This window comes from Pseudomonas schmalbachii, assembly GCF_017589465.1.
Classification (GTDB): domain Bacteria; phylum Pseudomonadota; class Gammaproteobacteria; order Pseudomonadales; family Pseudomonadaceae; genus Pseudomonas; species Pseudomonas schmalbachii.
Map to the genome: position 1 here is coordinate 914,043 of NZ_JAELYA010000001.1, position 323,321 is coordinate 1,237,363.

The window sequence follows — 323,321 nt, forward strand, 5'->3', positions numbered from 1 at the left end:
TGATCGCCAGTTTCACCGCCTCGCGCTCGCTGCCGGCGACGCCGTGCTGGATCAGTTCCTTCACCGCGCCGTGGTCGCTCAGGGTCAGGCCCTTGTAGCCCCACTGCTGGCGCAGCAGATCCTGCAGCAGCCACTTGTTGGCGCTGGCCGGCACGCCGTTGATGCTGTTCAGCGACACCATCACCGAGCCGGCGCCGGCATCGGCGGCCGCGCGGTATGGCGGCAGGTAGTCCTGGAACATGCGCTGCGGGCTCATGTCGACGGTGTTGTAGTCGCGACCGCCCTCGCCCGCGCCATACAGGGCGAAATGCTTGACCCCAGCCATGATCGTGCCCGGCCTGTCCAGGCCTTCGCCCTGGTAGGCCCTGACCACCACGCCGGCGATCCGGCTGGTCAGCCAGGTGTCTTCGCCGAAGCCTTCGGAAACCCGGCCCCAGCGCGGGTCGCGGGCGATGTCGACGGTGGGCGAGAAGGTCAGGTTGAGGCCGTCGGCGCTGGCTTCGATGGCCGACACCCGCGCGCTTTGGGCGATCGCCTCCATGTCCCAGCTGGCGGCCAGGCCGAGGCCGATGGGGAATACCGTGCGGTGGCCGTGGACCACGTCGTAGGCGAAGAACAGCGGGATCTTCAGCCGGCTCTTCATGGCCTCGTCCTGCAGCACGCGGATGCCGGGGCGGGTCACGGTGTTGAACACGGCGCCGGTGATGCCGGCGCGGATCTCTTCCTGCAACACCGGCTTGGGATGGTCGGCGCCGACGCTGACCAGACGCAGCTGGCCGATCTTCTCTTCGAGGGTCATGCGCTGCATCAGGCCGTCGATGAAGGCATCCCTGGACTGCCCGGGCAGCGGGACGGGCGCTTCGGCGGCGGACAGGGAAGCGCTGGCCAGCGCGATGGCGAGGCCGAGCGCACAGGCGCGACTGAACTGGATCGTTTTCATATGGGCACTCAGCGGCCCGCGCGTGGCGCCGGCCTGCTGCAGGAAGTTTGGGATGGGTTCGGATTCATCGGCCCGGGCCATGCCGGACGACTCCCCCCGAAATACTCGGTCGCCCACGCCAGCCCGGCGCGCGGCATAAGGTCGTCGTGTGGCCCGCGGAAGTCAACAGCCCGTTGACGGTCAGCCGTCGCGGTCGCGGGCCAGGGCTTCCATTTCCTCGCGCATGGCTTCGGCGAGGGCACGTTCTTCGTCATAGTCGTCTTCCGGCTCCGGAATGGCGACGACCGGTGTCGCAGGCGCGGGCGCTGCGCTCGGCGCCTCCGCTGGCAGCGGTCCGGCAGCATCGCGCGGCTCGACGGGCGGCAGGTCGATCAGGTCGTCGAAGTCGGTCTTCAGACCCTGTTCCATCTCGTCCAGTTCGACGAGCAGGCTGCGGAAACTGGTTTCTTCCTTCGGCTCGGCCGCTTCCGGCGGTGCCTCGGGCTCCTCGCCCGCCTCGCGCAGCGCCAGGTCGGCCAGGGCCTGGATCGACGGCGGTATGTAGTCCTCGTCGAGCATTTCGCTGGAAACCGGCGGCGGCAGCGGGATCGGTTCCGGCTCGGGCTCCATCTCGCGGATTTCCGCCAGCGGCGGCAGCTCTTCCAGGCTCTTCAGGTTGAAGTAGTCGAGGAACGCCCGGGTGGTGGCGAACATCGCCGGCCGGCCGGGCACTTCGCGGTAGCCGACGATACGGATCCACTCGCGGTCCATCAGCGTCTTGACGATCTGGGTGTTCACCGCCACGCCGCGCACATCCTCGATCTCGCCACGGGTGATCGGCTGGCGATAGGCGATCAGCGCCAGGGTTTCCAGCAGCGCGCGGGAATAACGCTGCGGGCGCTCCTCCCAGAGCCGGCCGACCCACGGCGCCAGGCGCTCGCGAATCTGCAGGCGATAGCCGGAGGCCACTTCCTTCAGCTCGAAGGCCCGCCCGGCGCAGGACAGCGCCAGGATCGCGAGGGCGTCGCGCAGTTGCTTCGGCTCCGGCCGCTCCTCTTCCTCGAACAGCTCGCCAAGGCGCTCCAGCGACATGGGCTTGCCGGCGGCAAGCAGTATGCCTTCGAGCAGGGTCGCCAGTTCTTGGGGATCGGAGAGGTTCATCGGGGCGCTCGTGGAGTTATTTCGAATGGCGATGATAAGCCAGGAGCTCAGAGCAGGTCGTCAACTTCGTCGCCTTCGACGATTTCCGGCTCGTCCGGAAACTCCGGCTCATCGTCCAGGGCTTCCATCTCGCCCTCGCCGCCTTCGTCGACCCGGGCGCGGACATGGATCGGCGCGAAGGCGTCGTTCTGCACCAGTTCCAGCAGTTGTTCCTTGACCAGTTCGAGGATCGCCATGAAGGTCACCACCACGCCAAGGCGCCCTTCCTCGACCCGGAACAGCTGGATGAACGGCACGAAACCGGCGCCCTTGAGGCGTTCGAGGATTTCGCTCATGCGCTCGCGGGTGGAGAGCATTTCCCGCGTGACCTGGTGGCTTTCGAACAGATCGGCGCGGCGCAGCACCTCGCCCAGGCTGAGCATCAGCTCCTGCAGGCTGACTTCCGGCAGCAGCTTGCGCGCCCGCGCTTCCGGCGCCATGACCGTCGGCACGATGTAATCGCGGCCCTCGCGCGGCAGTTCGTCGATATCCCCGGCGGCCTTCTTGAAGCGCTCGTACTCCTGCAGGCGGCGGATCAGCTCGGCGCGCGGGTCATCTTCCTCGTCCTCGGCCGCCGACGAGCGCGGCAGCAACATGCGCGACTTGATCTCGGCGAGCATGGCTGCCATCACCAGGTATTCCGCGGCCAGCTCCAGGCGCGCGGTCTTCATCAGCTCGACGTAGCCCATGTACTGGCGGGTGATCTCCGCCACCGGGATGTCGAGGATGTCGATGTTCTGCTTGCGGATCAGGTAGAGCAGCAGGTCCAGCGGGCCTTCGAAGGCTTCCAGGAAGACTTCCAGGGCATCCGGCGGGATGTACAGGTCCTGCGGCATCTCGGTGAGCGCTTCGCCGTAGACCAGCGCGAGCTGCATCGGCTCGCGGTATTCCACGGCGTCGGAGGTGTTTTCCGGCTCGGTCATCGTGCTCATCGGCCACTCGTCTGGCGCAAGTTGGGTTGGGCGGCATTATCCCTGCTTTGCGCAGCCAGGTGTTGTTTATAGGAACGCCCGTAGGTTGGCGCTGAACGCAGTGAAGCCCAACATTTGTCGGACATGGCATCGTTGGGCTTCGCAGGCTCAGCGCCAACCTACGTGGAGCGTACCTCGGCATTGCTCACCGGTACGCCAGCCCCATCGCCTCGCGCACCTCGACCAGCGTCTCGCGGGCCGACTCGCGGGCGCGTTCCGCGCCTTCGGCGAGGATGCTGCGGACCAGTTCGGGGTTGTCCTCGTAGTCCAGCGCGCGTTCCTGGATCGGCTTGAGCTCCAGCCGGACCGCCTCGATCACCGGCCGCTTGCAGTCGACGCAGCCGATGCCGGCGCTGCGGCAGCCCTCTTCCACCCACTTGCGGCAGCCTTCGTCGGAATACAACTGGTGCCACTGCCAGACCGGGCAGCGCTGCGGTTCGCCGGGATCGTGGCGGCGTACGCGGGCCGGGTCGGTGGGCATGCGGGAAATCTTTTCCACCACTTCGGCGTCGCTGTCGCGCAGGGTGATGAGGTTGTCGTGCACGCGGGACATCTTCCGGCCGTCCAGCCCCGGCATCTGCACGGCATCGCCGAGCAGCGCCTGGGGTTCGGGCAACAGCACGCGGCCACCGCCTTCGAGATAGCCGAACAGCCGCTCGCGGTCGCCGAGGGTCATGCTCTGCTGCTCCTTGACCAGCGCCCGCGCGGTTTCCAGGGCTTCTTCGTCGCCCTGTTCCTGCCAGGTCTTGCGCAGGCTGGTGTACAGCCGCGCGCCCTTTTTGCCGAGCCGGGAGACGGCGACCAGCGCCTTCTCCTCGAAATCGTCCTCGCCGCCATACAGGTGGTTGAAGCGCCGGGCGATCTCGCGGGCGAACTCCACATGCACCTGCTGCTCCGCCTTCACCGCCACCTGCCCGGCGCGATAGATCAGGATGTCCGCCGCCTGCAGCAGCGGGTAACCGAGGAAGCCGAGGCTGGACAGGTCCTTGTGGCTGAGCCGCTCCTGCAGCTCCCTGTAGGTCGGCACCCGTTCCAGCCAGGGCAGCGGGCAGATCATCGACAGCAGCAGGTACAGCTCGGCGTGCTCGGGCACCTGGGACTGGATGAACAGGGTCGCCGCGCTCGGGCTCAGGCCGACCGACAGCCAGTCCACGGCCATCTCCCAGACGTGCTGGCGGATGCCGTCGGTCTCGGCGTATTCGGTGGTCAGCGCGTGCCAGTCGGCGATGGAGAAGAAGCACTCGTACTCGTGCTGCAGCCTGACCCAGTCGCGCAGCACGCCATGGTAGTGCCCAAGGTGCAGACGCCCGATGGGCCGCATGGCGGACAGCACGCGGCGCTCGGAATCGATGCTGGCCAAATGCTCAGCCTCGCGAAAGCCGGGAGGTTTCGCTCACGCGGCCTACTCGGCGGTCTCGAACGGCGTCGGATCGCCGCAACCGACCCGCACCACCACAGGCTCCTCGTCGGTCAGGCTGATCACCGTGGAAGCCTCGCCGCCGCCGAATCCGCCATCGATCACCAGATCCACCAGGTGTTCCAGCACGTGGCGCATCTCGTGGGGATCGTGCAGAGGCTCGCTGTCACCGGGCATGATCAGGCTCACGCTCATCAGCGGCTCGCCGAGCTCTTCGAGCAGGGCCAGGGCGATCGGGCAGCTCGGCACGCGCAGGCCGATGGTGCGGCGCTTGGGGTGCAGCAGCATGCGCGGCACCTCGCGGGTGGCGTTGAGGATGAAGGTGTACGGCCCCGGCGTGTGCGACTTGAGCAGGCGGAACAGGCGGGTATCGACCTTGGCGTACAGGCCCAGCTCGGACAGGTCGCGGCAGACCAGGGTGAAGTTGTGCTTGTCGTCCAGCTTGCGCATGCGGCGGATACGCTCCACCGCCGCCTTCTCGCCGATGCGGCAGCCCAGCGCATAGGAAGAGTCGGTGGGATAGGCTATCACCCCGCCCTGGCGGACGATCTCTACGGCCTGCTTGACCAGGCGCGGTTGCGGGTTCTCCGGATGAATCTGGAAGAACTGACTCATTGGCTCTCCTTAGCGATAACGGTTTCCGCGCTGGCGAAACGTGGCCAGAGCAGCGGCAAATCTTCCGGCAGCGGCCGGTACGAACCCAGCTCGGACCAGTCGCTCGGTCCGTGGAAGTCGCTGCCCGCGGTGACCATCAGGCCGAATTCGCGGGCAAGGATGCTCAGCACGCCGACCTGATCGGCCGATTGCGGCCCGTTGACCACTTCGATGGCGTGCCCGCCGGCCTGGATGAATTCGGCGATCAGCTTGCGCCGCTTGGTGCGGGTGAAGTCGTAGTGGTACGGGTGCGCCAGGCTGATCCAGGCACCGGCTTCGCGCAGCGTGCCGACGGCGTCGGCCAGGCTCGGCCAGTGCTGCTTGACGTCGCCCAGCTTGCCGGCGCCGAGCCACTTGCGGAAGGCATCGGCACGTTCGCCGACGTAGCCGGCGCGCACCAGGAATTCGGCGAAATGCGGGCGCGCCGGAGCATTCTCGCTGTCGCCCAGCTCACGCTGGACCGCCCGTGCGCCCTCGAAGGCACCGGGCATGCCCTTGGCTTCCAGGCGCCGGCCGATCTCCTCGGCCCGCGACCAGCGGCCGCGATGCAGGTCGTCCAGCGCACGGACCAGCGGTTCGGCAGCGGTATCGAAGGCGTAGCCGAGCACATGGATGGTCGCCCCGCCCCAGGTGCAGGACAGCTCCACGCCATTCACCAGCTCGACGCCCAGCCGGTCGGCGGCGGACCGGGCTTCGGCCAGCCCTTCGACGGTGTCATGGTCGGTCAGCGCGAGCAGGCGCACGCCGCGCTCGTGGGCGCGGGCGACGACGGCCGCGGGCGGCAACTGGCCATCGGAGGCGGTGCTATGGCAATGCAGATCGACACGCATGGGCAATCCCGGGCAAGGGGGCTTCTTTTCTGTATACGCTTCTGTATAGACGTTCCGGCGTCGCCACACACGGCGCGAACACCGATCCGGACGGCCTTTGCGGCCAACGGGCCGATCCCGGCGGGACCTGGAAGAGACAGATGACTGTTTCACAACTTCCGGAGGTTGGTATTATGCCGACTCTCCTGGGCTCTGGCTGCCGCAATGAAGCAATTCATCGATTTCATCCCCCTCATCCTGTTCTTCATCGTCTACAAGCTGGACCCGCGCAATATCGAATTCGCCGGACAATCCTTCAGCGTCGGCGGCATCTTCAGCGCCACTGCCGTGCTGATCGGCACCTCGGTGATCGTCTACGGCGCCCTGCTGCTCAAGCAGCGCAGGCTGGACAAGGGCCAGTGGCTGACCCTCGCCGCCTGCCTGGTGTTCGGCGGCATGACCTTGGCGTTCCACAGCGAAACCTTCCTCAAGTGGAAGGCGCCGGTGGTCAACTGGCTGTTCGCCCTCGGCTTCGCCGCCAGCCATTTCATCGGCGACCGCCCGCTGATCCAGCGCATCATGGGCCACGCCGTGCAGATGGATGAGTTGCTGTGGAACCGCCTGAACATCGCCTGGGTCCTGTTCTTCCTCATCTGCGGCTGCGTCCAGCTGTTCGTCGCCTTCACCTTCCAGAGCATCTGGGTGGACTTCAAGGTGTTCGGCAGCCTGGGCATGACCCTGATTTTCCTGATCGGCCAGGGCGTCTTCCTGGCCCGCCACATGCACGACGCCCCCACCGGCGAAAAGCCCAAGGACTGACATGCTCTACGCAATCATCGCCCGCGACATTCCCGCATCCCAGGAACGCCGCCTGGCCTCGCGCCCGGCCCACCTCGCCCGTCTCGAACAGCTGAAGGAAGAAGGCCGCCTGGTACTGGCCGGCCCGCACCCGGCGATCGACAGCAACGACCCGGGCGCCGCCGGCTTCACCGGCAGCCTGATCGTCGCCGAATTCGACTCCCTCGCCGCCGCCCAGGCCTGGGCCGACGCGGACCCTTACCGCGCCGCCGGTGTCTATAGCGAAGTCGTGGTCAAGCCGTTCAAGAAGGTCCTGCCTTAGGTTCTGTACGAAAAGTCGCCGAGCGAAGGTCAGGCGAGGCAAAAACCGGTGAGGAAGCGGAGTTTACGAGCTGTAAATGAGCATTCCGAACCGGTTTTTAACGAAGCATCACCGAGCGCAGGCACTTTTCGTACAGAACCTAAAGGAACGGATTGCCGGTGCACGGAAGCACCGCGCAATCGCACGGGAGCAAGGCTCCCCGCCTGGAGCAGCAGGGATGGCCACGGATTTCATCGCACAAGGAGTTCCGATGCATCGTCATTACCCGCCGTTCCTGTTCGCCGCCCTGTCCCTTGCCCCTGCCCTGCACGCCGAGGAAGCCAGCGTTGCAGCCGAGCAGCCGGCCACGCTTGAACAGCGCCTTGCGGAAAGCGAGCGGCATCGCAACGAACTGGCCGTGCAACTGCAGAGCGCCAGCAGCGACAGCGCCCAACTGGCCCGGCTGCGCCAGGAGAACCAGCGCCTGAAGCAGCAGTTGCACGATGTCCAGACCCGCCAGCCGGAACGCCTGCTGAATGAAGAGCAGACCTGGTACGTCACCGGCGCCGCCACCGCCCTGCTGGCCTTCATGCTTGGCGCCCTCAGCCGCGGTCGCCGTCGCCAGCGCCGCGAGTGGCTTAACTGAAAGAAATGAAGCATGAGTGAGTTGCTGCTGATCGACGACGATCGCGAACTATGCGAACTGTTGTGCACCTGGCTGATCCAGGAAGGTTTCAGCGTGCGCGCCAGCCACGATGGCGCCCAGGCGCGCACCGCCCTGGCCAGCCGCACGCCGGACGCCATCGTCCTCGACGTGATGCTGCCCGACGGCAGCGGCCTGGAACTGCTCAAGCAACTGCGCAGCGAACATCCCGACCTGCCGGTGCTGATGCTCTCGGCACGCGGCGAACCGCTGGACCGCATCCTCGGCCTGGAACTCGGCGCCGACGACTACCTGGCCAAGCCCTGCGATCCGCGTGAACTGACGGCACGCCTGCGCGCCGTGCTGCGCCGCAGTCACCCGGCACAACCCACGGCGCAGATGGAGCTGGGCGACCTGACGCTGAATCTCACTCGCGGCGTGGCCTCCACCGGCGAGCATGAAGTCAGTCTCACCCTTTCCGAATCCCGCATCCTCGAAGCGCTGCTGCGCCAGCCCGGCGAACCGCTGGACAAACAGGCGCTGGCCCAGCTCGCCCTCGGGCGCAAGCTGACCCTCTACGACCGCAGCCTGGACATGCACGTCAGCAACCTGCGCAAGAAGCTCGGCGCCCATCCGGACGGCCGCCCGCGCATCCTGGCGCTGCGCGGACGCGGCTACTTCTACGCGCCCTGACGGAAGCCGTCGGCCCCTCACACAATCTTTACCGAAGCTTTACCGGCGGCTGACCGCCCTTGACCTTGCGGACCCTAGACTGAGCTCAACCGGTAACGACCGGTCCCTCAAAGGAGACACACGATGCGCAAGACTCTGACCGCCCTGCTGATCGCAGCTACCCTGCCGACCGTCGCCCTGGCCGCCTCCCCGGCCTCCACCGATGCGATGCCGCCGAAGGGCGCGATGATGGAAGGCCACGGCCATGGCTACCGCTACGGCGGCGGGCACGGCATGATGCGGGACCTCGACCTGACCCGCGAACAGCGCCAGCAGATGGGCAAGCTGATGGGCGAAGGCATGAAATCCCGCCACGAGATCACCGAGCGCTACATGCAGAAGCTGCCTGAAGCCGACCGCAAGGCAATGGCAGACGAGCTGAAGGCCAGCCGCGAGAAGACCCAGAAGGACATCCGCGCCCTGCTCACCCCGGAACAGCAGAAGAAGTACGACGAACTGCAGAAGAAACGCGAACAGCGCAAGGCCGAATGGGCCGAATTCCAGGAATGGAAAGCGCAGAAGGACGCCAAGGGCAACTAACTGACGACAGCCAGAGAAAACGCGCCGGCTCCCCACCGGCGCGTTTTTCTGCGTTCGAAATGATCAGAGATGCGGCTGAACAGGAAAACCATGCGCTCCCTCTTCTGGCGAATCCTCGCCGCCTTCTGGCTCGCCCTGCTGCTGGTGGCTGGCCTGTCGATCCTGCTTGGCCGCGCGCTGAACCAGGACGCCTGGATCATCGCCCGCTACCCCGGCCTGATCGACCTCGCCGAGCAGTGGACCGCTCTCTACGAAACCCAGGGTGCGGATGCCGCCCAACACCTGCTGGAACAGCGCCGCAGGGATTTCAGTCTCTCGGTACAGGTATTCGACGAAAGTGGCGAGCGCCTGGTCCATGGCACCTATCCGCCACGACCGCCCCGCCCGCACCCGGCGTTCGACCGCGAGAAGCTGCCGCGCTTCCCCTGGCGCCAGTTGAGCCAGGAATACACCAGCGCCGACAGCGACCACACCTACCTGTTCGTCTACCGGATTCCCACCCGGGCGCTGGAAGAGTGGCAGCACGGCAGCCTGCTCTGGCCACTGAGCGCGCTGGGCATCGCGCTGGTGATCCTCACCGTGTTCAGCCTGTGGCTGACGCTATCCATCACCGGTCCGCTGAACCGCCTGCGCCGTGCCGTGCACGACCTCGGCCAGACCACCTACCAGCAGGACAGCCTGGCGCGCCTGGCAAACCGCGGCGACGAACTGGGCGTCCTCGCCCGCGACTTCAACCGCATGGGCGCGCGCCTGCAGCGCCTGATCAGCAGCCAGCGCCAGTTGCTGCGCGACGTCTCCCACGAACTGCGCTCGCCGCTGGCGCGCCTGCGCATCGCCCTGGCGCTTGCCGAGCGCGCCGGCCCGGAAGAGCGGGCCAGCATGTGGCCGCGCCTGGAGCAGGAGTGCGACCGCCTGGAAGCGCTGATCAGCGAAATCCTCGCCCTCGCCCGCCTCGACGCCGACCCCGGCCCAGCCAGCCGCATCGAACTGCTGCCGCTGCTCGAACGCCTGCGTGCGGACGCCCAGCTACTGGCGCCCGAGCAGCACATCCAGTTGCAGGTCACCGAAGGTCTGGGCGTGGAAGGCTGGCCGGACATGCTCGAACGCGCCCTCGACAATCTGCTGCGCAACGCCCTGCGCTTCAACCCTGCCGGCCAGCCGCTGGAAGTCGAAGCCAGCCTTGCCGGCGAGCAGGTGGAAATCCGCATCCGCGACCACGGCCCGGGAGCCAGCGAAGAGCATCTGGCGCAGCTGGGCGAACCGTTCTTCCGCGCCCCCAACCAGACCAGCCCCGGCCACGGCCTGGGCCTGGCCATCGCCAGCCGGGCCATCGAGCGGCATAACGGGCGGTTGTATCTGGCCAATCATCCGGATGGAGGGTTCGTGGCGAGTGTGGAGTTGCCGGTGCATCGGCACGCCTGAACCGCCTCGCCCTCCCTGAGGCGTCGGGTGGGCCATAACTCACGTAGGTTGGTGCTGAACGCAGTGAAGCCCAACGATGGCGATGTTGGGCTTCGCGTTGCTCAGCGCCAACCTACGATGGGCATTGCAGCCCGCCCCTACTCAGCCTTCCCAGACGCTGACGAACTCCGCCGGCTCCAGCGATACCGGCCGGCGCAGTTCCCCGATCGGTGTGCCCAGGTAGACGAAGCCGACGATGCGCTCGTTCGCCGCCAGACCCAGCCCCTGATGGACCACCGGGTCATAGGCCATCGCCCCGGTGCGCCACATGCCGCCCAGCCCCTCGGTATAGGCCGCCTGGACCAACCCATGGGCCGCACAGCCGGCCGCCAGCAGTTGCTCGACTTCCGGCACCTTCGGGTGATCCTGCAGGCGGGCGATTGCCACTACCAGCAGCGGTGCGCGCATCGGCATGGCGCGCGCCTTGTCCAGCGCATCCGGCGTGGCATCCGGATTGGCGGCGAGAGTAGCCTGGGCGAACAGCTCACCCAGCCGCGCCCGCGCCTCGCCGGCGATGGTGAGGAAGCGCCAGGGGCGCAGTTGTCCATGGTCCGGGGCGCGCAGGGCAACGCGGAACAACCGGTCCAACTGCTGCGCGGTGGGCGCCGGCTCGCTCAGACGGGCATGGGAAACACGGTTGAGCAGCGCGTCGAAAGCCTCCATGGGCTACCTCCTGACAGATACGAGGCGCACATTGTAGACGCAAACAGTTCGCATCTGCCCGCCTCCGCTGCCAGGCCGAGGGATTCGATGATGCGAGCAGCCCGTTTACTCTCCCCCGGCGCCAGGTAAAATGGCCGGTTCCTGACCGCTGAGCTTGCCTAAATGGCCCTGCCGACCCTACGCACCCTCGGATACATCATCGGCATTTTCCTGATCACCCTGGCCATCAGCATGCTCGTTCCGATAGGGACGCTGATCCATTTCGACCGCACCGGCGACCTGCACGCCTTCATCTGGTCGAGCATCATCACCTTCACCGCCGGCCTCGGCCTGGTCCTCCCGGGCCGCCCCGAGCATGCGCACCTGCGCCCGCGGGACATGTACATGCTGACGGTGTCGAGCTGGCTGCTGGTGTGCATCTTCGCCGCCCTGCCGTTCGTCTTCACCCAGCACATCAGCTACACCGACGCCTTCTTCGAGAGCATGTCGGGCATCACCGCCACCGGTTCCACCGTGCTCAGCGGGCTGGACAACATGTCGCCGGGCATCCTCATCTGGCGCTCGCTGCTGCACTGGCTGGGCGGCATCGGCTTCATCGGCATGGCGGTGGCGATCCTGCCGATGCTGCGCATCGGTGGCATGCGCCTGTTCCAGACCGAGTCGTCGGACCGCTCGGAAAAGGTCATGCCGCGCTCGCACATGGTTGCCAAGTACATCGTCGGGGTGTACGTCGGCATCACCCTGCTCGGCACCCTGGCCTTCCACTGGGCCGGGATGAGCCTGTTCGACGCGCTCAACCATGCAATGTCGGCGATCTCCACCGGCGGTTTTTCCACCTCCGACCAGTCCCTGGCCAAGTGGCACCAGCCCGCCGTGCACTGGACCGCGGTGGTGGTGATGATCCTCGGCAGCCTGCCCTTCGTGCTGTACGTCTCCACCCTGCGCGGCAACCGCCGGGCGCTGATCAGGGATCACCAGGTGCACGGTTTCATCGGCGTGCTGGTATTCACCTGGGTGGTGATGGGCACCTGGTACTCGGTGACCTCCGACATGGCCTGGCTGGACGCCTTCCGCATCGTCGCGGTGAACGTCACCTCGGTGGTCACCACCACCGGTTTCGCCCTCGGCGACTACAGCATGTGGGGCCACTTCTCGATCATGCTGTTCTTCTATCTGGGCTTCGTCGGCGGCTGTTCCGGCTCCACCGCCGGCGGGATCAAGATCTTCCGCTTCCAGGTCGCCTTCATCCTGCTGCGCGCCAACCTCTACCAGTTGATCCACCCGCGCGCGGTGATCAGCCAGAACTACAACGGTCACCCGCTGGACGAGGAAATCGTCCGCTCGATCCTGACCTTCTCGTTCTTCTTCGGCGCCACCGTAGGGCTGCTGGCGCTCGGCCTGTCGTTCCTCGGCCTGGACTGGATGACCTCGCTCACCGGAGCCGCCAGCACGGTGGCCGGCGTCGGCCCGGGCATGGGCCCGATCATCGGCCCGGCAGGCAACTTCGCGCCGCTGCCGGACGCCGCCAAGTGGCTGCTCTCCGGCGGCATGCTGCTCGGCCGGCTGGAGATCATCACCGTGCTGGTGCTGCTGACCCCGGCTTTCTGGCGGCACTGACACGGCCGTATTCACCCAGTGATTGGCGGATCATTCAGACGAATGTGGATGCGCTGCGGGCGAGACTAGAATGGCATTCTGAGATCGGCCGAAAAACAACAGGAGGTGCAGCATGAGCACCCAGACTACCGAGCGCTTCCACAGCTTCGCCGAGTTCTACCCATACTACCTGCAGGAACACAGCAACCCGGTATGCCGGCGCCTGCACTATCTCGGCAGCCTGCTGGTCATCACCCTGCTTGTCTACGCCATCGGCAGCCAGCAGTGGCTGTGGCTGCTGGCGCTGCCCGTGGTCGGCTATGGCTTTGCCTGGGTCGGCCACTTCGTCTTCGAGAAGAACCGCCCCGCCACCTTCAAGTACCCGCTGTGGTCGTTCATGGGCGACTGGGTGATGCTGAAGGATGCCTTCACCGGCCGCATCCGTTTCTGAGGCTTCGATCTGCTGCGCGTCGGCATAACTGCGTTGAGAACGGGCTCGGGGTGCTCATTTACTACGTCACCCTCGCCCGTTCTCGCCTTGTTCTGCTCTAGCTCGCGAGATCGTCAACAGATCTAGGCGCTGGCCCGCGGCCCGAACAGGATCACGCTGGCACCCACCACACAGAGCGCAACACCCAGCCAGTCGCTGAGCAGCGGCCGGCTGCGCTCGATGATCGCCAGCCAGAACAGCGAAGCAGCCACATAGATACCGCCGTAGGCGGCGTAGGCGCGCCCGGCATAGGCCGCTTCGACGCGGGTCAGCAGGAGCGCGAACACTGCCAGGCTGAGCATCCCCGGCACCAGCCACAGCGGGCTCCGGTCCATCCGCAGCCACATCCAGAAGGCATAGCAACCGCCGATCTCGCAGAACGCGGCGATGATGAACCACAGGTAATTCAGCATTCCCTTTCCTCGTCGGGCATCAGTTACGCAGGCCGCCTTCGCGCTCCCAGGCACAGCGCACGCGCAGGTCGCCTTCATGGGGCGCGTGGTAGCCACGCTCCGAATCCCAGCGGAAGGTGTGGCAGCCGTTCAGTTCGGTTTCCAGATGCACCACCGCGCTGGCCCAGTACAGCCGGCGCAGCAGGTTCTCGAACTGCTCCACCCACAGGCTCCACTCGTACTCGATGGCCTGGTAGCTGGCGCCGAAGTGGATCACCTGGGACTGGTACAACCCCGCGCCGGCCTGCTCGCAGCGGCTGAACATCTCGCGGCCGATGAACGGCCAGGCCTCGCCCTGCGGCAGGCTGTCCAGCACCTTGCGATTGACCGCCCGGCGCATGCGGCACTCCATCGAGTCGCCGGGCCAGTCGCGGATGCATCCGTAGACGATGGATTCGGGCTGCACGCCATCACTCCAGAAATCGGGAGGCTGCCTTCTAACACAGGCGATGCGGGCGGGGAAAGTGAGGCGGAGAGAAGATGAGCGGATTGCCGGCGCCGGACCACCGAAAAAGCAAAAGCCCCGCGAAAATGGCGGGGCTCTCACTGGGGTCCAACGTACATCGGCAGGCAGGCCGGTGACTTAACCTACCCTTTTGCACCGGACTGGGCAAGCATGATTTTCAGATGCACCGAAAGGGTGCGAAACGCCCGTCCGGCGCGGCCTCGCTCAGGCTTCGACGCCACGTTTGGAGCGCATTTTCTCCGCTACCCGGGCCATCTCGTCATAGATCGTCTGCGGGTTCTTCTGCTTGGCCTGCCAGGCCATGCGTGCCTGCTCGTGGGGCAGGATCATGAAGCTTCCGCGGGCGACTTCCTGGTAGATGTAGTCGGCGATATCGCTGGCGGTGATCGGCGAGCTTTCCAGCAGCTTGCCGATCTGCCCCTTCATGGCCGCGCTTGGGCCGTGGTAGGAGTCGAGCAGGTTGGTCTGGAAGAACGACGGGCAGACCACATGCACGCCCACGCCGAGCGCCGCGAGTTCGACCAGCAGGCTTTCCGACAGCGCCACCACACCGGCCTTGGCGACGTTGTAGTTGCTCATCGCCGGCCCCTGCATCAGCGCCGCCATCGAGGCGATATTGACGATCCTGCCCTTGCTGCGCTCCAGCAGCGGCAGGAAGGCCTTGCAGCCCTTGACCACGCCCATCAGGTTGATCGAAATCTGCGAGTCCCAGTCTTCCAGGGTCAGTTCATCGAAGAAGCCGCCGGAAGCCACGCCGGCGTTGTTGACGATGACATCGACGCCGCCGAAACGCTCCTCGCAGGCCTGCGCCAGGGCGGTCAGTTGACTATAGTCGCGCACGTCGCAGCGCAGGACAAAGCCGTCGCCGCCGGCGGCGCGCACCAGCCGGAGGGTTTCGTTGAGGCCAGCGTCACTGATGTCGGCCAGCGCCAGCTGCCAGCCTTCACGGGCCCAGCGCAGGGCGATTTCACGACCAAGGCCGGAACCGGCGCCGGTAATCATCATGCGGTTTTGCATAGGGAGGTTGCCTTCTTGCGTGTCCAGGGAATGGACCGAAGTGTAATCAAGGCAACCGTTGTCCAGCGGTCATATCAGAGTCCTGAATGGCACCGGCAAAGCGTTGGTGCTGATCTCAACCAACGAGCAGCGCCAGCGCCTTGCCCAGCACCAGGGCGACCCCGGCGGAGACCAGCAGAAAGGCCGCGCAGTTGACCCGCTCGCTCCTGAACTGGTCGACACAGCGCACCCGGTAACGCAGCAGGAACACGCCGAAAGCCAGCGGCAGCGACGGGATCAGGAAAACGAACTGCCAGTACAGCGTGGCATCGACGGCGCGCGTCAGGACGCCCCCGTCGCCCCAGTGCGGCCACAACAGAAGACCGAGACTGAGCTGTACCGCCAGCCCAGCCACCCCCAGCCCGATCATCAAAGAACCCAGCATTCTCTGCCTCCCCAGTCAGCAAATGCCCGGATATGTTAGTTCGTGCTGGGGAAAACGGCTGTGCAACGAATCACTTTTGCGAGGAGAACGAAGGAAAGTTCCTGATTGGTGGCTAGATTGCTCCCAACAGAACCAGCACCAGCAGGACTACCAGCACGACGCCGACACCACCCGTTGGGCCGTAGCCCCAGCTCCGCGAGTGGGGATAAACCGGCAGTACGCCAATCAGGATAAGGATCAGGATGATCAGGAGTATGGTTCCGAGGCTCATGGCATCTCTCCTTTCCCTGTACACGGCAATGAACAGGGGAATCTTCGTCGGGATGGGATGGCTGAGTCAGCCGCTCCTGTTTATTCCGACTGACTCGTACGGAGAAGATTCACGGAAATTTCCGGCGCTTTGGTAGGAGCCAGCTTGCTGGCGATCATCCGAGCCGGCCGGCAGTTCCCGTGTTGCGGATGAATCCGGATCGCCAGCAAGCTGGCTCCTACAGGTTCGTAGCAAACGCACCCGTTCGCACCAGTGGCTCAGGCGACGTGGCGCGGCAGCGATCCCTTGCGCAGGCGCAGGAACATCAGCGCCACCGCCTGCGCATCGCCCAGCGCGGTGTGCCGGCCATGCACCGGGATATCCAGCGTGCGCGCCAGGGTATCGAAGCGCAGGTCCAGGTGCAGATCGGGAAAGCGCCGGCTGACCTTGCGGTGATACAGCCCGGAAACCTCGATGCGCGGGTTGTCCAGCGGCTCGCCCAGTTGCTCGCGCAGGTGCCGCTTGAGCACGGCGACGTCGAAGGACAGGTAGTAGCCAAGCAGCGGCCGGTCGCCGATGAAGTCCAGCAGCCGGCGCAGCGCCTCGGCCAGCGGCAGTTGCCCCTGCAGATCGGCGCGGCGCAGCTTGTGGATGCGGATCGACTCGCCGTCCAGGCTCGGCGGCGGCTCGACCAGCAGCTCCAGGCGCTCGCCGAGGATCATCTTGCCGCGCCGGATCAGTACCGCGCCGATGCTCAGGATGTCCGCGTTGCGCGGGTCCAGGCTGGTGGTTTCGAGGTCGATGGAAACGATTTCCTCGGCATCCTCCGGGGCGTTCAGGCACCAGTACAGGCGGCGGCGCCAGCCTGACCACTGGTGGGCGGGGATCTTCACGCAAGCGTTCATCGCGTCTCCAGATGGAATTGCCGGGCCAGGCTCTGCTTGAATTTCTTCACCACGTGCAGGCCGAAGCGCAGCAGGTCGCGGTCATGACGGTTCAGGCGCGAGACGTCCAGGCCGTGCGCACGACCGTCGCGGGCGCCGTCGAGCTGCTGGACCAGGCGCAGGTGCAGGAACAGCTCGAAGGACTCGGCAAGATTGTCGGCCAGGGCTTCGTCCAGCACCCCGCGTTCCTTCAGCTCGGCCAATCGGGCCAGGGTGCCGCGCACCTCCAGTCCTTCGCGCAGGGCCAGGGCGCGGCTGCCGTGGACGATGGGGAAGATGCCGCCTCGCTTCACATCGAGGTGCGCATCCGAAGTCTTCAACTGGCCGAGGAAGGTCAGCGGCGTATCGAACTGCAGCGCCGCCGCGGCGATACCACCCAGCCAGCGCTCGCCATCCACGGCGAAATCGGTCAGGCCCTGGCGCAGCGGTTCGAACAGCTGGCGATTACCGGCCACCGGCCAGGCGTCGGCGAGGATCGACAGGCGCAGCAGTTGCTCCGGGGAGCCTTCCAGTTGCGTCTGGGTGAGTTCGCGCAGCCAGGCGGAGATCGGTTTACACCACTCGGCGCGGCTGGCCATCACACCGCCCGGGCATGGCGGATAGCCGAACTCCAGCAGCGCGGCAGTGAAGCGTTCCATCATTCGCAACCCCTGCTCCACCGGCACATCGTCAGCGAGGATCAGGGCGTTGTCCTGGTCGGTCTTCAGCAGTTGCTCGCCGCGCCCCTCGCTGCCCATCACCAGCAAGCAGCAGCGGCCACGCAGCGCGGGCGGCACCTGGATCTCGAACAACCGTTCGAGCAGTTGCTCGTTGAGGGTACTGACCAGTTGCATGATGAAACGCAGGCGGATGCCGTTGCCGGACAAGGTGGCGATCAGGCTGTGCAGGGCTTCCGCCGCGCTGCGCAGTTCGTCCTCGCTGTCGGCGCGGGCGATGCGCATGGCCAGCACATGGGAATGGGTGGAGAACAGGCTGAGCACCTGGGTCAGGTGCAACAGGCCGATCACCTCGCCATCCTCGCGCACGGCGACGCGCTCGATGCGCAGGCGGGTCATCAGAATCATCGCGTCGAAGAGGAAATCGCCCAGCTCGACGCAGGCCAGCGGACCGTGCGCCAGCGGGCCGACCGGCTCCTGCTCGGAGCGGCCGTCGCGGAAGTGCGCGGTCATCAGGTCGGTACGGGTGATGATGCCCATCTCGCCATCGACGCGTACCAGCAGGGCGTCGGCGCCACGGCTCAACTGCAGGCGCGCGGCATCGCCGAGGGGGAAACCGGCATCCACCTCAAGCGCCGGCAACAGGTGCTCGCGAGCGATACGGGTAAGGATGAATTCGGCCAGGTTCTGACCATCGCGCTGGGCGAGCTGGCGCTTGCTGGCGAGGTTGGCCTGGAAGTAGCGGGCAAATCCTGGATTGCCCGCGCAGAGCGAATGGAACACGGTGGCGGGCAGCTCGTAGACGATGCTTTCTTCCACCGCCTGGTAACGGTGCTTGCTGCTGCCGGAGAACAGCCCGCGGATATCGAACAGGTCTTCCGCGCCGTACTGGGCGAACAGCCGGCCGTCCTCGCCGCGTTCCTCGATGATGCCCTTGAGCAGGATGAACAGCCCCGGCACCGCCGAGCCTGCTTCGAGCAGCACTTCGCCGTCGGTGTAATAGCCGACGCTCAGCGCATCGCGCAGTTGCTCGCGCTCGTGGCCGCGCAGCTGATCGAACGGGGGACAGGCGAAATTGAAGTTCTCGGACATCGCTCAACCCGATCCACAAAGGCAGAAGCTGGAGGCAGGGTCTGCCTCCAGCTTCCGCGCACTGGCGTTACAGCCGATGGCTCAGTGGGCTACCGCGCCACTGGCACCCAGGCCGGTCTGCGAACGAATGAACTGCGGGAGGAAGCGCGCGCGCTCTTCGTCTGCAGCGGTCGACTTGTCGGTGATCGAGAAGAACCAGATGCCGACGAAGGCCACGGCCATGGAGAACAGCGCCGGGTACTCGTACGGGTAGATGGCTTTCTCGTGACCGAGGATCTGAACCCAGATGGTCGGGCCGAGGATCATCAGGCCAACCGCGGTGATCAGGCCCAGCCAGCCGCCGATCATGGCGCCACGGGTAGTCAGCTTCTTCCAGTACATCGAGAGCAGCAGTACCGGGAAGTTGCAGCTGGCGGCGATGGAGAAGGCCAGGCCGACCATGAAGGCGATGTTCTGCTTCTCGAACAGGATGCCGAGCGCGATGGCCACCACGCCGAGGGTCACGGTGGTGATCTTGGAAACGCGCAGTTCATCCTTCTCGTTGGCCTTGCCGCCCTTGATCACGCTGGCGTACAGGTCATGGGACACGGCCGAGGCGCCGGACAGGGTCAGGCCGGCAACCACCGCGAGGATGGTGGCGAAGGCCACGGCGGAGATGAAGCCGAGGAACAGGCTGCCGCCCACGGCATTGGCCAGGTGCACCGCCGCCATGTTGGTGCCGCCGAGCAGCGCGCCGGTGGCGTCCTTGAAGTCCGGGTTGGTGCTGACCAGCAGGATCGCGCCGAAGCCGATGATGAAGGTCAGGATGTAGAAGTAGCCGATGAAGCCGGTGGCGAAGAACACGCTCTTGCGCGCTTCCTTGGCGTCGCTGACGGTGAAGAAGCGCATCAGGATGTGCGGTAGGCCGGCGGTGCCGAACATCAGCGCGAAGCCGAGGGAGAAGGCCGAGATCGGGTCCTTCACCAGGCCGCCGGGGCTCATGATGCCCTCACCTTTCGGGTGAACCTTGATGGCTTCGGAGAACAGGGTGCTGACGTCGAAGTTGACGTGCTTGAGCACCATGACCGCCATGAAGGTGGCGCCGGAGAGCAGCAGCACGGCCTTGATGATCTGCACCCAGGTGGTCGCCAGCATGCCACCGAACAGCACGTAGAGCACCATCAGGCAGCCGACCAGGACCACGGCGACGTGATAGTTGAGGCCGAACAGCAACTCGATCAGCTTGCCGGCGCCGACCATCTGCGCGATCAGGTAGAAAGCCACCACCACCAGCGAACCGCAGGCGGACAGGATGCGGATCTGCTTCTGGCCGAGCCGGTAGGACGCAACGTCAGCGAAGGTGTACTTGCCGAGGTTGCGCAGGCGTTCAGCTATCAGGAAGAGGATGACCGGCCAGCCGACCAGGAAGCCGATGGAGTAGATCAGGCCGTCGTAGCCCGAGGTGTAGACCAGGGCGGAAATACCCAGGAAGGAAGCGGCGGACATGTAGTCGCCGGCGATCGCCAGGCCGTTCTGGAAGCCGGTGATGCTGCCGCCGGCGGTGTAGAAATCGGCCGCCGAGCGGTTGCGCTTGGAGGCCCAGTAGGTGATGCCCAGGGTGAAGAGGACGAAACCGACGAACATGACGATGGCGGAAACGTTCAGCGGCTGGCGCTGCACATCTCCGGTCAGGGCATCGGCCCACAGGGCGGGGGCGAAGGCGGCCAGCCCGAGAGCGGCGAACAGGCGAGCGATCATTGCTGGGCCTCCTTGAGGATTTGCTGGTTCAGACGGTCGAACTCGCCGTTGGCGCGGCGCACATAGATACCAGTCAGGACGAAGGCGGAGACGATCAGCCCGACACCCATGGGGATACCCCAGGTGACCGAGGATTCGGCGCTGATGCGGGCGCCCAGCAGTTGCGGTGCGAAGGCAATCAGGAGGATGAAGAGTACGTACAGGCCAAGCATTACGAGGGACAGCAGCCAGGCGAATCGCTCACGCTTGGCCACCAGTTCTTTGAAGCGCGGATTGGTATCAATCCGCTGGTAAATGCTGTCGTTCATTTTGTTTTTGTCCTCACAGCGGGGATGACGCGGATATCGTCGATGCCTACTGTAGGACTCTGGTGCAAGCGCTCCAGACGACTTTAGTCGTAGCACCTCGGATGAGGTCTCAGTGTCGACTCACCCGATCGGTAGAAAAGGCCCGGCCACAGCGGGGCCGGGATGCTTCCGTCAGTGGTGGTGATGGCCCTCCCCCAGTCCCATCACACGGCCTTGGTCGATTTCCGCGAAGCCCAGCACTTCGCTCTCGCCCTGCTCCCCTGCCCACTTGCCTGCGGCTTCCCGTGTGGCGAAAGCCGCGAACGTCGGCCCCATCGCCCCCGTCAACTTGCGGCTGGGTACGTAGAAAGCGTCATGCGCCGGAATCCAGGGCGCCGTCTCGGGCCTGTTCCAGTCGGCGCCAGTCATGTCCTGGACATACAACGCTGCCTGCGCCTGCCTGTTCTCGGGCTGCTGGACGAAGGCGAAGAAATCGCGCGTCGAACAGAAGAACAGGGAGCGGCGCTGCTGTCCCACCAGTGCGATCGCCTGGGCCTTCGGGCCGGGAAAACCCCGTACGCGCATGCCACAGACTGCGCACTCCGCGTCGGCATCCAGCACCGCCGGTGCCGCCCCCGCCTGCACCCCCACAGGCGCATTTCCGTCACAACCGACCAGTCCCGCCAGGACCAGAACCCCGGCTCCCGCCAGCCACTGCCGGCGCGAACATCGAATGCACATGACTCCTCTCCCCTGAATCACAAGTGCCGCCGGGCGAAAGCCCATTGCGCCAGCCCGAACGGCAGCAACACCCACAACACCTGAACACCCGCCAGCAGCCAGAAGGAAAAGCCCGCGCCGATGGCAAGCAACCCGCTTTCCTCGGCGCTTTCGGCGAACCCGAGAATGTTGACCAGGCGGAACACATCGGTCGGATTGGCGAGCAGCAGGTAGCGCAACCAGCCTTGTCCGACCCGCCCTTCCCCGCCTACCAGCAACGCCAGCAGCGCCAGATCGAACACCAGTACGAACAGGAACCAGATCACCAGGACCAGCCCGGCGGCCTTGGACTTTTCCTGTGCCAGCGCACTGGCCAGATAGGCGAAGCCGACGAAGCTCCAGCCCAGCAGCAGGGCCGACAGCATGAAACGCCCGAGAGCCTGCAGCAGCTCGCCAGGCGGGCTGGCGCCAAGGAAGCCGATCACCAGGCCGGCCACGCCAAAACCGCCAAGAATGGCGCTTGCGAGGATCGCCCCGTGACCGAGGAATTTTCCGGCCAGCAGTTGCGAGCGCGACAGCGGGTAGGTCAGCAACAGCGCCAGGGTGCCCTGCGCGTCCTCGCCGACGATGGCGTCATAAGCCAGCAGGAGAGCGATCAGCGGAATCAGGAACGCCGTCAGGCTGGAAAGACTGACCATGGTGGTCGCCAGACTGGTGAAACCGGCCTGGCCGGACGCCGCGGCGCCGAATGCCGCCAATCCCACCGCAAGTACGGAGAAGATCAACCCGATGGCGATCACCCAGCGATTGCGCAGGCCGTCGATGAACTCCTTGCCGGCGACACTCAGCAACGCGCTCACGATGCCTCCGCCTGCCGGTTGAAATGCACGTAGAGGTCCTCCAGCGAGGGGTTTTCCAGCCAGAGATCGTCAGGGTGCTGCGCCAGCACCTGACGCAGAGTGGCAAGCTTGCTCTCTTCGGTCAGCTCCAGCGCCCATGCGCGGTCGCTTTCACGCTGGCAGCGCACATCCGGCAACCATGCCGTATCCTCCGCCAGCTCGCCGTGCACCCGCAGCCTTGCCGGCAATCCGGCCTGACGCCGCAGCTCGTCCAGAGGACCGCAGGCCAGCACACGGCCACGAGAGAGGATCATGGCGCGATCGATATAGGGCTCGATCCCCGGCAGGACGTGAGAACACAGAAGGATCGCCGCACCGCGCCGCCGGTGCTCCTCCAGCATGCGGTACAGCTCCTGGGTAGCGATGGGATCGAGGCCGACGGTCGGCTCGTCCAGCAGCAGCAACTCCGGCTCGCCGAGCAGGGCCTGTGCCAGGCCAAGACGCTGGCGCATGCCCTTGGAATAGGTGCGCACCCGTTGCCCGGCGAAATCGGCCAGTCCCACCCGTTCCAGCAACTCCGCCACCTGTCGGCGCGGCGCGCGCTTCAGACGGGCGAAATACGCCAGCACTTCCCGGCCACAGAGCTGTTCGTAGAAGCTGACATTCTCCGGCAGATATCCCAGCCGCCCGCGCCCCTCCCGCCCCCGGGGACTGGTCGGTGCCTCGCCGAATACCCGTACCTCCCCGGAACTCGGCGGGTAGAGTCCGAGGATGAGTTTCATGGTGGTGCTCTTGCCAGCGCCGTTGTGGCCGAGCAACCCCAGCACCTCTCCGGGGCGGAGGACCAGGTCCAGGCCACTCAATGCGAGGAACGCTCCCCATTGCTTGCTGGCCGCGCGCATTGCCACCGGTGCTCCGCTCATGGCCACACCCGCCCCATCAACGGATGGCTGTCGCGCACGCCCGGCGGGCGCAGGACCGGGAACTGACGCTGCACCCAGCGCAGGGTCTCGATGGCCGGGCTGTTCATCAGCACCCGCGCTTCCGGGTAGCGCCACAGCAGCTTGTCCACGCCATCGTTGGGCTGGTATGGGCGGTCACCCAGACCATCGCCATCCATGTCCCACCCCAGATAGTCGCTCCAGTAATTGCCCCGCCCGCCGTAGGACCACTCCTGTTCACGATTGGAGACGTATTTCACCTGAGTCCGGTTGGCGATGAAGCGATTGCCGTACAGGCGGTTCTCCTCGGAGCCCGCCGTCAGGTGGATGCCCAGGTCGGAGCCTTCGACGAGGTTGTCGCGTATGTCGTTGTACAGCGAGTTGTAGATGAACAGGCCCTTGCCTTCCGATCCGTCGATCGCCGCCCCACCCTCCGCATTGCGTGCTCGGAGGATACGGTTGCCGACAATGCTCGAATGGGTGATGAAGTTCAGCAGCAGGCCGTAGTTCTCGTCGTCTTCCGACCAGTTGTCGTGCACCTCGAGGTTGCGCGACTGCATCAGCGCATAACCGGTGCGGGTGTGACGGGTACGGTTTCCGCGCACCTCGTTGTCGTTCGAATTCATGTAGTGGATGCCGTAACGCAGCTCGCTCAGCCGATTGCCGACCAGGCGGTTGCGACTGCTGGTATCGATGTAGATGCCGTCACGTACATGACGAATACTGTTGTTTTCGATCAAACACTCGTCACTGGCGAACAGATGGATACCATTGCCGCGGTCCTGGCTGCGCAGCCGCTGATTCCCTTCGATGCGATTGCCGCGCACCTGCACCTCGCGCCCCTTGTCCAGCCAGATACCGAAGGCAACGTCGCTCAGCCGGTTGTTCAGCAGACGCACCCGGGCTGACTGCTCGGCAACGAAGATACCGGCGTCCAGGGCACCGAGATCGGAGCCGGAGCGACGCAGCTCCAGCCCCTCCACCGTTACATCGGCGGCCCGCACGCTGAGTACGCTGCCATGGCCACCGCCGTCGATCACCGCGCCCTCTTCGCCTTGCAGCGTCAATGGCCGGTCGATTACCAGCGGCCCACGGTAGATACCCGGTGCAAGAACCAGCGTCGTTCCGGGTGAACTTCGCTCGACCCACGCCTGCAGGTCGCCCTGCTCAGGCGTGAGCCGAACCCCGGCCAGGGCGGGCACTGCTAGCAGCAGGCCCGCCAGGCAAGCGGTCAATCTCATGCCTCGACCAGCATGCGCCCGCTCATTTCCATGTGCAGCGCATGGCAGAACCATGAGCAGTAGTACCAGTGCACGCCGGGGTGTCCGGCGGTGAAGGTCACCGAGGCGGTCTGCTGCGGGCTGATCTCCATGCCCACGCCGTGGTTGGTCATGACGAAGCCGTGGGAAACGTCTTCCACCGTATCCAGGTTGGTGATCACCACGGTGACCTCGTCGCCGCTCTTCACCTTGAACTCCGTGATGCCGAAGCTGGGCGCAAGGGAGGTCATGTAGACCCGTACCTTGTTGCCCTTGCGGATGACCTTGCTGTCCTTTTCCAGGTCCACCCCATCCGCCTTGGCCATCGCCACGGTCGCAGCGAACATCGGATCATCGCGGGTATAGATGGCCTTGGGCCGAACCTTGGAGCGATGCACCATGATGCAGTCGTGGGGCTCCGGGATAGCCGGGCCGTCATGAACCAGCACCATCTTGTCGCCGGAAATGTCGATCAACTGATCGTTCTCCGGATGCAGCGGCCCCACGCGCAGGAAGCGGTCCTTGGAGAACTTGCTCAGCGCCATCAGCCACTTGCCGTCACAGTCGCGGCTCTCGGCCATGCTCGCCTTGAGGTGGCCGATCTGGTAGTGCACATCCAGTTTCTGGTGGATGTAGTTGACCTTTTCGCCGCCGTAGGCGCGGATCGCTTCCTCAACGCTCCACTTCACCACCTGGGAGTCGATGAACAACGAGGTATAGGCGAAACCACGGCCGTCGTAGGTGGTGTGCAACGGCCCCAGACCCAGTTCCGGCTCGGCGACCACGGTATCGCGCGGCTCGTTGATCTTGCCGGCAAACAGGTGGTCGATCTTCTCCAGAGAAATGATGGTGCAGGTCGGCGACAGCTTGCCGTTGGCGATGGCGTACTTGCCGTCGGGGGTGGTGTTGATGCCGTGCGGGTTCTTCGGCACTGGCACGTAGCGAACGAAATCGCTCCCCGCCGCCTGCCGGCCATCCAGAACCGGCACCTTGGAGTCGCCGATGGTCTTGAACTTGCCCGCCTTGATCGCGGCCTCGATGCGTGGCACATGGAAGAACACGACCCAGTCACGCTCGGCGCGCATCATGTCGCCCAGATGCACACCACGTTCGCTGTTGTAGCAGGTCGAGAAGGCGTAGGTCCCGGCGTAGTCGGTATCGACGTTGTCCAGGTTGCCGTCCACCCAGACCTGCCAGGCGACCTCCATGGTTTCGGCATCCAGCGCGCTGAACAGGGTCCAGTAGTTGGCCGGATTTTCCAGATCGCGGCCATCGTTGGGCTGCGGGACGATCATCTCGCCGTTGGCGAACACGTAACCGGTCTTCGGCACCTTCTGCAGGCGCAGGCCGTGGATCGAAGTGACGTTGGGAACGATGGTGATCTTGTCCGTGCGCATGATGTCGCAACGGATACGCGCCACCCGGCTGTTGGCCTTGTCGTTGACGAACAGCCAGCGCCCATCGTAGCTGCCATTGGTGTAGCTCATGTGCACATGGTGCGTGTCGCCGTTCTGCCAGCCGCGTTTGTGACTCTCGCCGAGGATGGCGATGGATTCGTTGGTCTGCCCCCACCCGGTGCCGCTGTCTCGGTTGAATACCGGGATCGCCGCCAACTGGCGCATCGACGGCACCCCCAGTATGCGCACTTCGCCGCTCTGTCCGCCGGACCAGAAGCCGTAGTACTCGTCCAGCTCACCCGGCGCCACGTCGGCCTTGCCCTGGCCGGCAGCCCGTACGTCGCTGCTGGCAGCCAGCAACCCGCCCCCCAGCAGTCCCGCCGCGCTGCCCACCGCACCAATTGCCGCACTGGCGCCAATGAACCCGCGCCGGCTCAGACCGCCTGCTGTTTCGCTATCCGGCTTATCGTTGTCACGTTTTCCCATGATTCCTCTCCTCAAACTTCCTTGACGTCGATTAATTCGGCCTGAGCCTCTGCTGAGCGGGAGTTTTTCCGCCGGCGCTGCCTGGCAACCAGGGGTGGGCAGCGCTGCTGGTCGTGATAGGTGACCTGGCAATCCAGGCAGTAATGGCACTCGTTGCCATCGATCCGGCCATCCGGATGAATCGCCTGGACCTCGCACTCGTTGGCACACAGGCGGCACGGCTGGCCGCACTCCTGGCGCCGCTTGAGCCAGTCGAACAGGCGCAACCGCCCCGGAATCACCAGCGCCGCGCCCAGCGGGCAGATGTAGCGGCAGTACCATTTGCGGCTGAACAGCGAGATCAGCAGCAGCAACGCGGCGTACAGGACGTAGCCCCAGTCGCGCAGGAAGGTCAGCAGGAGTACGGTCTTGAACGGCTCCACCTCGGCCAGTTGCTTCGCCTCGTCCAGGCTGTAGAGGGAGATGCCGAACAGGCCGAAAAGGATCAGGTACTTGAGCGTCCACAGCCGCTGGTTGACAGCGAATGGCAGGCGCCACTGTGGAACGCCCAGCTTCACCGCCAGATCGTTGAGAAGCTCTTGCAGCGCACCGAACGGGCAGAGCCAGCCGCAATACACGCCGCGCCCCCAGAGCAGCAGCGATACGGCAACGAAGCTCCAGAGGATGAACAGCACCGGCTCCATCAGGAAGGTTTCCCAGCGGAATCCCTGAATCAGGGAATTCACCAGGGTAAGGACGTTGACCACGGAAAGCTGGGCCAGCGCGTACCAGCCGAGGAACACCACCGTGTAGAACTGGAATGCACGGTGCAGCCACTTCAGGAAGCGCGGCCGCCGGGCCAGGACGTCCTGCAACAGCAGGATCATGACCAGCGTCAGCAATCCAGCCGCCAGGATTCCGATGCGCCAGGTGCGGTCCTGCCACATGCCCAGCCAGAGTGGTGCATCGTCATCTGCCGCAACCTCTTCCGTAGCGGCCTCCGGTGGATGTTCGAGATAGGCGTCGGGGCTGCGGTAGTCGGCGGAGAACAGGGAGAACAGCGAGTCCAGCGGGCCGGTCTGGCGGCGAACCAGCAGCTCCAGTTGCCAGGGCTGGCCGGGATCGAAGGCGTTTTCTGCGCGGACGATGAAGATCGCCATTTCGCGGAAGTGCGGGACATCCTTCAGTCCCAGGTCCGAAAGCTGCACGTAGTCGCGGTCGCGGAAGGAAATCGGCCGGTTGCCCTGCTGCACTTGCAGGCGATCGAAGATGCCACCCCGAACGTATCCGGAACCCTTGAAGGAGTACCCGTTGCCGAGTACCGCCACGGCATGTTCCCCCGGCTTGAGTTGCTCCATCAGCCAGCGGTACTGTTCCTCGCCAAGCAGATTGCGGCCAACCGTCGGAGGGTCCAGCAATGCGTAGTAGAGCTCGGCGAACAACTCGCCACGCTGCTCCGCACTGGCCTTGTCGACGGACTCGGCGGGAGTGCCCTTGAACGCGTCATCCACCTCGCCACGGCTGATCAGACGGGAGCGGATGGAACCGTCGCCGAGAAGCCCGCTCCAGTTACGCTGCTGGAATACGTCGCCCCTGATCCGAGCCGGCTGGTGCCTGACATTCCGGGGCTTCTCGATCAATCCTCGACTGACGGCAACACGCTGCGCCGAACGCATGACAGCGTCGTTGAGCACCACCACGGTGACGGTAGCTCCGGCGATCGCATCCACGTTGACGTACCCGGGGAGCTGGCCGGAACCGACGCGAATGCGGTCGCGCACCGACTTGTCCACGTACTGCGCGGAAAAGTCATCGAGTTTGCTCTCGGGAATGCCGACCAGCAGGATCGGCTCATGGTGTTCCAGCACCCTGACGCCACGGATATGGCCGTTCAGGTCGATGCCGACCAAGGCGTCTATGGGTTTTCCCGAATAGGCAGGGATCGGCTCTATCTGGCCGGTACGGAACAGGTAGCCCAGAGTCTTGCCATCCCCCTGCACGGGGGCCGAGGGTGGGCTCCCCTCAAAGGCTCCTATCGTCTGGGCGCCTGGGAAGAACGCCAGGCCACTTTTTTCCACGTCCGCAGTGGTCGCGGCTGAAACCAATGGCGCCAGGATCAGCGCAACGATGGCACCCAACAGGCGTTGCCATACAATCGACATGGCCCCTCTCGCCGGCAACGAAATAATGCCGACCATGCTAGTGAGGGGGTAATTCGGTTCCGCTTGATAGCAATCAAGAATCGCCGATAAAGGCGGAAACCGGCAGGCACTTCGCCTGCCGGTGGTCAGTGACTCAGTTCAGCCACTCCTTGACCCGCTCCGGGTTGGAGTCGACCCACTTCTTCGCTGCCACATCCGGCTTCTCGCCTTCCTGGATCGCCAGCATGACCTCGCCGACTTCCTGGCCGTTCTTCCAGCGGAACTGCTTGAGGAAATCCCACACCGGCTTGGCCTTGGCCTCCAGAGCCGGGTTGGCGATGCTGTCGACGTGCTCGACGTCGCCGTACACCTTCTTCGGATCCTCGAGGAATTTCAGCTTCCACTTGGCGAACATCCAGTGCGGAATCCAGCCGGTCACCGCGATGGCCTTCTTCTCGCTTTCCGCGCGGGTCAGCTCGGAGATCATGCCGCTGCCGGAGCTGGCCACCAGCTTGTAGTCGAGTCCGTAATCCTTGATCGCCTGGTCGGTCTTGAGCATCACCCCGGCGCCGGCGTCGATGCCGACGATGCGGCCGCCGAAATCGGCTTTCTGTGCCTGCAGGTCCTCGATGCTGTTGGCCTTCACGTATTCCGGCACGATCAGACCGATCTTCGCGTCCGGATAGTTGATGCCGAGATTGACCACCTTGTCCTTCATCTTCTCGTAGTAGGCGCCGTGGGTGGCCGGCAGCCAGGCGGAGAGCGTCGCATCCAGCTTGCCGCGTGCCACGCCCTGCCACATGATGCCCGCCGCCACCGGCATCAGCTTGACGTCATAGCCGAGCTTCTCGCGGATCACCTCCGCGGCGACATGGGTGGTGGCCACGCTGTCCGACCAGCCGTCGACGTAGCCGATGGTGATTTCCGGCTTGTCCGCCGCTCCCGCCAATCCCGCCGCAGCCGACATCGCCAGGCCAGCTCCCAGGCACAACAGTCGTCGCATCATTCGCATGCTTTTCTCCCCTCGATTCGATGAGCACCGGTGCGCTAACGCCGATGCGGATGGCGGTCTTGGCCGCCCCTACATCATCGTCTTCGAGTCCCCACGTACTGCTCCAAGAGCGACCCGCAGCGAAGCCATCCACGACAGTACCGATCCATTAGCGACCTGCATTGCCGATTGACGACCATTGCGGTGGCCTATCGGGCCCATCGAAAGCGGCGATTACCCCTGCATGCGGAGAAACATTAATGTCTTCTCAACGGAGAACGATTCTCGAACGGGAGAGCCACCATGCTGAAGACCGTCACCTTTACCCTGATGCACTTCGCCATCGCCTTCAGCGTCACCTATGCGCTGACCGGCAGCATCGCCGTGGGTGGTCTGGTGGCGGCCATCGAGCCCCTGTGCAATTCGGTCGGTTTCTACTTCCACGACAAGCTGTGGCGGCGCATAGAGAAGCGCCGTGACGATAGCGGCGAACACGGTGGCGGACACTGGATACACTTCCACGCCTGACGCCAATCCTGCAGGAGCCAGCTCGCTGGCGATCAGGCTCCTGTAGGATGGGTTGAGCGCAGCGATACCCATGCTGGTGTCGGCAATGATGGGTATCGCAAGCTCAACCCATCCTACGCTCCCTGCTGATAATGCTTTCAGGGATCGCCAGCAAGCTGGCTCCTACATCAAAGGCCGCGGCATTGCTAAGATGCGCCACCTCTCCGTCAGGCGCCTCCGCCATGTCGAATTCCCAGCGCTTTCCGGCCATTCCCTATTGCCTTGCCCTGCTCCTTGCCATGCTGACCCTGTGCGGCGTCTGGTACTGGCTGGGAAAACCGGTCGTCCTGCCTGACGCGGCGACCAGCACGCACAAGCTGCAGTGCGCCTCCTACAGCCCGTTCGCCAGGGACCAGTCGCCGTTCGACCAACCCTTCGTCCTCCGCCCGCAGCAGATGGACGCCGACCTGGCGCTGCTGGCGACCCGCTTCGAATGCGTGCGCACCTATTCGATGACCGGCCTCGACGACATCCCCGCCCTTGCCCGCAAGCACGGCCTGAAGCTGATGCTGGGCGCCTGGGTGAACGCCAATCCGCAGGACACCGCACGGGAAATCGATCTGCTGATCAAGGCGGCCAACGCCAACCCCGACGTGGTGCAGACGGTGATCGTCGGCAACGAGACGCTGCTGCGCAAGGAAGTCACCGCCCAGTACCTGGCCGGACTGATCGCCAGGGTCAAGCGCCAGGTCGAGCAGCCGGTGACCTATGCCGATGTCTGGGAGTTCTGGCTGAAGCACCCGGAGATCGCCCCGGCAGTCGACTTCCTCACCATCCACCTGCTGCCGTACTGGGAAGACAACCCCACCGGCATCGACGAGGCCATCGCCCATGTCGGCGAAATCCGCTCCATGTTCGGCCGCATGTTCGCGCCGAAGGATATCCTGATCGGCGAAACCGGCTGGCCCAGCGAGGGCCGCCAGCGGGAGACCGCCCTGCCCAGCCGGGTGAACGAGGTGCGCTTCATTCGCGGCTTCGTGCGCATGGCCGAGGCGAACGGCTGGCGCTACAACCTGATCGAAGCGTTCGACCAGCCGTGGAAACGCCAGAGCGAAGGCGCCGTCGGCGGCTACTGGGGGCTGTTCGATGCCGACCGGCAGGACAAGGGCGTGCTCGCCGGCGCGGTATCCAACCTGCCGTACTGGCCGCTGTGGCTTGGCCTGTCCGGCGTACTGTTCGCCGCTGGCCTGCTGCTCGGCGGACGGCCGGCGAACGAGCGTGCAGCCTTGCTGCAACCCTGCGCCGCCGCCCTCGGCGCCCTGTGCATAGGCCTGTGGGGCGAACAGGCGCTGGTCACCAGTCGCGATGTCCGGGAATACCTCTGGGCTGCCGGCCTGATCGGCCTCAACCTGATCGTCCTCGCCCACGCCAGCCTGGCGCTGGCGGAGCGCCGGGGCGTGCGCGAAAAGCTGTTCGCCTGGCTGGAGGCACGCAGCGGCTGGTGGCTTGCCGCAACCGGCTTCGCCGGCGCCGTGATGGCCCTGGAGCTGGTGTTCGACGCCCGCTACCGCAGCTTCCCGAGCGCCGCCCTGCTGTTCCCGGCGCTGGTCTACCTGTGCCGCCCGGCAGCCGGGCCACGGCGGGAAACCCTGCTGCTCACCGCCCTGATCGGCGCCGGCATAGTCCCGCAACTGGTGCAGGAAGGACTGGGCAACCTCCAGGCGCTCGGCTGGGCCGGCACCAACCTGCTGCTGACTGGCGCCCTCTGGCGCGGCCTGCATGGGCAGCGGGCGGCAACCACAAAATCAAGCGTCGAGAGCGGTCAGCCACATACGGCCTGAAGACCTGGTGTAGGAGCAGCAGTCTTCGTCGCGAGATGCCTTAGGCGTAGGGTGGACAACGCTCCGGCCCCACAACAAGGTGGAAATGCTTCGCGATTTCCACCCTACGCTTTTGCCATACCTGTAGGCGCAACTGTCTTGCCGCTTTTGTAGGAGCGAGCTCTGCTCGCGAACATCCGCCCCGCAAAAGCTTCGCGAGCAAGCGCGCTCCTATAAGAGAGCGCTGCGCTTCCGCACCAGCCGCAAGCCGGCGATCACCACCGCCAGTGCCGCAAGGCTGGCGCTGTACAGGGCCAGACCAGCCAGCCCGACGAACAGCGCCAGCACCGCTAGCCACCAGCCAGCGCGCCCCGGCGCGACGAAGGCCAGCAGCGCAGCGCCCAGGGCCACACCGGCGATGGCCTTGAAATGGATCAGCAGGCCCAGTCCCGAGCGCGCCTCGCACTCCCAGCGGCTCGCCTGTTCGGCGCAGATGGCCACCCACTGGCCGTCCTCCATCAGCAGCAGGCGCACGCCATAGACGGCCGCCAGCCACAACGGCACAGCGAACAGCAGCAGGATCACGGATGAACGAGCGGGCATGCAGCCTCTCCAGGGGACGGAACCGGCGCCCAGCATAGCCAGCGGCGACTTCGATGCAAGCCCGCTGGCGGCCGGTTAGACTCTGCTGAATGCCACCACCGGAAGGAACCGCCATGCGACGCATCAGCCACCGCCCCGCACGCCCCGAAGACGTTCCGCTGATCATCGCCCTGATCGGCGAACTGGCCGAATACGAACGGCTCGGCCACGATATGGCCGCCGACGCCGCGCGCATGCACGAACACCTGTTCGGTCCGCGCCCCTACGCGGAAGTGCTGATCGGCGAGGTGGATGGCGAAGCTGCCGGCTTCGCGCTGTTCTTCCATAACTACTCGACCTTCCTCAGCAAGCCCGGCATCTACCTCGAAGACCTCTTCGTCCGCCCCGCCGCGCGCGGCCTCGGGCTGGGCAAGGCGCTGCTCGCCGCCCTGGCGAAGCTTGCCGTCGAACGCGATTGCGGCCGCCTGGAGTGGTCCGTGCTGGACTGGAACGAACCGGCCATCGGTTTTTACCGCAGCCTGGGCGCGACGCCGATGGACGACTGGACCGTCTACCGCCTGACTGGCGAGGCACTGGCCAGCGTCGCCCGGCATGGTTGAATATCGCTGTAACGAATAACACGCTGCACTTGTCGGCGGCGAACGGGTCATATCCGCCGAGATTCACCCGGCCCGCCACTCTCTCCAAGGATTCCGCGCCATGTCATGTCTTTCCCGTGTGGCTGCCCTGCTCGGCAGCCTGGCACTCGGACTCGCCGGTCCCGCGCTGGCCCGCGACGTCGACCAGGCCAGCTACGGCTATCCGCTGGCCAACCCGTTCGAAGCGACCATCACCAGCACGCCGCCGGAGCTGCGCCCCGAGCTGCCGCTGGACCGCAACATCCGTCAGCAGGATTACTCCCTGAAGCTGCGCCCTGAGCGCGAATTCGAGCTGCCCGACAACTTCTGGCCGGTGAAGAAACTGCGCTACCGCCTGGCCCGGCAGAACCAGCCTGCGCCGCTCATCTTCATCATCGCCGGCACCGGCGCGCCCTACTCCAGCGGCACACCGGAGTACCTCAAACGCCTGTACTACGCCAACGGCTTCAACGTGGTGCAGCTGTCCTCGCCGAGCAGCTGGGACTTCATGGCCGCCGCCTCGCGCTATGCCACGCCGGGCTACACCCCCGACGATGCCGACGACCTCTACCGGGTCATGCAGGCCGTGCGCGCGCAGCACCCCGATCTGGAAGTCACCGACTTCTACCTCACCGGCTACAGCCTCGGCGCGCTGCAGGCGGCCTTCGTCAGCCATCTCGACGAAACCCGCCGCAGCTTCAACTTCAAGCGCGTGCTGCTGCTCAACCCGCCGGTGAACCTGTACACCTCGGTGAGCAACCTCGACCGCCTGGTGCAGACCCAGGTCAAGGGCATCACTGACAACCGCACCTTCTACAGCCTCATCCTCGGCAAGGTGACCCGCTACTTCCAGCAGAAGGGCCACATCGACATCAGCGAAGCGTTCCTCTACGACTTCCAGCAGTCCAAGCAGCACCTCAGCAACGAGGAAATGGCGATGCTGATCGGCGCGACCTTCCGCTTCTCCGCCGCGGATATGGCCTTCACCTCGGACCTGATCAACCGCCGCGGCCTGATCATCCCGCCGAATTACCCGATCACCGAAAGCACCAGCCTGGTACCGTTCTTCACCCGCGCCATGCAGTGCGATTTCGAGTGCTACCTCACTGACCAGGTGATACCCATGTGGCGCGCGCGCTTCAACGGCGGCAGCCTGCCGCAGTTGATCGACCAGGTCAGCCTCTACGGCATCCGCGACTACCTGCAGCAGAGCCCGAAGATCGCCGTGATGCACAACGCCGACGACATCATCCTCGGCCCCGGCGACATCGGCTTCCTGCGCCGTACCTTCGGCGAGCGTCTGACCCTGTATCCGCGCGGCGGCCACTGCGGCAACCTCAACTACCGCGTCAACGCGCAGGACATGCTGGCGTTCTTCAACGGCAAGACCGGCGGCGCCGGCCTGCAGGCAGCAGCATTCACAGGGAATTGATCGATGATTCGCCACCGCTACTGGATTTTCGCCCTCCTGCTCGGCAGCCCCCTCGCCCTGGCCGACCACAACCCCGCGGAGCCGGGCTTCGACAGCAAGCCGGATGAAGACGGCTTCACCCGGCCGCTCGACCACCTGAAGATCAACCCCGGGCTGGACCAGCGCGAGTTCGAACGCGCCACCCTCGCCGCGCTCAACGTCTACGACCCGTGGGAGAAGTGGAACCGCCGGGTCTACCACTTCAACTACCGCTTCGACGAGTGGGTGTTCCTGCCGATCGTGCACGGCTACGAGTACATCACCCCGCACTTCGTGCGCAGCGGCGTGAGCAACTTCTTCAGCAACATCGGCGAGGTGCCGAGCCTGCTCAACAGCCTGCTGCAGTTCAAGGGCAAGCGCGCGATGACCACCACCGGCCGCCTGCTGGTGAACACCACGGTCGGCGTGTTCGGCCTGTGGGACCCGGCCACGCGCATGGGCATGCCCAAGCAGACCGAGGACTTCGGCCAGACCCTCGGCTTCTACGGCGTATCCGACGGTCCGTACGTGATGCTGCCGCTCCTCGGCCCCTCCAACCTGCGCGACACCGGCGGCCTGGTGGTCGATTTCAGCGCCGAAAGCCAGGTCAACTTCCTCAACGTCGCCGAAGAAACCAGCCGCCACCCGGAAATCTTCGGCCTGCGCACCGTCGACAAGCGCTACGTGACCCAATTCCGCTACGGGCAGATGGACACGCCGTTCGAGTACGAGAAGCTGCGCTACTTCTACACCGAGGCGCGGCGGTTGCAGATCAACGAGTGAACCTCAGACCGTAGGTTGGGCTGAGCCTGCGAAGCCCAACGCCAAGCCCTGCTGATGTTGGGCTTCACTGCGTTCAGCGCCAACCTACGGTGGAGTCCTGCCCGCCCAGAGTTGTAGGGCGGGTGCAACCCGCCACATGGCGGATGCCTGCGAAGTCCAACGGTGCCACACCCGATGGATGTTGGGCTTCGCTGCGCTCAGCGCCAACCTACGACGGCATTTCTTCCTGCCCGTCCAGGCCCAGGAAGCGCTCCAGTTCGGCGCGTTTCTGCATGGCGTCGTGGTAACCGAGGCGGATCAGTTCGTTGCAGTAGCCCGGCTCGAACAGCAGATAGCTGAGCACCCCGGCGCCGCTCGCCCGCGTCGCACCCGGCCCGCGCAGGAACAGGCGCAAGGAGCGGGGCAGTTCATGGCGATACTGGGCGGCGATCTCGTCCAGCGGCCGGCTCGGCGACACCACCAGCACCTCCACCGGCGCCAGTCCCTGGACCTTGCGCCGCACGTCGTCCGGCATCAGCCTGCCGATCTGGTTCAGGCGCTCGATCTGCTCGATGTCGCCTTCCAGACTGTCGATGAAGGTGCTGTTCAGCAGGTGGATGCCGACCTGCGCCAGCGTGGGCGGCAGGCCGGTCTGCGGCTGAGCGACCGGCGCATTCGGGTCGCCGTTGACGGGATTGCCGCTGACCCCGATCACCAGCACCCGGTTGGCGCCCAGATGCAGCGCCGGACTGATCGGCGCCTGCTGACGCACCGCACCGTCGCCGAAATACTCGCGGAGCACCTTGATCGGCGCAAACAGCAGCGGGATCGCCGAACTTGCAAGAAGATGCTCCAGTTTCAGCCGCGTCGGCACGCCCAGCCGTCGATGCCGAAGCCAGGGTTCGATGGTCGCCCGCCCCTGGTAGAAGGTCACCGCCTGCCCCGACTCATAGCCGAACGCCGTCACCGCGACGGCGCGCAGATGACGCTGACGGACTGCGGCGGAAATCCCGGAGAAATCCATCTCACGCTCCAGCAGGTGGCGCAGCGGACCGCTGTCGAGCAGGGCCACCGGCTGGCGTTTGCCCAGGCCGAGCAGGCTGTGGCCGATGAAGCGCAGTGCCTGGCTGACCACCCCGGACCAGTCGGCGCGGTACACCTGGCCTGTGCGGAAACCCTGCCAGACCCGGGTCAGACTCTGGATCGCCTCGCAGAAACGCAAAGCGCCGCAGGCCAGCCCGACGGCATTGATGGCGCCGGCCGAGGTGCCGACGATCACCGGAAACGGGTTCTGCGCGCCATCCGGCAGCAGCTCGGCAATGGCCGCCAGCACACCGACCTGATAGGCGGCACGCGCCCCGCCGCCGGACAGGACCAAGCCGGTGACGGGTTCGCATTGGGCGGAGGGTATGTCGGTTTCAGTCACGACTGGCGTCCTGCAGAAGTCATGTCCCACGTAGGTTGGCGCTGAACGCAGTGAAGCCCAACATCAGCCAGCAGTTGGCACGTTGGGCTTCGCAAGCTCAGCCCAACCTACCTGCGCTTGGCGTACAGCTTGGGCTCGCCCGCCGGGCGGGTCTTGAAGCGCCGGTGCGCCCACAGGTACTGCTCCGGCTGGCGGGTTATCTCCTGCTCGACCCAGCGGTTGATACGCAGGCAGTCGGCCTCTTCGCTCTCGCCGGGGAAATCGGCCAGCGGCGGATGGATCGTCAGGCGGTAGCCGGAACCGTCGGCCAGGCGCGTCTGGGTGAACGGCAGCACGCGCGCCTTGCCGAGACGGGCGAACTTGGTGGTGGCGGTGACCGTCGCCGCCTGGACGCCGAACAGCGGCACGAACAGGCTCTGCTTGGCGCCGTAGTCCTGGTCCGGTGCGTACCAGATCGCCCGCCCGGCGCGCAGCACCTTGAGCATGGCGCGCACGTCCTCGCGCTCGATGGCGGTGGCGTCGAGGTTGTGCCGCTCGCGGCCGCGGCGCTGGATATAGTCGAAAACCGGATTCTTGTGCTCGCGGTACATGCCGTCGATGGTGTGCACCTGGCCGAGCAGCGCGGCGCCGATTTCCAGGGTGGTGAAGTGCATGGCCATGAGGATCACCCCCTGCCCTTCGCGCTGCGCCTGCTGCAGGTGCTCCAGCCCCTCGATGTGCGCCAGCCGCGCCAGCCGCGGCTTCGACCACCACCAGCTCATCGCCATCTCGAAGAAGGCGATGCCGCTGGAGGCGAAGTTTTCCTTGAGCAGGTGGGTGCGCTCGGCCGGCGACATCCGCGGGAAGCACAGCTCCAGATTGCGCGCGGCGATCTTCCGGCGGCTGCCGACGACGCGATACATCACGGCCCCCAGCGCACGCCCGAACCCGAGCAGGACGGGATACGGCAGTTGCACGATCAGCCAGAGCACGCCCAGCCCCAGCCACAGCGGCCAGAAGCGCGGGTGAAGGAAGGCGGAGCGAAAGCTGGGACGGTCCATGAACGATTCCGGCGGAGAACGAAACCCGGCATTCTACCTTGCCGTCCGCCGTTTGCGGCCGAGATTGTGCGCTGGCCTCGCGCCACGCTTGCGACTGCCCGGTCGCTCCGTTATAAGTCCAGCCTATTTAATAAGTCAGGCCGACCATGAGCCAAGCCGACCTTCTCGAGCAAGACCCCGTATTCCAGCTGAAGGGCAGCATGCTCGCTGTCACTGTGCTGGAGCTTGCGCACAACGATCTGGCACGCCTGGACCGCCAACTGGCGGACAAGGTTGCCCAGGCGCCGAACTTCTTCCGCGACACCCCGCTGGTGCTCGCCCTCGACAAGCTGCCCGACGAAGAAGGCCAGCTGGACCTGCAGGGCGTGCTCGACATCTGCCGCCGCCACGGCCTGCGCACCCTGGCCATCCGCGCCAACCGCGAGGAGGACCTGCGCCTGGCGACCATGCTGGATATTCCGGTGCTGCCGCCATCCGGCTCCCGCGAACGCCCGCTGGAAGCCCGCGACAGCGCGCCGGCCGAACCGGTGGTGCGACGCAAGCGTGTGGAGAAACTCGCCGATCCGGCGCCGGTCGTCGAAAAACAGGCCGAGCCGGCTCCCCCCGCCGCCCGTCCGACCAAGCTGATCACCTCGCCGGTGCGCGGCGGCGTGCAAATCTACGCGGCAGGCGGCGACCTGATCGTACTGGCGCCGGTCAGTCCGGGGGCGGAACTTCTCGCCGACGGCAATATCCATGTTTACGGCCCGATGCGCGGACGCGCTCTGGCCGGTGTGAAAGGCGATACCAGCGCACGGATCTTTTGCCAGCAACTGGGCGCAGAATTGGTGTCGATCGCCGGAAATTACAAGGTCGCGGAAGACTTGCGACGCAGTCCGCAATGGGGGCAGGCGGTGCACGTCAGCCTGTCGGGTGACGTGTTGAACATCACCCGCCTTTAACGGATACTGCCGCCACTTTCAGGGACCAGAACTTCTCGTTTTTCATTGGGGTGAATCACCTTGGCCAAGATCCTCGTAGTCACATCCGGTAAGGGTGGCGTCGGTAAAACCACCACAAGCGCAGCTATCGGCACCGGCCTGGCATTGCGCGGTTTCAAGACCGCCATCGTCGACTTCGACGTCGGTCTGCGGAACCTCGACCTGATCATGGGCTGTGAACGCCGTGTGGTTTACGACTTCGTCAACGTCATCAATGGCGAAGCCACCCTGACCCAGGCCCTGATCAAGGACAAGCGCCTCGAGAACCTCTACGTCCTGGCCGCCAGCCAGACCCGTGACAAGGACGCCCTCACCCAGGAAGGCGTCGGCAAGGTCATGGAAGAGCTGAAGCAGACTTTCGACTACGTCATCTGCGACTCCCCTGCCGGTATCGAGAAGGGCGCGCACCTGGCCATGTACTACGCCGACGAGGCGATCGTCGTGACCAACCCGGAAGTCTCCTCGGTCCGCGACTCCGACCGCATGCTCGGCCTGCTGGCCAGCAAGTCGGCCCGCGCCGAGAAAGGCGAAGACCCGATCAAGGAACACCTGCTGCTGACCCGCTACAACCCGGAGCGCGTCACCAAGGGTGAAATGCTGGGCGTGGAAGACGTCGAGGAAATCCTCGCGATCCGCCTGCTCGGCGTGATTCCGGAGTCCCAGGCCGTGCTGAAGGCTTCCAACCAGGGCGTCCCGGTCATCCTCGACGAGCAGAGCGATGCCGGCCAGGCATACAGCGACGCGGTCGAGCGTCTGCTGGGCAAAGAGATGCCACATCGGTTCCTCGATGTGCAGAAGAAAGGATTCCTGCAACGACTGTTTGGAGGACGTGAATGAGCCTTTTAGACTTCTTTCGCAGCCGCAAGCCGCAAAATACTGCTTCGATAGCGAAGGAAAGACTCCAGATCATTGTCGCCCACGAGCGCGGCAGCCGTTCACAACCGGATTACCTTCCGCAGTTGCAGAAAGACCTGCTGGAAGTCATCCGCAAGTATGTGCCGATCGACCAGGAGCAAATTCAGGTCGAACTGGCCAACCAGGGCAATTGTTCGATCCTGGAGCTCAACATCACCCTGCCGGAAACCTGATTCCGCGCAAGGCCCACTGCGGCGGCTTCGGCCGCCGTAGTCATTTCTACCGACCGACGAGACCCCATGCCGCTGTCGAACATCCAGATCGTGCACCAGGACGCCGCCCTGCTGGTGGTGAACAAGCCGACCCTGCTGCTCTCCGTTCCCGGACGCGCGGACGACAACAAGGACTGCCTGGTAACCCGCCTGCAGGAAAACGGCTATCCGGAAGCACGAATCGTCCACCGACTGGACTGGGAAACCTCCGGTTTGATGGTGCTGGCGCGCGACCCCGACAGTCATCGCGAACTGTCCCGCCAGTTCCATGACCGCGAAACCGAGAAGGCCTATACCGCCCTCTGCTGGGGCCAGCCCGAACTGGACAGCGGGCGCATCGAACTGCCGCTGCGCTACGACCCGCCGACCAAGCCGCGCCATGTCGTGGACTTCGAACATGGCCGCCATGCCCTGACCTTCTGGCGCGTGATCGAGCGCTGCGGCGACTGGTGCCGGGTCGAGCTGACGCCGATCACCGGCCGTTCCCACCAGTTGCGCGTACACATGCTCTCCATCGGCCACCCGCTGCTCGGCGACCGCCTGTACGCCAACCCCGAAGCCCTGGCCGCCCACGACCGCCTGTGCCTGCACGCCAGCATGCTCTGCCTGACCCACCCGCAGACGGGCGAACGCCTGCGTTTCGAAAGTCCCGCACCGTTCTAGCCGGGGCGCCGTAGGTTGGCGCTGAACGCAGTGAAGCCCAACATCCGTCGACCGTGGCACCGTTGGGCTTCGCAAGCTCAGCGCCAACCTACGCACGCATTTGCGATAAAATGCCCACATTCGCTGTCCGGAGTTACCCATGCGTGCAGAACTCAACCAGGGCCTGATCGACTTCCTCGCGGCCTCCCCCACCCCGTTCCATGCCACCCAGAGCCTCGCCCGCCGTCTCGAAGAGGCCGGCTTCCAGCGTCTCGACGAACGCGACGCCTGGCGCACCGAGGCCGGTGGCCGTTATTACGTGACCCGCAACGACTCTTCGCTGATCGCCTTCAAGCTGGGCAACACCCCGCTGCTGCAGGGCGGCCTGCGCCTGGTCGGCGCGCACACCGACAGCCCGTGCCTGCGCGTCAAGCCGAATCCCGAGCTGGCCCGCCAGGGCTACTGGCAACTGGGCGTGGAAGTCTACGGCGGCGCGCTGTTCGCGCCCTGGTTCGACCGCGACCTGTCGCTGGCCGGGCGCGTCACCTTCCGCCTCGCCGGCAAGGTGGAAAGCAAGCTGATCGACTTCAGGGCGCCTATCGCGGTGATTCCCAACCTGGCCATCCACCTCAACCGCGAGGCCAACCAGGGCTGGGCGATCAACCCGCAGACCGAGCTGCCGCCGATCCTTACCCAGCTCGCCATCGGCGAACACCGCGAGTTCCGCGACCTGCTCGCCGAACAACTGCAGAACGAGCACGGCATCGGCGCCGACGCGATCCTCGACTACGAACTGAGTTTCTACGACACCCAGCGCGCCGCCGTGATCGGCCTCCAGGAGGAGTTCGTCGCCGGCGCGCGCCTGGACAACCTGCTGTCCTGCTATGCCGGCCTGGAAGCGCTGCTGGCCAGCGGCGACGAGCAAAGCGGCGTGCTGGTCTGCACCGACCATGAAGAAGTCGGCTCCTCCTCCGCCTGCGGCGCCGATGGCCCGTTCCTCGAACAGGTGCTGCGCCGCCTGCTGCCGGAGGGCGATGCCTTCACCCGCACCATCCAGCGCTCGATCCTGGTTTCCGCCGACAACGCCCACGGCGTGCACCCGAACTACGCCGACAAGCACGACGCCAACCACGGCCCGCTGCTCAACGGCGGCCCGGTGATCAAGATCAACACCAACCAGCGCTACGCCACCAACAGCGAAACCGCCGGCTTCTTCCGCCACCTGTGCCTGGAAAACGAAGTGCCGGTGCAGAGCTTCGTGGTGCGCAGCGACATGGCCTGCGGTTCGACCATCGGCCCGATCACCGCCAGCCAGCTCGGCGTGCGCACCGTCGACATCGGCCTGCCGACCTTCGCCATGCACTCCATCCGCGAACTAGCTGGCAGCAAGGATCTGCGCTATCTGACCAAGGTGCTCAGCGCCTTCTTCGACAGCCCCGAGCTGCCGTAACCCTGTCCCTCGTAGTCATGGCTCCTGTTTGGGAGCCATGACTGTCGCGCATACCGCAGCATCGCCGTTGGCGGGTTGCACCCGCCCTACTCGCTCTTCCCCCGCTCCAAAGCTCCTCATCCCCTCATGGTCTACGCTTTTCCAGGCCGATACAGGGAGATTTCCCGACACAAGATCATCACGCACGCAACGTAGATTGACGGGCGTTTCCCGGGATTTCCCCCTATCAATCCTGATGAGCCAAGGAGCTTCTATGAAACGCTTGCTCGCCCCACTACTGGGATCAGCCATCGCCCTCGGCGCCGGCCTGGCCATGGCCGCCGACGTCGACCTGCAGGCGCTGGAACAGGCCGCCCGCAAGGAAGGCCAGGTGAACAGCGTGGGCATGCCCGACAGCTGGGCGAACTGGAAGGACACCTGGAAGGACCTTGAAAGCAAGTTCGGCCTCAAGCACATGGACACCGACATGAGCTCGGCCCAGGAGCTGGCCAAGTTCAAGGCGGAGGGCGAGAACGCCACCGCCGACATCGGCGACGTCGGTGCCGCCTTCGGCCCGATTGCTGTGCAGCAGGACGTCAGCCAGCCCTACAAGCCGAGCACCTGGGATCAGGTTCCGGACTGGGCCAAGGACAAGGACGGCCACTGGGCGCTGGCCTACACCGGCACCATCGCCTTCATCATCAACAAGGACCTGGTGAAGGAGCCGCCGAAAAGCTGGGCCGACCTGTTGAACGGCAAGTACAAGGTCACCATCGGCGACGTCAGCTCGGCCGCCCAGGCGGTGAACGGCGTGCTCGCCGCGGCCATCGCCAACGGCGGCGACGAGAAGAACATCCAGCCGGGCCTGGACTTCTTCGGCAAGATCGCCAAGCAGGGCCGGCTGTCGCTGACCAATCCGGTGATCAGCACGCTGGAAAAGGGTGAAGTGGAAGTCGGCGTGGTCTGGGACTTCAACGGCCTCAGCTACCGCGACCAGATCGATCCGAACCGCTTCCTGGTGCTGATCCCCTCGGATGGTTCGGTGGTCTCCGGCTACAGCACCATCATCAACAAGTACGCCAAGCACCCGAACGCGGCGAAGCTGGCGCGCGAGTACATCTTCAGCGACGCCGGGCAGATCAACCTGGCCAAGGGCAACGCCCGGCCGATCCGCGCCGAGCACCTGACCCTGCCGGACGACGTCAAGGCCAAGCTGCTGCCCAACGAACAGTACGCCAAGGCGCAGCCGATCAAGGACGCCAAGGCCTGGGAAGAAACCTCCAAGCGCCTGCCGCGGATGTGGCAGGACAGCGTGATCATCAACATGCAATGACGCGGAGGTCCGCCGCGCACCAGCGCGGCGGGCGACTCCAGAAGGCGATCGCAATGCGCCACGATGTCATCCTGGTTGTCCTCGACGGTCTCAACTACTGCGTCGCCCACGACTGCATGGGCCACCTGCAGGCCCTCTGCAATGCCGGACGCGGCCAGTTGTACCGGGTCGAGAGCGAGCTGCCGTCGCTGTCGCGGCCGCTCTACGAATGCATCCTCACCGGCGTGGCGCCGATCGACAGCGGCATCCTGCACAACAACGTGGTGCGCCTGTCCAAGGAGCGCAGCCTGTTCCACTACGCCCGCGCCGCCGGCCTGAGCACCGCGGCGGCGGCCTATCACTGGATCAGCGAGCTGTACAACCGCGCGCCCTTCAATCCGACCCGCGACCGCCATACCGACGACCCGTCGCTGCCGATCCAGTACGGCCACTTCTACTGGGTCGACCACTATCCGGATTCGCACCTGTTCGCCGACGGCGAAAGCCTGCGCCGCCGGCATGAGCCGAACCTGCTGCTGATCCACCCGATGAACATCGACGACGCCGGCCACAGGCACGCCCTGAACAGCCCGCAGTACCGCAACAGCGCGCGGCACGCCGACATGATCCTCTCCGAATACCTGCACCAGTGGCTGGAGGCCGGCTACCAGGTGATGGTGACCTCCGACCACGGCATGAACGACGACTGCAGCCACGGCGGAATCCTGCCGGAGGAGCGCGAAGTGCCGCTGTTCACCTTCGGCGCGGCGTTCAGCCTGGACGACCAGGCGCGCCCACGGCAGGTGGAAATCTGCGGCACGCTCTGCGAAATCCTCGGCGCCGCCCACGACAAACCGGTCTGCCGGGAGCTGCTGAAGGCATGAAGTCACGCACCGCGAAGCTGCTCGCCCTGCTCTGCCTGCTGCCGTTCGCGCTGTTCTTCTTCGCTTTCCAGCTCGCCCCGCTGTTCTGGGTCGCCGTGCACAGCGTGCAGACCGCCGATGCCTGGGGGCTGGGCAACTTCCGGGAAGTCCTGGCCTCGCCGTTCTACCGCCAGGCCATCCGCCACAGCCTGGAGATTTCCCTCTGGTCGAGCCTGATCGGCCTGTTCATCGCGATTCTCGGCAGCTATTCGCTGCGCCAGGTGGACAGCCGGCTGCGCGACTTCGTCATGGCCTTCGCCAACATGACCAGCAACTTCGCCGGAGTGCCGCTGGCCTTCGCCTTCATCATCATCCTCGGCTTCAACGGCGCCATCACCCTGCTGCTCAAGCAGGCGGGCCTGATCGAGGACTTCAACCTGTACTCCAAGACCGGCCTGATCATCCTCTACACCTACTTCCAGATTCCCCTCGGCGTACTCCTGCTCTACCCCGCGTTCGACGCCCTGCGCGAGGACTGGCGCGAGTCGGCGGCGCTGCTCGGCGCCGGTGCCTGGCAGTTCTGGCGGCACATCGGCATCCCGGTGCTGACCCCGGCGCTGCTCGGCACCTTCGTCATCCTCATGGCCAACGCGCTGGGCGCCTATGCCACGGTCTACGCGCTGACCACCGGCAACTTCAACGTGCTGACCATCCGCATCGCCGGGCTGGTCGCCGGCGACATCTTCCTCGACCCGAACATGGCCAGCGCGCTGGCGATGATCCTGGTCGGCCTGATGACGCTGATCACCATCGTTCACCAGTGGCTGCTGCGCCGGAGCTACCATGCCCAGAACTGAACGCCGTGGCGGCCTGTACCACCGGCTGGTGGTCTACGGACTGTTCCTCATCCTGCTGCTGCCGCTGGCCGCCACCCTGGTCTACTCGCTGGCCACGCAATGGTCGGCCAGCGTGCTGCCGGACGGCCTGACCCTGAAGTGGTACATGCAGCTGTGGAGCGACCCGCGCTTCCTGGCCGCCTTCGGCCAGTCGCTGCTGGTGTGCTTCGGCGCGCTGGTGCTCAGCGTGCTGCTGGTGCTGCCGCTGATGTTCGTCGTGCACTACTACTTCCCGCGCCTGGACGCGCTGATGAACGTGCTGATCCTGCTGCCCTTCGCCGTGCCGCCGGTGGTGTCCTCGGTCGGCCTGCTGCAGATTTATGCGTCCGGCCCGCTGCCGCTGGTGGGCACGCCGTGGATGCTGGTCGGCTGCTACTTCACCATCGCCCTGCCGTTCATGTACCGGGCGATCAGCAACAACCTGCAGGCGATCAACCTGCACGACCTGATGGACGCCGCCCACCTGCTCGGCGCCAGCACCTGGCAGGCGGCACTGCTGGTGGTGCTGCCGAACCTGCGCAAGGGCCTGATGGTGGCGCTGTTCCTGTCGTTCTCCTTCCTGATCGGCGAGTTCGTCTTCGCCAACCTGCTGGTCGGCACCCGCTACGAGACGCTGCAGGTGTTCCTCAACAACATGCGCAACGCCAGCGGCCACTACACCAGCGCGGTGGTCATCTCCTACTTCGCTTTCGTCCTGCTGTTCACCTGGGCGGCCAATCGCCTGAACCGGGACAAGGATTGAGCATGGCTTTCCTCAGCGTCGAACGACTGAACAAGAGTTTCGGCAGCACCACGGTGTTCAACGACATCGACTTCTCCGCCGAGCGCGGCGAGTTCGTCACCCTGCTCGGCCCCAGCGGCTGCGGCAAGTCCACCCTGCTGCGCTGCATCTCCGGGCTGACCACGGTGGACAGCGGGCGCATCCTCATCGACGGCCAGGACGTGGTGCCGGTGAGCCCGCAGAAGCGCGGCATCGCCATGGTGTTCCAGAGCTACGCGCTGTTCCCCAACATGACCGTGCAGCAGAACGTTGCCTTCGGCCTGCGCATGCAGAAGGTGCCCGCCGACGAGGCGCGCCAGCGGGTCGCCGAGACCCTGGAGCTGGTCGAGCTGACCGGCCTCACCGGGCGCTACCCGCACCAGCTCTCCGGCGGCCAGTGCCAGCGGGTGGCGCTGGCCCGCTCGCTGATCACCCGGCCGCGCCTGCTGCTGCTCGACGAGCCGCTGTCGGCGCTGGACGCGCGCATCCGCAAGCACCTGCGCGAGCAGATCCGCCGCATCCAGCGCGAGCTGCAGCTGACCACTGTGTTCGTCACCCACGACCAGGAAGAGGCGCTGACCCTGTCCGACCGCATCGTCCTGATGAACGCCGGGCGCATCGTCCAGAGCGGCGACGCGGAGACCCTCTACACGGCGCCGGAAAACCTGTTCGCCGCCGGCTTCATCGGCAACTACAACCTGCTCGACGCCACGCAAGCCAGCCGCCTGCTGGGGCGCACCGTCGAGCGGCAGGTGGCGATCCGCCCCGAGTCCCTGCGCCTGAACCCCGAGCCCGGCGACGCCATCGAAGCCCGCGTGCTGTCGCGCAGCCTGCTGGGCAACATTATCCGCTACCGGGTCGAGGCCGCCGGCGTGGAGCTGACGGTGGACGTCCTCAACCGCAGCGCCGAACGCCTGTACCCGGCCGGCAGCCGGCTGGGCCTGCAAATCGACCACGACAGCATCCGCGAACTGACTGGATGACCGGGGCTGAACGGACAGGGAAAAGACTCATCGCGGAGGGTGAAACTGTAGGAGCAACTGTCTTGCATCCTGCGTAACTACGTGGCTGGACCAGAACCCGCGTAGGTTGGTGCTGAACGCAGTGAAGCCCAACGATGGCTATGTTGGGCTTCGCGTTGCTCAGCACCAACCTACGGTGAGCATTGCAGCCCGCAGGCCCGCAAGTCGCAGGGAGGGAACGCCGGGGAAAAGAAAAAGCCCGGCGCTGAACCGGGCTCCATCTCCAAGCTGAAAGAACTCAGGCAATCTTCGCCAGCAGCTCCCGCGCCTCGGCTTTCTCCTCGGTGTCGCCGTCCTCGATCACCTGCTTGAGGATGCGGTAGGCCTCGTCGAGGTTTCCGCTGTCGATGCAGGCGCGGGCGCGGTCCAGGCTGGCAAGCAGTTCGTCATGGTGGGCGGAGACTTCCTCCAGATCGCGCACGAAGTCGCCATCCTCCAGCAGAACGTCCTGACCGCCGAACACCTTGGCCTGTTGCTCGGCGTCCAGGTCGAATTCTTCGACGACCTCCGGCAGCTCGAACAGGTTGCTGCTGAACTCGTCGGTCAGATCGTCATTCAGTTCGACCTGCTTCTTCTTGCTGCACAGCGGATTATCCAGCGGGTTTTCCAGGCTGTCCCAGTCGAGGTCCCAGGCAATCTCGTTCGGGCCATTCCGGGCTCCTGCCACGGACTCGCTGGCAACCGTGGGTGCCGGACCCTCCAGTTCGATTTCGTCCCAGTCGGCGTCGCCCAGCGGCTCGGCGGGCTTCTCCGCCTCCACGACCGCTTGCGCCATCGCCGGATAGTGCGCCCTGATCTGCTCGATCTCCTTCGGATCAACACCCAGGCCCAGCAGCACCTGCGCCTGCTCCTGGAAGCCGCGGACATCGCCCAGTTCGGCGAGAACCGTCATCAGCTTCAGGCGCATGTCCATGCGTGCCGGGTGCCGGGCAATGGATTCGTTCAGCATGTCGCGGGCGTGGCCGTAGCGCCCATAGGCGATGTAGATGTTCGCCCCTTCCAGGCCATCGGTGCTGGCGGTCGGCAACTTCAGCACGGCCGCTCCACTTGCCGCAGGGGCCGCTGCCTTGGCTCGCCGGGTGGGTTGCACCACTTCCAGGGCGTCATACAGGTCTTCTTCGTCGAATTCGGAGGCAGGAAGCTCGGCCTCGACAGGCGTGTCGTCCGGTTTTTCCGACTTCCGGCGGCGCGCCAGCAGCAAGCCGCCGAGCAGCGCGAACAGCCCGCCGACCATCATCCAGCGCCAGCTGGAATCTTCCGTCGCTGCACTGGCCGTGGCGGCCGGGGCGGCTGCAGGAGCCTGTTGCGCCGGAGCCGGAGCCGCAGCGGCAGGCGCCGCTTGTGCCTTGGCGTCGTTTTCCTGGCGGCGCTGCAGTTCCGCCTGCAATTGCTGGATCTGCCGGTCACGGTCCTCCAGCGACTTCAGCATGCTGCCCAGTTGCTGTTCCATGCTGTCCAGCCGAGAACTCAGGCGGGAGCGCTCGTCGGTGAGTTCGGCCAGTTCGGTATTGGCATTGCTGACAGCGGCTGCAGTGACGGGTGCCGCTGGTGCAGTGGGTACCGTCGGTGCAGCCGGCGCGGCGGCTTCGACGCGCGATGCCGGCTGGGTGGCGGCCACGGCGGGCTGCGCGGGCTTCACCGGCGCCTCGGCGCTGGCAGGGAGAGTCAGGGTCTGGCCGGCCTTCAGGCGATGCGGATCGCCATTGATGAAGGCCTGCGGATTGAGCTGGTGGATGCCGTCCATCAACTGCGCGTGCGCGGTACCTCTGGCGCCCAGGCGCGAGGCGATGCTCCACAGGGTGTCGTTCCTGACCGTGGTGTAGCGCCCTTCTCCGGCGGCAATCGGTTTGCGCGCCACGGCGGCCTGACGCGGCGCAGCCTGGCGACGCACGCTCGGCTGGGCGGCAGGAGCGGCAACGTAGCGCTCGGTCGCGCTCGACACGCCTCGCGGCGCATAACCAGGCGGATCGAGCAGCACGGTGTACTCGCGCATCAGGCGGCCGTTGGGACGTTCCACTTCGAGCAGGAAGCTCATGTAGGGCTCGCGCACCGGTTGCGTCGAGCGCACCTTGATGTAGCTGCGACCGCCGCGGATCACCGGAGTGAAGCGCAGATCCTGGAGGGACATGAAGCGTTCGACGCCGGCCTGCCGGAAGGCGGCTTCACTGGCCAGGCGGGCGATCAGTTCGTCGGCGCCGAGATTGCCGACCTGGAGCAGTTCGATATCGGCATCGAGGGGTTGGTTGAGGGCCGAGTGCACGGTGACTTCACCGAGCCCCAAGGCATACGCGTGGCCAGCGATGGCCATCGACAGTGCAGCAAGCGCCAGGGGAATTCTATTTGTTCTAGCCATGACCCCAACCTTTAAATTCCGGGACAACAAGCCTTCCCGGCTACCCGAAAGCCGAAGGCGGCGGGCAATGCCAGGTCCACATGCTTGACTTCAATCGAAATCCAGCCCTCACACGCCTTCAGTCGGACCTGTAACAAACAGGAACACTGCAATCACGGATAGGTGCAAATAGCGATTTGGTCAAGATAACTCGTCAAAATTCCAACGAGCAACGCCTCTGAGCCCTTTATTTTCAAGGGTCAGAGGTCTGTCGTCAGAAAAATGGCAGAGGTGCCAGAATACTGTGAATCGCTTCTCAGTTTTTCTCAAGATTGGCGAGGATTCGCGAGAGAATCCTTTGACATAACGCAACGTCCTCCTCGGAGACTCCGGAAAGTACGTCGTTGCGAACGCTGGCGGCGATGCTTTCGATGTCGGCGATCAGCACGTCCGCCTTGGGGGTGAGGGCGATGTGCTTGGCGCGGCGGTCTTCCGCGACCGCCAGGCGGCGGACCAGTCCCTGGGATTCGAGACCATCGAGCAGGCGCGCCAGGGTCGGCCCCTCGACGCCCACGGATTGGGCCAGTTCGCGTTGTGTCGGGACGTTGGCGTTGCGTGCAAGGTGAAGCAGTACCAGCCAGCGAGCCTGCGACAGCCCCAGGTGGCTGAGGCGACGGTCGAGTTCCGCACGCCAGGCGCGGGAAGCCTGGGCGAGCTGGGTACCGAAGTAGTGCTTATCGTTATCGGACATTGTGGAGCAACTTTCGGGCTAATTGATTTGACTAATTATTAGCCTGCTAATCAAGGCAGCACAATGCCGAAGTTGTGGCCGACTGTGTCGCCCCGCGGGGACGCAGGATGGGTAGGTTGGCGCTGAACGCAGCGAAGCCCAACATCGGTCCGGCATTGGCACGTTGGGCTTCGCAAGCTCAGCACCAACCTACGTGGAGCTGACTCAGGCTTCCAGTTCGGCCTGCAGGGCGGCGCGCACGCAATGCAGGACGCCGACGGGCACACGGCCGGCGAAACGTTCGCTGAGCGCGGCCACCGCCGGCAGTTCGCCGTCCTCTTCCAGGAAGGCGTCCTGCACCTCGCCGAGCAGGTCCTCCGGCAGATCCAGCGCCTGCTCCAGAGACAGTTGCTGGCGACCGATGGCTTCGGCCAGCAGGCTGTAGACGTTCTTCTCGCTGCAGTCGAGCTTGCGGGCGATCTGCGCCGGGGTCATGCCGGCACGAGCCAGGGTCACCAGTTCATGCTGCAGATCGACTACCGCAGCCGGCGCGGCGGGCGCCGCTTCGGATTCGGTGAGCACATCGAGGAAGGCCTGGCCGTAACGCTCCAGCTTGCGCGCGCCGACGCCGCTGACCTGCGCCATGTCGGACAGCGAGCGCGGCTGGCTGCGCAGCATTTCCAGCAGGGTGGCGTCGGGGAAGATGACGTAGGGCGGCACCGAGTGCTCCTGCGCCAGCTTGCGCCGCAGGGTGCGCAGGGCTTCCCACATTTCGCGCTCTTCCTGGCGCACCAGTTGGCTGGCCGCGCTGGCGCCGCCCGTGGCAGAGGAGGATTTGGCGCGCTGCGGCTTGAGATCGCGGCGCAACTCCAGTTGTACCTCGCCGCGCAGCAACGGACGGCAGGCCTCGGTCAGGCGCAGACCGCCGTAGCCGTCGAGATCGACATCGGCGAGACCACGCGCCACCAGTTGGCGGAACAGCGTGCGCCACTCGTCCTCGGCGCGCGATTTGCCCAGGCCGAACACCGCCAGGTGCTGGTGGCCGAGGCTGCGAATCTTTTCCGTCTCGCGGCCGAGCAGGAGGTCCACCAGATGGCCGACGCCATAGCGCTGGCCGCTGCGATAGATCGCCGACAGCGCCTGGCGTGCCGGTTCGGTGGCGTCCCAGGTCTCGACGCCGTCGACGCAGTTGTCGCAATGGCCGCAGGGATTGGGCAGTTCCTCGTCGAAATAGGCCAGCAGCGCCTGGCGGCGGCAGCGGGTTTCTTCGCAAAGGGCAAGCATCGCCTCCAGCTTGTGCCGCTCGATGCGCTTGTGGCGCTCGTCGCCCTCGGAGTTCTGCATCATCTGCCGCAGCAGCAGCACGTCCTGCAGGCCGTAGGCCATCCAGGCGTCCGCCGGCAGGCTGTCACGGCCGGCACGGCCAGTTTCCTGGTAGTAGGCTTCCAGGCTCTTCGGCAGGTCGAGGTGGGCGACGAAGCGCACGTTGGGCTTGTCGATGCCCATGCCGAAGGCGATGGTCGCCACCATGATCAGCCCTTCCTCGTTGAGGAAGCGCTTCTGGTTGAAGGCACGCAGCTCGTTGGACAGCCCGGCGTGGTAAGGCAGCGCCGGATAGCCCTGGTTGCTGAGGAATTCGGCGACTTCCTCGACCTTCTTGCGCGACAGGCAGTAGACGATGCCGGCATCGCCACGGCGTTCGGCGAGGAAACCGAGCAACTGCTTGCGCGGCTGCTCCTTGGGCACGATGCGGTAGAAGATGTTCGGCCGGTCGAAGCTGGAGAGGAACTGCTCGGCGTCCTGCAGGTGCAGGCGCTGGATCATTTCCTCGCGGGTGCGCATGTCCGCCGTGGCGGTCAGGGCGATGCGCGGCACATGCGGGAAAAGCTCGGCGAGCTGGCCCAGTTGCAGGTATTCCGGGCGGAAGTCGTGGCCCCACTGCGACACGCAGTGCGCCTCGTCGATGGCGAACAGGCCGATGTGCAGCTGTTGCAGGAAGCTCAGCATGCGCGGCTGCACCAGGCGCTCGGGGGCCAGGTAGAGCAGCTTGATCTCGCCCCGGCGCAGGCGATCGGCGATGTCCCGCTGGGTTTCCGCGCTCAGCGAGGAATTCAGCGCGGCGGCCGGAACGCCAAGTTCGTCGAGGGTGGCGATCTGGTCCTCCATCAGCGCGATCAGCGGCGACACCACCACCGTCAGCCCCTCGCGCAGCAGCGCCGGGACCTGGAAGCACAGCGACTTGCCGCCGCCGGTGGGCATCAGCACCAGGGCATCGCCGCCGCTGGCCACGCGCTCGATGATCCGCGCCTGATTGCCACGGAAGGCGTCGTAACCGAAAACGTCTTTGAGGATGCGCTGGGCCTGGTCGAGCATGGGGGACTCCGGATCGAAGCGGCGCATTATACGCAAGCGCGTCGCTCGTAACCGGTCAGCCGTCGCGGATGGCGCTGTAAATGTCCGGAATGTGTCTGGAATGGGGGTTAGCGGTTGGCAGAAGCCCCCTCACCCCAACCCTCTCCCTGAGGGAGAGGGAGCTGTTCGGCGTGGATGGGAAATCCGTTGTCTCAGGTTCTGCCGTGTTGCCCCCTCTCCCATTGGGAGAGGGCTGGGGTGAGGGAAACCCAGCCAACACCCCGGAAACCCTCTGCCACCGGCCTTCAGCTTTTGCCCACAGCCCCCGGCTCGACTACAATTCAGGCCCGCATCCCCGTCGAGGTAGTAACCGATGTCCTTCACCGAACAGCTGTCCCGCCTGCAAGCCTTTCTCGATGCCGATGACCTGCACGAGGAAGCCTTGGACTACGTGGCGGCACACGGTTACCTGACCGCCCTGGCGATCTGTCCGGAGGAAGTGCCGGAGCGCGAGTGGATCGATGCCCTGTTCGCCGAGCCGCCGCACTATCGCAGCGAAGAGGAAAAGGCGGAGATCGAAAGCACCCTGGTGGTGCTCAAGGGCCAGATCACCCGCATGCTCGCCAGCGACGAGGAACTGGAACTGCCCTGCGATCCCGAACTCGGCCAGGATCCGGACGACTCGGATATCCGCGGCTGGTGCATCGGTTTCATGGAAGGCGTGTTCCTCCGCGAGGCGATCTGGTTCGAGCAGGCCGAAGAGGAAGTCAGCGAGCTGCTGCTGCCGATCATGGTCGGTTCCGGCCTGTTCGACGAACAGCAGGAGTTCGAGGAAATCGTCCGCGACCGCCACCTGGTGGACGACATGGTCGCGCAGATTCCCGAGCTGCTGACCAACCTGTTCCTGCTCTGCCAGGCACCGGAAGAAAAGCCCGCACTGCTCAAGCCGCGCCATCACTAAGTGGAAGCACGTCGCAACACCCCGGCGTGGGTGCGTTATTGCCTGCTCTGCGTCGGCTGGCTGAGCGTGGTGCTCGGCGTGATCGGCATCTTCCTGCCGGTCCTGCCGACCACGCCCTTCCTGCTGCTTGCGGCGGCCTGCTTCATGCGCAGCTCCCAGCGCTTCTACGACTGGCTGGTCTACCACCCCAGGCTGGGCCCGTGGATTCGCGACTATCTCGACGGCGAGGGCATTCCGCTCAGGGGCAAGATCTACACCCTGGCGCTGATGTGGACCAGCATCGCCTTCTCCTGCTACCTGGTGCGCCGCCCCATCGCCTGGGCGTTCATGCTGACCAGCGCGACGCTGGTGTCGATCTACATCCTGCGCCTGAAGACCCGCGAACTGCACTGAAGCCCCGGAACCCTGGTCGTTGGGCGCCCCCGTAGGTTGGGCTGAGGTACGAAGCCCAACGATCTTGCCCCGGTACGTGCTGCTGTTGGGCTTCGCTGCGCTCAGCACCAACCTACATTCTGACCGCTCAACCCTGGCACCTATCGTTGGGCTTCGCTGCGCTCAGCCCAACCTACGTTGCCGTGCTGGCCGCGATGGAACAGCCGATCCAGCGCCAGGTAGACCACCGGGGTGCTGAACAGGGTCAGCGCCTGGCTCACCAGCAACCCGCCGAACACCGCGATCCCCAGCGGCTGGCGCAGTTCCGAGCCGGTGCCGAAGCCGATCATCAGCGGCACCGCGCCGAGCATCGCCGCCAGAGTGGTCATCATGATCGGGCGGAAGCGCGCCAGGGCCGCCTCATGGATCGCCTCGTACGGCGCCAGCCCGCGCTGGCGCTGGGCGGCCAGGGCGAAGTCGATCATCAGGATGCCGTTCTTCTTGACGATGCCGATCAGCAGCACCACCCCGATCAGCGCCATCACCGAGAACTCCTGCCCCCAGAGCCAGAGCATGAACACCGCGCCGATCCCCGCCGAAGGCAGCGTCGAGAGGATGGTCAGCGGGTGCACGAAGCTCTCGTAGAGCACGCCGAGGATGATGTACACCGCCACCAGCGCGGCGAGGATCAGCAGCGGCTGGGTCGCCAGCGAGCTCTGGAAGGCCCGGGCGGCGCCCTGGAACACGCCGATGATGGTCGACGGCATGCCGATCTCCTGCTGCACCTGCTCGATCAGCCGCACCGCATCACCGAGCGGCATGCCCTCCTCCAGGTTGAACGACAGGTTGACCGCCGGGAGCATGCCGTTGTGGTTGATCTGCAGCGGTCCCGAGCGCTCCGGCGTGACCTGTGCGATGGCCGCCAGCGGGACCATCTCGCCGGTCAGCGGCGAACGCAGGTGGAACCACTCCAGGCTCTCCGCGCGGCCACGCTGGCGGGCGTCCAGTTCGAGGATCACCTTGTACTGGTTGACCTCGGTCTGGTACTCGCCGACCTGGCGCTGGCCGAAGGCGTCGTAGAGCGTCTGGCTGACATCCTCGGCGTTCAGGCCGAAGCGCGCCGCCGCCACCCGATCGATCTCCAGCGCGGTGATGCTGGCGCCGACCTGCAGGTCGTTGGACACGTCGGCCAGCCCCGGTTCGGCCTTCAGCCGCTCGGTCAGGCGCTGCGCCCACAGCGCCAGCTGGCTGCTGTCGTTGCTGCGCAGGGCGAACTGGTAGAGCGTGCGCGCCGGGCCGATGTTGAGGTTGATGTCCTGCGCCGCACGCAGGTACAGGACGATCCCCGGCACCTTGGCCAGTTGCGGGCGCAGGCGATTGATGAAGCCGCCCACCGCGACGTCGCGGTCGCCGCGATCCTTGAGGACGATCCAGAAGCGCCCGTTGGCCAGGCTCTGGCTGCCGCCGGTGATGCCGATGGCGTGGTTGTAGGTGAGCACCGCCGGGTCGCGGGCGACGATCTCCGCCAGTTGCCGGTGCTTTTCCGCCATGTCGGCGTAGGAAATGTCTTCGGCGGCCTGGGTGGTGCCGAACACGAAGGCGGTGTCCTGCATCGGGAAGAAACCCTTGGGAATGCCTATATAGCCCGCCACCGCCAGCAGCACCGTGAAGCCGAAACCGACCAGCATCAGCCGCTGATGGCCGAGGGACCAGTCCAGCCCGCGCCGGTAGCCGGCCAGCAGCCAGCCGGACATGCCCCGGCCGTCGTGCTTCGGCAGGCTGCCCATGTAGCGCGAGGCGAGCATCGGCGCCAGAGTCAGCGCGGCGACCACGGAGATCAGGATCGCCACCGTCACGCTGAGGGCGAATTCGCGGAACAGCCGGCCGACGATGCCGCCCATGAACAGCAGCGGGATGAACGCGGCGATCAGCGAGAAGCTGATGGATATCACCGTGAAGCTGATCTCCGCCGCGCCCTGCAGGGCCGCATCGAGCTTCGACTGGCCCTGTTCCAGATGCCGGTGGATATTCTCCACCACCACGATGGCGTCGTCGACGATGAAGCCGACGGCGATGATCAGCGCCACCAGGGTCAGGTTGTTGAGGGTGAAGCCGAGCAGGTACATCGCCGCGAAGCTGGCACTCAGCGACACCGCCAGCACCGTGGCGACGATCAGGGTGGCGGAGAGCTGGCGGAGGAACAGCCCCATCACCATGATCACCAGCCCCATGGTCAGCAGCAGAGTCAGCTCCACCTCGTGCAGCGAGGCGCGGATGGTCCGCGTGCGGTCGTTGAGAACCTCCACCTCGACGCTCGCCGGCAGCATCTCGCGCAGGCGCGGCAGGGCCTCGCGGATGGCGTCGGTGGCCTCGACGATGTTCGCCCCCGGCTGGCGCAGCACTACCAGGGCCACCCCCGGCTTGCCGTTCGGCCAGGACTTCACGTAGTCGTCCTCCGGCGCGGCGACGATGCGCGCCACGTCCTTGAGGAACACCGGCGCGCCCTCGCGATAGGCAACCACCAGATTGTCGTACTCGCCGGGGCTGAACAGCTGGTCGTTGGCCGCCAGGGTGGAAACCCTTCCCTCGCCGAACAGCGCGCCCTTGGCCTGGTTGCGGCTGGCCGCCTGCAGCGACTGGCGCAGGTCGGCAAGGGTCAGGCGGTAAGCGGCGAGCTTCTCCGGCTGCGCCTGGATGCGGATCGCCGGGCGCTGCTGGCCGGCCATGAAGATCTGCCCCACCCCGGAAATCTGGCTGAGCTGGCGCGCCAGCAGCACTTCGGCGTAGTCGCTCAGCTCGATCAGCGGCATCAGGCTGGAACTGACGCTGAGGATCATGATCGGGCTGTCCGCCGGGTTGACCTTACGCCACACCGGCAGGTTCGGCATGTCGTCCGGCAGGCGCCCGGCAGCGGCATTGATCGCCGCCTGCACTTCCTGGGCGGCGACGTCGATGTTCTTCTCCAGTTCGAACTGCAGGGTCAGCACGGTGGAGCCGAGCGCGCTGCTGGAGGTCATCTCGCTGATCCCGGGGATCGCGCTGAACTGCACCTCCAGCGGCGTCGCCACCGCCGAGGCCATGGTTTCCGGGTTGGCGCCGGGCAACTGGGCGGTGACCTGGATGGTCGGGAAATCCACCTGCGGCAGCGGCGACACGCCCAGGCGGAGGAAAGCCAGCAGGCCGAGCAGCAGCGAGGCAATGGTCAGCAGCGCGGTGGCGATCGGGTGCCGCACGCACCAGCCGGAGACGCCGGCGCCGGTGTTCACGGCTGCGCCCTCCGCCGCGCCACCGCATCGCCCCCGCCGACCACCTCGACCCTCGCCCCCGGCGTCAGCCGCGAGTGGCCGTCGAGCACCACCTGGTCACCCGCCGCCAGTCCCTCGACCACGCTGACCCCATCGACATCCTGCGCCACCGTGACCGGCACCGCCTGCGCCTTGCCGTCTTCTACGCGGAACACGAAGTTGCCCTCCAGGCCGCGGCGCACCGCCTTGCTCGGCAGCACCAGGCGGTCGTCCAGCACCCCGGCCTGCACGCTGACGGCGACGAACTGCCCCGGCCATAACTGCGAGCCGGCGTTGTCGAAGATCGCCCGCACGCGGACGGTGCCGGTGGAGCTGGCCACCTGGTTGTCCAGGCTCTGCAGCCGCCCCTCCGCCAGCTTGCGCCCACCGTCGCGAGTATAGGCGATCACCGGCGTCGCCCCGCCGAGCAGCGTATGCAACTGCGACAGGCTTTCCTGCGGCAGCGAAAAGACCACCGAGATCGGCGAAATCTGCGTCACGGTGAACAGGCCGATGGCGTCGCTGACCCGCAGCAGGTTGCCCGGATCGACATTGCGGATGCCCACCCGGCCGCTGACCGGCGAGGTGATACGGGTGTAAGACAGGCGCACGCGCTCGGCGTCGATCAGCGCCTGGTTGGATTTCAGCGTGGCGCGCAGCTGGGCGGCCTGCGCTTCCTGCTGGTCGAGGACCTGTTTGGACACCGCACGGTCGGCGTACAGCAGCCGGTAGCGCTGCAGGTCCTGATCGACGATGCGCAACTGTGCCTCGCTGTTCAGCCGCGCGGCCTCGGCCTGCGCCAGCAGCGCCTTGATCGCCCGGTCGTCGATGGTCGCCAGCAACTGGCCGCGTTCGACCAGTTGCCCCTCCTCCACCAGCACCTGGGTCAACTGGCCGTCCACCTGGGTGCGCAGCACCACGTTGTGCAGCGAGGTCACCGTGCCGATGCCGGAGAGGTTCTGCGCCACGTCCTTGCGCTCGACCTGCGCCAGCACCACCGGCACTCCCGGCGGCGCGGCGGCGGCCCGTGGCGCCGAGGCCTGCCGCACCACGCCCCAGTAGAGCGCCGCGCCGCCGGCTGCCAACAGCAGCGCCAGCACCAGCCATCCCGCCTTGCCGATCCGTCCCGTCCGCATCCGCCCGATCCTCATCCTGTTTCCGACCGCCTTCAGTTTTACTGCCCCTCACCCCAACCCCCTCCCAGGGGGAGAGGGGGCGGTATGGAGTTGCGGGCAGACGCGGAGTTCCGCCGGATGCCGATCAGTCCCCTCTCCCTTCGCGAGAGGGTTGGGGTGAGGGGAAAAACAGCCCCGAGCCAAACGGCATTCCCGTAATCATCCCCCTTTATAGGCCCTCCGGCAGCGCCCGAGGAGCAGCGAAACATACAATCCTGTCAGTTTTCGTTTCAGCCGCCGGCTGGCGAGTCTCGCCACTGTCTCTTAGGCTTCATTCATCCCCTCCGGAGCCCGGCGATGCAGTCATTACAAGGAGCGTACCGACTCACCTCGCGCCGCCGGGCGAACCTGCTGCTGCCGGTGCTGCTCGCGGTACTCGGCGCCGCCCTGGCGAACTGGAAATTCGACGAGATCCTCAAGCGCGCCGAACGCACCTACGGCGACCTCGGCGAGGCGCGCCAGCGCATCGAGGACTGGGGGCGGCTGATCGACGCCAGCCGAGACCTCGACGAAGCCGGCAAGCTGCAGGCGGTGAACGCCTACTTCAACCGCACCCTGCTGTTCAGCGACGACAGGAACCTGTGGAGCCGCGACGACTACTGGGCGACGCCGCTGGAGTCCCTCTGGAAAGGCGCCGGCGACTGCGAGGACTACTCCATCGCCAAGTACGTGACGCTGCGCCAGCTCGGCGTCCCCGGCGACCAGTTGCGCATCACCTACGTCAAGGCGCTGCGGCAGAACCAGGCGCACATGGTGCTGGCCTGGTACGCCACGCCCACCGCCGACCCGCTGGTGCTCGACAACCTCGACCCGGACATCCGCCCGGCATCGCAGCGCAGCGACCTGCTGCCGGTCTACGCCTTCAACGCCGAGGGCCTCTGGCTGCCCGGCCCCGGCGGCGGTAAACGCAGCGGCGACAGCAAGCAGCTGTCGCGCTGGCAGGATCTGCTGGCCCATATGCGCGCCGAGGGCATGAACCTCGACGACACGCGCTAGGAGTGAACCATGTCCCTGCTCAAGCAACTCTTCCTCGCCATCTGCATGTTCCTCGTGGTGGCCTTCGCCGGCAGCTTCGCCAGCAGCGTGGAAAGCTCGCGCGAACAGCTGATCAGCCAGCTGCGCTCCCACGCCCAGGACGCCGCCACCGCCCTCGGCCTGTCGCTGACGCCGCATGTGGATGACCCGGCGATGATCGAACTGATGGTCAGCTCGATCTTCGACAGCGGCTACTTCTCCAGCATCCGCGTGGTGCGCATCGCCGACGGCAGCGTGATCGCCGAGCGCCAGCGCGGCGAGATGCCCGACAACGTCCCCGACTGGTTCGCCAACCTGGTCAGCCTCGATCCCGAGGGCGGCGACGCGCTGATCATGCGCGGCTGGGAGCAGGCCGCGCGGGTCGAGGTGATCAGCCATCCGCGCTTCGCCCTGGCGCGGCTGTGGGACGGCGCCATCGGCAGCCTGACCTGGCTGCTCGCCTGCGGACTGGTCAGCGCCCTGCTCGGCGGCTGGCTGCTGCGCGCCCAGCTGCGTCCGCTGGAACAGATGGTGCAGCAGGCCCAGGCGATCAGCCGCCGCGAATTCCTCACCCTGCCCCGCGAACCGCGCACGCCGGAACTGCGCCGCGTGGTGCAGGCGATGAACCAGATGGTCGAGAAGCTCAAGGCGCTGTTCGCCGAGCACGCCGCGCACAGCGAACGGCTGCGTGAGGAAGCCTATAACGACAGCCTCTCGGGCCTGGCCAACCGCCGGCTGTTCGACTCGCGCCTGGACGCCCAGCTGCTGGCCTCGGAACAGGGCGCCTCCGGCTACCTGATCCTGCTGCGCCTGAACGACCTGGCCGGACTCAACCAGCGGCTCGGCGGCCAGCGTGCCGATGCGCTGATCCGCGAAGTCGCCGACCTGCTGCGGCGCGCGCAGGAACAATCCGGTACTTCCGACTGGCTGGCGGCGCGCAGCCGCGGCGGCGAGTTCACCCTGCTCGCCCCCGGCCTGCAGGCCAGCGAGGCGGAACTGCTGGCCGACAACCTCAGCACGCAACTGGAAAACCTGCGCCTGACCGGCGCCAGCGACTGCTCCCCGGTAGCCCACCTGGGCCTGGCCGCGTTCCATCCCGGCGACGCGCCGGCAGCCCTGCTGGAACGTGCCGACCAGGCGCTGGCGCAGGCCCAGGGCACTCCCGAACGCCCCTGGCAGCGCCTGGACGACGCCAGCGCCCCGCCGGCGCGGGACTCCCACGACTGGCGCTCCTGGCTCGACGAGGCGCTGCAGAAGAATCGTCTGCAACTCTGGCTGCAACCGGTGCGGCGCTGCACGGAAGACGGCGAACTGCTGCAACGCAAGGCCCTCGCCCGCCTGCCCGGCCCGCAGGGCGAAGCCATCGGCGCCGGCCGCTTCCTGCCCTGGGTCGAGCGCTTCGGCTGGGGCGCGCGCTTCGACCTGGCGATGCTCCAGCACGGCATCGACTGGCTGACGCGGAACCCGGAACCACTGGCGCTGAGCCTGTCCGCCGGCAGCGTGCGCGATGCGCGCAACCTGCAAGGCATCCTCGACGTGCTCAAGGCCCACCCGCAGCAGGCCAGGCTGATCACCCTCGAAGTCGACGAACGCCACCTGCCGCCACCCGCCGAACTGGAGCGCATGGCCCGCCAGGTCCGAGAAACCGGAGCCGGCCTCGGCCTGCAGCACTTCGGCGGGCGCTTCAGCCTGATCGGCAACCTCACCCACCTCGGCCTGGCCTACCTGAAGATCGACGGCAGCTACATCCGCGCCATCGACCAGGACAACGACAAGCGCCTGTTCATCGAGGCGGTCAGCCGCGCCAGCAACAGCATCGACCTGCCGCTGATCGCGGAAATGGTCGAGAGCGAGGGCGAACTGCTGGTGCTGCGCGAGATGGGCATCCACGGCGCGATGGGCCGGCAGATCGGCCCGCCGGAGCCGTCAAGCGATATCCCGTAGGTTGGCGCTGAGCAACGCGAAGCCCAACGAGACGGAGCCATGCAAGACAGATGTTGGGCTTCGCTGCGCTCAGCGCCAACCTACGACGGCCGTTGCATCACTTATCCTTCTTGTACGCCCCCTCCAGCGCATCGTTGATGGTGCGCAGCACCTTCACCCGGGCGAAGCGCTTGTCGTTGGCTTCGATCAGCGTCCAGGGCGCGATCTCGGTGCTGGTGCGGTCGACCATGTCGGTCGCCGCGTCGATATAGAGATCCCATTTGTCGCGATTGCGCCAGTCTTCTTCGGTGATCTTGTAGCGCTTGAACGAGGTTTCCTCGCGCTCCTTGAAGCGTTCCATCTGGGTGTTCTTGTCGATCGCCAGCCAGAACTTGACCACGACGATACCGAACTCCACGAGCTGTTCCTCGAAATCGTTGATCTCGGCATAGGCGCGCAGCCAGTCGGCCTCCGAACAGAAGCCCTCGACGCGCTCGACCAGCACGCGGCCGTACCAGGAGCGGTCGAAGATGGTGAACTGCCGGCGCGCCGGGATGTGCCGCCAGAAGCGCCAGAGGTAGGGCTGGGCGCGCTCCTCCTCGGTGGGCGCGGCGATCGGCACGATGTGGTATTGCCGCGGGTCGATGGACTCGGTCACCCGGCGGATGGCGCCACCCTTGCCCGCCGCGTCGTTGCCTTCGAACACGGCGATCAGCGAGTGCCGGCGGAAGCGCTTGTCGCGCACCAGCATGGCCAGGCGCTCCTGCTCACGGGCCAGTTGCTGCTTGTAGGCATCCTTGCCCAGCGTCCTGCTCAGATCGAGGCTGGCGATCAGCCCGCGATTGTCCAGGCTGGCCACCAGCGGCGCGGCGTGTGCCAGGCGCTCGGGGCCCTTCTCCTGCATGTCGAGTGCCGCCTGCAGACCCTCCAGCAGGGTGCGGCCGACGGTCAGGCTGCGGTAGCGCGGGTCCACGCCCTCGACCACGTACCACGGCGCGTAGTCGCGGCTGGTGCGGCGCAACAGGCGCTCGCCATAGCGCACGAACTGGTCGTAGGTCTCGCTCTGCTTCCAGTCCAGCTCGCTGAGCCGCCAGCGGTGCTCCGGGTCTTTCTCCAGCGCCTTCAGGCGGGTCTTGAGCTGCTTCTTCGACAGGTGGAACCAGAACTTGAAGAGCAGCGCGCCCTCGTCGCAGAGCATCCGCTCGAAGCGCTCCGCCGCCGCGCCGCCGGCGTCCAGGGTGGCGTCGTCGATGTCGCCGTAGACCCGCGCGTGCAGCATCTGGCTGTACCAGTTGCCGAAGAAGATGCTGATCCTCCCCTTGGGCGGCAGTCTGCGCCAGAAGCGCCACTGCGCCGGGCGCGAGAGCTCCTCGTCGCTCGGTTTGAGGAAGCTCTCGACCTGGATCAGCCGCGGGTCCATCCATTCGTTGAGCAGCTTGACCGTCTCGCCCTTGCCCGCCCCTTCGATGCCGTTGATCAGGATGATCACCGGGAAGCGCGCCTGCTCCTTGAGCTCGAACTGGGCATCCAGCAACGCCTCGCGCAGTTCGATGACCGCCTTCTCGTAGGTTTCCTTGTCGATCGAATGGCCGATCTCGGCGGACTCGAACATGCTCGTTTCCTCGCTGCGAAATGCTTTCAAGGTAGAAGATGTGGCGCAGTCCTGCCGCTGCCGGATCGGCTAGAATGCGCGCTTCCTTTCTTCGCCCTGCCCTCCTATGCCTGATTTCCAGCCCGCCCAGATCGATTGGGACGAAAACGGCCAGCCCACCTCCCGCGCCTATGGCGACGTGTACTTCTCCCGCGCCAGCGGCCTCGACGAGACCCATCACGTCTTCCTCGACGGCAATCGCCTGCCCCGGCGCTTCGCCGAACTGCCGGCCGGCGGCCGCCTGTGCATCGGCGAGACCGGCTTCGGCACCGGCCTGAACTTCCTCTGCGCCTGGGCGCTGTTCGACCGACTCGCCCCGGCGGACGCCCGCCTGCACTTCGTCAGCGTGGAGAAATTCCCCCTCGCCCTGGCCGACCTGCAACGCGCCCTCGCGCTGTGGCCGGACCTGGCGCCCTGGGCCGACCCGTTGCTGGAGCAGTACGTCGGCATCCATCCGGGCTTCCAGCGCCTGGTGTTCGCCGGTGGCCGGGTGATCCTCACCCTGCTGCTGGGCGACGTGCTGGAAACCTTGCCGGAACTGGACGCACGCGTCGACGCCTGGTTCCTCGACGGTTTCTCCCCGGCGAAGAACCCGGAAATGTGGACCGCCGGGCTGTTCACCCAGATGGCACGGCTGTCCGCTCCGGGTGCCACGCTGGCCACCTTCACCAGCGCCGGCTTCGTCCGCCGCGGGCTGATCGAGGCGGGCTTCCGGATGGAGCGGGTGAAGGGCTTCGGCCAGAAGCGCGAGATGCTGGTCGGCGATTTCATCGGTGCCGCACAAGACTCCGCCAAGCCCTGGTACACCCGCCCGCCGCGCCCGACCGGCCCGCGCGAGGCGCTGGTGATCGGCGGTGGCCTGGCCGGGTGCGCCAGTGCCGCCAGCCTGGCGCTGCGCGGCTGGCAGGTGACGCTGATCGAGCGCCACGCAGGGCTCGCCGAGGAAGCCTCGGGCAATCCGCAGGGCGTGCTCTACCTCAAGCTGTCGGCCCACGGCACGACGCTGTCGCGGCTGGTGGTCAGCGGCTTCGGCTACACCCGCCGACTGCTGCAGCGCCTGCAACGCGGCAGCCAGTGGGATGCCTGCGGCGTGCTGCAACTGGCCTTCGACGAGGCCGAGGGCAAGCGCCAGGCGCAACTCGCGGCGGCCTTCCCCGGGACGCTGCTGCAATCCCTGCCGCGCGACGAGGCCGAACGCATCGCCGGCGTCGGCCTGCCGGCTGGCGGGCTGTTCTTCCCCGAGGCCGGCTGGGCGCATCCGCCGGCGCTCTGCCAGTGGCTGGCGGAACGGCCGAACATACGCATCCTGCGCCAACAGGAAGTCCACTTGCAGCGCGAGGAGAACGGCTGGAGCGCCTGGGCCGGCGACGAGCGGATCGCCAGCGCGCCGGTCGCGGTGCTCGCCACCGCCGCCGAAGTACGCAACTTCCCGGCCGCCGCCACCCTCCCGATGAAACGCATTCGCGGGCAGATCACCCGCCTGCCGGCGACGGCGGAAAGCGGCGCGCTGGCGACGGTGGTCTGCGCCGAGGGCTACGTCGCCCCGCCGCGCAATGGCGAACACACGCTGGGGGCGAGCTTCGATTTCCACAGCGACGACTTGCAGCCGACTACCGAGGAGCATCGCGGCAATCTCGACCTGCTGCGGGAAATCTCCCCGGACCTGCTCGACCGCCTGGATGGCGAACGACTCGACCCGGCCACCCTGGAAGGCCGCGCGGCGTTCCGCTGCACCACCCCGGACTACCTGCCGCTGGTCGGCCCGCTGGCCGAGCCGGAAGCCTTCGCCAGCGCCTATGCGGTGCTCGGCAAGGACGCCCGCCAGGTGCCGGATGCGCCCTGCCCGTGGCTCGATGGCCTGTACCTGAACAGCGCCCACGGCTCGCGCGGGCTGATCAGCGCGCCGCTGTCCGGCGAACTGCTGGCCGCCTGGCTGGACGACGAAGCCCTGCCGCTGCCACGCGCAGTGGCCGAGGCCTGCCACCCCAACCGCTTCTTCCTGCGCGATATCGTGCGCGGCAAGAAGAACTGATCGCACGACCGGACAACCGGAGCGCCCCGCATGGATGTGTTGTTGCTGGAATACACCGCCGTCGGCCTGATCCTCGGCCTGCTACTCGGACTCACCGGCGCCGGTGGCTCGATGGTCGCCCTGCCGCTGCTGCTCAGCCTGCACCTGCCGCTGCACGACGCCATCGGCGTCAGCCTCGGCGCGGTGGCGCTGTCCGCCCTGATCGGCGCCATCCCCCGCGCCCGCCAGGGTCAGGTGGCATGGCGTCCGGTGTTCTGGCTGACCCTCGCCGGCTGGCCCGGCAATGCCGCCGGCCAGTGGCTGGGGCGCTTCATTCCCGAGGCGGTGCTGATCGTCGGCTTCTGCCTGCTGGTGTTGTGGTCGGCGCGGCGCATGTGGGCCGGCTCGGGCATCGCCAGGGAAAGCGGCCGCCCCGCGGGCAACGCGCCGCTGCTGGGGCTGGGTCTGGCGGTCGGGCTGCTGTCCGGGCTGATGGGCGTGGGCGGCGGCTTCCTCATCGTGCCGGGGCTGTTGTGGCTCACTCCGCTGTCGATGCTGGCGGCGACGGCCACCTCGATGGCGGTGATCGCGCTGGTTTCCGGCGGCGGCTTCCTGCTCTACCTCAGCGGCGCACAACCGCCCATGTCGCTGCTCGCCTGCCTCGCCACCGGCGGCGCCATCGGCGTGCTGAGCGGCAACCAGCTGTCCACCCGCCTTGGCGGCGCGACGCTGCAGCGGCTATTCGCCTTGATGCTGGTGGCGGTGAGCCTGTCGCTGGCAGCGCAGAAGCTGTTTGCAGCGTAGGTTGGCGCTGCACGTCGCCGGGATTCGCTCCCGTAGGTTGGGCTGAGGTACGAAGCCCAACGGGGTGGTGCACAGGTTCAGCAGATGTTGGGCTTCGCTTCGCTCAGCACCAACCTACGTGGAAGAAGCCCAACAATGGTGCCCGGCCCGACAGGTGTTGGGCTTCGCTTCGCTCAGCGCCAACCTACGCGGAGGAAGCCCAGCAACGGTGCCTCAATCCTCTTCTTCCTCACCTGCTTCCGGTATCTCGAACAGCTCCGCCGCCCGCAACAATCCGGCGAGGATGGAGTGCTGCTCCCATTCCGGCAGTTCGGCGAAGCGTGCCATCGCGTGATCGGGGAGCAGCGACGGCGCGGCCTTGAGCGCTTCGTGGCCGGCGTCGGTCAGCAGCAGCCATTGCTTGCGGCGGTCCTGCTGGTCGCGCCGGCGCATCACCAGGCTGCGGGTTTCCAGACGGTCGAGCACGCCGGAAAGCGACGCCTGGGACAGGCTCACCCGCTTGGCCAGACGACTGGCGGTGATCTCCTTCTCCACCGCCAGCACCTGCAGGATCAGCAACTGCAGCGGCGTCAGTCCGCCATAGCGCCCCAGGCGCTTGGAGTGCACTTCCCCTGCCTGCTGCAGCCGGCGCAATGCCTGGAACATCGCCAAAGCGTAGGCATCTCTTATCGGGTTATTGCTTTCAGCCATAATCATTTACCCGCGAGAAAACCCTCAACCATTCAATCTAATACATAGAACTACTTTCATATCGAACTGTCTCCTCCCTGAGCGCCTTTGTCGCGCCACCCACTCATCCCCAACGGAGAACCGGTAAGGAAATGTGCGGAATAGCAGGAGAGTTTCGTTTCGACAGACAGGCCGCCGACCTCGCAGCGGTCGAACGCATCACCCACCATCTCGCCCCTCGCGGCCCGGACGCCTGGGGCTTCCATAGCGAAGGCCCGGTCGCCTTCGGTCATCGGCGCCTGAAGATCATGGACCTGGCCGAAGCGTCCGGACAGCCGATGATCGATCCCACGCTGGGGTTATCCCTGGTGTTCAACGGCGCCATCTACAACTACCCGGAACTGCGCGGAGAACTGGAAGCCCTCGGCTACCGCTTCTTCTCCGGCGGCGACACCGAAGTGCTGCTCAAGGGCTATCACGCCTGGGGCGCCGAACTGCTGCCGAAGCTCAACGGCATGTTCGCCTTCGCCATCTGGGAGCGTGACAGCCAGCGCCTGTTCCTCGCCCGCGACCGGCTCGGCATCAAGCCGCTGTACCTGTCGCAGACCGGCGAGCGCCTGCGTTTCGCCTCCAGCCTGCCGGCGCTGCTGCAGGGCGGCGATATCGACCCGACGCTGGACCCCATCGCCCTCAACCACTACCTGAACTTCCACGCCGTGGTCCCGGCGCCGCGCACACTGCTCGCCAACGTGCGCAAGCTGCCGCCGGCCACCTGGATGGCGGTCGATGCCGATGGCCACAGCGAGCAGCACACATGGTGGCAACTGGACTACGGCCCTCATCCCGACGAGATGAGCCTCACCCTGGAAGACTGGGAAGAACGCGTGCTGGATGGCCTGCGCGACGCCGTGACCATCCGTCAGCGCGCCGCCCGCGAAGTCGGCGTGCTGCTCTCCGGCGGGGTCGATTCCAGCCTGCTGGTCGGCCTGCTGCACGAGGCCGGCGTGGAGGACCTGCTGACCTTCTCCATCGGTTTCGCCGATGCCGGCGGCGAGCGTGGCGACGAGTTCCACTACTCCGACCTGATCGCCCGCCGCTACGGCACGCGCCACCAGCAGTTGCGCATCGCCGAGAAGGAAGTGCTGGAACAGCTGCCGGCGGCCTTCCGCGCCATGAACGAGCCGATGGTCAGCCACGACTGCATCGCCTTCTACCTGCTCTCCCGTGAGGTGTCGAAGCACTGCAAGGTGGTGCAGAGCGGCCAGGGCGCAGACGAGCTGTTCGCCGGCTACCACTGGTATCCGAAGCTGGCCGGCAGCAACGATCCGCTGCAGGACTACCGGGCGGCGTTCTTCGACCGTAGCCACGGCGAATACATGGAGACGGTACGCGAGAAGCTGCAGGTGGATGACGTCGCCAGCACCTTCGTCCGCGAGCACTTCGCCCAGCCCGGCGCCAGCGACCCGGTGGACAAGGCCCTGCGCCTGGACAGCACGGTGATGCTGGTCGACGACCCGGTGAAGCGGGTCGACAACATGACCATGGCCTGGGGCCTGGAGGCCCGCGTGCCGTTCCTCGACTATCGCCTGGCGGAGCTGTCGGCGCGCATCCCGTCGCGCTTCAAGCTCGGCGACGGCGGCAAGCAGGTGCTCAAGGGCGCCGCACGCCGGGTCATCCCTGCCGAGGTCATCGACCGGCCGAAAGGCTACTTCCCGGTCCCCGGCCTCAAGCACCTGCGGGGCGATACCCGCGCCTGGATCGGCGAGCTGCTGCTCGACCCCAGCCAGGACCGCGGCCTGTTCGAGCCGGCGATGCTCGACCGCCTGCTCAGCACGCCGGACGAAGACCTCACTCCGCTGCGCGGTTCGAAGCTCTGGCAGCTCGCCGCGCTGAATCTGTGGCTGACCGAACAGGGACTCTGAGAGTCAGCCCGGGAGCGGCTGCGCCCCAGGCCAGCCGCTGAAAAGCATTACGGAGCCTTGCAATGAAACCCCATTCCAGCCTGCCCCATAACCAACGCCTGCTGCGCGGCCAGCCGCCGACCTACGAACGCCTGCAGGCGCGCCTCGCCGGCGACCACGCCGAGCGCCACAGCGAACCGCTGATCCTGCATTGCGGCTGGGGCCGCCTGCTGATCGGCCATACCTTTCCCTCCGCCGAGGCGCTGACCCGCGAGCTGCTCAACGAACGCCCCGGCGAGCGCGACATCGCGCTCTACGTCGCCGCGCCGCAGCAGGTCCTCGCCCATGCGCCGCAGCAACTGTTCCTCGACCCGTCCGACACCCTGCGCCTGTGGTTCAGCGACTACCGCCCGGCGCGCCGGCCGTCCCGCGGGCTGCGCATCCGCCGGGTGCACAGCGACGACGACTGGGCGGCGATCAACCGCCTGTACCTGATACGCGGCATGCTGCCGGTCGACCCGGCGCAGGTCACCCCGCGCCAGGAGGGCGGCCCGGACTACTGGCTGGCGGCCGACGCGGAAAGCGGCGCGGTGATCGGCACGCTGATGGGCCTCGACCACGCCCGCGCCTTCCGCGACCCGGAGCGCGGCTCCAGCCTCTGGTGCCTGGCGGTGGACCCGCAATGCAGCCGGCCCGGCGTCGGCGAAGTGCTGGTGCGCCACCTGATCGAGCACTGCATCGGCCGCGGGCTGGCCTACCTGGACCTGTCCGTGCTGCACGACAACCGCCAGGCCAAGGCGCTCTACCGCAAGCTCGGTTTCCGCGAGCTGCCGACCTTCGCCATCAAGCGCCGCAACACCATCAACCAGGCGCTGTTCATCGGCCCCGGCCCGGAGGAAGGGCTCAATCCGTATGCGCGGATCATCGTCGACGAAGCGCACCGGCGCGGCATCGAAGTCCACGTGCAGGACGCCGCCGCCGGCATCTTCACCCTCAGCCACGGCGGCCGGCGCATCCGCTGCCGCGAATCGCTGAGCGACCTGACCAGCGCGGTAAGCATGAGCCTGTGCCAGGACAAGATCCTCACCCACCGCGCCCTCGCCCGCGCCGGCCTGCGCCAGCCGCAGCAGCGCCTGGCCGGCACGGCGGAGGAAAACGCCGCGTTCCTCGCCGAGCACGGCGCGCTGGTAGTCAAGCCGGTGAACGGCGAGCAGGGCCATGGCGTCGCCGTGGACCTGCGCAGCGCCGAGGAAGTCGAGGCGGCGATCGTCCGCGCGCGGCAGTTCGACAGCCATGTGCTGCTGGAGAGCTGCCACAGCGGCAGCGACCTGCGCATCGTGGTGATCGGCTACGAAGTGGTGGCCGCCGCCATCCGCCGCCCGGCCGAAGTGATCGGCGACGGCCGGCGCAACGTCCGCAAGCTGATCGAGACGCAGAGCCGCCGGCGCCAGGCCGCCACCGGCGGGGAAAGCCGCATCCCGCTGGACGAGGAAACCGAACGCACCCTGGCCGCCGCCGGCTACAGCTACGACGACGTGCTGCCCTCCGGTGAACGCCTGGCCGTGCGGCGCACCGCCAACCTGCACACCGGCGGCATCCTGCTCGACGTCACCGACAGCCTGCACCCGGACCTGCGCGACGCCGCCATCCAGGCCGCCCGCGCCCTGGAAATCCCGGTCACCGGCCTGGACTTCCTGGTGGCCGACGCCAGCCAGCCGGACTACGTGATCATCGAAGCCAACGAGCGCCCCGGCCTGGCCAACCACGAGCCGCAACCGACCGCCGAACGCTTCATCGACCTGCTCTTCCCGCTGAGCCAGCAACTGCCGCAGCACCCGCCGCTCGCGGATATGGAGGCCCCCGCATGAAACCCCTGCCGCAACCGGACCTCAACTACCTGCAACGGGTGCTGCTGGAGATGCTCGCCATCCCCAGCCCCACCGGCTTCACCGACACCATCGTGCGCTACGTCGCCGAGCGGCTGGACGAGATCGGCGTGCCCTTCGAACTGACCCGCCGCGGCACCATCCGCGCCACCCTGACCGGCAAGCACAACAGCCCGGACCGTGCGGTCTCCGCCCACCTCGACACCATCGGTGCCATCGTCCGCGCGATCAAGCCGAACGGCCGCCTGGTGCTGTCGCCGGTGGGCTGCTGGTCGAGCCGCTTCGCCGAAGGCAGCCGCGTCACGGTGTTCTGCGAGCACGGCGTCTTGCGCGGCAGCGTGCTGCCGCTGCTGGCTTCCGGGCACGCCTTCAACACCGAGGTGGACAGCCTGCCAATCAGCTGGGACCACGTCGAAGTGCGCCTCGACGCCTACACCGTCAGCCATGCCGACAGCGAGACGCTCGGTGTCGCCATCGGCGATTTCGTCGCCTTCGACCCGCTGCCGGAGTTCACCGAAAGCGGCCACATCAGCGCCCGCCACCTCGACGACAAGGCCGGCGCCGCCGCCCTGCTCGCCGCGCTCAAGGCGATCCGCGAAAGCGGCGAGGAACCGCCGATCGACTGCCACCCGCTGTTCACCATCACCGAGGAAATCGGCTCCGGCGCCGCCGCCGCGCTGCCCTGGGACGTCAGCGAATTCGTCGGCATCGACATCGCCCCGGTGGCCGACGGGCAGAACTCCAGCGAACACGCGGTGAGCGTGGCCATGCTGGATTCCGGCGGCCCCTACGACTTCCACCTGTCGCGCCATCTGCTGCGCCTCGGCGAACGCCACGAGATCGCCACCCGCCGCGACCTGTTCCGCTACTACCACAGCGACGCACAATCGGCGGTCACCGCCGGCCACGATATCCGCACCGCGCTGCTGGCCTTCGGCTGCGACGCCACCCACGGCTACGAACGCACCCACATCGACAGCCTCGCCGCCCTCGCCCGCCTGCTCACCGCCTACCTGCTCAGCCCGCCAGTGTTCGCCAGCGACGCCGAACCGCGCGAAACCTCGCTGGAGCGCTTCAGCAAGCAGCTGGAACATCCGGTGCAGATGGAAAGCGGCACCCATGTGCCGGCGGTGGAGGAGCTGATCGACAGCGGCGACGGTTCATCGAAGTAGAACGCACTCGCAGGTTGGCGCTGAGCTTGCGAAGCCCAACATCCGCTGGGTATCGCACCCTTGTCGTTGGGCTTGCATCGTCGCGAGGCACCCTTAGGCGTAGGGTGGACAACGCTCCGCTTGTCCACCGCCCCGGCCCCACGACAAGGTGGAAATGCTTCGCGATTTCCACCCTACGCTCTTGCCATACCTGTAGGAGCGGGGGAATCATCTGTACGAATGTGCCCTTTCGTCTGTCCGCTCGCTCCGGAAGTCAGGCGGCTCTACAATCGCCGCCTGCCCCGGAGCTTCGCCCATGCTGATCCCCTACGACCTGCTCGAACCCGAAACCCTGAACAACCTGCTGGAAGACTTCGTCACCCGCGAAGGCACCGACAACGGCGACGACACGCCCCTGGAAACCCGCGTGGAGCGGGCCCGGCATGCATTGAAGCGCGGCGAGGCGGTGATCGTGTTCGAGCCGGAGAGCCAGCAGTGCCAGCTGATGCTGAAGAGCGAGGTGCCGAGGGAGTGGTTGTAGGTGGGTGCATGGAGCGCCCTCACCCTAACCCTCTCCCGGAGGGAGAGGGGACTGTTCGGTGTGACATGAAACTCCGTGCTCACCGACGGTTCCATACTGCCCCCTCTCCCTCCGGGAGAGGGCTGGGGTGAGGGAAAACAGGCAACCCCCACCCTCCCTCACCGCCGAATCAACATCTCCCTCGCCATCCTCTCCTCTTCCGCCGCCAACTCCGCAAACAGCACCGGCTTACCCGCAATCAACGCCCCCAGCGGCACCCCATCGCGATACAGCACCCGATTGCCCACCACCGCCGGCACCTTCGTTCCCGGCAGCAGCGTGCCGGTCAGGTTCAGCGGGTCGACCGCCGACACCACCAGCCATGCGCCATCGCGCTCGCGCCTGCGCACCTCGCGCAGCAATCCGACCGCCTCGGGCAGGGCGAACTGTTCGCCGGTCAGGCCGGCGATGAAGCGGCCGCCGCGAATCTCGCCGCGCGCTTCCAGACGGTGATAGACCCGCAGCAGATCGCGCCACGGCGGCAGCCAGTCGGCTTCGCGGTCGAGCAGGCGCCAGCAGACCACGCCGTAGCGGCGCAGCAGGGTCATGGCGACGTGTTCCAGCACATCCGCCGGCAGCTTCTGCGCCGCCGATTCGGGACGCACCCGACGCAATAACGCCCAGCGCCCGGCGTCGGCCATGCCGAACAGCTGCGTGCGGGCGCGGCGGTCGTGGCGGCTGCGTTTGGCCGCCGGCATCAGCAGCGCGCGCAGGCCGGCGAAGCTGTCGCAGTTCACCCGGCCGACCGCCACCAGTTCACCGAGCACGGTTTCCAGCTCGGTGCGCAGCAGGTGCGTTTCCCCGGCCAGTTCGTCGAAGAACAGCGCGCCCTGCTCCTTGAGGGTTTCCAGCACCTTGCCGGCCTTGGCCGACAGTTCCGGCTCCGCCGCATCGGCGCACAGCGCACTCCACTGCGCCAGCTCGCGTCGTGGCAGCAGCACGATGGGCGTGCTGCGCAAGGGGCCGCCGCGACCGCGACTGGCCATCGAGCGCGACGGCAGACGCGCCCACACCAGCCGGCCGGCGCGGCACAGGTCGTCCAGCCAGTTGATCCCGTAGTCCGCCACGCGCAGGGGCAGGATGTCGCTCTCCCAGGCGCCGGCGGCGGCCTGGAAACCTTCCAGCTGGCTGAGCACGCCGGCCAGCGCTTCCGCCCCGCGCACCCGCGAATCCTGCGAGGCGCGCTGCCAGTCGAAGAGGAAGCGCATGAAATCGGCGCGCTCCACCGGTTCGATCTCACGGCGCAGGCGCTTCACCGTGTAGCGGTGGATGCGTGCCAGCAGGTGGCGCTCGCACCATTCCTCTTCCCCCGCGCCCGGAGTAAAGCGGCCGCGCAGCACGTAGCCTTCGCGCTCCAGGCTGGCCAGGGCGAAGGCGATATCCGGCTCGCTGACGGCGAGATCGCCCGCCAGCAATGCCTGGGTGCGCGGGCCGAAGCCGGTCAGGCGCGCGCGGACGATTTCCACCAGCGCGTCTTCCGCCGTCCAGCTTTCGCGCAGCTCTGCTGGCAGCAACAATGCGGGGTTCGGCTGCGCCTGCGGATGGATGGCAAGCAACTGGTTCAGGCGCTCGGCAGCCACCCAGAGAACGCCCGAAGGATGCTCCAGGCGCGTGGCGCGGCCGGTCTTGAGCAGTTTCGCCAGCAGGTCCGGCCAGCCGGGATTGGCCTGCGCTTCGGCGGCGGTTAGGCAGCCGAGGCCGCTCAGTGCCTCGTGCATCTCGTCCGCATTGCGCGCTTCCGGCCAGGCTTCGGCGCGCACCGCGGCGATGGCATCGGCATCCAGCGCGCCGAGGTCGTCGGCGGATTCCGGATCGCTCCAGCGGCGGCTCTGCACGGCCTGGGTGCGGCGCTCCTCCAGCGGCGCGTCGTCAAGGAAGGCGTAGGGATTGGCGGTCAGCACTTCCGCCGCCAGCGCGGAGGGCGCCGGCAGGTCGCGGGCGACCAGGCGCACCTTGCCGGCCTCCATGCGCCGCAGCAGGGCCAGCCAGCCTTCGCTGTCCATCGCCTCGTGCAGGCAGTCGTCGAGGGTCTGCGCGACCAGCGGGTGATCGGGAATCTGCCGCTCGCCGACGATGTTCTCCAGGCACGCCACCTGATCCGGGAAGACCCGCGCCAGCAGGTCCTCGCTACGCATGCGCTGCAGTTGCGGCGCCACCTTGCGCCCGCCGCTGTAGCGCGGCAGGGCCAGCGACGTGGTGGCGTTCCAGCGCCAGCGCACGCCGAACAGCGGCGCGTCGAGCAGCGCCTGGACCAGCACATGCTCGGCGCTGCCGGAGTGCAGGTAGCGCCACACCTCGTCGAGCGGGAAGCTGTGGCTGGTGGAGAGCGAGAGGATGATGGCGTTCTCGGTGGCCGCCGCCTGCAGCTCGAAATTGAAGTTGCGGCAGAAGCGCTTGCGCAGCGCCAGTCCCCAGGCGCGGTTGATCCGGCTGCCGAACGGCGCGTGGATGACCAGTTGCATGCCGCCGGATTCGTCGAAGAAACGCTCCAGCGCCAGGCAGTGCTGCGACGGCAGCACGCCGAGGGCGGCACGCGCGCGGGCCAGGTATTCGGCGATCTGCAGGGCCGCTTCGTCGCCGAGGCCGAGTTCGCCGGTCAGCCAGTCCAGCGCCGGGCGCAGCGGCTGATCGCTGCCGGCGCCCTGCTCCAGCAACTGGTCGAGCTTTTCCCGCAGACGCGACACGCTGGCGGACAGCTCGTCGCTGCGCCCCGGCGCCTCGCCCAGCCAGAACGGGATGTTCGGCGGCTGGCCCTGGGCATCCTCGACCCGCACCCGGCCCGGCTCGATGCGCAGGATGCGGTAGGAGATATTGCCGAGCTGGAACACGTCGCCGGCCAGGCTTTCCACGGCGAAGTCCTCGTTCACCGTGCCGACCATCAACCCCTGCGGCTCCAGCAGCACGGAATAGTCGCCGGCATCGGGAATGGTCCCGCCGGAGGTCACGGCGGTCAGCCGGGCGCCACGCCGGCCGCGCACCTCGCCGTTCACCACGTCGCGATGCAGGTAGGCGCCGCGCTGGCCGGTGCGGCTGGTGTAGCCCTCGGCGAGCATGCGCAGCAGGTTGTCGAACGTGACGCGGGAAAGGTCGGCATACGGCTGCGCGCGGGTCAGCAGGTGGAACAGTTCGTCTTCCTTCCATTCGCGACAGGCCACTTCGGCGACGATCTGCTGGGCCAGCACATCCAGCGGCGCATGGGGGATCGTCAGGGCGTCCAGCTCGCCCCGGCGCACGCTGTCGAGCAGCGCCGTACATTCGATCAGGTCGTCCCGCGAGGTCGGGAACAGCCGCCCTTTCGGCGTGCCGCCGACGCTGTGGCCGGAGCGTCCGACCCGCTGCAGGAAGGCGGCGATGGAGCGCGGCGAGCCGATCTGGCAGACCAGCTCGACGTCGCCGATATCGATGCCCAGTTCCAGCGAAGCGGTGGCCACCAGCACCCGCAGGCGGCCGGCCTTGAGGCGCTGCTCGGCGTCCAGGCGCAGCTCCTTGGACAGGCTGCCGTGGTGCGCCGCCACCTGTTCGCTGCCGAGGCGCTCGGCCAGATGGCGGGTGATGCGTTCGGCCAGCCGCCGCGTATTGACGAACACCAGCGTGGTGCGGTGCTCGCCGGCCAGCGCGGCGAGGCGGTCGTAGACGGCGTCCCAGACTTCGTGGGACATCACCGCCTCCAGCGGCGCGGGCGGCACTTCGATGGCCAGGTCGCGGGCGCGGCTGTAGCCGATATCGACGATGCGGCAGGCCTCCAGGCGGGGATGGCGGGTGCCGACCAGGAAGTGCGCCACCGCCTCGATGGGCTTTTGCGTGGCGGACAGGCCGATGCGCACCAGCGGCGCCGCGCACAGTGCCTGCAGGCGCTCCAGCGACAGGGTCAGGTGGCTGCCGCGCTTGCTGCCGGCCAGCGCGTGGATCTCGTCGACGATCACGCTGCGCGCGCCGGCCAGCATCGCCCGCCCGGACTCCGAGCCGAGCAGCACGTAGAGCGATTCCGGCGTGGTGACGAGGATGTGCGGCGGCCTGCGGCGCATCGACTCGCGCTCGCCCTGGGTGGTGTCGCCGGTGCGCACCGCGGTGCGGATATCCACCCGCGGCAGGCCCGATTTTTCGAGCTCATCGCGGATGCCGGCGAGCGGTTCTTCGAGGTTGATGCGGATGTCGTTGGACAGCGCCTTCAGCGGCGAGACGTAGACCACCGCGGTGCGGTCCGGCAGCTCGCCGCCATGGTCCAGCCCCTCGCGCACCAGTTCGTCGATGGCGGCGAGGAAGGCGGTGAGCGTCTTGCCCGAACCGGTGGGCGCGGCGACCAGCGTCGAGCGGCCATCACGGATCGACGGCCAGGCCAGCTCCTGGGCGCGGGTCGGCGCGGCGAAGTGGCGGCGGAACCAGGTGGCGACTGCGGGGTGGAAGTCCTGCAATACGCTGGCGGCGGGGGATGCGATGGGATCGTTCATGACATCCACTATGGTGGCGGCCCGGTTGGGTCACAAGGCAGGTCGTCGAATCCGTGGTTGGCTCGGCTCGTAGGGCGGGTGCAACCCGCCATTTTGGCCGTTGGCATATTGGCGGGTTGCACCCGCCCTACGATCGCTGACATTGCGGCTTCCCTCACCCCAGCCCTCTCCCTCCGGGAGAGGGCTGGGGTGAGGGCACACCCAACGCAGGTGTATCCCGCCCTACGATTCGTCCTGACCGATCCCGTGGTGCCGCAATTTGTTGGCGATGGTCGTATGCGACACGCCGAGCCGCTTGCCCAACTGCCGGCTGCTTGGGTGTTCGCGGTAGAGGCGTTCCAGCACGGCCTTTTCGAAGCGGCCGACGATGGCGTCGAGGCCGCCTTCCAGGGAGAAGTCGCCCAGTGGGTGCGGCGCGCCGTAGTCCGGCAGGCGGATGTGTTCCGGCTTGATAGTGCCACCCTCGCACAGGGAAACCGCCTGGAACAGCACGTTCTCCAGCTGCCGCACGTTGCCCGGCCAGTGGTAGCGGCCGAGGCGGTCCAGGGCCTGTGGCGCCAGTTTCGGCAGCGGGCAGCCGATCAGCCGGCTGGCCTGGTCGAGGAAGTGTTCGACCAGCGGTTCCAGGCCATCCAGGCATTCGCGCAGCGGCGGGATGTGCAGCGACAGCACGTTCAGCCGGTGGTAGAGGTCCTGGCGGAATTCGCCCTTGGCGCAGAGTTCGGAGAGATCCTGCTGGGTCGCGCAGATCACCCGCACGTCGAGGTAGACCTCCTCGTCGCTGCCGACCCGGCGGAAGCAGCCGTCCTGCAGGAAGCGCAGCAGCTTGGCCTGCAGGCGCGGGCTCATCTCGCCGACGCCATCGAGGAACAGCGTGCCGCCGGCGGTGAGTTCCAGCAGGCCGAGCTTGCCTTCCGGGCGCGCGCCTTCGAAGGCGCCGGGGCCGTAGCCGAACAGTTCGGTCTCGGCCATGGATTCCGGCAGGCCGGCGCAGTTCAGCGCCATGAACGGCGACTGCCCGCGCGGGCTGGCCATGTGGCAGGCGCGGGCGAGCAGCTCCTTGCCGGTGCCGGTTTCGCCCTCGATCAGCAGCGGCGCATCCAGCGGCGCCATGCGGCGCGCCTCGCGGACCACCGCGGCCATCACCCGCGAGCTCTGGAAGATGCTGTCGAAGCCGCGCAGTTCCAGGCGCCGCACGTTATAGATGCGCTCGCCGACCCGATCCGCGCGGTGCAGGGTGAGCACGGCGCCGGCCAGCGCCTCGTTCTCGTCGTTCTCCGACTGCAGCGGCGCAATGTCGGCGAGGAACACGTCGCCCTTCACCTTCACCCGCAGGCCGTTGAGCCGCGCCTTGTTGGCCCGGACCAGTTCCGGCAGGTCGAGGTCTTCCACGTAGCGCGACAGCGGAATGCCCGGCACCTCGTCGACACGCACGCCGAGCAGTTGGGCGGCGGCGCGGTTGGCGGCGACGATCTGCCCGGCCATGTCGATGGACAGCACCGGGAAGTCCAGCGCGGCGAGCAATGCGTTGAGTTCGAGATGGCGGCGTTCGCTGGGCATCAGGCCGACGCGCTTGACGCCGAACACGCCGGGGATCGCTTCCAGCTTGGGCCGCAGCGACTGGAACTGCAGGTTGATCAGGTTCGGGCAGAGCAGGTAGATGGCGTTGCCCTGCTCGCCGCCGACCTCGCCGCGATTGACGTTGATGCCGTATTCGACCAGCAGGTTGAGGATGTCGCGAAGGATGCCGACGCGGTTCTGGCAGTGCACCTTGATGCGCATGGAAGCAGCCCGGATTTGTCGTTCTAGAGGGCTTCCGGGGCCAGTTTTTCGCACGCAGCCCGGAAATTTCCGTCAAGAATATGTGACATCTCGACGCATCATCAAGCTCATCGACTGAGGACTTTCGCCATTTCGTAAAATTTTCTTTACGAAATGACCGCTCCGGACCGCCTGTCGGCACTCTCGCCCCTGCTGCACGGGGGCATCGGCCGCGCTATTCATAGGTCATCACAACAACAAAGCCTCGCAGCCGGAGGACCCATGAAAGCAACGCAGTACGTGGCCCGCAAACCAGACGAGCACGGTTTCATCGACTACCCGGAAGCCGAGCACCAGGTCTGGAACACCCTGATCACCCGACAGATGAAAGTGATCGAGGGCCGCGCCTGTCAGGAATACTTCGACGGCATCGAGCAGCTCGCCCTGCCCCACGACCGCATCCCGCAGCTGGACGAGATCAACAAGGTGCTGCAGGCCACCACCGGCTGGAGCGTCGCCCGGGTGCCGGCGCTGATCCCCTTCCAGACCTTCTTCGAGCTGCTGGCCAGCCAGCAATTCCCGGTCGCCACCTTCATCCGCACCCCGGAAGAACTGGACTACCTGCAGGAACCGGACATCTTCCACGAGATCTTCGGCCACTGCCCGCTGCTGACCAACCCATGGTTCGCCGAGTTCACCCACACCTACGGCAAGCTCGGCCTCAAGGCGACCAGGGAAGAACGCGTCTACCTCGCCCGCCTGTACTGGATGACCATCGAATTCGGCCTGGTGGAAACCTCCCAGGGCAAGCGCATCTACGGCGGCGGCATCCTTTCCTCGCCGAAGGAAACCGTCTACTGCCTCTCCGGCGAGCCCGAGCACCAGCCGTTCGATCCGCTGGAAGCCATGCGCACGCCGTACCGCATCGACATCCTGCAGCCGCTGTACTTCGTCCTGCCGGACCTCAAGCGCCTGTTCGACCTGGCCCACGAGGACATCATGGCGCTGGTGCACCAGGGCATGCAGCTTGGCCTGCACGCACCGAAATTCCCGCCGAAACAGGCTGCCTGAACACACAACCGTAGGTTGGCGCTGAGCTTGCGAAGCCCAACGAATCCGACTGTTGGGCTTCACTGCGTTCAGCACCAACCTACGCTATGTCTACGCATTCGATAAGGAGAACCCCATGACCGCCCTCACCCAAGCCCATTGCGAAGCCTGCCGCGCCGATGCACCGAAGGTTTCCGACGAAGAACTGGCCGTGCTGATCAAGCAGATCCCGGACTGGAACATCGAGGTCCGCGACGGCCACATGGAGCTGGAAAAGGTCTTCCTGTTCAAGAACTTCAAGCACGCCCTGGCGTTCACCAACGCGGTCGGCGAGATTGCCGAGGCGGAAGGCCACCACCCGGGCCTGCTGACCGAGTGGGGCAAGGTCACCGTGACCTGGTGGAGCCACTCGATCAAGGGCCTGCACCGCAACGACTTCATCATGGCCGCCCGCACCGACGAGGTGGCGAAGACCGCCGAGGGCCGCAAATGAACCATTTCGCCCAGGTCGCCCGGATACCCGGCGACCCCATCCTCGGCCTGCTCGACGCCTTCCGCGCCGACCCGAACCCGACCAAGCTGGACCTCGGCGTCGGCGTCTACAAGGACGCCCAGGGCCTGACGCCGATCCCGCGCGCGGTGAAGCTCGCCGAACGCCATCTGGTCGAGCACGAGATCACCAAGAGCTACGTCGGCGGCCACGGCGATGCGCTGTTCGCCGCACGCCTGTGCGAACTGGTGCTGGGCAGCGACTCGCGGCTGCTCGCCAGCCAGCGCGCCGACGCCACCCAGACACCCGGCGGCACCGGCGCCCTGCGCCTGGCGGCGGACTTCATCGCCCGCTGCCTGCCGGGCCGTGGAGTGTGGCTGAGCGACCCGACCTGGCCGATCCACGAAACCATCTTCGCCACCGCCGGGCTGAAGGTTTCCCACTACCCCTACGTCGGCGCCGACAACCATCTGGACGTCGACGGCATGCTCGCCGCCCTGGAGCAGGTGCCCCGTGGCGACGTGGTGCTGCTGCACGCCTGCTGCCACAACCCGACCGGCTTCGACCTCGCCTACAACGACTGGCAGCGGGTGCTGGACGTGGTCAAGCGGCGCGCCCTGCTGCCGCTGATCGACTTCGCCTACCAGGGCTTCGGCGACGGACTGGAAGAGGACGCGCGCGCCGTGCGCCTGTTCGCCGAAAGCCTGCCGGAACTGCTGATCACCAGTTCCTGCTCGAAGAACTTCGGCCTCTACCGCGACCGCGTCGGTGCGCTGATCGTCTGCGCGGCGAATGCCGGCGAGCTCACCGACGTGCGCAGCCAACTGGCCTACCTGGCGCGCAACCTGTGGTCCACCCCGCCCGCCCACGGCGCCGAGGTGGTCGCCACCATCCTTGGCGACCGCGAGCTGAAGGGCATCTGGCTGGAGGAACTGGACACCATGCGCTCCCGCATCGCCAGCCTGCGCCAGGGCCTGGTGGAAGCTCTGCGCCCGCATGGACTGGCCGAGCGCTTCGCGCACATCGCCATCCAGCGCGGCATGTTCTCCTACACCGGGCTGACACCGGACCAGGTGCGCCGCCTGCGCGAGGAGCACAGCGTGTACATGGTCGGCAGCGGCCGCGCCAACGTCGCCGGAATCGACGCCAGCCGGCTGGACATCCTTGCAGCAGCCATCGCCAAGGTATGCGCCTGAGCTGAACGAAACCGGCCTGCGGGCCGGTTTCCCGCTCTTCCCCGGCGTGCCATTGCGGACGCCTGCGGACTGGCGGGTTGCACCCGCCCTACCTGCTAGAAATCCACCTTCCCCCGCCCCGCCTTGATCGCCCCACGCTTGCTCTTGCCGTCCAGGCGGCGGGTTTTCGAGCCGAGCGTTGGCTTGGTCGGCCGGCGCGCCTTCTGCACCTTGCCCACGCTGCGGATCAGCTCGGCCAGGCGGTTCAGCGCGTCCTCGCGGTTCTGCTCCTGGGTGCGGTACTGCTGCGCCTTGATGACGATCACCCCATCGCTGGTGATGCGCTGGTCGCGCAGCGCCAGCAGGCGTTCCTTGTAGAACTCCGGCAAGGACGAGGCACGGATGTCGAAGCGCAGGTGCACCGCGCTGGACACCTTGTTGACGTTCTGCCCGCCCGCGCCCTGCGCACGAATGGCGGTCAGCTCGATTTCGTCATCGGCGATCTGCACGGTGTTGGAGATGGTCAGCATGGGTGGCCGGTCCAGGAAGAGGTTCCTCAGCATACCCCAGTAGGGCGGGTGCAACCCGCCAGCACGGACATGGCGGGTTGCGCCCGCCCTACGAGTCAAAACCCTGTAACCATCGGCCTCATTGCCTGAATCTGACTTTGCAGTCAAAATTGTATACGTAAATGTGTACAATTTTTTCTTGCACGGTATCCAATAAATCGCTAGAACATGCACCAAGTGACGCGCCCAGCTAACGCCCAGGGCGACGCGGCCCCATAACAACAAAAACACGAGGTGAACGATGTTCCGTCCGGTTTCCTTTGCCCTGTCCGCGAACGCCATTTCCCGCAGCGAGCCAATACACCGCCGCCCAGGCAAGACCCTGGCGCTATGCGCCGCCCTGCTCGGCGCCCAGTCCGGCACGGCCTTTGCGGAGGACGGCAAGTTCTTCGAGTGGACCAGCAACAGCCTCGGCTTCCGCTACGGCGAGCACTTCACCAACCCGAACAATCCGCATGACATCAGCAAGCGCATCTACAGCTTCACCCACGCCGACGGCTACCGGTACGGCAGCAATTTCTTCAACCTCGACGTGTTCCTCTCCGACAGCAACGACCCGCGCAAGGGCACCGACCACGGCGGCAGCGAGGTCTATGCGGTGTATCGCAACCAGCTGTTCGCCTCGCGGGTGTTCGACGTGCCGCAGGGCAAGGGGCTGGTCAAGGACCATGCGCTGACCTTCGGCTTCGACGCCAGCCGCAACAACAACCTCGCCTCGGCGAAGAAGCGCGCGCTGGTGATCGGCCCGACCCTGAAATTCAACGGGGCCGCCGTGCTCGACTTCAGCGTTCTCTACTACCGCGAGAAGAACCACTCGGGCATCCCGGGCGCGCGCCACCCGGACCACACCTTCGACGGCACCTACATGTTCAACCTGACCTGGCTGAAGCCGTTCCAGGTCGGCGACCACGCGGCGAAGTTCCAGGGCTTCGTCAACCACATCGGGGAGAAAGGCGAGGACTACTTCGACAAGGACACCGCGCCGGAAACGCTGATGCGCACGTCGCTGATGTTCGCCACCTTCCCGGGGGCGAAGACCAGGCCCAACCTGTGGCTCGGCGTGGGTTACGAGTACTGGCACAACAAGTTCGGCGTGGACGGCGGCCGCGGCAGCCGCACCTCGACGCCGACGGTGAATGTGGAGTTCACCTTTTAAGGGATTGGCCAGAGGTGGCGGGTTGCACCCGCCCTACCCGGTTAGTGCTCGTAGGTTGGGCTGAGGTACGAAGCCCAACATTGCGGTGGCCGGATGTTGGGCTTCGCTCCGCTCAGCGCCAACCTACGAAAAGGCTCACTTCTCCTTGCAAACCACCCCGTTCACCGGCTCGCCGCCCATCCATTCCTTGTACAGGGTCGCTTCCGGGCCCTTGCTCCACCAGATGTACTGGCCGGCCGCATAGCGGGCGCCGGAGCCGGAGATGACGTTGGCGAACACCAGCGTCGAGCTGTCGCTGACCGGCACCACGGCCAGGCGGTTGTCGCCCTTGTTCAGGTACTGCACGGCAATGCTGCGGCCGTCGTCGCACTTGTATTCGACGCTGCGCGAATCGAGCTCGGCATCGCCGGGCAGGACCAGTGCGTCCGCCGCTGCGGACTTGGGGTCATCTCCACCGCAGGCAACCAGAAGCACGGGAACGACTGCCAGCAACCAGATCGGCTTCTTCATTTATATCCCTCCAATGAAATCGGCCCGGTCACTCTAGGAGCGGCCGGGCCGACGGGTCAAACGCGATGCCGGATCATTCCGCCAGCGCCACCGCCGGGCGCGTGGCCGGTGCGCGCTTCAGGCGGTAGCAGGCGAACATCACCAGCAGCCACACCGGAATGGCGTAAACCGAAACCTGGATGCCGGGAGTCAGCAGCATCACGCCGAGGATGAACAGCACGAAGCCCAGGCACAGGTAGTTGCCCATCGGATACCACAGTGCGCGGAAGCCGGTGCGCGCGCCGCGACGGTCCATCTGCGCGCGGAATTTCAGGTGCGCCAGGCTGATCATCGCCCAGTTGATCACCAGCGCCGCCACCACCAGCGACATCAGCAGTTCCAGCGCGCGGCCCGGCATCAGGTAGTTCACCAGCACGGCAAGGAAGGTCACCGCCGCCGACACCATCAGCGAACGCACCGGTACGCCGCGCGCATCGACCTTCGCCAGCGACTTCGGCGCATCGCCCTGTTCGGCCAGGCCGACCAGCATGCGGCCGTTGCAGTAGGTGCCGCTGTTGTAGACCGACAGCGCGGCGGTCAGCACCACGAAGTTGAGGACGTGGGCGGCGGTGTCGCTGCCGATCATCGAGAAGATCTGCACGAACGGGCTGCCGCTGTAGGAGTCGCCGGAGGCGTTGAGGGTCTGCAGCAGGCTGTCCCACGGGCTCAGCGAGAGCAACACGACCAGCGCGCCGATATAGAAGATCAGGATGCGGTAGAGCACCTGGTTGATCGCCTTGGGGATCACGGTCTTCGGCTGGTCGGCCTCGGCGGCGGTGAAGCCGAGCATTTCCAGGCCGCCGAAGGAGAACATGATGATCGCCATGGCCATCACCAGGCCGCTGATGCCGTTGGGGAAGAAGCCGCCGTGGCTCCACAGGTTGCTCACGCTGGCCTGCTCGCCGCCGTTGCCGCTGACCAGCAGCCAGCTGCCGAGGGCGATCATGCCGACGATGGCCACCACCTTGATGATGGCGAACCAGAACTCCGTCTCGCCGAAGGCCTTCACGTTGAACAGGTTGATCGCGTTGACCACCACGAAGAACGCCGCCGCCGTGGCCCAGGTCGGCACGTCCGGCCACCAGTAGTGGATGTACTTGCCGACTGCAGTCAGTTCCGACATGCCCACCAGGATGTACAGCACCCAGCAGTTCCAGCCGGAGAGGAAGCCGGCGAAGCCGCCCCAGTACTTGTGCGCGAAGTGGCTGAAGGAACCGGCCACCGGCTCCTCGACGATCATCTCGCCGAGCTGGCGCATGATCAGGAAGGCGATGAAGCCGGCGATGGCGTAGCCGAGGATCATCGACGGGCCGGCCGACTTGATCACCCCGGCGGAGCCGAGGAACAGGCCGGTGCCGATGGCGCCGCCGAGGGCGATCAGCTGGATGTGGCGATTCTTCAGGCCGCGCTGGAGCTGGCCTGCGTGCTGGGTATCACGCGTCATTACGTCACCTTTTGTTTTTATCGTGACGGGGTCGGACCCTCCGGGCTTGTGGCCTGGAGGCATGGCAAGGCGTTGTCAGGCGGGGTTACTGCGCGTCGGGCTGCACCTCCGGGGCGGCCTGCTGGAAGGCTTCGAGGGACTGGCAGCGCGCCTCGATGGCGAGGATGCGCGGCAGGCCCGAGAGGTCGCAGTCGAAGCGGCGGGCGTTGTAGAGCTGGGGAATCAGGCAGGCTTCGAAATAGCCGGGACGTTCGCCGAGGGACAGCGGGCTCTTCAGCGCCGCCAGGCCGGCCTCGACGTTGCGCAGGCCGATTTCCACCCAGTGGCGAATCCAGGCGCTCTTCACCTCGTCCTCCACCGCGAGCGTGCCGCTCAGGTACTGCAGCACGCGCAGGTTGTTCAGCGGGTGGATATCGCAGGCGATATGCATTGCCAGGGAACGCACCTGGGCACGCTGCAGCGGGTCGCGCGGCAGCAGGCCCGGTTGCGGATGGGTTTCTTCGAGGTATTCGAGGATCGCCAGCGACTGGGCGATGCGCGCATGCCCATCCACCAGCAGCGGCACCAGCTCCTGCGAGTTCAGCGCACGGTATTCCTCGCTGTGCTGCTGGCCGCCATCCTTGACCAGATGCACCGGAACCTGGCGATACGCCAGGCCCTTGAGGTTCAGCGCGATGCGTACGCGGTAGGCGGCGCTGGAGCGCCAGTAGGAGTACAGCGTCAGCGGTTCAGTGCTCATGTTTTTCCACCATCTGCTCGATGGCGCCGAAGATCGATTGCCCGGCGGCATCGAACATCTCGATACGAACCCGGTCGCCGAACTTGAGGAACGGCGTCTGCGCCGCGCCATGCTCGACGATCTCCAGCATGCGCTTTTCCGCCAGGCAGGAGGAGCCGGCGCTGCGGTCGTAGTTGGACACGGTGCCCGAACCGATGATCGTGCCGGAGCCCAGCGGACGGGTCTTGGCGGCGTGAGCGACCAGGGTCGGGAAGTTGAAGGTCATGTCGGCGCCGGCATCCGGCTGGCCAAACAGCTCGCCGTTGATGTGCGAGACCAGCGGGCGATGGACCTTGCCGTCCTTCCACGCCGTGCCGAGTTCGTCTGGCGTCACCGCCACCGGCGAGAAGCTGGACGACGGCTTGCTCTGGTAGAAGCCGAAACCCTTGGCCAGCTCGCCGGGGATCAGGTTGCGCAGCGACACATCGTTGACCAGCAGAATCAGTTGGATATGCCCCGCCGCTTCGGCCGGAGTCGCGCCCATCGGCACGTCGTCGGTGATCACCGCCAGCTCGGCCTCGAGATCGATGCCCCAGTCCTCGTCGGCCAGGCGGATCGGGCTGCGGGGAGGCACGAAGGCATCGGCGCCGCCCTGGTACATCAGCGGGTCGTGCCAGAAGCTCTCCGGCATCTCCGCGCCACGGGCCTTGCGCACCAGCTCGACGTGATTGACGTAGGCGCTGCCGTCGGCCCAGTGATAGGCGCGCGGCAGCGGGCTGTGGCAGGCGGACTGGTCGAAGGCGAAGGCGGCGGTTTCGAGGTTGTCGTTGAGACGGTGGTAGACCGCCTCCAGTTGCGGGCGGCAGTACGCCCAGTCGTCCAGAGCGGCCTGCAGGGTGGACGCGATGGACGGGACCGTGACCGCGCGGCTCAGGTCACGGGAGACCACCACCAGCACGCCGTCGCGGCCTTGGTTCAGGGAAGCGAGTTTCATCGATCAGCCTTGGAAGAATGTGTCGGAGGATTTTCCCTCACCCCAACCCTCTCCCGGAGGGAGAGGGGGAAGAGCGGCCCTCTTCCCTCGTGGGGAAGGGAACACGCGGCTTACTTGTCGTCGATCACGCCGCGGCGGATCTGGTCTTCCTCGATGGATTCGAACAGCGCCTTGAAGTTGCCCTCGCCGAAGCCCTGGTTGCCCTTGCGCTGGATGATCTCGAAGAAGATCGGGCCGATCACCGTGTTGGTGAAGATCTGCAGCAGGATGCCGTCGTCGCCCGGGGCGCCGTCGATCAGGATGTTCAGCTCGCGCAGTTGGTCGAGCGGTTCGCCGTGGCCCGGCACGCGGGTGTCGACCTTCTCGTAGTAGGTGTCCGGGGTGTGCATGAAGTCCACGCCGTTGGCGCGCAGCTGGCGCACGGTGGCGTAGATGTCGTCGGTGCACAGGGCGATGTGCTGGATGCCTTCGCCGTGGTACTCGCGGATGAATTCCTCGATCTGCGACTTGTCGTCCGCCGACTCGTTGATCGGGATGCGGATCTTGCCGCACGGCGCGGTCATGGCACGGGAGAACAGGCCGGTGAGCTTGCCTTCGATGTCGAAGTAGCGGATCTCGCGGAAGTTGGCGATGCGCTCGTAGAAGCCGGACCACACGTCCATCTGCCCGCGTTTGACGTTGTGGGTCAGGTGGTCGATGGCCATCAGGCCGACGGCGTTGTCGTTGGCGCTGCGGCCTTCGATGAATTCGAAGTCGACGTCATAGATGCTGTGCGAACCGTAGCGGTCGACGAGGTACAGCAGCGAACCGCCGATGCCTTCGACGCAGGGGATGTTCAGCTCGCCGAAGTTGGCATGGCTGCCGACCAGCTTGGCGCCCTGGGACTCGACGTAGGCGGCGGCCTGGGCGGCGTTCTTCACCCGGAAGGCCATGGCGCAGGCGCTCGGGCCGTGCTTTTTGGCGAACTCGTGGACGTGGCCGGTCGGGCTGCCGTTGAGCACGATGTTGATGTCGTTCTGCTGGAACAGCCAGACTTCCTTGGAGCGGTGCTTGGCGGTTTCGGTGAAGCCCATGGCGGTGAACAACTGGCGCAGTTGCTCGATGCCGGTGGCGTCCGGCGCGGTGAATTCGACGAACTCGAAACCGTCGGTACCGATGGGATTGTGTTGCTCGATCTTGGCCACGGCGTTCATCCGGCCTCCTCGTTGTTGTTGTGGGCTGGCAGCGCAAGGCGCCAGGCAGGATTGGATGCCTTCATCTCAACCGCCGCGGGCCTTTCGTACAAGCCACGCCGGGACGCTCTGGCTCAGGACTTGCGGCCCGCTCCGGCAAGATTTCGTTACAGCACCGGAATGGCCGGAAATCCCCACACTTCCGGCCTTACGCGCGTAACGAATTCCTTACACAGCGGTGCGACAAGCTGCCACGGCAGATGGAGTACACCAAACCTGTAGGAGCCAGCTTGCTGGCGATCCCCAACTCACACCCGGCTGCAACGTTGCCGGCGAACATGGTTGATCGCCAGCAAGCTGGCTCCTACAGTTCCCCACCCGACATCAGCTTCCGTGACCACTGTATGGCCCGCGCCACACCACCCGACCTGAACGCCAGCGACGCGCCCCTGCGCGGGCTGGCCCGCAGCTATCCGCGCGGGTTGTACATCGAGCCGCACGAGCATGAGTGGGGACAGGTGCTTTACGCGATGTCCGGGGTGATGTGGCTGGAAACTCCGCAGGAAGCCCTGCTGGTGCCGCCGCACCGCGCGGTGTGGCTGCCGCCGGGGGTGCTGCACGGCATCCGCGTGGTGTCCGAGCTGCAGATGCGCAACATCTACCTGCGCCCGTCTCTGGCACAGTCGCTGGAAGAGCGGGTGCAGGTGTTCGAGGTCGGCGCGCTGCTGCGCGAGCTGATCCTCAGGCTGGTGGAGCAGGAACAGAACCCCGAGGCGGAGTATTACCGCGCGCTTTCCGATCTCGCCGTACTCGAACTGCGCCGCGCCCGCCGCAGCCTGCCACGCGTGCCGCTGCCGGATGCCTCCGACCGCCGCCTGCTCAATCTCTGCCACGCGGTGATGGCGGCGCCGTCGCAGGATATCCCCTTCGAACAGCACGCCGCCGACGCCGGCGCCAGCGTGCGCACCCTCGCCCGCCTGTTCCAGCGCAGCCTCGGCATGGGCTTCGCCGCCTGGCGCCGCCAGGTGCAACTGGCGACAGCAGTGGCGGCGCTGACCGAAGGCACGCCGGTGAGCGTGATCGCCCATTCGCTGGGGTATCAGGCGGGGAGCTTCAGCGAGATGTTTCGGCGGGAGCTGGGAGTTTCGCCGTCGGCGTACCTGACAGCAGAGACCCTGTAGGAGTCTGTAACCCTGTCCGAAATTCCGAAGCAACGCCGTAGGTTGGGCTGAGGTACGAAGCCCAACGATCCAGCCCGGTGGCTGCCGATGTTGGGCTTCGCTGCGCTCAGCGCCAACCTACAAACGCCGGCAGCCTCTGCGAAACTCCGAAGCAACGCCGTAGGTTGGGCTGAGGTACGAAGCCCAACGATCCAGCCCGGTGGTTGCCGGTGTTGAGCTTCGCTGCGCTCAGCGCCAACCTACAAACGCCGGCAGCCTCTGCGAAACTCCGAAGCAGCGTCGTAGGTTGGGCTGAGGTACGAAGCCCAACGATCCGGCCTCGTGGTTGCCGATGTTGGGCTTCGCTGCGCTCAGCGCCAACCTACGATTCTCCGGCAGCCTGTCCGAAATTCCGAAGCCGATGACCGGCAGCCGCTAACCAACATCGCCAGAATGCCTCCACTCCCCCGGCCCCACCTCGGAGGCGCCATGAACTACCTGATCTCGCTGGCAATCGGCCTCGCCGTCGGCGCGCTCTACAACCTGCTGGACTTCCGCTCCCCCGCCCCGCCCACGGTGGCGCTGGTCGGGCTGCTCGGCATGAGCATCGGCGAGCAACTGCTGCCGGTCGGCCGCGATTTCGTGCTGCGCTGGCTACAGTGAACTGCACGGCCATCACATCCCCTCACTACGGAAACTACCCATGCAAGCCCTGCAATTCGCCCATACCGGCGACCTCTCCGCCCTGAAACTGGTCGACCTGCCCGACCCCGTCCCCGCCGCCGGCGAAGTGCTGGTGGAGGTCCGCGCCGCCGGGCTCAACCCGAGCGACGTGAAGAACGTCCTCGGCCGCTTCCCCTACACCACCCTGCCCCGCGTCCCTGGCCGCGATTTCGCCGGCGTGGTGCTGGAGGGACCGGAACACCTGCTCGGCCAGTCCGTATGGGGCACCGGCAAGGGGCCGGGCTTCCTTCGCGACGGCAGCCATGCCCAGCGCCTGTGCCTGCCGGCCGAGGGCGTGGCGTTGATGCCGAAGGTGCTGAGCTTCGCCCAGGCCGCCAGTTGCGGCGTGCCCTACACCACCGCCTGGGACGCCCTGGAGCGCACCCAGGTGGACAGCGGCACCCGCCTGCTGGTGATCGGCGCCGGTGCCGTCGGCTCGGCGGCCATCGCCCTGGCCAAGGCGCGCGGTGCGCAGGTGCTGGCGGGCGTCCGGCGTGCCGGCCAGGCGCAGGAACTGAAGGCCCAGGGCATCTCCGCGATAACCCTGGATGCGCCGGAAGACCTGCCGATGCAGGTCGACCATGTGTTCGCCGGCGGCGCCGATGTGATCTTCGACACCACCGGCTTCTGGCTGCCGGCGGCGGTAGCGGCGCTGGCCACCTTCGGCCGCATCGCGATCATCGCCGCGCCGGTCGACGGCCATGTGCAACTGCCGGCCCTGGCGCTGTACCGTCGCGGCGGTTCGGTGGTCGGGGTCAATTCGCTGCTCTACGACACCGTCGCCTGCGCCCGTATGCTCAGCCAGTTCGGCAAGCTGTTCGACGAGGGCCTGCTGCCGCTGCCCATCGACGTCCACGAATCGCCACTGAGCGAGGGCCTGGAGCGCTACCGGGAAGTCAACGAAGGGCGCAGCGACAAGATCGTGCTGATCCCCTGAAGATCACGGCGGCCACAGGCACGGACTCGCCTCTGCCCTGGCCTGCCGTCCATCGGAAAGGCCCGGGCGGCGCACTTGCGAGGATAGAGGCCATGTGCCATATATCGCTCCGCAACGCATCGGCAAACCTGGGCAGTAAAAGGGGGCTCACGTGCGAGAGAGGGATCTCGAAGCCGAGTACGATCGCCTGGTCGGACTCTGCTATGAATGCGTACTCGACGAAGACGCCTGGCTGCCGCTGTTGAAGAGCCTGGCCGGCGCCACGGGTCGCCAGCTTGGCGCCCTGCTGTTCTGGGACCAGAACGATGAAGGCCCCCACGCGACAGAGATCAATCTCTGCGAGCCCTCGGTCATCGAGGCCTACAACCGCGAATTCTGCAATCTCGATCCGAGCCGCGGCTTCATGCTCAATCGCCCGGTGGGCGACTGGTACCACGATTTCCAGCACTACGGGCAGAAGAACATCCTGCGCGATCCGTACTATCAGGACTTCCACATCCCCAACAGGATGCACAACGTGTCCTGCATGAAACTCCACGAACAGCTCAACTCGGGCATCTACCTGTCGCTGCTGACCAGTACCGACGCGCCCGAACCCACTCCGGAGCAGCAGGCCATCCTCAAGCGCCTCGGCCCGCACCTGCTGCAGGCCGCGCGGATGTTCGAACGGATCAGCGACATGCGCGTGGAGCTGGGCAAGCGCAACCTGCTGCTCGACCGCCACCCCACGCCGCTCTGGCTGCTCGACAGCGACAGCCGGGTGCTCTACTGCAACCTGGCCGCGCAGCAGCGCATGAGCCAGCGCGGCGCGCCCTTCTACGAAAACTTCCAGCGCCTGTACAGCCGCCAGCAGGGCGCCCGTCTGCAGGCGCTGATCCGCCAGGCCTGCGAGCACAAGGGCAAGCCCCAGGCCGGCTGGCTGCGCCTGGACGGCGAACCGCCGCGCGAACTGCTGGTCACACCGGTTCCGGCCGAGGCTTCGTTCAACCTGCAGTTCCAGAAACCGCTGGCGCTGCTCGCCCTGCTCGAACAGGCGCAGCCGGGGCCGCTGCTGGCCGAACTGTTCGGCCTGACCCCCGCCGAGCGGCGCCTCGGTGAACTGCTGAGCCTGGGCCTGACCCCGGAACAATGTGCGGATCGCCTGGGCGTATCGATCAACACCGTACGCAGCCAGTTGCGCAGCCTGTTCCGCAAGACCGGGACCGAGCGCCAGGTGGAACTGGTCGGCCTGATCGGGCGGCTGCGCCAGTAGGCAGCGGCAACGAGTTTCACTCGCTCTGCCAGAAAGGCGGCGCCAAAGTGGCTGGGCCAGAACTCGCGTAGGTTGGCGCTGAACGCAGTGAAGCCCAACGATGGCGATGTTGGGCTTCGCGTTGCTCAGCGCCAACCTACGGTGGGCATTGCAGCCCGTAGGGCCATGCCCGCGATTCGCGCATGGGGCGCTCCTCAGCCGAAGCACGCCAGCCGTAGGCGGGGAACGCCAGCGAAGAACCAAGAAAAAAGCTGCCGCCCCGAAGGTCGGCAGCCAGTCTGGTACTCGCGGAAAATCAGTTCTGGGTGATGGTGGCAGTGCCGTTGGTGCCTGTCTGGAACACCCAGGCGGTGTTGTGGGTGTTGGTCTGGGTGATGAAGGCATCGTTGCCGGCACCGCCCTGCAGGACGGTCGCGGTGTGGTTGCTGCCGTTCTGGGAGATGTCCGCCAGGTTGCCGCTGGAATAGGCGTACTGCTCGACCCGGACCGTATTGTCATCACCGGTTTGATCGATATCAGCGGTGTTACCGTAACCTTCGCTGTAGCCGGTAATCAGGTTACTGTTGCCCACCTGGTCGACCAGCAGGGTGTTGCCGTCGTCGTCCTGTTCGAAATACAGCTCGTTGGTGTTGCCACCGCTCTGGTTGACGGTCGCGTTGTGGTTGCTGCCGGTCTGGGTCAGGGACGAGACGTTCCAGCTGCCATTGCCCTGGTCGACGGAGGCCACGTTGGAGTTTCCGGTCTGGGTCAGGGTGGAGCCGTTGCCGTCGCCGTCATGTTGCGTCACGGAGGCGCCGTTGCCGTTGCCGACCTGGCTCAGAATGGACGCATTGCCGTTGCCATGCTTCTGGGTAACGGTGGCATCGTTGCTGTCGCCGTCCTGGTCCAGGACAGACCAGTTGCCATCGCCGAAGCCCTGATCGACCAGAGCATCGTTGCCGGCACCGGTGCCATTCTGGGTCACCGTCGAGAAGTTGCCGTTGGCGTTGATCAGCTGGTAGGTCGTGGAGCTGTTGTTGTCTCCGGTCTGGGTCTGCACGGAGTAGTTGAGGTCACCGCCTGCACCTTGATAGGCCTTGGCATAGTTGTTGTAGCCATCCTGGGTCTGCAGGGCCTGGTTGCCTTCGCCCGCCTGCTGCCAGATCTCCGCATCATGACTGCCGCCGCTCTGAATCTGGGTGGCGTAGTTGCCAACGGCAGAGTAGGCATTTTCGATGAAGGCATTGTTTTCGGAGCCGCCTTGTACCTGGAGGGCATGGTTGCTCGTCGCCTCGTCATGCTGGTCAACAGTGGCGATGTTGTCGTTGCCGGTCTGCGCCTGGGAAGCCTCGTTGTAGTAAGCCCCCCACTTCTGATCGATGGTGGCGGTATTGTGATTGCCGCCCTGTGCCTGGCTGGCCACGTTGCCGGTGGATACGTCCAGTTGATTGACGTTGGCTTCGTTGTTGTCACCCGCCTGCACCTGGGTGGCCGTGTTGCCGTTGGAGATACCGGTTTGCGCCACGGTCGCATCGTTGCCATCGCCACTCAGTTGGATCTGGGTCGCGGTGTTGCCCGCCGCCATGACCTGAACGCTGGCAAGGGTCAGGATGGCTGCGGCTAGCGGTTTGAACTTGAACATGGTCGATCTCCTTGTGCTTCTCATGTTGTGTGCGGCCGACGTCATTGCACCTGACGAACCAGGATTCTCTGGCCATTGCCGTACTGGGTGATGCCACTGCTGAGGCCGTAGCCGGCCTGTTCTATGCGGGCGCTGTTGCCGGCGCCGTACTGCGTGATCCGCGCGTCGTTGTAGGCGCCGATCTGCGAGATGTAGGCCTCGTTGGCCGAGCCGTACTGGCTGATGCTTGCCGTCAGCTCGCTGCCCTGCTGGAGGATGTAGGCCTCCTGGTCGCTGCCGGCCTGGACGATCGCCCCCAGGTTGCCCTGGCCGCTCTGGTGCAGGGTGGCGTGGTTGGCGACGCCCTGCTGCAGCACATAGGCGCGGTTGTTGGCGGCGGGCTGCTGGTTGCGCAGCGCGACCAGGTCGATATCGGGGCCGAGGTCGAAGTTGTCCGCCAGGTCCGCCGTCGATGACGCTGCGGCTCCCCAGCCACTCAACAGTGCCAGCACGATGCCTGCGCAAATGCCTTGCAGGAGCCTCATGGCGAAATCCCGTCCGCGATACAGATGGCCCCAGTTTCGGTGGGGAGGAATCCCCCCCGGTATCGGTAGATGGATGGAAAATCAGGCGATGGGGGGATTAATCCCGGTGAGCGAAAAGTGCGGCCGGCAGCTTGCCGCCTTGTGCGGCGACGCGGGCGGCCGGGTGGATGGACGAAGGGAATATGACGCTGACCGTCGCCAGCGGCAGTCGATGATCAGCCGATGCCGGGGAAAGGTCGATCCGGAATGGACAGCGGTTTCATGGCCGCTCGCACACCAGCGGCACCCACAGGATTACCACTCCATCCCCCGCTGACCACGCAGGAGAAACATCGCTTCGACGCGGTTCGATGCCCCCAGCTTGCCCAGCAGGTTGTGGATGTGGCTCTTGACCGTATGCGGGCTCAGACAGAGGTGGCTGGCGATTTCGGCGTTGGACAGCCCCTTGCCTGCCAGGCTGAGAATCTCCTGCTCGCGACCGGTCAGTTCCACCGTGCTTTCCGGAGACTGCCGCAGGCGGCGGAACTGGCACAGCAATTGCTCCATCACCGTGCGCGGCAGCCATACGCCACCGCCAAGCAGGGTCCGCAGACCGGAAAGCACCTGCTCGCGGCTGGCATGGCTGTAGAAGATGCCGTTGATCCCAGGATGCCGTTCCACCAGCCGCTTGGCTTCCGTCGCGGAGACATTGACCAATGCCCCAGGCGCCTGCACCAGCAAACCTTCGAGCAGAGTCGAGAGCTGCGGCTCCGCGACGCTGCCGACATCCAGCAGCCATAGCGCGGTATCGGCCGGCAGCGCCTCGTCGAGCGACAGCAGGGTCACCTGCCATTCATCGCTGTTGCCGAGAAAGTGCCGGAACAGTTGCCCCAGCAGTTCGTTGGCGGTGAGTAGCGTTATTTCCTTGGGCTGGCGAGCCCTGCCACTGCGAAACAGGTCCATTTCCATGGAAACATCCCTAGAGAGCGTATGTCCTGGCAATTTCCGCGATGGGTAGCAGGGCCCAAAAGCGATAGCCAATTGGCATAAAACCCTAGTCTCGGGAAACGACCCCTCCATCATTCATCTGGATGAAGCGACGGACCGCTCGTCGGCGCTCCGCGCGCATCCATCCCCTCGCTCCGGAGCCAGAAATGCGGCGGCGCCATAGCGTCGCTTTACGCTCATCCACCGTCCCGACTGCCACTCATACAGCGAAACGCCGCCGTGACTACGCTCTGTCATTCATATGAATGATGGCCGGACGCCGCCAAAGAATTAGCCTGTCCTCAGAATCGTCTGATCAGCGAAAACAGCGCTTTTCCCGGGAGCAGTCAGGAGCAGCAGTATGGAAGAATGGACGCAGCAGCAGGCGGGTTCGCTCGAAGAAGTCATTGGCAGGCTGGAACGGAATATCCATCAGCTCGGTACAGGCCCCGAGCCGCTGGCGGAAGACAGGAGCCAGGCCGAAGTCTCCCGCGTGCTGCCCTTCCCCACCCGAGGTTCCCGGGCGGGCAACGCCGTGCTGATCGACTATCTCTACGGAATCAACAGCACCTTGTCGGCACAGAGCCCGGTGCGGCCGACCGAGGAACTGTTCCGTTACGCCAGCACTGCCCCGGCGGCGCGCGCCCTGCGTTCGCGCCGGCAACTGCTGTCACGGGAAATCGACAACTGCTGCAGCCGCCGCGCCGGACAGGCACGCATCCTCAGCGTAGGCAGCGGCCATCTGCGCGAAGCGGACCTCGCGCAAGGACTGCGCCACGGCCGGTTCAGGGAGTTCGTCGCCTTCGACAGCCATCCGCCGCACCTGCAGGTGGTCGAGCAGTCCTATGGCAGCCTGGGCGTGCGCACCTGTCTCGGCAGCTTCGAACAGCTCCCGGGCAGCTATCCCGGGCTGCGCGACTTCGACCTGATCTACTGCGCCGGCCTTTACGAACAGCTCGACGACGCCAACGCCGCACGCCTCACCCGCGACCTGCTGCAGCGCCTGAAGCCCGGCGGCCGGCTGCTGCTGAGCAACTTCCGGCCCGGCGTGCCGAACATCGCCTATCTCGAAGGACTGCTCGACTGGCGGCCACAGTACCGCAGCGCCGATGCGCTGCAGGACCTGCTGGCGGGCATCCCCGACAACGACATCGGCTACACCCGGGTCTTCCACGACCTGAGCAACTGCGTGGCGTTCCTCGAAGTGACTCGCCACGGCTGATTGCCGATGCTGGGCTTCGTTGACGCTGAGCTTGCGAAGCCCGACATCGACAACCGCCGGACCAGCGTTGGGCTTCGTACCTCAGCCCAACCTACATACGAAGCCCAACGGCCACCACGTGGGCATCAATGCTGCAGATGCCCGTAGAGCTTGGCGTACAGGCCGCCGTCGGCGATCAGTTGCTGGTGGTCGCCATCCTCGGCGATACGGCCGCCGTCGAATACCAGCACGCGGTCGGCCTGCTTAACCGCGGACAGGCGGTGGGCGATGATCAGCGTGGTGCGCCCTTCCAGGTAGTGCGCCAGCGCCTGGTGCAGGGCGAATTCGGTGGCGGCGTCGAGGGCCGAGGTGGCCTCGTCGAGGATCACCACCTTGGGTTCGGCGAGGACCATGCGGGCGATCGCCAGGCGCTGCCGCTGGCCGCCGGAGAGGCGTACGCCGGCACGGCCGACCACGCTGTCCAGCCCCTGCGGCAGGCCACGGATGGTGTCCGCCATCTGGGCGATCTGCAGCGCCCGCCAGCAGGCTTCGTCGCTGCGCTCGCGGCCCATGGTGAGGTTGGCGCGCACCGTGTCGTTGAACAGCGCCGGATGCTGCAGCACCACGGCGACATGCTCGCGCAGGGTTTCCAGGCCGATCTCCGCCTGGCTCGCGCCGCCGAAGGCGATGCTGCCGGCCTGCGGCGTATAGAGGCCGAGCAGGAGCTGTACCAGGGTGCTCTTGCCGCCACCGCTGGCGCCGACGATGGCGACCTTCTCGCCCGGCGCGATATTCAGGTTGAGGCCGTCCAGCACTGGCTCCTCGCCGTAGGCGAAGGACAGGCCGCGCACCTCGATGCCGACCGTTTCGCGGCCGTCGAACGGATCGACGCCGCCGCGATACTGCGGCTCGTCCTTGCGCGCCAGCAGTTCGTTGATGCGGGTGAGCGCGCCGCCGGCGGCATAGAAGGCGTATTGCAGGCTGAGCAGTTGCTCGACTGGGCCGATCATGAACCACAGGTAGCTGAACACCGCCAGCATCTGGCCGATGGACAGGTCGGAAAGCAGCACGGTGAGCATCGCCGCGGCACGGAACACGTCGATGCCGAACTGGAACAGCAGGCCGCTGGCGCGTCCGGCGGCATCGCTCTTCCACTGCGAGGCGACGGCGTAGTCGCGCACTTCCTTCGCCCGCAGGCCGAGGCGGCCGAGGAAGAAGCCCTGGCGGTTGCTCGCGCGGACTTCCTGGATTGCTTCCAGGGTCTCGGTGAGTGCCTGGGTGAAGCGCGAGGTGCTGTCGTTTTCCTGCTTCTTCAGGTGCTTGACGCGCTTGCCGAGCTGCACCGTGGCGTAGATCACCAGCGGGTTGAACAACAGGATCAGCAGCGCCAGCTGCCAGTGCATCCAGATCAGGATGGCGGCGGTGCCGGTCAGGGTCAGTATCGCCACCAGCAGCTTGCTCAGGGTCTCGCCGACGAAGCGGTCGATGGTGTCCAGGTCGGTCACCAGGTGCGCGCTGACCGAGCCGCCGCCGAGGGTTTCGTATTCGCCGAGGGAGATGCGCTTGAGCCGTTCGATCAGGCGCAGGCGGATGCGGTAGACCACGTCCTTGGACAGGCCGGCGAACAGCTTGGCCTGCAGCACGTTGAACACCAGCGAGGCGCCGCGCAGGACCAGGGTCGCCGCCAGAATCAGGCCGATGTAGCCGAGCGGCCGCTGCCAGCCGTCCGGGAGGAAGTTGTTCATGAACTTCAGGGCGGCGTCGCCCTGGCCCAGCAGCACTTCGTCCACCAGCAACGGCAGCAGCAACGGGATCGGCACGCTGCAGACGGTGGCCAGTACGGCCACCAGGTTGGCGGTGATCAGGGCCTTGCGGTGACTAAGGGCAAGGCGACGGATTTCTTCCCAACTCAGGCGATCTTTGATTTCAGACATGTAGTCCGCGCTCCAGCCAGCGGGCAAGCAAAGGGGAAAGTTCTTCCAGCGGCTGGTAGCCGTTGGTCAACAGGGCCAGTTGGCCATTGCGTTCGGCCAGCAGGGTGGGGAAGCCGGCGATGCCGAGATCGCGTGCCCAGGAAAAGTCTCCCAGGGTCGCCAGATGGATTTCCTGGCTGTCGAAGGCCTCGGCGAACTCGATGCGTGGCAGACCGACGCTTTCCGCCAGTTCCGCCAGCAGCGTCGCCTGGGTGGTATCGCGCCCCTCGACGTAGAACGCCTGCTGGATCGCCTTGACCAGCGCCCAGGCGCTCGGCTCGTCGAGCTTGCGCGCCGCCACCACCGCGCGGCAGGCCGGCTCGGTGTCGTAGACGAAGCCTTCGGGCAAGGCGCCTTCGAAGCGGAACGGCTGGCCGGTGCTCTGCTGCACGGCCTGCCAGTGTTCGAGGATGTAGCGGCGGGTGCTCGGGTCCAGCGCCGCGCCCTGGCCGGTACGCAGTCCGCCGAGCACCAGCGAGAGGGCCACGCCCAGCTCCGCCGCCTGCTCTGCCAACACCTGCGCGACCGGGGCGAAACCCCAGCACCAGGAGCACATCGGGTCCATCACATAGAGCAGGCGGGCGTTGGCCAAGTATCAGTTCTCCACTGCGGCTTGCCGCGGATCGCGGCCAATGGGATGCGGTTGGTTGCGCGCTTTCGCCAGTTCGATCTGCTTCTGCCGCTCGCGGGCGCTGGCGCGGGTCTTCTCGCTCAGCGAATCCCAGCAGTGCGGGCAGCTGATACCCGGCGAATAACGCTCGGATTGCCGATCTTCGGCGGAGATCGGGTTACGGCAGGCATGGCACTGGTCGTAGTCGCCCTCGGAGAGGTCGTGGCGCACGGTCACCCGGTTGTCGAAGACGAAGCAGTCGCCGCGCCACAGGGTTTGTGCCTCGGGCACTTCCTCCAGGTATTTGAGGATGCCGCCCTTGAGGTGATAGACCTCTTCGAAGCCCTCGCCGAGCATGTAGCTGGAGGCCTTCTCGCAGCGGATGCCGCCAGTGCAGAACATGGCGACCTTCTTGTGCTTCGCCGGGTCGAAGTTGGCGCGGATGTACTCGGGGAACTCGCGGAACGACGCGGTCTTCGGGTCGATCGCGCCCTCGAAGGTGCCGATCGCCACTTCATAGTCGTTGCGGGTATCGATCAGCAGCACTTCCGGGTCGGAAATCAGCGTGTTCCAGTCCTTCGGCTCGACGTAGGTGCCGACCTGGCGGTTGGGGTCCACGCCCGGCACGCCGAGGGTGACGATTTCCTTCTTCAGCTTGACCTTGGTGCGATAGAACGGCTGTTCGTCGCAGTAGGACTCCTTGTGGTCGATGTCGACCAGGCGCGAGTCGCTCTTCAGCCAGGCGAGCAGGCCGTCGATGCCTTCGCGGGTACCGGAGACGGTGCCGTTGATGCCCTCTTCGGCGAGCAGCAGGGTGCCCTTGACGCCGTTGTCGAGCAGGGTTTGCAGCAGGGGTTCGCGCAGCGCGACGTAGTCCGGCAGGGAGACGAACTTGTACAGCGCCGCGACGACGATGTTCTGGGTCATGCGGGGTATTTCCTTCCAGTGGTCGCCCGCGTAAAGGGCGGACCGGTAATGAAAACGCCGGCGAAGGCCGGCGCGGTCAGGATTGTACCAAAGCTGGAAGGGAACGCAGGGTGGAAAAGCGCAAAGCCTTTTCCAGCCGGTTGGTGGAACTGGTGGATGAGAAAAGACGTCATCCACCCTACCCCTCAGTGGTCGTGCTTGCTGCCACCGCGACAGGTCGGAGAATCCGGCGCCGCTCCCTGCGCCATCCATTCGTCCGGGGTGTAGGTATGCAGGGCCAGGGCATGGAACTGCCCCATCAGCTCGCCGAGGCTGGCGTAGACCTTCTGGTGCCGCTTGACGGCGTTCAGCCCGGTGAATGCCGGGCTGACCACTACGGCCTTGAAATGCGTTTCCAGCCCGCGGCTGTGCATGTGGCTTTCGTCGAACACCTCGAGGTGTTGCGGCTCAAGTGCGGCCAGGGCGGTCTGGATACGTTCACGCATACTCATGTCGACTCTCTCGGAACCCCTCGGTCAGGGCTTGTTGGCGGGTGCTGCGGGGGCCTTCACGCCCAGTTCCTTGTCCATGTCGGCCAGCAGCTTGTTCACCGGATCGACGGCGTTTTGCAGCTTGGACTGGGTCATCTGGGCGGACTGCGCGGTCAGGCGCGGCATCTTGTCGAGGACTTTCTTGCCCAGCGGCGATGCATAGAAGGCGTTCAGTTCTTTCAGTTCGGATTCGGTGAAGTTGTCGGTATAGAGCTTGATCAGGTCCGGCTTGATCTTGTTCCAGCCCACGGCGCGGTCCAGTTCGGCGTTGGCCTTGGCCTGGTAGCGGTCGAGCACGGCTTTCTTGCTCTCCGGAGCCTTGGCCTGGGCGAAGCGCTGGGCAAACATCTGCTGCACCTGGGAGTAGACAGGCACCGTGAGCCTGTCGGCATGGACCTGCTTGAGGAACTTCTCGGCCTCGGCGGCGGAATCCGCCAGGGCCAGGGAACTGAAACCGACGAGCGCTACTGCGGTGCAGAGTTTGCGGATGTTTGTCATGAGCGTTCCTTGAATGTGAAGGGGTGTCCGTAAGGCAGATCATTCTGAGCACAAGTTCCCCTTCCCCTCAAGGCTAGGCAAGCACTCTCCCCTTCGGCGGAAAAATCGCCAGCAGGCTTGTCCTCATATTGGCGACACGGCATTCTGCGACGCACTGTCACATGGATGTGTCCGATGACCACCCTCGCCAGGCCGACCACCACGGCCGACCCTCCCGCATTGTGCGACCCGCGCGGCCGGCTCGACCCCGCAGCCGTGGGCTGGAGCGTGCGCCCGCATGTTTCCTGCCACCTGTCGGGCAATTATGGCCGGCGCAAGCGCTGGAACCACTGGTGCATCGTCACCCCCGACTGGATGCTGTCGCTGACCATCTCCGACGTGGACTACGTCGGCTACGGCGCCATCTATTTCCTCGACCTGGAAACCGGCAAGTCGGTGCACCGCTCGCAGATCCGCCCGTTCGGCTGGGGCTGCGACCTCCCCGACCAGCCCAACCAGAGCCACGCCTTCCAGCATGACCGCCTGACCCTGCGCTTCGACGAGCAGCCCGGCCGCCTGCGCATCACCGCCGACGCCCCCGACCTCGGCGGCATGCCGATGCTCATGGCGCTGGATGTGCTGCGCCCGTCGCACCTGGAGTCGGTCAACCTGGTGGTGCCGATGGGCGGGCGCAACTTCCACGCCTGCAGCCGGCAGATGGGCCTGCCGGTCACCGGCAGCATCCGCCTCGGCAACGACACCTACCATTGCGTGCCGGGCCAGAGCTTCGCCGCGCTGGACTTCGGCCGCGGCGTCTGGCCCTGGAAGACCTGGTGGCAACGCGCCGCCTTCGCCGCCCCGGGAGGCATCGCCGGCAACTTCGGTGCCGGCTGGACCGAACACAGCGAGCTGACGGAAAACGCCCTGTGGTTCGGCGGCGAACTGCTGCGCCTGCAGTCGGAGGTGGAAATCCGCCAGCCCGAGCACGACGAACTGGCACCCTGGACGCTGGGCAGCGCCTGCGGCAGCGTCGACCTCACCTTCACCCCGCGCAAGCAGCACCGCGCCTTCCCCAACCTGCATCTGGCCTACGTCGACACCCGCCAGTGGTTCGGCCATTTCGACGGTTTCCTGCGCAATGCGGCGGGCGCCCGCGTGCCGGTCTGCCGGGCGCTGGGCTGGATCGGCGAGACCCACGCTCGCTGGTAGACACGCCCGCCCGACGACACATGGAACCCGGAGCTCCGCGCACGGCCTAAACTGGCCGTGACCCTTTCGGAGAACTGACCATGAGCCGCACAGAAACCGACAGCCTCGGCCCCATCGAGGTCCCCGACGATGCCTACTGGGGCGCCCAGACCCAGCGTTCGCTGGAAAACTTCGCCATCGGCGGCCAGCGCATGCCGCTGGCCGTCGTCCACGCCCTGGCGCTGATCAAGAAGGCCGCCGCACGGGTCAACGACCGGCTCGGCGAGTTGCCGCCGGAGGTCGCGCGGCTGATCGAGCAGGCCGCCAACGAGGTGCTGGCCGGCAAGCTCGACGACCAGTTCCCCCTGGTGGTCTGGCAGACCGGCAGCGGCACGCAGAGCAACATGAACGTCAACGAGGTGATCGCCGGGCGCGCCAACGAACTGGCCGGCAACCCGCGCGGCGGCAAGGCGCCGGTGCACCCCAACGATCACGTCAACCGCGCGCAGAGCTCCAACGACTGCTTCCCCACCGCCATGCACATCGCTGCGGTCAAGGCCGTGCAGGAACAACTGTTGCCGGCCATCGCCGAACTGCGCGACGGCCTCGCCGAACAGGCGGCACGCCACGCCAGGCTGGTGAAGACCGGCCGCACCCACATGATGGACGCCACGCCGGTCACCTTCGGCCAGGAGCTGTCGGCCTTCGTCGCCCAGCTCGACTACGCCGAGCACGCCATTCGCGCGGCGCTGCCGGCGGTCTGCGAACTGGCCCAGGGCGGCACCGCGGTCGGCACCGGGCTGAACGCGCCGAAGGGCTTCGCCGACGCCATCGCCGCCGAACTCGCCGCGCTTTCCGGCCTGCCGCTGGTTTCCGCGCCGAACAAGTTCGCCGCCCTCTCCGGCCACGAGCCGCTGGTGGTCCTCGGCGGCGCGCTGAAGACCCTCGCCGTGGCGCTGATGAAGATCGCCAACGACCTGCGCCTGCTCGGCTCCGGCCCGCGCGCCGGCTTCGCCGAGGTGAAGCTGCCGGCCAACGAGCCGGGCAGCTCGATCATGCCCGGCAAGGTCAACCCGACCCAGTGCGAGGCGCTGTCGATGCTCGCCTGCCAGGTATTCGGCAACGACGCCGCGATCACCTTCGCAGCCAGCCAGGGCCACCTGCAGCTCAACGTGTTCAAGCCGGTGATCATTCATAACGTTCTGGAATCGGTACGCCTGCTCGCCGACGGCTGCCGCAACTTCAACAGCCACTGCGTCGCCGGCATGCAGCCGGATGCCCGGCAGATGGGCGAACACCTGGAGCGCGGGCTGATGCTGGTGACCGCCCTCAACCCGCACATCGGCTACGACAAGGCCGCGGAAATCGCCAAGAAGGCCTATGCGGAAGGCACCACCCTGCGCGCCGCGGCGCTGAAGCTGGGCTATCTCACGGAGGCGCAGTTCGACGAATGGGTGCGCCCGGAAACCATGCTGGAGGCCGGCCAACATGGTTGAGACCGTCAAGCACGGCGCGACGCCCCTGGAAGGCGACGGCAAGCGCATCCTGCTGATCCTCGGCACGCCGAAACCCTTCGGCTTCTGCCACGCCCTCGCCGAAGCCTATGTGCAGGGCGCGCGCAGCAAGGGACATGTGGTGCATCAGCTGAAACTCGGCGAACTGCAGTTCGACCCGGTGCTGCGCAGCGGCTACGAGCAGAACCAGGTGCTGGAACCGGACCTGCTGGAGGCGCAGCGGCAGCTCCACTGGGCCGAACACCTGGCGCTGGTCTACCCGGTCTGGTGGGGCGGCCTGCCGGCGCTGCTGCAGGGCTTCTTCGACCGCGTCCTCATGCCCGGCTTCGCCTTCCGCTATCGCCACCCCGAAGACCGCGACTGGGAAAAACTGCTCGGCGGCCGCACCGCCGACCTGCTGGTCAGCCACGACCAGCCGCGCTGGCGCTATCGCCTGCGCCAGGGCGCTCCGGCCTTCCGCCAGATGCAGCACGGCATCCTCGACGCCTGCGGTATCCAGACCCAGCGGCTGGAGGAATTCACCCCGGTGCGCAACTCCACCGAGGAGCAGCGCCAGGGCTGGTTGCGGCGGGCGGAGCAACTCGGCAACCAGGTGTAGGACGCACTCATCCCACCCGGCGCAATGCCGGGTGGGGGAAGGTATATCCACTTTCCCCTGCAACACTCAGCGTCAGCCTACAGCCAGGGCCATGACCTGCGACATAGCATCCCGGGCCGCGAAATCCGGCCCATCCGGGCCGGAAAATCGATCGCTCAGGAGGAGTCATGATTCGCAAACTTGCGGCCGAACTAATCGGCACGTTCTGGCTGGTGCTCGGAGGCTGCGGCAGCGCAGTGCTGGCGGCAGCCTTTCCCGAGGTCGGGATCGGCCTGCTCGGTGTTTCCCTGGCCTTTGGTCTCACGGTAGTGACCATGGCCTATGCCATTGGCCATATCTCCGGCTGCCACCTCAACCCGGCAGTCAGCGTCGGTCTCTGGGTGGGCGGACGCTTCCAGGCCTCGCACCTGCTGCCGTACATCGTGGCGCAGGTACTCGGCGGGCTGCTGGCCGGCGCGGTCCTGTACCTGATCGCCACCGGCAAGGCCGGCTTCGATCCGCTCGCCGGCTTCGCCGCCAACGGTTACGCGGAACACTCTCCCGGTGGCTACAGCCTGCAGGCTGCACTGGTGACGGAGGTGGTTCTCACCGCGCTGTTCCTGTTCATCATCATGGGCGCCACCGACAGCCGCGCACCGAGCGGACTCGCGCCACTCGCCATCGGCCTGACGCTGGCGCTGATCCACCTGATCAGCATCCCGGTGACCAACACCTCGGTAAACCCGGCACGCAGCCTGGGCGTGGCGGTGTTCGCCGCTCCCTGGGCGCTGCAGCAGCTGTGGCTGTTCTGGGTCGCGCCGCTGGCTGGCGCCGTTGTCGGCGCCCTGCTCTACCGTGCAGTAGCCCGCTAAGTACGACCGCGATAAAGGTGCCCTGGCGAGGGTACCTTTATCGGTTACCGCCTCAGAAGTACTGGGTCACGCTGATCTTGGCGTTACGGCCCTGGCTGTAGACGCTGTCGCCGGACAATGCCGGGTGGTAGTCGCGGTTGAACAGGTTGTCCACCGTGAGGTTCAGCTCGGTGTTCTCCAGCCCCAGGCGGCGCGGCTTCCAGTAGGCGAACAGGCGCTGGGTGTCGTAGCTGGCGTTGGCCGTCTGGTCCCAGTAGATGTCGCCGGCGATGGTGCCCATGCCGCTGGAGTAGTTGTCGCTGGGCAGGCGGTCGGTCTTGCGCACGAACTCGCCCTGCCAGCCGAGCAGGGCATCCCAGTCGGGGAATTTCACGCCCAGGGTCGCCACCCACTTGGCCGGCGGCACGTCGCGGGCCCAGACGTTGGGGCCCCAGGGGTTGCTGTAGGCGCCATCGTGCTTGCCGCTCACCCAGGAATAGGACAGCCCGCCGAACAGCCGCTCGCTGTCGTAGAAGCTCTCGATCTCGAAACCCTTGTAGGTCGCCCCGGGCAGGTTGCGGTAGTTGCTCAGCGGCAGCATGTCGCCGCAGCTGCCGCCGATGCTGCCGTCGTCGATGGACTGCTGCTCGCAGCCAACGCTGCGGGTGCGGAAGATCTCGTCCTTGATCTTGTTCTGGAACAGCGTGGTGCGCACCTGCAGGTTGTCCCCGGCGACGAACAGGTCCGGCAGGTTGACGATGTTGCCCAGGCGCAGGGCGTGGATGCGCTCGGCGTCGAGGTCGCGGCTGGTGGCGCTGATGGTGCTGCTGTTCTGCACCTCGTACTGCTCGTCGATCACCGGCGCGCGCCAGGTGCGCGAGTAGTCGGCGAAGAAGGCCACGTGCTCGCTGGCGGTCCAGAACAGCGACAGGCGCGGCGACCAGCCACTGTAGGTCTGCGAGCTGTAGTCGTGGCCCTGCGCAGGGTTGTCGTAGAGGGGTGCGTCGTTGGCCTTGCCGTCGTTGCGCACCTGGTCGAAGCGCAACGACGGGGTGACGGTGAGACTGCCCCAGGTCAACGCGTCCTGCAGGTAGGCGCTGCGGGTCAACTGCTTGCCGCTGGGCATGAAGGCCGGCTGGAAGTGCCCGTAGTTGTAGCGCGCGGTGTCGTAGGTCGAGCCGGGAATGTACATCTCGGTGTCGCGGGTGTGCTTGTGCAGTTGTGCGCCGACGGTGAAGGCGTGCTGCAGCGGGCCGGTGTCGAACAGGCTGGTGTTGCGCAGTTCGAGCACCTTGTCGCGGTACTCGGTGTCCATCTTCTGTCCGCCCGTGGCGACCTGGAAGAACGCGTCAGGATTACGCTCATCGGTCTGCTCGACGTGGGACTCGGAGTACTGCAGCAGCAGGTCCACCAGCGGATTGTCGATGGGGTGGTACTGGTACTTGCCGGACCAGGTGGTGTCGGTGGTGTCGCGGTGCGCCAGCAGGCGCTTGAGCGCCGCCTCGTAGCCGTAGCGGTCGATGCTCGACTGGGTCGGCGGCGTCGGGTAGCTGGCCGAGGAGAACGGCGTCCAGCGGGTGCTTTCCGAACGGCTGTAGGAGAAGCCCAGGTCGTTGTCCAGGTTCGGGTGCAGGTTCAGCTTGAACAGCCCGGCGTCCAGGTCCTGGGCGCTGTTGGGCAGCCGCTGCAGGTTGATCGGGTAGCGCCCTTCCGGATCGGGGATGTGCCCGGCCAGCTTGATGTCGCGGCCGTCACGGGCGGTCAGATAGGCCAGGGCGTCGACCTTGCGATCCTCGCTGCGGCCGTAGACGGCGCCGCTGTAGACCTTCTGCTGGTCGTTGGAGTGGTAGCCGTACTTGAGCATGGCGCCGACGTCCTTGACGTCGCGCAACAAGTCGCCAGCGTCCTTGGTCTCCATGTGCACGGTGCCGCCGAAGCCGCCGTTGCCGTTGAACACCGAGTGCGGGCCCTTTTCCACTTCGATGCGCTTGATCAGCTCCGGCTCGATGAACACGGTGCCCTGCTGGTAGCGCTCGAAGCCGCTCTTGGGCGCTCCGTCGAGGGTGAAGGGCACGTCCTCGGCATCGCCCAGGCCCCAGATGTTCACCGTCTGCCCGCCGGGCTTGGGCGAGCCGCCCATGCTGACCCCGGGCAGGGTATCGAGCAGGCTGGGAATGTTGTCCGCCTGGATGCGTTCGATGTCCTTGCGAGTCAGGGTGGAGCGACCAACGCTGGCGGCATCCACCGACTGGCCGGTGCCGACGATGGTTTGCGCATCCAGCTCCAGGGCGTTGTCGCTGAACGCGTCGACCTTGCCGCGAGAGCGCACGACGAAGCCCTCGCCAGCCTCCACCAGCACCAGGGAGGAACCCTGCAGCAGCCGCTCCAGCGCGTCACGGGCGCTATAGCGGCCGGTCAGCGCCGGCGCCTCGAAGCCTTCGATCTGCGCGGCGTCGTACAGCACCTGCACGCCGGCCTGTTGCGACAGGCTGGCGATCGAGGCGCTCAGCGGCTGCGCCGGCAGGTCGAATTGCCAGTCCGCGCCACGGCTGTATTCGGCCAGCATCAGGCTGCCGAGCAACACCGCGCAGCTCAGCGGACGGGCGAACGGGATGGAAAGACGAGACAACATACATGGCCCTCCCCAGGGTCAAAAGGCGCCGCGTGTTTCGCAGCGAATGACGGGGAAGACCCTCATTCGGGAAAAACCCACACCTGCAAATGAAAATATTTCTCAAAAAAACTGGCAAGACCGGCTGCAAGGGCCTTGAACTCAGCGCGACAGGATCACCGCTTCGCCATCGGCGCGCCGTTGCACCCGGACGTCCAGCAGCAACGGCAGGGCGATCAGGAAGTCGTCGATCCGGGCGAGACGCACGTTGCCGGAAATCGGCTTCTGCGCCAGGGCCGGATCGCCCAGGCGGATCGGTGCCGCGCGGTACTGCGACAGTTCCTCCAGCAGCGCGCCGAGGGGCCGGTCGCGGAACGCCAGCATGCCGTCACGCCAGGCACCGACGGAGCCGGGCGCAATCCGGTCCAGCTCGGCCAGCCCGGCGCCGGGTGCCAGCCGGGCGCGCTCGCCGGCCTGCAGCGTCTGCTCCCGTGCGTCGCCGGCATGGGGTTGCAGCGCCACCCGGCCGTGACGCACCGCCACGCTCAGCGCGGCATTGTCGCGGCGCACCTCGAACCCGGTGCCGAGCACCCGCACCCGGCTGTCGCCAATGCTGACGCGGAATGGCCGGGCGCTGTCGTGAGCCACCTCGAAGTAGGCCGTGCCACGCAGCAGGCGGACATCGCGGAAGCCATCCCGGAAATCCATCCGCAGCGACGAGGAGCCCGCCAGGAACACCCGCGTCCCGTCGGCCAGCAGCACTTCGCGCTGCTCGCCCGGCCCGCTGTCCTGGCTCCACTGCGGGTCGGCCAGGCGGTTTCCGCCGAAGTCGCTGGCCGACAGCAGCAAGGCGAGGAACAGGCAGGCCGCCGCCAAGCCACGCCAGGGCAAGGGCGGACGACGGGTGATGCGCGCGGGTGGACGAATCAGGTCGAAATCGGCCCACAACTGCTCGATCTCGCGATAGGCCCGTTCATGCGCCGGATCTTCCGCCAGCCAGCGGTCCAGGGCCTGGCGCTCGCGGGCATCGAAGGTGCCCGAGCGCTGGCGGCTGAACCACTTCGCGGCCAACTCGTCGATCACCTGCTGGCAATTCTGCTGCGGACTCATCGCTCGCCCTCCCCCTGCACATGGCGCTTGCAGTGCAGCAGCGCGCTGGCGACGTGTTTTTCCACCATGCTCAGGGAAATCCCCATGCGCCGGGCAACCTCGGCCTGGGACAGGCCCTCGAACTTGTGCAGGATGAACGCTTCGCGGCGGCGCGGCGGCAAGCTCTGCAGGGCCTGGGAGAGCTGTCGCAGGTAGCGTTGCCGCTCGAACTGGGCCACGGGTTCGCTCCCCTCCGCCGCCGGAGGAAGGTCGGCCTGATCGTCCTGCTCGTGTTCGTCGACCATGCATTCGGCGCTCTGGTTCTGCCGCCGCCAGTGGTCGCGCAGCAGGTTGCGCGCGACCTGGAACAGGAACGCGCGCGGCTGCTCCACCTCGTGCCGCGACGAGGACTTCAGCCACTGGGCGAAGGCGTCCTGGGCCAGGTCGGCGGCATCGGCCGAGCCGCCCAGCTTGCGCCGCAGAAAGCGCAGCAGTTCGCCATGAAGGGAGCGATAGGCCTGGGACACGGTGTGGGAGAATCGCTCATCCATCAGTACTTGCTCCCGGCCACGCAACCCCACCCCTTCCAGACATCGGATCGCACGCAGGATCGACACCGCGCGCAATCGGCAAACTTCGAATCGCACAAATGATAATACATATCATTTGCACAATGAAGCCGGAAGCAGGATTCCGATAGCAGAAGGCCGCCTCGCGGCGGCCTCCTTGTTCAGGCGTTGCTCAGCCGTGCCCGTCGTGCGCGGTAGCTCTTCACCAGCGACGGCGCCAGCGCGATCAGCGCCGAGCCGCCGACCACCAGCAGCGCGCCGAAATAGGCCAGCCCGTTCAGGCTCTCCGGATGCACGTGATCCGGCCACAGCGACGCCGCCAGCGCCACCGAGACGAAGGTCACCAGCGGGGTGATCGCCAGCGTCGCGCTGACCCGCGAGGCCTCCCAATGAGCCAGCGCTTCGGCGAAGGCGCCGTAGGCGATCAGGGTGTTCAGGCAGCAGGCCAGCAGCAGCCAGAATTGCAGCGGGCTGAGCAGGAAGACTTCCCACGGGTGCGCCCAGGGTGTCAGCAGCAGCGCGCAGCCGAGGTAGATCACCATCATCACCTGCACCGACGACCACTGGGTCAGCAACTGCTTCTGCGCCAGGCCGTAGAAGGTCCAGACGAAGGCCGCCAGGACCACGACCAGCACGCCGACGGTGTAGTCGCCGAGCGAGCCGAACAGCTCCGCCAGGCGCTGGTTGAAGAACAGTCCGAAGCCGCAGAGCAGCACGCCGAGGCCGAGCGCCTGGCCGATGCTGAAGCTTTCCTTGAACACGTAGAGGCTGCCGAGCAGCAACAGGATCGGCGCGATCTGGATCACCAGTTGGGTGGTGCCGGGCGAGAGCATCTTCAGGCCGATCAGGTAGAGCACGTAATTGCCGGTCAGGCCACCCACCGCCAGCAGCACGAGAAAGCCGCCCTTGCGTCCCAGCGGCCGGAAGCGCGGCAGCTGGCGGGTGAAGGCCAGGTAGACCAGCAGCATGCCGCCGGAGACGACCAGGCGAAACCAGGTCACGGTGACCGGGTCCATGACCTGGAGGACTTCCTTCAGCTTGATCGGCAGGACGCCCCAGAGCACAGCGGTGACCAGGGCGAGAAACAGGCCGAATTGCCAACGGCCGGAAGAAACGTGCATGGGAGCCTCGACGCGTGAGTGGGCATCCATGCTAAGCCAAGGCCCGCTGTGCCGACAGGAACAGTTCGGGAACACAACTGTGCTGGTCCGGTCATTAAGGTAGGTTGGGCTGAGGCACGAAGCCCAACGAAATTGGTGCCGGCCCCACCAGATGTTGGGCTTCGCTGCGCTCAGCGCCAACCTACGCGGCTCGCAAGGCCGGCACAGATTCTGTCGCCATGTGTACCTGTCCAGCGGCGCGCTTTGCCTCCTAGACTGCAGCGATCACACTCTGGAGTGTCACCCATGCCACTTTCGCTCGCCGCCCTGGAACAAGCCGCCGCCATCGTCCATGCCAGCCTGCCGCCCACGCCGCAGTTCAACTGGCCGTTGCTCAGCGAGGCGCTGGGCTGCGAGGTATGGGTCAAGCACGAGAACCATTCGCCGGTGGGCGCCTTCAAGCTGCGTGGCGGGCTGGTCTACTTCCAGCGTCTGAGCGAACAGCCGGAAAAGCCGTCCGGAGTGATCAGCGCCACCCGTGGCAACCACGGCCAGTCGATCGCCTGCGCCGCCGCCCGCCACGGGATGAACGCGACCATCGTCGTGCCGCACGGCAACAGCCGCGAGAAGAACGCCGCGATGCGCAGCCTCGGCGCCAACCTGATCGAACATGGCGACGACTTCCAGGCGGCCCGCGAACACGCCGCCGAACTGGCCGAGCGCGACGGTCTGCATCTGGTGCCGTCCTTCCATCCCTGGCTGGTGACCGGAGTCGCCAGCTACAGCCTGGAATTCTTCCGCGCCGTGGCCGGGCTGGACGTGGCCTATGTGCCGATCGGCATGGGCTCGGGCATCTGCGGGATGATCGCCGTGCGCGATGCGCTGGGATTGAAGACGCGCATCGTCGGCGTGGTGTCGAAACATGCACCGGCCTATGCGCTGTCGTTCGCCGCCGGCAAACCGGTCAGCCATCCGACCACCACCCGCCTCGCCGACGGCATGGCCTGCAGCACGCCGGACCCGCAAGCGCTGCAAATCATCCTCGACGGCGCCGATCACATCGTGCAGGTCGATGACGAGGAAATCGGCGCGGCCATGCGCCTGTACTTCAGCGCTACCCACAATGTCGCCGAGGGCGCAGGAGCCGCGGCGCTGGCGGCGGCGATGCAGGAGCGCGAGCAGTTGGCGGGGTTGAAGGTGGGGCTGGTGCTCAGTGGCGGGAATGTGGATCGGGAGGTGTTTGCGGCAGAGCTGCGGCAAGCGTAGGGCGGGTGCAACCCGCCATTCCGCTGGAATAATTGGCGGGTTTCACCCGCCCTACGGAGGAATCCCCGCATTAGCGGGGACTGCCCGTCCTCACAGCTTGGCGATGGACACTTCCGTCGACTTCACGAAAGCGATCACCTCGCTGCCGATGGCCAGCTCCAGCTCCTTCACGGAGCGGGTAGTGATCACCGAGGTGACCACGCCGGCTGCGGTCTGCACGTCGATTTCCGAGAGCACCGGGCCCTCGATGATTTCCTTCACGGTGCCTTTGAACTGGTTACGGACGTTGATGGCTTTGATGGTCATGGCGTTTCTCCTTGGGGGGATTCTCAGGTCTGGTTACAGCGCCCAACGCAACTGCGTGGGCAGAGGTGGAACGGGTTCCGGGGCCGCCGGCGTTGCCGGCAGGGCCAATACGCGGTCGAGAACTTCGGCTTCCAGTGCGGCCAGCCGCGCCGAGCCGCGTGAACGTGGGCGGACCAGTTCGACCGGCAGGTCGAGGCCGACTTCGCCCTCTTCGATCAGGATCACCCGGTCGGCGATGGCTACCGCCTCGGCGACGTCGTGGGTGACCAACAGTACGGTGAAGCCATGCTGCTGCCACAGGCGTTCGATCAGTTGCTGCATCTCGATGCGAGTCAGCGCATCCAGCGCGCCGAGCGGCTCGTCGAGCAACAGCAGGCGCGGACGGTGAATCAGCGCCCGGGCCAGGGCGACGCGCTGCTTCTGGCCGCCGGACAATGCCGCCGGCCACTCATGAGCGCGGTCCGCCAGCCCGACTTCCTCCAGCGCCTGCAGGGCCTGGCCGCGCCAGTCGCCGGAAAGGCCGAGACCGACGTTGTCGATCACCCGCTTCCACGGCAGCAGGCGCGCGTCCTGGAACATCAGGCGGGTTTCCTCGCGGGCCTCCGCCAGCGGCGCGGCGCCGGCCAGCAGCGCTCCGGCGCTGGGCTGGTCGAGGCCGGCCAGCAGGCGCAGCAGGGTGCTCTTGCCGCAGCCGCTGCGGCCGACGATGGCGACGAACTGCCCGGCGGGAATGTGCAGGTCGATACCCTTGAGCACCTCGCGCTCGCCGAAGCGCTTCACCACGCCATCCAGCACCAGCGGGATGCCCTGGCGCAGCGCCTGTGGGGTGGCCAGTGCGTTGTTCACGGCATTCATGCGGCACCTCCCTTGTGCACCTGGTAGGCCGGGTGCCAGCGCAGCCAGACTCGCTCCAGCCCCCGCGCGGCGAGGTCGGCGAGCTTGCCGAGCACCGCATAGAGCAGGATCGCCAGCACCACCACGTCAGTCTGCAGGAACTCCCGGGCGTTCATCGCCAGGTAGCCGATGCCGGCGTTGGCGGAAATGGTTTCGGCGACGATCAGGGTCAGCCACATGAAGCCGAGGGCGAAGCGCACGCCGACCAGGATCGACGGCAGTGCACCCGGCAGGATCACCTGGCGGAACAGGCCGAAGCCGGACAGGCCATAGCTGCGCGCCATTTCCAGCAGTCCCGGGTCGATGTTGCGGATGCCGTGGTAGGTGTTCAGGTAGATCGGGAACAGCGTGCCGAGGGCGACCAGGAAGATCTTCGCCGTCTCGTCGATGCCGAACCACAGGATCACCAGCGGGATCAGCGCCAGGTGCGGGACGTTGCGGATCATCTGCACGGAGCTGTCGAGGAAGCGCTCGCCCCACTTCGACAGGCCGGTGACCAGCCCCAGCACCAGGCCGATGCCGCCACCGATGGCGAAGCCGATGGCCGCGCGCCAGGCGCTGATCGCCAGGTGCTGCCAGAGTTCGCCGCTGCTCACCAGCTGGTAGCCGGCTTCGACCACCGCGCTCGGCGCCGGCAGGATGCGGCTGGACAGCCAGCCCGCCTCCACCGCCAGTTGCCAGATGGCGACCAGCGCCACCGGCAAGGCCCAGGGCGCCAAGCGCCGGGCAATTGAACTTGCATGTTTTCTTGCCATTCTCGGCTCCATCGTAGGAGTCACTGTTCTTGAATCGGTGCGAGGTTCTCCCCCTCACCCTAGCCCTCTCCCTTGAGGGAGAGGGGACTGTCCGGAGTTGCCGGCTGGCACGGCATACAATTCCACGCCGTTGCGCCCCCTCTCCCTTTGAGCGGGGCGCGCAGCCAGGGCTGGGGTGAGGGAACCCCCCAGCTCCTACAGTTCCTTCAGCTCGCCGCTGCCGTCCTCGGCAGGATGTCGTTGGCCACCATCTCGCCGAACGGGCTGACGTAGCCGCGGCTTTCCGGTTGTGCCGGACGGGCGATGTCCAGGTGCGGGAATAGCAGCTCGGCGACCCGGTAGGACTCTTCCAGGTGCGGGTAGCCGGAGAAGATGAAGGTGTCGATGCCGAGTTCGGCGTATTCCTTCACCCGTGCGGCCACGGTCGGGCCGTCGCCGACCAGCGCGGTGCCGGCGCCGCCACGTACCAGACCGACGCCGGCCCAGAGGTTGGGGCTGACTTCCAGCTTGTCGCGCTTGCCGCCGTGCAGTGCGGCCATGCGCTGCTGACCGACCGAGTCGAAGCGCGCCAGCGAGGCCTGGGCGCGGGCGATGGTGTCGTCGTCCAGATGACTGATCAGGCGTTCGGCGGCCTGCCAGGCTTCCTCGTTGGTCTCGCGCACGATCACGTGCAGGCGGATGCCGAAGCGCACGCTGCGGCCCTGGCGTGCGGCTTTCTCGCGGACCTGGGCGATCTTCTCGGCCACCGCCGCCGGCGGCTCGCCCCAGGTCAGGTACAGCTCGACCTGCTCGGCGGCCAGGTCCTGCGCGGCATCCGACGAGCCGCCGAAATACAGCGGCGGACGCGGCTGCTGGATCGGCGGATAGAGCAGCTTGGCGCCCTTCACCTGGATGTGCTTGCCGTCGTAGTCGACCGTCTTGCCTTCCAGCACGCCGCGCCAGATGCGGGTGAATTCGACGGAGGCTTCGTAGCGTTCTTCATGGCTCAGGTGCAGGCCGTCGCCGGCCAGTTCGTCCGGGTCGCCGCCGGTAACTAGGTTGAACAGTGCCCGCCCGTTGGAAAGACGGTCGAGGGTCGCGGCCTGACGCGCGGCCACGGTCGGCGAGATGATCCCCGGACGCAGCGCGACGAGGAATTTCAGGCGCTGGGTGACCGGGATCAGCGAGGCGGCGACCAGCCAGGAGTCCTCGCAGGAACGCCCGGTGGGGATCAGTACGCCGCCGAAACCGAGACGGTCGGCGGCCTGGGCGACCTGCTGCAGATAGCCGTGGTCGACGGCGCGGGCGCCTTCGGCGGTGCCAAGGTAATGGCCGTCGCCGTGGGTGGGAAGGAACCAGAAGAGGTTGAGGCTCATCGCTTTAACTCCAGATAAGCGCGCCGGCATGGCGTAGCCGCGCGATGATGGTTTTGGAAATCGTCCTGTCGTAGGAGCGGGCCATGCCCTCGATCCGCCGAGATGCTTCGCGGGCATGGCCCGCTCCTACAGGAAAGTCATTGGGCCTGGGCGAGCTTGGCGTTGGCCGGCGGCGTCCAGATCACGTCCTTGATGCTCAGCGGCTTGGGAATCAGCTTCAGCTGGGTGAAGGTATCGGCGATCTTCTGCTGCGCCTGCACCACCTCGGGGGTGATGAACTGCGCGCCGTAGCCCTGGCGTTTCACCGCGGTGAGGGTGATGTCCGCCGGCAGGCCGAGCAGCGGCGCCACCTGGTCGGTGACCTGCTGCGGATTACCCTGCGACCACTCGCCGACCTGGCGCACTTCCTCCACCAGGCTGGCGATCACCTGCGGGTGTTTCTGCGCATAGGTACGGGTGGCGAGGTAGAACTGGTGGTTGTCGACCAGCCCGCTGCCATCGGCCAGCGTCTTGGCCGACAACTGCTTCTCGGCGGCGGCCTGGTACGGGTCCCAGATCACCCAGGCGTCGACGCTGCCGCGCTCGAAGGCGGCGCGGGCGTCGGCCGGCGGCAGGTAGACCGGGGTGATGTCGCTGTATTTCAGGCCGGCGTTCTCCAGCGCGCGCACCAGCAGGTAGTGCACGTTGGAGCCCTTGTTGAGGGCGACCTTCTTGCCCTTGAGCTGGGCGACCGAGGAAATCGACGAGTCCTTCTGCACCAGGATCGCCTCGCTGGTCGGCGCCGGCGGTTCGTAGGCGACATAGAGCAGGTCGGCGCCGGCGGCCTGGGCGAAGACCGGCGGCGTCTCGCCGGTGACGCCGAAGTCGATGCTGCCGACGTTCAGCCCTTCGAGCAGCTGCGGGCCGCCGGGGAACTCGGTCCATTGCACGGTGACGCCCTGCTCCGCCAGACGCTTCTCCAGCGTGCCGCGAGCCTTGAGCAGCACCAGGGTGCCGTATTTCTGATAGCCGATACGCAGGGTCTCGGCCTGTGCCTGGGTGATGGCGCCGAAAGTGATGGCCGCGGCGAACAGGGCGGCCAGACTCCGACGCAAAGTGATAGTGCGCATGGCGCTCTCCTTTGCTCTGAATGTCTTGGTTGTCGACCTGCTCGCCCGTTGTCGGGCCAGTAAGGTGGGGATGTCAGGTGTTGCGAGTCGCGTAGGACGGGTGCAACCCGCCGTATCTTCAATGGCGGGTTGCACCCGCCCTACAGGGTTTCAAACGCTCCAGCGGGCCGTGGCCAGCAGGTTGCGGTCATGCGGCCGATGCCGCCGCGCCAGTGCACCGTGGAAATGCTCCAGCGAGTCCAGCAGGCGGCGTTCGAGGGCCTCATCCAGGCGCTCCGGGGAGTCGCCGCTGGCGTAGGCGATCTGCTGGTCCTCGGCGAACACGCCGTGCAGCACTTCCTGCGCCTTCAGCGCGCCCAGTACCGGCTTGAGGGCGTAGTCCACCGCCAGCATGTGCGCATTGCTGCCACCGGTGGCCAGCGGCAGAACGACCTTGTGGTTGAGGGCGCGTTCCGGCAGCAGGTCGAGCAGCACTTTCAGCGCACCGGCGATGGAGGCCTTGTACACCGGCGTGGCGATCACCAGCCCGTCGGCACGCGACACCTGCTCCACCAGATCGAGGATTCGCGGGCTGTCGAAGCGTGCGTAGAGCAGGTCCTCGGCGGGAAAGTCGCGCAACTGGTAGCTCGCCACCTCCACACCACGGCCGTTCAGCCAGCGCCTGGCACGGTCCAGCAAGACCCCCGAACGGGAGCGCACGCTGGGGCTACCGGCGATGGAGACAACGAACATGATTTCTATCCTTCTCGTGGACACCGATCCAGGGTGAAAAAAATGGCCGGCGAACCGGCCTCAAAACCCCTGCTCGTGGTTAAGACATTGCCTGCCCGCGGTGCGCGGGCTGCGGCTGGATCAACGGTTCGGTTGCGGCGTCAGGCGCAGGTAGGGCTTGACCGCGCGATAGCCCCTGGGGAAGCGCTGGCGGATTTCTTCCTCGTCCTGCAGCGAGGGCACGATCACCACCTCGTCGCCGTCCTTCCAGTTGCCCGGCGTCGCGACCTTGTGGTTGTCGGTGAGCTGCAGCGAGTCGATCACCCGCAGGATTTCGTTGAAGTTGCGCCCGGTGCTGGCCGGGTAGGTGATGATCAGGCGCACCTTCTTGTTCGGGTCGATGATGAACAGCGAACGCACCGTCAGGGTGTCGTTGGCGTTCGGGTGGATCAGGTCGTACAGCTCCGAGACCTTGCGGTCGGCATCGGCGATGATCGGGAAGTTGACCTGGGTATCCTGGGTCTCGTTGATGTCGTCGATCCACTTCACGTGGGAGGCGACCGGGTCCACAGAGAGTGCGAGGACCTTCACGCCGCGCTGGGCGAATTCGCCCTTGAGCTTGGCGGTCAGGCCGAGCTCGGTGGTGCAGACCGGGGTGAAATCCGCCGGGTGGGAGAACAGCACACCCCAGCTGTCGCCGAGCCAGTCATGGAAGCGCAGACGGCCGGTGCTGGATTCCTGTTCGAAGTCGGGGGCGATATCGCCGAGTCTCAGGCTCATGAAGGGTCACTCCTTGTTCGTGGTGGGTTCACTATGCACAAGGTTTCAGCGCATTAAAAAGAATAGATTTTGATTTTCTTATAACCAAAATCAAAACGCGCTTTCCTCGCAACAAACGCGCATTCAGCATAGGAGGAGTTTTTCCCTGCGTAGCGCCGGAAATTCGCCTGCAAATGGTGAGAAATTTCCACCGTTCGTCGAATCGCCCCCGCCGTGCAAAAGGCACGACTTAGACTCATTGCATGCGTACCCGCTTGTGGGGAGATGTACTCATGTTTGGGAAAAGGTCGTCCGATCCCGAATCACGGCAACACTATCGAAGCGATCGGATCTGCTCGGTCAACGGCCAGTATTTCTTCTCGACGCGCGAGGGCACCCTGGAAGGCCCCTACTTCACTCGCTTCGACGCCGAGCGTGAGGTGGAGCTGTACATCAACCGCATGCAGCAGGCGGCCGGCATATACGCTCGCAGCGGGCAGTAGCGGCGTAAAATGAAAAGCAAAAAGCCCCGGCTCGTGCCGGGGCTTTTCTTTGGTTCGACGTAGATTAGCGCTGAGCTTGCGAAGCCCAACATCTGGTGGGCATGAAGCGTTGGGCTTCGCTGCGCTCAGCGCCAACCTACGTCCAGGACGCGGATCAGGCCTGGCTGCGGGTAGTGCCAGTGCACGTCCAGATCCCACAGGCGGACGCCGTAGCGGCGTTCCGGGGCGGGGTTCTGGTAGGCCGGGCGCGGGTCCTGGGCGAGGCATTGCTCGATCAGCTCGACCACCGGTTCGCCCAGGCGCCGGCCATGCTCGCGGGTCTGGGCCAGCGCGGCGTCCGTCCACTGCACGGGAATCGGCGCGGGCGGCGCCTCGGCGATGGCATTGCTGGCGCCTTCGACTGCGTCGGCATAGGGCACGTACGGCTTGATATCCAGCACCGGCGTGCCGTCCAGCAGGTCGATGCCGGACAGCCAGAGACGTCCCGGTTCGACCTTTTCCAGCTTCACCACCGACTGGCCTATTCCGTTCGGCCGGTGCGTGGCGCGGGTGGCGAACACGCCCAGCGAGCGGTTGCCGCCCAGCCGTGGCGGCCGCACCTTCAGCCGTGGCTTGTCCTCCAGCGCCTGGTGGAAGAGGAAGATCAGCCAGACATGGCTGACCTGCTCCAGCCCCTCGACAGCTTCCGGCTGGTCGAACGGCGGCAGCAGTTCCAGCACGCCACGGGCGGCCGGGGCCAGTTGCGGCTGGCGCGGGATGGCGAACTTCTCCTTGAAGCAGGAGCGGACGAAACCGATGGGACTGACGGAGTAGGACATGCTGGCAGGCGCTGAAGGCGGGGTGGCCATGGTAGCCGATCAGCGTGCCGGACGCCGCCCGCGAAGCAGTAGCCAGCCGTAGAGTGCGCCGTTGAGCAGGACGACGATCAGGCCGAACAGCAGTTGCATGCCGTCGGTGAGGTTGCCGGGGTAGATCAACGGAACGAGATAGTGCTCGATGAAGCCGCCGGCATAGCCTTCATCGCCGGCCAGGCGGCGCAGGCGGTTTTCCAGCGGTGTCAGCGGACAGATGCCGTGGGAGAACTCGATGTACGCGCCCCATGCCACCGCCGGCAGATGCAGCCAGGCGAGGCGCGGCCAGCGCAGGAGCAGCAGGGCGCCGAGCACGACGAAGAGGATGAAGCCGAGGTGGAGCAGCAGCACCGCATCGGCGGCCAGGCGGAAGATCATCGAGCTTTCCCTGAGATTCTCAGCCACGCAGGCGCTGGGTGAGGCCCTTGAGGAAGTTGCGCAGCAACTGGTCGCCGCAGGGGCGGTAGTTGCTGTGGCCGGGCTTGCGGAACAGCGCGCCGAGTTCGGCTTTCGAGACCGGGAATCCGACCTCGTCGAGGATAGCGAGGATATCGTCGTCGCGCAGTTCAAAGGCGACGCGGAGTTTCTTCAGCACGATATTGTTGGTCAGCGGCAGCTCCACCGGCAGCAGCGGACGGCTTTCGTCGCGGCCACGGCGATACACGATCAGGCCGTCCAGGAAGTGGGCCAGAACCCGGTCGCTGCACGGCCGATAGCCCGGGTCTTCTTCCCGCTCAAGGAAGGCGATGACGTCGTCCCGTTCGATTTCCAGCCCGGCCATGCGGGTGATGTCGGCGACGCCGGTGTCGCTGATGTCGAGCATGTAGCGCACGCTGCGCAGTACGTCGTTGTTGATCATTTCCACAGGTCCGTAGCGGGGCAGAAAGTGAAAGCCCCGCAGTGCGGGGCTTTCGGGAGACTCAGACCAGTTCGGCCCAGAGGTCGTACTCGTCGGCGCCGGTGATGCGCACGCGGACCTTGTCGCCCGGCTTCACGTCGAAGGTATCGACGTAGACGGCGCCGTCGATCTCCGGCGCATCGGCCCAGGAGCGGCCTACCGCGCCCTCGTCGTCCACTTCGTCGATCAGCACTTCGATTTCCTTGCCGATCTTCATCTCCAGGCGCGCGGCGGAGATGGCCTGCTGGTGCGCCATGAAGCGCTCCCAACGGTCCTGCTTGACGTCGTCCGGCACCAGTTCCAGGTCCATGTCGTTGGCCGGGGCGCCGTCCACCGGCGAGTACTGGAAGCAGCCGACGCGGTCGAGCTGGGCTTCGGTCAGCCAGTCGAGCAGGTACTGGAAGTCTTCCTCGGTCTCGCCGGGGAAGCCGACGATGAAGGTCGAGCGGATGGTCAGCTCCGGGCAGATCTCGCGCCACTTCTTGATGCGGGCGAGGGTCTTGTCCTCGAAGGCCGGGCGCTTCATGTTCTTCAGCACTTTCGGGCTGGCGTGCTGGAACGGGATGTCGAGGTACGGCAGCAGCTTGCCCTCGGCCATCAGCGGGATCACGTCATCGACGTTCGGGTACGGGTAGACGTAGTGCAGGCGTACCCACACGCCCATGCTCGACAGCGCCTGGCACAGCTCCAGCATGCGGGTCTTCACCGGCTGGCCGTCCCAGAAATCCATCTTGTAGCGCAGATCGACGCCGTAGGCGCTGGTGTCCTGGGAGATCACCAGCAGTTCCTTGACGCCGGCCTTGACCAGGCGCTGGGCTTCGCTGAGCACGTCGCCGACCGGGCGGCTGACCAGCTTGCCGCGCATCGACGGGATGATGCAGAAGCTGCAGGTGTGGTTGCAGCCTTCGGAAATCTTCAGGTAGGCGTAGTGGCGCGGGGTCAGCTTGATGCCCTGCGGCGGCACCAGGTCGATCAGCGGGTTGTGCTCGGCCTTTGGCGGGATCACCTCGTGCACCGCGTTGACCACCTGCTCGTACTGCTGCGGGCCGGTGACGGCCAGCACGCTGGGGTGCACGTCGCGGATGCTGTTCTCGGCGACGCCCATGCAGCCGGTGACGATGACCTTGCCGTTCTCGGCGATGGCCTCGCCGATGGCGTCCAGCGATTCGGCCTTGGCGCTGTCGATGAAGCCGCAGGTGTTGACCACCACTACGTCGGCATCCTCATAGGTGGGCACGATCTCGTAACCCTCCATGCGCAACTGGGTGAGGATACGTTCGGAGTCCACCGTTGCCTTCGGGCATCCGAGTGAAACAAATCCGACTTTGGGGGTGGCGGTGGACATGGGGGGCTAACCTCGAAGGGCGCGCTGGCGGCGCCTCTGATCAAAAAGTGCGCAATTCTACCGGCAGGCCGCGTGCTTGACCAGTCTCCAGGGGACAAACGTGCATACCGGTAATTGCTAAAAACTCCCTCTATAGTGATTCAGAACGCCGCAGAGCCGCTCTTGCATCGCCGAGTGCGGCGGAGCAGGATGCGCCGAATTTTTTCCCCGGGGGAACAGCGATAAATGTCCGAGGCAGCCGAAAGCTCTGCTGAAAGTCAGGATGGACACCACCGGTCATCCGCGGTCGGGATGATCGTGGCGGCGGTAGGGGTGGTCTACGGCGATATCGGCACCAGCCCGCTGTACACGCTGAAGGAAGTCTTCAACGGCGGCTATGGCGTGAGCATCACGCACGACGGGGTCTTCGGCGTGCTGTCGCTGATCTTCTGGTCGCTGATCTGGGTGGTTTCGCTGAAGTACGTGCTGTTCGTCCTGCGTGCCGACAACGAGGGCGAGGGCGGGGTGATGGCACTGACCACCCTGGCGCTGCGGGCGGCGCTGCCATACCGGAAGCTGCGCTCGGTGCTGGTGGTGTTCGGCCTGATCGGCGCCGCGCTGTTCTATGGCGACAGCATGATCACCCCGGCGATTTCCGTGCTCTCGGCGGTCGAGGGGCTGGAAATCGCCTTCGACGGCATCGAGCACTGGGTGGTGCCGCTGGCGCTGATCGTGCTGGTCGGCCTGTTCCTCATCCAGAAGCACGGCACCGCGCGCATCGGCAAGCTGTTCGGACCGGTCATGGTGATCTGGTTCCTCGTCCTCGGTGCGCTCGGCCTGTACGGCATCTGGCAGCATCCGGAAGTGCTGAAGGCGGCCAACCCGGCCTGGGCGGTGAACTTCTTCATCGCCCATCCGGGCATCGGCGTGGCCATTCTCGGCGCGGTGGTGCTGGCGCTGACCGGCGCCGAGGCGCTGTACGCCGACATGGGGCACTTCGGCCGCAAGCCGATCGCCCGCGCCTGGTTCCTGCTGATCCTGCCGGCGCTGGTGCTGAACTACTTCGGCCAGGGCGCGATGATCCTGTTCAACCCGGAAGCGGCGCGCAACCCGTTCTACCTGCTGGCACCTAGCTGGGCGCTGGTGCCGCTGGTGGGACTGGCAACCGCCGCCACGGTGATCGCCTCGCAGGCGGTGATTTCCGGCGCCTTCTCCCTGACCCAGCAGGCCATCCAGCTGGGCTATGTGCCGCGCATGTTCATCCAGCACACCTCCAGCCATGAGCAGGGGCAGATCTACATCGCCGGGGTGAACTGGGCGCTGATGGTCGCCGTGGTGCTGCTGGTGATCGGCTTCGAGTCCTCCGGCGCGCTGGCTTCGGCCTATGGCGTGGCGGTGACCGGCACCATGCTCTGCACCACGGTGCTGATGAGCGTGGTGATGCTCCTGCTGTGGCGCTGGTCGCCGCTGGTGGCGGTGCCGCTGATGCTCAGCTTCCTGCTGGTGGATTCGCTGTTCTTCGCCGCCAACCTGCCGAAGGTGCTGCAGGGCGGCGCCTTCCCGGTGCTGGCGGGCGCTGCGCTGTTCGTCCTGATGACCACCTGGAAGCGCGGCCGGCAACTGCTGATGGACCGCCTCGACGAGAGCGCGCTGCCGCTGCAGCTGTTCATCGCCAGCCTGCGCGCCGATCCGCCGCAGCGGGTCAGGGGCACGGCGGTGTTCCTTTCCGCGCGGGACGACGTGGTACCGCACGCGCTGTTGCACAACCTGCTGCACAACCAGGTGCTGCACGAGCAGGTGGTGCTGCTCACGGTGGTCAGCGAGGACACGCCACGGGTGCCGCCGGAGCGGCGTTTCGAGGTGAGTTCCTATGGCGACGGATTCTTCCGCGTGCTGCTGCACTTCGGCTTCGTGGAGGAGCCGGACGTGCCGGGAGCCCTGAAGCTGTGCCACCTGAGCGACCTGGATTTCAGCCAGATGCGCACGACGTACTTCCTCAGCCGGGAGACGGTCATTCCGTCCAAACGGATCGGCATGGCGCGCTGGCGCGAGGGGCTGTTCGCGTTCCTGCTGAAGAACGCCAACGGCAACCTGCGCTACTTCAACCTGCCGCTGAACCGGGTGATCGAGCTGGGTACGCAGGTCGAGATCTGATCGGATGGGTAGTAGGGCGGGTGCAACCCGCCGGCCCGGAGCTGTCATGGCGGGTTTCACCCGCCCTACGGAAAGAACCGAAAGCAAAAAAGCCGTTCACCTGTTGGGGTGAACGGCTTTTTCAATAGCCGGCGCAGCGTCGGGTTACTTCTCGACGAAGGCACGCTCGATCAGGTAGTCGCCCGGCTCGCCCATGCGCGGGGAGATCTGCAGGCCGAAGCTGTCGAGCACGGCGCTGGTCTCGTCCAGCATGCTCGGGCTGCCGCAGATCATGGCGCGGTCGTCCTGCGGGTTCATCGGCGGCAGGCCGATGTCGGCGAACAGCTTGCCGCTGCGCATCAGGTCGGTCTGGCGGCCCATGTTGCGGAACTCTTCGCGGGTGACCAGCGGGTAGTAGATCAGCTTCTCGCGGACCATGTCGCCGAAGAACTCGTGCTCCGGCAGGACCTTGGTGATGAAGTCCGCGTAGGCCAGCTCGCTGACCCAGCGCACACCATGGACCAGGATGACCTTCTCGAAGCGCTCGTAGACTTCCGGGTCCTGGATCACGCTGAGGAACGGCGCCATGCCGGTGCCGGTGCTCAGGAGGTAGAGGTTCTTGCCCGGTTTCAGGTCGTCGAGGACCAGGGTGCCGGTGGGCTTGCGGCTGACCATCAGCTCGTCGCCTTCCTTCAGGTGCTGCAGGCGCGAGGTCAGCGGGCCGTCCGGCACCTTGATGCTGAAGAACTCCAGGTGCTCTTCGTAGTTCGGGCTGGCGATACTGTACGCGCGCATCAGCGGACGACCGTTGACTTCCAGGCCGATCATCACGAACTGACCGGTCTTGAAGCGCAGCCCCGGGTTACGGGTGGTCTTGAAGCTGAAGAGAGTGTCGTTCCAGTGATGCACGCTGAGAACGCGCTCGGTGTACAGGTTGCTCATCAAGGTCTCCTAGGAAAACGCGGCGCACCCCAGCAAACCCGGACGTGGCGCAATTGCGCGACATTTTATAGGCGGCGACAATATCCGCAAAATAAATTATCTGGATATTGCTAATCCAAAAGGTAGATAAGGGGTGCTCACCGTCGAGCGCGCAAGGTTATCGACCTGCCCTTTTTCCACCCAGCGACCCAATGTCGCACCCCGCCGCACCGGAGCCCACCCCATGAAATTCACCCTGCGCCAACTGGAAGTCTTCGTCGCGGTGGCCCAGCAGGAAAGCGTCTCCCGCGCGGCCGAAGCGCTGTCGATGTCGCAGTCGGCCACCAGTACCTCGCTGGGTGAACTGGAAAGGCAGTTCGACTGCAAGCTGTTCGACCGCGCCGGCAAGCGCCTGACCCTCAACGCCCTCGGCCGCCAACTGCTGCCCCAGGCGGTCGCGCTGATCGACCGCAGCGGCGAAATCGAGAACCTGCTCAACGGCAAGAGCACCTTCGGCTCGCTGGACCTCGGCGCCACCCTGACCATCGGCAACTACCTGGCCACCCTGCTGATCGGCACCTTCATGCAGCGCCAGCCGGACTGCCGGGTGCGCCTGCACGTGCACAACACCGCCCATGTGGTGCAGCAGGTCGCCCATTACGAACTCGACCTGGGCCTGATCGAAGGCGACTGCCAGCACCCGGATATAGAAGTGCAGTCGTGGATGGAGGACGAACTGGTGGTGTTCTGCGCGCCGCAGCACCCACTGGCGAAGGCCGGCGCGGCGGATATCGCCCGGCTCAGCGAGGAAGCCTGGATTCTCCGCGAACAGGGCTCGGGAACGCGGCTGACCTTCGACCAGGCCATGCGCCATCACTGCGAGCCGCTGAAGATTCGCCTGGAACTGGAACACACCGAGGCGATCAAGCGCGCCGTCGAGTCGGGCCTCGGCATCGGCTGCATCTCGCGCCTGGCCCTGCGCGACGCCTTCCGCCGCGGCAGCCTGGTGCCGGTGGAAACCCCGGATCTGGACCTGCGCCGGCAGTTCTATTTCATCTGGCACCGGCAGAAGTACCAGACCTCGACCATGCGCGAATTCCTCGACCTGTGCCGCAGCGAGACCGCCGGCATCAGCTGCAGCGACGAGATCGTGCTGCCGATGATTCCCTGATGCCAAGGTTGGCGCTGAGCACGTAGGTTGGCGCTGAGCTTGCGAAGCCCAACGTGCCAATGCCAGGCCGATGTTGGGCTTCGCTGCGCTCAGCGCCAACCTACGTCAGAGGAGGATCACCGCCCACACGGCGCCGATGAGGGTCAGGGCGACGAACTGCGCGGCGCTGCCCATGTCCTTGGCGTTCTTCGACAGCGGGTGGCGTTCGAGGGAGATGCGGTCGACCACCGCCTCGATGGCCGAGTTGAACAGCTCGACGATCAGCGCCAGCAGGCACACGGCGATCATCAGCGCGCGTTCGCCGCGGGTGACGTCGAAGAAGAAGGCAACCGGGATCAGCACGACATTCAGCAGCAGCAGCTGACGGAACGCCGCCTCGCCGCGGAAGGCAGCGGCGAAGCCGGCCAGGGAGTAGCCGGTGGCATTGATGACACGCTTCAGGCCGGTCCGGCCCTTGAATGGAGAGGTCGTCACTATGGGTACTCTGCAGAAGGGACGCCGCACTCTAAACCAGCCGGCAAGGAAATGGAGCCAGCCGCGGCGTCAGGATGTAACCGGATGCTGAACGGACTCAGGCGCTCGGCACCGACTCCATCTGCTGCAACAGCAGTGCGGCCTGGGTTCGCGTACGCACTCCAAGTTTGCGGAAGATCGCCGTGACGTGGGCCTTCACGGTGGCCTCGGAGACGCTCAGCTCATAGGCGATCTGCTTGTTCAGCAAACCTTCGCAGACCATGGTCAGCACGCGGAACTGCTGCGGCGTCAGGCTCGCCAGGCCGGCGCTGGCGGCACGCGCCTCGTCGCTCAGTTCGGTCACCGCATCGGCCTGCGGCGGCCACCAGACGTCGCCGTCGAGCACGGCGCGCACGGCCTGCTGCAGGGTGGTCATGTCGCTGGACTTGGGGATGAAACCGCTGGCGCCGAACTCCCGCGAACGCTGCACCACCGCCGCATCTTCCTGGGCGGAGATCATCACCACCGGGATCTGCGGATACTGCCCGCGCAGCAGCACCAGACCGGAGAAACCGTAGGCGCCAGGCATGTTCAGGTCGAGCAGGACCAGATCCCAGTCAGCCTTCTCGTTCAGGCGGGCTTCCAGCTCGGCAATGCTCGCAGCCTCCACCAGACGCGCGCCGGGTCCGAGCCCAAGGATCAGGGCCTGGTGCAGGGCACTGCGGAACAGCGGGTGATCGTCAGCGATGAGGATCTCGTAGGATGCCATGGCATGTCCTTGGTGGCCGCGCTGTTGCCGGGTTCTGGATGACAGCCCGGGCTGCGCGTGGAAGTAGGATCACTGGTGGCGCATTGTACGCAAAGACCGCCGCGAATGTCCGCCCGCAATGCGTCGCACCGCTGCACGAGCGTGTCGCCTGCATACTCTCCTCCCGCCTTTCCAAAACCTGACCATTCCGGCAAAGTTGCCGTTTTGCCTTGCGAGATAGTCATGAAAGCCCACGCCCTGCGCGCCGATATTCTGATGCTGGTCACCGCGATGATCTGGGGGGTCTCCTTCGTCGCGCAGCGCCTGGGGATGGACTCCATCGGCCCCTTCCTCTATACCGGCCTGCGTTTCGCCCTCGGCGCGCTGGTACTGCTGCCGCTGCTGGCCTGGTCGGCCAAGCGCGGCGCACAACCCTTCAACCGTGGCCTGCTGCTGGCCGGCCTGGCCATCGGCGCCGCGCTGACCCTGGGCATCAACCTGCAACAGGTCGGCCTGCTGTTCACCAGCGTCACCAACTCCGGCTTCATCACCGGCCTGTACGTGATCATCGTTCCGCTGCTCGGCCTGCTGCTGGGCCACCGCACCGGCATGGGCACCTGGCTCGGCGCCGCGATGGCAGTGGTCGGCATGGCCATGCTGAGCATCGGCCCGGACTTCAAGGTGGCCTCCGGCGACTGGCTGCAGCTGACCGGTGCACTGGTCTGGGGCTGCCACGTGCTGCTGGTGGGCTTGTTCGCCAGCCGCTACGACCCGATCCGCCTGGCCTTCCTGCAATTCGTCACCTGCTCGGTGGTGAGCATGATCCTGGCGGTGATCTTCGAGGAGATTCACTGGGACGCCATCGTCCAGGCCGGCCCCGCGCTGCTCTATGGCGGTCTGCTCGGCGTCGGCACCGGCTTCACCCTGCAGGTGGTGGCGCAGAAACATGCCATCGCCTCCCACGCAGCGATCATCCTGTCGCTGGAGGCGGTATTCGCCGCCATCGCCGGCGCGCTGTTCCTCGACGAAAGCCTGCACATGCGCGGCTATCTGGGCTGCGCGCTGATGCTCGCCGGCATGCTGGTGGCTCAGCTGTGGCGGCAGAAGGCAGCCGTACCGGCCGCGTCGCCGTCACTCGCCGAGGAACGGCCGTAAGCTCTGGTGTGCGGGGCTCTGCTCGTCCAGCGGCTGCTGGCGCTTGGAGCCCAGGTAGCGCTCGCTGAACACATCCAGATAGGCATCCAGCGCATCCCCGGCGCGCTGGTCGCCGGCCAGCCCGAGGCACAGCGCGGCGACTTCCGCCGTGCACAGGTGATCGTCACGCTTGGAGCGGCGCAGGCGATAGCGCGACAGCTGCTCCGGCGTCAGGCTGAGCACCGGGAAACGCTCCAGATAAGGACTCTTGCGGAACATCTTGCGCGCCTCGGTCCAGGTCGCATCGAGCAGGATGAACAGCGGCCGCTTGCCCGACTGCGGCTCGACCGTCTGCACCACCCGCTCCGGCGCCACGAACTCGCCGGGGAACACCACATAGGGCTGCCACTGCGGGTCGTCGAGCAGCGCCAGCAGCGCCGGGTCCACCTCGATGCGCGACCAGCCGAAGGCCCAGGTATCGGCCACCGTCTCGGCGATCAGCCAGCCGGTATTGCTCGGCTTCAGCGGCTCGGTATCGAACATCACCAGGCACATTGCCGAACTGGCCTGCACCCGCGGGCGCCAGGCGCACATGCAGTAGTTCGGCCGCAGGCGGCAACCCGGGCAGCGCGGCGAGCGCGAGCCGCGCGCGAAGAAGGGCTTCAGGCAGCGCGCCAGGCGTTCGGCGCGAAGACGGGCAACGGCGTGGCTCATCGCTGAACCACCATCGGGAAGAACTGGGCTTGCAACATCTGAAGCTCGGACCGGGAAATGCGAAACGGCCGATTGTACCAGACCACGCCCGACAGCCCCGGGCAACGGCTGCTCGGCAAGCAACGGCGTTTCAGGCGACAATGCTCCCCCGGCAGCCGGTGAACCTGCTGCCCGACCGCTGGTCGAACCCGCACCATTTTCAGGAGATCCCCCATGCTGCGCCTCACCGCCCTCGCCCTCTGCCTCGTCCTGCCTGCCGCCCACGCCGCATCGCTGAAGGATTACGAACTGGGCGAGATGCTGAACAAGGTCGCCCGCGAGAGCAGCCAGGGCACGCCCCGCGCCATCAACGAGGACATCCTCGACCAGGGCTACACCGTCGACGGCAACCAGCTGATCAACCACCTCAGCGTCCGCGCCAGCCACGCCGAACGCATGCGCGCCAACCCCGACAGCACGCGCAGCCAGCTGGGCGACAGCGTCTGCAGCAACACCGGCTACCGCCAGTTGCTGGCGCGCGGCGCGATCCTCACCTACAGCTTCACCGAGTACAAGACCAACCGCCCGGTCGCCACCGAGCGCTTCGATGCCGGCAGCTGCAAGATCAAGCTGCAGAAGAACTGAGCCGCGCCGTGCTGGAAAAAGAACACCTGCTGAAGATCGCCCGCACGCCGATGCCGTTCGGCAAGTACAAGGGCCGGATGCTGGTCGACCTGCCGGAAGAGTACCTGCTGTGGTTCTACAAGAAGGGCTTCCCGGCGGGCGAGCTGGGGAGACTGCTGCAGCTCACCCTGGAACTGAAGATCGACGGCCTGGACGGGCTGATCAAGCCGTTGAAGCGCTAGGCCCGGTAGCGCCCGCCTGGCCCATGGCCGTAGGGCGGGTGCAACCCGCCAGCCATGCGCGAAACATGGCGGGTTGCACCCGCCCTACGTCAGGACATTCACTGCGCCGGTCGCAGCGACTCGATATAGCCCTGCAGCGGATAGCCGAGGCGCGGCTCCAGCGCGGCGGCGCGCTGCTTCAGGCCGGGCAGGTCGAGTTCCTGGTCGAGGCTCGCCGGTACGAACATGATCACGTTGCCCTCCGGCACCGGGCACTCCCAGTAGTGGTGGTGGTAGCGCCCGCGCAGCAGGGCCGCGCCGAGTGGTTTGCCGTCGTCGGCGGTCCACTGGTTGATCACCAGCCAGCCGCCCGGCCGCAGGCGTTCGCGGCAGGCGCCGAGGAAGCCCCAGGCCAGGTGTGCCGGGGCCGGGCCGGTGTCGGTGTAGAGATCGAGGAAGATCAGGTCGGCCGGCTCGCAGTTCTCCAGTTCCTCCACCGCATCGCCGATCCGCAGGTTCAGCCGAGGGTCGTCGGCCAGCCCGAGGTATTCGCGGGCCAGGCGCGGAATCGCCGGGCGCACCTCGATGGCCTCCACCTCCTGCAGCGGCAGGTACTTCAGGCACGCCTGGGTCACGCTGCCGGCGCCGAAGCCGAGGAACAGCGCCCGCTTCGGCCGCGCATGACAGAGCGCGCCGAGCAGCATGGCGCGCGAGTAGTCGTACTCCAGCCAGGCCGGATCGGCGATGCGCACGCAGCTCTGCTCCACCTCGTCGCCGAATTCCAGATAGCGATAGCCGCCCTGCTCGACGATGCGGATCACACCGAACGCGTCGAACTCCTCGACCACCAGATGATCCTGACTCATGGACGCACTCCCCTGCCCGGGAAGCCGATTGCGGGTGACTGGCTGAACGGCATTGCTGACACGCGATGTTCCTTGAACGGCAGGATCGGAAAAGGCGCAAGCATACCAGCCGCAACCCGTACCACCGCATTTCTGCCGATCGGCCGCGGCTAGCTGATACCATGGAGCATCGCCCGCAATTCGCCGCACGAGTCACCGATGAGCCTGCCCTGGAGTCCCGATAGCTGGAGAAGCAAGCCGATCCAGCAACAACCCCGTTACCCGGATGCCGCCCGCCTGGCCGAGGTCGAGCAGACCCTCGCCGGCGTCCCGCCGCTGGTCTTCGCCGGCGAGGCCCGCGAGCTGCGCCGGCAGTTCGCCGAAGTCACCGCCGGGCGCGCCTTCCTGCTGCAGGGCGGCGACTGTGCGGAAAGCTTCGCCGAGTTCTCCGCGGCGAAGATCCGCGACACCTTCAAGGTGCTGCTGCAGATGGCCGTGGTGATGACCTTCGCCGCCGGCTGCCCGGTGGTGAAGGTCGGGCGCATGGCCGGGCAGTTCGCCAAGCCGCGCTCGGCCGGTGAGGAAACCGTCGGCGACCTCACCCTGCCCGCCTACCGTGGCGACATCGTCAACGCCATCGGCTTCGACGAGAAGAGCCGCGTGCCTGACCCGCAGCGCCTGCTGCAGGCCTATCACCAGTCCACCGCCACGCTGAACCTGCTGCGTGCCTTCGCCCAGGGTGGTTTCGCCGACCTGCACGAGGTGCACAAGTGGAACCTCGACTTCATCGCCAACTCGGCGCTGGCGGAAAAGTACAGCCAGCTCGCCGACCGCATCGACGAAACCCTGGCGTTCATGCGCGCCTGCGGCCTGGACAGCGCCCCGCAACTGCGCGAAGTCAGCTTCTTCACCGCCCACGAGGCGCTGCTTCTGAACTACGAGGAAGCCTTCATCCGCCGCGACAGCCTGACCGGCGACTGGTACGACTGCTCGGCGCACATGCTGTGGATCGGCGACCGCACCCGCCAGCTCGACGGCGCCCATGTCGAGATGCTGCGCGGCATCGGCAACCCCATCGGGGTCAAGGTCGGCCCGAGCATGGACAGCGAGGAGCTGATCCGCCTGATCGACATCCTCAACCCGGACAACGACCCCGGCCGTCTCAACCTGATCGTGCGCATGGGCGCGGACAAGGTCGGCGAAGGCCTGCCGCGGCTGATCCGCACCGTGCAGGGCGAAGGCCGCCAGGTGCTGTGGAGTTCCGACCCGATGCACGCCAACACCATCAAGGCGTCGAGCGGCTACAAGACCCGCGATTTCGCACGCATCCTCGCCGAGGTGCGGCAGTTCTTCGACGTGCACCAGGCCGAGGGGACCTATGCCGGCGGCATCCATATCGAGATGACCGGGCAGAACGTCACCGAATGCATCGGCGGCGCCCGGCCGGTCACCGAGGACGCGCTCAGCGACCGCTACCACACCCACTGCGACCCACGGCTGAACGCCGACCAGTCGCTGGAACTGGCCTTCCTGATCGCCGAGACGCTGAAGCAGGTGCGGCGCTGAGCGCTGCACCCGCTGCAATTACACGCTGAAAAATTCCGGCCGGCGGTCCGTGCTGGCTAAGCTGCTAGAGAGTCATCCGAAGGGAATCTGCGAATGTTTCTCGCCCGCTGGCTGCCCGGCCTGAGCCGTTTGTTGCGCTACCGATTCGCCTGGCTGGGCCCGGATATCCAGGCCGGGCTGTCGGTCGCCGCCATCCAGATTCCCACCGCCATCGCCTACGCCCAGATCGTCGGTTTTCCGGCCCAGGTCGGCCTGTACGCCTGCATCCTGCCGATGCTGGTCTACGCCATGGTCGGCAGCTCGCGGCAACTGATGGTCGGCCCGGACGCCGCCACCGCGGCGATGGTCGCGGCGGCGATCACCCCGCTGGCGGCCGGCGATCCGCAGCGCCTGCTGCAACTGTCGATGATCGTCGCGGTGCTGGTCGGCCTGCTGTCCATCGCCGCCGGCTGCGCCCGCCTCGGCTTCGTCGCCAGCTTCCTCTCGCGGCCGACGCTGGTCGGCTACCTGAACGGCATCGGCATCAGCCTGATCGCCGGCCAACTGGGCAAACTGCTCGGCTACCACGCGGAAACCAGCGGCTTCGTCGCCGGCATCCTGGCCCTGCTGCGCAACCTGCCGAACGTCCATCTGCCGACCCTGGCGCTGGCGGTCACGACCCTGGCGCTGATCGCGCTGGTGCCGCGACGCTTCCCGCGCATCCCCGGCGCCCTGCTCGGCGTGTTGCTCGCCACCCTGGTGGCGGCAGTGTTCAGCCTCGACCGCTTCGGCATCCCCCTGCTCGGCGCCGTGCCCCAGGGCCTGCCCGAACTCACCTGGCCGCGCAGCAACTACGACGAGCTGATCAGCCTGCTGCGCGATGCCACCGGCATCACCATCGTCAGTTTCTGCAGCGCCATGCTCACCGCGCGCAGCTTCGCCGCACGGCACGGCTACGGCGTGGATGCCAACCACGAGTTCATCGCCCTCGGCCTGGCCAATATCGGCGCCGGGATTTCCCAGGGCTTCGCCATCAGCGGCGCCGACTCGCGCACCGCGGTCAACGACATGGTCGGCGGCAAGACCCAGTTGGTCAGCATCGTCGTCGCCCTGGTGATCGGCCTCACGCTGATCCTGTTCAGCGGCCCGCTGGGCTGGGTGCCAATCCCGGCGCTGGGCGCGGTGCTGATGATGGCCGGCTGGGGCCTGATCGACGTGGAGGCGCTCAAGGGCTTCTGGAAACTCAGCCGCTTCGAGTTCGGCCTGTGCATCCTGACCACCGTCGGCGTACTCAGCGTCGGCGTGCTGCCGGGCATCTTCGTCGCCATCGCCATCGCCCTGCTGCGCCTGCTGTACTTCACCTACCGGCCGAGCGACGCGGTGCTCGGCTGGGTGGACGGCGTCGACGGCCAGGTGGAGCTGAGCCGCTATCCCCACGCACAATCCATTCCCGGGCTGGTGCTCTACCGTTTCGATGCGCCGCTGCTGTTCTTCAACGCCGAATACTTCAAGCAGCGCATCCTCGAAGTGGTGGAACATGCCGGGCAGCCGAACGCCATCCTGCTCAATGCCGAAGGCATCATCTCCATGGATATCAGCGGCCTGACCACCCTCCACGAGGTCCAGCAGACCCTCGCCGCGCAGGGCGTGCACCTGTCCCTGGCGCGAGTCACCGGACAGACCCTCGACCTGCTGCAGCGCTCGAAGATGCTCGGCGAGCCCAAGCCGCCGCTGGTGTTCAGCTCGGTGCGCTCGGGCATCAGCGCCTTCCAGCACTGGAAGCGCCGCCAGGAGGCGGAAGCCGTGCAGGCCGCCGAAACGTCGGCGCAGTAGGCAGGGCGGGTGCAACCCGCCAATCCGGAGGCGCCATGGCGGGTTTCACCCGCCCTACGGCATGAGGGAAGAACCTTATTTCGGGCGGGTCATGCTGAAGCGGTCGCGGGTGTAGCTGTACTGGCTGCCGCCGAGGCGGCCGACCAGATCCAGGCGTGCCGGGTCCACATGGGTCTGGTCGAGCAGCACGCCGTCATCGATATGCGCCAGCAGCACGCGGGCGAAGATCAGGTAGCAATTGGGCGCATCCGCCGGATATGGCTTGATTTCCGCCAGCTCGCATTCGAAAGCCACCGGCGCGCCGGCCACACGCGGCGGCGCCACGCGCTCGCTGGCGACGGTGTCGATGCCGGCGTGCTCGATCTCGCTGACGCCATGCGGCAGCCAGACGGCAGTGGCGTTCATCCGCTCGGCCTGGGCGGCGCTGACCAGGTGGATCACCAGTTCGCCGGTTTCCTGCACGTTGCGCAGGGTGTCCTTGAGGCTGCCGTCGTCGCGCACGCTGGTATTGACCATCAGCGTCGGCGGCTCGTCGCTGATCACCTGGAAGAAGCTGAAGGGAGCGAGATTGCTGCGACCATCCGCCGACAGGGTGGAAACCCAGGCAATGGGGCGCGGCGTGACGGTGGAAGCCAGCCAGCGGTAGGCATCAGCCGGGGCGAGAGTGGTGAAGTCGATTTGCATGGGAGTCCTGCGGCAAGAAAGGCCGGAACCGCTGGCAGCGGCTCCGGCGCGGAATTATGCCAGCTTCACGCCCCCAGGATCAGCGGCCGGCGCGGGACTCCTTGATGTAGAAGCGCGCCTTGGTGGCCTGGTCCAGGCAGCCGGAGTACGACTCGACCTGCTGCTCGGTCTTGGCGGTGGTGATCAGGGTCAGCGCCTTGGAGTAACTGACGGTCCCGGCGAAACCCTCGGCCTTGGCCAGGTCCAGTTCCTTCCACGCCGCGTTCAGTTCGTTGGCGCAGCTATCACGGTTCACTGTCTTGCCGGAACAGCCAGCCACCAGCAGTGCGGCCACGAGCAGGGTCAGGATACGTGTCATATCGAACTCCTAGCGTTATCAGAGACTCTCCAGCTTAGACCGCCACCTGCGGCCGCGCATTCCATCGGCGGCCTACACTGAACACAGTCCGATTCGAGGTGGAGTTCGATCATGCGCTATCACGGCAGCTGCCATTGCGGGCAGATCGCCTTCGAGGTCGAAGGCGAAATAGGCGAGGTCATCCAGTGCAATTGCTCGATCTGCAGCCGACGCGGCTCGCTGCTGTGGTTCGTCCCGCGCGACAGGCTGCACTTGAGCACGGCGGAAGACGCGATGAGCACCTACACCTTCAACACCCACCGCATCCAGCACAAGTTCTGCCCCACCTGCGGCTGCGCACCGCTGGCCTTCGGCAACATGCCGGACGGCAGCGCGATGGCGGCGATCAATGTGCGCTGTCTGCCGGAGGTCGATCCGGCAGGGCTGAAAATCAGGGATTACGACGGGAAGAATGCATACCCCTTGTAGGAGCGCGCCATGCGCGCGATTCGCGGGCATGGCCCGCTCCTACGGTCAGACGCGGGGCGTATTCCTGTAGGAGCGAGCTCTGCTCGCGAAGCTTTTGCGGGGCGGATGTTCGCGAGCAGAGCTCGCTCCTACAAAAGCATCATCGGCGGCAAGACAGTTGCTCCTACGGGTGACGCTACGTAGGGTGGAAAACGGCGAAGCCTTTTCCACCATCAAGCACGGTGCGAGGGGGCGGTGGACAGGCTTCGCGTTGTCCACCCTACAAAAAGCACCCTCGGCAGCAGGACAGTTGATCCTACAGAAAGCGGATCAGCGTTGGGCGCGATTGCGCAGGTACTCCACCACTTCCGCCTGCGTGCCGCGGAACTCGATGCGTGCGGCCTTGTTCTCCAGCTGGAAGGCATACATCGGGTCGTAATACTCGCCGAGCAGCCCCTCGATCCAGCCGCGATGCAGGTCCACCGCGCCGCTGCGCTCCTGCTCTTCCAGCGCCGCGTCCATGATCTCCGCCATGCGCTGGTAGCGCTCGCCGCCGAGGCGCTTGACGATGCCCGACAGGCTCTTGCGCAGGTAGGCAGCGAAGGCGGCAAAGCCGCCCTCCTCGCCCACCACATCGAGGAACTCGGCGCACAGATTGACCACATAGTCGTTGAGGATGCGCTCGACGCGGTGTTCGAAGCTGTCCTCCAGCCACACCAGCGGGTAGGTCTGCATGCCCTGGTACAGCTCCAGCGGCAGCGAGCAGCTGCCGACGATGCGCCCCTCGTCCTCCAGCACGAACTGCTCGATGCCGGTGTGGCGCTTCTTCAGGATGTCGATGGCCAGGCAATTCTCGAAGTCGATCTGCGCCGGCTGCGGCGTGGCGCGGCGGCCGAAGGCGGAGCCGCGGTGGTTGGCGTGGCCTTCGAGGTCCAGCGCATTGTCCAGTTGGGCGATCACCTCGGTCTTGCCGGTGCCGGTCATCCCGCCGACCAGCACGAAGCCGCATTCCTCGGTGGCCGCGCGGGTTGTGTCGAAGAGGAAGGCGCGCATCGCCTTGTAGCCGCCGATCACCCGTGGATAGTCGATGCCCGCCTCGCTCTTCAGCCACTGCTGGACGATCTGCGAGCGCAGGCCGCCGCGGAAGCAGTACAGGTAACCCTCGGGATGCTCGCGGGCGAAGGCTGCCCAGCCCTCGATGCGCTCTTCCTTGAGCTTGCCGCTGACCAGTTCGTGGCCGAGGGCGATGGCCGCCTGCTGGCCGTGGTTCTTGTAGCTGGTGCCGACCTTCTGCCGCTCGATGTCGTTCATCAGCGGCCGGTTCACCGTGTGCGGGAAAGCGCCCTTGGCGTACTCCACCGGGGCGCGCACATCCATCATCGGCACGTCGCCGAGGAACAGTTCGCGGTAGTGCCGGGTGTTTTCGCGCATCACACCACCTCTACCGCGTGGCTCTGTCGGGCCACCAGTTCGCCGATCGGCGCCAATTGCAGGCCGAGTTCGGCGGCCGCGGCGAGGAATTCCGCCTCGCCTTCCGGCGTCACCGCCACCAGCAGGCCACCGCTGGTCTGCGGGTCGCAAAGCAGGAGTTTCTGCAGCTCGGGCAGCGGCGCGATCCGGTTGCCATAGCTGTCGAAGTTGCGCCCGGTGCCGCCGGGCACGCAGCCCTGCTCCAGGTAGAATTCGACGCTGGCCAGGCGCGGCACTGCATCGAACCGTACGCGGGCGGTCAGGCTGCTGCCGTCGGCCATTTCCACCAGATGGCCGAGCAGGCCGAAGCCGGTGACGTCGGTCATCGCCGTCACCCCGGCGAGCTTGCCGAAGCGGCTGCCGGGCTTGTTCAGGGTGCACATCCAGTCGCGAGCGACGCCGATGTCCTCGGCGCGCAATTTGGCCTTTTTCTCGGCGGTGGTGAGGATGCCGATGCCCAGCGGCTTGCTCAGGTAGAGCCGGCAACCCACGGTGGCAGTATCGTTGCGCTTCATGAAACGCTTCTCCACCAGGCCGGTGACGGCGAGGCCGAAGATCGGCTCCGGCGCGTCGATGGAATGTCCGCCGGCCAGCGGGATACCCGCCTCGTCGCAGACCTGGCGGCCGCCGGCGATCACCTCGCGGGCGATTTCCGGCGCCAGCACGTTGACCGGCCAGCCGAGGATGGCGATGGCCATCAGCGGGTCGCCGCCCATGGCGTAGATGTCGCTGATCGCGTTGGTGGCGGCGATGCGGCCGAAGTCGAAGGGATCGTCGACGATCGGCATGAAGAAGTCGGTGGTGGAAACCACCCCGCGCTCGCCGTCGATAGCATAGACGGCGGCATCGTCGCGCGAGGCGTTGCCGACCCACAGGCGCGGATCGAGATTCTGCGCCCCGCTGCCGGCGAGGATCACCTCCAGCACCTTGGGGGAAATCTTGCAGCCGCAGCCAGCACCGTGGCTGTACTGGGTCAGGCGGATCGGTTCGCTCATCGCGCACTCCAGGCAGAAGTCAGACGTCGATTCTAGCAAAGCCGACCTTGGCTCCGCTGTTGCCCCGGCGTATCGTCGAATCTACTGGTCAGGGGGATTTCCATATGGCGAAACAGGTGGCGCTGGTACTCGGTTCCGGCGGTGCGCGCGGCTATGCGCACATCGGTGTGATCGAGGAAATCGAACGGCGCGGCTACAAGATCGCCTGTATCGCCGGCTGCTCCATGGGTTCGGTGATCGGCGGCCTCTACGCAGCCGGCAAACTGGACCTGTACCGCGAGTGGGTGGAGAGCCTGGACTACCTCGACGTGCTGCGCCTGCTGGACGTCAGCTTCCGTCTCGGGGCCATTCGCGGCGAACGAGTTTTCGGCAAGATCTACGAGATTCTCGGCGACATCAACATCGAAGACCTGCCGATCCCTTACACCGCCGTCGCTACCGATCTCACCAACCAGCAGGAAATCTGGTTCCAGGAAGGCAGCCTGCAGAAGGCCATGCGCGCCTCGGCGGCGATTCCCAGCCTGTTCACTCCGGTGGTGCAGGGCAATCGCATGCTGGTCGATGGCGGCCTGCTCAACCCGCTGCCGATCGTACCCGTGGTATCCAGCCACACCGACCTGATCATCGCGGTCAACCTCAACGCCACCAACCAGTCGAAATACCAGCTACCGGTAATCGAACGCCCCGCCGCACTCAAGGCCCGCTTCGACAGCGTGATCGGCACGCTGAGCAGCAAGCTCAGCTTCCTGCGCCGCCAATCCGAGGAAAACACACCGCCGGAACTGCTGCCCGATGCCCTGATCGACCCCATCTCGATCCTCTCCGAGGACGAGATGCAGCAACCGCCCGCCGCGCCGCAAGGCAAGGGTTCGCCAAAATCCGCCAGCGGCAGCAAGGTGATCGAGAGCAGCAGCCCGGCCTCGCTGCTGGAGCTGGTCAACCAGAGCTTCGAGGTGATGCAGATGTCCCTGGCGCAATACAAGATCGCCGGCTACCCGCCGGACGTCCTGATCAACGTGCCCAAGCGCGTGTGCCGCTTCTTCGAGTTCTACAAGGCGCCGGAGCTGATCCAGCTCGGCCGGCAGATCGCCAGCGATACGCTGGATCGGTACGAGAGCGAAAGCGACTAGAAACCGTAGGGCGGGTGCAACCCGCCACCGACGGACTTGGCGGGTTGCACCCGCCCTACTGGATATCGCTATCCGGCGGCGCGATTTTCACCTCGCCGCACGGCTCCACCGCATGTACGCCCTGCACGCAGCGCAGGCGGTCCAGGCAGGCCGGTTCGGCGCGACCGGTGATGGTGCCGATGTTCTCCAGGGTCGCCTCCAGCTTTAGGCCGGCGGCGACCAGTTGCGCGGCAATCCTGTGCATCTCGGGCAGGTCGCCTTCCTCGACCGTGACAATGACTTCGACATCCACAGTGCGTCGATTCGGCATTTTCGTTCCTCCCCCTGCGACAGGTATCAAGGTGCCTGGACCAGCCCCCGCCCCACATCCACCACCGGCAGCGGCAGGGTCCGCGCGTTGGCGATCAGCCGTTGCCACAGCGCCGCGCCGCGGGCGCCGGTGGCTTCGGCCCAGAGGGCGGCGATGCCCGCGACATGCGGCGTGGCCATGCTGGTTCCGGAGATGATGCGCGTGCGCGCCGGCATTGGCCACGACGAATATACATCGACCCCGGGCGCGGCGATGTCCACCGCGGTGCCGGGCGCCAGCACGCTGTCCTGGGCGGAGAAGTCGGCGATGTGCAGGTCGTGGTCGATCGCGCCCACCGCCATGAAGCTGCGGCTGTTCGCCGGACGCCCGACGAAGCCCGGATTGCCGGCGGAGCGCCGGGCATTGTTGCCCGCCGCGGCGATCAGCAGGGTGCCGGCGTTGAGCGCGCGCTGGCCGACGGTCTCGTAGGCGACGGAAGTGGTCGGCTGGTCCGAGCCCAGCGACATCGAGACGACCTGGCAATGGTTGGCGATGGCCCAGTCGATGGCCGCAAGTATCCCGGTATCGGCACCGCTGCCGTCGTCGGCCAGCACCTTGCCGACATGCAGCTCGGCGCCATGGGCGACACCGTAGCGGCGCCCGTCATCGGCCGTGGCCCGCGGGCCGCAGGCGGTGCCCGCGCAATGAGTACCGTGGCCATGGCCGTCCTGCACGGTCGCCGCGCCCGGGACGAAGGATTTCGCCACCACGGTCCGGTCGATGAAATCCGGATGCTGCAGATCGAGACCGGTATCCAGCACCGCCACCTTGATGCCGGCACCGCTGTAGCGGGAAGCCAGCACACCGGTGGCCTGCAGTCCCCAGGTATCGGTGGCGGTGTCGTCGAACAGCGCAGCGATGGCGCTGCCCTGGCGGCGCAGGGCCAGGTCGTAGAGGGCGTTGGCCGCGTCGCGGAAGCCGCGCAGGTATTCCAGGCTGGGCCCCTCCGGCTCGTCCAGGGCGTACATCATGCCTTCCGGCTCGACGGCGAGGATCGACGAGGTCTTCTCCATGTCGCGCAGCAGGTGGCTGGCCTGCGAACCGTCCAGTTGCACCACCGCCACGCCCAGGTGCTCGAACAGCACGCCGCCATCCCAGCCGGCCTGCGCCACGTCGACCCCGGCGAAACCGAAATCGCGGCTGCTCATCAATTGAGCCTTGCCCACGCCGGTGGTCTTCTTCAGGAACGACAGCGCCTGCGCCTTGCCTCCCTCGCAGAAGGTCACGATGAAGCGTCCGGCGTGCTGTTCCATGCTGAATTCCGTGAGGTTGCTCGGCATTGTCGATTGCTCTCCTGAATGACTGATCCCTTCTTCATAGCCACTGGAGTGCGACGAGGCAAACCAGGGCCCAGGGATTCAGACCCGCTCTGGCGCAATGAATTCCGCCCGCTTCAGGCATCCCGCAGGCGATAGCCCACGCCCGCCTCGGTGACGATGAAGCGCGGCGCCGCCGGATCGTCGGCGAGCTTCTGCCGCAGGTGGCCGACCACCACGCGCAGGTAGTGGGTGTCCTCGACATGGCTGGGGCCCCAGATGTCCCGCAGCAGTTGCTGCTGGGTCACGACCCGACCGAGATGGCGGGCGAGCGTGGCCAGCACCGCGTACTCCTTGCGGGTCAGCGCCACTTCGGCGCCGTCGAGCAGCACGCGGCGGTAGGAGAAGTCCACGCACAGCGGCCCGACGCCGACCGTCGCGTCCTGTGCCTCACCTCGCGCGGACTGGCGCAGCAGCACGCGCACGCGGGCGAGGAATTCCTGGATGCCGAACGGCTTGGTCACGTAGTCGTTGGCACCGTTGTCCAGCGCCAGCACCTTTTCGCTCTCGCCGGCGCGCACCGAGAGCACCAGCACCGGCACCTGCGACCACTCGCGGATTTCCCGCAGCACGTCCTGGCCGTCCTTGTCCGGCAGGCCGAGGTCGAGCACCACCAGGTCGGGCTTGCCGAGCGCCGCCTGGGCCAGTCCCTCTTCGCCGCTGGCGGCCTCGATGACCTTGTAGCCGCCGGCGCTGAGGCTGATGCGGAGGAACTTGCGAATCTGCGGTTCGTCGTCGATGACCAGGATGGTGGCGGCGTTGCTCATCGGTAGCCTTGCTGCGCTGGCGGAGGCGCCCAGCTTGGGCTTTTCAGTTGCCGGCATCAAGCTGGTCGAGGTCCGGCTGGGATTGCAGCGGCAGGTGCAGGACCAGCGTCGCGCCGCGCCCGTCGATGCCCTCTTCCACCGTGATCCGCCCACCGTGCGCGCCGACCATGCCCTGGCAGATCGCCAGGCCGAGCCCGGTGCCCTGCCCGCCCCGGTCGCCACGGGCGCTGGTGTAGAACATGTCGAAGATCTTCTCCCGCTCGTGCGCGGGAATCCCCGGCCCCTCGTCGCCGACGCTGAACCGCAGCTCCTCGCCGACCTGTTCGGCGGCGACACGCAGGCGGCCGTGGGGCGGCGAGAAGCGCGCGGCGTTCTCCAGCACGTTGACCAGCGCCTGTTCGATCAGCGCGGCGTGTACGTAGAGCAGCGGCAGGTCCGGCGGCACATGGGTTTCCACCCGGTACGGCGCGACCACCGTGCGCAGGCGGTTGAGCGCGCTGCCGACGATGTCCCCCGGCGCCACCCAGTCGCGTGACAGCTTGAGGCCGCCGTGGCCGAGGCGGGTCATGTCGAGCAGATTCTGGATGTAGCGGTCGAGGCGCTCGGATTCGTCGCGGGTGCTTTCCAGCAGCTCGCGGCGATCCTCCGCCGGGATCGCCTCGCCGAGAGCCAGCAGGCAGTCGATCGACCCGCGCATGGCAGTAAGCGGCGTACGCAGGTCGTGGCTGACCGAGGCGAGCAAGGCGCTGCGCAGCTGTTCGGTTTCGCCATGCAGGCGGGCGGCTTCCAGGTCCTCCGCCAGTTGCGCGCGGGCCAGCGCCTGGGCCAGCGGCTGGCCAAGCGCGGCGAGCAGGCGGCGGCGCTGGCCGTCCAGCGCCCGGGCATCCAGCGGACGCACGCCGAGCAGCGCCAGCGGTCCCTCCTCCGCCGACAGCGGCAGCCACCACCAGGCGCCGCCCGGCAGGGTGCCGGTGCCCAGTCCCGCCGGCTGGTCGTGCTGCCAGGCCCAGTCGGCGGCGGCGCGCTCCTGCTCGTCGAGCTTGCGCTGCACGCCGGCCTCGACCTTCCATTCGCCGTGCGGACGGCCGAGCAGGCAGATTTCCATGTCCGCCCGGTCGCCCAAGTGCTGCGCGGCGGCCACCATCACCGCCTGGCGGTCGGTGGCGGCGGTGAGCTTGCGCGACAGGTCGAGGAGCTGGCCGGTTTCCTCCTGGGTGTCGCGCAGGGCCTGCAGTTGCCGGCGCTGGCGGGCGGCCAGGTTGCCGGTGAGGCCGGCCATGAGGAGGAAGAACAGCAGGGTCAGCACGTCCTCTTCGCGCTGGATGGTCAGGGAGAAATGCGGCGGGATGAACAGGAAGTCGTAGGCGATGAACGACAGCACCGCACAGACCAGCGCCGGCCCCTTGCTGCTGCGTACCGCCACCAGCAGCACGGCGGCGAGGAACACCAGGGAAATGTTCGGCAGCTCCAGCAGGTGCGCCACCCCCCAGGCCAGCGCGCTGGCGCTCGCCGCCGCCACCAGCGCCAGCAGGTAGTCGAGATGCGCCGGCTGCTGGCGCACGCGCGGGGGTGGCGAATCCTTCCCGGCCTCGCTGTCCAGCACGCTGATCTCCAGCCCGTCGCCGAGACGCAGCAGGCGCGCCGCCAGACCGCCGCCGAACAGCCGGCGATACCAGCGCTGCCGGGAGCGTCCCACCAGCAGCAGGCTGGCGCGGCGTTCGCGGGCGTGCTCGATCAGCGTGCGCGCCACCTCGCCGCCGCGCAGTTGCACCACTTCCCCGCCGAGGCGTTCGGCCAGTTGCTGGGCGTTCTGCAGGCCGAGACGGGTCTGCTCGTCACGCGACGCGCCGGTCTCGACGCTGACCAGGCTCCACGGCAGATGCCGGCGCTCCGCCACGCGGCTGGCATGGCGCACCAGCCGTTCGCTGTTGCCGCCGCCGTCCACGCCGACCAGCAGGCGTCCGCGCAACGCCGGCGCTTCGCCGCCCTGCTGGCGGTAGCGGCGCGCCAGATCGGCGTCCACCCGCGCGGCGGCGGTCTGCATCGCCAGTTCGCGCAGCGCGGTGAGGTTGGTCTGGCTGAAGAAGGCGTCGATGGCCGCGCGCGCCTGCTCCGGCACGTAGACCTTGCCCTCGCGCAGGCGCTCCAGCAGCTCGCGCGGCGGCAGATCGACCAGCTGCAGCTCGTCGGCCTCCTGCAGCACCCAGTCCGGCACCGTCTCGCGCACCTGCACGCTGGTGATGTCGCGCACCTGGTCGTTGAGGCTTTCCAGGTGCTGCACGTTGACCGTGGTGTAGACGTCGATGCCGGCGGCAAGCAGCTCCTGGATGTCCTGCCAGCGCTTGGCGTGGCGGCTGCCCGGCGCGTTGCTGTGCGCCAGTTCGTCGACCAGCGCCAGTTGCGGCGGATCGCCGAGCAGGCCGTCGAGGTCCATTTCCGCGAGGCGGATGCCCCGGTATTCGGAACGCAGCAGCGGCTGCTGCGGCAGGCCGGCGAGCAGCGCCTCGGTTTCGGCGCGGCCGTGGGTCTCGACGATGCCGACGCGCAGGTCCACACCCTGGCGCAACTGGCTCTGGGCGGCGAGCAGCATGGCGTAGGTCTTGCCCACCCCGGGGGCGGCGCCGAGGAACACCTTGAGACGGCCACGGCCGTTGCGCGGCAGCTCGGCGAGCAATGCATCGGCGCGCTTCGGGTCGGTCATGCGCAACTCCTTTTCGCAATCGACGGCATTCTAGTGCAGAGCGGCCAGAGCCATGTTCAGCGCCAGCACATTGACCACCGCCGGCCCCACCAGCGGCCGCTCGGTGTGCGCCTCGACCAGACGCTCCAAGGTGGCGGCCGGCAGCTTGCGCGCGGCGGCGATACGCGGCACCTGGTACAGCGCGGCGGCGGGCGGCAGTTGCGGGTCGAGGCCGCTGGCGGAGGTGGTCACCAACGCCTGCGGAACTGGCTGGCCGTTCACCGCTTCAGCGGCGGAGTCCTTGCCGATCCGTGCGACCAGGGTCGGATTGCCCGGCGCGAGGTTGCTGGCGGCGCTGGCAACCGTGGCGAAATCGCTGGCCGAGGGACGCGAGTGGAACCATTCGGCGCCTTCGAACTTCTGCGCGATCAACGCGGAACCACGGACCTTGCCCTGCTCGTCGCGGACCAGGCTGCCGTTGGCCTGCTCATGGAAAGCCACCTGGGCGATGGCGGTGACCGCCAGCGGATAGGCGACGCCGGTGATAAGAGTGAGCATCGCCAGGGCGCCGAGGGCGGGGCGGATGTGTTTGAGCATGGTGTTTCTCCTTCGGTAATCGAGGTGGGTTTCCCCTCACCCCTGCCCTCTCCCGGGGGGAGAGGGGGTTGTTCGGTGCAGCCTGATACGTCGTACCAACCGGCCACTTCGTACAGTCCCCTCTCCCTCCGGGAGAGGGTTAGGGTGAGGGGGCCAGTCCGTGGGATGGGTTGAGCGCAGCGATACCCATGCCGTCCCAGGAATCACGCCAACCCCACCGCCGTCAGCAGCATGTCGATGACCTTGATCCCCACGAACGGCGCCACCAGCCCGCCCACGCCGTAGATCAGCAGGTTCCTCCGCAGCAGATGCATCGCATCCGTCGCCTGCACCCGCACTCCGCGCAGGGCGAGCGGAATCAGCGCGACGATGATCAGCGCGTTGAACACGATGGCCGAGAGGATCGCGCTCTGCGGACTTTCCAGACGCATCAGGTTGAGCACATCGAGCTGCGGGTAGATGCCGACGAACAGCGCCGGCAGGATGGCGAAGTACTTGGCCACGTCGTTGGCCACCGAGAAGGTGGTCAGCGCGCCGCGGGTCACCAGCAGTTCCTTGCCGACCTGCACCACGTCGAGCAGCTTGGTCGGGTCGCTGTCCAGGTCCACCAGGTTGGCCGCCTCGCGCGCCGCCTGGGTGCCGTCGTTCATCGCCAGGCCGACGTCGGCCTGGGCCAGCGCCGGGGCATCGTTGGCGCCGTCGCCGCACATCGCCACCATGCGGCCGTCGCCCTGTTCCTGGCGGATGCGCGCCAGCTTCTTCTCCGGAGTGGCCTCGGCGATCACGTCGTCCACCCCGGCCTCGGCGGCGATGGCCGCGGCGGTCAGCGGGTTGTCGCCGGTCACCATCACGGTGCGGATACCCAGTTTGCGCAGTTCGGCGAAGCGCTCGCGAATGCCCGGCTTGACCACGTCCTTCAGGTGGATGGCGCCCAGCAGCCTGCCGTCGGCGACCACCAGCAGCGGCGTGCCGCCACTCTGGGCGATGCGCTCGACTTCGCGCGCCAGGGCTTCCGGCATGTCGTTACGCTCACGGCCGATGAAGGCCAGCGCCGCATCCACCGCGCCCTTGCGGTAGACCCGGCCATCGACGTCGACGCCGGACAGACGGGTTTCCGCGGTGAAGGCGATGGGAGTCAGGTGCTCGCGCGGCGGTTCCTCGACGGCATGCTGGCCGCGCAGGTATTCGACGATGGACTTGCCTTCCGGCGTGTCGTCGGCCAGCGAGGCCAGCAGCGCGCCCTCGGCCAGTTCGCGGCTGCCGACGCCCGGCGCGGCATGCAGCGCGCTGCAGCGGCGGTTGCCGAAGGTGATGGTGCCGGTCTTGTCCAGCAGCAGCACCTGCACGTCGCCCGCCGCCTCCACCGCGCGGCCGGACTTGGCGATCACGTTCAGCCGCACCAGCCGGTCCATGCCGGCGATGCCGATGGCCGAGAGCAGCCCGCCGATGGTGGTCGGGATCAGCGTCACCAGCAGCGCCACCAGGAACACCAGCGGCAGGTCGCCGCCGGCGAACAGGGCGAACGGCTTCAGGGTCACCACCACCAGCAGGAAGATCAGGGTGAGGCCGATCAGCAGGATGTCCAGCGCCACCTCGTTCGGCGTCTTCTGCCGCTTGGCGCCTTCCACCAGGGCGATCATGCGGTCGAGGGTCGACTCGCCGGGGTTGGCGGTGATCTTCACGATCAGCCAGTCGGACACCAGCCGGGTATTGCCGGTGACCGCCGAACGGTCGCCGCCGGACTCGCGGATCACCGGCGCGGATTCGCCGGTGATGGCCGCCTCGTTGACCGCCGCGACGCCTTCGATCACCTCGCCGTCGCCGGGGATCAGCTCGCCGGCCGTCACCCGCACCACGTCGCCCTTGCGCAGGGCGCTGGCGGCGACCTTCTCGTAGCTGCCGTCGGCCGTGCGGCGCAGCGCCTGCAAGCCCTGGGTGCCGGCCTTGAGGCTGTCGGCGCGGGCCTTGCCACGGCCTTCGGCGATGGCTTCGGCGAAGTTGGCGAACAGCACGGTGAACCACAGCCAGACGGCGATCTGCGCGGCGACCAGGGTCGGCACCGCATCGCCGCCGGCGAAGCACAGCACCGTGGTGAGGATGGCGGTCAGCTCGACCACCAGCATCACCGGCGCGCGCTGCAACTGGCGCGGGTCGAGCTTGACGAAGGCCTGCAGCAACGCCGGTTTCCACAGCGCGGCGAAGGTGGTGGCGGGACGTTTTCCGCTGGCATGGGCGCCTTGCAGCGCCGGGCTCTGGGCATTCATGGGCGGGCTCCTCAGAAGCCGAGGGTCAGGTGGTCGGCGATCGGGCCGAGCACCAGGGTGGGCAGGAAGTTCAGGCCGCCGACCAGCAGGATGGTCGCGGTGAGCAGGCTGACGAACAGCAGGCCGTGGGTCGGGAAGCTGTTCGGCCCCGGCGGCGTGGCCTTCTTCGCCGCCAGGCTGCCGGCGATGGCCAGCACCGGGACGATGTAGCCGAAGCGGCCGATCAGCATGGCCAGGGCGATCATCAGGTTGTGGAACGGCGTGTTGGCGCCGAAGCCGGCGAAGGCCGAGCCGTTGTTCGCCGCGCCCGAGGTGTAGGCGTAGAGCAACTGGCTGAAGCCGTGGGCGCCCGGGTTGCTCACCGAGGCCGCCGGCCCCGGCAGGCTGGCGGCGATGGCGCCGAGCACCAGCACGCCGACCGGCATCACCAGCAGGGTGGCGACCAGCAGGCGGACTTCCTTCGCTTCGAGTTTCTTGCCGAGGTATTCCGGGGTGCGCCCGACCATCAGCCCGGCGAGGAACACGGCGATCAGGACGAACAGCAGCATGCCGTAGAGCCCCGCGCCGACGCCGCCGAACACCACCTCGCCGAGCATCATGTTGCTCAGCGCGACCATGCCGGAGAGCGGGTTGAGGCTGTCGTGCATGGCGTTCACCGAGCCGTTCGAGGCGGCCGTGGTGGTCACCGCCCAGAGCACGCTGGCGGTAGTGCCGAAGCGACTGTCCTTGCCCTCCAGCGGCGCGCCCTGCTCCACCGGCAGCGCGGCCAGCGCCGGGTTCGGCTGGTGTTCGGCCCACAGCGCCGCGCCCAGGCCGATGAGGAACAGCGCCAGCATGCAGCCGAGGATCGCGCGGCTCTGGCGCAGGTCCTTCACGTAATGGCCGAAGGTGAACACCAGCGCCGCCGGGATCAGGATGATCGACGCCAGCTCGAACAGGTTGCTCCAGGCCGTGGGGTTCTCGAACGGGTGCGCCGAGTTCACGCCGAAGAAGCCGCCGCCGTTGGTTCCGAGCTGCTTGATGGCGATCTGGCTGGCCGCCGGGCCGAGCGGGATGCTCTGTTCGGCGCCCTGCAGGGTGGTGGCGTGGGCGTAGTCGAGGAAGGTCTGCGGCACGCCCTGCCAGACCAGCAGCAACGCCAGCAACAGGCACAGCGGCAGCAGGCCGTAGAGGGTCGCGCGGGTCAGGTCGACCCAGAAGTTGCCGAGGTTGTGCGTCGACTTGCGCGCAATGCCGCGCGCCAGCGCCACCAGCACGGCCAGGCCAACGGCGGCGCTGACGAAGTTCTGCACGGTCAGCCCGGCCATCTGGCTCAGGTAACTCAGCGACGCCTCGCCGCTGTAGGCCTGCCAGTTGGTGTTGGTGACGAAGCTGACGGCGGTGTTCAGTGCCAGCGTCCACTCCAGCCCCGGCAGGTGCTGCGGATTGAGCGGCAGCGAGCCCTGCAGCAAGAGAATGGCGAACAGCGCCGCCAGCCCGGCCAGGTTGAACGCCAGCAGGGCCAGGGTGTAGGTCTTCCAGTCCTGTTCGCGCTCCGGGTCGATGCCGCAGGCCCGGTAGACCAGGCGCTCGGCCGGCAGCAGCAGCGGGCTGAGGAACGTCCTCTGTCCCTCCATGACCTTGTAGAAGAAACGCCCGAGGAATGGCGCCGGCAGCAGCACCAGCGCGAGGAAGGCCAGGATCAGCAGGATGTCGTGGCTGTTCATGGCGGCCCCTAGTTGCGGTCGGCGCGCAGCAGCGCCACCAGCAGGTAGATGAATAGTCCCGTGGCGAGCAGCAGGGACACCCCGTCGAGAACGCTCATGGCTCTTCTCCTTGCGCAGGCGTGATTTCGATGGGGCCAGTGTCCGGCGCAGAGGCGTAAAGGAGCGATTGGCCGGCGGTGGGGGCGGCATAAAGAAAGCGTAAAGAGTGGTGGTGCCAAACTCGTAGGGCGGGTGCAACCCGCCACGATTGCGAACCGTTCTGGCGGGTTGCACCCGCCCTACGTATTGGCGATCAACTGTGCTCGCCGGCTGCTAAGAGGGGGGCAATGCACTCCGGATCGCCAGCAAGCTGGCTCCTAAAAAAGCGAGCGGTTGCGCCCTCTTTCCAACTGCCCTACCCTTGCCGAACAAATTCATCCGATGATTGGATGTCTGATCATGTCCACCATTCCCCTGAAACGCTCCCTGGTCGATATCGCCCTGGAGCAGATCCGCCAGCGCATCGACACCGGCATCTGGCCCCTCGGCCAGCGCCTGCCGCCCGAACCGGAACTCGCCGAGGTGCTCGGCATGAGCCGCAATACCGTGCGCGAGGCGGTGCGCGTGCTGACCTTCTCCGGCGTGCTGGAAGTGCGCCAGGGTGACGGCACCTACGTACGCGCCTGCGCCGATCCGCTGGGCACCATGCTGGCGCTGGCGCGCAGCCCGGTGGAGCACACCCTGGAAGCGCGCGCGATGATCGAGGTGGAAGCCGCCCGGCTGGCCGCCCTGCGGCGCACCGACGACGACCTGCTGGCGCTGCGCGAGGCCCTCGCCGCCTCCAGCGTGCGCCATGGCAAGGATGACCTGCAGGACTACATCGACCACGACCTGGTGTTCCACCAGCGGGTGGTCGACAGCGCGCACAACCCGGTGCTGAGCGAGCTGTACCGCTACTTCTCGCGGGCCGTGCGTGCCGGACTGGAGCACACCATTGGCGACCCGCAGCGCGAACAGCCGGATTTCGACCTGCACCGGCAGATGCTCGATGCCATCGAGCGCGGCGATGCCGATGCGGCGGCCGCGGCGAATCGTGCCCTGCTGATCTGATCCCTTCCTTTTCTGCCTTGCGAAACCCTGCCCATGTCCAGTTTTCCCCACGAGAATCCCGGCGAAGAACTGCTGATCGACGCCGAAATCGATGACGCACCGCAGCCGGCGCACATCCCGAGCAGCCCCTGGCTGCTGCTGACCGGGCTGATCCTGGTCGCCCTCAACCTGCGCCCGGCGCTGTCCAGCCTGGCGCCGATGCTCAAGATGGTGCGCGAAAGCACCGGGCTGTCCGGCGCCGCGGCGGGCCTGCTGACCACCCTGCCGGTGCTCTGCCTCGGCCTGTTCGCACCGCTGGCGCCGGTCCTGGCGCGGCGTCTGGGCGCCGAGCGCACGGTGCTGCTGATCCTCCTGGCGCTGGCCGGCGGCATCGTCCTGCGCAGCCTGTTCCCGGTGTTCGGCCTGTTCGCCGGGAGCATCCTGGCGGGCGCCAGCATCGGCATCATCGGCGTGCTGCTGCCGGGGATCGTCAAGCGCGACTTTCCCGCCCACGCCGGGGTAATGACCGGGGTCTACACCATGGCCCTGTGCCTCGGTGCGGCGCTGGCCGCCGGTGCGACGGTGCCGCTGGGCAAGCTGATGGACGACAGCTGGCAACTGGCGCTGGCCTTCTGGGCGGTGCCGGCGATCCTCGCCGCGCTGGTCTGGCTGCCGCAAGCGCGCACCGGCCACCACGCGCACCGCCAGGTCCACCGGGTCAGCGGCCTGTGGCGCGATCCGCTGGCCTGGCAGGTGACGCTGTACATGGGCCTGCAGTCATCGCTGGCCTACATCGTCTTCGGCTGGCTGCCGTCGATCCTCATCGACCGCGGCCTGACGCCCACGGAAGCCGGGCTGGTGCTGTCCGGCTCGGTGATGGTGCAGCTGGGCAGCGCGCTGGCCGCGCCCTGGCTGGCGACCCGTGGCCGCGACCAGAGGCCGGCGGTGGTGATCGTCATGCTCCTGACCCTCGCCGGCCTGCTCGGCATGCTCTACGCGCCGCTGTCCGGCATCTGGGGCTGGGCAGTGGTGCTCGGCCTCGGCCAGGGCGCCACCTTCAGCATCGCCCTGGCGCTGATCGTGCTGCGCGCGCGGGACGCCCACGTCGCCGCCAGCCTGTCGGGCATGGCGCAGGGCGTGGGCTATACGCTGGCGGCGCTGGGTCCGTTCCTGGTCGGCGTGGTGCACGACCTGACCGACGGCTGGAACGCCGTCGGCGTGATCTTCGTGGTGGTCACCCTGGGCGCCATCGCCGCGGGCCTCGGCGCCGGGCGCAACAGGCTGGTGCGGGCGCACAGCGAGCAGATCTAACCTGCTCAGAACCTGTCCATGATCTGCTGCGCGTCGGCATAACTGCGTTGAAAACGGGCTCGGGATGCTCATTTACTGCGTGTAAACTCCGCTCCCTCGCCCGTTTTCGCCTTGTTCTGCTCTAGCTCGCGAGATCGTGAACAGGTTCTCAGGCCACCGGCGGGGACGGCCGTTTCGGGCTGGCGATCCAGTCGGTGACCAGGTTGTAGACCACCGCCAGCAGCACCGGGCCGAGGAACAGGCCGATGAAGCCGAAGCTGATCAGGCCGCCGAGCACGCCGAGCAGCACCACCACCAGCGGCAGGTTGCCGCCGCGGCTGATCAGGTAGGGCTTGAGGATGTTGTCCACGCCGCTGATGACGAAGAAGCCCCAGAACGCCAGGAACACCCCGTAGCCGTAGTCGCCCTCGACGAACAGCCAGATGGTCGCCGGCCCCCAGATCAGCGGCGGCACCATCAGCAGGCTGCAGACGAAGGTCAGCACGCCGAGGATGATCGCGCCGGGGATGCCGGCGATCATGAAGCCGATGCAGGCCAGCACGGCCTGGGCGGCGGCGGTACCGATGACGCCGTTGACCACCCGTTGCACGGTGCCGGCGATCAGCTCCAGGTAGTGTCCGGCGCGGTCGCCGATCAGCCGTTCGAGCATGCTGTAGGCGAACTTCTCCAGGCGCGGCCCGTCGCGGTAGAAGAAGAAGATCAGCACCAGGCTCAGCACCAGTTCGAAGATGCCGGCGCCGAGCTTGGCCGAGCGCGCCAGCACCCAGTTGCCGACCTGGCCCATGTAGGGTTTCAGGGTGGCGAAGACGGCCGTGCCCTGCTGGTCGATGGAGTACCACCAGCCGATCAGCCGGCCGCCGATCATCGGCGTGCGCGCCATCCACTCCGGCGGTGGCGGCAGGCCGGAGACCTGCAGGTTCTTCACCAGTTCGACGCCCTCGCGCAGGTGGTCCGCCAGGCCGAAGCCCAGCCAGATCATCGGCAGCGCCACCAGCACGATCCAGCAGCCGGTCAGGATGCCGGCCGCCAGCGCCTCCCGCCCCCCCAGGAGCCGCGTCAGCCCGCGCATCAGCGGCCAGCTGGCGAACGCCAGCACCGCCGCCCAGAACAGCGCGGACCAGAACGGCGCCAGCACCCACAGGCTGGCCCCCAGCAGGATCAGCAGAAGAATGCGCAACAGCAGGCGATCGTTTTCGAACATCAGGGCCGGACTCCAGTCAGCAACGGCGGCGAATCGAGGTTTGACCTCAGTTTAGGCGGGAGGGTCCAGCGCCGTGGCTCGGAGGTGCGTCAGCGCAGCCAGGTCAGGTGCAACCCCTGGCCCTCGCCGCTGCCCAGCTCCAGGCGGGCAGCGCGCACGCCCTGTCCGCTCAGCGCCGAGCGCCAGTCCTCGGCATGGCTGCCGGCCAGTTCGACGCGCACCCCGGTATCCAGGCGCAGCGTGCGTACCAGCAGATCCAGCCAGGCGCCGCCGGGTTCCTCCGGCACGTGGCTGAGGGTCAGCTCGCCATTGGCCTTGAGCAGGCGCAACAGGGTCGCCGCGCTGGGCAACAGCTCGCCCAGCGGCGCGGCACCATCCAGCTGTTCGGCATGCAGGTAGGCGCGGCGGTTGCCGCGGGTGATGGTGTAGACCGCCAGCACGCTGTTCTCCTGCGGCGCGGCGAGGCGCACCAGCAGATAGGCCTGCTGGTCGTCGGGACCATACAGCTTGGAATTGCCGAACACTGCGTTGGCCAGCAGGCTGCTCGCCCCGCAGTCGCGCGCCTCGCACCAGAATAGCGGCGTGGCGTCGGCCTTGAGCAGGTCGGTACGCGCCTTCGCGAAGGCCTCCGCGCTGCTGTGCTCGTCCGGCAGGCGATAGGTCACCGCGCTGAGCTGGCCGACGGCGCGGACCTCGCCTTCCATGCGCAGGCGCCCGCTGATGCGGCTGATCGGTCCTTGCGGGTAGACCCGCTCCTCGGCGGGCGCCTCGCGGAAGTCGACGATCTCGGCGCGCGGGAAGCGCGGCAACGCCGGGAGGTCGTGGCTGTCGGGAATGTCTGCGGCGAACGCTGTGCCGCTCAGGATCAGGCTGAGAAAAAGGGCTGCTCGCATCCGCACGCTCAACGGGTCAGCATGGAACGGGCGGTGTTCACGGCTTTCTCATCGTCCTGCTCCTCGCGGCGCGGCACCAGCAGGCCGCGCTGCACCGCCGGACGCGCGTCGATGGCGGCGAGCCAGCGCTGCAGGTTGTCCAGGCCGTCGACGGAGACGCCGGACCACTCGTGGATGCGTACCCAGGGGAAGGTGGCAATGTCGGCGATGCTGTAGTCGCCGGCCAGGTACTCGACCTGGCCGAGGCGGGTGTCGAGCACTTCGTAGAGGCGGCGGGTTTCATGCTGGTAGCGGTCGATGGCGCCCTGCAGCCTTTCCGGGAAGTAGCGGAAGAACACGTTGGCCTGGCCCTGCATCGGCCCTACCCCGCCCATCTGGAACATCAACCACTGGATCACCGTAGAGCGGCCCTTGACGTCCTGCGGCAGCAGCCTGCCGGTCTTCTCCGCCAGATAGATAAGGATGGCGCCCGACTCGAACACCGCGAAGTCGTCGTTGTCGCGATCGACGATGGCCGGGATGCGGCCGTTCGGGTTGATCCGGAGGAAGGCCGGGCTTTTCTGTTCCTTGAGATCGAACGACAGCGCGTGCACCTCGTAGGGCAGGCCGAGCTCTTCGAGGGCGATGGACGCCTTGTGCCCGTTCGGTGTGGCGGCGGTGTAAAGGTCGATCATGCTCACTCTCCCTGATGCGATCCAAGCAGACTCGTGGCAAGCCCCGGTTTAGTCAAGCTGGCGGCGGATACCGGGTGTTTCCCGATATGGGTGCCTGTAGGAGCAACTGTCTTGCAGCCGAGGGTGCTTTTTTTGTAGGAGCGAGGGGGACGCCCAGTCCGATGCTCGCGAACATCGGCCCCGCAAAAGCTTCGCGAGCAGAGCTCGCTCCTACAGGAATACGCCCCGCTACGGATGTCTCGCGCTAGCGCTCCAGCAGGAATGGCCGGAACAGCGCCGCGACCGCCTCGGCGCCGGACTCGTCGTCCAGGTGCAGGTGGTGGCCGCCGGGCAGTTCGGTGATCTGGAAGGGCCGGCCATCGAGGAGATCATGCATGCCGGTGCTGCGCCCGAGCGCGCCGTCGCGGGCCAACACCAGGTTGACCGGACATTGCAGGGCGTCGACGAAGCTGCGCGCATGTTCCGGGGTGAAGCGCAGCGGCGACGGCAGGGTCAGGCGCGCGTCGGTGCGCCAGGTGTAGCCGCCCGGCACCGGCATCAGTCCGCGCGCCGCCAGCAGTTCGGCCGCCTCGCGGCTGACCGCGCCGCTCTTCATGCGCGCTTCCACGGCGCGCTCGACAGTCTCGTACATCGGCTTGCGCTTGCGCCCCAGCACCAGCTTCGCGCGGAGCGCATCGCCAAGATTCTGCGCACCCTTGGCCGGTTCGGCGGTGAACGGCACCAGTCCATCGATCAGCGCCAGGCGCTCCACCCGCTCCGGCATCGCCGCGGCGAGCAGGGTCGAGACGATGGCGCCCATCGAGTGGCCGAGCAGGGTGAAACGCTCCCAGCCCAGTTGCTCCGCGACCAGCAGCACGTCCATCACGTAGTCGCAGAGGGAATAGTCCATGCCAACCGCCCGGTGCGCCGACAGGCCGTGCCCGGCGAAATCCAGCGCGACGATACGCAGGCCCTCCAGCTTCGGTGTCAGTCGGGCGAAGGTCATGGCGTTGTCCAGCCAGCCGTGCAGGGCGATCACCGGACGACCGTCCTCCGGGCCGGACAGGTGGGCTGCCAGCTCGATGTGCGGCAGGTTCAGGCGGATTTCCTCGACATGCACGCTCATGCGCTTTCCCGCTCCCGATACGCGTACTGCCAACGACCCAGCACGTCCTTCAGCAGTTCGGCAGTGTCCCGCGGGCGCTCCAGCGGGAACATGTGGCCGCCCGGCAGGTACAGGCACTCGCCATGCCGTGCCGGCGCCGCCCAGCGGACCTGCCGCGGCAGCACCCGGCTCTGCTCGCCGAGCACCAGGCTCAGCGGCACCGCCAGTTGGCTCGGGCGCCCCGGGCTGGTGTGCGGGACGTTGCGGTAGATGCTGATCTCGGTGGCCGGATCGAAGCGCAGGCGCAGTCCCTGGCTGTCGGGAGCCGGCGCCAGGCCATGTTGCAGGTAGGCTTCCAGGCAATCCGGGTCGAAATGGCGGAACAGCGTCTTGCCGGCGAAGTAGCTGCGCGCCTCGTCCAGATCGGCGAATTCCTCGCGACGCCCAAGGGTACGCCCGGCCGGAGTGAGGCGGTCGATCAGGCCGAGATGCTTGGCGGCACGGATCATCAGCAGCCCCGGACGGCTGAACACCGGCGAATCGAGCATCACCACCCCGCGATACAGGTCGGGCCGGCGCAGCGCCGCACGGTAGTGGAGGATTCCGCCCAGGGAGTGGCCGACACCCCACACCGGCTCATCGAGCGTCGCCAGATGGTGCAGAAGCTCGTCCACCAGGTTCTCCCAGTTGGCGTTCACCGGGAATCGCGGATCGTGCCCGTGCATCTCCAGATGACGCACCCGGTAGTCCGGCTGCAGCACCTCGAACAGCTTGCCGTAGGTGGCCGAGGGAAAACCGTTGGCGTGAGCGAAGAATATTGTTTGTGTCATGCCTTCGAACTCAATGGGATTGCTTGGATCATGCTTCGCTGCCGTCAGCCCGGCGGAACCACGGCCATCAGGCGCGAGATGCAGCCTGGCTTACCGTCATCGCCATGCAGGCGGATGTCCCGGACGCAGGTGGCGCGACCAGCATGCACCGGCCGCGTCACCGCCGTCTCACCCGTCCTTCCGACAGGTGAAACTGCGCGCCAACCAAGCACTTGCTTGGTGGAATATTTCACGCACGCTGATCCTAGACAAGGATGTTTCAGAGAAATGTTGTAAGCCACTTCATACGCGCAGGCATTACGTCGTACGCCCCAATGGGGGATTTCCGCGGGCGAAAGAATCACCGCGATGCACGCACTTCACAGCCGCCCCGCGCAACACGCACTACCCTGCCAAGACCGTCCCAGAGGAAGCCCGTCCATGCTGGTGGTATTTCCGAGCGAACTCGATCAGTTCCTGTTCCTGGCCAATCTGCTGTTCGCCACCCTGTTCGGCGGCCTGATCGGCCTCAACCGTCAGTTGTACAACCGCCCGGCCGGGCTGCGTACCCATGCGCTGATTTCCCTCAGCGCGGCGATGGCCATCAGCATGATCCAGCAACTCCACCCCATCGGCGCCGACGCCGCCAGCCGCGTGGTGCAGGGAGCCCTGACCGGCATCGGTTTCATCGGCGCCGGGGTGATCGTGCATCACGAGCGCAAATACCGCGTCGAAGGCCTGACCACCGCCGCCACCATCTGGCTCTCCGCCATGATCGGCCTGGCTTGCGGCAGCGGGCAGGTGCTCGCCGGGGGGATAGGCATGCTGCTGGCGTTGCTGATTCTCACTGTCGGGAGATATCTGGAGAGAAAGATCGAGCGCAGCCGCAAGTTGCCGCCACCATCGAATCTGATGGATGACTAAAAAATGGTTCATCGCGGATTATCGGGGAAGGCGGCGCCAAGTGGCTGGGCCAGAACTCACGTAGGTTGGTGCTGAACGCAGTGAAGCCCAACGATGGCGATGTTGGGCTTCGCGTTGCTCAGCGCCAACCTACGGTGGGCACTGCCGACCGTAGGAGCAACTGTCTTGCCGACTGCGCCGAGGTGCTCTTCGTAGGATGGGTTGAGCCTGCGAAACCCATGCGGCCGTGGTGATGGGTATCGCTTCGCTCAACCCATCCTACGACGGCGTTTTTCCCGCACCTCGTAGGAGCGGGCCATGCCCGCGATTCGCGCCCCTGATCTCAGTGATGCCGCGGATGGTAGACCGACACCAGCCGCATCAACCCCGCCACCGGAAATTCGCCTTCCAGCTCCGCCAGCGACGCGGTGTTCATGGGCAGCGCTTCGCTGCGGCTGCCATGTACCAGCAGCCCGGCCAGCGAACCGATCAGCGGCTGGTGGCTGACCAGCAGCAGGTTGCGCTCGCCGCGGCCGTCGAGGAAGCGCAGCACGTCGCGCGGGTCGTCGTCCGGGGTCAGCCAGGGCGCGGTGTGGACGGCGCCGTCCAACCCCAGCGCCTCGCGCACCAGCTCGGCGGTTTCCTGGGCGCGTACGTAGGGGCTGGCGAGAATGCCGTCGATAGGATGGCCGGACAGGTGTCCGGCGCTGATCAGGACTTCCTTGCGGCCGTGGGCGGTGAGCCGCCGGTCGGCGTCGCGGCGCGCCTGCGGCTCGGCTTCGCCGTGGCGCAGCAGCCAGATCTTCATAGCTTCGGCTCTTCGTCACGCACCGGATGTTCGGCCGGCGGCACGTTGTGCGGGGCCTCGCCTTCCGGCTCGCGCGGGGTCGGCCAGTCAGCGAACGGCCAGGGCTTCTCGTCGGTCTGGAAGCTGCCGAAACGGCCGATCTGCGCGAGGAACTGGCTGAGGCTGTCGCCGAAGCCCATCAGGCTGCCGCTGGGCGCGCCATAGATGATGCGGTAGATCAGTTGCAGCAGGACGACGACACCGAGGATCAGCTCGGCCACCTGCCAGACCAGCACGAACAAGAACATCCAGAGGATACGGATGGCGAGCGATTCCTTTCCCTGACGATCGGCGGACATGCTGTGTTCTCCTTAGAAACCCGTGGTTGGAATGAAGTCGACGTCGGTCTTCGGCTCGCCGCTCATCAGCGCCTGGATGACCTGCTCCAGCGTACGCCCGCCGAAGAGAATGGCGTACAGGCCGGCTACCAGCGGCATGTAGACCTGCAGTTCGTCGGCCTTGGCCTTGAGCACCCGCAGGGTGTTCACGCCTTCCGCCGTCTCGCCCATGCGCGCCACCGCATCCTCCAGGCTCAGGCCTTCGCCGAGGGCGTAGCCGACCTGGTAGTTGCGGCTCTTCGGCGACGAGCAGGTGACGATCAGGTCGCCGACCCCGGCCAGGCCGAGGAAAGTCATCGGGTTGGCGCCGAGTTTCACCGCGAAGCGGGTCATCTCCGCCAGGGCGCGGGTGATCAGCATGCTCTTGGTGTTCTCGCCCATGCCCAGCGCGGCGGCCATGCCGGCGATGATCGCGTAGACGTTCTTCAGAGCGCCGCCCAGCTCGACGCCGAAACGGTCGGCACTGGCATAGACGCGGAAGGTGCGGCCGTGCAGCGCGGACTGGACGCGCTCGCAGAGCTGCTCGTCCTCGCTGGCGACCACGGTGGCGGTGAGTTCGTGCTCGGCGATTTCGCGGGCCAGGTTGGGGCCGGAGATCACCCCGATGCGCGCCTCCGGTGCGATTTCTTCGAGCACCTGGCTCATCAGCTTGAAGCCCTGCGCCTCGATGCCCTTGGTCAGGCTGACCAGCAGTTTGCCGGCCAATGCATCCGCCAGCGGCGCCAGGACGTTGCGCAGCGCGCTGGACGGCAGCGCGACGAAGATCATCTGGCACGCGGCCAGGGTGGCAGGAAGATCGGTGACCGGTTCCACGCCGTCATGGATGCGCACGTCCTTCAGGTAACGCGGGTTCGCGCGCTGGCTGCGAATGGACTCCGCCTGCTCCTCGTCGCGCATCCACAGGCGGACGCTCTGCCCGTTCTCCGCCAGCAAGTTGGCGAAGGCGGTGCCGAAACTTCCACCTCCCAGCACGGCAATCGGTTGCTGCTCAGTCATGACTCTTCCATAAAGGGCCGCGCGGTGCGGCGATTGCGGCATTATAAGGCCCCTCCACGAGGCGCACAGCCTGCTTCGCCAGACTGGCAAACCGTGGCACGTCGTTTAACATCCGCACAAACAGAAATCGAGAACAGGGCCGTTCCGTGCACATGGCAGACCGTTCGCCTCTTTCGCGCCACTTCGCTCCCCTGCCGTTCGTCGCGGGAGCCGCGCCATGAGCGCCGCCAAGGGCTGGAGCATCCAGGCCCGCATGCTGGCCATCAGCCTGGGGCCGGCGCTGCTGCTGACCCTGCTGCTCACCGGCTATTTCACCTATGCGCGGCTGCAAGACCTGCGCCATGAACTGCAGCACACCGGCCAGCTGATCGCCAACCAGTTGGCGCCAGCGGTGGAGTTCGGCGTCTTCACCAACAATCCCGCGCTGCTGAAGAACCTGCTGCAGGCCACGCTCGGCACGCCCAACGTGCGTTTCGTCGAAGTGCGCGACCGCAAGGACGACATCCTCGTCTACGTCGAGCACGACGCCAGCTCGCTGGAGAGCAGCCCGGGAGTGGCGGTCTTCCAGTCCGCCATCCAACGCCAGAGCATTCCCGCGCTCGCCGCCCCGCTGCCGGGCGAAACGGTGCATGCGCTGGACGATCTCTCCGGCGACGACTATCTGGGCCGGGTCGTGGTGGGCATGGCCGACGACGCGTTCAGCCAGTGCCAGCAGGAAATCCTCCTCAAGGGCGGCCTGCTGGCGCTGTTCGCCCTCGCCCTCACGCTGCTCCTGGTGCGCCGCCTGGCCCGCCGCCTCGCCGCGCCGATCGGCACCATGGGCCGCGCCGTGCAGGCGATCCAGAAAGGCGACTACCGCACGACCCTGCCCGTGCTCGACGACGGCGAACTCGGCGACCTCGCCCGCCACATCAACAACCTGGCGCGCGGCCTGCAACAGGCCAGCGCCGAGCAGGAACGCAGCATCGCGCAACTGATCGCCGCGCGCGAAGAGGCGGAACAGGCCAACAACGCGAAATCCGAATTCCTCGCCATGATGAGCCATGAGCTGCGCACGCCGATGAACGGTGTGCTCGGCATGCTGCAGCTGCTGGACACCACCGAGCTGAGCCAGGAACAGGCCGAATACAGCGCGCTGGCCACCGAATCGACGGAGCACCTGCTCAAGGTCATCAACGACATTCTCGACTTCTCCCGCATCGAGCGTGGCGCGCTGGAGCTGGAGCGCCTGCCGTTCAATCCGCTGGAGCTGGTCCAGGGCTCGGTCCAGGTGTTCCAGCACAGCGGCCAGCAACGCGGCCTGGAGCTGGTGGTGGATGCCCAGGACGGCCTGGGGAATCTCGAAGTCCAGGGCGACCCCACGCGAATCCGGCAAATCCTGGTGAACCTGCTGGGAAATGCGATGAAATTCACCGAAGAGGGAAGCATCCGCCTGGAAGCCCGCTGGCAGCCTCTGGATGACGAGGTGCTCTGGTTCACCTGCGCGGTGCACGACAGCGGGATCGGCATTCCCCCGGACCGCCTGGAGCAGATGTTCGAAGCCTTCCGCCAGGCCGACTCGTCCGTCTCGCGGCGCTTCGGCGGCACCGGGCTCGGCCTGGCCATCGCCCGCACCATGGCCGAGCGCATGGGCGGCACGCTGCACGCCACCAGCCAGCAGGGCGTCGGCTCGACCTTCACCCTGGAAATCCCCCTGCCGTTCCGCATCCGCCAGCAGCCGGCGGACAAGGTCGAGCCGGAATCCGACAAACGTGCCGCTGGTCAGTCCATCCTGCTGGTCGAGGACAACCCGGTGAATCAAACGGTCATAGAAGCCATGTTGCGCAGCCTGGGTTATCGGGTCAGTCTGGTAGGAGATGGCGTGCAGGCCGTACGCAGCGTGGAAAGCGCCGATTTCAGCGCAATCCTCATGGACTGCCGGCTGCCGGTGCTCGACGGCTACGCCGCGACCCGGCAGATCCGCGCCGGAGCGCGCGGCCGGCAGATTCCGATCATCGCCCTGACGGCCAACGCGCTGGAGGGCGACCGCGAGGCCTGCCTCGCCGCCGGGATGAACGATTACCTGGCGAAACCGTTCAAACGCGCCGATCTGCAGCGGATTCTGCAACACTGGGTGACGGCAGGAAGTTGAACACTGGGCGCGCTTCGAACACACTTCCGCCCCTGAAGCGGACGTTCAGCTCGCGCGCCGGCCCTGAAGACGACGTGCACCGGTAAAAAAACGGCGCCTGATCGCCCCGGCGCTGTGACTTGAGCCGATAGGCATTAGTCTATGAACTTGGCTGCCGCTGGATGCCGCAACAACAAACCCAGGCGCGCGGAGCCGCAGGCCGATGCGCAATCGCCCTGCCGATAAAGATTTTTGAGGAGCTCGCATGACCAAACAACACGCCTTCACCCGAGAAGACCTGCTGCGCTGCAGCCGCGGCGAGCTCTTCGGACCGGGTAATGCGCAACTGCCCGCCCCCAACATGCTGATGATCGACCGCATCACTCACATCAGCGAAACGGGCGGCAAGTATGGCAAGGGCGAACTGGTCGCCGAGCTGGATATCAATCCGGACCTGTGGTTCTTCGGCTGCCACTTCGAAGGCGACCCGGTAATGCCCGGCTGCCTCGGCCTCGACGCCATGTGGCAACTGGTCGGTTTCTTCCTCGGCTGGCAGGGCAACCCCGGCCGTGGCCGTGCGCTGGGCTCGGGCGAAGTGAAGTTCTTCGGCCAGGTCCTGCCGACCGCCAAGAAGGTCACCTACAACATCCACATCAAACGCACCATCACCCGCTCGCTGATCCTCGCCATCGCCGATGGCACCGTCAGCGTCGATGGCCGCGAAATCTACAGCGCCGAAGGTCTCCGCGTCGGCCTGTTCACTTCCACTGACAGCTTCTAAGGGTTATCCGCATGCGTCGCGTCGTGATTACCGGTCTGGGCATCGTTTCCTGCCTGGGCAATGACAAAGACACCGTCTCCGCCAACCTTCGCGCTGGCCGTGCCGGAATCCGTCACAATCCCTCGTACGCCGAGATGGGTCTGCGCAGCCAGGTTTCCGGTTCCGTCAATCTGAACCTGGAAGAGCTGATCGACCGCAAGGTGTACCGCTTCATGGGCGACGCCGCGGCCTACGCCTACCTGGCGATGGAGCAGGCGATCAAGGACTCCGGCCTGACCCAGGAGCAGATCTCCAACCCGCGCACCGGCCTGATCGCCGGTTCCGGTGGCGCCTCCACCATCAACCAGATGGAAGCCATCGACATCCTGCGCGAGAAGGGCGTCAAGCGCATCGGCCCATACCGCGTGCCGCGCACCATGAGCAGCACCGTATCGGCGTGCCTGGCCACTCCGTTCCAGATCAAGGGCATCAACTACTCCATCGCCTCCGCCTGCGCCACCAGCGCGCACTGCATCGGCAACGCCATGGAGCAGATCCAGCTGGGCAAGCAGGACGTCGTGTTCGCCGGCGGCGGTGAAGAGGAGCACTGGAGCCAGAGCTGCCTGTTCGACGCCATGGGCGCCCTCTCCACCCAGTACAACGAGACCCCGGAAAAGGCCTCGCGTGCGTACGACGCCAAGCGTGACGGCTTCGTCATCGCCGGCGGCGGCGGCATGGTGGTGGTGGAAGAGCTGGAGCACGCCCTCAAGCGCGGCGCCAAGATCTACGCCGAAATCGTCGGTTACGGCGCCACCTCGGACGGCTACGACATGGTCGCCCCAAGCGGCGAAGGCGCGATCCGCTGCATGCAGCAGGCGATGTCCACCGTCAGCGATCCGATCGACTACCTGAACACCCACGGCACCTCCACTCCGGTCGGCGACGTTGCCGAAGCCGGCGCGGTCCGTAGCCTGTTCGGCGACAAGGCACCGAAGATCAGCTCGACCAAGAGCCTGTCCGGCCACTCCCTGGGCGCTGCCGGCGTGCACGAGGCGATCTACTGCCTGCTGATGATGGAAGGCAACTTCATCGCCGGCTCGGCCAACATCGACGAGCTGGACCCGGAAGTGGCCGATCTGCCGATCGTCCGCGTCACCGAGGAAAACGCCAAGGTCGATACGGTCATGAGCAACAGCTTCGGCTTCGGCGGCACCAACGCCACCCTGATCCTGAAGCGCTGGAACGGCTGATCGCCCGACCAGTGAAAAAGGCGCCTTTCGAGGCGCCTTTTTTTGTGTCTGCGGGAAAGCCCCACTCCGTAGGGCGGGTGCAACCTGCCATGACGCCTCCGGACTGGCGGGTTGCACCCGCCCTACCTGCCCTCCGCGGAAATCCGCTGGAGCAGGCCTCACTTGGCCTGGTAGATGATCCCCGGATTGCACTGGACCATCTGGTAATGCTCCGGCAGGCCGTTCAGCGCTTCGGACGCGCCGAGGAACAGGTAGCCGCCCGGCTTCAGCGCCGCGTGCATGCGCAGCAGGATGTCGCGCTTGGCTTCGACGGAGAAATAGATCAGCACATTGCGGCAGAAGATCATGTCGAACTTGCCGAGCAGGGAATAGCTGTCCAGCAGGTTCAGCGCACGGAATTCCACCCGACTCCTGATCGCCGGCTTCAGCGCCCAGCGGCCGGGAGTCTTCGGCTCGAAGTAGCGCTGCTGCCGCTCCGGCGACAAACCACGGCCCATTGCCAGGTTGTCGTACTCGCCGGTCCTGGCCTGCGCCAGCATCGAACCGGAAAGATCGGTGGCGACGATCTGCGCCCCGCCGCGCAGCTGGCCGAGGTTGCTGCGCTCGAACTCGTCGATCGCCATCGACAGCGAATAGGGCTCCTGCCCCGAGGAGCACGCCGCCGACCAGATGCGCAGGCGCTGGCCGGGGTTGGCCTTGAGCATTTCCGGAAGGATGCGGCTCTTCAGCACCTCGAACGGATAGGTATCGCGAAACCACAGCGTCTCGTTGGTGGTCATCGCGTCCACCACCCGCTCGCGCAGGGCGCCGCCGGCAAATCCCTGGATCCGCTGCACCAGCTCGCCGAGGGACTTGATGCCCTCCTGCTCCATCAGCCGGCTCAGGCGACTGGAAACCAGGTACTGCTTGTTGGCGCCGAGCACGATGCCGCAGGTCTTTTCCAGGAAGGCCCGGAACAGCTCGTAGTCAGGGGAGCTCGATGTCAAGGGTAGTGCCTCGTTGCGCGTGGGGAATGGCGTAGCCGCCGGCACACCGCCGCCCGGCCTGCCGATCAGACCCGGCCCGGCGCTGCCGGCCAGCGGCGCGATGGCGCTCGCCGCGCCGCGTGGTTCAGCGGGCATCCACCGCCCTGATGCGCTCCATCACCCGCGCCGCCAGGTCGTCCGGGCGGAACTTGGCGAGGAAATCATCGGCGCCGACCTTCCGCACCATCGCCTGGTTGAACACACCGGACAGCGAAGTATGCAGGAGAATGTGCAGGTCATGCAGCCGCGAGTCGTTGCGGATTTCCGCCGTCAGCGTGTAGCCGTCCATCTCCGGCATCTCGATATCCGAGATCAGCATCAGCAGCTCGTCCGCCGGCCGGCTGCCCGCCTCCACCATCTGCCGCAGGTAATCCAGCGCCTGGCGGCCATCCGGCAGCGCCAGCACCTCCACGCCGACCGTTTCCAGGCAACGCAGCAGTTGCTTGCGCGCCACCGAGGAGTCGTCCACCACCAGCACGCGCTTGCCCGGTGCGCGCCGCTGCACTTCGGCATCCAGCACACCGTCGGAAATCCGCTCGGAAGTCGGCGCCACTTCGGCGAGCACCTTCTCCACGTCGATGATTTCCACCATCCGCCCGTCCACCCGCGTCACCGCCGTCAGGTAGTGGTCACGACCGGTACCCTTGGGCGGCGGCAGGATCTCTTCCCAGTTCAGGTTGACGATGCGCTCCACCGAATGCACGAGGAAGCCCTGCACCTTGGTGTTGTACTCGGTGATGATCACGAAGCTCTGGGCCAGATCGCGCAGCGCCTGGCGGCCGGTGGCCAGCGACAGGTCGAGGATCGGGATGGTGCCGCCGCGGATGTTCGCCACGCCGCGCACCACATGATTGGACTTGGGCATCACGGTCAGGCGCGGGCATTGCAGCACCTCTTTCACCTTGAACACGTTGATGCCATACAACTGGCTGCCATCCAGACGGAACAGCAGCAGTTCGAGGCGATTCTGCCCGACCAGCTGCGTTCGCCGGTCTACCGTATCCATGACTCCGGCCATTACGCCTCCCCGCATCGCCGCCCCGGATGCGAGACGGCACGACTATTGCCTGAACCGTTGCATGAAGCAGGCAACGACATTTTCCCGACAGCTCCGGCCCCTGCGCCGGATGCTTTGCGGCGTTCTTGGAATCGCGGGCACTCTCGGCCTCGGCACAGGCGTGGCCGACGAGTTCACCGCTCCCGAGACTCTTATCGGCGCCACCCAGGGCTTTCTTGAGTTCAAGGTGGAGGAATATCTGCAGTCCAGCGCCATGGATGCGCGCTATCAGGTGGACGTCGGCCGCATCGATCCGCGCCTGCGCCTGGTGCATTGCGACAGGAGTTTGACGCAGCAGCTGGAAAGCCCGGCGCAACCGGTCGGCCGCGTCACCGTGCGGGTGCGCTGCGACGGCAGTTCGCCGTGGACGGTGTTCGTCCCGGCCCAGGTCCGGATTTTCCGCCAGGTTGTCGTCGCCAGCCTGCCGCTGAAGCGCGGCCATGTGCTGGAAGCCGGCGATATCGGCCTGGTGGAACGCGATGTCGGCCTGCTCAGCCAGGGCTACATCACCGAGCCGGAACGGGTGATCGGCCAGAAGCTGCGGCGCGCGACGCTGAACGACCAGATTCTCGCCCCGGTATTCTTGGAACAGGCCGAAGCGGTGCGCAAGGGCGACCAGGTGATGATCCGCGCGCGCACCGGCACGGTGACCGTGGCGATGCCCGGCGAGGCGCTGGCCAACGGCGTGCCCGGCCAGCAGATCCGCGTGCGCAACCTGCAATCGCAGCGAGTGGTCAAGGCGCGGGTGATGGAACCGGGCACCGTCGAAGTCGGCATGTAGCGAAACTCGGCCGGCTTTTCCTAAACTGTGCATCGATACGCGATAAAACGTCCTAAAGAATTCCGCGATACGGCCGAATACGAGGACAAGTGTCACCAACCCGCAGAGGTTCAAACCATGGTCATCGACTTCAACCGGCTGAATCCCGCCGGCACCCCGGTCAGCACCGGCCGCAGCGGCAACGTCCAGAGCGACCGCAGCGAAGCCGCCAGTGTCGAGCCCGGCGCCAGCGCAGCCGTTGGCGGCAGCGGCGAGTCCGTGCAGCTCAGCGATACCGCGCAGCAGCTGCAGAAAGCCAGCGACCAGCTGAAGGACCAGCCCGTGGTCGACCAGGAAAAGGTCGCCCGCATCAAGCAGGCCATCGCCGACGGCAGCTACCAGATCGACAATGAGCGAGTCGCCGGCAAGCTGCTCGACTTCGAATCCCAGCGCTGATTCCCGAGCCGAGCCCGCGATGTCCGACGTTTCCCTGCTCCAGCTGTTCACCGACGATATCGACGCCGCCGAACGGCTGCTGCAGTTGATCGACGACGAGTTCCAGGCGCTCGAACAGCGCGACCTGCCGCGCCTGCGGCAACTGCTGGATGGCAAGCTGCCGCTGATGCAGCAACTGGAACTGCACGCCCGCCAGCGCGGCGACATCCTGCACCAGGCCGGCGTCGGCGCCGACCGCGAAGGTTTGGTCCAACTGGCCGCGCGCATTGCCGATGGCAGCCAACTGCTCGAACTGGGCGACCGGCTCGCCGAGCTGCTCGACCGCCTGCAACTGGCCAACCAGCGCAACGGCCGCATCATCCGCGCCGGCCAGGCTTCGACCGGCCACCTGCTGGATATCCTGCGCGGCCAGGACAGCCCCAGCCTTTACGACCGCCACGGCGGCGCGACCCAGGGCGCCCGCCAGCGCCCGCTCAGCCAGGCGTGAGCCACCCCGCAGACCACAAGAACAAGATGGAGACCCTCGGATCGTGTCCAGTCCGTTCGCCAAGGAAAATGGCCCCCAGCCACCCAGGACGCTGAAGGCGCCGATGGAAATCCACGCCTGCCTGCGCATGCTGCTGGACGCACACACGCCGCTGGTCATTTCCTTCGCCGAGCGCAACCAGCGCTTCCAGAGCTACGTCGTCGAGATCGATCGCGAGAACGACAGCATCGCCCTGGACGAACTGATGCCGAATGACGGCGAGCGCTACCTGAACAACGCCGAACCCTTCCATATCGAAGCCTCCCACGATGGCATCCGCATCGTCTGGGAATGCCGCCAGGCCGTGGAATTCGGCGAACTCGAAAAGCACCGCTGCTACTGGCTGCCGGCGCCGACGGAAATGCTCTACCACCAGCGCCGCAACGCCTACCGGGCGAAGCTGAAGCAGACCGAGCCGGTCAGCATCGAAATCGCCGGAGAAAAGCTCAAGGCACCGCTCAGCGGCAAGATGCTGGATATCTCCGCCACCGGCTGCAAGGTGCGCTTCAGCGGCGATGTCGGCAGCCGGCTGCATCCGGGGGAAGTCTACGAACGCTTCACCGCGCGCATGCCAGGCGGGACTCTCGTCATGGAAGTGGAAGTGCGCCACGTGAAGTACGACGAGAAGCTCAACACGACCTTCGCCGGTCTGCGCTTCCACCGCATCAACGGGCTGGAACAGCGCCAGGTGGAGCGCTTTGTCTACCAGCTGCAGCGCGAGGCGCGGCGGTTTGAGAAGGAAGAGTTGTTCTAGCGGGGCTGGCGGCCCTCACCCCTGCCCTCTCCCTCCGGGAGAGGGTTGGGGTGAGGGCAAACCGGCACATCAGGCCGGGCGACTCTCCTCTTCCGCCTCCGGCACCGGCGCCTCGCCGCTTTTCATCTGCTCCGCCACCGCCTGGTTACCGACCCGCGGATCGAGCGCGGCCACCAGTGGCGAGCTGGCGCCGCTGTCGGGAGTGGGCACGTGGTGCAGCGGCGCTTCGTCGACCCGGTGCAGGCCGGTGACCTTTTCCGGGCGCACGCGCCAGATCACCAGCAGCGCACAGGCGCCGGCAAAGGCGTAGAGCATGTTCGGCCCGAACGCCTTCATCAGCGCGCTCGCCGCCAGCGGCCCGATGCACGCGCCGACGCCGAAGGTGACCAGCAGCATGGCGGTCAGCGAGACGCGGCGGTCGGCCTCGATATGGTCGTTGGAGAACGCCACCGCCAGCGGATAGAGGCTGAATTGCAGCAGGCAGACGGCGAAGCCCATCGGCAGCATCGCCTCCAGCGGCAGCGACGGCAGCACCGCCAGCGGCAGGCTGGCGAGCAGCAGCAGGATGCCCGCCGTGCGGATCAGCACCGCGCGGTCGTAGCGGTCCGACAGCCAGCCCAGCGGCCACTGCACCAGCAGGCCGGCGAAGATGCAGACGCCCATGAACATCCCCACCTGCTCGGTGCTCAGCCCCTGGCTCGTCGCATACAGCGGCGCCAGGCCGTAGAACGAGCCGATCACCAGCCCGGACACCAGCACGGTGGTCAGCGACTGCGGCACCCGCTCCAGGAAGAAGCGCGGCTCCAGCGGCGCCGGATGCAGCGGCGCGGGGTGGACCTTGTGGGTGATCGCCACCGGCACCAGGCAGAGGGCGAAGCACATGGCGATCATCATCGCCATTTCCTGCCCCAGCCCCGGATGCACCACCAGCACCAGTTGGCCGAGCACCAGGCCGAGGTAGGACGCCACCATGTAGCCGGCGAACACCGCGCCGCGCTTGCTGGCGTCCGCCTGTTCGTTGAGCCAGCTCTCGATGACCATGTACTGGCACATCATTCCCAGGCCGATCAGTATGCGCAGCAGCAGCCACACCGGCAGCCAGGGAATCAGGCCGATGCCCAGCACCGCCGCGGTAACCATGCCGCCACAGGCGACATAGGCGCGGATGTGCCCGATCCGGGCGATCAGCCGGTGACCGATCTTGCCGCCGAGCACCAGGCCGCTGTAGTAGGCCGCCATCATGCCGCCGATCCACAGGCCGTCGACCTTGCGTTCGGCGAGGAGCAGAGCCAGGTAGGTACTGAGCAGGCCGGAGCCGGTCAGCATCATCAGGGAAGCGAAGTAGAGAGCACGGAAGGAGGTGAATATCCGCTTCATCGGACCTCCTTGGTCCAAACGGGTGGAACGGCGAAACGGCAGCCGTTACCACGGCACCTGTTGAATCAACATAGAGGGAGAGTGACGGCCCGTCGAGGCCAATGCCGGGCCGGGAGCATAGCGGGTCGCGCCGGGGCAAGAGCGTCGCCGTGCCCGCAGGCACGACGACGCAGGGAGGATCAGGCCTGTGCGGCGAGAACCCGGCGCTCCCACGGCGTGATCTCGTCGAAGAAGCTGGCCAGCTCCATGTCCTTGGTCGCGGCGTAGCCGTCGACGAACTCCTTGCCGAAGATGTCCCGCGCCAGCTCGCTGCGCTTCAGGCGCTGCAGGGCGTCGTACATGCTGCACGGCAGCAGCAGTTCGTCCGGCACCTCGATCTCGCCCTGGATCGCCTCGCCCGGCTCCAGCTCCTGCTCCAGGCCATGCAGGCCGGCAGCCAGGCTGGCGGCGATGGCCAGGTACGGGTTGGCGTCCGCGCCCGGCAGGCGGTTCTCCACGCGGCGCGCGGCCGGTCCGCTGGCCGGGATGCGCAGGCCGGCGGCACGGTTGTCGTACGACCAGCAGGCGTTGTTCGGCGAAGCGAAGGGATTGCACAGGCGCTGGAAGGAGTTCACGTTCGGCGCGAACAGTAGGGTGAAGTCCGCCAGGCAGGCCTGCAGGCCGCCGATGAAGTGGCGGAAGGCCGGAGTGGCTTCACCGTTGGCGTCGCTGAAGATGTTGTTGCCGGCAGCATCGACGATGCTCTGGTGGATGTGCATCGAGCTGCCCGGCGTCTTCGCCAGCGGCTTGGCCATGCACACCACCACCAGGCCGTGCTTGAGCGCCACTTCCTTGAGCAGGTGCTTGAACAGGAAGGTCTGGTCGGCCAGCAGCACCGGGTCGCCATGCAGGAAGTTGATCTCGAACTGGCTGGTGCCCATCTCGTGCATGAAGGTGTCGCGCTCCAGGCCGACGGCATCCATGCAGCGGTAGACGTCTTCCCAGAACGGCCGCAGGCCGTTGTTGGACGACACGCTGAACGCCGAATGCCCCAGCTCGCGGCGGCCATCCAGGCCCAGCGGCGCCTGGAACTCCTCGGTCGGATCGGTGTTGGGCGCGAAGACGAAGAACTCCAGCTCGGTCGCCACCACCGGCTGCCAGCCGTGGGCGGCATAGCGGGCGACGATCTGCTTGAGCAGGCCGCGCGTGGAGAGTCCGGACGGCGAACCATCCAGCTCCTGCGCATCGCAGATGGCGAAGGCGCGCGGGGTGTTGCTCCAGGGCAGGACGTGGATCTGCGACGGATCGGCGACCAGGGCCAGGTCGCCGTCATCGCTTCCGTAGAAGCGCGAAGGCGGGTAGCCGCCCATGATGCACTGCAACAGCACGCCACGCGCCAGTTGCAGGCGGCGGCCGGAGAGGAAGCCGTCGCCGGTCATCACTTTGCCTCGCGGCACTCCGTTCAGGTCGGGAGTGACGCATTCGATCTCTTCGACTCCAGCCAGCCGTTCGGCAATCTGGCTGCGCCCATCGGTAGTCATGACTCTTATCCTTGTTAGATACGGCGCCGCGCAAGGTGGCGGCGCGTACAAAATACGCATCAAGTGTTCAGAATTTCAAGCAGCATTCCGGGGCAATCCACGAGAAATCGGCGTAGGAAGGTGACAGACCGTTCGCCTCAATACACCTCGGGCACCAGCATCTCCGGCGGTATCTGGTTGCGCGTGTAGTCCTTGCTGCGCTGGCGCTGGGGCAAGGAAACCGACGGGTGCTCCACCTCCGCGTACGGCACCTGGCTGAGCAGATGCCGGATGCAGTTGAGCCGCGCGCGCTTCTTGTCGTCGGCACGCACGATCCACCAGGGCGCTTCGGGGATGTGGGTGCGCGCGAGCATGACTTCCTTGGCCTTGGTGTAGGCCTCCCATCGCCGCCGCGACTCCAGGTCCATCGGGCTGAGCTTCCACTGCTTGAGCGGATCGTGGATGCGGCTGAGGAATCGCAGGTGCTGCTCCTCGTCGGAGATGGAGAACCAGTACTTGATCAACTGGATGCCGGAGCGCACCAGCATCCGCTCGAACTCCGGCACGCTGCGGAAGAATTCCTCGTACTGCTCGTCGCTGCAGAAACCCATGACCCGCTCGACGCCGGCGCGGTTGTACCAGCTGCGGTCGAACAGGACGATCTCGCCGCCGGCCGGCAGGTGCGAGACATAGCGCTGGAAATACCACTGGGTACTCTCGCGATCGTTCGGCGCCGGCAGCGCCGCGACCCGGCAGACGCGCGGATTGAGACGCTGGGTGATGCGCTTGATGACCCCGCCCTTGCCCGCCGCATCGCGCCCTTCGAAGAGAATCACCAGCTTGTGGCCGGACTTCACCACCCAGTCCTGCAGCTTCACCAGTTCGCCCTGCAGGTAGAACAGATCGCTGAAGTAGCGCCGCCGCTCCAGCTTGCCTTCGTCGACTTCGGCGGAGTTGTCGAACAGTTCTTCGAGGTTGCGCACGTCTTCCAGCAACTCAAGCTCCAGCTCCTCGTCGCTCTGGTCGAGCAGTTCGTTGTGTATGCGCCTGATGAGGCTTTCGTTGGTGGGAGGCATGGCCATGGCTCGTTGATCGGCGATCAACTGAAGTCTAGGCGCTGCGGGGGATCGCGCGGGGCGTGGCGAAACCGGGCGCCGGACGGCCAGGACGAGGGAGCCGTAGGAGCAACTGTCTTGCATCCTGCGTGGCCAGAGCTCGCGTAGGTTGGTGCTGAACGCAGTGAAGCCCAACGATGGCGATGTTGGGCTTCGCGTTGCTCAGCGCCAACCTACGGTCGTACCCCGCCGATCGGTCGAATCGGAACGCCTTACTGCTTCGCCACCGCCTCCGACTTGCCGTCATAGCGCTTGCGCCATTCGGCGAGGATGCTGTCGCGGTTCTTCGAGGCCCAGGCGAAGTCGTTCCTGATCAGGCGCTGCTCGTAGTCGGCCGGCAGTTCGGTCTGCGGCTTGGCGATGCCCGGCTGGGCCAGCACGGCGAAGTTCTCCTTGTACAGATCCATGGCCGCCGGGCTGGCGGAGAAGTCGGCGAGCTTCTTCGCCGCGTCCAGGTTCGGCGTGCCCTTGATGATGCCGGTGGCTTCGATTTCCCAGCCCAGGCCCTCCTTGGGCAGGACGATCTCCAGCGGCGCGCCCTGGCGCTTCAGTTGCACGGCCGGGTATTCGAAGGAGATGCCGATCGGGAACTCGCCGGCAGCGGCCAGCTTGCACGGCTTGGAGCCGGAGTGGACGTACTGGCCAATGTTCTCGTGCAGCGCGTCCATGTAGGCCCAGCCCTGCTTCTCGCCGAAGGTCTGCAGCCAGGCGCTGACGTCGAGGAAACCGGTGCCGGAGGACGCCGGGTTGGGCATGACGATCTTGCCCTTGTATTCCGGCTTGGTCAGGTCCTGCCAGCTGATCGGCTTCTCCAGCCCCTGCTTCTCGGCTTCGATGCTGTTGAAGCAGATGGTCGCGGCCCACACGTCCATGCCCACCCAGGCCGGCGGGTTGGCCTGGTCGCGGTAGTTCTTGCCGATGGCGTCCAGGTGCTTCGGCGCGTACTGCTCCAGCATGCCCTGCTGGTCGAGGATCGCCAGGCTGGAGGCAGCCAGGCCCCAGACCACGTCGGCCTGCGGACGATCCTTCTCGGCCAGCAGCTTGGCGGTGACGATGCCGGTGGAGTCGCGCACCCACTTGATCCTGATGTCCGGGTTCTCGGCTTCGAAGGCCTTCTTGTAGGGGCTGAGCTGTTCCGCTTCGAGGGCGGTGTAGACGGTCAGCTCGGTAGCAGCGCTGGCGTGCAGGCTGAAACCGGCGGTAACGGCGGCGGCAAGAGCAAGGCGTTTGAACATTCGGGTAGCTCCAGATCGGGTTTATGTAATTCAGGCGCTGGCCGGATCGGCCTGGCGCCATGCCTGGGAACGGCGCAGCAGCCCGCGCGAGGCGGCCGACAGCGCCAGGGATACGGCGGCGGAAGTGAGCAGGATCAGAGTCGACATGGCGGCGGCACCGCCGACGTTGCCGGCGTCGTCCATGTTCAGCACGGCGACGGCGGCGAGGATGCTGTCCGGGCTGTAGAGGAAGATCGCCGCCGACACGGTGGTCATCGCCGAGACGAACAGGTAGCGGACGACGTCCAGCAGCGCCGGCAGGCAGATCGGCACGGTCACCCGCAGGTAGTGGCGCCACAACGGCATCTTCAGCGACAGCGCGGCGGCCTCGAACTCGCCGTCGAGCTGGCGCAGCGCGGCGGTGGCGGTCATCTGCGCGGTGGTGAGGAAGTGCGCGATGCTGCAGATCACCAGCAGGGTCATGCTGCCGTAGAGGGCGTGCAGCGGGTTGTCCGGCAGGTTGAAGAAGAATACGTAGCCGAGCCCGAGCACCAGGCCGGGCACCGCCATCGGCACGAAGCCGAGCATGCGCAGCAACTGGTTCAGCCACACCTGCTCGCGGGTCTTCTCGATCAGGTAGGCGCCGGTGAAGATCAGCAGGCTGCCGAACAGCGCGGTGCAGGTCGCCAGGGTCAGGCTGTTGCGGTAGGCCAGCCAGCCGCCGCCAGCAGTCTCCTCGAAGGCGTAGTGACGCAGCGACAGCGACAGGTTGTACGGCCAGAACTTCACCAGCGACGAGTACACCGCCATGCCCAGCACCAGCAGGAGCACGGCGCTGATGGCAATCACCACGGCGAGGAAGATGGCATCCCGGCGCTGCGACGGCTTCGGATGGTAGACCTGCGCGCGGCCGCTCATGGCGTCGCGCTGGCGGCGGCGCAGCCAGGCGTCGACGGCGAAGCTGAGCAGCGCCGGCAGCAGGAGGATCATGCCGATCTGCGCCCCACGGCCGAACTGCTGCTGGCCGACCACCGCCTTGTAGGCTTCCAGCGCCAGCACCTGGTAGTCGCCGCCGACCACCACGGGTACGCCGAAGTCGGTGATGGTCAGGGTGAACACCAGGCAGAAGGCGGCGAACACGCCGTGCCGCGAGCCCGGCCAGGTGATGCTGCGGAACGCTTTCCACGGGCTGGCGCCCATGCTGGACGCGGCATCGAACAACCGCGCATCGGCCAGCGACAGCGCCGACAGCAGGATCATCAGCGCATGCGGGAAGGTGTAGATGGCCTCGCCGAGGACGATGCCCCAGAAGCCATAGATGTTGTCCGACAGCAGCCCGCGCAGCAGGCCCTGGTTGCCGAACAGGTAGATCAGCGCGATGCCCGGCAGCATCGACGGCGCCAGCAGCGGCAGCAGCGAAATCCCCCGCCACAGGCCCTTGGCCGGGATCAGCGTGCGTTGCAGCGCGTAGGCGAACAGATAGGCCAGCGGCACGACGATGACGGCGACGCTGAAGGACACCTTCAGGCTGTTGCCCAGCAGCCAGTGGAAATTGGCGCTTCTCAGCAACTCGCCGGCCGCGGCCACGCCGCCGCCCTGCCCCGCTTCACCGCTGAAGCCGCGCCAGAAGATCGCCAGCAACGGCAGCAGCACGGCGCCGCAGAGGAAGATCAGCAGCAGCCATTTGCCGCCCGTGACGAACAGGCGGTCGCCGATTGCGCTACGTGGTTTGCCTGCCTCCAGGGCGCGGCCGGGGTTCACTGCGGCGTCCATCTCAGGCGAACACCTGCAGGCTGCGCGGCGGCAAGGCCACCCAGATATCCGGCGTGGCCAGGTGCGGCATGTCCGCGGGCGCCAGTTCGGCGAGCAGCGGATGGCCCGGCAGCTCGGCCAGTTCGAAGCTCATCCGGCAGCGGTTGCCGAGGAAGGTGATCTCGCGCACTTGGGCGCGGAACAGGTTGTCCTGGTGTACCGCCGGATTCACGCCGATGGCCTCGGGGCGACAGAACAGCCGGCCCGACTGCGATGCGGCGGCATTCGACAGTCGCACGTTCAGCCCACCGACCCGCGCGTGGCCGTCGTCACCGCGCTCGAACGGCAGCCAGTTGCCCTGGCCGACGAACTCGGCAACGAAGGGAGTGGCCGGCCGGCTGTAGATTTCCTGGGCGGTGCCGTACTGCTCGATGCGACCATGGTTCATCACCGCGATGCGGTCGGCCATCAGCATGGCCTCGTCCTGGTTGTGGGTGACCATCACGGTGGTGATACCGAGGCTCTTCTGCAGCTGGCGCAGCTCGCCGCACAGGTGCTCGCGCACCCGCGCATCGAGGGCGGACATCGGCTCGTCGAGCAGCAGCAGCGAAGGCGACGGCGCCAGCGCACGGGCCATGGCCACACGCTGTTGCTGGCCGCCGGAAAGCTGGCCGGGGTACTTCTTCTCGCTGCCGGACAGGCCGACCATTTCGAGCATTTCCGCCACCCGCCGGCGTGCCTCGTCGCGGCTGGCGCCGGCCAGGCCGTAGGCGATGTTCTGCTCAACGCTGAGGTTGGGGAACAGCGCGTAGGACTGGAACAGGATGCCGTAGTCGCGCGCCTGCGGCGGCAGGCTGGAAACGTCGCGACTGCCGATGTAGATGCTGCCCGCGTCCTGCCGCTCCAGGCCGGCGATGCAGCGCAGCAGCGTGGTCTTGCCACAGCCGGACGGGCCGAGCAGGCAGACCAGCTCGCCTCCCTTCACATCCAGGGAAACCCCGTCGAGGGCGGTGAAATGGCCGAAGCCCTTGCGGATATCCCGCACCTGCAGCGGCGCGGCGGAAACGGAACGATTCATGACGGAACCTCGTGAGCGGATGTGCATGCCGCGCGGAGCGGCATGACTCGACGAGGGTCATGCTAGGGATCGAATGCGAAGGCTATGTTGCGGAGGGGAAAATTGTGCCGATGGATGTATAGGCAGATTTGGGAATGCAGGCCACGGGATTCTGGCTGTAGGGCGGGTGCAACCCGCCATTAGAGACTCCGGCGGGTTTCACCCACCCTACTCCTGCGACCTACCCTGCGCCCCCCGCGCCAGCGCCAGGAAGGCGCTGGGCAGGCGTGCCTGGCGGCGGTCCTTCAGGCAGTACAGGTATTCATCCATCAGCGGCGCGCCCTGCACTTCCAGCACCCGCAATTCAGGATTGTCCGGCACTTCCTGGCGGGCGATGAGGCTGACGCCGAGGTTGCGGATCACCGCCTCACGGATCGACTCGCGACTGCCGATCTCCAGTGTCGACGCCGGTACCACGCCAGCCTGCTGCAGCATCGCCTCGGTCAGTTGGCGGGTAGTGGAGCCGGCCTCGCGCATCAGCAGGCAATGCTGGCGCAGATCGCCCAGCGCCACCTGCTGACGAGCAGCCAGCGGATGACTGCGATGCACCGCCAGTACCAGCGGATCGCTGCCCAGGACAACATGCGTCAGGCGATTGTCATTCACCTGCTGGGATGACGCGGCCAGATCGACGCGGCATTCGTAGAGCGCGTCCAGCACCTGCTGCGAATTGCCGATCTCCACCGACACCTCGATTTGCGGATGATGTTCGCGGAACTGCTTGATCAAACCGAGCACGTAATAGGGCGAAGTGGCGCCGATGCGCAAGGAGCCCTGCATCTGCCCGCAATTGCGGAGGAAGAACTCGATATCCGCTTCCTGCTGCAAAAGCGCCTGGGCCATGGGCACCAGCCGCGCACCTTCGTCGGTGAGCGTCAGGCGGCGTCCGCCACGATAGAAGAGTTCCACCGCATACTGGCTTTCAAGGTTGCGGATCTGCGTGGTCACGGTCGGCTGGCTGAGGCCGAGCTTCTTCGCCGCCTGGGTGATGCTGCCCAGCCTGGCGACCATGTAGAACGCCTTCAGCTCCGCACTCAGCATGAACCTGCTCCGCTCTTCGAATTTTTCATCGGGTTGCCAGCGTAACCGCTGCAAGCTCACCCGAAAGAAAAAAAGTCGGAAATGAAAAAGCCCCCAGGCATTTCTGCCTGAGGGCTTCGATATGGCGCAGCGGACGGGACTCGAACCCGCGACCCCCGGCGTGACAGGCCGGTATTCTAACCGACTGAACTACCGCTGCGCGTCGGTTTGGACTTGCGTCCGGTAAAGCAACTTGCGTCACCTTCCATCATGCTTCGGAGCATTTCGCTCGACGAACCGGTTCAGGGCAGAACCATGATGGAGGGGGAAAATGGCGCAGCGGACGGGACTCGAACCCGCGACCCCCGGCGTGACAGGCCGGTATTCTAACCGACTGAACTACCGCTGCGCATTACCACGAGTGGTGGGTGATGACGGGATCGAACCGCCGACCCTCTGCTTGTAAGGCAGATGCTCTCCCAGCTGAGCTAATCACCCTTCGTCTCGAAGTGGGGCGCATTCTACCGATGGGAAAAAATGAGTCAATGCCTGAAGTGAAATTTTTTTGAATTTTCAATGCACTACGAACATCTGCAGCGTGCGGGCAAAGAAAAAGGCAGCCTCGGCTGCCCTTTTTCATCAATCCAGATAGATCATCTTCCGACTCATGCCGCCATCGATGACGAACTCCTGCCCGGTAACGAACCCGGAGTTGTCGCCGATCAGCCAGGCGACCGCGGCAGCTACATCCTCGACCGTACCGACGCGGCCGGCAGGATGCTGGTAGTGATCCGCCTCGCCCAGCGGATCAGCCTCACGCTCGCGCAGATCGCGGGCGTCGATCCAGCCCGGCGATACCACGTTCACCCGGATATCCGGACCGAGGCTGATCGCCAGCGCATGGGTCAACGCCAGCAGCCCGCCCTTGCTCGCCGCATAGGCTTCGGAATCCGGCTCGGACTGGTGCGCACGGGTGGAGGAAATGTTGACGATGCTGCCGTTGTGCGCGCGCAGGTACGGTGCGCAGTGCTTGGCCAGCAGCATGGGACCGGTGAGGTTGACGCCGAGAATGCGGTTCCATTCGTTCAGCCCCAGGTTTTCCAGGGGCTTGCCGTGCGGGTTGGCGATCGCCGCATTGCACACCAGCGCGTCCAGCCGGCCGAAATGCCCGAGCACCTCGGCGACCGCGACTTCCACCTGGTTCTCATAGGCCACGTCCATGCTGACGAACCAGGCCTGATCGCCCAGCGCCTGGGCGACCTTGCCGCCGCGCTCGCGATCGTTGTCGGCCAGCACCACCTGCCAGCCCTCGGCAATCAGCCAGGCACTGATGCCCAGGCCGATACCGCGGGCCGCGCCGGTTACCAGCGCGACCTTGCCGTTGCCGCCGATCCCTTCCCCGATCACAGCGCGGCCAGGCCCAGGGCGAGGTCCTTCTTCAGGTCCTCGATATCTTCCAGGCCGACCGCGACGCGGATCAGGTTGTCACGGATACCGGCGTTTTCACGCTCCTGCGGCGTCAGGCGGCCATGGGAGGTGGTCGCCGGATGGGCGATGGTGGTCTTGGTATCGCCAAGGTTGGTGGTGATCGAGATCATCCGGGTGGCATCGATGAAGCGCCATGCCGCAGCCTTGTCGCCCTTCACCTCGAAACTGACCACCGCACCGAAGCCCTTCTGCTGACGCTTGGCCAGTTCGTGCTGCGGATGGCTCGGCAGACCGGAGTAGTAGACGCGCTCGATGCCAGGCTGCTGCTCCAGCCATTCGGCGATCTGCTGGGCGCCGGCGCAATGCGCCTGCATGCGCACACGCAGGGTTTCCAGGCCCTTGAGGAAAATCCAGGCATTGAACGGGCTGAGGGTCGGACCGGCGGTGCGCAGGAAACCGACCACGGCTTCCATCTGCGCGCGTCGACCGGCAACCACGCCGCCCATGCTGCGGCCCTGGCCGTCGATGTACTTGGTCGCGGAGTGGATCACCACGTCGGCGCCAAGCTTGAGCGGCTGCTGCAGCGCCGGCGTGCAGAAGCAGTTGTCCACCGCCAGCAGCGCGCCACGGGCGTGGGCGATCTCGGCCAGCGCGGCGATATCCACCAGCTCGGCCAGCGGGTTGGACGGCGACTCGACGAACAGCAGCTTGGTGTTCGGCTTGCAGGCCGCTTCCCAGCCCTTGAGGTCGCTCAGCGCCGGGTAGTCCACCTCGATGCCGAAGCGCTTGAAGTACTTCTCGAACAGGCTGATGGTCGAACCGAACACGCTGCGCGACACCAGCACATGGTCGCCGGCGCTGCACAGGCTCATCACCAGGGAGAGGATCGCCGACATGCCGGTGGACGTCGCCACCGCCTGCTCGGCGCCTTCCAGCGCGGCGATGCGCTCCTCGAAGGTGCGCACGGTCGGGTTGGTGTAGCGCGAGTAGACGTTGCCCGGCACCTCACCGGCGAAACGCGCGGCGGCGTCGGCGGCGCTGCGGAACACGTAGCTGGAAGTGGTGAACAGACCTTCGCCGTGCTCCCCTTCCGGAGTGCGCCGCTGCCCGGCACGCACCGCCAGGGTGTCGAAAGCCGCATCCTCCAGGTCGCTGTCGAGGCGACCGGCATCCCAATCCTGTGCCATGTCTGCTCTCCTTATCAGTCGTTGTAGAGGTCGATGATCGCGCTTACCGCATGGGACTTGGCCTTGCTGGCATCGTTGCGCGCCTGCTCGATCCTGTTCAGGTACGCCTCGTCGACGTCGCCGGTGACGTACTCGCCGTCGAACACCGCGCAGTCGAAGTGCTCGATCTTGATCTTGCCGCCGCCGACCGCGTCGATCAGGTCCGGCAGGTCCTGGTAGACCAGCCAGTCGGCGCCGATCAGCTCGCCGACTTCCTCGGTGCTGCGATCATGGGCGATCAGTTCATGGACGCTCGGCATGTCGATGCCGTAGACGTTCGGATAGCGCACGGCCGGGGCCGCAGAGCAGAAGTAGACCTTCTTCGCGCCGGCCTCGCGGGCCATCTGGATGATCTGCTTGCAGGTGGTGCCGCGCACGATGGAGTCGTCCACCAGCATCACGTTCTTGCCGCGGAACTCCAGGTCGATGGCGTTGAGCTTCTGCCGCACGGATTTCTTCCGCGCCGCCTGGCCGGGCATGATGAAGGTGCGGCCGATGTAGCGGTTCTTCACGAAGCCTTCGCGGAACTTCACGCCCAGGCGGTTGGCCAGCTCCAGGGCGGAGGTGCGGCTGGTGTCCGGGATCGGGATGACCACGTCGATGTCGTGGTCCGGACGCTCGCGGAGGATCTTGTCGGCCAGCTTCTCGCCCATGCGCAGACGCGCCTTGTACACCGAGACGCCATCCATGATCGAGTCCGGGCGCGCCAGGTAGACGTGCTCGAAGATGCACGGCGCGTACTTCGGATTGGCCGCGCACTGGCGGGTGTAGAGCTTGCCTTCCTCGGTGATGTACACCGCTTCGCCCGGCGCCAGGTCGCGGATCAGGGTGAAGCCGAGGACGTCCAGCGCCACGCTTTCCGAGGCGATCATGTATTCCATGCCGTTCTCGGTATGACGCTGGCCGAAGACGATCGGGCGGATCGCATGGGGATCGCGGAAGCCGACGATGCCGTAGCCGGTGATCATCGCCACGACCGCGTAGCCGCCGACGCAACGGGCATGCACGCCGGCAACCGCGGCGAAGACGTCTTCCTCGGTTGGCTGCAGCTTGTTGCGCACCGCCAGCTCATGGGCGAAGACGTTGAGCAGGACTTCCGAGTCGGAGTTGGTGTTGACGTGGCGCAGGTCGGATTCGTAGATCTCCTTGGCCAACTGCTCGACGTTGGTCAGGTTGCCGTTGTGCGCCAGGGTGATGCCGTAGGGCGAGTTGACGTAGAACGGCTGCGCCTCGGCGGAGCTGGAGCTGCCGGCGGTCGGATAACGCACATGGCCGATGCCCACCTTGCCGACCAGGCGCTGCATGTGGCGCTGCTGGAAGACGTCACGGACCAGGCCGTTGTCCTTGCGCAGATACAGCCTGTCGTCCTGACAGGTCACGATACCGGCAGCGTCCTGGCCGCGATGCTGGAGAACGGTGAGCGCATCATAGAGCGCCTGATTGACGTTCGACTTGCCCACGATACCGACGATGCCACACATGCGACGCAACCCCTGTTTGGTTTCAGGCTAAACAAATTCCAGATTTCGAACGCATCCGACCGAACACGCCCAGGGGCAGCGCTTCTCCGCCACCCCGAACCCGCCCGTCACTGGGCAGGCAACAATGCTCCGGCACCTGCGGGAGGAGCGATGCTCACTCCGGACATCCAGTTGCCGGTGAAAGCGAGAATGGTGTTCTTCGACCAGTCCGCGACCATCAGGAAGTGCGGCAGCAGAGTCGACTGCTGCCACCACGGGTCCTGCTGCACCGGTGCCAGGCTGAGCAGCCCCACCAGCAGGACGACCAGCAGCACGCCGCGCGCGCCGCCGAAAACCATGCCGAGCACGCGATCCGTCCCGGACATTCCGGTAACCCGCACGAGCTCGCCAATGAGGAAATTGACCAGCGCCCCGACCAGCAGAGTGGCGACGAAGAGAATCGCACAGGCCGCGATTATCCGCGCAGAGGGCAGCTGGATGTAGGGAGCCAGGTGCTGGGACAACGCGCCACCGAACATCCAGGCAATACCGCCTGCGACTATCCAGGTGAGCAGCGACAGGGCTTCCTTGACGAAGCCGCGGCTCAAGCTGATGAGGCTGGAAACGACGATGATGCCGATCATCGTCCAATCGACCCAGTTAAATGCCACGTTGCGGCCCAGAAGCGGAAAAGGCCCCGCATTTTAGCAGAGCCCTTCGTTTAAGCGCAGTCCCATATTGCTATGGGCCCGTTTATGTAAGCCCGCGCGAACCTCAGCCCCGCTCGGGCTGGAAGCGCACCACGAAGCCATTCAGGTTCTGTTGCTTGCCGAGCTGGTCGCGCAGGCGATCCGCTTCAGCGCGCTCGATCACCGGACCGACGAACACCCGGTTCATGCCGTCGAAGGTGCGGATATAGGCGTTGTAGCCCTTGCTGCGCAGGGACTTCTGCAGCTCCTCGGCGCGCGCACGATTCGACAGGCTGGCCAGCTGTACCGACCAACTGACCGGCAGCTTGTTGGCGTCCAGACGCTGCACCGGCGTGCTTGGCGCGGCGCTGGCCTGGACCTGCGGCTTGGCCGGCGCCTGGGTCACGGCTGGCGCCGGTTCCGGCTGGCGTGGCTGAGGCTGCGCAGCCGGTTGCGCGGGCTGAACCGGAGCGGCGGGCTGGACAGCCTGCGGCGCTGCCGGCGGCAGGCTGGCGATCGGCTCGGATGGCACTGCAGCAGGCGTAGAGGCGTCGGCTGCGGCAGGCGCATCCGCATTCTCGACCTGCAACTCGGGCACCTCGGTGGGCTGCACTTCTACCGTCGGCATGGCCGGCGGCTTCGGCATGGCCGGCGCGTCGACCACTACCTGGCGGACCTCGTCCTCACGGGAAAACAGCATCGGCAGGAAAATCACCGCAAGCGCCAGCAGCACCAGGGCGCCGACGATGCGTTGCTTGAGTCCCCTATCGAACATGGCCATCGACCACCCCTCTTTACCTACCGGCTTGTTGGTTTGCGCTATCGAGCCAATCCAGGGCATCCGCTACGCAGTAGAACGAGCCAAACACCAGGACCTCGTCGTCCGCCGTGGCCCTGGCGCATTGCGCCTGCAGCGCGGCAGCGATGCTGGCGTGAACGCCAGCCGGCACACCGTGGCCCGCCAGCGCGGCCTGCAACTCTTCCGCGCTGCGCGAGCGCGGCGTCGGCAGCGGAGCGATAGCCCAATCCTGCACCAAGCCGAGCAAGGGTGCCAGTACGCCATCGAGATCCTTGTCCGCCAGCAGGCCGAAAACGGCCAGGCGCCGCCCTTTCGGCGGCCGTGAAGCGAGGCGGCGCGCCAGGTACTCGGCGGCATGCGGATTGTGCCCGACATCCAGCAGCAACTGGCGCGACTGCCCGTCGAAGCTGGCGACACGGCGATCCAGCCGTCCGGTCACCCGGGTACGGCTGAGCGCGGTAGAAATCTGCTGCGCATTCCAGGGCAGGTCCAGCAAGGCATAGACCTGCAGCGCCAGCGCGGCGTTTTCCATCGGCAGGTCAAGCAACGGCAGGTCATGCAGGGTCAGCGGAGAACCATCGACAGCCCGGCCATGCCAATGCCAGCCCTGCTCGCCGATGGCCAGGTCGAAGTCGCGGCCACGCAGCTGCAGCGCTACACCGAGGTCGCGCGCCTGTTCCAGCAAGGGCGCCGGCGGTTCGAGGTCGCCGCAGACAGCGGGCTTGCCCGCGCGGAAGATGCCGGCCTTCTCGAAAGCCACGCTCTCGCGGGTCTCGCCCAGCCAATCGGCATGATCGAGGCCGATGCTGGTGACCGCGGCGACATCGGAATCGATCAGGTTGACCGCATCCAGCCGCCCGCCGAGACCGACTTCGAGGACGACCGCATCCAGTCCGGCACGCTCGAACAGCCAGAAGGCCGCCAGCGTACCCATCTCGAAATAGGTCAGGGATATTTCCCCGCGCGCCGCCTCGACAGCGGAGAAGGCCTCGCAGAGCGCCTCGTCGGAGGCCTCGCGACCCGCGATCAGGACGCGCTCGTTGTAGCGCAGCAGGTGCGGCGAACTGTAGACGCCGACCTTGAGCCCCTGCTCGCCGAGCAATTCGGCGAGAAAGGCGCAGGTGGAACCCTTGCCGTTGGTGCCGGTGACAGTCACCACCCGTGGAGCGGGTCGCCCGAGGGCGAGGCGGCGAGCCACCTCGCGGGAGCGGTCCAGCCCCATGTCGATTGCACTGGGATGGAGTTGTTCGAGATAGCTGAGCCAGTCGGCAAGGGTACGTTCGGTCATCCTGCGAGTGCGGTGCTTGGTGTGTGGGTGAATTTCGCCAGCAGGCTGGCCAGGCGCGGGCGAATTTCGGAACGGTGAAGGATCATGTCGATGGCACCGTGCTCGAGCAGGAACTCGCTGCGCTGGAAGCCTTCCGGCAGTTTCTCGCGCACGGTCTGTTCGATCACACGCGGACCGGCGAAGCCGACCAGGGTGCGCGGCTCACCGACGATCACGTCGCCGAGCATGGCGAGACTGGCGGAAACCCCACCGTAGACCGGGTCGGTCAGCACGGAAATATAGGGAATGCCCTCTTCCCGCAGGCGCGCCAGGGCAGCCGAGGTCTTGGCCATCTGCATCAGCGAGATCAGCGCTTCCTGCATGCGCGCACCACCGGAGGCGGAGAAGCAGATCAGCGGACAGCGCTTCTCCAGGGCGACTTCAGCCGCACGCACGAAGCGCGCACCGACCACGGCGCCCATCGAACCGCCCATGAAGTTGAACTCGAATACACAGGCGACCACCGGCATGCCTTGCAGCTTGCCGCTCATGGCAATCAGAGCGTCCTTTTCGCCGGTGTCCTTCTGGGCAGCGACCAGACGGTCCTTGTACTTCTTGCTGTCCCGGAACTTGAGGCGGTCCACCGGCTCCAGCTCGGCGCCGAGCTCTTCGCGACCTTCCTCGTCAAGGAACATGTCCAGGCGGGCGCGAGCACCGACACGCATGTGGTGGTCGCATTTCGGGCAGACTTCCAGGGTCTTTTCCAGTTCGGGGCGATACAGCACCGCCTCGCAGGCCGGGCACTTGTGCCACAGGCCCTCGGGTACCGAGCTCTTCTTCACCTCGGAACGCATGATGGAAGGGATCAGCTTGTCTACCAGCCAGTTGCTCATGCTCTCGTTCTCCAGTACAGGGGCAGGACGCACGCAGAAGGCTTCAAGCCTTGCCTTTGTCCCTGAGCAAATTCATCGTCGCGGTTCCGGCAAAAGCGCCGCGAACCCTCTGAAAACAAGCGCCGCCACAGGCGTCGCCTTGAATACCTCACTCGAAACCGGCACCCGCTCCTGAAAACCAGTGGGGCCATCGCTGCCCGGCAGCGGTCCGGTAGTGGACGGCGGCCAGCCGCTAGCCGTCACATGCGGCTGCATTCTCTATGCCACCGAACGGCACTGACGGATGAAGGCGCGGATCTTCTCGGCATCCTTGATCCCCTTGCTCGCCTCCACCCCGCCACTGACATCCACCGCGTAGGGACGGACCTGGGCGATGGCGGCCGCGACATTGCCGGCATCGAGGCCGCCAGCGAGCACGATCGGACGGGACAGGCCGGTCGGTATCAGGGACCAGTCGAAAGCCCTGCCGGTTCCGCCCGGGACACCTTCAACATAGGTATCCAGCAGGATTCCGGCGGCGGCGGGATACTCGGCCACGCGCGCGGCAATGTCGTCGCCCGGCTTCACGCGCAGCGCCTTGAGATAGGGACGGTGATAGCCCGAACAGGCTTCCGCGGACTCATCGCCATGGAACTGCAGGACGTCCAGCGGAACCGCATCGAGGATTCCGTTCAGCTCGCAACGGCCGGCATCGACGAACAGCCCCACGGTGGTCACGAATGGCGGCAAGGCGGCGATGATCGCCCGCGCCTGGTGCACGGACACCGCCCGCGGGCTCTTTGGATAGAACACCAGACCGATGGCGTCGGCGCCGGCCTCGGCCGCGGCCAGCGCATCCTCTACGCGGGTAATGCCACAGATTTTGATGCGAACGGCTGACAAGATGCTGGAACCTTTCGGGATCGGACGATGGAAAAATCCGGGGGGATAGTAGCAAATGTCAGCCGAGCGTATCCGGCAAACTTGAAAGGAAATGTGGTCCCAGATAGCGCTCCGGCAGCTCGAACTCTTCCGGGTATTCCACACGCACCAGATAGAGGCCATAGGGGTGCGCCGTAACTCCGCCGGAACGCCGGTCCCGCGCCTCCAGCACTTCCCGCGCCCACTCGACCGGCCGCTCGCCGGCACCGATGGTCATCAGCACGCCAGCGAAGTTGCGCACCATGTGGTGAAGGAATGCATTGGCGCGGATATCCAGCACGATGAAGCGACCATGCTCGATCACCCGCAGATGGTGGACGGTCTTCACCGGCGACTTGGCCTGGCATTGCACCGCGCGGAACGAGGTGAAGTCGTGGGTGCCGACCAGCGCGCTCGCCGCCGCGCGCATGCGCTCGACATCCAGCGGGCGATGGTTCCAGGTCACTTCCTCCGACTGGTGCGCCGGGCGGATCGGATCGTTGTAGATCACGTAGCGGTAGCGTCGCGCCATGGCGGTAAAACGCGCATGGAAGTTCGCCGGCATGACCTTGGCCCAGGTCACGCTGATATCCGGGGGCAGGTTGGCATTGCCGCCCATGATCCAGGCTTTCAGCGGACGCTCCACGGTGGTGTCGAAGTGCACCACCTGGCCGCTGGCATGCACGGCCGCATCGGTGCGCCCGGCACAGATCACCGACACCGGCTGCGCCGCCACCCTGGACAGCGCCCGCTCCAGCGCCTCCTGCACGGAAGCCACGCCAGCCTCCTGGCGCTGCCAGCCGCGATAGCGCGAACCCTTGTATTCGATGCCCAGGGCAATCCTGGAAACGCCAACGGCAGCCACCTCGGCTGCCGCTGGAGACATAACTTCACTCATCTATCTGGAGCCTTCCGGCTCAGGCGATACGCCCGAGCAGTTCACGAGCTTCCTGCTGCTGATTGTCATTGCCCTCGGAGATCACCTCGCCAAGGATGTCCCGCGCGCCTTCGGCGTCGCCCATGTCGATGTAGGCCCGCGCCAGGTCCAGCTTGGTCGCGGCTTCATCGGCACCGGAAAGGAAGTCGAATTCATCGTCGGACTCGCCATCATCCAGCGACGAAGCCGACATGGAAGCCTGCTCGGCAACGAACGGAGAAACCTCGTCCTCCGGCTCGCCGACGCTCTCGACCAGCCGATCCAGTTCCGCGCCTGCCTCGTCCGACTGCAGCGCAGGGGTTTCGCCCTCCGCCATCAACGAAGCATCACTCGCCAGCGACAGATCGAAGTCATCGGGCAGCTCGCTTGCCTGCGGCGCAGCCGCGTCGCTTTCCAGGTCGAAGGAGAACTCCTCGGCGCTGACTCCGGCAAGCGGCGCCGACTCGTCGGCAAGATCCAGGACGAAGTCGTCCTCGCCCAGGGATTGCAGGGACGGGTCGTTCTCCAGATCGAAGGAGAAGTCGGCAAGCTCGTCCACCGGCTCCTTGGCAATGGGTTCCAGCGCGGAGTCAGCCTGCAGGTCGAGATCGAAGGCCAGTTCGTCGTCGGCCGGCGCAGCCGTTGGCGCGCTATCCACCAGACCCAGCTCGGCTCCCAGATCGAAGTCCTCCAGGCTCAGATCGCCCTCTTCCTCCTTCTGCACCTCGGGCTCGGGCTCGTCGAAGGCGAGATCATCGAGGGCCAGATCGAAGGCATCGTCCAGTCCGGCATCAGCCACGACAGGCTGAGCGGCCGGCGCAGGGATGACCGGTTCATCCAGCTCCAGATCATCCAGGCTGAAGTTCTCCAGTTCGTCCGTGGCAGCCGCTGCAGCAGCAAGACCGCCACCCACCGCCGCCAGCGCGACCATCCCCGGATAACGCGACTTCAGCTGTTCGACTTCGGTTTCGGCGCCACCGATTTCGCGCAGCTCCTTCTCCTGCCGGGCGAAGCCTTCGCGGTCGCCGGTCTCGGCATGGACCTCCATCAGTTTCAGCCTGAGGTCAGTGCGCTGCGGCTCGTCATAGATCGCGCTCTGCAGCATTTCAGCGGCCTGGTTGAAACGTCCGTAGGCAATGTAGATATCGGCTTCGCCGAGGGCATCGCCGGACGGCTGGGAAGCCTGCGCGGATACGGCGGACTGGGCTTCGGCGTTCTTTTCCTTGGCCTCGGACACATCCCAGCCTTCCAGACCGGAACCGGTCAGGTCGAGATCATCGCTCAGACCCGGTTCCAGCGATTCATCCGCTGCCTGGGCGCCCTCGGCAGCCTGTTGCTTCGCAGCGTTGCGCCGCGACAGCACCATCAGCAGCACCAGGAGAACCAGCAGGGTGCTGCCGGCAATCGCGCCCAGCCAGACCGGATTGGCGAGGATTTCATCCAGCAGGCTGACTTGCGGCTCTTCCGCCGGAGCGGGAGCCGCCGCAGGAGCAGGCTTGGTTTCCGGCGCGGCGGCAGGCTTGGGCTCGACAGCCGCTTCGGGAGCTTGTGCCGCAGCCGGCTCAGTCGCACTCGCAGCGGGGGAAGCACCTTCGGCAGCGGCTGGCGCTGCGGCGACAGGAGCAGGCTCGGCAGGCTGTCCAGTCTGGGGCGCGGCATCCGCCGTTGCGGGCGCCGGCTGGGTGGACAGATCGGCCTGCAGCCGGGCCAGTTGGGCGTCCTTGAGCTCGATCAGTTTCTGCAGCTTGTCCAGTTGGCTCTGCAGGTCCTTCATGCGGCCCTGCAGTTCGTCGTTCTCACGACGGGTCGTATCGAGACTTTCCTGGGTGATCGCCAGTTCGTCGGCAACCGCCTTGCTGTTCTGGCTGCCTTTTTCGCTGCCCTTCGCCTTGCCCGCTTCACCGGACAGCAGGCGCAGGTTGTCCTGTACTTCCGCCTCGGCGGGTGCCGAGCCGGCGCTGGCGCGCTGGGTTGCGTCGATCTGCCTGGCACCGCCAGCCGGCAGGCTGCGCCGTTCACGCCAGGCGGTATTCTGCTCGACGACCTGCGCCAGCGCTTCGTTCTGCGAACGGGCGCGAACCTGCTCCGCATCGGGCAGCCGCAGTACCTGGCCGCTCTTCAGGCGGTTGATATTGCCGCCGAGGAAGGCATCCGGATTGAGGTCCTGGATCGCCAGCATGGTCTGATGCACGGAAACGCTGCCATTCGGACGAGCGCGGGAGGCGATTTCCCAGAGGGTATCCCGCGGACCGGTACGGTATTGCCCCCCCTCCAGGGCGGGCGCGGCAGCGACAGGAGCAGGAGCCGGACGCGGCGCGGCAGGAGCCACCGGACGCGGGATCGGCGCCGGCGCCGCGACAGGCGCGCGCGGAACGGCAGCGGCAGTGACCTGTGGAGAATAAAGCGGCGGATCGAGCAGCACGGTGTACTCGCGCAGCAACCGGCCGCTCGGCCAGACCACCTCGACGAGGAAATTCAGATAGGGCTCCTGCACGGGACGGTCGGAGGTCACGCGAATGACGCTCCTGCCGTTCGGCTTCACCACGGGCGTGAAGCGCAAACCAGTGAGGAAGTACTGGCGGTCGACCCCAGCCTTGCTGAAGTCCTCGGGGGAGGCCAGCCTGGGGACCACCTCGCCAGAGGAGAGGTCACGCACTTCCAGCAAGTCGATCTCGGCATCCAGCGGTTGGTTCAATGCCGAGTTCAGGTGAATCTCACCCACCCCCAGGGCATGCGCCATGCCGGTGGTCAATGCCGAAGCAGCCGCGATTGCCTGCACCAGTTTACGAAGCCGGACCATATCTTAATCCCTAGTTCTAATAGCTCTTCTGGGTTCGCGAGGGGAGATCCAAAGGGCTGAAGTCCGCGATATCCGCCGCATGCGCAGGAATATCTCCCCCTTTCAGCCCCCGATCAAGCCAGCACTGTAAAGCTAGAATACGTCTGTAAATTGTCGATAAGTATCTTTGACGGTTAGTGTTTTATCAACGACTCGGCCAAGCCCACGGCATTCAGCGCCGCACCTTTTCGCACGTTATCAGACACAATCCACAAATTGAGTTCGCACGGGTCATCGATGCCGTTTCGCACGCGCCCGACGTAGACGACATCCTGCCCCAGGGCATCGCCAATCACCGTCGGATAGTCGTCCTCGACCAGCTCGATACCGCTCGCCGCGTCCAGAGCACTGCGCACTGCATCCAGCGCCACCGGTGCGGTCGAGCGCAGAGTGACGCTCAATGTATCGCCGAAGAATACCGGCGCCAGCACGCAACTGGCACTCACGCGTCCCGCCAGTTCGGGGAACAGCTGCCCCACTTCGCACACCAGACGCCGCTCGATGGACACATGCCCCTCCCCGTCTGCCTCACCGACCTGGCCAAGCATATTGAAGGCGAACTGCCGGTCCAGCAGGCGTGGCTCTACGGGGCGGGCGTTGAGCAATTCGGAGGTTTGCCGTGCCAGTTCCTGTACGCCTTCACGCCCAAGCGCAGACGCCGACAGGCAGGCGGTAACCACAAGCCTTTCGAAAGACACATGCGCTCGCAGCGCCGCCAGCACTTCGGCAAGCTCGGCAGCCGGCGCACAAGGCACCGCGAACAGCGTCGGGACGGACAGATCGCCGGCCGGCGGATTGACCGCCACCTGCGCCAGCGTCGCCTGGCCGGCAGCGAAGGCGCCACTCAGGTCGATGACGCTGCAGCCCGCCGCCAGCGCCCGCGGCGCCTGCTCAAGGGAAACATCCGCCGCCACGGAGAAGAACGCCAGCCTGATCGTGGAGAAATCGAAGCCGGCAACATCGCGAACCCGCAGATTGCGTCCGCGGAACGGCAGCGTCTTGCCGATGTTGTCACCGCTGGCCAGCAGGTGGAGATCGCCAATGGGGAATTCGCGCTCTTCGAGCAATTCGACCAGAGCCTCGCCCTGGAGGCCGGTAGCGCCCACTACGGCGATGTCGAAGGTTTCAGCCATGCACTTCTCGGTATTGGTGGGAAACAGGCTGAGCACTTTACTTTCCGCCCATGCCTCAGGCAATTGCAGCCACATCGTGCCGCAACGACTGCACGACGAGAAAAACGCGATCGCGGAAAGAACGACGCCGGCTCAAGGCCGGCGTCGTCGGGTGGATCAGCGCTCCAGCAGGATGCGCAGCATGCGCCGCAGCGGCTCCGCCGCGCCCCACAGCAGCTGGTCGCCGACGGTGAAGGCGCCGAGGTACTGCGAGCCCATGTTCAGCTTGCGCAGACGGCCCACCGGTACGCTCAGGGTGCCGGTGACGGCAGCCGGGGTCAGTTCGCGCATGCTGATGTCGCGCTGGTTGGGGATCAGCTTGACCCACGGGTTGTGCTGGCTGATCAGACCTTCGATGTCGGTCAGCGGCACGTCCTTGTTCAGCTTGATGGTCAGCGCCTGGCTGTGGCAGCGCATGGCGCCGATGCGCACGCAGATGCCATCGACCGGGATCGGGCTCTTGAAGCGGCCGAGGATCTTGTTGGTTTCCGCCTGGCCTTTCCACTCTTCGCGGCTCTGGCCGTTCGGCAGTTCCTTGTCGATCCACGGGATCAGGCTGCCGGCCAACGGCACGCCGAAATGCTCGGAGGGCATGGCGTCGCTGCGGATGGCCTCGGCGACCTTGCGGTCGATATCCAGGATGGCGCTGGACGGATTGGCCAGGTCATCGGCCACGCTGGCGTTGATGGCGCCCATCTGCTTGATCAGCTCGCGCATGTTCTGCGCGCCGGCACCGGAAGCGGCCTGGTAGGTCATGGCGCTCATCCACTCGACCAGACCGGCCTCGAACAGGCCGCCCAGGGCCATCAGCATCAGGCTGACGGTGCAGTTGCCGCCGATGTAGTTCTTGGCGCCGGCGTCCAGCGACTGGTCGATCACCTTGCGGTTCACCGGGTCGAGGACGATCACCGCGTCATCCTGCATGCGCAGGCTGGAGGCGGCGTCGATCCAGTAGCCCTGCCAGCCGGCTTCGCGCAGCTTGGGGAAGACTTCATTGGTGTAGTCGCCGCCCTGGCAGGTCAGGATGACGTCGAGGGTCTTCAGTTCCTCGATGCTGTAGGCGTCCTTCAGCGGGGCAATATCCTTGCCGATTGCCGGGCCTTCGCCGCCAACATTGGAGGTGGTGAAGAACACCGGCTCGATCAGGTCGAAGTCCCGCTCTTCCAGCATACGCTGCATGAGTACGGAGCCCACCATCCCACGCCAACCGATCAGACCTACACGCTTCATCGCTACTACACCTTCGAATAAGTAGTGGATCGCCGCCCCTTCATCCGAGGCGGGCGAACCGGAGAGATTACAGATTCCGCAGTGCGGCGACTACTGCGTCGCCCATTTCGCGGGTACCCACTTTCCTGCTGCCTTCCGACCAGATGTCGCCGGTGCGCAGCCCCTGATCCAGAACCTGGCTGACCGCCTTCTCGATGGCATCGGCGGCAGCGCTCTGGTTGAAGCTGTAGCGCAGCATCATCGACACGGAAAGGATGGTCGCCAGCGGGTTGGCGATGCCTTGCCCGGCGATGTCCGGAGCCGAACCATGGCAAGGCTCGTACATGCCCTTGTTGTTCGAATCCAGGGACGCTGAAGGCAGCATGCCGATGGAACCGGTGAGCATGGAAGCCTCATCCGACAGAATGTCGCCGAACATGTTGTCGGTGACCATCACGTCGAACTGCTTGGGCGCGCGGACCAGCTGCATGGCGGCGTTGTCGACGTACATGTGCGACAGCTCGACGTCCGGATAGTCCTTGCCGACTTCCTCGGCCACTTCGCGCCACAGCTGGCTGGAAGCGAGGACGTTGGCCTTGTCCACCGAGCACAGCTTCTTGCCACGCACGCGGGCCATGTCGAAGCCGACACGGACGATGCGGCGGATTTCGCTCTCGCTGTACGGCAGGGTGTCGTAGGCCTGGCGCTCGCCGTTGTCGAGCACGCGGGAATCGCGCGGCTGGCCGAAATAGATGCCGCCGGTCAGCTCGCGCACGATCAGGATATCCAGGCCGGCGACGATTTCCGGCTTGAGGCTGGAAGCATCGGCCAGTTGCGGATAGAGGATGGCCGGGCGCAGGTTGGCGAACAGGCCCAGTTGCGAACGGATCTTCAGCAGGCCGCGCTCCGGACGAATGTCACGCTCCAGCTTGTCCCACTTCGGACCGCCCACGGCGCCGAGCAGGACCGCATCGGCCTTGCGCGCGCGCTCCAGGGTCTCGTCGGCCAGCGGTACGCCGTGCTTGTCGATGGCCGCGCCACCGAGCACGTCGTGGGTCAGCTCGAAGCCGAGACCGAACTTCTCGTTGGCCAGCTCCAGCACCTTGACCGCTTCGGCCATGATTTCCGGGCCGATACCGTCGCCGGGGAGAACCAGAATCTGTTTGCTCATGCTTTCCTCTCAAATACGGCGCAACCGGCGCCGCAGCGAATGATCAACGCTCGGCCCAGAGCACCAGCACATCGGTACTGAAGGAGCCGTCGTCGGCAATCTCGAAATACTCGCGGACTTCCTCGCCCACGGAAACCTGCAATGCCCTGATCGCGTCACGCATCACCTGCGGCGTACGCATGCGCTCGACCCAGGACTGGAACTCCAGACGCAGGCGCTGGCGTTTGCAGGCCGTCACCGCCAGGCCGGCCTCGCCGACCAGGCGCGTCCACTCGGACGGCGAATAATCGCGCACATGACTGGTATCGCGCAGCACTTCCACTGACTGCAGATGGGTATCCAGCAGCGGCAGGCCTGGCGCGACCACGTCGATGAACGCCGCCACGCCACCCGGCTTGAGCACACGGCGCACTTCGCGCAGCGCCTGGCCGACATCCCGCCAGTGGTGCGCGGAATAGCGGCTGAAGACGAAATCGAACTCGCCACCGGCGAACGGCAGGCGCTCCGCCACACCCTGCTCGGTGCGGATGTTGTCCAGGCCACGCTCGGCGGCGGCCGAGGCCACCACATCGAGCATTTCGGCCGACAGGTCATAGGCGATGACCTCGCCGGCCAACGGCGCGACGTGGAAGCTCACATGCCCTGCCCCACAGCCCAGATCCAGCACCCGGGCCCCGGAAGTCGCCGACAGTCGCTCGCGCAGTTGGGCGAATTCCTCGCCCTGGGCGTGCACGGTACTGCTCAGATAGGCGGATGCCTGGGCGCCGAATTGGCGCTGGACCACCTGTTCATGGCGACTTTCGCTCATGTTGCGCTCCTCTGGGGGCAAGGGCCTCGGCTATCGAGGCCTCGGGTTTCAGGCGTCGCGGAACAACCAGGGCTGACGCTTGCGGTAATCGCCTTCGAAACCACGAATGGCGTCGGCGTCCTGCAGGGTCAGGCCGATATCGTCCAGGCCGTTGAGCAGACAGTGCTTGCGGAACGCATCCACTTCGAAGCTGTACTGCTTGCCATCCGGGCGGGTCACGGTCTGCGCAGCCAGATCGACGGTGAGCTGGTAGCCCTCGGTGGCTTCGCACTGCTGGAACAGTTCGTCGACTTCCTCGTCCTTCAGGATGATCGGCAGCAGGCCGTTCTTGAAGCTGTTGTTGAAGAAGATGTCGGCGAAGCTCGGCGCGATCACGGTGCGGAAACCGTACTCGTCCAGCGCCCACGGCGCGTGCTCGCGGGAGGAGCCGCAGCCGAAGTTCTCGCGGGCCAGCAGCACACTGGCGCCCTGGAAGCGCGGGAAGTTCAGCACGAAATCCTTGTTGATCGGACGCTTGGAGTTGTCCTGGTTCGGCTGGCCGACGTCCAGGTAGCGCCACTCGTCGAACAGGTTCGGGCCGAAGCCGGTGCGCTTGATCGACTTGAGGAATTGCTTGGGAATGATCTGGTCGGTGTCGACGTTGGCGCGGTCGAGCGGCGCAACGAGACCGGTGTGTTGGGTAAAGGCTTTCATGTTCGGTCTCCTCAGGCCTGCATCAATTCGCGTACGTCGATGAATCGACCGGTAACGGCAGCCGCAGCGGCCATCGCCGGGCTGACCAGATGGGTGCGCCCGCCGGCGCCCTGGCGGCCTTCGAAGTTGCGGTTGGAGGTGGACGCACAGTGCTCGCCACTCTCCAGGCGATCCGGGTTCATCGCCAGGCACATGGAGCAGCCCGGCTCACGCCATTCGAAACCGGCCTCGATGAAGATCTTGTCCAGGCCTTCCTGCTCGGCCTGCGCCTTGACCAGACCGGAGCCCGGCACCACCAGCGCCTGCTTGACGGTCGCGGCGACCTTGCGGCCCTTGGCCACTTCGGCGGCGGCGCGCAGGTCTTCGATCCGCGAGTTGGTGCAGGAACCGATGAATACACGGTCCAGCTGGATATCGGTGATCGCCTGGTTGGCGGTCAGACCCATGTACTTGAGGGCGCGGACGATGGAGTCGCGCTTGACCGGATCGGCTTCTACGGCCGGGTCCGGCACGTTCTGGTCGACGGCCAGGACCATTTCCGGCGAAGTGCCCCAGCTGACCTGCGGCTTGATGTCCTCGGCACGCAGTTCGACCACGGTATCGAAGTGCGCGTCGGCATCGGAAACCAGGTCCTTCCAGGCTTCCACAGCCTTGTCCCAGTCGGCGCCTTTCGGTGCGAACGGGCGGCCTTCGACGTAGGCGATGGTCTTCTCGTCGCACGCCACCATGCCGACGCGTGCACCGGCCTCGATGGACATGTTGCAGATGGTCATGCGGCCTTCCATCGACAGGTCGCGGATGGCGCTGCCGGCGAACTCCAGCGCGTGGCCGTTGCCACCGGCGGTGCCGATCTTGCCGATCACGGCGAGCACGATGTCCTTGGCGGTGACGCCGAACGGCAGGGTGCCTTCCACGCGCACCTGCATGTTCTTCATCTTCTTCGCCACCAGGCACTGGGTCGCCAGCACATGCTCGACTTCGGAAGTACCGATGCCGTGTGCCAGCGCACCGAAGGCGCCGTGGGTGGAAGTGTGCGAGTCGCCACAAACCACGGTCATGCCCGGCAGGGTCGCGCCCTGCTCCGGGCCGACCACGTGGACGATGCCCTGGCGCACGTCGTTCATCTTGAATTCGAGGATGCCGAAGTCATCGCAGTTCTCATCCAGAGTCTGGACCTGGATGCGCGAAACTTCGTCGGCGATGGCCTCAAGGCCGCCCTTGCGCTCGGCCTGGGTGGTCGGCACGTTGTGGTCCGGGGTGGCGATGTTGGCATCGATGCGCCACGGCTTGCGCCCGGCCAGACGCAGCCCCTCGAAGGCCTGCGGCGAGGTCACTTCGTGGAGGATGTGGCGATCGATGTAGATCAGCGACGAACCATCGTCACGGCGCTTGACCTCATGCATTTCCCAGAGCTTGTCGTACAGCGTTTTGCCGGCCATCAGAGAATCCCTCATCAGCGTCTTTCTATGCCCTTAAGGCTTGTGGGGATGATGCTATGGCCAGACAGCAAATAACTCAAATTCATATTTTTTATCCAAAGCATTCCCGTACGGAATGCGATCAGCTATAACCTTCCAACCTCGATTCCCGAAATTGCCGCCCGGAGCCGCCGCAATGGACCTCACCAGCCTGAACACCTTCCTCGCCATCGCCGAATCCGGCAGCTTCTCCGAGGCCGGTGAACGCCTGCACCTGACCCAGCCGGCGGTGAGCAAGCGCATCGCGGCGCTGGAAAGCCAGCTCGGCGTGCGCCTGTTCGACCGCGTCGGCCGCGAAGTGAGCCTGACCGAGGCTGGCCGCGCCCTGCTCCCCCGCGCCTATCAGATCCTCAATGTGCTGGATGACACCCGCCGCGCGCTGGCCAACCTCAGCGGCGAAATCAGCGGGCAACTGGTTCTCGCCACCAGCCACCATATCGGCCTGCACCGCCTGCCGCCGCTGTTGCGCGCCTTCACCCGCGCACACCCGCAGGTGAAGCTGGATATCCAGTTCCTCGACTCCGAGGTGGCCTACGAGGAAATCCTTCATGGCCGCGCCGAACTGGCAGTGATCACCCTGGCGCCGGAAACCGCCGAACCGGTACGTGCCGTGCCGGTGTGGGACGATGCGCTGGATTTCGTCGCCGCACCGGAACACCCGCTGGCCCGCCAGGGCCCGGTGTTCCTCGCCGACGTGGCGAAACACCCTGCGGTCTTCCCCGGCGGCAACACCTTCACCCACCACATCGTCCGCCGCATGTTCGAGGCTGAGGGGCTGACGCCGAACATCGGCATGAGCACCAACTATATGGAGACGATCAAGATGATGGTCTCCATCGGCCTGGCCTGGAGCGTGCTGCCGCGCACCATGCTCGACGACCAGGTGGTGCGCCTGCCGCTGCAGGACATCCAGCTCAGCCGCCAGCTCGGCTACATCCTGCATACCGAACGTACCCTTTCCAATGCCGCGCGGGCGTTCATGGCGTTGCTGGATGCGCAGGCGGTGGGCTTGATGCCACGGTAGGTTGCGGCTGAGCTTGCGAAGCCCAACATTCACCACGCCGTTGGGCTTCGCTGCGCTCAGCGCCAACCTACGGTGCGGAAACGACAAGGGCGCCCGTGGGCGCCCTTGTCCTGGCAATGGCTTGTCAGCCTTCCAGCGCCGGCTGCTGGCCGTTGATGGCGATCCGTTTGGGCTTGGCTTCTTCCGGAACGATGCGCACCAGTTCGACGCTCAGCAGGCCGTGGTTCAGCGCCGCGCCCTTGACCTCGATATGGTCGGCAAGGCGGAACGACAGCTTGAAGGCACGCTGGGCAATCCCCTGGTGCAGGTAAGTGACGTCATCGGAAACCCTCTCGCGCCGACCACCGCTGACAGTCAGCACACCACGCTCGACCTGAAGGTCGAGGTCCTCCTCCTGCAAGCCGGCAACGGCGATGACGATACGATACTGGTCGTCGCCATGCTTCTCGACGTTGTAGGGAGGATAGGAGCTGCCGGTTTCATTGCGCAGGGCCGACTCGAAGAGGTCGTTGAAACGGTCGAAGCCAACGGAATGACGGAACAGCGGAGCGAGGGAAAATGCATTGCTCATGGCGAATCTCCTGAATAATCAGCAAGTTTTCTAGAGCCTGTCAGCAGGACTCTGGCGTGGGACCCGACTTCGGCATCCCACAACCCTACAGATAGGGACTACGTAAACCATTTCAACCCTGCCGTTCATCCGCCAGGAGGAAACACCGATGGACAAGGTCATGCTGATCACCGGAGCCAGCCGTGGCATCGGCGCAGCCACCGCACTGCTCGCCGCCGAGCGCGGCTATGCCGTCGGCATCAACTATCGCAACCAGCGCGAAGCTGCCGAGGCGCTGGTGCGGCAGATCGAAAGCCGCGGCGGGCGCGCAGTGGCGATCGCGGCCGATGTCGCCAGCGAGGAAGACGTGGTGCGGATGTTCCGCGAGCTGGACCAGACCCTCGGGCGCCTCGATGTACTGGTCAACAACGCCGGAATACTGGAAACGCAGATGCGCGTGGAAAACATGGATGCCGACCGCCTGCAGCGAGTCCTCGCCGTCAACGTCACCGGCAGCTTCCTCTGCGCCCGCGAGGCGCTCAAGCGCATGTCGACCCGCCACGGCGGCAAGGGCGGGAGCATCATCAACGTCTCCTCGATGGCTTCGCGCCTCGGCTCGCCCAACGAGTACGTCGACTACGCCGCCGCCAAGGGCGCCATCGACAGCATGACCATCGGCCTGGCCAAGGAAGTGGCCGCCGAGGGCGTTCGCGTGAATGCCGTGCGGCCAGGACTGATCAATACCGAAATCCATGCCAGCGGCGGCGAGCCGGGACGCGTCGAGCGGCTGAAGAGCGGTGTGCCGCTGGGGCGCGGCGGCGAGCCGGAGGAAGTGGCGCGGGCGATCCTGTGGCTGGCCTCGGACGAAGCGTCCTACACCACCGGCGGATTCATCGACGTCAGTGGCGGGCGCTGACATCCCTCCACGGGCTGCAATGCCCACCGTAGGTTGGCGCTGAGCAACGCGAAGCCCAACATCGCCATCGTTGGGCTTCACTGCGTTCAGCACCAACCTACGCGGATTCTGGCCCAGCCACGTAGTTACGCAGGATGCAAGATAGTTGCTCCTACGATCAGGCTGCCCGCTCTTCCAGACGCTCGCCAAGCAGCAACTGATCGAGCCGCTCGCAATCGCTCTCGCGACGCACCACGGTGAACAGCTCCACCGCCTCCGGATAGCTGCGAGTGAGCATGCCCAGCCACTGCTTCAGGCGGCCAGGCGCGTAGCGCGGTGCCAGCTTGTTCCGCGCCTGGCGCCAGAAATCGCGCAGCAGCGGCAGGCAATCGGCCCAGGGCATTTCCTCGACCTGACGGCCATCGCGCCAGGCGGCGATCTGCCGCGCCAGGTCCGGCCGGGATACCAGGCCTCGGCCGAGCATGATGTCCTCGACACCGCTGATCTCGCGGCAGCGCAGGTAATCGGCGAGCGTCCAGACCTCGCCATTGGCGAACACCGGCACGCGCACCGCCTCGGCGACGCGCGCCACCCACTCCCAATGCGCCGGCGGCTTGTAGCCGTCGACCTTGGTCCGCGCATGCACCACCACATGCGCCGCGCCGCCGTCCGCCAGCGCCCGCGCGCAATCCAGCGCGCCATCCGGGCTGTCGTAACCGAGACGCATCTTCGCAGTCACCGGAATCGCCGCAGGCACCGCCCGGCGCACCGTCTCGATGATCGAGTGCATCAGCTCCGGCTCCTTCAGCAACACCGCACCACCTCGCGAGCGATTCACCGTCTTGGCCGGGCAGCCGAAATTCAGGTCGATCACCGGCGCGCCCAGTTCGCAGGCAAGCACGGCGTTCTCCGCCAGGCATTGCGGATCGGAACCGAGCAGTTGCACACGCATCGGCGTTCCGGCGCGCGTGCGGCTGCCCTCTTCCAGTTCGGGGGCGAACTGCAGGAACGCCGACGGCGGCAGAAGCCGGTCATTGATGCGGATGAATTCGGTAACGCACCAGTCGATGCCGCCGACGCGAGTCAGCACATCGCGGAGGATGTCGTCTACCAGCCCCTCCATGGGGGCAAGGGCGATTTGCACGGGAGCCGCGCCTCGAAACACTGAAGGCCGCGGATTGTAGGAAAAGCGCCGCCCGGAGCAAAGCGCCGGGCGACGGATCATGCAGGAGTCAAAGAGCCTCGGCGGAGTCCGGCAGCAACGCCTTACCGTAACCCTCGATGAATTCCACCGGCATGCGCTTCGGCCTGCCGCTGGAAAGTTCGATGCAGACGAAGGTGGTCTGCGCCCGCAGCAAGGTGGCGGCATCGCTGGGACGGATCAGCTGGAAGTGCCGCTTCATCCGCAGGCGCTGGTCCGACTCGACGATCCAGGTGCCCATCTGCAGCTCCTCGCCCTCGTATGCCGCCATCAGATAGTCGATCTCATGGCGAACCACCGCCATGGCGCGGTCCAGGCGCCGGTATTCGACCAGATCCAGGCCCAGGCTCTGCGAGTGACGCCAGGCGCAGCGTTCGAGCCAACTGACGTAGACGGCATTGTTGGCATGGCCCAGGCCGTCGATGTCCTCGGCCTTGACCTCGATGTCGATCACGAACGGATCGGGAATTTCCCAGCTCATGCGGTGTGCTCCAGGCTGCCGGCCAGTTCGCGGGCTTCCCTGGCCAGTTGAGTGATCTGATCCCAGGCGCGGGCGCGAATCAGACTGGGCGGCGCAATCCAGGTACCACCGACACAGGCGACGTTGGGCAGGCTGAGGAAGTTCAGCAGGTTTTCCTGGGTGATACCGCCGGTCGGGCAGAAGCGGATGCCGGTGAACGGCCCCTTCAGGCTCTTGAGCATCTTCACCGCGCCACTGCCATTGGCCGGGAACAGCTTCAGCGAGCGATATCCGTATTCCAGCGCCAGCAGCACTTCCGAAGGCGTCATCACGCCCGGAAGATACGGCATCCGCGCATCTTCGGCAGCGGCTACCAGGCGTGGCGTGCAGCCCGGGCTGACCGCGAAGTGGGCGCCGGCATCGCGCGCCTCCTGGAACTGCTCGGTATGAATCAGCGTACCGGCCCCGAGGATCACTTCCGGCAGCTCGCGATGGATTTCCGCCAGCGCCTCCAGGGCATGCGGAGTGCGCAGGGTCACCTCCATCACGCGGATGCCGCCGGCATACAGCGCGCGGGCCAGATCGGCCGCCAGCGCGACGTCCTCGATCACCAATACCGGCATCACCGGGCGCGCCTGCTGCAGCACCCAGTCCATCGACAGATTCATTTCACCCCCAATCCGGACACTACATCCCTGATGAAAGCGCCTTTCGGCAAAGGCACTCCTGAAACATCCCTGCCACTGCTCCCGATCAGAGCGGCGGACACAGGCCGAGAAGTTTACAGGCTCGGCGGCAGACGTCACGACCTGCCGTCCGGGAGCGCACATGAAAAGGCGGCAGCCATCCGCTTGCCGCCGCCTGCAGAAGGAGGATCAGGACGCCATTGCCAGAACGGCCGGACTTTCCACTCGTTCAAGCAACTCCAGCACGGCATCGGCCACTTCCGGATTGGCAAGCACGGCCTGATGCCCGCCTTTGGGCAGACGCAGCATGCGACTGCTGTCCCAGGCCGCGTGGATTTCCGCAGAATCCCCTACCGGCACCACCCGGTCATCCTCGGCATGTACCACCAGGCCCGGGATGTCCAGTTGATAACGCGCCACATCCAGTTGCGCCGCGGGTATTCCAGCCTCCCGCTCGACCTGGCGAATGAAGCGCGCACGGGCGACAGGCGGCAGTCCGACGAAATGCGCGAAGCGACGCAACACGGTAATCAACCGGCTTGGCGCAGCGATGGTCACCAGCGCCTCCGTGCGCAAGCCGAGCTGAGTCGCCAACAAGGCACTGGCGCCGCCCATCGAGTGCCCAATGACGGCCCGGAGCGGCGGCAACTCCCCGGCAGCCTCGAGCAGTGCCCGCGCGAACAGGACGACGTTCGCTTCATGCCCCGGCGAGCGACCATGGGCCGGACCATCCAGCGCCACGACCGAGTAACCGGCTCCCACCAGCGTCTGGATCAGCGCGGCGAACTGGGTCGGCCGCCCCTCCCAGCCATGCAGCAGAAGCACCGCGGGCCCCACGCCCCAGCGCAAGGCAGACAGGCCGAAGCGCAAGGTGACCCGCTCGGAACTGGCCAGCAATGGCAGTTCCCAGTCACGCGGCTCAAACTCCCGCGGCGTCATGAACGCCCTGCGCATCTTTCCGGCCACCCATTGCGGGGCGACTCGCCCCAGAGTGGTGTTTACGCCTCGAACCCAAGCCAAGCTGCTCATGACAGCACCTCCTCAGATCACCGCCTTCTTCGCGGCACGCAGGACACGGTCGGACAGGTCGCTCGGGCCAAGCGCCCGGGCCAGTGCCAGTCCACCCACCATCAAAGCCATGTCGGCCAGCACGGCATCCGCCTCTTCGGGGCGCCCCGCCAACTCCGCAGTCATCAGCTCCATGTGCTCGATCAGCGCTTCGCGGAAGCCTTCCGGAAGGTGCGCCACATCGGACAAGGAGCTGGGGATAGGACAGCCTGCGTCCTGGCTGTCGCGATGCTTGCGCGACAGGTAGAAAGCGGCGACCAGCCCGCGCCGCTCGGCAAACGACATCGCCGGATCGAGGTTCTTCAGCATTTCCCGACGCGTGCACAGGAGGTGTTTGAAGGCTTCCAGCATCAGGGCGTCCTTGCTTTCGAAATGGGCGTAGAAGCCACCCACCGTCAGCCCCGCCGAGCCCATCACCTCGCCCACGCTGGGATCGACCGGACCGCGCTGCAGCAGCGCGGTGGATGCGGCATTGAGGATGCGTTCACGGGTCTGGGCCTTCTTGTCGCGCATGACGGTCTCGCTCTCGATCCAAAAATATTATGGTCGAAATATTATTCTCATAATAAAAATCCGCAAGCGCCAATCGCGACCGCCGGTCGGGAGACAAAATCGGGAATCGGAAAAACAAAAAGGCCACTCGAAAACCGAGTGGCCCTATAGATCCGCAGAGCGGGAAAATGGCGTCCCCTAGGGGACTCGAACCCCTGTTACCGCCGTGAAAGGGCGGTGTCCTAGGCCACTAGACGAAGGGGACGTATCCTTCGAAGAAATCCACGAACGTGGATTCTGGCAATTGGTGGAGCTAGACGGGATCGAACCGTCGACCTCTTGCATGCCATGCAAGCGCTCTCCCAGCTGAGCTATAGCCCCAGATGACTCTGGCGAACGACGCAAGCGCATCGTTACTGGAAAGTGGCGTCCCCTAGGGGACTCGAACCCCTGTTACCGCCGTGAAAGGGCGGTGTCCTAGGCCACTAGACGAAGGGGACGTATCCTTCGAAGAAATCCACGAGCGTGGACTCTGGCAAATTGGTGGAGCTAGACGGGATCGAACCGTCGACCTCTTGCATGCCATGCAAGCGCTCTCCCAGCTGAGCTATAGCCCCAGATGACTCTGGCGAACGACGCAAGCGCATCGTTACTGGAATAGTGGCGTCCCCTAGGGGACTCGAACCCCTGTTACCGCCGTGAAAGGGCGGTGTCCTAGGCCACTAGACGAAGGGGACGCAATCCTTCGATTTTCAGTTCCGCTTACCGCAAAACCTACTGGGCTTTCCTTTCCACAAGAAAGTGGTGGAGCTAGACGGGATCGAACCGTCGACCTCTTGCATGCCATGCAAGCGCTCTCCCTGCTGAGCTATAGCCCCGTCGGTGAAGACGGGCGGCATCTTATGATCGGACTGGCACCCTGTCAACAGTATTTTTTCTTTGTACTTAAAATTTTTGCTATAAGAACAACCACTTACCCAGCCCCATAAACGAACATGGCCCGCACGAGGCGGGCCATGAGGATCAGATTCGATCAGCCGGGAATGGCGTCGCGGATCTTTTCCCACTCCTTGGTTTCCTTCTTCGACGCCCCGCCCAGCAGTTCCAGCGCCTGGCGCAGACGATAGCGCGACAGGTCTGCGCCGAGGATTTCCATGGCATCCAGCACCGACACCGAACTGGCCTGGCCGGTGATAGCCGGGAACATCAGCGGCATCACATCACGCAGCTTGAGCCCCAGGTGCTCGGCCACTGCCTGGATGCACCCGGTGATCTTTTCCTTCTCCCACTGGCGCAAGGCTTCGATCTTCCACAGCACCAGCTGCAGCACCTGGCGCACCTGGGTAGCGTCGAGCTTCTTGTGCTCGAACAGCCTGGCATCCAGTTGCACGCCGCCGCTGAAGAAGAAGCCCGCCAGCGGAGCGATCTGGCTGAAGTTCTCGACCCGGCCCTGGACGTGCGGGGCGATCTTCATCAGGTATTCAGGATTGAGCGCCCACTTCTGCACTTCCCTGGCGAAGTCTTCCACCGCCAGTTCGCGAATCCACTGGCCGTTCAGCCAGGACAGCTTCTCCAGATCGAAGATCGGCCCGCCCAGGGAAACACGCGACAGGTCGAAGTTCTCGATCATCTCGGCCAGGGTGAACTTCTCGCGCTCGTCCGGCATCGACCAGCCCATGCGCCCGAGATAGTTGAGCAGCGCCTGCGGCAGGTAGCCCATGCGCTCGTAGAAGGTGATGGAGGTGGGGTTCTTGCGCTTGGACAGCTTGCTCTTGTCCGGATTGCGCAGCAGCGGCATGTAGCACAGCACCGGCTGCTCCCAGCCGAAGTACTCGTAGAGCTTGATCAGCTTCGGCGCCGACGGCAGCCACTCCTCGCCGCGCAGGACGTGGGTGATGCCCATCAGGTGGTCGTCCACCACGTTGGCGAGGAAGTAGGTCGGCAGGCCATCGGCCTTCATCAGCACCTGCATGTCCATGCGATCCCACGGGATCTCGACATCGCCGCGCAGCATATCCGGAACCACGCAGACGCCTTCGGTCGGCACCTTCATGCGAACGACGTGCGACTCGCCCGCAGCGATGCGCTGGGCCGCCTCGTCCTTCGTCAAATGCATGCACAGGCCGTCGTAGCGCGGGGTTTCCTTGTTCGCCATCTGCTGCGCGCGGACCTGGTCCAGGCGCTCGGCAGAGCAGAAGCAGGGGAAGGCATGGCCTTTCTCCACCAGCTCGTCGGAGTACTTCTTGTAGATCTCGCCACGCTCGCTCTGCCGGTACGGACCGTGCGGACCGCCGACATCCGGGCCCTCGTCCCACTCGATGCCGAGCCAGCGCAGCGCATCGAAGATCTGCTGTTCGGACTCGCGGGTGGAACGCAGCTGATCGGTGTCCTCGATGCGCAGGATGAACTGGCCGCCGTGCTGGCGAGCGAAGCAGAGGTTGAACAGCGCGATGTAGGCGGTGCCGACATGCGGATCGCCGGTGGGAGACGGCGCGATACGGGTGCGAACAGTGGTCATGAAAGCTCTCGTGAAAACCGAAATGAACAGTACGGACAGCCGTCCGCACTCATGGGCGCGATGTTATCAGGCGGGCCGCCCCCGGCTCCAGCCAATGCCCCTCCCCTACCGGCAGGCACTGGATGAGGAAGTCGAGGAAGGCCTTCACTTTCAACGCCTGGAACCGGCGCGATGGATAGACAGCATAGATCTCGCCCGCCGGCAGCTGCACCTCCGGCAGCAGGCGCACCAGACGGCCCGCCTTGATCCACGCATCGACGATCAGTTCAGGCAATGACGCGATCCCCGCCCCGGCCAGCACCGCCTCGCGGGCGAAGGTGACATTGTTGCAGGACAGCACCCATTGGCACGGCACGCTGTCGCTGGATAACGGCCAGTAGCGCTGGGAATCCTGCGGCAGGAGCACGGCACGGTGCCGCTCCAGATCCTCGACACGCTCCGGCCGGCCATGCTGGCGGATGTATTCCGGACTGGCGCACAGACATCGATTGGAGAGCAGCAGCCTCCGGGCGATAAGGGTCGAGTCCTCCGGCTGGCCGACGGTGATGGCGATATCCACCCCCTCCTCCAGCGGATCGACGGTACGCGAGGTCAGTTCGACTTCCGCGGTGATCTGCGGATACAGGCGCATGAAGTCGCCCAGCACCCCAGCCAGGTAGATCTGCCCGAACTCGATCGGCGAGGTGATGCGCAACAGCCCGGACGGAGCCTGCTGCAACTGCATCACCGCCTGCTCGGCCTCGGCGAAGTCGAGCATGATCTGCCGGCAACGCTCGTAATAGGCCTGCCCCACTTCGGTCAGCCTGAGCTTGCGAGTGGTGCGATTGAGCAGACGCACACCCAGGCGCTCCTCGAGCAGGACGATTCGCCGGCTGACCGTGGATTTCTGCATGCCCAGGCTTTGCGCCGCCTGGGTGAAGCTGTGACACTCCACGACCCGGGTAAAGATCAGCGCATCATCCAGCCCCATCATTGTTCCCTCTATGCAACAAAGTTTCCGAAGTGTAGCGGCTAGGGGCCATCGGGGAACACTGATACATTGGCTGACTTTTGGCCAACCAAACGCTCGTTTCCCATGCCTGCTCAACTCAAGCGCCGCCTTTCCATATTCCTCGTACTCCTCGGCCTGGTTGCCGCTGGCCTCCTCGGCCACTGGTATTTCATCGGCCGCTTCGTCGAAACCACCGACAACGCCTACGTCCAGGGCGAGATCACGCGGATCGCCAGCCAGCTCGGCGCGCGCATCGAAGAAGTGCTGGTGCACGACAACCAGCATGTGGAAAAGGGCCAGTTGCTGGTCAAGCTGGAGGCCAGCGATTTCCAGCTGGCCCTGGATCGCGCCAAAGCCACCCTGGCCACCCGCGAAGCGGAACTGGCCCAGGCGCGCAGCAAACTCAAGGGCCAGTCCAGCATGATCGCGGCGAGCCAGGCGGACCTCAACGCCAGCCAGGCAACGTTCGGCCGCACCCAGATCGACCTGAACCGCGCCCAGACCCTGCGCAAGCCCGGCTACGTCTCCGAGGAACGCGTCACCACCCTGACCGCCGACTCTCGCGTCGCCCGCTCCCAGGTAGCCAAGGCCGAGGCCGATCTGCGCGCCCAGCAGGTCCAACGGGACACCCTGGGCGCAGACATCCAGCGCCTCGAAGCGCAGATCGCCAGCGCCCGCACCGACGTCGCCCAGGCCGAGATCAACCTGACCCGCACGGAAATCCGCGCGCCGGTCAGCGGTCTGGTCGGCCAGCGCAGCGCCCGCGTCGGCCAGTACGTGCAGAACGGCACCGGGCTGCTGTCCCTGGTCCCGGACGACGGCATCTGGGTACAGGCCAACTTCAAGGAAACCCAGGTCGGCCGCATGCGCCCCGGGCAGAAAGCCAGGCTGGTGCTGGACGCGTTCCCCGACCAGCCCATCGAAGGCTGCGTGGAAAGCCTGTTCGCCGCCTCCGGCGCGCAGTTCAGCCTGCTGCCGCCGGACAACGCCACCGGCAACTTCACCAAGGTGGTGCAGCGCATCCCGGTGAAAATCACCTTCGCCGACGACAATCCGCTGAAGGGCCTGATCCGCCCCGGCATGTCGGTCGAGGCCGAGGTCGAGTTCCTTGAGCGCTGATCCCCTCGTCAGGCCGACCGGGGAGCCGAGCCGCCGCGACTGGATCGCCGTACTGAGCGCCATGCTGGGCGCTTTCATGGCGATCCTCGACATCCAGATCACCAACTCCTCGCTGAAGGACATCCAGGGCGCGCTCGCCGCGACCCTGGAAGAAGGCTCGTGGATTTCCACCTCCTACCTGGTGGCGGAAATCATCATGATCCCGCTGACCACCTGGCTGGTGCAGCTGCTCTCGGCGCGGCGCCTGGCTGTGGTGGTCTCCATCGGTTTCCTGATTTCCTCGCTGCTCTGCTCGCTGGCCTGGAACCTGGAAAGCATGATCGTGTTCCGTGCCCTGCAGGGCTTTACCGGCGGCGCACTGATCCCGCTGGCGTTCACCCTGTCGCTGATCAAGCTGCCGGATCACCAGCGCGCCAAGGGCATGGCTCTGTTCGCCATCACCGCGACCTTCGCCCCGTCCATCGGCCCAACCCTGGGCGGCTGGCTGACCGAGAATTTCGGCTGGGAATACATCTTCTATATCAACGTCCCGCCGGGGCTGCTGATGATCGCCGGCCTGCTCTACGGCCTGGAGAAGAAGGCGCCGCACTGGGAACTGCTGAAGCGCACCGATTATGCCGGCATCGTCACCATGGCCATCGGCCTGGGCTGCCTGCAGGTATTCCTCGAGGAAGGCCATCGCAAGGACTGGCTGGAATCCAACCTGATCGTATCCCTTGGCAGCATCGCGACGATCAGCCTGATCCTGTTCGTTATCCTGCAGATTTCGCGGCCGAACCCCCTGATCAACCTGGGCATCCTGCGCAACCGCAACTTCGGTCTTTCAGGCATTTCCAGCGTCGGCATCGGCATGGGGCTGTACGGCTCGATCTACGTGCTGCCGCTGTATCTGGCGCAGATCCAGGGCTACAACGCCATGCAGATCGGCGAGGTGATCATGTGGATGGGGGTGCCGCAGCTGCTGCTCATCCCGCTGGTGCCGCGCCTGATGAAGATAGTGCCGCCGAAATTCCTCTGCGCCCTCGGCTTCTGCCTGTTCGCTTCGGCCAGCTTCTTCTCCGGGGTGCTCAGCCCGGACTTCGCCGGGCCGCAGTTCAGCCATGTGCAGCTGATCCGCGCCATGGGCCAGCCGCTGATCATGATCACCGTCTCGCTGATCGCCACGGCCTATATCCTGCCGCAGGACGCCGGCTCCGCTTCCAGCCTGTTCAACATCCTGCGCAACCTCGGCGGCGCCATCGGCATCGCCCTGCTCTCCACGCTGCTGGATAGCCGCGCCAAGGTGTATTACGACTACCTGCGCGAGGCAATCGTGCCAACCAATAGCGCGGTGGACGAACGCCTGGCGCAACTGACTGCGCAACTGGGCAGCCAGCAGGCGGCGATGGCCAGGCTGAGCGAGATCGTCCACCAGCAGGCGGCGATCATGGCCTACAACGATGCCTTCCATGTCATCGGCATCTTCCTCATCGTCGGCATGCTCGCCATCCTGCTGACCAAGCCGTTACCACCCGGCATGGGCACCTCGGCCGCCGCCGAGGCGCACTGACGGAGTCAACCGACCTCGACCAGCCGCTCGCGGAGCTTGTGGATCTCGTCGCGCACGGCGGCGGCGGATTCGAACTCCAGGTCGCGGGCCAGCTTGTACATCTGCTCTTCGAGCTGGCGGATGCGTTTGCCGATCTCGCTCGGTGAGCGCAGCTGCTCCGCTTCGTAGCGCCCGCTCTCCTCCGCCACCTTGGCCACGCCGCGACGCTTGCCGCGGGCACCGGGCACGGTGGCGCCTTCGAGGATGTCCTTGATGTCCTTCTTCACGCCCCTGGGCACGATGCCGTTGGCTTCGTTGAAGGCGATCTGCTTGGCGCGACGCCGTTCGGTTTCACCGATCGCCCGCTGCATCGAGCCGGTGATGTTGTCGGCATAGAGGATCGCCTTGCCGTGCAGGTTGCGCGCGGCGCGGCCGATGGTCTGGATAAGCGAACGCTCGGAGCGCAGGAAGCCTTCCTTGTCCGCATCGAGGATCGCCACCAGCGACACTTCGGGCATATCCAGGCCCTCGCGCAGCAGGTTGATGCCCACCAGCACGTCGAAGGCGCCGGTGCGCAGGTCGCGGATGATCTCCACCCGCTCCACGGTTTCGATATCCGAGTGCAGGTAACGCACCCGCACACCGTGATCGCCGAGGTAGTCGGTCAGGTCCTCGGCCATGCGCTTGGTCAGGGTGGTCACCAGCACGCGCTCGTCGCGAGCCACGCGCAGGCGGATTTCCGACAGTAGGTCGTCTACCTGGGTAAGCGCCGGGCGCACCTCGATTTCCGGGTCGACCAGCCCGGTGGGACGCACCACCTGCTCGATCACCCGCCCGGCGTGCTGGGCCTCATAAGGCCCCGGCGTGGCAGAAACGAAGATGGTCTGAGGGCTGATCGCCTCCCACTCCTCGAAGCGCAGCGGGCGGTTGTCCAGCGCCGACGGCAGTCGGAAACCGTACTCCACCAGGGTTTCCTTGCGCGAGCGGTCGCCCTTGTACATGGCGCCGACCTGCGGAACGCTGACGTGGGATTCGTCGATCACCAGCAGCGAGTTGGCCGGCAGATAGTCGTAGAGGGTCGGCGGCGGCTCGCCGGGAGCGCGGCCGGACAGGTAGCGCGAGTAGTTCTCGATGCCGTTGCAGTAGCCCAGCTCGAGGATCATTTCCATGTCGAAGCGGGTGCGCTGCTCCAGGCGCTGCGCCTCGACCAGCTTGTTGTTGTTGCGCAGGTAATCCAGGCGCACCTTCAGTTCTTCCTTGATCTGGTCCACCGCGCTCATCAGGGTTTCCCGCGGCGTGACGTAGTGGCTCTTCGGATAGAAGGTGAAGCGCGGCAGCTTGCGCAACACCTCGCCGGTCAGCGGATCGAAGGCGGCGATGTTCTCCACTTCATCGTCGAACAACTCGACGCGGATCGCTTCCATCTCCGATTCCGCCGGGAAGATGTCGATCACGTCGCCGCGCACGCGGAAACTGGCCCGGGCGAAGTCCATGTCGTTGCGCGTGTACTGCAGGCTGGTCAGGCGCCGCAGCAGTTCGCGCTGGTCCATGCGGTCGCCGCGATCCAGGTGCAGGACCATCTTCAGGTAGGAGGCGGGATCGCCGAGGCCGTAGATCGACGACACGGTGCAGACGATGATCGCGTCCTCGCGCTCCAGCAGGGCCTTGGTCGCCGACAGGCGCATCTGCTCGATATGGTCGTTGATCGAGGCGTCCTTCTCGATATAGGTATCGGAGGACGGCACGTAGGCTTCCGGTTGGTAGTAGTCGTAGTAGGAAACGAAGTACTCCACCGCGTTGTGCGGGAAGAAGGTCTTGAACTCTCCGTACAGCTGCGCGGCCAGGGTCTTGTTCGGCGCCAGCACCATGGTCGGGCGTTGCACCTGGGCAATGACGTTGGCGACACTGAAGGTCTTGCCGGAGCCGGTCACGCCCAGCAGCGTCTGGTGCGACAGCCCAGCCTCCAGCCCTTCCACCATCTGCCGGATGGCCTCGGGCTGGTCGCCCGCCGGCTTGAATTTCGAGTCCAACTGGAAAATCGACATGGGTACCTCGCTCTGGGCTGTGACGCGGCGGAGAAGCCGACGTCAAACCAGGCATAAAGCACGCGCGACGAACTCGCCGCGTGCACCTGGGACCGATATAATACCGGCCCGCCAACGCAACCCACAGCATCCCTCGCGACGGGTTGCACTCGCTATCTCAATCTTGCCCTAGAGCTGCCGCCAAATGAGTCTGTTCTCCGCCGTCGAAATGGCCCCCCGCGACCCCATCCTGGGACTGAACGAAGCGTTCAATGCCGATACCCGTCCCGGCAAGATCAATCTGGGGGTTGGCGTGTATTACAACGAGGATGGCCGCCTGCCGCTGCTGCGCGCCGTGCAGGCCGCCGAAAAGGCCCGCATCGAAGCCCATGCACCGCGTGGCTACCTGCCGATCGAAGGTATCGCCGCCTACGACCAGGGCGTGCAGAAGCTGCTGTTCGGCACTGATTCCGAGCTGCTGGCGGAAGGTCGTGTGGTCACCACCCAGGCGGTTGGCGGGACCGGCGCACTGAAGACCGGTGCGGACTTCCTCAAGCGCCTGCTGCCGGATGCAGTGGTGGCGATCAGCGATCCGAGCTGGGAAAACCACCGCGCGCTGTTCGAGGCCGCCGGCTTCCCGGTGCAGAACTATCGCTACTACGATGCCGCCAGCCATGGCGTGAACCGCGCCGGCCTGCTGGAAGACCTGAACGCCCTGCCGGCACGCTCCATCGTGGTGCTGCACGCCTGCTGCCATAACCCGACCGGCGTCGACCTGAGCCAGGAAGACTGGCTGCAGGTGCTGGACGTGCTGAAGGCCAAGGGACACGTACCGTTCCTCGACATCGCCTACCAGGGCTTCGGCGACGGCATCGACGAAGACGCGGCGGCGGTGCGCCTGTTCGCCAAGTCCGGGCTGAACTTCTTCGTTTCCAGCTCGTTCTCCAAATCCTTCTCGCTGTACGGCGAGCGTGTCGGCGCACTGTCCATCGTCACCGACAGCCGCGAGGAGTCCGTCCGCGTCCTGTCCCAGGTCAAGCGCGTGATCCGCACCAACTACTCCAACCCGCCGACCCATGGCGCCAGCGTGGTTTCCGCCGTCCTCAACAGCCCGGAACTGCGCACCATGTGGGAAGAAGAACTGGGTGAAATGCGCGACCGCATCCGCACCATGCGCCAGACCATGGTCGAGCAACTGGCCGCTTTCGGCGCCAAGCGCGATTTCAGCTTCGTCGCCCGCCAGCGCGGCATGTTCTCCTACTCCGGCCTGAGCGCTGAGCAGGTCGAGCGCCTGAAGGACGAATTCGGCATCTATGCCGTCGGCACCGGCCGCATCTGCGTTGCTGCGCTCAACAACGGCAACATTGAGACGGTCACCCGCGCCATCGTCCAGGTCCTCTGAAAAAAGCTCGGGGAAGTCTGGCCAAAAGCTTGACTTCCCCTTTTTAATCAGTAGGATACGCACCGTTGTTCCGCGATAGCTCAGTCGGTAGAGCAAGTGACTGTTAATCACTGGGTCCCTGGTTCGAGTCCAGGTCGCGGAGCCAGATTCAAAGCCCTCGGCACATGCCGGGGGCTTTTTCGTTTGAGCTCCCGGGTGTTGGGCTTCGCTGCGCTCAGCACCAGCCTACGCCAGCGGCCAACGCTCCGCTAAGCCCCCAACACCGACATTAGCTCCAACAGCCCATGAAAAAGCCGGTCACCAGGACCGGCTTTTTCTTCAGACCTCCAGCCTCACTGGATGGTCAGCTTGTCGGCATTCCTTTCCAGAAGCTTCTTGCCGATCCCCTTGACCTCAAGCAACTGATCGACGGAAGCGAAGGGGCCATGTTCGTCACGATATTTGACAATCGCTTCGGCCTTGACCTTGCCGATGCCCTTGAGCTCCTTCTGCAGCGTGTCCGCATCGGCAGTATTCAGATTGATCGTGGATACCTGCCCGGGCACGGCAGCGGTCGCTTGGCTCACCGCTTCAGCAGCGACCGGCTTGGCCACTTCAGCCTTAGGGGCGCCAAACGCCACACCGGTGAGTGAGGCACAGGAGAGCATCAGCGCCAACAAAACAGAAAAGCGAACTCCTTTCATAGTTTCATCCTTATCGAAAAATAAAGATTGCGTGGCGCTCCGTATTAGAGCGCCAGGCAACCTTATCTCCGGGAATGTCCATGAAAAGCGTAAAACCTGAGGGCAGAGCGAATTCAGGCGAATCGCCGCCGCGCCCTGAAAAAGTCAGCAGTTTCGCAAGAGCCTTCCGACAGCCGCCAAATACACGCCTGACTCAGGGCTCGACCCGCCGCTGCTGATGGATGAGATCGACAATATCCCCTTCCGGGCTATAGCCGTTGACCACCTCACGCAGCAATTGCCGAACCCGCGAATAATCGCCACGTTCAACAGCCTTCAGCAGCTCCGCCAGAGCGACCTTGAAGGTCTCCCACGACATCAGTTCCTCATTGGCCTTCATGATCATGGGATGGTCGGTCGCGCTCACGTTGTCGCCAATCAGCAGCTCTTCGTAGAGTTTTTCCCCCGGACGCAGGCCGCTGAACTCGATAGCGATATCGCCATGCGGAGTACGCTCGGAACGTACGCTCAGGCCTGACAGGCGGATCATGCGCTCAGCCAGCTCCAGAATCTTCACTGGCTGCCCCATATCGAGCACGAACACGTCCCCACCCCGCCCCATCGAGCCCGCCTGGATAACCAGTTGTGCCGCCTCGGGGATTGTCATGAAGTAGCGGGTGATCCCGGGATGCGTCACCGTGACCGGCCCGCCACGCCGGATCTGCTCACGGAACAGCGGAATCACCGAGCCGGAGGAACCCAGCACGTTGCCGAAACGCACCATGGTGAAACGGGTCTTGTTCACCTGATGCACGCCGGACCTGTCGCCGAACAGCAACGGCGCCGACTCCTGACTCAACGCCTGCAGGATCATCTCCGCCAGGCGCTTGGTGCTGCCCATCACGTTGGTCGGCCTGACCGCCTTGTCCGTGGAAATCAGCACGAAATTCTGTACACCCGCCTGAATTGCCGTCTGGGCGGTATGCAAGGTGCCGAGGACATTGTTCAGCACACCCTCGGAAATATTGTGCTCGACAATGGGTACATGCTTGTAGGCCGCGGCGTGGTAGACCGTGGCGACCTTCCAGGTCCTCATCACATCGAGCAGGCGATCGGCGTTGCGCACGGTCCCCAGGATCGGAACCAGCTGCAATGCCAGGGACTCACGCTTGATGCGCGACTCCAGTTCCTGATGAACGCGATACAGGTTGAACTCGCAATGCTCGAAGAGAATCAGCGTCGTCGCACCGCAGGAGAGGATCTGCCGGCACAGTTCCGCACCAATGGACCCGCCAGCCCCCGTGACCATCACTGCCTGCCCGCGTATGCAGTGCTCCAGCAGCTCCTTGCGCGGGGCCACGGGGTCGCGGCCTAGCAGGTCGGCAATATCCACTTCCTGGATATCGTCTACCCGTACCCCGCCGTTGGCCAGATCGATGAATCCGGGAACGCTGCGCACATGCAGCGGATACGGCTCGAGCAGGCCGAGAATCTCGCGACGCCGGGCACGCGAGGCCGACGGGATAGCCAGCAGGATTTCCTGCGCTCCGGTCTCCTCGATCATCTGCTGGATGTGCTTGGGCTTGTAAGCTCGCAGCCCCGCAATAACCCGCCCGGCGATCTCGTCATCATCGTCGATGAAGGCCACCGGCCGCATGGCACGTCCAGCCCGCAAAGCAGCAATCAACTGATTGCCAGCGGAACCGGCGCCGTAGACAGCGACCTTGGGCAGGCCGTCCTGCTTGTTGTTGAAGAACGGCACGGACTGCACCGCATCGTACCAACCGCCCATGAAGTACTGCCGCATGGCCAGCCGCAGGCCGCCCACCATCAGCAGGCTCAGCCACCAGTAGTTCAATACCAGGGAGCGCGGAACCACTTCGGTAACCGCGCGATTCCAGTAGACCACCAGGGAAAGCACCAGAGCGGAGATGGTCACGGCTTTCCAGATGGCGATCAGTGCATCGTTGCCGAGATAACGCATTACTGCACGGTACATGCCGAAACGTATGAACAGCGGGATGGCGATAGCCGGCGCCACAGCGAACAGCCAGCTATGGGCCCTGAACGGGTACAGCAGGTCATCCATCCCCAGGCGCGCAACGAAAGAAAGCCACAGCGCAACCCAAACCAGGATGATGTCAGTCGTGACCTGCAGCAAACGCTTGTACCGTCGCGGAAGCTTTAGCAGGCGTTCTCGGAGCATTCTTTTCGATTCCTTTTTCGAGCCCGGGTTTGTACAACCCCCGAATTACATTGACCACCGATTCCGTTGGAGTTCAGCTCACTACCCGATTATCCGGACGACCAGCCCCTGAATATGCAACGACCAATACCAATGGAGCATAGGCAATAATCAGCCCAAGCAACCCATCCACTTTTTCCAGGGCCACCAGAATTGCCCACGGCGCCAGCCAGAACAGATTGATGGCGGCGACCATCACGCTCACCCAGAGATGCCCTCCCCAACTGCGCGCAATCCGCTGATAGGCATGACTGCGATGCGCCTCGTAGACACGCTCGCCGCGCAACAGCCGGTGGAGCAGCGTCCAGGTGGCATCGACGATGAACACCGCCAGCAGGATCAACCAGCTCCAGAGCAACTGCGGCGCAACCCAGGCCGCCTGGAGAGACAGCCCTCCGAGAACCACCCCGAGGAACCCGCTGCCGGCATCGCCCATGAATATTCGCGCCGGAGGGAAATTCCAGGCCAGGAAGCCCGCAGTCGCCAGCGCCAGCGCCAACGGCAGCCAGCCAAGCTCACCGCGACCGATCAGCCAGTAACACAGCGCCCCTGCCAGGCAGACTGTAACCGCCTCCAGGCTGGCGATTCCGTCGATGCCATCCATGAAGTTATAGAGATTCAGCAGCCAGACGAGATAAATCAGCGCCAGCAGATCGCCGACCAACCCCAGGTCCGGCCGCCCTCCCGCCAACACAAGGGGCGCCAGCCCCCCGCTGAAGACCAGGAGCCAGGCCGCACCAAGGAAGTGCCCCAGCAAACGCCAGCGCGCTGGAATGTGCCGGTGATCATCCAGGAAGCCGATAGTGGCGATCCAGGCCCCTGGAGGCAGGAAAGCCAGCAATACTCCGCCCTCGATGACTCCCATACCCCATGCCAACGGCAACGACAGCAGAAAGGCCAGCACTATCGCCACTCCCCCTCCCCTTGGGGTTGGCACCTCGTGAGAGCTGCGCTCGTTCGGTACGTCCATGAGGCTGCGACTCAGTGCATAACGGCGAACCGCCGCCGTCAGGAGCAGCGAAACCACGAAGATGCAGAGCAACAGCAGAAGAGACTTCATCCCTGACCATGCTCCCGGTGCCAACGCGCGGTTTCCCGCAGGGCATCATCGACACTTACTGGTGGCGTCCACCCCAGCAAGCGCTCGGTCTTGCCGATGTCCAATTGAAGCGAGCCCAGCAGGCGCTGCATCTGCGCTCGCTTTCCCAACAGAGCAGCCAGGAAACGCAAGAGGCCCTGCGGAACAGGAAGCAACCTCGGCCGGACCTCCAGAGCATGACTCAACTTACGGCAAAGCTCTGCCGTAGAGAGGTCCCGCCCATCGCTCACGAGAAATACCTGATTGGCCGCAGCCGGATGCTTCATGCACAAGAGGATCAGATCGACGAGGTTTGCCCGCGAAACCAGACTGCGACGATTGTCGACCAGGGCAAAAGGCAAAGGCAGTCGCCGATCGAGCGCACGCATCAAGCTGGCGAAGTTGGCCCGGACGCCCGGCCCGTAGACCAACGGCGGCCGGATTATCACAACCTCCAGACCTGTTTCGCCTGCGATATCGAGCAATCCCTGCTCAGCCTCCAGCTTGGACTGGCCATAGGGATCAAGGGGGCTCAGCCTACTATCTGCAGTAAATGGAGCGCCCGCAGCTGACTCCTCGCCATTCACCTTGATCGAGCTGATGAAGATGAAACGCTTTACTCCTGCCGCCGCGGCTTGCCGCGCAAGGTTGAGGGTAGCGTCGACATTGACAGCGCGAAACTCGGAAATAGGATCGGCCAGCTTCTCGTGCATCACATGCACCCTGGCAGCGGCGTGGATGACCACGTCCACCTCGTGCAGTGCATCTGCCCAGTCTTGGAGCGCGCTCAGGCCATCTATCCTGAAGACTTCGACTGCTGGAGAAAAACTCGCCGCCCGCGAACGAATCGCAACGCGCAAGCGCAACTCCGGCAAGCGCTGCAAGCGATCGAGCAACCCACTTCCGACGAACCCGGTCGCGCCTGTTAGAAGAACTCTCAACACCGTACCTACGACAATATCGGGCGCTCTGCGCGCCGCCCCTGAATTAAGCCATCGCCAACGCTACCAGGGCGTCGTGACCGGCCGCAGAGTATTCCAGGTATGACAACCCGGGCATTGCCAATGCAGTTGCCGCCCGAAAAAGCCACAACTGTCGCAACGGTAGCGCGGGGCACGCTTGTGCAGATCAGCAATGATCGAGCGCACCCCCGACAGCGTTGCAGTATCACCGACCTCCGCCCCGGAAATATCCAGGCAATCGATCATCCCCTGCCAGGAAGGCTGCCTCCTGACCCGGTCCAGCAAGCGCTCACGCCAGCGCCGGGTATTATCCCCATCCAGGCTCGCCAGAACCACCAGAAGCGCAGGAGCGGCATCCGGCGCTGCGGCCAGCTCCCTGAAAATAGCCAGGATTTCCGGCTCATGGAGAGCTTCCCGGCGCTCCAGAACGGCAACGACCTCGCCGATATATCCTTCAGCCTGCTCCAGCAGCTCACGCAGCGTCGCAGCAGCTGCAAGCACGTCCTTTCGCCAGAGCTCACCATCCATGCGCATCAACAGCGCCCGGACACACAGCCGATCTACGCGCAGAGCCTCGCCCAGCAACTCCGACATTGCATTGCAGTCGCCGTCGCGGGCTTTCTGCTGGGCAAGCTCGCAATAGTAGTTCGCCAGGCTCGATCTGAGTTGCGGCCTGCTTTCCAGCAGAGGAACGGCCAGCTTGATGGCCTGCAGCCAATCCTTCTCGCGCTCGCGAATTCGCCGCAATTCATCAAGCGCCTCGAAGGAGATAGGCCGATCACCCTGTCTGACCAGCTCATCCAGCAGTTGCTCTGCCCTGCCCAGCAGCCCGCCGGCGATATAGTCTCGCGCAAGCTCCAGATGCAGCTTCGCAACCAGGCCAGGCTCGGCGCCTGCCTGTTCGAGCAGCCCCTGGTGGATCTGGATGGCCTTTTCAATGTCGCCCCGACGCCGGAAAAGGCTTCCCACATGCACATGGCTTTCCAGGGTTTCGGGATTGAGTGCAAGCCCCTGCGAAAGACTTTCCAATGCGTCATCGGAATGCCTGTCGAGTGCATTGTGCAGACTGTGGATACGTTCGCGCAGACTCGCAGCCTGGCCGGGCCGTGATTCGCTACCGGAGCGCCTGCCCAGCCACCACCCTAGAGTGAGGGCAAGCAGAATAAAGATTGCAGCCAGGGCACTGGACATCTCAAGTCACTGATCTTTCGGCGACTTTTCGCGGAGCGCCTGGTTTTCCTTACGGAATCGGGAAACTTCGGATTGCAGGCCAGCCATTCTGATTCGCGCTCGCGTCCTGAAGGGAACGCCAAGAAGCAAGCCGATCAGCCCGCCAGCGATGAAAGCGAGGGAGACAAAGACGACCAAGGGCCATTCAGGCGACTGCCATCCGAGGAACGCCAAGCGCGCAGCCTGCAGGTTCTCCAGGACAAAGACCACCACAGACACTGAAAGCACAATCATGGCAAGGATTGCCAGGAATCGCTTCACCCAAAGCATGAACACTCCTTAAAGGAGAAAGCCCTTCTCATTCAGGCTCGTTGACACGATCGCGCAGTTCCTTCCCCGGTTTGAAGTGCGGCACGAACTTTCCATCCAGTCGTACCGATTCGCCGGTCTTCGGGTTACGGCCAACGCGAGGGGCGCGATAGTGTAGAGAGAAACTGCCGAAACCACGAATCTCGATGCGGTCTCCAGTCGCCAAGGCCTGGGACATTTGCTCAAGCATGGTCTTGATCGCCAGCTCCACATCCTTTGCGGAAAGCTGCCCCTGATGGGTGACGATTCTCTCGATCAACTCCGACTTGGTCATGGTTTTCCCTTCGTTTTCAAGCGGCTAGATCAGCTCGTAGTTCTTTTAGCACGCTGATCAGGCTTTGAACAGCCCGAAGGGGAAAACAAAAAGGGCGACCGAAGTCGCCCTTTTTTCGAAGAACCGGAGGGGATTAGCCCTGGTTCTCCATTTGCGCACGAATCAGATCGCCAATGGTAGTCGGACCAGTGCTCTCAGTTTCCTGTTTGCGCAGTTCCTTCATGGCTTCTTTTTCGTCGTCGACGTCTTTCGACTTGATCGACAGGCTGATTACGCGGCTCTTGCGGTCGATGCTGATGATCTTGGCTTCGACTTCTTCGCCTTCTTTCAGCACGTTGCGAGCATCTTCGACGCGGTCACGGCTGATTTCGGAGGCTTTCAGGATGCCTTCGATATCGTTGCCCAGGCTGATCACAGCGCCCTTGGCATCGACTTCTTTGACGGTGCCACGAACGATGGTGCCTTTCTCGTGCATCGACGCGTAGTTGGAGAACGGATCGTCTTCCAGCTGCTTGATGCCCAGGGAAATGCGCTCGCGCTCCGGATCGACGGAGAGAATGACGGTTTCCAGCTCGTCGCCCTTCTTGAAGCGGCGGACGGCTTCTTCGCCAACTTCGTTCCAGGAGATGTCCGACAGGTGAACCAGACCGTCGATGCCGCCTTCCAGGCCGATGAAGATACCGAAATCGGTGATCGACTTGATGGTGCCGGAGATCTTGTCGCCCTTGTTGAAGCGGCCGGAGAAGTCTTCCCACGGGTTGGACTTGCACTGCTTGATGCCCAGGGAGATACGACGACGCTCTTCGTCGATGTCCAGAACCTGAACTTCCACTTCGTCGCCAACCTGAACGACTTTCGACGGATGGATGTTCTTGTTGGTCCAGTCCATTTCGGAAACGTGCACCAGACCTTCCACACCCTCTTCCAGCTCGGCGAAGCAGCCGTAGTCGGTGAGGTTGGTGACGCGGGCCATGACGCGGGTGCCTTCCGGGTAACGAGCCTTGATAGCAACCCATGGGTCTTCGCCCAGTTGCTTCAGACCCAGGGATACGCGGTTGCGCTCGCGGTCGAACTTCAGGACCTTGACATCGATCTCGTCGCCAACATTGACGATCTCGGACGGATGCTTGATGCGCTTCCAGGCCATGTCGGTGATGTGCAGCAGGCCGTCTACGCCGCCAAGGTCAACGAACGCACCGTAGTCGGTGAGGTTCTTGACGATACCCTTGACTTGCTGACCTTCCTGCAGGGATTCCAGCAGAGCTTCGCGCTCGGCGCTGTTCTCGGCTTCCAGGACACTGCGGCGGGAAACGACAACGTTGTTGCGCTTCTGGTCCAGCTTGATGACCTTGAACTCGAGCTCTTTGCCTTCCAGGTGAGTGGTGTCGCGCACCGGGCGCACATCCACCAGGGAGCCCGGCAGGAACGCGCGGATACCGCTGACGTCGACGGTGAAACCGCCCTTGACCTTGCCGTTGATAACGCCCTTGACCACTTCGTCGGCAGCGAAAGCCGCTTCCAGAACAATCCAGCATTCTGCACGCTTGGCCTTCTCGCGGGACAGCTTGGTCTCACCGAAGCCATCTTCAACCGCGTCCAGCGCAACGTGGACTTCGTCACCCACATTGATGGTCAGTTCGCCCTGTTCGTTATAGAACTGCTCGACCGGGATGACGCCCTCGGACTTGAGGCCAGCATGGACGGTGACCCAGTCACCATCGATGTCGACCACGATGCCGGTGATGATTGCACCCGGCTGCATGTCGAGGGATTTCAGACTTTCTTCAAAGAGTTCTGCGAAGCTTTCGCTCATGTTTATACCTGTAGTCTAGGGCACGCGATGCGCCCGGTTCCGCGCCACCAGCAGACGCGGTCAAGTCATGAAAAGAAATCAGCAGGATCAGGACTGGTACCCTACCGACCCCGGTTGTGCCTGCCAGAAGACAGGCACTCCACTTTCGGTTTACGAAGGATTCGCCTCGAACAAGCAAAACCCTTCCAATACAAGACCTGGAATATTAGCAACCACCAGCACCACCGTCAATTACGCCCCTCATGGCGCTCACTGCCGAACAATCTACGAATACCGCGCAACGGGGCGGTGATGCGCCAGGACGAGCTGGCGAGAAGGGAGTCAACTCTACGCCTGGCGGCAGCGCACGCTTCTCGCGCACTTCCGATTTCCATTTGCTGCTCCTGAAGGCTTCGGTGCAGAGTCTCGAGCCCTGTCATCGCTACGCGCAACTGTTGCTCCATGCCTCTCGCGACACACCGTTGATCCTGTAGCTCCCGCCGCAGCCGAGCATATTCGTCCTGCAAACGATTACGCTCCTCCTGCCAGGCCATCTCCTTGGCCATGATCGAGCCCTCCAACTCTTCGACCCTACCCATCAGTCCGGCCTGAGCCTCGGAAAACCATTCCCGCTCCGCATTATTGCTCTGCCACAACTCCCACAGTTGCAGATCCTGCTGCCCACAGTGACGGAGCAACGGCCAGATCGCGACGAATGCTTTCTCTACCTCGCTCCGTCGACGCAAAAACGCTTCAGTTTCAAGGCTTAATCGATCGTTCGCCAATTCCCGTAAGAGAGCATAGAGCTCGGACAGCGCATGGAAGGTATTGGCATGCCCTTGCAGGGCAAGCTCATCGAAACGGGAGTGACGTAACCCATCGTCCAGCACCTGACTGGAAAAGCGCGTGAACGATGATTCATCGAGATCCAGCCCAAGCCGTTCACCGATCCTCATCAGTGCAGTCCGGGGGCACTCCAGAAAGTGATCGTAATCGACGACGACTGTATGCTTCGTGCATACAAACATCAGGACCCGGAACATGTGCTCGTACCAGAGGAGCAGGCTTTTGCAGGCCGCAAAGCCATCACGCTCCGCCAGGGAAGCAGCCACGCTCAGGGGATTCCGCAGGGGCACCACGAAACTGCAGTCCAGTCCACGGGACTCCAGCACCCGCCACCAGACGTTCATCAACCGCGGCATGCGCGGGTCCTTGATACCAAACACGGGATACTCGGAAAGGCGTTCCTCGAGCAATTGGCCGATCTGTTCCTGGAGCCTGATGCATTCAGTACTCCGCAGAAGATCTTCCTCGTCGAACCCCAGGCTGGACGAGTTGGCCCCCAGGACAGCGTACAGACGGTCGTTGAGCTCGACGAACTCCCGATCCTCCCAGAACCCCTTGGGGTTGTCATCCCTGGGCCCTATCAACCTGTTGCCGAACTCCACACCAAGGCACTCCAGTGAGGCAGATAGCACACTGGTTCCCGACCTATGCATGCCGAGGATGATTACTACCCGTTTCATTTCCCTCCTATCACTCACATCCGTTCCCTCTCCGCCGGAGTCGTGCCCAGGTACGTGCAGTACCGAATATCCTGATATGGAACAACGCCTTCACCGAAGCCGAAACCAACCGCCATGTCACTCCGCCACGCAATGCGCCGTATCGCCCTAGCACACTGAGCAGACGCCAGGTGACCCACTGCCATTTCAGATGAGCCTCTGCATGCTGCCCAGCCCCCTGGTAAAGCGGGCGTACTAGCGGGCGAGCCCCATGCAATACCTGCCCGACCAACAGCAGCAACCTCGCCTCGAAGTTTTCCCGTTCGAAATACTGGACAATGCGCTTTCGCGCCAGGACCCCCATTCGACGCAACTGGTCCCGATCACCGATCAGATGCTCCAGCGCAGTGGAATAGGCCACAACCAGGTCTCCGGAGGTGGGATCGATCAAATGGCCGCAATCCTGAACAACCAATTCCATCTGCCCACCGACCCGGGCAGCCACAATGCCAAGGCCGGTAGCCATTGCCTCGTAAAGCGCCAGCGCAATGCCCTCAGCCTCAGACGGCAGAAAGAATAAATCGGCCGCCTGCAGCGCCTCCCGCAGGCCGGCATCATCGACCCAACCAAGCAGATGCACCCTCCCCGCCAGTCCCTGCCGATACAACTCTTTCTCCAACCAGACCGCCAGCTCCCCATCGCCCATTACCAGCGCAACGAAGTTTTGATTACGCTCCGTCAATCGCCGCATGCATTTGACAAATAGATCCGGCCGCTTCTGCCGACAAATGCGCCCGGCGTACGCGATAACCGGAGTTTCGGCAGCAATGCCCAGACGCTCTCGCAAGCGATGACGGGCTGCCAGGTCCGGTTTCCAGTAATTGATATCAGTGAACCAGTGGAGAACATCCACACGCGAACGTTCGATGCCACGACCCTGCATCCAGCGCTGCAAGTGCTGCGATACGACCCAATGCTGAGTCAGCAGCCTGTCGTAATGCACTGCCAACCCCGGATACCCACCCGACTCCCAGGGCTCCTCCATGTGATTGAGGGCAACCACCGGTAACTGCGGTCGCCGAGCCTGCAGTACATGGAGCAATTCGTAACCCACACGGCAGTTGGACAGAATCACCAGATCCGGATCCCGACGTTCGACGAGTTCTGCCATGAATTCACCGACAGCGTTTACGGCCAGAAAGTGCGGCAGAACGAACAGGTCACTGCTTAACTCGCAGAAACGCGATATCCAGCGATGTCCGGCCTCCAGGGTAGCGACGAACGTCACGTCCCATCCTTGAAGGGACAGAACGGCCGCAATGTCCAGATTGCAGCGATCTGCCCCGCCTGTCTCGAACCAGGGCACCAACATCAGAAGTTGCCGTCGGTCTCGACATCCATGCCTCCGAACGGCCGGCACCAAGGCACCCGCTCCCCTCCTCCAATACGCTCCCTGTTGGGGAGGACTGCGCAAGGCGACTAATCGAACAGAGAGGTTGTCGACTCGACAGAAGCCGGCGAACTGGGCACCCGGACGCGAGTGAAAGAACCAGCAGGCCTGCTCCAAGGCCGTAGCGCTCAAGCCATCAGGAGACTCGTCAAGATGCAGCCAGGCGATGCAGCCGCTGGCCGTCACCCAATGGAGTACATCGCAATCGTCACCGGGAAACTCGCAGACCCGCGTATCGTCAAGCAGCCCCTTGGGGACATTTCGCGAGCGAATCAGCCAACGCCAGCCGGCCAACGTCTGTCCTCGCAAAAAGGAGCCGATGGCCTCCAGGGTTTCCTCAGTGCAACCATCGCCGGAGACAATCACAACCTCCGGCAAGTCAGTGTCATGCTGCCGCATCAGTCCCCTCTCCTGACTCTGGCAACGAGCAGATGATGTTCCGGGTTCGATGGAAGTTGTCCACGAACTCACGCCACTGACTACGATCAAGGAAGGCTGGTAACCGATAGATCACTTCGGCACGCTGAACCAGCCAGCGGGGAAGTGGTCCGTCATGCTCCACGATAAGTTGTAACGATGCGTCACCTGCGCACGACGCAAACTGCCAACAACGTGCCGCATCCTCGCCCTCTCTCAGATGGACAAGCACGATGCCTCCCGGCCATTGGCGATATTGCTCGGGACGGCTCAGGTTCAACATTGGATCGACAGTCGGACGCAAGGTGCGGCACGCCATCAAATTCTGGCGCCATGCGTCATCGGCGAAGAAGCGTCTATGTGCACGACGAAGCACGCCCCGAGACTTCCAGGCACTCTGGTTGGCGCCATGCAGGCGCGTGCGGCCGTGTCGGCGGTAATGGAAGAGCGGCTCCTCGATCACTCGGCCGTGAACTCCAAGACACGCCAGGCGAATCCAGAAGTCCCAGTCCTCGTAAAGACACTCCCGTGCTTCCGAGTATCCCCGGGCTGCACACCAATCATCCCTGTGGAACACCGCAGAACAGCCCAGGTGATTCACATAGCGCAGCAGTCCAAAGTCCAGATCCCGGGCTCTGAACAACCGACTCTCCTCGCCGAACAATTGCAGCCAACTGTAGGCCAGGCGCGTACCGGCATCGGCCTCCAGCAGTACTACACACTTTTCCAGATAGTCCGGTGCCAGACGGTCATCGGAGTCAAGACAGCAGATGTAACGTCCGCGCGCTCGAGCGACTCCTGCATTCCTGGCAGCTCCAGGCCCCTTATTGGATTGCCGAATCAGCTCAACACGCGTCAATCGCTCGATCAACGCCAGAAGCCGCAGCGTACCTGGATGTTCGGACCCATCGTCGACCAGAAAGACCTCGAAATCCTGGAATGTCTGGTGCTGCAGGCTGCGCAGAGCTTCTAAAAGGTATTGTCCGTCATTGAAACAGGGGATCACTACGCTGAGCAGAGGTCGACTGAATTCCCAAGGTCGGGCATGGCAAGGCTCACGCACCAATGCCCCAACAGGAAGGGACGTCCCCAAGCACTTGTGCTGCAACGCGCGCCCCAACTCTCCAAAGCACAATCGGAGCACAGGCCGGGCGAAAATCCCGAATCGCGCAATACCCTCTCGCCAATCGATCATACAACTCACTGCGCCGCGCGCTGCTCCGGCGACGGCAGATAGCCGTCGAGTGCATCGATGCTTCGCATGAATGCATCCCAGCCATGCCGTTCACGCAGAATTACCTGAGCATTCAGCACCCGTCTTCCAGCCTCTACCGGCTCGGCCAGCACCTTGCGAAGCGCCTCCACAAAGGCCAGAGGGCCAGCCAAAGGGTCGAGCGGGTAACCGCTATCCTGGTCAACCAGTTCCGCAATGCCACCCACGGTGGCCGTCACAATCGGCAGGCCTGCGGCGGTTGCCTCAAGAAGCACGTTGGGTAGGCCATCATACCCGGAGGTATAGAGGAACACGCCGTACACACCGCTGGACACCATGCTGGAAAAGTCGTCATAACGCCCGCACAGGTTCACGTTACTCAACGCCTTCAAGCGCCACCCTATTCCCTCACAAGCAGGGTCCAGTTCGCCATATACATCGAACATGACGTCCGGCATGGACTGAGCAATGTGATAGAGCAGTTCAGGGCGCTTCTGGGCCGTCAGGCGGCTGGCCCACAAAACACGACGACCATTGGATGGCGCAGCAATGCTCCGCGCCATGCATGGAAAGTAGACGGCATGCAGAAGCTCTCGCGGCAGTCCATCTCGTCGATGGAGGCTATCGATGAAGGCACGATTGTCCGATAGCACCCCCGAGAGATGCGGCCAGGCCTTTGGCAGAAACTCCACTGCATAGCCACAACGCACGCCATTCGAGTTGATATCGTCGCAGTAGACGCTGGCGAAAAGTCGCTTGCCACTACTGATCAGGGGCTTGGAAAAGCGCTCGAAGAGCCGCCATCCCAGATGTGAATTGATCAGATGGATGGTTTCCGCCGGGCTCTGTAACAAGAGACGCAGTAGCACCAGGTCGCGATCCCCCTCGCTGGCCAGGCGCGTAAGCTGTCCGAACTCGACCACTCGTACTTCCGACGGAAGCCGATGAACCCAGGGTGAAACCACATCCCGCGTCAGTGCCACCGTGACCCTCATGCCTCGATCAACACACAACTGCACATGGTGCAGCGTTCCCAGATCGGAACCTCCTCGCATCAGATGAGGGATCAGGAAGATGACCTGAGGCTTGAAGCTAATGAAGTCCCCTACCATTTCTCGATAGAGAGATGATGCATAGGCATCCATCGGCGGGTTCCACGCATGGAACTTCGCCAGCAGCTCAGGCGTGGGGTAGAGAGCCGGCTCGATGATGGAAAGTGCACGCATTTCATCAACTATCCAGCTCGGCACAACGCCAGCCTGGGGTATTGCAACTGGACCCGGCGTCGAGTGAGGGAATAGCTCGCGGAAGTACTTGTATTTCACCCAGTCACAGAAGAGCACCACCCTCTGCAATTGACGCTCATTCAGGTGCCGGCGCATGACCCGCATGCTCCGGTGGTAGTTGTGCCGGGCAAACTGTGCAAGTTTTGGCTTGATCCTAGTCCCTATGTTCATACTGTCCTCGTTGCATCCAGAATTCGGCTGAGAAGAAGGGCCCCGGCGCCACTACAACTTGCTGTGACTCAGCCGCTTGTTGCCGCGAGCCATCGTCTTTCTGCCGGTAGAACAGCGCAGTGGTAGGCACGGTCACATGCAAAGCCCCTTCAGCAAGGACCGCCAGGCTCCAGTCCCAGTCCTCATATCCGAACCCGCTCGCCGCCATGCGAGTTGCCCGATAGGGACAGCGCAAGAAAAAATCGCGCGAAGCAAACACCGTCGAGACCCATAGATGGAACTTGAAGCAGCTTTCCCGATCCCCCTCACCTGCCAGTTGGTTGGACTGGCGTCCCAGCCCCCAGGTCGCGCCAAAAACCACCAAATAATCCGTATGCACCACGACCTGCGGGTTTTCGCGTAAAACCCCGACAGCCGCGGAAATCCAGTTGGCACTGCAATAGTCGTCGCCGTCGAGAATGCCAACATAGTGCCCACTGGCCGCCGCAATTCCGGCGTTGCGTGCAAGCCCTGGATCGCCATGCGCCGTCACGAGAATACGATCACATACACGAACAACAGGATGATCTTCGACGATCCGGCGGGTCTGGCTGTCCACGTTGTCCAGGACTGCCACCAATTGCACGCTGATACCTTGCTGTTCGGCCTGCAAGCGCATGCGTTCAAAACCGTACAACGACCATTGCGCCAATACGCCCTCGGCATGGAAAGTCATCACGAGGCTGGCAGTGCCTACCCGCCCGGAATCAACAAGCATGCGCGGTCGCCCCCTGAAAAAAACGACTTGGACGCACAATTGCCTGCCGGGCATTCATGTCTACCAGCATCGATATCGCCTTTCGGCGGTAGAAAAACGCCGTTCCTGATGCAACTGTATGGAGCCGGCCGGAAGCTATGACCTCTAGCCCCCAGTGCCAGTCCTCATAACCGAATCCTGTCTCATTCACCCGGGTTTCCTGGTAGGGAATTTCCTCGAACACAGACTTCCTGGCGAACACAGCCGACCCCCACGGGTGCGACTTGAAACAGTTTGCGGCGCTGTAACCCTCATCCTTCAGTTGATCAACAACCCTTCCAACCGAGCAGACTGCGCCGTGAGAGAGAATGTATTCCGGATGCACCACGACCCGACCGCCACAGGATCGGGCAACGGATAACGCCTCCACCAGCCAGTTGCCGCTGCAGTAGTCATCACCATCGAGATAGCCTAGGTATTCGCCGCGGGCGAAGGCCACGCCGGCGTTGCGAGAGAGCCCAAGGTCAGCATGACGCACCTCCACCACGAGGTCGTTTGACTCGAGAACAGGATGCTCCATGACTATCCGGCGCGTCTGATCCTCGATGCAATCGAGCACCGCCACCAATTGCACCTGGATTCCGTGAAGCACTGCGAACATGCGCATCCGCTGGAACGCCAAAAGACTCCACTGCGCTAGTACACCCTCAGCGTGGAAGTTCATGACAAGGGTGACATCAGTCATATATGAAACACCCCGATCTCGGAAGCTGAGCAACTAGTCCCTTCTTCTCGAGTAGAACATCTATCGTGAATAGCATCTTGTCCCAACGAACAGTTCTTGAGTTTTCAAAGGACGTATTGAAGTCGTTCAGCAACATCGCACACCACTCCAGCGATCAGCGTTCGCTCTTGCCTATCCATTTCCCCTCTCCATCGAATGGGAGCCAGCGCCGGAAGCGAAGCATCCCCCATCAACAACTCCGCCATGGCCGGGGGATCCTCCATCAAATCCTCGTACCGCAACCAGCGCACTCGCGTGCCGGCCTCCAATATCTGCAAGGCAAGAAAGCGCCACCAGAGGGCTCTGCGGGTCGCCAAACACTCGGTTGCAACCACGTCGAGCAAGGCCTTGCGTTGCCAACCAGTAAGTCCCGGGTCATCCGGATTACCTACCGGCTGGGACTGCACGTCGGCAAAACGCAGATGCGGGAATGTCCTGCTCCAGGACTCCAGACAGTCATACGGATGTCGGATGAGCGCCACGCATCGAGCATTCGGCATGACCTTCAAAATTGACGGCAAGTGCGCCAGGTACGCCAAAGTGTTCTTGATTCCCAGGGTGAAGGCTGGATTACGAACGTTCGACCAATACGGTGACGCACTATCCAAGCCACGAGCTGTGTCGTCGACCAATCGACCATTCATGTGCTTGTTCAGTACGGGCTTGCCTGCCAGCAAATCACGGCGTATCTCACCATAGATCAACGGAATGCCCCATGGCCGTGCCCCTCGAGCTAGCGCAGGAAATATGCTGGACGGCTCATTGATTACTACTGTGTCTTGCCGCTCGGACAGGAGCCTGCAGAGAAAACTAGTGCCGCTTCTTGGCAACCCCGTGATAATTACGTCCAAGCCAGATAACGAAGCATCCGTACCTGGAGGCTTCAGCAAAGCCTGCCAACCTGCATCCGTTGCAATCACTTCTGCAAGCTCTGGCCAGCGCTGCTGCAATGCCTTCAACTCACCAATCAGTTCCGGCTCACGAGCTAACACGGAGGCGTCGTGGTAATGGCAGAAAAACGGCCGGGAACCCGCTACAAGTGACTTCAGGTGCAAAGGGAAGTTGTAGCGCTCTGCAAGGATCTCCACCCTATAGCCCAAGTTCTCCACTGCAACGGGCAAAGCCAGCTGATCAAGCCAGGGCCACTTGTGCGGGATGTCCGGCTCTTCACTTATGCGCTTGGAAATTTCAAGCCAACGTTCGGCGAATCGTGGGGCGTCATGAACCCAGAGAAATCCGGCATTGAAATAATGCGGCATGAGCTCGCTGGTGCACGTCGTCAAAAGTCGAGATGGCGGCAAGTTCATATCGAACAACGCAAAAATACGTCGCCAATATTCAACCTCTACTGGTACCAACGCCATGTCAGCGGCCTTGAATGCCACATCTACGTGACAGAGCCTGGTGAAATCAGGTGCTTCCAGACACAACATGTCGCTGTCGAGAAACAAGGTGTACCCATGGGCTCGCCCTAGAGCCAAGGCAGCAAACTTGTTGCCAATGGGATAACTCATACCGAACGGGTTTTCTATCTCCTGACACTCGACCCCCAAACGCTGATACAGGCGCACGGACGCATGACTGATATCCCCCCAGTCACTAATCGGACGAGCTACAGCCGCGATGATGCGGATATCGGGTCCCAACCTCGCCCGCAAGGAAGCAGCCAATATGGCTGACTTGAGTTCTAGCTCACCGCCATGAACGACAAAGACTACAGTCAAGTCCCGCAGACGAACAAAGCCATTCATGATGTGGACAATACCTCGAAGGAGCCATGTAAATTGACCACGGCATCGAAGCGCTTCTGCGGGGTTACGACACGGAAGGAAATCGCACCAACCTGCTTGTCCAGCAACTCACAAAGGCTATCCGAGACAGCGTTGTCCAAGCGCAGCGTCAAGGAGTAGTCACCGGCCTGAAGATCGGCGATAAAACTGATCCGGGTGCGCAATACGCCTTCGGCGTCCGGACTCAGGTCGACGCCTAACTGGGCGTTATTGACCGCGTAGAGGTTATACCCTCGGATATCTCGTAGAACCAGGGTTATACGCGGGTTTGGCACTAGCGTGAAAAGCTGCACGACAACCTCTACAATTACAACATCCCCGCTCTCGAAATACCCTCTCTCAGCGCCGATACCGCATAGATGCAGAGCCTGAATTCGCCCTTTGCCATTACCGAATGCCAATCCACCGCGTCCTGGACACTGAACTTCAGCCGCGGATACCGGCGCCGCCTCGGCGCACTGCTGCGCAAGGCAATCCCGTTGGTAGAGTTCACAGGCCAACTCACAGTCCCCGTCGAACTCGACTTGTCCTTTTCTTAGATAGATAGCCCTATTGCAATACGCCTTGATCAACTGAACATCATGAGAAACGAGAAGAACTGTGACGCCTTTCGACAGCAAAGTATCCAGTCGGCTCAGGCACTTGAATTGAAATGCCGCATCTCCTACTGACAGTGCTTCGTCAACGATTAATACATCCGCATCGACATGCGCATTGATGGCAAAAGCCAAGCGCACAACCATGCCACTGGAATAGGTCTTCACAGGCTGATCGATGAAGTCTCCAAGCTCCGCGAATTCGATTATTTCATCCAAATTCCGGTCAATCTGCTCCTGGCTCATACCAAGCAACTGTGCATTGAAGATTACATTTTTCCGCCCGGACTCCTCAGGATCGAACCCTGTTCCCAGCTCCAGAAGAGCAGCAACCCTTCCATGGATTCGAGAAAATCCCGACGTTGCAGGAGTAGTACCGGCGATAATCTGGAGAAGCGTGGATTTCCCTGAGCCATTTCTACCGATGATCCCGACCACTTCTCCGGACTTGATACGGAAGCTGATGTCACGAAGCGCCCAGAAATCCCTATGCAGTCTGAGTCGCTTACCAGACAATGCCTGAAGAAATCGTTTACCGGGGTGATCGTAAGTCCTGAAGGATTTCCCCACCCCCTCGACCTCAATGACGAACAGCTCTTTGCTTGGCATCATTATTACCGATGAACACTATCTGGATTACATGCATGCCATGAGCTTGCGATTAATTTCATGAACGTTGAATCGTACCTCTGCGATACGCCGACTCTCCCACCCCATACTAACAATCAGTTGTGGATCCAAAATGAATCGCTCCATGGCAGAGGCTATGCTGGACGGACTGCGAACTGGTACGAGGAATCCGTTGACATCAGCCTCAATACTTTCCCGACAGCCGACCCAATCGGTCGTAATTACTGGACGCCCCAACGCCATAGCCTCCTGAATGCTTCTGGGAAGCCCCTCTCTATAATAGGAAGGTAGAACGAGGACACTGGCACGTGCCAACCAGGTACGTACGTCATCGACCTGCCCGACCCAACGCACAACGCCATCGTTTTCCCATTTCTGAATTTCTTCACGCCGAATGGAGTCCGGATTGGCATCAGCATCCCCAACCACCACAAACTCCACCTGTGGATGCTGTCGCTTAACCATTCTTGCAGCAGTAATAAAATCGAAAATCCCCTTCTCTCGTAGCAACCGACCAACGAAGACGAACATAACGGGACTAACTACAGGCAGCTCGGCTCGAAATCGATCCAGATCAAGACCGATTCCCGGAAGGAGCAACACTTTTTTGGAGTCGACAAGTCCACCGTCTACAAACAAGCGATAATCGTCAGCATTGAGAAGAAATACACGAGTAGAGAAGCGCAAACTGACACGATAAAGCGCACTCACCAACCATCGCAGCAGGACCCGCCCTAGAGACGAAGACCCAACATCCGAATAAACATATCCAGCACCCTCAATGAGAGAGTAAATATACCGAACCCCTGTCAGCCTCGCAGCCAGCCCCGCATATATAACGGGCTTTGCGAAATAACTAAATACAGCATCTACCCCTAGACTCTTGAACAAGTCCGCCATATTTCTGATGGTCTTCAACGCCATCAATGGATTCAACCCGACACGATCTATTGGACAGCGAACCGGAATCGCTCCCAGTTTCCTTACCTCTTCTTCGAGAGGCTCGTCGTAATCCGGAGCAAACGCATAGACCGCTATTCCTCTATCAACTATTTCCCGGATCAAATCACCACGAAAATTTATGATCGAGAATGCCTGATTTGAAATCATAGCCAATCTATTAAAGCTGAATTCGATCATAGGAATCATCACAATTCAGGATTCAGGGATTGCCAACGCCATGCATCCTGGACAATTTGATGAATATCCTTATCAGACTTCCAACCGAGTTCGCGCTTAACCTTACTGATATCAGCCCAACACTCTGCCACGTCACCAGGCCTACGCCCAGAGAACTCATGAGGAATTGACTTCCCGATCACTGACTCAAATGACTTAAGCACCTCCATAACCGAGTAACCCCGCCCCGCCCCCATATTCCAGACATGCAATCCAGACTCAGAAAATATGTAATCCAAAGCCTGCACATGCCCTTTAGCCAGATCACAGACATGTACATAGTCACGCACTCCACTTCCGTCGACCGTTGGATAATCATCCCCATAGACGAAGACTTTATCCATTTTTCCAAGTGCGACCTTTGTGAGAATAGGTACGAGATTGTTCGGAGTCCCTTTCGGGCTTTCACCTATAGCCCCACTTGAGTGCGCTCCAGCTGGGTTAAAGTATCTAAGAATAGCTACGGACCAGCGCTTGTCCGAAGCGACTAGGTCCTTGAGTACTTCTTCGACAAAATACTTGCTGCGCCCATACGGATTTTCGACTCTACCAACCGGGTGTGATTCGGTTATGGGAGTGGACTCCGGACTTCCATAGACTGTCGCAGATGAGCTAAATACCAGACGATAAACACCTTCTGCGGCCATAGCGTTCAGCAATGCAATTGAGCCGACAAGGTTGCTGTCATAGTAATCCAAAGGGAAACGAACACTTTCCGAAACTGACTTGAGCCCCGCCAAGTGAACTACCGCATCTACAGCATGCGTAGCTATCACTTCACGAACGAGTTGTGTATCTCGTACATCCCCCTCGATGAAATCGAATTCGGTCGACGCCAACGATCTCAACCGATCAATGACCTCACGAGAACTGTTCCTGAGGTTATCCAGAACTACTATTTCTGAGTTCTGCTCCAACAGATCAGCCACGACATGGGAACCAATGAACCCCGTCCCACCCGTCACAAGCACCTTCATCTACGCACCGTAACAACTAAGTCTTCATCGTAGGGCAGAAGAAAGAGGTGACTTATGCCACCTCTTTCAAATCACGCAGTGACGCTGTGGTTAGTTACGATTGTTTCCTGCTTCGTGGTTGATGGTCGAGGAAGGACCGCTATCACCGTTGAAGTTGCCTTGGGTCGTAGAGGTCATATTGACCAAAGTACCATTGGGGGTACGAATCAGACCGAGAGCCTCACAGGTAGGGAACTCGCCCTCCATGACCAAACGGGCACGGCCACCCACACCATTCCAGTCGTCGCCGTTGACACCGAAGGCGGCAGCGACTTCCTTGACGCTATAAACGCCAGTTTCGTGCGCCTTCAGGAGGGTTTTGCCGCTGCTGTCAGTGATGTAGGCACTGCCTGTAGCCGGGTAACGCTTGCCATTCTGGTCGTACAGAACGCCACGTACTTTGCCGTTACGGCCGTCATCGCTGGTATTGGTCAGGCGAACGAAGAAGGCATCCTGGTTGTTGGCGGCCGGCAGGTTGAACAGGCTAGCAACGCAGCTGCTCTTCCAGAAATGATCGATCTGAGCGCCATTGATGACACGGTCCACATAGCGAACGTTACCGAAGTCAACGCGCAACGGACCGACAGCAAAGGTCTGCTGAGCAGCCATCGCAGCAGTACCGCTGGCTACAGCACAAATGTTGTAGGTTTGGTTGACGTCAGCGTTCTGCAGACTGATCGGCAACTTGGCAATACCATCCGTGCCAGTCTTGCTCGCGATAGTTGCGGCATCCCACGAATAGGCTGCAGTGGTACTACCGGCAGCATACGAAGAGCAGTTGCCATTCACCAGCGCAATAGACGCAATGCCAGAGAAGTTACCGGAGATATAGCTGGAAATCTGGTCACTTCCGTTGAATCCGAAGACGTTGCGACCATCCTCGTTCAGCACGTCTGTATTGACACCCAGTCGAACGGCCCCGAGGCGCTGGAAGTTTGAGCCGTAGTTCGCCGGATCACTTGCCCCAGCCTGGGCGACAACGTTCGGATCAAACGTCTTGTCCTGGTTGGCAAGATTCAGCGAATTGAGTACCTGGTAAGAGCCCCAGTTGTTGGTGTTCATGACGTCCCAGTAGACGGCTGGAAGGGACGTGAAGACGATGAACGGGCTGGCGGAATCGTTATTGATCGAGTTGAGTGCGTTCGCACCAGTGGTAGTGTCCAGCTGAGCCGAAACGGTTACCTGGAAGCGACGCTCGTTCAGCGGATCGTTCAGCAGATTGACTTGCGGGTTGAAGGACTGGGCCACGAAGGTGGCATCACCCTGCAACGGCGCACGCAGATGATCGATCTTTGCTGGCGCAGCGCTGGCACTTCCGACAGTGCGGAACAGGAAGTGCACGACACCATGCTCAGGATTGGCAGATGTCGCCGATGCAATCTCAGCGGCACCCGCCGCATCCAGCGTCAGGCTCAGGGTGTTTACGCCTACGCCACTAGTAATGGCAAAGCCCGTACCAGCCGGCAGGGTACCGATACGAATCTGGTTAGCGGATACCTGGTTCGCGAACTGGGCCACGGTACGGTCAAGAGTCAACTTGATGGTATGGCCAACTGCAGCATTCACGGCCTTAGCCGGATCGATTGCGTAATCCAGGTCGGGCAGATCGAACTGGGTCGTTTCAGAAAGGTTACCGAAAATTTCCTGGGCGATAGTAATGTTCGCTGCTCGGCTACCATAGTTGGCGCCAGTCTCCACACTGACGCCGGCGATGTAGTTAGCCTCTCCCGGAGCATACTGGTTCACATCGCCTGGAGAGTTCTGAGTGACGGACGGGTTTGAACTCGGGCCGACGATGATGCTCACCACACCTGCGTTTGCAACACCGGCAAACATGATGGAGGCAATGGCGGCACCCAACACTGTTTTCTTCAACATAGCTGTCTAACTCCCTAACTATTTATCGACTATTCAATTCCGTTTAGCTCCGCAGCATCACTGCGGCTCAGTCCATTTCGCCTCACGGAAACTACGATGACGTTTTGAGCTTTCATGCCATCATTCCAAGGCCCAGAACTATTCAGCAGCTGGCCAACTGCCAAACCTGAAACCAAAGCAAAATAATTGCCGGGCTCTTCAGATTACTTAAGCCACGCCGTCCCTCCGAAACACAATTCCGGCACCGAACAGCAAAAGCCCATGCCCAATAGTGCATGCACAGACTTCGGGCGAATTTATACATCCACCAAACCAGCCCAAACAACATACAAATCAGGAAACAAAATCAAAAACACAAATCAAGGAAACTTCCTACGCTCAATCAAAAATCATTCCTACAACCTGGAAAGATCCATCAAAAACCATCCGAGTTCAGACCCAAAAAGCATCAGAAAAGCCATATCCACAGCACTTAAAAACCATCAACAGACTTAGAAAATCAAACAAACTCCAGACAAAAAATCTGCATTACCCCAGAACAACATGGCCAATCATCGCGATACAGCCGCCCCAAAAGGCACACCAAAAACAACCAGAGGCAGGAAGGCACGGAAGGAAGCACATAGCCCTCAGCCGTCCGATCACACAACCGAGGGCTCCCTGAAAAACTCACTGGCAGTAGAGTGAACTCTCAGTCACACAGCAAAAACCACTAGACGAAACTGAACGACATCTCACCGACTAGAATTGTGATGTGAAGAAGCCAACTGGATTATGAATCTTGGAAAGGCACCTAAGCAGAGAGCCAAACCTTTCCGAAGCAGCTTGGTTCCCGCTAAATTGGCTAATGACAGGAAAGGTGATAGTTTTTCAGCAAGCTACGTACTGCCATACGCAAGAGGTGCAAACTGAAAAGCCCAAGCACCTACTGAAAGCCCCTTTCAGGTTTTCGCTACCGTGCGAATAGAACTCACGGGATTCAGGCCCTGCACGAAAACCACCGGCGCACTGGTGATGCGTCGCTCAAAATCGGTTTGAAGTGATTGGCGACTCACAAACTCTAATATCCACTGTTTCTTATCCAGCCCGATCTTCTCTCGGCTACTTTTTACATAGGACTAGAGAAGGCTCAAGAATTTCTCTACAAATCCCTCCAGCAATAAATAAGGCATACTGCGTCCTCGTAGACAATACTTACCCACAGGCACCTGGCGCCTTGGTACAACTCAAAAGCGGATCAATCATGCGCCGAAGCTTATCGGTAATCTCCTTGGCATCCGAGGCCCCCTCGATAACATAAGGCTGAATCAGCATCACCACTTCGCTTCGCGAAGTATTGGTGCTTCTGGCACCAAACAGATATCCGATCATCGGTATATCCTTGAGAATTGGGACTCCTCCGACGCCATCCTCCGAATTATCCCGTATCAGACCGCCCATGAAGATCGATCCACCGCTCTGGAGTGTCAGAGCCGTTTCCAGCGAAGTCCGAGAAATTTGCGGCGTCAGGTTCTCATTGCCGCCAGCGCCATCGGTACTACCAGAGCCACTCGAATTGCTGACTTCCTGGCTGACTGTCAAATCGACACGATTGTTGGAATAGACTACTGGGGATACGTTCAAGATAACCCCTGTCGAGCGATACGAAATACTCTGGAGGACGTTCGAGGTACCGTTGTTGCTGCTGTTATCTGCCTGTTGCCCCGTCACGATTGGGATGTCGGTACCAACGTTAATGTTGGCCTGCTCCCCACTCTTCACCAAGATTCGCGGCGTCGCGAGAATTCGTGTACGAGTGTCGCTGGCCAGGGCAGTCAAGGTCGCCTTGGTGCCACCAGCCGTATTGATCATATAAGTAAAACCAGCGCCGCCTCCGGATATCTGTCTCGCAAAGTCAGTCTCGCGCCCTTTCGCCGAGCCGCTGAGAAAATCCCAGGAAACTCCAACCTTATCCAGGTTCGAGAGGTCGACACTGGCGACAGTGACCTCAATCAACACCTGACGGGCTGGCCGATCCAACTGTCGAATCAATGGCTGCATTTGCTGCCAGACGCGTCCCGGCCCTCGAAAGAGAATGGCATTGCGATTTTCATCCTCGACGATAGTGCCGCTACCGGCGACGCTCGATGCCAGGGTGTCCAACAAGTTATTGTTGCCGCCGCCCAGCAAAGCCTGGGTGCCCGCAAGTTGCAACAAAGGAGATACCGAGGCTCCTTTGCCGCCCATATCGTTAGTGCCACGCTGAGGGGCAGGCCGAATCGACGGTGGACTGGCCGCCTCTGCTCGCCGAGAAGCACTGCTGCCAAGGTCCGATGTCAGACCATAAGCACCACCACCCGGCGACAATCCCGATACCAGCGCGCGCAGGGATTTTCCAAGCTCGGTAGCCCGCGTATTCCGCACTTCGTAGAAGAACAGTCCTTCGTTGTCCGAACCCTCTCCCCCATCTACCGTCCCAGCCAGCGGAATGCGATCGACCTGGGCGGCCCATTCGCGCACAAGGCCCAGCAACGAGCTCTGATTGGAAAACACGATCAAACCATTGGAACTCTCCAGAGGCACGAGAACTATGTTTCCGGAGGCCTCTCCAATGCTCGCACTGTAGCCCTGCGCACCCAGCAGGGTCTTGAGCTGCTTGGCCATGCTTTCCGAGGTAATAAACGCTGGATCAATACGCAAACTGTATTGCCCGCGCATGAAGGGCTGGTCGAGTAAGCGCACCGCCTCCGCAGCCTGGCTGACGATGGAGGCCATTCCCTTGAGCATCAGCCCACCACGTGGACCGTCAGCCGTGGCGACCAGACCGGACTTCTCATAGGCACTGCTCAGCCAGGGAATGACATCCTTCGGATCCACGTTGTGCAGGGGCACGAATTGGAAGACGGGACGGTATGCGATCGGAACGTCTGGGCGCGCGTCTCCGGTGATGAGAATCGGAGGCTCATCGGGGCTGAGGCCAATCTGCTTGATCTGGAAACGCAGAACGCTCCCCTGCTTGATCATCTCCACGCCGTAATTGGCCATGACCTGGGAAGCAACGTTGTAGACCATCTGCTTGGTCTGCGGCTGCTCCAGACGCAGGGTCACACGATCGCTACGCCCTTTCAGGGCGTTATCGATCTCGAAGGGAACGCTCAGGATGTTGCCGAAAACTTCATTGATGAAGGCCGGCAACGCAACATCTTCCACATTGACCTTGATCGCCGCGTCACTGTCATCGAGCACCAACCGGTCAGACTTATCGACCGTTCCACTACGTGGCGTCGAAACAGGAGCCGGCGTTGAACTGGAGGTTGGTCCTTTCGACTTCGTGTCCCTGGCAGTGCCTTCGCTAACGTCGCGCCCATCCTGCATCACGTCGACGTCCTGCTTCTGTTCCTGCACGATCAGCGGCTCTGGAATTCGCATAGCCTCGCTGCTGCAGCCACCTAGCAGCCCCAGGCATATCGCAACCAGCAAAGGACAATGGGAAAACGGAGCGAGTGGTCTACTCAAGTGGAGCATAAAGTTTCCTTTCAAAATCCTTGCCTTCACCGCCTTGTGGCAGCGAGAAGCGAACACCTTGTACATCGATGCGTTCCAGGCGCTCCCCGCCGGGGAGTGCATCACCCTGGGTATAACGGATCACTGGTGCCTGACTGTCTTGAGCGATCAGTGCATAACGCTCGCCGCCCTCCTCGACCACCCCCTTGAACAGCCAAGCCACTTTGACTTCCGACACGTCAGCCTCCTGGCCAACACCTTGTTGCTCCACCTGCTGTACCCCGCTTTCCCCCCACCAATGCAAGTTCGCAATCAGCGTCGGCATGTTGGGATCCAGAGTCACGGTTTGTGGATCGGGCACGCTCCAGGATGTGCCATCAGGCAGTGCAGAAAGAGGTTCCGAAACTGGCTTGAAGATCAGTCCAGCCACTACGCCCAACGCACCCAGGGGGAGATACCAACGAATCGAGTTGAACGAGATCATCAAAGGCCAGAGGCTGAAGCGCCGTAATGGTGACTGCAATGAAGAGGGCGTGATTCTGGCATTCTCGTGCGTAGGCATTGCCCTTCTATGCCGAAGGACTTTTCCGCACTGCGCCCTCCAAAAACTTCTGCACGGATGCTCCTGATACATGGCCACCCGGCAATGGATATCAGGGCAATTTCTCCAGTACAGCCGACCTGTAGCCCACTTGAGTCTTTATCTTCCTGTCCCTTTGCTGACCGTCATCCCAGAACGCAGGAGACGGCAATCCGCCAGATCACTGGTCCTGTGCCAGAAAATGGAAGGACAACTGCATGTTGATGGAGGGGGATACACGGTTGCTTATCTCCAGAGCATCGATGCTCACCCATCGTGGCGCACTTTCGAGAGCCGACAACAACCTTCCAAAGCTGACAGCATCGAAACGCCCGCGAACCTGTGCCTCGATGCGCGCATCACGCTGCCCCTCCTCAAACCCCAAAGGGGGCAACACATTCACCCGCGCTTCCAGCAGCTCGGCCTTGCGTATCTCCGTATCCAGCCAAGCCTGCACATCCGCTCGCGCCAGGGCGGGGTTGCGGGCCTGCCACAATTGAGAGCGGAGTTTCGCCAGTGCATCCTCAGCCTGAATGGCGTGCGTGGGCCAATAGTCCTGCTTGGCCAGCGCCTGCATCTTCGCCAAACTCTTCCCCGCCTCCATGACATCGTGCCTGCGGCTCTCCTGCCAGTCGGCAGAGAGTGCGACCAGATGCGCCACCAGCAAAGCCAGGATTACCCAGCCTGCTGCCCGCAGCCGCGGCTGCTCCTGCCACTGCGCCGACAAGTGATCCAGTTGATCGCGCATCAGCCGTCGTAGATCGTCCATCGTGCCCATTCCTTACATGAGACTCATGGTCAACTGCACTCCGTCTCCTCGAGGCGACGGCTCAACGCGGACGTTATGGAATTTCCCCTCATCCTGAAGACGCTGCACGAAAAATCGAGGATCGACACGCTGCGTATCGATCAGCAGCTCCAGGTCATTAGCCTTGTAGCGCCAACTCAGCAATTGGCTGTCTTCGGGGAGTAGGGCCGACAATCTGCGCAGCAGTTCGCCCTGCGAGGAATGCGCCTGCCGCAGCGCCTGCAACGATGCCGCTTCGGAGCTAGCCTGCAGCGCCCGGTTACGGGCCGCCAGCAAGGGCTCCACCTGGGCACCCAACTCGGCCTCTCGAGACTTCAAATCTCGCGCATCCCAACTCCAGGAGAGGCCCTGGGCCAATTCGAAAGCACAGCCCAGGATCAGCGCCGCCGCCAGCCCATGAGGAACCCAGCGCTCCCACTCCGCATGGCGCCGTGTCCCGACCGGAGCAGCCCAGACGCTCGCCAGAGTTGGCAACGACTCCACGGCAAGCGTTCGCGGATCGAGTGCCTCAAGCCCCCCAATGCCACGCAGCAGGGCTGCAATCCGGGCAGAAGATGGCAGCGCAGGAAAGAAGACGCTCATCAGCAGGACACCACTCCTCCAGACCTGTAGGTCGACGCCTCGGCGCACTGCGACGATCCGAACACCAGCGGGCTCGCCAGTTGATGCCGGCTGCTGCAGCAGTGTCTCCGGAATACAGCGGTAGTTCCGGGGCACGTCATCCAGAACCGCGGCACTCTGCAAACGCTCCTGCTCGTCCCACATCCACAGCAATGCCACACCACCTCGCCAGGCGACGTATGTCCCGGACTGCCGGAATGGCGCCAGGCTTGCCAGCTTGATTTCCAGCGCCTGCGCGCGCTGCGCCCGCGGCACATGCGTCAGATCCACACAGCGATAGACACATAGCGACCGGTCGAGCACCCATTGAGCGACTACCTTGCGCCACAACCCCTGCGGCCGCTCGGACCATTCCAGGACGGACGCCCCGTCATCGCCACGGACCTGCCACAAGCGGGGCGGCGAGAATGCCAGGAGTTGCGTGGACTTCCTGTGGAAGCGCTGTATCAGAGACATGGGATGGCAATGTCCTCCTTTGTAAAAACTGCCAGGGAGGCAGGCGTAAATCGCTGGATTCGAAGCTCACCTGATATTCGTAGCGAGCAGGGCCGTCCCGCGGCCGCAGACGTATCAACAGTGTCGAACTTGGCAGGCGCGACCAGCCCTCCTGTGGCAAACCATCGGCGTGGGCGCCCAGCAGCATATCCAGGTCCCTACTCTGGACGATGGGGTGCTCGCCACGGATCGCCAGCAAACTGGCCACGCTGTCGGCGGGTATTCCCCAGGCAAAAACCAGTACATCGGCCGCAGCGGAATTGAGATTCAGTGCCGGCTCATCCACTGTTGCCACCTCGCACCAGCCTCGCCTCACCAGCAAATCCTCCCAGGGCTGCCAGGTGCTCAGCAGGAAGACCTCCATAGGGGAGCGAAGAGCACGGAGCGACGGGATTCGCGGCTGTCCAACGGATTCGTACTGGCCGCCACGCAGGTACACAGCCAGCTCGACCAACATGGGCGAAACACTTTCCACCGGTACGCCCATACCGACCAGCAGTGACTGGATCGCCGCCGGGTCGCTTGCGCTAAGGCTCAGCCGGGATGCGCGATCGATCAGAGTGAAACAACTGCCATTGGCCACGCAGTATTCACGCCCGTCCACCGGCAGTTCGGCGCCGGCGGGCAGGATCGAGGGATCCATGCCGCCATCCTCGGGAGCAATGCTCTCAGGCGTGGTCTGGCCTGCCACGGTCATACGATGGGTTGCGATCAACCAGATAAGACGACTCAGCATCGAGCGTTCCTCGAAACTGCTTTGCAGCAGTTCACGCTGCGCTTCCACGCCGTCCCTGGAGCGCTCGATCCACAACACCGCAGCGGCGACCACCATGGTCATGCAGGCCAGGAACCAGATCACCCCAACCAGCACGAATCCTCGCTCCGCTCCAGCACCCGCGCCCCGCTCAGCGATCATCGATCGTTATCCTGTACTTGGGCGTCTGCACGGTCGCCAGCAGGAACAGCGTGCCTTCGCTCGAGTAGAGAGCCACCGCCTCTGGCAAGCTGTCCGCCAGTTCCGGCACCGGTGGCCACTCCGGATGCCAGACGCCCTGGGCATCCTGATACTGGAAGCGAGGATCGCCCTGCAGCCGCAACAGCGGCCAGCGCCGCGACTCCCGACGTCTTACATAGATGAAATCGACTTCGCCAGCGGCGGCGTCAGGAACCGGCTCGATGCGGAAAGCAAAAGGAACGGGAATGCCTTCTCGACGATCAACGCTCGCCAGTGTCAGTCCCTCGAAGCTGCGCACATCGCCCCGAAAACGCATCGTCACCTCGTTGCGTAACGGCGCCGCCAGGAACGATACCGAGTCGACGAACCAGCCAAAGGCAAGTTCCCGCAGCTGCCGCTGCTCCCCGGCGCGCAAGAAGCTGTCATTCACTCGCGCGACATAGTTCATCCCCTGAATGAGCAGCGTCGTGATGAAGGCCACCAGTACCAGCACCACCAGCAGTTCGAGCAGGGTGAAAGCGGATTGACGAGAGGGACCGCTCATTGCTCGTCCATTCCCTGGTCCTGGGCATTACGGACCCGCTGATACCCTGCCAGCTCCAGCGACAAGGGGAATTCCGGCAAGCCGGGCTCACGGAGAATCGCCTCGACACGGAACAGCCCCGCATCGAAAGGTCCCGGACTGCCGCTGTAACGTCCGACCACCGGGCGTACCGCGGTCAGGGGCTGGCTGTTCCACTCCAGTTGGTAGCTTCCCAGTTGCACGCTTCCGGACGGCTGCAGCATCGGATTGATACGTTCGAGATAAGCCAGTGCGGTGCGCGACGCCTCGATCCGGCGCTGCACCTCGGTCATGCGCTCGACTGTCTTGAAGCCGGTGTTCAGCCAGGCCAGCAAGGCCCCACCCACTACGACCAACAAGGTCATCGCTACCACCGCCTCCAACAGCGTGAAACCGGCCTGCCGCCGGGACAGCCCGATCACGGCAACTCCGGCTGACACAGAGGCGCCATTAACTGCATGACCTGCACGACATCTTCATGCTGCAAGCTCACCTCGCCTCCCAGGCACGCTCCATTGGCGAGATAGACCAAAGGCTGCCGCGCCGACAACGTCCAGCCGGCCGGCAGACTCAGCATGTCCGCGGGTAACGCTCCGTCGGCACCGATAATCGTTTCCCGCGCCTGCAGCCTGGTGCGGTATCCCAGGCTCCTGAGCTGGCTGGCAATGTCCTGGAGATCCACATGCCGTCGCCAAGCCTCCTGCATCTTCAGCAAGCTGGGCAGGACTATCGCTCCCAAAGCCGCGACCAGGGCCAGAACCACCACAAGCTCGAGCAAGGTGAATCCTGACTGGCGTTCACTGCCGGGGCAGGTAACCGATATCGGCATTGTCGCCTTCCCCGCCCTGCTGGCCGTCGGCGCCCAGGCTGTACAGCGTGAACGGCTGCTCCAGGCTTGGTTTGTCGCTGTAACCGTAGGGGTGATTCCAGGGGTCGAGCGGAACCCCGCCCTCCAGGTAAGGTCCCTTCCAGAAAGCCTTGATACGCTCATCGGTGGGCGGTGAGTTGAGCAGAGCCAGGCCTTCCTGCTCTGTCGGCAAACGGCCGATATCCAGGCGCATGGTCATCAAGGCCCCCTTGAGCATCTTCACCTGTGTTTCGGCAGTCTGCACCTTGGCCTTGTCGGCCTGGCTGAATAACCGGGGCCCGACCAGTCCCATCAGTAATCCGATGATCACCAACACCACGATCATCTCCAGCAGGGTGAATCCCCGCTGCTTTTGCCTCGCCATACGTCTCCGTCTCTCCTTCACATTGGACCCGGCCCGGCGGCTCGGTCCTTTCCACCTGTTTTCAGACCGTCGCACGAGCTCACATCACGATGTCGTTGGCACTGGTGATCGCCAGCACTACGCCAGTAATGATCACGCCAAACACTGCACCAATCAGGAGAATCGCCAGCGGCTCGACCAGGGCCAGCACCTTACGCATCCGGGAACGCCCCTGCTCTTCATAGAGCGAGGCCAGGCTATCGAGCATGTCCGCCAGCCGCCCCGACTTCTCACCAACACGGACCAGGTTGCCGCCGGTCGCCGTGATCGCCTGGCGATGCTCCAGCGCCGTCGACAGCGCGGCTCCACCGCGCACATCCTGGGTGACCCGCTCCAGCAGTTCTCGCTGATGGCCGATGCGTACGCTCTCTCCCGCCAGGCGCAGGGCATCCACCAGTGCAACCCGATTGCCAAGCAGCGTGCCGAGCACTTTCGACCATTGCGCGATTTCTGCCTGCAACAGCCATTCTCCCAGCAGCGGCAAGCGCAACACGCCATCGAGCACGCGACCGCGAACGGCTTGATGGCGGGAAAGCGCACCGCCAACGAACACCGCAAGCACCATCGCCAGCAACAGAGGAATGGCATGAGCCTTGCTCCACACCCCGCTGCTCAGCACGGCCCAGGCGAGCCAGGGCAGCTTGTCTGCGTGCTCGAGCAGGTTGGCGAACTTGGGGACAACGAAGACAAACATCATGGCGACCGCCCCCACACCGCTGAGCACCAGGATGCTCGGGTAGATCAACGCGTTACGGATCTCATCGCGGGTTCGCCGCTCATACTCCATCTGCTCCACGCAATCGCGCAGCGCGGTGGCGAGATTGCCAGTCATTTCGCCGGCGGCGACCAACTGGTAGGCATAGCGCGGCAGCGGCAGCCCCGCCAACTCCAGTACCTGCGGAAAGGACTTGCCCTGGCGAAGCCCCTCACCCATCGACTGCAGGGCGGAAGCGATGCGCGGGTGCTGTGTCGAACGCTCCTGAGCCTCGACTGCCTCGGCCAGACTGACACCAGCCGCGAGCAAGGTCGCCAGTTCATAGAGGGCCATGTTCAGCTCCTCGGCCCTCAACCTGCGACCACCGCGCGGCGCTACACGCTGCACCGGGTGCAGATGCAGCGGTGTCAGCCCCTGATGGTCCAACTGACGCAGAGCATCCGCCTGCGAAGCGACATTCACCTCTCCTTTGCAGCGTTTACCGTGGCGGTCGACCGCCTGATAGTGGAATCGCATACCGATCAGCCGCTGGTCACTCGGTGGACTTCGTCCAGGGAAGTGAGGCCCATCCAGGCCTTCAAGAAACCATCCTCGCGCATGCTGCGGAAGCCCTGCTGCGCTGCGAGCCGGCGCATGTGCTCGACCGGTGCTCGCTGCATGATCAACTCCTGCATCTCGGGACGGACATCGATCATTTCGTATATGCCCAGGCGGCCGCGGTAGCCTGTACCCTGGCAATGACTGCAGCCGACGGCACTCCGCCAGTTGGGAGTTCCGTCGGGGAACAGATGGCGTGCGGTATCCTCGGTCAGCCGCACCTCCTCGGTGTCGAACTCGGGCACGCAGGAAACCGCGCAATGCGGGCACAGGCAACGCACCAGTCGCTGAGCCTGCACGCCGCGTACCGGCGAGGCCACCAGGAACGGCTCGACCCCCATGTCGATCAGGCGGGTGAAAGCACTGACCGCATCGTTGGTATGCAGGGTGGAGAACACCAGATGACCGGTCAGGGACGACTGCACGGCAATTTCCGCGGTTTCCAGATCACGGATCTCGCCGATCATGATCACGTCGGGGTCCTGCCGCAGGATCGAGCGCAAGGCTGCCGCGAAAGTCAGGCCGATTTCGGCGTGCGCCTGGACCTGCGTGATGTTCGGCACCTGGTATTCGACCGGGTCCTCTACCGTGATGATCTTGCGCACGCCGTCATTTATGGACTCCAGGCAGCCATAGAGCGTGGTCGACTTGCCGGAGCCGGTCGGCCCGGTAACCAGTACGATACCGTGGGGCTCACAGGTCCAGGCACGCATCAGCTCCAGGTGATCAGGCAGCATGCCAAGGTTTTCCAGACGCAGCCCGTCGCACTCCTTGGGCAACAGACGCATCACCACCGATTCGCCATGCACGCCTGGCAAGCTGGAAACACGCACATCCATTTCCTGCCCACCGACCCGGATGCTCATTCGCCCATCCTGCGGCAGGCGTCGCTCTGCGATATCAATGGCGGAGATCAGCTTGATCCGCGATACAACGGCGGCGAACCGGTCCTGAGGCAACGTCAGTTGCGACTGCAGTACGCCATCGACACGAAAGCGGACGTGGAAATTGAATTCGCGCGGCTCGATATGGATGTCAGAGGCTCGCTTTTCGATGGCCTGGCCTATCACGTTGTTGACCAGTTCGACGATTGGCGCCTCTTCGGCCATCTCACGCAGATGGCGGATATCGTCGTCGGCGAACATTGCCGTCTGCCGCCCTTCTGTCTGGGCGCGCTCGTTCAGGAACTGCAGCCAGGCGTCCAGATCCTGTGAGCGACACAGCACCAGTTGCAGGGATCGCTCAGGGTAGAAGTAGCGCAGCACATCATGCAGCGACGGCTCCAGCACATCGCGAGCGGCGATCCACAGGCCCGTGTCGCCGTCGTCCCAGACCACCACCTGTTCGGTCAGGAACCAGTCGAGATTGATTCGGGTGCCGTCGAGGAATGCCGCCAGCTCTGGAAAGCCCGGTGCCTCCAGGTGGCGACCGACCAGTGGCATACCCAGCTGCTCGGTCAATACATCCAGCAAGGCAGTCTCAGAAATAACTCCCGACCGCATCAGGATGGCGCCCAGGCGCCCACCGATGCGGCTCTGCAGTTCCAGTGCCCGCTCCACCTCCTGGGTGCTGGCCAATCCCTGCTGAATCAGGCGCTGCCCCAAAGGCAACGAGTCGGCCGGAAATACGGGCAACTCACGCGCGCGCTCAGAGCACATCGGCGAAACCGTCCTTGACCCTCAGGAACATCCCTAGCCCGAGCAGCGCGACCAGGCACGATGCTGCGAAATAGGCAATTACCTGCATGGATGCCGGCATCGGTGTTCCGAACAGGACCGAGCGGATCATCTCCACGGGAATGGTCAACGGGTTCAGTGCCAGGTAGGGGCGAACGTCTTCCGGCAATGCTGTCAGCGGGTAAAGCACCGGACTCAAGAACAGGGTCAGCACGAGGAAGAACTGCACGATCTGGTTCACGTCACGGAAGTAGGCGCCCAGTGCAGCGATTACATAACTCAGGCCACCGACGCAGAGCAGGAACGGCAGGATGAAGAACGGCAGCAGGAGCACACCCCACGTCAATGGATGCCCCAGCAGCGGCATGAGCATCATGAGGATGAGGTAGCCGAACAGCGCGTTCACCAGGGATGACAGCAGCAGGGACAGTGGAAGGACTTCGAGGGGAAAGACCAGCTTCTTGACGTAGTTGGCGTGTCCATGGACCACGGACGCTGCTCGAGAGAGGCAATCCCCCAGGATTCCATTGAGCAGAAGACCGGAAAACAGTGCCAGGGCAAAGGAAGCGGTGTCCTGGTCACTACCCCAGCGCGACTTCAGCACATGGCCGAAAACAAAGGTGTAGACCAGCAGCATCAGGAGCGGGGACAGGAACATCCAGACCCGTCCCAGGAGAGCGCCCCGATAACGAGACTCGACATCCCGGCGCGCCAGCGACAGCGTCAGCTTCGCGCGATGAAGCAGTGGGTGATAGCAGTTGGAAGTCGAACGATCGGACAAGAGGCCCCCGGCTGATCCAGAGCCCGTCCAGCATGAGACGGGCGGAGGAAAGAGCGGGGTATGGTGGGGCCATGGGGAGGGAGCAAGCTATGGGAAACGCCCCGGGATCTGGCAGGCAATTTCCGAAACGCCCGGCAAGGCACCCAACTCGACCGAGGGGGCGCCTGCCGGTTGTCAGTGGTCAGTCGACCAGACCGGCCGCGCTCATCTCAGCCTGCAATCTCTCCAGAACCTCCTCGATCGAAAGATCGGTGGAATCCAGCAGGATCGCCCCTTCCGCCGGCTTCAGTGGAGCGACCGAACGCTGGCTGTCCCGCTCGTCGCGGAGGCGGATTTCCTCGGTCAGCGTCGCCTGGTCGACCTCCAGTCCCTTGGCCTTGAGCTGCAGATAGCGACGGCGGCCACGCTCCTCGGCGGAAGCGGTGAGGAAGATTTTCAATGGCGCGTCCGGGAATACCACGGTGCCCATGTCCCGGCCATCGGCGACCAGACCCGGGGCTTCGAGGAAGGCGCGCTGGCGCTGCAACAAGGCGTCGCGCACCGCCGGCAAGGCAGCGACCTGCGAAGCGCCGGCGCCAGCCACCTCGGTACGGATGGCGTCGGTGACATCCTCGCCCTCGAGGATGATGCGCTGGCCCTGCCCGCCCTTGGCGTGGGTGAACTGCACGTCGAGGTGCGCCGCCAGAACTTTCAGCGCTTCCTCGTTGGTCAGGTCGATGCCGTGGTTGCCGGCAGCGAACGCCAGCAGGCGATACAGGGCGCCGGAATCCAGCAGGTTCCAGCCCAGTCGCTTGGCGAGCAGGCCGGCTACCGTGCCCTTGCCGGAGCCGCTCGGACCATCGATGGCCACCACAGGCCATTGCGCGAACATCAATTGCTCTCCACTGCGACGCGAATGCCTGTCTGGGAAGCCAGGCCGAGGAACGTCGGGAAGGAGGTGGCGACGTTGGCGCAATCATGGATGCGGATCGGCCCGCCAGCACGCAGCGAAGCCACGCTGAAGGACATGGCGATGCGATGGTCGCCGTGGCTCCAGACCTCACCGCCGCCGTAGGCGCCGCCATCGATGATGATGCCGTCCGGAGTCGGTTCGCACTTGACGCCAAGGGCCTTCAGACCATCGGCCATCACCTGGATGCGGTCGGATTCCTTCACCCGCAGCTCTTCGGCACCGCGCAGCACGGTACGCCCCTCGGCGTTGGCAGCAGCGACGAACAGCACCGGGAACTCGTCGATGGCCAGCGGAACCAGGTCTTCCGGGATATCGATGCCTTTCAACTTCGCAGAACGAACGCAAAGATCAGCCACCGGCTCACCGCCGACTTCACGCTGGTTTTCCAGGGTGATGTCGGCGCCCATCAGCTTGAGGATGTCGATCACGCCGGTGCGGGTCGGGTTGATGCCGACGTGCTCCAGGACGATCTCCGAGCCCTCGGCGATGCTGGCCGCCACCAGGAAGAAGGCCGCGGAGGAAATGTCCGCCGGCACTTCGATATGGGTCGCACTCAGTTTGTGGCCGGACTCCACCCGCGCGGTGCTGCCCTGCACATCCACCGGATAGCCGAAGCCGCGCAGCATGCGCTCGGTGTGGTCGCGAGTCGGCGCCGGCTCGGTCACTGCCGTCTCGCCGGCGGCATACAGGCCGGCAAGCAGCAGGCAGGACTTCACCTGGGCGCTGGCCATCGGCATTTCGTAGTTCATCCCGGTCAGGCGCTGGCCGCCGCGAATGGTCAGCGGCGGGCGCCCTTCCGGACCGGTCTCGATCACCGCTCCCATTTCCCGCAGCGGCTTGGCCACGCGGTTCATCGGGCGCTTGGACAGCGATGCGTCGCCAGTCAGGGTGGTGTCGAACGACTGCGCCGCCAGCAGACCGCTGAGCAGGCGCATGGAGGTGCCGGAGTTGCCCAAGTAGAGCGGACCGGGCGGCGGCTTCAGGCCGTGCAGGCCGACGCCATGTACGGTCACGCGGCCATGTTGCGGGCCTTCGATGACCACGCCCATGTCGCGGAACGCCTGGATGGTCGCCAGCGCGTCCTCGCCCTCGAGGAAACCTTCCACCTCGGTAGTTCCCTCGGCCAGCGAACCGAGCATGATCGAACGGTGGGAAATCGACTTGTCGCCCGGTACGCGCACACGTCCGGACAGGCTGCCACCCGGCTGGGCCAGATAAATGAGATCGTTGTTGTGCATGGCGTCCACATAGGCCCGGCGGGCCAGGATTTTGCTGAAGTGCTCGCGGGCAACCCGGGCGCGGGTGAACACGCCCAGCAGTTGATGCCCGTCCCCTGAGTCGACGGCCTCGCGCAGTGCATCGAGGTCGCCGCGGAATACATCGAGGATGCGCAAGACCGCCTCGCGATTGGCGAGGAAGATGTCGTGCCACATCACCGGATCGCTGCCGGCGATCCGCGTGAAATCGCGGAAGCCGCCAGCGGCATAGCGGAAGATTTCCAGATTTTCGCTGCGCTTGGCCAACGAGTCGACCAGCGTGAAAGCCAGCAGGTGCGGCAGATGACTGGTGGCGGCCAGCACTTCGTCGTGATGGTCGACGTCCATGTGCTCGACATCCGCACCGAGCTCGCACCAGAGACTGTCGACCAGCGCGAGGGCCTGCGGGTCGGTGTCCGCCAGCGGCGTGAGAATCACCTTGTGCCGACGGAACAGCTCTGCATTGGCCGCCTCGACCCCGCTCTGCTCGGAGCCGGCAATCGGGTGACCGGGTACGAAACGGGGCGGCATGCTGCCGAAGGTCGCCCTGGCGGCACGTACCACATTACCCTTGGCGCTGCCCACATCGGTGAGCACCGCATTGCCGAGGTCATAACGGGAAAGCTCGGCCAATACCTTTTCCATGGCCAGGATCGGCACCGCCAGTTGAATGACATCCGCCTCCCGGCAGGCCTGTTCCAGCGACTCCTCGCAGCGGTCCACAACCCCGAGTTCGACGGCCAGGCGCCGCGTCTCGGGATCGCGATCGACACCCAGCACTTCCTCGAACACGCCCTTCTCACGCAGCCCCTTGGCAAAGGAGCCACCGATCAGGCCGAGGCCGACCACGACCAGGCGACGCAGTTTCACCGGGACAGCATCAGCCACGGGCGAGCACCTTGGCCAGGGCTTCCAGGCAGCGGGCGTTCTCTTCCGGCAGGCCGATGGAGATGCGCAGGTGATTCGGCATGCCGTAGCCACCGACCGGGCGAACGATCACGCCCTCGGCCAATAGCGCCTGGTAGATCGCCGCGGCGTCGCGGCCGATGTCCACGGCGATGAAGTTGCCCTTGGACGGAATCCAGGTCAGCCCCAGGCGGCGGAAGCCCTCTTCCAACTGCACCATGCCGAGATCATTGATGCGCCGGCCTTCGGCCAGGTAGCCGGAGTCATCCAGCGCTGCGCAGGCAGCAGCCAGGGCCAAGCTGTTGACGTTGAATGGCTGGCGCACGCGGTTCAGCACATCGGCGACCTGCTGCGTGGAAATCGCATAGCCGACACGCAACGACGCCAGGCCGTAAGCCTTGGAGAAGGTACGCGAGACCAGCAGATTGGGATGCGCATCGAGGTATTGCAGGCCATCGGGCAACTCATCGCCCTCGGCGTACTCGATATAGGCCTCGTCCAGCACCACCAGCACGTTTTCCGGCACGCGCTCGAGGAAGCGCGCCAGGGCGTCGGGGCCGAACCAGGTGCCGGTCGGATTGTTCGGGTTGGCGATGAACACCACGCGGGTATTGGCGTCGATTGCCGCCAGCATGGCTTCGAGATCATGCCCCCAGTCCTTGGCCGGCACCACCTTGCCCTGGGCGCCGACCGCCTGGGTGGAGATCGGGTAGACGGCAAAGGCGTACTGGCTGAACACCGCATTGAGGCCGGGCGCCAGGTAGGCACGGGCGACCAGGTCGAGGATGTCGTTGGAACCGTTGCCGAGGGTCACCTGCGCGGTGCTCACACCGCAGCGGGCAGCCAGGCGGGTCTTGAGTTCGAAGCCGTTGCCGTCAGGATAGCGGGTCAATTCGGCCAGTTCGGCGCGAATCGCTTCCAGCACTTTCGGGCTGGGGCCAAGCGGATTTTCGTTGCTGGCCAGCTTGACGATGTTCGCCGGGTCCAGGTCGAGTTCCCGTGCCAGTTCGTCGACCGGCTTGCCAGGAACGTAGGGGGACAGCTTTTGCACACCCGGCTGGGCCAGGGCTAGGAAATCGCAAGACATAGCAGAGCCTCAAGCTACAAGTGGCAAGCTACAAGTGAAAACTGCGCTGCCTTGCTTGCAGCTTGCGGCTTGTAGCGTGCGACCAGCGGTTCAGAGAACCGCTTTCGGATACGAGCCCAGCACCTTGAGGGCCACGGCTTCGCTGTTGATCTTTTCCAGCACGTCCTTGATCAGCGGGTCCTTGTGGTGGCCGACGAAGTCGATGAAGAACACGTAGGTCCACTTGCCGCTGCGCGACGGACGGGTCTCGATGCGGGTCAGGTCGATGCCGTTGGTGTGGAACGGCACCAGCAGCTCATGCAGCGCGCCCGGCTTGTTGCGCATGGAAACGATGATCGAGGTCTTGTCGTCGCCGGTCGGCGGCACTTCCTGGTTGCCGATGATGAGGAAGCGCGTGGAGTTGTCCGGGCGATCCTCGATCTTTTCGAACAGCTTGGACAGGCCATACAGGCTGGCCGCCATGTCGCCGGCGATGGCAGCGGAGTTCCACTCGCTCTTCACCCGCTTGGCCGCATCGGCGTTGCTGGAGACCGCCACCCGCTCGACGTTCGGATAGTGCGCGTCCAGCCACTTGCGGCACTGGGCCAGCGACTGGGCATGGGAATAGATGCGCGTGATGTTGTTGGTCTTGGTGTTCTCGCCCACCAGCAGGTGATGGTGGATGCGCAGCTCGACCTCGCCACAGATCACCATGTCGTGTTCGAGGAAGCTGTCCAGGGTGTGGTTGACCGCACCTTCGGTGGAGTTCTCCACCGGCACCACGCCGAAGTTCACCGCGCCGGCGGCGACTTCGCGGAACACCTCGTCGATCGCCGCCATCGGCGTACTGATCACCGCATGGCCGAAATGCTTGAGCGCCGCGGCCTGGGTGAAGGTGCCTTCCGGACCGAGATAGGCCACTTTCAGCGGCTGCTCCAGCGCCAGGCAGGAGGACATGATCTCGCGGAACAGCCGCGCCATTTCCTCGTTGCCCAGCGGGCCCTTGTTGAGCTCCATGATGTGCTTGAGCACCCAGGCCTCGCGCTCCGGCCGGTAGAACACCGGCTTTTCGCCCTCGGCCAGGGTCGCCATCTTCACCCGCGCCACATCCGTGGCGCAGCGCGCGCGTTCGCTGATCAGCTCGAGGATCTTCTCGTCGAGGCTGTCGATGCGTACGCGCAAAGCCTTGAGCTGGTCAGCGTCGCTCATCAGCCGTGCTCCTTCTCGAACTCGGCCATGTAGGCCACCAGGGCTTCCACCGCGTCCAGACCCAGGGCGTTATAGATGGAGGCACGCATGCCGCCCACCGAACGGTGGCCCTTGAGGTTGAGCAGACCGCGAGCTTCAGCGCCTTCGAGGAAGGCCTTGTCGAGCTTCTCGTCGGCCAGGCGGAACGGCACGTTCATCCAGGAACGGGCAGCCGGCTGGATCGGGTTGGTGTAGAAGTCGCTGGCGTCGATGGTCCTGTACAGCAGGTCCTTCTTGGCGCGGTTGCGCTGCTCCATCGCGGCGACGCCGCCCTGCTCCTTCAGCCACTCGAAGACCAGGCCGGCGAGGTACCAGGAATAGGTCGCCGGGGTGTTGTACATCGAACCGTTGTCGGCCGCGACCTTGTAGTTGAGCATGGTCGGGCAGCTGCTGCGGGCGTGGCCCAGCAGGTCTTCGCGGACGATGACCACCACCAGGCCGCTCGGGCCGATGTTCTTCTGCGCGCCGGCGTAGATCAGGCCGAACTTCGATACGTCGACCGGACGCGAGAGGATGTCGGAGGACATGTCCACCACCAGCGGGACGTCGCCGGTCTCGGGAATCCAGTCGAACTGCAGGCCGCCGATGGTCTCGTTGGACGCGTAATGCACATAGGCCGCGCCCGGAGTGAGGTTCCACTCGCTCTGCGCCGGGATGGCGAAGTAGTCGTAGCCCTTGGCGCTGGCGGCGACGTTGACGTTGCCGTAGCGACGCGCCTCTTCCAGGCTCTTCTTCGACCAGATGCCGGTGTCGACGTAATCTGCCACGCCGCCTTCCGGCAGCAGGTTCAGCGGAATCTCGGCGAACTGCTGGCTGGCGCCGCCCTGCAGGAACAGCACCTTGTAGTTCGACGGCACCGCGAGCAGGTCACGCAGATCCTGCTCGGCCTTCTCGGCAATGGCGACGTACTCGTCACTGCGGTGGCTCATTTCCATGACGGACAGGCCACGACCCTGCCAGTCGAGCATTTCGGCCTGGGCGCGCTCCAGTACAGCGGTGGGAAGCGCCGCGGGACCGGCGCAGAAGTTATAGGCTCGCTTGCTCACATCCACTCTCGCTATCAGTCTTCGCTGGCCTGCGGGGCTTCTTCAGCCACGGCTTCGCCTGCTTCTTGGTTCTCGTCCGACGCTTCGCCTTCGACGATCTCGCCGTCGATGACTTCGTCGTCGACGATGGTCGGCTCCTGCACCCGCTCCAGGCCCACGACGGTTTCGTCGGAAGCCAGCTTGATGAGAATCACGCCCTGGGTATTGCGGCCCGCGCCGCGGACTTCGTCGACACGGGTACGGACCAGAGTGCCCTGGTCGGAAATCAGCATGATCTCCTCGCCGTCCAGTACCTGGATGGCGCCCACCAGATTGCCGTTGCGCTCGTTGATCACCATGGCGATCACGCCCTGGCCACCACGGCCGCGGCGCGGGTAGTCGGCCAGCGGCGTGCGCTTGCCGTAACCGCGTTCGGAGGCGGTGAGGATCTGCGCCTCGCGGCATTCCGGGATCAGCATGGAGATGATGCGCTGGTCTTCGGCCAGGCGCATGCCGCGCACGCCACGGGCGTTACGGCCCATGATGCGCACCTTGCTTTCCTTGAAGCGAATGACCTTGCCGGCGTCGGAGAACATCATCACGTCCTTCGAACCGTCGGTGATGGCGGCGGCGATCAGCGAGTCGCCCTCTTCCAGCTTCAGGGCGATCAGGCCATTGGAGCGCGGCTTGGTGAACTGGATCAGCGGGGTCTTCTTCACGGTGCCCTTGGCGGTGGCCATGAAGATGTAGGCGCCGGTCGGCTCGTCCTGGCTGAAGTCGGCGTCGTCGCCTTCTTCGGCCTCTTCGGCTTCCACCACTTCGGCGACCTGCTCGGCGACCACGTCGTCGTCATCGCCTTCCTCGCCGGCGAACTGCGCACGCACGGCCTCCAAGTCGATCTGCAGCATCGCGGTGATGCGCTCGCCTTCGTCCAGCGGCAGCAGGTTGACCAGCGGGCGGCCACGGGCGGTACGCGAGGCTTCCGGAATCTCGAAGGTGCGCAGCCAGTAGACCTTGCCCTTGCTGGAGAACAGCAGCAGGGTCGCGTGGCTGTTGGCGACCAGCAGGTGTTCGATGTAGTCCTCGTCCTTCACCCCGCTCGCCGACTTGCCTTTGCCACCGCGACGCTGGGCCTCGTAGGCGGCCAGCGGCTGGGACTTGGCGTAGCCGCCGTGGGAGATGGTCACCACGCGCTCTTCTTCGGTGATCAGGTCGGCGATGGTCAGGTCGACCTGGGACGCGACGATCTCGGTGCGACGGGCATCGCCGAACTCGGCCTTGACCTTCTCCAGCTCCTCGCGGATGACTTCCAGCAGGCGCTCGGGGCTGGTCAGGATGCGGATCAGCTCGCCGATCAGCGCGAGGATTTCCTGGTACTCGCTGAGCAGCTTTTCATGCTCAAGGCCGGTCAGGCGGTGCAGGCGCAGCTCCAGGATGGCCTGGGCCTGTTCCGGCGACAGGTAGTACTTGCCTTCGCGCAGACCGTATTGCGGATCAAGGTCTTCCGGACGGCAGGCATCGGCGCCCGCGCGCTCGACCATGGCTTCCACCGCGCTGGATTCCCAGGCGGTGGCGATAAGGCGTTCCTTGGCCTCCGCCGGGGTCGGCGAGGACTTGATCAGCTCGATCACCGGGTCGATGTTCGACAAGGCGACCGCCTGGCCTTCGAGGATATGGCCGCGCTCACGGGCCTTGCGCAGCTCGTAGACGGTACGGCGGGTCACCACTTCGCGGCGGTGACGGACGAACACCTCGAGCATGTCCTTGAGGTTCAGCAGGCGCGGCTGGCCGTCGACCAGCGCCACCACGTTGATACCGAATACGCTCTGCAGCTGGGTCTGCGCGTAGAGGTTGTTCAGTACGACCTCGCCGACTTCGCCGCGGCGCAGCTCGATGACCACGCGCATGCCGTCCTTGTCGGACTCGTCGCGCAGCTCGGTGATGCCTTCGATCTTCTTCTCTTTCACCAGCTCGGCGATCTTCTCGATCAGACGCGCCTTGTTCAGCTGGTAGGGCAGCTCGGTGATGATGATCTGCTGGCGGCCGCCGCCCTTCTCCATGTCCTCGACTTCGGCGCGGGCACGGATATAGATGCGCCCGCGACCGGTACGGTATGCCTCGATGATGCCGGCGCGGCCGTTGATGATACCGGCGGTCGGGAAGTCCGGGCCGGGGATGTACTGCATCAGCTCATCGACGGTCAGTTCCGGGTTGTCGATCAGCGCCAGGCAGCCATCGATGACTTCGCCGAGGTTGTGTGGCGGGATGTTGGTCGCCATGCCCACGGCGATACCGCTGGAACCGTTGACCAGCAGGTTGGGGACCTTGGTCGGCATGACCGCCGGAATCTGCTCGGTGCCGTCGTAGTTGGGCACCCAGTCGACGGTTTCCTTGTCGAGGTCGGCCAGCAGTTCATGCGCCAGCTTGGACATGCGCACTTCGGTGTATCGCATGGCCGCGGCGTTGTCGCCGTCCACCGAACCGAAGTTGCCCTGGCCGTCCACCAGCATGTAGCGCAGCGAGAACGGCTGGGCCATGCGCACGATGGTGTCGTACACCGCGGTGTCGCCGTGCGGGTGGTATTTACCGATCACGTCGCCGACCACACGGGCGGATTTCTTGTAGGGCTTGTTCCAGTCGTTGCCCAGCTCGCTCATGGCGTAGAGCACGCGGCGATGCACCGGCTTCAGGCCATCGCGGGCGTCGGGAAGGGCACGACCGACGATCACGCTCATGGCGTAATCGAGGTAGGACTGTCGGAGTTCGTCTTCGATATTGACCGGGAGGATTTCTTTGGCCAGTTCGCCCATGAGAAGCCTGGTTCCTTTTACTGGTGGAACTCCGCCTTGCCCGTCCTGGCTCCAGCGGAGTGCGTCGGCGCCATTGGAATGCCACCAACTCACAACAAATCAACGACTTGGGTCACTGATCCGCGCTACTCCGGGAGCATGAAAAACGGCCCCCAAAGAACCGTCGGAGCTTACCACAGAGCAAGGGGAACACCTACCCTGGCGACACCCCCTGCGGCGATCAGTGCAGTCGCTTGCGACTCATCAACTGAGCCATGCGCTCGGCGTCCGGACGTTCGACCACGCCGCGCTCGGTCACGATGGCATCGATCAGGTCCGCTGGAGTCACATCGAACACCGGATTGAACGCATCGACCTCGGCTGCGACGCGCTTGCCGCCGATTTCCAGCAACTCAACGCCGTCGCGCTCCTCGATCGGGATGTCTTCGCCGCTTTCCAGGCTCATGTCGATGGTCGAGCTCGGCGCCACCACCATGAAGCGCACGCCATGGTGCATGGCGTTCACCGCCAACTGGTAGGTGCCGATCTTGTTCGCCACGTCGCCATTGGCGGTGATGCGGTCGGCGCCGACGATCACCCAGGTGATGCTCTGGGTCTTCATCAGATGGGCCGCCGCCGCGTCGGCGTTCAGCATCACCGGCACGCCCTCGTTGGCCAGTTCCCAGGCGGTCAGCCGCGCGCCCTGCAGCCAGGGGCGGGTTTCATCCGCATAGATGCGCTCGACCAGCCCTTCCAGGTGCGCCGCACGGATGACCCCGAGCGCCGTGCCGAAGCCGCCGGTGGCCAGGGCGCCGGTATTGCAGTGGGTGAGGATCTTCTGCGGACCGGAGTGGTGCTTGCGGATCAGCTCGACGCCGAGCTGGGCCATGGTCAGGTTGGCCTCGCGGTCGCTCTCGTGGATGGCAATAGCTTCGGCTTCCATCACCGCCAGCACATCGTCGGCGTCCTTGACACGCTCCAGGCGGTCGCGCATGCGGTTGAGCGCCCAGAACAGGTTGACCGCCGTCGGCCGCGATTCGGCCAGCACCTGGAAATCCGCCTCCAGGGCGGCGCGCCAGTCGCCATTGTGGCGCAGCCGGGCACGCAGGCCGAGCACCACGCCATAGGCCGCCGCGATGCCGATGGCCGGCGCACCGCGCACCACCATCTGGCGAATCGCCTCGGCCACTCCGGCCGCGCTGTCGTAGGCCAGCCAGGTTTCCTCCAGCGGCAGGAGACGCTGGTCCAACAACCGGAGTGCCCCGTTGCGCCAATCAATGGCCGTTACCCGCTCGGCCGCCAGCAGCCGCTCACGCATGGAACACCTCATCACTCGAATTCTCTACGGATCGATCCCGGCGCCGCGGCATCCGCCAGCAACGCAGGGAAAACAGCGGAGTATAACGAGCCGGGGTCAGCAGCGCTCGGGTATACTGCCGCCCTCGTCAATTCACGCGCCCAGGATGCGCCAAATGCCCGAAGCCAAAGCCCCTCTTGACCTGCTTCTGCTGCCGACCTGGATCGTCCCGGTGGAACCCGCCGGCGTCGTCCTCCGTGACCACGCGCTGGGCATCCGCGACGGCCGTATCGCCCTCCTCGCCCCGCGCACCGAAGCGCTGCGCCATCCGGCGACGGAAACCCGCGAGCTGCCGGGCATGCTGCTCGCTCCCGGCCTGGTCAACGCCCACGGCCACGCCGCCATGAGCCTGTTCCGCGGCCTGGCCGACGACCTGCCGCTGATGACCTGGCTGCAGGAACATATCTGGCCGGCCGAGGCGAAGTGGGTCAGCGAGGACTTCGTCCGCGACGGCACCGAACTGGCCATCGCCGAGCAGATCAAGGGCGGGATCAGCTGCTTCTCCGACATGTACTTCCTGCCGCGCGTTGCCTGCGAAGCGGTGCACAAGGCCGGCGTGCGTGCGCAGATCTGCGTGCCGGTGCTGGACTTCCCGATGCCCGGCGCCCGCGACGCCAGCGAGGCGATCCGCCAGGGCGTGGCCCTGCACGACGACTTCAAGCATCACCCGCGCATCGCCGTCGCCTTCGGCCCGCATGCGCCGTACACGGTCAGCGACGACAAGCTGGAAAGCATCGTCATGCTCGCCGAGGAACTGGACGCCGGTATCCAGATGCACGTCCACGAGACCGCCTTCGAAGTCCAGCAGGCGCTGGAAAAATCCGGCGAGCGGCCGCTGGCCCGCCTGCACCGCCTCGGCCTGCTCGGCCCGCGCTTCCAGGCCGTGCACATGACCCAGGTCAGCGATGAAGACGTCGAGCTGCTGGTGGAGACCAACAGCTCGGTGATCCACTGCCCGGAATCCAACCTCAAGCTGGCCAGCGGCTTCTGCCCGGTCGAGCGCCTGTGGCAGGCGGGGGTCAACGTCGCCATCGGCACCGACGGCGCGGCGAGCAACAACGATCTCGACCTGCTCGGCGAAACCCGCACCGCCGCCCTGCTGGCCAAGGCCGTGGCCGGCCAGGCGACCGCCCTCGACGCCCACCGCGCGCTGCGCATGGCGACCCTGAATGGCGCCCGCGCGCTGGGGCTGGAGCAGGAAATCGGCTCGCTGGAGCCGGGCAAATCCGCCGACATCGTCGCCTTCGACCTGTCCGGACTGGCCCAGCAGCCGATCTACGAGCCCGTCTCGCAACTGATCTACGCCAGCGGCCGCGACTGCGTGAAGCACCTCTGGGTAGGCGGCAAGCAACTGCTGGAAGACGGCCGCCTGACGCGACTCGACGAACAGCGCCTGCACAGGGTGGCCGGCGAATGGGGCGCGCGCATCGCCGGCACAGCGACAAACTGACATGCCGTAACCCACGGGGCGCGCGAAGCTGGCATCATACGTAGCATTTGCGCCATTCGATTCAGCCAACTTTTTCCAAAGAGGCACCATGAGCAACGTCGACCACGCCGAGATCGCCAAATTCGAGGCCCTCGCCCATCGCTGGTGGGACCGCGAAAGCGAGTTCAAGCCCCTGCACGACATCAACCCGCTGCGGGTCAACTGGATCGACGAGCGCGTCGGCCTGGCCGGCAAGCGCGTCCTCGACGTCGGCTGCGGTGGCGGCATCCTCAGCGAAGCCATGGCCCAGCGCGGCGCGACGGTGCTCGGCATCGACATGGGCGAAGCGCCGCTGGCGGTCGCCCAGCTGCACCAGCTGGAATCCGGCGTGCCGGTGGAATACCGCCGCAGCACCGCCGAGCAGCTCGCCGAGGAAATGCCCGGCGAATTCGACGTGGTCACCTGCCTGGAAATGCTCGAACACGTTCCCGATCCGGCATCGGTGATCCGCGCCTGTTACAGGATGGTCAAGCCCGGCGGCCAGGTGTTCTTCTCCACCATCAACCGCAATCCCAAGGCCTACCTGTTCGCCATCGTCGGCGCCGAGTACGTGATGCGCCTGCTGCCGCGCGGCACCCACGACTTCAAGAAATTCATCCGCCCGTCGGAACTCGGCGCCTGGTCGCGCGACGCCGGTCTTTCGGTCAAGGACATCACCGGCCTGACCTACAACCCGCTGACCAAGCACTACAAGCTGGCCGACGATGTCGACGTCAACTACATGATCCAGACCCTGCGCGAGGAATGAAACGCATGCAGCTGAAAGCGGTTCTCTTCGACATGGATGGCACCCTGCTGGACACGGCGCCCGACTTCGTCGCCGTCTGCCAGGCCATGCTGACCGCCCACGGCAAACCGGCGGTCGACAACAAGCTGATCGAGGACGTCGTCTCCGGCGGCGCCCGCGCCATGGTGGCCGCGACCTTCGACATGGACCCGGAAGCACCCGGCTTCGAAGAGCTGCGCCAGGAATTCCTCGACCGCTATCAGGAACATTGCGCGGTGCTGACCCGCCCGTACGACGGCATCCTCGAACTGCTGGAAAGCATCGAGCGTTCCCGCCTGGTCTGGGGCGTGGTGACCAACAAACCGGTGCGCTTCGCCGAGCCGGTGATGCAGCAGCTCGGCCTGGCCGAGCGCTCCGCCGTGCTGGTCTGCCCGGACCATGTGAGTCGCGCCAAGCCCGACCCGGAGATGCTGCTGCTGGCCTGCAAGCAGCTGGGCCTCGATCCCGCCGAAGTGCTGTTCATCGGCGACGACCTGCGCGACATCGAGTCCGGCCGCGCCGCCGGCACCAGGACCGCCGCCGTGCGCTACGGCTACATCCACCCCGACGACAACCCGAGCCACTGGGGCGCGGACGTGATCGTCGACAAGCCGCTGGACCTGCTCGCCGTCCTCGACCGGGCACTGTGCAGCTGCTGAGCCGGCTATTCCAGTTTCGTTTTTCTCGGGGCCTGCCGCCAAAAGCCGCAGGCCTCTTCAGGAGATACCGATGTTCGACTACACCGCCCGCCCCGACCTGCTGCAAGGCCGCGTGATCCTGATCACCGGCGCCGGCCGCGGCATCGGCGCCGCCGCCGCGCGGACCTTCGCCGCCCATGGCGCGACCGTCCTGCTGCTGGGCAAGAGCGAAGAGAACCTCAACGAGGTCTACGACCAGATCGAGGCTGCCGGCCATCCGCAGCCGGTGGTGATCCCGTTCAACCTGGAAACCGCCCTGCCGCACCAGTACGACGAACTGGCCGCCACCATCGAGAACGAGTTCGGCAAGCTCGACGGCCTGCTGCACAACGCCTCGATCCTCGGCCTGCGCTCGCCGATCGAGCAGATTTCCGGCGACAACTTCATGCGCGTCATGCAGGTCAACGTCAACGCCATGTTCATGCTGACCCACACCATGCTGCCGCTGCTCAAGCTGGCCAGCGACGCCTCGGTGATCTTCACCTCCAGCGGCGTCGGCCGTAAGGGCCGCGCCTACTGGGGCGCCTACGCGGTGTCGAAGTTCGCCGCCGAGGGCCTGATGCAGGTCCTCGCCGACGAGTGCGACGGCACCAGCGCGGTGCGCGCCAACAGCGTCAACCCCGGCGCCACCCGCACCGGCATGCGCGCCCAGGCCTACCCGGGCGAAAACCCGTTCAACAACCCGATGCCGGAAGACATCATGCCGGTCTACCTGTACCTGATGGGGCCGGACAGCATCGGGGTGAACGGCCAAGCGCTCGATGCGCAGGACGGAAAGCCTGCGGCATGAGAAAGGGGCTCTTCGGAGCCCCTTTCATTTGATACACCGCAGGGCGGGTGAAACCCGCCGTGACGCCTCTGGATTGGCGGGTTGCACCCGCAGCGCCCCATGGGCGCGATCGCGGGCATGGCCCGCTCCTACGGTTCGATCGTGTAGAACGTAGGGTGGAAAACGGCGAAGCCTTTTCCACCATCAAGCGCGGTGCGAGGGGGCGGTGGACAAGCTTCGCGTTGTCCACCCTACAAAAAGCTCTGCTCGCGAATGCCGGCACCACAAAAGCTTCGCGAGCAGAGCTCGCTCCTACGAAAAGCGGCAATGCACTCCACAGCGATATGAAAAAGGGGCTCCGAAGAGCCCCTTTTTCGTTTACCGGTCAGATCAGCGCTTGAATCCCGGGCGCATGCCGTCACCCGCCGGCTGCGGGCGGCGCTTGGCCACCGGCTTGCGGGCCGGCTTGACCGGTTTCTCGTCGCGTTCGGCGTGCGGCTTGGCCGGGCGCTTGCGGTTCACGTCGCTCGGGCGCTCGGCCAGCGGTGCGCCCTGCTTGCGATCGTTCGGACGCGGAGCGCGGGCCGGACGGCCGCCATCCCCGTGACGGGAATCCTGGCGCGGCGCGCGTGGAGCGCGGTTGTCATCGCCCTCGCGCGGCTTGCGCGGAGCCCGGCCTTCACCTGCCTCGCCACGCGGTGCGCGCGGAGCACGGTGGTCGCCACTCTCGCGCGGCAGTCGCGGAGCACGACCTTCGCCGGATTCGCCACGCGGTGCGCGTGGTGCACGGTGGCTATCGCCCTCACGCGGCGCGCGCGGTGCACGACCTTCACCAGCCTCGCCACGATGCGCGCGCGGAGCACGCCCCTCGCCAGCTTCGCTACGCGGCCCACGAGCCGGACGCTCGGAAGCACCCGGACGCGGCGCACGGCGCGGGCGCTCACCTTCAGCAGCTTCCTTACGGGCGCGGGAACCACGACCGGCATCCGGACGCTCGCTGCGAGCCAGCGGCTTGGACAGCTTGCGCTCCTGACGTTCCTGCTTTTCCCGCGCCTTGGTGGTCATTTTCGGCAGGGCGACCGGCTTGAGGCCGACCTCCTCGCTGAGGATGTCTACTTCGCGCTGTTCCATTTCCCGGTAACGCCCCATGGTCAGCTCGGAAGTGAGGAAGACCGGACCGAAACGCACGCGCTTCAGGCGGCTCACCACCACGCCCTGGGATTCCCACAGGCGGCGGACTTCGCGGTTGCGGCCTTCCATCACCACCACGTGATACCAGTGGTTGAAGCCCTCGCCGCCCGGCGCCTGCTGGATGTCACTGAACTTGGCCGGGCCGTCTTCGAGCATCACGCCGTTTTTCAGGCGCTCCATCATGTCTTCGTCGACTTCGCCACGCACGCGCACCGCGTATTCGCGGTCCATCTCGTAGGACGGGTGCATCAGGCGGTTGGCCAGCTCGCCGTCGGTGGTGAACAGCAGCAGGCCGGTGGTGTTGATGTCCAGGCGGCCGACGTTGATCCAGCGGCCGCTGCGCAGGCGCGGCAGGCGGTCGAAGACGGTCGGACGGCCTTCCGGATCGTCGCGGGTACAGACCTCGCCTTCCGGCTTGTTGTAGATCAGCACGCGGCGCACGTTCTCCTCGGCGGCCTCGCGGCGGAGCAGGTGATCGTCCACGGCGATGGCGTCATGGGAGTCGACGCGCTGGCCAAGGGTGGCGACGGCGCCATTGACCTTGACCCGGCCCTCCGAGATCCAGGCCTCCACGTCGCGGCGCGAGCCGACGCCCAGGCGCGCAAGGACCTTCTGCAGCTTTTCGCCGGAGGGGGTATGGGTGAGTTCTTGGTTTTCGTGCGTGTCGTTCATCTGGGCACCTCCCGGTGTGTCATGCAACGAAGAAAGGGCGCGCATCATACGCGCTTGCACGCTCCGACGCACCGTCCGTGATCGGGAAAGCCTAGTCGAAATGCGTCAGCGCAAAGTTCCCTGGCCGACCGGTTGCCCCACGACTGTACGGCCCACTCCACGTCCGGCTGTTACGGGACAAGCCGCGCCGCAGCGATTAGCCTGCAAAAAACATGAATCCGCCGCCATGCCCATCGAACTCCTCGCCGCATTCCTGATGTTCGCCTTCGTCACGTCGATCACGCCGGGACCCAACAACATGATGCTGCTCGCCTCCGGGGTGAACTTCGGCGTGCGCCGCACGCTGCCGCACATGCTCGGCATCAGCATCGGCTTCCTGGTGCTGGTGGTCGCGGTGGGACTGGGACTGAACCGCCTGTTCGAACTGTTCCCGCTCACCTATACGGCGCTGCGCTACCTCGGCGGCGCCTACCTGCTGTACCTGGCCTGGAAGATCGCCAACGCCGGCGCGCCGCAGGGCTCGTCGACGACCAGCGGCGGCAAGCCGTTCAGCTTCCTGCAGGCCGCCGCGTTCCAGTGGGTCAATCCCAAGGCCTGGATCATGGCCATCGGTGCCATCACCACCTACACCCCGCAGCAGGACTTCATCGGCAACGTGCTGCTGATCGCCGTGCTGTTCGCCGTGGTCAACCTGCCCAGCGTCGGCGTCTGGACCATCGCCGGCAGCCTGCTGCGCCGCTGGCTGGAAGAACCGGCGCGGCTCAGGGTGTTCAATATCGGCATGGCCCTGCTGCTGGTCGCCTCGCTCTACCCCCTGTTCGCTTCTGCACATTGACGGATACCTTCCCCGGATGACCGATTCCACCAGCGCGCGCCTGCGCCCCATCGCCGACTCCTCGCCCGCCGCCGTGGTGGCCGGCTTCGTCGCCATGCTCACCGGCTACACCAGTTCGCTGATCCTGATGTTCCAGGCCGGACAGGCCGCCGGGCTGAGCGCCGGACAGATTTCCTCGTGGATCTGGGCGCTGTCCATCGGCATGGCGCTGACCACCATCGGCCTGACCCTGCGCTACCGCACCCCCATCGTCATCGCCTGGTCCACACCCGGCGCCGCCCTGCTGATCAGCAGCCTGCCCGGCGTGCCCTACGGCGAAGCCATCGGCGCCTTCATCGTCTGCGCCGGGCTGATCACCCTCTGCGGCGTGACCGGCAGCTTCGACCGGCTGATGCGCCAGGTGCCCGGCTCGCTGGCCGCCGCGCTGCTGGCCGGGGTGCTGTTCCGCATCTGCATCGAGATCTGCCGCGCCGCCGAGCAGCAGACCCTGCTGGTGCTGGCGATGTTCTTCAGCTACCTGCTGACCAAGCGCCTGCTGCCGCGCTACGCGGTATTCGCCGCGCTGCTGGTCGGGATCGCGCTGGCCGGCGTCCTGGGCCTGCTGAACTTCAGCCAGTTCCAGCTGGAACTGGCCAGGCCGGTATGGACCACGCCGAGCTTCTCCCTGGCCGCCACCATCAGCATCGGCATCCCGCTGTTCATCGTCGCCATGGCCTCGCAGAACATGCCGGGGCTGGCCGTGCTGCGCGCCGACGGCTACCAGGTGCCCGCCTCGCCGCTGATCTCGGTGACCGGCATCGCCTCGATGCTGCTCGCCCCGTTCGGCTCCCACGGGATCAACCTGGCGGCGATCAGCGCAGCCATCTGCACCGGTCCGGAAGCCCACGAGAATCCGCACAAGCGCTACACCGCGGCGCTCTGGTGCGGGCTGTTCTACGGCGTCGCCGGCATCTTCGGCGCCACTCTCGCCGCGCTGTTCGCCGCGCTGCCCAAGGCGCTGGTGCTGTCCATCGCCGCCCTCGCCCTGCTCGGCTCGATCACCAACGGCCTGGCCAATGCAATGTCCGAGACCCGCGAGCGCGAGGCGGCGATGATCACCTTCCTCGTCACTGCTTCCGGTTTCACCCTGTTCTCGGTGGGCTCGGCGTTCTGGGGACTGGTGGCCGGCCTGCTGACACAACTGGTGCTGAACTACCGCCGCGCCGCCTGATCCACCTCTGCCAGCATCCGGGCGATTCTCTCCAGGGACCGCCCGATCAACCGGCCTGGCATTTGCCGGAGCGAAGGACGGCCAGTGATTTCGCCGCATTACCCGCAGGAGCGACCCATGGGCCGCTCCTGCAGGATGCAATACCCACCGTAGGTTGGCGCTGAGCAACGCGAAGCCCAACATCACCATCGTTGGGCTTCACTGCGTTCAGCACCAACCTACGCGGGTTCTGGCCCAGCCCGACCGAAATCTGGGACGCGCCCCGGCGCACAAGCGGAAACACTACCTCAGACCACCGCCCGCTCCGGCGCGGCCTTGGCCGCTCCACGGCTGACCCACCAGCCGAAGATGCCCGCAGTGAAGAACATCACCAGGCCGTAGATCGCCGCCGGCATCGCCATGGTCTTGTTGTTCAGCAGCATCGGGCTCATCGCCAGGGCGATGGCCAGGGTGCCGTTGTGGATGCCGATCTCCATGCCGATGGCGATCGACTGTGGCTTGGACAGCTGGAGCAGGCGCGGCACCCAGTAGCCCACGGCGAGGCTGACCAGGTTGAAGCACAGCGCCGCCATGCCGACTACCGGGGCGTAGATCACGAAGGTCTGCCAGTCCTTGTAGACAGCCAGGGCGATGATCACCACCAGCAGCAGTGCGGAAAGGATCTTCACCGGTTTCTGCAGCGTCGCCGCCACCTGCGGCAGTTGCCGGCGTACCAGCATGCCGATGGCGACCGGGCCGAGCACGATGACGAACACCTGCAGCACCTTGCCGAACTGCAGCGGAATCGCCTGGCCCTCGCCCATGAAGTACATCAGCGCCAGGTTGACGATCAGCGGCATGGTGAGGATGGCGATCACCGAATTCACCGCGGTGAGGGTGATGTTCAGCGCCACGTCGCCGTGCGCCAGGTGACTGTAGAGGTTCGCCGTGGTGCCGCCGGGCGAGGCCGCCAGCAGCAGCATGCCCACCGCCAGGGCGGATTCCAGGGCGAAGCCGACGGTGATGAAGAAGCAGGCTATCGGCAGCAGGATGATCTGACAGACCAGGCCGATCAGCACCGGCTTCGGGTAGCGCACGATACGGGCGAAATCCGCCACGGTCAGGGAAAGCCCGAGTCCGAGCATGATGATGCCCAGGGAAATGGGCAGGAACAGGGTGAGCAAGGGATCGGCCGTCATTCTTCTGATTCTCCGGGTTCTTCCGTGGGGCGGGCACCTGAACATTCTGGTTCAGGGCTGGGGAGGGAGACAGTAGTCCATCGGGCCGATCCGCTTCAGCTCTGTAACAGAATGAGAATTTGCCGGCATTCACGCGGGCAATGACTCTTCGGCAAGGCACTACCCACGGAAACAGAAAGCAAAGAAATTTCCTACATAGACGCCCCCGTTTCTGTCTCAAATCAAGCCCGAAGCGACCTGGACTGCCATCCTGACTGCAACCCAGCCCCACTCCGGCGCCTCGCGGCGCACCAGGCAGGTGCGGGGGCCTTGCGAAAGGAGCCGTCAGATGCGCGTTCGCCCCACCGACGCCACGCCGCCCCGGCCATGGCACACACTTTCCGCCGAGCGCATCCAGGAAGCGCTGGAATGCGATCTCGCCGGTCTCGACCAGGCCCAGGTGCAACAGCGCCGCGAACGCTACGGCGAGAATCGCCTCGCCCCGCCCAGGCGCCGCAGCGCATTGCGCCGCCTGCTGCTGCAATTCCACAACATCCTGCTCTACGTGATGATGGCCGCCGCCCTGGTCACCGCCGTGCTCGGCTACTGGGTGGACACCAGCGTGCTGTTCGCCGCGGTGCTGATCAACGCGGTCATCGGCTTCATCCAGGAAGGCAAGGCCGAATCGGCGCTGGAGGCCATCCGCGGGATGCTTTCGCCGGTCGCCACGGTGGTCCGCGACGGCAAGCGCCAGCAGATCGACGCCAGCGAACTGGTGCCGGGCGACCTCGTGCTGCTCGCCTCCGGCGACCGCGTGCCGGCTGACCTGCGCCTGCTGACGGTGAAGGAACTGCGGGTCGAGGAAGCCGCGCTGACCGGCGAATCGCTGCCGGTGGAGAAGGCACCCGAGGTGGTATCCCTCGATGCGCCGCTCGGCGACCGCTACGGCATGGCCTACTCCGGCACCCTGGTGGTCTACGGGCAGGCCAGCGGGGTGGTGGTGGGCACCGGGGCCGACACCGAGCTGGGCAAGATCAACCGCATGCTCGGCAGCATCGGCCAGGTGACCACCCCGCTGCTGCGGCAGATCGACCGCTTCGGGCGCATGCTGGCCTTCGCCATCCTCGCCATCGGTGCCGTGACCTTCCTGCTCGGCACCTTCTGGCGCGGCGAAACGCCGGCGCACATGTTCATGATGGTGGTCGCCCTGGTGGCCTCGGCGATTCCCGAGGGGCTGCCGGCGATCATGACCATCACCCTCGCCCTCGGCGTGCAGCGCATGGCGCACCGGCACGCGATCATCCGCCGCCTGCCGGCCGTGGAAACCCTCGGCTCGGTGACGGTGATCTGCTCGGACAAGACCGGCACCCTGACCCGCAACGAGATGACCGTGCAGCGGGTGGTCTGCGCCGGCCAGGTGTTCGATGTCGGCGGCGTCGGTTATGCCCCGGAAGGCGACATCAGCGCCGACGGGCAGATCGTCGACATCGCCCGGCACCCCGCCCTGGCGCTGGCGATCCGCGCCGGCGTGCTGTGCAACGACGCGCGCATGCGCCTGGACGATGACGGGCAGTGGCAGGTCGAAGGCGATCCCACCGAAGGCGCCCTGCTGGTGCTCGGCAGCAAGGCCGGCCACGACCAGGACGCCTGCTCCGCCGAATGGCCGCGCCTGGACAGCATCCCCTTCGAATCGCAGCACCGTTTCATGGCCAGCAGTCACCACGACGAACAGGGCGAGCCGTGGATTTTCGTCAAGGGCGCGCCGGAACGTCTCCTCGACATGTGCTCGCAGCAGTTCGGCCGCGACGGCGAACAGCCGCTGGACGCCGACTACTGGCGGCGCATGGCCACCGACACCGCCGCCCAGGGCCTGCGCCTGCTGGCCCTGGCCTGCAAGCGCGCCGCCCCGGCCGGCGCGACGCTCTCCTTCGACGACACCAGCGCCGGCTTCACCCTGCTCGCCCTGGTCGGCATCATCGATCCGCCGCGCGACGAGGCCATCGCCGCGGTGAGCGACTGCCACCAGGCCGGCATCCGGGTGAAGATGATCACCGGCGACCACGCCGACACCGCCCGCGCCATCGGCGCCCATCTCGCCATCGGCGTAGGCAAGCCGGCGGTCACCGGCGCCGAACTGGCGCTGATGGACGACGCCGCGCTACGCCGGGTGGTGATGGAGGTCGATGTGTTCGCCCGCGCCAACCCGGAGCACAAGCTGCGCCTGGTGCAGGCGCTGCAGGAGAACGGCCAGGTGGTGGCGATGACCGGCGACGGGGTCAACGACGCCCCGGCGCTGAAGCGTTCCGATGTCGGCGTGGCAATGGGCCTGAAGGGGACCGAGGCGGCCAAGGAGGCCGCCGACATGGTGCTCGCCGACGACAACTTCGCCACCATCGCCAGCGCCGTGCGCGAAGGCCGGGCGGTCTACGACAACCTGAAGAAGTTCATCCTGTTCATGCTGCCGACCAACGGCGGCGAGGCGCTGGTGGTGATCGCCGCGCTGCTCGTCGGCCTCGGCCTGCCGCTGACGCCGGTGCAGGTGCTGTGGATCAACATGGTCACCTCCAGCACCCTGGGCCTGGCCCTGGCTTTCGAGCCGGCCGAGGGCGGCATCATGCAACGCCACCCACGCGCACCGGGCACCGCCCTGCTTTCGGGGTTCTTCGTCTGGCGGGTGGTGATGGTCTCGTGCCTGATGATGATCGGCGCCTTCGGCCTGTACTACTGGGAGCTGGCCAACGGCACCGGCAGCGAATCGGCGCGGACCATGGCAGTCAACGCGGTGGTGGTGTCGGAGATGTTCTACCTGATCAACAGCCGCCACATCTTCGCCCCGGTGCTGAACCGCGAAGGCTTCACCGGCAACCCCTACGTGCTGCTCGCCATCGCCGCCTGCATCCCGCTGCAACTGGCCTTCACCTACGCCCCGCCGATGCAGAACATCTTCGGCTCGGCCGGCCTGAGCGGCCAGGAATGGCTGAAGGTGCTGGGCGCCGGAGTGCTGGTGTTCGTCGCCGCCGAACTGGAGAAATGGGTGATCCGCCGCAGCGGCCTGGCCGCCCGACTGGCCGGGAGCTGAACGACCGCCATCCAGATCAGGCTTCAGTCCGCGTCCAGTGCGTGCGGACCGCGGGCAGCACGGCGGAGTACAGCGGGACCTCCAGTCGATGGAGGGCTACGGTCTTGCCAGACACGATCTGCGGCAACGCCGGGGTGCCGGGCGCCGGCCGCGGACCCTGCGGTTTCGGGGCAGGCGTGCCCGGTGGAGCCGGTGTCTGCGGTGGGGAGGACTGCGGAGTCGGGGCTTCCGGCGCCGGGGGTTCCGGGACTGACACTTCCGGGTCGAGAGTCGGCGCAACGGGCGTATCCGGCATCGCCGCGAACGGAGCCATGCGCTCCCGATTGGAAGCGACAGTGCTGGCTGCATCGGCGGTCAACCGGTCCACGCCACCCGCGGAGCGCGCGCAGTCGGCTGGGACGTCCAGCGCCGCCAGCCAGAGAAACACCAGCGCCCCCGCACGTAGCCAGGAGGAAGAGTGGTTGGCTGTCCTGGCACTCGTCATCGGTTCCACTCGCGGTGATTGGCGTCCGCTGCCGGCCTCGAAACATTCTTAAGCAACTAGCGCATCGCGCGGGATTTGGCCAATCTGCGGCCGGGTACCTGCTCTGCCGGCAAATGAAAAAGGCGCCCGAAGGCGCCTTCTGCATGCATCCACGACAAACTCAGATCGCCGTGGCGCCGCCATCCACCGGCAGGGCCAGGCCCGTGGTGAAGGCTGCGTTGTCGCTGCACAGGTAGATCACCGCGGCGGCGATTTCCTCGACGCGGCCGATGCGCCCGACCGGATGCATGGCGGCGGCGAATTCGGCCTTCTTCGGATCGCTCGTGCAGGCGCGGCGGAACATGTCGGTATCGATCACCGCCGGGCAGACCGCGTTGATCCGCACGTTGCTCTTCGCATATTCGATGGCGGCGGACTTGGTCAGGCCGACCACCGCGTGCTTGGACGCGGAGTAGATGCTCATCTTCGGCGCCGCGCCGAGGCCGGCGATGGAGGCGGTGTTGACGATGGAGCCGCTGCCCTGGGCCAGCATCACCGGAATCTGGTGCTTCATGCACAACCACACGCCCTTCACGTTGACGCCCATGATGGCGTCGAACTCGCGCTCCTGACCGTCGGCCAGGCGGCCTTTCTCGATCTCGATGCCGGCGTTGTTGAAGGCGTAGTCCAGGCGGCCGTAGGCGGCCACGGTGCCGTCCACCAGCGCCTTGACCTCGGCGTCGCTGGTCACGTTGCAGCAGATGAAGGTGGCCTCGCCGCCAGCGGCGCGGATCAACCCGACGGTCTCCTCGCCGCTGGCGGAATCGACGTCGGAAACCACGACCTTGAGGCCCTCGCGGGCGAACGCCAGGGCGGTGGCGCGACCGATGCCGGCACCGGCGCCGGTGACCAGGGCTACCTGGCCGGAAAGCAGCTGACTCATTGACTGTCCTCCAATAGGGGTCTGAAAGCTGGATGCAGTCTAGTCAGCGCAGATTTCCGGCAAAGCACTATCAGGAAGCTGTTGCATTCTTCATTTGTACAAATGATGTTCAGCAACACCGTGGATCATCGGAGTTGATTGGCGATCATTCCCCAGGCGGGCGGAACTTGCCGGAGCCCGGTGGCGGGTCTATCACCAAGGCTCCAGCCTTCTGCGAGTACCCCGCCATGCCCGCCCAGATCAATCGACAGTTCCAGTTGGCCAAGCGTCCCGTCGGCGTACCCGACCGGGATACGTTCTCCTACGTGGAAGTACCGCTGGGCGAGCCCGGCCCCGGGCAGATCCTGGTGAAGAACCAGTACCTCTCGCTGGACCCGGCCATGCGCGGCTGGATGAACGATGCCCGCTCATACGTTCCCCCGGTCGGCATCGGCCAGGTGATGCGCGCACTCGGCGTGGGCCAGGTGATCGCCTCGCAGAACCCGCAATTCGCCGTGGGCGACACGGTGAACGGCGCGCTCGGCGTGCAGGACTACTTCCTCGGCGAGCCGGCCGGCTTCTACAAGGTCGACCCGAAGCGCGCGCCGCTGCCGCTGTACCTCTCCGCGCTGGGCATGACCGGCATGACCGCCTACTTCGGCCTGCTCGACGTCGGCCAGCCAAAGGCCGGCGAAACCGTCGTGGTGTCGGCGGCGGCCGGCGCGGTGGGCAGCGTGGTCGGGCAGATCGCGCGGATCAAGGGCTGCCGGGTCGTCGGCATCGCCGGCGGTGCGGAGAAATGCCGCTACCTGAAGGAAGAACTCGGCTTCGACGGCGCCATCGACTACAAGAACGAGGACGTGCAGGCCGCTCTCAAGCGCGAGTGCCCGAAGGGCGTGGATGTGTTCTTCGACAACGTCGGCGGCGACATCCTCGACGCGGTACTCACCCGCCTGGCACCGAAGGCGCGCATCGTCATCTGCGGCGCGATCAGCCAGTACAACAACAAGGAAGCGGTGCGCGGCCCGGCCAACTACCTGTCGCTGCTGGTCAACCGCGCGCGCATGGAGGGCATGGTGGTGATCGACTACACCAGCCGCTTCCCGGAGGGCATCAGGGACATGTCCGGCTGGCTGGCCGAGGGCAAGCTGAAGTCGAAGGAGGACGTGGCCGAAGGCCTGGAGAACTTCCCGGAAGCGCTGCTCAAGCTGTTCAGCGGGGAGAACTTCGGCAAGCTGGTGCTGAAGATCTGAGTCCGGCCGCATGGGGGCGGCGCTTAGAGAAGCCGCTTGAGCCCTGCCCCTAGCGCACTACGGCAGCCCACATGCACCTCGCCAAGCCCCAGCCAGGCCGCCATCCCGCGTAGTTGCTCGGCCAGCGCCTGCAGGCCCGCCTCGCCCAGTCCGCGATCCTCCTGATGCACGGCATGCACCGCCAGCCGGCCATGGCCGCGCTCGGCGCGCAGGTCGACCCGCGCCGCCAGATGCTCGTCGAACAGGAACGGCAGCACGTAGTAGCCATAGACCCGCTTGTGCTGCGGCGTGTAGATCTCCAGCCGGTAGTGGAAGTCGAACAGCCGCTCGGTGCGCGCCCGCTCCCAGACCAGCGAGTCGAAGGGCGACAGCAGCGCGCTGGCCCGCACCTTACGCGGGATCGCCGGCTCACCGGCGCTATAGGCCGGCTGCCCCCAGCCATCGACCCGCAACGGCAGCAGTTCGCCCGACTCCACCAGTTCGGCGAGGCGCGGCTTGCTGTCGTCCGGCTTCAGGCGGAAGTAGTCGCGCAGGTCCTTCTCCGTGGCCACACCCAGCGCCCGTGCCGCGTGCAGCAGCAGTCCGCGCTGGGCTTCGGCTTCATCCGGCTCGGACTGCGCCAGCAGCTCGGCCGGCAGCACCCGCTCGGGCAGGTCGTAGAGCCGCTCGAAACCACGCCGCCCGGCCACCGTCACCTCGCCGGCGGCGAACAACCACTCCAGCGCGTGCTTCTCGGCGCTCCAGTCCCACCAGGGGCCGGCCTTCTCCTTGCGCGTGCTCAGGCTGCCGGCGCCCAGCGCACCCTGCTCGCGCACCGCCTGCAGGACGCGCTGGATCACGTCGCCCTGCTCCCTGCCGAAACGCGCCAGTTGCGCATAGATGCCCTCCCCACGCTTCGCCCGCTGCATGCGCCAGCGCATCAGCGGGTAGAGTTCCAGCGGCAGCAGCGATGCCTCGTGGCCCCAGTATTCGAACAGGCGCCGATGCCGCCCGGCACTCCAGGCAGCCTCGTCGAGCCATTCCTGCGGGTAGTTGCCGAGGCGGGAAAACAGCGGCAGGTAATGCGAGCGCACCAGCGCATTGACCGAATCGATCTGCAGCACGCCGAGGCGTTCGAACAGGCTGCGCAGATGACGCCGCTGCACGGCTCCGCGCGGCCGGCGCTCGGCGAAGCCCTGGGCGGTCAGGGCCAGGCGGCGGGCTTCCTTCAGGGAAATGGATTCGGCAGCGGGCATCGGGGCTCTCCATGGCCGGATGAGTCTCCGATCCTAGCGTCAATGACGTTTCCCTGCCGATTTCGAACGAGGGAGCCGCAGCACGGCCGTCCCGTGCTGCGTGCGTTCGTCAGTGCTTGAGCGGGTCGTCCCAGAACGGCCGCTCGATCTCCTGCTCGATATCGGCGCGGGTCAGGCCAATATCCTTGAGCATGTAGTCGCTGAGCGCGGCCAGTTGCCGGCGCTGCCGGCGCAGCTCATGCCAGCGGTGCAGGCGGGCCAGGGCGCGCTTCCACAGCGGTGCGCGGTCGTTGCGGCGAACGGTACGGAACGAGGGTGAAACGAAACCGAGTTGGCCTTTCATCTTGCTGTCCTCCCGAGTGGGTTGGCAGCAGTTTCTCGCCAGGCGTAAGATCAATCCAACGAATCATTCTTATGCAATGCATCTCGGAGATTGATGAATGGCCAGCTTCCCCAGCATCGACACCGAATTGCTGCGCACCTTCGTGGCGATCGCCGATCACGGCGGCTTCACCCGCGCGGCGGAAGTGGTGAACCGCACCCAGTCGGCGGTGAGCATGCAGATGAAGCGCCTGGAGGATGACGTGCTGGAGCGCCCGCTGTTCGAGCGCGACGGCCGCCAGGTGCGGTTGACGCCGGAGGGACAGGTGCTGCTCGGCTACGCGCGGCGCATCCTCAAGCTGCATGGCGAGGTGTTCAACACCCTGCGCCAGCCGCACATGGTCGGCGCAGTGCGCATCGGCACGCCGGACGACTACGTGATGCGCTTCCTGCCGGACATCCTCAAGCGCTTCGCCGAGGCCTATCCGCTGGTGCAGGTGGAGGTGCATTGCGAATCGTCGTCGCAGCTGCTCACCCGCCAGGACCTCGACCTGTCGATCGTCACCCGCGAACCGGGCACCGAGATCGGCCAGCTGTTGCGCCAGGAGTCCTTCGTCTGGATGGCCGCCGAGGGCTTCTGCCCACACGACCAGCGCCCGATCCCGCTGGCGATGTTCAACAGCGGATGCTTCTGCCGCGCCTGGGCCTGCAACGCGCTGGAAGCGATGGAGCTGGAATACCGCATTGCCTACACCAGCCCGAGCCTGTCGGCGCTGTTCGCGGTGGTCAGTGCCGGCCTGGCGATCACCGCCCAGCTGCGCAGCCTGCAGAGCGGCAATCTGCGCATCCTCGACGAGGCCGATGGCCTGCCAGCGCTGCCGACGGCGAGCATCGTGCTGCTGCGCAATCCGCGCAGCCAGTCGCCGGTCACGGAAAAACTCGCCGAGTACATCGTCGAAGGCTTCAAGCCCTGACGCCAGTCGGCATCGGGTATTCTCTGGAAAGCAAATAGCTGTCGCGCTAAATTCATGCACAGTGGCTTCCCGGAGAACCCAGCATGACCCGCTCCACCTGCGAACAGCTGAAGCTCGACAACCAGTTGTGCTTCGCACTCTATTCCACCTCGCTGCAGATGACCAAGGTCTACAAGCCCCTTCTGCAGGCGCTCGGCCTCACCTATCCGCAGTACATCGCCATGCTGGTGCTGTGGGAGCAGGACGGCATCACCGTCGGCGACATCAGCGCGCGCATGCTGACCGACCCCGGCTCGCTCACTCCCCTGCTCAAGCGCCTGGAAGGCGAAGGTCTGCTCACCCGCACCCGCAGCAGCGCCGACGAGCGCGTGGTGGAACTGCACCTGACCGAGAAAGGCCGCAAGCTGCGCGAGCAGGCCGAAGGCATTCCCGCCTGCATCCTCGAAGCCGCCGGCCAGTCCATCGAGGATCTCGTTTCACTGCGGGACGAACTGGTCGCCCTGCGCAGCAACCTGCAAGGCTCGAACTAGAGCCTTATTCCCTGCCAGCGGTTCGCTCATAGCGAAAGCTTCCAAGAACTATCTTGCGCGCAAAGTAATTCAGGATTAATTTCCACCTCACGCACTACTTGGCGCGCAAAACTTTACCGAACAAATCAATCAGGAGACATCCTCATGCAACGCATCCAGGCCCTTTACACCGCTACCGCCACTGCCACCGGAGGCCGCGACGGCCGCGCCGTTTCCTCTGACGGTGTGCTCGACGTGAAACTGACCACCCCGAAGGAACTGGGCGGCGCTGGCGGCGAAGCCACCAACCCCGAGCAGCTGTTCGCTGCGGGCTACTCGGCCTGCTTCATCGGCGCCATCAAGTTCGTTGCCGGCCAGAAGAAGGTGAAGATTCCCGCCGACACCTCGATCACCGGCAAGGTCGGCATCGGCCAGATCCCCGGCGGCTTCGGCCTGGAAGTGGAGCTGAACATCAACCTGCCGGGCCTGGATCACGCCGTCGCCGAGGACCTGGTCGCCGCCGCCCACCAGGTCTGCCCCTACTCCAACGCCACCCGCGACAACATCGACGTACGCCTGAACGTTTCGGTGTGAATCTGCAGAAACGAAAAAGCCCGGCTTCGAAGCCGGGCTTTTTCATGTCTCGCGGAAGGATCAGGCCTTGACGCGGGACTTGTACTCGCCGGTGCGGGTATCGATTTCGATCGAGTCGCCGATTTCGCAGAAGGCGGAAACCTGCAGCTCAGCACCGTTCTTCAGACGGGCAGTCTTCATGACCTTGCCGGAGGTGTCGCCACGAACGGCCGGCTCGGTGTAGACGATTTCACGAACGATGGTGGTCGGCAGTTCTACCGAGATCACCTTGTCGTTGTAGAAGACTGCTTCGCAGACGTCGGTCATGCCGTCTTCGATGAAGGTCAGAACGCCTTCCAGGTCGTCTTTCTCGATTTCGTACTGGTTGAACTCGTTGTCCATGAAGACATAGAGCGGGTCGGCGAAGTAGGAGTAGGTCACTTCCTTGCGATCGAGGATGATCGGCTCCAGCTTGTCGTCGGCCTTGAACACGGTCTCGGTGCCGGCACCAGTCAGCAGGTTCTTCAGCTTCATCTTGACGACGGCGGAGTTACGGCCGGATTTGTTGAACTCGGCCTTCTGGATGACCCAGGGGGCGCCGTTGATGTTAGCTACCTGGCCAGCGCGGAACTCTTGAGCGGTTTTCATACGAATATCCGATTGGTGAAGACAAAAAATCAGGGGGCGTATGATAGCCAATTTGTATAAAAATGCACCAGCCCCGCAGCAAGATCCGTTTTCTCCGCCAATTCGTCACTCCATTGCATTGCCTGTTTTTCCCATTGCGGAACAAGGACTTCCAGTCGTTTCCAGGCCTCGCCCATGTCGCCTCGGGCATTCCAGGCTCCCCAGCAGGCCTCCAGTGCCGGCTTCAGCTCCGCCGGCATCCGCTCGGTATACAGCGCGAGGAAGGCATCGAGTTTTTCCAGATGCGCCTCCTCTTCCTGCTGGTAGATCTGCCAGATGAATGGCCGCCCCGCCCATTGCGCGCGGACGAAGGAGTCCTCCCCGCGCACGGCATTCAGGTCGCAGCCCCACAGCAACAGGTCATATTCCTCCTGCCGCACGAACGGCAGCACCTGCACGCGCAGTGCGCCGCGCTCATGGCAGTCGCCGATTGTCAGGCTCTCTCGCCCCAGCCAGCGTGCCACATCGCCCAGCGCACGGCCTTCGGGCACCAGCAGCAAGGTCGGCCTGGCGCCCTGCTCCAGCAGATCGAGCCACACCGGGATTGCCGCATTCTCGTAGGCGAACAGCGAAATCAGCCGCTCATGCGGTCGCATCTGGATGCCGAGGGAGCGCAGGAAACCCTCCCGCGCCTGTGCATCCGCCTGGAATGCCCGGCGCCGCTCGATCAGGCCGGCCTCCCGCAGCAGCCCGCCGGTATTCGCCTGGAAGCCGGGAAAGTAGAAGTACTTCTGCAGTCCGCACGCCTGCAATGAAGGCAGGCCATGGCAGTCCTCCACCCATGGCTCCGCGCTGAGATATTCCAGGTTCAGCCAGAGCGGCCGCACGGCCCGTTCGCGCATGGCTTGTATATAAGCTGCGGGCAACTGGCAGGCGAACGCCTCGATGACCACGTCCGCAGCCTCGGTCGCCTGCCAGGGCGACGGCCAGGCGCAGACCTCGACTCCCGAGTGCGACTGCCGCGCCAGCGAGACGTCGGCCTCGGGACAGAGCCGGGCAAAGGGAGCCAGGTCGTCGACCCACAGACGCACCCGCTGGCCGTGGTCGGTCGCCAATTGGCGCGCCAGCCGCCAGGTGACGCCAATGTCGCCATAGTTGTCGACCACCGTGCAGAAAATGTCCCAGCTCGCCATCTCGTCCACCCCAGCCATACAGGCCGCCAGTGTAACAACGGGATATCCGCGGATTCCTCCCCGTTCGCCTTAAGCCGATGAATCCGTTGAAAAAAAGATTTGCGTTCGGCGAACCGTTCGGCTACATTGCGCGCCTCGACGAACACAGCGTCGTCGAGAAACTCTGGTGAGGTGTCCGAGCGGTTGAAGGAGCACGCCTGGAAAGTGTGTATACGGGAAACCGTATCGAGGGTTCGAATCCCTCCCTCACCGCCAGATCAAAAAGCCCGGCTAAGCAATTAGCCGGGCTTTTTCGTTTCCGCGCCATACACTTGCCATGCACCAAAGTTGGACTTGGACAAATGAATATCCGCGATTAAACAGTTGCTTTTCCAGAGCACTCGGATATCTAGTCACTTCCCCAGGCCCCGCGTGAAAGCATGCTGCCATCACTTCCGGACTCTTTCCTGCAACATTCCCCGGGCACACTGCACAAATTTTGCGCAACTTCCCGATAGCAGTAAGGAAACTCTCTCCGCGCTTAAAAAAAAGTGCCGTACTTGCGCTCGGTCGGTTTACTTACTAAAAGTAATAGGTACTATGTAGTCCGGCTAATTTCCCGATCATGGGAGATTGCTTTTAATGGAAATGTCCACCTTAAGGGGAACACGATGAACAACGTTCTGAAATTCTCTGCTCTGGCTCTGGCTGCTGTTCTGGCCACCGGTTGCAGCAGCCACTCCAAAGAAATCGAAGCTCGTCTGACTGCTACCGAAGACGCAGCTGCCCGTGCTCAAGCTCGTGCTGACGAAGCCTACCGCAAGGCTGACGAAGCTCTGGCCGCCGCTCAGAAAGCCCAGCAGACCGCTGACGAGGCTAACGAGCGCGCCATGCGTATGCTGGATCGCGCCAGCCGCAAGTAATAGGTCCAGTACCTATTATAAAAGCCGACCTACGGGTCGGCTTTTTTTATGCCTGCAACGCGGGCAAGAAAAAACCCGCTCGACCTTTCGGCCGGCGGGCTCCTTCATCGCGCCCCGCTCAGTCAGGGCACTTGCATCAGATCCGGATCAGCCGCCGTTGCAGCAACGGGCGCACCCTGCTCATGCGGCTGGGCAATGGCAACCGGCAAGCCATCCTCGGCGGCCACAACTTCGCGCACCACATTCCAGTCCATCTGCATCTGGTTGGCGATATCTTCGCGCTGGAGCAGGGCATTGATCACCGCGGTGTGTTTATCCACTACCGACGGATCGCCCTTGTCGTCGATCGGCGCATGCGCTTCCAGATAGATCTTTCCTTCGCTCCGGCCGAACTTGTAGGGCTCATTGATGATGCGCACCGGAGTGCCTACCGGAATCATCGAGAACAACTGGGTAACATCCCAGTTGTACATACGGAAGCAACCGTGACTGGTACGGGTACCGATGCCGAACTTCTTGTTCGAGCCATGGATCAGGTAGCCATGGAAGCCGAGATTCATCTTGAACGGGCCCAGCGGGTTATCCGGCCCCGGCGGCACCATGGCCGGCAGCGGATCGCCGTCGGCAGCGTGCTCGGCACGAATCGACGCCGGCGGATACCAGGCCGGGTCCTTGGTCTTGCTGATGACCTTGGTACTGCCCAGCGGCGAGCCCCAGCCTTCACGACCGATACCCAGGGCATAGGTGTAAACCACGCCCTTGCCTTTCGGGTAGTAGTACAGGCGGTATTCGGCCAGGTTGATGACCACGCCTTCGCGCGGCCCAGGCGGCAGGATGAAGCGCGTCGGGATGATCACTTCGGTGCCGGTGCCCGGCAGCCAGGCATCGACGCCCGGGTTAGCCGCGAGCATTTCCTGATAGCCGAGACCGTACTGCTCACCCAGGGCGGCGAAGGTATCCTCGTACTTGGCCTTGATGACCTGCACCTGGCCGACGATATCCTCGCCCGGCGCGGGCAACGGCAGTTCAATGGCAGAGGCATGGCCGGCCGTGAGCAGCGCGGCTAGTGACAGCGAGCAGGCGGCGAATACGCGCGACAACATCCGGAAATCCTTGACGAAGCATTATGGCAAAGGGGCAATAGTTTACCACTGAGCACCTGCCCGCTGGAAAGTTCAGCCCGTCCAGGAAAATCGCGCGCCGCGCCGTTCTTCTTCCAATTGTTTCAGACAGTCGGCACACACGCGGCGATCGCGCAGCTGCCGCCGCTCCACTCCGCGCCAGGCGGGATGTGCCGGCAGCAATCCACCGCAAAGGGTGCGATCGGCCGAATTCCCCAGTTCGAGCTGGCGGGCGACCAGGTGCACGCGCAGCTCGCGGCAGGCGAACAGGTCGAGCTGTTCGTCGGGCTCGATCAACTGGTAGGCGTAGAGGGTCCAGGCGGGGCGCGACATGGGGGCTCCTGAAGGGTGCGCAAACATAGCCGAAAGACCCGCGCTGTGGAAGCCCGAAACGGCCCTCAGAGCAGCGGTTTCAGTGTTGGCCAGAGATTTTCCAGCAGCAGCGGCTGAGCATCGGCAGCCGGGTGGATGCCATCCGGCTGCATCAACTGCGGATTCCCACCGACGCCCTCGAGGAAGAACGGCACCAGGGCGACCTTCTGCTGCTCGGCCACCTGCTGGAAGACCTGGGCGAATGCCTGGGTGTAGCGTTCGCCATAGTTCGGCGGCAGGCGCATGCCGAGCAGGATTACCCTGGCACCCGACTCGCGCGACGCGGAAACCATCGCGGCAAGATTCTGTTGCAAATGCATGGGCGCTATTCCGCGCAGGCCGTCATTGCCGCCCAGCTCGATCACCACCAGCTCCGGCTTCTCCTCTGCCAGCAGCGCCGGCAGGCGCGCGCGGCCCCCTGCGCTGGTGTCGCCACTGATCGATGCATTCACCACCCGATAGTCGTAGCCCTGCTCCTGCAGACGCTTCTCCAGCAGGCTGACCCAGCCCTGGCTGGTATCCAGCCCCAAACCGGCGCTGATACTATCGCCAACGACCAACAGCGTCTGCGCCGCGGCCTGCTGAGCCAGCAGGAGCAGTGTCAGGCAACCGCTCAATAGCCATGCACGCATCGGATCCTCCATGAGCGCAAGCATTCTCACCGCGCAGAACCTTAGCAAGGTCGTCCCCAGTGCGGAAGGCGAGCTGACCATTCTCCACGACCTCACGCTGGAGCTTTCCCGCGGCGACAGCCTCGCCATCGTCGGCATTTCCGGCTCCGGCAAATCCACCCTGCTCGGCCTGCTCGCCGGCCTCGACGAACCCAGCTCCGGCAGCGTCCACCTGGCCGGACACACTCTCGGCCAGCTCGACCAGGACCAGCGTGCACGAGTGCGCGCCGCCCACGTCGGCTTCGTGTTCCAGTCGTTCCAGTTGCTCGACAGCCTGAATGCCCTGGAGAACGTCATGCTGCCGCTGGAGCTGGAAGGTCGCGCCGATGCGCGCCAGCGCGCCCGCGAGCTGCTCGACCGGGTCGGCCTGGGCCAGCGCCTGAGCCATTATCCGCGCCAGCTTTCCGGTGGCGAGCAGCAGCGCGTGGCCATCGCCCGCGCCTTCGCCGCGGAACCCGACGTGCTGTTCGCCGACGAGCCCACCGGCAACCTCGACACCACCACTGGCCAGCACATCAGCGACCTGCTCTTCGAACTCAACCGCGAGCGCGGCACCACACTGGTACTGGTCACCCACGACGAACGCCTGGCGCGCCGCTGCCGCAGACGCATCCGCCTGGAAAGCGGGCATCTGGTCGAACACGCGGAACTCTGCGAATGACGCACCTGCCGCTGCCACGCCTGTTCGCCCTGGCGATGCGCCAATTGCTGCGCGAATCCCGCAGCGGGGAACTGCGCGTGCTGTTCTTCGCCCTGCTGATCGCGGTGGCCGCCAGCTCCGCCATCGGCTACTTCAGCGCCCGGCTGAACGGCGCCATGCTGGTCCGCGCCGCCGAGTTCCTTGGCGCCGACCTGGTCCTGAGCGGCACCCGCCCGGCCTCGCCGGAACAGGTGGAAGCGGGCCTGCGCCTGGGCCTGCAGCACGCCGGCAGCGTCGAATTCTCCAGCGTCATCACCACCGACCAGGGCATCCAGCTGAGCAGCGTCAAGGCGGTGAACGAGACCTATCCCCTGCGCGGCGAGCTGAAAAGCGCCCCCGCCCCGCTGCAGCCCGACGTGCCCGGCGGCAAGCCGCAGCCCGGGGAGCTCTGGGTCGAGTCGCGCCTGCTGGCCAGCCTCGATCTGCGCGTCGGCGACAGCGTCGACATCGGCCGGCAGAAGCTGCGCATCGCCCGCGTGCTGACCTTCGAGCCGGACCGCGCCGGCGACTTCTACAGCCTCACCCCGCGAGTGCTGATGAACATGCAGGACCTGGATGCCACCGGCGTCGTGCAGCCCGGCAGCCGGGTGCGTTACCGCGATCTTTGGGGTGGCTCCACGGACGCGCTGCAGGCCTATAGAAAGGCAGTGAGCGGCGGTCTGGAGGCCAACCAGCGCCTGCTGGACGCCCACCACGGCAACCGGCAGATCGGCGACGCCCTTGGCCGCGCCGAGCGCTACCTGAATCTCGCCAGCCTCGCCGCGGTGCTGCTCGCCGGCGTCGCCGTGGCACTCTCGGCGAACCGCTTCGCCACCCGCCGCTACGATGCCAGCGCCCTGCTCCGCTGCCTTGGCCTGTCCCGCAGACAGACCCTCGCGCTGTATGGATTGCAACTGTTCAGCCTGGGACTGGTCGCCAGCCTGTGTGGCGCGGTACTCGGCTGGCTGGCGCAGCTCGGCCTGTTCCAGCTGCTCGCCAATCTGCTGCCGCCGCGAGTCCCGCCGGCCGGCATCTTCCCCGCCATCGCTGGCATCGCCACCGGGTTGATCGCCCTCGCCGGCTTCGCCCTGCCGCCGCTGGCCGCGCTCGGCCGCGTGCCGCCGCTGCGGGTGCTGCGCAGCGACCTGCTGCCGGTGCCGATGCGCACCTGGATGGCGTACGGCTGCGCCATGCTCGCCCTCGGCCTGATCATGTGGCGCCTGAGCCTCGACCTGCGCCTGACCCTCGCCCTCCTCGTCGGCGGCCTGCTCGCGGCCGTGGCGCTGGGCGCAGCCCTGCTGCTTGCCCTCAACGGCCTGCGCCGCCTGCTGGAACGCGCCAGCCTGCCCTGGCGCCTCGGTCTCGGCCAGTTGCTGCGCCATCCGCTGGCCGCCGCCGGGCAGAGCCTGGCTTTCGGCCTGATCCTGCTGGCCATGGCGCTGATCGCCCTGCTACGCGGCGAACTGGTGGATACCTGGCACGAACAGCTGCCGGCCGACGCGCCCAACCACTTCGCGCTGAACATCCTGCCGGATGAAAAGCAGTCCTTCGAAGACCGCGTGAAGGCCCTGTCGCCCCACGCCGAACCGCTGTTCCCCATGGTGCCGGGGCGCCTGGTGGCGGTGAACGGCAAGCCGGTACAGGCGCTCAGCGAGGACGTACGCAGCGAGCGCGCCCTGCAACGCGACCTCGGCCTGACCTGGTCGGCGCGGCTGCCGTCGGGCAACGCGGTGGTCGCCGGCAGTTGGTGGGATGGCTCGCGCGGGGACCTGCCCGGGGTATCCGTGGAAGAAAAGCTCGCCGGCAACCTCGGCCTGAAGCTGGGCGACCGGCTGACCTTCAACATCGCCGGACAGACCCGCGAGGCCCGCGTGCAGAGCCTGCGCTCGGTGAAGTGGGACAACTTCCAGCCGAACTTCTTCATGGTCTTCGAGCCGGGCACCCTGTCCAACCTGCCGGTGACCTACCTGACCAGCTTCTATCTGCCGGCCAGCCAGGAGCGCGAGCTGATCGAACTGGCGCGCGCCTTCCCCACCGTCACGCTGCTGCCGGTCGATGCGCTGCTGTCGCAACTGCGCAGCATCCTCGACCAGGTCACCCTGGCGGTCGAATACGTGCTGGTGTTCGTCCTCGCCGCCGGCTTCGTGGTGCTCTTCGCCGGCCTGCAGGCGACCCTGGACGAACGCCTGCGCCAGGGCGCCCTGCTGCGCGCGCTGGGTGCCGAACGCAACCTGCTGCTGCGCACCCGGCGCAGCGAGTTCGCCCTGCTCGGCGCCGCCAGCGGCCTGCTCGCCGCGCTCGGCTGCGAAGTGGTCAGCTTCCTGCTTTACTGGCTGGTCTTCGACCTGCCGTGGCGCCCGCACTACTGGCTGCTCGGGCTGCCCGTACTGGGCGCCCTGCTGGTCGCCGGCGCCGGCCTGCTGGGCACGCGCAAGGCACTGAACATCAGCCCGTTGCGCCTGCTTCGGGAAAGCTGATCGAATACACCGGAATCCCGCTGGAAACCCTCGAACACCCATGAGTCGCTACCGTCCGCCGCGCACCGCCGGCACCCCCCTGATCACTCCGGAAGGCGAGGCGCGCCTGCGCGCCGAACTGCACGAACTGTGGAACGTACGCCGCCCGCAGGTCACCCAGGCGGTCAGCGAAGCCGCCGCCCTCGGCGACCGCTCGGAGAACGCCGAGTACATCTACGGCAAGAAGATGCTGCGCGAGATCGACAGCCGCGTGCGCTTCCTGCGCAAGCGCCTGGAAAACCTCAAGGTGGTGCGCGAGCGTCCGGCCGATCTGGGCAAGGTCTATTTCGGCGCCTGGGTCACCCTGGAGGACGAGGACGGCGAGCAGTCCCGCTACCGCATCGTCGGCCCGGACGAACTGGACCTGCGCAACAACCTGATCAGCATCGACTCGCCACTGGCGCGGGCGCTGGTCGGCAAGGAACTCGACGCCGAGGTGCTGGTGCACAGCCCGGCGGGCGAGAGGTTCTGGTACATCGTCGAGATCGAGTACCCGTAAAGCGGGCTTGGAAATCCTGATCGCGGGCATGGCCCGCTCCTACGGGATGGCACACCTCTGTAGGAGCAACTGCCTTGCGACCGAGGATGCTTTTTGTAGGGTGGACAACGCGAAGCTTGTCCACCGCCCCGTCGCACTGCGCTTGACGGTGGAAAGGCGGGGCGGCCATCCGTTTCGCCGTTTTCCACCCTACGCTCTGCACGAACGAACCGTAGGGCCATGCCCGCGATCACATGGTCAGAGCGCAGGCGGGCGGCGGGTGATCAGGCCCTGGCGGGCGACGCGGGTCAGTTCGCGCACCAGCGGTTCGAGCTGTTCGCGCGACGGCGCCTGGACCACGGCGAAGTCGAAGCTGTCGGTAGCGAAACGGGCGATGTCTTCCAGGCTCTGGGCGAACTGGATGAGGAAGGTGCGCGAACCGTCCCAGCGTTTCGGCCAGCCTTCGAGATAGCGAACGAGAGTCGGCTGGTGATTGCCGCCAAGGAGGATCTTCGGATTGCGGCGCACCAGTCCGGTGGTGATGGGTGCCAGGCGCACAAGGGGTGTGGGACAGGTCATGGTGTCATGTCTCCGCCTCTGGGGTCCTGCTGGACGCGGCGAGAGGCACACCGAACCAGCGCTTTAGCGGTATTTCGATGCTTCGGAAGAAGCATCCGCGCCCCGCAAGTTGCTATTTAAATCGGCGCTGTGCGGCATCCTAGAGAAGCCCGGGCGATACTGTCAAGGCGACTTCCCGGGAGACCAGGCATGACCACTCCACCCCTGCGGCTGTTCTTCGCCCTGCCCTGTCCGAAGGATCTGGCCAACCTGCTCTACGCCTGGCGCGAGGGCATCGGCGCGGATGGCCGGCCGGTCGATGTGGCCAACCTGCACATGACCCTGGCATTCCTCGGCTCGGTGCCGCGGGGCCGCAAGTCCGAGCTGCTGGAGCTGGGCAAGACCCTGCCGCGGGAAGCCTTCACCCTGCAGCTGGATCATCTCGGACGCTGGCGCAACGGCATCCTGCATCTATCACCCAGCATTACCCCAGAGCCGCTGCTGAATCTGGTCCATCGCCTGCGCGAGATGCTCGTCGCGCTGGACTTTCCCGTGGAGCAGCGCCCCTTCCATCCTCATCTCACCCTGGCCCGCCACAGCATCCGCTTGCCCGACGCACAGCCGTCGTTCGCCTGGCCGGTGCGCAAGATCACCCTGTTCAGTTCGGAAAACAGTCCCCGCGGCGTGCATTACCGGGCTATCGGCGACTGGTCGCTGAATCCCTAGCGCTCCGGCCAGATCGCGGCGAACTCCAGGAAGCGGCGCAATCCGGCCGTAGGGAACTTGTCGATATGCAGGGCGCGGAAGAAGGTGCGTTTCAGCGGACCGAGCGGAGTATCGAGCTCGACCAGTTCGCCGCGCGCCAGCTCGGCCGCCACCACGCGCCGCGACAGACAGCCCAGGCCGGCACCGCTGGCGACCAGATGCTTGATGGCCTCCGCATTGCTCACTTCCAGCGGCGCCCGCAGGCTGCCGAGGCGCGGCAGCACCTGCTGCTCGAAGGTCTCGCGAGTGCCCGAGCCCGCCTCGCGCAGCACCCAGCGGGCCTCGGCCAGTTCGTCCAGACCTGCGCATGGAAGCGCGACAAGGGGATGATCGGGTGCCGCCACCACCAGCAGCTCATCCTCGATCCATGGCGACAACTGGATCTGTGGATGCTGGATCGGCGCTTCGATGAAGGCGACGTCCAGGCGGAATTCGCAGAGTGCCTGGAGAATGTCGCGGCTGTTGGCGACCTGCAGGTTCAGGCGGCTGTCCGGCAGTTCGGTGAGGAAGCCGGCCATCACCTGTGGCAGCAGATAGCCGCCGATGCTACGACTGGCCCCAAGGTTCAACTGCACCGGCGCGTTGTCGAACAGCGCTTCCAGCTCCGCGCTCTGCGCCAGCAGCGCGCAGGCCTTGGGGTACAGCGCGCGGCCGTTGTCGTTCAGCGCCAGACGCTTGCCGCTGCGGTCGAACAGGCGCGTGCCGAGGGCGCGCTCCAGCTCCTGCAGCGCCTGGCTGGCGGCGGACTGGGACAACGCGATGGCGGCAGCGGCCTGGGTGACGTTGCCGTGCTCGGCGATGGCGGTGAAGGTCGCCAATTGGCGAAGGGTGATGCGCGGCGCCATATCGATAAAACCGGTCGATCCAATAAGAACAATCCGTTTTTACACTAAGCGAGACTGGCACACCATGGGGCCACCTTACACAAGGAGCCCGTCATGCCCACCCTACGCCGTATCCCCCACTTGCTGCCCGGTGCCCTGCTCTGCCTTGTCCTCGCCGGTCTCGCACGGCTTTCCATCGAGCTGCCAGGCATGCAACAACTGGGTCTCGGCAGCCTGACCCTGGCCATCCTCTTCGGCCTGCTGGTCGGCAATCTGGGCGGCGCGCGGCTCATTACGCTGAAGCCGGGCGTGGACCTGTCGCGCCAGCATCTGTTGCGCCTGGGGGTGGTGCTGTACGGCTTGCGCCTGACCTTCCAGGACATCGCCGCCCTCGGCCCCGCGGCGCTGGTCATCGATGTGCTGATGGTCGGCAGCACGCTGCTCGTCGCCTGGTGGATCGGCGTTCGCTGGCTGCGCCTGCCCCGCGAGAGCGCCCTGCTGATCGGCGCCGGCAGCGCCATCTGCGGAGCCGCGGCGGTGATGGCAAGCAGCCCGGTGCTGCGCGCCCGCGCCGAGCACACGGCGGTCGCGGTCGCCACCGTGGTGCTGTTCGGCACCCTGGCGATGCTCCTGCATCCGTTGCTGTTCAACCACCTGCCGCAGTTGTTCGCCAGCAGCAAGGCATTCGGCATCTTCAGCGGTTCGACCATCCACGAGGTGGCCCAGGTGGTGGCCGCCGGCCGCGCCATGGACCCGGCCGCCGCCGACGCCGCGCTGATCAGCAAGATGCTGCGGGTCCTGCTGCTGGCCCCCGCGCTGCTGCTCCTCGGTCAACTCGGCAACAATGGTGAACACGGTGCAACAGGACGACGCCTGCATATCCCCGGTTTCGCCGTCGCCTTCCTCGGCGTCACCGCCCTGCGCTCGCTGGACCTGATCCCGCACGCCTGGCTGGCGCCCCTGCAGCAACTGGACGAAGTGCTGCTCGGCATGGCCATGGCCGCGCTGGGACTGGCCACCCGCCTGGCCGACCTGCGCCGCGAAGGACCGCGTCCGCTGCTGCTGGGCGCCGGCCTGTTCGTCTTCCTGCTGCTGGGTGGCTGGCTGATCAACAGCGGCGTGCAGCACCTGTTCGGCCAGCAATGAAAAAGGGTTCCTGGCGGATTATCGGGACGTAGGTTGGCGCTGAGCGCAGCGAAGCCCAACGGTGCAGTGCCGGGCTGACGTTGGGCTTCGCTGCGCTCAGCCCAACCTACGCTCTACGGGAGAGACTTTTCGGACGCAAAAAAGGCGGACCCTTTCGGTGTCCGCCCCTTCGATGCGACTTCCGGGAATCAGCTGGAAAGCTTGCCGTCCAGCGAGAAGCGACCGGCGCCGCTGACCAGCAGAGCGACGCTGATCATCAGCAGGGTCAGGGCGTATTCGTAGCCGTTGTTGGTGATGAAGAAGCCGTTGGCGATATGCACACTGAAGATCGCCACGCCCATGGTGAAGATCAGCGCCACCGCTGCCGGGCGCACCAGCAGTCCGATCACCAGCGCCAGGCCGCCGAAGAATTCCGCACTGCCGGCCAGCGCCGCCATCAGGTAGCCCGGCGTCACGCCGAGGGACTCCAGCCACTGGCCCATGCCCTGCAGCCCCGGGCCGCCGAACGCGCCGAACAGCTTCTGCGAACCGTGGGCCATGAAGGTCAGGCCGGTGGTAATGCGCAGGATTGCCAGGCCGATGCCGGCGTTGGTGGAAAGAATCGATTTGATCAGTGAGTTCATGGCGCATCCTTGAGTGGGAGTGGGTGGCTGCTGAACAACACTATAGTCAACGAATCAGATAACAGAAGCGCAAAAATGCGTTAGAAATGATCGGCAAGACGGATCATTTCCGGGAGGTTGCCACCTTCTCCTGCGGCTCCAGGCCATCCCGTTCGCGCTGGAAGGCGAGGTAGTACTTGTTCACGCTGCTGACGTAGTTGACCACGCCCATGCCGATCTGGTCGGCCGCCACGCGCTCCACCTGGAAGAACCACTGATTGGGATTCAGGCCGCGCCTGCGCGCCTCGGCTCGCAGGCTCTGCACGCGCTCCGGCCCCATGTTGTAGGCGGCAAGGACGAATGCCAGGCGCTCGCGCTCGTTCAACCGCGGGCTGGAGAAAAACTTGCGACGCAGCATGGCCATGTACTTGCTGGCGGCCTGCACGTTGGCCTCTTTCTGCTGCACCGAGCCAACGCCAACGCTGCGCGCGGCCGCCGGGGTGATCTGCATCAGCCCGGTAGCGCCGCCCGCTCCCCGGGCCGAGGCGTTCAGGTTCGACTCCTTGAACGCCACCGCCGCCAGCGCAAGCCAGTCGAGGCGGTTCTGCTCGGCATAGCGCTGCAGGGTCGGGCGCAGCGATTCCAGGCGCTTGCGGTCAGCCGTCTGCAATGGATTGCGCACCTTGTAGGCGCGCCGGTAGAGACGTACGAAGGCGCCGTCCTGGTCGGCCGGCGCGCGATAGTCCTTGAGGAAGCGGTCGACCTTGGCGCGCAGCATCGGCGCGTCGCGGCGCACGAACCAGGTCATGTCCTCGTGATTGTCGAAGACCAGGTGGCGGTCGACGCGCAGCTTGGGGAAGACCTTGGCCCAGCGCTCGGCGATCGGCTGCTCGACCACGGTGAAGTTGACGATGCCCGCATGGACCATTTCCAGCACGTCTTCCACGGCCAGCGACGGGTCCAGCCACTCGATCATCATCGGCGCCAGGCGGCGCTGCGCCAGGCGCTCGTTGACCTCGCGCAGCGCATCCCCCGCCGCGCTGCCCGCCGGCAGGGTGATGCTGCGTCCCGCCAGTTGCTCCAGTCGCGCATAGCGGCGATTGCCCTTGCGCGATACCAGCACCAGCGGCACGTCCTGGCGCCACGGCAGGCTGGCGCTGACGTTCGCACCGTCGCGGGCCAGCAGTATCTCGCCAGGAGCGACCAGATCGCCCTCGCCGCGCTGCAGGGCAGCCAGCAACTGATCCTTGGCCTTGGGAATGAACTTGATGGTGAGCGGCTTGCGCCCCGCGGCGGAATCGTTGAGGTATTGCTCGAAGGCACGCAGGCGGCGGTATTCGACGCCGATGGGTTCGCCCTGGATCTCGCCGAAGCTGTTGCGGCTCTGGTTGACCAGCACTCTCAGCACGCCGTCGCGGCGGATGCCGGCGAGGTCGCGGCTGTCGGCGCTCTTTTGCTCCCAGTGCTCCGGCTGGCTGGTCAGACGCGCAGCCGCCGGCTGTGGCAGCAAGGCCACCAGGCTCAGCAGGAGCAGCAACAGTCGCGTCATCCAGGTCTCCAGGGGTCGAAACGGTCCTCTCAGAACTCCACAACGCCTGCAAGTTCCCGGCCGCAAAAAGGGGCGCGAGGGTCTCACAGCAGGGACCGGATGCCAACCCAAAATTCTGGAAGCACTTTCAGAAGCGCCTATAACTACTTGTTTAACAAGGGTTTATTCGAAAAACGGGCATTCTGCTATGCTGCCCGCCTGAATCAAGGGAAGCACCATGCAACTGATCGACATCGGCGTCAACCTTACTCACCCGAGCCTTGCCCCGGAGCAGGAAGCCCTGATCGAGCGCGCCCGGCAGGCCGGCGTCGTGCAAATGGTGCTGACCGGCACCAGCCTCGGCGACAGCGAAGCCGCCCTGCGCCTGTGCCGGCAGTATGACGACGGCCAGCGGCTGTTCTGCACCGCCGGCGTGCATCCGCACGAAGCCAGTCACTGGGACCGCGCCAGCGCGGCCAGCCTGCGCGGACTGCTGGCCGAGCCCGAGGTTCGCGCGGTGGGCGAATGCGGCCTGGACTTCAACCGCGACTTCTCGCCGCGCCCGCAGCAGGAAAAAGCCTTCGAGGAACAACTGGCGATTGCGGCGGAACTCAAGCGCCCGGTGTTCATCCACGAGCGCGACGCCGGCGAGCGGCTGCTGGCGATCCTCAAAGACTTCCGCGACCACCTGCCGGCCGCCGTGGTGCACTGCTTCACCGGCGAGCGCAGGACGCTCTACGGCTATCTCGACCAGGACCTGCACATCGGCATCACCGGCTGGATCTGCGACGAGCGACGCGGCACCCACCTGCAAGAGCTGGTGCGGGAAATCCCCCGCGGCCGGCTGATGCTGGAAAGCGACGCCCCCTACCTGCTGCCGCGCACCCTGCGGCCCAAGCCGAAGCACGGACGCAACGAACCGGCCTTCCTGCCGGAAGTGCTCGAATGCGTGGCCCGGCATCGCGGCGAAAGCGCGGAAGACGTGGCGGCGCATACCACCGCCTGCGCCCGCGAGTTCTTCGGCCTGCCGGTGCTCACCACGTAGGTTGGCGCTGAGCGCAGCGAAGCCCAACGAAATTGGTGCAGGCCCCGCCAGATGTTGGGCTTCGCTGCGCTCAGCGCCAACCTACCTATCACGCCCATAGCCCTGGTGCATTCGCACAGGCTTCGCCCGCCACCTAGACTGCTAATCAAGGGCTGTCTGCCGTCATGGCAGCCCGGATGCGATCGAGGAAGCCAAGCATGGGCAAACGTCATCCCAATCTGTTCGCCTCGCAGTGGCACGGCTATGCCGCCAACCACCGCAACTCCACCAACCTGGCGCTGCACATCATCGCCGTGCCGCTGTTCATCGTCGCCGCGGCAACCCTGGTCAGCGGCCTGTTCGACCTGAGCCTGAGTCAGATATTGCTGGGCGCCATCGGCATCGCCGCTTCGCTGGTGATCCAGGCGCGCGGGCACAAGCTCGAAGAGCAGGCGCCGGAACCCTTCAGCGGCCGTCGCGACGCCATCGGCCGTCTGCTCGCCGAACAGTTCGTCACCTTCCCGCGTTTCGTCCTCAGCGGCGCCTGGTGGCGCGCCTGGCGCAAGAAGCACCCACGCCGCTGAACTCCCCGAAGACTCAGCCGAAGACCGTCACGGTCTGGCGCGAGATCGCCAGCAGCTCGCCGTCCGGCGTCCAGCACTGCGCAGCCGCATGCCCGTAGCCATCGCGGGCGTGCTCGATGGTCGCCAGATAACGGCACCAGTCGTTGGCGGCCAGGCGCGGCATCGGCTGGACGAACTCGATGGTCCAGGTCAGCGAACTGCCAGGTGCCGGCGCGCTCAGGTGCGGCAGCACGGCCGGCGGCCAGGTATCCACCAGCGCCAGCAGGTGGGCGGCCTCCATCTGCTCGTCGCCAACCCCGTGGCGGAAGCCCATCCAGCCGCCCATCTGCCGCGACTTGTTGGAAGTGAACGGCAGGCCGCCGACCGAGAAGCACATGGCGAAGTGCTGGAGGAACTCCGGCATCGCGCCGCGAACGAAGGGCAGCTCCTGGCTTTCCTCCGGCCCCTTGAACGAGGGCGCGGGCTCGCTGTCGACCGCCACCGCCGACTCGCGCGGCAGGCCGAAACTGCCCTGCACCACGGTCACCACCTCGCCGTTCTGCACGGCGCGGCAGAACACCTGGCTGACCGCCTTGCCCTCGCGCAGGATATCCACCTCGAAAGCGACCGGGACATCGGCCTCGACCGGGCCGACGAAGGTGATCGCCAGCGAACGCACCGGCCGCACCTCGGCCATCCGCGCACGCATGGCTTCATGGGCGAGCGCCGCCACCAGGCCGCCGAAACTCGCGCGCCCCTGGCTCCAGGTAGAAGGAATCACCACCTGCCCGGGTGCAGTGCGCACCGCCTGGATCAACTCGGAAAAATTCATCGCCGCCTCGTTTCACTGGGAAATTCCTGACAGCGATCTTAGGTGAGGGCGCGCGTGGCGTGGAAGCTGCCCGGGCCGCTGCCTGCCCATCTCATCCACACAGCGAATACAGGACAATTCACAGGACTGATCAGCGGCGATCAGGAAAGCGCGTCCAGCAATTTCTCCAGGCTGATATCGGCGCGCGCCTCGGCCAGGTCGTGCAATTCGTTCCAGCGCGGCTGCAGCGGCATCAGGTCCAGTTCGCGCTCGCTGTGCGCCAGCCATTGCTCGTAGTCGTGCCAGTCGCCCAGCGTGGACTGGGCGTCCTTCAGCGGCCCGAGCAGCCGGCGCGGCACCGGCGACTCTTGCGGATAGGCCTCCAGCGAGTAGCGCACCCGCTTGATCAGCAGACGCAGGCGATGACGGTCGTGGGCCGGGTCGACCAGTGCCTTGCGCAACTTGCGCCACTGCTTGCGCAGGCGTTTGCGCACCTGGCCGCGCAGACCACCGAGCACGCCATGCCGCTCGGCGGTTCGCCACAGTCCCGGCCAGCCGTTGAGCAGCATCATCAGGCGCTCCCACTGCGGGCTGGCGAGCAGTGCCACATAACCGGACTGCAATGCCGGGCGGCGCTGGTCCGCGGCCTTGTGGAAGCCCTCGGCCTCCAGCACCGGCAGCAGCACTTCGAGATCGCGCAACGGCCCGCTGAGGCGTCCGATGTCGCCGAGCGCCATTTCCAGTTCGTCGATCCCGGGCAGGCCGTGCACGGGGTGCAGCAGGCTGCGCAAGCGGCGCACGGCGATGCGCAGATCGTGCAGCGCCTCGCTGTCCGTGCCGGCCTGCAGGCGGATCGACGCGGAGAACAGGGCAACTTCCTGCTCGATGACATGGGCAACCAGATAGTCGCAGAACGCGGACACGGCACACTCCCCAAGGCTGGAATAATCAGGTTAGTTGTCCCGCCATCGACGGCAAGTGGGCGATGGTCGCAGTGTGTTTCAGCCGGCCTTGCGCGTGATGCGCCAGGGCAGCGCGCGGCGCAGGCGCTGCAACAGTCGCTGCAGTTCGCGCGAAGTGCCGGCCGCACGGCCGTAGCGTTGCGCCTCGAAGACATCGAGGAACGCCTGCAGCTCCGCCGCCTGCCCTGGCAAGGCGGCCTTGGCGCGCTCGACGAAGGCGCGCGGCCCCTCCCCCACCTGGCGCTGCAGCCCGTGGGGAGCCAACAGCCTTTCAAGGCGGGCGAAGCTGCGCAACTGGACATCCCGCACCAGCCGCCAGGGCTTGAACAGGAGCAGCACCAGCAGGCCCAGCGACAACGCCGCACCGCCCAAAAGGGCTATGGCCGGTCCCGGGCCGTCGAGGCTGCCGAACCAGCGCCGCAGCACCTGCGCCTGCTGCTCGCCCTGGTAGCCCAGCACCCAGCGCTGCCAGTCGTAGTTGAGGTTGTCCCAGGCCAGGCGCAGGGCATTCAGCGCGCTGAAGCCGCGATAACGCAGTGGCGAGAACGGCGCCGTCTCGAGGAAACTGCCTTCGCCGGCCAATGCCTGCTCCAGTCCCTGCTCGATCCGCGCCGGAGAGACGTGGAAGGTGGGATCGACCGCACGCCAGCCGCTGCCCGGCTGCCAGTACTCGACCCAGGCATGGGCGTCGAACTGGTGCACCAGCAGGTAGTTGCCCGCCGGGTTCAGCTCTCCGCCCTGGTAACCGGTCACCACCCGCGCCGGAATGCCGGCCGCGCGCAGGACGAAGGTCATGGCGCCGGCATAGTGCTCGCAGAAACCGCGGCGGGTGCCGAAGAGGAAGCCATCGATGCGCTCCGCGCCGGTCGCCGGAGCTCTCAGGGTGTAGGCGAACGGCTGCTCGTTGAAGTGCCGCAGCAACGCCTGCACCAGTTCGTGGGGCTGCGGATGCTCGTGGCGCAACTGTTCCGCCCAGGCGCGGGCGCGCGGGTTGCCGCCGGCCGGCAGCTGCAGGTTGAGCCCGAGGGCACGGGCACTGCTGTCAGGCTCGCGCAGGGCCTGCGGCCAGGATGTCACGCGGTAAAGCAGGCTCTGGTCCACCGGCCGGCGACGCTCGATGTGGAAGTCGCTCATCAGGCGGGCATCGTCCGGCGCGCTTTCCGGCGTATCCAGGGCGAACAGCCAGGAGCGCTCGCTGGGCTGCATGATCACCTGGTAACTCAGCGGATCGCCCTGTTTGCGCAGCTCCGGTGTCTCGTCGCGACGCCCCTGCCCCACCTGCGACCAGCGCTGGCCGTCGAAGCGCTCCAGGGTCAGCGCGCGCCAGTAGAGCTGCGCGCGCGGTGGCGGCGGGCCGTCGAAACTGGCGCGGAAGGCCAGCTCGGCGGACTGGCTCAGCTCGACGAAATCCCCCGGCATCATCGAGTCGCTGAGGCCGGTGGTGGCCTTGCCGCCGGGCATCGGCAGCGACCACAACGGCCCCAGGCGCGGGAACAGGATGAACAGCAGCAGCATCAACGGAATCGCCTGCAGCAGCAGGCCACCGGCGAGTTTGAGGGTCGGCCAGGGGCGCTCGCCGAAGCTGCTCTGCTGCAGGCCGATCAGCGCCGCCAGCAGGACGGTCACCGGCAGCAGGCTGAACAGCGCGGCGAGCATGCTGTCGTCGAACAGGTAGCTGGTCACCACGGCGAAGAAGCCGAGCAGGATCAGCACCAGCGCATCGCGACGGGTCTTCAGCTCCACCAGCTTGATGATGAAGGCAGCGATCAGCAGCACCACGCCGGCGTCCAGGCCGATCAGCGAGCCGCGCGACAGCCAGACGCCGATGCCGGCGGCGCCGACCAGCACCAGCTTGGCGAAGCCGCTGGGGTAGTTGGCGCGCATGCGGTAGACCTGGATGCGCCAGAACGCGCAGCCCAGCCAGAGCCCGACGATCCACAGCGGCAGATGGCCGAGGTGCGGCAGGATCACCACCGCCTGCGCCACCAGCAGCCAGGTCAGGGCCACCCGGGGAATCGGCTGGGTGCTCACGGCGCCTCTCCGAACAGCGCCAGGGCGCGCAGGCAGGCGTCGCGATGGCTGTCGCCGCTGGCCACCGGCAACTGCTTGCCCGGCAGGCGCAGGCCAAAGGGCTGCTGGCGCAGCGACAGCTCCAGCACCCAGTGGCAGAGCTGCGACAGGCGCCCTTCGACGTCCCCGCCGAGGACGTCGAAATCCAGCCACAGGTTGCGTCCGCTCAGCGCGGTGAAATCCTTCACCAGCAGACCCTGCCCGCGGGAATAGGCCTTCCAGTGCATGCGCCGGCGCGAGTCGCCGGGCTGGTAGGGGCGCAGGCCCTGGTAATCGTCGACGCCGTGGCCGCTGGGGCGCACGCCCTCTTCCTCGTCATCCGACGGCCCCGGCACCAGCGGCATGTCGGCGGAAAGCGGCCGCGGATAGACCAGCGCGGCCATGTCCAGGTCGAGCCAGCTCCAGGCCACCAGCAGGCCGAGCGGGAAGCGGCTTTCCACCCGCAGGCGCCCGGGCCGCAGCCAGCCACGGCGCTCGGCCGGGAGCACCAGCACCAGCTCCTCGGCCCCGTCGGCGTGGACATCGGCATGTTCCAGCTGCTCTTCCGCCCAACCCACACCGACGGCGCGCCGCTCCCTGCCCTCGCCATCCAGGCGCACGCGGAAGCAGACCTGCTCGCCGACGAACACCGGCGCCGCTCCCAGCGAGGTCAGGCGCAGCCCGCCGAGATTGCGGTAGGTGTGCAGGATGGCGACGAGGAACAGCGACAGCAGCAGGAAGGCCAGGCCGTAGGCCAGGCTGTTCTGGTAGTTGATCGCGGTGAGCAGCATCAGTACCAGCGCCACGCCGAAGGCGACGCCCTGCAGCGTGGGGATGATGAAGATGCGCCGCTGGTCGAGCTGCAGCGATGGCGACGGCGGGATGCGCCGGGCGATCCAGCTTTGCCACAGCGGCCGCACCCTGATCAGCATCTATGCATGCTCACAGCGCAGGAACTTCGCGCAGCAGCCACTGCACCAGCGCGCCGCCGCCGTGCCCGGAAGGATCGGCCTGATCGCGCAGGCGGTGTCCGGCCACCGATGGCAGGACCGCCTGCACGTCTTCGGGAATCGCATAGTCGCGCCCGGCCAGTAGCGCCCACGCCCGCGCGGCGGCCAGCAGCGCCAGGCTGCCGCGTGGCGACAGGCCGAGGGCGAAGGCCGGCTGCGTGCGAGTCGCCTCGACCAGGCGCAGGACATAGTCGACCAGCGCATCGCTGGCATGCACCGCCGGCACCTCGGCCTGCAGGGCGGCCAGTTCGCCGGGGGAAAGCATCGGCTCCAGGCGCGGCAGCAGATCGCGCCGCGCCTCGCCGAGCAGCAGCGCCTTCTCCGCGGCGCGCCCCGGATAGCCAAGGGACAGGCGCATCATGAAGCGGTCGAGCTGCGACTCCGGCAGGGCGAAGGTGCCGCCCTGGCTCACCGGATTCTGCGTGGCGATGACGAAGAACGGCTCGGGCAACGGCCGGGTCGCGCCCTCGATGGTCACCTGGCCTTCTTCCATGGCTTCGAGCAGAGCGCTCTGGCTCTTCGGCGTGGCGCGGTTGATCTCGTCGGCCAGCACCAGCTCGGCGAAGATCGGCCCCGGATGAAAGACGAACTGTCCGGTTTCCTTGTCGAACACCGAGGTGCCGAGCACATCGCCGGGCAGCAGGTCGGAAGTGAACTGGATGCGCTGGAAGCTCAAGCCGAGCACCCGCGCCAGGGCATGGCTGAGCGTGGTCTTGCCCATCCCGGGGAGGTCTTCGATCAGCAGGTGACCACGGGCCAGCATGCAGGTCAGGGCCAGGCGCACCTGGACTTCCTTGCCCAGCAGGATCTGATCCACCGCCTTCAGACAATTTTCCAGCTTGGCGCGCATCCTTACCTCTCGTCCCGGGAAATTTCCGATGCTACTGGTCTAGCGTAGGGCGGCATAGGGGTGGACGTGATTAGTGTGAACGGCGACTTGTCACCAATTGTTCGCCACGGACACCCCGGCAGCCGCCCGCCGGGACAGGCGCCGGGCTTGGTCTAACCTTGTCACTCGTCCACAGGAGGTTTGCCCATGCGTCTATTCACCGCCCTGCTGCTCCTCGGTTTCACCCTCAGCGCCCAGGCCGCGATCCAGACCCGGGAAATCCCCTACCAGGCCAGCGACGGAACCCAGATGGTCGGCTACCTCGCCTATGACGACGCCCGGTCCGGCGCCCGTCCGGGCGTGCTGGTCGTACATGAGTTCTGGGGGCTGAACGACTACGCCAAGCGCCGCGCCCGCGATCTCGCCGCACTGGGCTACAGCGCCATGGCCATCGACATGTACGGCGGCGGCAAAGTCGGCCACCACCCCGACGAAGCCCGCGGCTTCATGCAGGAGGCGCTGAAGAACGCCCATTCGGCCAAGGCGCGCTTCCAGGCAGCATTCGAGTTGCTCAAGCAGCAACCGCAGACCGATCCGACGAAGATCGCCGCCATCGGCTACTGCTTCGGCGGCAGGGTGGTGCTGGACATGGCCCGCCAGGGCATGCCGCTGGCCGGGGTGGCTGCTTTCCATGCGCCGCTTGGCACCGCTACGCCGGCCCAGCCGGGCGGAGTGAAGGCCAAGGTGCTGGTCGAGCATGGCGGCGCCGACAAGCTGGTGCCTGCCGAAGCGGTAACCGCCTTCAAGGAGGAAATGGACAAGGCCGGGGTCGACTACAAGTTCGTCGTCCAGGCCGGCGCCAAGCACAGCTTCACCAATCCGGAGGCCGACGAGGTGCACAAGGGCCACGGCCTGGATGTCGGCTACGACAAGAACGCCGACGAGAAGTCCTGGGCGGACCTGCAGGCGTTCTTCAAGGAGATATTCGGCTAAGAAGAGTCTTCGTGGAATTTCGGGAGTGGAAGGTAGGGCGGGTACAACCCGCCATGCGGACAGGGAGCGCCAAGGAAGAACAAAAAAAAGCGGGAGTCCATCCGGACTCCCGCGCTATAAAGGTCGGAGCCCGCATGCAGCGACACCCCGACAACAACCTCACCTGCGTCCCGAGGGGAACGCAAGCAAAGTGTGACAAATCACCTCCCCTGTATCCGTAATGCTTTGGTGTGCATTTGCAATCGAATGTAAACGCGCCCCCCGGAAACTGGCGGGAAGCCGGGGTGGCGGGCACAATTCAGCCATGCCCGACTCCGATGATTTCCTCTCCCCGCCGCTTGCGCACTGGCCCCTGCCCCGCGCGCTCCCTGGCGCCGTGCTGTACAGCAGCCAGTTCGCCAGCGAGCGCATCGCCGAAGATGCCTTTACCCGCCATGCGGTGCCGTTGCCGGCGAATATCGCCCGCTCGGTAGCCAAGCGCCGTGCGGAATACCTCGCCGGCCGCCTCTGCGCCCGTGCCGCCATTGCCCAGCTCAACGGCGCCCCTGCAATCCCTTCGACCGGCGAGGACCGCGCACCGGTATGGCCGCAGGGCCTGTGCGGGTCGATCACCCACAGCGACGGCTGGGCCGCCGCCGTGGTTGCGCAAAGCGGGGACTGGCGCGGACTGGGTCTCGACGTGGAACACCTGCTGGACGAACAGCGGGCACTGCGGCTGGCCCGGGAAATCCTCACCGCCGGCGAACTGACCCGCCTCGATCCGCAACAGGCAGCGCTGCAGGTCACCCTGACCTTCTCGATCAAGGAAAGCCTGTTCAAGGCGCTCTATCCGCTGGTGCGGCAGCGTTTCTACTTCGAGCACGCCGAGTTGCTGGAATGGTCAGCCGACGGCATGGCGCGGTTGCGTCTGCTGACGGACCTTTCCGAGGAATGGAGACAGGGTTGCGAAGTGGACGGCCAGTTCAGCCTGAGCGATGACCGCCTGCTGAGCCTGGTGGCGATCCCCGCACGCGCCTGAGCGGATCTTCTCAGCCGCGCGTCAGGCGATATGCCACTTCGTCGAGCTGGCGCACGCCGCGCTGGAGGAACTTGCCGTTCTCCGCCAGCACGTCGCAGCGCTCCAGTGTCTCGACCGCCCAGCCATCGCCGTAGCGCTCGCGCACTTCCGCTTCGAGAACGGCGAACGGCGGGCCGTCCATCTGCTCCTGGGGGTATTCGAGGGTTACCAGCAAGCCGCGCTGGATTGGCGGGAGAATCGCGCCCAGATGATGCACATAGGCCGCACGCATCTCCGCAGGCAGGGCGATCAGCGCGGCACGATCGTAGAACGCCCGGCAATCGGCGACATGCTGCGGCTCAAGATGGAAGAAATCGCCCTGGATGATCTCCAGACCGCCATGCCGATACAGCGGCAGCGTCCCGCACATCTCCACCGCAGGCTGCACACCAAGCGCGGAGAAGAACTCCTCCACCGCCCTGGCCGCCAGCTCCACGCCCAGCACCCGGTAGCCCTGCTCCGCCAGCCAGACGAGGTCAAGGCTCTTGCCGCACAGTGGCACCAGCACGCGCGCTCCGGGCTCGACGCCCAGCGCCGGCCAGTGGCGGACAAGGAAGGGATTGACGACGTTCAGGTGGAAACCGATCTCGTTGCGCGACCAGCGATCCTGCCAGAACTCTTCATGCATCGGGATTGCCGCCTCAGCGCTGGCGAACGGCAAGCGGCATGGCCCGGCGCAGCATGCGTGGCAGCCAGTGCTCGTGCTGCTCGCGCTCGCCGGCCACTTCGAGAACCTTGAGACTGACGCGATCGCCCTTCACCCGGAGTACCAGCACTTCGGTGCCGTCTTCCAGCGTGATGCGGTCGCCTTCCTGGAGGATGAGCGTCTGTTGCATGTTCTGTGGGCTCCTCGGGAAGAGAGAGACTTGCATATGATCGGGAGTCTCCGTGCACCTCAGAGCCACCGCCGGGAGAACTGCCCGGCAGGCCCGCACTTGATCTCAGCATAGGCTCTGTTTCGAGACAGCCATCGGAAATCGTTCGCAGCCCGGTCAGCCGGTGCGCAGACAGCGCCAAGTTCATCAGAATCGTAAATCCGGGGATTGGTTCCCGGTGAGGCAATTTATTGATTCGGCGGAAAAATAGCTGTGAACAGGATTGGCAAATTCGATTGTTATGGTCGAAAACCCATGCTGGATTTCGATCTTTCAAGACATGAACATGAGTGGTATCCGAATTGCGAGGTCACCATGCTCCCGACCCTCTTCATCTCCCACGGCTCCCCCATGCTGGCCCTTGAGCCGGGCGCCAGCGGTGCTCCGCTGCAACGCCTGGCGCATGAACTGCCGCGCCCACGTGCGATCCTGGTGGTTTCCGCGCACTGGGAAAGCCCGGACCTGCGTGTCGGCAGCGCCGCACAGCCTGCCACCTGGCACGACTTCTACGGTTTCCCGGACGAGCTCTACACGCTGCAGTACCCTGCGCCCGGCTCGCCGGAACTGGCGGCGCGGGTGGTCGAACTGCTGGCCGCCAGCGAACTGCCCGCTACCCTCGACCCGCAACGCCCGCTGGACCATGGCGCCTGGGTTCCGCTGCGGCTGATGTATCCGGCGGCGGATATTCCGGTGGTGCAGCTGTCGCTGCCCAGCCGCCTCGGCCCGGCCATGCAGGACCGGATCGGCAAGGCACTGCGCCCGCTGCGCGAGGAAGGCATCCTGCTGATCGGCTCCGGAAGCATCACCCACAACCTCGGGGAACTGGACTGGCACGCCGGCCCGGAAGTGATCGAGCCCTGGGCCCGGGAGTTCCGCGACTGGATGGTGGACAAGCTGGCAGGCGACGACGAGGCGGCGCTGTTCGACTACCGCCGCCATGCGCCCTGGGCCGTGCGCAACCATCCGCGCGACGAACACCTGCTGCCGCTGTACTTCGCCCGTGGCGCAGGGGACACGATGCACATCGAGCACGCCGGCTTCACCCTCGGCGCGCTGGGGATGGATATCTATCGCTTCGGTTGAGAGGTAGGTTGGGCTGAGCCCGCGAAGCCCAACGGTGCCATGGCTCGGCAGATGTTGGGCTTCGCTGCGCTCAGCACCAACCTACATCGGAGAAATGAAAAAGCCCCGCACTTGGCGGGGCTTCTTCATTCAACTCGGCGGATCAGTCCTCGCGGTAACGGCGCAGGCGCAGGGCCTTGCCGGCGACGCGGGTGTCCTTGAGCTTGCCAAGCAGGCGATCCAGGCCCTCTTCCGGCAGCTCGATCAGGCTGAAGGTCTCGCGGATCTGGATGCGGCCGATGGCCTCGCGGGACAGGCCGCCCTCGTTGAGGATGGCACCCAGCAGGTTCTTTGCCGCCACGCCGTCGCGGGCGCCCAGGGCGGTACGGCAGCGTGCACGGCCTTCGGTCGGCGCCGCCATCGGGCGGCGATCGCCGGAACGATCAGGACGATCGCCCCTTTCGCCACGCTCAGCGCGTTCGAAGCGCTCGCCACGGTCACTACGCTCGCGCGGTGCGGCCGGGGTCAGCGGCTGCTCGCGGCGTACGGACTCCAGGTCCAGCGCCTTGCCGGTAGTCAGCTTGGCAACCAGCACAGCGGCCAGGGTTTCGATATCGGTGCCCAGACGACGGCACAGCTCGTCGCGCACGGCGCCACGCTGGGCGACGGCGGTTTCCAGCAGCGGCTGCAGGCTGGAGGCCAGGCGCGAGATGCGTGCTTCGAGCACAGTCTCGGCATCCGGCAGGCGCACTTCGCCGACCTTCTGCCCGGTCACACGCTCGATCACCTGCAGCATGCGGCGCTCGCGCGGAGTCACCAGCAGCAGCGCGCGACCTTCGCGGCCGGCACGGCCGGTACGGCCGATGCGGTGCACGTAGGACTCGGGGTCGTACGGCATGTCGATGTTCAGCACGTGGGTGATGCGCGCCACGTCCAGGCCGCGGGCGGCCACGTCGGTAGCGATGACGATGTCCAGCGAACCGTCCTTCAGCGACTCGATCACACGCTCACGCTGCGCCTGCGGCATGTCGCCGTTCAGCGCGGCGGCGCGGTAGCCCTGGCGCTCGAGCAGCTCGGCGATGTCCAGGGTGGCCTGTTTGGTGCGCACGAAGCCGATCAGCGCGTCGAACTGCTCGACTTCCAGCAGACGCAGGATCGAGGCGGCCTTCTGGTCGGCGTGGACCATCAGGTGCACCTGTTCGATACGGGCGACAGTCTGGGTCTTGGCGGCGATGCGTACGTGCTTCGGCGTCTTCAGGTGGCGCTCGGCGATGCCGCGGATGGAAGCCGGCAGGGTCGCGGAGAACAGCACGGTCTGGCGGCTGTCCGGCATGGCCTCGAAGATCACTTCGAGGTCTTCCATGAAGCCGAGCTTGAGCATTTCGTCGGCCTCGTCGAGGACCAGACGCTGGACAGTGGCCAGCAGCTTCTCGTCGCGGCGCAGGTGGTCGCACAGGCGGCCCGGAGTGGCCACCAGAACCTGGGCGCCCTGGCGCAGGGCCTTGAGCTGCGGGCCCATGGGCGCGCCGCCGTAAACGGCGACCACGCCGACACCCGGCAGTTGCTTGGAATAGGTTTCGCAGGCGGTAGCGACCTGCAGTGCCAGCTCGCGGGTCGGCACCAGGATCAGTACCTGCGGCTCACGACGTGCCGGGTCGATGCGCGACAGCAGCGGCAGGGCGAAAGCGGCGGTCTTGCCGGTGCCGGTCTGCGCCTGGCCGATCATGTCGTGGCCTTCGAGGATCACCGGGATCGACTGGGCCTGGATCGGCGACGGCTCTTCGTAGCCAACTGCGGCGATGGCTGCGAGAACATTGGGGTGAATACCGAGCGCGGCGAAGCCGACGGTTTCCTGGGTCATGGGTTTTGCCTCTTGAAATCCGCAAAGACCCAATAGCCAGGCTGCGCATGCCCTGTACGACGGTGAAGTCACCCAGGCAGCCGGAAGCGGGGATTTGCGAGATTGATTTTGGAAGGGATTACGTCAAGGAATGTCCGTGCTAACGGACGCACCGACAGAGCACCTGGCTCCGAAAAATGCGGGTCCCCAAACGGGGCCTTTTTGGCCGGCGGGCATCATACCGGAAAATCGAACGAAATGTGCGTTTTTTCCGACGCGCTCCGGCGAACGGTCGCATCGTAGACAAGCACGATAGCGCCGACTATACCGACCTAGCTTTCGTCCAGCCCGGAGCAAACCGATGAAGCCAGCCAGCAACCACCGCATCACCCTGGAGCGCCGCGAACATGTCCTGCTGATCGGCCTGGACCGGGTCGACAAGCGCAATGCCTTCGACCTGGACATGCTCGATCAACTGGTCCTGGCGCTGGGCGATTACGATCGCGATCCCGCCTTGCGCTGCGCCCTGATCTTCGCCCACGGCGAGCACTTCACCGGTGGCCTCGACCTCGCCAACGTCAGCGAAACCTTCCGCAATGGCTGGCAACTGCCGGACGGCGCCGTCGATCCCTGGGGCACCTTCGGCGGCAAGCGGCTCTCGAAACCCCTGCTGGTGGCGGTGCAGGGCTATTGCTACACCATCGGCATCGAACTGATGCTGGCGGCGGATATCAACCTCTGCGCGAGCAACGCGCGCTTCGCCCAGATGGAAGTCCAGCGCGGCATCTTCCCCTTCGCCGGCGCCACCCTGCGCATGCACCAGGTGGCCGGCTGGGGCAACGCGATGCGCTGGCTGCTGACCGGCGACGAGTTCGATGCGCACGAGGCCTGCCGCCTCGGTCTGGTGCAGGAAATCACCGCCCCGGAGGATCTGCTGCCACGCGCCCTGTGGCTGGCCGAGCGGGTCGCCGCACAGGCACCGCTGGGAGTTGCGGCGACCCTCGCGTCGGCGCGGCAATGCGTCGAGGAAGGCGAGCTTGCGGCGGCCCGGCAGCTATCCGCGACCGCCCGGACGCTGCTGGCCAGCGAGGACGCCCAGGAAGGCCTGCTGGCCATGCAGGAACGCCGCGCCGGCAAATTCCAGGGCAAGTAGCCGTCAACGGAGCGCCTGCGGGTCGCCCTTCCCGGCGATCGCAGCCGCTTCCTCCGCAGTGAGCAACGCCGAGCGCGGCACATCCATGAGCCGCGCACAGGCCGCCAGGACATCCGCCCAGCAGGCCCGGTTGGCGAACAGCATGCCCGCCTCATCCAGCGTACCGCCGCGGTTGCGGTAGCCCAGCACCGAACTCTTCAGCGCATCCGGCAGGATCGGCCAGAGATGCCCGCGGGCCACTTCAGGGCGCATATGGGTGAGCAGCACGCGCCGTTCGTGGGTATCCGGGAACAGGCGCGCCATCAGCGCATCATCGGCGCCCGCCGCCAGCTCCCAGTTATCCCGTGGCGCCCGGAAGCGCCCGGGCTCCTGCAGATAGACCAGACGGTACGGATAGCCGCCCTCCTCCAGACGCACGGCAGCGCGGCGCATTTCCGCCAATTGGTAGCTGCCGTTGGCGATCAGCAGCAACGGCTGACTGCCCGGCCGCTCTTCGAGGACGATTGCGCCATCGCGAGCCAGTTGCTCGGCCTGCGCCTGGTCGAACACCGCCGGCCGTTCGCGCTTGGGTACGACCATGCAGGCCAGTTGGCCGCGGCTGCGGTAGATCTCCGGCAACAGGGCGAGCGCGCTGTTGTGATCGGCCGGGAACAGCACCCGCACCATGTCGCTCATTTCGCCGAGCAGAGCCTCGCAGAACGTGGTGTCCTGGTGCGATTGCTGGTTCTTGCCGTTTTCCCAGGTGTGCGAGGTCGCCACCAGCGGCCAGCCCAGCCATCCCGCCGGGCGCCCGGCCTCTTTCTGCAGGCGGGCGAAGATCAGCGTCTGGCGCACCGCGCCGAGCATCTTCACGCAGAAGGCTTCGTAGCTGGCGACCAGATTGATCCCGCCCTGGTTGGCCAGGCAGGCGGATACCACCGCCTCTTCATTGAGCGCGGTGATGATCCGCCCATCCACCGCCTCGACCTCGCTCTCCGGCTCGCAGACCCGGTGCTTCAGCGCCTTCAGCACTCCGCCCAGTCGATTGCTGGCCAGCTCGTCGGGATTGCCGACGCGGGCCCGCAGGTCGGGGTTGGCCGCGCACAGGTCGACGAAGAAGCGGTCGAGCGCCGCCATCGGCGAACAGAGCTCGCTGCGGTAGTGCAGCTCCGGCATCGACGGTTCGATGGGGCGCCGCACCGCCAACGGATTGTCCCGTTCCAGCAGGCGACCCTGGCGGGAGCCGGCGAATTGCGTGCAGGCCTCGGCCAGTTCGTCGGGAGCGACCCACAGCGCCGCGGCGTGGCTGTTGAAAAGATCGCGGGCGTTCTGGTCATCGTGCGGATTGCCGGGTAACGGCAGATTGTGCGCGGCGTTACTGCCAGCCCCGTGGAAGCCGAAGCCCTTGACGGTTTCCGCGATGGCATAGGGAATCGGCAGCGGGTAGCCAAGAATGCCGCTGTCTTTTTCGCTCATCCGGTGCGCCAGGCGCTGCTCCATCTCCCACAGGGCGCAGACGAAGGCCGCCGGATCGCGGCCATCGAAAGTCAGCGGATCGAATCCGCAGCGGCGCAGATGCTGCTTGAAGCCTTCCAGCCCCTCGTGGGTGCCCAGTTCGGTGCGCTGTTCGATGCGCCGGCCGTTGGCGATCATCACCGGCAGCGCCACGCCGCAGTCCTCCGAGCGCCACCAACGCGGAATCCAGTCGCTGCCGCGCTGCTCCTCGGCGGCACCGTCGGAGAGGAACGCCACCAGGGTTTCTCCCGGTAGCGGCATGTGCGCGTATTGCAGCTCGGCGAAACCGAGGTAGCCGCCCTCGGCAATCCCCCCGGCGGTATGCGGATTGACATGGCTGCCCAGTGGAACGGCGACGCTGCCGTCGCTGGCCTGGGCATAGCTGTAGAAGTCGCGAACCAGGCGGGTCAACCCGGCCTCCCCATCGGCATAGGCCTGCGCCTGCTCCGGGTGCAGATTGCCGGTCAGCACGTTGAGCGCCTCGATCGCCGCCACGCAATGCCCCTGCCCCATGAGCCAGCCGCGGGTCTTGTGGGTCAGGGCATTCAAGGCGAGATAGCCGGCATAGGCCGGCACCATGTTCAACGCCCCGCCGGTGTGCCCCTCCGGCTGCGCCTTGAAGTCCTCGGCCTGCAACGGCTGGCCATCCAGTCGGACGCGAGCGGCATAGGTCATGTGCGCCACCAGCCAGAGCCCGGCGCAGGTCAGGCGATCCAGGGCGATGAACAGCCGATAGACGGCCGAAAGTTCGCCTTGCAGTCCGGATTGGACCAATTGATGGGCCATGCGAAAAACGCCCGCCTGGGTCGCCGGGCTATGCTGAAGCGGACCACGACCACGCAACCACTCCGCGAATGCCGGTTCGTTGGCCGCATGGGCTGCCAGCTCGTCCGGACTGGGCAATATCTGGGACATCCTCGACTCTCCGTCTGGGTATACAGGAAGTCTAGGCGCCCCATGCGGAGTAGCCCTGACGTGCATCAGGCTCACTTCCCGGTTTCTGCGCGAGTCTGGGGAAATTTCCGAACAAGGAGGCAGCATGGCCCTACTCACCTTCATCGGCGCCATCCAGGAAGTCACCGGCTCCTGCTATCTGCTGGAGACCCACGATGGCGTCAAGGTTCTGCTCGAATGCGGCATGCGCCAGGGCGTTCGCGACAGGGAGGAAAAGAACCGCAGCGCCTTCCCCTTCGATCCATCCAGCCTCGACGCGGTGGTCTTGTCCCACGCGCATCTCGACCACAGTGGATTGCTGCCGCGCCTGGTCAAACAGGGCTACAAGGGGCCGATCTACGCCACGCAATCGTCCTGCGATCTCCTCGAACTGATGCTCATGGACTCCGCGAACATCCAGGAGAAGGACGCCGAGTGGGAAAGCAAATGGCGCGCCCGCCTCGGCCGCCCGCCGGTCACCCCGCTCTACACCCTGGAAGACGCCGAGCAGGCCCTGAAGCTGCGCCGCCCGGTCAGCTACGGCAGTACGGTGGAAGTCGCCCAGGGCATACGCGTGACCTTCCATAACGCCGGACATATCCTCGGCTCGGCCATCGTCGAACTGGAAATCCATGAGCAGGGGCTCACGCGCCGCCTGGTGTTCTCCGGCGACCTCGGCAACACCTGCTCGCCCCTCATGCGGGCGCCGACGCCGCTGTCACGCGCCGATGTGGTGTTGCTCGAATCCACCTATGGCGATCGCGATCACCGCGACAACAACGAGACCCTGAGCGAACTCGCCGGCATCCTCGAACAGGCGCACAAGGACGGCGGCAACGTGCTCATCCCGGCGTTCGCGGTCGGGCGTACCCAGGACCTGCTGTACTACCTGGGGCGCTTCTACCAGGAAGGGCGCCTGCCGCAGCAGATGGTTTTCCTCGACAGCCCGATGGCCGCACGGGCCAACGAGATCTACCTGAGCCATGTCAACGAATTCTCCGACAGCGACCGCGAATACATTCGCGGCACCGGCACAGCGCGTCTCGGCGAGTGGCTGCCGATCCTGCGCACGACCCAGAGCCCGGAAGAGTCCATGGCCATCAACCGCATCCAGAGCGGCGCCATCATCATCGCCGGGAGCGGCATGTGCACCGGCGGGCGCATCGTCCATCACTTCAAGCACAACCTCTGGCGCGAGGAATGCCATGTCGTCATTCCGGGCTTCCAGGCCCAGGGAACCCTGGGGCGCACGCTGGTCGACGGCGCGCAATTCGCCCGCATCCTGCGCCAGCGCATCGCCGTGCGGGCGAAGATCCACACCCTCGGCGGATTCTCCGCGCACGCAGGACAATCGCAATTAATTCAGTGGGTTGCCAACTTCGAGCAGAAACCCGAGCTATACCTGATACATGGCGAGCGAGAAAAGATGGATGCCCTGCAGGCCGCCATCCGCGATCGTCTCAACTGGCAAGCAAACATTCCGGAACCGGGGGACCGCATCGCCATCTGATACAGAGGGAGGTCTCACTGACTGTCACATATGCCATGCCAGACTAGCGTGACCGCTTTTCGAGGGGTTGATGAACAAGGAGTATCAACATGCCCTATGAGCCCGATGACTATCTCTCCAGACACTTCCAGACCAGCGGCACCGAGCTGGCGCAGAAAGTAGAAGAACTCGCGGCAATGGCCGTACCCGTCGGCAGCCCCAACATGCCGCTCTACCAGGAAATGCTCACCACCGTGGCCCGCATGGCCCAGGCCGACCGCAACCGCTGGGACGCCAAGATCATGCTGCAGACCCTGCGCGAAATGGAGCGCGCCTTCAGCACCCTGGAACAATTCAAGCGCCGGCGCAAAGTCACCGTCTTCGGATCGGCGCGCACGCCGGAAGATCATCCGCTGTACGCCCTGGCCCGCGAACTGGGCAAGACCCTGGCCCGCTACGACATGATGGTCATCACCGGCGCCGGTGGCGGCATCATGGCCGCGGCCCACGAGGGTTCGGGGCTGGAGAACAGCCTGGGCTTCAATATCACCCTGCCCTTCGAGCAGCAGGCCAATCACACCGTGGAAGGCAGCAGCAACCTGCTGTCGTTCCACTTCTTCTTCCTGCGCAAACTGTTCTTCGTCAAGGAGGCCGATGCCCTGGTGCTCTGCCCCGGCGGCTTCGGCACGCTGGACGAAGCGCTCGAAGTGCTCACCCTGATCCAGACCGGCAAGAGCCCGCTGGTGCCGATCGTGCTGCTCGACCAGCCGACCGGCCATTACTGGGAACACGCCCTGCATTTCATGAAGGAGCAACTGGAAGACAACCGCTACATCCTTTCCAGCGACATGCACCTGATCAGGCTGGTCCACTCGGCCGAAGAGGCTGCCGAGGAAATTGCCCAGTTCTACAGCAACTTCAACTCCAGCCGCTGGCTGAAGGACCGCTTCGTGATTCGCCTGAACCACGCCCTGAAGCAGAGTGCGCTGGACCGCCTGCATGAGGAGTTCCTCGACATCTGCCTGAACGACGGATTCCACCAGCAGCCCTACAGCGAACTGGAGCAGGACGAGCCGGAGTTCTTCCACCTGACACGCCTGGCGTTCACCTTCAACGGCCGCGACCATGGCCGCCTGCGGGAGCTGGTGAACTTCATCAACCAGCCGGAAAACTGGGCGGCCTGACAAGCGCCAAGCAGCGCCCGGACTGAGCCGCCCGGCGCAATGCCTCCACGAAAGCTGCCATGCCCAAGACCCCGGGCATGGCCTACTCATGTCTGCATTGGCACTGGCCGGGAAAAGCGGCGAACCCAGGACACCGGGTAGCGTTTAGCCTCCGGCAGCAGTTCCCGTGAATACGGAATTTCTTTACCAGTCTTCCGTGCTGCGGCCACTGAGCAATCGATTGATCGACTCCGGCGAATAGCCCCGGTAGTTCAGGAACCGCCCCTGCTGGGCACGCTCCCTGGCATCCACGGGCAAACGCCCGGCGAATTTGCGTCGCCAGGCTTCGCGCAACTGGGCAGACCAATCGACTGCAGCTTCGCTCAGGGCCTTTTCGATTTCACTGCGCGGCAAACCTCGCTGCGCCAGCTCCTCGCGGATGCGCAACGGGCCGTAGCCATTGCGGGCACGGCTGGCGATGAAGCTTTCCAGATAACGGGACTCGTTGAGCAACCCCTCCTCGGCCAGACGGTCGAGGGCGGGGTCGATCAGGTCCTGGGACGCGCCGCGCTGGCGCAACTTGCGGGACAACTCGGCGCGGCCGTGCTCGCGACGCGCCAGGAGGTCCATGGCGGCCCGCCGCACGGCGACGGGATTATCGAGCACGACCGGCATGGCGGGATCAGTAGTCGAGGTCGGCTTCGGCAGCCTCGGCGGCCTCTGCGGCTGCCAGCTCGGCTTTGGTCGGAGCCGGCTGGTTCTTCAGCAATTGCTCGCGGATGGACTTGTCCAGCACCGCGCAGATCTCCGCATTCTCTTCCAGGAACTTGGCGGCATTCGCCTTGCCCTGGCCGATCTTGCTGCCCTGGTAGCTGTACCAGGCGCCGGACTTCTCGATCAGCCCCAGTTGCACGCCCAGATCGATGATTTCGCCGGTGCGATAGATGCCCTTGCCGTAAAGGATCTGGAACTCGGCCTGACGGAACGGCGGCGCCACCTTGTTCTTCACTACCTTGACGCGAGTCTCGCTGCCCACCACTTCGTCGCCATCCTTCACGGCGCCGGTACGGCGGATGTCCAGGCGGACAGAGGCGTAGAACTTCAGCGCATTACCGCCGGTGGTGGTTTCCGGGTTGCCGAACATCACGCCGATCTTCATGCGGATCTGGTTGATGAAGATGACCAGGCAGTTGGCGTTCTTGATGTTGCCGGTGATCTTGCGCAGTGCCTGGGACATCAGGCGGGCCTGCAGGCCGACGTGGGCGTCACCCATTTCGCCCTCGATCTCGGCCTTGGGCACCAGAGCCGCCACGGAGTCGACGATGATCACGTCGACCGCATTGGAACGCACCAGCATGTCGGTGATTTCCAGCGCCTGCTCGCCGGTATCCGGCTGCGAAACCAGCAGGTCATCGACGTTGACGCCCAGCTTGCCGGCATAGTCCGGGTCCAGCGCGTGTTCGGCGTCGACGAAGGCGCAGGTGGCGCCCTGCTTCTGGGCTTCGGCGATGACCGACAGGGTCAGGGTGGTTTTACCCGAGGACTCCGGGCCGTAGATCTCGACGATACGGCCTTTCGGCAGGCCGCCGATGCCGAGCGCGATATCCAGGCCGAGGGAGCCGGTGGAAATGGCCGGAATGGCCTGGCGCTCGTGGTCGCCCATGCGCATGACCGCGCCCTTGCCGAATTGGCGCTCGATCTGTCCAAGCGCCGCGGCCAGGGCGCGCTTCTTGTTCTCGTCCATTGAAGTCCTCACGAAGTCAGAGCGGCCGGACGGCCACGAACAACTGTATAATTAGACAGTATTATTCCACAGGGCAAGTCGCTCGCCTACCCCTGCACAGGATTTTCCCCGCCCGCCAGTCGCAACAGCCCGGCCAGAGCGGTCGCCACCGTCTGCCGGCGCACCGCGGCCCGATCGCCGGCGAACTGACGGCATTCGGTGAACAGTTTCTCGCCATCAGCCCAGGCCAGCCAGACGGTTCCTACCGGCTTTTCCACGGAACCGCCATCCGGACCGGCAATACCGCTGACCGCCACGGAAAAACGTGCACCGCTGCGTTCGCGCGCACCGCTGGCCATCGCCTCGACCACTTCGCGACTGACCGCGCCGACCTCGGCGAAAAGCATCGGCGACACGCCAAGCTGTGCTGTCTTCTGCTCATTCGAATAGGTGACATAGCCGGCCTCGAACCAGACCGAACTGCCGGCGATCCGGGTAATCGCCTCGGCAATCCCGCCACCGGTACAGGACTCGGCGGTGGTCACCTTCTGCTGCGAAGCCGCAAGTTTCGAACCGAGCCGGGCGGCCAGCTCGGTGATATCTGCATCATTGATGGACACAAAGCTCTCCGGGGTTAAAGAAGCTCAGGCGGATACCGTACACTAGGCGCTTTTGCATATAGAAGCCGGACAGCCCCCTGTAATGAGCCAGAGCGACCTCTCCGCCCACACGCCCATGATGCAACAGTACTGGAAGCTGAAGAACCAGCATCCGGAACAGCTGATGTTCTATCGCATGGGCGACTTCTACGAGCTCTTCTACGAAGACGCGAAGAAAGCCGCCAAGCTGCTCGACATCACCCTGACCGCACGCGGTCAGTCGGCTGGCAACGCCATCCCGATGGCCGGTATTCCCTTCCACTCCGCCGAAGGCTACCTGGCCAAGCTGGTCAAGCTCGGCGAGTCCGTGGTGATCTGCGAGCAGATCGGCGATCCAGCGACCAGCAAGGGGCCGGTGGAACGCCAGGTGGTGCGCATCATCACGCCCGGCACGGTCAGCGACGAGGCGCTGCTCGACGAGCGCCGCGACAACCTGCTGGCGGCGGTGCTCGGTGACGAACGGCTGTTCGGACTGGCGGTACTGGATATCACCAGCGGCCGCTTCAGCGTCCAGGAAATCCGCGGCTGGGAAAACCTGCTCGCCGAACTGGAGCGCATGAACCCTGCGGAGCTGCTGATCCCGGACGACTGGCCGCAAGGCCTGCCGGCCGAGAAGCGTCGCGGCGTGCGCCGTCGCGCGCCATGGGACTTCGATCGCGACTCGGCATTCAAGAGCCTCTGCCAGCAGTTCGGCACCCAGGACCTGAAAGGCTTCGGCTGCCAGGACCTGACGCTGGCCATCGGCGCCGCCGGCTGCCTGCTCGGCTACGCCAGGGAAACCCAGCGCACCGCCCTGCCGCACCTGCGCAGCCTGCGCCACGAGCGCCTGGACGACACGGTGATCCTCGACGGTGCCAGCCGCCGCAACCTGGAGCTGGACACCAACCTCAGCGGCGGCCGTGACAACACCCTGCAGTCGGTAGTCGACCGCTGCCAGACCGCCATGGGCAGCCGCCTGCTGACCCGCTGGCTGAACCGCCCGCTGCGCGACCGCGCGGTCCTCGAAGCCCGCCAGGAATCCATCGCCTGCCTGCTGGAACGCTACCGCTTCGAGAACCTGCAGCCGCAGCTCAAGGAAATCGGCGACGTCGAGCGCATCCTCGCCCGTATCGGCCTGCGCAACGCCCGCCCGCGCGACCTGGCGCGCCTGCGCGATGCGCTGGCGGCCCTGCCCGAACTGCAGCGCGGCATGGTCGAACTGGAGGCCCCGCACCTTGGCGACCTGGCCACCAGCATCCGCACATACCCGGAGCTGGCCGACCTGCTGGCGCGGGCGGTCATCGACAACCCGCCAGCGGTGATCCGTGACGGCGGCGTGATCAAGCAAGGCTATGACGCGGAGCTCGACGAGCTATTGACGCTCAGCGAAAACGCCGGGCAATTCCTGATGGACCTGGAGGCACGGGAAAAGGCCCGCACCGGCCTGCCCAACCTCAAGGTCGGCTACAACCGCATCCACGGCTACTACATCGAACTGCCGCGCGTTCAAGCCGAGCAGGCGCCGGCCGACTATATCCGCCGCCAGACCCTGAAAGGCGCCGAGCGCTTCATCACCCCGGAGCTGAAAGCCTTCGAGGACAAGGCGCTGTCCGCCCAGAGCCGCGCCCTGGCCCGTGAAAAGCAACTCTATGAAGAGCTGCTGGAACTGCTGATCGCCCAGCTCGCCCCGCTGCAGGATACCGCCGCCGCCCTGGCCGAACTGGACGTGCTGGCGAACCTGGCCGAACGCGCGCTCAACCTCGACCTGAACCGTCCGCGCTTCGTCGAGGAATCCGGCATCCTGATCGAACAGGGCCGCCATCCGGTGGTGGAACAGGTGCTGGATACGCCTTTCGTGGCCAACGACCTGACGCTCGACGAAGACACCCGCATGCTGGTGATTACCGGCCCGAACATGGGCGGTAAATCCACCTATATGCGGCAAACAGCGCTGATCGTGCTGTTGGCGCATATCGGCAGTTTCGTCCCGGCAGCGCGTTGCGAACTGTCCCTGGTGGACCGCATCTTCACCCGTATCGGCTCCTCGGACGACCTAGCCGGCGGCCGCTCCACCTTCATGGTGGAAATGAGCGAGACGGCGAACATCCTGCACAACGCCACCGATCGCAGCCTGGTGCTGATGGACGAAGTCGGCCGCGGCACCAGCACCTTCGACGGTCTGTCGCTGGCCTGGGCAGCAGCGGAACATCTGGCCTGTCTGCGCGCCTTCACGCTGTTCGCCACCCACTACTTCGAACTGACCGTACTGCCGGAAAGCGAACCGGCGGTGGCCAACGTGCACCTGAACGCAACGGAGCACAACGAGCGCATCGTCTTCCTGCACCACGTGCTGCCCGGACCGGCCAGCCAGAGCTATGGCCTGGCGGTCGCGCAACTGGCCGGCGTGCCCGGCCAGGTGATCCAGCGCGCCCGAGAGCACCTGGCACGCCTGGAAACCACCAGCCTGCCCCACGAACAACCCCGCGCCATCAATTCCCATGAGTCGGCACCCGTGCAGAGCGACCTGTTCGCCAGCCTGCCGCACCCGCTGATCGATGAGCTTTCACGGATCAAACCCGACGACCTGACCCCGCGTCAGGCGCTGGATTTGTTATATGCATGGAAGACGCGAATCTGACGGACAGCCGAACAAGCTGCTAGAATCGCGCGCGCTTAGCCGCACGCCTGAGGAGAAAATTAGAAAATGACCTTCGTCGTCACCGACAACTGCATCAAGTGCAAATACACCGACTGCGTGGAAGTCTGCCCGGTAGACTGCTTCTACGAAGGCCCGAACTTCCTGGTCATCCACCCGGACGAATGCATCGACTGCGCGCTCTGCGAGCCCGAGTGCCCGGCCCAGGCGATCTTCTCCGAGGACGAGGTCCCGGAGAACATGCAGGAATTCATCGAGCTGAACAAGGATCTGGCCGAGGTGTGGCCGAACATCACCGAGAAAAAGGATTCGCTGCCGGACGCCGAACAGTGGGATGGCGTCGCCGACAAGCTGAAGCACCTGGAGCGCTGATCTCCATAGCACAAGGCCCGCAAACGCGGGCCTTGTCTTTTCTGCAGGCAAAAAAAGGGGCGGGGTTAACCCGCCCACTCTTTCTTCCATATCCATCATCCTGATGGATCGCATCCCGCGACGTCCTGACCAGCATCCCTTCCGGCCTGCGTAATTCCCTGTACGCAGGATCGATATTAGCGCCACGACAGCCCCGCACAAGCCCCCAAACACCCGCGCAACACTGTGAACCACGTCACTGCATCAGGTAATTTACTTTTAAAAACAATAAGATAGAAAACAGAACTTCAAGCATGAATCGATAAAATCGCCAATTGCCTACAGCTCGTGTAAGCGATGGCTTACACGCCGGGAACAAAAAAGCCCGGGGTTATCCCCGGGCTTTTTCGTGTTCGATCAACTTACTGGAACAGAGCTTCGCTCGACAGACCGTTCTTCTCGAGAATTTCGCGCAGTCGCTTGAGCGCCTCGACCTGAATCTGCCGCACGCGCTCGCGGGTCAGGCCGATTTCCTGCCCGACTTCTTCGAGGGTGCTACTTTCATGGCCGCGCAGACCGAAGCGGCGAATCACCACCTCGCGCTGCTTGTCGGTCAGCTCGGACAGCCACTGGTCGATGCTCTCGCTCAGGTCGTCGTCCTGCAGCAGCTCGCACGGGTCGGTCGGACGGTCGTCGGTCAGCGTATCGAGCAGGGTCTTGTCCGAATCCGGCCCCAGCGATACGTCCACCGACGTCACCCGTTCGTTGAGCCCGAGCATGCGCTTGACCTCTTCGACCGGCTTCTCCAGAAGATTGGCGATCTCTTCCGGCGACGGTTCGTGGTCGAGCTTGTGCGTCAGCTCGCGGGCGGCCCGCAGATATACGTTGAGTTCCTTGACCACATGAATCGGCAGGCGAATGGTGCGAGTCTGATTCATGATGGCCCGCTCGATGGTCTGGCGAATCCACCAGGTCGCATAGGTGGAGAAACGGAAACCGCGTTCCGGATCGAACTTCTCCACCGCCCGGATCAGGCCAAGATTCCCCTCTTCGATCAGATCGAGCAGAGAGAGCCCCCGGTTGACGTAGCGCCGGGCAATCTTCACCACCAACCGCAGGTTGCTCTCGATCATCCGCCGCCGCCCGGCCGGATCGCCCTTTTGCGCAAGGCGCGCAAAATGGACTTCCTCTTCGGGAGTCAGCAGTGGAGAGAAGCCGATTTCATTGAGATACAGCTGCGTGGCATCCAGCGCACGGCTGTAATCGATATGCTTGTGCTGTTTGAGTGAGGAAAGTGAGGTGGCTTTGGGAGTGACCTGAAGCGACACCCGCTCTTCGGCAAGCGTCTCCTCGAGGATGATGTCAGGCTCCAGAAGGAGCACTTCGTCATCAACGTCAAACTCCGGCCCTTCTTTTTTAAGTGCCATGTCGTTATCCCTTGCTGAGTTCGACTACAAGTCCAGGTGTGTCCATATCCTTGGGACACCTGAACCCGCTCACCCACGCAGGGGAACGGCGGCAATCAACGAGGCGGCAGATATTGCAAAGGATCCACTGGCTTTCCCTGGCGGCGAATCTCGAAGTGCAGTTTCACCCGGTCGGTCCCTGTAGAGCCCATCTCGGCAATGTTCTGCCCGACTTTGACCTGTTGCCCTTCCCGCACCAGCAACCTGCGGTTGTGACCGTAGGCGCTCACGTAGGTATCGCTGTGCTTGATGATCACGAGTTCGCCGTAGCCCCGCAAACCACTACCGGCGTATACAACCGTACCATTCGACGCAGCCAGAACAGGCTGGCCCAATTGTCCGGCTATATCAATCCCTTTATTCAAACTGCCGTTTGAGGAAAAACGCCCGATCAGAGTGCCACTGGATGGCCACATCCAGCCGGCCACTCCGGACCCGGCCGGCTGCGGAGATGCACTGCGCGAGGAGGCAGGTGGAGGCGTAACGACCGCCGTGGGAGCCGGCTTGCTGATGACAGTGGTGGTGAAGCCCGGGCTGGTTGTGGTCGACGGAGCGACAGGCGGCGAAGTTTTTGCGACAGACGGTGCTCCAGTAGCGGAGCCGCCGCTGAAGCGGATCTGCTGCCCGGGACGAATGGTGTAAGGCGCGCCGATGTTGTTGTGGGCAGCCAGCGCCTTCCAGTCCCAGCCGTAGCGGAAGGCGATGGAATACAGCGTATCGCCGGGGCGGACCCGGTATTGCCCAGTGGTGACCGCAGGCTTGCGGGCAACGGTGTTGTCGCGGTCGACGACGCTTGCCCCGCCTCCCGACGAAGACGCACAGGCTGCGAGCAGGGAGCATATGCCCACCGCCAGCAAAGCATGCAGGCCAGACTTGATCCCAGTCCGTTGCCACAGGGCTGCGCTTGAGCTCACCCCTTCCCCCTTATCCATAGAATCCATCCGGCAAGACACCGGTACTGTCGTCAGAATCGCCAGTCCCGGCGAGATATCAGTTCTGCACACCGTGCAGCAGAGGCACGAAGCGCACGGCGTCGAGAACCTGGCGCCGGAAGCCATCCTCCTCACGCACGATCAGCATCAGTTGCTGCACTTCGCCACCGCCCACCGGAATCACCAGACGTCCGCCCGGAGCCAGCTGATCCAGCAGCGACTGCGGCACTTCGGGCGCCGCGGCAGTGACGATGATGCCGTTGTACGGAGCAAGGGCTGGCCAGCCTTCCCAGCCATCCCCCCAACGAAAGACAACATTGCGCAGATTTAGCTCCACAAGACGCTCCTTCGCGCGATCCTGCAGGGGCTGGATGCGCTCGACGGAGAACACCCGCTCGACCAGCTGCGACAACACCGCGGTCTGGTAGCCCGAGCCGGTGCCGATCTCCATCACCTTGTCCAGCGGACCGGCCGCCAGCAGCAGCTCGGTCATGCGCGCAACCATGAAAGGCTGCGAGATGGTCTGGTTGTGCCCGATCGGCAGCGCGGTGTCTTCGTAGGCGCGATGCGACAGAGCCTCGTCGACGAACAGGTGGCGCGGGGTACGCCGAATCACTTCGAGCACCCGCGCGTTGGACAAGCCTTCCTCGTAGAGGCGCTGGATCAGACGCTCGCGGGTACGCTGGGAGGTCATGCCAATACCGCGACGCGACAGCTCGTCACTCATGGCGCAAGCCTCCGATCCAGTCTTCCAGACCATTGAACGCCTCCCGGAAAGTTCGGTCCAGTTGCAGCGGGGTGACGGAAACATAGCCCTGCATCACCGCATGGAAATCGGTGCCCTCGCCGCCGTCCTCGGCATCGCCGGCCACGGAAATCCAGTAGCCTTCCTTGCCGCGCGGATTGACCACCTTCACCGGCGCGGCAGCACGCGCACGGTGGCCGAGGCGGGTCAGCTGGATACCACGGATACGCTCCAGCGGCAGGTTCGGCACGTTCACGTTGAGCACGGTGCGCGGCGGCACGTCGAGCTGTTCATGGGCAGCGACCAGCAGCCTGGCGAAATGCATGGCGGTGGGCAGGTTGTCCGGCTGCCGCGACAGCAGCGAAAAAGCGAAGGCCGGACACTCCAGGAAACGCCCTTCGATCGCTGCGGCGACCGTACCGGAATACAGCACATCGTCCCCCAGGTTCGCGCCCAGGTTGATGCCGGAAACCACCATGTTCGGCGGAGTCTCCAGCAGGCCGTTGAGTCCCAGATGAACACAATCGGTCGGCGTGCCGTTGAGGCTGATATAGCCATTGCTGAGACGCTGCGGATGCAGCGGCCGATCCAGGGTCAGCGAACTGCTGGCGCCGCTGCGGTCCTGCTCGGGGGCGATCACGATGCACTCGGCCAGGCCGGCCAGCGCGTCGTGAAGCGCGGCGATACCGGGTGCATTAACCCCGTCGTCGTTGGCGATCAATATGCGCATGGGTTTTCCATCTGCCCTGCCGGCACGAGGTCTACTAGCTCGCGCACGACTACGGTGGCGAAGCAGCCAGCCGGCAGGACGAATTCCAGTTGCAGGATGTCAGGCCCCGGATAATGCCATGCCAGGCCCGGGATGGGGAGCCGCAGAATGCGCCGTTCGTGCGCCATGTCCGCAGCGGCGAGCCACTGGCAGAGCGCCATCTCGGCCTGCCCCACATCCCGCTCGATAGCACCCGGCGCACCGCTGGCCGGGGGTTCGCCTTCGCCCCACAAAGGACCGGTCGGATGCAGGTCGAGGGCGGCCAGGCGCGGGTCGCTGCATTCGGCCAGCGTCGCCGGAAAGAAGCTGCGGCTATCGGTGAATGCCAGCAGATCGCCTTCCAGCGCCTGCGCCCAGCTACCCGCCGCCACACGCTGCGCCAGCACACGATTGAACAGGTAGCTGCGGGCCGCCGAGAGCAACCGCGAACGCAGGTTGCGCTGTTCCGGCAAGCTGCCTCGCTCGGCGAAGGACCGCGCGTCGGCGACGTTGTTGCCGTCATGACCGAAGCGCTGGGCGCCGAAGTAGTTCGGCACTCCTTCCCGGGCGATGCGTTGCAGGCGGTTTTCCAACGCCTCGCGATCGGCTTCCAGAGCTGTCAGGCGCAGGGTGAAACCGTTGGCGGCATGAGCGCCGCGCTGCAGCTTGCGACGATGCCGCACCTGCTTGAGGATGCGCAGCGTATCGCCTTCGGCGGCGGCAAGATCGGGATCAGCCTTGCCCGGCAGGTGCAGGCTGAACCATTGGCGAGTCAGCGCCTGGCGATCCTTCAGCCCCGCGTAACTGATCGCGCGCAACGGAACGCCTGCCGCGCGCGCCAGACGTCGCGCCGCTTCCTCGGTATTCAGGCCGCGCTTCTCCACCCACAGCCAGAGATGCTCGCCCTCTCCTTCGAGGGGAATGTCCAGCACCTCGTCGACCTGGAAATCCTCGGCGACAGCCTTCAGCACCGCGCGGCCGCATGGCTCGCCATGGGCACGCGGGCCCAGCAGATCCAGCTCGGTCATGCGCGGATCAACAGGGCGACAGCGTGGACCGCAATACCCTCCTCGCGTCCGGTGAAACCGAGTTTCTCGGTAGTCGTCGCCTTCACGTTGACCCGGTCCAGCTCGACCTGCAGATCGGCAGCGATGTTCGCGCGCATCGATTCGATGTGCGGCGCCATCTTCGGTGCCTGCGCAACGATAGTGGAATCGATGTTGCCGACCTTCCAGCCCTTGGACTGCACCAGCGAAACGACATGGCGGAGCAGCGCGCGACTGTCCGCGCCCTTGAACTGCGGGTCGGTATCCGGAAAGTGCTTGCCGATATCGCCCAGCGCACAGGCGCCGAGCAATGCGTCGGCCAGGGCGTGCAGCAGCACGTCGCCATCGGAATGGGCAACCAGCCCGAACTTGTGGGGAATACGCACCCCGCCCAGGGTGATGAAATCGCCGTCGCCGAAGCGGTGTACGTCGTAGCCGTGGCCGATACGCATAAGAAAACGCCCTGAAGGGAAACAGGGCGTCGATTCTACCGGATAGCTCGCCGACCTCTAGCGCATCAGCGACAGAGAGCAGCCGCGTGATGACGCAGATGGTCCTCGATGAAGCTGGCGATGAAGTAATAGCTGTGGTCGTAACCCGGCTGCATGCGCAGGGTCATCGGGTGGCCCACCGCTCCGGCGGCCATCTGCAGGGCTTCCGGTTTCAGCTGGGTGGCGAGGAAGTCGTCGCGCTCGCCCTGATCGACCAGGATCGGCAACCGCTCCGTGGCCGTCGCGATCAGCTCGAAGGCATCCCACTCGCGCCAACTCTCCCGGTCATCGCCAAGGTAGCGGCTGAAAGCCTTCTGCCCCCACTGGCAGTCGCCGGGATGGCTGATCGGTGCGAAGGCCGACAGCGACAGATAGCGGCCGGGGTTGCGCAGGGCGCAGACCAGCGCGCCATGTCCGCCCATGGAATGACCACTGATTCCGCGCCGGGTGGATACCGGGAAGTTCTCCTCGATCAGCGTCGGCAGTTCCTGCACCACGTAGTCATGCATGCGGTAGTGCCGCGACCAGGGCTCCTGCGTGGCGTTCAGGTAGAACCCCGCTCCCAGGCCGAAATCCCAGGCACCATCCGGATCGCCCGGCACATCCGGCCCGCGCGGGCTGGTATCCGGCGCCACCAGCACCAGGCCAAGCTCCGCCGCCACACGCTGGGCGCCGGCCTTCTGCATGAAGTTCTCGTCCGTGCAGGTCAGTCCGGACAGCCAGTAGAGTGCAGGCAACGCGGCCTCCGGCTCGGCCTGCGGCGGCAGGTAGATGGCGAAGGTCATGTCGCAACCCAGCACTTCCGAGCGGTGGCGATAACGCTGGTGCCAGCCGCCGAAACTCTTGTTGCTGGAAATCAGTTCAAGGCTCATGAGGCCTCCGAAACGAGTCGAAAGCCTGAAGCTGCGAGCGCTTCAGGCTTCCAGCCCATGGCTCAGTAATGAATGACGGTACGGATGCTCTTGCCTTCGTGCATCAGGTCGAAGGCCTCGTTGATCCGGTCCAGCGGCAGGTTGTGGGTGATGAAGGTATCCAGCGGGATTTCACCCTTCTGCGCCTTCTCCACGTAGCTCGGCAGCTCGGTGCGCCCACGCACGCCGCCGAAGGCGGTGCCGCGCCATACGCGCCCGGTCACCAGCTGGAACGGACGGGTGCTGATTTCCTGGCCCGCGCCGGCGACACCGATGATCACCGACTCGCCCCAGCCCTTGTGGCAGCACTCCAGCGCCGCGCGCATCAGGTTGACGTTGCCGACGCACTCGAAGGAGTAGTCCACGCCACCATCGGTCAGCTCGACGATCACGTCCTGGATCGGCTTGTCGTACTCCTTCGGATTGACGCAGTCGGTGGCGCCCAGTTGCCTGGCGATGGCGAACTTGTCCGGGTTGATATCGACAGCGATGATCCGCCCGGCCTTGGCCATCTTCGCGCCGATGATCGCCGCCAGGCCGATACCGCCGAGACCGAAGACCGCCACCGTGGCGCCCTCTTCCACCTTGGCGGTATTCAGCACCGCGCCGATACCGGTGGTCACGCCGCAACCGAGCAGGCAGACCTTTTCCAGCGGAGCGTCCTTGGGAATCTTCGCCAGGGAGATTTCCGGCAGCACGGTGTACTCGGAGAAGGTCGAGCAGCCCATGTAGTGATAGATCGGCTCGCCCTTGTAGGAGAAGCGCGTGGTGCCGTCCGGCATCAGGCCCTTGCCCTGGGTGGCGCGGATCTTCTGGCACAGGTTGGTCTTGCCGGACTTGCAGAACTTGCACTCGCGGCACTCCGGGGTATACAGCGGGATCACGTGATCGCCCACCGCCACCGAGGTGACGCCCGGGCCGACCGCCTCGACGATGCCGCCGCCCTCATGGCCGAGGATGCACGGGAACACACCCTCCGAGTCGGCGCCGGACAGAGTGTAGGCATCGGTATGGCAGACACCGGTGGCGAGGATGCGCACCAGCACTTCGCCTTCCTTCGGCGGAGCCACATCGACCTCGACGATTTCCAACGGCTTGTTGGGAGCAAAGGCGACAGCGGCACGGGACTTGATCATCTCGAAACTCCTGAACGAGGGATGCTACGACGCCCGCCTGGGCGGACGCGGACCGGCGGCGCCGATCGAAACCGGACGACGGACTGCACCAGGCGCAGTTGCCGTCGGATAAGGGCGCGACTCTTCACGGAAGAATCCACCTCAACTTTGAAAGTGTAGGAAACCACGTTTCAGTGAATAATCAGGCAATAATCAAAACATTATTGCCATTCAGGGATAATCCCGATGAACAGATGGGAAGGACTCGACGAATTCGTCGCCGTGGCCGAGACCGGCCAGTTCACCGCCGCAGCCGAACGCCTGGGGGTTTCCTCCTCGCATGTCAGCCGGCAGATCGCCCGTCTGGAAGAGCGCCTGCAGGCCCGACTGCTCTATCGCAGCACCCGCCGGGTGTCGCTGAGCGAAGCCGGGCAGACGTTCCTGCAGCACTGCCAGCGCCTGCAGGACGCCCGCGACGAGGCGATGCGCGCGGTCAGCGACCTGTCCGCCGAGCCCAAGGGGCTGCTGCGCATGACCTGCGCGGTGGCCTATGGCGAGCGCTTCGTGGTGCCGCTGGTGAACGCCTTCATGGCCGACTATCCGCAGTTGCGGGTGGATATCGAACTGTCCAACCGCCAGCTCGACCTGTTGCACGAAGGCTTCGACCTGGCCATCCGCCTCGGCCGCCTGAGCGACTCGCGGCTGGTCGCGACCCGCCTGGCGCCGCGAGTCATGTACCTCTGCGCAACACCGGAGTATCTGCAGCGCTACGGCAATCCACTGAGTCCGGAAGAACTGGCGCAGCACAACTGCCTGATCGGCAGCAGCGATATCTGGAGTTTTCTCGAGGACGGCCGGGAAACCCAGCACCGGGTTCAGGGCAACTGGCGCTGCAACAGCGGACAAGCGGTGCTGGATGCCGCCCTGCGCGGCTTCGGCCTGTGCCAGTTGCCCGACTACTACGTGCTCGAACATCTGCGTTCGGGCCGGCTGATTTCGCTGCTGGAACGGCACCGGCCGCCGAATACCGCGGTGTGGGCGCTCTATCCGCAGCAGCGGCATCTTTCGCCGAAGGTTCGCCAACTGGTCGATTATCTGAAATCGGGACTGCAGGAAACCCATCCGAGGCAGGATGACGTCAACCTGCCGTAACGCAAAGCCTTCGCGGCGACGTTGGCTAGACTTGCCGGTTTCTGCCCCCAGCTACAACAAGGAAGCCGCATGTCCGCCATAGCCCTGTTCCGCGAACGCTATCTGCTGCGTTTCTGGTCACCGCTGCCGACCCTGGTCGCGCTTGGCGTGGCCTCTGCCTACTACTTCGCCATGACCGGCACGTTCTGGGCGGTGACCGGCGAATTCACCCGCTGGGGCGGACACGTGCTGTCCTGGTTCGGCCTGCAACCGCAGGAATGGAGCTACTTCAAGCTGATCGGTCTGCAGGGCACGCCGCTGGACCGGGTCGACGGCGTGATGATCATCGGCATGTTCCTCGGCGCGCTGTGTTGTGCGCTGTGGGCCGGCAACGTCAGCCTGCGCTGGCCGACCAGCAGGCGCCGCCTGTTGCAGGGGCTGATCGGCGGGATCATTGCCGGCTTCGGCGCGCGCCTGGCCATGGGCTGCAATCTCGCGGCCTTCTTTACCGGTATCCCGATGTTCTCCGTGCATGCCTGGGCGTTCATGCTGTCGACGGTGGTCGGTGCCTGGTTCGGCGTGAAGCTCAGCCTGCTGCCGATGCTGCGCACGCCGCTGAAGGTCAGCGCCAGGGCCGCCGCCCTGCCGGACGCCGACAGCCTGGCCCGGCGTGCCCGCCTGCAATGGCGCCTGGGCATGGCGGTGCTGGCCGCGGCTTTGCTGTTCGCCGCCTGGCGCTTCGAAGTCTCCCTGGTGCTGGGCATGGCCTGCCTGTTCGGCCTGCTGTTCGGCGGCCTGATCGAACGCGCGCAGATCTGCTTCACCAGTGCCGCCCGCGACCTCTGGACCACCGGCCGAACCAAGGCGGCGATGGGCATCCTCCTCGGCATGGCCGCGGCCTGCATCGGCACCTTCGCCGCCATCCACCAGGGCGTACCGCCGAAGATCTTCTGGATGGGACCGAACGCGGTGATTGGCGGCGTGCTGTTCGGCATCGGCATCGTCCTCGCCGGCGGCTGCGAAACCGGCTGGATGTATCGCTCGATGGAAGGCCAGATGCATTTCTGGGTGGTCGGTGTCGGCAACGTCATCGGCGGCACCCTGGTGGCAGCGTTCTGGGACCAGCTCGGCACCAGCCTCGCCCTGCCCTATCCCAAGCTCAACCTGCTGCAGAGCTTCGGCCCCGCCGGCGGCCTGCTGCTGACCTTCGTCGGACTGGGCATCTGCATGCTGCTGGTCCAGCTCAACGCCAACCGCTTCACCCGTCCGAGGAACAAGGCCCATGACCGAGAAGAAAACGCCGACGCTGTCGCTTGATCTGCGCGGCGAGCATTGCCCCTACAACGCCATCGCCACCCTGGAAACCCTGGCGACGATGAAGCCGGGGGAGCTGCTGGAAGTGATCACCGATTGCTCGCAGTCGGTGCATGGCATCCCCGAGGACAGCAAGCGCCACGGCTATCACTGCCTGCCGGTGGAGCATCATGGCGCGCTGTTCCGCTTCCTGATCGAAGTGCCGCTGGAGGGGTAGGACCCGGAGGATTTTCGTAGGAGCGGGCCATGCCCGCGAAATGATGCGGCACGGGGTTTCGCGGGCATGGCCCGCTTGTATGGCGGTAGGGTAGGAACCTGTCGGGGGTGGAGGGACAAGACCCGCTTCTGCAAGCCAGACGGTAGGAGACTTCCCCCACCCACGCGCTCACGACAAGCGCCGATAAGGAATCCATCGG

At 65.2% G+C, this 323,321-nt stretch carries 297 protein-coding genes and 11 tRNA genes (1 of these 308 only partly in view); 104 read left to right on the forward strand and 204 right to left on the reverse strand.

Annotated features, from left to right (window positions below):
- The 6 genes from bglX to JFY56_RS04015 form a co-directional block, all read right to left on the reverse strand.
- A protein-coding gene (gene bglX / locus JFY56_RS03990; RefSeq protein WP_208312163.1) for a beta-glucosidase BglX crosses the window boundary here: on the reverse strand, positions 1 to 940 show its beginning. Its footprint begins 1,358 nt before the window's first position; only the first 940 of its 2,298 coding nucleotides appear in the window; the start codon lies at positions 938 to 940; its stop codon lies beyond the left edge, outside the window.
- Between the two features lie 180 nt (positions 941 to 1,120).
- Positions 1,121 to 2,080 (reverse strand): SMC-Scp complex subunit ScpB, encoded by a 960-nt coding sequence (gene scpB, locus JFY56_RS03995; protein WP_208312164.1) that lies wholly within the window; start codon positions 2,078 to 2,080, stop codon positions 1,121 to 1,123.
- 47 nt (positions 2,081 to 2,127) lie between these two features.
- Positions 2,128 to 2,922 (reverse strand): segregation and condensation protein A, encoded by a 795-nt coding sequence (locus tag JFY56_RS04000; protein WP_208312510.1) that lies wholly within the window; start codon positions 2,920 to 2,922, stop codon positions 2,128 to 2,130.
- 313 nt (positions 2,923 to 3,235) lie between these two features.
- Positions 3,236 to 4,450, reverse strand: a complete 1,215-nt coding sequence (locus tag JFY56_RS04005) for a tryptophan--tRNA ligase (protein ID WP_208312165.1) — start codon at positions 4,448 to 4,450, stop codon at positions 3,236 to 3,238.
- Between the two features lie 42 nt (positions 4,451 to 4,492).
- Positions 4,493 to 5,122 carry an L-threonylcarbamoyladenylate synthase gene (locus JFY56_RS04010; protein WP_208312166.1) on the reverse strand — a complete coding sequence of 210 codons (630 nt, stop codon included), beginning with the start codon at positions 5,120 to 5,122 and terminating at the stop codon, positions 4,493 to 4,495.
- Complete coding sequence (locus JFY56_RS04015; protein WP_208312167.1) at positions 5,119 to 5,991, reverse strand: PHP domain-containing protein; 873 nt, start codon at positions 5,989 to 5,991, stop codon at positions 5,119 to 5,121. The genes JFY56_RS04010 and JFY56_RS04015 overlap by 4 nt, the downstream gene beginning before the upstream one ends.
- 204 nt (positions 5,992 to 6,195) lie before the next feature.
- Here JFY56_RS04015 and JFY56_RS04020 point away from each other — a divergent pair, with 204 nt between their 5' ends.
- The 6 genes from JFY56_RS04020 to JFY56_RS04045 all read left to right on the forward strand — a co-directional run bounded on the left by JFY56_RS04020 (position 6,196) and on the right by JFY56_RS04045 (position 10,406).
- Positions 6,196 to 6,789, forward strand: a complete 594-nt coding sequence (locus JFY56_RS04020) for a septation protein A (RefSeq protein WP_208312168.1) — start codon at positions 6,196 to 6,198, stop codon at positions 6,787 to 6,789.
- Between the two features lies 1 nt (position 6,790).
- Positions 6,791 to 7,090 (forward strand): YciI family protein, encoded by a 300-nt coding sequence (locus tag JFY56_RS04025; protein ID WP_208312169.1) that lies wholly within the window; start codon positions 6,791 to 6,793, stop codon positions 7,088 to 7,090.
- Positions 7,091 to 7,340: 250 nt separating this feature from the next.
- Positions 7,341 to 7,715, forward strand: coding sequence for a translation initiation factor 2 (IF-2, GTPase) (locus JFY56_RS04030; protein WP_208312170.1), 375 nt, complete (start codon positions 7,341 to 7,343; stop codon positions 7,713 to 7,715).
- Between the two features lie 12 nt (positions 7,716 to 7,727).
- Entirely contained in the window at positions 7,728 to 8,405 is a 678-nt protein-coding gene (locus tag JFY56_RS04035; protein WP_208312171.1) for a response regulator transcription factor, read from the forward strand.
- A gap of 123 nt (positions 8,406 to 8,528) precedes the next feature.
- Positions 8,529 to 8,984, forward strand: a complete 456-nt coding sequence (locus JFY56_RS04040) for a Spy/CpxP family protein refolding chaperone (protein WP_208312172.1) — start codon at positions 8,529 to 8,531, stop codon at positions 8,982 to 8,984.
- Positions 8,985 to 9,074: 90 nt separating this feature from the next.
- Entirely contained in the window at positions 9,075 to 10,406 is a 1,332-nt protein-coding gene (locus JFY56_RS04045) for a sensor histidine kinase (protein WP_208312173.1), read from the forward strand.
- A gap of 141 nt (positions 10,407 to 10,547) precedes the next feature.
- Here JFY56_RS04045 and JFY56_RS04050 read toward each other — a convergent pair whose 3' ends face one another.
- Complete coding sequence (locus tag JFY56_RS04050; protein ID WP_208312174.1) at positions 10,548 to 11,108, reverse strand: nitroreductase family protein; 561 nt, start codon at positions 11,106 to 11,108, stop codon at positions 10,548 to 10,550.
- Between the two features lie 162 nt (positions 11,109 to 11,270).
- Between JFY56_RS04050 and JFY56_RS04055 the strand changes: the two genes are divergently transcribed.
- The gene (locus JFY56_RS04055) at positions 11,271 to 12,725 is read left to right on the forward strand and encodes a TrkH family potassium uptake protein (RefSeq protein WP_208312175.1); all 1,455 of its coding nucleotides are present in this window, start codon (positions 11,271 to 11,273) and stop codon (positions 12,723 to 12,725) included.
- A gap of 112 nt (positions 12,726 to 12,837) precedes the next feature.
- On the forward strand, positions 12,838 to 13,155 hold the full coding sequence (locus tag JFY56_RS04060; RefSeq protein ID WP_208312176.1) for an Mpo1-like protein: 318 nt from the start codon (positions 12,838 to 12,840) through the stop codon (positions 13,153 to 13,155).
- A gap of 122 nt (positions 13,156 to 13,277) precedes the next feature.
- On the opposite strand, the gene JFY56_RS04065 is transcribed toward JFY56_RS04060, so the two are convergent.
- The 16 genes from JFY56_RS04065 to JFY56_RS04140 all read right to left on the reverse strand — a co-directional run bounded on the left by JFY56_RS04065 (position 13,278) and on the right by JFY56_RS04140 (position 29,293).
- Positions 13,278 to 13,607 (reverse strand): YnfA family protein, encoded by a 330-nt coding sequence (locus JFY56_RS04065; RefSeq protein WP_208312177.1) that lies wholly within the window; start codon positions 13,605 to 13,607, stop codon positions 13,278 to 13,280.
- A 19-nt stretch (positions 13,608 to 13,626) separates the two neighbouring features.
- Positions 13,627 to 14,052: a hypothetical protein gene (locus JFY56_RS04070; protein ID WP_208312178.1), complete on the reverse strand. Its 426-nt coding sequence runs from the start codon at positions 14,050 to 14,052 to the stop codon at positions 13,627 to 13,629.
- Positions 14,053 to 14,316: 264 nt separating this feature from the next.
- Positions 14,317 to 15,129 carry an SDR family oxidoreductase gene (locus JFY56_RS04075; protein WP_208312179.1) on the reverse strand — a complete coding sequence of 271 codons (813 nt, stop codon included), beginning with the start codon at positions 15,127 to 15,129 and terminating at the stop codon, positions 14,317 to 14,319.
- 115 nt (positions 15,130 to 15,244) lie between these two features.
- Positions 15,245 to 15,553, reverse strand: coding sequence for a hypothetical protein (locus tag JFY56_RS04080; protein WP_208312180.1), 309 nt, complete (start codon positions 15,551 to 15,553; stop codon positions 15,245 to 15,247).
- 112 nt (positions 15,554 to 15,665) lie between these two features.
- Entirely contained in the window at positions 15,666 to 15,824 is a 159-nt protein-coding gene (locus JFY56_RS04085) for a DUF3309 family protein (RefSeq protein WP_208312181.1), read from the reverse strand.
- Between the two features lie 257 nt (positions 15,825 to 16,081).
- A complete protein-coding gene (locus JFY56_RS04090; RefSeq protein WP_208312182.1) occupies positions 16,082 to 16,708 on the reverse strand; it encodes a 3'-5' exonuclease in 627 nt (208 codons plus the stop codon).
- Positions 16,705 to 18,495 (reverse strand): DUF294 nucleotidyltransferase-like domain-containing protein, encoded by a 1,791-nt coding sequence (locus JFY56_RS04095; protein WP_208312183.1) that lies wholly within the window; start codon positions 18,493 to 18,495, stop codon positions 16,705 to 16,707. The genes JFY56_RS04090 and JFY56_RS04095 overlap by 4 nt, the downstream gene beginning before the upstream one ends.
- 81 nt (positions 18,496 to 18,576) lie before the next feature.
- On the reverse strand, positions 18,577 to 20,232 hold the full coding sequence (locus JFY56_RS04100; protein ID WP_208312184.1) for a cation acetate symporter: 1,656 nt from the start codon (positions 20,230 to 20,232) through the stop codon (positions 18,577 to 18,579).
- Entirely contained in the window at positions 20,229 to 20,540 is a 312-nt protein-coding gene (locus JFY56_RS04105) for a DUF485 domain-containing protein (RefSeq protein ID WP_208312185.1), read from the reverse strand. Before JFY56_RS04105 ends, JFY56_RS04100 begins: the two co-directional genes overlap by 4 nt.
- A gap of 171 nt (positions 20,541 to 20,711) precedes the next feature.
- Positions 20,712 to 21,260: a nitrous oxide reductase accessory protein NosL gene (locus JFY56_RS04110; RefSeq protein ID WP_208312186.1), complete on the reverse strand. Its 549-nt coding sequence runs from the start codon at positions 21,258 to 21,260 to the stop codon at positions 20,712 to 20,714.
- A 17-nt stretch (positions 21,261 to 21,277) separates the two neighbouring features.
- The gene (locus JFY56_RS04115; protein ID WP_208312187.1) at positions 21,278 to 22,099 is read right to left on the reverse strand and encodes an ABC transporter permease subunit; all 822 of its coding nucleotides are present in this window, start codon (positions 22,097 to 22,099) and stop codon (positions 21,278 to 21,280) included.
- Positions 22,096 to 23,001, reverse strand: coding sequence for an ABC transporter ATP-binding protein (locus tag JFY56_RS04120; protein WP_208312188.1), 906 nt, complete (start codon positions 22,999 to 23,001; stop codon positions 22,096 to 22,098). Before JFY56_RS04120 ends, JFY56_RS04115 begins: the two co-directional genes overlap by 4 nt.
- Entirely contained in the window at positions 22,998 to 24,260 is a 1,263-nt protein-coding gene (locus JFY56_RS04125; RefSeq protein ID WP_208312189.1) for a nitrous oxide reductase family maturation protein NosD, read from the reverse strand. The genes JFY56_RS04120 and JFY56_RS04125 overlap by 4 nt, the downstream gene beginning before the upstream one ends.
- Positions 24,257 to 26,161: a TAT-dependent nitrous-oxide reductase gene (gene nosZ, locus JFY56_RS04130; RefSeq protein ID WP_208312190.1), complete on the reverse strand. Its 1,905-nt coding sequence runs from the start codon at positions 26,159 to 26,161 to the stop codon at positions 24,257 to 24,259. Before nosZ ends, JFY56_RS04125 begins: the two co-directional genes overlap by 4 nt.
- A gap of 11 nt (positions 26,162 to 26,172) precedes the next feature.
- Complete coding sequence (gene nosR / locus JFY56_RS04135; protein WP_408004373.1) at positions 26,173 to 28,338, reverse strand: transcriptional regulator NosR; 2,166 nt, start codon at positions 28,336 to 28,338, stop codon at positions 26,173 to 26,175.
- A 97-nt stretch (positions 28,339 to 28,435) separates the two neighbouring features.
- Positions 28,436 to 29,293, reverse strand: coding sequence for a glycine betaine ABC transporter substrate-binding protein (locus JFY56_RS04140; RefSeq protein ID WP_208312192.1), 858 nt, complete (start codon positions 29,291 to 29,293; stop codon positions 28,436 to 28,438).
- Between the two features lie 282 nt (positions 29,294 to 29,575).
- Between JFY56_RS04140 and JFY56_RS04145 the strand changes: the two genes are divergently transcribed.
- Positions 29,576 to 29,800: a DUF2061 domain-containing protein gene (locus JFY56_RS04145; protein WP_208312193.1), complete on the forward strand. Its 225-nt coding sequence runs from the start codon at positions 29,576 to 29,578 to the stop codon at positions 29,798 to 29,800.
- Between the two features lie 221 nt (positions 29,801 to 30,021).
- Positions 30,022 to 31,620: a glycoside hydrolase family 17 protein gene (locus tag JFY56_RS04150; RefSeq protein WP_208312194.1), complete on the forward strand. Its 1,599-nt coding sequence runs from the start codon at positions 30,022 to 30,024 to the stop codon at positions 31,618 to 31,620.
- 210 nt (positions 31,621 to 31,830) lie between these two features.
- Here the strand turns inward: JFY56_RS04150 and JFY56_RS04155 are convergent, their stop codons facing one another.
- A complete protein-coding gene (locus tag JFY56_RS04155) occupies positions 31,831 to 32,202 on the reverse strand; it encodes a hypothetical protein (protein WP_208312195.1) in 372 nt (123 codons plus the stop codon).
- A gap of 113 nt (positions 32,203 to 32,315) precedes the next feature.
- Here JFY56_RS04155 and JFY56_RS04160 point away from each other — a divergent pair, with 113 nt between their 5' ends.
- The 3 genes from JFY56_RS04160 (at position 32,316) to JFY56_RS04170 (ending at position 35,052) form a co-directional block, all read left to right on the forward strand.
- Positions 32,316 to 32,801, forward strand: a complete 486-nt coding sequence (locus JFY56_RS04160; RefSeq protein WP_208312196.1) for a GNAT family N-acetyltransferase — start codon at positions 32,316 to 32,318, stop codon at positions 32,799 to 32,801.
- A 100-nt stretch (positions 32,802 to 32,901) separates the two neighbouring features.
- Positions 32,902 to 34,251 (forward strand): alpha/beta fold hydrolase family protein, encoded by a 1,350-nt coding sequence (locus JFY56_RS04165; protein WP_208312197.1) that lies wholly within the window; start codon positions 32,902 to 32,904, stop codon positions 34,249 to 34,251.
- Positions 34,252 to 34,254: 3 nt separating this feature from the next.
- Entirely contained in the window at positions 34,255 to 35,052 is a 798-nt protein-coding gene (locus JFY56_RS04170) for an MlaA family lipoprotein (RefSeq protein WP_208312198.1), read from the forward strand.
- A 208-nt stretch (positions 35,053 to 35,260) separates the two neighbouring features.
- On the opposite strand, the gene JFY56_RS04175 is transcribed toward JFY56_RS04170, so the two are convergent.
- Both JFY56_RS04175 and JFY56_RS04180 read right to left on the reverse strand, forming a co-directional pair.
- Positions 35,261 to 36,442 carry a patatin-like phospholipase family protein gene (locus JFY56_RS04175; protein WP_208312511.1) on the reverse strand — a complete coding sequence of 394 codons (1,182 nt, stop codon included), beginning with the start codon at positions 36,440 to 36,442 and terminating at the stop codon, positions 35,261 to 35,263.
- Positions 36,443 to 36,564: 122 nt separating this feature from the next.
- Complete coding sequence (locus tag JFY56_RS04180) at positions 36,565 to 37,497, reverse strand: lipid A biosynthesis lauroyl acyltransferase (RefSeq protein ID WP_208312199.1); 933 nt, start codon at positions 37,495 to 37,497, stop codon at positions 36,565 to 36,567.
- Positions 37,498 to 37,643: 146 nt separating this feature from the next.
- Here JFY56_RS04180 and minC point away from each other — a divergent pair, with 146 nt between their 5' ends.
- From minC to JFY56_RS04230, 10 genes are all read left to right on the forward strand, one after another.
- Positions 37,644 to 38,438 carry a septum site-determining protein MinC gene (minC, locus tag JFY56_RS04185; protein ID WP_208312200.1) on the forward strand — a complete coding sequence of 265 codons (795 nt, stop codon included), beginning with the start codon at positions 37,644 to 37,646 and terminating at the stop codon, positions 38,436 to 38,438.
- 60 nt (positions 38,439 to 38,498) lie between these two features.
- Positions 38,499 to 39,314, forward strand: a complete 816-nt coding sequence (minD, locus tag JFY56_RS04190; RefSeq protein ID WP_208312201.1) for a septum site-determining protein MinD — start codon at positions 38,499 to 38,501, stop codon at positions 39,312 to 39,314.
- Positions 39,311 to 39,565 (forward strand): cell division topological specificity factor MinE, encoded by a 255-nt coding sequence (gene minE, locus JFY56_RS04195; protein ID WP_208312202.1) that lies wholly within the window; start codon positions 39,311 to 39,313, stop codon positions 39,563 to 39,565. Before minD ends, minE begins: the two co-directional genes overlap by 4 nt.
- Before the next feature lie 66 nt (positions 39,566 to 39,631).
- Positions 39,632 to 40,267 (forward strand): RluA family pseudouridine synthase, encoded by a 636-nt coding sequence (locus JFY56_RS04200; protein WP_208312203.1) that lies wholly within the window; start codon positions 39,632 to 39,634, stop codon positions 40,265 to 40,267.
- A 139-nt stretch (positions 40,268 to 40,406) separates the two neighbouring features.
- Positions 40,407 to 41,696 (forward strand): M18 family aminopeptidase, encoded by a 1,290-nt coding sequence (locus JFY56_RS04205; RefSeq protein ID WP_208312204.1) that lies wholly within the window; start codon positions 40,407 to 40,409, stop codon positions 41,694 to 41,696.
- 253 nt (positions 41,697 to 41,949) lie between these two features.
- Positions 41,950 to 43,008: an ABC transporter substrate-binding protein gene (locus JFY56_RS04210; RefSeq protein ID WP_208312205.1), complete on the forward strand. Its 1,059-nt coding sequence runs from the start codon at positions 41,950 to 41,952 to the stop codon at positions 43,006 to 43,008.
- Between the two features lie 53 nt (positions 43,009 to 43,061).
- The gene (locus JFY56_RS04215; protein ID WP_208312206.1) at positions 43,062 to 43,871 is read left to right on the forward strand and encodes an alkaline phosphatase family protein; all 810 of its coding nucleotides are present in this window, start codon (positions 43,062 to 43,064) and stop codon (positions 43,869 to 43,871) included.
- On the forward strand, positions 43,868 to 44,707 hold the full coding sequence (locus JFY56_RS04220; RefSeq protein WP_208312207.1) for an ABC transporter permease: 840 nt from the start codon (positions 43,868 to 43,870) through the stop codon (positions 44,705 to 44,707). Before JFY56_RS04215 ends, JFY56_RS04220 begins: the two co-directional genes overlap by 4 nt.
- Positions 44,694 to 45,488 carry an ABC transporter permease gene (locus JFY56_RS04225; RefSeq protein WP_208312208.1) on the forward strand — a complete coding sequence of 265 codons (795 nt, stop codon included), beginning with the start codon at positions 44,694 to 44,696 and terminating at the stop codon, positions 45,486 to 45,488. The genes JFY56_RS04220 and JFY56_RS04225 overlap by 14 nt, the downstream gene beginning before the upstream one ends.
- 2 nt (positions 45,489 to 45,490) lie before the next feature.
- Positions 45,491 to 46,489: an ABC transporter ATP-binding protein gene (locus JFY56_RS04230; RefSeq protein WP_208312209.1), complete on the forward strand. Its 999-nt coding sequence runs from the start codon at positions 45,491 to 45,493 to the stop codon at positions 46,487 to 46,489.
- Between the two features lie 277 nt (positions 46,490 to 46,766).
- On the opposite strand, the gene JFY56_RS04235 is transcribed toward JFY56_RS04230, so the two are convergent.
- The 3 genes from JFY56_RS04235 to recQ all read right to left on the reverse strand — a co-directional run bounded on the left by JFY56_RS04235 (position 46,767) and on the right by recQ (position 51,963).
- Positions 46,767 to 48,881: a FimV/HubP family polar landmark protein gene (locus tag JFY56_RS04235; protein ID WP_236032417.1), complete on the reverse strand. Its 2,115-nt coding sequence runs from the start codon at positions 48,879 to 48,881 to the stop codon at positions 46,767 to 46,769.
- A 295-nt stretch (positions 48,882 to 49,176) separates the two neighbouring features.
- Positions 49,177 to 49,611, reverse strand: coding sequence for a MarR family transcriptional regulator (locus JFY56_RS04240; RefSeq protein ID WP_208312210.1), 435 nt, complete (start codon positions 49,609 to 49,611; stop codon positions 49,177 to 49,179).
- Positions 49,612 to 49,815: 204 nt separating this feature from the next.
- The gene (recQ, locus tag JFY56_RS04245) at positions 49,816 to 51,963 is read right to left on the reverse strand and encodes a DNA helicase RecQ (RefSeq protein WP_208312211.1); all 2,148 of its coding nucleotides are present in this window, start codon (positions 51,961 to 51,963) and stop codon (positions 49,816 to 49,818) included.
- A gap of 352 nt (positions 51,964 to 52,315) precedes the next feature.
- Between recQ and JFY56_RS04250 the strand changes: the two genes are divergently transcribed.
- Positions 52,316 to 52,903 (forward strand): UPF0149 family protein, encoded by a 588-nt coding sequence (locus tag JFY56_RS04250; protein ID WP_208312212.1) that lies wholly within the window; start codon positions 52,316 to 52,318, stop codon positions 52,901 to 52,903.
- Positions 52,904 to 53,296: a YbaN family protein gene (locus tag JFY56_RS04255; protein ID WP_208312213.1), complete on the forward strand. Its 393-nt coding sequence runs from the start codon at positions 52,904 to 52,906 to the stop codon at positions 53,294 to 53,296.
- Positions 53,297 to 53,436: 140 nt separating this feature from the next.
- Here the strand turns inward: JFY56_RS04255 and JFY56_RS04260 are convergent, their stop codons facing one another.
- Together JFY56_RS04260 and JFY56_RS04265 are read right to left on the reverse strand one after the other, a co-directional pair.
- A complete protein-coding gene (locus tag JFY56_RS04260; protein WP_208312214.1) occupies positions 53,437 to 56,541 on the reverse strand; it encodes a multidrug efflux RND transporter permease subunit in 3,105 nt (1,034 codons plus the stop codon).
- On the reverse strand, positions 56,538 to 57,695 hold the full coding sequence (locus JFY56_RS04265) for an efflux RND transporter periplasmic adaptor subunit (protein WP_208312215.1): 1,158 nt from the start codon (positions 57,693 to 57,695) through the stop codon (positions 56,538 to 56,540). Before JFY56_RS04265 ends, JFY56_RS04260 begins: the two co-directional genes overlap by 4 nt.
- A 336-nt stretch (positions 57,696 to 58,031) precedes the next feature.
- Here JFY56_RS04265 and lapG point away from each other — a divergent pair, with 336 nt between their 5' ends.
- Both lapG and lapD read left to right on the forward strand, forming a co-directional pair.
- The gene (lapG, locus tag JFY56_RS04270) at positions 58,032 to 58,730 is read left to right on the forward strand and encodes a cysteine protease LapG (protein ID WP_208312216.1); all 699 of its coding nucleotides are present in this window, start codon (positions 58,032 to 58,034) and stop codon (positions 58,728 to 58,730) included.
- A gap of 9 nt (positions 58,731 to 58,739) precedes the next feature.
- Positions 58,740 to 60,692 carry a cyclic di-GMP receptor LapD gene (gene lapD, locus JFY56_RS04275; protein WP_208312217.1) on the forward strand — a complete coding sequence of 651 codons (1,953 nt, stop codon included), beginning with the start codon at positions 58,740 to 58,742 and terminating at the stop codon, positions 60,690 to 60,692.
- 97 nt (positions 60,693 to 60,789) lie between these two features.
- Here lapD and pap read toward each other — a convergent pair whose 3' ends face one another.
- A complete protein-coding gene (pap, locus tag JFY56_RS04280; RefSeq protein ID WP_208312218.1) occupies positions 60,790 to 62,283 on the reverse strand; it encodes a polyphosphate:AMP phosphotransferase in 1,494 nt (497 codons plus the stop codon).
- A gap of 106 nt (positions 62,284 to 62,389) precedes the next feature.
- Here pap and mnmC point away from each other — a divergent pair, with 106 nt between their 5' ends.
- A complete protein-coding gene (mnmC, locus tag JFY56_RS04285; RefSeq protein ID WP_208312219.1) occupies positions 62,390 to 64,354 on the forward strand; it encodes a bifunctional tRNA (5-methylaminomethyl-2-thiouridine)(34)-methyltransferase MnmD/FAD-dependent 5-carboxymethylaminomethyl-2-thiouridine(34) oxidoreductase MnmC in 1,965 nt (654 codons plus the stop codon).
- A 30-nt stretch (positions 64,355 to 64,384) separates the two neighbouring features.
- The gene (locus JFY56_RS04290; protein WP_208312220.1) at positions 64,385 to 65,137 is read left to right on the forward strand and encodes a sulfite exporter TauE/SafE family protein; all 753 of its coding nucleotides are present in this window, start codon (positions 64,385 to 64,387) and stop codon (positions 65,135 to 65,137) included.
- A 213-nt stretch (positions 65,138 to 65,350) separates the two neighbouring features.
- On the opposite strand, the gene JFY56_RS04295 is transcribed toward JFY56_RS04290, so the two are convergent.
- On the reverse strand, positions 65,351 to 65,827 hold the full coding sequence (locus tag JFY56_RS04295; RefSeq protein WP_208312221.1) for a MarR family winged helix-turn-helix transcriptional regulator: 477 nt from the start codon (positions 65,825 to 65,827) through the stop codon (positions 65,351 to 65,353).
- 131 nt (positions 65,828 to 65,958) lie between these two features.
- Here JFY56_RS04295 and JFY56_RS04300 point away from each other — a divergent pair, with 131 nt between their 5' ends.
- The 4 genes from JFY56_RS04300 to JFY56_RS04315 all read left to right on the forward strand — a co-directional run bounded on the left by JFY56_RS04300 (position 65,959) and on the right by JFY56_RS04315 (position 71,285).
- Positions 65,959 to 67,728 (forward strand): N-acetylglutaminylglutamine amidotransferase, encoded by a 1,770-nt coding sequence (locus JFY56_RS04300; protein ID WP_208312222.1) that lies wholly within the window; start codon positions 65,959 to 65,961, stop codon positions 67,726 to 67,728.
- A gap of 62 nt (positions 67,729 to 67,790) precedes the next feature.
- A complete protein-coding gene (ngg, locus tag JFY56_RS04305) occupies positions 67,791 to 69,575 on the forward strand; it encodes an N-acetylglutaminylglutamine synthetase (protein ID WP_208312223.1) in 1,785 nt (594 codons plus the stop codon).
- Positions 69,572 to 70,765, forward strand: a complete 1,194-nt coding sequence (locus tag JFY56_RS04310; protein ID WP_208312224.1) for an osmoprotectant NAGGN system M42 family peptidase — start codon at positions 69,572 to 69,574, stop codon at positions 70,763 to 70,765. Before ngg ends, JFY56_RS04310 begins: the two co-directional genes overlap by 4 nt.
- Positions 70,766 to 71,060: 295 nt before the next feature.
- On the forward strand, positions 71,061 to 71,285 hold the full coding sequence (locus JFY56_RS04315; protein WP_208312225.1) for a YheU family protein: 225 nt from the start codon (positions 71,061 to 71,063) through the stop codon (positions 71,283 to 71,285).
- 158 nt (positions 71,286 to 71,443) lie between these two features.
- Here the strand turns inward: JFY56_RS04315 and JFY56_RS04320 are convergent, their stop codons facing one another.
- Positions 71,444 to 75,772, reverse strand: a complete 4,329-nt coding sequence (locus tag JFY56_RS04320; protein WP_208312226.1) for a DEAD/DEAH box helicase — start codon at positions 75,770 to 75,772, stop codon at positions 71,444 to 71,446.
- Positions 75,773 to 75,994: 222 nt separating this feature from the next.
- Complete coding sequence (locus JFY56_RS04325) at positions 75,995 to 77,554, reverse strand: sigma-54-dependent transcriptional regulator (RefSeq protein WP_208312227.1); 1,560 nt, start codon at positions 77,552 to 77,554, stop codon at positions 75,995 to 75,997.
- Between the two features lie 261 nt (positions 77,555 to 77,815).
- On the opposite strand from JFY56_RS04325, the gene phhA reads away from it, so the two are divergent.
- The 3 genes from phhA to JFY56_RS04340 all read left to right on the forward strand — a co-directional run bounded on the left by phhA (position 77,816) and on the right by JFY56_RS04340 (position 80,269).
- On the forward strand, positions 77,816 to 78,604 hold the full coding sequence (gene phhA, locus JFY56_RS04330) for a phenylalanine 4-monooxygenase (RefSeq protein WP_208312228.1): 789 nt from the start codon (positions 77,816 to 77,818) through the stop codon (positions 78,602 to 78,604).
- A 115-nt stretch (positions 78,605 to 78,719) separates the two neighbouring features.
- A complete protein-coding gene (locus tag JFY56_RS04335) occupies positions 78,720 to 79,076 on the forward strand; it encodes a 4a-hydroxytetrahydrobiopterin dehydratase (RefSeq protein ID WP_208312229.1) in 357 nt (118 codons plus the stop codon).
- Positions 79,073 to 80,269: an amino acid aminotransferase gene (locus JFY56_RS04340; RefSeq protein ID WP_208312230.1), complete on the forward strand. Its 1,197-nt coding sequence runs from the start codon at positions 79,073 to 79,075 to the stop codon at positions 80,267 to 80,269. The genes JFY56_RS04335 and JFY56_RS04340 overlap by 4 nt, the downstream gene beginning before the upstream one ends.
- Positions 80,270 to 80,364: 95 nt before the next feature.
- Here JFY56_RS04340 and arfB read toward each other — a convergent pair whose 3' ends face one another.
- Positions 80,365 to 80,778: an alternative ribosome rescue aminoacyl-tRNA hydrolase ArfB gene (gene arfB, locus JFY56_RS04345; protein ID WP_208312231.1), complete on the reverse strand. Its 414-nt coding sequence runs from the start codon at positions 80,776 to 80,778 to the stop codon at positions 80,365 to 80,367.
- 280 nt (positions 80,779 to 81,058) lie between these two features.
- Between arfB and JFY56_RS04350 the strand changes: the two genes are divergently transcribed.
- Positions 81,059 to 81,973 carry a nucleoside-binding protein gene (locus JFY56_RS04350; RefSeq protein WP_208312232.1) on the forward strand — a complete coding sequence of 305 codons (915 nt, stop codon included), beginning with the start codon at positions 81,059 to 81,061 and terminating at the stop codon, positions 81,971 to 81,973.
- Between the two features lie 135 nt (positions 81,974 to 82,108).
- Here the strand turns inward: JFY56_RS04350 and JFY56_RS04355 are convergent, their stop codons facing one another.
- The 5 genes from JFY56_RS04355 to hppD form a co-directional block, all read right to left on the reverse strand.
- On the reverse strand, positions 82,109 to 82,483 hold the full coding sequence (locus JFY56_RS04355) for an MliC family protein (protein ID WP_208312233.1): 375 nt from the start codon (positions 82,481 to 82,483) through the stop codon (positions 82,109 to 82,111).
- A 73-nt stretch (positions 82,484 to 82,556) separates the two neighbouring features.
- Positions 82,557 to 83,966 (reverse strand): amino acid permease, encoded by a 1,410-nt coding sequence (locus JFY56_RS04360; protein WP_208312234.1) that lies wholly within the window; start codon positions 83,964 to 83,966, stop codon positions 82,557 to 82,559.
- An 85-nt stretch (positions 83,967 to 84,051) separates the two neighbouring features.
- On the reverse strand, positions 84,052 to 84,705 hold the full coding sequence (maiA, locus tag JFY56_RS04365) for a maleylacetoacetate isomerase (protein ID WP_208312235.1): 654 nt from the start codon (positions 84,703 to 84,705) through the stop codon (positions 84,052 to 84,054).
- Positions 84,695 to 85,678 carry a fumarylacetoacetate hydrolase family protein gene (locus JFY56_RS04370; RefSeq protein ID WP_208312236.1) on the reverse strand — a complete coding sequence of 328 codons (984 nt, stop codon included), beginning with the start codon at positions 85,676 to 85,678 and terminating at the stop codon, positions 84,695 to 84,697. Before JFY56_RS04370 ends, maiA begins: the two co-directional genes overlap by 11 nt.
- Before the next feature lie 110 nt (positions 85,679 to 85,788).
- Positions 85,789 to 86,871 (reverse strand): 4-hydroxyphenylpyruvate dioxygenase, encoded by a 1,083-nt coding sequence (gene hppD, locus JFY56_RS04375; RefSeq protein WP_208312237.1) that lies wholly within the window; start codon positions 86,869 to 86,871, stop codon positions 85,789 to 85,791.
- A 383-nt stretch (positions 86,872 to 87,254) separates the two neighbouring features.
- Here hppD and JFY56_RS04380 point away from each other — a divergent pair, with 383 nt between their 5' ends.
- From JFY56_RS04380 to JFY56_RS04395, 4 genes are all read left to right on the forward strand, one after another.
- A complete protein-coding gene (locus tag JFY56_RS04380) occupies positions 87,255 to 88,031 on the forward strand; it encodes an AraC family transcriptional regulator (protein WP_208312238.1) in 777 nt (258 codons plus the stop codon).
- 468 nt (positions 88,032 to 88,499) lie between these two features.
- On the forward strand, positions 88,500 to 88,673 hold the full coding sequence (locus JFY56_RS04385; RefSeq protein ID WP_208312239.1) for a DUF1427 family protein: 174 nt from the start codon (positions 88,500 to 88,502) through the stop codon (positions 88,671 to 88,673).
- A 40-nt stretch (positions 88,674 to 88,713) separates the two neighbouring features.
- Entirely contained in the window at positions 88,714 to 89,670 is a 957-nt protein-coding gene (locus JFY56_RS04390) for a quinone oxidoreductase family protein (protein ID WP_208312240.1), read from the forward strand.
- Positions 89,671 to 89,821: 151 nt separating this feature from the next.
- Complete coding sequence (locus JFY56_RS04395) at positions 89,822 to 90,922, forward strand: helix-turn-helix transcriptional regulator (protein WP_208312241.1); 1,101 nt, start codon at positions 89,822 to 89,824, stop codon at positions 90,920 to 90,922.
- Between the two features lie 295 nt (positions 90,923 to 91,217).
- Here JFY56_RS04395 and JFY56_RS04400 read toward each other — a convergent pair whose 3' ends face one another.
- From JFY56_RS04400 to JFY56_RS04410, 3 genes are all read right to left on the reverse strand, one after another.
- Positions 91,218 to 92,543, reverse strand: a complete 1,326-nt coding sequence (locus tag JFY56_RS04400) for a hypothetical protein (RefSeq protein WP_208312243.1) — start codon at positions 92,541 to 92,543, stop codon at positions 91,218 to 91,220.
- A 41-nt stretch (positions 92,544 to 92,584) separates the two neighbouring features.
- Positions 92,585 to 93,067, reverse strand: coding sequence for a curlin (locus JFY56_RS04405; RefSeq protein ID WP_208312244.1), 483 nt, complete (start codon positions 93,065 to 93,067; stop codon positions 92,585 to 92,587).
- Positions 93,068 to 93,361: 294 nt separating this feature from the next.
- Positions 93,362 to 94,009: a helix-turn-helix transcriptional regulator gene (locus JFY56_RS04410; protein WP_208312513.1), complete on the reverse strand. Its 648-nt coding sequence runs from the start codon at positions 94,007 to 94,009 to the stop codon at positions 93,362 to 93,364.
- 385 nt (positions 94,010 to 94,394) lie between these two features.
- Between JFY56_RS04410 and JFY56_RS04415 the strand changes: the two genes are divergently transcribed.
- Positions 94,395 to 95,255, forward strand: coding sequence for a class I SAM-dependent methyltransferase (locus JFY56_RS04415; RefSeq protein ID WP_208312245.1), 861 nt, complete (start codon positions 94,395 to 94,397; stop codon positions 95,253 to 95,255).
- Between the two features lie 125 nt (positions 95,256 to 95,380).
- Here the strand turns inward: JFY56_RS04415 and JFY56_RS04420 are convergent, their stop codons facing one another.
- From JFY56_RS04420 to JFY56_RS04440, 5 genes are all read right to left on the reverse strand, one after another.
- Positions 95,381 to 97,168, reverse strand: a complete 1,788-nt coding sequence (locus JFY56_RS04420; RefSeq protein WP_208312246.1) for an ABC transporter ATP-binding protein — start codon at positions 97,166 to 97,168, stop codon at positions 95,381 to 95,383.
- Complete coding sequence (locus tag JFY56_RS04425) at positions 97,161 to 97,763, reverse strand: DsbA family protein (RefSeq protein WP_208312514.1); 603 nt, start codon at positions 97,761 to 97,763, stop codon at positions 97,161 to 97,163. The genes JFY56_RS04420 and JFY56_RS04425 overlap by 8 nt, the downstream gene beginning before the upstream one ends.
- A gap of 39 nt (positions 97,764 to 97,802) precedes the next feature.
- A complete protein-coding gene (gene trhO, locus JFY56_RS04430; RefSeq protein WP_208312247.1) occupies positions 97,803 to 98,744 on the reverse strand; it encodes an oxygen-dependent tRNA uridine(34) hydroxylase TrhO in 942 nt (313 codons plus the stop codon).
- Between the two features lie 185 nt (positions 98,745 to 98,929).
- Entirely contained in the window at positions 98,930 to 99,235 is a 306-nt protein-coding gene (locus JFY56_RS04435) for a BolA family protein (protein WP_208312248.1), read from the reverse strand.
- Between the two features lie 24 nt (positions 99,236 to 99,259).
- Entirely contained in the window at positions 99,260 to 99,772 is a 513-nt protein-coding gene (locus JFY56_RS04440) for a DUF2059 domain-containing protein (protein ID WP_208312249.1), read from the reverse strand.
- 174 nt (positions 99,773 to 99,946) lie between these two features.
- Here JFY56_RS04440 and JFY56_RS04445 point away from each other — a divergent pair, with 174 nt between their 5' ends.
- The 4 genes from JFY56_RS04445 (at position 99,947) to aqpZ (ending at position 103,902) form a co-directional block, all read left to right on the forward strand.
- Positions 99,947 to 100,960 carry a DUF2804 domain-containing protein gene (locus JFY56_RS04445; RefSeq protein WP_208312251.1) on the forward strand — a complete coding sequence of 338 codons (1,014 nt, stop codon included), beginning with the start codon at positions 99,947 to 99,949 and terminating at the stop codon, positions 100,958 to 100,960.
- An 80-nt stretch (positions 100,961 to 101,040) separates the two neighbouring features.
- Positions 101,041 to 102,435, forward strand: coding sequence for a class II fumarate hydratase (locus tag JFY56_RS04450; protein WP_208312253.1), 1,395 nt, complete (start codon positions 101,041 to 101,043; stop codon positions 102,433 to 102,435).
- Positions 102,428 to 103,051, forward strand: coding sequence for an NAD(P)H-dependent oxidoreductase (locus tag JFY56_RS04455; protein ID WP_208312254.1), 624 nt, complete (start codon positions 102,428 to 102,430; stop codon positions 103,049 to 103,051). The genes JFY56_RS04450 and JFY56_RS04455 overlap by 8 nt, the downstream gene beginning before the upstream one ends.
- Before the next feature lie 167 nt (positions 103,052 to 103,218).
- A complete protein-coding gene (aqpZ, locus tag JFY56_RS04460; protein WP_236032418.1) occupies positions 103,219 to 103,902 on the forward strand; it encodes an aquaporin Z in 684 nt (227 codons plus the stop codon).
- 52 nt (positions 103,903 to 103,954) lie between these two features.
- On the opposite strand, the gene JFY56_RS04465 is transcribed toward aqpZ, so the two are convergent.
- The 4 genes from JFY56_RS04465 to JFY56_RS04480 form a co-directional block, all read right to left on the reverse strand.
- Entirely contained in the window at positions 103,955 to 106,513 is a 2,559-nt protein-coding gene (locus JFY56_RS04465; protein ID WP_208312255.1) for a TonB-dependent receptor, read from the reverse strand.
- Positions 106,514 to 106,654: 141 nt separating this feature from the next.
- A complete protein-coding gene (locus JFY56_RS04470) occupies positions 106,655 to 107,602 on the reverse strand; it encodes a FecR family protein (protein ID WP_208312257.1) in 948 nt (315 codons plus the stop codon).
- Positions 107,599 to 108,132 carry an RNA polymerase sigma factor gene (locus tag JFY56_RS04475; RefSeq protein WP_208312259.1) on the reverse strand — a complete coding sequence of 178 codons (534 nt, stop codon included), beginning with the start codon at positions 108,130 to 108,132 and terminating at the stop codon, positions 107,599 to 107,601. Before JFY56_RS04475 ends, JFY56_RS04470 begins: the two co-directional genes overlap by 4 nt.
- Positions 108,133 to 108,311: 179 nt before the next feature.
- Positions 108,312 to 109,271: a DMT family transporter gene (locus JFY56_RS04480; RefSeq protein WP_208312261.1), complete on the reverse strand. Its 960-nt coding sequence runs from the start codon at positions 109,269 to 109,271 to the stop codon at positions 108,312 to 108,314.
- Positions 109,272 to 109,556: 285 nt separating this feature from the next.
- Between JFY56_RS04480 and JFY56_RS04485 the strand changes: the two genes are divergently transcribed.
- Entirely contained in the window at positions 109,557 to 110,516 is a 960-nt protein-coding gene (locus JFY56_RS04485; protein ID WP_208312263.1) for a threonine dehydratase, read from the forward strand.
- A gap of 90 nt (positions 110,517 to 110,606) precedes the next feature.
- On the opposite strand, the gene JFY56_RS04490 is transcribed toward JFY56_RS04485, so the two are convergent.
- The 7 genes from JFY56_RS04490 to JFY56_RS04520 all read right to left on the reverse strand — a co-directional run bounded on the left by JFY56_RS04490 (position 110,607) and on the right by JFY56_RS04520 (position 116,426).
- Positions 110,607 to 110,822: a TOBE domain-containing protein gene (locus JFY56_RS04490; protein WP_208312265.1), complete on the reverse strand. Its 216-nt coding sequence runs from the start codon at positions 110,820 to 110,822 to the stop codon at positions 110,607 to 110,609.
- A 33-nt stretch (positions 110,823 to 110,855) separates the two neighbouring features.
- On the reverse strand, positions 110,856 to 111,677 hold the full coding sequence (gene ssuB / locus JFY56_RS04495) for an aliphatic sulfonates ABC transporter ATP-binding protein (protein ID WP_208312267.1): 822 nt from the start codon (positions 111,675 to 111,677) through the stop codon (positions 110,856 to 110,858).
- Positions 111,674 to 112,471, reverse strand: a complete 798-nt coding sequence (ssuC, locus tag JFY56_RS04500) for an aliphatic sulfonate ABC transporter permease SsuC (protein ID WP_208312269.1) — start codon at positions 112,469 to 112,471, stop codon at positions 111,674 to 111,676. Before ssuC ends, ssuB begins: the two co-directional genes overlap by 4 nt.
- 206 nt (positions 112,472 to 112,677) lie before the next feature.
- A complete protein-coding gene (gene ssuD / locus JFY56_RS04505; protein WP_208312271.1) occupies positions 112,678 to 113,826 on the reverse strand; it encodes an FMNH2-dependent alkanesulfonate monooxygenase in 1,149 nt (382 codons plus the stop codon).
- 137 nt (positions 113,827 to 113,963) lie between these two features.
- Positions 113,964 to 114,935: a sulfonate ABC transporter substrate-binding protein gene (locus JFY56_RS04510; RefSeq protein WP_208312272.1), complete on the reverse strand. Its 972-nt coding sequence runs from the start codon at positions 114,933 to 114,935 to the stop codon at positions 113,964 to 113,966.
- Positions 114,936 to 115,085: 150 nt separating this feature from the next.
- Positions 115,086 to 115,667 carry an NADPH-dependent FMN reductase gene (ssuE, locus tag JFY56_RS04515; protein ID WP_208312274.1) on the reverse strand — a complete coding sequence of 194 codons (582 nt, stop codon included), beginning with the start codon at positions 115,665 to 115,667 and terminating at the stop codon, positions 115,086 to 115,088.
- Positions 115,668 to 115,787: 120 nt separating this feature from the next.
- The gene (locus JFY56_RS04520; protein WP_208312276.1) at positions 115,788 to 116,426 is read right to left on the reverse strand and encodes a peroxiredoxin; all 639 of its coding nucleotides are present in this window, start codon (positions 116,424 to 116,426) and stop codon (positions 115,788 to 115,790) included.
- A 272-nt stretch (positions 116,427 to 116,698) separates the two neighbouring features.
- Between JFY56_RS04520 and JFY56_RS04525 the strand changes: the two genes are divergently transcribed.
- Positions 116,699 to 116,908 carry a DUF6316 family protein gene (locus JFY56_RS04525; RefSeq protein WP_208312278.1) on the forward strand — a complete coding sequence of 70 codons (210 nt, stop codon included), beginning with the start codon at positions 116,699 to 116,701 and terminating at the stop codon, positions 116,906 to 116,908.
- A 125-nt stretch (positions 116,909 to 117,033) separates the two neighbouring features.
- Here the strand turns inward: JFY56_RS04525 and tsaA are convergent, their stop codons facing one another.
- From tsaA to rimO, 4 genes are all read right to left on the reverse strand, one after another.
- On the reverse strand, positions 117,034 to 117,726 hold the full coding sequence (tsaA, locus tag JFY56_RS04530; protein ID WP_208312280.1) for a tRNA (N6-threonylcarbamoyladenosine(37)-N6)-methyltransferase TrmO: 693 nt from the start codon (positions 117,724 to 117,726) through the stop codon (positions 117,034 to 117,036).
- 39 nt (positions 117,727 to 117,765) lie between these two features.
- Positions 117,766 to 118,137, reverse strand: coding sequence for a DUF2784 domain-containing protein (locus JFY56_RS04535; protein WP_208312282.1), 372 nt, complete (start codon positions 118,135 to 118,137; stop codon positions 117,766 to 117,768).
- Positions 118,138 to 118,156: 19 nt separating this feature from the next.
- The gene (locus JFY56_RS04540) at positions 118,157 to 118,618 is read right to left on the reverse strand and encodes a YehS family protein (protein ID WP_208312283.1); all 462 of its coding nucleotides are present in this window, start codon (positions 118,616 to 118,618) and stop codon (positions 118,157 to 118,159) included.
- A 61-nt stretch (positions 118,619 to 118,679) separates the two neighbouring features.
- Positions 118,680 to 120,002: a 30S ribosomal protein S12 methylthiotransferase RimO gene (rimO, locus tag JFY56_RS04545; RefSeq protein WP_208312285.1), complete on the reverse strand. Its 1,323-nt coding sequence runs from the start codon at positions 120,000 to 120,002 to the stop codon at positions 118,680 to 118,682.
- Between the two features lie 291 nt (positions 120,003 to 120,293).
- Between rimO and JFY56_RS04550 the strand changes: the two genes are divergently transcribed.
- The gene (locus JFY56_RS04550) at positions 120,294 to 122,135 is read left to right on the forward strand and encodes a potassium transporter Kup (protein WP_408004377.1); all 1,842 of its coding nucleotides are present in this window, start codon (positions 120,294 to 120,296) and stop codon (positions 122,133 to 122,135) included.
- Positions 122,136 to 122,279: 144 nt separating this feature from the next.
- Here JFY56_RS04550 and fpr read toward each other — a convergent pair whose 3' ends face one another.
- Positions 122,280 to 123,056, reverse strand: a complete 777-nt coding sequence (gene fpr, locus JFY56_RS04555) for a ferredoxin-NADP reductase (protein WP_208312289.1) — start codon at positions 123,054 to 123,056, stop codon at positions 122,280 to 122,282.
- Positions 123,057 to 123,279: 223 nt separating this feature from the next.
- Here fpr and JFY56_RS04560 point away from each other — a divergent pair, with 223 nt between their 5' ends.
- Positions 123,280 to 124,206 (forward strand): LysR family transcriptional regulator, encoded by a 927-nt coding sequence (locus JFY56_RS04560; protein ID WP_208312291.1) that lies wholly within the window; start codon positions 123,280 to 123,282, stop codon positions 124,204 to 124,206.
- A gap of 105 nt (positions 124,207 to 124,311) precedes the next feature.
- Here the strand turns inward: JFY56_RS04560 and JFY56_RS04565 are convergent, their stop codons facing one another.
- Complete coding sequence (locus JFY56_RS04565) at positions 124,312 to 124,680, reverse strand: diacylglycerol kinase (protein WP_208312293.1); 369 nt, start codon at positions 124,678 to 124,680, stop codon at positions 124,312 to 124,314.
- 97 nt (positions 124,681 to 124,777) lie between these two features.
- On the reverse strand, positions 124,778 to 125,428 hold the full coding sequence (erdR, locus tag JFY56_RS04570; protein WP_208312294.1) for a response regulator transcription factor ErdR: 651 nt from the start codon (positions 125,426 to 125,428) through the stop codon (positions 124,778 to 124,780).
- 222 nt (positions 125,429 to 125,650) lie between these two features.
- On the opposite strand from erdR, the gene JFY56_RS04575 reads away from it, so the two are divergent.
- Positions 125,651 to 126,562 (forward strand): DMT family transporter, encoded by a 912-nt coding sequence (locus JFY56_RS04575; protein ID WP_208312296.1) that lies wholly within the window; start codon positions 125,651 to 125,653, stop codon positions 126,560 to 126,562.
- On the opposite strand, the gene JFY56_RS04580 is transcribed toward JFY56_RS04575, so the two are convergent.
- Positions 126,539 to 127,255, reverse strand: coding sequence for a tRNA-uridine aminocarboxypropyltransferase (locus JFY56_RS04580; RefSeq protein WP_208312298.1), 717 nt, complete (start codon positions 127,253 to 127,255; stop codon positions 126,539 to 126,541). The genes JFY56_RS04575 and JFY56_RS04580 overlap by 24 nt on opposite strands.
- Positions 127,256 to 127,468: 213 nt before the next feature.
- On the opposite strand from JFY56_RS04580, the gene JFY56_RS04585 reads away from it, so the two are divergent.
- Together JFY56_RS04585 and JFY56_RS04590 are read left to right on the forward strand one after the other, a co-directional pair.
- Positions 127,469 to 127,879 (forward strand): quorum-sensing-regulated virulence factor family protein, encoded by a 411-nt coding sequence (locus tag JFY56_RS04585; RefSeq protein ID WP_208312299.1) that lies wholly within the window; start codon positions 127,469 to 127,471, stop codon positions 127,877 to 127,879.
- Positions 127,880 to 127,887: 8 nt separating this feature from the next.
- Entirely contained in the window at positions 127,888 to 128,100 is a 213-nt protein-coding gene (locus JFY56_RS04590) for a DUF3820 family protein (protein WP_208312301.1), read from the forward strand.
- Between the two features lie 98 nt (positions 128,101 to 128,198).
- Here JFY56_RS04590 and JFY56_RS04595 read toward each other — a convergent pair whose 3' ends face one another.
- On the reverse strand, positions 128,199 to 128,945 hold the full coding sequence (locus JFY56_RS04595) for a spermidine synthase (protein ID WP_208312303.1): 747 nt from the start codon (positions 128,943 to 128,945) through the stop codon (positions 128,199 to 128,201).
- A 198-nt stretch (positions 128,946 to 129,143) separates the two neighbouring features.
- Between JFY56_RS04595 and JFY56_RS04600 the strand changes: the two genes are divergently transcribed.
- Together JFY56_RS04600 and JFY56_RS04605 are read left to right on the forward strand one after the other, a co-directional pair.
- On the forward strand, positions 129,144 to 130,490 hold the full coding sequence (locus JFY56_RS04600; RefSeq protein ID WP_208312305.1) for a class II 3-deoxy-7-phosphoheptulonate synthase: 1,347 nt from the start codon (positions 129,144 to 129,146) through the stop codon (positions 130,488 to 130,490).
- Positions 130,491 to 130,583: 93 nt separating this feature from the next.
- Positions 130,584 to 132,302: a SulP family inorganic anion transporter gene (locus tag JFY56_RS04605; RefSeq protein ID WP_208312307.1), complete on the forward strand. Its 1,719-nt coding sequence runs from the start codon at positions 130,584 to 130,586 to the stop codon at positions 132,300 to 132,302.
- Positions 132,303 to 132,377: 75 nt separating this feature from the next.
- Here JFY56_RS04605 and JFY56_RS04610 read toward each other — a convergent pair whose 3' ends face one another.
- Complete coding sequence (locus tag JFY56_RS04610; protein WP_208312309.1) at positions 132,378 to 132,986, reverse strand: flavin reductase family protein; 609 nt, start codon at positions 132,984 to 132,986, stop codon at positions 132,378 to 132,380.
- A 79-nt stretch (positions 132,987 to 133,065) separates the two neighbouring features.
- On the reverse strand, positions 133,066 to 133,344 hold the full coding sequence (locus JFY56_RS04615; protein WP_208312310.1) for a hypothetical protein: 279 nt from the start codon (positions 133,342 to 133,344) through the stop codon (positions 133,066 to 133,068).
- A 111-nt stretch (positions 133,345 to 133,455) separates the two neighbouring features.
- On the opposite strand from JFY56_RS04615, the gene JFY56_RS04620 reads away from it, so the two are divergent.
- On the forward strand, positions 133,456 to 133,812 hold the full coding sequence (locus tag JFY56_RS04620) for a GFA family protein (protein ID WP_208312312.1): 357 nt from the start codon (positions 133,456 to 133,458) through the stop codon (positions 133,810 to 133,812).
- 309 nt (positions 133,813 to 134,121) lie between these two features.
- On the opposite strand, the gene mnmH is transcribed toward JFY56_RS04620, so the two are convergent.
- Both mnmH and selD read right to left on the reverse strand, forming a co-directional pair.
- Complete coding sequence (gene mnmH / locus JFY56_RS04625; RefSeq protein WP_208312313.1) at positions 134,122 to 135,222, reverse strand: tRNA 2-selenouridine(34) synthase MnmH; 1,101 nt, start codon at positions 135,220 to 135,222, stop codon at positions 134,122 to 134,124.
- Complete coding sequence (gene selD / locus JFY56_RS04630; protein WP_208312314.1) at positions 135,222 to 136,256, reverse strand: selenide, water dikinase SelD; 1,035 nt, start codon at positions 136,254 to 136,256, stop codon at positions 135,222 to 135,224. Before selD ends, mnmH begins: the two co-directional genes overlap by 1 nt.
- A 104-nt stretch (positions 136,257 to 136,360) precedes the next feature.
- On the opposite strand from selD, the gene JFY56_RS04635 reads away from it, so the two are divergent.
- The gene (locus tag JFY56_RS04635) at positions 136,361 to 137,386 is read left to right on the forward strand and encodes a patatin-like phospholipase family protein (protein WP_208312315.1); all 1,026 of its coding nucleotides are present in this window, start codon (positions 136,361 to 136,363) and stop codon (positions 137,384 to 137,386) included.
- Positions 137,387 to 137,441: 55 nt separating this feature from the next.
- Here the strand turns inward: JFY56_RS04635 and JFY56_RS04640 are convergent, their stop codons facing one another.
- From JFY56_RS04640 to kdpF, 8 genes are all read right to left on the reverse strand, one after another.
- The gene (locus JFY56_RS04640) at positions 137,442 to 137,696 is read right to left on the reverse strand and encodes a hypothetical protein (RefSeq protein ID WP_208312316.1); all 255 of its coding nucleotides are present in this window, start codon (positions 137,694 to 137,696) and stop codon (positions 137,442 to 137,444) included.
- A gap of 26 nt (positions 137,697 to 137,722) precedes the next feature.
- Positions 137,723 to 139,015: a S8 family serine peptidase gene (locus tag JFY56_RS04645; RefSeq protein WP_208312317.1), complete on the reverse strand. Its 1,293-nt coding sequence runs from the start codon at positions 139,013 to 139,015 to the stop codon at positions 137,723 to 137,725.
- A 113-nt stretch (positions 139,016 to 139,128) separates the two neighbouring features.
- Positions 139,129 to 139,818: a response regulator gene (locus JFY56_RS04650; protein WP_208312318.1), complete on the reverse strand. Its 690-nt coding sequence runs from the start codon at positions 139,816 to 139,818 to the stop codon at positions 139,129 to 139,131.
- A gap of 43 nt (positions 139,819 to 139,861) precedes the next feature.
- Positions 139,862 to 142,519 (reverse strand): sensor histidine kinase, encoded by a 2,658-nt coding sequence (locus tag JFY56_RS04655; RefSeq protein ID WP_208312319.1) that lies wholly within the window; start codon positions 142,517 to 142,519, stop codon positions 139,862 to 139,864.
- Between the two features lie 30 nt (positions 142,520 to 142,549).
- The gene (gene kdpC / locus JFY56_RS04660; protein WP_208312320.1) at positions 142,550 to 143,095 is read right to left on the reverse strand and encodes a potassium-transporting ATPase subunit KdpC; all 546 of its coding nucleotides are present in this window, start codon (positions 143,093 to 143,095) and stop codon (positions 142,550 to 142,552) included.
- A 203-nt stretch (positions 143,096 to 143,298) separates the two neighbouring features.
- A complete protein-coding gene (gene kdpB, locus JFY56_RS04665; RefSeq protein WP_208312321.1) occupies positions 143,299 to 145,359 on the reverse strand; it encodes a potassium-transporting ATPase subunit KdpB in 2,061 nt (686 codons plus the stop codon).
- Between the two features lie 11 nt (positions 145,360 to 145,370).
- Complete coding sequence (gene kdpA / locus JFY56_RS04670) at positions 145,371 to 147,065, reverse strand: potassium-transporting ATPase subunit KdpA (protein ID WP_208312324.1); 1,695 nt, start codon at positions 147,063 to 147,065, stop codon at positions 145,371 to 145,373.
- 8 nt (positions 147,066 to 147,073) lie between these two features.
- Positions 147,074 to 147,163, reverse strand: coding sequence for a K(+)-transporting ATPase subunit F (gene kdpF, locus JFY56_RS04675; protein WP_208312326.1), 90 nt, complete (start codon positions 147,161 to 147,163; stop codon positions 147,074 to 147,076).
- A 340-nt stretch (positions 147,164 to 147,503) separates the two neighbouring features.
- Here kdpF and JFY56_RS04680 point away from each other — a divergent pair, with 340 nt between their 5' ends.
- Entirely contained in the window at positions 147,504 to 148,154 is a 651-nt protein-coding gene (locus JFY56_RS04680) for a FadR/GntR family transcriptional regulator (RefSeq protein WP_208312328.1), read from the forward strand.
- A 33-nt stretch (positions 148,155 to 148,187) separates the two neighbouring features.
- Positions 148,188 to 149,444 carry a CynX/NimT family MFS transporter gene (locus JFY56_RS04685; RefSeq protein ID WP_208312329.1) on the forward strand — a complete coding sequence of 419 codons (1,257 nt, stop codon included), beginning with the start codon at positions 148,188 to 148,190 and terminating at the stop codon, positions 149,442 to 149,444.
- Between the two features lie 148 nt (positions 149,445 to 149,592).
- Here JFY56_RS04685 and JFY56_RS04690 read toward each other — a convergent pair whose 3' ends face one another.
- The 5 genes from JFY56_RS04690 to JFY56_RS04710 form a co-directional block, all read right to left on the reverse strand.
- Positions 149,593 to 150,645: an AI-2E family transporter gene (locus JFY56_RS04690; protein ID WP_208312330.1), complete on the reverse strand. Its 1,053-nt coding sequence runs from the start codon at positions 150,643 to 150,645 to the stop codon at positions 149,593 to 149,595.
- Between the two features lie 89 nt (positions 150,646 to 150,734).
- Positions 150,735 to 151,538: a DUF4892 domain-containing protein gene (locus JFY56_RS04695; protein ID WP_208312331.1), complete on the reverse strand. Its 804-nt coding sequence runs from the start codon at positions 151,536 to 151,538 to the stop codon at positions 150,735 to 150,737.
- 8 nt (positions 151,539 to 151,546) lie between these two features.
- Positions 151,547 to 152,212, reverse strand: a complete 666-nt coding sequence (locus JFY56_RS04700) for a glutathione S-transferase family protein (protein ID WP_208312332.1) — start codon at positions 152,210 to 152,212, stop codon at positions 151,547 to 151,549.
- A 244-nt stretch (positions 152,213 to 152,456) separates the two neighbouring features.
- A complete protein-coding gene (locus tag JFY56_RS04705) occupies positions 152,457 to 153,317 on the reverse strand; it encodes an alpha/beta hydrolase (RefSeq protein ID WP_208312333.1) in 861 nt (286 codons plus the stop codon).
- Positions 153,314 to 154,126, reverse strand: coding sequence for an alpha/beta fold hydrolase (locus JFY56_RS04710; protein WP_208312334.1), 813 nt, complete (start codon positions 154,124 to 154,126; stop codon positions 153,314 to 153,316). The genes JFY56_RS04705 and JFY56_RS04710 overlap by 4 nt, the downstream gene beginning before the upstream one ends.
- Before the next feature lie 420 nt (positions 154,127 to 154,546).
- Between JFY56_RS04710 and JFY56_RS04715 the strand changes: the two genes are divergently transcribed.
- Positions 154,547 to 155,029: an MgtC/SapB family protein gene (locus JFY56_RS04715; RefSeq protein ID WP_208312335.1), complete on the forward strand. Its 483-nt coding sequence runs from the start codon at positions 154,547 to 154,549 to the stop codon at positions 155,027 to 155,029.
- Positions 155,030 to 155,351: 322 nt separating this feature from the next.
- Here JFY56_RS04715 and sixA read toward each other — a convergent pair whose 3' ends face one another.
- Genes sixA through JFY56_RS04730 form a run of 3 tightly spaced genes read right to left on the reverse strand, consistent with a single transcriptional unit; the run spans position 155,352 to position 157,189 of the window.
- A complete protein-coding gene (gene sixA, locus JFY56_RS04720) occupies positions 155,352 to 155,816 on the reverse strand; it encodes a phosphohistidine phosphatase SixA (RefSeq protein WP_208312336.1) in 465 nt (154 codons plus the stop codon).
- Complete coding sequence (locus JFY56_RS04725; protein WP_208312337.1) at positions 155,813 to 156,154, reverse strand: DUF4389 domain-containing protein; 342 nt, start codon at positions 156,152 to 156,154, stop codon at positions 155,813 to 155,815. The genes sixA and JFY56_RS04725 overlap by 4 nt, the downstream gene beginning before the upstream one ends.
- A 12-nt stretch (positions 156,155 to 156,166) precedes the next feature.
- Positions 156,167 to 157,189 carry an NAD(P)H-dependent glycerol-3-phosphate dehydrogenase gene (locus JFY56_RS04730; RefSeq protein ID WP_208312338.1) on the reverse strand — a complete coding sequence of 341 codons (1,023 nt, stop codon included), beginning with the start codon at positions 157,187 to 157,189 and terminating at the stop codon, positions 156,167 to 156,169.
- 217 nt (positions 157,190 to 157,406) lie between these two features.
- Between JFY56_RS04730 and JFY56_RS04735 the strand changes: the two genes are divergently transcribed.
- The 3 genes from JFY56_RS04735 to fabB all read left to right on the forward strand — a co-directional run bounded on the left by JFY56_RS04735 (position 157,407) and on the right by fabB (position 161,309).
- Positions 157,407 to 159,320, forward strand: a complete 1,914-nt coding sequence (locus JFY56_RS04735; RefSeq protein ID WP_208312339.1) for an ATP-binding protein — start codon at positions 157,407 to 157,409, stop codon at positions 159,318 to 159,320.
- Between the two features lie 244 nt (positions 159,321 to 159,564).
- Positions 159,565 to 160,080: a 3-hydroxyacyl-[acyl-carrier-protein] dehydratase FabA gene (fabA, locus tag JFY56_RS04740; RefSeq protein ID WP_208312340.1), complete on the forward strand. Its 516-nt coding sequence runs from the start codon at positions 159,565 to 159,567 to the stop codon at positions 160,078 to 160,080.
- 11 nt (positions 160,081 to 160,091) lie between these two features.
- Positions 160,092 to 161,309 carry a beta-ketoacyl-ACP synthase I gene (gene fabB, locus JFY56_RS04745; protein WP_208312341.1) on the forward strand — a complete coding sequence of 406 codons (1,218 nt, stop codon included), beginning with the start codon at positions 160,092 to 160,094 and terminating at the stop codon, positions 161,307 to 161,309.
- Positions 161,310 to 161,467: 158 nt separating this feature from the next.
- On the opposite strand, the gene cheR is transcribed toward fabB, so the two are convergent.
- Complete coding sequence (gene cheR / locus JFY56_RS04750) at positions 161,468 to 162,268, reverse strand: protein-glutamate O-methyltransferase CheR (RefSeq protein ID WP_408004378.1); 801 nt, start codon at positions 162,266 to 162,268, stop codon at positions 161,468 to 161,470.
- Between the two features lie 151 nt (positions 162,269 to 162,419).
- Positions 162,420 to 163,352, reverse strand: a complete 933-nt coding sequence (locus JFY56_RS04755; RefSeq protein ID WP_208312342.1) for a chemotaxis protein CheV — start codon at positions 163,350 to 163,352, stop codon at positions 162,420 to 162,422.
- A 109-nt stretch (positions 163,353 to 163,461) separates the two neighbouring features.
- Between JFY56_RS04755 and flgA the strand changes: the two genes are divergently transcribed.
- The 4 genes from flgA (at position 163,462) to JFY56_RS04775 (ending at position 165,887) form a co-directional block, all read left to right on the forward strand.
- Positions 163,462 to 164,172: a flagellar basal body P-ring formation chaperone FlgA gene (gene flgA / locus JFY56_RS04760; protein ID WP_408004374.1), complete on the forward strand. Its 711-nt coding sequence runs from the start codon at positions 163,462 to 163,464 to the stop codon at positions 164,170 to 164,172.
- A 117-nt stretch (positions 164,173 to 164,289) separates the two neighbouring features.
- The gene (flgM, locus tag JFY56_RS04765; protein WP_208312344.1) at positions 164,290 to 164,607 is read left to right on the forward strand and encodes a flagellar biosynthesis anti-sigma factor FlgM; all 318 of its coding nucleotides are present in this window, start codon (positions 164,290 to 164,292) and stop codon (positions 164,605 to 164,607) included.
- Between the two features lie 19 nt (positions 164,608 to 164,626).
- Positions 164,627 to 165,094, forward strand: a complete 468-nt coding sequence (locus JFY56_RS04770) for a flagella synthesis protein FlgN (protein ID WP_208312345.1) — start codon at positions 164,627 to 164,629, stop codon at positions 165,092 to 165,094.
- 43 nt (positions 165,095 to 165,137) lie between these two features.
- The gene (locus JFY56_RS04775) at positions 165,138 to 165,887 is read left to right on the forward strand and encodes a flagellar brake protein (RefSeq protein ID WP_328824801.1); all 750 of its coding nucleotides are present in this window, start codon (positions 165,138 to 165,140) and stop codon (positions 165,885 to 165,887) included.
- A 69-nt stretch (positions 165,888 to 165,956) separates the two neighbouring features.
- On the opposite strand, the gene JFY56_RS04780 is transcribed toward JFY56_RS04775, so the two are convergent.
- From JFY56_RS04780 to leuC, 26 genes are all read right to left on the reverse strand, one after another.
- On the reverse strand, positions 165,957 to 167,264 hold the full coding sequence (locus tag JFY56_RS04780; RefSeq protein ID WP_208312346.1) for an MFS transporter: 1,308 nt from the start codon (positions 167,262 to 167,264) through the stop codon (positions 165,957 to 165,959).
- A 179-nt stretch (positions 167,265 to 167,443) separates the two neighbouring features.
- A complete protein-coding gene (locus JFY56_RS04785) occupies positions 167,444 to 168,682 on the reverse strand; it encodes a glutamine synthetase family protein (protein WP_208312518.1) in 1,239 nt (412 codons plus the stop codon).
- Positions 168,683 to 168,921: 239 nt separating this feature from the next.
- Positions 168,922 to 169,839: a polyphosphate kinase 2 gene (gene ppk2 / locus JFY56_RS04790; RefSeq protein ID WP_208312347.1), complete on the reverse strand. Its 918-nt coding sequence runs from the start codon at positions 169,837 to 169,839 to the stop codon at positions 168,922 to 168,924.
- Between the two features lie 251 nt (positions 169,840 to 170,090).
- On the reverse strand, positions 170,091 to 171,113 hold the full coding sequence (locus tag JFY56_RS04795) for a putative 2-aminoethylphosphonate ABC transporter substrate-binding protein (RefSeq protein ID WP_208312348.1): 1,023 nt from the start codon (positions 171,111 to 171,113) through the stop codon (positions 170,091 to 170,093).
- 30 nt (positions 171,114 to 171,143) lie between these two features.
- The gene (locus tag JFY56_RS04800) at positions 171,144 to 172,865 is read right to left on the reverse strand and encodes a putative 2-aminoethylphosphonate ABC transporter permease subunit (protein ID WP_208312349.1); all 1,722 of its coding nucleotides are present in this window, start codon (positions 172,863 to 172,865) and stop codon (positions 171,144 to 171,146) included.
- 1 nt (position 172,866) lies between these two features.
- Positions 172,867 to 173,922 (reverse strand): putative 2-aminoethylphosphonate ABC transporter ATP-binding protein, encoded by a 1,056-nt coding sequence (locus JFY56_RS04805; RefSeq protein WP_208312350.1) that lies wholly within the window; start codon positions 173,920 to 173,922, stop codon positions 172,867 to 172,869.
- Positions 173,923 to 174,129: 207 nt separating this feature from the next.
- Positions 174,130 to 175,002 carry a LysR family transcriptional regulator gene (locus JFY56_RS04810; RefSeq protein WP_208312351.1) on the reverse strand — a complete coding sequence of 291 codons (873 nt, stop codon included), beginning with the start codon at positions 175,000 to 175,002 and terminating at the stop codon, positions 174,130 to 174,132.
- A gap of 122 nt (positions 175,003 to 175,124) precedes the next feature.
- Positions 175,125 to 175,201: transfer RNA gene (locus tag JFY56_RS04815), tRNA-Asp, on the reverse strand.
- Positions 175,202 to 175,313: 112 nt separating this feature from the next.
- A tRNA-Asp gene (locus tag JFY56_RS04820) sits at positions 175,314 to 175,390 on the reverse strand.
- Between the two features lie 13 nt (positions 175,391 to 175,403).
- A tRNA-Val gene (locus tag JFY56_RS04825) sits at positions 175,404 to 175,479 on the reverse strand.
- Positions 175,480 to 175,620: 141 nt separating this feature from the next.
- Positions 175,621 to 176,388, reverse strand: coding sequence for an SDR family oxidoreductase (locus JFY56_RS04830; RefSeq protein WP_328824802.1), 768 nt, complete (start codon positions 176,386 to 176,388; stop codon positions 175,621 to 175,623).
- On the reverse strand, positions 176,385 to 177,596 hold the full coding sequence (locus JFY56_RS04835; protein ID WP_208312352.1) for an O-succinylhomoserine sulfhydrylase: 1,212 nt from the start codon (positions 177,594 to 177,596) through the stop codon (positions 176,385 to 176,387). The genes JFY56_RS04830 and JFY56_RS04835 overlap by 4 nt, the downstream gene beginning before the upstream one ends.
- A gap of 14 nt (positions 177,597 to 177,610) precedes the next feature.
- The gene (gene purF / locus JFY56_RS04840) at positions 177,611 to 179,116 is read right to left on the reverse strand and encodes an amidophosphoribosyltransferase (protein ID WP_208312353.1); all 1,506 of its coding nucleotides are present in this window, start codon (positions 179,114 to 179,116) and stop codon (positions 177,611 to 177,613) included.
- 107 nt (positions 179,117 to 179,223) lie between these two features.
- The gene (locus tag JFY56_RS04845) at positions 179,224 to 179,766 is read right to left on the reverse strand and encodes a CvpA family protein (protein WP_208312354.1); all 543 of its coding nucleotides are present in this window, start codon (positions 179,764 to 179,766) and stop codon (positions 179,224 to 179,226) included.
- Between the two features lie 103 nt (positions 179,767 to 179,869).
- Complete coding sequence (locus JFY56_RS04850) at positions 179,870 to 180,565, reverse strand: SPOR domain-containing protein (RefSeq protein ID WP_208312355.1); 696 nt, start codon at positions 180,563 to 180,565, stop codon at positions 179,870 to 179,872.
- Between the two features lie 13 nt (positions 180,566 to 180,578).
- On the reverse strand, positions 180,579 to 181,871 hold the full coding sequence (folC, locus tag JFY56_RS04855) for a bifunctional tetrahydrofolate synthase/dihydrofolate synthase (protein WP_208312356.1): 1,293 nt from the start codon (positions 181,869 to 181,871) through the stop codon (positions 180,579 to 180,581).
- On the reverse strand, positions 181,868 to 182,743 hold the full coding sequence (accD, locus tag JFY56_RS04860) for an acetyl-CoA carboxylase, carboxyltransferase subunit beta (RefSeq protein ID WP_208312357.1): 876 nt from the start codon (positions 182,741 to 182,743) through the stop codon (positions 181,868 to 181,870). The genes folC and accD overlap by 4 nt, the downstream gene beginning before the upstream one ends.
- A 258-nt stretch (positions 182,744 to 183,001) precedes the next feature.
- Positions 183,002 to 183,625: a phosphoribosylanthranilate isomerase gene (locus JFY56_RS04865; protein ID WP_208312358.1), complete on the reverse strand. Its 624-nt coding sequence runs from the start codon at positions 183,623 to 183,625 to the stop codon at positions 183,002 to 183,004.
- 58 nt (positions 183,626 to 183,683) lie between these two features.
- Positions 183,684 to 184,541: a tRNA pseudouridine(38-40) synthase TruA gene (gene truA, locus JFY56_RS04870; protein ID WP_208312359.1), complete on the reverse strand. Its 858-nt coding sequence runs from the start codon at positions 184,539 to 184,541 to the stop codon at positions 183,684 to 183,686.
- A 19-nt stretch (positions 184,542 to 184,560) separates the two neighbouring features.
- Positions 184,561 to 187,359 carry a FimV family protein gene (locus JFY56_RS04875; protein ID WP_208312360.1) on the reverse strand — a complete coding sequence of 933 codons (2,799 nt, stop codon included), beginning with the start codon at positions 187,357 to 187,359 and terminating at the stop codon, positions 184,561 to 184,563.
- A gap of 173 nt (positions 187,360 to 187,532) precedes the next feature.
- Positions 187,533 to 188,531, reverse strand: a complete 999-nt coding sequence (locus JFY56_RS04880) for an aspartate-semialdehyde dehydrogenase (protein WP_208312520.1) — start codon at positions 188,529 to 188,531, stop codon at positions 187,533 to 187,535.
- A 156-nt stretch (positions 188,532 to 188,687) separates the two neighbouring features.
- Positions 188,688 to 189,800, reverse strand: coding sequence for an aspartate-semialdehyde dehydrogenase (gene asd / locus JFY56_RS04885; RefSeq protein ID WP_208312361.1), 1,113 nt, complete (start codon positions 189,798 to 189,800; stop codon positions 188,688 to 188,690).
- 67 nt (positions 189,801 to 189,867) lie between these two features.
- Entirely contained in the window at positions 189,868 to 190,950 is a 1,083-nt protein-coding gene (gene leuB, locus JFY56_RS04890) for a 3-isopropylmalate dehydrogenase (protein ID WP_208312362.1), read from the reverse strand.
- Between the two features lie 43 nt (positions 190,951 to 190,993).
- Complete coding sequence (locus JFY56_RS04895) at positions 190,994 to 191,758, reverse strand: class I SAM-dependent methyltransferase (RefSeq protein WP_208312363.1); 765 nt, start codon at positions 191,756 to 191,758, stop codon at positions 190,994 to 190,996.
- 48 nt (positions 191,759 to 191,806) lie between these two features.
- Complete coding sequence (leuD, locus tag JFY56_RS04900; protein ID WP_208312364.1) at positions 191,807 to 192,451, reverse strand: 3-isopropylmalate dehydratase small subunit; 645 nt, start codon at positions 192,449 to 192,451, stop codon at positions 191,807 to 191,809.
- Between the two features lie 11 nt (positions 192,452 to 192,462).
- Positions 192,463 to 193,890: a 3-isopropylmalate dehydratase large subunit gene (gene leuC, locus JFY56_RS04905; protein WP_208312365.1), complete on the reverse strand. Its 1,428-nt coding sequence runs from the start codon at positions 193,888 to 193,890 to the stop codon at positions 192,463 to 192,465.
- Between the two features lie 175 nt (positions 193,891 to 194,065).
- On the opposite strand from leuC, the gene JFY56_RS04910 reads away from it, so the two are divergent.
- Positions 194,066 to 194,953 (forward strand): LysR family transcriptional regulator, encoded by an 888-nt coding sequence (locus JFY56_RS04910; RefSeq protein ID WP_208312366.1) that lies wholly within the window; start codon positions 194,066 to 194,068, stop codon positions 194,951 to 194,953.
- Between the two features lie 124 nt (positions 194,954 to 195,077).
- On the opposite strand, the gene JFY56_RS04915 is transcribed toward JFY56_RS04910, so the two are convergent.
- Positions 195,078 to 195,524: an Hsp20 family protein gene (locus tag JFY56_RS04915; RefSeq protein WP_208312367.1), complete on the reverse strand. Its 447-nt coding sequence runs from the start codon at positions 195,522 to 195,524 to the stop codon at positions 195,078 to 195,080.
- Positions 195,525 to 195,672: 148 nt separating this feature from the next.
- Here JFY56_RS04915 and JFY56_RS04920 point away from each other — a divergent pair, with 148 nt between their 5' ends.
- Complete coding sequence (locus JFY56_RS04920; protein ID WP_208312368.1) at positions 195,673 to 196,419, forward strand: SDR family oxidoreductase; 747 nt, start codon at positions 195,673 to 195,675, stop codon at positions 196,417 to 196,419.
- A gap of 157 nt (positions 196,420 to 196,576) precedes the next feature.
- On the opposite strand, the gene JFY56_RS04925 is transcribed toward JFY56_RS04920, so the two are convergent.
- The 13 genes from JFY56_RS04925 to JFY56_RS04985 all read right to left on the reverse strand — a co-directional run bounded on the left by JFY56_RS04925 (position 196,577) and on the right by JFY56_RS04985 (position 203,793).
- Positions 196,577 to 197,542: a tRNA dihydrouridine synthase gene (locus JFY56_RS04925; RefSeq protein WP_208312369.1), complete on the reverse strand. Its 966-nt coding sequence runs from the start codon at positions 197,540 to 197,542 to the stop codon at positions 196,577 to 196,579.
- Positions 197,543 to 197,630: 88 nt separating this feature from the next.
- The gene (locus JFY56_RS04930; RefSeq protein WP_208312370.1) at positions 197,631 to 198,080 is read right to left on the reverse strand and encodes an acyl-CoA thioesterase; all 450 of its coding nucleotides are present in this window, start codon (positions 198,078 to 198,080) and stop codon (positions 197,631 to 197,633) included.
- Entirely contained in the window at positions 198,077 to 198,727 is a 651-nt protein-coding gene (locus JFY56_RS04935; RefSeq protein WP_208312371.1) for a bifunctional 4-hydroxy-2-oxoglutarate aldolase/2-dehydro-3-deoxy-phosphogluconate aldolase, read from the reverse strand. The genes JFY56_RS04930 and JFY56_RS04935 overlap by 4 nt, the downstream gene beginning before the upstream one ends.
- 207 nt (positions 198,728 to 198,934) lie before the next feature.
- Positions 198,935 to 199,774, reverse strand: coding sequence for an alpha/beta fold hydrolase (locus JFY56_RS04940; protein WP_208312372.1), 840 nt, complete (start codon positions 199,772 to 199,774; stop codon positions 198,935 to 198,937).
- Positions 199,775 to 199,786: 12 nt separating this feature from the next.
- On the reverse strand, positions 199,787 to 200,326 hold the full coding sequence (locus JFY56_RS04945; RefSeq protein ID WP_208312373.1) for a TetR/AcrR family transcriptional regulator: 540 nt from the start codon (positions 200,324 to 200,326) through the stop codon (positions 199,787 to 199,789).
- A gap of 168 nt (positions 200,327 to 200,494) precedes the next feature.
- A tRNA-Glu gene (locus tag JFY56_RS04950) sits at positions 200,495 to 200,570 on the reverse strand.
- 40 nt (positions 200,571 to 200,610) lie between these two features.
- Positions 200,611 to 200,686 (reverse strand) — tRNA-Ala (locus tag JFY56_RS04955).
- 43 nt (positions 200,687 to 200,729) lie between these two features.
- A tRNA-Glu gene (locus JFY56_RS04960) sits at positions 200,730 to 200,805 on the reverse strand.
- 41 nt (positions 200,806 to 200,846) lie between these two features.
- Positions 200,847 to 200,922: transfer RNA gene (locus JFY56_RS04965), tRNA-Ala, on the reverse strand.
- Positions 200,923 to 200,966: 44 nt separating this feature from the next.
- A tRNA-Glu gene (locus JFY56_RS04970) sits at positions 200,967 to 201,042 on the reverse strand.
- A gap of 65 nt (positions 201,043 to 201,107) precedes the next feature.
- Positions 201,108 to 201,183: transfer RNA gene (locus tag JFY56_RS04975), tRNA-Ala, on the reverse strand.
- A 155-nt stretch (positions 201,184 to 201,338) separates the two neighbouring features.
- Positions 201,339 to 202,823 (reverse strand): glutamate--tRNA ligase, encoded by a 1,485-nt coding sequence (gltX, locus tag JFY56_RS04980; protein WP_208312374.1) that lies wholly within the window; start codon positions 202,821 to 202,823, stop codon positions 201,339 to 201,341.
- 49 nt (positions 202,824 to 202,872) lie between these two features.
- Positions 202,873 to 203,793 carry a LysR family transcriptional regulator gene (locus tag JFY56_RS04985; RefSeq protein ID WP_208312521.1) on the reverse strand — a complete coding sequence of 307 codons (921 nt, stop codon included), beginning with the start codon at positions 203,791 to 203,793 and terminating at the stop codon, positions 202,873 to 202,875.
- 105 nt (positions 203,794 to 203,898) lie between these two features.
- Here JFY56_RS04985 and JFY56_RS04990 point away from each other — a divergent pair, with 105 nt between their 5' ends.
- The gene (locus JFY56_RS04990; protein ID WP_208312375.1) at positions 203,899 to 204,933 is read left to right on the forward strand and encodes an HlyD family secretion protein; all 1,035 of its coding nucleotides are present in this window, start codon (positions 203,899 to 203,901) and stop codon (positions 204,931 to 204,933) included.
- A 43-nt stretch (positions 204,934 to 204,976) separates the two neighbouring features.
- Positions 204,977 to 206,482: a DHA2 family efflux MFS transporter permease subunit gene (locus JFY56_RS04995; RefSeq protein WP_328824812.1), complete on the forward strand. Its 1,506-nt coding sequence runs from the start codon at positions 204,977 to 204,979 to the stop codon at positions 206,480 to 206,482.
- A 5-nt stretch (positions 206,483 to 206,487) separates the two neighbouring features.
- Here the strand turns inward: JFY56_RS04995 and uvrB are convergent, their stop codons facing one another.
- The gene (uvrB, locus tag JFY56_RS05000; protein WP_208312376.1) at positions 206,488 to 208,506 is read right to left on the reverse strand and encodes an excinuclease ABC subunit UvrB; all 2,019 of its coding nucleotides are present in this window, start codon (positions 208,504 to 208,506) and stop codon (positions 206,488 to 206,490) included.
- 184 nt (positions 208,507 to 208,690) lie between these two features.
- On the opposite strand from uvrB, the gene JFY56_RS05005 reads away from it, so the two are divergent.
- A complete protein-coding gene (locus tag JFY56_RS05005; RefSeq protein ID WP_208312377.1) occupies positions 208,691 to 209,887 on the forward strand; it encodes an amino acid aminotransferase in 1,197 nt (398 codons plus the stop codon).
- A gap of 69 nt (positions 209,888 to 209,956) precedes the next feature.
- Positions 209,957 to 210,032 (forward strand) — tRNA-Asn (locus JFY56_RS05010).
- Positions 210,033 to 210,219: 187 nt separating this feature from the next.
- Here JFY56_RS05010 and JFY56_RS05015 read toward each other — a convergent pair.
- From JFY56_RS05015 to mtnA, 38 genes are all read right to left on the reverse strand, one after another.
- Positions 210,220 to 210,570, reverse strand: coding sequence for a ComEA family DNA-binding protein (locus JFY56_RS05015; protein WP_208312378.1), 351 nt, complete (start codon positions 210,568 to 210,570; stop codon positions 210,220 to 210,222).
- A gap of 193 nt (positions 210,571 to 210,763) precedes the next feature.
- Positions 210,764 to 212,755: a polysaccharide biosynthesis protein gene (locus JFY56_RS05020; RefSeq protein ID WP_208312379.1), complete on the reverse strand. Its 1,992-nt coding sequence runs from the start codon at positions 212,753 to 212,755 to the stop codon at positions 210,764 to 210,766.
- A 73-nt stretch (positions 212,756 to 212,828) separates the two neighbouring features.
- A complete protein-coding gene (locus tag JFY56_RS05025; RefSeq protein WP_208312380.1) occupies positions 212,829 to 213,854 on the reverse strand; it encodes an MraY family glycosyltransferase in 1,026 nt (341 codons plus the stop codon).
- A complete protein-coding gene (locus JFY56_RS05030) occupies positions 213,851 to 214,813 on the reverse strand; it encodes a UDP-glucose 4-epimerase family protein (RefSeq protein WP_208312381.1) in 963 nt (320 codons plus the stop codon). Before JFY56_RS05030 ends, JFY56_RS05025 begins: the two co-directional genes overlap by 4 nt.
- Positions 214,814 to 214,876: 63 nt before the next feature.
- On the reverse strand, positions 214,877 to 216,025 hold the full coding sequence (locus JFY56_RS05035; RefSeq protein ID WP_208312382.1) for a hypothetical protein: 1,149 nt from the start codon (positions 216,023 to 216,025) through the stop codon (positions 214,877 to 214,879).
- A gap of 6 nt (positions 216,026 to 216,031) precedes the next feature.
- A complete protein-coding gene (locus tag JFY56_RS05040) occupies positions 216,032 to 216,334 on the reverse strand; it encodes a lipopolysaccharide assembly protein LapA domain-containing protein (protein WP_208312383.1) in 303 nt (100 codons plus the stop codon).
- Positions 216,335 to 216,362: 28 nt separating this feature from the next.
- Entirely contained in the window at positions 216,363 to 216,647 is a 285-nt protein-coding gene (gene ihfB, locus JFY56_RS05045) for an integration host factor subunit beta (protein WP_003091441.1), read from the reverse strand.
- Positions 216,648 to 216,780: 133 nt separating this feature from the next.
- Entirely contained in the window at positions 216,781 to 218,460 is a 1,680-nt protein-coding gene (gene rpsA, locus JFY56_RS05050; protein ID WP_208312384.1) for a 30S ribosomal protein S1, read from the reverse strand.
- A gap of 227 nt (positions 218,461 to 218,687) precedes the next feature.
- Positions 218,688 to 219,965, reverse strand: coding sequence for a sulfotransferase family protein (locus JFY56_RS05055; RefSeq protein ID WP_208312385.1), 1,278 nt, complete (start codon positions 219,963 to 219,965; stop codon positions 218,688 to 218,690).
- Between the two features lie 10 nt (positions 219,966 to 219,975).
- Positions 219,976 to 221,793, reverse strand: coding sequence for a glycosyltransferase family 4 protein (locus JFY56_RS05060; protein WP_208312386.1), 1,818 nt, complete (start codon positions 221,791 to 221,793; stop codon positions 219,976 to 219,978).
- Positions 221,780 to 223,006, reverse strand: a complete 1,227-nt coding sequence (locus JFY56_RS05065; RefSeq protein WP_208312387.1) for a glycosyltransferase family 2 protein — start codon at positions 223,004 to 223,006, stop codon at positions 221,780 to 221,782. Before JFY56_RS05065 ends, JFY56_RS05060 begins: the two co-directional genes overlap by 14 nt.
- Before the next feature lie 5 nt (positions 223,007 to 223,011).
- Positions 223,012 to 224,406: a glycosyltransferase family 4 protein gene (locus JFY56_RS05070; protein ID WP_328824803.1), complete on the reverse strand. Its 1,395-nt coding sequence runs from the start codon at positions 224,404 to 224,406 to the stop codon at positions 223,012 to 223,014.
- A gap of 58 nt (positions 224,407 to 224,464) precedes the next feature.
- Positions 224,465 to 225,238 (reverse strand): glycosyltransferase family 2 protein, encoded by a 774-nt coding sequence (locus JFY56_RS05075; protein ID WP_208312389.1) that lies wholly within the window; start codon positions 225,236 to 225,238, stop codon positions 224,465 to 224,467.
- Positions 225,228 to 225,962 carry a glycosyltransferase family A protein gene (locus JFY56_RS05080; protein ID WP_208312390.1) on the reverse strand — a complete coding sequence of 245 codons (735 nt, stop codon included), beginning with the start codon at positions 225,960 to 225,962 and terminating at the stop codon, positions 225,228 to 225,230. The genes JFY56_RS05075 and JFY56_RS05080 overlap by 11 nt, the downstream gene beginning before the upstream one ends.
- A 104-nt stretch (positions 225,963 to 226,066) precedes the next feature.
- Entirely contained in the window at positions 226,067 to 227,752 is a 1,686-nt protein-coding gene (locus JFY56_RS05085; RefSeq protein ID WP_208312391.1) for a sulfotransferase family protein, read from the reverse strand.
- Positions 227,749 to 228,996, reverse strand: coding sequence for an ABC transporter ATP-binding protein (locus JFY56_RS05090; protein WP_208312392.1), 1,248 nt, complete (start codon positions 228,994 to 228,996; stop codon positions 227,749 to 227,751). Before JFY56_RS05090 ends, JFY56_RS05085 begins: the two co-directional genes overlap by 4 nt.
- A gap of 27 nt (positions 228,997 to 229,023) precedes the next feature.
- Positions 229,024 to 230,157 (reverse strand): glycosyltransferase family 4 protein, encoded by a 1,134-nt coding sequence (locus JFY56_RS05095; protein ID WP_208312393.1) that lies wholly within the window; start codon positions 230,155 to 230,157, stop codon positions 229,024 to 229,026.
- Between the two features lie 8 nt (positions 230,158 to 230,165).
- Entirely contained in the window at positions 230,166 to 231,173 is a 1,008-nt protein-coding gene (galE, locus tag JFY56_RS05100) for a UDP-glucose 4-epimerase GalE (protein WP_208312394.1), read from the reverse strand.
- A 90-nt stretch (positions 231,174 to 231,263) separates the two neighbouring features.
- Entirely contained in the window at positions 231,264 to 233,090 is a 1,827-nt protein-coding gene (locus JFY56_RS05105) for a hypothetical protein (RefSeq protein ID WP_208312395.1), read from the reverse strand.
- Positions 233,091 to 234,284: 1,194 nt separating this feature from the next.
- Positions 234,285 to 236,660: a type II secretion system protein GspD gene (locus JFY56_RS05110; RefSeq protein WP_236032421.1), complete on the reverse strand. Its 2,376-nt coding sequence runs from the start codon at positions 236,658 to 236,660 to the stop codon at positions 234,285 to 234,287.
- Positions 236,578 to 237,135, reverse strand: coding sequence for a hypothetical protein (locus JFY56_RS05115; protein WP_208312396.1), 558 nt, complete (start codon positions 237,133 to 237,135; stop codon positions 236,578 to 236,580). The genes JFY56_RS05110 and JFY56_RS05115 overlap by 83 nt, the downstream gene beginning before the upstream one ends.
- A 199-nt stretch (positions 237,136 to 237,334) precedes the next feature.
- Positions 237,335 to 237,922 carry a hypothetical protein gene (locus JFY56_RS05120; RefSeq protein WP_236032422.1) on the reverse strand — a complete coding sequence of 196 codons (588 nt, stop codon included), beginning with the start codon at positions 237,920 to 237,922 and terminating at the stop codon, positions 237,335 to 237,337.
- A 12-nt stretch (positions 237,923 to 237,934) separates the two neighbouring features.
- Entirely contained in the window at positions 237,935 to 239,038 is a 1,104-nt protein-coding gene (locus JFY56_RS05125) for a hypothetical protein (RefSeq protein WP_208312397.1), read from the reverse strand.
- The gene (locus JFY56_RS05130) at positions 238,953 to 239,993 is read right to left on the reverse strand and encodes a hypothetical protein (RefSeq protein WP_208312398.1); all 1,041 of its coding nucleotides are present in this window, start codon (positions 239,991 to 239,993) and stop codon (positions 238,953 to 238,955) included. Before JFY56_RS05130 ends, JFY56_RS05125 begins: the two co-directional genes overlap by 86 nt.
- Positions 239,983 to 240,576, reverse strand: coding sequence for a prepilin-type N-terminal cleavage/methylation domain-containing protein (locus tag JFY56_RS05135; RefSeq protein WP_208312399.1), 594 nt, complete (start codon positions 240,574 to 240,576; stop codon positions 239,983 to 239,985). Before JFY56_RS05135 ends, JFY56_RS05130 begins: the two co-directional genes overlap by 11 nt.
- Positions 240,573 to 241,016 carry a PulJ/GspJ family protein gene (locus tag JFY56_RS05140; protein ID WP_328824804.1) on the reverse strand — a complete coding sequence of 148 codons (444 nt, stop codon included), beginning with the start codon at positions 241,014 to 241,016 and terminating at the stop codon, positions 240,573 to 240,575. The genes JFY56_RS05135 and JFY56_RS05140 overlap by 4 nt, the downstream gene beginning before the upstream one ends.
- On the reverse strand, positions 241,013 to 241,423 hold the full coding sequence (locus JFY56_RS05145; protein WP_208312400.1) for a prepilin-type N-terminal cleavage/methylation domain-containing protein: 411 nt from the start codon (positions 241,421 to 241,423) through the stop codon (positions 241,013 to 241,015). The genes JFY56_RS05140 and JFY56_RS05145 overlap by 4 nt, the downstream gene beginning before the upstream one ends.
- Positions 241,392 to 241,826, reverse strand: a complete 435-nt coding sequence (gspG, locus tag JFY56_RS05150) for a type II secretion system major pseudopilin GspG (RefSeq protein WP_208312401.1) — start codon at positions 241,824 to 241,826, stop codon at positions 241,392 to 241,394. The genes JFY56_RS05145 and gspG overlap by 32 nt, the downstream gene beginning before the upstream one ends.
- Positions 241,827 to 241,905: 79 nt before the next feature.
- Positions 241,906 to 243,096, reverse strand: coding sequence for a type II secretion system F family protein (locus JFY56_RS05155; protein WP_208312402.1), 1,191 nt, complete (start codon positions 243,094 to 243,096; stop codon positions 241,906 to 241,908).
- A 5-nt stretch (positions 243,097 to 243,101) separates the two neighbouring features.
- Entirely contained in the window at positions 243,102 to 244,835 is a 1,734-nt protein-coding gene (locus JFY56_RS05160; protein WP_208312403.1) for a GspE/PulE family protein, read from the reverse strand.
- Positions 244,825 to 245,634: an ABC transporter permease gene (locus JFY56_RS05165; protein ID WP_236032424.1), complete on the reverse strand. Its 810-nt coding sequence runs from the start codon at positions 245,632 to 245,634 to the stop codon at positions 244,825 to 244,827. The genes JFY56_RS05160 and JFY56_RS05165 overlap by 11 nt, the downstream gene beginning before the upstream one ends.
- 181 nt (positions 245,635 to 245,815) lie before the next feature.
- Positions 245,816 to 246,505, reverse strand: coding sequence for a (d)CMP kinase (gene cmk / locus JFY56_RS05170; RefSeq protein WP_208312404.1), 690 nt, complete (start codon positions 246,503 to 246,505; stop codon positions 245,816 to 245,818).
- Positions 246,505 to 248,730 carry a bifunctional prephenate dehydrogenase/3-phosphoshikimate 1-carboxyvinyltransferase gene (locus JFY56_RS05175; RefSeq protein ID WP_208312405.1) on the reverse strand — a complete coding sequence of 742 codons (2,226 nt, stop codon included), beginning with the start codon at positions 248,728 to 248,730 and terminating at the stop codon, positions 246,505 to 246,507. Before JFY56_RS05175 ends, cmk begins: the two co-directional genes overlap by 1 nt.
- Positions 248,723 to 249,835 carry a histidinol-phosphate transaminase gene (gene hisC, locus JFY56_RS05180; RefSeq protein ID WP_208312406.1) on the reverse strand — a complete coding sequence of 371 codons (1,113 nt, stop codon included), beginning with the start codon at positions 249,833 to 249,835 and terminating at the stop codon, positions 248,723 to 248,725. The genes JFY56_RS05175 and hisC overlap by 8 nt, the downstream gene beginning before the upstream one ends.
- Positions 249,836 to 249,925: 90 nt before the next feature.
- Entirely contained in the window at positions 249,926 to 251,023 is a 1,098-nt protein-coding gene (gene pheA, locus JFY56_RS05185) for a prephenate dehydratase (protein WP_208312407.1), read from the reverse strand.
- Positions 251,023 to 252,108, reverse strand: a complete 1,086-nt coding sequence (gene serC, locus JFY56_RS05190; RefSeq protein WP_208312408.1) for a 3-phosphoserine/phosphohydroxythreonine transaminase — start codon at positions 252,106 to 252,108, stop codon at positions 251,023 to 251,025. Before serC ends, pheA begins: the two co-directional genes overlap by 1 nt.
- 14 nt (positions 252,109 to 252,122) lie before the next feature.
- The gene (gyrA, locus tag JFY56_RS05195; RefSeq protein ID WP_208312409.1) at positions 252,123 to 254,897 is read right to left on the reverse strand and encodes a DNA gyrase subunit A; all 2,775 of its coding nucleotides are present in this window, start codon (positions 254,895 to 254,897) and stop codon (positions 252,123 to 252,125) included.
- Between the two features lie 220 nt (positions 254,898 to 255,117).
- The gene (gene mtnA / locus JFY56_RS05200; protein WP_208312410.1) at positions 255,118 to 256,194 is read right to left on the reverse strand and encodes an S-methyl-5-thioribose-1-phosphate isomerase; all 1,077 of its coding nucleotides are present in this window, start codon (positions 256,192 to 256,194) and stop codon (positions 255,118 to 255,120) included.
- A gap of 154 nt (positions 256,195 to 256,348) precedes the next feature.
- Here mtnA and JFY56_RS05205 point away from each other — a divergent pair, with 154 nt between their 5' ends.
- The 4 genes from JFY56_RS05205 (at position 256,349) to JFY56_RS05220 (ending at position 259,976) form a co-directional block, all read left to right on the forward strand.
- The gene (locus JFY56_RS05205; protein WP_208312411.1) at positions 256,349 to 257,683 is read left to right on the forward strand and encodes a TRZ/ATZ family hydrolase; all 1,335 of its coding nucleotides are present in this window, start codon (positions 256,349 to 256,351) and stop codon (positions 257,681 to 257,683) included.
- 88 nt (positions 257,684 to 257,771) lie between these two features.
- Positions 257,772 to 258,470, forward strand: a complete 699-nt coding sequence (ubiG, locus tag JFY56_RS05210) for a bifunctional 2-polyprenyl-6-hydroxyphenol methylase/3-demethylubiquinol 3-O-methyltransferase UbiG (RefSeq protein ID WP_208312412.1) — start codon at positions 257,772 to 257,774, stop codon at positions 258,468 to 258,470.
- A complete protein-coding gene (mupP, locus tag JFY56_RS05215) occupies positions 258,467 to 259,147 on the forward strand; it encodes an N-acetylmuramic acid 6-phosphate phosphatase MupP (protein ID WP_208312413.1) in 681 nt (226 codons plus the stop codon). The genes ubiG and mupP overlap by 4 nt, the downstream gene beginning before the upstream one ends.
- A gap of 70 nt (positions 259,148 to 259,217) precedes the next feature.
- A complete protein-coding gene (locus tag JFY56_RS05220; protein ID WP_208312414.1) occupies positions 259,218 to 259,976 on the forward strand; it encodes a YciK family oxidoreductase in 759 nt (252 codons plus the stop codon).
- A gap of 369 nt (positions 259,977 to 260,345) precedes the next feature.
- Here JFY56_RS05220 and rluB read toward each other — a convergent pair whose 3' ends face one another.
- The gene (gene rluB, locus JFY56_RS05225) at positions 260,346 to 261,818 is read right to left on the reverse strand and encodes a 23S rRNA pseudouridine(2605) synthase RluB (RefSeq protein WP_208312415.1); all 1,473 of its coding nucleotides are present in this window, start codon (positions 261,816 to 261,818) and stop codon (positions 260,346 to 260,348) included.
- Positions 261,819 to 262,044: 226 nt separating this feature from the next.
- Between rluB and JFY56_RS05230 the strand changes: the two genes are divergently transcribed.
- Both JFY56_RS05230 and JFY56_RS05235 read left to right on the forward strand, forming a co-directional pair.
- Positions 262,045 to 262,653, forward strand: a complete 609-nt coding sequence (locus JFY56_RS05230; RefSeq protein WP_208312416.1) for a LysE family translocator — start codon at positions 262,045 to 262,047, stop codon at positions 262,651 to 262,653.
- Positions 262,654 to 262,669: 16 nt separating this feature from the next.
- A complete protein-coding gene (locus JFY56_RS05235; RefSeq protein WP_208312417.1) occupies positions 262,670 to 263,863 on the forward strand; it encodes a benzoate/H(+) symporter BenE family transporter in 1,194 nt (397 codons plus the stop codon).
- Between the two features lie 287 nt (positions 263,864 to 264,150).
- On the opposite strand, the gene JFY56_RS05240 is transcribed toward JFY56_RS05235, so the two are convergent.
- Entirely contained in the window at positions 264,151 to 265,041 is an 891-nt protein-coding gene (locus JFY56_RS05240; protein ID WP_208312418.1) for a bile acid:sodium symporter family protein, read from the reverse strand.
- A 328-nt stretch (positions 265,042 to 265,369) separates the two neighbouring features.
- On the opposite strand from JFY56_RS05240, the gene JFY56_RS05245 reads away from it, so the two are divergent.
- On the forward strand, positions 265,370 to 268,099 hold the full coding sequence (locus JFY56_RS05245) for a cation-transporting P-type ATPase (protein ID WP_208312419.1): 2,730 nt from the start codon (positions 265,370 to 265,372) through the stop codon (positions 268,097 to 268,099).
- Positions 268,100 to 268,743: 644 nt separating this feature from the next.
- On the opposite strand, the gene JFY56_RS05250 is transcribed toward JFY56_RS05245, so the two are convergent.
- A complete protein-coding gene (locus tag JFY56_RS05250) occupies positions 268,744 to 269,505 on the reverse strand; it encodes an SDR family oxidoreductase (RefSeq protein ID WP_208312420.1) in 762 nt (253 codons plus the stop codon).
- Between the two features lie 227 nt (positions 269,506 to 269,732).
- On the opposite strand from JFY56_RS05250, the gene JFY56_RS05255 reads away from it, so the two are divergent.
- Positions 269,733 to 270,737: an NADP-dependent oxidoreductase gene (locus tag JFY56_RS05255; RefSeq protein WP_208312421.1), complete on the forward strand. Its 1,005-nt coding sequence runs from the start codon at positions 269,733 to 269,735 to the stop codon at positions 270,735 to 270,737.
- Between the two features lie 23 nt (positions 270,738 to 270,760).
- On the opposite strand, the gene JFY56_RS05260 is transcribed toward JFY56_RS05255, so the two are convergent.
- Both JFY56_RS05260 and JFY56_RS05265 read right to left on the reverse strand, forming a co-directional pair.
- Positions 270,761 to 271,972, reverse strand: a complete 1,212-nt coding sequence (locus JFY56_RS05260; protein WP_208312422.1) for a winged helix-turn-helix domain-containing protein — start codon at positions 271,970 to 271,972, stop codon at positions 270,761 to 270,763.
- Between the two features lie 109 nt (positions 271,973 to 272,081).
- Complete coding sequence (locus tag JFY56_RS05265) at positions 272,082 to 272,315, reverse strand: DUF1127 domain-containing protein (RefSeq protein WP_208312423.1); 234 nt, start codon at positions 272,313 to 272,315, stop codon at positions 272,082 to 272,084.
- Between the two features lie 97 nt (positions 272,316 to 272,412).
- Between JFY56_RS05265 and JFY56_RS05270 the strand changes: the two genes are divergently transcribed.
- The 3 genes from JFY56_RS05270 to JFY56_RS05280 all read left to right on the forward strand — a co-directional run bounded on the left by JFY56_RS05270 (position 272,413) and on the right by JFY56_RS05280 (position 274,370).
- Positions 272,413 to 273,267 (forward strand): LysR substrate-binding domain-containing protein, encoded by an 855-nt coding sequence (locus JFY56_RS05270; protein WP_208312424.1) that lies wholly within the window; start codon positions 272,413 to 272,415, stop codon positions 273,265 to 273,267.
- Positions 273,268 to 273,350: 83 nt separating this feature from the next.
- Positions 273,351 to 273,797: a MarR family winged helix-turn-helix transcriptional regulator gene (locus JFY56_RS05275; RefSeq protein WP_208312425.1), complete on the forward strand. Its 447-nt coding sequence runs from the start codon at positions 273,351 to 273,353 to the stop codon at positions 273,795 to 273,797.
- A gap of 144 nt (positions 273,798 to 273,941) precedes the next feature.
- Complete coding sequence (locus JFY56_RS05280; RefSeq protein ID WP_208312426.1) at positions 273,942 to 274,370, forward strand: organic hydroperoxide resistance protein; 429 nt, start codon at positions 273,942 to 273,944, stop codon at positions 274,368 to 274,370.
- A 60-nt stretch (positions 274,371 to 274,430) separates the two neighbouring features.
- On the opposite strand, the gene efp is transcribed toward JFY56_RS05280, so the two are convergent.
- Positions 274,431 to 274,997 (reverse strand): elongation factor P, encoded by a 567-nt coding sequence (gene efp, locus JFY56_RS05285; RefSeq protein ID WP_208312427.1) that lies wholly within the window; start codon positions 274,995 to 274,997, stop codon positions 274,431 to 274,433.
- A gap of 29 nt (positions 274,998 to 275,026) precedes the next feature.
- Positions 275,027 to 276,169 carry an elongation factor P maturation arginine rhamnosyltransferase EarP gene (earP, locus tag JFY56_RS05290; RefSeq protein WP_208312527.1) on the reverse strand — a complete coding sequence of 381 codons (1,143 nt, stop codon included), beginning with the start codon at positions 276,167 to 276,169 and terminating at the stop codon, positions 275,027 to 275,029.
- A 165-nt stretch (positions 276,170 to 276,334) separates the two neighbouring features.
- Here earP and JFY56_RS05295 point away from each other — a divergent pair.
- Both JFY56_RS05295 and JFY56_RS05300 read left to right on the forward strand, forming a co-directional pair.
- Positions 276,335 to 276,424 (forward strand) — tRNA-Ser (locus tag JFY56_RS05295).
- Positions 276,425 to 276,819: 395 nt separating this feature from the next.
- A complete protein-coding gene (locus JFY56_RS05300) occupies positions 276,820 to 277,071 on the forward strand; it encodes an Lpp/OprI family alanine-zipper lipoprotein (RefSeq protein ID WP_208312428.1) in 252 nt (83 codons plus the stop codon).
- Between the two features lie 122 nt (positions 277,072 to 277,193).
- Here the strand turns inward: JFY56_RS05300 and JFY56_RS05305 are convergent, their stop codons facing one another.
- The 3 genes from JFY56_RS05305 to JFY56_RS05315 form a co-directional block, all read right to left on the reverse strand.
- Entirely contained in the window at positions 277,194 to 278,174 is a 981-nt protein-coding gene (locus JFY56_RS05305; RefSeq protein ID WP_208312429.1) for a L,D-transpeptidase family protein, read from the reverse strand.
- A gap of 72 nt (positions 278,175 to 278,246) precedes the next feature.
- Positions 278,247 to 278,525, reverse strand: a complete 279-nt coding sequence (locus JFY56_RS05310; RefSeq protein ID WP_208312430.1) for a hypothetical protein — start codon at positions 278,523 to 278,525, stop codon at positions 278,247 to 278,249.
- A 65-nt stretch (positions 278,526 to 278,590) separates the two neighbouring features.
- Entirely contained in the window at positions 278,591 to 279,196 is a 606-nt protein-coding gene (locus tag JFY56_RS05315) for an arylesterase (RefSeq protein ID WP_208312431.1), read from the reverse strand.
- 10 nt (positions 279,197 to 279,206) lie between these two features.
- Between JFY56_RS05315 and JFY56_RS05320 the strand changes: the two genes are divergently transcribed.
- Genes JFY56_RS05320 through greB form a run of 3 tightly spaced genes read left to right on the forward strand, consistent with a single transcriptional unit; the run spans position 279,207 to position 282,929 of the window.
- A complete protein-coding gene (locus JFY56_RS05320) occupies positions 279,207 to 279,896 on the forward strand; it encodes an ABC transporter ATP-binding protein (RefSeq protein WP_208312432.1) in 690 nt (229 codons plus the stop codon).
- A gap of 5 nt (positions 279,897 to 279,901) precedes the next feature.
- Entirely contained in the window at positions 279,902 to 282,391 is a 2,490-nt protein-coding gene (locus JFY56_RS05325) for an ABC transporter permease (RefSeq protein WP_208312528.1), read from the forward strand.
- A 40-nt stretch (positions 282,392 to 282,431) separates the two neighbouring features.
- Positions 282,432 to 282,929 carry a transcription elongation factor GreB gene (gene greB, locus JFY56_RS05330; protein ID WP_208312433.1) on the forward strand — a complete coding sequence of 166 codons (498 nt, stop codon included), beginning with the start codon at positions 282,432 to 282,434 and terminating at the stop codon, positions 282,927 to 282,929.
- Between the two features lie 237 nt (positions 282,930 to 283,166).
- On the opposite strand, the gene JFY56_RS05335 is transcribed toward greB, so the two are convergent.
- A complete protein-coding gene (locus JFY56_RS05335; protein WP_208312434.1) occupies positions 283,167 to 283,487 on the reverse strand; it encodes a hypothetical protein in 321 nt (106 codons plus the stop codon).
- A 189-nt stretch (positions 283,488 to 283,676) separates the two neighbouring features.
- Between JFY56_RS05335 and thpR the strand changes: the two genes are divergently transcribed.
- Complete coding sequence (thpR, locus tag JFY56_RS05340) at positions 283,677 to 284,192, forward strand: RNA 2',3'-cyclic phosphodiesterase (protein ID WP_208312435.1); 516 nt, start codon at positions 283,677 to 283,679, stop codon at positions 284,190 to 284,192.
- Here the strand turns inward: thpR and JFY56_RS05345 are convergent.
- On the reverse strand, positions 284,189 to 285,076 hold the full coding sequence (locus tag JFY56_RS05345) for a LysR family transcriptional regulator (RefSeq protein ID WP_208312436.1): 888 nt from the start codon (positions 285,074 to 285,076) through the stop codon (positions 284,189 to 284,191). The genes thpR and JFY56_RS05345 overlap by 4 nt on opposite strands.
- Positions 285,077 to 285,169: 93 nt before the next feature.
- On the opposite strand from JFY56_RS05345, the gene JFY56_RS05350 reads away from it, so the two are divergent.
- Positions 285,170 to 286,201, forward strand: a complete 1,032-nt coding sequence (locus tag JFY56_RS05350) for a YeiH family protein (protein WP_208312437.1) — start codon at positions 285,170 to 285,172, stop codon at positions 286,199 to 286,201.
- 188 nt (positions 286,202 to 286,389) lie between these two features.
- On the opposite strand, the gene JFY56_RS05355 is transcribed toward JFY56_RS05350, so the two are convergent.
- Together JFY56_RS05355 and JFY56_RS05360 are read right to left on the reverse strand one after the other, a co-directional pair.
- Positions 286,390 to 286,824 (reverse strand): DoxX family protein, encoded by a 435-nt coding sequence (locus JFY56_RS05355; protein WP_208312438.1) that lies wholly within the window; start codon positions 286,822 to 286,824, stop codon positions 286,390 to 286,392.
- 103 nt (positions 286,825 to 286,927) lie between these two features.
- Complete coding sequence (locus JFY56_RS05360; protein ID WP_208312439.1) at positions 286,928 to 288,352, reverse strand: MltF family protein; 1,425 nt, start codon at positions 288,350 to 288,352, stop codon at positions 286,928 to 286,930.
- Between the two features lie 217 nt (positions 288,353 to 288,569).
- Here JFY56_RS05360 and JFY56_RS05365 point away from each other — a divergent pair, with 217 nt between their 5' ends.
- Both JFY56_RS05365 and JFY56_RS05370 read left to right on the forward strand, forming a co-directional pair.
- Entirely contained in the window at positions 288,570 to 289,376 is an 807-nt protein-coding gene (locus JFY56_RS05365) for a TatD family hydrolase (RefSeq protein ID WP_208312440.1), read from the forward strand.
- Between the two features lie 197 nt (positions 289,377 to 289,573).
- Positions 289,574 to 289,939 carry an Mpo1-like protein gene (locus JFY56_RS05370; protein ID WP_208312441.1) on the forward strand — a complete coding sequence of 122 codons (366 nt, stop codon included), beginning with the start codon at positions 289,574 to 289,576 and terminating at the stop codon, positions 289,937 to 289,939.
- Positions 289,940 to 289,952: 13 nt separating this feature from the next.
- Here JFY56_RS05370 and JFY56_RS05375 read toward each other — a convergent pair whose 3' ends face one another.
- The 5 genes from JFY56_RS05375 to JFY56_RS05395 all read right to left on the reverse strand — a co-directional run bounded on the left by JFY56_RS05375 (position 289,953) and on the right by JFY56_RS05395 (position 295,600).
- Positions 289,953 to 290,750: an acyl-CoA thioesterase gene (locus tag JFY56_RS05375; protein ID WP_208312442.1), complete on the reverse strand. Its 798-nt coding sequence runs from the start codon at positions 290,748 to 290,750 to the stop codon at positions 289,953 to 289,955.
- 140 nt (positions 290,751 to 290,890) lie between these two features.
- Positions 290,891 to 291,652 (reverse strand): CHAD domain-containing protein, encoded by a 762-nt coding sequence (locus JFY56_RS05380; protein WP_208312443.1) that lies wholly within the window; start codon positions 291,650 to 291,652, stop codon positions 290,891 to 290,893.
- 78 nt (positions 291,653 to 291,730) lie between these two features.
- Entirely contained in the window at positions 291,731 to 293,722 is a 1,992-nt protein-coding gene (locus JFY56_RS05385; protein WP_208312444.1) for a transglutaminase TgpA family protein, read from the reverse strand.
- Complete coding sequence (locus JFY56_RS05390) at positions 293,719 to 294,672, reverse strand: DUF58 domain-containing protein (RefSeq protein WP_208312445.1); 954 nt, start codon at positions 294,670 to 294,672, stop codon at positions 293,719 to 293,721. The genes JFY56_RS05385 and JFY56_RS05390 overlap by 4 nt, the downstream gene beginning before the upstream one ends.
- A gap of 10 nt (positions 294,673 to 294,682) precedes the next feature.
- Positions 294,683 to 295,600, reverse strand: a complete 918-nt coding sequence (locus JFY56_RS05395) for an AAA family ATPase (RefSeq protein ID WP_208312446.1) — start codon at positions 295,598 to 295,600, stop codon at positions 294,683 to 294,685.
- A gap of 186 nt (positions 295,601 to 295,786) precedes the next feature.
- Between JFY56_RS05395 and JFY56_RS05400 the strand changes: the two genes are divergently transcribed.
- Together JFY56_RS05400 and JFY56_RS05405 are read left to right on the forward strand one after the other, a co-directional pair.
- Complete coding sequence (locus tag JFY56_RS05400) at positions 295,787 to 296,572, forward strand: dienelactone hydrolase family protein (protein WP_208312447.1); 786 nt, start codon at positions 295,787 to 295,789, stop codon at positions 296,570 to 296,572.
- A 304-nt stretch (positions 296,573 to 296,876) separates the two neighbouring features.
- Complete coding sequence (locus tag JFY56_RS05405) at positions 296,877 to 297,590, forward strand: 4'-phosphopantetheinyl transferase family protein (protein ID WP_208312448.1); 714 nt, start codon at positions 296,877 to 296,879, stop codon at positions 297,588 to 297,590.
- A gap of 10 nt (positions 297,591 to 297,600) precedes the next feature.
- On the opposite strand, the gene JFY56_RS05410 is transcribed toward JFY56_RS05405, so the two are convergent.
- Both JFY56_RS05410 and JFY56_RS05415 read right to left on the reverse strand, forming a co-directional pair.
- Positions 297,601 to 298,257, reverse strand: a complete 657-nt coding sequence (locus JFY56_RS05410; protein WP_208312449.1) for a thiopurine S-methyltransferase — start codon at positions 298,255 to 298,257, stop codon at positions 297,601 to 297,603.
- 13 nt (positions 298,258 to 298,270) lie between these two features.
- Positions 298,271 to 298,465 carry a hypothetical protein gene (locus tag JFY56_RS05415; protein WP_208312450.1) on the reverse strand — a complete coding sequence of 65 codons (195 nt, stop codon included), beginning with the start codon at positions 298,463 to 298,465 and terminating at the stop codon, positions 298,271 to 298,273.
- 354 nt (positions 298,466 to 298,819) lie between these two features.
- Here JFY56_RS05415 and JFY56_RS05420 point away from each other — a divergent pair, with 354 nt between their 5' ends.
- Positions 298,820 to 299,587: a DODA-type extradiol aromatic ring-opening family dioxygenase gene (locus JFY56_RS05420; protein ID WP_208312451.1), complete on the forward strand. Its 768-nt coding sequence runs from the start codon at positions 298,820 to 298,822 to the stop codon at positions 299,585 to 299,587.
- A gap of 142 nt (positions 299,588 to 299,729) precedes the next feature.
- On the opposite strand, the gene JFY56_RS05425 is transcribed toward JFY56_RS05420, so the two are convergent.
- Positions 299,730 to 301,460, reverse strand: coding sequence for a DEAD/DEAH box helicase (locus tag JFY56_RS05425; protein WP_208312452.1), 1,731 nt, complete (start codon positions 301,458 to 301,460; stop codon positions 299,730 to 299,732).
- A gap of 307 nt (positions 301,461 to 301,767) precedes the next feature.
- Between JFY56_RS05425 and JFY56_RS05430 the strand changes: the two genes are divergently transcribed.
- On the forward strand, positions 301,768 to 302,559 hold the full coding sequence (locus JFY56_RS05430) for a crotonase/enoyl-CoA hydratase family protein (RefSeq protein WP_208312453.1): 792 nt from the start codon (positions 301,768 to 301,770) through the stop codon (positions 302,557 to 302,559).
- Between the two features lie 3 nt (positions 302,560 to 302,562).
- Here the strand turns inward: JFY56_RS05430 and JFY56_RS05435 are convergent, their stop codons facing one another.
- Positions 302,563 to 304,968 (reverse strand): phosphoketolase family protein, encoded by a 2,406-nt coding sequence (locus JFY56_RS05435; RefSeq protein ID WP_208312454.1) that lies wholly within the window; start codon positions 304,966 to 304,968, stop codon positions 302,563 to 302,565.
- Positions 304,969 to 305,092: 124 nt separating this feature from the next.
- Here JFY56_RS05435 and JFY56_RS05440 point away from each other — a divergent pair, with 124 nt between their 5' ends.
- Both JFY56_RS05440 and JFY56_RS05445 read left to right on the forward strand, forming a co-directional pair.
- Positions 305,093 to 306,496 carry an MBL fold metallo-hydrolase RNA specificity domain-containing protein gene (locus JFY56_RS05440; RefSeq protein ID WP_208312455.1) on the forward strand — a complete coding sequence of 468 codons (1,404 nt, stop codon included), beginning with the start codon at positions 305,093 to 305,095 and terminating at the stop codon, positions 306,494 to 306,496.
- 89 nt (positions 306,497 to 306,585) lie between these two features.
- Entirely contained in the window at positions 306,586 to 307,659 is a 1,074-nt protein-coding gene (locus JFY56_RS05445; RefSeq protein ID WP_208312456.1) for an LOG family protein, read from the forward strand.
- Between the two features lie 183 nt (positions 307,660 to 307,842).
- Here JFY56_RS05445 and recX read toward each other — a convergent pair whose 3' ends face one another.
- From recX to JFY56_RS05460, 3 genes are all read right to left on the reverse strand, one after another.
- Positions 307,843 to 308,313, reverse strand: a complete 471-nt coding sequence (gene recX / locus JFY56_RS05450) for a recombination regulator RecX (protein WP_208312457.1) — start codon at positions 308,311 to 308,313, stop codon at positions 307,843 to 307,845.
- Positions 308,314 to 308,320: 7 nt separating this feature from the next.
- Positions 308,321 to 309,382 carry a recombinase RecA gene (gene recA / locus JFY56_RS05455; protein WP_208312458.1) on the reverse strand — a complete coding sequence of 354 codons (1,062 nt, stop codon included), beginning with the start codon at positions 309,380 to 309,382 and terminating at the stop codon, positions 308,321 to 308,323.
- Positions 309,383 to 309,468: 86 nt separating this feature from the next.
- The gene (locus tag JFY56_RS05460; protein WP_208312459.1) at positions 309,469 to 309,981 is read right to left on the reverse strand and encodes a CinA family protein; all 513 of its coding nucleotides are present in this window, start codon (positions 309,979 to 309,981) and stop codon (positions 309,469 to 309,471) included.
- 82 nt (positions 309,982 to 310,063) lie between these two features.
- Here JFY56_RS05460 and mutS point away from each other — a divergent pair, with 82 nt between their 5' ends.
- Together mutS and fdxA are read left to right on the forward strand one after the other, a co-directional pair.
- Positions 310,064 to 312,637: a DNA mismatch repair protein MutS gene (gene mutS / locus JFY56_RS05465; RefSeq protein ID WP_208312460.1), complete on the forward strand. Its 2,574-nt coding sequence runs from the start codon at positions 310,064 to 310,066 to the stop codon at positions 312,635 to 312,637.
- A 66-nt stretch (positions 312,638 to 312,703) separates the two neighbouring features.
- Positions 312,704 to 313,027, forward strand: coding sequence for a ferredoxin FdxA (gene fdxA / locus JFY56_RS05470; RefSeq protein ID WP_208312461.1), 324 nt, complete (start codon positions 312,704 to 312,706; stop codon positions 313,025 to 313,027).
- Between the two features lie 401 nt (positions 313,028 to 313,428).
- On the opposite strand, the gene rpoS is transcribed toward fdxA, so the two are convergent.
- The 8 genes from rpoS to JFY56_RS05510 all read right to left on the reverse strand — a co-directional run bounded on the left by rpoS (position 313,429) and on the right by JFY56_RS05510 (position 320,481).
- Positions 313,429 to 314,433 carry an RNA polymerase sigma factor RpoS gene (rpoS, locus tag JFY56_RS05475; RefSeq protein ID WP_208312462.1) on the reverse strand — a complete coding sequence of 335 codons (1,005 nt, stop codon included), beginning with the start codon at positions 314,431 to 314,433 and terminating at the stop codon, positions 313,429 to 313,431.
- Between the two features lie 95 nt (positions 314,434 to 314,528).
- Positions 314,529 to 315,404, reverse strand: a complete 876-nt coding sequence (locus JFY56_RS05480) for a peptidoglycan DD-metalloendopeptidase family protein (protein WP_208312463.1) — start codon at positions 315,402 to 315,404, stop codon at positions 314,529 to 314,531.
- A gap of 58 nt (positions 315,405 to 315,462) precedes the next feature.
- Positions 315,463 to 316,098: a protein-L-isoaspartate(D-aspartate) O-methyltransferase gene (locus tag JFY56_RS05485; RefSeq protein WP_208312529.1), complete on the reverse strand. Its 636-nt coding sequence runs from the start codon at positions 316,096 to 316,098 to the stop codon at positions 315,463 to 315,465.
- A gap of 25 nt (positions 316,099 to 316,123) precedes the next feature.
- Positions 316,124 to 316,879: a 5'/3'-nucleotidase SurE gene (gene surE / locus JFY56_RS05490; RefSeq protein ID WP_208312464.1), complete on the reverse strand. Its 756-nt coding sequence runs from the start codon at positions 316,877 to 316,879 to the stop codon at positions 316,124 to 316,126.
- Entirely contained in the window at positions 316,867 to 317,925 is a 1,059-nt protein-coding gene (truD, locus tag JFY56_RS05495) for a tRNA pseudouridine(13) synthase TruD (RefSeq protein WP_208312465.1), read from the reverse strand. Before truD ends, surE begins: the two co-directional genes overlap by 13 nt.
- Positions 317,922 to 318,395, reverse strand: coding sequence for a 2-C-methyl-D-erythritol 2,4-cyclodiphosphate synthase (gene ispF / locus JFY56_RS05500; protein WP_208312466.1), 474 nt, complete (start codon positions 318,393 to 318,395; stop codon positions 317,922 to 317,924). Before ispF ends, truD begins: the two co-directional genes overlap by 4 nt.
- A gap of 65 nt (positions 318,396 to 318,460) precedes the next feature.
- A complete protein-coding gene (gene fghA / locus JFY56_RS05505; RefSeq protein ID WP_208312467.1) occupies positions 318,461 to 319,306 on the reverse strand; it encodes an S-formylglutathione hydrolase in 846 nt (281 codons plus the stop codon).
- Positions 319,307 to 319,368: 62 nt separating this feature from the next.
- Complete coding sequence (locus tag JFY56_RS05510; protein ID WP_208312468.1) at positions 319,369 to 320,481, reverse strand: S-(hydroxymethyl)glutathione dehydrogenase/class III alcohol dehydrogenase; 1,113 nt, start codon at positions 320,479 to 320,481, stop codon at positions 319,369 to 319,371.
- A gap of 225 nt (positions 320,482 to 320,706) precedes the next feature.
- Between JFY56_RS05510 and JFY56_RS05515 the strand changes: the two genes are divergently transcribed.
- The 3 genes from JFY56_RS05515 to yedF all read left to right on the forward strand — a co-directional run bounded on the left by JFY56_RS05515 (position 320,707) and on the right by yedF (position 323,122).
- Positions 320,707 to 321,612, forward strand: a complete 906-nt coding sequence (locus JFY56_RS05515; RefSeq protein WP_208312469.1) for a LysR substrate-binding domain-containing protein — start codon at positions 320,707 to 320,709, stop codon at positions 321,610 to 321,612.
- Between the two features lie 69 nt (positions 321,613 to 321,681).
- The gene (yedE, locus tag JFY56_RS05520) at positions 321,682 to 322,908 is read left to right on the forward strand and encodes a selenium metabolism membrane protein YedE/FdhT (protein WP_208312470.1); all 1,227 of its coding nucleotides are present in this window, start codon (positions 321,682 to 321,684) and stop codon (positions 322,906 to 322,908) included.
- On the forward strand, positions 322,874 to 323,122 hold the full coding sequence (yedF, locus tag JFY56_RS05525; RefSeq protein ID WP_208312471.1) for a sulfurtransferase-like selenium metabolism protein YedF: 249 nt from the start codon (positions 322,874 to 322,876) through the stop codon (positions 323,120 to 323,122). Before yedE ends, yedF begins: the two co-directional genes overlap by 35 nt.
- The last annotated feature ends 199 nt before the right edge of the window (positions 323,123 to 323,321 follow it).

Excerpts from the sequence above, each read along its gene's own strand:
- JFY56_RS05145 (WP_208312400.1), bottom strand. The coding sequence starts at position 241,423 with ATGCCGATATCGGTTACCTGCCCCGGCAGTGAACGCCAGTCAGGATTC.
- JFY56_RS04435 (WP_208312248.1), bottom strand. The coding sequence starts at position 99,235 with ATGAGTATGCGTGAACGTATCCAGACCGCCCTGGCCGCACTTGAGCCG.
- purF (WP_208312353.1), bottom strand. The coding sequence starts at position 179,116 with ATGTGTGGCATCGTCGGTATCGTGGGCAAGTCGAACGTCAATCAGGCG.
- JFY56_RS04215 (WP_208312206.1), top strand. The coding sequence starts at position 43,062 with ATGCGCCACGATGTCATCCTGGTTGTCCTCGACGGTCTCAACTACTGC.
- JFY56_RS05070 (WP_328824803.1), bottom strand. The coding sequence starts at position 224,406 with ATGCGCCGGCACCTGAATGAGCGTCAATTGCAGAGGGTGGTGCTCTTC.
- JFY56_RS04125 (WP_208312189.1), bottom strand. The coding sequence starts at position 24,260 with ATGAGATTGACCGCTTGCCTGGCGGGCCTGCTGCTAGCAGTGCCCGCC.
- JFY56_RS04695 (WP_208312331.1), bottom strand. The coding sequence starts at position 151,538 with ATGCGAGCAGCCCTTTTTCTCAGCCTGATCCTGAGCGGCACAGCGTTC.
- ssuD (WP_208312271.1), bottom strand. The coding sequence starts at position 113,826 with ATGAGCCTCAACCTCTTCTGGTTCCTTCCCACCCACGGCGACGGCCAT.
- JFY56_RS04075 (WP_208312179.1), bottom strand. The coding sequence starts at position 15,129 with ATGCAAAACCGCATGATGATTACCGGCGCCGGTTCCGGCCTTGGTCGT.
- JFY56_RS05250 (WP_208312420.1), bottom strand. The coding sequence starts at position 269,505 with ATGAGTCAGCTGCTTTCCGGCCAGGTAGCCCTGGTCACCGGCGCCGGT.
- JFY56_RS04480 (WP_208312261.1), bottom strand. The coding sequence starts at position 109,271 with ATGCACGTTTCTTCCGGCCGTTGGCAATTCGGCCTGTTTCTCGCCCTG.
- gspG (WP_208312401.1), bottom strand. The coding sequence starts at position 241,826 with ATGGCGAGGCAAAAGCAGCGGGGATTCACCCTGCTGGAGATGATCGTG.
- JFY56_RS04210 (WP_208312205.1), top strand. The coding sequence starts at position 41,950 with ATGAAACGCTTGCTCGCCCCACTACTGGGATCAGCCATCGCCCTCGGC.
- JFY56_RS05390 (WP_208312445.1), bottom strand. The coding sequence starts at position 294,672 with ATGCTGATCAGGGTGCGGCCGCTGTGGCAAAGCTGGATCGCCCGGCGC.
- nosZ (WP_208312190.1), bottom strand. The coding sequence starts at position 26,161 with ATGGGAAAACGTGACAACGATAAGCCGGATAGCGAAACAGCAGGCGGT.
- erdR (WP_208312294.1), bottom strand. The coding sequence starts at position 125,428 with ATGGCATCCTACGAGATCCTCATCGCTGACGATCACCCGCTGTTCCGC.
- JFY56_RS05160 (WP_208312403.1), bottom strand. The coding sequence starts at position 244,835 with ATGTGCTCTGAGCGCGCGCGTGAGTTGCCCGTATTTCCGGCCGACTCG.
- galE (WP_208312394.1), bottom strand. The coding sequence starts at position 231,173 with ATGAAGGTGCTTGTGACGGGTGGGACGGGGTTCATTGGTTCCCATGTC.
- JFY56_RS04145 (WP_208312193.1), top strand. The coding sequence starts at position 29,576 with ATGCTGAAGACCGTCACCTTTACCCTGATGCACTTCGCCATCGCCTTC.
- mnmC (WP_208312219.1), top strand. The coding sequence starts at position 62,390 with ATGCCTGATTTCCAGCCCGCCCAGATCGATTGGGACGAAAACGGCCAG.
- JFY56_RS04155 (WP_208312195.1), bottom strand. The coding sequence starts at position 32,202 with ATGCCCGCTCGTTCATCCGTGATCCTGCTGCTGTTCGCTGTGCCGTTG.
- trhO (WP_208312247.1), bottom strand. The coding sequence starts at position 98,744 with ATGACCCAGAACATCGTCGTCGCGGCGCTGTACAAGTTCGTCTCCCTG.
- JFY56_RS05095 (WP_208312393.1), bottom strand. The coding sequence starts at position 230,157 with ATGATCGAATTCAGCTTTAATAGATTGGCTATGATTTCAAATCAGGCA.
- recX (WP_208312457.1), bottom strand. The coding sequence starts at position 308,313 with ATGCCGGTCGTGCTCGATAATCCCGTCGCCGTGCGGCGGGCCGCCATG.
- efp (WP_208312427.1), bottom strand. The coding sequence starts at position 274,997 with ATGAAAACCGCTCAAGAGTTCCGCGCTGGCCAGGTAGCTAACATCAAC.
- yedE (WP_208312470.1), top strand. The coding sequence starts at position 321,682 with ATGTCCGCCATAGCCCTGTTCCGCGAACGCTATCTGCTGCGTTTCTGG.
- sixA (WP_208312336.1), bottom strand. The coding sequence starts at position 155,816 with ATGAAGATCTGGCTGCTGCGCCACGGCGAAGCCGAGCCGCAGGCGCGC.
- ssuC (WP_208312269.1), bottom strand. The coding sequence starts at position 112,471 with ATGGCAAGAAAACATGCAAGTTCAATTGCCCGGCGCTTGGCGCCCTGG.
- JFY56_RS05025 (WP_208312380.1), bottom strand. The coding sequence starts at position 213,854 with ATGAAGTCTCTTCTGCTGTTGCTCTGCATCTTCGTGGTTTCGCTGCTC.
- JFY56_RS04595 (WP_208312303.1), bottom strand. The coding sequence starts at position 128,945 with ATGAGTCAGGATCATCTGGTGGTCGAGGAGTTCGACGCGTTCGGTGTG.
- rluB (WP_208312415.1), bottom strand. The coding sequence starts at position 261,818 with ATGAACGACACGCACGAAAACCAAGAACTCACCCATACCCCCTCCGGC.
- pheA (WP_208312407.1), bottom strand. The coding sequence starts at position 251,023 with ATGAGCGACGCTGACCAGCTCAAGGCTTTGCGCGTACGCATCGACAGC.
- selD (WP_208312314.1), bottom strand. The coding sequence starts at position 136,256 with ATGAGCGAACCGATCCGCCTGACCCAGTACAGCCACGGTGCTGGCTGC.
- JFY56_RS04065 (WP_208312177.1), bottom strand. The coding sequence starts at position 13,607 with ATGCTGAATTACCTGTGGTTCATCATCGCCGCGTTCTGCGAGATCGGC.
- JFY56_RS05085 (WP_208312391.1), bottom strand. The coding sequence starts at position 227,752 with ATGAATGGCTTTGTTCGTCTGCGGGACTTGACTGTAGTCTTTGTCGTT.
- JFY56_RS04235 (WP_236032417.1), bottom strand. The coding sequence starts at position 48,881 with ATGGCTAGAACAAATAGAATTCCCCTGGCGCTTGCTGCACTGTCGATG.
- JFY56_RS04350 (WP_208312232.1), top strand. The coding sequence starts at position 81,059 with ATGTTCCGTCCGGTTTCCTTTGCCCTGTCCGCGAACGCCATTTCCCGC.
- mupP (WP_208312413.1), top strand. The coding sequence starts at position 258,467 with ATGAAACGCATGCAGCTGAAAGCGGTTCTCTTCGACATGGATGGCACC.
- JFY56_RS05310 (WP_208312430.1), bottom strand. The coding sequence starts at position 278,525 with ATGTCGCGCCCCGCCTGGACCCTCTACGCCTACCAGTTGATCGAGCCC.
- JFY56_RS04620 (WP_208312312.1), top strand. The coding sequence starts at position 133,456 with ATGCGCTATCACGGCAGCTGCCATTGCGGGCAGATCGCCTTCGAGGTC.
- JFY56_RS05105 (WP_208312395.1), bottom strand. The coding sequence starts at position 233,090 with ATGTTGAAGAAAACAGTGTTGGGTGCCGCCATTGCCTCCATCATGTTT.
- JFY56_RS05220 (WP_208312414.1), top strand. The coding sequence starts at position 259,218 with ATGTTCGACTACACCGCCCGCCCCGACCTGCTGCAAGGCCGCGTGATC.
- JFY56_RS05060 (WP_208312386.1), bottom strand. The coding sequence starts at position 221,793 with ATGCGGCAGCATGACACTGACTTGCCGGAGGTTGTGATTGTCTCCGGC.
- JFY56_RS05235 (WP_208312417.1), top strand. The coding sequence starts at position 262,670 with ATGACCGATTCCACCAGCGCGCGCCTGCGCCCCATCGCCGACTCCTCG.
- JFY56_RS04045 (WP_208312173.1), top strand. The coding sequence starts at position 9,075 with ATGCGCTCCCTCTTCTGGCGAATCCTCGCCGCCTTCTGGCTCGCCCTG.
- ngg (WP_208312223.1), top strand. The coding sequence starts at position 67,791 with ATGAAACCCCATTCCAGCCTGCCCCATAACCAACGCCTGCTGCGCGGC.
- JFY56_RS04010 (WP_208312166.1), bottom strand. The coding sequence starts at position 5,122 with ATGAGTCAGTTCTTCCAGATTCATCCGGAGAACCCGCAACCGCGCCTG.
- JFY56_RS05245 (WP_208312419.1), top strand. The coding sequence starts at position 265,370 with ATGCGCGTTCGCCCCACCGACGCCACGCCGCCCCGGCCATGGCACACA.
- lapD (WP_208312217.1), top strand. The coding sequence starts at position 58,740 with ATGTCCCTGCTCAAGCAACTCTTCCTCGCCATCTGCATGTTCCTCGTG.
- ssuE (WP_208312274.1), bottom strand. The coding sequence starts at position 115,667 with ATGTTCGTTGTCTCCATCGCCGGTAGCCCCAGCGTGCGCTCCCGTTCG.
- JFY56_RS04400 (WP_208312243.1), bottom strand. The coding sequence starts at position 92,543 with ATGTTCAAGTTCAAACCGCTAGCCGCAGCCATCCTGACCCTTGCCAGC.
- JFY56_RS04690 (WP_208312330.1), bottom strand. The coding sequence starts at position 150,645 with ATGTTCGAAAACGATCGCCTGCTGTTGCGCATTCTTCTGCTGATCCTG.
- JFY56_RS04805 (WP_208312350.1), bottom strand. The coding sequence starts at position 173,922 with ATGAATCGTTCCGTTTCCGCCGCGCCGCTGCAGGTGCGGGATATCCGC.
- JFY56_RS05055 (WP_208312385.1), bottom strand. The coding sequence starts at position 219,965 with ATGAAACGGGTAGTAATCATCCTCGGCATGCATAGGTCGGGAACCAGT.
- JFY56_RS04445 (WP_208312251.1), top strand. The coding sequence starts at position 99,947 with ATGACCACCCTCGCCAGGCCGACCACCACGGCCGACCCTCCCGCATTG.
- JFY56_RS05440 (WP_208312455.1), top strand. The coding sequence starts at position 305,093 with ATGGCCCTACTCACCTTCATCGGCGCCATCCAGGAAGTCACCGGCTCC.
- JFY56_RS04360 (WP_208312234.1), bottom strand. The coding sequence starts at position 83,966 with ATGACGCGTGATACCCAGCACGCAGGCCAGCTCCAGCGCGGCCTGAAG.
- JFY56_RS04735 (WP_208312339.1), top strand. The coding sequence starts at position 157,407 with ATGAGCGCCGCCAAGGGCTGGAGCATCCAGGCCCGCATGCTGGCCATC.
- JFY56_RS04785 (WP_208312518.1), bottom strand. The coding sequence starts at position 168,682 with ATGACCGGCGACGGCTTCCTCTCCGGCCGCCGCCTGCAACTGGCGCGT.
- JFY56_RS04295 (WP_208312221.1), bottom strand. The coding sequence starts at position 65,827 with ATGGCTGAAAGCAATAACCCGATAAGAGATGCCTACGCTTTGGCGATG.
- JFY56_RS04640 (WP_208312316.1), bottom strand. The coding sequence starts at position 137,696 with ATGCCGAATCGACGCACTGTGGATGTCGAAGTCATTGTCACGGTCGAG.
- JFY56_RS04710 (WP_208312334.1), bottom strand. The coding sequence starts at position 154,126 with ATGACACAAACAATATTCTTCGCTCACGCCAACGGTTTTCCCTCGGCC.
- JFY56_RS04810 (WP_208312351.1), bottom strand. The coding sequence starts at position 175,002 with ATGCTGAGTGCGGAGCTGAAGGCGTTCTACATGGTCGCCAGGCTGGGC.
- JFY56_RS05350 (WP_208312437.1), top strand. The coding sequence starts at position 285,170 with ATGCCCACCCTACGCCGTATCCCCCACTTGCTGCCCGGTGCCCTGCTC.
- JFY56_RS04015 (WP_208312167.1), bottom strand. The coding sequence starts at position 5,991 with ATGCGTGTCGATCTGCATTGCCATAGCACCGCCTCCGATGGCCAGTTG.
- JFY56_RS05240 (WP_208312418.1), bottom strand. The coding sequence starts at position 265,041 with ATGACGGCCGATCCCTTGCTCACCCTGTTCCTGCCCATTTCCCTGGGC.
- JFY56_RS04880 (WP_208312520.1), bottom strand. The coding sequence starts at position 188,531 with ATGGCTGAAACCTTCGACATCGCCGTAGTGGGCGCTACCGGCCTCCAG.
- JFY56_RS04390 (WP_208312240.1), top strand. The coding sequence starts at position 88,714 with ATGCAAGCCCTGCAATTCGCCCATACCGGCGACCTCTCCGCCCTGAAA.
- JFY56_RS04635 (WP_208312315.1), top strand. The coding sequence starts at position 136,361 with ATGGCGAAACAGGTGGCGCTGGTACTCGGTTCCGGCGGTGCGCGCGGC.
- JFY56_RS05040 (WP_208312383.1), bottom strand. The coding sequence starts at position 216,334 with ATGCTTTGGGTGAAGCGATTCCTGGCAATCCTTGCCATGATTGTGCTT.
- kdpC (WP_208312320.1), bottom strand. The coding sequence starts at position 143,095 with ATGCTCAAACACATCCGCCCCGCCCTCGGCGCCCTGGCGATGCTCACT.
- JFY56_RS04520 (WP_208312276.1), bottom strand. The coding sequence starts at position 116,426 with ATGAGCCTGAGACTCGGCGATATCGCCCCCGACTTCGAACAGGAATCC.
- JFY56_RS04835 (WP_208312352.1), bottom strand. The coding sequence starts at position 177,596 with ATGGCACAGGATTGGGATGCCGGTCGCCTCGACAGCGACCTGGAGGAT.
- flgA (WP_408004374.1), top strand. The coding sequence starts at position 163,462 with ATGCTTTGCGGCGTTCTTGGAATCGCGGGCACTCTCGGCCTCGGCACA.
- JFY56_RS04510 (WP_208312272.1), bottom strand. The coding sequence starts at position 114,935 with ATGCGCACTATCACTTTGCGTCGGAGTCTGGCCGCCCTGTTCGCCGCG.
- JFY56_RS04940 (WP_208312372.1), bottom strand. The coding sequence starts at position 199,774 with ATGAGCAGCTTGGCTTGGGTTCGAGGCGTAAACACCACTCTGGGGCGA.
- JFY56_RS04110 (WP_208312186.1), bottom strand. The coding sequence starts at position 21,260 with ATGTGCATTCGATGTTCGCGCCGGCAGTGGCTGGCGGGAGCCGGGGTT.
- JFY56_RS04220 (WP_208312207.1), top strand. The coding sequence starts at position 43,868 with ATGAAGTCACGCACCGCGAAGCTGCTCGCCCTGCTCTGCCTGCTGCCG.
- JFY56_RS04990 (WP_208312375.1), top strand. The coding sequence starts at position 203,899 with ATGCCTGCTCAACTCAAGCGCCGCCTTTCCATATTCCTCGTACTCCTC.
- JFY56_RS05280 (WP_208312426.1), top strand. The coding sequence starts at position 273,942 with ATGCAACGCATCCAGGCCCTTTACACCGCTACCGCCACTGCCACCGGA.
- JFY56_RS05315 (WP_208312431.1), bottom strand. The coding sequence starts at position 279,196 with ATGCGTGCATGGCTATTGAGCGGTTGCCTGACACTGCTCCTGCTGGCT.
- JFY56_RS04920 (WP_208312368.1), top strand. The coding sequence starts at position 195,673 with ATGGACAAGGTCATGCTGATCACCGGAGCCAGCCGTGGCATCGGCGCA.
- JFY56_RS04895 (WP_208312363.1), bottom strand. The coding sequence starts at position 191,758 with ATGAGCGAAAGTCGCCATGAACAGGTGGTCCAGCGCCAATTCGGCGCC.
- JFY56_RS04585 (WP_208312299.1), top strand. The coding sequence starts at position 127,469 with ATGCTGCGCCTCACCGCCCTCGCCCTCTGCCTCGTCCTGCCTGCCGCC.
- JFY56_RS04715 (WP_208312335.1), top strand. The coding sequence starts at position 154,547 with ATGCTGGTGGTATTTCCGAGCGAACTCGATCAGTTCCTGTTCCTGGCC.
- JFY56_RS04685 (WP_208312329.1), top strand. The coding sequence starts at position 148,188 with ATGTCCAGTTTTCCCCACGAGAATCCCGGCGAAGAACTGCTGATCGAC.
- JFY56_RS04560 (WP_208312291.1), top strand. The coding sequence starts at position 123,280 with ATGAAATTCACCCTGCGCCAACTGGAAGTCTTCGTCGCGGTGGCCCAG.
- JFY56_RS05110 (WP_236032421.1), bottom strand. The coding sequence starts at position 236,660 with ATGTACAAGGTGTTCGCTTCTCGCTGCCACAAGGCGGTGAAGGCAAGG.
- JFY56_RS05485 (WP_208312529.1), bottom strand. The coding sequence starts at position 316,098 with ATGACCTCCCAGCGTACCCGCGAGCGTCTGATCCAGCGCCTCTACGAG.
- JFY56_RS04985 (WP_208312521.1), bottom strand. The coding sequence starts at position 203,793 with ATGGGGCTGGATGATGCGCTGATCTTTACCCGGGTCGTGGAGTGTCAC.
- maiA (WP_208312235.1), bottom strand. The coding sequence starts at position 84,705 with ATGAGCACTGAACCGCTGACGCTGTACTCCTACTGGCGCTCCAGCGCC.
- leuD (WP_208312364.1), bottom strand. The coding sequence starts at position 192,451 with ATGAAAGCCTTTACCCAACACACCGGTCTCGTTGCGCCGCTCGACCGC.
- JFY56_RS05415 (WP_208312450.1), bottom strand. The coding sequence starts at position 298,465 with ATGCAACAGACGCTCATCCTCCAGGAAGGCGACCGCATCACGCTGGAA.
- JFY56_RS05510 (WP_208312468.1), bottom strand. The coding sequence starts at position 320,481 with ATGATCAAGTCCCGTGCCGCTGTCGCCTTTGCTCCCAACAAGCCGTTG.
- JFY56_RS05400 (WP_208312447.1), top strand. The coding sequence starts at position 295,787 with ATGCGTCTATTCACCGCCCTGCTGCTCCTCGGTTTCACCCTCAGCGCC.
- JFY56_RS04605 (WP_208312307.1), top strand. The coding sequence starts at position 130,584 with ATGTTTCTCGCCCGCTGGCTGCCCGGCCTGAGCCGTTTGTTGCGCTAC.
- ubiG (WP_208312412.1), top strand. The coding sequence starts at position 257,772 with ATGAGCAACGTCGACCACGCCGAGATCGCCAAATTCGAGGCCCTCGCC.
- fpr (WP_208312289.1), bottom strand. The coding sequence starts at position 123,056 with ATGAGCAACCTGTACACCGAGCGCGTTCTCAGCGTGCATCACTGGAAC.
- JFY56_RS05365 (WP_208312440.1), top strand. The coding sequence starts at position 288,570 with ATGCAACTGATCGACATCGGCGTCAACCTTACTCACCCGAGCCTTGCC.
- truA (WP_208312359.1), bottom strand. The coding sequence starts at position 184,541 with ATGAGTGAAGTTATGTCTCCAGCGGCAGCCGAGGTGGCTGCCGTTGGC.
- JFY56_RS05430 (WP_208312453.1), top strand. The coding sequence starts at position 301,768 with ATGAAGCCAGCCAGCAACCACCGCATCACCCTGGAGCGCCGCGAACAT.
- JFY56_RS04770 (WP_208312345.1), top strand. The coding sequence starts at position 164,627 with ATGTCCGACGTTTCCCTGCTCCAGCTGTTCACCGACGATATCGACGCC.
- JFY56_RS04340 (WP_208312230.1), top strand. The coding sequence starts at position 79,073 with ATGAACCATTTCGCCCAGGTCGCCCGGATACCCGGCGACCCCATCCTC.
- JFY56_RS04040 (WP_208312172.1), top strand. The coding sequence starts at position 8,529 with ATGCGCAAGACTCTGACCGCCCTGCTGATCGCAGCTACCCTGCCGACC.
- JFY56_RS04060 (WP_208312176.1), top strand. The coding sequence starts at position 12,838 with ATGAGCACCCAGACTACCGAGCGCTTCCACAGCTTCGCCGAGTTCTAC.
- ispF (WP_208312466.1), bottom strand. The coding sequence starts at position 318,395 with ATGCGTATCGGCCACGGCTACGACGTACACCGCTTCGGCGACGGCGAT.
- JFY56_RS04420 (WP_208312246.1), bottom strand. The coding sequence starts at position 97,168 with ATGTCTGAAATCAAAGATCGCCTGAGTTGGGAAGAAATCCGTCGCCTT.
- JFY56_RS04425 (WP_208312514.1), bottom strand. The coding sequence starts at position 97,763 with ATGTGCTCCTGGTGCTGGGGTTTCGCCCCGGTCGCGCAGGTGTTGGCA.
- kdpA (WP_208312324.1), bottom strand. The coding sequence starts at position 147,065 with ATGAACAGCCACGACATCCTGCTGATCCTGGCCTTCCTCGCGCTGGTG.
- JFY56_RS05265 (WP_208312423.1), bottom strand. The coding sequence starts at position 272,315 with ATGAAAGGCCAACTCGGTTTCGTTTCACCCTCGTTCCGTACCGTTCGC.
- JFY56_RS04225 (WP_208312208.1), top strand. The coding sequence starts at position 44,694 with ATGCCCAGAACTGAACGCCGTGGCGGCCTGTACCACCGGCTGGTGGTC.
- JFY56_RS05360 (WP_208312439.1), bottom strand. The coding sequence starts at position 288,352 with ATGACGCGACTGTTGCTGCTCCTGCTGAGCCTGGTGGCCTTGCTGCCA.
- JFY56_RS04405 (WP_208312244.1), bottom strand. The coding sequence starts at position 93,067 with ATGAGGCTCCTGCAAGGCATTTGCGCAGGCATCGTGCTGGCACTGTTG.
- JFY56_RS04380 (WP_208312238.1), top strand. The coding sequence starts at position 87,255 with ATGGCCCGCGCCACACCACCCGACCTGAACGCCAGCGACGCGCCCCTG.
- arfB (WP_208312231.1), bottom strand. The coding sequence starts at position 80,778 with ATGCTGACCATCTCCAACACCGTGCAGATCGCCGATGACGAAATCGAG.
- fabB (WP_208312341.1), top strand. The coding sequence starts at position 160,092 with ATGCGTCGCGTCGTGATTACCGGTCTGGGCATCGTTTCCTGCCTGGGC.
- JFY56_RS04085 (WP_208312181.1), bottom strand. The coding sequence starts at position 15,824 with ATGAGCCTCGGAACCATACTCCTGATCATCCTGATCCTTATCCTGATT.
- JFY56_RS04780 (WP_208312346.1), bottom strand. The coding sequence starts at position 167,264 with ATGAAGCGGATATTCACCTCCTTCCGTGCTCTCTACTTCGCTTCCCTG.
- JFY56_RS04165 (WP_208312197.1), top strand. The coding sequence starts at position 32,902 with ATGTCATGTCTTTCCCGTGTGGCTGCCCTGCTCGGCAGCCTGGCACTC.
- JFY56_RS04755 (WP_208312342.1), bottom strand. The coding sequence starts at position 163,352 with ATGGCCGGAGTCATGGATACGGTAGACCGGCGAACGCAGCTGGTCGGG.
- JFY56_RS05375 (WP_208312442.1), bottom strand. The coding sequence starts at position 290,750 with ATGAATTTTTCCGAGTTGATCCAGGCGGTGCGCACTGCACCCGGGCAG.
- JFY56_RS05125 (WP_208312397.1), bottom strand. The coding sequence starts at position 239,038 with ATGTCTCTGATACAGCGCTTCCACAGGAAGTCCACGCAACTCCTGGCA.
- JFY56_RS04030 (WP_208312170.1), top strand. The coding sequence starts at position 7,341 with ATGCATCGTCATTACCCGCCGTTCCTGTTCGCCGCCCTGTCCCTTGCC.
- JFY56_RS04230 (WP_208312209.1), top strand. The coding sequence starts at position 45,491 with ATGGCTTTCCTCAGCGTCGAACGACTGAACAAGAGTTTCGGCAGCACC.
- JFY56_RS04540 (WP_208312283.1), bottom strand. The coding sequence starts at position 118,618 with ATGATCAACAACGACGTACTGCGCAGCGTGCGCTACATGCTCGACATC.
- JFY56_RS04525 (WP_208312278.1), top strand. The coding sequence starts at position 116,699 with ATGTTTGGGAAAAGGTCGTCCGATCCCGAATCACGGCAACACTATCGA.
- ssuB (WP_208312267.1), bottom strand. The coding sequence starts at position 111,677 with ATGAATGCCGTGAACAACGCACTGGCCACCCCACAGGCGCTGCGCCAG.
- JFY56_RS04615 (WP_208312310.1), bottom strand. The coding sequence starts at position 133,344 with ATGACACGTATCCTGACCCTGCTCGTGGCCGCACTGCTGGTGGCTGGC.
- JFY56_RS04875 (WP_208312360.1), bottom strand. The coding sequence starts at position 187,359 with ATGGTCCGGCTTCGTAAACTGGTGCAGGCAATCGCGGCTGCTTCGGCA.
- fdxA (WP_208312461.1), top strand. The coding sequence starts at position 312,704 with ATGACCTTCGTCGTCACCGACAACTGCATCAAGTGCAAATACACCGAC.
- greB (WP_208312433.1), top strand. The coding sequence starts at position 282,432 with ATGAGTCGCTACCGTCCGCCGCGCACCGCCGGCACCCCCCTGATCACT.
- JFY56_RS04200 (WP_208312203.1), top strand. The coding sequence starts at position 39,632 with ATGCCGCTGTCGAACATCCAGATCGTGCACCAGGACGCCGCCCTGCTG.
- JFY56_RS05080 (WP_208312390.1), bottom strand. The coding sequence starts at position 225,962 with ATGACTGATGTCACCCTTGTCATGAACTTCCACGCTGAGGGTGTACTA.
- JFY56_RS04310 (WP_208312224.1), top strand. The coding sequence starts at position 69,572 with ATGAAACCCCTGCCGCAACCGGACCTCAACTACCTGCAACGGGTGCTG.
- hisC (WP_208312406.1), bottom strand. The coding sequence starts at position 249,835 with ATGTCTTGCGATTTCCTAGCCCTGGCCCAGCCGGGTGTGCAAAAGCTG.
- JFY56_RS05300 (WP_208312428.1), top strand. The coding sequence starts at position 276,820 with ATGAACAACGTTCTGAAATTCTCTGCTCTGGCTCTGGCTGCTGTTCTG.
- JFY56_RS04470 (WP_208312257.1), bottom strand. The coding sequence starts at position 107,602 with ATGAGTCCGCAGCAGAATTGCCAGCAGGTGATCGACGAGTTGGCCGCG.
- rimO (WP_208312285.1), bottom strand. The coding sequence starts at position 120,002 with ATGTCCACCGCCACCCCCAAAGTCGGATTTGTTTCACTCGGATGCCCG.
- JFY56_RS04580 (WP_208312298.1), bottom strand. The coding sequence starts at position 127,255 with ATGAGCCACGCCGTTGCCCGTCTTCGCGCCGAACGCCTGGCGCGCTGC.
- JFY56_RS04485 (WP_208312263.1), top strand. The coding sequence starts at position 109,557 with ATGCCACTTTCGCTCGCCGCCCTGGAACAAGCCGCCGCCATCGTCCAT.
- JFY56_RS05260 (WP_208312422.1), bottom strand. The coding sequence starts at position 271,972 with ATGCCCGCTGCCGAATCCATTTCCCTGAAGGAAGCCCGCCGCCTGGCC.
- JFY56_RS04315 (WP_208312225.1), top strand. The coding sequence starts at position 71,061 with ATGCTGATCCCCTACGACCTGCTCGAACCCGAAACCCTGAACAACCTG.
- truD (WP_208312465.1), bottom strand. The coding sequence starts at position 317,925 with ATGACCGAGCTGGATCTGCTGGGCCCGCGTGCCCATGGCGAGCCATGC.
- JFY56_RS04645 (WP_208312317.1), bottom strand. The coding sequence starts at position 139,015 with ATGCCGAGCAACCTCACGGAATTCAGCATGGAACAGCACGCCGGACGC.
- JFY56_RS05410 (WP_208312449.1), bottom strand. The coding sequence starts at position 298,257 with ATGCATGAAGAGTTCTGGCAGGATCGCTGGTCGCGCAACGAGATCGGT.
- JFY56_RS05420 (WP_208312451.1), top strand. The coding sequence starts at position 298,820 with ATGCTCCCGACCCTCTTCATCTCCCACGGCTCCCCCATGCTGGCCCTT.
- JFY56_RS05130 (WP_208312398.1), bottom strand. The coding sequence starts at position 239,993 with ATGATCGCTGAGCGGGGCGCGGGTGCTGGAGCGGAGCGAGGATTCGTG.
- ppk2 (WP_208312347.1), bottom strand. The coding sequence starts at position 169,839 with ATGCCTCCCACCAACGAAAGCCTCATCAGGCGCATACACAACGAACTG.
- JFY56_RS05355 (WP_208312438.1), bottom strand. The coding sequence starts at position 286,824 with ATGAACTCACTGATCAAATCGATTCTTTCCACCAACGCCGGCATCGGC.
- JFY56_RS04730 (WP_208312338.1), bottom strand. The coding sequence starts at position 157,189 with ATGACTGAGCAGCAACCGATTGCCGTGCTGGGAGGTGGAAGTTTCGGC.
- JFY56_RS04120 (WP_208312188.1), bottom strand. The coding sequence starts at position 23,001 with ATGAGCGGAGCACCGGTGGCAATGCGCGCGGCCAGCAAGCAATGGGGA.
- JFY56_RS04300 (WP_208312222.1), top strand. The coding sequence starts at position 65,959 with ATGTGCGGAATAGCAGGAGAGTTTCGTTTCGACAGACAGGCCGCCGAC.
- JFY56_RS04600 (WP_208312305.1), top strand. The coding sequence starts at position 129,144 with ATGAGCCTGCCCTGGAGTCCCGATAGCTGGAGAAGCAAGCCGATCCAG.
- surE (WP_208312464.1), bottom strand. The coding sequence starts at position 316,879 with ATGCGCATATTGATCGCCAACGACGACGGGGTTAATGCACCCGGTATC.
- JFY56_RS05370 (WP_208312441.1), top strand. The coding sequence starts at position 289,574 with ATGGGCAAACGTCATCCCAATCTGTTCGCCTCGCAGTGGCACGGCTAT.
- JFY56_RS04320 (WP_208312226.1), bottom strand. The coding sequence starts at position 75,772 with ATGAACGATCCCATCGCATCCCCCGCCGCCAGCGTATTGCAGGACTTC.
- JFY56_RS04610 (WP_208312309.1), bottom strand. The coding sequence starts at position 132,986 with ATGCAAATCGACTTCACCACTCTCGCCCCGGCTGATGCCTACCGCTGG.
- rpsA (WP_208312384.1), bottom strand. The coding sequence starts at position 218,460 with ATGAGCGAAAGCTTCGCAGAACTCTTTGAAGAAAGTCTGAAATCCCTC.
- recA (WP_208312458.1), bottom strand. The coding sequence starts at position 309,382 with ATGGACGAGAACAAGAAGCGCGCCCTGGCCGCGGCGCTTGGACAGATC.
- JFY56_RS04205 (WP_208312204.1), top strand. The coding sequence starts at position 40,407 with ATGCGTGCAGAACTCAACCAGGGCCTGATCGACTTCCTCGCGGCCTCC.
- JFY56_RS04415 (WP_208312245.1), top strand. The coding sequence starts at position 94,395 with ATGGAAGAATGGACGCAGCAGCAGGCGGGTTCGCTCGAAGAAGTCATT.
- recQ (WP_208312211.1), bottom strand. The coding sequence starts at position 51,963 with ATGCTCGACCAGGCCCAGCGCATCCTCAAAGACGTTTTCGGTTACGAC.
- JFY56_RS05230 (WP_208312416.1), top strand. The coding sequence starts at position 262,045 with ATGCCCATCGAACTCCTCGCCGCATTCCTGATGTTCGCCTTCGTCACG.
- JFY56_RS05320 (WP_208312432.1), top strand. The coding sequence starts at position 279,207 with ATGAGCGCAAGCATTCTCACCGCGCAGAACCTTAGCAAGGTCGTCCCC.
- scpB (WP_208312164.1), bottom strand. The coding sequence starts at position 2,080 with ATGAACCTCTCCGATCCCCAAGAACTGGCGACCCTGCTCGAAGGCATA.
- JFY56_RS05155 (WP_208312402.1), bottom strand. The coding sequence starts at position 243,096 with ATGCGATTCCACTATCAGGCGGTCGACCGCCACGGTAAACGCTGCAAA.
- JFY56_RS05305 (WP_208312429.1), bottom strand. The coding sequence starts at position 278,174 with ATGTTGTCGCGCGTATTCGCCGCCTGCTCGCTGTCACTAGCCGCGCTG.
- JFY56_RS05005 (WP_208312377.1), top strand. The coding sequence starts at position 208,691 with ATGAGTCTGTTCTCCGCCGTCGAAATGGCCCCCCGCGACCCCATCCTG.
- JFY56_RS04080 (WP_208312180.1), bottom strand. The coding sequence starts at position 15,553 with ATGCTGGGTTCTTTGATGATCGGGCTGGGGGTGGCTGGGCTGGCGGTA.
- earP (WP_208312527.1), bottom strand. The coding sequence starts at position 276,169 with ATGGCGAGCTGGGACATTTTCTGCACGGTGGTCGACAACTATGGCGAC.
- JFY56_RS05075 (WP_208312389.1), bottom strand. The coding sequence starts at position 225,238 with ATGCTTGTTGATTCCGGGCGGGTAGGCACTGCCAGCCTCGTGATGACT.
- JFY56_RS04385 (WP_208312239.1), top strand. The coding sequence starts at position 88,500 with ATGAACTACCTGATCTCGCTGGCAATCGGCCTCGCCGTCGGCGCGCTC.
- JFY56_RS05335 (WP_208312434.1), bottom strand. The coding sequence starts at position 283,487 with ATGACCTGTCCCACACCCCTTGTGCGCCTGGCACCCATCACCACCGGA.
- aqpZ (WP_236032418.1), top strand. The coding sequence starts at position 103,219 with ATGATTCGCAAACTTGCGGCCGAACTAATCGGCACGTTCTGGCTGGTG.
- uvrB (WP_208312376.1), bottom strand. The coding sequence starts at position 208,506 with ATGTCGATTTTCCAGTTGGACTCGAAATTCAAGCCGGCGGGCGACCAG.
- JFY56_RS04150 (WP_208312194.1), top strand. The coding sequence starts at position 30,022 with ATGTCGAATTCCCAGCGCTTTCCGGCCATTCCCTATTGCCTTGCCCTG.
- mutS (WP_208312460.1), top strand. The coding sequence starts at position 310,064 with ATGAGCCAGAGCGACCTCTCCGCCCACACGCCCATGATGCAACAGTAC.
- JFY56_RS04035 (WP_208312171.1), top strand. The coding sequence starts at position 7,728 with ATGAGTGAGTTGCTGCTGATCGACGACGATCGCGAACTATGCGAACTG.
- JFY56_RS05205 (WP_208312411.1), top strand. The coding sequence starts at position 256,349 with ATGCCCGAAGCCAAAGCCCCTCTTGACCTGCTTCTGCTGCCGACCTGG.
- JFY56_RS04655 (WP_208312319.1), bottom strand. The coding sequence starts at position 142,519 with ATGACCGACCCGAAGCGCGCCGATGCATTGCTCGCCGAGCTGCCGCGC.
- JFY56_RS05275 (WP_208312425.1), top strand. The coding sequence starts at position 273,351 with ATGACCCGCTCCACCTGCGAACAGCTGAAGCTCGACAACCAGTTGTGC.
- JFY56_RS04265 (WP_208312215.1), bottom strand. The coding sequence starts at position 57,695 with ATGCGGACGGGACGGATCGGCAAGGCGGGATGGCTGGTGCTGGCGCTG.
- JFY56_RS04945 (WP_208312373.1), bottom strand. The coding sequence starts at position 200,326 with ATGCGCGACAAGAAGGCCCAGACCCGTGAACGCATCCTCAATGCCGCA.
- fghA (WP_208312467.1), bottom strand. The coding sequence starts at position 319,306 with ATGAGCCTTGAACTGATTTCCAGCAACAAGAGTTTCGGCGGCTGGCAC.
- pap (WP_208312218.1), bottom strand. The coding sequence starts at position 62,283 with ATGTTCGAGTCCGCCGAGATCGGCCATTCGATCGACAAGGAAACCTAC.
- JFY56_RS04465 (WP_208312255.1), bottom strand. The coding sequence starts at position 106,513 with ATGTTGTCTCGTCTTTCCATCCCGTTCGCCCGTCCGCTGAGCTGCGCG.
- minE (WP_208312202.1), top strand. The coding sequence starts at position 39,311 with ATGAGCCTTTTAGACTTCTTTCGCAGCCGCAAGCCGCAAAATACTGCT.
- JFY56_RS05115 (WP_208312396.1), bottom strand. The coding sequence starts at position 237,135 with ATGCCTACGCACGAGAATGCCAGAATCACGCCCTCTTCATTGCAGTCA.
- asd (WP_208312361.1), bottom strand. The coding sequence starts at position 189,800 with ATGAAGCGTGTAGGTCTGATCGGTTGGCGTGGGATGGTGGGCTCCGTA.
- kdpF (WP_208312326.1), bottom strand. The coding sequence starts at position 147,163 with ATGAGCGTTCTCGACGGGGTGTCCCTGCTGCTCGCCACGGGACTATTC.
- JFY56_RS04170 (WP_208312198.1), top strand. The coding sequence starts at position 34,255 with ATGATTCGCCACCGCTACTGGATTTTCGCCCTCCTGCTCGGCAGCCCC.
- JFY56_RS04055 (WP_208312175.1), top strand. The coding sequence starts at position 11,271 with ATGGCCCTGCCGACCCTACGCACCCTCGGATACATCATCGGCATTTTC.
- JFY56_RS04850 (WP_208312355.1), bottom strand. The coding sequence starts at position 180,565 with ATGGCCATGTTCGATAGGGGACTCAAGCAACGCATCGTCGGCGCCCTG.
- JFY56_RS04090 (WP_208312182.1), bottom strand. The coding sequence starts at position 16,708 with ATGAACGCTTGCGTGAAGATCCCCGCCCACCAGTGGTCAGGCTGGCGC.
- JFY56_RS05090 (WP_208312392.1), bottom strand. The coding sequence starts at position 228,996 with ATGCCAAGCAAAGAGCTGTTCGTCATTGAGGTCGAGGGGGTGGGGAAA.
- JFY56_RS04100 (WP_208312184.1), bottom strand. The coding sequence starts at position 20,232 with ATGATCGCTCGCCTGTTCGCCGCTCTCGGGCTGGCCGCCTTCGCCCCC.
- JFY56_RS05435 (WP_208312454.1), bottom strand. The coding sequence starts at position 304,968 with ATGTCCCAGATATTGCCCAGTCCGGACGAGCTGGCAGCCCATGCGGCC.
- JFY56_RS04180 (WP_208312199.1), bottom strand. The coding sequence starts at position 37,497 with ATGGACCGTCCCAGCTTTCGCTCCGCCTTCCTTCACCCGCGCTTCTGG.
- JFY56_RS04795 (WP_208312348.1), bottom strand. The coding sequence starts at position 171,113 with ATGTTCAAACGCCTTGCTCTTGCCGCCGCCGTTACCGCCGGTTTCAGC.
- thpR (WP_208312435.1), top strand. The coding sequence starts at position 283,677 with ATGACCACTCCACCCCTGCGGCTGTTCTTCGCCCTGCCCTGTCCGAAG.
- fabA (WP_208312340.1), top strand. The coding sequence starts at position 159,565 with ATGACCAAACAACACGCCTTCACCCGAGAAGACCTGCTGCGCTGCAGC.
- JFY56_RS04020 (WP_208312168.1), top strand. The coding sequence starts at position 6,196 with ATGAAGCAATTCATCGATTTCATCCCCCTCATCCTGTTCTTCATCGTC.
- phhA (WP_208312228.1), top strand. The coding sequence starts at position 77,816 with ATGAAAGCAACGCAGTACGTGGCCCGCAAACCAGACGAGCACGGTTTC.
- JFY56_RS05445 (WP_208312456.1), top strand. The coding sequence starts at position 306,586 with ATGCCCTATGAGCCCGATGACTATCTCTCCAGACACTTCCAGACCAGC.
- hppD (WP_208312237.1), bottom strand. The coding sequence starts at position 86,871 with ATGAACGCCGTGGCCAAGATCGAGCAACACAATCCCATCGGTACCGAC.
- JFY56_RS04335 (WP_208312229.1), top strand. The coding sequence starts at position 78,720 with ATGACCGCCCTCACCCAAGCCCATTGCGAAGCCTGCCGCGCCGATGCA.
- leuC (WP_208312365.1), bottom strand. The coding sequence starts at position 193,890 with ATGGCCGGCAAAACGCTGTACGACAAGCTCTGGGAAATGCATGAGGTC.
- JFY56_RS05065 (WP_208312387.1), bottom strand. The coding sequence starts at position 223,006 with ATGATCGATTGGCGAGAGGGTATTGCGCGATTCGGGATTTTCGCCCGG.
- JFY56_RS04475 (WP_208312259.1), bottom strand. The coding sequence starts at position 108,132 with ATGGATGAGCGATTCTCCCACACCGTGTCCCAGGCCTATCGCTCCCTT.
- JFY56_RS04705 (WP_208312333.1), bottom strand. The coding sequence starts at position 153,317 with ATGAGCGTGCATGTCGAGGAAATCCGCCTGAACCTGCCGCACATCGAG.
- JFY56_RS04370 (WP_208312236.1), bottom strand. The coding sequence starts at position 85,678 with ATGAAACTCGCTTCCCTGAACCAAGGCCGCGACGGCGTGCTGGTGGTG.
- kdpB (WP_208312321.1), bottom strand. The coding sequence starts at position 145,359 with ATGAATGCCCAGAGCCCGGCGCTGCAAGGCGCCCATGCCAGCGGAAAA.
- JFY56_RS04910 (WP_208312366.1), top strand. The coding sequence starts at position 194,066 with ATGGACCTCACCAGCCTGAACACCTTCCTCGCCATCGCCGAATCCGGC.
- JFY56_RS04325 (WP_208312227.1), bottom strand. The coding sequence starts at position 77,554 with ATGCGCATCAAGGTGCACTGCCAGAACCGCGTCGGCATCCTTCGCGAC.
- JFY56_RS05480 (WP_208312463.1), bottom strand. The coding sequence starts at position 315,404 with ATGGATAAGGGGGAAGGGGTGAGCTCAAGCGCAGCCCTGTGGCAACGG.
- JFY56_RS04250 (WP_208312212.1), top strand. The coding sequence starts at position 52,316 with ATGTCCTTCACCGAACAGCTGTCCCGCCTGCAAGCCTTTCTCGATGCC.
- JFY56_RS05270 (WP_208312424.1), top strand. The coding sequence starts at position 272,413 with ATGGCCAGCTTCCCCAGCATCGACACCGAATTGCTGCGCACCTTCGTG.
- gltX (WP_208312374.1), bottom strand. The coding sequence starts at position 202,823 with ATGACCACTGTTCGCACCCGTATCGCGCCGTCTCCCACCGGCGATCCG.
- JFY56_RS04490 (WP_208312265.1), bottom strand. The coding sequence starts at position 110,822 with ATGACCATCAAAGCCATCAACGTCCGTAACCAGTTCAAAGGCACCGTG.
- JFY56_RS04240 (WP_208312210.1), bottom strand. The coding sequence starts at position 49,611 with ATGTCCGATAACGATAAGCACTACTTCGGTACCCAGCTCGCCCAGGCT.
- ihfB (WP_003091441.1), bottom strand. The coding sequence starts at position 216,647 with ATGACCAAGTCGGAGTTGATCGAGAGAATCGTCACCCATCAGGGGCAG.
- JFY56_RS04800 (WP_208312349.1), bottom strand. The coding sequence starts at position 172,865 with ATGGACGCCGCAGTGAACCCCGGCCGCGCCCTGGAGGCAGGCAAACCA.
- JFY56_RS04930 (WP_208312370.1), bottom strand. The coding sequence starts at position 198,080 with ATGAGCTGGGAAATTCCCGATCCGTTCGTGATCGACATCGAGGTCAAG.
- JFY56_RS04650 (WP_208312318.1), bottom strand. The coding sequence starts at position 139,818 with ATGAGCAACGCCGCCACCATCCTGGTCATCGACGACGAACCGCAGATT.
- JFY56_RS04355 (WP_208312233.1), bottom strand. The coding sequence starts at position 82,483 with ATGAAGAAGCCGATCTGGTTGCTGGCAGTCGTTCCCGTGCTTCTGGTT.
- JFY56_RS04575 (WP_208312296.1), top strand. The coding sequence starts at position 125,651 with ATGAAAGCCCACGCCCTGCGCGCCGATATTCTGATGCTGGTCACCGCG.
- JFY56_RS04105 (WP_208312185.1), bottom strand. The coding sequence starts at position 20,540 with ATGAACGACAGCATTTACCAGCGGATTGATACCAATCCGCGCTTCAAA.
- JFY56_RS05255 (WP_208312421.1), top strand. The coding sequence starts at position 269,733 with ATGCCCGCCCAGATCAATCGACAGTTCCAGTTGGCCAAGCGTCCCGTC.
- JFY56_RS05345 (WP_208312436.1), bottom strand. The coding sequence starts at position 285,076 with ATGGCGCCGCGCATCACCCTTCGCCAATTGGCGACCTTCACCGCCATC.
- JFY56_RS04450 (WP_208312253.1), top strand. The coding sequence starts at position 101,041 with ATGAGCCGCACAGAAACCGACAGCCTCGGCCCCATCGAGGTCCCCGAC.
- rpoS (WP_208312462.1), bottom strand. The coding sequence starts at position 314,433 with ATGGCACTTAAAAAAGAAGGGCCGGAGTTTGACGTTGATGACGAAGTG.
- JFY56_RS04725 (WP_208312337.1), bottom strand. The coding sequence starts at position 156,154 with ATGTCCGCCGATCGTCAGGGAAAGGAATCGCTCGCCATCCGTATCCTC.
- lapG (WP_208312216.1), top strand. The coding sequence starts at position 58,032 with ATGCAGTCATTACAAGGAGCGTACCGACTCACCTCGCGCCGCCGGGCG.
- minC (WP_208312200.1), top strand. The coding sequence starts at position 37,644 with ATGAGCCAAGCCGACCTTCTCGAGCAAGACCCCGTATTCCAGCTGAAG.
- JFY56_RS04680 (WP_208312328.1), top strand. The coding sequence starts at position 147,504 with ATGTCCACCATTCCCCTGAAACGCTCCCTGGTCGATATCGCCCTGGAG.
- mnmH (WP_208312313.1), bottom strand. The coding sequence starts at position 135,222 with ATGCGCGAAAACACCCGGCACTACCGCGAACTGTTCCTCGGCGACGTG.
- JFY56_RS05020 (WP_208312379.1), bottom strand. The coding sequence starts at position 212,755 with ATGCTCCGAGAACGCCTGCTAAAGCTTCCGCGACGGTACAAGCGTTTG.
- JFY56_RS05515 (WP_208312469.1), top strand. The coding sequence starts at position 320,707 with ATGAACAGATGGGAAGGACTCGACGAATTCGTCGCCGTGGCCGAGACC.
- yedF (WP_208312471.1), top strand. The coding sequence starts at position 322,874 with ATGACCGAGAAGAAAACGCCGACGCTGTCGCTTGATCTGCGCGGCGAG.
- JFY56_RS05135 (WP_208312399.1), bottom strand. The coding sequence starts at position 240,576 with ATGAGCGGTCCCTCTCGTCAATCCGCTTTCACCCTGCTCGAACTGCTG.
- JFY56_RS04455 (WP_208312254.1), top strand. The coding sequence starts at position 102,428 with ATGGTTGAGACCGTCAAGCACGGCGCGACGCCCCTGGAAGGCGACGGC.
- JFY56_RS04915 (WP_208312367.1), bottom strand. The coding sequence starts at position 195,524 with ATGAGCAATGCATTTTCCCTCGCTCCGCTGTTCCGTCATTCCGTTGGC.
- JFY56_RS04410 (WP_208312513.1), bottom strand. The coding sequence starts at position 94,009 with ATGGACCTGTTTCGCAGTGGCAGGGCTCGCCAGCCCAAGGAAATAACG.
- JFY56_RS04290 (WP_208312220.1), top strand. The coding sequence starts at position 64,385 with ATGGATGTGTTGTTGCTGGAATACACCGCCGTCGGCCTGATCCTCGGC.
- folC (WP_208312356.1), bottom strand. The coding sequence starts at position 181,871 with ATGACCGAACGTACCCTTGCCGACTGGCTCAGCTATCTCGAACAACTC.
- JFY56_RS05035 (WP_208312382.1), bottom strand. The coding sequence starts at position 216,025 with ATGTCCAGTGCCCTGGCTGCAATCTTTATTCTGCTTGCCCTCACTCTA.
- JFY56_RS04935 (WP_208312371.1), bottom strand. The coding sequence starts at position 198,727 with ATGAATCTGTCGATGGACTGGGTGCTGCAGCAGGCGCGCCCGGTGATG.
- mtnA (WP_208312410.1), bottom strand. The coding sequence starts at position 256,194 with ATGCGTGAGCGGCTGCTGGCGGCCGAGCGGGTAACGGCCATTGATTGG.
- cmk (WP_208312404.1), bottom strand. The coding sequence starts at position 246,505 with ATGTTCGCGCAATGGCCTGTGGTGGCCATCGATGGTCCGAGCGGCTCC.
- JFY56_RS04160 (WP_208312196.1), top strand. The coding sequence starts at position 32,316 with ATGCGACGCATCAGCCACCGCCCCGCACGCCCCGAAGACGTTCCGCTG.
- JFY56_RS05405 (WP_208312448.1), top strand. The coding sequence starts at position 296,877 with ATGCCCGACTCCGATGATTTCCTCTCCCCGCCGCTTGCGCACTGGCCC.
- flgM (WP_208312344.1), top strand. The coding sequence starts at position 164,290 with ATGGTCATCGACTTCAACCGGCTGAATCCCGCCGGCACCCCGGTCAGC.
- JFY56_RS04550 (WP_408004377.1), top strand. The coding sequence starts at position 120,294 with ATGATCGTGGCGGCGGTAGGGGTGGTCTACGGCGATATCGGCACCAGC.
- JFY56_RS05120 (WP_236032422.1), bottom strand. The coding sequence starts at position 237,922 with ATGGACGATCTACGACGGCTGATGCGCGATCAACTGGATCACTTGTCG.
- leuB (WP_208312362.1), bottom strand. The coding sequence starts at position 190,950 with ATGAGCAAACAGATTCTGGTTCTCCCCGGCGACGGTATCGGCCCGGAA.
- JFY56_RS04535 (WP_208312282.1), bottom strand. The coding sequence starts at position 118,137 with ATGATCTTCCGCCTGGCCGCCGATGCGGTGCTGCTGCTCCACCTCGGC.
- gyrA (WP_208312409.1), bottom strand. The coding sequence starts at position 254,897 with ATGGGCGAACTGGCCAAAGAAATCCTCCCGGTCAATATCGAAGACGAA.
- JFY56_RS04700 (WP_208312332.1), bottom strand. The coding sequence starts at position 152,212 with ATGATCGACCTTTACACCGCCGCCACACCGAACGGGCACAAGGCGTCC.
- JFY56_RS04440 (WP_208312249.1), bottom strand. The coding sequence starts at position 99,772 with ATGACAAACATCCGCAAACTCTGCACCGCAGTAGCGCTCGTCGGTTTC.
- JFY56_RS04095 (WP_208312183.1), bottom strand. The coding sequence starts at position 18,495 with ATGTCCGAGAACTTCAATTTCGCCTGTCCCCCGTTCGATCAGCTGCGC.
- tsaA (WP_208312280.1), bottom strand. The coding sequence starts at position 117,726 with ATGTCCTACTCCGTCAGTCCCATCGGTTTCGTCCGCTCCTGCTTCAAG.
- nosR (WP_408004373.1), bottom strand. The coding sequence starts at position 28,338 with ATGGTCGGCATTATTTCGTTGCCGGCGAGAGGGGCCATGTCGATTGTA.
- JFY56_RS05395 (WP_208312446.1), bottom strand. The coding sequence starts at position 295,600 with ATGCGCGCCAAGCTGGAAAATTGTCTGAAGGCGGTGGATCAGATCCTG.
- JFY56_RS05015 (WP_208312378.1), bottom strand. The coding sequence starts at position 210,570 with ATGAAAGGAGTTCGCTTTTCTGTTTTGTTGGCGCTGATGCTCTCCTGT.
- JFY56_RS04050 (WP_208312174.1), bottom strand. The coding sequence starts at position 11,108 with ATGGAGGCTTTCGACGCGCTGCTCAACCGTGTTTCCCATGCCCGTCTG.
- accD (WP_208312357.1), bottom strand. The coding sequence starts at position 182,743 with ATGAGCAACTGGCTGGTAGACAAGCTGATCCCTTCCATCATGCGTTCC.
- JFY56_RS04140 (WP_208312192.1), bottom strand. The coding sequence starts at position 29,293 with ATGCGAATGATGCGACGACTGTTGTGCCTGGGAGCTGGCCTGGCGATG.
- JFY56_RS04025 (WP_208312169.1), top strand. The coding sequence starts at position 6,791 with ATGCTCTACGCAATCATCGCCCGCGACATTCCCGCATCCCAGGAACGC.